The 461,373-nt window shown below is 71.4% G+C and carries 348 protein-coding genes and 8 pseudogenes (2 of these 356 only partly in view); 169 read left to right on the forward strand and 187 right to left on the reverse strand.

Annotated elements, in window-relative coordinates; translation table 11 throughout:
* From J8M50_RS44420 to gnd, 3 genes are all read left to right on the forward strand, one after another.
* Positions 1-48, forward strand: partial view of a maleylpyruvate isomerase N-terminal domain-containing protein gene (locus tag J8M50_RS44420; protein WP_010361079.1) — the 3' end only. Its footprint begins 609 nt before the window's first position; the window shows 48 of its 657 coding nt (coding positions 610-657); its start codon lies off the left edge, out of view; the stop codon is at positions 46-48.
* A gap of 37 nt (positions 49-85) precedes the next feature.
* The gene (locus J8M50_RS44425) at positions 86-592 is read left to right on the forward strand and encodes a MarR family winged helix-turn-helix transcriptional regulator (protein ID WP_010361078.1); all 507 of its coding nucleotides are present in this window, start codon (positions 86-88) and stop codon (positions 590-592) included.
* A 165-nt stretch (positions 593-757) separates the two neighbouring features.
* The gene (gene gnd, locus J8M50_RS44430) at positions 758-2,197 is read left to right on the forward strand and encodes an NADP-dependent phosphogluconate dehydrogenase (RefSeq protein WP_075694049.1); all 1,440 of its coding nucleotides are present in this window, start codon (positions 758-760) and stop codon (positions 2,195-2,197) included.
* A gap of 53 nt (positions 2,198-2,250) precedes the next feature.
* Here the strand turns inward: gnd and J8M50_RS44435 are convergent, their stop codons facing one another.
* The 5 genes from J8M50_RS44435 to J8M50_RS44455 all read right to left on the reverse strand — a co-directional run bounded on the left by J8M50_RS44435 (position 2,251) and on the right by J8M50_RS44455 (position 5,865).
* Entirely contained in the window at positions 2,251-3,060 is an 810-nt protein-coding gene (locus J8M50_RS44435) for a GH12 family glycosyl hydrolase domain-containing protein (RefSeq protein WP_010357668.1), read from the reverse strand.
* 11 nt (positions 3,061-3,071) lie between these two features.
* Positions 3,072-3,878, reverse strand: coding sequence for a pectate lyase (locus tag J8M50_RS44440; protein ID WP_050987354.1), 807 nt, complete (start codon positions 3,876-3,878; stop codon positions 3,072-3,074).
* An 86-nt stretch (positions 3,879-3,964) separates the two neighbouring features.
* On the reverse strand, positions 3,965-4,750 hold the full coding sequence (locus J8M50_RS44445; RefSeq protein WP_010357670.1) for a thioesterase family protein: 786 nt from the start codon (positions 4,748-4,750) through the stop codon (positions 3,965-3,967).
* A 55-nt stretch (positions 4,751-4,805) separates the two neighbouring features.
* Positions 4,806-5,132, reverse strand: a complete 327-nt coding sequence (locus tag J8M50_RS44450; RefSeq protein ID WP_010357671.1) for a branched-chain amino acid transporter permease — start codon at positions 5,130-5,132, stop codon at positions 4,806-4,808.
* The gene (locus J8M50_RS44455; RefSeq protein ID WP_010357672.1) at positions 5,125-5,865 is read right to left on the reverse strand and encodes an AzlC family ABC transporter permease; all 741 of its coding nucleotides are present in this window, start codon (positions 5,863-5,865) and stop codon (positions 5,125-5,127) included. The genes J8M50_RS44450 and J8M50_RS44455 overlap by 8 nt, the downstream gene beginning before the upstream one ends.
* A gap of 79 nt (positions 5,866-5,944) precedes the next feature.
* Between J8M50_RS44455 and J8M50_RS44460 the strand changes: the two genes are divergently transcribed.
* Both J8M50_RS44460 and J8M50_RS44465 read left to right on the forward strand, forming a co-directional pair.
* A complete protein-coding gene (locus J8M50_RS44460; RefSeq protein WP_010357673.1) occupies positions 5,945-6,385 on the forward strand; it encodes an Lrp/AsnC family transcriptional regulator in 441 nt (146 codons plus the stop codon).
* A gap of 16 nt (positions 6,386-6,401) precedes the next feature.
* On the forward strand, positions 6,402-7,115 hold the full coding sequence (locus J8M50_RS44465) for a hypothetical protein (RefSeq protein WP_010357674.1): 714 nt from the start codon (positions 6,402-6,404) through the stop codon (positions 7,113-7,115).
* A gap of 8 nt (positions 7,116-7,123) precedes the next feature.
* Here the strand turns inward: J8M50_RS44465 and J8M50_RS44470 are convergent, their stop codons facing one another.
* The 3 genes from J8M50_RS44470 to J8M50_RS44480 form a co-directional block, all read right to left on the reverse strand.
* The gene (locus J8M50_RS44470; protein ID WP_010357675.1) at positions 7,124-9,148 is read right to left on the reverse strand and encodes a glycoside hydrolase; all 2,025 of its coding nucleotides are present in this window, start codon (positions 9,146-9,148) and stop codon (positions 7,124-7,126) included.
* Positions 9,149-9,191: 43 nt separating this feature from the next.
* Positions 9,192-10,799 (reverse strand): glycoside hydrolase family 43 protein, encoded by a 1,608-nt coding sequence (locus J8M50_RS44475; protein ID WP_010357676.1) that lies wholly within the window; start codon positions 10,797-10,799, stop codon positions 9,192-9,194.
* A gap of 241 nt (positions 10,800-11,040) precedes the next feature.
* Complete coding sequence (locus tag J8M50_RS44480) at positions 11,041-11,838, reverse strand: IclR family transcriptional regulator (RefSeq protein WP_010357677.1); 798 nt, start codon at positions 11,836-11,838, stop codon at positions 11,041-11,043.
* 260 nt (positions 11,839-12,098) lie between these two features.
* Between J8M50_RS44480 and shiA the strand changes: the two genes are divergently transcribed.
* Genes shiA through J8M50_RS49925 form a run of 5 tightly spaced genes read left to right on the forward strand, consistent with a single transcriptional unit; the run spans position 12,099 to position 20,875 of the window.
* On the forward strand, positions 12,099-13,463 hold the full coding sequence (gene shiA / locus J8M50_RS44485; RefSeq protein ID WP_010357678.1) for a shikimate transporter: 1,365 nt from the start codon (positions 12,099-12,101) through the stop codon (positions 13,461-13,463).
* Positions 13,464-13,491: 28 nt separating this feature from the next.
* Positions 13,492-14,541, forward strand: a complete 1,050-nt coding sequence (locus tag J8M50_RS44490) for a zinc-dependent alcohol dehydrogenase (protein WP_029184361.1) — start codon at positions 13,492-13,494, stop codon at positions 14,539-14,541.
* Positions 14,534-16,294, forward strand: a complete 1,761-nt coding sequence (locus J8M50_RS44495) for a sugar phosphate isomerase/epimerase and 4-hydroxyphenylpyruvate domain-containing protein (RefSeq protein WP_010361105.1) — start codon at positions 14,534-14,536, stop codon at positions 16,292-16,294. Before J8M50_RS44490 ends, J8M50_RS44495 begins: the two co-directional genes overlap by 8 nt.
* A gap of 1 nt (position 16,295) precedes the next feature.
* Positions 16,296-17,099: a hypothetical protein gene (locus tag J8M50_RS44500; protein WP_223786436.1), complete on the forward strand. Its 804-nt coding sequence runs from the start codon at positions 16,296-16,298 to the stop codon at positions 17,097-17,099.
* Positions 17,081-20,875 carry a hypothetical protein gene (locus J8M50_RS49925; RefSeq protein WP_010361107.1) on the forward strand — a complete coding sequence of 1,265 codons (3,795 nt, stop codon included), beginning with the start codon at positions 17,081-17,083 and terminating at the stop codon, positions 20,873-20,875. The genes J8M50_RS44500 and J8M50_RS49925 overlap by 19 nt, the downstream gene beginning before the upstream one ends.
* On the opposite strand, the gene J8M50_RS44510 is transcribed toward J8M50_RS49925, so the two are convergent.
* Positions 20,867-21,757, reverse strand: coding sequence for an HD domain-containing protein (locus J8M50_RS44510; protein WP_050987443.1), 891 nt, complete (start codon positions 21,755-21,757; stop codon positions 20,867-20,869). The genes J8M50_RS49925 and J8M50_RS44510 overlap by 9 nt on opposite strands.
* A 148-nt stretch (positions 21,758-21,905) precedes the next feature.
* Here J8M50_RS44510 and J8M50_RS44515 point away from each other — a divergent pair, with 148 nt between their 5' ends.
* From J8M50_RS44515 to J8M50_RS44525, 3 genes are read left to right on the forward strand one after another with little or no spacing between them, the layout of a single operon-like run.
* Positions 21,906-23,426 (forward strand): type I-E CRISPR-associated protein Cse1/CasA, encoded by a 1,521-nt coding sequence (locus J8M50_RS44515; RefSeq protein ID WP_223786437.1) that lies wholly within the window; start codon positions 21,906-21,908, stop codon positions 23,424-23,426.
* A complete protein-coding gene (gene casB, locus J8M50_RS44520; protein ID WP_010361110.1) occupies positions 23,423-23,920 on the forward strand; it encodes a type I-E CRISPR-associated protein Cse2/CasB in 498 nt (165 codons plus the stop codon). The genes J8M50_RS44515 and casB overlap by 4 nt, the downstream gene beginning before the upstream one ends.
* Position 23,921: 1 nt before the next feature.
* Positions 23,922-24,464: a type I-E CRISPR-associated protein Cas7/Cse4/CasC gene (locus J8M50_RS44525; RefSeq protein WP_010361111.1), complete on the forward strand. Its 543-nt coding sequence runs from the start codon at positions 23,922-23,924 to the stop codon at positions 24,462-24,464.
* On the opposite strand, the gene J8M50_RS44530 is transcribed toward J8M50_RS44525, so the two are convergent.
* Positions 24,449-25,744 carry an ISAs1-like element IS1629 family transposase gene (locus J8M50_RS44530; RefSeq protein WP_006378747.1) on the reverse strand — a complete coding sequence of 432 codons (1,296 nt, stop codon included), beginning with the start codon at positions 25,742-25,744 and terminating at the stop codon, positions 24,449-24,451. The two genes, J8M50_RS44525 and J8M50_RS44530, sit on opposite strands and share 16 nt — an antisense overlap.
* 168 nt (positions 25,745-25,912) lie before the next feature.
* On the opposite strand from J8M50_RS44530, the gene J8M50_RS44535 reads away from it, so the two are divergent.
* Genes J8M50_RS44535 through J8M50_RS44545 form a run of 3 tightly spaced genes read left to right on the forward strand, consistent with a single transcriptional unit; the run spans position 25,913 to position 28,193 of the window.
* Complete coding sequence (locus J8M50_RS44535; protein WP_010352191.1) at positions 25,913-26,650, forward strand: type I-E CRISPR-associated protein Cas7/Cse4/CasC; 738 nt, start codon at positions 25,913-25,915, stop codon at positions 26,648-26,650.
* A complete protein-coding gene (gene cas5e / locus J8M50_RS44540) occupies positions 26,647-27,495 on the forward strand; it encodes a type I-E CRISPR-associated protein Cas5/CasD (RefSeq protein ID WP_010352192.1) in 849 nt (282 codons plus the stop codon). The genes J8M50_RS44535 and cas5e overlap by 4 nt, the downstream gene beginning before the upstream one ends.
* Positions 27,492-28,193 (forward strand): type I-E CRISPR-associated protein Cas6/Cse3/CasE, encoded by a 702-nt coding sequence (locus J8M50_RS44545; protein ID WP_010352193.1) that lies wholly within the window; start codon positions 27,492-27,494, stop codon positions 28,191-28,193. The genes cas5e and J8M50_RS44545 overlap by 4 nt, the downstream gene beginning before the upstream one ends.
* Before the next feature lie 27 nt (positions 28,194-28,220).
* On the opposite strand, the gene J8M50_RS44550 is transcribed toward J8M50_RS44545, so the two are convergent.
* From J8M50_RS44550 to J8M50_RS44560, 3 genes are read right to left on the reverse strand one after another with little or no spacing between them, the layout of a single operon-like run.
* Complete coding sequence (locus J8M50_RS44550) at positions 28,221-29,243, reverse strand: ABC transporter permease (protein ID WP_010352195.1); 1,023 nt, start codon at positions 29,241-29,243, stop codon at positions 28,221-28,223.
* 3 nt (positions 29,244-29,246) lie between these two features.
* A complete protein-coding gene (locus J8M50_RS44555) occupies positions 29,247-30,767 on the reverse strand; it encodes a sugar ABC transporter ATP-binding protein (RefSeq protein ID WP_040835873.1) in 1,521 nt (506 codons plus the stop codon).
* Positions 30,768-30,781: 14 nt separating this feature from the next.
* Entirely contained in the window at positions 30,782-31,825 is a 1,044-nt protein-coding gene (locus J8M50_RS44560; RefSeq protein ID WP_010352197.1) for a sugar ABC transporter substrate-binding protein, read from the reverse strand.
* A 721-nt stretch (positions 31,826-32,546) separates the two neighbouring features.
* On the opposite strand from J8M50_RS44560, the pseudogene J8M50_RS44565 reads away from it, so the two are divergent.
* Positions 32,547-33,200: pseudogene (locus J8M50_RS44565) on the forward strand (enoyl-CoA hydratase/isomerase family protein); the annotation flags it as partial.
* A 22-nt stretch (positions 33,201-33,222) separates the two neighbouring features.
* Here the strand turns inward: J8M50_RS44565 and J8M50_RS44570 are convergent.
* The 6 genes from J8M50_RS44570 to J8M50_RS44595 are packed head-to-tail and all read right to left on the reverse strand — an operon-like array spanning position 33,223 to position 38,889.
* On the reverse strand, positions 33,223-34,098 hold the full coding sequence (locus J8M50_RS44570) for an SDR family oxidoreductase (protein ID WP_010352199.1): 876 nt from the start codon (positions 34,096-34,098) through the stop codon (positions 33,223-33,225).
* Positions 34,095-35,042 (reverse strand): acyl-CoA dehydrogenase family protein, encoded by a 948-nt coding sequence (locus tag J8M50_RS44575; protein WP_010352200.1) that lies wholly within the window; start codon positions 35,040-35,042, stop codon positions 34,095-34,097. The genes J8M50_RS44570 and J8M50_RS44575 overlap by 4 nt, the downstream gene beginning before the upstream one ends.
* A 4-nt stretch (positions 35,043-35,046) precedes the next feature.
* Positions 35,047-36,171: an acyl-CoA dehydrogenase family protein gene (locus tag J8M50_RS44580; RefSeq protein ID WP_010352201.1), complete on the reverse strand. Its 1,125-nt coding sequence runs from the start codon at positions 36,169-36,171 to the stop codon at positions 35,047-35,049.
* 3 nt (positions 36,172-36,174) lie between these two features.
* Positions 36,175-36,978 carry an enoyl-CoA hydratase family protein gene (locus J8M50_RS44585; protein WP_010352202.1) on the reverse strand — a complete coding sequence of 268 codons (804 nt, stop codon included), beginning with the start codon at positions 36,976-36,978 and terminating at the stop codon, positions 36,175-36,177.
* A 10-nt stretch (positions 36,979-36,988) separates the two neighbouring features.
* On the reverse strand, positions 36,989-38,086 hold the full coding sequence (locus J8M50_RS44590; protein WP_050987172.1) for an NAD(P)H-dependent flavin oxidoreductase: 1,098 nt from the start codon (positions 38,084-38,086) through the stop codon (positions 36,989-36,991).
* Between the two features lie 20 nt (positions 38,087-38,106).
* On the reverse strand, positions 38,107-38,889 hold the full coding sequence (locus J8M50_RS44595; RefSeq protein WP_010352204.1) for an SDR family oxidoreductase: 783 nt from the start codon (positions 38,887-38,889) through the stop codon (positions 38,107-38,109).
* Positions 38,890-38,991: 102 nt separating this feature from the next.
* Between J8M50_RS44595 and J8M50_RS44600 the strand changes: the two genes are divergently transcribed.
* Together J8M50_RS44600 and J8M50_RS44605 are read left to right on the forward strand one after the other, a co-directional pair.
* Entirely contained in the window at positions 38,992-39,849 is an 858-nt protein-coding gene (locus tag J8M50_RS44600) for a CoA transferase subunit A (protein ID WP_010352205.1), read from the forward strand.
* On the forward strand, positions 39,846-40,589 hold the full coding sequence (locus J8M50_RS44605) for a CoA-transferase subunit beta (RefSeq protein ID WP_010352206.1): 744 nt from the start codon (positions 39,846-39,848) through the stop codon (positions 40,587-40,589). Before J8M50_RS44600 ends, J8M50_RS44605 begins: the two co-directional genes overlap by 4 nt.
* Here J8M50_RS44605 and J8M50_RS44610 read toward each other — a convergent pair.
* The 3 genes from J8M50_RS44610 to J8M50_RS44620 all read right to left on the reverse strand — a co-directional run bounded on the left by J8M50_RS44610 (position 40,579) and on the right by J8M50_RS44620 (position 42,728).
* A complete protein-coding gene (locus J8M50_RS44610; protein ID WP_010352207.1) occupies positions 40,579-41,211 on the reverse strand; it encodes a TetR/AcrR family transcriptional regulator in 633 nt (210 codons plus the stop codon). The two genes, J8M50_RS44605 and J8M50_RS44610, sit on opposite strands and share 11 nt — an antisense overlap.
* A gap of 76 nt (positions 41,212-41,287) precedes the next feature.
* Positions 41,288-42,034 carry an SDR family oxidoreductase gene (locus tag J8M50_RS44615; protein WP_010352208.1) on the reverse strand — a complete coding sequence of 249 codons (747 nt, stop codon included), beginning with the start codon at positions 42,032-42,034 and terminating at the stop codon, positions 41,288-41,290.
* A gap of 61 nt (positions 42,035-42,095) precedes the next feature.
* A complete protein-coding gene (locus tag J8M50_RS44620; protein WP_010352209.1) occupies positions 42,096-42,728 on the reverse strand; it encodes a TetR/AcrR family transcriptional regulator in 633 nt (210 codons plus the stop codon).
* Between the two features lie 230 nt (positions 42,729-42,958).
* Between J8M50_RS44620 and J8M50_RS44625 the strand changes: the two genes are divergently transcribed.
* Together J8M50_RS44625 and J8M50_RS44630 are read left to right on the forward strand one after the other, a co-directional pair.
* Positions 42,959-43,978: an NAD(P)/FAD-dependent oxidoreductase gene (locus tag J8M50_RS44625; RefSeq protein ID WP_040835869.1), complete on the forward strand. Its 1,020-nt coding sequence runs from the start codon at positions 42,959-42,961 to the stop codon at positions 43,976-43,978.
* 45 nt (positions 43,979-44,023) lie between these two features.
* Positions 44,024-45,640, forward strand: coding sequence for an MFS transporter (locus tag J8M50_RS44630; RefSeq protein ID WP_010352211.1), 1,617 nt, complete (start codon positions 44,024-44,026; stop codon positions 45,638-45,640).
* 123 nt (positions 45,641-45,763) lie between these two features.
* On the opposite strand, the gene J8M50_RS44635 is transcribed toward J8M50_RS44630, so the two are convergent.
* Positions 45,764-46,534 (reverse strand): methyltransferase domain-containing protein, encoded by a 771-nt coding sequence (locus J8M50_RS44635; RefSeq protein WP_010352212.1) that lies wholly within the window; start codon positions 46,532-46,534, stop codon positions 45,764-45,766.
* Positions 46,535-46,582: 48 nt separating this feature from the next.
* Here J8M50_RS44635 and J8M50_RS44640 point away from each other — a divergent pair, with 48 nt between their 5' ends.
* Together J8M50_RS44640 and J8M50_RS50335 are read left to right on the forward strand one after the other, a co-directional pair.
* Complete coding sequence (locus J8M50_RS44640; RefSeq protein ID WP_010352213.1) at positions 46,583-47,029, forward strand: MerR family transcriptional regulator; 447 nt, start codon at positions 46,583-46,585, stop codon at positions 47,027-47,029.
* A 43-nt stretch (positions 47,030-47,072) separates the two neighbouring features.
* Positions 47,073-47,180: pseudogene (locus J8M50_RS50335) on the forward strand (NADPH:quinone reductase); the annotation flags it as partial.
* 37 nt (positions 47,181-47,217) lie between these two features.
* Here J8M50_RS50335 and J8M50_RS44645 read toward each other — a convergent pair.
* Positions 47,218-49,362 carry a beta-glucosidase gene (locus J8M50_RS44645; protein ID WP_010352215.1) on the reverse strand — a complete coding sequence of 715 codons (2,145 nt, stop codon included), beginning with the start codon at positions 49,360-49,362 and terminating at the stop codon, positions 47,218-47,220.
* Positions 49,363-49,427: 65 nt separating this feature from the next.
* Complete coding sequence (locus J8M50_RS44650; protein ID WP_050987173.1) at positions 49,428-50,051, reverse strand: TetR/AcrR family transcriptional regulator; 624 nt, start codon at positions 50,049-50,051, stop codon at positions 49,428-49,430.
* Between the two features lie 118 nt (positions 50,052-50,169).
* On the opposite strand from J8M50_RS44650, the gene J8M50_RS44655 reads away from it, so the two are divergent.
* Positions 50,170-50,535, forward strand: coding sequence for a DUF6479 family protein (locus J8M50_RS44655; protein WP_010352218.1), 366 nt, complete (start codon positions 50,170-50,172; stop codon positions 50,533-50,535).
* A 163-nt stretch (positions 50,536-50,698) separates the two neighbouring features.
* Here the strand turns inward: J8M50_RS44655 and J8M50_RS44660 are convergent, their stop codons facing one another.
* Positions 50,699-51,544, reverse strand: a complete 846-nt coding sequence (locus J8M50_RS44660) for a fructosamine kinase family protein (RefSeq protein WP_010352219.1) — start codon at positions 51,542-51,544, stop codon at positions 50,699-50,701.
* Positions 51,545-51,624: 80 nt separating this feature from the next.
* Between J8M50_RS44660 and ppk2 the strand changes: the two genes are divergently transcribed.
* Positions 51,625-52,422: a polyphosphate kinase 2 gene (ppk2, locus tag J8M50_RS44665; RefSeq protein WP_010352220.1), complete on the forward strand. Its 798-nt coding sequence runs from the start codon at positions 51,625-51,627 to the stop codon at positions 52,420-52,422.
* Between the two features lie 145 nt (positions 52,423-52,567).
* Complete coding sequence (locus J8M50_RS44670; RefSeq protein ID WP_029183641.1) at positions 52,568-54,088, forward strand: long-chain-fatty-acid--CoA ligase; 1,521 nt, start codon at positions 52,568-52,570, stop codon at positions 54,086-54,088.
* 788 nt (positions 54,089-54,876) lie between these two features.
* Here J8M50_RS44670 and J8M50_RS44675 read toward each other — a convergent pair.
* Positions 54,877-55,458 carry a histidine phosphatase family protein gene (locus tag J8M50_RS44675; protein WP_010352222.1) on the reverse strand — a complete coding sequence of 194 codons (582 nt, stop codon included), beginning with the start codon at positions 55,456-55,458 and terminating at the stop codon, positions 54,877-54,879.
* Between the two features lie 484 nt (positions 55,459-55,942).
* Between J8M50_RS44675 and J8M50_RS44680 the strand changes: the two genes are divergently transcribed.
* A complete protein-coding gene (locus tag J8M50_RS44680; RefSeq protein ID WP_010352223.1) occupies positions 55,943-57,121 on the forward strand; it encodes an acyl-CoA dehydrogenase family protein in 1,179 nt (392 codons plus the stop codon).
* A 58-nt stretch (positions 57,122-57,179) separates the two neighbouring features.
* Here J8M50_RS44680 and J8M50_RS44685 read toward each other — a convergent pair whose 3' ends face one another.
* Positions 57,180-62,930 carry a type I polyketide synthase gene (locus tag J8M50_RS44685; RefSeq protein WP_010352224.1) on the reverse strand — a complete coding sequence of 1,917 codons (5,751 nt, stop codon included), beginning with the start codon at positions 62,928-62,930 and terminating at the stop codon, positions 57,180-57,182.
* 423 nt (positions 62,931-63,353) lie between these two features.
* Here J8M50_RS44685 and J8M50_RS44690 point away from each other — a divergent pair, with 423 nt between their 5' ends.
* Positions 63,354-64,220 (forward strand): helix-turn-helix domain-containing protein, encoded by an 867-nt coding sequence (locus J8M50_RS44690; protein WP_010352225.1) that lies wholly within the window; start codon positions 63,354-63,356, stop codon positions 64,218-64,220.
* A gap of 110 nt (positions 64,221-64,330) precedes the next feature.
* On the opposite strand, the gene J8M50_RS44695 is transcribed toward J8M50_RS44690, so the two are convergent.
* The 3 genes from J8M50_RS44695 to J8M50_RS44705 form a co-directional block, all read right to left on the reverse strand.
* Complete coding sequence (locus J8M50_RS44695) at positions 64,331-64,906, reverse strand: nuclear transport factor 2 family protein (protein WP_010352226.1); 576 nt, start codon at positions 64,904-64,906, stop codon at positions 64,331-64,333.
* Complete coding sequence (locus J8M50_RS44700; RefSeq protein WP_010352227.1) at positions 64,906-65,319, reverse strand: nuclear transport factor 2 family protein; 414 nt, start codon at positions 65,317-65,319, stop codon at positions 64,906-64,908. The genes J8M50_RS44695 and J8M50_RS44700 overlap by 1 nt, the downstream gene beginning before the upstream one ends.
* A 368-nt stretch (positions 65,320-65,687) precedes the next feature.
* Positions 65,688-70,631, reverse strand: coding sequence for a LamG-like jellyroll fold domain-containing protein (locus J8M50_RS44705; RefSeq protein ID WP_010352228.1), 4,944 nt, complete (start codon positions 70,629-70,631; stop codon positions 65,688-65,690).
* Positions 70,632-70,839: 208 nt separating this feature from the next.
* On the opposite strand from J8M50_RS44705, the gene J8M50_RS49535 reads away from it, so the two are divergent.
* The 4 genes from J8M50_RS49535 (at position 70,840) to J8M50_RS44725 (ending at position 81,539) form a co-directional block, all read left to right on the forward strand.
* The gene (locus tag J8M50_RS49535; RefSeq protein ID WP_075660782.1) at positions 70,840-77,418 is read left to right on the forward strand and encodes an RHS repeat-associated core domain-containing protein; all 6,579 of its coding nucleotides are present in this window, start codon (positions 70,840-70,842) and stop codon (positions 77,416-77,418) included.
* A gap of 110 nt (positions 77,419-77,528) precedes the next feature.
* On the forward strand, positions 77,529-78,128 hold the full coding sequence (locus tag J8M50_RS44715; protein ID WP_010352230.1) for a hypothetical protein: 600 nt from the start codon (positions 77,529-77,531) through the stop codon (positions 78,126-78,128).
* Between the two features lie 60 nt (positions 78,129-78,188).
* Positions 78,189-78,863 (forward strand): hypothetical protein, encoded by a 675-nt coding sequence (locus J8M50_RS44720; protein ID WP_010352231.1) that lies wholly within the window; start codon positions 78,189-78,191, stop codon positions 78,861-78,863.
* A 120-nt stretch (positions 78,864-78,983) separates the two neighbouring features.
* Positions 78,984-81,539 (forward strand): serine/threonine-protein kinase, encoded by a 2,556-nt coding sequence (locus J8M50_RS44725; RefSeq protein ID WP_010352232.1) that lies wholly within the window; start codon positions 78,984-78,986, stop codon positions 81,537-81,539.
* A 46-nt stretch (positions 81,540-81,585) separates the two neighbouring features.
* Here the strand turns inward: J8M50_RS44725 and J8M50_RS44730 are convergent, their stop codons facing one another.
* The gene (locus J8M50_RS44730) at positions 81,586-82,107 is read right to left on the reverse strand and encodes a hypothetical protein (RefSeq protein ID WP_010352233.1); all 522 of its coding nucleotides are present in this window, start codon (positions 82,105-82,107) and stop codon (positions 81,586-81,588) included.
* Between the two features lie 282 nt (positions 82,108-82,389).
* Here J8M50_RS44730 and J8M50_RS44735 point away from each other — a divergent pair, with 282 nt between their 5' ends.
* Positions 82,390-84,876 (forward strand): AfsR/SARP family transcriptional regulator, encoded by a 2,487-nt coding sequence (locus J8M50_RS44735; protein ID WP_010352235.1) that lies wholly within the window; start codon positions 82,390-82,392, stop codon positions 84,874-84,876.
* 21 nt (positions 84,877-84,897) lie between these two features.
* On the opposite strand, the gene J8M50_RS44740 is transcribed toward J8M50_RS44735, so the two are convergent.
* Positions 84,898-85,035 carry a hypothetical protein gene (locus J8M50_RS44740; RefSeq protein ID WP_158002781.1) on the reverse strand — a complete coding sequence of 46 codons (138 nt, stop codon included), beginning with the start codon at positions 85,033-85,035 and terminating at the stop codon, positions 84,898-84,900.
* 460 nt (positions 85,036-85,495) lie between these two features.
* Here J8M50_RS44740 and J8M50_RS49540 point away from each other — a divergent pair, with 460 nt between their 5' ends.
* From J8M50_RS49540 to J8M50_RS44775, 7 genes are all read left to right on the forward strand, one after another.
* On the forward strand, positions 85,496-87,394 hold the full coding sequence (locus J8M50_RS49540) for a BTAD domain-containing putative transcriptional regulator (RefSeq protein ID WP_178865483.1): 1,899 nt from the start codon (positions 85,496-85,498) through the stop codon (positions 87,392-87,394).
* A gap of 5 nt (positions 87,395-87,399) precedes the next feature.
* Positions 87,400-88,308 (forward strand): aromatic prenyltransferase, encoded by a 909-nt coding sequence (locus tag J8M50_RS44750; protein WP_010352237.1) that lies wholly within the window; start codon positions 87,400-87,402, stop codon positions 88,306-88,308.
* A 45-nt stretch (positions 88,309-88,353) separates the two neighbouring features.
* The gene (locus J8M50_RS44755) at positions 88,354-90,090 is read left to right on the forward strand and encodes an FAD-dependent monooxygenase (RefSeq protein ID WP_010352238.1); all 1,737 of its coding nucleotides are present in this window, start codon (positions 88,354-88,356) and stop codon (positions 90,088-90,090) included.
* A 49-nt stretch (positions 90,091-90,139) separates the two neighbouring features.
* Positions 90,140-91,657: an FAD-binding oxidoreductase gene (locus J8M50_RS44760; protein ID WP_010352239.1), complete on the forward strand. Its 1,518-nt coding sequence runs from the start codon at positions 90,140-90,142 to the stop codon at positions 91,655-91,657.
* Positions 91,658-91,731: 74 nt separating this feature from the next.
* Positions 91,732-93,345: a prenyltransferase/squalene oxidase repeat-containing protein gene (locus tag J8M50_RS44765; RefSeq protein WP_010352240.1), complete on the forward strand. Its 1,614-nt coding sequence runs from the start codon at positions 91,732-91,734 to the stop codon at positions 93,343-93,345.
* A gap of 48 nt (positions 93,346-93,393) precedes the next feature.
* A complete protein-coding gene (locus J8M50_RS44770; protein WP_010352241.1) occupies positions 93,394-95,505 on the forward strand; it encodes an MMPL family transporter in 2,112 nt (703 codons plus the stop codon).
* 85 nt (positions 95,506-95,590) lie between these two features.
* Positions 95,591-96,880 (forward strand): AfsR/SARP family transcriptional regulator, encoded by a 1,290-nt coding sequence (locus J8M50_RS44775; RefSeq protein ID WP_010352242.1) that lies wholly within the window; start codon positions 95,591-95,593, stop codon positions 96,878-96,880.
* 71 nt (positions 96,881-96,951) lie between these two features.
* Here J8M50_RS44775 and J8M50_RS44780 read toward each other — a convergent pair whose 3' ends face one another.
* The 6 genes and pseudogenes from J8M50_RS44780 to J8M50_RS44805 all read right to left on the reverse strand — a co-directional run bounded on the left by J8M50_RS44780 (position 96,952) and on the right by J8M50_RS44805 (position 104,862).
* On the reverse strand, positions 96,952-97,947 hold the full coding sequence (locus J8M50_RS44780; RefSeq protein ID WP_010352243.1) for a class I SAM-dependent methyltransferase: 996 nt from the start codon (positions 97,945-97,947) through the stop codon (positions 96,952-96,954).
* The gene (locus J8M50_RS44785; RefSeq protein ID WP_178854869.1) at positions 97,944-99,026 is read right to left on the reverse strand and encodes a type III polyketide synthase; all 1,083 of its coding nucleotides are present in this window, start codon (positions 99,024-99,026) and stop codon (positions 97,944-97,946) included. Before J8M50_RS44785 ends, J8M50_RS44780 begins: the two co-directional genes overlap by 4 nt.
* A 58-nt stretch (positions 99,027-99,084) precedes the next feature.
* Positions 99,085-100,437: a nitrosuccinate lyase gene (locus J8M50_RS44790; protein ID WP_010352245.1), complete on the reverse strand. Its 1,353-nt coding sequence runs from the start codon at positions 100,435-100,437 to the stop codon at positions 99,085-99,087.
* A 935-nt stretch (positions 100,438-101,372) separates the two neighbouring features.
* A pseudogene (locus J8M50_RS44795) lies at positions 101,373-103,184 on the reverse strand (FAD/NAD(P)-binding protein); the annotation flags it as partial.
* Positions 103,181-104,326, reverse strand: a complete 1,146-nt coding sequence (locus J8M50_RS44800) for a DegT/DnrJ/EryC1/StrS family aminotransferase (protein ID WP_010357734.1) — start codon at positions 104,324-104,326, stop codon at positions 103,181-103,183. The gene J8M50_RS44800 and the pseudogene J8M50_RS44795, both read right to left, overlap by 4 nt.
* Complete coding sequence (locus J8M50_RS44805; RefSeq protein WP_010357732.1) at positions 104,323-104,862, reverse strand: cupin domain-containing protein; 540 nt, start codon at positions 104,860-104,862, stop codon at positions 104,323-104,325. Before J8M50_RS44805 ends, J8M50_RS44800 begins: the two co-directional genes overlap by 4 nt.
* A gap of 266 nt (positions 104,863-105,128) precedes the next feature.
* Between J8M50_RS44805 and J8M50_RS44810 the strand changes: the two genes are divergently transcribed.
* Positions 105,129-106,271 (forward strand): polyprenyl synthetase family protein, encoded by a 1,143-nt coding sequence (locus tag J8M50_RS44810; protein WP_010357730.1) that lies wholly within the window; start codon positions 105,129-105,131, stop codon positions 106,269-106,271.
* Between the two features lie 22 nt (positions 106,272-106,293).
* Positions 106,294-107,907 (forward strand): class I adenylate-forming enzyme family protein, encoded by a 1,614-nt coding sequence (locus J8M50_RS44815; RefSeq protein ID WP_010357728.1) that lies wholly within the window; start codon positions 106,294-106,296, stop codon positions 107,905-107,907.
* Here J8M50_RS44815 and J8M50_RS44820 read toward each other — a convergent pair.
* Positions 107,884-108,240, reverse strand: coding sequence for a DoxX family protein (locus tag J8M50_RS44820; RefSeq protein ID WP_010357727.1), 357 nt, complete (start codon positions 108,238-108,240; stop codon positions 107,884-107,886). The two genes, J8M50_RS44815 and J8M50_RS44820, sit on opposite strands and share 24 nt — an antisense overlap.
* Before the next feature lie 363 nt (positions 108,241-108,603).
* Complete coding sequence (locus J8M50_RS44825; protein ID WP_010357726.1) at positions 108,604-108,966, reverse strand: hypothetical protein; 363 nt, start codon at positions 108,964-108,966, stop codon at positions 108,604-108,606.
* 33 nt (positions 108,967-108,999) lie between these two features.
* Between J8M50_RS44825 and J8M50_RS44830 the strand changes: the two genes are divergently transcribed.
* The 3 genes from J8M50_RS44830 to J8M50_RS44840 all read left to right on the forward strand — a co-directional run bounded on the left by J8M50_RS44830 (position 109,000) and on the right by J8M50_RS44840 (position 113,271).
* Positions 109,000-110,553, forward strand: coding sequence for a phytoene desaturase family protein (locus J8M50_RS44830; RefSeq protein ID WP_010357725.1), 1,554 nt, complete (start codon positions 109,000-109,002; stop codon positions 110,551-110,553).
* A gap of 61 nt (positions 110,554-110,614) precedes the next feature.
* A complete protein-coding gene (locus J8M50_RS44835) occupies positions 110,615-111,727 on the forward strand; it encodes an NAD(P)H-dependent flavin oxidoreductase (protein WP_010357721.1) in 1,113 nt (370 codons plus the stop codon).
* On the forward strand, positions 111,724-113,271 hold the full coding sequence (locus tag J8M50_RS44840) for an acyl-CoA synthetase (protein ID WP_010357719.1): 1,548 nt from the start codon (positions 111,724-111,726) through the stop codon (positions 113,269-113,271). Before J8M50_RS44835 ends, J8M50_RS44840 begins: the two co-directional genes overlap by 4 nt.
* 29 nt (positions 113,272-113,300) lie before the next feature.
* Here J8M50_RS44840 and J8M50_RS44845 read toward each other — a convergent pair whose 3' ends face one another.
* Together J8M50_RS44845 and J8M50_RS44850 are read right to left on the reverse strand one after the other, a co-directional pair.
* Complete coding sequence (locus J8M50_RS44845) at positions 113,301-114,419, reverse strand: fatty acid desaturase family protein (protein WP_010357717.1); 1,119 nt, start codon at positions 114,417-114,419, stop codon at positions 113,301-113,303.
* A gap of 9 nt (positions 114,420-114,428) precedes the next feature.
* Positions 114,429-115,484, reverse strand: a complete 1,056-nt coding sequence (locus tag J8M50_RS44850; RefSeq protein WP_029184367.1) for a ferredoxin reductase — start codon at positions 115,482-115,484, stop codon at positions 114,429-114,431.
* A gap of 109 nt (positions 115,485-115,593) precedes the next feature.
* On the opposite strand from J8M50_RS44850, the gene J8M50_RS44855 reads away from it, so the two are divergent.
* Positions 115,594-116,733 (forward strand): PucR family transcriptional regulator, encoded by a 1,140-nt coding sequence (locus J8M50_RS44855; protein WP_010357714.1) that lies wholly within the window; start codon positions 115,594-115,596, stop codon positions 116,731-116,733.
* Between the two features lie 23 nt (positions 116,734-116,756).
* Here J8M50_RS44855 and J8M50_RS44860 read toward each other — a convergent pair whose 3' ends face one another.
* Positions 116,757-117,221 carry a MarR family winged helix-turn-helix transcriptional regulator gene (locus J8M50_RS44860; RefSeq protein WP_010357713.1) on the reverse strand — a complete coding sequence of 155 codons (465 nt, stop codon included), beginning with the start codon at positions 117,219-117,221 and terminating at the stop codon, positions 116,757-116,759.
* Between the two features lie 106 nt (positions 117,222-117,327).
* On the opposite strand from J8M50_RS44860, the gene J8M50_RS44865 reads away from it, so the two are divergent.
* Positions 117,328-117,708: a hypothetical protein gene (locus J8M50_RS44865; RefSeq protein WP_010357711.1), complete on the forward strand. Its 381-nt coding sequence runs from the start codon at positions 117,328-117,330 to the stop codon at positions 117,706-117,708.
* Positions 117,709-117,836: 128 nt separating this feature from the next.
* Positions 117,837-119,339 carry an acyl-CoA synthetase gene (locus J8M50_RS44870; RefSeq protein WP_010357709.1) on the forward strand — a complete coding sequence of 501 codons (1,503 nt, stop codon included), beginning with the start codon at positions 117,837-117,839 and terminating at the stop codon, positions 119,337-119,339.
* Here the strand turns inward: J8M50_RS44870 and paaK are convergent.
* Positions 119,326-120,603 carry a phenylacetate--CoA ligase PaaK gene (gene paaK, locus J8M50_RS44875; protein WP_010357708.1) on the reverse strand — a complete coding sequence of 426 codons (1,278 nt, stop codon included), beginning with the start codon at positions 120,601-120,603 and terminating at the stop codon, positions 119,326-119,328. The two genes, J8M50_RS44870 and paaK, sit on opposite strands and share 14 nt — an antisense overlap.
* Before the next feature lie 68 nt (positions 120,604-120,671).
* On the opposite strand from paaK, the gene J8M50_RS44880 reads away from it, so the two are divergent.
* Together J8M50_RS44880 and J8M50_RS44885 are read left to right on the forward strand one after the other, a co-directional pair.
* On the forward strand, positions 120,672-121,517 hold the full coding sequence (locus tag J8M50_RS44880) for an alpha/beta fold hydrolase (RefSeq protein ID WP_029184366.1): 846 nt from the start codon (positions 120,672-120,674) through the stop codon (positions 121,515-121,517).
* Positions 121,518-121,555: 38 nt separating this feature from the next.
* A complete protein-coding gene (locus tag J8M50_RS44885) occupies positions 121,556-122,236 on the forward strand; it encodes an alpha/beta fold hydrolase (protein WP_029184365.1) in 681 nt (226 codons plus the stop codon).
* Here J8M50_RS44885 and J8M50_RS44890 read toward each other — a convergent pair.
* On the reverse strand, positions 122,233-123,828 hold the full coding sequence (locus tag J8M50_RS44890) for an acyl-CoA synthetase (RefSeq protein ID WP_010357703.1): 1,596 nt from the start codon (positions 123,826-123,828) through the stop codon (positions 122,233-122,235). The genes J8M50_RS44885 and J8M50_RS44890 overlap by 4 nt on opposite strands.
* A 169-nt stretch (positions 123,829-123,997) precedes the next feature.
* Here J8M50_RS44890 and J8M50_RS44895 point away from each other — a divergent pair, with 169 nt between their 5' ends.
* The 6 genes from J8M50_RS44895 to J8M50_RS44920 all read left to right on the forward strand — a co-directional run bounded on the left by J8M50_RS44895 (position 123,998) and on the right by J8M50_RS44920 (position 129,342).
* Complete coding sequence (locus J8M50_RS44895) at positions 123,998-124,798, forward strand: crotonase/enoyl-CoA hydratase family protein (RefSeq protein WP_010357702.1); 801 nt, start codon at positions 123,998-124,000, stop codon at positions 124,796-124,798.
* Between the two features lie 16 nt (positions 124,799-124,814).
* Positions 124,815-125,747 carry a Zn-ribbon domain-containing OB-fold protein gene (locus J8M50_RS44900; protein WP_010357701.1) on the forward strand — a complete coding sequence of 311 codons (933 nt, stop codon included), beginning with the start codon at positions 124,815-124,817 and terminating at the stop codon, positions 125,745-125,747.
* The gene (locus J8M50_RS44905) at positions 125,744-126,793 is read left to right on the forward strand and encodes a thiolase family protein (RefSeq protein WP_010357700.1); all 1,050 of its coding nucleotides are present in this window, start codon (positions 125,744-125,746) and stop codon (positions 126,791-126,793) included. Before J8M50_RS44900 ends, J8M50_RS44905 begins: the two co-directional genes overlap by 4 nt.
* Entirely contained in the window at positions 126,790-127,956 is a 1,167-nt protein-coding gene (locus tag J8M50_RS44910; RefSeq protein ID WP_010357699.1) for a thiolase family protein, read from the forward strand. Before J8M50_RS44905 ends, J8M50_RS44910 begins: the two co-directional genes overlap by 4 nt.
* 107 nt (positions 127,957-128,063) lie before the next feature.
* Positions 128,064-128,306, forward strand: a complete 243-nt coding sequence (locus J8M50_RS44915; protein WP_010357697.1) for a DUF397 domain-containing protein — start codon at positions 128,064-128,066, stop codon at positions 128,304-128,306.
* A gap of 538 nt (positions 128,307-128,844) precedes the next feature.
* Positions 128,845-129,342 (forward strand): hypothetical protein, encoded by a 498-nt coding sequence (locus J8M50_RS44920; RefSeq protein WP_010357694.1) that lies wholly within the window; start codon positions 128,845-128,847, stop codon positions 129,340-129,342.
* An 18-nt stretch (positions 129,343-129,360) separates the two neighbouring features.
* On the opposite strand, the gene J8M50_RS44925 is transcribed toward J8M50_RS44920, so the two are convergent.
* Both J8M50_RS44925 and J8M50_RS44930 read right to left on the reverse strand, forming a co-directional pair.
* Positions 129,361-131,283: an N-acetylmuramoyl-L-alanine amidase gene (locus J8M50_RS44925; RefSeq protein ID WP_010357692.1), complete on the reverse strand. Its 1,923-nt coding sequence runs from the start codon at positions 131,281-131,283 to the stop codon at positions 129,361-129,363.
* Positions 131,284-131,477: 194 nt separating this feature from the next.
* Positions 131,478-132,581: an aminoglycoside phosphotransferase family protein gene (locus J8M50_RS44930; RefSeq protein WP_029184364.1), complete on the reverse strand. Its 1,104-nt coding sequence runs from the start codon at positions 132,579-132,581 to the stop codon at positions 131,478-131,480.
* A 234-nt stretch (positions 132,582-132,815) separates the two neighbouring features.
* On the opposite strand from J8M50_RS44930, the gene J8M50_RS44935 reads away from it, so the two are divergent.
* Complete coding sequence (locus J8M50_RS44935) at positions 132,816-134,309, forward strand: DNA-binding protein NsdB (RefSeq protein WP_010357689.1); 1,494 nt, start codon at positions 132,816-132,818, stop codon at positions 134,307-134,309.
* Between the two features lie 29 nt (positions 134,310-134,338).
* On the opposite strand, the gene J8M50_RS44940 is transcribed toward J8M50_RS44935, so the two are convergent.
* The 3 genes from J8M50_RS44940 to J8M50_RS44950 all read right to left on the reverse strand — a co-directional run bounded on the left by J8M50_RS44940 (position 134,339) and on the right by J8M50_RS44950 (position 138,643).
* The gene (locus J8M50_RS44940) at positions 134,339-135,691 is read right to left on the reverse strand and encodes a SpoIIE family protein phosphatase (protein ID WP_223786438.1); all 1,353 of its coding nucleotides are present in this window, start codon (positions 135,689-135,691) and stop codon (positions 134,339-134,341) included.
* Between the two features lie 267 nt (positions 135,692-135,958).
* Complete coding sequence (locus J8M50_RS44945; RefSeq protein ID WP_029184363.1) at positions 135,959-136,984, reverse strand: Gfo/Idh/MocA family protein; 1,026 nt, start codon at positions 136,982-136,984, stop codon at positions 135,959-135,961.
* Between the two features lie 75 nt (positions 136,985-137,059).
* On the reverse strand, positions 137,060-138,643 hold the full coding sequence (locus J8M50_RS44950; protein ID WP_010357686.1) for an alpha/beta hydrolase: 1,584 nt from the start codon (positions 138,641-138,643) through the stop codon (positions 137,060-137,062).
* A 297-nt stretch (positions 138,644-138,940) separates the two neighbouring features.
* Here J8M50_RS44950 and J8M50_RS44955 point away from each other — a divergent pair, with 297 nt between their 5' ends.
* Positions 138,941-139,606, forward strand: coding sequence for a chaplin (locus tag J8M50_RS44955; RefSeq protein ID WP_040837772.1), 666 nt, complete (start codon positions 138,941-138,943; stop codon positions 139,604-139,606).
* A gap of 49 nt (positions 139,607-139,655) precedes the next feature.
* Here J8M50_RS44955 and J8M50_RS44960 read toward each other — a convergent pair.
* Positions 139,656-139,838, reverse strand: a pseudogene (locus tag J8M50_RS44960) (nucleoside deaminase); the annotation flags it as partial.
* 63 nt (positions 139,839-139,901) lie between these two features.
* Between J8M50_RS44960 and J8M50_RS44965 the strand changes: the two are divergent.
* The gene (locus J8M50_RS44965; protein ID WP_010356924.1) at positions 139,902-140,678 is read left to right on the forward strand and encodes a GNAT family N-acetyltransferase; all 777 of its coding nucleotides are present in this window, start codon (positions 139,902-139,904) and stop codon (positions 140,676-140,678) included.
* Between the two features lie 1,451 nt (positions 140,679-142,129).
* Here J8M50_RS44965 and J8M50_RS44970 read toward each other — a convergent pair.
* Positions 142,130-142,393, reverse strand: coding sequence for a GlsB/YeaQ/YmgE family stress response membrane protein (locus J8M50_RS44970; RefSeq protein ID WP_029184268.1), 264 nt, complete (start codon positions 142,391-142,393; stop codon positions 142,130-142,132).
* A gap of 243 nt (positions 142,394-142,636) precedes the next feature.
* Here J8M50_RS44970 and J8M50_RS44975 point away from each other — a divergent pair.
* Together J8M50_RS44975 and J8M50_RS44980 are read left to right on the forward strand one after the other, a co-directional pair.
* Positions 142,637-143,572: pseudogene (locus J8M50_RS44975) on the forward strand (hydrolase); the annotation flags it as partial.
* A 22-nt stretch (positions 143,573-143,594) separates the two neighbouring features.
* A complete protein-coding gene (locus tag J8M50_RS44980) occupies positions 143,595-144,092 on the forward strand; it encodes an SRPBCC family protein (protein ID WP_100216852.1) in 498 nt (165 codons plus the stop codon).
* A 27-nt stretch (positions 144,093-144,119) separates the two neighbouring features.
* On the opposite strand, the gene J8M50_RS44985 is transcribed toward J8M50_RS44980, so the two are convergent.
* Complete coding sequence (locus J8M50_RS44985; RefSeq protein ID WP_010356928.1) at positions 144,120-144,560, reverse strand: SPW repeat protein; 441 nt, start codon at positions 144,558-144,560, stop codon at positions 144,120-144,122.
* Between the two features lie 80 nt (positions 144,561-144,640).
* The gene (locus J8M50_RS44990) at positions 144,641-145,579 is read right to left on the reverse strand and encodes a LysR family transcriptional regulator (RefSeq protein WP_010356929.1); all 939 of its coding nucleotides are present in this window, start codon (positions 145,577-145,579) and stop codon (positions 144,641-144,643) included.
* A gap of 144 nt (positions 145,580-145,723) precedes the next feature.
* Here J8M50_RS44990 and J8M50_RS50340 point away from each other — a divergent pair, with 144 nt between their 5' ends.
* From J8M50_RS50340 to J8M50_RS45015, 6 genes are all read left to right on the forward strand, one after another.
* The gene (locus tag J8M50_RS50340; RefSeq protein ID WP_351405193.1) at positions 145,724-145,801 is read left to right on the forward strand and encodes a putative leader peptide; all 78 of its coding nucleotides are present in this window, start codon (positions 145,724-145,726) and stop codon (positions 145,799-145,801) included.
* A gap of 115 nt (positions 145,802-145,916) precedes the next feature.
* Positions 145,917-147,005: a dimethylsulfone monooxygenase SfnG gene (gene sfnG, locus J8M50_RS44995; protein WP_029184269.1), complete on the forward strand. Its 1,089-nt coding sequence runs from the start codon at positions 145,917-145,919 to the stop codon at positions 147,003-147,005.
* A gap of 36 nt (positions 147,006-147,041) precedes the next feature.
* The gene (locus J8M50_RS45000; protein WP_010356933.1) at positions 147,042-148,247 is read left to right on the forward strand and encodes an acyl-CoA dehydrogenase family protein; all 1,206 of its coding nucleotides are present in this window, start codon (positions 147,042-147,044) and stop codon (positions 148,245-148,247) included.
* 26 nt (positions 148,248-148,273) lie between these two features.
* A complete protein-coding gene (ssuE, locus tag J8M50_RS45005) occupies positions 148,274-148,828 on the forward strand; it encodes an NADPH-dependent FMN reductase (RefSeq protein WP_010356934.1) in 555 nt (184 codons plus the stop codon).
* Positions 148,828-150,012 carry an SfnB family sulfur acquisition oxidoreductase gene (locus tag J8M50_RS45010; protein ID WP_059044461.1) on the forward strand — a complete coding sequence of 395 codons (1,185 nt, stop codon included), beginning with the start codon at positions 148,828-148,830 and terminating at the stop codon, positions 150,010-150,012. The genes ssuE and J8M50_RS45010 overlap by 1 nt, the downstream gene beginning before the upstream one ends.
* A gap of 18 nt (positions 150,013-150,030) precedes the next feature.
* Positions 150,031-151,176, forward strand: coding sequence for an LLM class flavin-dependent oxidoreductase (locus tag J8M50_RS45015; RefSeq protein WP_010356499.1), 1,146 nt, complete (start codon positions 150,031-150,033; stop codon positions 151,174-151,176).
* Between the two features lie 10 nt (positions 151,177-151,186).
* Here J8M50_RS45015 and J8M50_RS45020 read toward each other — a convergent pair whose 3' ends face one another.
* Positions 151,187-152,254, reverse strand: coding sequence for a substrate-binding domain-containing protein (locus J8M50_RS45020; protein WP_010356498.1), 1,068 nt, complete (start codon positions 152,252-152,254; stop codon positions 151,187-151,189).
* 77 nt (positions 152,255-152,331) lie between these two features.
* On the opposite strand from J8M50_RS45020, the gene J8M50_RS45025 reads away from it, so the two are divergent.
* The 4 genes from J8M50_RS45025 (at position 152,332) to J8M50_RS45040 (ending at position 155,668) form a co-directional block, all read left to right on the forward strand.
* Positions 152,332-152,769: a MarR family winged helix-turn-helix transcriptional regulator gene (locus J8M50_RS45025; protein ID WP_010356497.1), complete on the forward strand. Its 438-nt coding sequence runs from the start codon at positions 152,332-152,334 to the stop codon at positions 152,767-152,769.
* A 120-nt stretch (positions 152,770-152,889) separates the two neighbouring features.
* The gene (locus tag J8M50_RS45030; RefSeq protein ID WP_010356496.1) at positions 152,890-154,203 is read left to right on the forward strand and encodes an aldehyde dehydrogenase family protein; all 1,314 of its coding nucleotides are present in this window, start codon (positions 152,890-152,892) and stop codon (positions 154,201-154,203) included.
* A gap of 38 nt (positions 154,204-154,241) precedes the next feature.
* Positions 154,242-155,150, forward strand: coding sequence for an aldo/keto reductase (locus tag J8M50_RS45035; protein ID WP_010356495.1), 909 nt, complete (start codon positions 154,242-154,244; stop codon positions 155,148-155,150).
* A gap of 11 nt (positions 155,151-155,161) precedes the next feature.
* Entirely contained in the window at positions 155,162-155,668 is a 507-nt protein-coding gene (locus tag J8M50_RS45040; RefSeq protein ID WP_010356494.1) for a GNAT family N-acetyltransferase, read from the forward strand.
* Here the strand turns inward: J8M50_RS45040 and J8M50_RS45045 are convergent.
* Complete coding sequence (locus J8M50_RS45045; RefSeq protein ID WP_010356493.1) at positions 155,635-156,129, reverse strand: pyridoxamine 5'-phosphate oxidase family protein; 495 nt, start codon at positions 156,127-156,129, stop codon at positions 155,635-155,637. The two genes, J8M50_RS45040 and J8M50_RS45045, sit on opposite strands and share 34 nt — an antisense overlap.
* Positions 156,130-156,638: 509 nt before the next feature.
* Here J8M50_RS45045 and J8M50_RS45050 point away from each other — a divergent pair.
* Together J8M50_RS45050 and J8M50_RS45055 are read left to right on the forward strand one after the other, a co-directional pair.
* Positions 156,639-157,031, forward strand: a complete 393-nt coding sequence (locus tag J8M50_RS45050; RefSeq protein ID WP_010356492.1) for a VOC family protein — start codon at positions 156,639-156,641, stop codon at positions 157,029-157,031.
* 467 nt (positions 157,032-157,498) lie between these two features.
* Positions 157,499-158,569 (forward strand): adenosine deaminase, encoded by a 1,071-nt coding sequence (locus tag J8M50_RS45055; RefSeq protein WP_010356491.1) that lies wholly within the window; start codon positions 157,499-157,501, stop codon positions 158,567-158,569.
* Here the strand turns inward: J8M50_RS45055 and J8M50_RS45060 are convergent.
* Both J8M50_RS45060 and J8M50_RS45065 read right to left on the reverse strand, forming a co-directional pair.
* Positions 158,551-159,066: a mycothiol transferase gene (locus J8M50_RS45060; protein WP_010356490.1), complete on the reverse strand. Its 516-nt coding sequence runs from the start codon at positions 159,064-159,066 to the stop codon at positions 158,551-158,553. The genes J8M50_RS45055 and J8M50_RS45060 overlap by 19 nt on opposite strands.
* 25 nt (positions 159,067-159,091) lie before the next feature.
* The gene (locus tag J8M50_RS45065; protein WP_010356489.1) at positions 159,092-159,976 is read right to left on the reverse strand and encodes a LysR family transcriptional regulator; all 885 of its coding nucleotides are present in this window, start codon (positions 159,974-159,976) and stop codon (positions 159,092-159,094) included.
* Positions 159,977-160,107: 131 nt separating this feature from the next.
* Here J8M50_RS45065 and mgrA point away from each other — a divergent pair, with 131 nt between their 5' ends.
* A complete protein-coding gene (mgrA, locus tag J8M50_RS45070; protein WP_010356488.1) occupies positions 160,108-161,103 on the forward strand; it encodes an L-glyceraldehyde 3-phosphate reductase in 996 nt (331 codons plus the stop codon).
* Positions 161,104-161,208: 105 nt separating this feature from the next.
* Here mgrA and J8M50_RS45075 read toward each other — a convergent pair whose 3' ends face one another.
* Positions 161,209-161,592 carry a nuclear transport factor 2 family protein gene (locus J8M50_RS45075; RefSeq protein ID WP_010356487.1) on the reverse strand — a complete coding sequence of 128 codons (384 nt, stop codon included), beginning with the start codon at positions 161,590-161,592 and terminating at the stop codon, positions 161,209-161,211.
* Positions 161,593-161,891: 299 nt separating this feature from the next.
* Here J8M50_RS45075 and J8M50_RS45080 point away from each other — a divergent pair, with 299 nt between their 5' ends.
* From J8M50_RS45080 to J8M50_RS45095, 4 genes are all read left to right on the forward strand, one after another.
* Positions 161,892-162,302, forward strand: a complete 411-nt coding sequence (locus J8M50_RS45080; protein WP_010356486.1) for a hypothetical protein — start codon at positions 161,892-161,894, stop codon at positions 162,300-162,302.
* Positions 162,303-162,356: 54 nt separating this feature from the next.
* A complete protein-coding gene (locus J8M50_RS45085) occupies positions 162,357-164,633 on the forward strand; it encodes an ABC transporter ATP-binding protein/permease (protein ID WP_010356485.1) in 2,277 nt (758 codons plus the stop codon).
* A 75-nt stretch (positions 164,634-164,708) separates the two neighbouring features.
* Positions 164,709-165,185, forward strand: a complete 477-nt coding sequence (locus tag J8M50_RS45090; RefSeq protein WP_050987320.1) for an SH3 domain-containing protein — start codon at positions 164,709-164,711, stop codon at positions 165,183-165,185.
* Positions 165,175-166,077 carry a serine/threonine-protein kinase gene (locus tag J8M50_RS45095; RefSeq protein WP_010356483.1) on the forward strand — a complete coding sequence of 301 codons (903 nt, stop codon included), beginning with the start codon at positions 165,175-165,177 and terminating at the stop codon, positions 166,075-166,077. The genes J8M50_RS45090 and J8M50_RS45095 overlap by 11 nt, the downstream gene beginning before the upstream one ends.
* Here J8M50_RS45095 and J8M50_RS45100 read toward each other — a convergent pair.
* Positions 166,013-167,272: a streptophobe family protein gene (locus J8M50_RS45100; protein ID WP_010356482.1), complete on the reverse strand. Its 1,260-nt coding sequence runs from the start codon at positions 167,270-167,272 to the stop codon at positions 166,013-166,015. The two genes, J8M50_RS45095 and J8M50_RS45100, sit on opposite strands and share 65 nt — an antisense overlap.
* A 133-nt stretch (positions 167,273-167,405) precedes the next feature.
* Here J8M50_RS45100 and J8M50_RS45105 point away from each other — a divergent pair, with 133 nt between their 5' ends.
* Together J8M50_RS45105 and J8M50_RS45110 are read left to right on the forward strand one after the other, a co-directional pair.
* Positions 167,406-168,626 (forward strand): DUF6777 domain-containing protein, encoded by a 1,221-nt coding sequence (locus tag J8M50_RS45105; protein WP_010356481.1) that lies wholly within the window; start codon positions 167,406-167,408, stop codon positions 168,624-168,626.
* Between the two features lie 77 nt (positions 168,627-168,703).
* Positions 168,704-169,165, forward strand: coding sequence for an ATP-binding protein (locus J8M50_RS45110; protein WP_100216837.1), 462 nt, complete (start codon positions 168,704-168,706; stop codon positions 169,163-169,165).
* Between the two features lie 3 nt (positions 169,166-169,168).
* Here J8M50_RS45110 and J8M50_RS45115 read toward each other — a convergent pair whose 3' ends face one another.
* Positions 169,169-170,041, reverse strand: a complete 873-nt coding sequence (locus J8M50_RS45115) for an RNA polymerase sigma factor SigF (RefSeq protein ID WP_010356478.1) — start codon at positions 170,039-170,041, stop codon at positions 169,169-169,171.
* A gap of 106 nt (positions 170,042-170,147) precedes the next feature.
* The gene (locus J8M50_RS45120) at positions 170,148-170,927 is read right to left on the reverse strand and encodes a class I SAM-dependent methyltransferase (protein WP_010356477.1); all 780 of its coding nucleotides are present in this window, start codon (positions 170,925-170,927) and stop codon (positions 170,148-170,150) included.
* A 137-nt stretch (positions 170,928-171,064) separates the two neighbouring features.
* On the opposite strand from J8M50_RS45120, the gene J8M50_RS45125 reads away from it, so the two are divergent.
* Positions 171,065-171,421, forward strand: coding sequence for a helix-turn-helix domain-containing protein (locus tag J8M50_RS45125; RefSeq protein ID WP_010356475.1), 357 nt, complete (start codon positions 171,065-171,067; stop codon positions 171,419-171,421).
* A gap of 3 nt (positions 171,422-171,424) precedes the next feature.
* Here J8M50_RS45125 and J8M50_RS45130 read toward each other — a convergent pair whose 3' ends face one another.
* The 3 genes from J8M50_RS45130 to J8M50_RS45140 form a co-directional block, all read right to left on the reverse strand.
* Entirely contained in the window at positions 171,425-172,015 is a 591-nt protein-coding gene (locus J8M50_RS45130) for a ClpP family protease (protein WP_010356474.1), read from the reverse strand.
* Positions 172,016-172,017: 2 nt separating this feature from the next.
* Positions 172,018-172,644 (reverse strand): ATP-dependent Clp protease proteolytic subunit, encoded by a 627-nt coding sequence (locus J8M50_RS45135; RefSeq protein WP_010356473.1) that lies wholly within the window; start codon positions 172,642-172,644, stop codon positions 172,018-172,020.
* Positions 172,645-172,751: 107 nt separating this feature from the next.
* Positions 172,752-173,933: an epoxide hydrolase family protein gene (locus J8M50_RS45140; protein WP_010356471.1), complete on the reverse strand. Its 1,182-nt coding sequence runs from the start codon at positions 173,931-173,933 to the stop codon at positions 172,752-172,754.
* Between the two features lie 126 nt (positions 173,934-174,059).
* Here J8M50_RS45140 and J8M50_RS45145 point away from each other — a divergent pair, with 126 nt between their 5' ends.
* Positions 174,060-174,542 (forward strand): VOC family protein, encoded by a 483-nt coding sequence (locus tag J8M50_RS45145; RefSeq protein ID WP_010356470.1) that lies wholly within the window; start codon positions 174,060-174,062, stop codon positions 174,540-174,542.
* 66 nt (positions 174,543-174,608) lie between these two features.
* Here J8M50_RS45145 and J8M50_RS45150 read toward each other — a convergent pair whose 3' ends face one another.
* From J8M50_RS45150 to J8M50_RS45160, 3 genes are all read right to left on the reverse strand, one after another.
* Positions 174,609-175,487, reverse strand: coding sequence for a geranyl diphosphate 2-C-methyltransferase (locus J8M50_RS45150; protein WP_010356469.1), 879 nt, complete (start codon positions 175,485-175,487; stop codon positions 174,609-174,611).
* Positions 175,488-175,563: 76 nt separating this feature from the next.
* A complete protein-coding gene (locus J8M50_RS45155; RefSeq protein WP_010356468.1) occupies positions 175,564-176,598 on the reverse strand; it encodes a family 2 encapsulin nanocompartment cargo protein terpene cyclase in 1,035 nt (344 codons plus the stop codon).
* Complete coding sequence (locus J8M50_RS45160) at positions 176,595-177,989, reverse strand: family 2B encapsulin nanocompartment shell protein (protein WP_010356467.1); 1,395 nt, start codon at positions 177,987-177,989, stop codon at positions 176,595-176,597. The genes J8M50_RS45155 and J8M50_RS45160 overlap by 4 nt, the downstream gene beginning before the upstream one ends.
* Before the next feature lie 309 nt (positions 177,990-178,298).
* Between J8M50_RS45160 and J8M50_RS45165 the strand changes: the two genes are divergently transcribed.
* From J8M50_RS45165 to J8M50_RS45185, 5 genes are all read left to right on the forward strand, one after another.
* Positions 178,299-179,096 carry a VOC family protein gene (locus J8M50_RS45165; RefSeq protein WP_010356466.1) on the forward strand — a complete coding sequence of 266 codons (798 nt, stop codon included), beginning with the start codon at positions 178,299-178,301 and terminating at the stop codon, positions 179,094-179,096.
* On the forward strand, positions 179,093-179,797 hold the full coding sequence (locus J8M50_RS45170; RefSeq protein ID WP_029184223.1) for a ribonuclease H family protein: 705 nt from the start codon (positions 179,093-179,095) through the stop codon (positions 179,795-179,797). The genes J8M50_RS45165 and J8M50_RS45170 overlap by 4 nt, the downstream gene beginning before the upstream one ends.
* A gap of 87 nt (positions 179,798-179,884) precedes the next feature.
* The gene (locus tag J8M50_RS45175; RefSeq protein WP_029184222.1) at positions 179,885-181,075 is read left to right on the forward strand and encodes an FAD-dependent monooxygenase; all 1,191 of its coding nucleotides are present in this window, start codon (positions 179,885-179,887) and stop codon (positions 181,073-181,075) included.
* Positions 181,076-181,151: 76 nt separating this feature from the next.
* The gene (locus J8M50_RS45180; protein ID WP_059045374.1) at positions 181,152-182,621 is read left to right on the forward strand and encodes an MFS transporter; all 1,470 of its coding nucleotides are present in this window, start codon (positions 181,152-181,154) and stop codon (positions 182,619-182,621) included.
* The gene (locus tag J8M50_RS45185; RefSeq protein ID WP_010356461.1) at positions 182,618-183,232 is read left to right on the forward strand and encodes a TetR/AcrR family transcriptional regulator; all 615 of its coding nucleotides are present in this window, start codon (positions 182,618-182,620) and stop codon (positions 183,230-183,232) included. The genes J8M50_RS45180 and J8M50_RS45185 overlap by 4 nt, the downstream gene beginning before the upstream one ends.
* Here J8M50_RS45185 and J8M50_RS45190 read toward each other — a convergent pair.
* Entirely contained in the window at positions 183,198-184,871 is a 1,674-nt protein-coding gene (locus J8M50_RS45190; protein ID WP_029184221.1) for a cholesterol oxidase substrate-binding domain-containing protein, read from the reverse strand. The genes J8M50_RS45185 and J8M50_RS45190 overlap by 35 nt on opposite strands.
* Before the next feature lie 127 nt (positions 184,872-184,998).
* Here J8M50_RS45190 and J8M50_RS45195 point away from each other — a divergent pair, with 127 nt between their 5' ends.
* Positions 184,999-185,982, forward strand: a complete 984-nt coding sequence (locus J8M50_RS45195; protein WP_010356459.1) for an aldo/keto reductase — start codon at positions 184,999-185,001, stop codon at positions 185,980-185,982.
* A gap of 3 nt (positions 185,983-185,985) precedes the next feature.
* Here J8M50_RS45195 and J8M50_RS45200 read toward each other — a convergent pair whose 3' ends face one another.
* The 7 genes from J8M50_RS45200 to J8M50_RS45230 all read right to left on the reverse strand — a co-directional run bounded on the left by J8M50_RS45200 (position 185,986) and on the right by J8M50_RS45230 (position 195,171).
* Positions 185,986-187,020 carry a hypothetical protein gene (locus tag J8M50_RS45200; RefSeq protein ID WP_010356458.1) on the reverse strand — a complete coding sequence of 345 codons (1,035 nt, stop codon included), beginning with the start codon at positions 187,018-187,020 and terminating at the stop codon, positions 185,986-185,988.
* 132 nt (positions 187,021-187,152) lie between these two features.
* Positions 187,153-188,763, reverse strand: coding sequence for a serine/threonine protein kinase (locus J8M50_RS45205; RefSeq protein WP_075824348.1), 1,611 nt, complete (start codon positions 188,761-188,763; stop codon positions 187,153-187,155).
* A 154-nt stretch (positions 188,764-188,917) separates the two neighbouring features.
* Positions 188,918-190,276 (reverse strand): CAP domain-containing protein, encoded by a 1,359-nt coding sequence (locus J8M50_RS45210; RefSeq protein WP_010357253.1) that lies wholly within the window; start codon positions 190,274-190,276, stop codon positions 188,918-188,920.
* Between the two features lie 65 nt (positions 190,277-190,341).
* Positions 190,342-191,544 (reverse strand): serine hydrolase domain-containing protein, encoded by a 1,203-nt coding sequence (locus tag J8M50_RS45215; protein WP_010357254.1) that lies wholly within the window; start codon positions 191,542-191,544, stop codon positions 190,342-190,344.
* Between the two features lie 155 nt (positions 191,545-191,699).
* The gene (locus J8M50_RS45220; RefSeq protein WP_010357256.1) at positions 191,700-192,053 is read right to left on the reverse strand and encodes a UBP-type zinc finger domain-containing protein; all 354 of its coding nucleotides are present in this window, start codon (positions 192,051-192,053) and stop codon (positions 191,700-191,702) included.
* Complete coding sequence (locus tag J8M50_RS45225; RefSeq protein ID WP_010357258.1) at positions 192,050-193,498, reverse strand: ATP-binding protein; 1,449 nt, start codon at positions 193,496-193,498, stop codon at positions 192,050-192,052. The genes J8M50_RS45220 and J8M50_RS45225 overlap by 4 nt, the downstream gene beginning before the upstream one ends.
* On the reverse strand, positions 193,495-195,171 hold the full coding sequence (locus J8M50_RS45230) for an NAD(P)/FAD-dependent oxidoreductase (protein WP_010357259.1): 1,677 nt from the start codon (positions 195,169-195,171) through the stop codon (positions 193,495-193,497). Before J8M50_RS45230 ends, J8M50_RS45225 begins: the two co-directional genes overlap by 4 nt.
* 131 nt (positions 195,172-195,302) lie before the next feature.
* Here J8M50_RS45230 and J8M50_RS45235 point away from each other — a divergent pair, with 131 nt between their 5' ends.
* Entirely contained in the window at positions 195,303-196,157 is an 855-nt protein-coding gene (locus tag J8M50_RS45235; protein ID WP_010357260.1) for a universal stress protein, read from the forward strand.
* 12 nt (positions 196,158-196,169) lie between these two features.
* On the opposite strand, the gene J8M50_RS45240 is transcribed toward J8M50_RS45235, so the two are convergent.
* The 3 genes from J8M50_RS45240 to J8M50_RS45250 all read right to left on the reverse strand — a co-directional run bounded on the left by J8M50_RS45240 (position 196,170) and on the right by J8M50_RS45250 (position 199,562).
* Complete coding sequence (locus J8M50_RS45240) at positions 196,170-197,405, reverse strand: DUF4032 domain-containing protein (RefSeq protein ID WP_010357261.1); 1,236 nt, start codon at positions 197,403-197,405, stop codon at positions 196,170-196,172.
* 178 nt (positions 197,406-197,583) lie between these two features.
* Positions 197,584-198,321: an MBL fold metallo-hydrolase gene (locus tag J8M50_RS45245; RefSeq protein WP_010357262.1), complete on the reverse strand. Its 738-nt coding sequence runs from the start codon at positions 198,319-198,321 to the stop codon at positions 197,584-197,586.
* Positions 198,322-198,374: 53 nt separating this feature from the next.
* On the reverse strand, positions 198,375-199,562 hold the full coding sequence (locus J8M50_RS45250) for an acyltransferase family protein (protein WP_010357263.1): 1,188 nt from the start codon (positions 199,560-199,562) through the stop codon (positions 198,375-198,377).
* Positions 199,563-199,717: 155 nt separating this feature from the next.
* Here J8M50_RS45250 and J8M50_RS45255 point away from each other — a divergent pair, with 155 nt between their 5' ends.
* Positions 199,718-200,332 (forward strand): TetR/AcrR family transcriptional regulator, encoded by a 615-nt coding sequence (locus tag J8M50_RS45255; RefSeq protein WP_010357264.1) that lies wholly within the window; start codon positions 199,718-199,720, stop codon positions 200,330-200,332.
* Positions 200,333-200,345: 13 nt separating this feature from the next.
* Entirely contained in the window at positions 200,346-202,019 is a 1,674-nt protein-coding gene (locus tag J8M50_RS45260) for an FAD-binding dehydrogenase (RefSeq protein ID WP_010357265.1), read from the forward strand.
* A 14-nt stretch (positions 202,020-202,033) separates the two neighbouring features.
* On the opposite strand, the gene J8M50_RS45265 is transcribed toward J8M50_RS45260, so the two are convergent.
* Positions 202,034-202,381, reverse strand: a complete 348-nt coding sequence (locus tag J8M50_RS45265; protein ID WP_010357268.1) for a DUF488 domain-containing protein — start codon at positions 202,379-202,381, stop codon at positions 202,034-202,036.
* 154 nt (positions 202,382-202,535) lie between these two features.
* Here J8M50_RS45265 and J8M50_RS45270 point away from each other — a divergent pair, with 154 nt between their 5' ends.
* The gene (locus J8M50_RS45270) at positions 202,536-203,918 is read left to right on the forward strand and encodes a M1 family metallopeptidase (RefSeq protein ID WP_010357269.1); all 1,383 of its coding nucleotides are present in this window, start codon (positions 202,536-202,538) and stop codon (positions 203,916-203,918) included.
* 94 nt (positions 203,919-204,012) lie between these two features.
* On the opposite strand, the gene J8M50_RS45275 is transcribed toward J8M50_RS45270, so the two are convergent.
* Positions 204,013-205,230 carry a saccharopine dehydrogenase family protein gene (locus J8M50_RS45275; RefSeq protein ID WP_010357271.1) on the reverse strand — a complete coding sequence of 406 codons (1,218 nt, stop codon included), beginning with the start codon at positions 205,228-205,230 and terminating at the stop codon, positions 204,013-204,015.
* 110 nt (positions 205,231-205,340) lie between these two features.
* On the opposite strand from J8M50_RS45275, the gene J8M50_RS45280 reads away from it, so the two are divergent.
* Positions 205,341-206,054, forward strand: coding sequence for a TetR/AcrR family transcriptional regulator (locus tag J8M50_RS45280; RefSeq protein ID WP_010357272.1), 714 nt, complete (start codon positions 205,341-205,343; stop codon positions 206,052-206,054).
* Here the strand turns inward: J8M50_RS45280 and J8M50_RS45285 are convergent.
* Positions 206,029-206,916, reverse strand: coding sequence for a LysR family transcriptional regulator ArgP (locus J8M50_RS45285; RefSeq protein ID WP_010357273.1), 888 nt, complete (start codon positions 206,914-206,916; stop codon positions 206,029-206,031). The genes J8M50_RS45280 and J8M50_RS45285 overlap by 26 nt on opposite strands.
* Positions 206,917-206,985: 69 nt before the next feature.
* Here J8M50_RS45285 and J8M50_RS45290 point away from each other — a divergent pair, with 69 nt between their 5' ends.
* Positions 206,986-207,600 (forward strand): LysE/ArgO family amino acid transporter, encoded by a 615-nt coding sequence (locus J8M50_RS45290; protein ID WP_029184310.1) that lies wholly within the window; start codon positions 206,986-206,988, stop codon positions 207,598-207,600.
* A gap of 52 nt (positions 207,601-207,652) precedes the next feature.
* Complete coding sequence (locus tag J8M50_RS45295) at positions 207,653-208,936, forward strand: MFS transporter (RefSeq protein WP_010357275.1); 1,284 nt, start codon at positions 207,653-207,655, stop codon at positions 208,934-208,936.
* A 168-nt stretch (positions 208,937-209,104) separates the two neighbouring features.
* On the opposite strand, the gene J8M50_RS45300 is transcribed toward J8M50_RS45295, so the two are convergent.
* From J8M50_RS45300 to J8M50_RS45310, 3 genes are all read right to left on the reverse strand, one after another.
* Positions 209,105-209,551 carry a cyclic nucleotide-binding domain-containing protein gene (locus tag J8M50_RS45300; RefSeq protein ID WP_010357276.1) on the reverse strand — a complete coding sequence of 149 codons (447 nt, stop codon included), beginning with the start codon at positions 209,549-209,551 and terminating at the stop codon, positions 209,105-209,107.
* 317 nt (positions 209,552-209,868) lie between these two features.
* Entirely contained in the window at positions 209,869-212,082 is a 2,214-nt protein-coding gene (locus J8M50_RS45305) for an FUSC family protein (RefSeq protein ID WP_010357277.1), read from the reverse strand.
* Positions 212,083-212,175: 93 nt separating this feature from the next.
* Positions 212,176-213,528 carry an NAD(P)/FAD-dependent oxidoreductase gene (locus J8M50_RS45310; protein ID WP_010357278.1) on the reverse strand — a complete coding sequence of 451 codons (1,353 nt, stop codon included), beginning with the start codon at positions 213,526-213,528 and terminating at the stop codon, positions 212,176-212,178.
* Between the two features lie 242 nt (positions 213,529-213,770).
* Here J8M50_RS45310 and J8M50_RS45315 point away from each other — a divergent pair, with 242 nt between their 5' ends.
* Positions 213,771-214,142 (forward strand): hypothetical protein, encoded by a 372-nt coding sequence (locus J8M50_RS45315; protein WP_029184312.1) that lies wholly within the window; start codon positions 213,771-213,773, stop codon positions 214,140-214,142.
* Positions 214,143-214,163: 21 nt separating this feature from the next.
* Here J8M50_RS45315 and J8M50_RS45320 read toward each other — a convergent pair whose 3' ends face one another.
* A complete protein-coding gene (locus tag J8M50_RS45320; RefSeq protein ID WP_010357281.1) occupies positions 214,164-216,065 on the reverse strand; it encodes an AMP-dependent synthetase/ligase in 1,902 nt (633 codons plus the stop codon).
* A 201-nt stretch (positions 216,066-216,266) separates the two neighbouring features.
* Here J8M50_RS45320 and J8M50_RS45325 point away from each other — a divergent pair, with 201 nt between their 5' ends.
* Positions 216,267-216,725 (forward strand): hypothetical protein, encoded by a 459-nt coding sequence (locus tag J8M50_RS45325; protein WP_010357283.1) that lies wholly within the window; start codon positions 216,267-216,269, stop codon positions 216,723-216,725.
* Here the strand turns inward: J8M50_RS45325 and J8M50_RS45330 are convergent.
* A complete protein-coding gene (locus tag J8M50_RS45330) occupies positions 216,722-217,501 on the reverse strand; it encodes a VOC family protein (protein ID WP_010357284.1) in 780 nt (259 codons plus the stop codon). The two genes, J8M50_RS45325 and J8M50_RS45330, sit on opposite strands and share 4 nt — an antisense overlap.
* A gap of 117 nt (positions 217,502-217,618) precedes the next feature.
* On the opposite strand from J8M50_RS45330, the gene J8M50_RS45335 reads away from it, so the two are divergent.
* The 4 genes from J8M50_RS45335 to J8M50_RS45350 all read left to right on the forward strand — a co-directional run bounded on the left by J8M50_RS45335 (position 217,619) and on the right by J8M50_RS45350 (position 220,423).
* Entirely contained in the window at positions 217,619-218,092 is a 474-nt protein-coding gene (locus tag J8M50_RS45335; protein ID WP_010357285.1) for a MarR family winged helix-turn-helix transcriptional regulator, read from the forward strand.
* Positions 218,089-218,913 (forward strand): ABC transporter ATP-binding protein, encoded by an 825-nt coding sequence (locus J8M50_RS45340; RefSeq protein ID WP_010357286.1) that lies wholly within the window; start codon positions 218,089-218,091, stop codon positions 218,911-218,913. The genes J8M50_RS45335 and J8M50_RS45340 overlap by 4 nt, the downstream gene beginning before the upstream one ends.
* Complete coding sequence (locus J8M50_RS45345) at positions 218,873-219,715, forward strand: ABC transporter permease (protein WP_010357287.1); 843 nt, start codon at positions 218,873-218,875, stop codon at positions 219,713-219,715. Before J8M50_RS45340 ends, J8M50_RS45345 begins: the two co-directional genes overlap by 41 nt.
* 177 nt (positions 219,716-219,892) lie before the next feature.
* Positions 219,893-220,423, forward strand: a complete 531-nt coding sequence (locus J8M50_RS45350) for a hypothetical protein (protein ID WP_029184313.1) — start codon at positions 219,893-219,895, stop codon at positions 220,421-220,423.
* Positions 220,424-220,427: 4 nt separating this feature from the next.
* On the opposite strand, the gene hemC is transcribed toward J8M50_RS45350, so the two are convergent.
* From hemC to J8M50_RS45370, 4 genes are all read right to left on the reverse strand, one after another.
* On the reverse strand, positions 220,428-221,363 hold the full coding sequence (hemC, locus tag J8M50_RS45355) for a hydroxymethylbilane synthase (RefSeq protein WP_010357293.1): 936 nt from the start codon (positions 221,361-221,363) through the stop codon (positions 220,428-220,430).
* 116 nt (positions 221,364-221,479) lie between these two features.
* Complete coding sequence (locus J8M50_RS45360; protein ID WP_029184314.1) at positions 221,480-222,256, reverse strand: NPP1 family protein; 777 nt, start codon at positions 222,254-222,256, stop codon at positions 221,480-221,482.
* 137 nt (positions 222,257-222,393) lie between these two features.
* Positions 222,394-223,545: a sensor histidine kinase gene (locus tag J8M50_RS45365; protein WP_010357296.1), complete on the reverse strand. Its 1,152-nt coding sequence runs from the start codon at positions 223,543-223,545 to the stop codon at positions 222,394-222,396.
* A gap of 23 nt (positions 223,546-223,568) precedes the next feature.
* The gene (locus J8M50_RS45370; protein ID WP_010357297.1) at positions 223,569-224,432 is read right to left on the reverse strand and encodes a zinc-dependent alcohol dehydrogenase; all 864 of its coding nucleotides are present in this window, start codon (positions 224,430-224,432) and stop codon (positions 223,569-223,571) included.
* A 262-nt stretch (positions 224,433-224,694) separates the two neighbouring features.
* Here J8M50_RS45370 and J8M50_RS45375 point away from each other — a divergent pair, with 262 nt between their 5' ends.
* The 6 genes from J8M50_RS45375 (at position 224,695) to J8M50_RS45400 (ending at position 230,307) form a co-directional block, all read left to right on the forward strand.
* A complete protein-coding gene (locus J8M50_RS45375) occupies positions 224,695-225,360 on the forward strand; it encodes a response regulator transcription factor (RefSeq protein WP_010357298.1) in 666 nt (221 codons plus the stop codon).
* Positions 225,361-225,466: 106 nt separating this feature from the next.
* Positions 225,467-226,672 (forward strand): cytochrome P450, encoded by a 1,206-nt coding sequence (locus tag J8M50_RS45380; RefSeq protein WP_010357300.1) that lies wholly within the window; start codon positions 225,467-225,469, stop codon positions 226,670-226,672.
* 35 nt (positions 226,673-226,707) lie between these two features.
* Positions 226,708-226,914 (forward strand): ferredoxin, encoded by a 207-nt coding sequence (locus tag J8M50_RS45385; RefSeq protein ID WP_010357301.1) that lies wholly within the window; start codon positions 226,708-226,710, stop codon positions 226,912-226,914.
* Between the two features lie 30 nt (positions 226,915-226,944).
* On the forward strand, positions 226,945-227,445 hold the full coding sequence (locus tag J8M50_RS45390) for a MarR family winged helix-turn-helix transcriptional regulator (protein ID WP_010357302.1): 501 nt from the start codon (positions 226,945-226,947) through the stop codon (positions 227,443-227,445).
* A gap of 55 nt (positions 227,446-227,500) precedes the next feature.
* Complete coding sequence (locus J8M50_RS45395) at positions 227,501-227,965, forward strand: peroxiredoxin (protein WP_010357303.1); 465 nt, start codon at positions 227,501-227,503, stop codon at positions 227,963-227,965.
* 32 nt (positions 227,966-227,997) lie between these two features.
* Positions 227,998-230,307, forward strand: coding sequence for an ATP-binding SpoIIE family protein phosphatase (locus J8M50_RS45400; RefSeq protein ID WP_010357304.1), 2,310 nt, complete (start codon positions 227,998-228,000; stop codon positions 230,305-230,307).
* A 13-nt stretch (positions 230,308-230,320) separates the two neighbouring features.
* On the opposite strand, the gene J8M50_RS45405 is transcribed toward J8M50_RS45400, so the two are convergent.
* Positions 230,321-230,740, reverse strand: coding sequence for a cupin domain-containing protein (locus tag J8M50_RS45405; RefSeq protein WP_010357305.1), 420 nt, complete (start codon positions 230,738-230,740; stop codon positions 230,321-230,323).
* A 103-nt stretch (positions 230,741-230,843) separates the two neighbouring features.
* Here J8M50_RS45405 and J8M50_RS45410 point away from each other — a divergent pair, with 103 nt between their 5' ends.
* On the forward strand, positions 230,844-231,770 hold the full coding sequence (locus J8M50_RS45410) for a TauD/TfdA dioxygenase family protein (protein ID WP_010357307.1): 927 nt from the start codon (positions 230,844-230,846) through the stop codon (positions 231,768-231,770).
* A gap of 55 nt (positions 231,771-231,825) precedes the next feature.
* On the opposite strand, the gene J8M50_RS45415 is transcribed toward J8M50_RS45410, so the two are convergent.
* From J8M50_RS45415 to J8M50_RS45430, 4 genes are all read right to left on the reverse strand, one after another.
* Entirely contained in the window at positions 231,826-232,851 is a 1,026-nt protein-coding gene (locus J8M50_RS45415) for an LLM class flavin-dependent oxidoreductase (RefSeq protein ID WP_010357308.1), read from the reverse strand.
* Positions 232,852-232,903: 52 nt separating this feature from the next.
* Positions 232,904-234,412, reverse strand: coding sequence for a metallophosphoesterase family protein (locus tag J8M50_RS45420; protein WP_029184316.1), 1,509 nt, complete (start codon positions 234,410-234,412; stop codon positions 232,904-232,906).
* Positions 234,413-234,480: 68 nt separating this feature from the next.
* Positions 234,481-235,275: a DUF1684 domain-containing protein gene (locus tag J8M50_RS45425; RefSeq protein ID WP_010357310.1), complete on the reverse strand. Its 795-nt coding sequence runs from the start codon at positions 235,273-235,275 to the stop codon at positions 234,481-234,483.
* A gap of 59 nt (positions 235,276-235,334) precedes the next feature.
* The gene (locus J8M50_RS45430; RefSeq protein WP_010357311.1) at positions 235,335-235,976 is read right to left on the reverse strand and encodes a M15 family metallopeptidase; all 642 of its coding nucleotides are present in this window, start codon (positions 235,974-235,976) and stop codon (positions 235,335-235,337) included.
* Between the two features lie 256 nt (positions 235,977-236,232).
* Here J8M50_RS45430 and J8M50_RS45435 point away from each other — a divergent pair, with 256 nt between their 5' ends.
* The gene (locus tag J8M50_RS45435; RefSeq protein ID WP_010357312.1) at positions 236,233-237,252 is read left to right on the forward strand and encodes an LLM class flavin-dependent oxidoreductase; all 1,020 of its coding nucleotides are present in this window, start codon (positions 236,233-236,235) and stop codon (positions 237,250-237,252) included.
* Positions 237,249-238,607 carry an NtaA/DmoA family FMN-dependent monooxygenase gene (locus tag J8M50_RS45440; protein ID WP_010357313.1) on the forward strand — a complete coding sequence of 453 codons (1,359 nt, stop codon included), beginning with the start codon at positions 237,249-237,251 and terminating at the stop codon, positions 238,605-238,607. The genes J8M50_RS45435 and J8M50_RS45440 overlap by 4 nt, the downstream gene beginning before the upstream one ends.
* Here J8M50_RS45440 and J8M50_RS45445 read toward each other — a convergent pair.
* Positions 238,558-239,400, reverse strand: a complete 843-nt coding sequence (locus tag J8M50_RS45445) for an MHYT domain-containing protein (protein ID WP_010357314.1) — start codon at positions 239,398-239,400, stop codon at positions 238,558-238,560. The two genes, J8M50_RS45440 and J8M50_RS45445, sit on opposite strands and share 50 nt — an antisense overlap.
* A 330-nt stretch (positions 239,401-239,730) precedes the next feature.
* On the opposite strand from J8M50_RS45445, the gene J8M50_RS45450 reads away from it, so the two are divergent.
* Positions 239,731-242,124 carry a M4 family metallopeptidase gene (locus J8M50_RS45450; RefSeq protein WP_010357315.1) on the forward strand — a complete coding sequence of 798 codons (2,394 nt, stop codon included), beginning with the start codon at positions 239,731-239,733 and terminating at the stop codon, positions 242,122-242,124.
* Positions 242,125-242,183: 59 nt separating this feature from the next.
* On the opposite strand, the gene J8M50_RS45455 is transcribed toward J8M50_RS45450, so the two are convergent.
* Both J8M50_RS45455 and J8M50_RS45460 read right to left on the reverse strand, forming a co-directional pair.
* Entirely contained in the window at positions 242,184-242,942 is a 759-nt protein-coding gene (locus J8M50_RS45455) for a dienelactone hydrolase family protein (RefSeq protein ID WP_029184318.1), read from the reverse strand.
* Between the two features lie 65 nt (positions 242,943-243,007).
* Complete coding sequence (locus J8M50_RS45460; protein WP_010357318.1) at positions 243,008-243,628, reverse strand: L-threonylcarbamoyladenylate synthase; 621 nt, start codon at positions 243,626-243,628, stop codon at positions 243,008-243,010.
* 79 nt (positions 243,629-243,707) lie between these two features.
* Between J8M50_RS45460 and J8M50_RS45465 the strand changes: the two genes are divergently transcribed.
* On the forward strand, positions 243,708-245,183 hold the full coding sequence (locus J8M50_RS45465) for a helix-turn-helix domain-containing protein (RefSeq protein WP_010357319.1): 1,476 nt from the start codon (positions 243,708-243,710) through the stop codon (positions 245,181-245,183).
* Between the two features lie 104 nt (positions 245,184-245,287).
* On the opposite strand, the gene J8M50_RS45470 is transcribed toward J8M50_RS45465, so the two are convergent.
* Genes J8M50_RS45470 through J8M50_RS45495 form a run of 6 tightly spaced genes read right to left on the reverse strand, consistent with a single transcriptional unit; the run spans position 245,288 to position 251,152 of the window.
* Positions 245,288-246,502 (reverse strand): cytochrome P450 family protein, encoded by a 1,215-nt coding sequence (locus J8M50_RS45470; protein WP_010357320.1) that lies wholly within the window; start codon positions 246,500-246,502, stop codon positions 245,288-245,290.
* On the reverse strand, positions 246,499-247,737 hold the full coding sequence (locus J8M50_RS45475) for a cytochrome P450 family protein (protein WP_010357321.1): 1,239 nt from the start codon (positions 247,735-247,737) through the stop codon (positions 246,499-246,501). Before J8M50_RS45475 ends, J8M50_RS45470 begins: the two co-directional genes overlap by 4 nt.
* Positions 247,734-248,330, reverse strand: coding sequence for a GTP-binding protein (locus J8M50_RS45480; RefSeq protein ID WP_029184319.1), 597 nt, complete (start codon positions 248,328-248,330; stop codon positions 247,734-247,736). Before J8M50_RS45480 ends, J8M50_RS45475 begins: the two co-directional genes overlap by 4 nt.
* Positions 248,305-248,667 carry a DUF742 domain-containing protein gene (locus J8M50_RS45485; protein WP_010357324.1) on the reverse strand — a complete coding sequence of 121 codons (363 nt, stop codon included), beginning with the start codon at positions 248,665-248,667 and terminating at the stop codon, positions 248,305-248,307. The genes J8M50_RS45480 and J8M50_RS45485 overlap by 26 nt, the downstream gene beginning before the upstream one ends.
* Entirely contained in the window at positions 248,664-249,089 is a 426-nt protein-coding gene (locus J8M50_RS45490; protein WP_010357326.1) for a roadblock/LC7 domain-containing protein, read from the reverse strand. The genes J8M50_RS45485 and J8M50_RS45490 overlap by 4 nt, the downstream gene beginning before the upstream one ends.
* Entirely contained in the window at positions 249,086-251,152 is a 2,067-nt protein-coding gene (locus J8M50_RS45495; protein WP_010357328.1) for an ATP-binding protein, read from the reverse strand. Before J8M50_RS45495 ends, J8M50_RS45490 begins: the two co-directional genes overlap by 4 nt.
* A gap of 394 nt (positions 251,153-251,546) precedes the next feature.
* Here J8M50_RS45495 and J8M50_RS45500 point away from each other — a divergent pair, with 394 nt between their 5' ends.
* Together J8M50_RS45500 and J8M50_RS45505 are read left to right on the forward strand one after the other, a co-directional pair.
* Positions 251,547-254,036, forward strand: a complete 2,490-nt coding sequence (locus J8M50_RS45500) for a glycoside hydrolase family 127 protein (RefSeq protein WP_100216862.1) — start codon at positions 251,547-251,549, stop codon at positions 254,034-254,036.
* Positions 254,037-254,119: 83 nt separating this feature from the next.
* Positions 254,120-254,890: a chitosanase gene (locus J8M50_RS45505; protein WP_010357330.1), complete on the forward strand. Its 771-nt coding sequence runs from the start codon at positions 254,120-254,122 to the stop codon at positions 254,888-254,890.
* Positions 254,891-254,902: 12 nt separating this feature from the next.
* Here the strand turns inward: J8M50_RS45505 and J8M50_RS45510 are convergent, their stop codons facing one another.
* Entirely contained in the window at positions 254,903-255,946 is a 1,044-nt protein-coding gene (locus J8M50_RS45510; protein ID WP_010357331.1) for a GAF domain-containing protein, read from the reverse strand.
* 668 nt (positions 255,947-256,614) lie between these two features.
* On the opposite strand from J8M50_RS45510, the gene J8M50_RS45515 reads away from it, so the two are divergent.
* From J8M50_RS45515 to J8M50_RS45545, 7 genes are all read left to right on the forward strand, one after another.
* Positions 256,615-258,564: a type I polyketide synthase gene (locus tag J8M50_RS45515; protein WP_010357333.1), complete on the forward strand. Its 1,950-nt coding sequence runs from the start codon at positions 256,615-256,617 to the stop codon at positions 258,562-258,564.
* The gene (locus J8M50_RS45520) at positions 258,561-260,078 is read left to right on the forward strand and encodes an amino acid adenylation domain-containing protein (protein ID WP_040837663.1); all 1,518 of its coding nucleotides are present in this window, start codon (positions 258,561-258,563) and stop codon (positions 260,076-260,078) included. Before J8M50_RS45515 ends, J8M50_RS45520 begins: the two co-directional genes overlap by 4 nt.
* 72 nt (positions 260,079-260,150) lie before the next feature.
* Entirely contained in the window at positions 260,151-261,335 is a 1,185-nt protein-coding gene (locus J8M50_RS45525) for an FAD-dependent oxidoreductase (RefSeq protein ID WP_010357335.1), read from the forward strand.
* Positions 261,336-261,563: 228 nt separating this feature from the next.
* Positions 261,564-263,900 carry a sensor histidine kinase gene (locus tag J8M50_RS45530; protein ID WP_010357336.1) on the forward strand — a complete coding sequence of 779 codons (2,337 nt, stop codon included), beginning with the start codon at positions 261,564-261,566 and terminating at the stop codon, positions 263,898-263,900.
* A gap of 30 nt (positions 263,901-263,930) precedes the next feature.
* Positions 263,931-264,362 (forward strand): roadblock/LC7 domain-containing protein, encoded by a 432-nt coding sequence (locus tag J8M50_RS45535; RefSeq protein WP_010357337.1) that lies wholly within the window; start codon positions 263,931-263,933, stop codon positions 264,360-264,362.
* On the forward strand, positions 264,355-264,729 hold the full coding sequence (locus J8M50_RS45540; protein WP_010357338.1) for a DUF742 domain-containing protein: 375 nt from the start codon (positions 264,355-264,357) through the stop codon (positions 264,727-264,729). The genes J8M50_RS45535 and J8M50_RS45540 overlap by 8 nt, the downstream gene beginning before the upstream one ends.
* Positions 264,710-265,306, forward strand: coding sequence for a GTP-binding protein (locus tag J8M50_RS45545; RefSeq protein ID WP_010357339.1), 597 nt, complete (start codon positions 264,710-264,712; stop codon positions 265,304-265,306). Before J8M50_RS45540 ends, J8M50_RS45545 begins: the two co-directional genes overlap by 20 nt.
* 80 nt (positions 265,307-265,386) lie before the next feature.
* On the opposite strand, the gene J8M50_RS45550 is transcribed toward J8M50_RS45545, so the two are convergent.
* Genes J8M50_RS45550 through J8M50_RS45560 form a run of 3 tightly spaced genes read right to left on the reverse strand, consistent with a single transcriptional unit; the run spans position 265,387 to position 267,189 of the window.
* Complete coding sequence (locus tag J8M50_RS45550) at positions 265,387-265,806, reverse strand: hypothetical protein (protein ID WP_010357340.1); 420 nt, start codon at positions 265,804-265,806, stop codon at positions 265,387-265,389.
* Between the two features lie 56 nt (positions 265,807-265,862).
* Complete coding sequence (locus J8M50_RS45555) at positions 265,863-266,597, reverse strand: class I SAM-dependent methyltransferase (RefSeq protein ID WP_029184320.1); 735 nt, start codon at positions 266,595-266,597, stop codon at positions 265,863-265,865.
* A gap of 10 nt (positions 266,598-266,607) precedes the next feature.
* Positions 266,608-267,189 (reverse strand): CGNR zinc finger domain-containing protein, encoded by a 582-nt coding sequence (locus J8M50_RS45560; protein WP_010357343.1) that lies wholly within the window; start codon positions 267,187-267,189, stop codon positions 266,608-266,610.
* Positions 267,190-267,245: 56 nt separating this feature from the next.
* Here J8M50_RS45560 and J8M50_RS45565 point away from each other — a divergent pair, with 56 nt between their 5' ends.
* Both J8M50_RS45565 and J8M50_RS45570 read left to right on the forward strand, forming a co-directional pair.
* Complete coding sequence (locus J8M50_RS45565) at positions 267,246-269,324, forward strand: MFS transporter (protein WP_223786439.1); 2,079 nt, start codon at positions 267,246-267,248, stop codon at positions 269,322-269,324.
* 8 nt (positions 269,325-269,332) lie between these two features.
* On the forward strand, positions 269,333-270,325 hold the full coding sequence (locus tag J8M50_RS45570; RefSeq protein ID WP_010358903.1) for a helix-turn-helix domain-containing protein: 993 nt from the start codon (positions 269,333-269,335) through the stop codon (positions 270,323-270,325).
* A gap of 221 nt (positions 270,326-270,546) precedes the next feature.
* Here the strand turns inward: J8M50_RS45570 and J8M50_RS45575 are convergent, their stop codons facing one another.
* Positions 270,547-275,643: a family 43 glycosylhydrolase gene (locus J8M50_RS45575; protein WP_010358902.1), complete on the reverse strand. Its 5,097-nt coding sequence runs from the start codon at positions 275,641-275,643 to the stop codon at positions 270,547-270,549.
* Between the two features lie 477 nt (positions 275,644-276,120).
* Here J8M50_RS45575 and J8M50_RS45580 point away from each other — a divergent pair, with 477 nt between their 5' ends.
* Entirely contained in the window at positions 276,121-276,978 is an 858-nt protein-coding gene (locus tag J8M50_RS45580) for a PP2C family protein-serine/threonine phosphatase (RefSeq protein WP_010358901.1), read from the forward strand.
* Positions 276,978-277,991 carry an MASE1 domain-containing protein gene (locus J8M50_RS45585; RefSeq protein ID WP_010358900.1) on the forward strand — a complete coding sequence of 338 codons (1,014 nt, stop codon included), beginning with the start codon at positions 276,978-276,980 and terminating at the stop codon, positions 277,989-277,991. Before J8M50_RS45580 ends, J8M50_RS45585 begins: the two co-directional genes overlap by 1 nt.
* On the opposite strand, the gene J8M50_RS45590 is transcribed toward J8M50_RS45585, so the two are convergent.
* A complete protein-coding gene (locus J8M50_RS45590; protein ID WP_010358899.1) occupies positions 277,964-278,611 on the reverse strand; it encodes an HAD family hydrolase in 648 nt (215 codons plus the stop codon). The genes J8M50_RS45585 and J8M50_RS45590 overlap by 28 nt on opposite strands.
* Positions 278,612-278,631: 20 nt before the next feature.
* Positions 278,632-280,188, reverse strand: coding sequence for a serine/threonine-protein kinase (locus tag J8M50_RS45595; protein WP_010358898.1), 1,557 nt, complete (start codon positions 280,186-280,188; stop codon positions 278,632-278,634).
* Between the two features lie 139 nt (positions 280,189-280,327).
* Between J8M50_RS45595 and J8M50_RS45600 the strand changes: the two genes are divergently transcribed.
* Complete coding sequence (locus J8M50_RS45600) at positions 280,328-283,702, forward strand: pyruvate carboxylase (RefSeq protein WP_010358897.1); 3,375 nt, start codon at positions 280,328-280,330, stop codon at positions 283,700-283,702.
* A gap of 47 nt (positions 283,703-283,749) precedes the next feature.
* Here J8M50_RS45600 and J8M50_RS45605 read toward each other — a convergent pair whose 3' ends face one another.
* Genes J8M50_RS45605 through J8M50_RS45615 form a run of 3 tightly spaced genes read right to left on the reverse strand, consistent with a single transcriptional unit; the run spans position 283,750 to position 286,445 of the window.
* The gene (locus tag J8M50_RS45605) at positions 283,750-284,817 is read right to left on the reverse strand and encodes an alkene reductase (protein ID WP_010358896.1); all 1,068 of its coding nucleotides are present in this window, start codon (positions 284,815-284,817) and stop codon (positions 283,750-283,752) included.
* 50 nt (positions 284,818-284,867) lie between these two features.
* Positions 284,868-285,596, reverse strand: a complete 729-nt coding sequence (locus J8M50_RS45610; RefSeq protein ID WP_010358895.1) for an SDR family oxidoreductase — start codon at positions 285,594-285,596, stop codon at positions 284,868-284,870.
* A gap of 6 nt (positions 285,597-285,602) precedes the next feature.
* Positions 285,603-286,445: an alpha/beta fold hydrolase gene (locus J8M50_RS45615; RefSeq protein ID WP_010358838.1), complete on the reverse strand. Its 843-nt coding sequence runs from the start codon at positions 286,443-286,445 to the stop codon at positions 285,603-285,605.
* A gap of 131 nt (positions 286,446-286,576) precedes the next feature.
* On the opposite strand from J8M50_RS45615, the gene J8M50_RS45620 reads away from it, so the two are divergent.
* The gene (locus J8M50_RS45620) at positions 286,577-287,185 is read left to right on the forward strand and encodes a TetR/AcrR family transcriptional regulator (RefSeq protein ID WP_010358834.1); all 609 of its coding nucleotides are present in this window, start codon (positions 286,577-286,579) and stop codon (positions 287,183-287,185) included.
* A 657-nt stretch (positions 287,186-287,842) separates the two neighbouring features.
* Here J8M50_RS45620 and J8M50_RS45625 read toward each other — a convergent pair.
* Entirely contained in the window at positions 287,843-288,781 is a 939-nt protein-coding gene (locus tag J8M50_RS45625; protein ID WP_040838144.1) for an SDR family oxidoreductase, read from the reverse strand.
* Between the two features lie 87 nt (positions 288,782-288,868).
* Between J8M50_RS45625 and J8M50_RS45630 the strand changes: the two genes are divergently transcribed.
* From J8M50_RS45630 to J8M50_RS45650, 5 genes are all read left to right on the forward strand, one after another.
* Positions 288,869-289,435, forward strand: a complete 567-nt coding sequence (locus J8M50_RS45630; RefSeq protein WP_010358831.1) for a TetR family transcriptional regulator — start codon at positions 288,869-288,871, stop codon at positions 289,433-289,435.
* A gap of 90 nt (positions 289,436-289,525) precedes the next feature.
* Complete coding sequence (gene pgm, locus J8M50_RS45635) at positions 289,526-291,166, forward strand: phosphoglucomutase (alpha-D-glucose-1,6-bisphosphate-dependent) (RefSeq protein WP_010358830.1); 1,641 nt, start codon at positions 289,526-289,528, stop codon at positions 291,164-291,166.
* 178 nt (positions 291,167-291,344) lie between these two features.
* Positions 291,345-292,586 carry a cation:proton antiporter gene (locus J8M50_RS45640; RefSeq protein WP_010358829.1) on the forward strand — a complete coding sequence of 414 codons (1,242 nt, stop codon included), beginning with the start codon at positions 291,345-291,347 and terminating at the stop codon, positions 292,584-292,586.
* Positions 292,587-292,610: 24 nt separating this feature from the next.
* Entirely contained in the window at positions 292,611-292,889 is a 279-nt protein-coding gene (locus J8M50_RS45645; RefSeq protein ID WP_010358828.1) for a DUF3040 domain-containing protein, read from the forward strand.
* A gap of 66 nt (positions 292,890-292,955) precedes the next feature.
* Positions 292,956-293,405, forward strand: a complete 450-nt coding sequence (locus J8M50_RS45650) for a hypothetical protein (RefSeq protein ID WP_010358827.1) — start codon at positions 292,956-292,958, stop codon at positions 293,403-293,405.
* 50 nt (positions 293,406-293,455) lie between these two features.
* On the opposite strand, the gene J8M50_RS45655 is transcribed toward J8M50_RS45650, so the two are convergent.
* The 5 genes from J8M50_RS45655 to J8M50_RS45675 form a co-directional block, all read right to left on the reverse strand.
* On the reverse strand, positions 293,456-295,492 hold the full coding sequence (locus J8M50_RS45655; RefSeq protein ID WP_010358826.1) for an RICIN domain-containing protein: 2,037 nt from the start codon (positions 295,490-295,492) through the stop codon (positions 293,456-293,458).
* Between the two features lie 122 nt (positions 295,493-295,614).
* Entirely contained in the window at positions 295,615-297,642 is a 2,028-nt protein-coding gene (locus J8M50_RS45660) for a beta-galactosidase (protein ID WP_010358824.1), read from the reverse strand.
* 85 nt (positions 297,643-297,727) lie between these two features.
* On the reverse strand, positions 297,728-299,068 hold the full coding sequence (locus J8M50_RS45665; RefSeq protein ID WP_010358822.1) for an ABC transporter substrate-binding protein: 1,341 nt from the start codon (positions 299,066-299,068) through the stop codon (positions 297,728-297,730).
* Positions 299,069-299,154: 86 nt separating this feature from the next.
* A complete protein-coding gene (locus J8M50_RS45670; protein ID WP_010358821.1) occupies positions 299,155-300,081 on the reverse strand; it encodes a carbohydrate ABC transporter permease in 927 nt (308 codons plus the stop codon).
* 6 nt (positions 300,082-300,087) lie between these two features.
* Positions 300,088-301,014 carry a carbohydrate ABC transporter permease gene (locus J8M50_RS45675; protein ID WP_010358820.1) on the reverse strand — a complete coding sequence of 309 codons (927 nt, stop codon included), beginning with the start codon at positions 301,012-301,014 and terminating at the stop codon, positions 300,088-300,090.
* A gap of 230 nt (positions 301,015-301,244) precedes the next feature.
* Between J8M50_RS45675 and J8M50_RS45680 the strand changes: the two genes are divergently transcribed.
* From J8M50_RS45680 to J8M50_RS45690, 3 genes are all read left to right on the forward strand, one after another.
* Positions 301,245-302,309 carry a LacI family DNA-binding transcriptional regulator gene (locus J8M50_RS45680; RefSeq protein WP_050373811.1) on the forward strand — a complete coding sequence of 355 codons (1,065 nt, stop codon included), beginning with the start codon at positions 301,245-301,247 and terminating at the stop codon, positions 302,307-302,309.
* A 216-nt stretch (positions 302,310-302,525) separates the two neighbouring features.
* On the forward strand, positions 302,526-303,335 hold the full coding sequence (locus J8M50_RS45685) for an MHYT domain-containing protein (RefSeq protein ID WP_010358818.1): 810 nt from the start codon (positions 302,526-302,528) through the stop codon (positions 303,333-303,335).
* Between the two features lie 340 nt (positions 303,336-303,675).
* Complete coding sequence (locus J8M50_RS45690) at positions 303,676-304,569, forward strand: S1 family peptidase (RefSeq protein ID WP_040838095.1); 894 nt, start codon at positions 303,676-303,678, stop codon at positions 304,567-304,569.
* Between the two features lie 49 nt (positions 304,570-304,618).
* On the opposite strand, the gene J8M50_RS45695 is transcribed toward J8M50_RS45690, so the two are convergent.
* From J8M50_RS45695 to J8M50_RS45705, 3 genes are read right to left on the reverse strand one after another with little or no spacing between them, the layout of a single operon-like run.
* Positions 304,619-305,059, reverse strand: coding sequence for a histidine phosphatase family protein (locus J8M50_RS45695; RefSeq protein ID WP_010358815.1), 441 nt, complete (start codon positions 305,057-305,059; stop codon positions 304,619-304,621).
* Positions 305,060-305,067: 8 nt separating this feature from the next.
* Entirely contained in the window at positions 305,068-308,541 is a 3,474-nt protein-coding gene (gene car, locus J8M50_RS45700; protein WP_050987383.1) for a carboxylic acid reductase, read from the reverse strand.
* 41 nt (positions 308,542-308,582) lie between these two features.
* Positions 308,583-310,901: a helix-turn-helix transcriptional regulator gene (locus J8M50_RS45705; protein ID WP_330986564.1), complete on the reverse strand. Its 2,319-nt coding sequence runs from the start codon at positions 310,899-310,901 to the stop codon at positions 308,583-308,585.
* A 1,022-nt stretch (positions 310,902-311,923) separates the two neighbouring features.
* Here J8M50_RS45705 and J8M50_RS45710 point away from each other — a divergent pair.
* The gene (locus J8M50_RS45710) at positions 311,924-332,434 is read left to right on the forward strand and encodes a non-ribosomal peptide synthetase (protein WP_100216900.1); all 20,511 of its coding nucleotides are present in this window, start codon (positions 311,924-311,926) and stop codon (positions 332,432-332,434) included.
* Positions 332,431-335,661, forward strand: coding sequence for an ACP S-malonyltransferase (gene fabD / locus J8M50_RS45715; protein ID WP_010358810.1), 3,231 nt, complete (start codon positions 332,431-332,433; stop codon positions 335,659-335,661). Before J8M50_RS45710 ends, fabD begins: the two co-directional genes overlap by 4 nt.
* A 94-nt stretch (positions 335,662-335,755) precedes the next feature.
* On the opposite strand, the gene J8M50_RS45720 is transcribed toward fabD, so the two are convergent.
* From J8M50_RS45720 to J8M50_RS45745, 5 genes are all read right to left on the reverse strand, one after another.
* The gene (locus J8M50_RS45720; RefSeq protein ID WP_010358809.1) at positions 335,756-338,323 is read right to left on the reverse strand and encodes a type I polyketide synthase; all 2,568 of its coding nucleotides are present in this window, start codon (positions 338,321-338,323) and stop codon (positions 335,756-335,758) included.
* Positions 338,324-338,345: 22 nt separating this feature from the next.
* Positions 338,346-339,479 (reverse strand): adenine nucleotide alpha hydrolase family protein, encoded by a 1,134-nt coding sequence (locus J8M50_RS45725; RefSeq protein WP_010358804.1) that lies wholly within the window; start codon positions 339,477-339,479, stop codon positions 338,346-338,348.
* A gap of 41 nt (positions 339,480-339,520) precedes the next feature.
* Positions 339,521-342,910, reverse strand: coding sequence for an amino acid adenylation domain-containing protein (locus J8M50_RS45730; RefSeq protein ID WP_010358802.1), 3,390 nt, complete (start codon positions 342,908-342,910; stop codon positions 339,521-339,523).
* Complete coding sequence (locus J8M50_RS45740; protein WP_010358801.1) at positions 342,907-357,297, reverse strand: SDR family NAD(P)-dependent oxidoreductase; 14,391 nt, start codon at positions 357,295-357,297, stop codon at positions 342,907-342,909. The genes J8M50_RS45730 and J8M50_RS45740 overlap by 4 nt, the downstream gene beginning before the upstream one ends.
* Before the next feature lie 480 nt (positions 357,298-357,777).
* The gene (locus tag J8M50_RS45745) at positions 357,778-358,356 is read right to left on the reverse strand and encodes a DUF6417 family protein (RefSeq protein ID WP_010358799.1); all 579 of its coding nucleotides are present in this window, start codon (positions 358,354-358,356) and stop codon (positions 357,778-357,780) included.
* 178 nt (positions 358,357-358,534) lie between these two features.
* Here J8M50_RS45745 and J8M50_RS45750 point away from each other — a divergent pair, with 178 nt between their 5' ends.
* Both J8M50_RS45750 and J8M50_RS45755 read left to right on the forward strand, forming a co-directional pair.
* Positions 358,535-358,822 carry a hypothetical protein gene (locus J8M50_RS45750; RefSeq protein ID WP_010358798.1) on the forward strand — a complete coding sequence of 96 codons (288 nt, stop codon included), beginning with the start codon at positions 358,535-358,537 and terminating at the stop codon, positions 358,820-358,822.
* A gap of 102 nt (positions 358,823-358,924) precedes the next feature.
* Positions 358,925-359,293 (forward strand): hypothetical protein, encoded by a 369-nt coding sequence (locus J8M50_RS45755; RefSeq protein ID WP_010358795.1) that lies wholly within the window; start codon positions 358,925-358,927, stop codon positions 359,291-359,293.
* Between the two features lie 44 nt (positions 359,294-359,337).
* Here J8M50_RS45755 and J8M50_RS45760 read toward each other — a convergent pair whose 3' ends face one another.
* The 3 genes from J8M50_RS45760 to J8M50_RS45770 all read right to left on the reverse strand — a co-directional run bounded on the left by J8M50_RS45760 (position 359,338) and on the right by J8M50_RS45770 (position 361,947).
* The gene (locus J8M50_RS45760) at positions 359,338-360,750 is read right to left on the reverse strand and encodes an oxygenase MpaB family protein (RefSeq protein ID WP_010358794.1); all 1,413 of its coding nucleotides are present in this window, start codon (positions 360,748-360,750) and stop codon (positions 359,338-359,340) included.
* The gene (gene uppS / locus J8M50_RS45765) at positions 360,747-361,505 is read right to left on the reverse strand and encodes a polyprenyl diphosphate synthase (RefSeq protein WP_010358793.1); all 759 of its coding nucleotides are present in this window, start codon (positions 361,503-361,505) and stop codon (positions 360,747-360,749) included. The genes J8M50_RS45760 and uppS overlap by 4 nt, the downstream gene beginning before the upstream one ends.
* Positions 361,506-361,653: 148 nt before the next feature.
* Complete coding sequence (locus J8M50_RS45770; RefSeq protein WP_010358792.1) at positions 361,654-361,947, reverse strand: putative quinol monooxygenase; 294 nt, start codon at positions 361,945-361,947, stop codon at positions 361,654-361,656.
* A gap of 26 nt (positions 361,948-361,973) precedes the next feature.
* Between J8M50_RS45770 and J8M50_RS45775 the strand changes: the two genes are divergently transcribed.
* A complete protein-coding gene (locus tag J8M50_RS45775; RefSeq protein ID WP_010358791.1) occupies positions 361,974-362,555 on the forward strand; it encodes a ribonuclease FAU-1 family protein in 582 nt (193 codons plus the stop codon).
* Here J8M50_RS45775 and J8M50_RS45780 read toward each other — a convergent pair.
* The 10 genes from J8M50_RS45780 to J8M50_RS45830 form a co-directional block, all read right to left on the reverse strand.
* Complete coding sequence (locus J8M50_RS45780; protein WP_010358790.1) at positions 362,552-363,646, reverse strand: iron-containing alcohol dehydrogenase; 1,095 nt, start codon at positions 363,644-363,646, stop codon at positions 362,552-362,554. The two genes, J8M50_RS45775 and J8M50_RS45780, sit on opposite strands and share 4 nt — an antisense overlap.
* Before the next feature lie 3 nt (positions 363,647-363,649).
* Positions 363,650-364,831, reverse strand: coding sequence for a phosphoglycerate kinase (gene pgk / locus J8M50_RS45785; protein ID WP_010358789.1), 1,182 nt, complete (start codon positions 364,829-364,831; stop codon positions 363,650-363,652).
* Entirely contained in the window at positions 364,821-365,900 is a 1,080-nt protein-coding gene (gene argC / locus J8M50_RS45790) for an N-acetyl-gamma-glutamyl-phosphate reductase (RefSeq protein ID WP_010358785.1), read from the reverse strand. Before argC ends, pgk begins: the two co-directional genes overlap by 11 nt.
* Positions 365,897-366,871, reverse strand: a complete 975-nt coding sequence (locus J8M50_RS45795) for a hydroxyacid dehydrogenase (protein WP_010358783.1) — start codon at positions 366,869-366,871, stop codon at positions 365,897-365,899. The genes argC and J8M50_RS45795 overlap by 4 nt, the downstream gene beginning before the upstream one ends.
* A gap of 81 nt (positions 366,872-366,952) precedes the next feature.
* On the reverse strand, positions 366,953-369,157 hold the full coding sequence (locus J8M50_RS45800; protein ID WP_010358782.1) for an FAD/NAD(P)-binding protein: 2,205 nt from the start codon (positions 369,155-369,157) through the stop codon (positions 366,953-366,955).
* Between the two features lie 95 nt (positions 369,158-369,252).
* Positions 369,253-370,362 carry a pyridoxal-phosphate-dependent aminotransferase family protein gene (locus tag J8M50_RS45805; protein WP_010358781.1) on the reverse strand — a complete coding sequence of 370 codons (1,110 nt, stop codon included), beginning with the start codon at positions 370,360-370,362 and terminating at the stop codon, positions 369,253-369,255.
* 483 nt (positions 370,363-370,845) lie between these two features.
* Positions 370,846-372,198, reverse strand: coding sequence for an amino acid kinase family protein (locus J8M50_RS45815; RefSeq protein ID WP_010358780.1), 1,353 nt, complete (start codon positions 372,196-372,198; stop codon positions 370,846-370,848).
* Entirely contained in the window at positions 372,195-372,842 is a 648-nt protein-coding gene (locus J8M50_RS45820; RefSeq protein WP_010358779.1) for a thymidylate kinase-like protein, read from the reverse strand. The genes J8M50_RS45815 and J8M50_RS45820 overlap by 4 nt, the downstream gene beginning before the upstream one ends.
* A 19-nt stretch (positions 372,843-372,861) precedes the next feature.
* A complete protein-coding gene (locus tag J8M50_RS45825) occupies positions 372,862-373,848 on the reverse strand; it encodes a nucleotidyltransferase family protein (protein ID WP_010358778.1) in 987 nt (328 codons plus the stop codon).
* A complete protein-coding gene (locus J8M50_RS45830) occupies positions 373,845-374,924 on the reverse strand; it encodes a zinc-dependent alcohol dehydrogenase (protein ID WP_010358777.1) in 1,080 nt (359 codons plus the stop codon). The genes J8M50_RS45825 and J8M50_RS45830 overlap by 4 nt, the downstream gene beginning before the upstream one ends.
* 309 nt (positions 374,925-375,233) lie before the next feature.
* Here J8M50_RS45830 and J8M50_RS45835 point away from each other — a divergent pair, with 309 nt between their 5' ends.
* Positions 375,234-376,100, forward strand: a complete 867-nt coding sequence (locus J8M50_RS45835; RefSeq protein ID WP_010358776.1) for an isocitrate lyase/phosphoenolpyruvate mutase family protein — start codon at positions 375,234-375,236, stop codon at positions 376,098-376,100.
* Positions 376,101-376,169: 69 nt separating this feature from the next.
* On the opposite strand, the gene J8M50_RS45840 is transcribed toward J8M50_RS45835, so the two are convergent.
* Positions 376,170-377,150 (reverse strand): LysR family transcriptional regulator, encoded by a 981-nt coding sequence (locus J8M50_RS45840; RefSeq protein ID WP_040838092.1) that lies wholly within the window; start codon positions 377,148-377,150, stop codon positions 376,170-376,172.
* An 87-nt stretch (positions 377,151-377,237) separates the two neighbouring features.
* Between J8M50_RS45840 and J8M50_RS45845 the strand changes: the two genes are divergently transcribed.
* Positions 377,238-378,461: an MFS transporter gene (locus J8M50_RS45845; protein WP_010358774.1), complete on the forward strand. Its 1,224-nt coding sequence runs from the start codon at positions 377,238-377,240 to the stop codon at positions 378,459-378,461.
* Between the two features lie 40 nt (positions 378,462-378,501).
* Positions 378,502-379,149 carry a phenazine biosynthesis FMN-dependent oxidase PhzG gene (gene phzG, locus J8M50_RS45850; protein ID WP_010358773.1) on the forward strand — a complete coding sequence of 216 codons (648 nt, stop codon included), beginning with the start codon at positions 378,502-378,504 and terminating at the stop codon, positions 379,147-379,149.
* 27 nt (positions 379,150-379,176) lie between these two features.
* Here the strand turns inward: phzG and J8M50_RS45855 are convergent, their stop codons facing one another.
* The gene (locus tag J8M50_RS45855; RefSeq protein ID WP_010358772.1) at positions 379,177-379,821 is read right to left on the reverse strand and encodes a response regulator transcription factor; all 645 of its coding nucleotides are present in this window, start codon (positions 379,819-379,821) and stop codon (positions 379,177-379,179) included.
* A complete protein-coding gene (locus J8M50_RS49545; protein WP_010358770.1) occupies positions 379,809-380,996 on the reverse strand; it encodes a sensor histidine kinase in 1,188 nt (395 codons plus the stop codon). Before J8M50_RS49545 ends, J8M50_RS45855 begins: the two co-directional genes overlap by 13 nt.
* A gap of 190 nt (positions 380,997-381,186) precedes the next feature.
* Here J8M50_RS49545 and glnT point away from each other — a divergent pair, with 190 nt between their 5' ends.
* The 5 genes from glnT to J8M50_RS45890 are packed head-to-tail and all read left to right on the forward strand — an operon-like array spanning position 381,187 to position 386,397.
* Positions 381,187-382,494 carry a type III glutamate--ammonia ligase gene (gene glnT, locus J8M50_RS45870; protein ID WP_010358769.1) on the forward strand — a complete coding sequence of 436 codons (1,308 nt, stop codon included), beginning with the start codon at positions 381,187-381,189 and terminating at the stop codon, positions 382,492-382,494.
* A gap of 11 nt (positions 382,495-382,505) precedes the next feature.
* Entirely contained in the window at positions 382,506-383,333 is an 828-nt protein-coding gene (locus J8M50_RS45875; protein WP_010358768.1) for a class II glutamine amidotransferase, read from the forward strand.
* Positions 383,321-383,995, forward strand: a complete 675-nt coding sequence (locus tag J8M50_RS45880) for a protein glxC (RefSeq protein WP_010358767.1) — start codon at positions 383,321-383,323, stop codon at positions 383,993-383,995. Before J8M50_RS45875 ends, J8M50_RS45880 begins: the two co-directional genes overlap by 13 nt.
* 15 nt (positions 383,996-384,010) lie before the next feature.
* Positions 384,011-385,330, forward strand: coding sequence for an FMN-binding glutamate synthase family protein (locus tag J8M50_RS45885; protein WP_010358766.1), 1,320 nt, complete (start codon positions 384,011-384,013; stop codon positions 385,328-385,330).
* Positions 385,327-386,397, forward strand: coding sequence for an FAD-dependent oxidoreductase (locus tag J8M50_RS45890; RefSeq protein WP_010358765.1), 1,071 nt, complete (start codon positions 385,327-385,329; stop codon positions 386,395-386,397). Before J8M50_RS45885 ends, J8M50_RS45890 begins: the two co-directional genes overlap by 4 nt.
* Positions 386,398-386,496: 99 nt before the next feature.
* Here J8M50_RS45890 and J8M50_RS45895 read toward each other — a convergent pair whose 3' ends face one another.
* From J8M50_RS45895 to J8M50_RS45905, 3 genes are all read right to left on the reverse strand, one after another.
* On the reverse strand, positions 386,497-387,321 hold the full coding sequence (locus J8M50_RS45895) for an enoyl-CoA hydratase/isomerase family protein (RefSeq protein WP_010358764.1): 825 nt from the start codon (positions 387,319-387,321) through the stop codon (positions 386,497-386,499).
* An 84-nt stretch (positions 387,322-387,405) separates the two neighbouring features.
* Positions 387,406-387,903 carry a winged helix-turn-helix transcriptional regulator gene (locus tag J8M50_RS45900; RefSeq protein ID WP_100216898.1) on the reverse strand — a complete coding sequence of 166 codons (498 nt, stop codon included), beginning with the start codon at positions 387,901-387,903 and terminating at the stop codon, positions 387,406-387,408.
* A gap of 163 nt (positions 387,904-388,066) precedes the next feature.
* Positions 388,067-388,525 carry a winged helix-turn-helix transcriptional regulator gene (locus tag J8M50_RS45905; protein ID WP_010358762.1) on the reverse strand — a complete coding sequence of 153 codons (459 nt, stop codon included), beginning with the start codon at positions 388,523-388,525 and terminating at the stop codon, positions 388,067-388,069.
* A gap of 79 nt (positions 388,526-388,604) precedes the next feature.
* On the opposite strand from J8M50_RS45905, the pseudogene J8M50_RS45910 reads away from it, so the two are divergent.
* The 3 genes and pseudogenes from J8M50_RS45910 to J8M50_RS45920 form a co-directional block, all read left to right on the forward strand.
* Positions 388,605-389,294 (forward strand): annotated as a pseudogene (locus tag J8M50_RS45910) (SDR family oxidoreductase); the annotation flags it as partial.
* Positions 389,295-389,327: 33 nt separating this feature from the next.
* Positions 389,328-389,627, forward strand: a complete 300-nt coding sequence (locus tag J8M50_RS45915) for a DUF1330 domain-containing protein (RefSeq protein WP_223786490.1) — start codon at positions 389,328-389,330, stop codon at positions 389,625-389,627.
* Positions 389,628-389,846: 219 nt separating this feature from the next.
* Positions 389,847-390,527: a helix-turn-helix domain-containing protein gene (locus J8M50_RS45920; RefSeq protein ID WP_010358760.1), complete on the forward strand. Its 681-nt coding sequence runs from the start codon at positions 389,847-389,849 to the stop codon at positions 390,525-390,527.
* Here J8M50_RS45920 and J8M50_RS45925 read toward each other — a convergent pair.
* Positions 390,496-390,864: a GatB/YqeY domain-containing protein gene (locus J8M50_RS45925; protein WP_010358759.1), complete on the reverse strand. Its 369-nt coding sequence runs from the start codon at positions 390,862-390,864 to the stop codon at positions 390,496-390,498. The two genes, J8M50_RS45920 and J8M50_RS45925, sit on opposite strands and share 32 nt — an antisense overlap.
* A 96-nt stretch (positions 390,865-390,960) precedes the next feature.
* On the opposite strand from J8M50_RS45925, the gene J8M50_RS45930 reads away from it, so the two are divergent.
* Entirely contained in the window at positions 390,961-391,473 is a 513-nt protein-coding gene (locus J8M50_RS45930) for a hypothetical protein (protein ID WP_010358758.1), read from the forward strand.
* A gap of 582 nt (positions 391,474-392,055) precedes the next feature.
* A complete protein-coding gene (locus J8M50_RS45935) occupies positions 392,056-397,638 on the forward strand; it encodes a type I polyketide synthase (RefSeq protein ID WP_010358757.1) in 5,583 nt (1,860 codons plus the stop codon).
* Between the two features lie 101 nt (positions 397,639-397,739).
* On the opposite strand, the gene J8M50_RS45940 is transcribed toward J8M50_RS45935, so the two are convergent.
* From J8M50_RS45940 to J8M50_RS45950, 3 genes are all read right to left on the reverse strand, one after another.
* Complete coding sequence (locus J8M50_RS45940) at positions 397,740-398,345, reverse strand: hypothetical protein (protein WP_223786440.1); 606 nt, start codon at positions 398,343-398,345, stop codon at positions 397,740-397,742.
* 309 nt (positions 398,346-398,654) lie between these two features.
* A complete protein-coding gene (locus J8M50_RS45945; RefSeq protein WP_010358755.1) occupies positions 398,655-399,413 on the reverse strand; it encodes an SDR family NAD(P)-dependent oxidoreductase in 759 nt (252 codons plus the stop codon).
* Positions 399,414-399,488: 75 nt separating this feature from the next.
* The gene (locus J8M50_RS45950) at positions 399,489-400,475 is read right to left on the reverse strand and encodes a Rieske 2Fe-2S domain-containing protein (RefSeq protein ID WP_223786441.1); all 987 of its coding nucleotides are present in this window, start codon (positions 400,473-400,475) and stop codon (positions 399,489-399,491) included.
* A 162-nt stretch (positions 400,476-400,637) separates the two neighbouring features.
* Here J8M50_RS45950 and J8M50_RS45955 point away from each other — a divergent pair, with 162 nt between their 5' ends.
* Positions 400,638-400,925, forward strand: a complete 288-nt coding sequence (locus tag J8M50_RS45955; protein WP_010358751.1) for a hypothetical protein — start codon at positions 400,638-400,640, stop codon at positions 400,923-400,925.
* Between the two features lie 86 nt (positions 400,926-401,011).
* Positions 401,012-402,667 (forward strand): L-lactate permease, encoded by a 1,656-nt coding sequence (locus tag J8M50_RS45960; RefSeq protein WP_010358750.1) that lies wholly within the window; start codon positions 401,012-401,014, stop codon positions 402,665-402,667.
* Between the two features lie 6 nt (positions 402,668-402,673).
* On the opposite strand, the gene J8M50_RS45965 is transcribed toward J8M50_RS45960, so the two are convergent.
* Positions 402,674-403,591: an NADP-dependent oxidoreductase gene (locus J8M50_RS45965; protein ID WP_370516659.1), complete on the reverse strand. Its 918-nt coding sequence runs from the start codon at positions 403,589-403,591 to the stop codon at positions 402,674-402,676.
* Positions 403,592-403,672: 81 nt separating this feature from the next.
* On the opposite strand from J8M50_RS45965, the gene J8M50_RS45970 reads away from it, so the two are divergent.
* The 3 genes from J8M50_RS45970 to J8M50_RS45980 all read left to right on the forward strand — a co-directional run bounded on the left by J8M50_RS45970 (position 403,673) and on the right by J8M50_RS45980 (position 407,766).
* Positions 403,673-404,620 carry a GlxA family transcriptional regulator gene (locus J8M50_RS45970; protein ID WP_010358748.1) on the forward strand — a complete coding sequence of 316 codons (948 nt, stop codon included), beginning with the start codon at positions 403,673-403,675 and terminating at the stop codon, positions 404,618-404,620.
* Between the two features lie 55 nt (positions 404,621-404,675).
* Complete coding sequence (locus J8M50_RS45975; protein WP_223786491.1) at positions 404,676-405,812, forward strand: MFS transporter; 1,137 nt, start codon at positions 404,676-404,678, stop codon at positions 405,810-405,812.
* A 121-nt stretch (positions 405,813-405,933) separates the two neighbouring features.
* Positions 405,934-407,766 (forward strand): APC family permease, encoded by a 1,833-nt coding sequence (locus tag J8M50_RS45980; RefSeq protein WP_010358746.1) that lies wholly within the window; start codon positions 405,934-405,936, stop codon positions 407,764-407,766.
* A 16-nt stretch (positions 407,767-407,782) separates the two neighbouring features.
* On the opposite strand, the gene J8M50_RS45985 is transcribed toward J8M50_RS45980, so the two are convergent.
* Positions 407,783-408,559, reverse strand: a complete 777-nt coding sequence (locus tag J8M50_RS45985) for an alpha/beta fold hydrolase (RefSeq protein ID WP_010358745.1) — start codon at positions 408,557-408,559, stop codon at positions 407,783-407,785.
* Between the two features lie 325 nt (positions 408,560-408,884).
* Here J8M50_RS45985 and J8M50_RS45990 point away from each other — a divergent pair, with 325 nt between their 5' ends.
* The gene (locus J8M50_RS45990; protein WP_010358744.1) at positions 408,885-409,580 is read left to right on the forward strand and encodes an SDR family NAD(P)-dependent oxidoreductase; all 696 of its coding nucleotides are present in this window, start codon (positions 408,885-408,887) and stop codon (positions 409,578-409,580) included.
* A 21-nt stretch (positions 409,581-409,601) separates the two neighbouring features.
* Positions 409,602-409,979: a hypothetical protein gene (locus J8M50_RS45995; RefSeq protein WP_010358742.1), complete on the forward strand. Its 378-nt coding sequence runs from the start codon at positions 409,602-409,604 to the stop codon at positions 409,977-409,979.
* On the opposite strand, the gene J8M50_RS46000 is transcribed toward J8M50_RS45995, so the two are convergent.
* Genes J8M50_RS46000 through J8M50_RS46040 form a run of 9 tightly spaced genes read right to left on the reverse strand, consistent with a single transcriptional unit; the run spans position 409,939 to position 419,218 of the window.
* Entirely contained in the window at positions 409,939-410,391 is a 453-nt protein-coding gene (locus J8M50_RS46000) for a hypothetical protein (RefSeq protein WP_178854859.1), read from the reverse strand. The two genes, J8M50_RS45995 and J8M50_RS46000, sit on opposite strands and share 41 nt — an antisense overlap.
* The gene (locus J8M50_RS46005; protein ID WP_010358740.1) at positions 410,379-411,557 is read right to left on the reverse strand and encodes a 3-deoxy-7-phosphoheptulonate synthase class II; all 1,179 of its coding nucleotides are present in this window, start codon (positions 411,555-411,557) and stop codon (positions 410,379-410,381) included. Before J8M50_RS46005 ends, J8M50_RS46000 begins: the two co-directional genes overlap by 13 nt.
* Positions 411,554-412,462: an AurF N-oxygenase family protein gene (locus J8M50_RS46010; protein WP_010358739.1), complete on the reverse strand. Its 909-nt coding sequence runs from the start codon at positions 412,460-412,462 to the stop codon at positions 411,554-411,556. Before J8M50_RS46010 ends, J8M50_RS46005 begins: the two co-directional genes overlap by 4 nt.
* Positions 412,459-413,238: an aminotransferase class IV gene (locus tag J8M50_RS46015; protein WP_010358738.1), complete on the reverse strand. Its 780-nt coding sequence runs from the start codon at positions 413,236-413,238 to the stop codon at positions 412,459-412,461. Before J8M50_RS46015 ends, J8M50_RS46010 begins: the two co-directional genes overlap by 4 nt.
* On the reverse strand, positions 413,235-415,304 hold the full coding sequence (gene pabB, locus J8M50_RS46020; RefSeq protein WP_010358737.1) for an aminodeoxychorismate synthase component I: 2,070 nt from the start codon (positions 415,302-415,304) through the stop codon (positions 413,235-413,237). The genes J8M50_RS46015 and pabB overlap by 4 nt, the downstream gene beginning before the upstream one ends.
* Positions 415,304-416,134, reverse strand: a complete 831-nt coding sequence (locus tag J8M50_RS46025) for an arylamine N-acetyltransferase family protein (protein ID WP_010358736.1) — start codon at positions 416,132-416,134, stop codon at positions 415,304-415,306. Before J8M50_RS46025 ends, pabB begins: the two co-directional genes overlap by 1 nt.
* Positions 416,131-417,027: a 4-hydroxybenzoate octaprenyltransferase gene (locus J8M50_RS46030; protein ID WP_063748149.1), complete on the reverse strand. Its 897-nt coding sequence runs from the start codon at positions 417,025-417,027 to the stop codon at positions 416,131-416,133. The genes J8M50_RS46025 and J8M50_RS46030 overlap by 4 nt, the downstream gene beginning before the upstream one ends.
* An 11-nt stretch (positions 417,028-417,038) precedes the next feature.
* Positions 417,039-418,208, reverse strand: a complete 1,170-nt coding sequence (locus tag J8M50_RS46035; protein ID WP_029184464.1) for a cytochrome P450 — start codon at positions 418,206-418,208, stop codon at positions 417,039-417,041.
* 29 nt (positions 418,209-418,237) lie between these two features.
* Positions 418,238-419,218: a polyprenyl synthetase family protein gene (locus J8M50_RS46040; RefSeq protein WP_040838087.1), complete on the reverse strand. Its 981-nt coding sequence runs from the start codon at positions 419,216-419,218 to the stop codon at positions 418,238-418,240.
* 200 nt (positions 419,219-419,418) lie between these two features.
* Here J8M50_RS46040 and J8M50_RS46045 point away from each other — a divergent pair, with 200 nt between their 5' ends.
* The gene (locus tag J8M50_RS46045; protein ID WP_202950064.1) at positions 419,419-420,711 is read left to right on the forward strand and encodes a cytochrome P450; all 1,293 of its coding nucleotides are present in this window, start codon (positions 419,419-419,421) and stop codon (positions 420,709-420,711) included.
* Between the two features lie 57 nt (positions 420,712-420,768).
* Here the strand turns inward: J8M50_RS46045 and J8M50_RS46050 are convergent, their stop codons facing one another.
* Together J8M50_RS46050 and J8M50_RS46055 are read right to left on the reverse strand one after the other, a co-directional pair.
* Entirely contained in the window at positions 420,769-421,626 is an 858-nt protein-coding gene (locus J8M50_RS46050) for a methyltransferase domain-containing protein (protein ID WP_010358731.1), read from the reverse strand.
* Positions 421,627-421,753: 127 nt separating this feature from the next.
* On the reverse strand, positions 421,754-422,665 hold the full coding sequence (locus J8M50_RS46055; protein WP_202950063.1) for an SAM-dependent methyltransferase: 912 nt from the start codon (positions 422,663-422,665) through the stop codon (positions 421,754-421,756).
* 202 nt (positions 422,666-422,867) lie between these two features.
* Here J8M50_RS46055 and ispH point away from each other — a divergent pair, with 202 nt between their 5' ends.
* From ispH to ispG, 3 genes are all read left to right on the forward strand, one after another.
* Positions 422,868-423,818, forward strand: coding sequence for a 4-hydroxy-3-methylbut-2-enyl diphosphate reductase (gene ispH, locus J8M50_RS46060; RefSeq protein WP_040838084.1), 951 nt, complete (start codon positions 422,868-422,870; stop codon positions 423,816-423,818).
* A gap of 68 nt (positions 423,819-423,886) precedes the next feature.
* Positions 423,887-425,692 carry a 1-deoxy-D-xylulose-5-phosphate synthase gene (locus tag J8M50_RS46065; RefSeq protein WP_010358728.1) on the forward strand — a complete coding sequence of 602 codons (1,806 nt, stop codon included), beginning with the start codon at positions 423,887-423,889 and terminating at the stop codon, positions 425,690-425,692.
* Positions 425,689-426,819, forward strand: coding sequence for a flavodoxin-dependent (E)-4-hydroxy-3-methylbut-2-enyl-diphosphate synthase (ispG, locus tag J8M50_RS46070; protein WP_010358727.1), 1,131 nt, complete (start codon positions 425,689-425,691; stop codon positions 426,817-426,819). The genes J8M50_RS46065 and ispG overlap by 4 nt, the downstream gene beginning before the upstream one ends.
* Before the next feature lie 24 nt (positions 426,820-426,843).
* Here the strand turns inward: ispG and J8M50_RS50345 are convergent, their stop codons facing one another.
* From J8M50_RS50345 to J8M50_RS46085, 3 genes are all read right to left on the reverse strand, one after another.
* Positions 426,844-427,137, reverse strand: a complete 294-nt coding sequence (locus J8M50_RS50345; protein WP_010358726.1) for a LuxR C-terminal-related transcriptional regulator — start codon at positions 427,135-427,137, stop codon at positions 426,844-426,846.
* A 186-nt stretch (positions 427,138-427,323) separates the two neighbouring features.
* Positions 427,324-428,145: a PucR family transcriptional regulator gene (locus tag J8M50_RS46080; protein WP_223786442.1), complete on the reverse strand. Its 822-nt coding sequence runs from the start codon at positions 428,143-428,145 to the stop codon at positions 427,324-427,326.
* A 108-nt stretch (positions 428,146-428,253) separates the two neighbouring features.
* The gene (locus J8M50_RS46085; RefSeq protein ID WP_006378747.1) at positions 428,254-429,549 is read right to left on the reverse strand and encodes an ISAs1-like element IS1629 family transposase; all 1,296 of its coding nucleotides are present in this window, start codon (positions 429,547-429,549) and stop codon (positions 428,254-428,256) included.
* 570 nt (positions 429,550-430,119) lie between these two features.
* On the opposite strand from J8M50_RS46085, the gene J8M50_RS46090 reads away from it, so the two are divergent.
* Together J8M50_RS46090 and J8M50_RS46095 are read left to right on the forward strand one after the other, a co-directional pair.
* Entirely contained in the window at positions 430,120-430,257 is a 138-nt protein-coding gene (locus J8M50_RS46090; protein WP_158002854.1) for a hypothetical protein, read from the forward strand.
* A gap of 131 nt (positions 430,258-430,388) precedes the next feature.
* Positions 430,389-430,847, forward strand: a complete 459-nt coding sequence (locus tag J8M50_RS46095; RefSeq protein ID WP_010360843.1) for a hypothetical protein — start codon at positions 430,389-430,391, stop codon at positions 430,845-430,847.
* A 19-nt stretch (positions 430,848-430,866) separates the two neighbouring features.
* Here J8M50_RS46095 and J8M50_RS46100 read toward each other — a convergent pair whose 3' ends face one another.
* Genes J8M50_RS46100 through J8M50_RS46120 form a run of 5 tightly spaced genes read right to left on the reverse strand, consistent with a single transcriptional unit; the run spans position 430,867 to position 442,393 of the window.
* Positions 430,867-433,746: a hypothetical protein gene (locus J8M50_RS46100; RefSeq protein WP_010360842.1), complete on the reverse strand. Its 2,880-nt coding sequence runs from the start codon at positions 433,744-433,746 to the stop codon at positions 430,867-430,869.
* Positions 433,747-433,760: 14 nt separating this feature from the next.
* Positions 433,761-435,992, reverse strand: coding sequence for a hypothetical protein (locus J8M50_RS46105; protein ID WP_010360841.1), 2,232 nt, complete (start codon positions 435,990-435,992; stop codon positions 433,761-433,763).
* A gap of 14 nt (positions 435,993-436,006) precedes the next feature.
* Positions 436,007-438,184 (reverse strand): hypothetical protein, encoded by a 2,178-nt coding sequence (locus tag J8M50_RS46110; protein ID WP_010360840.1) that lies wholly within the window; start codon positions 438,182-438,184, stop codon positions 436,007-436,009.
* A 10-nt stretch (positions 438,185-438,194) separates the two neighbouring features.
* The gene (locus tag J8M50_RS46115) at positions 438,195-440,390 is read right to left on the reverse strand and encodes a hypothetical protein (RefSeq protein ID WP_010360839.1); all 2,196 of its coding nucleotides are present in this window, start codon (positions 440,388-440,390) and stop codon (positions 438,195-438,197) included.
* Positions 440,333-442,393 carry a hypothetical protein gene (locus J8M50_RS46120; RefSeq protein ID WP_010360838.1) on the reverse strand — a complete coding sequence of 687 codons (2,061 nt, stop codon included), beginning with the start codon at positions 442,391-442,393 and terminating at the stop codon, positions 440,333-440,335. Before J8M50_RS46120 ends, J8M50_RS46115 begins: the two co-directional genes overlap by 58 nt.
* A gap of 270 nt (positions 442,394-442,663) precedes the next feature.
* Here J8M50_RS46120 and J8M50_RS46125 point away from each other — a divergent pair, with 270 nt between their 5' ends.
* The gene (locus J8M50_RS46125; RefSeq protein WP_010360837.1) at positions 442,664-443,794 is read left to right on the forward strand and encodes an FAD-dependent oxidoreductase; all 1,131 of its coding nucleotides are present in this window, start codon (positions 442,664-442,666) and stop codon (positions 443,792-443,794) included.
* Between the two features lie 492 nt (positions 443,795-444,286).
* Here the strand turns inward: J8M50_RS46125 and narI are convergent, their stop codons facing one another.
* From narI to J8M50_RS46145, 4 genes are read right to left on the reverse strand one after another with little or no spacing between them, the layout of a single operon-like run.
* The gene (narI, locus tag J8M50_RS46130) at positions 444,287-444,985 is read right to left on the reverse strand and encodes a respiratory nitrate reductase subunit gamma (RefSeq protein WP_010360836.1); all 699 of its coding nucleotides are present in this window, start codon (positions 444,983-444,985) and stop codon (positions 444,287-444,289) included.
* Positions 444,982-445,725, reverse strand: a complete 744-nt coding sequence (gene narJ, locus J8M50_RS46135) for a nitrate reductase molybdenum cofactor assembly chaperone (protein WP_010360835.1) — start codon at positions 445,723-445,725, stop codon at positions 444,982-444,984. The genes narI and narJ overlap by 4 nt, the downstream gene beginning before the upstream one ends.
* Positions 445,722-447,206 carry a nitrate reductase subunit beta gene (gene narH / locus J8M50_RS46140; RefSeq protein ID WP_010360833.1) on the reverse strand — a complete coding sequence of 495 codons (1,485 nt, stop codon included), beginning with the start codon at positions 447,204-447,206 and terminating at the stop codon, positions 445,722-445,724. The genes narJ and narH overlap by 4 nt, the downstream gene beginning before the upstream one ends.
* A 1-nt stretch (position 447,207) precedes the next feature.
* The gene (locus J8M50_RS46145) at positions 447,208-450,873 is read right to left on the reverse strand and encodes a nitrate reductase subunit alpha (protein ID WP_010360832.1); all 3,666 of its coding nucleotides are present in this window, start codon (positions 450,871-450,873) and stop codon (positions 447,208-447,210) included.
* 166 nt (positions 450,874-451,039) lie between these two features.
* Between J8M50_RS46145 and J8M50_RS46150 the strand changes: the two genes are divergently transcribed.
* Positions 451,040-452,263: an MFS transporter gene (locus J8M50_RS46150; RefSeq protein ID WP_050987432.1), complete on the forward strand. Its 1,224-nt coding sequence runs from the start codon at positions 451,040-451,042 to the stop codon at positions 452,261-452,263.
* On the opposite strand, the pseudogene J8M50_RS46155 reads toward J8M50_RS46150, so the two are convergent.
* The 3 genes and pseudogenes from J8M50_RS46155 to J8M50_RS46165 form a co-directional block, all read right to left on the reverse strand.
* Positions 452,253-452,924 (reverse strand): annotated as a pseudogene (locus J8M50_RS46155) (response regulator). The gene J8M50_RS46150 and the pseudogene J8M50_RS46155 overlap by 11 nt on opposite strands.
* Positions 452,925-453,168: 244 nt before the next feature.
* On the reverse strand, positions 453,169-453,675 hold the full coding sequence (locus tag J8M50_RS46160) for a sensor histidine kinase (protein WP_010360830.1): 507 nt from the start codon (positions 453,673-453,675) through the stop codon (positions 453,169-453,171).
* The gene (locus J8M50_RS46165; protein ID WP_010360829.1) at positions 453,663-453,857 is read right to left on the reverse strand and encodes a hypothetical protein; all 195 of its coding nucleotides are present in this window, start codon (positions 453,855-453,857) and stop codon (positions 453,663-453,665) included. The genes J8M50_RS46160 and J8M50_RS46165 overlap by 13 nt, the downstream gene beginning before the upstream one ends.
* Before the next feature lie 524 nt (positions 453,858-454,381).
* Here J8M50_RS46165 and J8M50_RS46170 point away from each other — a divergent pair.
* A complete protein-coding gene (locus J8M50_RS46170) occupies positions 454,382-454,990 on the forward strand; it encodes a hypothetical protein (protein WP_010360828.1) in 609 nt (202 codons plus the stop codon).
* Here the strand turns inward: J8M50_RS46170 and J8M50_RS46175 are convergent.
* The 6 genes and pseudogenes from J8M50_RS46175 to J8M50_RS46200 all read right to left on the reverse strand — a co-directional run.
* On the reverse strand, positions 454,945-456,258 hold the full coding sequence (locus J8M50_RS46175) for an RICIN domain-containing protein (RefSeq protein WP_010360827.1): 1,314 nt from the start codon (positions 456,256-456,258) through the stop codon (positions 454,945-454,947). The genes J8M50_RS46170 and J8M50_RS46175 overlap by 46 nt on opposite strands.
* A gap of 131 nt (positions 456,259-456,389) precedes the next feature.
* Positions 456,390-456,539: pseudogene (locus J8M50_RS46180) on the reverse strand (transposase); the annotation flags it as partial.
* Between the two features lie 193 nt (positions 456,540-456,732).
* Positions 456,733-458,553 (reverse strand): family 43 glycosylhydrolase, encoded by a 1,821-nt coding sequence (locus tag J8M50_RS46185; RefSeq protein ID WP_158002853.1) that lies wholly within the window; start codon positions 458,551-458,553, stop codon positions 456,733-456,735.
* A 4-nt stretch (positions 458,554-458,557) separates the two neighbouring features.
* A complete protein-coding gene (locus J8M50_RS46190) occupies positions 458,558-459,907 on the reverse strand; it encodes a right-handed parallel beta-helix repeat-containing protein (protein ID WP_010360824.1) in 1,350 nt (449 codons plus the stop codon).
* A 413-nt stretch (positions 459,908-460,320) separates the two neighbouring features.
* Positions 460,321-461,190, reverse strand: a complete 870-nt coding sequence (locus tag J8M50_RS46195) for a GDSL-type esterase/lipase family protein (protein ID WP_010360823.1) — start codon at positions 461,188-461,190, stop codon at positions 460,321-460,323.
* Positions 461,191-461,224: 34 nt separating this feature from the next.
* On the reverse strand, positions 461,225-461,373 hold the end of the coding sequence (locus J8M50_RS46200) for a rhamnogalacturonan acetylesterase (RefSeq protein ID WP_010360821.1). It continues 880 nt past the right edge of the window; 149 of the gene's 1,029 nt are visible here — the last part of the coding sequence; its start codon lies off the right edge, out of view; it ends in the stop codon at positions 461,225-461,227.

A 461,373-nucleotide genomic window follows, 5' to 3' on the forward strand; every position in this document is an offset into this window, starting at 1 on the left:
GCCGAACTGGGCGGTACGGCCGAGAGGTTGCCCTTCGTCGTGGGGTGAACGGGCGACGGCAGGACCGCCGATTAACATCGGGCCCATGGATTCGACGCCGCGTTGGCTGGACCCCGAGGAGCGACGGGCGTGGCTCGCCTACGTCGAGTTCTCCACGCACCTCGCCGACCATCTCAACCGCCAGCTGCGCCGCGACGCGGGGATGACGCACGCGGACTACTCGCTCCTCGCGTTCCTCTCGGCGGTCCCCGGCCACCAGCTCACCATGTCCGAGCTGGCCGAACGCCTCCGCATCACCCGCAGCCGCCTCACCCACGCGGTCACCCGCCTCCAGGAATCCGGCTACGTCGACCGCCAGGACTGCCCCAGCAACCGCCGCAACCAGCTCGCGGTCCTCACCCCCGAGGGCATGCGCCTCCTGGAAGAAGTGGCCCCGGGTCACGTGGAAGCGGTCCGCCAGGCGATCTTCGACGCCCTCACCCCGGCCCAGATCACCCAGTTCGCGGAGATCGGCGAGGCGATCAACGCGGCGCTCCACCGCATCGACGCGGACAACGGACACGAGCAGGCGCTGCCGTGGAGAAGGCGGTGACGGTCACCCTCGCGCGGGATTCTTCGAGATGCGGGGCATAGATCCGATCATCGATGCTGTTTAGGCTTGCGAGGATGCCCGCAGGACGTACGAGCACCTCACACGCGGCCCACCCCCGAAGCCGCGTGACCGCATGAGTCGTATCCGATAGGACAGGTACCGCACATGAGCGCATCCGCATCGATCGGCGTCACCGGCCTGGGAGTCATGGGCCGCAACCTGGCGCGCAACTTCGCGCGGCACGGGTACACGGTCGCCGTCCACAACCGCAGTGCGGGACGCACCCGTGCGCTCATCGAGGAGTTCGGCCACGAGGGGGACTTCGTCCCTGCCGAGAGCGCCGAGGATTTCGTCGCCGCCCTCGAACGCCCCCGGCGGCTGATGCTGATGGTGCAGGCGGGGGAGGCGACGGATGCGGTGATCCAGGAGTTCGCGCCGCTGCTGGAGCCGGGCGACATGATCATCGACGGGGGTAACGCGCACTTCGCCGACACCCGCCGCCGGGAAGCCGCCCTGCGCGAACAGGGCATCCATTTCGTGGGTGTTGGCGTCTCCGGCGGTGAAGAGGGCGCACTGCACGGGCCGTCGATCATGCCGGGCGGGTCGCCGGAGTCGTACGCCGTGCTGGGCCCGATGTTCGAGGCGATCAGCGCGAAGGTCGACGGCGAGCCGTGTGCGACGCACATCGGCGCCGACGGTGCCGGGCACTTCGTGAAGATGGTGCACAACGGCATCGAGTACGCCGACATGCAGCTCATCGCGGAGGCGTACGACCTGCTGCGGCAGGTCGGCGGGTACGAGCCGGCCGAGATCGCGGGCATCTTCCGCGAGTGGAACCAGGGTCGCCTGGGCTCGTACCTGATCGAGATCACGGCCGAAGTCCTGGGCCACACCGACGCGTTGACCGGTGGACCGTTCGTCGACGTCGTCGTGGACCGCGCCGGGCAGAAGGGCACCGGCCGCTGGACCGTCCAGACCGCGCTCGACCTCGCCTCCCCGGTGACGGCGATCGCGCAGGCGACGTTCGCGCGGGCCGCGTCGGGACAGACCGCGCTGCGCGCGGCGTACCGGGGCCTGCCGGGCGGCACCACCCCGCCCCTCTCCCGCACCGAGGCCGCACGGTTCGCCTCGCAGGTGGAGAACGCCCTGTACGCCTCCAAGGTGATCGCGTACGACCAGGGATGGACGATGATCCAGGACGCGGCAAAGGAGTACGGCTGGGACATCGACCTCGCCGCCGTCGCCCGCATCTGGCGGGGCGGCTGCATCATCCGCGCCTCCTTCCTCGACCGCATCCGCGCCGCATACGCCCAAAACGCGTCCCTGGTCAGCCTGTTGACGGAGAAGGAGTTCACGCAGGAGATCACGGACGCGCAGGTGCCGTGGCGGGAGATCGTCGCGACCGCCGCTCGCCGGGGTATCCCGGTACCGGCTTTCTCCGCAGCTCTCTCGTACTACGACACCCTGCGCGCCGAGCGCCTCCCCGCCGCGCTGCTCCAGGGGCAGCGGGACTACTTCGGGGCCCACACCTACGGCCGGGTGGACAAGCCGGGCGCGTTCCACACGCACTGGGCGGACGCCGAACGACCGGAGACCGACGCGTAAGCGCCTCCGCCGAGGAGGGTGGCCATCACTTCACGGTGATGACCACCCCAAGGTCAGCGGACGGTGACCGAGTAGGCGCTGGTGCTCAACCGGCCCGTGCCGGTGAAGACCTCGGTGCCTGCCTCCACGCTCGTCAGATACGTGGTGCCGCCGAGCAGCCGGCGCCGGACCAGAGCGTCCGTGAGGCCGGTGAGGTCGGTTGTCTGGCTGGTGGTGTTGGCCCTGCGGACGAACGAGTAGACGTTCCAGCTGCTGGTGATCTTCCCGGCGGAGTCCTTGTTGACGATCTTGCCGACGTAGAGGTCCCAGGCGACCCCGCCCACGCTGAGCGTTTCGCGCTTCGTGCCGAGCGGGCCCGCGCCGTTCTGCCGGTTGAGCCAGACCATCACCTCGTCGTGCGGCTGGTCCTTCCAGTCCGGGTTGGACTTCTGGTGGAACCATAGGTCGTACGAGACGTTCATGACGGTCGGCCGGTTCTGGGTGATCTTGAACGACCAGTTGGACGTGACACGCCGGCCGCTGTCGAGGCGGATCGGCAGCCGGGTGTTCTTCTCCTTCCAGCCCCAGTGCCAGCCGAGAACCGCGCTGGCGTACGCCTTCACGCTGGTCCGGTCGCCGGTCCAGTCGAAGGTGGTGTCCCAGTTGAGGTTGCCGTTGCGGTAGGAGTTCAGCCAGGTGCACTCCTTGCCGCTGGCGCCCTGCCGGCCCCACACGTTGTTGTTCAGGTAGTACGGCGAGGCGCTGATGGTGTTGAACGCCGTGCAGTTGTCGGCCGCCCGTGCGGACTGCGGGACGAGCAGCAGCGGAGCGACGACGGCGGTGGCGGCGGCCAGGGTGAGGCCGCGCAGTCGGGCAGCGGTCATGGTCGTGGTCCTTACCGGTAGGTGATGTCTGACGTGCGGTAGATGCAGTTCCTGCCGTCGGGACCAGAGCCGGTCTTGACCGGTTCACCCGCGGTCACGCCGCGGAACTTCTGGCAGACGACGATCTTCCGGCTCCGGTCGCCGACGATCGTGACGCGGCTGATCCGGGCTGTGTCGCCGAGGTTGGGGTTGATGCCGACGACGTCGACGCCGGGCGCCCGGACGGTGACGTTGTCGATCACGACATGCCGCTGGTACTGCTTCTTGCAGACCCCGCAGGAGCGGTAGAGCTTGCCGAAGTCCTCGACCTGGAAGTTGCGGATGGTGAACGTGCCGGGGCCGTTGTGCTGGAACACCTTGTCGGCGGCCCTGCGGGCACCCCCGCCGTCGACGGTCATGGTCTGGTTCGCCCGGGTGCTCTTGAAGGTGGCCGCGTCCTCGCCGACGTCCTCCCACCAGACGTTGCGCAGGGTGCAGGTGCCCCGGCAGTGGATGCCGTCGGCGGCCGGGGAGCCGATGATCACGTTCGAGACCGTGGCGCCGTCGGCGAGTTCGAGGACCGGCGGCTGGTTCTCGCTCTGGTCACCGCCGCCGAGGGCGCCGGTGCCGACGAAGCGCGTGAAGTCGAAGTTGCGAGTGCCGCTGACCGGGATCGTCGCGGAGACGCGCTGGGTGCGTTTCGCGGCCGGCCAGTCCGCAGCGGGCCGGACGGCGGTGGCCTCGGAAGGCCCGGCCGACGAGTCGGCGACGGCGAGAGCGGGGCCGGCGGAGAGCAGGAGAACGGCCAGTGGCACATATATGCCTGTGCGGTGTTTCATGCACGAAACGTCACCAGTCATGTACACATCGCGCATGTCGGATGACCCGAACGTGTACCGGGGTGCCACCGCCGGCCGGGCTCAGGTCACCTCCCCGGCGCAGGCCTCACCGTCAGAATCTGCTGCGCCTGCCCGACCGGCCCGCGGACGTCGTACAGCACCGTGCTGGTCAGCCCCTGCCCCGTCGGCCCGAACGTGACGGTCGTGTCGAGCCCCGTCCACGGCCCCTCGGGCTGCCGGTGGAGGTGGACCGTGAGGTCCACGTTGGGGAACATCCACTCCGTCGGGGGACGGCGTACGGCGACGCCGTTGGCCGTGTCGACGAGCGTGAGGAACGAGGTCAGCGGGCTGACCGGCTCGCCCGCGACGAGGTCGTACGGCGAGGAGATCCACGCGGTCCCCCGACCCGGCACCGGCGGCGCGGGCATCCGTACGTCGAGCGACGCGACGTACCCGCCCGGCCACAGCTCGGCCATCGGCCAGGACGGCAACGACTGGGGCGGCGGCAGGAGTTCACCCGTACCGCCCGCCACCGAGGTCGTGTCGACGGCCGTCAGCAGCCAGCCGCGCGCCCGGACCACGGGGCGGTCCGCGATGCGTACGACGGCCTCGATCAGCTCGATCGTGCGGCCCGGCCGGACCGTCTCCACCTCGATCTCACACTCGTCCAGGGCGAGCCGGCCCAGGATGTCGTAGCTGACGCGGGACAGGAGCAGACCGGGGCGGTCGGCGAGGTGCTGGTCCATGGCGTGGACGATCAGACCGCCCAGCGGACTGAAGTGCTGCTCGTCCGGAGCCCAGGCGCCCTGCGCGTGGTGCGTCGGCTTGAAGCGGTGCTCGTCGATGCGCTCGTAATAGCTGCCGGGGGTCAAGACGGACCTTTCCTCGGGGGCGCTGCTGTCACGGGGGATGGTAACAACGTGGTCGTTACAACAGGTTCAGCAAGGCCACGTACACGGCCGTCCCGAGGCCCACACTGAGGATCGTCCGGCGGCCGAACGCCAGGTGGACGACGACCGTGACGGCGACCGCGAGCAGCGCGTACCCGGCGCCGTGCGGGTCCTCGGTCACCGTGCCGTGCAGCGCGGTCACCGCGAGGACCAGCAGGATCCCGACCGGCATCCACACCGCGAGCCGCGCGACCAGCGCCGAGTCCCGCAGGCGGCCCAGCAGCGCGAACGGCAGGGCGCGCAGGGCGAAGGTGATGCCGAAGACGATCGCGAGGACGGCCAGCAGGTACGGCGTGCTAGGCATCGGCGGCGGTCCGTTCCGTGAGGGCGTGGCGGGCCAGGAGCAGGCCCACGAACAGGAGCAGCGCCGTGAACATCGCGACGCCCGGCGTCAGGAGCAGCGCGACCGTGACGCTCGCCCCGGCCAGCAGGGCGGACGGGACCTCGGCGCGGGAGCGGAACGCGTCCAGCGTCAGCACCGTGAACAGCGCGCACAGCGCGAACTCCAGGCCCTTCACCGGAGCGGACAGCGCGCTGCCCAGGGCCACGCCGAGCAGGCCGCCGCCGACCCAGTACGCCTCGCACGCCGCCTGCATCGCCAGCAGCCTCGGCGCCGAGCGCTCGTGCTCGGGGAGCGACGCGTTGACCGCGTACGCCTCGTCGATCATCGCGTACACCGCGTACGTCCTGGCCAGGGGGTGTTTCACCAGGTGCAGGGGGAACGAGAACGCGTAGAACACGTGGCGGAAGTTGACGACCAGGACGGTCACCGCGATCGCCGCGAGCGGGGTGGTGCTCGCGATCATGCCGACGAGGAGGAGTTCCAGGGAACCGGCGAAGGCGGCGAGGGAGAGGGCGGGGGTGAGCCACCAGGGGAGGCCGGCCTGGAGGATCAGGAGGCCGAGGGCTATGCCCAGGGGGAAGATGCCGAGGCCGGCGGAGAAGGAGTCGCGGATGCCGTCGGCGAGCTGGCGGCGGGTGGGCTGGGGTGCTTGCGGAGGTTGCGGTGTGATGATCGGACTGGCTGATTGCTGCACCCCTTCATGCTCCCGCGAAACGCGCGACAAGTGGTTGCGAAAATTGCCCTGTGGGTGCCTTGTGGAGCAATCTTCTTCCATGGATGCGATCGATCTGGCAATCATCTCCGAGCTGGAGCGGGACGGCCGTCTCAGCAACGTCCACCTCGCCGCCCGCGTCGGCCTCACCACCGGGCCCTGTCTGCGCCGGGTCCAGCGGCTGGAGGCCGAGGGGGTGATCCAGGGGTACCGGGCCGTCATCGACCCCGCCGCCCGGGGCCGCTCCTTCGAGGTGCTGATCGATCTCAGCCTGGAGTCGCAGGACGCGGCGACCGTCGAACGCTTCGAGGAGACCCTCGCCCGGGCGGACGAGGTCCTGGAGCTGCGGCGGCTCTTCGGCGCCCCCGACTATTTCGTACGGGTCGCCGTCGCCGACCTCACCGCGTACGAGACCTTCATGAGCACGCGGGTCATGACCATCCCCGGCATCAGGAACATCGTCTCCCACTTCACGATGAAGAACGTCAAGCAGCTGCCCTGACGGCTACTGTGCCCGGATGTACGGGAGTTACCGAACGGACAGGCTGTGGGCCACGGCGGGGATCTCCTTCGCCGTGCTGCTGGTCGGGTCGCTGGTCGCGGCGGCCGGAATGCTGGAGTTCGACGAGGAGTGCATGCACGGACTGGTCGAAGGGCCGGGGCAGTTGCTGCGGACCCGCGACCAGGCGTTCCCGCCGGCCACCGTCTGCGAGTTCGAGGGCGGGGAGGTGTCGTCCATCGGCGGCCACGGACCGTTCGACGTGCTGATGTGGGCCGGGATGGTGCTCCTCGTGACCTGCCTGCTGGTCGCCCTCGTCGCCGAGTGCCTGGAACCGCCGCTCGGCGGACGGTTCGTCGAGCCGATGACCAGGGCCGAGAAACTCGGGCGCACCCGCGTGGTGTTCTTCGTGTTCGGCTCCGTGTTCGTGCTCGTGTACACGCTGGTCGGCTGGCAGTTGCTCGCGGGCCCCTCGTCGGCCTGCTCCCGGGGAGGGGACTGGGGGACCAACCCGCCGCGAACCCTGGACTACAACTTCCTCCCACCACAGGCGACTTGCCAGTACACCAGCGGCAGCACGAGCCGCCTCAACCCCGAGTGGGCCGCGTCCCTCGCGACCGAACTCGCCGTCCCCGCCCTCCTCGCGGGAACCGGATACACCCTCGCCCGGCGCAGGTCGGCCGAGGAACGCCGTACGGCTCCCGACCGGAGCCGGGAGTCGCAGGCGTCGTAACTCGCTGGTCAGCAGGTCGAGTTGGTCTGCGTGAGGAGGCCCAGGCGCCACGGGAGACTGTTGTAATCGCCGCCCGCGCTGGGGTTCATGCCCTGGTAGAGGTACTGGAGACGGCACGACGGGATGGTCAGCGTCTGGTCGTACCCGGCCCGGATCATCTCGCCGTGGCTGATGTCACGCGTCCAACTACCCGCCGGGAACGTCACGTTGGTGGACCGGGCGAACGGGTTCGACTCCGACGCCGCGAGCTGCGTCCACGAACCGGCGATGCTCGGTGACGTCCACGAGCGGAAGTACCGCCTGCCGTCCGAGCCGATCGCCTCGATCAACAGCACGTACTGGTCGCTGCCTTGGACTTTGTACACGTTGCTCGCCTCGAACATCGCGTACTTCGAGTCCTGCGCGGCGATCACCGTGTTCGTGAACCCGTTCGGGAACTGGGAGAGCGAGGTCTGTGAGCGGTAGAGGTGGCCGTTGTCGTCGGAGGAGAACAGGTAGCAGTTGGAGGCGTCGCAGATCACCCACATGTCGACCCAGTACCCGTTGCCGATGTTCTGCCGGATGATGTCGGGCATCGACGGGTAGAAGTTGCGGGGCGCGCTCCAGCCGTTGGGGTTGGAGATGTCGCGGTTGGTGGAGTACGAGGCGTTGCCGGTCTGGTAGACGAGGTACCAAAGCCCCTGCGGCGCGAAGTAGAAGACCTGCGGCGCGGCCCGGTACCCGGCGCCGATCGGCGTGCGGTCCAGGTAGTAGTGCGTGGCGTTCGCGGCCTGCGACCAGTCGGTGAAGTTCAGGTACACCAGGTTGTATCCGGCACTGTTCGCGACGCTCGCGAAGACGTGGTACTTGCCGTTGTAGTACACGACCGAGGGGTCCTTCAGCCCGGCGATGTTGTGCGTCGAGTCGGACTTGGGGGACATCAGGATGCCGCTGGAACTCCAGGAGTAACTGGTGGGCAGGGCAGCCGCGTTGGTTTTCTCAACGGTCTGCGCCCGAGCGGCCGTCGGCGTGCCGCCCATCGTCGTCAGCACCGCGTTGTACGCCGGTTTCTTCGCCCCGTTGTTGTCGAACAGCAGCGGGTTCTGGCCGGTACGCCACGAGTCGCTGTCCCGGATGCCCCACACGGTGATCCCGTTGCAGCGCGGGACGTTGAGGCAGGCGCGCACGGCGTTGGAGTAGGCCGTGGTCCCGGCCTGCGGGATGTCCAGCTCGGTGAGCTGTACGTCGACGCCGAGCGCCGCGAAGTTCGCCAGCGTCGTCTGGAACGTGGACGGGGGTCCGCCCGCGCCGAAGTGGGACTGGAAGCCGACGCAGTCGATCGGCACGCCACGGGACTTGAAGTCGCGGACCATGCGGTAGACGCCCTGCGTCTTCGCCGCGTTCCAGTCCTCGATGTTGTAGTCGTTGTAGCAGAGCTTCGCCGCCGGGTCGGCGCTGCGGGCGGTACGGAACGCGGTCTCGATGTACCCGTCGCCGAGCACGTTCTGGAACACGGTCGACCGGCGACCGCCGGTGCCGTCCGCGAACGCCTCGTTGACGACGTCCCACGAGTGGACGCGGCCCTTGTAGTGGTTCGCGAGCTGCGTGATGTGGTTGTTCATGACGTCGCGCAGCGTGTTCGCGTCGCCGATCGAGCCGACCCAGCCCGGGAGTTGGGAGTGCCAGACCATCGTGTGGCCGCGCAGCTTCTGACCGTGCGACGACGCCTGGTTCGCGATCTGGTCGCCGGGGCCGAAGTTGAACGAGCCGCGGGAGGGTTCGACCGTGTCCCACTTCATCTCGTTCTCGGCGGTGACCTGGTTGAACTCCCGGTTCAGGACCGTCGAGTATACCGACTGGCTCAGCTTGAACCCGGCGATCGCGGCGCCGAAGTACCGCCCCGACTGGGCGGCTTGGGCGCCGAGCGTGGACGCCTTGATCGCGGGAGCGGGTGCTGGAGCGTCTTTCGGTACGGCCGCCGCCGTACCGCCGGCCAGCAGCGTGACCGCCGCCAGCGCGCCCAGCAGGGCGGGTTGTCGTGTTCGGAGATTCATGGTTCTCCTCGTACGGGATGCGGGTTCCTTGCGGGGTGTGCCGTCAGGGCACCGACACCTCGAACCGCGAGACGCGGACCGAACCGCCGAGCGCCCGAGTGGCGTGGTTGAAGAGGGCGAAGCGGTAACCCATGAAGAACTGCCAGGCGTTGCCCATCGAGAAGGCCGGGCCGAGCCGGGTGAACGTGACGCCGTCGAGGCTGTAGGAGAAGGTGCCGGAGCGGGCGGCGCCGGGCCGGATGTCCGCATTCGCGCGCAGCCAGAGCCTGTTGGCCGTCACGGGCACGCTCGCCGCCTCCGTGCCCGTCCCCGTCGTGTTCCAACTCCCGTCCATCGTCAGCCCGTTCACCATCACGAGCCGCGTCGCCGTACCCTCCCGCTTGACGCCGATCCACGCGGAGGAGTCCCGCAGCAGCGCGAGCCCCGCGCGGTCGCCGTCACGCATCGCGGTGACGTCCAAGATGGCGGTCGCGGTCGAACTCGGGCCCTGGATACGGTGGGTGAGGGTGTTGCGGGCCCAGTACAGGTCGTTCGTGACCGTCGCCGTGGACAGCGTGAGGCCGTTGTTCACCGACCACTTGGTGTCGTCCGGGTTGTGGTTCCACTCCCACTTCGGCTTCAGCTTCGTACCGTCGAAGGTGTCGACGCCGATCATCGACGCGACCTGACGCGGGGGAGTGGGCAGGACGGGGCTCGGATACGTCGATCCCCAGGCGCCGCCCACGAGTTGGAGCACCGGCCAGCCGTCCGACGTCCAGGTGACCGGCGCGAGGACCGGGATCCGGCCGCCCGGATAGGCGTCCACGAAGGCGAGGTAGTACCAGGCGCCGGTCTGCGTCTGCACGAGCCCGCCCTGATGCGGGACCCCGCCGCCGGGCACCGGACCCGGCAGGTTCAGCAGCAACTGCCGTAGCGTGTACGGGCCGAAGGGGCCGCTGGTCGACTTCAGGACGTACTGGCCGTTCGCCGGGCGGGTCACGAAGATGTAGTAGTTGCCGCCGACCTTGTAGAACCGGGAGCCCTCCAGCGTCCCGATGCTCGCCGGGGTGCTGAACACCTGCTGCGCGCGCACCTGGCTCCGGCCGTCCGGCGCCAACTGGGCAACGCTGATCGTGGTGTTGCCGTACGCGACGTACATCGTGTCGTCCGTGTCGACCAGCAGCCCGGCGTCGTAGTACACGTTCCCCAGCGACGCCAACTGGCTCCACGGACCCTCCACCGAGGGCGCCGAGTAGAGGAACGTCCGCGCGAAGTCGATCTGGCCCAGCCAGTAGAACGTGCGGTTGCTCGGGCGGTAGGCCAGGGACGACGCCCAGATTCCGCGTACGTATCCCCGGCCGCCGTTCAGGTCGTACTTGGCGCCGAAGTCCAGCCTCGGGACCGAGTGGCCGGCGAACTCCCAGTTGACCAGGTCGTAGGAGCGGAGGATGGGGGCGCCGGGGGAGTAGTGCATGGTCGAGGCGGAGTAGTAGAAGGCGTCGCCGACGCGGATGACGTCGATGTCGGCGAAGTCCTGCCACAGGACAGGGTTGTTGTACGTCGCGGCTGCGGTCATGGCCTCGGCGGTGTGGGGGAGTGCGGCTCCCAGGAACAGACCGGCTCCGCCGGCCAGCGCTCCGCGCCGGGTGATCCGTTGTCTCGGCCATGACATGCCGGGGGTCGGATCTCCTGTGTCGTCCATCGGCTCCTCCAGTGGGGGTGGGAGCGCTCCCACCTTCGGGCGGGCTTTCGGGCTGTTCAGGTGGGGTGCGCGGGGGTGTCGTACGCCTTGCCGTCTGCGGCGCCGTTCGCATATACGAACGGCGGACAGGGCGTCGGACGGTTCGGATGATAGGTGCCTCAGGGGCAGCGTCAATACCTCGCGTACCGTCGAATGTTTTCGGAGGTGTTGCTCAGCCCGCGTTCCCCAGCGGGTGGCTGAAGCCCTGGTCCGAGATGAGGCGGGCGCCCTGGGCGAGTTCGGTGGCGAAGCGCTCGATCGACTCGTACGGGAAGCGGTGCGTGGGGCCGCTCAGGGAGAGGGACGCGGCGACCTTGCCCGTGCGGCCGGTGATCGGGACGGCCACGGCGGTGAGGCCCTCGTCGAACTCGCTGGAGCTGACCGCGTATCCGCGTTCGGCCGCTTCCGCCGCCCACGTCCTGAGCCGGTCCGTGAGGGGTTCGCCCTGGGGGGAGGTGGTCGCGACCCGGCGCAGGAAGGGGTCGGGGGCGTCGCGCAGGAGGATCTTGGAGGAGGCGCCGGCCCACAGGGGCTGCTCGTCGCCGACGTCCACGACGTGGCGCAGCGGGTGGGGGCTCTCCTCGTGGGCGACGCAGATGCGGTGTACGCCCCGGGCGACGAACAGGTTGACGGTCTCGCCGAGGCGGTCCGCGAGGTCGCGCATGACCTTGCGGGTCTCCTGGGGGACCTCCCACTGGCTCTGCGCGAGGTAGGCCCAGCGCCACAGGGCCGGGCCCGCGGTGTACCCGGCGGGGTGGGAGCCGAGGAGGCCGGTCTCCTCCAGGGTCTGGACCAGGCGCAGCGCGGTGGTCTTGGCGAGGCCGGTGGCCTCGGTGACCTCGCGGAGGGTGACGACGGGGCGGTCCTCGCTGAGGAGGTTGAGGATCTCGACGGCTCGGCGGACGCTGCGGACGCCGGGGGCGTGGGTGTCGGAGTCCTGGAGGGGTCGGTCCTCGTCGTTGGTGCTCATGCGTGGTCTCCCCGTCGGTCCGGCTGTCGTTCCTTGTGCATGCGTTCCTTGCGCGTGCCCCGACGGTAGTCCGCCCTGCGGACCCGCCGCCTGGCGGTGCCGAGGAAATCTTGCCGCAACTCTTGATCGGCGCAAACCGCCCGACCTATCGTTCCGCTCGTCGGATCAGAAGGTCCATTGTGTGGACCGGCGGGTTCGACGGGCGCCGGGCCCGCTCGCTCGGCTCCCCCCTCCCCCTCACCCGACGGAGTGTGTGAGAGATGAGCAGCAGTACCCCGCAGGACACCGCGCACGGCGCTCCCCACCGTGCCCTCGCCCGGCGCGCGGCCTTCGCGAGTTTTATGGGCGCCGTGGTCGATTGGTACGACTTCTTCCTGTACGGCATCGTCGCCGGGCTTCTCTTCGGTGACCTCTTCTTTCCCGATGCCTCGCCGGCCGTCGGTACCCTCGCCGCCTGGGCCACCTTCGGCGTCGGCTTCCTCTTCCGGCCCCTCGGCGGCATCGTCTTCGGGCACTTCGGGGACCGGCTGGGCCGTAAGCGGATGCTGGTGCTGACCATGCTGATCATGGGCGTGGCCAGCACGCTGATCGGTGTCCTGCCGACGTACGCGCAGGCCGGGATCTGGGCGCCCGTCCTGCTGGTGCTGCTGCGGGCCACGCAGGGTTTCGCGGTCGGCGGCGAGTGGGGCGGGGCCGCGCTGATGGCCGTGGAGAACGCGCCTCGGAAATGGCGGTCGTTGTACAGCAGCGGCGTCCAAGTCGGCGCGTCCTTCGGGCTGTTGCTCGCGACGCTCGTCACCAAGCTGATGTCGTCGGGCACTTCGGAGGCCGCGTTCCGTGCCTGGGGGTGGCGGATACCGTTCCTGTTCAGCGCGTTCCTGGTGCTGGTCGGGCTGGTGATCCGGGCGAAGGTCGAGGAGTCGCCGGTGTTCACCGAGAAGGTCGCCGGGATGCCGGAGGGTGCCCGTCCGCGCGTACCGCTGGTCGCCGCCGTGCGCTCGAACCCCGGCGGGTTCTTCGCGATCATCGGGCTGCGGTTCGTGGAGCTGTTCACCTTCTACGGGGTGACGACCTTCGGACTGTCGTACGGCACCGACGAGTTGGGGCTCGACCGGGACAGCCTGCTCGATGTGAACCTTGCGGTCGGGGGTCTCGCCGTGGTCACCATTCCGGCCTTCGCGTATCTCGCCGACCGGTACGGGCGACGGCGGATCTACGTCGCGGGTGGCCTGGTCGGGGCGGCGAGCGCGGTGCCGTACTTCTGGGCGATGGAGTCGGGGTCGATGGTGCTCATCGTCGTGTGCGCGGTGGTGCTCGTGAACATCGGGCACGACATGGCCGTGTCGGTCCAGCAGTCGCTGTTCACCGACATGTTCGGGGCGGAGTACCGGTACAGCGGGGCGGGGGTCGGGTATCAGTTGGCGAGCGCCGTGGGCGGAGGGTTCACGCCCTTGATCGCCGGGGTGCTGGTCATCTGGGCCGGGGGCGGGTGGTCGCTGGTCGCCGGGTATGTCGCGGTGGGGTGTCTGGTGTCGGCGGTGGTGGCCTGGCGGATGCGGGGTGCGGAGGAGGGGGTGCCCTCGGGGGCGCCGAGGGTAGAGTTGGCCGTAGAGCGGAACAAGTGAACCGTCTAGTGGTCGGCTGGGAGGTCTCGTGAGAGCGGCGGTTCTGGTGGCGCCGGGGCGGGTCGAAGTGGTGGGGGACTGGCCGGAGGTTCCGCTGGAGGGCGGGGCGGGAGACGTGGTGGTGGCTGTGGAGGGGGTCGGGGTGTGCGGAACCGACCTCGCTGTGTTCCACGGCAGGCGTGAGGTTTCGTCGTACCCCTGGGTCATGGGGCACGAGGGGTTCGGGCGGATCGTCGCCGTAGGAACGGACGTGGTGGACCGTCAGGTGGGCCAGCGGGTCGTCATCGAACCCAATTACGCATGCCTGAAGTGTGCGGACTGCCTCACGGGGTTGACCTCGGCGTGTTCGCACCGCGCGATCGTCGGATTGAACAGCCCCGGTGTCCTCGCCGAACGTGTTGTGGTTCCGGCGCCGTTCGCTCATCCGGTTGCCTCGGCTGAAGGGGCTCCCCTTGCCGGGGAGTTGAGGGCCGAGGGGGCGGACCCGGGCGACCTTGCCGACGCTGCTGACCTCGCCGACCTGGCATGTGCCGAGCCGTACGCCGTCGCACGAGCCGCCGTCCGCCGCAGCGGCGTGACTCCGTACGACCGTTGCCTGGTCGTCGGCGCGGGAGCGCAGGGGTTGCTGGTCTGTCTGACTCTGGCCCGCCTCGGCGCCGTACCCGTCGTCACGGAACCCCACCCTCTCCGGCTGGAGAAGGCCGTCCAGTTGGGCGCGGTCGCGGACGACGGGCGCGGCGGGTTCACGTACGTGTTCGAGACGTCCGGGTACGCCCCCGCGCTGCGCCCGGCGATCGAGCGGGCGGCTCCGGGCGCGACGGTCGTGCTGGTCGGGCTCAACTCCGAGCCGCTGCCGCTGAGTACGGACGACGTGGTGCGCCGCCAGCTCGTGGTGCGCGGCTCGATGATCTACGACCACCCCGGCGACTTCACCGCAGCCGTCGCCGAACTGCCGACGGCCCGCCCTGGAAGGGTGATCGAGGCGGGATTTTCTCTGACGGAGGCTCAGGAGGCGTTCTCCGGCGCCTCTTTGCGGGCCGGCAAGACCTGGATCCGGATCGGGAGCGACCATGCGTAAGTCCATCGCCACCGTCTGCCTCAGCGGCACCCTCACCGAGAAACTCGCCGCCGCGGCGCGCGCGGGCTTCGACGGCGTCGAGATCTTCGAGAACGACCTCCTCGCGAGCCCCCTCTCCCCGGAGGAGATCGCCGCCCGCGCGGCCGACCTGGGCCTGACGATCGACCTCTACCAGCCGATGCGTGACATCGAGGCCGTCCCCGAGGACCTCTTCGCCCGCAACCTGCGCCGCGCCCGCCACAAGTTCGACCTCATGGGACGGCTGGGCGTGGACACGGTCCTCGTCTGCTCCAACGTGTCCGTACTCGCCCTGGACGACGACGAGTTGGCCTCCGCCCAGCTCGCCCGGCTCGCGGACGCGGCGCAGGAGTCCGGTATCCGTGTCGCGTACGAGGCACTCGCGTGGGGGCGGCACGTCAGCACGTACGACCATGCCTGGCGGATCGTCCGCGACGCGGACCATCCGGCGCTCGGCACCTGTCTCGACAGCTTCCACATCCTCTCTCGGGGCTCCGATCCCAAGGGCATCGAGGACATCCCCGGCGAGAAGATCTTCTTCCTCCAGCTCGCCGACGCGCCCGTGATGGCGATGGACGTCCTTCAGTGGAGCCGCCACTACCGCTGCTTCCCGGGCCAAGGCGGCCTGGACGTCACGGAGTTGCTCCGCCACGTCCTCGCCACGGGGTACGCCGGACCCCTCTCCCTCGAAGTCTTCAACGACGTCTTCCGCCAGGCAGACGCGGGCCGCACCGCCCTCGACGGCATGCGCTCCCTCCTGGCCCTGGAGGAGAGCGCGGGAGCCTCCCGCCTCCCGACGTCCGTGGGAGTGACGGGAGTTGCCTTCGCCGAATTCGCGACCAGCGACCCCCAGCCCACCGAGGACCTCCTCGCGTCCATCGGCTTCACCCGCACGGCCCGCCACCACACGAAACCGGTCGCCCTCTGGGAACGCGGCGAGGCCCGCATCGTCCTCAACACGGCGACCGAGCGCACGCGGACGACTCTCGCGGCCCTGGGCCTGGAATCCACGGAACCCGCCGCCTCGGCCCGCCGCGCCGAAGCCCTCCTCGCCCCCACCCTCCCCAAACACCGCGCCGCCCGGGACGTCCCCCTCGACTCCATCGCGGCACCCGACGGCACGGAAGTCCTCTTCTGCGCCACCCGCCGCACAGGGCTGGCGAGTTGGACGGACGACTTCACGTTCACCGGCGAGAGCGGGGCGGACGGCCGGCTCGACCACCTCGCCCTCACCCAGCCCTGGCACCACTTCGACGAAGCGGTCCTCTTCCACCGCACGATCCTGGGCCTCAGCCCCCACGAGACAGTCGAACTCGCCGACCCCTACGGCCTGTTCCGCAGCCGGGCCCTCTCGGCGTCCCCCTCGGGCCCGCACTTCGTCCTCAACCTGGCCCCCACACCGGAAGCCGACGACCGGGCCCGCCACATAGCCGTCGCCGTCGACGACTTGATATCCACGGCCCGCGCATTCCAGTCGTCCGGCGCCCCCCTGCTCCACGTCCCCGGCAACTACTACGACGACCTCGCGGCCCGATTCGACCTCCCCGCAACGGAGTTGGAGACCTACCGCGAACTCGGCATCCTCTACGACCGCGACGAACAGGGCGGCGAGTTCCGCCACTGCTACACGGCGACGGTCGGCCAGGTGTTCTTCGAGTTCGTCCAACGGGACGGCGGTTACAGCGGGTACGGTGCGGTGAACGCTCCGATACGGTTGGCGGCTCAGCGGAGGTGACGTGGCGCGGATCGGTGGAGTGCACGGGATTCGGCAGCTCAGGACATCCGAGAAGATCCTGAAGGGGCAGTGGTCCGAGGCGCTCAACCGGGGGCTGGCGGATCTGGGCCAGCCCCGGCTGCCCGCAGACGCGCTCGAACTCCCGCACTGGACGCGGCTGTTGGCGCGCGGCGCCGAGCACCTCGGACCGGAGGAGGAACCGTCCCTCAGCGCGGAGGACATCGCCTTCGTCACCGCCGCGCTGGAGGACGTCGTGAGCGAGGAAGAACTCGCCCGGGTCGACGCGGCAGGGGAAGGGACGCTGGGACCTCCGCAGCTCTGGCCCGCCGCGCTCACGCGGTTGATGTGCGCGTACGACCAGAGGTGGCCCCGGGCGGGGGAGTTCTTCGTCGCGCGGATGCGTGAGGTGCGGCTCTATCTGTACGAGCCGCGACTCGCCGAGCAGGTACGGGAGTTCGTGGCCGAGGCGTTCGCTCCGGGGGTGGGGGCGGTGGTCGGGCACTCGCTCGGGAGCGTGATCGGGTACGACCTGTTGCGGCGGGGTGAGGTGAAGGGGGTACGGACGTTCGTGTCGTGCGGGTCGCCGTTGGCTGTGCCGACGGTGCGGCGGGCTCTGGGAGTTGTGGAGGGGGTGGACGGGGTGCGGTGGGTCAACGCCTTTGATCCCAAGGATGTGGTGACCGGCGGGGCGGGGCTGGGGCTTGCCGGGGTCGTCGATGTGGAGGTCGACAACGGGCGGGTGGATCCGCACGGTGTCGCCGGGTATCTGGAGGCGGTGGCGGGGGAGTGTGGGACTGCCGGCTGATCGTCGTAGCCGTACCGGACCCCCGCGACGAGGCGTTCACCGCTGACATCGCCGTACAGGTCGAGGTGGTGAAGGGGTGGTGGGCCGGCGAGGAGTTGGGGGAGCGGCGGTACGAGGTCGCCGAGTCCGGTGAACTGTCGGCGCTGCGCGACCTTGAGGACTTTCTGCGGGAGCAGGAGGTGGTGTCCGCTCATCGCCGGCAGGTGCTGGTGGTGTACATCACCGGACACGGCGTCAACCCGGGGTCGGACGAACATTACTTGCTGATGCCTGAGACCGACTCGGGGAAATTGCTCAACACCGCATTCCAGACGTCCGAGTTGATCACCTCGGTGCTGGAATCCGACGTGGAGCACGCCCTGGTCATGGTGGACTCCTGTCGCTCAGGCGTGTTGCGGGTCGAACTCCCGAGGCTGGTCAGGGCCTTGAGCGAAGAACGGCGCTCCCTGACGTCCCGTGTCGTCCTCACCGTCGGCGGAGAGAACGACAGACCACGGCCGAAGGCGTTCTCGAACCTGCTGGCGGCGATGGCCGTGTACCTGAGGGAGGAAAGCTCCGGATACGCGAGTTCCCATCTGAGCTTCCAGGACTTCCACGCCCTGATGGGGGAGTCGCAGCAGAACTCCGCGGCGCCGGACATCCACCTGGTCTGGCCCGAGCACAAGGTGTCGCGGGCCAACTCCCAGCATCTTCCCACCCCTTGCCTCCCGAACCCCGGCTACCGCCCAACCCCCGACCTCACCGCCGTCTCCGAAGTCCCGCCCCACTTCACCGGCCGCACCGCGGAACGGGACCGCATCACCGAGTTCCTCCGCAGCGGCACCACCGCCCTCGTCGTCACCGGTGTGACCGGCTCGGGCAAGTCCGCTCTGCTGAACTGGACGGCGACGCAGGGGATCGACGCCGCCGTGCTCGCACGCGACGCCGAACCGGATCAACTCGCCCGAGCCCTCGCCGGTGTCCCCGAATCGGACGGCGACGCTCTGGACCATCTGCTGGACCACATCCACGACAGCGTCCGCCGCGAGCGCCGTCCCCTGACGGTACTCATCGACGGCATCGACGAGGCGAAGAATCCGACGAGCGTCGTCACGAACCTCATCGGTTTGCTGGCCCAGCAGCGGACGGACGACGGCCGGCCCGCCGTGCGGATGGTGCTGGGCGTCCGCAGCCCGCGTCCGGACGGGCCTGGAGCGGGCCGACAGCCGGGACTGCTGGACTTGTTGGTGACGGTGACGTCTGCCTGCCCGCCGCTGCGGACCGACGACACCGCCGCTGTCCAGGCCGACATCGAGCACTATGCGAGGGCTCGTCTGCCCGGTGCCTCCGACCTCGCGCGAGCCATCGCCGAGCGGGTGACCCCGTCCTTTCTGGACGCCCGGATCGCCGTCGACGACCTTCTGAGCCATGGCGAACCAGCCGACGCCGCCTGGCTGGACACGCTCGGACAGGGGACCGGGGAACTCCTTCGCCAGGAGATCCGGAAGGAGGCGGCGAGGGGTGGGTTCCCGGCGGAACACATCGGATACGCCCTGAGCGCCACGGCCTTTGCCCAAGGGGCCGGACTGCCCTGGGCGGACGTATGGCGGTGCGCGATCGAAGCATTGGCGGGGCAAGAGGTGCCCCGCGTCGACGCGTTGATCCGCTGGCTGAGCAACAGCCGTCTGATGGGGTACCTGACGACCGGGATGGAAGACGGCCGGACGGTCTATCGCCCGGCCCATGAACACCTTGCCGAGGTGCTGCGGGAGAACGAGGTACTGCGGGAGAACTCCGAGGCTTCCCAACAAGCCTTGGCCCGTAGCCTCGTCGACCTCTGTGCAGCTCAAGGAGACCGCCCCCACCCCTACTTGCTCCGCCATCTCGTCCACCACGCGAAAGCGGGCGGAATCCTCAACGACCGCGTCATCACAGAGGAGTTCCTCGTCCAGGAAACCAGCGGCACCGTACGAGGCACCCTCGGCCTCCTCGGTGAACGCACTTCCGACGCCGCTCGCCTCTACGCCTGGGCGAGCATCGAACCCTTCCTCGCCGACGCATCCCCTCGATTCCGCAGGGACAGCCTCCACTTCGCCCTGCCTCATCAGGACGGCTGGAAACTCCTCGCGGCTCCCGACAACATCCTCGCCCGCACCGACACGGACCTCCTCTCCCTCACCTCCTTCACCTCGCTCATCGCGGCAGGGACCGCCGCCGGCACCGTCCACCTCTGGGACCCGGCCACCCTCACCCCCCTCGGCCGTCCCATCAAAGGTCCGGCTCCGAACGCCCGCGCTCTGGTCGCTGTAGGTTCCCGCCTTGCCATCGGCTGCGACGACGGTGTCTGGACCTGCGATCCCCTGTCCGGCCGTACCGAGCGCCTGCCGATCGGAGCGAGCGTTCGGTGCATGGCGGCCTACGGAGACGCGGGGCTCGCGGTCGGAACGGACGAAGGGCTCGTTCTGTACGACGGAGCCGGTCTCCGTGAGGTTCAGGGTGGTCCGGTGGAGGGCGTTGCGGCGCTGGGGCCGGTGCTGGCCTGGTACGACGGGACGTTCGTGCACATCGACGACGGCGTCTCGCGGGAACGGGTCGAGGCCGACGTCACGGCTCTCGCTCTTTTCGAGGACGGTGAGGGGCGGCCGGTACTGGCTCTCGCCACCCCGGAGGCGATCGAGTTCCGGGACGTGTCGGCGCGAACTCCGCACCGGTACCGGAGGATCAGGCGGTCGGCGGAGGTGCTCGCGCTGTGCCGGGACGGCCTCCTGGCCGGCGCCGAGGGCGGGGTCGTACGCCTCTGGAACCCCGCGACCGGGGAGGAGACACGGAGGTTCTCCGACGGACACACCGGGAGCGTCACCGGCCTCGCGGTCGTCACCGCGTCCGACGGCACCCCGGTGCTGGCCTCGGGATCTCTCGACCGGACCGTCCGGGTGTGGAACGCCGGTATGGAGCAACGGCAGTTGACCGCCGACGGCACGCTACTTGCCGTACTGCGGGACGGGTTGGTCTCGGTCGGACCCGAACGGAACCTGCTCGTGCGGTCGTTCGGTGATGGAGCGCTGGTGCGGTCGGTCGAGTTGCCGCGCAGGGGAGAGACTGAAGTGACCGCGCTCGCCGCCTGCGGCGCGGGGCGGATCGTCGTGGGGCTGTCCGACGGTGCCGTGGTCCGTTGGGACGGTCGTGGGTGGCACATGACGGGGGCGTTGACCTCGCCGGGCGCCTGCGCCACCGCCTTGGCCGTCCGGGATGGGGTGTTGGCGGTGGGGACGAGTGAAGGGGGCGTCCAGTACTGCGATATGACGCGGGATCAGTTCATGCGTCAACAGGCCGTGGCCGGGGCGGTCCGTGCGCTTCAGTTCGTGGGTGAGTCTCTCGCTGTCGCCTGTGAGCGAGGTGTCGAACTCCATCCCCTGGCTGGTGGACCGGCCGACAAGTGGCCTGGCTGGGAAGGGCCTGCGGAGTCTCTGGCTGCCGCCGGGGACGAGGTGTTGGTGGCCGGAGGTGCTGACGGCAGTGTCCGTGTGTGGAAGCAGGGGGAGAGGGTGCTGTCCGTCCGGCACGACGGTCCCGTTTCCGGTGTGGCGGTCGCCGGATCCCTGATCGTGAGTACGGGACGGCTCGACACGACTGTACGGATGTGGGATCTCGAAAGTGGGGAAGAGGTGCGGCGGATCGTCACGGGGGTGTCGTTGACGGCGGTGTGTGTGGTGGAGTCGCTGGTCGTCTTCGGCGGTCCGCGGGGGATCGCCGCCGTGACGCGAGGGGGAAGCGGGGAGCCGGGCTTCTTACGATGAGGACGCTCCGCCGTGCGGAGAGGCAGCGCGGGGATGGTGATGCGTCAGGCGTGACACGGCCTCTTTCGCGTGTCGGCGTGCCAGGTCCGACAACGTCTCGTCCGTGCTGTGCGGAGAGGGGAAGACATCGAAGGTGCTCCCCTCCGCCAGCCTTCCGCACTGCGCGACAAGGCGGTTGAGCAAGGTCAGTTGCGACGGATGCGTCGGCCGGATCAGGAGAGGGAGCCAGCGCGCGTCGATGCCCACGTGGTGAGCGACCGTACGGACCAACGCCGCGCGGACCGCGTCCCAGGCCGGGCCGCCGGTCGCGCCGTACGCCTTGGCGACCATGTCGGCGTGCAGGATGTCGGCGCCGTGAGTATTGAGTGCGTATGCGACGGTGTAGAGGCATCGGTGATCAGGGTTCCGGCATCTCTCGCCGTCGACGTACCCCGCGCAGTCGCAGCCGGTGAGCCGGGGGAGGACGGCGGCCGTCACGTAGTGCGGCTGCGTGTACCGCACTCGGGAGCCGACTTGTGGCAGGGGTAACCCCGCTCGCAGAGCGCCTTGTCGCCATGCGGTGCGCGTGTGATCGAGCGCCTGCGAACGCGGGAGACCCGCGCCGAACGACACCATGTGAGCCGGGGACGCATGGCCCAGGCGGCTCACACCTACGAGGAACGCGGCGGCTCGGCGCGCGCAGTGTTCGTCCTGGGCGGCGAGGCTCTTGGTGATCTCGGTCCTCTGCGCCGGGGTCAGTGCGTGCTGCCACAGTTCGAGGAGCGTGGACGCGGCGGCGAGCATCTCGGCGACGAGCGGGTTCCAACCGGGTCCGCGCGAGGGGGCGATCGATCCCCAACACCATTTATGCACTGTTGAGTTGAGATCTCGTGAAGTATCCATACTGACCTCCTGTGGCATGCTACGGTCCGATTTCCAGCACAGCAGGGATTGCGAGGATTGTGAGTGGGAGGGCTACTCGATGGCTGAATCACCCCCTTCCCCGGAAGGTGAGTTACGCCCCTGCTGGGACCCGCGCAGAGAGAAGTGCGTGCCGGTGCTGGACGGGGAGGGAAGGCCGGAAGAGGTCACGCTGGTCGCGGCTCTCAGGGACGCCGGCAACCTCCTCGGTATCTCGGCGCCCACCCCTGGCGAGACCGTCGCGCTCCTGGAGTACCTGCTCGCGATCTGCTACTCGTACCCGGAATTCCCCGGCGGCGACGACGAGTTGCGCGAGCTGGTGTACGGGGGCGGCCTCCTCCAGGACGTGGCGAAGTGGCTGGACGAAGAGCAACGCGACGAAGACTGGGACCTCTTCCACTCCACCCAACCTCTAGGCCAGAACTACCTCTTGTCCCCCTACCTCGACGAACACGGCGTAGGCCCCGCCCAGTTGGTCATCGAGCACGCGGGTGACTACAACCAGTTCTTCGACCACCACCACCTGGCCCACCTGACTCCCTTACCCGCGGCAGCCGCCTTCCGCGCGATGCTCACCCAGCACGCCTTCGGCCCGAGCGGACGCGCCCGCATATCCGGCAAGGAAACTCTCGGCCCGGCCCTCACGAACCTCGGCGCCGGACGCCTGAGCGGCCGTATCCGGGTCGTGGCCCTCGGCAGGACCCTCCGGGAAACCCTTCTCGTCAACCTCGCGCCGGTCGAAGGACACCCCGGCACCTTCAACCGCACCTGGACGGTGTCGCCACAACCCCGACGCGGCTTCCGGGCCAAGGCGCAGGGCCGCCACGTGGAAGGTCCGGCAGACCTGCACACCGTCCTCGGGCGCTCGATCCTCCTGCGACCTGCCGTCGACGACAGGGGCGAACTCGTCGTCGACCGGGTCCTGTTGGCCGCCGGAGAAGTACTGGACCCCCTCCCCGCGCACCACATGCGGGACGCGGTCTACGAACAGACGAGGGACGGCACACGCAGGCCGCTGCGTCCGTCACCTTCCCGCGCGCTGTGGTGCGAGGCGCACGCCCTGTACGCGGCGGTGGTCGAGCACCGGGACACCTGGGACCTCTATCACAGGCTCGCCCAACTCAGCGACCTGCGCATCAACTTGTGGGCCGTGGGGATGATCGCCAAGCACACCTCGGTCCTCACCTGGGTCTCCGACACGTTCCCGTTCGTACCGGGCCGCGAAGCAGACCTCCGCCATGCGGCCGAACGGGGTTCGGGGATCGCCGAGTACGTGGCCGGTTGCCTGTCCAGAGCGGCGTACGTCGCCTGGACCATCACTTACCCCAACCCCAAACCCGCCGACAAGCAAGGGCAGTTGGCCCGCTTCGACGCGAGCCCGGAGCACTGGGCACACGCCGCCGACCCCTTCCACACCCTGCTCGAAAGAGTCACGGCCGCCGGAGAGGGCGAGGAGGACGAGGTCCACGCCGCCGTCGTCGAGTACGCGGCCGAACTCGCCCACGCGGCACGGCGGTTCCTGCGCAACCGCCTGGACCCGCTCCCCGCCGATTCACGGGGGCACCGCGCACGAGCCCAGGCGGCCCGCCGTCTCGAAGCCGACTTCACCGGTCCGGCCGCTCCGGACGAACTGAAGGAGGACCCGCAGTGAACCCCGACCCCTCGCAGAGCGCCCAACTCCTCACCCGATGGCTCACCGGCCTCGTACGCAGCCGCGACTACGGCGCGCTCGCCCGGCTGCGCAGGCCGACCATGGAGGAGAAACCCCATATCCAGGCGGGGAACTTCGACGTCGAGCGCCGCGAAGTCTTCGAGCAGGTGGCGTTCCTGTTCGCCGTCTACCACCAGGGCGCCGCCAAGCCCGAACGGGGATACGGCCGTGTGGGCACCGCCGCCCGCAGGATCGGCACCGGCCCCGAGGATCCCGGCGCCTGCCGTCTGGTGGACCGCATCGTCGCGAGCCGCCGTCCGCCCCTGCGCCACCTCCGGCACACCATCGCGCGCCTGCGTTCCTGCGAGAAGCCGCCGCCTCACTGGCCGCGCCTCGCCGATGACTTGACCCGCTGGCGCGACAAGGAAGCACGCATCGCCTACCACTGGGCCCTCGATTTCCACGCTCCGACGCCGAAGAAGGGCATCAACTGACGTGAGTGCACCCGCCCGCCCCCGGTTCCTCTCCCTGCACCTCCTGGAAACTCTCGTCGCCGTCCTGCCCGTGCGTGACGAGAACGGGGCACCGAAGACCATCGTGTACGGCGGTGTGGAACGGCATCTGATCACCAGTCAGGCTCGTCGTCGGGCCGAGCGGATGTATTCGAGGGACCGGGCCAATGCCGGGAAGGGGCCGCTCGTCGAGTACAGCATGGGGGTTCGTACGAGGGAGTGGGCGCTCAAGACCGCCAAGGCCCTGGAAGACAGGCACGGCTGGGAGAGGGAGCGCGCCGTGGCCACGGCGCGTGCTGTGCTTCAGGCGACCGGGCTGAAGTTCGGTGACCCGGCCAAGGCGACCGTCGCGCATCTCACCAAGGTGCTGCTGTTCGCGCCGGCCGATGCGGGGGAGCGGATCGCGGATCACCTGGCGGCGCACGAGGAGAAGGCCGTGGCTTGGGCGGAGGGGTATCGGGAGGCCGAGCAGAGCAGGGCCCCGGCGTTTGCCCGGGTCGTCCGGTTTGATCATGTGATGCCGTAGAGGCTGAGGACGAGGGTGCGTTCGGTGTGGGCTCGGCGGCCGGCGGCGGTGTTGACGTACCCGGCAAGCTTGAGCGCACCGCGGATCAGGTCGCGGACGGCGGCGAGGACTGAGGGCGTGTTGTGGGTCCTGACCTGGGACTTGTCCTCGTTGAAGGTCACATCCCGACACCAGTGGACGGTGTTCTCCACGGTCCAGTGCCCGCGAGCCCATGAAGCGATCTCGGCGGCACTCGCTTCCTCGGCGGGCAGGTCGGTGATGGCGTAGACGGTCTCGCTGGACCACTTCTTCGCTCCGTAGAGACGGCGTCTGCGCTGGATGCGCAGGACCTGGGCCGCGTGGGGAAAGAGCAGGCCGTTGACGGTGACGACCTGGACGAGACGCTGTTCGTGGCGGCCGTGGCCGCGGGCGTCGTCACGGTGGATGACGGGGATCTCCTTCCAGGGCAGGGCGTGGAGCTGACGGGCTTGGCCGCGCTGGTTGTTCTTGATGGTCAGCAGGTAGTGGGCGCCGCGTTCGTGCAGGTAGGTGGCGTGGTCGCGTTGGGCGTGGAGGGCGTCGGCGGTGACGACGGCCCCCTTGAGATCGGCGTCGTCGAGCTGGTCGAGCAGGGGTTGGAACTCGGGGATTTCGTTGGTCTTCGCGCCGATCTCGCGGGAGGCGAGGGTGATGCCGTCGCCGTGCCGGACGGCGGAGAGCACGAAGACGCGGCTGCCGTCCGGGCGCTTCGCACTGCGCAGGCACTTGCCGTCCACCGCGATGGCCCGGCGCCGGGAGCGCACCGGTTCGGCGCGGGCGGCCGCCCGGTGGGCGCGGCGCTGTTCGCGTTCGATGCCGCCGTCGGGCATGAGCGGCTCGGGAGAGTGGGACACCGTGGACAGCAGGGGCCGCAGGTGGTCGTAGCCGGCCGCGCTGACCTCACCGGGATCGAGCCGCCCCAGAACGGTGCGCAAGGTCTTCTCGCTCGGGATCCGGTAGCGGCCGCGCAACGGATGGTAGGGCAGACCGAAAGCGGCCAGTTCCTCAGGCGTCGCACGTCGGCACCACTCCGCCGCCGCGGTGATGGAGTCATGGCCCGCCGGGGTCATCGCACAGACCACCAGGGCCAGCAGCGAGGAGACCCGGTAGCGCACCCCGCACGCCCCGCGAGGATCGGTGACCGACTCGAACTCGGCAACCAGGCCGCGGACTTGGTCTCGCGCGGCATCCGAGCCGAGGGCCTCCAGGCGGGGCGCCGGAGAGACGGGAACGACGGCAGGGGATGATGGAGGAACGAACACGGCACCTTCGTGGATCTTGCAGCGTAGAGAACTCCATGATCCACAGGTGCCGTGTTCATCTGCTTCCGAGGCCCGCCAGCATGATCAACCGGCCCAGGCCGGGGCGATCCGGGCAAACGCCGGGGCCCTGCCGAGCAGAGGCGGGGGAAGAGGAGCGCTTCCGGCGACGTGAAGCTTCCGGCTCTGGAAAAAGCCACGCGGAACGCCGTACTCACCGCATTGGCTCCCCGCGATGCCATTGATATCGCCCTCTACGGTCGGTTCCTCGCCGAGATCCCCGATTCGCCCAATGTGGACGGGGCGATCCAGAGCGGTCACGCCTTTACCGTTCATGAGGCGGAGGCGACCGATGATTTCTATGCCGCAGCCGATGACGCGAAGATCGACCGGAAGAACAACGCGCTGGACTTTCTCGACGCGGCGGACGACGCGGGGGCCGGGATGACGGGGTATCAGTCGTTGATCTCGGGGACGTTCTACCGGCATGCGGTGCTGGATCGGCACACGCTGCGGAGCAATCTGCGGGCGGCGGGAATGGGAGAGGCGGATGCCGAGGTCGCGGCCGAGGCCGCGGAGGCGGAGTTCGTGGATGCGTTCGTGAACGCGTTTCCGCAGGCGAAGAAGAATTCGACGGCTTCCACAGGGTCGTTGCCCGTGCTGGTGCTGGCTTTCGAGGGGAGCCGTCCGTTCAATTACGCCGGGGCTTTCCAGAGGCCGATCGATGAGACCGACGGGCCTGCGGGGGAGAAGGCCGTACGGGTATTGATGGGGCACCATCGGTTCGTACGGGGGAAGCGGGACGACATCACCGAAGGGCGCGTGCTCACCTACGATCCGGTGATGCACGCCGTTCTTGAGGAACTCGGTATCTCCGACGTCGACTCCGTCCGGGATCTCGTCCGATGAGCACCCACACGCTCCTCATCCGGCTCGCCGGGCCCCTGCAGTCCTGGGGCACCATCTCCCGGTTCGCCGCCCGCAGGGACACCCACAGCCGGCCCACGAAATCGGCGGTGATCGGGATGTGCGCGGCGGCCCTCGGCCTGGAACGGACGGCGGACCTGAGCCGACTCGCCTCCCTGCGCTACGGAGTCCGCGCCGACCACCCCGGCACGCCCACCCGCGATTTCCACCTGGTCGGAGCGGGCCGCTTCCCCGTCCGACCCCGGGACATCATCACCGACCACCGCAGAGCCGCCGCCCTCGCCGTGAGCATGGCCGACGCGGAAGGAGACGCGTTCGGGCGGCACGAACTGGACGGATGGTACGGCGCGCCCAAGTACGTCGGCACGGACCCTGATTCGGGCGCTCTGGTCTCGAGGCAGCTCGTGCGCAACGGACTTGTGACCGAGCGCTGGTATCTGGCGGACGCGGCGTTCGTGGCGGCGCTGGAGCACACGGACGCCGGGTTCCTCCGGACCGTGGCGACGGCGCTCGAACACCCCGCGCGGCTGCTGTGGTTGGGCCGCAAGGCGTGCCCGCCGTCCGGGACACTCGCCGGTCCCCTCCAACAGGGCACGATCCAGGACGTGTTCAGCACCACGGCTCTCCTCCAGGCCGACGGACCTGCTCCCTCACCCCGGCCATGGGCGTGGATCCAAGCGGACCCGGCGACTCCCGGAGCCTCCCCCGTCCAGGACCAGCCCGTCACCTTCGACGCCAACGGGCCCGTACACGCGACCCGTTGGGAGATCCGGACCCGGATCGTCATCGCCGCCGACGCCACCGAATGGGAGGGTGTGATCCGATGACCGCCCGGTTCGTCGCCACCCACAGCATCCTGAGCCTCGACACCAGCCACCTGTACACCGCCAAGTCCCTCATCGACGCCCAGGACATGCACCGCACGGTGATGAGCGGCTTCCGGGGCTGGGGCACGGACGGTGACCCCGACGCGCGGGCCCAGATGGGCGTGTTGTCGACCTGGTCGGTGGACCTCAAGGCGGGCGTCCTCGTCCTGGTCGTCCAGTCGAGGGTCCCAGGCGACTGGACGGGCATGCCCAAGGGCGCGCTCACCGCGAAACCCCACGTCATCACGGTGGACCGCACATTCCGCGCCGGGGACGCGCTGACGTTCCGTACGGTGGTGAACCCGACCTACAGCCGCCTGTCCGGCCCGCCGGGCAACCGTCCCCGGGGCCGCCGCGCCCCGCACACCCGCCCGGACCACGTCAGGAACTGGTTCCTCGACCGCCTCCAGCGGCCCGGCGAACCGGCGAAGTCCCCGTACGGCGTCCCGCGCATCGGCGCGACCGCCGAACCGGACGCCCTGTCCGTACGGATGCTCCCCGCCGCCTCCAGCGCGGGCCCGCACGAGGGCCTGCGCCTCGCGCGCGCCGAGATCCGGGGCACGTTCACGGTCACCGACCCGGCCGCGCTGGTGGAGGCGCTGACGCAGGGCGTGGGGCGCGGACGGGCCTACGGGTGCGGGCTGTTGCTCGCCAGGTAGCTCAACCGGACCGCCGGACCGGCTAGTTCACTCCTGCTTCTCTCCCGACGCGAACCGCGACACGATCAGCGCCACGATGATGATGACGCCGTTGAGGAACTGGTTCCACAGCGGTGGTACCCCCGCCAACGTCATGACATTGACGACGAGTTGGAGCGTCAGCACCCCGGTGAGGGCCCCGAACACGGAGCCCTTGCCGCCGTTGAGGCTCACCCCGCCGATCACGGTCGCGGCGAACACCTGGAAGATCCAGCCGCTGCCCTGCGTCGCGGAGATGGACCCGTAGTGCCCGCTGTAGAGGATCCCGGCGAACGCGGCGAGCACGCTGCCGACGACGAGGACGATCCAGACGATGCGGTCGACGCGGATACCGGCGGTACGGGCCGCCTCCTGGTTCCCGCCGATCGCGTAGAGCGCCCGCCCGTGCCGCAGCCACGCCAACGCCCCGCCCCCGAGGGCGAACAGCACCCCGCACACCCAGACGGCGGCGGGCAGCCCGGCCCACGACGTACGGCCGAGGTAGGTGAACGACGGCGGCAGGTCGACGATCGACTGACCGTCGGACAGGGCGACTTGGAGCCCGCGCAGCATGGTGAGCGCGCCGAGCGTGACGATGAACCCGTTGAGCCGCAGCTTCAGGATCAGGAACCCGTTCACGGCCCCGATGACCGCGCCGACGAGGAGACACACCGGGATCGCCGTCCAGCCCGGCAGCAGATCGACCCCGTTGAACCGCCCGCCGCTGCTCGGCAGCACCAGCCAGACGGCGATCACCGGAGCCACCCCGATCGTGGACTCCAGCGACAGGTCCATCCGCCCGCTGATCAGGATGAAGGTCGTCGCCAGCACCAACAGGCTGAGTTCCGTGGACTGTTGGAGCACCCCGATCAGGTTGTCGGAGGTGAGGAAGGCGGGCGAGACGATGAACCCGATCAGCATCAGGACGAGGATGACCGGTACGAGGGACAGGTCCCGGAAGCGGCCCAGATCGAGCCGGGAGAGCCCGGCCGCCTTCGTCGGAGGCGGCGTCACTTCGGTGGTCACGGACATGGTTTACCTCCCCAAGGCGTCGGCGACGCCCTCGATGGCGGCGACCATCTCCTCGTCCCGCCACCCCGGCGTGAACTCGGCGACCACCCGCCCGTGGAACATGACGACGACCCGGTCGCACACCCGCAGATCGTCCAGCTCGTCGGAGACGATCAGCGCGGCCTTCCCGCCGTCGGCGATCCCCCGGACCGTGCCCAACAGGAACTCCTTGGACTTGACGTCGACCCCGTTCGTGGGCCGGATCGCGACCAGCACATCGGGGTCGGTCGCCAACGCCCGTGCCACGACGACCTTCTGCTGGTTCCCGCCGGACAGCGCGGCGACCGGCGTCGAGGCTCCGGGCGTCTTGATGTCCAGCTCCCGGATCACCCGCCCCGCGAACTCCCGTGTTCGGGACGGCAGTACGGTCCCGAACGGCCCGAGCTGATCGGTGACCGTGAGCGTCGCGTTCTCGGCGACACTCCGCCCGGTGACCAGCCCCTGAGCATGCCGGTCCTCGGGCACCAGCCCGACCCCGGCGGCCAGCGCCGACGGCACACTCCCGGTCCGCACGACCTGTCCGCGTACGGCGACCTGCCCGCCCCGCGCCTTGTGTAGCCCCGCGATGGCCTCGCCCACCTGCACGTTCCCGCTCGCGGCCGACCCGGCGAGCCCGACCACCTCACCGGACTGCACGGCCAGGGAGAAGTCCTCGCACACGCCCGGAAGCGTGAGGCCGGAGACGGTCAGCAACTCGGTGGAAGCGGTTGCGGTCCGTTGCCGGGGCACCGCGACCGGCATCGCCGCCGACTCGCCCGTCATCGCCTCCACCAGCTCCCGGTGCCCCAACTCGGCGACCGGCGCGGTCAGTACGTGCGTCGCGTCCCGGTACACGGTGACCGTCGTGCAGAGGTCGTACACCTCCTGGAGGTGGTGCGAGATGAACAGGAACGCGACGCCCTGCTCCCGCAGTTCACGGAGTTTCGCGAACAGCCGGGTGATGCCCCGCGCGTCGAGCTTCGCCGTCGGCTCGTCCAGGATGATGAACCGCGCGCCGAACGACAGGGCTCGCGCGATCTCCACGAACTGCCGCTGCTCGACGGTGAGTTCCTTCGCCTGTACGGCGGGGTCGACGTCGACCCCGTACTCGGTCAGCAACTCCTGTGCCCGCTCCCGCAGTTGCCGCCAGCGGATCGGGCGTACGGCGCTCGCGCTCTGCCGGTTCAGGAAGAGGTTCTCGGCGACGGTCAACTCGTCGAGGATCGTGGAGCGTTGATAGACGCAGGCGACCCGGGAACGCCACGCGTCGAGGTCGCCCGGCGCCGGTGCCGGGGCGCCGGAGAAGCGCAGGGTGCCCGCGTCCGCGCGCTGGATGCCGGTGAGCAGCGAGACGAGGGTCGACTTGCCCGCGCCATTGCGGCCGACCAGAGCGTGGGACTCGCCCGGGGCGACGGCGATGTGCGCGTCGCGCAGGGCGACCGTCGCCCCGAACCGTTTGGAGACCCCGATGGCTTCGGCCACCGGGGTGGTGCTGGTGTCCGTCATGCCGTTCCCCCGCATCAGCCGATGTTGTTTCCCCACAGCGTGGCGTCGTCGACGTTCGCCTTGGTCACCAGCGGAGCCGGAAGCTGGTCCTCAAGTCCATTGGGAATCTTGATGATGGTCGACCCGTGGTCGGTGGGGCCCGGCGTGAACGTCTTCCCCTCGGTCGCCGCCTTCGCGTAGTACAGCGCGTACTTGGCGTACAGGTCGGCGGGCTGGGAGACCGTCGCGTCGATCTGGCCCTTGCGGATCGCGTCGAGCTCCTGCGGGATGCCGTCGTTGGAGACGATGCTGATGTGGCCCGGCTGCCCCGGCGGCTTGAGCAGCTTCTTCTGCTCCAGGAGCGCCAGCGTCGGCTGGAGGAAGGCGCCCCCGGCCTGCATGTAGATGCCGTTCAGGTCCGGGTGCTGGGCCAGCAGCGACTGGAGCTTCGCCGAGGCGACGTCGCCCTTCCAGTCCGTCGGCAGCTCGAACACTTGGATCTTCGGGAACTTCGCCTTCATGCACGCCGCGAACGCCTCCGAGCGGTCACGCCCGTTGATGGAGTCCAACGCCCCCTGGAACTCGGCGACTTTGCCCTGCCCGCCGAGCTGCTTGCCCAGGAACTCGCACGCCTTCGTGCCGTACGCCTTGTTGTCCGCGCGCACCACCATGTAGACGTCGCCCTTGTCGGGCCGCGTGTCGACGCTGACCACCGGGATCTTCGCCGCCGACAGGCTGTCCAGCGTGGACGAGATCGCGCCCGTGTCCTGCGGCGCCATCACCACCGCCTTGGCGCCCGTGTTGCGGAACACCTGGACGTTCGCGACGAGTTTGGTCACGTCGTTCTGCGAATTGCTCAGCGGCAGCGCGTCGATACCGTCGGTCTTGATGTCCTTCTTGAGGTACTGCGCGTAGGAATTCCAGAAGTCGGTGTCGGAGCGCGGCAGATCGATCCCGACGGGGGACTTGTCGCCCGTCGAGGACGAGTCGGAGCTGTCGCGGTTGCAGGCGGTGGCGAGGGCGAGCGCCGCGAGGACGGCGGTGGCGGCTGCGGTCGAGCGGATACGAGCGGGCGTCATTGGCCGTGTTCTCCCCTGAGCCGTGATTCCTCCGATGTATCTCGGAATGCCGAGGACGTTACGATGCCGTCGCCCGCAGTGACAAGACTCGGGTCGGCTTCAATTCGGCTAACGGACATGAACGTTTGAGGATCGGCCGGACGGGTGATCACCTCTAGTGGATCTCGCTACACATCCGATGACTGACCTGCGATGAATGTCCGCCGCACGAACTCGGCCGACGGTTGAGGCTCCGCCCGGCGGCCACAGGGGCGGGCCCTCGGCGTGACGGGTCGGCAGGGGCACTCCGCTGCGCGCCCGGTCCTTCGCCTCGGACCGGTCGATCATGCCCGGATGCTGGACCGGGGGCCTGTCGGCGACCACAGTGAACACCGTGATTTCTGTAGCCGACCTTGCGGCGGGCGCCGCTGACATGGGCCTTCTGGACAGGGACGGGCACCCGCATCGGGCCCTTCTCGTCGTGGACCTGGACCGTCCGGCGACGGACGCGGAGGTGCGGGAGGCCGGGCGCCGGGCCCGGGAAGGGGAACGGCTGCTGGTCGGCCGTGGTGTGCGTGCCGGGCACCCTCTGTCGGCGGAGCTGGACCTCACCGTCGTAGGTACGGGCAGTGGGCAGCGCGACTGCGTCGTGGTCGAAGAGCCTTACGCCGAGGCGGAGTTGCTGCGCGATCGGGTCGAAGCGCAGCCGCAGGCGGCTCTGATGCTCCGTCAACTGCTGCGGATGGAGCTGCCGGTGCGGCAGGCCCTGGAGGCGGAGTCGCTCGCTTACTCGACATTGCTGGGGAGTTCGGGGTTCCGGGCTTGGCGGGAGAGCAGGGCGGTGCGTGACGTGCCGGTGGCCGAGGAACCGGTGCTGGTGGACCGGGAGGGTGGCTTTCTGCGGATCACCCTCAACCATCCCGCCCGGCGCAACTCCCACAGTGCTCAGATGCGGGATGCGCTGACTGCCGCCGTGGACTTGGCCGTTCAGGATCTGAGCATTCGGGAGGTGGTCCTCGACGCCAACGGTCCCGAGTTCAGCTCGGGCGGTGATCTGGACGAGTTCGGTACGGTCGCCGACCTGGCCACGGCTCACCTGATCCGGACGAGCGCGAGTGCCGCGCGTCGGCTGCACGCCGTCCGGGATCGGCTGACGTCCAGGATCCACGGCCGCTGCATCGGCGCCGGCATCGAGCTGCCGGCCTTTGCCGGGAGGGTGGTTGCGGCACCGGACACGCGCATCCGGCTCCCGGAACTGGACCTGGGGCTGATCCCCGGCGCCGGAGGGACCGTGAGCATCCCGCGCCGGATCGGGCGGCACCGGACGCTGTATCTGGTGCTGTCCGGGCGGGAATTGGAGGCCGGTACGGCGTTGGAGTGGGGGCTGGTGGACTCCGTCAGCTCCCGTACACCGGAGGTCAGCTCCCGTACACCGGAGCCGGATCGGGCGCCCGGTTCAGCAACTCGCTTACCGCCGGGCCCACTTCAGCCGCCGTCCACCGCCGATCCCGCTCGGCCCGAGGCCCGTGCTGCCACCCGTCCGCCACACTGATGACTCCGCCCTCGACCTCGAAGACCCGGCCTGTCACCTCGGCCGATTCGGTGGAGGCCAGCCAGACCACGAGGGGGGAGACGTTCGCGGGGTGCATGGTGTCGAAGCCCGTTTCCGGGGCCCGCATTTGGTCGGCGAACGCCTCGACGGCTTCGGTCATCGGGGTTCGCGCGGAGGGGGCGATCGCGTTCACGGTCACGCCGTAGCGGGCGAGTTCGGCCGCCGCGATGATGGTGAGCGCGGCGATGCCTGCCTTCGCGGCGCCATAGTTTCCCTGGCCCACGCTTCCCAACAGGCCTGCGCCGGACGTGGTGTTGATGATGCGGGCTTGGACCGGGTGGCCGTTCTTCGCGCTGGTGCGCCAGTAGGCGGCGGCGTGGTGCAAGGGGGCCGCGTGACCCTTGAGGTTCACCCTGAGGGCAGTGTCCCAGTCGGCCTCCGTCATCGACACCAACATCCGGTCGCGGTTGATGCCCGCGTTGTTCACCAGGGCGTCCAGCGTGCCGAACTCTTCTACGGCCCGGTGGATCAAGGACTCGGCGTACGTCCAGTCGCTGATGTCACCCACGTCGGCCACCGCCGCGCCGCCGCTCGTGGTGATCTCCTCCGCGACCGATTTCGCGGCCTCGCTCAGGTCGTTGACGACGACGACGGCGCCCTCGGCGGCCAGGGCGAGGGCGTGTTCGCGGCCGAGGCCCTGGCCCGCGCCGGTGACTATGGCTACTCGGTTCCGGCAGATCATGATGCGTCTCCTCGGGGTTGGGAGAGGCCCAACCGGGTTGCTATCAGGGCCCGGTGGTGTGCGGGGCCGCCCCAGTCCGCCGCAAGTGCCCACGCCCGCTTGGCGTAGCGGTGCAAGTCGTATTCCGTGGTGTAGCCGATCGCGCCGTGGCACTGGATCGCCGCCCGCGCGGTCTTCCGGGCCGCCTCCGAGGCCAACACCTTTGCCGCTGACGTCCGTACGTCCGCGTCGGCGTCCCCGGCGGCCTGCGCCCACCCCGCCGCGAGGACCGACGCACGGGCGAACCGCAACGCCACCAGGGCGTCGGCCAACGTGTGCTTCACCGCCTGGAACGAGCCGACCGGCACGCCGAACTGCTCCCGCTCCCGCACGTACGCGACGGTCAGCTCGGCCATCCGGGTCCCGAGGCCCACGAGCAGACCTGACGTGGCCAACACCCCCCGCCGCCGGGCCACTTCGAGCACGGAGGGATCGTCGGTGAGCAGCACTCCACCCCGGGCCGGGGCCGTGACACGCGCCAACTGCCGTGTCGCGTCCACCGATTCGAGGGGCTCGATATCCAACTCCTCGCGCCGGAACAGCCGTATCCGACCGGCCGCCGCGAGAGCGACGAGATCCGCTCGGGCCGCGAACGGCACCGGTGCGCCCTCGGAGAAGGAGACGGTCAGCAGAGCCGAACCGTCCAACACCTCGGCCAGCAACGGGAGTTCGGCCAACAGAGGGGCGCCGACAGCGATCGTCTCGGCGGCCGGGACCGGTACCCCGCTGTGCCCCAGCCTCTCCATCAGCGGTGGCAGACAGTTCTCGTCGAGTCCCGCCTCGCCGGGTACGAGTGCGCCGAGCGCCCCTACCTCCGCGAGCATCCGCCATACGTCAGGTTTCGCCAGCACCCCGCCCGCCGCCTCGGCGAGCGCCGCGTCCACCTCGGTCACGGAGAAACGCACCCGCTCACCTCCTGGGGAGTCCGAGCAGGCGCTCGGCGACGATGTTGCGCTGGATCTCGTTCGTGCCGGCGTAGAGGGGACCGGCGAGCGAGAAGAGGAAACCCTTGCTCCAGGGTCCGGCCAACTCGGCGTCGGGGCCGAGGAGTTCGGTGGCCGTCTCGTGCAGGCGGACGTCCAGCTCGGACCAGAAGAGCTTGTTGAGGCTGGCCTCGGCGCCGACCTCGCGGCCGTCGGTGATCGCGGTGACCTGCTCCAGGGTGAACCACTGGTACGCCTGCGCGTCGATCCACGCCTGCACGACGTCGTCCCGGTGGGGCCCGGCGCCCACGGACTTGGCCAGGTCCACCAGGCGGTCGGCGGTGTGCAGGAAGCGGCCGGGGGAGCGGAGCGTCAAACCGCGTTCGGAGCCCGTGGTGGCCATGGCGACCGTCCAGCCCTGGCCCACCTCGCCGAGTACGTCCGAGTCCGGTACGAAGACGTCGTCCAGGTAGACGTCCGCGAACCCCTCGTCCCCGTCGAGGCGTTGGAAGCCTCGGACCGTCACGCCGGGGGCGTCGAGCGGGAGCAGGAAGTAGGTGAGGCCGCGATGCCGGTCCGCGTCGGGGTCGGTGCGGAACAGGCCGAAGAGGTGGGTGCAGAAGGCGCCGCGCGTGGTCCACGTCTTGTGGCCGGTGAGCCGCCAGCCACCGTCGACACGGGCCGCACGGCTGCGGATCGCCGCGAGGTCGCTGCCCGCTCCGGGCTCCGACCAGCCCTGCGCCCAGAGGTCCTCGGCCGCCGCCAACCTCGGGAGGAGACGGGCCTGTTGCTCGGGGGTGCCGTACCGGAAGATCGTGGGGGCCAGCAGGAAGATCCCGTTCTGGGTGACCCGGGCCGGTGCGCCCGCCCGGTAGTACTCCTCCTCGAAGATCAGCCACTCCCACAGCGACGCACCCCGCCCGCCGTACTCCTCCGGCCACGACACGACCGACCAGCGGGCCGCGAACAGCTCACGTTCCCAGCCGAGATGGGCGGCGAAGCCGTCGCGGGTGTCGCCGGACGGCAAGGGGGGCGACGGCACATGCGCGGCCAGCCAGTCGCGGGCTTCCTGGCGGAACGCGTCCTCTTCGGGGCTCCAGGTCAGGTCCATGGGCTACTCCCCGGAGCCGGAGCCGGAGCCGGAGCCGGAGCCGGAGCCGGAGCCGGTGTCGGTGGCGCTGTCGGTGGCGAGTCCGAACCTCTCCTCCCGGGTCACCCCCGACAGGTTCATCTCGAACGTGAACCCCTGCTCATACCGGTAACTCCGCTTCACATCCCACAAGTCGATCCCGTTGAACGCCTCCTTCGCCGCCCGGATCACCGCCGGATGCTTCCCCGCGATCTCGGCGGCCACCTCCAACGCCCGCGCCCGCAGCGACGGTTGGGGCACGACGTCCAACACCGAGCCGTACGCGTGGAGTTCAGCGGCCGTCGCCGTCGCGCACGTGTACATCATCGCCCGCGCCCGATGCCCCGGCACCAGCCGAGACAGATGCGTACCCGCCCCCAACGCCCCCCGGTCCACCTCGGGCAGCCCGAAGTACGCGTCCTCCGAGGCGATCACGAGGTCCGAGTTGCCGACCAGCCCGATCCCCCCGCCCAGACAGAACCCGTGCACGGCCGCGACGACGGGCACAGCACACTCGTACACGGCGGCGAACGCGGCGAAGCAGCTCCGGTTCACCTCGACGATCGCCCCCTCGCCCCGCAACTCCTTGATGTCCACACCGGCGTTGAAGCCCCGGCCCTCCGCCCGCAGCACGACGACCCGTACGGCGGGGTCCCGGCCGAGCCCCGTCACCGCGTCCGCGAGGGCGTACCACCCCGCCACGGGAAGCGCGTTGACCGGCGGCCGGTCGACGACGACTTCGGCGACGCCCCGCTCGTCGACGGTCGTGGCGATGAACTCGGCACCCATGGAAGCCCCTTCACCCGGTGAAGCCGGTAGGCCCGGCGGACTCGGAGCCGCCGGGAATCTCCGCGAACCCCGTCAGCCGCGCGAGCACGGCTTCCGCCTCCGCCACGATCCGCTCGATCAACTCCTTGCAACTGGGCAGATCCTCGATCACCCCGGCCACCTGCCCCGACGCCAGCGTCCCGAGATCCACCCGCCCCTCGACCATCGACGCCCGCAGCATCATCGGCGTGTTCGCGGCCATCAGCACCTGCGACCACCCCAGCTCATGCCCCCGCCGCATCGCGAGGCCCTCCCGGACCATGGCGGACCAAGGAATGCCCGAACTCCGGTGAAACGCCGACGCGTTGCGCACAGACCGCCAAGCCCGGCCGGGCGCCCGCTCCCGCAACAGCCGTTCGACCAACTCCGTCCGCAACACCCTTTGCGGAACCCCGTCGAGGACCCGCGTCACAACCGTCCCGTCCACCCCCCGCCGCAGATACTCCGCCTTCACCGCGCCCGGCACCGTACTGTCACTGGTCAGCAGGAACCGCGTCCCCATCGCGACCCCCACGGCCCCCATCGCGAGCGCCGCCACCAGCCCCCGCCCGTCCCGGAACCCGCCCGCCGCGATCACCGGAATGTCCACCGCGTCCACGACCTGCGGCACCAGGATCGACGTAGGCACGCCCCCGGTGTGCCCGCCCCCCTCACCCCCCTGCACGACAACGGCGTCCACCCCCCACCCCGCCACCTTCTCCGCATGCCGCCGAGCCCCCACGGACGGCACGACGACCAGCCCGCCCTCCTTGAGCCGCCGGATCACCCGCTCCTGCGGCGCGAGCGCGAACGACGCGACCCGCACCCCCTCCCGCACCAGCAACTCCCCGCGCTCCAGCACATCCGGCGCGTCCCCGCGCAGATTCACCCCGAACGGCGCGTCGGTCCGCTCGCGCACCGCGCGGATCGCGTCCCGGGTCTCCTCCAGGGTCAGCGTCGCGCCGGCGAGGATCCCGAGCCCCCCGGCAGCCGCCGTGGCCGCCGTCAGCTCGGGCCCGCTGACGTACCCCATCCCGGTCTGCACGATCGGATATCGCACCCCGGCCAGTTCGCACAGCGGCGTGTGCAGTCCCACAACGGGCCCTCCTCTCAGGCGTGTTGACTGCTGACGGAGACGACTTCGCCGGTCATGTACGACGCGTAGCCGCTCGCGAGGAACACGACCACGTTGGCCACCTCCCACGGCTCGGCCGCACGCCCGAACGCCTCGCGGCTCGTCAACCGGTCCAGCAGCTCCGCACTGGTGACCTTCTCCAGGAACGGATGCAGCGCGAGGCTCGGCGACACCGCGTTGACCCGGATCCCGTGCCCGGCGAGGTCCAGCGCCGCGCACCGCGTCAGCGCCATCACCCCGGCCTTCGCGGCGGCGTAGTGCGCCTGCCCCTCCTGCGCCCGCCACCCCACCACCGACGCGTTGTTGACGATCACCCCGCGCCGCCCGCCCCGCACCATCCGCCGCCCGGCCGCCCGCACACACCGGAACGTGCCCGTCAGCGTCACGTCCAGCACCCGCCCCCATTCGGCGTCGCTCATCTCCAGCACCGAACGCGTCCCGCCGAGCCCCGCGTTGTTGACCATCACATCGACGCCGCCGAACGCGTCGGCCACGTCGAGGAGTTCCTCGACCTGCTCCCCAACGGTCACATCGCATACGGCCGTTGCGACCCGGTCCGCGCCGAACTCCTTCCCCAGCGCCTCGTGCGCCTCGGCGAGCCGCCGCTCGTGGACGTCCCCGAACACCACGGCACGCGCGCCCTCTTCGAGGCTCCGCCGGACGACCGCCGAGCCGATGCCCGCACCGGCGGCTGCCGTGACGACGACTGTCTTTCCTGCGAGCAACCCATGGCCAGGCACGTACTCGGGCAGGTCCATCGGTCCCCCTGCTTGTCCGGAGCCGGAACGGCGATTTACCGTAACCCACCAAGCATTTGTTTGGTAGGGACCCAGTCGACGCCAAACCCCGAGAGGGTCAACATGGCTGACAAGACAGTGCGGTTGGAGGACTTCGCCGGAGTCGTCGAGTCCGGCATGACGATCGGGATCGGCGGCTGGGGCTCGCGCCGCAAACCCATGGCGCTGGTCCGGGAGATCCTGCGTGGCGACGCCAGAGACCTGACCGTCGTCACCTTCGGTGGCCCCGACGCCGGACTGCTCTGCGCGGCGGGGAAAGTCCGCAAACTGGTCTACGGATTCGTCTCGTTGGACTCCATCGCCCTCGACCCGCACTTCCGTTCCGCACGCGAACGCGGGGAGATCGAGACCGCCGAGTACGACGAGGGCATGGTCGTCACGGGACTGCGCGCGGCGGCGAGCCGGCTGTCGTTCCTGCCGACGCGGGCCGGGCTCGGCTCGGACGTCCTGACCATGAACCCGGACCTCAAGACCGTCAACTCCCCTTACACGGGTGAGGAGTACGTCGCGATGAAGGCGCTCCCGCTGGACCTCGCCCTCCTCCACATGAACCGCGCCGACCCCACCGGGAACGCCCAGTACCTGGGCCCCGACCCGTACTTCGACGACCTGTTCGCCCGCGCCGCCGACCGCTGCTACGTCAGCGCCGAACGCGTCGTCCCCGACCTGCTCGCCGAAGGCCCCGCCCAGACCCTGCTGTTGAGCCGCATCTTCGTCACCGGCGTGATCGAGACGCCGCGCGGCGCGCACTTCACCTCGTGCGTGCCGGACCACCCGCGCGACGAGGCGTTCCAGGCGCACTACGCGGCCTCCGCCAAGGACCCGGCGGCGTGGGAGCTGTTCCGCAAGCGGTTCCTGGACGGCGACGAACGCGCCTACCAGCAGGCCGTCACCGACTTCCACACCGAGGAGGGGCGATGATCACCCGCGCGGAAGTGTGCGCCGCCGCCTGCGCCGACACCTGGCAGGGCGCCGGTGAAGTCCTCGCGCACGCCGTCGGGTCGGTCCCGATGATCGGCGCCCGGCTGGCCCGGCTCACCACCAGCCCCGAACTCGTCCTGTCCGACGGCGAGGCGTACTACATGAGCGAGCCGCCGCCGCTCGGGGGCACGGCCGCCGACGGAGGAGTGGTCGAGGGCTGGGTGCCCTTCGGCCGGATCTTCGAACTCGTCGAGAGCGGACGGCGGCAGAGCATGATGGGCGCCAGCCAGATCGACCGCTACGGCAACCAGAACATCTCCCTCGTCGGCGACTGGCGGCAGCCGACACGGCAGTTGATCGGGGTGCGCGGCGCTCCGGGCAACACCGCCAACCACCGTACGGACTACTGGGTTTCGCGGCATTCGCCGAAGGTGTTCGTGGAGAAGGTCGACCTCGTGTGCGGGGTCGGCAACGACCGCGCCGGGAAACTGACGTTCCATCATCTCGGCGTCGTCGTCACCGACTTGGCCGTCCTGGACTACGGCGACGACGGGCGGCTCCGCATCCGCTCCGTGCACCCCGGCGTCACCGTCGACGACGTCCGCGCCCGTACCGGGTTCGCGCTGGACGCGACCGGTGTCACCGAGACCCGGCTCCCCGATCCGGCCGAACTGCGCCTGATCCGCGAGGAGATCGACCCCCGGGGGCTGCGGAACCGGGAGGTCCCCGTCACTCCGTGACCAGACCGCCGTACAGGATTCTCAAGTACTGCTCGGAGACCGCCTCGTGGCGGAACCGGCCGCGCGGGCGGTACCAGCGGACCGAGCACCAGACCGTGTCGCGGATGAAACGGTAGGTGAGACGCGCGTCGACGTCCGCGCGGAACGCCCCGGACTCCTGCCCCGCGGTGATGGCCCGCAGCCAGATCTTCTCGATCTTGCGGCCCCACTGCTCGACGTACGCGAACCGGGGCTGGCCGGTCAGGGAGGCGGACTCGTTCTGGTAGAGGGCGACCGCCTCCGGCGTCTCGTGTATGACGGCGAAGGAGTGCTGGACGAGCTGGTCGAGGACCCGGCGCGGGTCCTGCTCCGCCTTCTCGATCGCGGTGAACCGCTCCAACAGGCGGCCGAGGAAGTCGCGGAGGATCTCGTCGAGCATCTCCTCCTTCGACGCGAAGTGGTGGTACAGGCTGCCCGAGAGAATGCCCGCGTCGTCCGCGATGTCCCGGACCGTGGTCTGCGTGTACCCGCGCGAGGCGAACAACTTCGCGGCGATCCCCAGGAGTTCGGCCCGGCGGTCCGAACCCGCCCTCGGGGAGCCGCCGTTGTCGGCCGCCGTGCGGACGGGGCGTCTCACCGCCATGTCGTCGTTCCTTCCCGTCCTGCCCGGTACAGCGCCTTGCCCGGTACGGCGCTCAGCATAGCGATCAAGCCCCGGCTCACGCGTTCGGCGTGTGCCGCAGGAACCCCGGCCACTCGCCGCCCCCGTCCACGTTCAGCACCGCGCCCGTCACATGCGCGGCCAGCGGCGACGCCAGCAGCACACACGCGCCGCCCACGTCCTCCGGCCGTGCGAACACGCCCCTCGGGATCGTCGCCGCGACCCGCGCGACCTGCTCCGCGTCGCCGTAGTGGTCCATCGACCCCGGCGTCTCCACCAGGCCGCAACTCACCGCGTTCACCCGGACCTTGGGCGCCCACTCCACCGCGAGCGACGCCGTCAGGCTCTCCAGCGCCGCCTTCGCCGCCCCGTACACCGCCGTCCCCGGGCTCACCCGGCGCGCGCTGATCGAGGTCACGTTGAGGACGAGCCCGCCGTCCGCCATCACCGGGAACACCGCCCGGCACACATACACCGGCGCCAGGAAGTTCAACTCCGTGACCCTGCGGTGGAATCGGGGGGAGGCGTCCGCGAAATCGGCGTACGGCGCACCGCCCGCGTTGTTGACGGCGACGTCGACCCGGCCGCAGCGGCGGGCCACGTCCTCGATCCACCGCTCGACCTGGTCCGGGTCGCGGACGTCCAACCGGCTGAAGTGCGCGGGGAGTTCGGGCGGCTCGGTACGGGCGCACACCTCGACGTGCGCGCCCGCCTTGAGGAACATCTCCGCGATCCCCGCCCCGACCCCGCGCGTGCCTCCGGTGACCAGGACGACCTTTCCCGACATGTCCAACTGGAGGGCCATGCCGACACAGTAGCCAGCCGCACCAAGCAAACGCTAGGTTCGGGGCGCGGCTTGCTGAGGCCTACGCGAGGTCACGGTGGCGCGGGCGAGGCAGCAAGGCGAACGCGCTCTCCGCTATCGAGGTCAGGCGGGCGGGACTGTGGCCGTACGCGCCTACGACATCGCTGCCGCGGATGACGGTCAGCAGAAGGTACGCGAGGTCGTCGGGATCCGCGTCGGGGTCGATGTCGCCGTTGCGCTGCGCCGCTCGCAGACACTCGGCCACCGCCGTCGCGACCACGGTGAAGCAGTCGTTGGCCAGGCGTTTCACTTCGGGGTCGGAGGCGCCGATCTCCAGGGCCATCTTGGCGGCGAAGCAGGCCGCCCCCGCCCGGTCGGGGGCGGGGGGTACGTCGGCGGCGAGCGGCACCCCGTGGACGGCGCGGAGCAAGTACGCGTGCAGTCGTTCCAGGGCGCCCTCGTCCGGTCCGTCGAGCATCTTCCCTGGACCCTGCGCCAGCCGGCCGAAGTAGCCGGCCATCGCCTCCAGCAGCACGCCGTGCTTGCCGTCGAACGCGGCGTAGAGGCTGCCGCGGCCCAGGCCGGTGGCGGCGCTGATGTCGTCGACGCTCGTGCCGTTGTAGCCCGAGGCGCGGAACTGCCGCTCGGCGGCATGCAGGACGTGGTCCCGGTCGAAGCTTCGTGGTCTCGCCATACATCGAAGGTAAAGCCAACCCGTCGTACTTGACAAGTCAGTACAGAACTATCTAGGTTTCTGACCGTTCAGTACACAACCCTCCTGAGCTCACCGGACAGGGTGCGTGCACGCCTGGCAGAGCAACCCGCGCCATCTCGAACGGCGCAAGACGGCCGCCGGCCACATCCTGGGCTTCCTGAACAACTGCCCCCTCCAACCACCCCAGAACTCGAAAGGCCGACCGAACCATGACTGACAAGGAAAAGCAGGAGGCCATGAGCGACGCACTGGCCGAGGGCACCGTCGACGCGGTGGTGATCGGCGGGGGCGCCGCAGGGCTGAACGGCGCACTGATCCTCGCCCGCTCCCGCCGCTCGGTCGTCGTGATCGACAGCGGCTCCCCGCGCAACGCGCCCGCCGAGGCCGTGCACGGCCTCATCGCCCTGGACGGCACCCCGCCGTCCGAGATCCTTCGCCGGGGCCGGGAGCAGGTACGCCAGTACGGGGGACACGTCGTCCACGGCGAGGTGGTCTCGGCCGAGCCTGCCGCCCCGTCGGCGGACGGGGACCTGCGCTTCACCGTCACCCTGGCCGACGGCCGCAGCGTCACCGCCCGCCGCGTCCTGGTGGCCACCGGCCTCACGGACGTGCTGCCGCAGGTGCCCGGGCTCGCCGGGCACTGGGGGCACGGTGTGGTGCACTGCCCGTACTGCCACGGCTGGGAGGTACGCGACGAGCCCATCGGCATCCTCGCCACCGGCCCGGCCTCCATCGGCCACGCGTATCTGTTCCGCCAGCTGACCGAGGACCTGACCTACTTCACCCACGGCACCGACCTGGACGAGGACAGCCGCGCCCGCTTCGCCGCCCGCGGCATCCGCGTCGTCGACACCCCGGTCGCCGAGGTCGTCAGCGACGAGGACGGCGCCCTCGCCGGGGTGCGCCTGGCCGACGGCCAGGTCGTGGCCCGCCGCGTCGTCGCGGTCGCCGCGCCGATGCAGGCCCGCACCCAGGGCCTGGAGGGTCTGGGCCTGCCGGTGCTGGACCTCCCGAAGGGCCGCGCTTTCGCCTCCGGCCCGGACGGCGCCACCGAGGTGCCGGGTGTGTGGGTGGCCGGCAACGTCACCGATCTGGTCGCCCAGGTCGGGGCCTCCGCGGCGGCCGGCGCACTGGCCGGCGCCGACATCAACAGGATGCTCGCCATCGCGGACACCGACGCGGCCCTCCAGGGGATCGCCGTGGGAAGCCCGCAAGGGGCCGCAGGGTGATCTTGAAGCCTGAATATCCCAGCCCGTCCCCCTCAGGAGCTACTGATGTCCTTCTTTGTGAACACCCCCGTGGAGAAAATGTCCGGGCCGTACGCGCGGCGCTGGTGGGCGCTGCTCGTGCTGTGTCTGAGCCTGCTGGTCACGGTGATGGCGAACACGTCGCTGATCGTCGCCGCCCCCGACATGACCACCGACCTGGGTCTGAGCAGCAGTGATCTGCAATGGGTCGTCGACAGCTACACCGTTCCGTACGCGGCGCTGATGCTGGTGCTGGGCGCGATCGGCGACAAGTACAGCCGGCGCGGCGCGCTGGTGGTGGGTCTGCTGGTCTTCGCCGCCGGTTCGGTGATGGGGAGCATGGTCGACGAGACCTCGCTGGTCATCGTGGCCCGCGCGATCATGGGTGTCGGTGCCGCGGTCGTGATGCCGGCCACGCTGTCCCTGGTGGTCGCGACCTTCCCCCGCAGCGAGCGGGCCAAAGCCATCACCGCCTGGGCCGCGACCTCCGGGGTGGCGGTGGCCGTCGGCCCGCTGGTCTCCGGCTGGCTCCTTGAGGACCACGCCTGGGGTTCGACCTTCCTGATCAACGTGCCGATCGCACTCGTCGGCGTGTTCAGCGCGCTCGCTCTGGTACCGCCGTCCAAGGCGGAGGGCATGGGCCGGATCGACTACGTCGGTGGTCTGCTGTCGATCGTCTCCGTCGGTTCCCTGATCTACGCCGCCATCGAGGGCCCGCACGCCGGGTGGGGCGCCGGCCCCGTCACCGGCGCCGTGGTCGCCGGCGTCGGTCTGGCCGCCTTCGTCGTCTGGGAGCTGCGGCACCCGCACCCGATGCTGGACGTCCGGAAGTTCGCGCTGCGGCCCTTCACCGGCTCGATGCTCGCGGTGATGGTCTTCTTCTTCGGCATGTTCGCCGTGATCTACTACGCGACGCAGTTCCTGCAGTTCGTCCTCGGCTACAGCGCCCTGGACACGGGCGTACGGCTGCTGCCGCTGGGCGGTGCGGTGTTCCTCGGGTCCGCGGTGACCGGGGTACTCGCCCCGAAGCTGGGGGTGAGGGTGATGGCCGTGACCGGCCTGGCCATCGGCACGGCAGGCATGTTCCTGCTCACCCAGATCGACAAGGGGTCGACGTACGGGGACTTCCTGGTGCCGCTGATGATGCTGGGCCTCGCGCTCGGACTGGCCATCTCCCCGGCGACCGACACGATCATGGGCTCCTTCCCCGAGTCCGAGCTGGGCGTCGGCGGCGGTGTCAACGACACCGCGCTCGAACTGGGCGGGGCGCTGGGCATCGCGGTGCTGGGCTCGCTGCTGGGCACGGCCTACCGGAACGAGCTGACCGACCTGGTGGGCAACCGGCTCCCGGCGGAGGCGATGGAGACCGCCAAGGACTCGGTCGGCGCCGGCCTGGCCGTCGCGCAGCGGGTCGCGCAGGATCCTTCCGCCGGGCCCCAGCAGGCGCAGGCCGCCGTGGACGCCGTCCATCAGGCCTTCGCCCACGGTGTCGCCCAGGCCAGCCTCATCGGCGGGATCATCATGGCCGCCGGAACACTGATCGTCCTCGCGGTCCTGCCGGGCCGGCGCGGGTTCGCGAGCAAGAGCGCCGAGGCGGGGGCCGAGGCGGAGACTGCGCGGGAGCACACCGGGTCCACCCGCTAGATCGCCGGGCACGCTTTTGCCGGAACACCTCACCGTCCTCGGCCTCCGGGCCGCCTCAGGGGCTCTCCTCCGGGGCGGCCCGGAGGCCAAGGGCCGTGAGGTGACAACGGCGGTCCGCGCTCTCTAGGCGGAGGCGGCAGCCACGAAGAACGGAACGGCGACGAGGAACCGGCCGGTCTCGGCGCGTCGGCGCTGTTCGGCGAGCCACTCGTCGGCCTGGTCACGGCCGACGGCACCGCTCGTGCAGGCCCACTCGGCGAGCCTAGTGGGCCACGACAGCATCGCGGGATCGGTGAACACGCTGGTGTGCACCTCGACGGTGACGTCGTCGAAGCCGCCGTCCAGGAGCAGGCTGCGGTACTGGCGGCCGGCGCGGGGCGTGGCCAGGAGGTCGGCGCGGGCGTGCACGATCGTGCGGGTCAGCTCCGGATCGTCGGAGTCGACCACGACGGCGTCCCAGTCCTGCCCGACCAGGGCGATCCTGCCGCCCGGACACAGGACGCGCCGCGCTTCCGCCACCGCGCGCCCCGGCTCCCGAAGCGCGTGGAAGACCTTGTCGGCACGGTAGCCGCGCACACTTCCGTCGGCGAACGGCAGATCCTCCGCCCCCGCCTCCCGGAACTCGGCCGCCGGCCACCGCTTCCGGGCCTCGGCCAGCATCCACGGATCGGGATCCACACCCACCGCGTGGACGCCACGCTCGGCCAGCTCGGCGACGGCCCGCCCGGCACCGCAGCCGATGTCCACGACGGACGAGCCCGGGACAAGAGACAGCAGTTCGTAGGAGCGGGCCCGCAGCAGGCCGGCGCCCGCCATCTGGTCCGCCGCGTTGAGGAGGGCCAACATGCCCTCGGTGGCACGGTGCTTTTCCACCACTTCCTGGTTCTTGGACATGGACGCCAGGCTAGGAATTCATGTCGACATGAAGTCAAGCGGAGACACATGGAGTCAAGCGGAGACAACGGCGCGATGAGCATCGGCGCTCTCGCGGCACGGTTCGGTCTCGCCACGCACGTCCTGCGGCACTGGGAGTCGATGGGCCTGCTGCACCCCGTACGGGACGCGGGCGGACGCCGCCGCTACGGCGCGGACGACCTCACCCGCGTGGCGACGATCCTCATGGGCAAGGAGGCCGGCCTCGGCCTGGACACCATCAGGAGCCTGTCCGCCACCGCCGAGCGCGCCACCCGGCACGAGATCCTGCGTGCCGAGGCCGCCGAGCTCCGATCGAGGATCGCCGCCGCCCGGGCCTCGTTGGAGCTCATCGAGGGTTGCCTGAACTGCGAGTACGAGGACGTCACCCAGTGCCCGAACTACCGGCGGCTCATCGCCGAACAGGTCGGCTCCCGAGCGCCGGCGCCCAGCCAGCCCCGTGACCGGAAGGACTGAACATGCTCGCGCCCTGGTACGACCGGCAGGGCCCGGCGGCCGAGGCGCTCCAGTACGGCGAGGCCGCGTGTGGGTGCACGGCGCCCAGTCCTACCGCCCCTTCGGCACCGCCGCCCAGTACACCGTCGTCCCCACAGACCTCGCCGTCCCGCCGGTAACGGTCACCGGCGTCACCGGAAAACACCCCTTTACGCCTCCATCAACCCCGCCAGCAGCTCCTCCGGAATCGGCTTCGGCAGGAACCCCTGGAACTGCTTCAGCGGCATCGACCCGATCATCCGCATGACGTCGTCCCCGACCATCGCCCCGCCCGCCAGCTCCTTCCGCAGCGCCGGGCCCGCGACCGCGTGACCGAACCACTCGTCCACCGACGAATCCACCGTCAGCGGACGGGAGTAGTCGTCCCCCGCCAGCTCCAGACCGGCCGAGGCCAGCACCACGTGCGCGTTCTCCCCGAGCTGCACCTCGTACCGTCCCGCCGCCACCGTCCAGTCCCCGCGCTCGATGTCCCAGAACGCGAACGCCCGCCGGTCCAGGGCGACTTCGACCCGCGTGCTCTCGCCGGGCCGCAACGCGACCTTCGCGAACCCGCGCAGCTCGCGTACGGGGCTCAGCACCGGCCGGGGCGCCGGGGCGACGTAGATCTGGACGACGTGCTTGCCGTACCGGTCCCCGGTGTTGGTGACCGTCACCGACGCCGTCGCCGTGTCCGCGCCCGTCGGTGTCACCCGGAAGCCGGACTGCTCGAACGACGTGTAGCTCAGGCCGTGTCCGAAGGGGTGTCGGACGGCGACCTCGGCGGTCTCGTAGTACCGGTACCCGACCATCACGCCCTCGCCGTAGCGCACATGCCCTTGCCCGCCGGGGAAGTTGAGGTACGCCGGGGTGTCCTGGAGGCGGAACGGGACCGTCTCCGCGAGCCGTCCCGACGGGTTCGCGCGGCCGGTGAGGACGTCCGCGATCGCGCCCCCGCCCGCCTGGCCGGGGAGCCACGCCTCGACGACGGCCTCGACACCGTCGTACCAGCCCTCAAGGCTCACGACGCTGCCGTTCATGAGGACAACCACCGTACGGCGTGCGGCAGTTGACACCGCGCGGATCAACTCCACCTGATCGGCGGGGAGTTGGATGTGTTCGCGGTCGAAGCCCTCGGACTCGTCCTCCTCGCGCAGGCCCGCGAAGACCACCGCGATGTCGGCGTCGGCGGCGTCGGCCGGGGAGTCGGTGAAGTCGACGCGGGCGTCGGGGAGTTGGGTACGGAGTTCGTCGAGGGGGCTGTCGACGCGGGTGGCGTTGACGTGGGAGCTGCCGCCGCCCTGGTAGCGCGGGTGCCGGGCGAAGTCGCCGAGGACCGCGATGCGGGCGGTCGGCGGGAGGGGGAGTGTGTGGTCGTCGTTCTTGAGGAGGACCAGGCAGTCGGCGGCGGTCTCGCGGGCGAACCGGTGCTGGGCGTCGTGGTCGACCGCGACCGGGGCGGACTCGGCGCGGACCCGGCGGGCCAGGGCGCGCAGACGGTCCAGGGCCGTGTCCACGACCGACTCGGCCAGCAGGCCGTCCCGTACCGCCTGCGCCACCTCCGCGTCCGAACGGCCGCCCGTGCCCGGCATCTCCAGGTCCGTGCCCGCGACCAGCGCGGCGACCCGGTCGGCCACCGCGCCCCAGTCGGAGACGACGACACCCTCGTACCCCCACTCCTCGCGGAGGATCTCGGTGAGCAGGTGGTGGTTCTCGGTCGCGCGGACGCCGTTGACCTTGTTGTACGCGGCCATCACCGTCGCCGGGCGGGCCTCCTTGACGATCCGCTCGAACGCCGGGAGGTAGATCTCCCGCAGCGTGCGCTCGTCGACGTCAGCGCTCACCCGCATCCGGTCCGTCTCCTGGTTGTTCGCCGCGAAGTGCTTCACCGACGCGCCGACGCCCTGACTCTGTACGCCGGTCACGTGCGCGGCGCCGAGTACGCCGCTGAGCAGCGGGTCCTCCGAGAAGTACTCGAAGTTGCGGCCGCACAGCGGGGAGCGCTTGATGTTCACGCCGGGGCCGAGGAGGACCTCCACGCCGAGCGAGCGGGCCTCTTGGCCCAGGGCCTCGCCGACCCTGCGCAGCAGCTCCGGGTCCCAGCTGGAGGCGAGGGCCACGGCCGGGGGGAAGCAGGTCGCCGGTTCGCTGTCGTAGACCTGCGTCGCCTCGCCGGACTGCTTGCGGACGCCGTGCGGGCCGTCGCACAGGAGGAGGGAGGGGAGACCGGCGCCGGGCACGTCGACCGTGGTCCACATGTCGTGGCCGGAGAGGAGGGAGGCCTTGGTGGTGAGGTCGAGGGGGGTGGCGTCGTCCATGGTTCGGGTCCTCACGGTGTGCGGGCGCGGGTGAGGACGACTTTAGGTTCAGAAAGCGAACAGCGCTAGGTATTCGCGGGGGTGCCGTCGTCTTTTCCGTCGCCGACGGCTGCGCGGCACATGCGGTTGAACGCCTCGATCGTCTCCGCCATCTCGACGTCCGGGTTCAGCAGCCACTGCACCTGGAGGCCGTCCGAGAGGGCGATCAGCATCCGGGCGAGCTGCTCGGGGGGTACGTCCGTCCTGGTCTCGCCGCGTTCCTGGGCCTCGCGCAGTCCGGTCGTCAGGGAACGGTTCAGCTCGTCGTAGCGGCGGGTGAAGAAGGGGTGCGCCGGGTGGGTGGGGTCCGAGGCGGCGGCGGAGAGGGTGACGAACAGGTCGACCAGGCCGCGCCGGTCCGCGTTCTGCGCTGCGGTCGTCGCGAGGATCTCGCCGGGGGAGGTGATGCCGGCGGTGGCCCGGTTGCTCTGCGCGTCCCGCTCCTCCAGGGCGGCGACCAGGAGTTCCTCACGCGAGCCGAAGTAGTGCAGGACGCCCGCCTGGGACATGCCGACCCGGTCCGCGATCTCCTTCAGCGAGGCGCCGCGTTCGCCGTGGTCGCCGAACACCTCCAGGGCGGCCCGCAGGATCTGTTCGCGCCGCTCAAGGCCCTTGCGGTAGGGGCCTCGTGGTTTGCGTGGTGTGGTCACGGGGTGACGGTAACCGACGGTCGCCCCGCCGCGCCGTACGGGAGCCGGCACCCCTTTCGGCACCCCTTCCGGGGCCTCCTGGAGGGTTTGCCGCCCCCTATGAGGGTATTTGCCGTATATGAGTACCGCATCCGTCATGCTGGCCGCCCCGAGCGGCCTGCTCAGCCTGGCGTTGTTCGCGGCCGGCATCGCCGTGGTGGCGATGCTGAGTGGTGCGTTCTGGCTGGGCGCGCGTATCAAGGACCGCGAGCTGCCGTGCCCGCGCCCCGAGGAACAGCCGCACCTCCCGCCGGAAGGCGCGGTTCACGAGATCCTGGAGAACCGGGAACCCGACGAGGTACCCCGCGTACCCAAGGGCGGCCACGCCCTCACTCCGTACGAACTCACCAACATGCAGACCAGGACCAGCGCGTCGCAGAAGCGGCGCAGGTGGACGCCGGGGTCCAGCGGGTCCTTCGGGGGCGGCGGGCTGGGCGCGCACTGAGCTGGACGGGCGCGGGGTCCTCCGGACGGGGCCGGACCTGACCGAGCAGGCCGGATGCCTCCCGGACCGGGCCGGGGCTCGCCGTATCAGGGCCGGGGCGAGGGCGGGAGGCGAACCATCCCCCGCCCCGGCTGCCGTACGGCTTCCGCCCCACCCCCTGCCCTCACCCCACCCCCCGAGCCACCCCCACCACCTGCTCCCCGTACCCCCCGCCGAACAGCACCACATGCACCATCAGCGGAAACAGCTGATGCGCCCCCACCCGCCCCCGCCACCCCTCCGCCAGCGGCGCGACCTCCTCGTACCCGGCGGTGATCTCCTCCAGGTACGGGCCCCCGAAGAGCCGCAGCATCGCCAGGTCCGTCTCCCGGTGCCCTCCGTGCGCGGCGGGGTCGATGAGCCACGCCCTCCCGTCGGCGCCCCACAGCACGTTCCCGTTCCAGAGGTCGCCGTGGAGGCGGGCCGGCGGCTCGGGGGGACCGGCGATCGCCGGGAGCCGCGCGCAGGCGGCCTCCACCACGGCCGCGTCGTGCGAGGTCAGCGCGCCTCGGTCGACGGCCGCCCGGACGTACGGCAGCACCCGCTGCTCGGCGTACCAGTCGGCCCACTCGGCGCCGGGGACGTTCCGCATCGGGGCGAGTCCGATGTACGCCTCACGCGGACCACCAGGCGGACCGGCCCCGTACGCGGGCGCCCCGGCAGCGTGCAGCGCCGCGAGCCCCCGCCCCAGCCCCAGCGCGGCCCCGACGGTGGGCGCACCCACTGCGACCCGTTCCGTCACCAGCCACCCGGCGTCGTACCCGTACACCTCAGGCACCGGCACCACCCCCGCAGCCCCCAGCCACCGCAGCCCGGCGGCCTCCGCGCGGGCCGCGTCGGGAGCGTCGGCGTGCTTGGCGATCACGGTCCGGCCGTCGGCGAGAGCGACCTCGGCGACCGTGCCGGAGAGTGGGCGGACCGTGTGCGCGGGGCTGCTGGTGAGGCGCGCGGCGGCGGTGAGGGCGTCCATATGGACGCCAGCGTACGACGCCCGACGGACCGCTCTTTAGACTTCGGGCGTTCACCTGTGCGGCGACGGAAAGAGGCGGTATGACAGCGGCGGGGAACCTGAAGCGGAAGGTGTACGAGAGTGAACTGCTGCGTCTCCAGACGGAGTTGGTGAAGCTTCAGGAGTGGGTGCGGGCGGAGGGCGCGCGGCTGGTCGTCGTGTTCGAGGGGCGGGACGCGGCCGGCAAGGGCGGCACGATCAAGCGGGTCACCGAGCATCTCAACCCCCGTGTCGCCCGGGTCGTCGCGCTGCCGAAGCCGACCGAGCGGGAGCGGACGCAGTGGTACTTCCAGCGGTACGTGGAGCACCTCCCGGCCGCCGGGGAGATCGTGCTGCTCGACCGGTCCTGGTACAACCGCGCCGGGGTCGAGCACGTGATGGGGTTCTGCACGAAGGAGGAGTACCAGCGGTTCCTGCGGCAGTGCCCGATCTTCGAGCGGATGCTCGTCGAGGACGGCGTCATGCTGCGGAAGTACTGGTTCTCGGTGAGTGACGGCGAGCAGCAGGACCGCTTCCGCAAGCGTCTCGACGATCCGGTCCGGCGGTGGAAGCTCTCGCCGATGGACCTGGAGTCGATCACCCGCTGGGAGGCGTACTCGCGCGCCAAGGACGAGATGCTCGTGCACACCGACATCGCCGAAGCGCCCTGGATGGTCGTCGAGAGCGACGACAAGAAGCGCGCCCGGCTCAACATGATCGCCCACCTGCTGGACTCGGTGCCCTACCGCGAAGTCCCGCTGCCGGTCCTGGAGTTGCCGGAGCGCCCGGCGTCCACCGGGTACGTACGCCCGCCGCGCGACCTCCAGAACTATGTCCCGGACCATGCCGCGAGCCTGTGACCTGCACACATCTTTGACGCAAGATCCTTGCGACGGCATGGTGCGCTCAACTAGCGTCCGAAGTCGGACGGTTCGTGTGGACCGTCCGCGTTGATCCTGCGATGAGGGAGGCCGTTATGCCGTGCCAGTGGACGGCGGACGGGTCATGACCGCGTACAACCTCGCCGGGTTCCTGGAGGACTCGGCCGCCCGCCACCCGGAGCGCACCGCGATCGTCTTCGGCGAGCTGCGGCTGTCGTACGCGCAGGTGGACGGCGCCGCCGCGCAGGTCGCGAACCTGCTGGTGGCGGCGGGGATTCGGCCCGGCGACAAGGTCGCGCTGTCGATGCCGAACCTGCCGTACTTCACGTTCGCCTACTACGGCATCCTCAAGGCGGGCGCGACCGTCGTACCCCTGAACGTGCTGCTCAAACCGCGCGAGATCGCGTACCACCTGCGGGACTCCGACGCGAAGGCGTTCATCGCGTTCTCGGGGACGCCCGAGCTGCCCATCGGGGAGTACGCGCGCGAGGCCGTCGACGAGGTCGGCGGGGTCGGGCTGTTCGTCGTCGATCCGGCGCGCGAGCTGCCGTGGGCCGGGCAGGCGCCGGTCTTCGAGACGGTCGTCACGGACGAGGACGACACGGCCGTCATCCTCTACACCTCCGGGACGACCGGCCGGCCCAAGGGCGCCGAGCTGCGGCACCGGAACATGCGCGACAACGTCCTCATCGACGAGGTGCTGTTCGGCGCGTCCGTCGAGCGGCCCGACACGTTCCTGTGCGTGCTGCCGCTGTTCCACTCCTTCGGGCAGACCGTCATCCAGAACGGGGCGCTCGCGTACGGCGGGACGATCGTCATGCTGCCCCGCTTCGAGCCCGCCGCCGCGCTGAAGCTGATGCTCTCCGAGCACGTCACCTTCTTCGGTGGCGTTCCCACCATGTACTGGGCGCTGCTCGGTGCGCTCGACGACTCCGTGGACGTCGGGACGCTTGCCCGTAATCTCCGGGTCGCCGTCTCCGGTGGGTCCGCGCTGCCGCACGAGGTGCACCGGGAGTTCCAGAAGCGGTTCGGGGTGACCATCCTTGAGGGGTACGGGCTTTCCGAGACGTCCCCGGTCGCGTCGTTCTCCCGGCTCGGGCAGGAGCCTCGCGCCGGGTCGATCGGGGTGCCTGTGCCGGGCGTCGAGATGCGGCTCGTCGACGGGGGCGGGGCGCCGATCGCGGACGATCCCGATGCGATCGGGGAGATCGCCGTCAAGGGGCACAACGTCATGAAGGGGTACTACAAGCGGGCCGACGCGACCGCCGAGGTCCTCGACGACGGGTGGTTCCGCACCGGTGACCTCGGGCGGCGGGACGCCGACGGCTTCTACTACATCGTCGACCGCGCCAAGGACATGATCATCCGGGGTGGGTTCAACGTGTACCCCCGGGAGATCGAGGAACTCCTCATGGAGCACCCCGCGGTGTCCCTGGTCGCCGTCATCGGCGTACCGCACGCCTCCCATGGCGAGGAGATCAAGGCGGTCGTCGTGCGCAAGGCCGGGGCCGCGGTGACGGAGGCGGAGTTGGTCGACTGGGCGAAGGAGCGGCTTGCGGCGTACAAGTATCCGCGGGTGGTGGAGTTCGTGGAGACGCTGCCGATGACGTCTACGGGGAAGATCCTGAAGCGGGAGATCGGCTGAGGGAGGGGGTTGGGGGTGGGTAGCCTGCGGGGCCGGGGCCGGGGCCGGGGCCGGGGCCGGGGCCGGGGCTAGGGCTAGGGCTAGGGCGGGTCGGGTCGGGTCGGGTCGGGGCAGGGCGGGGCGGGTTCGGTGCGGGCGGTATTCGTACGATACGAAGATCGCCCGCCATTTTGAGGCTGCCCGCTGGTCTTTGAGCCGGCCCTGCTGGTCCTTGAGCCGGCTCTGCCGGTTCCTGAGCCAGCCCACTGGTCCTTGAGTCAGCCCGCCGGTTCGTTGAGTCGGCCCCGCCGTCTTGAGGCCGCCCGCTGGTCCTTGAGTCGGCTCCGCCGGTTCCTGAGTCGGCCCGTCGGTCCTTGAGTTGACCCGCCGGTTCTTGAGCTGGCCCGCTGGTCCTTGAGTCGGCTCCGCCGGTTCCTGAGTCGGCCCGTCGGTCCTTGAGTTGACCCGCCGGTTCTTGAGCTGGCCCGCTGGTCCTTGAGTCGGCTCCGCCGGTTCCTGAGTCGGCCCGTCGGTCCTTGAGTTGACCCGCCGGTTCTTGAGCTGGCCCGCTGGTCCTTGAGTCGGCTCCGCCGGTTCCTGAGTCGGCCCGTCGGTCCTTGAGTTGACCCGCCGGTTCTTGAGCTGGCCCGCTGGTCCTTGAGTCGGCTCCGCCGGTTCCTGAGTCGGCCCGTCGGTCCTTGAGCTGGCCCGTCGGTCCTTGAGTTGACCCGCCGGTTCTTGCGGCGACCCACTGACCTCACCCCGCCTGCCGGCCCACTCCGCCCATCGGCCTCGTCCCGCCGCCGCTCTCACCCCGGCTCCACCCCGCCCAGGACACTCCCCACCCGCAGATTCCACCGCCCACCCCTCCCACTGACCTCCACCCCCGACAACGGCGGCACATCCACCCGCCAGAACGCCCCCTCCGGCGCCCCCAATACCCGTACGGCGACAGCCCGCACCACCTCCGGCTCGACCACCGCGACCGTCCGCCCGGACAACTCCGCACCGGCCTCCAGCCACCCCCCGACCCGCGCGCAGAACTCCCGCACGGACTCCCCACCATGCGGAGCCGCCCCGGGGTCGGACAGCCACGCGGCGAGAGCCTCCGGCTCCCGCGCGCCCACCTCCTCCACCGTCTCCCCCCGCCACCGCCCGGCGTCGATCCCTGCCAGCTCCGGGACCTCCACCCCCGCGAGCCCGAGCCCGGCGAGAGTCTCCAGGCACCGCACACTCGGCGAACACCAGACCCGCCCGGCGACCGGCACCCCACCCGCAGCGTCCCGCGCCGCCCGCACGCCCGCCGCGTCCAGCGAATCCCCGTCGTCGAACCGCGCGGCCCGCAGGGAAGGGGAGAGGGCGGGGGCGATGAGGAGCAGCCGGTGAGTCATGAACCAATTGTGCTGCCCACCACTGACAACCGGTCCGCCGTCTGCATACCTGGCCCGCCGCCGACAACCGACCTGCCGCCGGTGAACTCGGCCCGCCGCCGACAACCGACCCGCCGCCGACAAACTCGGCCCGCCGTCGGCGTACCCGGCCCGCCGTTGGCAATCGGCCTGTTGCCGGTGAACTCGGTCCGCCGTCGGCGTACCCGGCCCGCCGCCGACAACCGACCCGCCGCCGGTGAACTCGGCCCGCCGTCGACAAACTCGGCCCACCGCCGGCAAACCCGGCCCGCCACTGACACCCCGGCCCGCTCCACTGACACCCCTGCGCCGCTGTTCGGCGGCGCGGAGGCCGAGGCGCTGCCCGCACAGCCGCCCCCGCCCACCCTGTCGGCACCCCGCCCCGACCGGAAACCCGGCCCGCCATTCCCTATTCCTGCAACACGTTCTACTGTGTGCGCCCTCAGTCCCCCTCGGAGGAGGCCCCGTGCACCTCGACCAGACCCCCGAAGAACAGCGGCTGCGCGCGGAACTGCGGGAGTACTTCGCGGAGTTGGTCCCGGACGGCGCGTACGCGCGGCACGCCGACCCGGTCGGTGCGAAACGGTTCTACCGGGAGACGATCCGCCGTCTCGGCGCGGACGGCTGGCTCGGCGTCGGGTGGCCGCAGGAGTACGGGGGCCGGGGCCTGACCCCCGTGGAACAGTTCGTGTTCTTCGACGAGGCCGCGCAGGCGGGCGTACCCCTGCCGCTGATGGCGCTGAACACCGTCGGCCCGACGATCATGCGCTACGGCACCGACGAGCAGAAGGCGTACTTCCTCCCCCGCATCCTCTCCGGCGAGATCGACTTCGCCATCGGCTACAGCGAACCCGGCGCGGGCACCGACCTCGCGGCGCTCAAGACGAGGGCCGTACGGGACGGGGACGAGTACGTCGTCGACGGCCAGAAGATCTGGACGACCAACGGCGACACGGCGGACTGGATCTGGCTCGCCACCCGCACCGACCCCGACGCCCCGCCCCACAAGGGCATCACGATGCTGCTGGTCCCCACGACCGACCCCGGCTACTCCTGCACGGTGATCCGCACGCTCGCCTCCCACGACACGACGGCGAGCTACTACGAGAACGTCCGCGTCCCCGTCACCCGCCGGGTCGGCGCCGAGAACGAGGGCTGGCGCCTGATCACGAACCAGCTCAACCACGAGCGCGTCACGCTCGCCGCGCACGGCACGATGGCGATCCGCGCCCTCGCGGACGTCCAGCGCTGGGCCGGGGAGACGAAACTGGCCGACGGCCGCCGCGTCCTCGACCTCCCCTGGGTACGCCGCCGCCTCGCCCAGACCCACATCAAGCTCGACGCCCTGAAACTCCTCAACTGGCAGATGGTCCAGGCCGTCCAGAACAACACCCTCACCCCCCAGGACGCCTCCGCCGTCAAGGTCTACGGCTCCGAGGCCCGCCGCGACGCGTACGCCTGGCTCCTGGAGATCGTCGGCGCACCGGGCGCGCTCCAGGAGGGCTCGGCGGGCGCGGTGCTCCACGGCGAACTGGAACGCGGCTACCGCTCGGCCGTCATCTTCACGTTCGGCGGCGGCAACAACGAGATCCAGCGGGAGATCATCACGTGGATCGGCCTGGGGATGCCGAGGGTGCGCCGCTGATCGCCGGCATCGGGCCCTGGCTCCGGGACCCGCGCCCGTCCCGGAGCCACACGCGATCTCAGACCCGCCGCAGCCACTCCCGCAGCGCGCCCGCCGTCGTCTGCGCGTACTCGTACATCATCGACTGATGGTCGCCCTCCGTCACCACCGTGTCGTACGCGAAGTCCCAAGCGGGACTCCAGTCGTGGGTGCTCACGGCGTCCTCGTCCGTGCCACCGAACCAGCGCTCCTGCGCGCTGACGAGGACGACCGGGGTGGTGACGGGCCGGGGCTCCCAGTGCTCCAGGAGTTCGAGGTAGGCGCCCTGCGCGGTGGCCTGGTCGTCGGTGATCAGCCCCCACACCCCGTCGTTGACGGCGATGTTGCGGAACTGCTCCTCGACCTTCTCCCGCGGGACCCGGTCCTTCGGGAACCAGCTGTCGAGCAGGACGACGGCCTTCGGTGCCAGGCCGCGCTGCTCCAGGCGGTGGGCGACGGCGTGCGCGAGCCAGCCGCCGGAGGAGTATCCGGCCAGGGCGATCGGGGTGTCCGCGAAGCGGCGGGCCATCGCTTCGGTGAGCGTGTCGACGATGAGGTCGCCGCCGGCGGGGAGCGGCTCGCCGTCGCCGAAGCCGGGGTACGACAGGCCGTACACGTCGTGCAGCCCGTGCAGGTGGAGGGCGAGCCGGGCGAAGTTGTGCGGCCCCGAGGGGGCGACGACCGGAGGCAGGCAGACGAGGGCGGTGGCGCCCGCCGGCCCGGTGGCGAGCCGCCGGACCTCCCGGGCCACGCCGTGCTTCTCGTCGTATTCCTCCGGCGTGTGGAACACCGGCCGGAGTTTGGCGGCTGCTTGGAGGATGCGGTTGGCCTCGGAGTACATGCCGACCTTGCACCCGTGGCGGTAGAGGTCGCGGACACCGGGGACAGGCGGGTCGGACGGTGCTGGGGCCGTCCGCTCCTCGACGGCGCGGCGGGCGAGGGTCTCGATGTGCCGGGCGAGTTCCGTGGCGGTCGGTTGCTCGAAGACCACGGCCGTGGCCAGCGCGAGGCCGGTTGCGGCGGCGAGGCGGCGGCGCAGGTCGACGGAAGCGAGCGAGTCGAAGCCGAGCTCCAGGAAGCGCCGACCGGGGTCGATGTCGTCGGACGAGCCGTGGCCGAGTACGGCGGCGGCCTCGGCGCGGACGAGTTCCAGGGCGGCACGGGCGTCCGTCACGCGCGCGGCCGGGTCGACGGAGGACTCCTCCGAGGACTCGCCCGGTGCCGGAAGCCCGTCGGCGGGAGGGCGGACCACGTCGAAGAAGCGGTCGGCCCGGATGGTCCTGCGCAACTGCACGAAGTGGTCCCAGTCCATGTCGGCGACCGTCAGGCCGGTCCCCCCGGCGGCGACCGCCCGCTCCATCTCCGCGATCGCGTCTTCCGGCGCCAGGTGCCGCAGGCCGCGCCTGGTCAGGAAGTCCTGCACCCCGTCACCCGCACCCATGCCGGCCTCGGCCCACGGGCCCCAGGCGATGGCCGTCGCGGCGAGCCCCCGGGCGCGGCGCTGCCGGGCCAGGGCGTCGAGGTAGGAGTTGCCTGCGGCGTAGGCGGTCTGGCCGGAACTTCCCCAGATCCCCGTGACGGACGAGAACATGACGAAAGCGTCCAGCTCGGTGTCCCCGAGCAGCTCGTCGAGGTGGCGGGCGCCCGCCACCTTGCCGGCCACCACTTCGGCGAACCCGGCCAGGTCCGTCTCGGGGAGCGGCGCGAAGCGGCCCATGACGCCCGCGGCGTGCACCACGGCGGACAGCGGCTGGTCCTCGGGCAGCGAACCGAGGACCGCGGCGAGCTGCTCGCGGTCGGCGGCGTCGCAGCCCACGATCACGGTCTCGGCGCCGAGTTCGGACAGTTCGGCACGCAGCCCGGCCGCGCCCGGCGCGTCGGGACCGCGGCGGCTGGTCAGCACGAGCCGGGCGGCGCCGTTGCGGGCGAGCCACCGGGCGCAATGGGCGCCGAGGGCTCCGGTGCCGCCGGTGACGAGGACGGTGCCTCGGGGGCGCCAAGGGGTCGCGGAGACATCGGCGGGCAGAGCCGAGGAAGCGGCGGGTACGGCCCGGGAGTCGGCCGGCTCCGCCGGAACCAGGCGGCCGGCGAGTAGTCCCGTGGAGCGGACCGCGAGCTGGTCCTCGTCGCCCGGCGCGGTCAGGGCGGCGCCGAACAGGTGGAGGGACTCGTCGTCCAGTTCTGCGGGCATGTCGATCAGTCCGCCCCAGGCGTGCGGGCGTTCGACGGCGAGGGTGCGGCCGAGGCCCCAGAGCATGGCCTGGTCGGCGTCGACGGCCTGCTCGGTGTCGTCCGTGGCGACCGCGCCCCGGGTGGCGCACCACAGGGGCGCGTCGAGGTCCAGGTCGGCCATGGCCTGGGCGAGGGCGCAGGTGAGCGCGATGCCGTCGCTGAGGACGGGGTGCTCGGTGTGCGGGGTGGTGTCGAGGGCCAGCAGGGACAGGACGCCGCCGAGCCTGCCCCCGGCGGTGGTGACCTGCTTCTCCAGCATCTCGGTGAGCTCGGCACGGTCGGCGTCGTCGGCGCGCAGGTCCACCCGTACGGCCTCGCCGCCGAGCAGCTCGACGACCCACGCCACCCGCGACAGCAGCTCCTCGTCGGCACCGAGGGGCGGGACGAGCAGCAGCCAGACACCAGAGAGCGACGGCAGCACGGGGAGCTCGACCGGCTGCCACGCGATGCGGTGGCGCCAGCCGGCGGGGTCGGTGCGGCGCTGCCTGGGCGCTTCCTGCGAGGGGGCGGCGGTGCGGGCGGGCCGTTCCATCCAGTACCGGCGGCGCTGGAAGGCGTACGTCGGCAGGTCGACGTGGTCGGTGCCGAGACCGTCGTACGGGGTCTGCCAGTCGACGGGGAAGCCGTGGACGTGGAGTTCGGCGAACGCCGCGAGCAGGCTTCGGTCCTCGGGGCGGCGGGCCCGGCAGGCGGACGTCATGACCAGGCCGTCGGCGTCCTCGGGGAGGCAGCCGGGGCCGAGGGCGGTCAGCACGGCGTCGGGGCCGAGTTCGAGGTAGCCGGTCGCGCCCTCCCGGTACAGGCAGCGCATGCCGTCGAGGAACCTGACCGGTTCCCGCACGTGGCGCACCCAGTACTCCGGGGAGCACAGCTGCTCCTCGCCGGCGCGTTCGCCGGTGACGTTGGAGACGACGGGGATCTGCGGCGGGTGGTAGGTGACGGCCTCGGCGACCTCACGGAAGGCGGCGAGCATGTCGTCCATGTGCGGCGAGTGGAAGGCGTGGCTGACGTTGAGCCGCCTGGTCCCCCGGCCCCGCTCCTCCCATACGGCGGCGATCCGCGCGACGGTCTCCTCGTCACCGGCGACGACGGTGGCGAGCGGGCCGTTGACGGTGGCGACGCCCGCCTGCCCGTCGAGGCCGGTCAGGGTGTCGAGGACCTCTTCCTCGCTCGCTTGGATCGCGGTCATCGCACCGCCGGAGCGGCACGCCTGCATCAGCCGTCCCCTGGCCGCGACCAGCGAGCAGGCGTCGTCCAGGGACCACACCCCGGCGACGTGGGCGGCGGTCAGCTCGCCGATGGAGTGCCCGATCAACAGGTCGGGGGCCACGCCCCAGGACTCGGCCAGGCGGAAGAGCGCGGTCTCGTGCGCGAACAGGGCGGGCTGGGTGTAGGCGGTACGGTGCAACAGCTCGGCGTCCGTCGCCCCCTCGGCTGCGAACATGACGTCCCGTAGGGGGCGCTGGAGGTGCTGGTCCATCCGGGCGCACACCTCGTCCAGCGCCCGCGCGAAGACGGGGTACGTCCGGTACAGCCGCTGCCCCATGCCGTGCCGCTGGCTGCCCTGCCCGGTGAAGAGCACCGCCAGCTTCCCGCCGTCCCCGGCCGGCCCGCCCTCCCCCTGCACCAGGCCCATGGCCGGGCGTCCTTCGCCCAACGCCTCCAGGGCGCCCAGGAGTTCGTCCCGGTCGGCCGCGACGGCGACGGCGCGGTGCTCGAAGCGGGTACGGCCGGCGAGGGTCGCTCCGACACCGGCCAGGGGCAGGTCCGGGTGACCGGCGAGGTGACCGGCGACGCGCTTGGCCTGCGCCCGTAGGGCCTGACCGGTACGGGCGGACAGGACGACGGGCAGCAGAGCCGCCTCGGGATCCGGCCCCGGTCCTGGCGGCTCCTCGATGATGACGTGCGCGTTGGTTCCGCTCACCCCGAAGGCGGAGACCGCCGCCCGGCGCGGACGGCCGGCGCGCGGCCATGGCACCGGCTCCCGCAGCAGCTCGACACTGCCCGCGGACCAGTCGACGTGCGGGGTGGGTTCCCTCACGTGCAGGGTGCGCGGCAGCAGCTCGTTGCGCATCGCCATGACCATCTTGATCACGCCGGCCACCCCCGCCGCCGCCTGGGTGTGCCCGATGTTCGCCTTGAGCGAGCCCAGGTACAGCGGCCGGTCCTCGGGCCGTTCCTGGCCGTACACGGCGACCAGCGCGCTCGCCTCGATCGGGTCGCCGAGCGCGGTCCCGGTGCCGTGTGCCTCGACCACGTCGACATCCGCCGGGCCCAGCTGGGCAGACGCCAGGGTCCGCCGGATCAGCCGCTGCTGGGACGGGCCGTTGGGCGCGGTCAGGCCGTTGCTCGCACCGTCCTGGTTGGTGCCGGTGCCGCGCACCACCGCCAGCACCCGGCGGCCGGCCCGGCGGGCGTCCGAGAGCCGTTCGAGGAGCAGTACGGCGGCGCCCTCCGCCCAGCCGGTGCCGTCCGCGTCGGCGGAGAACGCCTTGCAGCGGCCGTCCGGGGCCAGACCGCGCTTGCGGCTGAACTCCAGCAACATGCCCGGCGTCGACATCACGGTGACGCCCCCGACCAGCGCCAGGTCGCACTCGCCGGCGCGCAGTGACTGCGCCGCCAGGTGCATCGCGACCAGAGAGGACGAGCACTGCGTGTCGACGGTCAGAGCCGGTCCCTCGAACCCGAAGGTGTAGGAGACACGGCCGGAGACGACCCCCAGGGCGTTACCGGTGAGCATCTGCCCCTGCGCCTCCTGCGGCGCCTCGTGCCAGGCGGGCCCGTAGTCCTGGAGGGAGACGCCGGCGAACACCCCCGTGCTGCTTCCGCGCAGCGCGTGCGGATCGATCCCCGCGCGCTCCAACGCCTCCCAGGAGATCTCCAGCATCAGCCGCTGCTGGGGGTCCAGCGCCAGTGCCTCGCGCGGGCCGATGCCGAAGAAGCCGGGGTCGAAGTCCTCCGCTCCCTTGAGGAATCCGCCGTGCCGGGTGTACGCGGTGCCGTGCCGCTCCGGGTCCGGATCGTAGAGCCCCTCCAGGTCCCAGCCCCGGTCGTCCGGCAGGTCGCCTATGACGTCCCTGCCCTCGGCGACCAGCCGCCACAGCGCCTCCGGGGAGTCCACGTCTCCAGGAAGCCGGCAGCCGAGCCCGACGACAACCACCGGGTCGTCCGCCGTGCCGGCACGTCCGCCGTCCACCACACCTGCCGTGTCCCGGACCGTTCCGGGACCGAGCAGCTCGTGGCGCAGGTGTTCGGCGAGCGCGAGCGGTGTCGGGTAGTCGAACAGCACGGTGGCGGGCAGGCGCAGCCCGGTCGCCTCCGCCATGCCGTCCCGGAGCCGCTGCGCCCGCTGCCGGTACACGCCCAGGCGCCGCCACGGCGCCCGGACGTCGACGAGGCCGGATCCGTCCCCGTCCGCCGCCCGGGAGATCTGCTCCTTCAACAGGTCCAGCAGCAGGGAGTGCTGCTCGGCGGGCTGGAGGTCCGCCAGACGATTCCGCAGCGTCTCGCCTTTCTCGGCAAGTGTGGGTGCGGGGGAATCCGGAACATCAATGGTCATGTGTGCCCAACTTTCTAGTGCACCGCAAAACATCGAAACAGTCGACAGTCGGCCTTGGAATCCGCTCACGAATTTCGCATGGCGAGGCAGACCATAGATTTAGCGGACGCCGATCGTCCAGCGCGGCAAATATGGCGATGAGTTTATAGAGAATGCCGGCAGGGGTGGAGCGCCATCCTCGCGAAATTCACAACCCTTCACCGGATCGAGGCACGGGTGCGGTATTTCCCCAATCGGCGGTGATCTGACCGACGATACGGGTTTCATTGAAAACCACCGAAAAAGCGCTAAACGGGCCTCAAGGGTAGAAGGTACATTTCGGACCTAGCCATCGCCTCCGGCGTGGCAGCCTTGCACTCGTCGAATAATCGATTTAGGCTGCGGGATTTCGTGTACTTAGCGTGAGTCCCGAAAGGAGCCAAGATGCGTGGGGCGAACTCCGCGCCGACTCTCCGCGTCGTCGAGGTCGTGGAGTTGCTGGCCCGTAGCGGCGACGATCCACTTCGCTACACCGACATCTCGCGGGAACTGGGCCTGAGCCAGGCCACGACACACGCCATCCTGAAGACGCTCTGCGACCGGGGGTGGGCGAGCCGCGACCCGGTCAGCAAGACCTTCGCGCTCGGTCCGGGGCTTGCGTTCATCGCCGAAGTCGTGACCATGCGTCCGTTCGCGCGTGTCGCGCACGCCGCCGCGATCGATCTGGCGGCCGAATTCGGGTATGCCGCGTCGGTGAGCGAGAAGGTCGGCGACGCGCTGGTGGTCACGGCATTCGAAGGAGGGGAAAACCCCTGGCCGGGTGACAGCATTCCGTATGCACCGCCATTCGGTGCCGGATTCGCGGCGTGGGACACCGATGAAGGGCGACGTGCCTGGATCCAGCGGGCCGCTTCTGCCGGTACCGAAACCGCCGCGCGCCTGGAAGAAGCCCTTGACCATACGCGCGAGCGCGGATTCGACGTGGATTACACCTCACCTGCCTTGGCTGATGCGGCAGGCTTGGTCGACACGCTCGCCAGCGGCGCGATCGCACTTCCGGCCGGCATTCGGGGGACGCTCGACCGTCTGCGCGCGGAATTCAGCGCCGTCGGATTTCCTCATAACGACTCCGGCCGCGAACCGGTCGCAGCTGTCGCCGCACCCGTGTTCGACCGCCAGGGGCGGGTGGCCTGTCTGCTCTCGGTACACCCCCTCGTCGATCTGCCCGGCCGAAAGATCGACGCCATCGGCCAACGCCTCCTCGGACTCACCACGGCGATCGGCGCCTCCATCGGAACCCCTCGCGCATGACGTCCGCATCGGACACTTGAGAGCCTGCCGTTCGAAACCGGACCGGCGGGGCACAGGCATCGTCCGCGGAAGCGATCCCCACGCCCGAGCGCCGCCGATCAGGCCGGCTTTCACATGCCGTGCAGCCTCTGCGCGGTGAGCGGATCCATGTACACCCGGGTGAGCTTGGTGCTGCTGATGCGCCAGCGCCCGTCGACGAGGGTGTACTCCTCGTGGTAATGCCCGAATCCGATGACCCTGACCACGCCCAGCCAGATCAGCAGATCCTGCAACGCCCACACACCTGTCGCGGTCGTCGGCGAGGTGACGGTGATTTCGGGCATGTGTCCGTGGTGGACGGTCTGGGCGCTGCCGATGGTCAGCTTGAGGAATCCGATGAAGGCGTCCGCGCCGGTCATTTTGGGCCCGAAGGAGCCGGTCGTGTCGACCGCGACATCATCGGTCAGCTGCTGCCTGAGTAGCGCCCAGTTCTTGGTGTCGATCGACTGGAAGTAGCGCGCCTTGAGCTGTTTGATCGCCCGGACGGCCACCACGGACACGGCGGGATCCACCGCATCGGGGGTCGACACGCGAGCGGGCTCCGCAATCGCCGGCGCGGCGTGCGCCAGTCCAAGGGCCGCCGTCGCCGCCCCGGTTCCGATCAGGAAGCGCCGTCGGGTGGCGTCGCGGTCGCGTCCCGGCGCCATCACGACTCGTCCATGAGCAGGCGAGTCGACTTGATGGACGTGATCAACCACCGACCTCCGCGAAGGGAGTAGGTGTCGTGGTCGTGTCCGAAAGCCAGGGCACGCTTGCCGTCCGGCTGCACCGTGAGCACCTCCATCGCCCAAGTGGCTTTGACGCTCCTTGGAGAGGCGAGGGTGATCGCCGGCATGTGCCCGTGGTGCACGGTGACGGTCTTGTCGTAGTTGCGCTTGAACAGGGCCAAGCAGTTCGACGCGCCGATGACGCGGTCGCCGCCCAGCGCGGTCGTGTCGACAACGACATCGCTTGCGAGGACGGACCTGAGGTCGTCCCAGTCCTTGGTGTCGAGGATTCTGCAGTACCGCGCCTTGAGGAACTCGATCGCGTCGATCGACTGCAACGTGCTCGTATCCATCTGTTGCTCACTTGCCTTTCGTCGCCTCTGGTGGGGGCCCAGGGCGTCGTCGCGGCAGGCGGGAGGGCCGCCGCTGTCAAGAAGTGGGGGGGAGTGTGCATCTAATATTCGATACTGCTAATCGAATATTCGTCACGAACGCTAGCCTCGGGGTCTCCTTCGTGTCAAGATCGGCAGACGGGCCGCTGCCCGGGTCGGGTCAGGCCCCGGCGCCTTGAGATCTTCCGTCCGGCCAGGCCGAGTTCGGCCATGAGTTGGCGACGGTGTTCACCGACACCCGCCGGCGCATCTCCCGCGCCGTGGGCGGGCGGAGCCCATGAAAAAAGGGTGGCCCGCGCAAAGGCGGGCCACCCTCAACTGTCGGTGTGTCAGGGGATGTTCTGGTACAGCGCGGTGATCTGGTTGGCGGTCAGGGCGTACGCGTACGCCTGTACGTCACTGACGGAGCCGTTGAGCCAGGCCGTCTGGGTGCCGCCGGACAGGCCCCGGCCGAGGACGAGGTTTCCGGTCGCCGCCCAGGGGGTGACCCCGGTCGTGGTCGCCGCGAGGGTGCCGTTGACGTACAACTGGGCCGTTTTTGTCGCGGCGTTGTAGACGCCGGTCAGGTGGGTCCAGGTACCCGCCGCGGCGTTCGCCGCGTACGTGTACGTCGTCGTCGGGCTCGCGGAGTCCGCGCTGGTGAACGCCAGCGCCCAGCCGGGGTTTCCGGTGTGGGAGTGGTTGTACTGGAGGGCGAACGGCGAGGTCTGGGTGCCCTCTTCGGCCAGGACGGTCTGGTCGGCCGTACCGGCGGAGCCGAGCTTCACCCACGCGGAGAGCGTGAAACTGCCGGTGTCCGCGACGACTTGGGGGTTCGCGCTGACCGCGTACCCGGTGCTGCCGTCAAGGCCCAGCACCGTGCCCCGAGTTGAATCGGTGGCCCAGCTCGCGCCGCCCGTCAGGGTGAGCGGGTTGTTGCCGAGGTTCGGGTTCGCGCCCGCCGCGTTGAGGGTGTTGAGCGTGTCGGTCGCGGCGGTGTCGGTCGCGACCGGCATTCCGTCGCCGTCGTCCAGGCCCCAGGTGTCGACGGGGGACAGCAGCGCCGTGGTGAGCGCCCCGAAGGCCGGGTTGGACAGGTTGACGTGGTCGCCGCTGTCGGCGGTCGCCGCGAGTTTCTCCTCCCCGGTCGTCGCGTCCGTCACGGCCACGGCCGCGTCGAAGTCCGCGAAGTAGACGGCGGGCGTGGCCCAGGGGTTGCCCAGGTTCATGCCGCCGAGGAACGCGTTGACGTCCGTGCGGTTGTCGTCGGTGGTGCTCGTGCACGGGTCGTTCGGGGTGGCGCCGTCCCCGGCGAAGCCCTCGCAGGGGGTCAGCGAGGTGAGGACGACGTTCACGCCCCAGCCCTGGAGCTGCTGCACCAGCTCCGTGTAGCCGTCGGCGTCCAGGTCGTCACTGGTGGACCCGGCCAGCAGGTCTTCGAGCCCGGCGTCCACGACGACCGTGGACAGTCCGGGCTGGTCGAGGATGTCCCGGTCGAGCCGGGAGAGCACCGAGGGGCCGCCGACCGAATTGCCGCTGTACGTCTCGGGGTTGTCGGTCATGAGCTGGTTGGCCTCGATGCCCTCGGCGAGCACGCCGTAGGGACTGGCCGTCGTGGGTTCGGCGGCGGTCAGGCCGTCGGCCACCCGGTACCCGTTGGAGTTGGGCAGCGTCGTGTTCGGCTGGAACGGGTCCACCAGATGGTCCCCGAGGACCGCCTCGGTGGGTACGTTCGCCGACTGCACGTCCAGACCGGTCACCAGGTCGGTGAAGTTGCCGTACGCGGCGGCGGTGGTCGTGAACGGCGTGGCGCTGGTGCCGGTGGTCAGGTCGCCGCTGCCGTTCGCGGTGATGTACTCGTAGGAGCCGCCCGCGTACGTGTGCTGCACCAAGTACGGGACGGCGTTGCTGAGTTGGTAGGAGACCAGCAGGTACTGGTTCGCGGTGACGGTGAACGGCAGCGGGTCGCTGTAGACCATGCCGCCGACCGGGACGGTCACCGCCTGGGCGCCGCCGAACTTCAGCGTCGTCGGCGTCCCCGACGGGACCGAGCCGATCGCGTTCGGCGTGGAACTGACGGCGATCGTCGCGTGCCCGATGGACAGCTTGCTCGTGCCGAGCGCGTTGTCGAGCTTGACGCGGACCGTGGACCCGGAGACCGACGGCTTCAGCGCCACCCGGATCGTCTGGTTCGCGTACGTGCCGCCGCCCGGCAGCCCGAAGCTGCCCTCGGTCGCGCCGGACCAGGCACCGGTCCAGGACTGGCCCGAGGGCGCGGCGGCGTAGGTGCCGTTCGCCTCGGCAGTACCGGCGGTCGTGTTGCGGGTGCCCAGCGCGAACACGTGCAGCGTCGGCTCGCTCGGCCCGGCCGCGCCGGTCAGGTCGGGCAGGGTCACCGAGGCGATCGTCCGCGCCGGGTCGACCGGCACCGAGAACGCGTACAGCTGCCGGTTCGCGGTGCTCTGGGTGGAGCCGTTGGCGTGCGGGAAGACCGCCGCCGCGATCGAGCTGTCCGTGTTGGACCAGTCGGGCACGGTCAGCATGTACGTCGCGCTGGTGCCGTCCGTGTAGGTGATCTGGCCGCTCGCCGGGCAGAACCCGTCGGCGTCGTCGCCGGTGAAGCAGTACGCGGCGCTGACCCGGGTCCCGGCCGGTACGTACGGCGAGGTGGTGTCACCCGCGATGGCGCCGGGCGAGCTGAGGTTGGTGTACGTCGAGGCGGTCAGGAAGACCAGGGCGCTGCCCTGCGCGGAGTAGTTCACGGTCTGGTTGGCCGCGAGGAGGTTGTCCTTCTGCCCCGAGCCGAAGGCGGGCAGCGTCATGGTGGCGCCGTCGACGGTCACCTTCCCGCCGCTCGTCCAGCCCGCGTCGGCCCAGTCGGTCGCCGAGAAACTGTGCCCGTTGCCGTCGAAGTTGGCCGCGGTCATGTTGCTGTCGGCGCTGACGCCCACATTGTTGAAGCAGGCCGCGAGGCTCGCGCAGGTCGTGTTCGGGTGCCCGGCGGCCAGGAACGGGTAGGCGGACGTGCCCGACACGTCACCGGCGCCGTCCACGGCGTACACGTACAGGGTGTGCGGACCCGGGGACGGCGGGACGACCGTCACCGTCGCCTTGTTGCCGCTCGCGGTCACCGTCTCGTTCGCGGGTGCGCCGCTCGTCGGCGGCGGTACGTCGAGGTGGTAGACGAACTTCGTCGCGGTGGTGCCGGAGCCGGTGATGTCGAACTTCCCCGAGGTGCCCGCAGCCGCGCCGACGGCCGCGTCGGTGACGTCCGTGTTCGGGTAGAGGTTGCTCTCCGAGGCGAGCGTCGGCTCGTCCGGTGCGGTCGGCTCGGCGGTGAAGTGGCAGGTGGGGGACTGGCTGTACGTCGTCGACGCCATCCCGTCGGTGACCGTGACGTCCCAGTCGACGGTCTTCCCGGCCGCCAGCGACGACACGAACGACGCCGGGAGCGAGGCCGTCGCGTACGTGTTGCTCGCCAGGTTGTCGCCGCTCTTGACCGTCGCCTTCGTGGTCGTGCCGTCCACCCAGTACTGGAACGTCGCCTGGAGCTTGTCCCCGTTCGGGTCCTTCACCTTGGCGCGCAGCACCGGCGGCGTCGACGCGATCGTCTTGCCCATGTACGGGTACGGCGACGAGGTGTCGCAGGCCGCGTCGGCGGCGCCGGACACGGCGGCCATGGTCGCGGCGGTGGGGGCGCTCGGCGGGTTGTCGTAGAAGATCTGGAGCGTCGGGTTGTGCGAGAACCGCTTGAACCCCAGGTCGTTGCGGCCGGCCTCCATCGAGTCCTCGCTCAGCGTGGCGGTGAAGCTCGTCGAGTGCCCGCTCGCAGCCTTCTTGATCGGCGTCAGGACATTGAAGCCGTTGGTCGAACTGCCGTTGTTCGGGCACAGCGAGGGGTTGTACGCCGGACCGAAGCTCGCCGACGTCGAGTAGCTGTTGTACTTCGGCCGGTTGCTCCAGTCGGTGCCCGAGCCGATGCCCCGGGACCAGTGCAGGTTGACGGTCGCCGTCGTCGCGCAGGACGCCGAGTAGATGTCCGTCGCGTCGACCTCGGCGCTGTTGATCGTCGCGCCGAAGATCGTCTTGGACAGGCTCCACTGGTAGATGGCGTGCTCGTCACCCGTGTTGCAGGAACCCTCGGGCCAGCCGTTGTAGCCGACGCCGAGATAGCCGTTGTCGGCCAGCGAACCCGTCTTGTTGTAGAAGGACGTGCCGGGGCAGCCCTGCTTCACCTCGTCGAACGCCGGGTTCGCGTAGTCGACCGGGTGCCAGTTCACCGAGGGGTCGACGTACACCGGGAACACGGTCCCGGCGCGGGTGAGCATCGCCTTGTCCGGTACGAGGGTCAGCGTGCCGTGGCCGAGGCGCGTGCCGACGCCGGCGACGCGGGCGGCCAGGCCCGGGTGCGCGGCGTCGGAGGCGTCGGCCGCGACCTTCGCCTTGGTGTGCAGGGCGAGGTTGGAGTCCCACTGGAGCGGGGTGGGGGAGTCGGCCACCGCTGTGCCGTGCGTGTCCGTGACGGTGAGTCCGCCGTTCGCCGCGGTGGCCAGGTGTCCTCCGTTCACCTGAGCGCCCAGGCGCAGGGCGGCCAGCGCGGGGTTGCGTGCGGCGGTGGCGTCGTGGACGACGAGGGTCTCGCTGGGGCCGCCGGACGCGGTGGCGGTGACCTGGAGGTCTACGCCGGGGAGTACGGCGGGGTAGGTGGCGGTGTCGCCTGCGATGCGCGGGGCGGGGAGGGGGGTTGGCCAGGTCAGAGTGAGGGCGGTGATGCCGGATCGGGTGACCGCGAGAGGGGCCGTGCCGCCGCCGGAGAAGGAGACCGTGCCGTACGCCGTGGCCTTCGGGGACCAGGTGCCGTCGGGGCGGTGCGTGAGCGTCAGGTCCACCGGGACCCAGCGGCCGGAGTGCCGGGTTCGCACCGGCAACGGGTTGGAGACCGTACGGAAGCCGCCGCCGGGCTCCGCCTCCACCTGGAGGGTGGGGCTGGTGAGGGACGGGACGGTGACCGGTTTTCCGGTGCTGTGCGCCTGCGCTGCGGCGGCCTGCATGGCGGTGCCGTCGGCCGAGGTGGGGCCGTAGCCGTCCGGGAGGACCGGTGAACCGGCGCTGTCCGCAGGGGACTTGGTGACGGGGGCGCTCTTGCCGGTGACCTGGAGGCCCGCGGCCGGGCGCGGGGTCGCCGCCGCTGCGGGGGTGGTGGCGAGGCCGGCCGCGCCGACCGCCAGGATCGCGGCGACCGCCAGGGCCGCGCTGGGTCTGTGGATTCGCGCACGTGTACGAGGTGGGTGCATCGGATTCCCGTCTGCGGAAGGTCTTTCGGAGACTGGCGTGAGTGGTCGTTCGGAACTCCGCAAAGATCAGCCGGGCAGGTGAGAGACGTATGTGGTCATGTCAAGAATCAGGGAAGAGGTTCCTGTTGACCGATGCGCGGCAAATCGACGGACACGTACGGTCCGTTGCGTCGTGAAGATCGACAGTGCCGTGTGAAGGAGCAAGTCCTTGCCCAGGACGACAGGTTCGCAGGGCGGCCCGAGACCCGACGGCCGCCTGAGACGAGGGCTGACCGCCCTGACCGCGGTGATCTCCGTGATCGTCGGCGTCACCGGCGCCGCGCAGCCGTCCCACAGCCGTACGCAGCCGGGCTACGCCCAGGTGAAGCCGGTTCCGGTGACGGCCGTGCGGTCGCACTACGGTCCCGTACGGCATCTCGCGAACTCGCCGTCGCCGAAGGTGACTTGGCCCAGCGGGGCGGCGGGGTTCAGTGCGGCGGGCTCGACGGCGGGGCGTACGGCGGCGGCGTCCGGAACCCGGCTCAGGGCGGGCAGCCTGCCGATCTGGCTCACGCCCTCGTCCGGCAAGGCCGCGTCCGGCAAGGCCGCTTCCTCAGGCAACTCCTCTGTTTCCGGCGCACCTTCTTCCTTCACGCACACCACCGCACGCGTCCTCCCGCAGCGCGCCGCCCAGTCCGCCGGAGTCGACGGTGTCCTCCTCCAGCTGACCGGCCTCCCCAAGGCCAAGTCTCAACTCGCCCTGGACTACCGCGACTTCACCGCCGCGTTCGGCGCCGACTGGGGCTCGCGCCTCCGCCTCGTCCAGCTCCCCGCCTGCGCCCTGACGACGCCGAGCCGCGCGGCCTGCCGTACCCAGACCCCGGTGGCCTCCACCAACGACACCAAGGCGCAGACGATTTCGGCGCCGCTCGCCCTCGCACAGAGCACCTCCACGCAGAGCGCCCCCGCACACAGCGCCCTCGCGCAGACCACCTCCGCGCAGAGCACCTCTGCGCAAAGCACCTCCGCCCAGAGCGACGTAGTCATGGCCGCCACCGCCGCCCCCACCGGAGGCGGCGGCGACTTCACCGCCACCTCCCTCAAGTCCTCCAGCACCTGGCAGGCCGGCGGCAGTACCGACGCGTTCACCTGGTCGTACCCGATCACCGGCCCCGCCGTACCCGGAGGCCTCGCCCCCAACCTCGCGCTGGGCTACGACTCGCAGAGCGTGGACGGCCTCACCTCGTCCACGAACAACCAGGCGTCGGTCGTCGGCGACGGCTTCTCCCTGCCGAGCAACTACATCGAGCGCTCGTACGCCTCCTGCCACGACAACCCGGCGGGAACCACCAGGACTTGGGACAACTGCTGGTCCTCCGACAACCAGCTCACCCTTTCCCTCAACGGCACGGCCACGACCCTCGTCAAGGACGACACCACCGGCGCCTACCGCGCCCAGGGCGACTCCGACGAGCGCGTCGAGCGGCTGACCGGCGCCTCCAACGGCGCCCAGAGCGGCGAGTACTTCCGGGTCACCACCGCGAACGGCACCCAGTACACCTTCGGCCTGAACCAGCTCCCCGGCTGGGCCTCGGGCGACGCGGCCACGAACTCGGTGCTGACGCAGCCCGTCTACGCCACCGCCTCCGGCCAGCCCTGCTACAACGCGACCTGGGCCAGCTCCTGGTGCCAGCAGGGCTACCGCTGGATGCTGGACTACGTCAAGGACACCCACGGCGACGTGATGTCCTACTTCTACACACCGACGACCGCGCACTACGCGCGCAACCTCGGCAAGACCGCCGACACCCCGTACATCCGCGACGCGGCCCTCGCGAGGATCCAGTACGGCCAGCGCGACGGCTCGGTGTACTCCACCAGCCCCGCCGCGCAGGTCACTTTCACCTACAACGGCCGCTGCGACACCTCCGCGACGGGCTGCGCGACCTCCACGCTGACCAGCTCGACCGCGTCGAAGTGGCCCGACGTGCCGTTCGACCTCGACTGCGCGAGCGGCGCGGCCTGCTCCTCCAACTCGCCCACGTTCTGGAGCGAGAACGAGCTGACGGGCGTCCAGACGCAGGCGCTGGTCGGCACCACCGAGACGAACGTCGACGCGTGGGCGTTCACGTACTCCTTCCCCGCCACCGGGGACGCGACCACGCCCTCCCTGTGGCTCAACTCGGTGACCCGCACCGGCCAGGACACCTCCGGCGGCGGTTCCACGGCGTCGCTCGCCATGCCCCAAGTCACCTTCTCCGGCACCCCGTTGTCGAACCGGGTGGACCTGACCGACGGCTACCCGCCCATCACCCGCTACCGCCTCAACACCATCACCACCGAGTCCGGCGGCATCATCAGCGTCGGCTACTCGGCCCCGGCCTGCGGCGGCGGCACCCCGAGCGACGCGAGCCACAACACCAGCCTGTGCTACCCGGGTTACTGGACGCCCACCGGCCAGACCGCGCCGATGCTGGACTGGTTCAACAAGTACGTCGTCACCACGGTCACCCAGCAGGACCCGACCGGCGGCGGCGTCAACGACACGATCGTCACCCGCTACACGCCCGTAGGCACCCCCGCCTGGCATCACGACGACAACCCGCTCACCCCCGCCGCCCAGCGCACCTGGGACCAGTGGCGCGGCTACGGCGGTATGAAGGCCATCACCGGCACCGCGCCCGACCCGGTGACCGAGACCGACTACACGTACTTCCGCGGCATGGACGGCGACACGCTCTCCAGCGGCACCCGCGCGGCGTCCGTCACCGACTCCCGCGGTGACCCGGCGGTCACGGACTCACCCCAGTACGCGGGCCTGACGTACGAGGCGATCCTCTACAACGGCCTGAACAGCGGAAAGGTCGTCAACGACACGATCACCGCGCCCTGGAGCAGCGCCGTCACCGCCACCCACGCCCTGTCCGGCGGGCTGCCCGCGCAGAAGGCGTACCTCACCGGCCAGGACTCGGTGCAGGTCTACACACCCCTCGCCTCCGGCTCCACCCGCGAGACCGAGACCGACTACACCCACGACGCCCACGGCCGCGTCACCAAGGCCGACGACAAGGGCGACGTCTCCACCACGAGCGACGACCTGTGCACCACGGCGACCTACGCGGACAACACGTCCGCCTGGATCTACGACCTCGTCGACGAGACCAAGACGGTCTCCGTGAAGTGCGCGACCACCCCGACCCTCCCGGGCGACGCGGTCAGCGACAAGCGGGTCTTCTACGACGGCTCCAGCACGCTGGGCGCCGCCCCCACCGCCGGTGACCCGACGTCGACCCAGCAGGTCACGTCGTACACCGGCGCCACCCCGGTCTACTCGACCATGTCGGCCCTCACCACGGACGTCTACGGCCGCCCCCTCACCAGCACCGACGCCGACCAGCGCACCACCACGACCGCCTACACCCCGACCACCGGCGCCGCCCCCACGGCCATCGTCTCCACCGACCCGCTGGGCCAGACCCTCAGCCAGACGTACGACGCCTCGCGCGGCCTGATGCTGACGCAGACCACGGCCGCCGGGTACGTCACCAAGGCGCAGTACGACGCGCTGGGCCGCCGCACCGCCGTGTTCCGGCCCGGCATCACCGCCGCGACGACGAAGTACACGTACGTGCTCGCCGCCGGGAAGCCGAGCACCGTCACCACGCAGACCCTCAACGACGACGGCACGTACCGCAGCAGCGAACTCCTGATGGACGCGCTCCTGCGCCCCCGCGAGACGCAGATCGCGACCGTCGACGGCGGCCGGGACGTCACCGACACCGTCTACGACACGAACGGCTGGGTCGCCAAGACCACCGCCCCCTACTACGCGAGCGGCGCCCCCTCGGCGACCCTCGTGCAGGCCCAGGACGGCGACATCCCCTCGGAGACCGGCTTCACCTACGACGGCGCCGGCCGCAAGACCGTCGCCACCGCGTACGCCCTCGGCACCGCCACCTGGAACACCACCACCGTCTTCGGCGGGAACTTCACGACGACGATCCCGCCGAAGGGCGGCGTCGCCGAGTCCACGCTCACCGACGCCCGGGGCCGCAAGACCGACCTGTACCAGTACCACGCGGGCGCCGCCGCCGACCCCGTCCACGACAGCGCCTCCGACTACTCCGACACCCACTACACCTACTTCCCGGACGGCCACCAGTCCGGCCAGACCGACCCGGCCGGCAACTCCTGGTCCTGGACCTACAACCTGCTCGGCGACCAGGTCACGGCCACCGACCCCGACGCGGGCGGCTCCTCGGCGAGCTACGACAACGCCGGCCAGCTCCTGACGACCACCGACGCGCGCGGCGACCAGGCGACGTACACGTACGACAAGGACGGCCGCCGCACCGGCGTCTACGACACGACCGGCAACGCCACCGCGTCCGCCGCGAACCAGACCGCGTCCTGGACGTACGACACGCTGAAGAAGGGGTACCCCACCTCTTCCACGTCGTACCAGCTCGGTACGGGGAGCCCCTCGGTCACCAACGCCGTGCTCGGCTACACCAGCCTGGGCAAGGTCGCCGCCTCGAAGACCACGCTGGCCAACCTGCCGAGCAACCTCGCGGCGCTCGCACCCAGCGCCGGGTACACCGAGTCGTACACGTACAAGACCACCGGCACGCCGGCCACCAGCCAGTCCCCGGCGGGCGGCGGGCTCCCTGCGGAGACCGTGAGCTACGGGTACGACCAGTTCGGGCAGCCGACCAGCCTGGCCGGCACAGGGACGACCGCCTGGACGTACGTCTCCGCCATCGGCTACGACGAGTACGGCGAGCCCCTCCAGTACTCCATGGGCCCGACGACCAGCTGGGTCGACCTCACCCTCAAGTACGACGCGCAGACCGGGCAGCCCACCGACGCCAAGACCACCGACTCCAGCAGCTCCACGGTCGTCGACGACACCGCGTACACCTGGGGCAACGCGGACGTCTCCAAGGGCGCCGGGCTCCTCACCTCCACCACCGGCAGCCAGTCCGGCACCCAGTGCTACGGCTACGACTGGGCCGCCCGCCTCACCGCGGCCTGGACCGCCACCGACAACTGCGCGGCGAGCGCCGGCAGTTCGACCGTCGGGGGCCCCGACCCCTACTGGCAGAGCTGGACCTACACCGCCGACGGCCAGCGCGACACCCAGACCGACCACGGCACCACCGACACCACCACGACCTACCACTACCCGGCGCCCGGTTCCGCGACCGACCAGCCGCACACCCTCGGCAGCACCACCGCCACCGGCCCCGACGCCACCGCGAACACGGCGACCTACCACTACGACGCCTCCGGCAACACCACCACCGTCCAGGGCGGTGCCCTCGGCGACCAGACCCTCGTCTGGAACCACCAGAACCGCCTGGACACGGACACGACGTCCGGCGGCACGACGAGTTACCTCTACGGCCTCGACGGCGGCCTCGTCCTGCGCACCGATCCGACGCAGGCGACGCTCTACCTCGGCGACGAGGAGTTGGTGGAGAACCTCTCCACCAAGGCCGTCACCGGCACTCGCTACTACTCCATCGCCGGTACGACCGTCGCCGCGCGCTCCAGCAGCGGGAACATCCAGTACCTGATTCCGAACCGCCAGGGCACGGACTACCTGTCGGTCGACTACCAGACTCAGGCGGTGACCCGCCGCGAGTACCTCCCCTTCGGCGGCACGCGCGGTACGGCTCCCACGACCTGGACCGGCGGCAAGGGCTACGTCGGCGGCACCACCGACGCCGCCACCAGCCTCGTCAACCTGGGGCTGCGCGAGTACGACTCCCAGACCGGGCGTTTCATCAGCCGTGACCCGCAGTTGGAGACCACGGATCCCTCGCAGCTCACGGGCTACGACTACGCCGCGAACAACCCGGTCACCGGCAGCGACCCCACCGGGCAGAGCTGGTTCAGTTCGATCTCCAACGCGGTCTCCAGTTTCGCGGACACCGCGCAGCAGGTCATCGACCGGACGAACGGTCCCATGGCCGCGCTGGGTGTCGGGGAACTGCTGATCGGCGCCGCGTCGGACGGGCTGGGCGGGGCGCTCATGGCGACCGGCATCGGGGCGCTCGGTCCCGGGGAGGCGCTGATCGCGGCGGGGTCCATGCTGGCCGTGTCCGGGAGCGCGACGGTGGCGTCGGCGGTCGCCGCGCCGAACATCGCGTACGCCGTGCAGAACGGGGACGGCGGGGGAGGGGGTGAGGACGGGGGCGGGTCCGACGGCTCGTCCTCGGAGGATTCGAGCCGGGACGCGGACGCGCAGAAGCTGGCCGACGAGCACGGCGAGAAGGAAGGGCGCGACGCGCCGCTGTCCCTGGACAACGCCTACCGCTCCCTGGACGGTGCCCCCGAGGGCACCCGGGCCCGGCGGATGCCCGACGAACACCAGCTGAGTGCCCCTGAGGGCGAGCAAGTGGAGAACCCGGACATCGAATATCTCGACCAGCAGGGCAACATCGTCGGCTACGGCGAGATCAAGACGATCATGAAGAACAACTTCACAACCTTCAACCGCGCGCTCAAAGAGGCTGTCAAGCAGTTGCGCTGGCGCCAGGACAATTTCGGCTCGGACGTCAATCAGGTGTTCATCCAGGTTCCGGACATGGTCGATGCCTCGGAAGTCAGAGGGTGGGTCCGCAGTTACCGGAATCTGCGCATCAAGAACAACGGCAGCCTCGACAGCGTCCGAGGGTTCCGGCTCCGGGTCTACAGCGAGAGCGGCGAGAGCCGGGGCACCTTCGACGACCTCGGCGACTACGCCGACCTGGGGCATGTCGAGGGGCACACCTACTATTCGCCGAACGGGTACTCCTACTGACCGCCCGATGCCGCCCCGCCCCCGACCGAAAGGCACGTTCCTTGCCGCTCTACCGAGTGCGCGAATCTCTTCCCGACGCGACGAGCGCGCTGGCACGGGCGCGAGGGATCATGCGCGATCTGGCCTCCTGGAAGAGCATCCCCTGGCCCCAACTGGAGCCGGTGGCCACGGCCGAGCAGTACGCGCATGCGCTCCGATCCTTCGGGACCGGCCGCATCATCGGGGACCGGGAACCCGAAGCCGGGCCGCTTCTCGACGAACTGCGACGCCGTGACGCCATCACGTTCGACGAGGAACAGCCGTACTCCTGGCTGTTCCTGGCGGACCTGCGGCTCGGCCCCGACCTCGCCGACCTCTGGCCCCTGCCCGAGAGCATGACCCTCAGCCTGAACCGGACCCCGCCCTTCGGTGGTCCCGGCAGCGAGCCGGAGGACGACTGCACCGAGGAGGAGCTCGACCGGATGGTCGCCGTGCTCGGGCCGCTCATGCTGACCGCTTCCTGGAACTGCGGCTGGCGCGGACTGTCCGAGTTCAAGGGGTGCGGGGTGAAACTCTGCCTGAACAGTGTCTGGTCGGATGGGGCTGCCGAGCCGTCACCGGGAGAGTTCGGCGTCTGGATCTCCCTCGGTGGCCCGCTCGCCCGCAGGCCCGAAGGCGAAGCCTGGCTCCGGGACTCGGGACTCACGCTGGGCGAACCCCAGCACGGGTGATCCGGCGAGGGGCCGGCCCTTCGTACTGGCCTTCGTACCGTCCTTCGAAAGGAACTCCACTTGGCCTCCACACTCTGGCCCGTACTCGCCCCCTTTCCCGATGCCGGGAGCGCGTTGGCGCGGGCGCGGGCGATCATGCGCGACCTCGCCGACGGGTTCGGCCTCTGGTGGCCCGAACTGGAACCGATCAGTACGGCGGAGCAGTACGCGTACGCTCTCCGTACCTTCGACACCGCCCGCATGGTCGCGGACCGCGATCCCGTGGCCGTCTTTCCCTTCCTGGACGAACTGGTGCGGCGCGATGCCGTCACGTTCGCGGCGGATCAGCCGAGGTCATGGCTCGTGGCGGACCTGCGTCTCACTCCGGAGCTCGGTGACCTCTGGCCGCTGCCCGAAGGCGTGACGGTCTTCCTCGGCACGACCTTGCCCTTCGGTACGCCGGAGACCGAGTCCCATCATGACTGCACGGAAGAGGAACTGGACCGGATGGTCGAGGTGCTCGGGCCGTTGAGTCTGGTCGCGGACTGGGGCTGCGACTGGCGGGGTCTGTCCGACACGAAGAACTGCGGGCTGCGGCTCTGTCTGAACAGCGTCCAGATGGATCAGCACAGCCTGCCGTCCCCCGGCGAGTTCGGTGTCTGGGTCGAACTCGGCAACCGGGTCGCCTGGAAGCCGGAAGGCGAAGCCTGGCGCCGGGACTCGGGACTTGTGCTGGGGGAGCCGCGAGCGGGGTGATCCGTCCTGAGGGTGGTGCGGGGGAGCGCGAGGATGTGGGGTCCGCGCCGTACCGAGTGGGGCGATAAATCGTCATACTGGAACTCGCCGGAAAGGCAACGACGGGGGCGGCGGAGCGAGATGGCGGAGTCGAGGCTGATCCAGGGCCGGTACCGGCTGCTGGAGCTCATCGGGCGGGGCGGGATGGGCGAGGTGTGGCGGGCGATGGACGAGTCGCTCGGGCGACAGGTCGCCGTGAAGTGTCTGAAACCGCCCGGGCCGCAGCATGATGCGGGGTTCATGCGGATTCTGCGGGAGCGGTTCCGTCGGGAGGCTCGGGTCGCTGCCGGGTTGCAGCATCGGGGGGTCACCGTCGTCCATGACTTCGGGGAGTCGGACGGGGTGCTCTACCTGGTGATGGAGTTCCTCGACGGGCTCAACCTGTGCCAGATCCTTACGGCAACGGGTCATCGTCCGCTGCCCGTTCCGGACGTCGTCGACATCGCCGACCAACTCGCCGCCGCGCTCTCCTACACGCACCGCCAGGGCATCGTCCACCGTGACCTGAAACCCGCGAACGTGGTCCGCCTCGCCGACGGCACCGCCAAGATCTGCGACTTCGGCATCGCGCGGCTCGGCCACGACATCGCCGTCACCTCCCGCCTGACCGGCGTCGGCGTCGCCATGGGCACGCCGCACTACATGTCGCCGGAACAGATCGGCGGCAGCGAGGTCGACCTCCGCAGCGACCTGTACTCGCTGGGCTGCGTCCTGTACGAACTCGCCACCGGCGCCCCGCCGTTCGCCATGGACGACCCCTGGGCCGTCCTGATCGCCCACCGCGACACCCCACCCCGCCGCCCCAGCGCCCACCGCCCCGAACTCCCCGACCACCTGGACCGCATCATCCTCGACCTCCTGGCGAAGGAACCGGCGGGCCGCCCGGGAGACGCGAGCGAGATAGTCCGCCGGATCGCTTTCGGGAGGGCGCCGGGGTATGTGCCTACGGTGGTGACGGCGCAACCGGGGTTTGTTGGTGGGGGTGTTGGGGTGCGGTGGGGTGAGAGGGAGGGCGAACCGGGTCGGGGCGGGCGGCGTGGCGATGGGGGAGAGGCGGAGGAGCTCTGGCCCGGCCCGTGCACGGAAGCTGATGGGGTGGAGCCGTACGGGGAAGGCGGGGAGGCGTCCCGGCCCGACCCGCGCAGCCAAGTCGGCGATTTGCTCCAACCCGAGGCGTGGTGCCGCGCTGGTGAGCCGTCCCGCCCTGCTGAGTTGCCCCGCGCCGGTGACTTGGCTCGTTCCAACGAGCCGCCCCACTCCAGCGAGCCGCCCCGCGCCGAGAATGCCGCCCGCCCTGCTGTGAGCCCTCACCAACCCTCGCCCCCGGTAACGGCGTTCGGCACCACCCCACCCCCCACCGACCCCCGCCTCCCCCTCTGGACCCGAGGCATGACCCACGGTCCCAAAGCCACCGGACCCCGCACCCCTCCACCCCCGCAACCAGCCCTGTCCGGCAACTGGACCCCCCGCCCCGCCCTGGGCGTCGTACCGAACCCGAGCCCCCGACAACCCCCGTCCCCCGAGAAGTTGACGGCCCTCGCGCGGCGGCACAACGCGGGGCTCGGGCTGGGTGGGCTGGGGCGTTGGGTGGAGGCCGGGGAAGTGCATCGGGCCGTTGCTGCCGAGCGGGCGCAGGTGTTGGGGGCGGATCATCCTGACACCCTCGCTAGTCGGTATGAGGGCGCGTTCGCTCTCAGTCGTACCGGGCGCGCGCAGGACGCGTTGCGGGAGTATCAGCAGGTCGCGGCGGCCCGTGCGAGGTGCCTCGGTGACGATCATTCCGACACTCTCGCCGCGCGCCAGGAAACGGCGTACGTGCTGGGGCAGTTGGGCCGGCATCTGGAGGCGCACCAGATGTACACGACCGTCCTCGCCGCCCGCACGCGCGCGATGGGCGCCGATCACCCCGACACCCTGCGCTGCCGCCACAACCTCGCCTTCAACCTGGGCAAGTTGGGCCGGCTGACGGAGTCGTACCGGATGGCCCGAGAGGTCGCGGCGGACAGGGCACGGGTGTTGGGCGAGGAACACCCGGACACGCTGGTCACCCGGTACGAAGTGGCGTACACGCTCGGCCAGTTGGCGCGCTGGCCCGAAGCGCTGGCCGCGTACCGGGAGGTCGCCGAGGCCCGCGCACGGGTCCTCGGACCCGATCACCCCGACACCCTCGCCGCCCGCCACGAGACCGGCATCGGCCTCGGCAGGCTCGGCCGCAGCGCGGAAGCCCTCGCCCTGTACCGGGAGTTGACGCAGGACCGGACCCGCGTCCACGGCCCCGCCCACCCCGAGACCCTCCGCGCCCGCCACGGCCTCGGCGTCAACCTGGGCCGCCTCGGCCGCTGGGAGGAGGCGCTGGCCGAGTCCCGCGACGTACACGCGATCCGCGCCCGCGTCCTGGGCGAGGATCACGAGGACACCTTGGTCAGCCGTCGCGAGGTCGCCGTCGCGCTGGGCTGGCTGGGCCGCTGGCAGGACGCGCTCACCCACTACCGCGAGATCGCCACGACCCGCGAACACCTCCTGGGCCCCGACCACCCCGACACCCTCACCGCGCGCGAGGACGAGACACAGTGCCGGCGTCGGCTGGGAGGCGACAGGGCACCAGAACCCAGGGTGCTGCGGCAGCGCGGCGCCTAGTACAGACACGCCGAGTCCCCCCGGGGGGACTCGGCGAATCAGCGGACTACCAGGTGAACGCGCTCGACTGCGCGCTCGTAGCCGTGCAGTACGACGTGAACGTCCCACCCGCGTTGGTCACCACGAACTTGAGCGACCAGTTGGAGGCGCTCGGCGTGCCCGAGAGGACCGTCGAGTCGGTGACGTCGCCCGTGGCCAGGGCGCCCGAGGACAGCGGGAGGGGGCCGAAGGACAGCGGCGCGCCCGTGGTCGCCGCCGGGTGCACGGCGCCGGAGAACTGCACCTCACCCCCGGACGCCTTCTTCAGCTTCAGCGTCGTCGTCACGGAGTTCGCCGCGTACGGGAACTGCGCGACGATGGCCGCCGAGTCGAGCTTCACGGTCTTGACGCCACCGGAGTCGGCCGCGGTGAGGGTGATGGCGCCGCTGCCCGCCGCGTCACAGTCGTACGAGGCGGTCGCGGACGCCGGGGCGACGGCGACGGCAGAGCCGGCCAGCGCCAGCGACGCCGCGAGGGCGGTGACGGCGGTCGCGGTCAGGGTGAATCGGCGCGTCGACAAGCGGTTCATGTGGGGTGCTCCTTCTTGGCAGGTGCCGTATTCCTGAGAACTGGGCTGTGTGCGAGAGCCGGGCCCGGCGTCACGGACCGAGTACAACCCACGCTTCTTTTCCGGCGATTGGCGATCACTTGGCACCGGACCGTCGGTGACGGAGCGTCGCGGAGGGTGAGGAGAGCGGAACGGCCCTGTCAAGATGCGTATCCGCCTTGTCAAGATCAAGCCATCTCCACAGAATGGCCATGCTGTGTCTTCGCGGGGGGCGGGACATTCACAGTCCTGGAAGGAGGCGGCATGACGGTCTGTCTGTCGTTTCAGGTGCTGGGCCCGCTCAAGGTGAGAGCGGACGGCCGGCCACTGCTGCTGCGCAGCGCACGACAGCGCACGGTGCTCGCCGTGCTCCTGCTCACCCCCGGCCGCGCGGTCTCCGTGGACGCGCTCGCCGACGCCGTCTGGCACGGCCGGCCCCCCGTCACCGCCCGCAACCAGATCGCCATCTGCGTCTCCGCGCTGCGCAAGACGTTCCGCGACGAGGCGGGCGTCGACGGCCTGATCGAGACCCAGCTCCCCGGCTACGTCCTGCACCGCGAGGGCCACTACGTGGACGTGGCCGCCCTGTACGAGTCGGCGGCAGCCGCCCGCGCCGCCGCCGAGGCCGGGAACACCGACGAGGCCGCCGCCCGCTTCGAGGACGCCCTCGCGCTATGGGCGGGGCCGGTGCTCGACGGCATGGACGACAGCGTGCTGAGCGGCGTCGTCGACCGGATCACCGAACTGCGCAGCAACCTGACGGAGGAGTACGCCGCCGTCCAGCTACGGCGTGGCCGCTACCGGTCGGTGGTGGAGTCCCTCGGTCCGCTCGTCGCCGAACACCCGCTGCGGGAGGACGCCCGCGCCGTCCTCATGCGCGCCTACCATCTCTCCGGCCGCCGCTCCGAGGCCCTCGACTGCTACCGGGAGGGCCGCCGCATCCTGGTCGCGGAACTCGGCGTCGAACCGGGCGCGGAACTGCGGGAGTTGCACCGTACGGTCCTGGAGGGCGACGCCCGCGTACAGCCGCGCGCCGCCGCCGTGCCCGAGCAACGGCGCCCCGACGCCGCGCGCCCGCACGAGGAGTCCGGCCCACGGGGTACGGCGGCCGGGGCCCCGTTAGGGCACGCCCGCTCTCACCGGGAGACCGACCTCCGCCCCGAATCCGCCCGCGAGCACGAGGAACCCTCCCTCTGGTACGGGCTCAGCAACCTCGAACCCAGCCGTCCCCGGGGGGAGTTCGACGCACCCGCCGTCGCTCACCGCCAACTCGCCCTGCCCCCCGAGGAGTCGGCCGCGCCCTCCGCCGGTGAGAGCGACGCGGTCCGGCTCGGATACCGGGCGCTGCCCGCCCAAGCCGCCCGTCTCCTGCGGCAGTTGAGCATGCTGGACGTGCCCGACGTCCCGGAGTGGATCGGCTGCCCCGTCCTCGGCGTCACCCCGGACGCCTCCGAGGCACTGCTGAGCCGGCTCGTCGCCGCCGGGCTCCTGGAGGTCCGCCCGGCCAGGGGCGGCACGGCCCGCTTCCGCCTCCCGGACGCGACGCGCCGCTTCGCCCGGGGCCGCTGCCTCGCCGAGGACACCCCGCAGGACCGCGAACAGACCCTGGACCGCGTCCTGACCGCCGTCCTCGCCCTCGTCCACGCGGCCCAGGAACAGCTCTACGGCAAGAGCGCCGGCCCCGCCCCCGCCGCACCGGTGCTCGGCGAGACGGCCGGTGAACTCGTCGCCGACCCCATGGAGTGGTTCGAGAGCGAACGTGAGACGCTCGGCGGCCTCGTCGCCCAGGCCGTACGGGAAGGCCGCACCGAGCGCGCCTGGCACCTCGTCGCGGGCGCGGTCCCCTTCTACGAGACCCGCAACTACCTGGACGACTGGCGCCGCACCGCCGAACTCGCCCTCGACGGCGCCCGCCGCACCGGTGACACCCGGGGCGCGGGCACCATGCTCCGCTCCCTGGGCACCCTCGCCATCTACCAGCGCCGCCACCAGGAGGCCCGCGACCTCCTGCGCACCGCCCTCGACCACCTGGAGGACACCGACGACAGCCAGGGCCGGGCCATCGTGCGCCGCAACCTCGCGGTGTGCGCCCGCTTCCTCGGCGACCTCGCCGAGGCGGCCCGCTACTGCGAGGAGTCCCTCGTCCTGTTCCGGCGCGCCGAGGACAACTCCGGGCTCTCCCACGCGCTGGGCCTGCTCGCCCAGATCGAGATCGAGCAGGGGGACCCCGAGCGCGGGGTGAGCCTCAGCAACCAGGCCATCGAGGTCAGTTACGAGGCCGGGTCGCTGCGCAGCCGTACCCAGAACCTCTACCGGCTCGCCGAAGGGCTGCTCGGTGCGGGGCGCTGCGCGCAGGCCGAGCGGATCTGTCACGACGTGGTCGGCCTCGCGCGCGGTCAGGGCGACCGGCTCGGCGAGGCGCACGGGCTGTGCGCGCTCGGCGAGGCGCAGTGGCGCCAGGACGAACCCTGGAAGGCCCGCGCCGGGCTGCTGCGCGCGCTGCGCCTCGCCGAAGAGGTCGGCGACCGGTTCCTCCAGGCCAGGATCGTCGTCCACCTCGCCTGCGCCGAAGCCGTACGCGGTGGCTCCGGCGCGGGGGAGCCCCTGGACTGGGCTCAGAAGGAGTTCCGTACCCTCGGGGCGCCCGCGTGGGAGCGGCGGGCGGGGCGGCTGCGCGAGGTCCTCGGTGCACATGACGCGTCCCGTCCTGTCGAGGGGTCGATCCTGGCCGGGGTGCTCACCGACCGCTGACCCGGTCGGTCTGCCGGTCCGTCAGGTCCAGGGCAGGTCGTTCTCGGACACGCTGACGCTGGTCCACGGCAGGTCGCCCGTCGGGTCCGCCGTGAGGCCCACGACGAGCAGCAGCGGAATGAAGATGAGGGCACCCGCGAGTGTTCGGTGCTTACGCATATCTGATTCTCCCCGTTGAGTATTTCTGTTGTGGTGCTCGTGAAACATCCTAGAGGTACGCGCTTTTGACGCGATTTCGCCATCGTTTCGGCTGCTCGAAATCCACTCGATAACGAGCGAAAAGCGGTGGCTCATAGAGTGCGGAGCGCTCAGCAAGTCGTTTCGCGGGGGAGGCTGAACTTTGCTGAACTCCGCTGGGGTGCTCACATTCCGGCTGCTCGGCCCGGTCTCCGTGACCAGGGAGGGCTCGGACGTTCCGCTCTCCGGAGCCAAGATCCATACCGTGCTCGCCGTGCTGTTGATGGCACGCGGCACACTCGTCGCCGACAGCCGGCTCAGCGCCGCGCTCTGGGGGGATACACCGCCACCAACGTCGAATTCGCAGATATACACCTACGTCTCAAGGCTCAGGAAAACCCTGGGGAACTGTGCGCGGATCTTCCGGAAAGGGCCTGGATATGTGCTCGAAGTCCGGGAGGCCGACGTCGACCTGTTCTCCTTCGAGCGGCTCGACCAACTCGGCCGCGAGGCCCTTGAGCAGAACCGGCCCGAAGAGGCCGGCCGGCTGCTCGGCGGGGCGCTCGACTGCTGGAGCGGCCAGGCCCTGGAGAACGTGACCGAACACCTTCTGCGGTACGAGCGGCCTCGGCTGGAGTTCCGGCGTACGCAGGCGCTGGAGCGCAGGATCGAGGCGGACCTCTCACTCGGCCGACACCGCGCCCTAGTCCCCGAGCTGCTGTCCCTGGTGGCCCGTTTCCCGCTGGACGAAACCTTGCGCGCCCACCTGATCACGGCTCTGCACCGCTCCGACCGCCAGGCCGAGGCGGTCCAGGTGTACGACGAGGGCCGCCGCGCCCTAGCCGGACAACTAGGCGTAGTACCGGGCCGCCATCTGGCCGACGCCTACCTAAAAATGCTGCGAGGCGACAGCACAGAGCCGCCACCCGTACTACTGCCACCCCGATGCACCACATTCACCGGCCGCACAGCAGAGGCGGACCGCTTGAGGTCGCTGCTCCTAGGCGCCCGCTTGAGATCGGCCCTGATCACAGGAGCCCCCGGCACAGGCAAAACGGCCCTGGCCATCGAGGTAGCCCACGGCTGCGCGGAAACGTTCCCGGACGGCGTGCTCCACGCAAGCCTCCGACATCAGGACGGCACGGCACGGACACTTCGCGAGGTCCTCACGGAACTGCTCGGCGTACTGGGGGAATCGGGCAAGGGGGATGGGCCGGGGCGGGCGGGAGCGGCAGGCACCGGCGGACCGGGGCGAGCGGGAACGGCTGGCACCAGCGGACCAGGGCTGGGGAAACGGGCTGGCACCGGCGGGCCGAAGTCGGGAGAAGTGGCTGGCATCGGCGGGCCGAGGCCGGTGGGACCGGGAGGCATCGGCGGGCCGGGACGGGCGGGAGCGGCGGACGTCGGTGGGCTGGGGCTGGCGGGACCGAGAGACACCGGCTGGCTGGAGCTGGGGGAAGCGGCGGGCATCGGCTGGCCGGGGCGGGCGGGAACGGCTGGCACCAGCGGACCAGGGCTGGGGGAACGGGCTGGCACCGGCGGGCCGAAGTCGGGAGAAGTGGCTGGCATCGGCGGGCTGAGGCCGGTGGGACCGGGAGGCATCGGCGGACCGGGACGGGCGGGAGCGGCGGACGCCGGCGGGCTGGGGCTGGCGGGACCGAGAGACACCGGCTGGCTGGAGCTGGGGGAAGCGGCAGGCATCGGCGGATCGGGATCGGACGGCATCGGCTGGCCGGAGCGGGCGGGAGCGGTGGACACCGGCTGGTCGGAGTCGGAGGAACCGGCTGGCACCAGCGGGCCGGGGTCGGGGGAACCGGTGCACGCCGGTCGCCCCGAGCTGGACGACCTCGTGCGTCGCTACCGCGCCCGCCTCGCCCGCACCCACCTCCTCCTCGTCCTCGACGACGCCGTCAGCGACGCCCAGCTCACCCCCCTGCTCCCGCCCGACCCGGACAGTGCCCTGCTCGTCACGAGTCGGGCCCCGCTGGCGGCCGTACCCGCAGCTCACACGCTCACCCTCGGCCCGCTGGACGAGGAGGACGCCGTTCGGCTGCTCGCCGAAACCGCCGGCGCCGACCGGATCCGCGCGGAACCCGACGCCGTCCGCGACCTCGTACGGCACTGCGCAGGGCTGCCGTCGGCGCTCAGCAGCGCGGGCGCCCGGCTGGCGCGGCGCCCCCGGCTCACCGTGGCCCGTCTGCTCACCCGGCTCACCGAGCCCCGCACCCGAGAGCCAAGTCCCCGACAGGCAAGCACCCGAGAGACACGCCCCCAGCAGCCAAGCCCCCGACAGACAACCGACCGACATACCAGCACCCGACAAACCAGACAAGGAAGGTGACCGCCATGAACGAAGCGGTGCACGCCCTCCACTCGGCCATCGATGACGCGGCCGGGCTCCTGGAGGTGGACTACGAACGCGGCGATGTGCTGCGCATCCTGAACCTGTACGGAGGTGAACTCGCCGACGCCGTCGTCGCGTTCCGCGTGTCCACCGGCGAGGGCCGCGCGGGTGAGCTGGACTGCCGGTTCACGATCCCCGACGGGCTCGATCCGTATCAACTTGCCGTCGACAATGGGTTGTTGGAGAAGGATGGCCATCCCGTCTCCCGGCTTCTCGCCGAGCTGAGCGCGCGCTGCCCCGTCGACGGCTACGGCATCGACTTCGGCGTCGTCGGTGGCTTCAAGAAGATCTGGGCCGTCCTGCCCCGCACCCAGCTCCAGGACGTCAGGACGCTCGCCGCGCTCCCCTCGATGCCGGGCAGCCTCGCCGCGAGCCTGGACTTCATCGACCGGCACGGCCTCGGCGACACCGTCGGCCTGCTCGGCGTCGACTACCGCCACCGCACCGTCAACATCTACTTCGGCGAACCCCCCGCCGGAGGCATCGCGCCGGAGTCCGTCCGGGCCATGCTCCGCGAGGTCGACCAGGCCGAACCCAGCGAGCAGATGCTCCGCCTCGGCCGCCAGGCGTTCGGCGTGTACGTGACCCTCGACTGGGACTCCCCGGCGATCACCCGCGTCTGCTTCGCCGTCGCGACGACGGACCCGGCGTCCCTGCCGGTCCAACTCGACGACCGCATCCGGCAGTTCGTACGGCACGTCCAACGCGCCGACCCGGAGACCAGGTTCGTGTACGCCGTCGCCTCCCAGCCGGACGGCGAGTACTACAAGCTCCAGTCCTACTACCGGTGGGGCGCGGGAGTCCCGGACATCATGCAGCTCCCCGACGGCGCCCTCGCGGACCCGGTCTGACCTCCCCCCTTTTCCCTCATCCAACTCCTTCCAGAAGGACGAACCATGAGCACCGTAGACGTACCTGTCCTGATCGTCGGAGGCGGCGGCTCCGGCCTCGCCGCCTCCGTGTTCCTCTCCGCCCACGGCATCGACCACCTCCTCGTGGAGCGCCGCGCGGACACCTCACGCCTGCCGAAGGCGCACTACCTCAACCAGCGCACGATGGAGATCTTCCGCCAGCACGGCCTCGCGGACGACGTGACCGAACTCGCCGCCGGGCCCGAGCAGTTCGGCAAGGTCCGCTGGCAGACCACGCTCACCGGCCCCGGCCCCCTCGACGGCCGCGTCATCCACGAGATGGACGCCTTCGGCGGCGGCGAGCTGCGCACCTCGTACGAGGCGGCGGGCCCCGAACTGCCCGCCAAGCTGCCGCAACTGCGCCTGGAGCCGATCCTGCGCCGCCACGCAGAGCAACAGGGCCCGGGGCGGGTCAAGTTCGGGCACGAGGTGGTCGCGCTGACCGAGAACGCCGAGAACGTCACCGCCGAGATCCGCGACACGGAGACCGGCGAGACGACGACGGTCGTCGCGCAGTACGTGATCGCGGCGGACGCCGGCCGCACCGTCGGCCCTGCCCTCGGCATCCAGATGGAGGGCCTGCCCGCCCTGTTCGACGCGACCACCGCGTACTTCTCCGCCGACCTGTCGCAGTGGTGGACCGAGGGCTCGGTCATCACCTGGTTCCTCAACCCCTACCGCCCCGACCTGTCCAGCGCGCTCATCGAGATGGGCCCGACCTGGGGCAAGCACTGCGAGGAGTGGGGCCTGCACCTGCCCCTCGCCGGCATCGACCGCACCGACGAGGCAGCCGTCGTCGGCCGTATCCGCGAGGTCCTCGGCCTGCCCGAACTGGAGCTGACCCTGCACGACGTGACGAGCTGGAGCGTGGAGGCGGTCATCGCCGAGCGCTACCGGCAGGGCAGGGTGTTCCTCGTCGGCGACGCCGCCCACCGGCAGCCCCCGGCCGTCGGACTCGGGCTCAACAGCGGCATCCAGGACGCGCACAACCTCGCCTGGAAGCTCGCCTCCGTGCTGACGGGCCGCGCGGGAGACGGCCTGCTCGACACGTACGAGGCCGAGCGCCGCCCGGTCGGCCAGTTCAACCTGGGCTGGGCGATGTCCGCCGCCGGACACCACCAGGTCGTCATCGACGCCGCCGTGGGCCTCGGCCCGCACGTGCCGCCGCAGCGCCGTACCCCGGTGTTCTTCTCCTACTTCTCGCCGACCCCGGTCGGGGCGGCGCAGCGGGCCCGCGCGGCGGAGATCTTCGCGACCCACCGCGCCGAGTGCCAGGCCCTGGACGTGGAGACCGGCTTCGCCTACGAGCGCGGCGCGGTCGTCCCCGACGGCAGCGCCCCGCCCGCCCGTTCGCCCCTCGGCGACGTGTACCGGCCCACCACCCGCCCCGGCCACCTCCTGCCGCACGCCTGGACCGAGGAGGACGGCGAGCGCCTGTCCACCCACGACCTCGTCGGCACCGGCTTCGCGCTGCTCACCGGCCCGGACGGCACCGCCTGGGCCGAGGCCGCCGAACAGGTCGCCGACAAGCTCTCCGTACCGCTGACCGTGACCCGTGTCGACGAGGCCGTCTGGCAGTCCCTGCCCGGCACCGGTCCGGCGGGCGCCGTGCTGGTACGCCCCGACCAGCACGTGGCCTGGCGGGCGACCGGCACCGAGGCCGACCCGGCCGGCGCCCTGGCCGAGGCGTTCTCCCTCGTCCTCGGGCACCGCGCCCCGTAACCCGCCGCCCGCCCTTCCTCCCTCACGAAACGAACACGGAAACAACACCATGATCGACAGAAGGTCCTTCCTCGCGGTCGGCGGCGCCGCACTCGCCACCACCGCGCTCACCGGCGCCGCACAGCCCAAGTCGGCCACCGTCAGCGGCCGTTGGAGCAAGCTCGCCGACCGGCTCCAGGGGCGTCTGGTGCTCCCCGCCGACGCCGACTACCAGCGGGCCAAGCAGCTCTACCAGGTCCAGTTCGACAGCGCGGCCCCCCAGGCGGTCGCCTACTGCGCCTCCGCCGCCGACGTCTCCGCCTGCGTCCGGTTCGCCGCCGCCCACGGCATCCCCGTCGCCGCCCGCAGTGGCGGCCACAGCGCGGCCGGCTACTCCACCACGCAGGGCCTCGTCATCGACGTATCGCAGCTCAACTCGATCGCCCTGGGCGAGAGTTCGGTGCGGATGGGTCCCGGTGCCCAGCTCGTCGACATCGCCGACACTCTCGCCCCGGCCGGGCTCGGCATCTCCGCCGGCTACTGCCCGACCGTCGCCGCGGGAGGGTTCCTCCAGGGCGGCGGGATGGGGCTGTTCACCCGCAGCATCGGCATCGCCTCCGACAAGGTGACCGCCGCCCAGGTCGTCCTCGCGGACGGACGGATCGTCAGCGCGTCGCCGCACTGCAACAGCGACCTGTACTGGGCGCTGCGCGGCGGTGGCGGCGGCAACTTCGGGATCGTCACCTCGTACGACATCGCCCCCTCGCCGCTGACCAACGTCGCCGCCATCAACCTCGTGTGGACCTTCGACCAGGCCCTCGACATGCTCGACGGCTGGACGCAGTGGCTGCCCGACGCGCCCTGGACGATCGGCAGCGGCGTCAACGTCACCCTCACCGACGCGGGCCCCGGCGGGGTGCCGACCGCGTCCGTGTTCCTCGGCTCGGTCGACACCGGCGCCGGGTTCGACGCCGAGATCGCCCGGCTGATCTCGCTGGTCGGCCGTCCGCCGGTCTACCAGCAGAAGTTCACCGCCCCCTACCGGGCGATCCTCATGCAGCTCTACCAGTGCTCCGACCTCACCGCGCAGCAGTGCCACCGCACCGACACCTCGCCCGACGGCAAGATCCAGCGCCCCGCGTTCGGGGCCTGGCGCAGCCGCCTCTTCAAGGAACGCGGTATGCCGCGCGACGGCTGGGCCAAGGCGCTCGACGCGTTCAACGGCAACCGGTTCGCGGGCGGGCAGATGCGCCAGCTCCAGATCTCCGCGCTCGGCGGCCGGGCCAACACCGTCGCCCGCGACGCCACCGCCTACGTCCACCGCGACAGCCTCTTCTCCGTCAGCTACCTCACCTCCAACGCGGCCTCCGCGAGCGAGGAGGCCAAGGCCGCCGCCTGGGAGTACGTCGACAACGGGTTCGCCGTCATCGACCCCCACTCCCAGGGCGAGACCTACCAGAACTTCATCGACCCCCGGCTGCCCGACTGGCGGCGCTCCTACTACGCCGAGAACTACGCGCGGCTGGCCCGGATCAAGCGGACGTACGACCCGTACGGGTTCTTCCGGTTCGCCCAGAGCATCGGCTGACCCGCAGGCCCGGCCCCCGCTGCGGGGCCGGGCCCGTTCTCCGCCACCCAGGCCGCACCAGACAGGAGCACGACATGAAGATCGCGGACCTCACGCGCCCGGCCCCGCTGCGACTGCCCCAGGGGATCACCCCGGCCGAACTGCGCCACGCCACCGCCCGCCTCACCGCCCACATCAGCGCCAGAACCGACGACGACGGCGCGATACGCGAACAGTGCGAGAGCCGGGTCCTGGAATCCGCCCTCGCCCTCGCCCTGATGACCCGCACCGACGCCGCCTCCCCGGCCCGCGACCGCCTCCTCGGCTATCTGCGCGGCCACCTGGAGTCCCCGGACGACCTCGACCGCGTCCTCGCCACCCACGCCGTCGAAGGCGCCGCCGGGCGGGCGGCGGGCGGCAACAGCGTCCTCGCCGGGACCCTCGCCGCGAACATCCTGGGCTCCGCGCCCGGCTTCATCTCCACCCGGCGGCGCCTCATGGTCTACGCCGTGCTGTCGGTCCTCGGCTGCCCGCTGCCCGCCGACGCGGAACTCCCCGGCGGCGGACACGTCCCCACCGACCCGCTGCACTCCTGGGCCGCCGTCCAGCAGGCCGCGATCACCCTGATCCTCGCCACCGCCCTCGGCGTCCACAACCAGGCCACCGACACCGCCCTGGACACCCTGCTGGCCACCGACCCCGACACCACCGTCTGGGAGGGCTACGCGCTCATGCACCTGCTGGTGCTGCACGCCCTCGCCGGCACCGGCCGCCACGACGACACCGTACGGCGCGGCCTCACCACCCTCCTGCGCCACCAACGCCCCGACGGCGGCTTCCCGTTCGTCCTGGAGATGCACAACTGGTGCACCTCCACCGGCGGCCTCGCCCTGCACGCCGCCGGCGCCGACCCCGCACTCCTGCGCCGCATGGCGTCCACCCTCGCCGCCGAACGCGGCGGCGCCCCCCTGCCCTCCCTCTCCCGGGGCACCCCCCTCACCGGCGGCTGGTCCATGTCACCGGCCGTCGCCCAGAACGACGTCGACGACACCTCCTGCGCCCTGGAGTTCCTGCACGCCGTCGCCCCCGTCGCCCACGCCGGGACCGTACGCGCCGGCGTCGCCGCCCTCCTCGCCGTACAGGGCGCCGACGGCGGCTTCCCCACGTACGTCGCGGGCGCCTCGTCCGAACCCTGCATGACGGCCGCCGCCGTCGGCGCCCTCGGCCCGCACCCGGCGACTGCCCCGCAGCGGGCGAAAGCGCTCGCGTTCCTCGCCGACCACCAGGACGAGGACGGCGGCTTCGAACCCGGCTGGAGCCGCTCCCGGCTGCACAGCCTCTTCCGGGTCCGGCTCGCCGCCTGCACCGCCCACCCCGACGACCTGCGCTCCGGCGCCATGGCCGCCCGCGTGGAGCGCACCGTCCTCGACACCCAGAACGACGACGGCGGCTGGGGCATGCGCCCCGGCGACCCCAGCGACGACATCAGCACCGCCTACGGCATCGTCACCCTCTGCCACGCCGACGACCCGCGCGCCCTCGGCGCCGCCCTCACCTGGCTCCTGGAGCGGCAGAAGGCCGACGGCGGCTACGGCGGCCCGCCCGACATGGTCGGACCGCGCCCCTTCGCCTACCACTTCCCCCTGCTCACCGACATCCCGGTCCTGCTGGCCCTCGGACACGTCCGGGCCCGTCTCCTGGACACCTGAGCCCTCCTGAGAAACAACCGTCCCCCACACCACACTGGAGACACACGCATGCTGCGAAAACTGGCCGCCCTGCCCAGCGGAAGGGTGGGCAAATGGGTCGTCATCGCGATCTGGGCCGTGATCCTCGTCCCCGCGCTGATGCTCGCCGGGAAGCTCGGTGACGCCGAGGAGAACGACAACTCGGCCTGGCTGCCGGGCAACGCCGAGTCCACCGCCGTCGTCGAGCGCGCCCAGAAGCTGATGCCCGCCGACACCGTCCCCGCGATCGTCGTCTACGACCGGGCCGCCGGGACCACCCCCGCCGACCTCGCCAAGGCGCGCGCCGACGCCACCGCGTTCAAGAGCATCACCAACGTCGTCGGCGAACCCCAGGGCCCCGTCGTCTCCGAGGACGGCAAGGCCCTCCAGACCGTCGTCCAGGTCCGCAAGGACAAGACCGGCTGGGAAGGGCTCGGCAAGGTCGTCGACGCCATGACCGACGTCGGCGAGAAGGACGCGGCCGGGCTCGGCTTCCACGTCGCCGGGCCCGCCGGGTACGGCGCCGACTCCATCAAGGCGTTCGGCGGAGGCGGCGCGCTCACCACCATCACCGCCCTGGTCGTCGTCGCGATCCTGCTGCTCACCTACCGCAGCCCGCTCCTGCCCCTGCTGCCGCTGCTCACCGTCGGCGTGGCCCTGATGGCGGCGGAGGCGCTGATCTACCTGCTCGCCGAGAACGCCGGACTGGTCGTCAACAAACAGACCAGCTTCATCCTCGTCGTCCTGCTCTTCGGCGCCGCCACGGACTACGCGCTGCTATTGATCTCCCGCTACCGGGAGGAACTCGCCCGCCACGAGGACCGGCACGAGGCGATGGCCGAGGCCCTCTACCGCTCCGGGCCCGCGATCGTCGCCAGCGCCGCGACCGTCGCCGTCAGCCTCATGCTCCTCACCCTCGCCGTCCTCAACTCCACCAAGGGCCTGGGCCCGGCCTGCGCGGTCGGCATCCTCGTCGGCCTGCTCGCCATGACGACCCTCATGCCGGCCCTCCTTGTCGCCTGCGGGCGGTGGATCTTCTGGCCGAAGAAACCCGTGTACGGCGCCGAGGCGCAGGCCGTGGAGAGCGTCTGGGACCGGGTCGGGAACGTCATCTCCGGCCGGCCCCGCCTCGTGTGGGCCGGGACCGTCCTCGTGCTCGGCGCGATGGGGCTCGGGGCGCTCGGGCTCGACGCCTCCGGCCTCTCCAACAAGGACCAGTTCACGAACAAACCGCAGATGGCCGTCGGCGAGGAGATCCGCGCCGAGCACTTCCCGGCCGGCTCGGGCGACCCCGTCTACGTCGTCACCAAGGCCGACGCCGCCGCCCAGGTCAGGACAGCTCTTACGGCCGTACCCGGCATCACCGGCGTCGGCGACCCCGTCGTCAAGAGCGGCGAAGCGGTCCTGCTCGCCCAGCTGAAGGACGAGCCCAGCAACGAGGCGGCGATGAACACCGTCGACCGCGCCCGCACCGCCGTCCACAAGATCGAAGGGGCCGACGCGCAGGTCGGCGGCTCCACCGCGATCATGCTCGACACAGAGAACGCGGCGGCCCGCGACTCGAAGGTGATCATCCCGATCGTCCTCCTCGTCGTCCTGCTCATCCTCGGCCTGCTGCTGCGCGCGGTGGTCGCGCCGCTGCTGCTGATGGCGACCGTCCTCCTGTCGTTCGGCGCCGCCCTCGGCGTGAGCAGCCTCGTCTTCGAGCACGTCTTCGGCCTCGCCGGCGCCGACGCCTCGTTCCCGCTGCTCGCGTTCGTGTTCCTCGTCGCCCTCGGCATCGACTACAACATCTTCCTGGTCACCCGCGTCCGCGAGGACGCCGCCCTGCACGGCACCCGGCGCGCCGCGCTCACCGGCCTCTCCGCCACCGGCGGGGTCATCACCTCGGCGGGCGTCGTCCTCGCGGGCACCTTCGCCGCGATGGCCTCCCTGCCGCTGGTCTTCGCCGTCGAACTCGGCTTCGCCGTCGCGTTCGGCGTCCTGCTCGACACGCTCGTGGTGCGCTCGGTGCTCGTCACCGCGCTCACCCTCGACGTGGGCCGCTGGATGTGGTGGCCCAGCAAGCTGTTCCACCGCCGCGACGACGCGGACGCGTCCGCGGGTGAGAGCGGGCAGGTACCCGCCTACAGCGGCAGGTGAACCGTCTCTGCCACGGCGACCCCGTCCGGGGTCCCGTGGCAGGGGCGACCGCACGCACGGAAACACGGCAACGGGGGCAAGATCCATGCACACGGAGACGAGGGACAGGGAACTCCGCCGCGACACCACGACGGAAGGCACCGGTGCGCGGCGCATCGCGGAACTCGAACACGAGGTCCGCGAACTCAGACGCGCGAATGAGACGCTCAAGCAGTACGTCAGTAAGGCACTTGATCTCGATACCGGGCCTCGGGGGGAGGAGCGGGCGGGTGTGCGGGCTGCGGGGTCGGATCTGGATGTGGACCGGGCGGGCGGGCGATCTGCGGGATCGGACGTGGAGGTGGACCGGCCGGGCGGGCGGTCTGTGGGACCGGGCCGGGACTTGGACGCGGACCGGCCTGGCGTGCAGTCGGACGGGGATCGGTCGGGCGTGCAGTCCTTGAGCCGGGACCCGGACGTGGATCGGTCGGGTATGAGGTCTGCGGGACGAGACCTGGACCTGTACGCGGACCGGTCCGGCACGCGGTTCTCGGGCCGGGACCCGGACCGGTCGGGCGGGCCGGACCCGGAGCGCCCCTCGCGCAGGCCCGCGCCCGCCACCGGCGTCGAGTTCCGGGTGCTCGGTCCCGTCGAGGCCGCCGTCGACGGGCGCTGGGTCGACCTCGGGGCGCCCAAGCAGCGTGCCGCGCTCGTCCTGCTGGTCAGCCAGGTCGGCCAGCCCGTCTCCGTCGACGCCCTCGTCGACGCGCTGTGGGAGGGGCGGCCCCCGCAGTCCGCGATCACCTCGCTGCACGCCTACATCGCCAACCTGCGGCGCGCCCTCGAACCCCACCGCGCGCCCCGCACCCCGGCCACCGTGCTGTGCACGCGCGGACGCGGCTACCTCCTCGACAGCCGGGCCGTGGAGGTCGACGCGCATCGCTTCTGGGAGCACGCGACCGCCGGGTGGCAGGCGCTGGACCGGGGTGATCCGCAGCGCGCGCTGTACGCGTTCGAGGCGGGTCTCGGGCTGTGGCGGGGGGAGGCGTACGCGGAGGTCGCGGGCGCGCCGCACGTCGCGCCCGAGGCGGTGAGGCTGGAGGAACTGCGGCTGTCGGTGGTCGAGGGGAGGTGCGCCACCCTCATCGCCGTCGGCAATCACGAGATGGCGGTGCCTGAACTGGTCGCCTTCACGCAGGCGCATCCCTTGCGGGAGTACGGCTGTGAGTTGCTCACTCTCGCGCTGTACCGGTCGGGACGGCAGGCCGACGCGCTCTCGGTGCTGCGGGCTCACCAGAAGAAGATGGTCGAGGGGCTGGGCATCTCACCGAGCCCGGCGTTGCAACATCTGGAGCTGGAGATCCTGCGGCAGGCACCGGAGTTGGAGCGCTCCTGATCCTCCGGAGAGGAAGTGACCCTCTCGACCACGTGGCGCGGTGACCCTCCCGGGGGCCACCGCGCCGCTCGTCACCGGGCCAGTACGAGGGTCGTCGGCGATGGTGTCTCCACGAACCGCACCTCCTCGAACCCGGCCGCCGTCAGCCACGCGTGATAGTCGCTCCGCCGCCAGGTGGAACCGTGCCGGCTCTTCAGGAGCATCTCCCCGGCGAAGGTCAGCGCGAAGGCGGGCCCGCTGCGCTCGTCGTCGGTGATGTAGTCGGAGACGACGAGCGTCCCGCCCGGCCGCAGGGCCCGCCGGATGCGGGCGAACACCGCCTCGTTGTCCTCGGGCCCTTCCTGGTGGGCGATGTTGGAGTACATGACGACGTCGTGCTCCCCGTCCCCGAAGTCGACGGTGTGGAAGTCGCCGTCCACATGCTCGACCCGATCGCCCACCCCCTGTTCGGCGAGCAGCCGTCGGGCGATGGCGTTGATCGGCACCCAGTCGATCTGCGTGGCACGGGCGTCCGGGTTGAGGCCGAGCCACACCGCCGAGCACACCCCGGAACCGCCGCCGACGTCCAGGACCGAGATCTTCCCGGCATCGGCCAGCCCGAGTTCCTCGGCGGCGATGTGCGCGACGGGCACGGACTGCGCGGCGATCGCCTGGACCAGGTTCTCCCAGTGCGGGTTGTCGGCGACCTCCACGACCGCGTCCGACACCGGACCGCCCGCTTTCACGACGTCCGGCAGCGCGGCCAGCGAGCCGAGGTGGCCCATCTTGAGGCGGGCGAACGCGGCCAGCGACGCGGGCTTGCCGGAGACCAGGAACGCCGACGCCTCAAGGGAGTTGCGGTAGCGGCCGTCCGCCACCTCGACCAGCTCCAGCGCGACGAGGCCGTCCAGGAGGGCCTGCGCACCGCGTACCGCGACACCGGCCCGCGCCGCCAGCTCCTCAGGGGTGCCGGCGCCGTCCTCAAGGTGGGTGAACAGGTCGTACGTCGCGGCCGTGCCCACGACTCCGGTCGCCCAGTAGCCGTTGATCAGCCGCATCACGCGGTCGGATGCGGGGGTGCTGGTCATGCGGTCCTCCCCATGGAGTGGTGGTCGTCGACCCAGGTGCCGAGGGCCATCTCGGCGGTGATGCCGGGGCCGAACCCGGCGATCAGGCCGGTCGCCCCGGTGGGCAGCGGGCCTTCCTCGAACCGTCTGCGCAGGGCGTCGAGGACGACGGCGCTGGCGATGTTCCCGTACTCGGTGAGCGTCCCCCAGCTGTGCCGGAAGACCGAGCCGTCGACCCCGAGGTACTTCGCGAGGTCGTCCAGGATGCGGGGGCCGCCCGCGTGGATGATGTAGAAGTCCAGGTCCCCGGCGTCCCAGCCGTGGCCGGCCGCGAGGTCCTTGAGGACCGGCGCGAGCGGCTCCATGGTGCCCGGCACCCGACGGTCGAGCTGGAAGTGGAACCCCGTGTCCCGGACCGCGTACGAGATCCAGTCCTCGGTGTTCGGGATCAAGTACGAGGCGTTGCGCGCCAGTTGGACACCAGTGACACCCGATCCGCCTCCGCCGCGTACGACGGCCGCCGCGACCGCGTCGCCGAACAGGCCGTCCGACAGCAGCGAGCCGATGTCGTCCGCGTCCGGCTGGTAGCACAGGGAGCACAGCTCGCACGACACGATCAGGACGTTGCTGTCCGGGTGCGCCGCGCAGAAGTCGTGGGCCCGGTTGATCGCCGCGCCGCCCGCCGCGCAGCCCAGTTGGGCGATGGGCAGTTGCCGGGTGTCGTAGCGCAGGCCCATCGTGTTGATCAGCCACGCCGTCAGCGAGGGCATCATGAAGCCGGTGCACGACACGTAGATGATCGCGTCGATGTCCTCGGCCCGCAGCAGCGCGTTCGCCAGCGCCTCCTCTATCGCCTCCGGGCAGCGCTTCTTCGACTCCATCTCGTAGATACGGTTCCGTTCCTCGAAACCGGGGTGGGACAAGGTCTTCTCGATGGGCTGGACCAGGTGTCGTTTCTTGACCCCGGTGTTCTCTATCAGCCGGAGCGCGAGCGGCAGTTGCGGTTTTCCGGCGTGTGCCGTGCGGGCGAAATCCAGGGTCTGTTCCATCGTGATGACGTATTCCGGTACGCGCACTGCGGGTTTGCAGAGAATGGGCATGTCCGGCATTCGCCTCTCAGCAGTAAGGGAATTCTCGGAAAGTGTTTGTTCAGAGGGGTTAATGCCGGACGACTTCGTCGTCGACCAGCAGGGCGGCGGCGCCCGTGTACGTGCAGGGGTCCAGCAGGCGGGAGATCCGGTCGGCCGTCAGATGCGCGGTGACCTCGGGCAGTTCGCCCAGGACGTCACCGAGAGCGCGCTCGCTGCGGTCCGCCTGCGCAGAGGCTTCGGTCACCAACTCGCGGGCGCGGGCCTTGCCGAGCGGTCCGGCGAGGGCGGCACAGATCCGCTCCGAGACGATCCGGCCGCCGGTCAGCTCCAGGTTCGCGCGCATCCGGTCGGGCCGGACGACCAGCCCTTCGGCCAGCTCCACGGCCGTGTGCGCGGCGCCCCCGGCCAGCCGCAGGCACTCCCGCAGCAACTGCCACTCGGCGTGCCAGACCCCGGCCGACCGCTCGTCCTCGCACACGAGACACTGCGTCAGCCCTGCCGCGAGCACCGGGACCTGGAGCGCGGCGCTGCGCAACAGGGTCGCCAGTACGGGGTTCTGCTTGTGCGGCATCGCGGACGACGCGCCCCGCCCGGCCGGTGAGGGTTCGGCTACCTCGCCGACTTCGGTCCTGGCCAGCGACTGGACGTCCACGGCGATCTTCCCGAGCGCGCCCGTGGTCAGCGCGAGTACGGCTGCGAGGTCGGCGATCGGGGTGCGCAGCGCGTGCCAGGGCAGGGGCGGCCGGGCGAGGCCCGTCTCCACGGCGTACGCGTCGAGCAGCGGTCCCACCGGCCCCGCTTCCTGATACCCGGCAAGCGTCCCGGCGGCCCCGCCCAACGAGAACGGCAGCCCCCCGTCCAGCAACGCCGCGACCCGGTCCCGGGCATCCAGCACGAGCCGCCGCCAGCCGGCCGCCTTCAGCCCGAAGGTGGTGGGTACGGCGTGCAGGGCGAGGGTCCGCCCGGCGAGCACGGTGTCCCGGTGCCGCACGGCGAGTTCGGCGAGCGCTGCGGCGGTCCGCTCCAGGTCGGCACGGACCAGGGAGAGCACCCGGCGGGCGACGAGCATGGCGCCGGTGTCGAAGACGTCCTGGCTGGTCGAGCCGTGATGAACGTACGCGGCGGCGTCGGGCGAGGTCTCGGCGACGACCCGGGTGAGGGCGCCGACGAGCCCGACCACGGGGTTCGCGGTCTCCCGTGCGATGAGGGCAAGGGCGCGGACATCGAACCGCTCGACGCGGGCGGCCTCGGTAATGACCTTGGCGGCTTCGCCGGGGACCACCCCAACGACGGCCTGCGCCCGGGCGAGCGCGGCTTCGGCGTCCAGCATGGCTTGCAGCCAGGCGGCGTCGGAGGTGGCGGCTTCGGCGGGGGTGCCGGCGCGGACGGGGGAGAGGAGGCCGAGGTCGTGGTCGGTCATGCGGACGCTCGCAGGGTTGGGGGTGACGGGGGTGATGCGGGGGAGGGGGGTGTGGCTGGAGGGGCGTCGGTGGAGGGGGTCTGCGCAGGGGCTGAGGGCGTGGTGGGGAGTTCTGGCGTGGGGCGGGTGGGAGTGGCCGGGGTGTCGGCGGGTTGTGTCCGCGCGGGATCGGAGGGTGTGGGGTGAGCGCGGGTAGCCGGGGTGCTGGCGGGTGGTGTGCGCGCAGGACCTGAGGGCGTGGCGGGGAGTTCTGGCGCGAGGCGGGTGGGAGCGGCCGGGGCACCGACGGACGGTGTCCGTGGGGTGGGGAGTTCCAGCGCGGGGCGGGTGGTAGTGGCCGGGGTGTCGGTGGGTGGTGTCCGCGTGGGGTCCGAGGGAGCGGCGGGAGGTTCTGGCGTGGAGTGGGAGAAAGGGGTCGGCGAGGCAGCCGGGATGTGCGGGGGAGCCGAGGGCGCGATGGCGAGTTCTGGCGCGAGGGCGGTCGGTGCACCGGCGGGCGGCGTCCGTGCGGGCGATGACTGCGTGTCGGGAAGTTGAGGCGCAGGGTTGGCGAGGTCGGTCGGTGCACCGGCGGGCGGCGTCCGTGCGGGCGATGACTGCGTGTCGGGAAGTTGAGGCGCAGGGTTGGCGAGGGCAGCCGGGGCATCGACAGGCGGCGTCCGCGCGGGCAATGACTGCGCGTCGGGAAGCCGAGGCGCAGGGCTGGCGAGGTCGGTCGGTGCACCGGCGGGCGGCGTCCGTGCGGGCAGTGACTGCGTGGCGGGAAGTTGAGGCGCAGGGTTGGCGAGGTCGGTCGGTGCACCGGCGGGCGGCGTCCGTGCGGGCAATGGCTGCGTGGCGGGAAGTTGAGGCGCAGGGCTGGCGAGGGCGGCCGGGGCATCGACGGGCGGCGTCCGCGCGAGGCCCTGTCCTGACACCCCGTCCGACAGCACCCCGGGACCCCCCGACGCCGCCTCCCCCGCCAACACCGCCCGCGCCACCGCATCCGCATCGCCCAGGATCACCGAGTCGACCCCCGGCCGGATCCCGGCAGCGGTCACCCAGTGGACCCCCTCCGTCGGCACCCCCAGCGCGAACCGGCGCGGATGAGCCCGCCCCGTCGCGTCGACCAGTCGGTACGGGCGTTCCGTCACGGCCAACCCCCGCGTCGCGACCTCCGTCCCGCAGCTCCCGGCGATCGAGAACCGCCTCGCCCGCCCCGACTCCAACAGCCCCCGCAGCAACGGGTCCGCCGTACGCGCGAGGTCCGGCTCCGGCAACCGTGCCTCGATCAGCGCGGTCGCCCGTACCGGTGGCCCCGGTACGACACCGGAGACGACGCTGAACCCGTCCCCGGCCGACACCCGGACCTCCGGCCCGAGGATCTCCACGACCCCCGCCTCGATCAGCGCGATCAACTCCGCCACCCGCGAGACCGGCGGCCCGATGGACAGGAACGCGTTCAGCGGGGTGTACCAGCCCTGGACGTCGTCCCGGTACGAACCACCCTCCAGCCGCCCGTGATCGACGGCGGCACGGATCTCGTTGCGCAGATCCCGCAGCACATCGAGGGCAGCCTTGAGCGGCCCGCGTACGTTGCCCGCACGAGCCTCACGCACGTCGTCCGCGAGATGCCCCAGGAGCCACGCCCGGTACGCGTCCGGGTCACGAAGGTCCCGCCCGAGCCAGGGCCGAGCCACCCGCTCCCAGTCCCACCGCTCCCCGGCCGAGACCCCGGCGGCGTCCAGCAACCGCGCCTCGGCGGCCCGGTCGGGCGCCGCCAGGAACTCCCGTACGAACGATTCACGCGAGCCCAGCAGCGTGCCGTAATAGACGCTCTCGACCTCCTTGGCGATCAACGGCCACAGATCGGCGGCGAACGACAGCCGCTCCCCGTCCTCGGCCCGCCGGTGCAGCCGGGCGACGGCCGCGAGGGTCAGCAGACGCGGCTCGTGGCGGCCGTACGCACCCTTCTGGTTCTCACCGCGCGCGTGGTACGGCACCCCGCGCCGCGACCCGGCGACGATGCGCGGCTCCCGCCCCGAAGGCTCGTAGCGCAGACGGTCGGCATCCCGGACGAACCTCCCGCCCCGCTCCTCGGTCAGCAGCGCGAGCACGTCGAAGAAGTTCAGCCCGAGCCCGCGTACGAAGACGGTCTCGCCCGGAGAGATCCCGGACAGGTCGAGGTCGGCGGGGTTCGCGGGGCCGAAGTAACCGGCGAGGCGCGGTTCGCCGGGCGCGGGGCGGACGGGAAGGTGCCCCTGCGCCAGGACCACGGCGTCAAGGCCGGTCAGCCGAGTGCCGTCGGCCAGCAGCAGCGACTGCGTACCGTCCGCCGCGTCGTCGAGCGCGACCGCAGACGTACGGTGCTCCACGACGGTGACATGCGCGGGCGCCGCGTCCCGCACCGTACGGAACACGCCCTCCAGGTACGCCCCGTACAGAGCCCGCGTCGGATAGTCGTCCGGCCCGAGCCGCCCCGCAGCCCACTCGTACAGGCTCGGCCCCTCCTCCACCGGGCCGTCCATCGTCACCGTATGGTCCGTGAACATCGTGACCTGCGAGGCCACCGTGTTCATCAGCAGCCGCCGCGACTGATCCGTACGCCACACCTTCCCGGCCCCCGGCGCGTACGGATCGACGACGTGCACGGTCACCGCCTCGTGCGCCGGCGACTTCCGCTCGTTCGCACACAGCCGCTCCAGGACGGACAGCCCACGCGGCCCCGCTCCGACAAGACAGACGACAAGCACGGGCTCTCCTGTCAGGACGTGCGGACGTTGTTCTTCAGCTCGGCCCGCAGCACGTCCACGACCCGCTCGACCTGGTCGTCACGGAGCTCGGCGTGCATGGGGATGGCGAGGTTGCGGTGGAAGAGGTCGGCGGAGACCGGGCAGCTCTGTACGGCGTCGTAGACCGGCTGGAGATGGCTCGCCCAGGTGCCGTGCCCGCAGCCGATGCCCTGCGCGCGCAGCGACGCGGCGAGGGAGGAGCGGTCGACGAGCGGGGAGAGCGTCACGAGGTACGACTGCCAGGCGTGGGTGCGGTCGTCGGGGACGTACGGCAGCGTCAACAGGTCCTCGTCGGCGAGGAGTTCGCCGTACCGGGCCGCGACCGCGCTACGGCGGGCCAGGAGTTCGTCGACCCGCTCCACCTGCACCTGGAGGATCGCGGCGGCGATGTCGGAGAGCTTGTAGTTGTAGCCGATGTCGGTGAACGTCGGGATCGGCAGCCCGACCACCTGAGCCTGGTCGTAGATGCTGCCGATGCCGAACGACGACCGCAGCCGCGCGTCCGCCCCGATCACCGGATCGGCGGCGAGCAGCGCCCCGCCCTCCCCGCTGGTGGCGCCCTTGCGGCCGTGGAAGGAGAGGCAGGCGACCGGCGCGAGCGCGCCCGCGGGCCGCCCCCGGTAGGTCGCGCCGACCGCGCAGGCCGCGTCCTCGACGACGAACAGCCCGTGCCGGTCGGCGAGTGCCATCAGCTCGTCGTAGTCGGCGGGCAGGCCGACCGTGTCCACGGCGATCACCCCCACCGTGCGCGGCCCGATGAGTGCCTCCACCGCCTGCGGATCGATCGTGCCGGTGTCGGGCCGCACGTCCGCGAAGACGGGCGTCGCACCGACGTACCGCACCGCGTGCGCCGGGGCGGGGAACGTGTAGTCGGCGACGATCACCTCGTCGCCCGGCTCGACGCCGAGCGCCAGCATCGCCAGGTGCAGCGCGGCGCCGCAGTTGCTCAGCGCGACCGCGTCGCCGACGCCGTACCGCTGCTTGAGCTGCGCCTCGAACGCCTTGCCGCGCGGACCCTGGCCGGCCGGCCAGCCGGAGGCGAACACCTCGGCCACGGCGGAGAGTTCGCGGGCACCGAGGCTCGCGTGGACGAGGGGGACGCTGTCGTTGGTGGTCACGGGGCGACCGTCCTTTCTGCGGGCGGGGTGAAGCGGAGCGGGGTGATCTGCTGGACGTCGTAGCGCCGGCGCATCCGCTCGACCGCCTCGGGGTCCACCGAGGGACCAGCGGCGAAGATCTCGACGATCTCCTCGAAATACCGCTCGTGGTCCGGCGAGGGGGAGCTCTGGAAGAGCATCCGGGCCGGGGTGTCCGAGGCGTTGCGGAAGGCGTGCGGGGTGCCCGGCGGCACGAACATGCAGCTGCCGGTGACAGCCCGGACGGGACGCTCGCCCTTCGGGGACTCCCAGCCGTGCCAGGTGTCCTCGGTCCGCTCGGCGGGCTCGAACGCGAACAGCTCCAGCTCGCCGTCCAGGACGTAGAAGAACTCCTGGGACTCGCTGTGCGCGTGCGCGCCGACGTCGAATCCCGGCGGCACGACCACTTCGAACACGGAGGAGGAGGAACCGTCCGCCGCGGTGACTTTGAACGTCACGTCCTGGGCTTTCGTGACGAGTTTCCTGCCGTGTCCTGGCGGGACGATCAGACCGCTCATGAGTGTCGCTCTCTGTGGAATGCATTCCGTGGAATGCTTCTACGGAATGCGCGGGGCGCGGAGAAAGGCGGACGGCGGAATTCCGGGCCGGTGGTCACGGCCGATTCCCCAGTGAGAATGCCAGCGCCGACTTGGTGGCCGATTGGCGCCCGCTTGCCGCCAAGCCGGGGCCAACTCGCCGCGTATTCCCCGGCAAGGGGCCGTGACGAGGATGCGGTTGCGCACGGATTCCAGAATCCGGTTCCGACCACCCCGAGGGGGAAACCATGCAGTCCGCCACCGCACCGCCTGGAGTGCTTCCCGGGCTCACCGCAGGGGCGAGCGTGCCCGAGATCCCGGTAGAGGCGGGCGGGCTGGAGGTATCAGACGCCGCGCGCCAGGCCGAGGAGAGCTGCGCCGAGCTCCTCGGCCGAGTCGACCGCCGCATCGCCGACCTCCTCAACTCCGAGGCCGCGCACTGGAGTTCCGTCGACCCCCGGGCCGCCGTACCCGTCGGCGTCGTGGCGGAGCTGATCGCGGCGGGCGGCAAGCGGCTGCGCCCCCTGTTCTGCGTCACCGGGTTTCTCGCGGCCGGCGCGGACGGCGACGAGGACACTGTCGTGGACGCGGCAGCCGCCCTGGAGCTGCTGCACGCCTTCGCGCTGCTCCACGACGACATCATCGACAACTCGCCCACCCGGCGCGGCAGTCCGACCGCCCACGTCGCGTACGCGGACCTGCACGCACGGAACGGCTGGGCGGGGGAGTCGCGCCGGTACGGCGAGGGCGTCGCGATCCTCGCCGGGGACCTCGCCCTCAGCTACGCGAACCGGCTCGCGGGAACCCTGACCGGCCCGGCGGCGCAGGTCTGGCACGAGCTGGTCACCGAGATGATCGTCGGCCAGCAACTGGACGTCGCCCTCGCCGCCGAGGCCGTCCCCGACGAGGCGCTGGCCCGCTGGGTCGCCGTCTGCAAGTCCGGCCGCTACACCATCCACCGCCCGCTCGCGCTGGGCGCGGCCCTCGCCGGACGCCCCGCGCTGTACGGCGCGTTCGAGGCGTACGGCGTCGCGGCCGGGGAGGCGTTCCAGCTGCGGGACGACCTGCTCGACGCGTTCGGCGACGAGGAGGTCACCGGCAAACCGGCCGGTCTGGACCTCGACGAGCACAAGATGACCCTGCTGATCGCGCTGGGCGCGGCGAAGGACCCGGAGGTGGCGCGGCTCGGCGAGGAGAGCCGGCACACCGACTGGAACCCGGCCGCCCTGCACACCGCCCTCCTCGCCTCCGGCGTACGCGCGGACGTCGAGAAGCGCATCGACGCCCTCGTCACCGACGCCCGCACGGCCCTCACCGGCGCCGCACTGCCCGACCCCTGGCGCCTGCGGCTCGAAGAACTCGCCGACATGGTCGCCTACCGCGACCGCTGACGACTCCCGAAGGACCCCTGCCATGAGCACACTTCTGTACCGACTGACCCCCAGGCCCGACCACGCCGCACTCCACCGCAAGGGCCTCTACCTCGGCGTCGTCCCCCAGGCGGCGGCCCGCGTGCGCGGCGCGATGCCGGTGGTCCTCGACCACGACCTCGACGTCCTGCCCGACGCCGGCCGCGATCTGACGGTGGCTCAACTCGCGGCCCACGTCGCGGACATGGCGAACCGTCTCGCCGTGGCCGGAGTCCGACGCGGCGGACACGTCGTGATCTGCAAGGCCCCCAACTTCGACCTCTGGCTCCTCGCGACGGCCGTCGAACGCCTCGGCGCCGTCCCGGTGATGCTCTCCCACCACCTCGACTCCGAGGCCCTCTCCGCGCTCCTCGCCCGCCTCGACCGGCCGTACCTGATCACCGACGGCCCCAAGCTCGGCTCCCTCACCGAGGACGCCGTCGACCTGGACACCCTGACCCGGGGCGTGCTCGGCGTGGGCGACGCCGGTCCCGGCGCGGTCCCGCTCGCCTCCCTGGACGGCTCGGTGCCGGTCCGCCCGGTGCTGCGTGGCCTCGACGAACCGGCGATGATCACCCACACCTCGGGCACCACCGGCCTGCCGAAACTCGTCGTCCACACACCGCGCACGATGCGCTCCCGGCTGCGCCCCCAGATCTTCCTGCTCGGCCTGATGCGCAAGCGCGGCACCGTCGCGATCCACACCCCGTTCGGCCACTCCCGGACCTTCGCGGCGATGTCCCTGTGCCTCCTCCAGGGCATGCCGCCGCTGCTGGTGAACAACGGCACCCCGGACTCCGTCGCCACGTTCTTCGCCGCCCAACGCCCTTGGCTGATCGAGGCGTTGCCCAACACCTTCCTCGCCTGGGAGGAGTTGGCCGACGACGCGCGCCGCCCGTTCGCGTCCGTCAAGTACTTCAGCAGCACCTTCGACGCGATCCACCCGCGCACCGTACGCCGCCTGCTGCACGCCTCCACGCAGCGCGCGCAGTTCTTCCAGATCTACGGCCAGAGCGAGGTGGGCCCCGCAGCGGGGCGCCCGTACTTCCGCCGGTTCGCGCACCGCATGGACGGCCGCTGCGTCGGCTACCCGCTGCCGGGCAGCGCTCAGGTGCGGCTGGTGAGCCGGGACGGGCAGCGGCCCTCGCAGGACAACCCCGGGTTCATCGAGGTGCGGTGGGACGGCATCGCGAAGACGTACCACGGCGAGCAGGAGCGCTACGACGCCAACCTGACCGACGGCTGGTGGCGCACCGGCGACGTCGGCTACCGCACCCGGTTCGGCTGCCTGCACATGCTGGACCGCGAGTTCGACGCGATCGACGGCGTCGGCAGCAGCCTGGAGATCGAGGACGTCCTCCTCGACGAACTCGCGGAACTCGCCGAGGTGGTCGTCGTGCAGGGGCCCGACGGCGAGGCGGTCCCGGTCGTCTGCACCCACCACGACGAACCGCTCGACCTCGGCCGCTGGCGCACCGCCACCGCCGGATACCCGCAGCTCACCGAACCCGTCCAGATCCCGCTGGCCGAACTCCCGCGCACCGCCACCCTCAAGACGCGCCGCGTCGAACTCTCCCGCCGCCTCGCGGCCCGGCTACCAGGGACCGTGGTCGAGTAGCCCGAGGACGAGGATCGCCACCGCCGTGGCGAGGAAGACGATCCCGCCCACGATGTTGCGGGAACCGACCCGCACGTGGGCGATGATCGCCCCCACGAAGTACAGGATCAGACCGATCGCGGCCAGCGTGCCCAGCACCGGCACCGCGAGCCCGGCCAGCAGTCCGACGGTGCCCGCCGCCAGCAACGACCCCAGGACCGGGACGTACTTGCGGGGGATGCCCTTCATGTCCGCCTGGGTCTTGGGGTACTCATGGCCGATCAGGTACGTGACGGCGGCGGCACCGTTGAAGACCGCGCCGATGATGGTCATGGTGACGAAAGCGGTGGACAAGTTCTCTCCGCATCTTTGAGGACGACCTTGCTGAGCACCGTACCGAGATGCCCCCCGAGCGCTGATGATCGTACAGGCGACGACCCGCCAAGTCTCGGGGACAGAGCGCTACTTGGGGCCCTAGGCCCTGTCGTCAAATTCCCGCCTGCCGGGCGACGCCTGCCACGCGCTCCCCCAAGCTCTGCGAGCAGGGGGGACCCCCAGCGGCGTTGTCGTCGGTCGCCGACGCTCCGCGTCGACTCTCTCCTCCGCCTTGCAGCTGCACGCTCCCCCGAGTTCTCGACTTCGCTCGAACAGGGAGGTGCCCCCATGACGCCTCCCGGCCCGCCCTCCGGGCGGACGACGGGAATTTGACGACAGGGCCTAGACCACGTCCCAGCCGTGCTCCCGGTGCGCCGGTTCCGCCTTGCTCACCGGCAGCCACTCCAGCTCGTACACGGCGTCGCCCACCCGGAACACGCCGGCCGACCAGTCGGCGAGTTCACCGTCGACGTCCTCGCCCCGCACCACGCCGTCGTCGGCGGTCAGCGTGCCGGAGGAGCCCACCGGCCACACCATCCACTCCGGCAGCTCCTGTTCACTGATCATGCGCCGGCGCCACAGCCACCCCGTGTACTCCCGCCAGACGTCCACCCGGGTGACCAGCAGCCCGACCTCCTGCCGGTCGGCGAACACCCTCGCCGCACCCCGTCGATACGGTTCGAGCCGCACGTCACGCGTGATCACACTCTCGCACCCCCACCCGTGCTACCAAGAACCATGTCTGTACACGAAGCATCCCACGCGTACGACGCCGTCATCGTCGGCGGCGGTCACAACGGCCTTGTCGCCGCCGCCTATCTGGCCCGCGCCGGGCGGTCGGTGCTCGTGCTGGAGCGGCTGGAGAGCACGGGCGGCGCGGCGGTCTCCACGCGGCCGTTCGCCGGGGTGGACGCGCGCCTCTCGCGGTACTCGTACCTGGTGAGCCTGCTCCCCGACAAGATCGTCCGGGACCTCGGCCTGAGTTTCCGCGTCCAGTCCCGCGACATCTCCTCGTACACCCCCGTCGAGCGCCACGGGAAACCCACCGGCCTCCTCGTCGGCGGCGGCGACCACCGCACCCGGGACGCCTTCGCGCAGCTCACCGGCTCGGACCGGGAGTTCGAGGCGTGGCAGCGGTTCTACGGCCTCACCGGGCACGTCGCCCGCCGCGTGTTCCCGACGCTCACCGAACCCCTGCCCACCCGCGAGGAGTTGAGGCGCAGGGTCGACGACGAGGAGGCGTGGCGCGCCCTGTTCGAGGAGCCGATCGGGACGGCCATCGAGGAGCGGTTCGCGGACGACACCGTGCGCGGAGTCGTGCTGACGGACGCCCTGATCGGCACGTTCGCCGACGCGCACGACGCCTCGCTGGCCCAGAACCGCTGCTTCCTGTACCACGTCATCGGCGGCGGTACCGGAGCCTGGGACGTCCCCGTCGGCGGCATGGGCGCCCTCACCGACGCCCTCGCCACGGCGGCCCGCGAGGCCGGCGCCGTCCTCGCCACCGGCCACGAGGTCACCAGGATCGACACCGACGGCCGTACGGCGGAGGTGAGTTACCGCACCGCCGACGGCGAGGGCGTCGCCACCGCCCGCCACGTCCTCGTGAACGCCTCACCACAAGCCCTCGCCCAACTCACCGGCGCCACTGAGCCGGAGCCCGCCGAGGGCGCCCAACTCAAGGTGAACATGCTCCTGAAGCGCCTCCCCCGGCTGAAGGACACCGCCGTCGACCCGCGCGAGGCGTTCGCCGGAACCTTCCACATCGCCGAGGGATACGGCCAACTCGCCACCGCCTACGCCGAGTCGGCCGCCGGACAGCTCCCCACCGCCCCGCCCTCGGAGATCTACTGCCACTCCCTGACCGACCCGACCATCCTGGGCCCGGAGTTGACGGGCCATCACACCCTCACCCTCTTCGGCCTGCACACCCCCGCCCGCCTCTTCCGCGAGGACAACGACGCCACCCGCGAGGAACTCCTCACCCGCACTCTCGCCCAACTCGACGCGCACCTCGCCGAACCGCTGGCCGACTGCCTCGCCACCGACGCCGACGGCCGCCCCTGCATCGAGGCGAAGACGCCGCTCGACCTGGAACGCGACCTGCGCCTCCCCGGGGGCAACATCTTCCACCGCGCCCTGTCCTGGCCCTACTCCCAGAAGGGCGACGGGCGTTGGGGCGTCGAGACACCGCACGCGAACGTCTACCTGTGCGGCGCGGGCGCGATCCGAGGCGGAGGGGTGAGCGGCGTTCCGGGTCACAACGCGGCCATGGCAGTGCTGGAGCAATAGATCTGACGCTCCATCAGAAAACCTCTTCCTTCGGACGGCCGTCTGCGGCATCCTGCGCGACATGCAGACGGAGCTGAGCAACCAACTGGGAGTCGAGCACGCCCTTTTCGGCTTCACGCCGTTCCCCGCCGTCGCCGCGGCGATCAGCCGGGCCGGCGGGTTCGGCGTGCTCGGCGCGGTCCGCTACACCGCCCCCGACGACCTCAAACGCGACCTGGACTGGCTCGACGCACACGTGGACGGACGGCCGTACGGACTGGACGTCGTCATGCCGGCCAAGAAGGTCGAGGGCGTCACCGAGGCCGACGTCGAGGCCATGATCCCCGAGGGGCACCGGCAGTTCGTGCGCGAGACCCTCGCCAAGCACGGCGTGCCCGAACTCGCCGAGGGCGAGGTGTCCGGCTGGCGGATCACCGGCTGGATGGAACAGGTCGCCCGCAACCAGCTCGACGTCGCCTTCGGCTACCCGATCAAACTCCTTGCCAACGCGCTGGGTTCACCCCCGGCGGACGTCATCGCCCGTGCCCACGCCCACGACGTACGGGTCGCGGCCCTCGCCGGAAGTGCCCGGCACGCGCTCAAGCACAAGGACGCGGGCATCGACATCGTCGTGGCGCAGGGCTACGAGGCCGGCGGGCACACGGGCGAGATCGCCTCAATGGTCCTGACCCCAGAGGTCGTTGAGGCCGTCGACCCGCTGCCCGTGCTCGCCGCCGGAGGCATCGGCAGCGGCGCCCAGGTCGCCGCCGCGTTCGCGCTCGGCGCGCAGGGCGTCTGGCTCGGCTCGCTCTGGCTCACCACCGCCGAGGCCGACATGCACTCGACGGCCGTCACCCGCAAGCTCCTCGCCGCCGGGTCCGGCGACACCGTCCGCTCCCGCGCCCTGACCGGCAAACCGGCCCGGCAGTTGCGCACCGAGTGGACCGACGCCTGGGACGACCCGGACGGCCCCGGCACCCTCCCCATGCCCCTCCAGGGCCTGCTGGTCGCCGAGGCGCTCTCCCGGATCCAGAAGTACGAGGTCGAGCCGCTGCTCGGCACGCCCGTCGGGCAGATCGTCGGCCGGATGACCGAGGTCCGCAGCGTCCAGGCCGTCGTCGACGACCTCACGCGCGGCTTCGAGAAAGCCGTCGAGCGCGTCAACCGGATCGCCGCAGGAAGGACCCCCCGATGACCCCCGGCTTCTGGGCCCAGGCCGCCGAGAACCCCGACCGCGTCGTCCTGGTCGCCCCCGACGGCGAGGAGTGGACCGCCGGACGCCTCCACGCGCAGGCCAACCGCCTCGTCCACGGCCTGCGCGCCGCCGGACTCGAACGCGGCGACGCCTTCGCGGTCGTCCTGCCCAACTCCCCGGAATGCATCGTCACTTACCTCGCCGCCACCCAGGCGGGCTTCTACCTCGTGCCGATCAACCACCACTTCGTCGCCCCCGAGATCGCCTGGATCGTCGCCGACTCCGGCGCCAAAGTCCTCATCGCCCACGAACGGTTCGCCGCTGCCGCCGCCCAGGCCGCCGACGAGGCGGGTCTCCCGCCGAGCCACCGGTACGCCCTCGGCGCCGTCGACGGATTCCGCCCGTACGCCGAACTCCTCGACGGACAGCCGGAGTCGGCCCCCTCGGGCCGCACGCTCGGCTGGGTCATGAACTACACGTCCGGTACGACGGGACGCCCGCGCGGCATCCGCCGTCCGCTGCCCGGGAAGCTTCCCGAAGAGACCTACCTCGGCGGCTTCCTGGGGATCTTCGGCATCCAACCCTTCGACGACAACGTCCACTTGGTGTGCTCGCCGCTGTACCACACGGCCGTCCTCCAGTTCGCGGGCGCGTCGCTGAACATCGGGCACCGGCTGGTCATGATGGACAAGTGGACGCCGGAGGAGATGCTCCGCCTGATCGACCGTCAGAAGTGCACGCACACCCACATGGTGCCCACCCAGTTCCACCGCCTCCTCGCCCTCCCCGAGGAGGTCCGCGCCCGCTACGACGTGTCGTCGATGCGGCACGCCATCCACGGCGCCGCCCCCTGCCCCGACCACGTGAAACGGGCGATGATCGACTGGTGGGGCAACTGCGTCGAGGAGTACTACGCGGCCAGCGAGGGCGGCGGGGCGTTCGCGAGCGCCGAGGACTGGCTGAAGAAGCCCGGCACGGTCGGAAAGGCCTGGCCCATCAGCGAGTTGGCCATCTTCGACGACGACGGCAACCGGCTGCCGCCCGGCCAACTCGGCACGGTCTACCTGAAGATGAACACCGGCGGGTTCGCCTACCACAAGGACGAGCAGAAGACCCGCAAGAACCGCATCGGCGACTTCTTCACCGTCGGGGACCTCGGACTCCTCGACGAGGACGGGTACTTGTTCCTGCGCGACCGGAAGATCGACCTCATCATCTCCGGCGGCGTCAACATCTACCCCGCCGAGATCGAGGCGGCCCTCCTCGCGCACCCGGCCGTCGCCGACGCCGCCGCGTTCGGGATCCCCCACGACGACTGGGGCGAGGAGGTCAAGGCGGTCGTCGAACCGGCCCCGGGATTCACCCCGGGACCGGACCTGACCGCCGACCTCCTCGCCCACTGCGCCGGACACCTGGCCGGCTACAAACGGCCCAAGAGCATCGACTTCATCGCCGAGATGCCCCGCGACCCCAACGGCAAGCTCTACAAACGCCGGTTGAGGGAGCCGTACTGGGCCGACTCAGCCGCTCCGAAGACCGGGTGACGCCTTGACGCCCTTCTCGGTACCGGGAATCAGGCGGCGACGAGTTCCTTCTCGCGGTCCGGCGTCCTGGTGCTGGGCTTCTTGTTCGGCAGCGAGAGCCGGAAGACCTTGTGCCAAGCGGAGAACACCTGCTTGGGCAGCGGCCCGGTGACGTACTCCAGCTCGTACTTCTCGAACAGCGCGCGCACCTTCACCGCGACCTCGGCGTACCGGTTGCTCGGCAGGTCCGGGAAGAGGTGGTGCTCGATCTGGTGCGAGAGGTTGCCGGTCATGAAGTGCATGGCCTTGCTGCCGCTGATGTTCGCCGAGCCCATCATCTGGCGCAGGTACCACTGGCCGCGCGTCTCGCCCTTGATCGACCGGCGCTCGAAGACCTGCACGCCCTCGGGGAAGTGCCCGCACATGATCACCGAGTGGGTCCAGACGTTGCGGACCAGGTTCGCGGTGAACGTGGCGGCGAGCGTGGTGAGGAACGACGGGCCCGACAGCAGCGGGTGGATCACGTAGTCCTTGAGCACCTGCTTGCGGATCTTGCGGCCCACAGCCTTGGCCCGCGCGCGGAACTCCGGGTTCTTGCGGCGGCGCTTCTGGAGGTTCTTGCCGAGCTCCAGGTCGTACGCCGCGATGCCGTACTCGAAGAAGCAGGCGTTGAGGAAGTTCCACAGCGGCTGGCCGAGGTGGAACGGGTGCCACCGCTGGTCCTCGTCGACGCGCATGATGCCGTAGCCGAGGTCGTTGTCCTTGCCGATCACGTTGGTGTACGTGTGGTGCAGCTCGTTGTGCGAGTGCTTCCACTGCTCGGACGGCGAGACGTGATCCCACTCCCAGGTGGTGGAGTGGATCTTCGGGTCCCGCATCCAGTCCCACTGACCGTGCAGGATGTTGTGGCCGATCTCCATGTTGTCCATGATCTTCGCGACGGACAGCCCCGCCGTGCCGATCACCCACGCGGGCGGGAAGAAGGAGAACAGCAGCACACCCCTGCTGACCAGTTCGAGCTTGCGCTGCGCCGAGATCACCTTGCGGATGTAGGCGGCGTCCTTCTCACCACGGTCGGCGATCACCTCGTCGCGGATCGCGTCCAGCTCGCGGCCGAGCTCCTCGATCTGCTCGGCGGTGAGGTGGGCGGTGGGGTCGATAGCGGTCAAGGTGTACGCCTACCGTTCGATGTCGCAGGGGCCCGCCGCGGCGGACACACAGGTCTGGATGAGGACACCCGGCTCGGCCTCGGTGATCTCGCCGGTGCGCAGGTCGCGGACGGCGCCCGACTTGAGCGGTGTGACGCAGCCGAAGCAGATGCCCATACGGCACCCGGAGGGCATCAGCACGCCGGCCGCCTCGCCGACGTCCAGCAACGGCGTGGCGCCGTCCGCGTCGACGGTCTTGCCGGTGGTGCTGAACGTGACCTCGCCGCCGTCGCCGGTGACGACGACGCTGGGACGGAAGCGCTCGATGTGCAGGCGCTCCCGGACGCCGTGCTCGGCCCAGTGCTTCTCGGCGGCGTCGAGCAGGCCCGCGGGCCCGCAGGCCCAGGTCTCGCGCTCGGCCCAGTCGGGTACGAGTTCGTCGAGCCGGGCGATGTCGAGCCTGCCGTCGGTGTCGGTGTGCACCTCGGTGAGCCGCAGCTTCTTCCGCGCGACCAGGTCGTGCAGCTCGCCGCGGAAGATCACGTCGTGCGGACGCGGCGCGGAGTGGACCATGACGGCGTCGTCGGACTCGGTGTCGCGCAGCATGCCCATCACCGGCGTGATGCCGCTGCCGGCCGTCAGGTAGAGCACCTTGGCGGGCTTGGCCTGCGGCAGCACGAAGTCACCGGCCGCCTGCTCCAGCTGGATCAGCGTGCCCGGTTTCGCCCTGCGGATCAGGTGGTTGCTGACCTTGCCGTCCGGGATCGCCTTCACGGTGATCGTGACGCGGCCGTCGGGGCGGTCGGTCGGCGAGGTGATGGAGTAGGTACGCCACAGGCGTACGCCGTCGACGTCGACCCCGATGCCCACGTACTGACCGGCCCGGTGGCCGCGCCAGCCCCGCCCCGGCTTGATCACGACGGTCGCGGCGTCACCCGTCTCGGGGTGCACGGCCTCGATGCGCCCGCGCAGGTCGGCGCCCGCGCGCAGCGGGCTGGCCAGGTCGAGATAGTCCGACGGCAGCAGCGGCGTTGTGACCATCTCCAGCAGTTTCCACGCCCTGCTGCGAAGGGCTGTACTCGTCATGGCTCCAGCTTGCTGCGCCTCCAGGCGTAAAATCCTGACCGCAGGATGTGAATTCTGTCGGCCGAGTTGTTCGCAGGGAACAAAAACGGAGACAGGGCAGGGAATAAAGATGAGTGACGCGATCCGGAAGGCCGGCGAACTGACCCTGGACGAGACCACGGTCACAGCGCTGCGGGCCGTGCTGACGACCGCCGCCGACGAGGTCGTCCAGGCGATCATCGACGAGGTTCCCCCCTACGCGGGCGCCCTTTCGGGCCGTATGGGCGGCACCATCCGCGGAGCCGTCCGCACCGCCCTGGGGCACTACCTGGACCTCGCGAGCGGGAACGCCACGGGCGGCGACGGCGGTGACGCGGCCTACGAGCTGGGGCGCGGCGAGGTACGGGACGGCCGGTCGATGGACGCCCTGCTCAGCGCCTACCGCGTCGGCGCCCGCGTGGCCTGGCGATGCCTGGCGGCGGGTGCCGTACCCGCGGGCCTGCCCGCCGCCGAGGTCGCCAAGTTCGCCGAGCTGACGTTCGCCTACATCGACGAGCTCTCCGCCGCGAGCGCCGCGGGCCACGCCGACGAACTGGCGGCCCGGGGCCGGGCCCACGAGCGCCACCTGGAACACCTGGCCCGCGACCTCCTCGCCGGCGCGAGCCCGGACGTACTGCTCGTCTCCGCCGGGCGGGCCAGGTGGCAGCCACCGGGTTCACTGACCGTGGTCCTCCTGCCCGCCGCCCAGGTCCGGCCCGCCTACCGCGCGCTCGACCCGGGCACCCTCGTCCTCGACGACCTGCCGGACGCCACCGGCGTGCTGCTCGTCCCCGACGCCGACCGGTCGCGCCTCTTGAGGCAGCTGACCGGCCGCACCGCCGTGGTCGGCCCGGCCCGGCCGTGGACCCGCGCGTCCGCCTCGTACGCACGAGCCGTACGCGCGCGCTCCCTCTCCGCCGAGATCCGCGACACCGAGGACCACCTCCCCGAGCTGGTGCTGAGCGCTGACGCGGACGCGCTCGCGGACCTCCGCGACCGGGCTCTCGCACCGCTGCGGACCCTGCCCGCCGCGTCCGCGCGGCGGCTGGAGGAGACGCTGCGGGCGTGGCTGCTGCACCAGGGCAGGCGGGAGGAGGTGGCGGCGACGCTGTTCATCCACCCCCAGACCGTCCGGTACCGGATGTCGCAGCTGCGGGAACTGTTCCCTGACCTCACATCACCGCACCGGGTCCTCGAACTGACCCTGGCGGTCGGCCTGCGGACCGACTGACGCGTTTCTCGCCCGGGGGAAGGTCAAGAAGCCGGACCCTCGCCCACCTCCGACTCGTACGCCAGCAGCGTGTTCACGAACAGGCGGCGCTCCAGCGGGGTCAGGGGAGCCAGGACCCGGCGCCATGCCGCCGCGCCCGGGGCCAGCCACGCCGTGATCGCCGGTTCGTGGGCGGGGGACAGGGCGATGATCCGGCGTCGGCGGTCCCGTTCGTCCTCGCGGCGTTCCAGGACGCCCTTTCTGCTCAGGTCGCCGATCAGGAGGCTGACGGTCGTGGGGGCGACGCCGAGCCGCGCCGCGAGTTCGTTCACCGTCATCGGGCCGTCGAAGAGGAGGTACGAGAGCAGGGAGAGGTGGCGGGGGGCCAGGGAGAGGGACTGGAGCGCCTCGGGGATCGGTAGCTTCTTCGCTCGGCCGACCAGGCGGGGCATGAGCAGGAGCAGTTCACGGACGGCGGGGTCGACGCCGTTGTTTTCGTCGGAGGGCATGGACAGGCGGCTCCTGGTCATTTATCTTTGACATCAAAGCTAATTTGTCTGGCAAGGCAATCTGGCGGCCATGGTACGCATGCCGCCTGCGAGAAGGGGGCTGGTCATGCCGCACTGCACTGTCCATCTGGGCGAGGAGGCCCTCACGGGCCGGGAGACGGAACTGATCGTCGCCGTCACCGACGCGGTGGGGTCCGTCTTCGGGGACGGCTTCCGCAAGCTGGTGGGGGTGGACCTGATCGGCGTTCCGGCACACCGCCGGGGCACCGGGGGAGTGGTGACGGGCGGTGCGACGCCGCAGATCACCCTGAGCATGAGGGAGGGGGCCTACCGGCACCCGGACTTCCCCGAGGCCCCGGCCCGCCTGGTCGGCGCGCTCACCGACGCGGTGGCCGGGGTGTTGGGGGAGGAGATACGGGAGGGGACGCTGGTGACGTTGGTGGGGGTGCCGGAGGAGAGGACGGGGGTGGGGGGCCGGCTGGTGTGAGAGGTCGGCGGCGCGGCGGTACTGCGGGGCCCCGCAGTACCGGACCGGCTCGACCCGGGGCGCGCCCCCACCACCCCTCCCCCCACCCCGACTTGACCAGTCAACGCGGCACACCCAGGATCACCCCCATGACGTCAGGACAGGCCAGCACCACGGTCGACGGGGTGCTGCGGCGCAGTACCGGCCGTACCCCGGCGCGTGTCGCCATCGAGTACCGCGACCGCACCTGGACCTACGAGGAACTCGACGACGCGGTCTCCCGCGCGGCGGCCGTGCTCCTCGGCGAGGGGCTCGTGAAGGGGGACCGGGTCGGCGCCTACGGGCACAACTCCGACGCCTACCTCATCGCGTTCCTCGCCTGCGCCAGGGCGGGACTGGTCCACGTCCCGGTGAACCAGAACCTCACGGGCGACGACCTCGCCTACCTGATCACCCAGTCCGGCAGCACCCTCGTCCTCACCGACCCCGACCTCGCGCACCACCTCCCGGACGGGACACGGCAGTTGGCGCTCAGGGACACCGACGGCTCGCTCCTCGACCGACTCGCCGCAGCGGCGCCGTACGACGGAGAGGGGGCGCGCGCCGAGGACCTGGTCCAGCTGCTGTACACGTCCGGGACGACCGCCCTGCCCAAGGGCGCGATGATGTCCCACCGCGCCCTGGTCCACGAGTACCTGAGCGCGATCGCGGCGCTCGACCTCAGCGCCGGGGACCGGCCCGTGCACGCGCTGCCGCTGTACCACTCGGCGCAGATGCACGTGTTCCTGCTGCCGTACCTCGCGGTCGGGGCGACGAACGTCATCCTCGACGCGCCCGACGGGGACCGGCTGTTCGACCTGATCGAGACGGGCCGCGCGGACAGCCTGTTCGCCCCGCCCACCGTGTGGATCGCCCTCGCGAACCGGGAGGACTTCACGGCCCGCGACCTCAGCGGGCTGCGCAAGGCGTACTACGGGGCGTCGATCATGCCGGTCCCGGTCCTGGAGCGGCTGCGGGAACGGCTCCCGAAGCTCGGCTTCTACAACTGCTTCGGCCAGAGCGAGATCGGCCCCCTCGCCATGGTCCTCGCACCGGACGAGCACAAGGGGCGGCTCGACTCGTGCGGGCGGACGGTCCTGTTCGTGGACGCGCAGGTCGTCGACGAGAACGGGCAGGAGGTGGCCGACGGAACGGCCGGGGAGATCGTGTACCGCTCGCCGCAACTGTGCGAGGGGTACTGGGAGAAGCCGGAGGAGACCGAAGCGGCGTTCCGGGACGGCTGGTTCCACTCCGGGGACCTCGCGGTCAGGGACGCGCACGGCTTCTACACGATCGTCGACCGCGTGAAGGACGTCATCAACACCGGCGGCGTCCTCGTCGCCTCCCGCCAGGTCGAGGACGCGCTCTACACCCAGGAGGCGGTCGCCGAGGTCGCGGTGATCGGACTGCCGGACGACCAGTGGATCGAGGCGATCACCGCCGTGGTCGTCCCGAGAGGCGAGACCACCGAGGCCGAACTCCTCGCCCACGCCCGCGAGAAGCTGGACCACTTCAAGGCACCCAAGCGGATCGTGTTCGTGGACGCGCTGCCGCGCAACGCGAGCGGCAAGATCCTCAAGCGCGAGCTGCGGGACACGCTCAACGGGGCCTGAGGTCCACGATCCTGCGGATCTTGCCGACCGACCGCTCAAGGGTCTCGGGGTCGACGACCTCCACGGTCACCGTGACGCCGATCCCGTCCTTGACGGCCGCCGTGATCGCCGCCTCCGCCGTACGCCGGTCCTCGGGGGTCGCGTCGGGGCGGGCCTCCGCGCGGACGGTGAGGGCGTCGAGGCGGCCCTCGCGGGTCAGGCGGAGCTGGAAGTGCGGTGCGACACCCGGGGTGCGCAGGACGATCTCCTCGATCTGGGTGGGGAAGAGGTTGACGCCGCGCAGGATGACGAGGTCGTCGCTGCGGCCGGTGACCTTCGCCATCCGGCGGAAGACGCGGGCCGTACCGGGGAGCAGCCGCGTCAGGTCACGGGTGCGGTAGCGGACGACCGGCATCGCCTCCTTCGTGAGGGACGTGAAGACCAGTTCGCCCTCCGACCCGTCCGGCAGCACCTCGCCGGTCAGCGGGTCGACGACCTCCGGGTAGAAGTGGTCCTCCCACACGTGCAGCCCGTCCTTCGTCTCGACGCACTCCTGGGCGACCCCCGGCCCGATCACCTCGGACAGCCCGTATATGTCGACCGCGTCGATCCCGAACCGCTCCTCGATCTCCCGCCGCATCGCCTCCGTCCACGGCTCCGCCCCGAACACCCCGACCTCCAGCGAGGTGGAGCGCGGATCGACGCCCTGCCGTTCGAACTCGTCGAGGAGCGTCAGCATGTACGAGGGGGTGACCATGATGACCCGGGGTTCCAGGTCCCGGATGAGCTGCACCTGCCGGCTCGTCATGCCCCCGGACGCGGGGACGACCGTACAGCCGAGCCGCTCGGCCCCGTAGTGCGCGCCGAGCCCGCCGGTGAACAGCCCGTACCCGTACGCCACATGGACGACGTCCCCCGGCCGCCCGCCCGCCGCGCGGATCGACCGGGCCACGAGGTCCGCCCACAGGTCCAGATCGGCCTGCGTGTACCCGACGACGGTCGGTACGCCGGTCGTTCCGCTGGACGCGTGCAGCCGCCGGACCTGTCGCCGGTCGACCGCGAACATCCCGTACGGATAGTGGGCCCGCAGATCCGCCTTCGTCGTGAACGGGAACCTCGTGAGGTCGGCGAGCGACTCGCAGTCCTCCGGCCGCAGGCCCGCCTTGTCGAAGGCGTCCCGGTAGAACGGCACGTTCTCGTACGCGTGCCGCAGCGACCACCGCAGCCGCCGCAGTTGCGTGGCCCGCAGCTCCTCGGCACCCATGCGTTCACCGGCGTCCAGCATCCGCCTCACCTCCGCACCTCCAGTAACACAGATGACCAGGGGCGGGACAAGGGGAGATGATCGGCCGCATGCCGACTTTCACCGCATCCGACGGAACGGAACTCGCTTACCACGTACGGGGTGAGGGCCCGCCCCTGATCGCCCTGCCGGGTGGCCCGATGGTGGCGTCCGAGTACCTGGGCGACCTCGGCGGCCTGAGTGCCCACCGCACGCTGATCCTCCTCGACCTGCGCGGCACCGGCGACTCCGCGACCCCGGCCGACCCGGCGACGTACCGCTGCGACCGTCAGGTCGACGACGTGGAAGCACTCCGCGCCCACCTCGCCCTCGACCGCGTCGACCTCCTCGCCCACTCGGCGGCCGGAAACCTCGCCCTTCTCTACGCTGCCCGCCACTCCGACCGCGTCTCTAGCCTCGCCCTGATCGCGGTGACCCCCCGAGCCCTCGGCCTCCACGCCACCGACGAGGACCACCTCACCGCCGCGCAGCTGCGGGCAGGCGAGGACTGGTTCGAGGAGGCGTACGCCAACCTGAAAGCCGTCCAGGCGGGGGAGAGCGCTCTCAGCCTCGAAGCGGTGGGCGGCTTCATCTACGGCCGTTGGGACGCCGCGGCCCGCGCCCACCTCGCCCTCATGGAGTCCCTGACGAACGACGAGGCGTCCGACCTCTTCCACACCCCGGCCGCCTACGACCCCCCGGCCACCCTGGCAGCCCTCGCCCGACTCGACGCCCCCGTTCTTCTTCTCTGCGGCGAGCACGACGGCGCCCCCGACCCCGGCCTCACCCACCGTGCCGCCGACCTCCTTCCACGCACCGAGGTCGCAGTCCAGCCCGGCGCCGGACATATTCCGTGGATCGACGACGCCGACTGGTTCGTACGCCGCGTCAACACCTTTCTGCGGTCGGCAGAGTGATCGACACCCCCGCCCCGCCCCCGGCTACCCTCCCCGCCATGCACACCGTCAAGACCAACGGCATCACCCTCGCCCACCGCACCTGGGGTCCCGAAGACGCCCCGCCCGTCGTCCTCCTCCACGCCCGCGGCCTCGACAGCGCGGACTGGACGCGGGTGGCCGAGCGCCTGGCGGCGGGCCCGCGCCGCGTCCACGCCCCCGACCTGCGCGGACACGGCCACAGCGACTGGCCGGGGACGTACGGGTACGAGGCGATGCGCGACGACGTCCACGGCTACCTCGAAGCCCTCGGCCTCATCGGCGCCGACCTGATAGGGCACTCCCTGGGCGGCGTCGTCGCCTACCTCCTCGCGCAGGAACACCCGGACGCCGTACGCCGGTTGGTGCTGGAGGACGTCCCCGTCACCGTCCCCCTCGACCCGCCCCGCCCACCCGCCGAACGCCCCGACGGCGACCTCCCGTACGACTGGGCGATGATCACCGCGACCGACGCCCAGCGCAACGCCCCGGACCCGGCCTGGCGGGAAGGCGCGGCGCGGGTCACCGTACCGACCCTCCTCATCGGCGGCGGCCCGACCAGCCTCATCCCCCAGGAGCAGGTCGCCGAACTCGCCGGACTCCTCCCCGACGCCCGCCATGTGACCGTCGACGCGGGGCACTTGGTGCACGCGACCCGGCCGGCGGAGTTCCTCGCGCACGTCGAGGAGTTCCTGGGCTAACGGTCCGCCTCCCCGGCGACCTCCCGCGCCCACCGGTAGTCCGCCTTCCCGCTGGGCGAGCGCCGGATCGTCTCGGCGATCACCAGCTGCCGGGGGACCTTGTACCCGGCGAGGCTGGCCCGGCAGTGGGTCTGGAGCGCGTCGAGCGTCAACCCGGCGGAGCCCGGCCGGAGTTGGACGACCGCCGCGACATGGTTGCCCCACGTCGCGTCGGGCACCCCGGCCACCAGGGCGTCGTACACGTCCGGGTGGGCCTTCAGGGCCTGTTCGACCTCCTCCGGGTACACCTTCTCCCCGCCCGTGTTGATGCACTCCGACCCCCGGCCCAGCACCACGACCACCCCGTCCTCGTCGACGGTCGCCATGTCGCCGAGCAACACCCAGCGCTCGCCGTCGAGTTCGAAGAACGTCTCGGCGGTCTTCGCGGGGTCGTTGTAGTAGCCGAGGGGGACGTGCCCGCACTGGGCGACGCGGCCCACCTCGCCGGGGGCGACGGACTCATGCGTCGCCGGATCGACCACCCGGGTACGGGAGTTGACCCGGACCCGGAACCCCTTCTCGGGCCCGGAGTCGTCCGTCGCGGTGCCGTTGAAGCCGGACTCGGAGGACCCGAAGTTGTTCAACAGCATGGTGTTCGGCAGGAGTTCGCCGAACCGGCGGCGGACGGTGTCCGAGAGGATCGCGCCGGAGGACGAGACGCTGAACAGGGACGAACAGTCGGTGTCCCGGAGCGGGCCCGACAGGGCGTCGATCAGGGGGAGGAGCATCGCGTCGCCCACCAGGGAGATTGCGTTGACCTTCTCCTTCGCGACCGTCCGCAGCACCTCCTCCGGCACGAACTTCCGGTGCAGGACGACCCGTTGGCCGAAGTTGAAGCCGATGAACGCCGTCAGGGTCGAGGTGCCGTGCATGAGCGGGGGAGTGGGGAAGAAGGTGATCCCGGGCGCCCCGGCGGCGACCCGCTCGGCCAGCTCCTGAGGCTTCTTCACCGGCTCCCCGGTCGGCGCGCCCCCGCCCATCCCGGAGAAGAACAGGTCCTCGTGCCGCCACAGCACGCCCTTGGGCATCCCGGTCGTACCGCCGGTGTAGATGATGAACACGTCGTCGGCGGACCGCGCGGGGAAACCCCGCGAGGAAGACCCCTCGGCATCGGCGAACGGGGTCCCCAACTCCCCCTCCCCGACCCGCAGCAGCTCCCGCACCCCCGGCGTCCGGGGCAGCACCGCCCGCACCCGGTCCTCGAACTCCCCGTCGAACACCAGCCCGGCGAGGTCCGCGTCCCGGTACAGATACGCCAACTCGTCCTCGACGTACCGGTAGTTGACGTTCACCGGCACCAGCCGCGCCTTGAGGCACCCCAGCGCCGCCTGGAGGTACTCGACCCCGTTGTACAGGTGCAGCCCGACATGCTCACCGGCCCGCAGACCCCGCGCCAGCAGATGATGCCCGATCCGGTTGGCGGCGGCGTCCAACTCGGCGTAGGTGAGCCGCAGTTCCGCGCCGGTGCCAGGATGGTCGACGTACACGAGTGCCTCGCGGCCGGGGACGACGTCCACGACCGACTCGAACAGGTCGGCAAGGTTGTACTCCACCGTTCCTCCCCACCTCGGCTCGCCGGTCATCAGAGCAAAGGCGGCGGCAACTGGGAAGGCTCACGGCAGAGAAATCTGACTGACTGTCAGAAAGTCGCCGGTCGCCCCTTGAAGTGCCCACCGGGCTCCTGCAACCTGTTCCCCCGAAGGCTCAGGAGGGGAAAGTGCCATGAGCGGTACCGAACACCTCACAGTCCGGCGCGAGGGCGCCACCCTCGTCCTCACACTCAACCGGCCCGAAGCGAAGAACGCCCTCTCGCTGCCCATGCTCGTCGGCCTGTACGACGGCTGGATCGAGGCCGACGAGGACGACGGCATCCGCTCGATCGTCTTCACCGGCGCCGGCGGCACCTTCTGCGCCGGCATGGACCTCAAGGCCCTCGCGGGCAAGGGCATCGACGGCGAGCACTACCGCAGCCGCCTCGACGCCGACCCCGACCTCCACTGGAAGGCGATGCTCCGCCACCACCGCCCCCGCAAACCGGTCATCGCTGCCGTCGAGGGCCACTGCGTCGCGGGCGGCACCGAAATGCTCCAGGGCACGGACATCCGCGTCGCGGGCGAGTCCGCGACCTTCGGCCTGTACGAGGTGAAACGCGGCCTCTTCCCCATCGGCGGATCGACGGTCCGTCTCCAGCGGCAGATTCCCCGCACCCACGCCCTGGAGATGCTCCTCACCGGCCGCCCCTACACCGCCCGCGAGGCCGCCGCGATCGGCCTGATCGGACACGTCGTCCCCGACGGCACCGCCCTGGAGAGAGCCCTGGAGATCGCCGAACAGGTCAACGCCTGCGGCCCGCTCGCCGTCGAAGCCGTCAAGGCGTCCGTGTACGAGACCGCCGAACTCACCGAGGCCGAGGGGCTCGCCGCCGAACTCAAGCGCGGCTGGCCGGTGTTCGCGACCGCCGACGCCCAGGAAGGCACCCGCGCCTTCGCCGAGAAACGCGCCCCCGTCTACAAGCGGGCCTGACCGAAGGACCACCACCGTGCTCAAGGCACCGCTCGTCGTCGAGTTCCCCTTCACCCGCTCCCTCGGCCCCGTCCAGAGCGCCTTTCTCACGGGCCTGCGCCAGGGATACGTCCTCGGCGTGCGGACCCGCGACGGCCGTACCCTCGTCCCGCCGGTCGAGTACGACCCCGTCACCGCCGAGGAGATCCGCGACCTCGTCCACGTCGGCCTCACCGGCACCGTCACCACCTGGGCCTGGAACCCCGCCCCGCGCCGTGGCCAGCCGCTCGACACGCCCTTCGCCTGGGTCCTGGTGAAGCTGGACCAGGCCGACACCGCCCTCCTGCACGCCCTCGACGCCCCCGGCCCCGACGCCGTGCACACCGGCATGCGCGTCCGCATCCGCTGGGCCGACGAACGCGTGGGCGCCATCACCGACATCGCCTGCTTCGAGCCGGACGACCGCGAGGAGTCCGTGGTCGGTGTCCACGTGGGCGAGTCCGAGAACCCGGTCACCGGCATCGTCGCCCCCGCCCGCCTCGACTACACCTACTCGCCCGGCCGCGCCCAGACCGCGTACATCGCCGCCCTCTCCGAACAGCGCACGGTCGGCGAACGCTGCCCCCGCTGCCGCAAGGTGTACGTCCCCCCGCGCGGCGCCTGCCCCACCTGCGGCGTCGCGACCGCCGAACAGGTCGAGGTAGGACCGGCCGGCACGGTCACCACCTTCTGCGTCGTCAACATCAAGGCGAAGAACCTGGACATAGAAGTCCCTTATGTCTACGGCCACATCGCCCTCGACGGCGCCGACCTCGCCCTGCACGGCCGGATCGCGGGCATCCCGTACGACCAGGTCCGCATGGGCCTGCGCGTCGAACCCGTCTGGACGGAAGGCGCCCGCTACCCCGACCACTACCGGCCGACCGGCGAACCCGACGCCGACTACGACACCTACAAGGAGCTGCTGTGACCCGGGACATCGCGGTCGTCGCCTTCGCGCAGAGCGACATCCGGCGCACCACCGAGGAGTCGTCCGAGGTCGAGATGCTGATGCCGGTCCTGCACGACGTCCTGGACCGCACCGGCCTCACGACGCCCGACATCGGCTTCACCTGCTCCGGCTCCTCCGACTACCTCGCGGGCCGCGCCTTCTCCTTCACCCTCGCCCTCGACGGAGTCGGCGCCTGGCCGCCGATCGCGGAGTCGCACGTCGAGATGGACGGCGCCTGGGCGCTGTACGAGGCGTGGGTCAAACTCCGTACGGGCGACGCGGATACGGCGCTCGTCTACGCGTACGGCAAGTCCTCGCCCGGCCACTTGAGGGACGTCCTCACCCGTCAGCTCGACCCGTACTACGTCGCCCCCCTGTGGCCCGACTCCGTCGCGCTCGCCGCCCTCCAGGCGCAGGCCCTCATCGACGCGGGCGACACCGACGAACGCGAACTCGCCGAGATCGCCGCCCGCAGCAGGCGCGCCGCGACCCTCAACCCCCATGCGCAGAACCGGGGTTCGCATCCGCAGGGCGAGTACGTGGTGGCGCCGCTGCGGCACGGCGACTGCCCGCCGATCGGGGACGGGGCCGCCGCCGTGATCCTCGCTGCCGGGGACCGGGCGCGTGAGCTGTGCGACCGGCCCGCCTGGATACGCGGCATCGACCACCGCATCGAGGCGCACTCCCTCGGCGTCCGCGACCTCACCGACTCCCCGTCGACACGCCTCGCCGCCGAGAAGGCCGGCGCCTTCGAACGGCCCGCGGACACCGCCGAGTTGCACGCCCCGTTCAGCTCCCAGGAAGTCGTCCTGCGCAAGGCGCTCAAGCTCGACGACAGCGTGCGCGTCAACCTTTCCGGCGGGGCGCTCGCCTCCAACCCCGTGATGGCCGCCGGGCTCATCCGCATCGGCGAGGCCGCGACCCGCGTGCACCGCAGCGAGGCCGACCGGGCGCTCGCCCACGCCACCTCCGGGCCCTGTCTCCAGCAGAACCTGGTCGCCGTCCTGGAAGGGGATCCGCGATGAGCAAGGAACCCGTGGCCGTCGTCGGGATCGGCCAGACCAAGCACGTCGCGGCCCGACGGGACGTGTCCATCGCCGGGTTGGTCCGGGAGGCAGCCCAACGGGCGCTGGCTGACGCCGAGTTGACGTGGGCCGACGTCGACGCCGTCGTCATCGGGAAGGCGCCGGACTTCTTCGAGGGCGTGATGATGCCCGAGCTGTATCTCGCGGACGCGCTCGGCGCCGTGGGGAAGCCGATGCTGCGGGTGCACACGGCGGGGAGCGTCGGCGGGTCAACTGCCTTGGTGGCGGCGAGCCTTGTGGCTTCGCGCGTCCACGCGACCGTCCTCACCCTCGGGTTCGAGAAGCAGTCCGAGTCCAACGCTATGTGGGGGCTGTCCCTGCCGATTCCCTTCCAGCAGCCGCTGCTTGCGGGGGCGGGCGGCTTCTTCGCACCGCACGTGCGCGCCTACATCCGGCGCAGCGGCGCTCCCGACACCATCGGCTCGCTCGTGGCGTACAAGGACCGGCGCAACGCGCTCAAGAACCCGTACGCCCATCTCCACGAGCACGACATCACCCTCGACAAGGTCCAGTCCTCGCCGATGCTGTGGGACCCGATCCGCTACTCCGAGACCTGCCCCTCCTCCGACGGGGCCTGCGCGATGGTCCTCACCGACCGTACGGGCGCGGCGCGTTCGCCCCGGCCGCCCGCCTGGATGCTGGGCGGCGCGATGCGCAGCGAACCGACGCTGTTCGCGGGCAAGGACGCGGTGTCGCCGAAGGCCGGGCAGGACTGCGCGGCCGACGTGTACCGGCAGGCCGGGATCGCCGATCCGCGCCGGGAGATCGACGCCGTCGAGATGTACGTGCCGTTCTCCTGGTACGAGCCGATGTGGCTGGAGAACCTCGGCTTCGCCGACGAGGGCGAGGGCTGGAAGCTCACGGAGTCCGGGGTGACCGAACTCGACGGCGACCTCCCCGTCGACATGTCCGGCGGCGTCCTGTCCACCAACCCCATCGGCGCCTCCGGCATGATCCGCTTCGCGGAGGCTGCCCTCCAGGTGCGCGGGCAGGCCGGGGAACACCAGGTGGACGGTGCGCGCAGGGTGCTGGGACATGCGTACGGCGGCGGCTCCCAGTTCTTCTCGATGTGGCTCGTCGGAGCCGAGGCGCCCACGTCCTGAGAGCCGAAGCGCACGGCTCCCGAAAGGTACGGCCGACGTGCTCTGTCGGGGCCCGGAGCCGATCGCTAGGCTGACCCGCGGACGACGGAACCGGGAGGAGCACGGACGTGGCCGAAAGCACCATCCAGCAGCAGCCGTTGGCGGGCTGGGAGAAGCCGGACCTGGACCTGAGCGAGGCCGAGTGGCAGCCGGGCAGCAAGGGCCTGGGGGATGTCCAGATAGCCTTCGTCGAGGGCTTCATCGCGATGCGCAACAGTGGCCGCCCCCAGAGCCCGTCCATCGTCTTCACCCCCGCGGAGTGGGGAGCGTTCGTCTCGGGCGCACGGGAAGGCGAGTTCGACCTCACGTGAACGCCGGGCCGGGGCGGCTTCCCGCCCCGCACCCCGCGCTCGGCCCTGCCGAGGGCAACGCGAACCACGTCCGGCTTGCGGCCCGGTGCCGGACGAGGGGTGAGGCGGGGCGGAAGCTGAGACGGGGTGGGGTGGGGCGAAGGCATGAGACGGGGCGCCGCAGCCGGTTCCGGGCCGAAAACCGTGGCCGGGTCGAGGACTGCGGCGGGGCCGGGAGTTGAGGCCGGGCGGAAGTTGCGGCGGGGCCTGGAGCTGAGGCGGAGCCGGGAGTTGCGGCCTGGCGGAAGTTGCGGCCGAGCGGAAAAGCCGCAGTCGGCCCGCACCTCGCCCGGAACCACCCCCGCCGGAACCACCTCGCCCAGAACCACTCCGTCCGGAACCATCCCGTCCGGAATCACTCCGCCACCTCCCCGCCGCCCCCGCCCTGCGAAACCCCCGGCGGGCCCTGTACCCGTGCTCCACCACCAGCCGACCCTCGCTCCACCACCATCCGACCCGCGCTCGGCCACACACCCCCGCCACCCCGTACGATGGCCGTATGTCGTTCCTCCGCCGCCGAAGCGCAACCCCCGCCGGCCCCGATTTCGACGTCCTCGCCATGGATCCGGGCGACTGGCCCGGCAACCTCGGCGCCGGCCTCCTCCCCGCTCCCGACGGCACCTGCCAGGGCGTCTTCCTGCGCTACGACCTCTTCGGCGGGCGCGGCCCCGCGATGATCATCGGCAACCTTCCCGAGGGCTCCCCGGCCCGGGACACCGCCGACGGCGAGATCCCCTTCGAGGTCGCCCAGCTCCTGCTCGCGCTGGAGAACGACGAGGAGGTCACCGTCACCGGCACCGAGGACATGCCGGTGATGCAGGGCGACAACCTCCTCATCGTCCGGCGCCTCAAGCTCTCCGAGAGCCGGATCTCCTGCGTCCAGTTCGACCGCAGCGACAACGTCCTGGTGACCATCGCCGCCTGGGACCGCCCCATCACGGACGACCTGTACGCCCTCCTGAAGCCGCTCCCGGCGGAGCTGTTCCAGCAGGGCTGAGCCCTTCAGAAAAGAGCCTCAGCCCCGGAGCGACGGCACGACGTCCACATCGGCGGCGCGCACGTACGCGACGCGATGGCCGTACTGGATCTCGTAGTACATGTCCTTGCCCACGACCACCCTGTGCGAGTCGGTGGCGAAGGTGACCGCGTAGTAGTACTCACCGGGCACCTCGCCGCCGACGACGTACGACTGCCCGGCGGGCAACGTGTACGACAGCGGCGACACCGCCTGGACCGGGACACCCTTCGGATACGCGGACGCCTCCGGATAGGCACGCCCGTACACCGGCACCGACGCGCGGCCCGCCTTCGCCCGGGCGACCAGCCCCGCCGCGTGCACGGCCGTCGCATGCTTGCGCGGATTCTTGAACCACGCCTTCTGCCCCAGGTACCAGATCGCCGTCCAGTCACCGGAACGTCCCGCGACCGCGTACTGCTGCCCGGTGGAGACCCGCGAGGAGAGGTCGTTGACGCCGGTCGTCGGTTCCGTACCCCGCCCGATGTCCTTGACCAGCGGATACGTCTCACCGGGGCCGGTGTACAGGCGCACCTCGCTGGACCCGTGGTCCGCGCAGGGCTGCCCCTTCGCCACGCAGTCCATGTACGTGGGCCGGTTCGCGCCGTACGAGGGGCGGATCGTCACCAGCCCACCGTGCCCCTGCGCCGTCGCCTTGATCGGCGCCTTCAGCAGCTCGAAATAGTGCCGCCAGTCCCAGTACGGACCCGGGTCGGTGTGCATCCCGGGGACGTTCGCGGTCGTCGGACCGGGCACGTTGTCGTGGCCCAGGATGTGCTGCCGGTCCAGCGGTACGCCGTACCGGTGCGCGAGGTAGCGGACCAGGCGGGCCGAGGCGCGGTACATGGCCTCCGTGTACCAGGCGTCGGGCTGCGCGAGGAACCCCTCGTGCTCGATGCCGACGGACGCGGTGTTGATGTACCAGTTCCCCGCGTGCCAGGCGACGTCCTTCGTCTTGACGTGCTGCGCGATGTGGCCGTCGGTGGAGCGCAGGGTGTAGTGCCAGGACACGTACGTCGGGTCCTGGACCATGTTCAGGACGCCCTCCCAGGAGCCCTCGGTGTCGTGGACGACGATGTACCGCACCGGCTGGGACGCCGGGCGGTTCGCGAGGTCGTGGTTGCCGTAGTCCTTGTCGCCGAACTCCTTGTACGGCGCCGGGATCCACTCGCAGGACACGTCCCTCGGACACTCGGTCCCGGCCGTCACCGGCTGCCGCAGCCCGGCGCGCGCCAACTGCCGCTCGTCCGGCGCCAGTCGAGGCTGAGCGTCGAGGGCGACGAGCTGACCGGCGTCGGTGGTCCGCTCCTGACCGGCACGCAGTACGTCGTACACGTCGTCGGCGTACGCGGCTGCCGTCGCCGTGTCGTCGGCGCCGGAGAAACGGGCCACGGCGGCGTACCACTCGGCGGGGTCGGTGCTGAGAGGCTCACCGAGGGCGCGCTGAGCTGCGGCGAGGAGGGCCGCGCCGCCCTCGATGTTCGCGGCGGGGTCGGTGCGGAGGGTCTCGGGGGCGAGGCCGGTGAGGGCGGCGGCGCGGGCGAGGGTGTGCAGGCGGGGGGCGTCGACGCTCTGCGCGAGAACAGCCGCCGGGCGCAGCACCGGACGCGCCGAGTCCCCCCGGGGATCCTCCTCGCCCTCGCTGTGGTGCGACGCGCCCGCGAGGGCCGTGCCCGCGTCCGTCAGGTGCATCGGGCCGTAGCCGCCGGTGACGCTGGGCGCCCCGGCGTGGTCGTCCCAGCGGGACTGGAGGTAGGAGACGCCGAGCAGGACGCTGCGCGGGACCCCGTACTCGGCCGCCGCCGCGTCGAACGCGCGTTGCAGGGCGAGCCGGGACGCGCCGGACTCGTGGGGCGGGGCGGCGGCCAGCAGTGGGAGCAGCAGGGCTGCCGAGGCGACGGCCTGGGGGATACGTCTGGGCAATGCGGCCTCCGGTGGGGGGATCGCGCGGGCCGGACACGTCTGTGCCTACCGGCTCGCTGACGGTCCGTCAATCATGCCCGGGAGGAGGCGATCCCCCTTGTCACAGCGCTACCCTGCGCGTTTCGCCGCCGGACGTGCTGAGGGCCTGCGATGCACCGCCGCTCTGGCGCACCGCAGGCCCTCGGTCCATGGGGTCAGCGCGTGCCGACCGCCGCGCGTACCGCTCGCCGTGCCATCTGGCTGTCGTCGTGCAACCGCCGCAGCAGCAGGCGCTGTTCCTCGCCGGACGGCAGGGAGCCGTGCGCGGGCGCCGGGTCGTTCAGGGCGCGCTGGGCGGCTGTCTCGTACGTACGGATCTCGCGCGTCAGGACCAGCATCAGGTTCACCAGGAACGCGTCCCGGGAGGCCGGGCCCGCCGACTGGGCGAGCTGGCTGATCTGGCGGCGGGCGCCCGGCGCGTCCGCCAGGACCGACCACAGCACCGCCAGGTCGTAGCCCGGCAGGTACCAGCCGGCGTGCTCCCAGTCCACCAGGACCGGGCCCGCCGGGGACAGCAGCAGGTTGGAGAGCAGCGCGTCCCCGTGGCAGAACTGCCCCATCCCGCCCCGGCCCGCCGACTGCGCGATGCCGTGCAGGAGCTTCTGGAGGTCGCCGAGGTCACGGTCGGTCAGCAGGCCGAGTTCGTGGTAGCGGGAGATCCGGGCCGCGTAGTCGAGCGGCGCGTCGAACGCACCCGCCGGGGGCCGCCACGCGTTCAGCCGGCACACGGCGGCCAGCGCCGCCCGGATGTCCGTGCGCGGCGGCGCCTCCACCGGATGCCGCGTCAGCGCCGCGACCCGGCCCGCCATCCGCTCGATGACCAGGACACAGTTCTCCGGGTCCGCCGCGATCAGCCGGGGCGTACGCACCGGCGGACGCTGCCGGACGAACGTGCGGTACGCGGCTATCTCGTGCCGGCCGCGCTCCGCCCACACGGGGGAGTGGTCCAGCAGACACTTGGCCACGGCCTGCTTGCGTCCGGTCGTACCGGCGAGGAGGACCGACCGGCCGCTGCGCCGCAGCACCTGCACCGGGGCGAAGTCCGGGCAGATCCGGTGCACCGAGGCGAGCGCGGTGCGCAACTGGGCGCCCTGCGGGCCCGAAAGGTCCAGTCTGCCGCTGAGGGGTGGTGTCCCGGCGCCCGCCGGCCTGCGCTGCCGCACCATGCCGGGGGCGACGGGTGCGAGGTAGGGGCCACCACCCTGGCGGGGGTAGACGGGCCGGGGCGGCGCGGACACGGAGGACGATGCTGCGTACATGGGCGAGACAGATCCCTTCGTGTGCCTGCGAACTAGGTGCGCCGCCCGGCCCGGTCACCCAGGTGCACCCTGGGGAGTGTCCCGGGACGACCGGGTCGGGGTGGCGCTTTCCTACCTGACACCCGATCGGCCGTGGCACACCACGTGGCGGACCCTGGCGAAGCCTGGCGAATAGTCGCCCGGCAACCACGGCGCGGCTACTGTCGACCTCAGCCGAGAACCTGGGGGCTTGACGTGAGCGGAGAACCCAACACCCGACTGTCGGACCTGTTCGGCCTGGCCGGCTGGTCCAAGGGGGAACTCGCGAGACTGGTGAACCGGCAGGCGGCGGCCATGGGCCACCCCCAACTGTCCACCGACACCTCGCGGGTGCGGCGCTGGATCGACACGGGAGAGATCCCGCGCGATCCCGTACCGCGGGTGCTGGCGGCCCTGTTCACCGAGCGTCTCGGCCGTGTCGTGACCATCGAGGACCTCGGTCTGGTCCGGCACGGGCGCCCGGGGAAACGGCAGAGCGGCGGGAGCACTGAGCGTCCCGACGGGGTTCCGTGGACGCCCGACCGGACGGTCGCGTTCCTCACCGAATTCACGGGAATGGACCTCATGCTCAACCGACGCGGCTTGGTGGGCGCGGGCGCCGCGCTCGCCGCGGGCTCCGCACTCAGCAGCGCCATGTACGACTGGCTGCACACCGACCCGATCCTGTCCGCCGACGCTCCCGTCCTCGACCACCCCCTGAACGCCGACCCCATCGGGTTCGACCGCTACGAGGCCGCCCCCATCGGGGCCGAGGAGATCGAGGCGCTGGAGCGCTCCGTGGAGGTGTTCCGCGCCTGGGACGCCGCCCGGGGCGGGGGACTCCAGCGCAAAGCGGTGGTGGGACAGCTCAACGAGGTGGGCGGCATGCTCGCCTACCGCCATCCGGCACACCTCCAGCGCCGCCTGTGGGGTGTCGCCGCCAACCTCGCCGTCCTCGCGGGCTGGATGTCCCACGACGTCGGCCTCGAACCCACCGCCCAGAAGTACTTCCTGATCGCCGCTCACGCCGCCCGCGAGGGCGGGGACCGGCCCCGCGCCAGCGAGGCGCTGTCGCGTGCGGCGCGGCAGAAGGTGCACCTGGGCGAGCCCGGCGAGGCGCTCGACCTGATGCGGCTCGCCCAGTCCGGCGCGGGTCCCGAGACCCTGCCGCGCACCCGGGCCATGTTCCACACCGTCGAGGCGTGGGCGCAGGCCGCCGAGGGCAAGGGGCAGGCCATGCGCCGCACCCTCGGCAAGGCGGAGGACCTGTTCGCCTCCGCCCGGGACGACGGGCCCACGCCGAGCTGGATGCAGCTCTTCAACGAGGCCGACCTGTACGGCATGGAGGGCCTCGCCTACCGCACCCTCGCCGAGCACGATCCGAGCGCGGCGGCCCAGGCGCAGTACTTCGCCGACAAGGCCCTCGCGCTGCGGGACGACACCCAGCAGCGGTCCAGGATCTTCGACCACCTGTCGATGGCCTCGGCGCTGTTCATCGCGGGGGACGCGGAGCACGCCCACTACTACGCGCGGGAGGCGCTGTCGTCCATGGGCGCGAACTCGTCGCTGCGGACGTGGGACCGGCTGGGCGACATGTACCGGCTGACCGGGCCGTACGCGAAGGTGCCGAAGATCGCGCAGCTGCGGGAGGAGATCAAGTCGGCGTTGCCGAGGGCGAGGGGCGGGAGGGGGGCGGTGGTGTCGACGTGAGGGTCATTCCCGGTGTGATGATCTGACCGTCACGGCAATATCCTCGCCGCCAGTACGCACGCCGAGTCCTCGCCGGTGTGGGGTTCGGCCGCCGCCTCGGCCGCCTGCTGTGCCGTCCTCGCCTCCACGAGCCGGGAGGTGAGGACGGGGCGGGCGTCCGGGTCGGTGTGCAGGAGGAGGAGGTCGCCCGGTTCGAGGAGTATCTCGGACGGGCGGTGCACAGCGCCCGGCGCGGCGCCGAGGAGGGCGCCGCCGGGCCCGGTCAGGCGCCGCCCGGCGCCGCCCCGGACCAGCAGCGGGGCGCAGGGGCCCGCCTGGGCCCAGGTGAGGGTGCGGGTCGCGGGCCGGTAGCGGCAGTAGACGACACCGGCGAGCGCGGGCCGTTCCCCCGCGCCGAGGAGCTGCCCGAGTAACCCGAGCAGCCGCCCGGGCTCGGTGCCGGCCAGCGCCATCCCGCGCAGCGCGCCCAGCAGCATCGTCGCCGTGGACTCCAGCGTCTCGGCGTTCCCGGTCAGCGAGCCGACCGTGAACACCGTGTCGCCGCCCGGCAGTTGGACCGAGTCGAACCAGTCCGCGCCGATCGGGACACCGTTCGCCGCGGGCAGGTGCAGCCCGGCGACATCGAGTACGGCGGGTGCCTGGCGCGGGAGCCGCAGGGAGCCGCACCAGGGCGGTGAGGCGGCTCCCCGCGACTCGACCGCGAGCCGTGCCTCGGTACGCGGACGCGGCCCGCCGCGGCGGAGCGAGTCACGGGTCTCGGTCACCGCCCGCTGGCTGCGCCGCAGTTCGCTGACGTCCCGCAGCACCGCCCACATCGAGGCGGTGCACCCGTCAGCGCCGAGCACGGGCTCGCCCATCAGGTGCACGGTCCGCACCTCGCCGCCCGGCCGTACGACGCGGAACTCGCCGTCGATGGGCCGTGAGTCGATGAGGCAGTCCGTCACCATCGCCGTCAGCTTCGGCCGGTCCTCCTCCAGGACGAGCGACGGAAGCTCGTCCAGCGTCAGCGCCGGGGCCGCCGGATCGCGGCCGAGGATGCGGTGGAACTCCGCCGACCACACCGCCTCGTCCGCCATCAGGTTCCACTCCGCGCTGCCGACCCAGCTGAGCAGGGAGGCGCGCCGGGGAGCGGTCGGCGCGGCCTCCGCTGCCCCGGGAGGCCCGTCCCGCAACTGGGCCAAGTGCTCGTCCAGGTCGCTGAGTTGGTGCAGCGCCAGGTCGTACAGCGCGCGCTGCCACAGGTCCGCAGGATCGCAGCCGGTGGGGCGGGTGCCCCGGCGTACCGCGGCCACGTCCCCGCGCAGCTGTCGCGCCTGCGATATCAGCGCGTCGACCGGTCCTGGCCGGTCGGCTGGATGGTCCGCGGAGAGAGGGGACGGCATGACGCACTCCGATGCGGGGACGGTTCGGCCGGGGTTGCCGAACGGAAAGGCCGTTACGACTGTTGCACAGCGCGCGACGTCGTGTAAGGGATTTGGCAACACACCTTGAGGTGATGCGCTCGGCATATGCCACCGGCCTCCCGGACGCCTTTCCGGGCTACCGGCGGGTACACCTCACGCCCTTCAAGTCGTAGACGCGGCACGGGAGTTGCCGGTTGCATCGCGGCAGCACAAGGGCCTCACCCGGGTGTTCGAACCCCGTACGCCCTATCCCGTCGCACCGGCGTACAGCTCCGGCCGCGCGGCGAGTTCCACGGCCACCCGCCCGCCCCCGCGCAGCGACCGCACCCCCGCCTCGGCGACCGCCGACGCCGCGTACCCGTCCCACACCGAAGGCCCGGTCACCCGGCCCCGCCGGGTCGCGTCCACCCACGCGCGCACCTCACGGTCGTACGCGTCCGCGAATCGCACCACGTAATCCTGCGGCACCTCCGTCGCCGCCGCGCCCGACACGGTGAGCAGCGGGCCCTGGTCGTCGCCGATGCGGGCGCTGCCGTGCTCGCCGACCGCCTCGCAGCGGACCTGGTAGCCGGAGCGGCAGTTGACGAACACCTCGACGTCCACGAGGGCGCCGCCGGACGTCTCGAACACCACGAACTGCGGGTCGACCAGGCCCTCGGGAGCCTGCGCCGACGGGCGCGGGCGCAGCACCGTCACCGCCGTCAGCTCCTCGCCCAGCAGCCAGCGAGCCGCGTCGATCTCGTGCGCCACCGAGTCCTCGACCAGCATCTCGCTCGTGAAGAACGACGGGGAGGCCGCGTTGCGGTGCACGCAGTGCAGCATCAGCGTCCGGCCCAACGTGCCTGCGTCCAGTACCGACTTGAGCCGCAGGTATCCGGCGTCGTAGCGCCGCATGAACCCCACCTGGGCCAGCCTGCGCCCGAGCCGCGCCTCCGCCTCGACGACCCTGAGGGCGCCCGCCGGGTCCGGCACCATCGGCTTCTCGCACAGCACCGGCAGGCCGCGTTCGAACGCCGCGAGCAGCGCCGCTTCGTGCGCGGGGCCGGGGGAGGCGATCAGGACGGCTTCGACGCCGGGTGCCTCGACAGCTGCCTCGGCCTCCGCGTGGACGGTGACGCCGTCGATCCCGGCCGCCGCGTCCTTCGCGCGGTCCGTGTCCGGGTCGGCGACCGCGACGACCCTTGCGCCGCTGACCACTTGGTCCAGCCGCCGTATGTGGTCCGCCCCCATGTGACCGGCTCCTAGCACGGCGACACCCAGCAACTCCGACACGTCCACGGCTCCTCTCGCAGCGATGGTCACCAGGGTGTCACGCGAGGTCAAGAGGCCGTTCTTACGGTTCCTCTCTTACGGTTCCTCGTCCGCCCCGCACGAACTCCCGCTCGGCGGCAGCGATCCGTCCAGCAGGAAGTCGTCCACCTTCCGCCGCACGCACCGCGAGGAGGCGTAACCGGTGTGCCCCTCACCGCGGTTGTCGAGGACGACGGCCGCGCTGCCGAGCCGCGCCGCGGTCTCCGTCGTCCAGCGGTACGGCGTCGCCGGATCGCCCCGCGTCCCGACGAGGAGCAGCTTCGGCGTACGGAGGTTCTTGACGTCCTCGCGGATGAACTCCGTGCCCTTGGGGCGGCCGTGGCACATCAGGGTCTCGGCGAGGCGGTACGGGCCGAAGACGGGGGACGCCTGCTGGAAGGAGGCGCGCAGGGCGGGGAGGGCGTCGGTGATCTGGCGGGGGGTGGGGCGGTCGGGGTCGTCGGCGCAGTTGATGGCCATCAGGGCGGCGGGCATGTTGTCGAGGGGGACGTCGGCGGGGTCGGTCAGGGGGGTGTGGATGCCTTTCGGGGGCGGGGAGTTGGGGTGCCGGGTGGGGGGAGTCGGCTTCTTGTGGGCGGAGTTGAGGGGGTGCGGCGAGTAGAGGCCGCCCGCCGCGAACGACTGCACCCCGCTCGGGTCCCCGTCCCGGGTCAGCCGGGTCAGCCCGACCTGGAGCGACGGCCACCAGTCCTTCCGGTACAGCGCCTGGCCCAGCGCGCCCACGAGGTCCTGGCCCGTGAACTCCCCGCTCAGATAGGACTGCACGGGGTGCGCGTCCAGCGACCGCACCAGCCGTACGACCTCCTCCCGGGCCGCGCGCGGCTCCTTGCCCAGCGGGCAGGCCGGGCCCCGCGCGCACCAGGACGTGAAGTCGTCCAGCGCCAGCTGCTGTCCCCGCGCCCCGGCGATGCCCTGCTCGGCGACCGGCTCGGTCAGCGTGTCCACCCCGTCGAGCGCCAACCTGCCGACGCGGTCCGGGAATTGCGCCGCGTACACCGCGCCGAGCCGTGAACCGTACGAGAAGCCGAGGTAGTTGAGTTTCCGCTCGCCCAGCGCGGAGCGGATGACATCGAGGTCGCGCGCGGCGAACACCGTTCCCACGTACGGGAGTACCGGACCCGAGTGCTTCGTGCAGAGCCCGGCGATCTTCCGGAGCCGCTCCAGCAGCGCCTGCGGGTCGTCTCCGGTCACCTCGCCCTCGCCCTCGTCCTCGTCCTCGTTCGAGGCCCAGTCCCCGCAGCTCACCGGCGAGGAACGGCCGACGCCCCGGGGGTCGAAGGAGACGACGTCGTAGTGGTTGGTGAGATCGGCGAACGTCCGGCGGCTGTAGGCGAGTTCGGGTACGCCCGCCGCGCCGGGCCCGCCGAAGTCCAGGACCACCGAGCCGTGTTTCTCGCCGGTGGCCCGGTACCGGGCGAGCGCGAGTTCGAGGGTCCCGGCGCCGGGGTGCGCGTGGTCGAGGGGGACGGTGACCTTGCCGCACTCCAGATCCTTCGGCACGTCCTGGTCCTCGCACGCCGACCAGGCGACCTTCTGCCGGTCGAAGCGGGCGGGATCCGGGGCGGGCGCGGCCGTCCCGGCGCCGAGCAGGGAGACCGCGACGACCAACGTGACCAGCATCGATGCCTCCCGGAGCGCAGTGCCCACGGTCACGATAGGCGGGGTGCGCGGGGTGCGCCCGCCGAGGTGCGGGGGGTGCGGGGCGGGGTTACCCTGCGCGCTTCTCTGTCTGTCCGGCATGACCCTCGCGGCCGGCTCGACGGCTTTACTGCCAGTTCGACAAGCGGGTCACTCGATGGGGTGGAAGGACGATGAGCCATAACTCCGATGGTTCGCCCGCGTTTTAACCGGTGCGGGTGGAGACGCCCGTGTCCGGTGCGGGGAACGCCCGCGCCCCGACTGGAAGGCAGGGACCCCATGAGACGGGTGACCCGAACCGGCGTGATCGCCGTCTTCGCCGCGTCCGGTGCGATGGCCGTGACGATGCCCGCCCACGCCGACTCCGTGGCGGACGGCTCCACTGTCGACTCGCCCGGCGCGGTCTCCGGGAACACGGTCCAGCTCCCCGTGCACATCCCGGTGAACCTGTGCGGCAACACGGTGGACGTCGTCGGGCTGCTGAATCCGGCGATGGGCAACAAGTGCGTGAACTCCTCGTCGGGACCGGTGAGTTCAGGGTCTGGGTCTGCCACCGGCGGTGGCGCCCACGCCGACGGGAGTGCGCACGACTCGCCGGGCGTCCTGTCCGGCAACGGCATCCAACTGCCCGTGCACCTCCCCGTGAACGTCAGCGGGAACAGTGTGAACGTCGTCGGCGCGCTCAACCCGGCGTTCGGCAACGAGGCGGTCAACACCTCGCACGAGGACCCGCCGGCCCGCCCCGTCGACCCGGCGCCGCAGCATCCGCAGCCGCATCGGCCGGTCGACCCCGTGCCGCGCGCCGAGGCGCCCACCCCGGGGATGAACGTGACGCTGGCCAGCACCGGGGCCGACGGGCAGGGCGCGCTGCTCGCGGGAAGCGCCGCGCTCGTCCTCGGCGGGGCCGCGCTGTATCGGCGGGCCCGGGCGAGGGTGGTGCGCTGAAGGGTGTGACGCTGCGTTGAGGGCCGTACCGGCCGAGCCGGTGCGGCCCTCAGCGTGTGTGGAAACGGCGGTGTAACTCCCGTACCTCACCGGCCAGTTCCGGTACCGGCCCCTCGACCGCCACGCCGGGTGCGACCTCGTGGACCGGGAGCGTGCGCACTGGTGGCGCGGGGACGCCCAACTCTGCGAGCCAGGCGCCGAGTTGCTCGGACGAGGCGACGTACACGTGCCTTCGCCGCGAGTCGTACAGGGTAATTGCGTTGTGGGCGGCGTGGCGGGGTGCTGGAGTGACCGTATGAACAATGCCGACATCCTCGCCCTGTACGACCGTGAGATGCGCCGGGGTGCCCGCCCCGACAGCTCCGACGCCCGCATCGAACGCACCGGGCAGGTCGTCCGGCAGATCGCCTCCGTCGAGGGGTGGAACGGGATTCTGTGGTCCGGGTTCGAGGCGGGTGACGCGGACGCGGTGATCGCCGAGCAGGTCGCGCTCTACACGGGGCTCGGGCGTGAGTTCGAGTGGAAGACGTACTCCCATGACACGCCTGCCGACCTGGGGGAACGCCTTCAGGCCGCCGGGTTCGTGCCCGACGACGCCGAGAGTCTCCTCATCGCCGAGACGAAGACCCAGCTCACCGGGGCCGAGCCGCCCGAGGGGGTCCGGATCGAGCCCGTCACGGACATGGCCGGGGTCGAGCTGATGGTCCGCGCCAACGAGCGCGCCTTCGGGCGGGACGGCTCCTGGCTGCGGGATCTGCTGCGCCTGCGTCTCGTGGAGGACCCCGACCTCCTCGTCGCCGTCGTCGCCCTCGCCGGGGACGAGCCGGTCAGCTCCGCCCGCATGGAGCTGATCCCGGGCACCCGGTTCGCCGGGCTCTGGGGTGGGGGGACGGTTCCCGAGTGGCGGGGGCGGGGGATCTACCGGGCGCTGATCTCGTACCGGGCGCGTATCGCCGCCGAGCGGGGGTTCGAGTTCCTCCAGGTCGACGCGACGGAGGACAGCCGACCGATCCTGGAGGGGCTGGGGTTCGCGAAGTTGGGGACGACTACGCCGTATATGTATACGCCGTGAGGGGGTTGGGGTGCTGGGGTTCTGCGGGCTGGGGTAGGTGTGTCGGCGGGGGCGCGCCGCGCGGTGAACGCGCCTTCGGCGGGGGCCGCTTGGGCGGGAGGTGGGGCAACTTCTGGAACGGGGGAGCCCTGCGGGTGGGGCAACCTCTGGAACGCAGGGAGTCCTGTGGGCGGGGCCTCTGGAACGGGGCGCTTCCGGACGGGGGAACCCTCTAATCGCCGGACCCGTGTGCACGTTCCGTCCGAGTGGGCCCGCCGTGCGTTGAGGGGAGCCGAGGCGGCGGGCCCGGTGCCGGACCTTTGTGTATCCGTCCAGCGTAGACCTCGGGGACCGAGGGGGGAACGGCGCGCGGGGGCGCCGTACGGGCGCGCGGGGCAGTTTGCTGTATGGAGGCTGCGCGGGGTGGCGTACGGGGGGTGGGCTTGGGGACGGTTGGGGTGGGGGTCGGTGGGGGACAGGCGCGGGCTCTGCTGCCGGGCTTTGCTGACTGCGAGGGGTCTGCCGCCGGGCCTCCCTGACTGAACAGGGGCGACGAACAGGGCGCCCCTGCTTGGCAGGGCTGATGCCTGGCCTCCCCGCGAGCGCGGGGGCGTTGCGGACCATGGCCTGGACGGCGTCGACTTCCCCGCATGTGCGCAACGAACTCCCGGCGCCCAGCCTCGACATGAGACCGCCAACTTCCCAGCGCGCATGGGGCAAGCACGAGCGCCTCGGAGACGAGGGGGAGCCGACTTCTCCGCGTGCGTAACAGCTCGGGGCGGGGCCCAGGGGCGAGACCGCCGTCAGCCCTCCGCGTCCGTGTGGGCAACAGATAGGGGACCGCCGCGAGGCGTGAGGCTGGCCGAGTCAGCCTCCCCGTGTGCGCGTGGGCAACAGCCCTCGCGGTACAGGGCTGCGGCAGGGCGCCCAGCCCCCCGCGTGCATAACGGCTCGGGGCGTGGCCGGAGGGCGGGCCGAGACCGCCGTCAGCCCCCCCGCGTGCGCGGGGACGTTGAGTTCGGCGAGGGACAACCCTCGCGTGCGCGGGACCACCAGATCCGCGACCCGCTCTACGCGAGTGAGCGGGCCACCCCCGCGTGTGCGCGGGCAACAGATGGAGGGCCGCCGCGAGGCATGAGGCTGTGTCAGCCTCCTGCGTGCGCGTGGGAACTTGCCGCGCGCGCCCCGCGAGGGGGTGGACGGCATGAGCCCTCCCGTGTGCGCGTGGGTAACGGCTCGGGGCGTGGCCGGGCGGGCCGAGATCGTCGTCAGCCTCCTCCCGCGTCCGTGTGGGCAACAGATGGGGGCCGCCGCGAGGCATGAGGCCGCGTCAGCCTCCCGCGTGCGCGTGGGTAACCTCCCGCGACGCCCGACGCCCGACGCCCGACGCCCGACGCCCCGCAGGCCCTCCGTTCAGGCAGGGCCCGCGTCGTACGGCGTATGCGCGGGCAGCGTCCGCCCCAACACCCCCCTCAGCGGCGCGACTTCGCGCGGTCCAGTGCCGTCACCCCCACCGCCGCCAAGCCGATCTGGATGAGCCACTCGATCCAGTCGACGCCGTTCGTGTCCTGGACGTCGAGGCCGTTCGCGATGGCCGAGCCGATGAGCGCCGCGGCGATGCCGACGAGGATGGTCCACAGGACGCCGATGCGCTGGCGGCCGGGGACGACGAGGCGGCCGAGTACGCCGATGACGCAGCCGATGACGACCGCGCTGATGATTCCGGAGATCTCCATCTTCGCCCCTTCGAGTCGGAATCCCGTCGATGTACGGATGCCCTTCCCGGCGTCGAACAGTCCGGTCAGGTTCATTGCCCGGGCTTGGGGGTCTCCTCGCCAGCGCTTGATGGTTTCCGCGCCGTCGTGCCATGTACCTTTCAAGCGGTCGATGCGCGTAGACCCGTCCGACCTGGACCTACGCGTACACGGCCCGTACCCGCACCCGCCTCTTTCCCCCCATCCTTCACGGAGGTTCGCCGGATGCCCGGTATCGCACGTCCCCGCGCAACAGCCACACTCGCCGCACTCGGTCTGCTCGCCGCGGGCGTCACGCTCCAGGTCACCGCCGCCACGCCCTCGCACGCGGCCACCCCCCACCGCGTCCTCTTCGACAACGCGCACGCCGAGACCGCCGGCAACGCGGACTGGATCATCTCCACGAGCCAGCCCGACCCGCTGGGCGAGGACTCCTCGCCGTCCGACGAGACGGACTGGACGGGGGCGCTGTCCTCCTGGGGCGTGGCGCTCCAGCAGACCGGCGACTACAGCCTCAAGACGCTGCCGTCGGGTTCCAGCCTCAGCTACGGCGGTTCCTCGGCGACGGACCTGAAGAACTTCGACACCCTCGTCCTGCCGGAGCCGAACACGCTGTTCACGGCCGCCGAGAAGACCGCGATCATGACCTTCGTGAAGAACGGCGGCGGCCTCTTCATGATCTCCGACCACACGGGCGCCGACCGCAACAACGACGGCGAGGACGCGGTGCAGATCCTCAACGACCTGATGACGAACAACACGGTCGACTCGACGGACCCCTTCGGCTTCTCCATCGACTCCCTGAGCATCAGCTCCGACTACCCCGCCGCCATCACGGACTCCACGAACCCGGTCCTGCACGGCGGCTTCGGCACGGTCACGAAGAGCCTCATCGCGAGCGGCACGACGGCGACGATCAAACCGGCCGACAACTCCACGGCCAAGGGCCTTCTGTACCGCTCCGGCTACTCCGGCAACACGGGAGCCTTCTTCCTCACGTCCACCTTCGGCTCCGGCCGCATCGCCTTCTGGGGCGACAGCAGCCCGATCGACGACGGCACGGGCCAGTCCGGCAACACTCTCTACGACGGCTGGAACGACACGAACGCCACGAACGCGGCTCTGGCCCTGAACGCGACGGACTGGCTCTCGAAGGCGTCCTGACCTCCACTTCCCCCCGTCGATGGCGCATCGAGGTGCCGGGGATGCGGCGTCGGCGGGGCCGTGGGAGCGTGGCGTGATGGAGTACTCGTACGTCCTCTACCTCGGCGCCTCCGCCGAGCAGGTCTGGGACGCGCTCACCGATGCCGAGCAGACCGCCGCCTACTGGGGTCACCGCAACGTGTCGGACTGGGCCGAGGGGTCCCGTTGGGAGCATGTACGGGTCGACGGGTCCGGGGTCGTCGATGTGGCCGGCGAGGTCGTGGAGAGCCGTCGGCCGGAGAAGCTCGTGACGACCTGGGCCGATCCCGCCGAGCCGGCGACCGCGTCCCGGGTCGCCTTCGGCATCACCGAGTACCAGGGGATCGTCCGGCTCACCCTCACGCACACCGACCTCCGCGACGCCCGCGAACTCGACGACGTGTCCAGGGGCTGGCCCGCCGTCCTCTCCAACCTCAAGACGGCGTTGGAGACCGGGCGGCCCCTGGCGACGGAACCCTGGACGGTTCCGGAGGGCTGAGGCGGCCCGGTCGGGTCGGGGCGGGGTTCAGGACTTCGTGCTGCTCTTCGCCGCCGTGAGGGCGCACATCACCCCCAGTATCACGGCCAGCGCGCCGATGATGATGTTGTTCAGCTTCACCCCGTTGTCCGGGCTGCTGCCGACGACCCACGGGGCGATGACCATCCACACGCCCAGCGCGCACATGGCCCAGCTGAGGCCGTACATGCGGGCGGGCGCCACCGTGAAGCCGACGCCGAGGAGGGCGATCGCGATGCCCACGATCAGGTTGTGGGTCAAGAGCGGGGGCTGGCTGGTGGTGTAGTGGAGGATCCAGGGGGATATGGCGCAGTACAGACCGAGCAGGAACACCGGCCCGTCCACGAGCGCCACATCACGACCGCCGAGCATGCGGGCATATCGGTCCCGCATCTCGGAGACATCGGGGTGAGTCGACAGGTCACCTCGGGTGTGCGAGACGTTGGCCATGATTCGTCTCCTTCGACGTGATCGCGGTGATAACGCCGCTTTATCTCCATTCTGCTCTTATTTTCCCTTTATGTGTAGTGCTACGGGACGATCGACCGAGCCGTGCGGACGAACGCGTCATGCAGATCCCGCGCCGCCTGAGGCGCCGCCTCCGCCCGACGCCGCCGCAACATCAGCAGCACCTGCGGCGTACGCCCCTCCAGCGGCCGGTACGTGATCGCCCCCAGCCGCGAGCGCAGCGAATGGGGGTCCCCCCGGCCGAAGGCTGGGGGAGGATCCCCTACGACGCTGAACTCCGGCAGCACCGTCACCCCGAGCCCCTCCGCGACCATCAGCTTCCCCATCTCCGCCCCGTCCGTGGAGTACGAGAACGACGGCCCGCTCCCCCCGAGCAGCCGATGGACGTAGCGGTGCATGACGTACCCCGACCGCATCCCGATCAACGGCACCTCCGCCAGCTCCCGCACCCCGACCGCCTCCCGCGACACCAGCGGACAGCCGGGATGCATCACCACGACCGGCCGCCCCCGCAGCAACTCCGTCGACGCGAACTCGGCCGGCATGTCGTCCCCTTCGAGATGGTTGACGAGCCCGAGGTCGAACCCCCCTTCCAGCAGGGCCCGTTGGACGTCGGACTGCTGCGCCCCCACCCCCTCGACCTGCGTCAGCGGATGGGCCCGCCGGAACTCCCGCACGGTGGGGATCAGCAGCGGCACGGTCGCCGCGTTGACCGTCCCGACCCGCACCATCCGGCTGATCCGATGCTGCTCACCGGCAGCCGACCGCAGCCGGTCGACCGCGTCCAGCACCCCGATGATGTGCGGCAGCAGCTCCCGCCCGGACGCGCTCATCGTCGCCCCCGACCGCTTGCGCTCCAGCAGATCGACCCCGAGCTCCCGCTCCAGATTCCGCACCGTCTCGCTCAACGCGGGCTGGGAGAGCCGCAGTTCCTCGGCGGCCCGGCGCAGCGAGCCGAGCCGGGTGACCGCCGCGATGTATTCGAGCTGTTCCGTCCGCATGACCGGCAGAATGCGGGCCGATTCCCGCCGCGTTCAAGGGTTTCCCTGTCACACCTTCGTGAAATTCAATGGTCCGCGATCCGAGACCGGTCGGGTTCTCCTTGACGGCCCCGACGGACGGCTGTCACGATCGACGGCATGAAGATGCGACTGGACCTCACGCGGCGACGCCATGTCGACCTCGCGCGCGTCTCCAGCGCCTCCTGTCGCGCCGCGGCCTGATCGACTCCCCGCAGATCCGCCGCAGTTCCCTTTCCTGAAGCCTGAATTCCCCGCGCCTTTCGCGCCCCCTGAATTCGGCATGCCTGAAAACGCTTCCCCGCCACAGGAGTTCCGCGTGCCCGCACCCGTGAAATTCGCCTACTGGGTCCCCAACGTCAGCGGTGGACTCGTCACCAGTTCCATCGAACAACGCACCGACTGGAGTTACGACTACAACCGCGAACTCGCCGTACTCGCCGAGAACAACGGCTTCGAGTACGCCCTCAGCCAGGTCCGCTACATGGCCAGCTACGGCGCCGAGTTCCAGCACGAGTCCACCAGCTTCTCCCTCGCCCTGCTCCTCGCCACCGAGCGCCTGAAGGTCATCGCCGCCGTCCACCCCGGCCTGTGGCACCCCGGCGTCCTCGCCAAACTCGGCGCCACCGCCGACCACTTGTCCCAAGGCCGGTTCGCCGTCAACGTCGTATCCGGCTGGTTCAAGGGCGAGTTCACCGCCCTCGGCGAACCCTGGCTGGAGCACGACGAGCGCTACCGGCGCGCCGAGGAGTTCATCACCGCGCTGCGCCGGATCTGGACCGAGGACCACACCGAACTCGCCGGAGACTTCTACCGGTTGAGGGACTTCACGCTCAAGCCGAAGCCGCTCAACACGCCCGAGCGCCCGCACCCGGAGATCTTCCAGGGCGGCAACTCCACCGCCGCCCGCGCGATGGCCGGCCGGGTCTCCGACTGGTACTTCTCCAACGGCAAGGACTTCGACGGCGTCACCGAGCAGATCGAGGACGTCCGCAAGTCCGCAGCCGAAGTCGGCCGCAGCGCACCGAAGTTCGGCCTCAACGGCTTCCTCATCGCCCGCGACACCGAGGCCGAGGCCCGCGACACCCTGCACGAGATCGTCGCCAAGGCCGACCGCGAAGCCGTAGAGGGATTCGGCGCGGCCGTGAAACAGGCCGGACAGTCCACCGCCGACAAGAAAGGCATGTGGCAGGACTCCACCTTCGAGGACCTGGTCCAGTACAACGACGGCTTCCGCACCGGCCTGATCGGCACCCCCGAGCAGATCGCCGAGCGGATCGTCGCCTACAAGAAGCTCGGCGTCGACCTCTTCCTCCTCGGCTTCCTCCACTACCACGAGGAGGTCGAGTACTTCGGCAAGAAGGTGCTCCCGCTGGTGCGCGACCTCGAAGCCCAGCAGACCGCCTGACCCTCCCCCCCCACCCGCCGAAAGGTCGTACCCGCCATGAGCACCGCAACCCGCTGGACCACCACCCCCGCCACCGCCGAGGAATGGATCGCCCGCGCCGCCGAGGCCGCCGCCGTTCTCGCCACCGACGCCGCCGCCCGCGACAAGGCCGGCGCCACCCCGCACGCCGAAGTGCGCCTCCTCAAGGACGCCGGCCTCGTCACCCTGCTCGGCCCCACGGAGCACGGCGGCGCGGGCCAGGACTGGCCGACCGCCTACCGCGCCGTCCGCGAGATCGCCAAGGCCGACGGCTCCATCGGCCAGCTCCTCGGCTACCACTACCTGTGGTTCTGGGCCGCCCGCCTGGTCGGCACCCGCGAGCAGTGGCAGCGCCTGGAGGCCGAGGCCACCCGCGAGGCGTGGTTCTTCGGCGGCGCCGTCAACCCCCGCGACCACGACGTGACGGTCACCGAGGACGGCGACGACCTCGTCTTCACCGGCGCCAAGACCTTCTCCACCGGCAGCAGGGTCTCCGACGTCACGGTCCTCGAAGGCGTCCTGGACGGCACGGAGTTGCACGTCTTCGCCGTCGTCCCGTCCGCGAGCCGGGGCCTGACCTTCCACGACGACTGGGACAACATCGGCCAGCGCCTCACCGAGTCCGGCAGCGTCACCATCGACGCGGTCCGCGCCCCCTGGACCGACGCGCTCGGCTACGTCGGCAAGGAGTTCCGGCCGCGCACGTACAACACCCTCAACGTCCCGACCATCCAACTCGTCTTCGCCAACTTCTACTTGGGCATCGCGGCCGGCGCCCTGGAGACCGCCGCGACCTACACGCGCACCAAGTCCCGCTCCTGGCTGCACGGCGGCCACGACCGCGCGGTCGACGAGCCGTACGTCATCGACGTCTACGGCGATCTCACCGCGAAGCTCTGGGCGGCCGAGGCGCTCGCCGACGCGGTCGCCCTGGAGGGGCAGCGGCTGCACGACGACCCCGACGCGGTCACCCCCGAGACGCGCGGCGCGTTCGAGGTACGGGTCGCGGCGGTCAAGGCGCGCGCCACGGACGTCGCCCTGGAGGCCACGAACCGCATCTTCGAGGTCACCGGCGCGCGGGCGACCGCCGCCTCCGAGGGCCTGGACCGGTTCTGGCGCAACGTCCGCACCCACACCCTCCACGACCCCGTCGCCTACAAGCGCCGCGAGGTCGGCCGCTGGGTCCTGGACGCCGAACTCCCCGAACCGACCTGGTACTCCTGACCGCTCCCATCCGAAAGAGGCCCCGCATGGCCACCGTCCTGTCCGTCTCCGGCAGCCCCTCCCCCTCCTCCCGCACCGGCCGCCTCCTGCGCCACCTCGACCAGCGTCTCACCGCGCACGGCCACCGCGTCATCCCCCTCGACGTCCGCACGATCCCCGCCGAGGCGCTCCTCGGCGCCGACTTCCAGCACCCCGCGATCGTCGAGGCCACCGACCTCTTCGCGAGCGCCGACGGCGTCGTCATCGGCACGCCGATCTACAAGGCGTCCTACTCCGGCGTCCTCAAGTCCCTCCTCGACCTGCTCCCGCAGTACGCGCTCACCGGCAAGACCGTCCTCCCCCTCGCGACCGGCGGCTCCACCGCGCACGTCCTCGCCCTGGACTACGCGCTGCGTCCCGTCCTCAATTCGATGGGCGCCGCGCACATCGTGCAGGGCTGGTTCACCCTCGACAAGGACATCACCGCCCACGACGACGGCACGGTCACCGTTGCCCCCGCCTCCGCCGAGGCCCTCGCGCAGATCGTCGACCAGTTCTCGGCCGCCCTCGGCCGCACCCCGTACCTGGCGGCGGCGAGCTGATGACAGCGCACGTGATCGCCGACGCCGCCGAGGCGCTCACGGTCGCGCGGGCGCTCGCGGACGAATTCCGTCCGGACGCCTCCGTGCGCGACCGTGAACGCCGCCTGCCCCGCGCCGAGTTGGACCGCCTCTCGGACTCGGGCCTGCTCGCCGTCACCGTCCCCGCCGGCCACGGCGGCGCCGACGTCGACGCGGTGACCCTCGCCGAGATCTTCCGCCTCCTCGCCACCGCAGACGGCAGCCTCGCGCAGATCCCGCAGAGCCACTTCGTCTACGTCAACGTCATCCGCCGCCAAGGCACCGAGCAGCAGCGGAAGTTCTTCTACGACGAGATCCTCGCCGGCCGCCGCCTCGGCAACGCCCAGTCCGAGGCCGGCACGAAGCACGTCCAGGACATCCGCGCCCGCCTCGACCGCCGACCCGACGGCTCGTACACCCTCACCGGCACCAAGAACTACTCCACCGGCGCCCTGTTCGCCCACTGGATCCCGGTCCTGGCCCGCGCCGAGGACGACAAGCTGTACGTCGCGTACGTCCCCGCCGGCGCACCCGGCGTGACGATCGACGACGACTGGGACGGCCTCGGCCAGCGCACGACCGCCAGCGGAACCGTCCACCTGGACGCCGTACCCGTCCCGGCGGACCGCGTCTTCCCGCACCACCTCACCTTCGAGGGCCCTCAACTCCACGGCGCCGTCGCCCAGTTGCTGCACGCCGCCATCGACGCCGGGATCGCGGGCGGCGCGCTCGCCGAAGCCGTCGACTTCGTGCGGACCAAGAGTCGGCCCTGGTTCGAGAGCGGATACGAGACGGCCGCCGAAGACCCCCTGCTGATCCAGCGGTTCGGGGAACTGGCGATCCAAGTCCGCGCCTCCGACGCCCTGTTGAAGGAAGCGGCACGCGCGGTCGACGCGGCGCGTGCCGAGTTGACCGACGACACCGCCGCCGAGGCGTCGATCGCGGTCGCCGCCGCGAAGGTGACCGCCGCACAGGCCGCCGTCGATGTCGCCGCCGCCCTCTTCGAGGTCTCCGGCACCCGTTCCGCCCTCAACTCCCTCAACCTGCACCGGCATTGGCGCGACGCCCGCACCCACACGCTGCACGACCCGACGCGCTGGAAGGTGCAGCACATCGGCCGGTACGTGCTGGGTGGCACCCGGCCGCCCCGCCACGGCCTGCTCTGACCTCCCGAGGAGACCCCCATGTCGTCCCTGACCTTCCACTGGTTCCTCCCGACCAACGGCGACAGCCGCCATGTCGTCGGCGGCGGCCACGGCACCCCGGCGACCGCCTCCGGACGCGACCGGCCGCCCACGGTCGGCTATCTGAGCCAGATCGCCCGCGCGGCCGAAGACCTGGGGTTCGTGGGCGCGTTGACCCCGACCGGCGCGTGGTGCGAGGACGCGTGGCTCACCACGGCCATGGTCAGCCAGCACACCGAGCGGCTGAAGTTCCTCGTCGCCTTCCGGCCCGGGTTCGTCTCGCCGACGCTCGCCGCGCAGATGGCGTCCACGTTCCAGCGGCAGACCGGGGGGCGGCTCCTGCTCAACGTCGTGACGGGCGGGGAGAGTCACGAGCAGCGGGCGTACGGGGACTTCCTCGGCAAGGACGACCGGTACCGGCGCACCGGTGAATTCCTCGACGTCGTACGGGGGTTGTGGGAGGGGAAGTCCGTCGACCTGAAGGGGGAGCATCTGCGGGTCGAGGACGCGAAGCTGGCGCGCCTTCCCGATCCGGTGCCCGAGGTGTACTTCGGCGGGTCCTCACCGATCGCCGGGGAGATCGCCGCCAAGTACGTGGACGTGTACCTCACTTGGGGCGAGCCGCCGGCGCAGGTCGCGGAGAAGATCGCCTGGATCAAGGGGCTCGCCGCGCGGCACGGCCGTACGCTGCGGTTCGGGATCCGGCTGCACGTCATCACGCGCGACACGTCCGAGGCGGCCTGGGCGGAGGCGGACCGCCTGCTCGCCGGATTCGACCCCGAGACGGTCGAGTCCGTCCAGGCGGGGCTGGCGAAGAGCGAGTCCGAGGGGCAGCGCCGGATGCTCGAACTGCACGGCGGCGACCGCAACGGGCTGGAGATCCACCCCGGCCTCTGGGCCGGCATCGGCCTCGTACGGGGCGGCGCGGGGACGGCCCTCGTCGGCTCCCACGAAGAAGTCGCCGCCCTCATCAAGGAGTACGCGGCCCTCGGCATCGAGGAGTTCGTCCTCTCCGGCTACCCGCACCTGGAGGAGGCGTACTGGTTCGGCGAGGGCGTCCTCCCGAAGCTCGCGGAGGACGGCCTGTGGACCCACCCCGCAGGGACGGCACAGACCCCTTCGGCTCAGGTGCCGTTCACCTCCTGAGCCCGCTCGCTCAGGGACGCAGCTCGGTCAGCACGTCGAAGTCCAGCCCGTCCGCGCGCGCCAGGTAGATGCGCTGGCGGACGTGGCTGCCCTCCAGGTGGAGCAGCCCGCGCGGCCCCTCGTACGACACCGACGGCGCCGTCGCCCCGATCCGCGTGACGTCTCCCGTGCCCGCCCGCCGCAGCAGCGCCGCCAGCAACAGCACCCCCTCGTAGCAGGACTCGCCGAGGCTGCCGGGGGACGGGGCGTCGAGGCCGTAGCGGCGGGCGTAGAGGCCGTGGAAGTCCAGGGTGTCGGGGGTCGCGAGGGACGTGAAGAAGCCGGCCGTGCTGTAGAGGTCCGCCGTGGCGGCCGGGCCGCTGGCCAGGAGCATGTTCTCGTCCATCAGCGTGCTCAGGCGCAGGGCGCGCGCGTCCAGGCCGTACGCCGCGAACGCCCGGTTGAAGCGGACCGCGTCGCTGCCGACGAGCAGCATGAGGACGCCGTCCGCGTCGGAGCGTTCGATACGGCGCAGCACGGGCGCGAAGTCGTGCGTGCCCAGGGGGAGATACGCCTCGCCGATGACCCGGGAGCCGGTCCGCCGGGCGTACGTGTGCGCCGCGCGGGCCGTACGCCGGGGCCAGACGTAGTCGTTGCCGACGACGAACCACCGCCGCACCCGGCGTTCCCCCGCGAGCAGGACCATCGCCGGGCAGAGCTGGTCGCGCGGCGTCTCGCTGGTGAGGAAGACCCCGGCGCGGTCCTCGCCGCCCTCGTACAGCGCGGTGTACACGTACGGCACCCGGTGCGCGACGCGCGGCGCGAGGGCCTGGCGTACGGAGGAGATGTGCCAGCCGGTGACGCCCTGGACGGCCCCGAGGTCGACGAGGGTCTCGACGCGGTCGGCGACCTCGCGCGGCGGCGCGCCCCCGTCGACCGGCACGAGCCGCAGCTCACGGCCGAGGACCCCGCCCGCCCGGTTGACCTCCTCGGCGGCGAGCCGCGCGCACAGCTCGCAGGCGGGCCCGAAGATCCCGGCGGGCCCCTGGAGCGGAAACACGAGGGCGACGCCGAACACGGAAGGGTCGGGGCGGGACATGGCGCCATGGTCCAGGGTCCCTGCCCCGAACTCCAGTCCGTCTCATACCATGTACACCTCTCGGAGCTAGGAGCAGGATGTCCACCTCGTCCGCCCGCCGGCCCAACGACCTGATACGCCTCCTCACCAGGGCCGAACGGCTGGCCGCCCGCCGCCTCCAGGCCGCCCTGGACGAGGAGGGCTGCTCCCTGGACGCATGGCGGGTACTGACCCTGCTCGCCGACGACACCGGCCACCACATGTCGGCGATCGCGGAAGCCGCCTTCCTGCCCCCGCCGACGCTCACGAAACTCGTCGACCAGCTTGTGGACCAGAACCTCGTCCACCGCCGCGTCGACCCGCACGACCGGCGCCGCATCCTCGTCCACCTCACCCCGCGGGGCCGCGACCACTGGCGCCGCGTCGACCGCGCCGTACGCCAGGACTGGCCCGCCCTCGGCGAGGGCGACGAGGAGATGCTGAAGGCCCTGCTGGAGCGCCTCGCGGAGACGGTGGACGGCTCCACGCGCGTGTGATCGCGCCATGGCGCAAAGTAGTCGTACGGCCCGGGAATGTTGGCCCGCAGCCGATAGTTGCTATATACATCTGATCGAGCACCGTCAGACCAGCACCGTCTATCCGAGCGAGGCACCCCCGTGACCACCGAGCGACCCGCCGACGTCGTCACCCGCCTGCGGACCACCTTCCGCACCGGCCGCACCCAGCCCGTCGAGTGGCGTACGGCGCAACTGCGCCGCCTGCGCGACCTGCTCACGGAGAAGGGCGCCGACCTCGCCGCCGCCCTCCACGCCGACCTCGGCAAGAGCGAAGCCGAGTCCCAGCGCACCGAGATCGGCTTCACGGTCCGCGAGATCGACCACACCCTCGACCACCTCGACACCTGGCTGACCCCCGAGCCCGCCCCCGTCCCCGCGCACCTCGGCTCCGACGCGACCGCCCGCACGCAGTACGACCCGCTGGGCGTCGTCCTCGTCATCGCCCCCTGGAACTACCCGGCCCAGCTCCTGCTGACCCCCCTCGTCGGCGCGCTCGCCGCCGGCAACGCGGTCGTCGTCAAGCCCAGCGAACTCGCCCCCGCGACCTCCGCCGCGCTGGCCCGCCTGCTCCCGGCCTACCTCGACACCGACGCCGTCGCCGTCGTCGAGGGCGGCATCCCGGAGACCACCGCGCTGCTCGCCGAGAAGTTCGACCACATCTTCTACACCGGCAACGGCGCCGTCGGCCGGATCGTCCTGCGCGCCGCCGCCGAGCACCTCACCCCGGTCACCCTCGAACTCGGCGGGAAATCCCCGGCGTTCGTCGACTCCACGGCCGACCTCAAGGCCGTCGCCGGCCGCCTCGCGCGCGGCAAGTTCCTCAACGCCGGCCAGACCTGCGTGGCCCCCGACTACATCCTCACCGACCCGGAGACCGCCGCCGCGCTGGAACCCCTCCTCGCGAGCGCCGTCGAGGACACGTACGGCGCCGACCCGCAGCAGTCCGGCGAGTACGGGCGGATCGTCAACGAACGCCACTTCGACCGGCTCACCGGCCTCCTGGACTCCGGCCGCACGGTCGTCGGCGGCGTCCACGACCGCGCCGACAAGTACATCGCGCCGACCGTCCTCGCCGACGTCGACCCCGCGTCCCCGGTCATGGGCGAGGAGATCTTCGGCCCGATCCTGCCGATCGTCACGGTCGCGGACCTGGACGAGGCGCTCGCGTTCATCAACGACCGCGACAAGCCCCTCGCGCTGTACGTCTTCTCCGAGTCCGTCGAGGCCCGTGACCGCATCGCCGCCGAGACGTCCTCCGGCGCGATCGGCTACGGCCTGCCCCTCGCCCATCTCACCGTCTCCGACCTCCCGTTCGGCGGCGTCGGCGAGAGCGGGATGGGCAACTACCACGGCCGGTACTCCATCGAGACGTTCAGCCACCGCAAGGCGATCCTGGACAAGCCGCTCGGCTGAGGCGCCGGCGAGTGACGGGCCTGTGCGAGACTCCGCCGATGACCTCAGAGAAGATCACGGCGGCAGACTCCGGCACCTGGACCCTCGGTGACCTCACCGTCAACCGCATCGGCTTCGGCGCGATGCGGCTGACGGGGAGCGCCGCCTTCCACCTCGGCACCCCCAGCGACCGGGACCGCTCGATCGCCGTCCTGCGCAAGGCCGTTGAGCTGGGCGTCAACCACATCGACACGGCCGCCTTCTACTTCTCCGCCCTGCGCTCGGCCAACGAACTCATCAACAGCGCGCTCGCGCCGTACGCCGACGACCTGGTCATCGCCGTGAAGGTCGGCCCGTTCCGCAACTGGGCGGGGGAGTGGGACACGTCGGCCCGCCCCGAGGACCTGCGCGCCCATGTCGAGGAGAACCTCCGCCAGTTGGGGCGCGACCACCTCGACCTCGTCTACCTCCGCCGGATGGGCCAGGACTCGATCGCCGAACACTTCGGCGCCCTCGCGGAGTTGAGGGACGCGGGCCTGATCCGCCACCTCGGTGTCTCCGACGTGGAGCCCCGACACCTCGCGGAGGCACGGGAGATCGCGCCCGTCGTGAGCGTCCAGAACCGCTTCGGGCTCGGCAGCCGCAACGAGGCCACGGCCGAAGTCCTGCGCCTGTGCGGCGAGTCCGGCATCGCGTTCGTGCCGTTCTTCGCCATCGCGGGCGACGCCGGACCCCAGGGCGCGACCGCCGACCACGACGACGCCGTGCGGGACATCGCCGCCGCCCACGAGGTGGGCCCCGCACAGATCCGGCTCGCCTGGAGCCTCGCGCAGGGCGACCACGTCCTTGCCATCCCCGGCACCGGCAACCCCGGTCACCTCGCCGAGAACGTCGCGGCGGGCGCCCTGCGGCTGACCGACGGGGAGCTGACCCGACTCCAAGGGGCCCACCGTAAAGTAGCGGGGTGAATGGTGACTCCGTGACGCTGCGACCGGTCCGCGAGGACGACCTCCTGGTCCTGGAGGCGTTCCTGGTCGACGCCGAACTCACCGGCCCCTTCCAGTGGTTCGGCTGGGCCGACCCCGCGCGGTTTAGGCGCCGCTGGGCCGAGAACGGGATGCTCACCGACGACGGCGGCCACCTCACCGTGGCCGCCGACGAGGACCCCGTCGGCTTCGTCGCCTGGCACAAGACCGGCGTCACCCGTGCCGCGCACTACTGGAACATCGGCATCCAGCTCCTGCCCGACGCCTGCGGACGCGGCATCGGGACGCAGGCCCAACGGCTCCTGGTGCGCTACCTGTTCGCCCACAGCACCGCCCAACGCGTCGAAGCGGACACCGACATCGGCAACCTCGCCGAGCAACGCGCCCTGGAGAAGCTCGGGTTCACCCGCGAAGGTGTCCTGCGCAGCGCCGCGTTCCGCGACGGGCACTGGCGCGACCTCGTCCGCTACAGCATCCTGCGCGACGATCCGACGCCCTGATCCGTCAGCCACACCCCGTCCCGCATCAGGTGCCGACGCGGCAACTCTCGCTGCTCGCACCAGGCCTGCACCTCCAGCGGACGGACCCGGAAGAACCCGTACGACGCGGCGTCCTGGCGTGGGTCCCACCCCGTCTTCGCCTCGAATGCCCGCGCCGCGTCCTCGGGCACGGACTCCCGCGTGTACGAGGTCGTCTCGCCGTCCACGAGCACGACGTCCCGCGTATCTCCGAGCGCCAGCCGCACCTTGCCGCCGCCCTGGAGATTGCGCCCCGTCGGATTGGTGAACCGCGTCGCCAGCCACAGCGCGTCCCCGTGCCACACGAACCAGAGAGCCACAAGACACGGCACCCCGTCCGGCCCCGCCGTGGCCACCCAGATGTCCATCTCCCGTTCGAGACGGGCCAGGGTGTCGTGCTTGCGTTGCGCGAAGTCGCGGATGGGGCCGGGGGTGATCGTCATGGGCGGAACGTATCCGGGGCCGGGGTGCGGGCGCCTCGGGCGCGGGGTGGGGTACGGGTCGGTCTCGGGGCCTAGAACCGGGGGAGGGTGGGCGTCAGGGGACGGGGAGACCAGGCGCCCGGGAACAAGGGCTGAGGGCATCGGGCTGCCGGGAAGCCGCCCGGCGTCGCCCCGTCGATACCGCCCGGCATCGACCCGGGGAGTCTGCCTGGCGTCGCGTCTTCGGTACCGCCCGGTATCGACCCGGGGAGTCCGTCCAGCGTCGCGTCTTCGGTACCGCCCGGCGCCGGCCCGGGGAGTCTGCCCGGCACCGCCCCGTCGATACCGCCCGGCACCGACCCCCCTGGAATCCGCCCGGCACCGCCCTTGGGAGCAGGCCCACCCCGGCCCCCGGAAACCACCCCGCGCCGCCCCCTCCAAGCACCCCGGAAATAGGATTGGCATCGAGTGGGTTTTACGTATAACCTCTTCCGCTAACCAGCCCCGCCGATCTTCCCCGAAAGGCCCCGATGTCACGCATCGCCCTGGTCACCCTCGTCGTCGACGACTACGACGAGGCGATCCGCTTCTACACCGAGGCTCTCGGCTTCCGCCTCGCCGAGGACGAGCCCCGCCCCGACGGCTCGCGGTGGGTTGTGGTGGAACCCGGCGGAGCGGGCGGCGGCACCGGACTCCTGCTGGCCCGCGCCAAGAACGACACCCAGTCCGCCCACGTCGGCGACCAGACCGGCGGCCGGGTCGCCTTCTTCCTGCACACGGACGACTTCACCCGCGACCACACCCGCATGACCGAGGCGGGCGTGACGTTCCTGGAGGCCCCCCGCCATGAGCCGTACGGCTCGGTCGCGGTCTTCCAGGACCTGTACGGAAACAGGTGGGACCTGCTGCAACCGTCGGACTGAGCGGGACGCGAGCTTGACCGGCGACGGCGGCGAGGCGGGGGAGTACCGCACGAACTCCGCAGCCGACCCCCCGGAGGAGGCCCCCGCCGACTTATCCCGGCGGCGGACCGGGCCGACTCGCAGTCACGGAAGCCGCACCCGCTGATCGCCCCCCGAGCACCACCGGCGAACCCGCCTCCCGGCGGGACTTCGCCGAGCCGGACGGACCTGCTGACCGACCCGCCAAAGCGCTAGCCGCCGAAGCACGACCCACCGGCAAAGACGCCGCCAGAATCCCGCTGACCCCGCCCCCCTGACCCGCCCCCGGCGTCACCCCCTGATCGACCCACCCGAGCACGACCCACCAGAAACGGCCCCGGCAACACCCCGCCGAACCCGCCCCGCCCCGCCGAAAGCCCCCAGCAGCCCCCCACCCCAGGCCCCCGGCGAACCACCACCACCCACCCCACCCAAGGAAGCCCCACCCCATGACCACTACGCGCGTAGACACCGAAACCCTCCGCCGCCTCCCCAAAGCCGTCCTCCACGACCACCTCGACGGCGGCCTCCGCCCCGCCACCCTCGTCGAACTCTCCGCCGAGGTCGGCCACACCCTCCCCACCACCGACCCGGAAGAACTCGCCGCCTGGTTCTACGACGCTGCCAACTCCGGTGACCTGGTCCGCTACATCGCCACCTTCGACCACACCCTCGCCGTCCTCCAGACCCGCGAGGGCCTGCTGAGGGTCGCCGAGGAGTACGTCCTGGACCTGGCGGCGGACGGCGTCGTGTACGCCGAGGTCCGCTACGCGCCGGAGCTGAACACGCGCGGTGGCCTCGCGATGCGGGAGGTCGTCGAGACCGTCCAGGAAGGGCTCGCCGCCGGCATGGCGAAGGCCGCTGCCGCCGGCACCCCGGTCCGCGTCGGCACGATCCTGTGCGGCATGCGCATGTTCGACCGCGTCCGCGAGGCCGCGGACCTGGCCGTCGCCTACCGCGACGCGGGCGTCGTCGGCTTCGACATCGCCGGCGCCGAGGCGGGCTTCCCGGCCGCCGACCACGCGGACGCGTTCGCGCACCTGCGCAGCGAGAACGTCCCGTTCACGATCCACGCGGGCGAGGCGGACGGCCTGTCCAGCATCCATCAGGCGCTCCAGACCTGCGGAGCGCAGCGCATCGGCCACGGCGTCCGCATCACCGACGACATCGTCGACGGCAAGCTCGGCCGCCTCGCCGGCTGGGTCCGCGACCGCCGTACCGCCCTGGAGATGTGCCCCACCTCCAACCTCCAGACCGGCGCCGCCACTTCGATCGCCGAGCACCCGATCACCGCGCTGAAGAACCTCGGCTTCCGCGTCACCCTGAACACCGACAACCGCCTGGTGTCGGGTACGACGATGACGCGCGAGATGTCCCTCCTGGTCGAGCAGGCCGGCTGGACCACCGCCGACCTGCGCGACGTGACGGTGAACGCCCTGAAGAGCGCGTTCATCCCGTTCGACGAGCGCGAGAAGCTGATCGAGGACGTCGTCCTGCCGGGCTACTCCTCCGCGCTCTGAATCATCCCGCGCAGATAGGCCGCCTGGCCGGCGTGTTCGAGGTCGTCCGCGAGCACGCTCACCAGGCGCACCCCGAGGCTGACCGGCGGGTCCCAGCGGATGTCGACGATCCGCTGAAGATCCTCGGCGGTGACCGCGACCAGCGCCTCCAGCGTCTGTTCGTGGACGGCGTCGTAGTACCCGGTGAGCAGGTTCGCCCCGGCGACCCGGACCGCGGCGACCTGCTCGGGCCCGTGCCCGTACCCGGTGTCGTGCGGCGGCAGATCGAGGCCGAACAGCTTCTCCCAGCCCTGCGCGTGCCACACCTGCTCCAGGCCGAACGCGTCGGCGACATGGTCGTCCTGGACCCGGGTGAGGTGCCAGATCAGCCAGGCCACCGAGTTGGCCTGGGGGGTCGGCCGGTGGTTGAGCCCGTCCGCGTCGAGGCCGGCGACCGCCGCGTGGACCTCTTCCCGGATGCGGCCGTACCCGTCGATGAGAATGTCCTTCGCATGCATACGACCACCATGCCCCGCGCGCGGCTCAGGCGCCCCCGGTTTCGAGCAACCCCATGAGCGCCCGCGCCGCAGGGCTTCTCGCCCCGTCCGGCGGAAGCAGCGCCACCGTCTCGTAGCCCTGCTCCCCGGACCCCTTCAGCGGCAGCGCGGCGAGCGCGGGACGCTTGTGCCGGAAGTGCCGGGGGACGACGGCGACGCCGAGGTTCTCGTCGATCAGGTCGAGCAGGCTGTGCACGTCGTTGACCTCCAGCGCGACCGTCCGCCGCACCCCCGCCTCCGCGAACGCGGCATCGGTCGCCCGGCGAGGACCCCAGTCGGGATGGAAGTCCACGAACACCTCGTCCCCGACGTCCTCGCAGCTCAGCGCGGCCCCCGCGCCCGCCAGCCGGTGCTCGGGGTGGCACAGCACGTACATCGGCTCGACGGCCAGCGACACCGACCTCAGCTGATCCGTGTCGTCCTGCGTCCGGTACGCGAACGCCAGGTCGAGACGCCCCGCCGCGACCTCCTCCGCGAGCGTCCCCGACCCGAACTGCCGAAGCCGCACCTCCACGTCCGGGTGCGTACGGCGGAACGCGGCGAGCAGCCCCGGCGGGTGCACCCCCGCGATGCACTGCTCGGCGCCGACCGCGAGGGTCCCGCGCAGGACGCCCTGCACGGCGGCCACCGCCTCGTGCGCCGACCTGACCTGCGCGAGGATCCGCTCGGCCTCGGTCAGCAGCGCGCGGCCCGCCTCGGTGAGGGTCACCCTGCGGGTCGTCCGCACGAACAGCGGGGCGCGCAGCTCCCGCTCCAGGGCGCGGATCGACGCGGACAGGCCGGACTGGGACACCATGAGGCGTTCGGCGGCCCGGGTGAAGTGCTGGTCCTCGGCGACCGCGACGAAGTGCTGGAGATGGCGCAGTTCCATGACTGAGAAGCGTAGTCGCTGAATTCCATCGGATTCTTCTGTTGGACCTCTGTGCGCAGGTCGGGAAAGGTGGATATCGCTCGAAAGCTGTGCCTCACCCCCTCTGCCTCACCCCTCGTGATGGAGTCGCGTTGTCCTACACCGCACACCCCGACCGCTACGCGGACATGCCCTACCGCCGCTCCGGACGCAGCGGACTCAAACTCCCGGCCCTGTCGCTCGGCCTGTGGCACAACTTCGGCCCCGACCGCTCGGTCGAGACCCAGCGCGCGATCCTGCGCCGCGCCTTCGACCTCGGCATCACCCACTTCGACCTCGCCAACAACTACGGCCCGCCGCCCGGCGCCGCCGAGTCCGCGTTCGGCGAGTTCCTCAAGGCCGATTTCGCGCCCTACCGCGACGAGATGATCATCTCGACGAAGGCCGGGTACCTGATGTGGCCGGGCCCGTACGGCGAGTGGGGTTCCCGCAAGTACGTGCTGTCGTCGCTGGACCAGTCCCTCAAGCGGCTGGGCCTCGACTACGTCGACGTCTTCTACTCGCACCGACCCGACCCCGACACCCCGCTCGAAGAGACCATGGGCGCGCTGCACTCCGCCGTCCAGCAGGGCAAGGCGCTGTACGTCGGGGTCTCCAACTACTCCGCCGAGCAGACCCGCGAGGCCGCGCGCATCCTCGGCGAACTCGGCACCCCGCTGCTGATCCACCAGCCGCGTTACTCGATGCTCGACCGGCGCCCGGAGACCGGCGGCCTGCTCGACGCGCTGGACGAGCTGGAGGTCGGCTCGATCGTCTTCTCCCCGCTGGAGCAGGGCGTCCTGTCCTCCCGGTACCTCAACGGCATCCCGGAGGACTCCCGCGCGGCCAGCGAGAGCCCGTTCCTGAACTCCGACGCGCTCACGGAAGACCTCGTCGCGAAGCTGCGCGCCCTCAACGACATCGCCGCCGGACGTGGCCAGACCCTCGCGCAACTCGCTCTCGCGTGGGTGCTGCGCGGCGGGCGGGTCACCTCGGCGCTGGTCGGCGCGAGCAGTGCGCGGCAGATCGAGGACAGCGTGGGCGCGCTCGCCAACCTGGACTTCGAGGACGCGGAGCTGGCGCAGATCGACAAGATCGTCAACGGTTGAAGCGTCCGGTCGCTGCGCTCCCGCCTGCTGCGGCGGTGGCGCGGAGGCCGTTGACGTGACGCTCTGCCTGTCCGGTTCCCCGTCGCCGGACAGGCAGAGGTGTTCTCAGACCCCGTCCGGCACCCGGTCCAGGAAGCCGAGGACGGAAACGATTCGGCCGTCCTCGTCCAGAGTGACGACGTCCGATCCGGCCACCGGAGCCGAGCTGTCCGCCTCGTTCACCAGCTCCCAGGAGAAGCGGGCCGTGTCGTGGTGGCCGTCGACCGTTCCGGTGGGACGGAAGGCGAAACCCGGGAACTGCTCGTGCGCCGCCGCGATCACGGCCGTGATCCCCGCGTGCCCGCTCACGTCCGCCAGCGGGTCGGTGTAACTGCCCGTCTCCGTCCAGGCCGCCGCGACCGCCTTCGCGCGGGCCTCGGGGTCACGGGCATTCCAAGCCTCGAAGTAACGGGTGACGGCGTTGTCGTGACGCTCGGTGTGCGTGGACATGGGTGATCGGCCCCCAATGAGGTCGTCGTGGCTGGTCGGGACCCGGATCGTGCTCCGGTGTCCTCAACTCTGCCCGCGCGGCTCCCCGGGGTCGATTACCTCCGAGGTCATGAAGAGAGGCTTCGGTGCCGGGTGCAATCCGGCCAAGCCGGGCGCTGGATATGCCAAGAGACTGGCCGGAAAGACATGGTGACAGTGTTTTAGAAGTGAACATACTCGTCGTCATGGGTAGCTCACTCTCAGGTACCGCATAGAAAGCGAGGCCGCCCGCCCGGCTGCGATCGACGGGGGAGAGAGACGTGCACGACGAATTCCTGTGCCATGTCACCGCGTACGGTGTCTGCGACGGCCGCCGCATCGGCGTACCGCTGGGCACCTACCGCGCACCCACCCTCGCGCTCGCCCTGTGGTGGTTACGCGACCGCGCCTCCTGGATCGCCGAACGCCTCGACCCCCAGCCGGAGAGCGGCCCGTGCCCGCCCGGCGCGCTCGTCCCGGTCGGTCACACCGTCCCCGACGTACCCGGCGCACTGCGCGCGTGGTGCGCCGACATGGGCCAACAGGAGCTGGTCGCCGACGAGTTGGCGGTCGGACGGCTCGTACGGATCGCGCTGAGCGACGAGACGACGGAGTACGAGCTGCTCGCGGAGTCGGTGGACGCGCTGAGGATGCAGCGGACGATCCCGGCCCTGGTGCTGCCGGTCGGCTGAAGACCTCGCGGGCCCCGCCAGGCGCACACCTGAACGAATCGATAGAATTCCGGCATGGCGGAGCCGTCGGTCCTCCCGACCGCACCCGACCTGGTCCTGGAGACCGAGACGGGCTCCACCGTGATGACCCCGGCCCACGCGTACCACGTCGGCCGCGACCCCCTCAGCGACATCGTCCTCGACGACTCCCGCGTCTCCTGGCACCACGCGGTCCTGCGCCCCGAGGGCGACCACTGGACGGTCGAGGACGAGCACAGCACCAACGGCACGTTCACCGACGGTCACCGCGTCCACGCCGAGGACGTCGGCCCCGGCAGCGTCCTGTGCTTCGGCAGCCCCGACGACGGCCCCCACGCCCGCCTCAAGGCCGCCCGCACCGGCGCCTTCCGCAGCCCCACCGCCGTACACCGCCTCCCCGCCACGACCGTCCGCATCGGCCGCGCCGCCGACAACGACCTCGTCCTCGACGACCTCACGGTCTCCCGGCACCACGCCGAACTGCGCGCGCTGCCCGACGGGACGCACGAGATCGCCGACCTCGGCAGCCACAACGGCACGTATCTGAACGGCGGTCCGGTCACCCGCGCCCGGGTCGGCCCCGAGGACGTCGTGGGGATCGGGCACTCCGCGTTCCGGCTGGAGGGCGGCAGGCTCCAGGAGTACGTCGACACCGGCGAGGTCTCCCTCGACGTCCAGGACCTCACCGTCACCCTCGACCACGGCCGCCGGGTCCTGCTCGACCACGTCTCCTTCCCCGTCGGCGAGAAGTGCCTCCTCGCGGTCGTCGGCCCGAGCGGCGCGGGCAAGTCGACGCTGCTCGGCGCCCTCACCGGCCAGCGCCCCGCCGACCACGGCACCGTCGGCTACGACGGCCGCGACCTGTACCGCGACTACGCCGAACTGCGCCAGCGCATCGGCCTCGTCCCCCAGGACGACATCCTGCACGCCCAGCTGACGGTCCGCGCCGCCCTCACCTACGCCGCCGAACTCCGCTTCCCCCAGGACACCGCGAAGGAGGAGCGCCGCGCCCGGGTCACCGAGGTCATCCACGAACTCGGCCTCGACCAGCGCGCCGACCAGCCCGTGCACAGCCTCTCCGGCGGCCAGCGCAAACGCGTCAGCGTCGCCCTGGAACTCCTCACGAAACCCTCGCTGCTCTTCCTCGACGAGCCGACCTCGGGCCTCGACCCCGGCATGGACCGCTCGGTGATGCACATGCTGCGCGGCCTCGCCGACGACGGCCGCACCGTCATCGTCGTCACCCACTCGGTCCTCAGCCTCGACGTCTGCGACCGCCTCCTCGTCCTCGCCCCCGGCGGCCGGACCGCCTACTACGGCCCGCCCGAGGACGCCCTCGCCTACTTCGGCGCCGAGCAGTGGCCGGAGGTCTTCGAGTCCCTCGAACAGGACCGGGACTGGGCGGGGGAGTACCAGCTCTCCCCCCTGCACCGCCGGTACGTCCGCGACGCCACCGCCCAGCCCCGGCTGCCCCGCCAGGACCGGGTCACCGTCCCGCCCCCACCGCGTCCACGCGGCCGGACCGCCCAACTCGGCACGCTGGTGCGGCGTTACACCGCCGCCCTCTCCTCCGACCGGACCTTCCTCGCCGTGATGATCGCCCTCCCGTTCGTCATGGGCGGCATGGCCCGCGCCCTCGCGGGCGGGCGGCTCACCGAGAAGACGGCGATGAACGCGCTGCTCATCCTGTGCGTCGGAGGCGTCCTGACCGGCGCCGCGAACGCCGTACGCGAACTCGTCAAGGAACGCGGCATCTACCGGCGCGAGCGGGCCGTGGGCCTCTCCCGGGGCGCCTACCTGATGTCCAAGGTGGTCGTCCTCGGCGCGGTGACCGTCCTCCAGGCCGTCGTCCTCACTCTCGTAGGGCTGCTCGGCGTCGACCTCGGCGCGCCCGGCGGCAAGGGCGTCCTCACGCATCCCCTCGTCGAGATCACCCTCGCCGTCGCCCTGCTCTCCTTCACCGCGATGACCCTCGGCCTGCTCGTCTCCGCGCTGGTCCGCAAGGAGGAGGTGACCATGCCGCTGCTGGTGCTCCTCGCGATCGTCCAGGTCGTGTTCTGCGGCGCGCTGCTGGAGCTGGACGGCGTACCCGTCCTGGAACAGCTCGCCTGGCTGATCCCCTCCCGCTGGGCGCTCGCCGCGATGGCCTCGACCCTCGACCTCGGCCGCATCGTCCCCGCCGACCCGCTCTACGAACACAGCACCGGCGTCTGGCTCCTGGACATCGCGATGCTGGCCGTCCTCGCGGTGGTGTTCCTGTACGGGGTCTCCCGCCTCCTGCGCCGGCACGAACCGGCGATCATGCGGAAGTAGGCGGTGACGGTGGACGTCCCCACGGTGAACGCGTCCGGCGCCTTCCGCCCGACCCACGTCGTCCCGCCCCACGGCATGCCCGCCTGGCAGACCCCCGACCCCGCGCGCCCCACGGTGCCGCTCGACCCCCTCCTCCCCGTCCAGCTCCTCGAACTGCGCGGCGACTGGGGCCACGTCCTGTGCGCCAACGGCTGGAACGCCTGGGTGGACGGCCGCTACCTGGTCGCCGTACCCCAGGACCCACCCGTACCGCCCGGCGACCCGGCCTCCGCCGACGACGCCCGCCCCCTGCTGGCCCGCGCGGAGCGTGCCCTCGCCGAATACCGGGCTGCGCTCCAGGAGTTGGCGGGCGGACTGGACGGGGAGGCGTTCCGGCGGCGTACGCGGGGGCTGCGGATCGGGGTCGTCGTGGACGGCGAGTCGGTGTGGCTGTACGACCAGGAGCGGGGGAGGTGGGTGTACGCGGAGGGGACGCGGGTCAGCACGTACGCCGCTGAGGGGGCCCCGGAACAGCACGCCCCCACCCGAGTGGTGACCCCCGATGACCGATGACACCGGCCGCTTGATCGGCGGCTTCCGCATCGAGCGCGAGATCGGGCGCGGCGGCATGGCCGTCGTCTACCGCGCCCGTGACCTGGCCCTGGACCGGACGGTCGCCCTCAAGCTCCTCGCCCCCGAACTCGCCCGCAACGACACCTTCCGGCAGCGCTTCGCCCACGAGTCGAGGGTCGCGGCGGGGCTCGACCACCCGCACATCGTGCCGGTCTTCGCGGCGGGGGAGGCGGACGGCGTGCTCTACATCGCCATGCGGTACGTCGAGGGCAGCGACCTGCGCCGACTGCTCGACCGCGAGGGCCCGTTGCCGCTCACGACGACCGCCAGGATCGCCGTACAGATCGCCTCCGCGCTGGACACGGCGCACGCGCACGGGCTCGTGCACCGGGACGTGAAACCCGGGAACGTCCTGATCGCCCCCGGCCCGGACGACGAGCACCCCGAGCACGCCTACCTCACCGACTTCGGGCTGACGAAGAAGTCGCTGTCGCTGACGGGGTTCACGACGGTCGGGCAGTTCGTCGGGACGCTGGACTACGTCGCGCCCGAGCAGATCGCCGGGAAACCGGTGGACGGGCGGTGCGACGTGTACGGGCTCGCCTGCGTCGTCCACGAGTGCCTCACCGGCCGGCCGCCGTTTAGGCGCGACGACGACATGGCGCTGCTGTGGGCCCACCAGTACGACGAACCGCCCCCGCCGACGTCCCTGCGCCCCGACCTGCCCGCCCGTCTCGACGCCGTGTTCGCGAAGGCGCTGGCCAAGGACCCGGCGGACCGGTACGCCTCCTGCCTCGCCTTCGCGGGGGAGCTGAGGGGCGGCGAGGTCAGGGGCGTGCGCCGGCCGCCGGAGTGGGCCGCCGTGATGTTCGCGGCAGACACCCCGCGATGAACCCGGCGAGGAACCCCCACAGCGCCGCGAGCGCGAGCCCCGGCCACCACTGCGGGCGCAGGAGCAGCGTCCCGCCCAGACCGCCGCCGAGGTCGCCGATGCCGAGGAGGGACAGGCCGTAGTGGGCCTCGGTGCGGCACAGGAGGAAGACCGCGAGGACGGCGAGCGTCAGCCCGACGGCCAGGTGCAGCCCGTGCCGCCAGGCTGGCGTCCCTTCCGGCGAGCGCCGGACCATGACCCGGGCCGCCGCCAGCAGTAGCACCGCCTCCACCGCGACCAGCCACCATACGCGCCCGTCCTGCTCGGCCAGCGTGCGCAGGTTCAGGTCCGAGATGTCCGGCGTGCGCAGCACCTCGTCCAGCACCTGAGGCATCGGTAGCCCGAACGGCCCCTGCACACGCCCTTCCCAGGTCGCGCCGAGGCCGAGCGCCAGGGTCAGCCACATCAGGTTCGGCATCCCGAGCAGGACGACGGCGACCGTCTCGGGGCGGTGCCCCTTGCCGATCACCACCCCGAGCGCGGCGAGCACCCCGAGGGCGACCCACGCGAGAAGCAGCACGAGCACCGCGTGCGACACCGGCCGTACCGTCTCCTGCGCGCGCAGGAGCCTGCCGGGCAGCGGGGCGCCGCGCGCGACCAGCAGCGCGAGCAGGAGCACGCCCGCCAGCCACACCAGGCCCACCGACAGGGTCAGCGGCAGGTCGGTGGTGAAACCGACCTCCGGATTGACGCCGAACAGGTCGCCGAGGTCGCCCAGCGTGCCCTCGCCGAGCGAGATGCGGAACGTGTGCCGGGCGGCGAGGGCGATCCCCAGCAGGGCCAGCAGCCACACGGCCGCGAGCCGCGCCGCCCAGCCCGCCAGCTCCGCCGCCCCGGCGACCGCGCGGCGGCGCAGCGGCCTGAGGAACCCGGCGCCGATCACCAGCGCCCCGGCCAGCGTCACCGACAGCGGGATCACGGTCATCCCGGCCCGGCTGCCCGCGAGATCCCCCGCCGCGCCGGACAGCTTCACCGTGCCGCCGACCGCCGTCACCACGGACGCCGCGACGACACTCGGGAACGCGCCGCCGGGCAGGTCCGTCGCCCCGGCCGTCAACAGCCCCAGCGCGGCCACGAGCCCCATCGAGAACACCCCGGCGAGCACGGCGGCGAGCGCCTGGGGCCAGCCGTGCCGGGAGGGGAGGGAATCGATCACGCTTGCCACGCTAAGCAGGCATGCCCGGGCCCGCCTGCCGGGTGCGCCGTCGGTGTCGGCTTGCGAGGGACACCCATTCGGAGCACACAATGGGGATGTTCCATGACATAACGAACCCACTTCGGGAGGGTGCGTGAGCGTCGAACCGCCGTCTTCCGGCAACCCCACCGGACCGCCTTCGGGCCCCCTCTCCGGCCCCTCCCAGCCGGCCTCGGGACCGCCGGACGAGCCGCACCGCCCCTGGTGGAGATCCGCGCCCCGCATCGCCCTCGCCACCACCGCCGTCGTGGCCGTCACCGCCGTGACCCTCCTCCTCACCCGCTCCGGCGGCGACTCCGGCGACAAGAGCGGCAGCGGCGAGGTCTTCCTCCAGGCCGCCGCGAAACCCGGCCCCGACCCGTTCACCGAGTCCACGGCCGCGCACAGCTCCGCCCCGCCCACCACCCCGGCCCCCTCGCAGGCCCCCGAGGGCACGCTCCGCAGCGTCGACGGCGGCTCCGCCGGTCTCTACGGCGGCAGCCGCGACGTCGCCGCCTGCGACGTCCAGAAGCAGATCCGCGCCCTCGGCGCCGCCCCCGCGAAGAACCGGGCCTTCGCCACGGTCGCCGGCGTCCAGCCCGCCGAGGTCCCCTCGTACCTCCGCTCCCTCACCCCCGTACAGCTCAGGACCGACACCCGCGTCACCAACCACGGCTTCCGCGACGGCGCCGCGACCAGCTACCAGTCCGTCCTCCAGACCGGTACGGCCGTCCTCGTCGACGGCCACGGCGTCCCGCGCGTGCGCTGCGCCTGCGGCAACCCCCTCACCCGGGCCCAGGCCCAGTCCGGCGCGCCCCGCCCCACCGGCGACACCTGGCCGGCGTACCGGCCCGCGAACGTCGTCGTGGTGGCGCCCTCGGTGACGGTCATCAACATCTTCGTGCTGTACGACCACGACGACCACGGCTGGATCGCGCGCCACCGGGGCGACTCGGGCCACGGCGACCGGCCCACGACACCGCCCGTGACCCCGACGCCCACCCCTACACCGAGCCCCTCGCCCTCGCCGTCGGTGACACCCAGCCCGAGCACGAGCCCCAGCGAGAGCCCCAGCCCCAGCCCAAGTCCCAGCCCTAGTACGAGCCCGAGTTCCCCTTCGCCGTCCCCCGAGTCGGCGAGCCCCTCGGCCTCCCCGTCGCTGAGCCCATCACTGAGCCCGGCGCTGAGCCTGTCACCCAGCCCATCACCGCCGACGCCGCTGTCCGCGTCCCCGCTCGAACCCTCTCCGCTCACCGCCACCCCCAGCCCCACCGGCACCTCGACCGGCACGCCGTCCCCCTCTTCCGGGGAGCCCCCGTCTTCCCCTGGCGTATGAGGGGACTGCCCGGCCCGGCACGGGGTACGAGCACAGGTGCAGCGGCGTCCGCCCGGTCGGACCTGACAGGGGGACGCTTGAGGACGAGAACGACCGAGCATCTGGACGGGGCAGTGATACCTACTCGTTTCGACGTACCGGTGGAACCGCTTCGGCGGGCGGCGCACTACACGGGGGACCCCGGCTGCATCGGCGAGGCCCGCGCCTTCGCGGCAGTCTTCGTCGACCAGCTGAGAACCGAGTGGTGCGCAGCCATCGACGACGGCACGGTGAACGAGGTGATGCTCGTGGTCAGCGAACTGGTCACCAACGCCGACCGGCACAGCAACGGCCCCTACATCCTGGAGCTGGAGGGCACCGAGGAGTCCGTCGCGGTCTGCGTGTACGACAGCAGCGACGCGCTCCCGCTGCGCTTCCCCCGCGACCCCGAGCGCGTCGGCCGCCACGGACTGGAGATCGTCCACGCCCTGGCGCGGGAGGTCAGCGCCGAACGCGTCCCCGTCGGGAAACGCGTCCGGGCCGTCGTCCCGTTCGGCTAGAGGCTAGGCCAGCATGCCCTCCCGCAGCCGCGTGATGATCCGCTTGATCAGCCGGGAGACGTGCATCTGGGAGCACCCCAGCTCGGCGCCTATCTCCGCCTGCGTCGCCTCCTGCACGAACCGCAGATGCAGGATCCGCCGGTCGCGCGCGCTCAGTTCGGCCATCAGCGGCGCCAGCGTGTGGAAGTCCTCGACGAGCCGCAGCGCGTGCTCCTCGACGCCGATGAAGTCGGCCAGGACCGCCTCCCCGTGCTCGGAGCCGTCCCCGGTGAGGGCCGCGTCCAGCGAGGACGACGTGTAGCCGTTGGCGGCGATCTGCGCCTCGACCACCTCGTCCTCGCCGATGTTCATCAGCGTCGCCAGCTCAGCGACCGTCGGCTCCCGGTCGAGCCGGCCCGCCAGCTCGTCGCGCGCCTTGGCCAGCTCGACGCGCAACTCCTGGAGCCTGCGCGGCACATGGACCGCCCAGGTGGTGTCCCGGAAGAACCGTTTGATCTCGCCGACGATGTACGGCAGCGCGAACGACGTGAACTCCACCTCGCGCTCGGGCTCGAACCGGTCGATCGCCTTGATCAGCCCGATCATCCCGGTCTGGACGATGTCCTCCATGTCGTCGCCGCGCCCCCGGAAGCGGCCGGCCGCGAACCGGACCAGCGACATGTTCATCTCGATCAGCGTGTTGCGGGCGTACTGGTAAGCGTGTGTGCCCTCCTCCAGCTCGTTGAGCCGCCGCAGGAACTGCCGGGACAGTTCGCGCGCGTCTCGCGGAGCCACACTGCGGGGGTCCTCGATCCCCGGCAGCCCGGCGGTCGTGGTTGTGCCGGACGTCCTGTCGACGACCGGTCCTGCCTGCGAGCCGATCACGGCGGTACGCATGCCCTCTCCCTCGCACGTCACGTGGTGCCGGTCCTCGGGGCGGGGCGAAAGCCACGAGGCACTCTCGGGGCGCCTACCCCCAGCCGCGCGGCGCATGCGCCCCCGCTCACCCCAACGTGCGCCGAGCGGTGACGAGTTCGTGGAGATAGCGTTTGGTGACCGTGCCCCCGTACCGCGTGTCGATCAGCTCCCGCAGCGCCGCGAACAGCCCGTCACGTGACGGTTCGTCGAGCGCGAGGTGCCCGGAGTAGGTCAGCAGCACCTCCAGATAGCCGTCGGCGGTGTACGTGACGTCCTGGGTGAACCGGCGTACGGCCACGTCCTCGTAGCCCGGTTCGCGCTCGAACTCCGTGAGGTCCGCGCCGACTTCGGCGGCGTCCTTGAGGAGGAGGCCCGGCGGGGTCGCGGGGTCCCAGTGTTCGTAGTGGGGCTGCGAGTCGTGGAAGAACTCGGTGGTGCCGCCCGCGACATGCTCGGTCACCACCACCGCGAGCAGCCCGCCGGGCCTCAGCGCCGCCGCCGTCCGGGCGGCCCGCGTCGCCGGGTCGAGCCAGTGGAACGCGGTCGCGCACGTCACCAGATCGAAGGACGCGGCGGAGGGCTCCCAGGTGTCGAAGTCGGCGACCACGACCTCGGCTTCGGGGCGGTCCGCGAGATTGCGGCGGGCCACGGCGGCGAGGGAGGCGCCGAGTTCCACGGCGGTGAGACGGCAGCCGGTCGCGGCGAGCGGGACCGTCAACTGGCCGGTGCCAGGACCGATTTCGAGGACCCGGCTGCCTCGGCCGAGACCGGCTTCCGTGACGATCGTGTCGACCAGCGCCGAGGGGTAGCGGGGGCGCACCCGGTCGTAGCGCTCCGCCACGGTGTCGAAGGTCTCGCGCAGCATGGATGGTCCGCCTTTCGGGCTTTCGGGGTTTCGAGAGGACCCCGCAGTCTGCCGCCGCCCCCGGCACCCCCGCCTCCGGTTTTTCGCCGATGGCGGAACGCCGGGCCCAACAGGACCAGGACTCCTAGGCTGGGAAGGTGAGCAACCACGACGAGGCCCGAGTCATCCCCCTGGCCCCGCCCCGCGAGCCCCTCTGGCGGGACCTGGTCGGAGACGTCCTGCGGCGCGAGCGCCAGGCGCAGGAGCGCACCCTCAAGGACGTCGCCGACGCGGCCCGGATCTCCATGCCGTACCTCTCCGAGGTCGAGCGGGGCCGCAAGGAGGCCTCCTCCGAGGTCCTCGCCGCCGCCGCGCACGCGCTGGGCCTGTCCCTCGGCGACCTGCTCTCCCTGACGCGGGACGAGCTGGTCAGGGTCACCGCGCGGCGCACCCCCGTGCACCGTCGCGCGGCGACCACCTCCTCCTCGTACAACGGCCTCTGCCTGGCCGCGTAAGGCTTACCGGCGGCTGAGCACCTCGTCCGCCAGCCCGTACGCCACCGCCTCCTGGGCCGTGAACACCTTGTCGCGGTCCATGTCGGCGTGCAGCGTCGCCGTGTCGTGGCCGGTGTGCCGGGCGAGGACCTCCTCGACCTGGGCGCGGATGCGGACCATTTCCTTCGCCTGGAGCGCGAGGTCCGACACCATCCCGCGCTGGCCGCCGCTCGCGGGCTGGCCCAGCAGGACGCGCGCGTGCTCCAGCACGAACCGGCGCCCCGGGTCGCCGCCGGCCAGCAGGACGGCCGCCGTCGACGCCGCCTGGCCGACGCAGAACGTGGAGACCGGGGCCTTGACGTACGACATCGTGTCGTAGATCGCCATCAGCGAAGTGAACGAGCCCCCGGGCGAGTTGATGTACAGGGCGATCTCGTTCTCCGGGGCCGCCGACTCCAGGTGCAGGAGCTGCGCGATCACCACGTTCGCGACGCCGTCGTCGATCTCCGTGCTGAGGAAGATGATCCGCTCCGACAACAGCCGGCTGTAGATGTCGTACGACCGCTCGCCCTGCGGGGTGCGCTCGACGACGTACGGAATCGTGTAGCTGCTCATCGTCACAGTCCCATCCGTCGTGCCGGGGCCGCCGGGCGCAGGTCCGCCAGCGAGCGGACGATCCGGTCGACCATGCCGTACTCCTGGGCCTCCTCGGCCGTGAACCAGCGGTCGCGGTCGCCGTCGCGGGACACCGTCTCCTGGGGCTGGCCCGTGCGCTCGGCGATGAGGCGTTCGATGGTCCGCTTGGTGTGCTCCAGGTTCTCCGCCTGGATCTCGATGTCCGCGGTCGTGCCGCCGATCCCGGCGGACGGCTGGTGCATCATCACGCGGGCGTGCGGCAGCGCGTACCGCTTGCCGGGCGCGCCCACGGTCAGCAGGAACTGGCCCATGCTGGCCGCGAATCCCATGGCGAGCGTCGCCACGTCGTTCGGGACGAGCTGCATCGTGTCGTGGATCGCCAGCCCCGAATGGACCTCGCCGCCGGGGCTGTTGATGCACAGGACGATGTCCGTGCGCGGGTCCTCGGCGGCGAGGACGAGGAGCTGCGTGCACACGCGCTGCGCGGACACCTCGTCGACCTGCGTCCCCAGGAACACCATGCGCTGGGCGAGGAGCTGGTTGGCGAGGTGGTCGTCGAAACGGGTCGGCTGGGTGTCGCCGTCGGCGAGCGTGATCGGTGGAGTCATGGCCTCTCCCTGAGTGGGGCGGGTTCCGGTGACTCCACTCTTGACCGGGAACGGCCCCGGCCAGCGGTTTCTCTGCCGTGGGCAGAGCGGCTCTGCCGAGAGCAGACTCAGCCCTCCCGCAACTGCCGGAAGAACGCCCGCACATCCCCGACCAACAGATCCGGCTCCTCCATCGCCGCGAAGTGCCCGCCCCGGTCGTACTGCGTCCACCGCACGACCGTGTCCGTCAGCGCGGCCCGGTGCCGCAGCGGGATCTGCGGGTCGCCCGGGAAGACGGCGAGCCCGGTGGGCGCGGTCGAGAACGCGGTGGGCCGGGCGATACGGCCCGTCGTGGTGTGGGCCCGCTCGTAGTACACGCGGGACGCGGAGTTCGCCGTGCCGGTCAGCCAGTAGACCATCACGTTCGTCAGCATCAGATCCCGCGCCACCGCCTCCTCCGGCACCTCCCGCGCGTCCGACCACTCCCGGAACTTCTCGACGATCCACGCGAGTTGGCCGACCGGCGAGTCCGTGAGCCCGTACGACAGGGTCTGCGGGCGGGTCGCCTGGAGCGCGGCGTACGCGGACGCGTCGGCCATCCACGCGGACCACTCCCGCCAGGAGGTCAGCGTCCGCTCCCGCTCGGCCGGGGGCAGCGCGGCCAGTTCCTCCTCGGTGGGTTCCGTCGTCGCCTGCGCTCCCGGCAGCAGGTTGAGGTGGACGCCGACGAGCCGCTCGGGGTGCGCGCGCCCCAGCTCCCGGGAGATCGCGGCCCCCCAGTCACCGCCCTGCGCGCCGAACCGCTCGTACCCGAGGCGCGTCATCAGCTCGGCCCACGCGTCCGCGATCCGCCCCGCCTCCCAGCCGCTCTCGGTGGTCGGCCCCGAGAACCCGAACCCCGGGATGCTCGGGACGACGACATGGAAGGCGTCGGCCGCGTCACCGCCGTACGCCACGGGGTCGGTGAGCGGGCCGACGACCTCCAGGAACTCCACGACCGACCCGGGCCAGCCGTGCGTGAGGATCAGCGGCGTCGCGTCGGGCTCGGGGGAGCGGACGTGCGCGAAGTGGACGCGGGCGCCGTCGACGACGGTCGTGAACTGCGGCCACTCGTTCAGCCGCGCCTCGGCCGCCCGCCAGTCGTACACGTGCCGCCAGTGGTGCGCCAGCTCCCGCAGATAGTCCACCGGAATGCCGTACGACCAACCGGAACCCGGGATCTGGTCGGGCCAGCGGGTGCGGTCGAGGCGGGCGTGGAGGTCGTCCAGATCGGCCTGCGGGACGGCGATGCGGAACGGGTGGATCGTCATGACCGGGATGCTAGTTCGGGGCGCCCGGGGAACCCGCCGAATATTTTTCGCGCGGGAGCGATGAGTTCGCGGCGGCGGTCCGGTCGATATCCATGACCGTGTCGTCCACGACCTTGGGGAGCACCCATGACCACCGACGGATTCACCACCTGCCTCTGGTTCGACGACCAGGCGGAGGACGCCGCGCACTACTACGTCTCGGTCTTCAAGAACTCCAGCATCGGCAAGGTGTCCCGCTACCCCGAGGGCGCCCCGCAGCCCGCCGGCACCGTCCTGACCGCGGAGTTCACCGCGAACGGCCAGCGGTTCGTGGCCCTCAACGGCGGACCCGAGTTCACGTTCAACGAGTCGATCTCCTTCCAGATCCTGTGCGCGGACCAGGAAGAGGTCGACTACTACTGGAACAAGCTGACCGAGGACGGCGGCGAGCCCGGCCCCTGCGGGTGGCTGAAGGACAGGTTCGGGCTCTCCTGGCAGGTCGTCCCCACCCGGTTCATGGAGATCTTCCAGGGCTCCGACGAGGGCCGCTCCGCCCGCGTGATGGCGGCCATGCTGAAGATGGGCAAGCTCGACATCGCCGCCCTGGAGAAGGCGGCCGACGGGGAGTGACCCGGCGCGCGGCACGGAGAAGCCCCGGCCGGACCGTACGGCCCGGCCGGAGCCCCGCGCGGTACGTCAGATACGGTCCGCGACGATCATCAGGTACTGGAAACTGCCGTTGCGGTACGCCGTCAGGAACGTTTCCTCGATCCCGGTGACCAGATGGTCCGCCTGCGCGCGCAGCTCCCAGTAGGGGAGCGCCGCCTGCGTGAGATCCTCGACGTGGACCGGCACGAGCCGGTTCTTCGCCATCGCCCGGAAGTACTCCGAACGCGGGTGGATGTCGCAGATGTAGTGCGCGTTGATCAGCGACACCTCGCGCGAGGCCTGCCCGTACGTGTCGTTGTAGCAGCCGGTGATCGTGACGTACCGGCCGCCCCGGCGCAGCAGCCGCGCGTGCTCGGCGAAGAGCAGGTCCAGCTCGACGTACATCGTCGACTCGTTGTTCCAGGACGCCGCGTACGCGCCCGTCTCGAAGCCGGTGTCCAGCATGTTGCGGGTGTGGTAGGCGACCTTGTCGTCGATACCCCGCTTGCGGGCCTGCGCGTTGGCGAACTCCGCCTGCTTCGTGGAGAGCGTCACGCCGTCCGCGCCGCAGCCGTACCGCAGGTGCGCGGTGACGCTGCCGCCGCCGCGCCCGCAGCCCGCGTCGAAGACCCGGTCCTCGGCCGTCAGCGGGCCCAACTTGGCCGCCAGCAGCTCGGCCTGCGCGTGTTCGAGGCGGTGCAGCTCGGCCGTGAGGCGCTCGCGGCGCTGGAGAGGATCGGGGTCGTCGAGGACGCTCCAGTCGGCGTCGCCGATGCCGTAGTGGTGGTGGTACAGGTCGTCGATCCGGCCCAGGTCGAGGTTGACCGGGTTCTCCTCGGCGTTCCAGTAGTCCGCGATGCGGGTCTGGTAGACGGACTGGGTGGGCACCGAGGCGAGACGGGGTCCGGCGTCGTGGGCAGTGGTCAACGGTTGCTCCTCTGTCGTGCGGTGAACGTCGTGCGGTGAACAGGTCGTGCCGCGGCCGGCCGGAGCCGGCCGGGTCTCACCAGTAGTCGGGCAGGTAGTAGCGGTGGGTGTTGGTGGCGTGCCACTCGTGGTTGCCCGCCACCCAGTCGTCCAGGCTGCGCGCATAGCGCTCCGCGAGCGGGGACAGTGCCCCGAGCAGGGCGGACTCCGCCTCGAACTCCTCCATGATCCGGTTGTGGATCTCGACCGCCTTGAGATAGGCGGCCTTCAGGCCCCGCTTGTCGTTCGCGGCGATGACCTGCGGGAGGTTGAGGTGCTCGGGGTCGGTGGCCAGCTCCTTGGTGAAGGAGTACAGGTCGTTGACGAGGGTCGTCGCGTTCGACGCGAGCGCGGTGATCCGCTGGATCTCGGGCCGGACGTAGATCTGCTCCGGCAGCTCGTACCCGTCGACCGCGTCCACGATCGACAGACAGGGCCGGAAGTTGTTGAACTGGCGCATCACCAGGTACTCCCACACCTTCGGGACGTACCCGGTCTGCGCCCAGGCCGCCTCGCCGAGGTAGCCGAGGTGCAGCCGCGCCATGTCGTGCACGAACCGGTCCGCCTGGCTCGGGGTGGAGAGCGCCGCGTAGTCCTTCATGGCCCAGAAGTAGGAGCGCAGCGGGCTGTCCGCCTGCATCCCCGCGTGCCACTCCTCGGTGAGGTCCGCCGGGCCGTGGAAGGGGTCGAGGGCCGACTGCGCGATGACGAGCCGCCCGCCGAGCCCGGCCGCCGAGCCGCCCCGGCCCTCGGCCTCCTCGCAGTAGCAGTCGTCGACGATGTTCTCGGCGAGCAGCAGCTTCCCGGCCGCCACCAGCCGCTCGACGTCGAGGGCGTTCGGATGCTGGAGGACGACGGCCCGGCCGAACTGGAAGCCGGAGAAGTCGCCGTGCCACTCCGGCGGGAACAGCTCCAGCTCGTTGGCCCACTCCTCCAGCCGGCGGTCCACCTCCGCGGCCTTCACCGGGTCGGCGGGTTCCACCTGGCGGTACTTGAGGCCGGGGACGACACCGGTCCGCCTGGCGTTCAGCGGCCGGAAGGGGGCGGGGGGCCCGGGAGGCGCGTAGCTCATTCCGACCGTCCGATCTGTACGTTCTCCAGGATTCCGACCGCGTCCGGCGTCAGCACCGCCATCGAGTAGTACGCGGTGACGAGGTAGCGGATGATCGCGTTCTGGTCGATGCCCATGAACCGCACGTTCAGGCCCGGCTGGTACTCCTCCGGGATGCCGGTCTGGTACAGGCCGACGACGCCCTGGTCCTCCTCGCCGGTGCGCAGCGCGATGATGCTGGTCGTCAGGTCCTTGCCGACCGGGATCTTGCCGCACGGGAAGATCGGCACCCCCCGCCACGCGGGCACGTGATGGCCGTTCACCTCGGCCGGGGCCGGCATCAGACCGCGCCGGTTGAGCTGCCGGAAGAACGCCACGATCGCCTTGGGATGCGCCAGGAACAGCGTCGTCCTGCGCCGCATCGACAGCAGCTCGTCCATGTCGTCCGGCGTCGGCGGCCCACCGGACGTGGGGATGCGCTGGTCGTAGTCCGTGGCGTGCAGGAGCCCGAACTCCCGGTTGTTGACCAGCTCCCACTCCTGGCGCTCCCGGATCTCCTCCACCGTCAGCCGCAGCTGCTGGTGGGTCTGGTCCATCGGCTCGTTGTAGAGGTCGGCGACCCGGGTGTGGACCTTCAGGATCGTCTGGGTCAGCGACAACTCGTACTCGCGCGGCGAGAGTTCGTAGTCCACGAACCCGGCGTCGATCGTCGGCTCCCCGACGTGCCCCGCCTGGAGCGGGATCGCCGCCTCGCCCTTGCGGTTCACCGGCAGCCGCTGTCTCGCCGCGTACGCCACGAAGTGCGCCGCCAGCGACGGCACACGCGCGGTCAGCTCCCGTACGGCGTCCGACGGCAGCGTCAGCACCACGCCCGCCGTGTCCGCGCGCACCGACGCGCCCCACAGCGCGTCCGGCGTCCCGATGTCCCCCAGCTGGTCGCCCCCGGAGACGATCCCGACGACCTCCTCCTCGCCGTACGCCCCCGCCGTGAACCGCGTGAACCGGCCGTGCGCCACCACGTACGCCTCGGCGGCCGGCTGCCCCGCCTCGCACAGCACCTCGCCCGCGCGCACCTCGCGCGCGGTGAACCGGCCCGCCAGCTCCCGCAGCACCCCGGCGTCGCCGTAGCCGCGCAGCGGGGCGAGTTCGGTGAGGGTCTCGGGGATGATCCGGACGTCGTCCGCGCCGTTCTGCTCGAACCGGACCCGGCCCCGCCCCACCGTCAGCTGGAGCCGCCGGTTGACGCGGTAGGTGCCGCCCCGCACGTCGATCCAGGGCAGCGAGCGGATCAGCCAGCGCGAGCTGATGCCCCGCATCTGCGGTTCGGACTTGGTGACGGTGGCGAGCTGACGCGCGGCCCGGGTGCCGAGACTGGTGAGCGGGGCGGTGGTGACACCGTCCGGTGTGGACACATTCACTCCCGTGAGCTGGACAGAGCAGGCTCCCGCCGTCGCCGGCCGGATGCGTACGAGCAGCCAACCCGGTCGTACGACGACCGCGCACCGGCGTTCGGGGGTGGCGCCATCGCATGGCGGTCGCACGGACGGATCGACGGAAGCAGAAACCGTGATCCACCACGCTCCCGCGTCACCCTCAAGGGGAATATGTGGAACGTCCGGTTCTGTGTTAGAGGTTTTGTCGACAGCGTTCGCGGTGCGGCCCGGCGGGTGCGTGGCTAGCGTGGGACCCAGACCTGTCGGCCGATCGGAAGGGGCGCGGTCATGGCCGTGCAGCCCGAGGGAACGCCCTGCTGGGCGGATGCGATGTTCACGGACGTCGAAGGCGCGAAGAGTTTCTACGGCGACGTCCTCGGCTGGACCTTCGGCGAGGCGGCGTCGGAGTTCGGCAGCTACACGCAGGCGTACGTGGGCGGCAAGGCGGTCGCCGCCGTCGTACCGCCCATGCCCGGCCAGGAGGGCGTCTCGCAGTGGTGCTTGTACCTCGCCTCGGCGGACGCCGCCGCGACCGCCGCGAAGGTCCGCGAGCACGGCGGGGAAGTGCTGATGGAGCCCATGCAGGTCGGTGACTTCGGCAGCATGTGCCTGGCGCGCGACCCCAGCGGCGCCGTCTTCGGGGTCTGGCAGGCCGGGACCCACGAGGGCTTCGAGGCGGTCGCCGTCCCCGGCGCGTACTGCTGGGCCGAGGTCTTCACGCGGGAGCCCGAGAAGGCGGACGCGTTCTTCCCGGCCGTCTTCGGCTACCGGGTCAAGGAGATGGCCGACGACGCGGTCAACTTCCGCATCTACCAGCTCGGCGACACCATGGTGATGGGCCGCATGCAGATGGGGGAGGAATTCCCGCCGCAGGTCCCGTCGTACGTCAACGTCTACTTCACCGTCGACGACTGCGACGCCGCCGTACAGCGCGCTGTCGACGGCGGCGGCATCCTCCGGTTCGGGCCGATGACCATGCCTTTCGGGCGGTTCGCGGCACTCAGCGACCCCCAGGGCGCGAGCTTCTCCGTGATCGACGTGACGACGACGGAGGGGGAACAGCCGACGCTCACCGACGTGGCATGATCGAGTCCATGCGTGAACGACTGGTGGCCGCGTGCGACGGTGCTTCGAAGGGCAATCCTGGACCTGCGGCCTGGGCGTGGGTGGTCTCCGACGACGCCTCGACCCCGGTCCGCTGGGAGGCGGGGCCGCTCGGCAAGGCCACCAACAACGTCGCCGAACTCACCGCGCTGGAACGGCTGCTGACCGCCACCGACCCTGACGTACCCCTTGAGGTGCGGATGGACTCGCAGTACGCGATGAAGGCGGTCACCACCTGGCTGCCCGGCTGGAAGCGCAACGGCTGGAAGACGTCCGGCGGCAAGCCCGTCGCCAACCAGGAACTCGTCGTCCGCATCGACGAACTCCTCGGCGGGCGCACCGTCGAGTTCCGCTACGTCCCCGCGCACCAGGTCGACGGGGACCCCCTGAACGACTTCGCGGACCGCGCCGCGAGCCAGGCGGCGATCGTGCAGGAGGCGGCGGGGAGCGAACTCGGCTCGCCGGAGCCGCCGCCGTCGTCGATGACGCCGTCGTCCGGGGGCGGTGCGCGACGCGGTGGGAAGCCCGCCGCGCGCAAGACGGCCGGTTCCTCCTCCCGCACCCTCAAGGCCAAGTTCCCCGGCCGCTGCCTCTGCGGACGCTCCTACGCGGCCGGCGAGGACATCGCGAAGAACGCTCAGGGCTGGGGTCACCCGGAGTGCCGCGCGGAGGCTACCGGCTGACAGCACCTCGTGTCGCACGTGCGCTGAACGACGCCCACCGGCTGCTACCCTGCGTCGTCACTTGCCCACGTTCGGTCAATTTCAGAGGTGTGCGTGAAGGTCGCCTGCGTCGGTGGCGGGCCCGCCGGCCTGTATCTCTCGATCCTGCTCAAGAGACGGAACCCGTCGTACGACATCACCGTCCACGAACGCAATCCGGAGGGCTCGACCTACGGCTGGGGCGTCACGTACTGGCGTGAACTCCTGGAGAAGCTCCACCGGTACGACCCCGAGTCCGCCCGCGAGATCGACGCCGCGTCCGTCCGCTGGACCGAGGGCGTCGCCCACATTCGCGGCACCGCCACCCGCCAGCCCGGCGACGAGGGGCACGGCATCGGCCGCCACCGCATGCTGGAGATCCTCGCGGCCCGCGCCCGCGAACTGGGGGTCCGGCTGGAGTTCGAGTCCGAGATCGACGGCCTGCCCGATGCCGACCTGGTCGTCGCGGCCGACGGCGTCCACAGCTCCTCGCGCACCCGGCACGCCGCCGGCTTCGGCGCCGAACTCGTCGACGGCCGCAACGCCTACGTCTGGCTCGGCACCACCAAGGTCTTCCCCACCTTCACCTTCGCGTTCGTCGAGACCGAGCACGGCTGGGTCTGGTGCTACGGCTATCCCTACGACGACGGCCACAGCACCTGCGTCATCGAGTGCGCCCCCGAGACGGTCGCGGGCCTCGGTCTCGACGGGGACGACAGCCTTCCGGTGCTGGAGAAGCTGTTCGCGCACATCCTCGACGGGCACGGGCTGATCGGCCGCGAACCGGGTCCTTGGCCGGTGTTCCGCACGCTCACGAACCGGACCTGGCACCACGGGAACGTCGTCCTGCTCGGCGATGCCGCGCACACGACGCACTATTCCATCGGCGCGGGGACGACTCTCGCGCTGGAGGATGCGATGGCGCTTGCCGATGCCCTCGGCTCCGGTGCTGACCTGCCGTCCGCGCTCGCCGCGTACGAGGGGGAGCGCAAGGCGGCGCTCTTGTCGACGCAGAGCGCCGCCCGGTACAGCGCCCAGTGGTACGAGAACCTCGCGCGGTACATCGATCTGCCGCCGGAGCAGATGTTCGCGCTGCTGGGGCAGCGGCACTCGCCGTTGCTGCCGTATGTGCCACCGCAGTTGTACTACCGGCTGGACCGGGCGGCGGGGTCGCTGGAGGCGTTGCGGCGGTTCAAGCGGTGGCTGGGGCCGGTGGTGGCTCGGGGGGTGCACGCGCGGGTGCTGACGTCGAAGAAGTGAGCGGCTTGCGGTGAATGGCGATTCACCCCTACGGTGAATCGCCATTCACCATATTTTCGCCGCCGCTGGAGACCCCATGGCCTCGCCCGTCCCGATACCCGTCACCAGGCCGGACGGTCCGCGCAGCCGGTTCACCGTCCCGGTCCTGGCCTACGGCGGCATCCTCATGGCCGTCATGCAGACGGTCGTGATCCCCCTCCTGCCCGACCTGCCCCGCCTGACGCACTCCTCCCCGGCCGCCGTGTCCTGGATGGTCACCGCCTCCCTCCTCTCCGGCGCCGTCCTCACCCCGGTCCTCGGCCGCGCCGGCGACATGTACGGCAAGCGGCGCGTCCTCCTGCTGTCGTTCGCGCTTCTCGCGATCGGCTCGGTGATCTGCGCGCTCACCTCCCAGATCGGCATCCTCATCGCGGCGCGCGCTCTCCAGGGCGCCGCCTCCGCGGTCGTTCCGCTCTCCATCAGCGTCCTGCGCGACGAACTCCCGGCGGAGAAGCGGGGATCGGCCGTCGCCCTGATGAGTTCCACCGTCGGCATCGGCGCCGCGCTGGGCCTGCCGGCCGCCGCCGTCGTCATCCAGTACGCCGACTGGCACGTCATGTTCTGGGTCACCGCGGCGCTCGGCGCGCTCGGCGTCGTGCTGATCCTGTGGGCGGTGCCGGAGTCGCCGGTGCGTGAGCCGGGGCGGTTCGACGTGATTGGCGCGCTCGGGCTCGCGGCGGGGCTCGTGTGCCTGCTGCTCGGGGTGTCGCAGGGCGGTCAGTGGGGGTGGGGGAGCGGACGGATCGTCGGCCTGTTCGTCGCCGCCGGGGTGATCCTCGCGCTGTGGTGGTGGCAGCAACTGCGGGGCGAGCGACCCCTGGTGGACCTGCGGCTCGTGAGCCGCCCCAGTGTGGGCCTCTCCCATGTCGCCGCGCTGCTCACCGGGTTCGCGTTCTACGCCAACTCCCTCGTGACCGCGCAGCTCGTCCAGGCGCCGAAGGCCACCGGGTACGGGCTCGGCCTCACCATCGTCGAGACCGGCCTCGTCCTGCTGCCCGGCGGCATCATCATGCTGCTGATCTCCCCGCTCTCGGCCCGCTTCTCGGCGGCACGCGGACCCCGGCTCACCCTCGCGCTCGGCGCGGCGGTCATTGCCTGCGGGTACGCCGTGCGGATCGCCGACAGCCACTCCCTGTGGATGATCATGATCGGCGCTGCGGTGGTGTCGGTCGGTACGACGCTCGCGTACTCGGCGCTGCCGTCGCTGATCCTGCGCGCGGTCCCCGCGAACCAGACGGCGTCCGCGAACGGGGTGAACGTCCTGATGCGGACCATCGGGCAGGCGGTGTCGAGCGCGGCGGTCGCGGCGGTGCTGGTCCATCACGCGGGGACGGTGGGCGGGGTGCCGGTGCCTACGCTGCACGGGTATCTGCTCGCGTTCGGGGTCGCGGGGGTGGTGGCGTTGGGGGCGAGTGCGGTGGCGCTGACGATTCCGGGGGACGAGAAGTCCGAGCCCGAGCCGCAGGAGAACCCGCAGACGCGGGACGAGATCAGGGAGGGAGCATGAGGGACGTGACGACTCCACCCTCGGCCACAGAACCCGCCGCCCCCCGCCGCGACGCCGAAGCCACCCGCGCCGCCATCCTCCGTGCCGCCCGCTACCTCATGGCCCGCCGCTCGCACACCGACATCACCCTCAAGGCCGTCGCCGAACGCGCGGGCGTCAGCGCGCCCCTGGTGCTCAAGTACTTCGGCAACAAGGACGCCCTCTTCGCCCGCGTGATGTCCTTCGAGGCCGATGTCGAGGCCCTGCTCGACGCGCCCCTGGAGGACCTCGGCCCGCACATGGTCCGCCACATCGTCACGGGCCAGCGCGAGCGCGGTGCCGATCCGGTCCTCCGGATCGTGTTCGCCTCCTACCAGGGCGACGACGGCGACGTCCTGCGCGCCAACTTCCGCGCCCAGGTCACCGGCCGCCTCGCCGCCCGCCTCCCCGGCCCGGACGCCCCCCTGCGCGCGGAACTCGCCCTCGCGACCCTCCTGGGCCTCGGCGTCATGAACGGCATCGCGCGCGGCGCCGCCGTCCGTGCCACCCCGGTCGAGGAGATCGTCGCCCGCTACGGCCCGACGGTCCAGGCGCACCTCACGGGAACAGCCGCTGATGCAGGGGCGCCCTGAACACCCCGTGCGGATCGAGCCGTTGGAGCGTCCCGGCGGCCTCGCCCCACGCGGCGCCGTACGACGCGGGAACGGCCGTCCCCAGCACCTCGGGGTCGGCCCACGCGGCTGTGTCCGTGTACGCCCACCCCTTGGACCACTCGACCCGCGCCAACGCGTCCGTCCCGTCGAACGAGTCCAGCAGGAACCGCTCCAGCTCCCGGTAGAACTCCTCGGCGTGCGGAGTCCCCGGCAGCGTGAGGATGTCCAGCCAGACGGCCGTGTCCCACTCGGGCCGGCCGGGGGCGGGACTCAGCGCGGAGACCAACGGCGCCCGCGCGCCCGCGTGTTCGGCGTCGGCGGGGTCGTCGAGGCCGGTCACGCGGATCTCGACGGCCCCGTTGACCGGGAACTTCCCCTGCGCGGCGTACGCGTCGAGCTGCTTCCGGTAGAAGTCCGCGAACTCCCGCACCACGCGCTGTATCCGATCCCGTGAGGTGAGGATCGCGTACCCGTTCGCGTGCACCCGCAGAGTCGTCGGCCGGACGTACAGCAGCGTGTTCTTCGACGGCCCCCACAGGTCCGCCGACAGCGTCGCCGTGAGCCCCAGCACCGCCGCGTCGAGCTGCGCGTTGCCGAGAACCGGCGCGAGATACCAGGCCGCGTCCGCGACGAGCCGCCCGGCGAGGTCGGCGACGAGGGTCGGGAGGTTGTCGGAGAAAGGGTAGTTGTACGGGGAGTTGACCCGACGCGACAGGAGCGGCTTGACCGGCTCCACGCTCCACGTCTTGAGCCACGGGAACTCGGTGAACGGGAACCAGATCGCCTCCACGCGCCCTGCGGAGTCCACGAAACCCGCGAACGTCCGCCCGCTCTCCCCGAACAGCTCCTTCGCCGGGATGTCCGTCCGGCTCACGCACCGCAGATTGCTGTTCGCCTCCACCCGGAGCACGGCCTCGACGACGAGCACCCGCCCCAGATGCGTCAACAGCGCGGCGCAGTCCGCTTCGTCACGGCTGAAGGTCCGCAGCGCGTACGCCTGTCCGTCCCACACGACCGCCGTCAGCGACAGCACCCGGTTGCTCAGCGACCCGTACGTCTGCCCCGGCGACCGGCTCTCCCCGCGCGCGGGAACGGCCGTCCCGTGCCCGTCGATCGCGAGGACCCCGCCCAGCGTCAGATCGCCGGGAGCCGGCGCGGCCGTCACGCCGAGGCCGTGGTCCTCCAGGAACCCCAGCAGCGTCTCCATGCGGACGCCGGTCCCCGCGCGGACGGAGGTGGGGGAGTCGAGGGCGAGGCCGGTGAAGCGGGAGGTGTCGAGGAGCAGGATCTTCGCGTCCGCCGGGGTGTCCTCGGCGAGCGTCAGCGGCGCCCAGCCGTGCGAGGCGCCCCGGGCGCGGACCGTCCAGCCCTGCGCGTGCGCCCAGTTGACGGCGGCGACCGCCTGCGCGGGGGTCTCGGGGACGCAGGCCCACAGGCCCACGGCGACGATCGTGCCGTCCCAGTTGCGGTAGGCGGTGCGGCGCAGGTCCACCTCGGACGGGAAGCCGGGCAGCTCCGAGGAGGCGGCGGCCGGATCGGCGGCCAGCAGCACCAGGACGGCGGCGGCACCGCCGAGGAAGCCGCGGCGGCTGGGGAGGTTCACGAGGCGATCAGTCACAAGATCACGGTAAGCGCATACGTCCGTATATCGGCCGTCTGGCCGAACAGATCACCCGTACGAGTGACGGACCTTCACCTGGCGCCCCCGTTACCGCCCCGACCGGCCCTGATGACAGACTGCGCCCATGGAGCAGCGCGCATTCACACGGGCCGGACGGTCCGCATCCGTCATCGGCCTCGGTACCTGGCAGCTCGGCGCCGACTGGGGCGATGTCGACGAGAAGGAGGCCCTCGCGGTCCTGGACGCGGCCGTCGAGTCCGGCGTCACCTTCTTCGACACCGCCGACGTCTACGGCGACGGCCTCAGCGAACAGACCATCGCGACGTACCTGCGCTCCCGCCCGGAGCAGGACATCTTCGTCGCCACCAAGATGGGCCGCCGCGTCGAGCAGCTCCCCGAGAACTACGTACTCGACAACTTCCGCGCCTGGAACGACCGTTCACGCCGCAACCTGGGCGTCGACCGCCTCGACCTGGTCCAGCTGCACTGCCCGCCCACCCCCGTCTACTCCACCGACGAGGTCTTCGACGCCCTCGACACCCTGGTCGCGGAGGAGCGCATCGCGCACTACGGGGTCAGCGTCGAGACGTGCGCGGAGGCGCTCACCGCGATCGCCCGCCCCGGTGTCGCGAGCGTTCAGATCATCCTCAACCCGTTCCGCCTCAAGCCCCTCGCCGAGGTCCTCCCGGCCGCCGAGAAGGCGGGGGTCGCGATCATCGCGCGCGTACCGCTCGCCTCCGGCCTGCTGTCCGGGAAGTACACCAAGGACACGGTGTTCCCGGCCAACGACCACCGCACCTACAACCGGCACGGCGAGTCCTTCGACCAGGGCGAGACCTTCTCCGGCGTCGACTACGCGACCGGCGTCGAGGCCGCCGTCGAGTTCGCGGGCCTCGCCCCCGAGGGTGTCACCCCCGCCCAGCTCGCCCTGCGCTGGATCCTCCAGCAGCCCGGCGTCACCACCGTCATCCCCGGCGCCCGCACCCCCGGACAGGCCCGCGCCAACGCGAGCGCCGCGGACCTGCCCGAACTGGACGCCGCCACCCTGGCCTCGATCCGGGACCTGTACGACCGCCGGATCAAGGACCAGGTCGAGAACCGCTGGTAGCGGCTACTCGGCGCTCCGTGCCTTGCGCAGGGAGGAGATGCAGCTTCCGATCGCCTCCTGCAACTCCTCCAGCTGCTTGACCATGTCGTCCTCGTAGAAGTCCTGCGCGTCGTCGAAGGTCAGCTCCTCGAAGACCTTCGTGGCCCGCTGGAGGCTGCTGTAGAACTTCGTGCGCCGCTCCTGGACCCGCAGTTCGGGATCGGCCTCGACGGTCTCCACGACGAGGTTCTTCATCGTGTCGTACGCCTCGGTCGCCCACTCGCCGGCGTCCTCGTCGTCGCTCAGCTCGTCGATGAGGGACAGGTGCCGCTCGGCCTCCTCGCGCAGCGACACCGGCGCGTCGATCATCTGCCCGGCCGGGGTCTTCACCTGGCCGGACTCGGCGATCTGCCGGACGTACCCGATCCGGTCGGCGGAGCGGCTCTCGGTGGCGACGGCCTTCTTCAGGTCGTCGGTCCGTACGACGTCCCGGGCCAGCTCGGCCTGGAGCGTCGGGTCCTCCTTGATGCGGTCCAGGAGGGCGGCGCGGGCCGCGCGCGCGGTGGAGGGGTCGGCGAGGATCGCGGCGCGCAGGGCGGTCGGGTTCTCGGCGACCTCCAGGGCCTTCGTCGGCCGGATGCCCTCCGCCTCGGCCGCCTCGGAGATCGCGGTGCCGCGCTCGGAAGTGGCGCTGGAGCGGGAGACGTAGTAGCTCAGCCAGACGTCCGCGTCCGGGAGCTGGATGTCCTGGCCGGGTTCCAGCTCCTCGAACTGCGGGACGAGACCGTCGTCGGCGGCCTTGTCCCACGCCTTGTAGTAGCGCATCACGCGCTCGGGCGAGCACTCGGCCAGCTCGGCGAACTCCTTCGCCGACACCTTGTCGCTCTCGCCCGCGGCCTGACCGCCGGGCCGCACACTGCGCGCCACCTTCAGGCCGAAGGCCCACCCGCCGGTGCGCGCGTACGCGCCGAACTCCCGCGCGTCCCGCACCACGGCATCGGCGAGCGGGGCGAACTCCACCTCGGCGGGCATCTCGGACGGGTCGATCGCCAGGGTCACGGAAGACTCCTCAAGAGAACGGAACGTGCAGACCGGCAGCCTATATCGACCCGTTGATACGGCTTTGGCAAGACCCGCGCGGTCACGCCAGGACCGGCCGAAACGTCACCTCAACTCGGCCGGAAGGTCCGTTCAGTTCGGGCGGAACGTCCGGAAGAACGTCTTGAGCGCCTCCACGTTGGCCGGCTTCTCCCAGTCCGCCTCCGGCGTCGTCCAGCGCAGCGAGAACCCGGAGTGCTCACCGGTCAGGAACCCCCGCCCGAAGGTCCGCAGCGACATGCCGTGCGCGTCCTTCACGACCCACTCCATGTCGGCCGCCTTGAACCCCTGGTACGTCGTCGCCCGGATCTCCCCGATCCGCCGGAACCCCTCCTCCTGCCGCAGCTCCGGCTCGACCGTGTCGCGCCACACCTCGACCGGGTCGGGGCCGAGCTGCGTGCTGTAGGTGACGGCGAGCGTCCGGCCGTCGCCCTTCGCGCCGAAGGTGATCCGGTACGCCAGATCGCCCTGCTTCGAGACCTCCTGCCGCTTCCACCCCTCCGGCAGGTCGATCGTGAAGCCCTCGGGCGCGCGGTACCGCTGGAACTCGGGGGCGGGCGGGGCGGACGCGGACGGGGGCGCCGACGGGGACGGCGGGGGCGCGGACGGAGAGGCGGGCGCCGTGGGGGTCGGGGAAGGCGCGGGAGGGACGGTCTGTCCGACTTCGTTGTCCGTAGGGGCCGCCGCGGTCGCCGAGGGCCGGGGCTGCGCGTCCGTGCCCGCGTCCTGCGTGCCCGGCAGCTGGTGCGTCGCCGCGAGCGCCGCGACGGCCACCGTCACGACCGCGAGCGCCGTTCCCGCCGCCATCGCCCGGCCGCGCCACGCCGGCGCCGCGTGCAGCACGGCGTACGCGCGCCGCAGCCGGGGCGCCGGGGTGAGGTGCGGGTTCTCGTCCAGCGTCCGGGTCAGGGACTGCCGCAGCACCGACCGCGTCAGCCGCTCCCGGGAGTCCTTGCGCAACAGGCCCTGTACGGTCCCGGCGAGCGGACCGGCGCGCAGGGGCGCGCGCAAGGGCAGCCGGTCCACGCCCCGCAGGGTCGCGTCGGTCCGGTCGCGGTCCCGGAACGGGGGCCGCCCCTCCAGCAGCGTGTACAGGATCGCGCCCAGCGCCCACAGGTCCGCCGCCGGGCCGATCCGCTCGTCGCGGGCCTGCTCCGGCGAGGCGTACGACGGGGCCGCGACCCGGGGCGCGAGCGTCGCGCCGACCAGACCGAAGCCGGTGAGGACGACGGGGCCCCGGTCCCGGACGAAGATCTGGCCCGGGCTCAGCTCGCCGTGCGTGATGCCCTCGCCGTGCGCCACCTCCAGGACGTCAAGGACCTCCAGGACGATCGCCGCCGCCCGCGCGGGGTGGAACGAGCCCTGCTGCTCGATCAGCTGCCCCAGCGGCAGGCCGTCGATCCACTCGGTGACCGTCCACAGCGAGCCGTCCTCCGCGACCGCGTCGAGCACCGCCGCGATCCGTCCCGGGCACAGCCGGGTCATCGTCGCCGCCATCCGCCGCACCCCCCGCGCGGCGATCCGCCCGTCCTCCTCCGCCGTCCCCTCCGGCAGTCCGATCCGCGTCACCAGGCAGGGCCTGCCGTCCTGCGCGTCCTGGCCGTACCAGCTGACGCGGTTCGTCTCCCGTTGGACGACGTCGAGGAGGAGGTATCTGCCGGCGATCAACTCGTGCGTGGAGACGTGCGCCTTGACCATGGTCATCCCTCGCTGAACCCCCGGAGTTTCGCTCCCTTTCCCAGTGGTACGGCGCGCGGGGCGCGGTGCGTTCAAAGCATCCGCGATTTCCGGGGGGAATCTGTCTTTCATTCAAAAGCGGCGGGGTGTGCGGGGAAACGTATGTGCGAGGAAAGGGGATTCAGGCGCCGAATAGCTGCGTCCAGTACGTCCCCGAGGGGCCGCCGCCTGCGAAGCCGACACCGAGGTGGGTGAAATCCGCCTTGAGGATGTTGGCCCGATGTCCCGGACTGTTCATCCAGCCTTCCACCACCTCTGCCGCCGAACGCTGGCCGCAGGCGATGTTCTCCCCGATCGACCGTTTCACCGAACCCGCCGCCTTGGCCCGGTCCCAGGGCTGAGTGCCTTCGGGGGAGGTGTGCGAGTAGAAGGCGCGGGCCGCCATGTCGACGCAGTACGCGCGCGCCGCACGCGCGAGGGGGCCGTCGGGGGCGAGCGGCCCGAGGCCGGCGCGTATCCGCTCGCGGTTGGTGAGTTCGAGCACCTCCGCCTCCACCCGGTCGAGCCCGGCCGGGGTGAGGGGGCTCGCCCAGACGGCGGTCCAGTACGCGTCGGCCCGCGCCACACCCACGTGCGTGAACACCGGGTCCTGAACCGTACGGCGGGTGTCCCCGCCGCTCAGGCAGTACTCGACGAACTCGGCATGCGTCCGGGGCCCGGACACCAGGTGCTCCCCGACAGCGAGGTACGCGAACCCGGCCGCCGTGACCCGCTGGAACACGGAGACCCCGTCCCGCCCCTCGACCCCGAGCTTCCCGGCGGCGGCCATGGCGGCGGCGTGCGCGCGGGCGGCGGAGGTGAGACGGGGGTCGAGGACGACGGGGGGTGAACCGGCTTGCGCGCGGGCGGGGTTGACGAGGGCGAGGAAGCCGTCGGGGTCGGGGGCGTGGGCGGAGGAGGCCGGGCGGGGTGGGGCGGCGGACACGGGAGCCGCCGGTGCTCGGCGTGCGCCGCCTGCCGTGCCGGTCCTGGTGACCGCCTCCGTGTGGTCCTCCGCTCCGTCGTCCGTGACGTCCACGCCGAAGTCCCGTGCCAGGCCCGCCAGTCCGTCCGCGTACCCCTGTCCCAGCGCGCGGACCTTCCAGGTGCCCGCCCTGCGGTAGACCTCCGCGAGCAGAAGGACCGTCTCCGTGCGGACGGGGGCCGGGGTGAAGCGGGTCAGGACGTGGCCCCGGGGGTCGGTGACCTGGAGGGTCGGGGTGGGGAGGCGGGCCAACTGTGTGCCGGGGTCCGCCGGGCTGACGACCAGCGTCACGCGCGAGGCCCCGGTTCGCAGCCTCGCCGGGTCCAGGGTCAGGGTGTCGCCGTGGAGGCGCGCTCCGGGGGCCGTCGGCTGGTTGAAGAACACGAAGTCCGCGTCGCCGCGGACCTTGCCGTCGTCGTCGGTGATCAGGGCGCTCACGTCGAAGGGTCCCGGTACCCGGAAGGTCCACGCGCCGCTCGGGAGGGCCGTGTTGCCCCCGGGTACCAGTTCGCTCATCGTGCCGCCCCGCCGTCGTTCCGTACCCCTTCCAACGGGCGGCCCGGCGTGACGGTTCCCGCCGGTCAGTCCAGCGCGACGTCCGGTGCCAGGTCGTCGTGCCGCTCGGGGACCGGTGCGGGGGAGACCCGGGACTGTGCGCGCTTGCCGCAGAACGCGGACTCCAGGGTGCGCAGCATCGTGGTGTGCACGCGCGAGCTGTTGGAGACGTTCGCGAGGGCGGCGAGGCTGCGGCGGCCGTCCTTCGTGGTGAACGCGTAGCTGTAGTAGCCCTGGACGGCGCCCGTGTGCCCGTACACCGACACACCGCAGGACAGGGTCCGGCGGCGCAGGCCGAGGCCGTACGCCTGGCCGGTGCCGGCCGGGACCCACTTCTGCATCTGCGCGAGCTGCGCGGCCGACATCAGCCTGCCGCGCATGAGGGCCGACAGGAACGTGTCGAGATCCTTCGTGCTGGAGATCATCGCGCCCGCGCTCTGCGCCCAGGACACGGTCTGCCGGGTCGCGTCGACGAGAGGCGCGCCCGCCCTGTCGGGGGTGAGGTACCCGCGCGTGTGGCGGCCGGGGATCGTGGCGCCGGGGTGGACGTACACGGTGTCGGTGAGCTTCAGCGGCTTGATGATCCGCTTCTGGTACTCCGCCGCGACGGAGTGCCCGGTGAGCTTCTCGACGAGCATTCCGGCGACCACGAAGTTCGTGTTGGAGTACCGGTAGGGGCCGCCCGGTTTCGTGGTGCGCGGGTGGCGCAGGGAACGGGCGACGAGCTGACGGTAGGTGAAGACCTTCGTGCGGACCGCCTCGAACCCGGAGACGGAGCTGGCGAACATGTCGTTGCTGTAGTCGTACAGGCCGCTGCGGTGGCTCAGGACGTGCCGGACGGTGATCCGGTTGTCCGGCAGCAGCTTCGGCAGGTACTGGTTGACCGGCGCGTCGAGCCGCAGCTTGCGTTCGTCGACGAGCTGGAGCAGGACGACCGCCGAGAACACCTTCGTGATGCTGCCGATCCGGAACCGGTCGGCGGTGCTGAGCGCGCGTTTCGTCGTGCGGTCGGCGACGCCGACGGTGACCTGACGGACGGTCCCTTGGTCGTCGACACGGGCCAGCGCGCCGGGCGCGCCCTGGCCGCGGGCGGTGTTCAGGACATTGCGCAGACCCGTCATGTCGGGTGCAGGTGCCGCCGCCGCGTGCGCGGGGCTGTTCAGCAGGGACAGGAACACGGCTCCCGTGAGCGCTCCACCGGTCAGCCGTCTCCACTTCGAGCGCGTCAAGCTTCCTCCGCTTCCTCACCACTCCGAGGCCGACGCACAGATGACGTTCCGTCACCCGGTGTGCGTCGCTGACGCGCCTCAGTATTGCCCCGGAGGGCGAGGAAACCGATGACCCGCGCGCGGGCGGACCCGTCGGGTTATCTCACCGGTTCATCTCACCGGTGCAGGGAGTGGGCCCAGTCCTCGGGCACCCGTCCCGCCGGACCCGGCACCGCCTGGTCCTCGGGACGGTTCACCGGCGGCGCCAGCTCCGGCCCCGTCTCGTACAGCTCGTCGCGCGCGTAGTCCCAGAACCAGCCCTCCCCGGGCTCGTAACTGCGCACCACGGGATGCCCGGTCGCCTTGTAGTGACCCGTCGCGTGCTGAGCGGGCGAGGAGTCGCAGCAGCCGACGTGCCCGCACTGTGCGCACCGCCGCAGGTGGAACCACCACCCGCCCGCCGCGTCGCAGTCCACGCACCCGGGTCCGCTGGGCGGCACGCCCGGGTCGACACCGGCGAGTTCGGTCATGACGGGTCCTCCTCGGGGAGCGGGAGCGGTGCGGTCAGCGGCAGCAGCACCTGGAACCGGGTGTCCCCGGGGACGGACTCCACCTGCAGGCTGCCGTGGTGCTTGTTGACGACGATCCGCCACGAGATGTCAAGACCGAGCCCGGTGCCCTCGCCGACCGGCTTGGTCGTGAAGAACGGGTCGAAGATCCGGTCGCGGATGTCGGCGGGCACCCCGGCGCCGGTGTCGCGGAACTCCACGAGCAACTGCTCGCCCTCGCGCGCGGTGCGGATCGTCAGGGTGCCCTCGCCGTCCATCGCGTGGACGGCGTTGTCGATGAGGTTCGTCCACACCTGGTTGAGTTCCGCCGGATATGCGGGAACTTCTGGGAGTGTCCGGTCGTAGTCCTTCACAACGGCGACGAGTCTGCCGAGTTTGCCGGAGAGCATGAGGAGGGTGCTGTCGAGAAGCTCATGGACGTCGACGTCGCGGTAGGAAGCGCGGTCGAGCTGCGAGTACTGCTTCGCGGCGTCGACCAGATGCGAGATGCGGGTGGTGGAGTCCTCGATCTCGGACATCAGCAGCTCGGTCTCGACCGTGTAGTTGAGCCAGCCTACCGCCCCAGGGAGGATCTCCTCGCCGACGGCCACCGCGACCTGCTCCAGCCAGTCCACGTCGAGCCCGGCCTGCACGAAGGTCGGCGCGAGCCGCCACCCCTCGGTCACGCCGCGCTCGTCGAGCCAGTCGGCGATCTCGTCCTCCCGGTCGGACGCCTCGATCGGGCTCAGCGCGGGCGCCTTGCCGACCCGCTCGGCCGTCCGCTCCTGGATCTCGATCAGCCGCGTCAACGCCTCGCGGTCGTACGGCCCGGAGGCGATCACGGCGAGCTTGTGCCGCATCTTCGCCACCCGCTCCCGCAGCGACGCCGTCGCGCGCACGGCAGCCGCCGCCGGGTTGTTCAGCTCGTGCGTGAGACCCGCCGACAGCGAGCCCAGCGCGAGCAGCCGCTCCCGCTGGGCGACCGTCCGCTGCGTGTTGCGGGAGCCGAAGAACATGCCCTCCAGCATGTGCACGGCCATCGGGAACCAGTCCCGCATCATCGCCGCGAACGCCTCGGACGGCAGCACGAAGAACCGGGACGGCTCGGTCACCCGCATCGACCCGGCGTACACCTGGGGCACCCGGTCCCCGAGGAACGCCTGCATCGACCCCGAGTACACGCCGCGCTGCGAGGTCCGGTTGATCTCCACGTCGTCCACGCCGACCCGCCGCGACAGCACGACGGTGCCCTGGATCATCACGTAGAAGCAGGTCGCCGGCTCGCCCTCGGCGTACACCGGGCCCGGCTCGAACTTCTCGACCCGGCCCACCGCGCACAGCCGCCCGAGCTGCTCCGGGGTCAGGTCCTCGAACAGGAACAGCGACCCGATCTCCGCCGGGTCGCAGGGCAGCACGACCCCGCTCACGACTGCTCCAGGTACCGGTGGACGAGCATGACGGCCATGGCTCCCTCTCCTACGGCGGACGCGACCCGCTTCGCGGACTCCGCGCGCGCGTCCCCGGCGACGAACACGCCGGGCACGCTGGTCTCCAGGTGGTACGGCGGCCGGTCCAGCTCCCAGCCCGCCGGGGGCCGCCCGTCCGGCGTCAGGTCGGGCCCGGCGAGAATGAAGCCGCGCCCGTCGCGCTGCACCGTCTCGTCGAGCCAGTCCGTCAGGGGCGCCGCCCCGATGAACACGAACAGCCACTGCGCGTCGACCAGTTCACTCGCCCCGCCCGCCACGTCCCGCAGCGTCAGCTGCTCCAGGTGGTCGGTGCCATGAGCCGACTCGACGACCGTGTGCGGGCGCACCGAGATGTTCGGCGCCTGCTCGATCTGCTGGATCAGGTAGTGCGACATCGACGCCGACAGGTCAGGACCGCGCACCAGCAGCGTCACCGACTTCGCGCCCTTGGCCAGGTACATCGCCGCCTGCCCGGCCGAGTTCGCACCGCCCACGATGTACACGTCGTGCCCCTGGCAGGACGGCGCCTCCGTCAGCGCCGACCCGTAGAACACCCCGCGCCCGGTGAGGTCCTGCGCCCCGGGACACTCCAGCTGCCGGTACGACACGCCCGTCGCGAGGATCACGCTGTGCGCGGCGACCGACGAGCCGTCCGCGAACCGCACCACCCGCGCGGAGCCGCTCGCGTCCAGGCCCGTCACCTCGCGCGCGGTGAGGATCTCCGCCCCGAACTTCGCCGCCTGACGGCGCGCCCGCTCGGTGAGCTGACCGCCGGACACCCCGTCGGGGAAGCCCAGGTAGTTCTCGATGCGCGAACTCTGCCCCGCCTGCCCGCCGGTCGCCGACCGCTCCACGAGCACCGTCCGCAGCCCCTCCGACGCCCCGTACACGGCCGACCCGAGCCCCGCCGGGCCGCCGCCGATCACCACCAGGTCGTAGAAGTCGGCCGCCGGCGTCGTCGCGAGGCCCACGCGCGCGGCCAGCTCCGCGTCACCCGGCTCGACCAGCGCAGCGCCCTCCTCGGTGACCACCAGCGGCAGCCGCTCGCCGTCCGCGCTGGCCGCCGCGAGCAGCCGCCGGCCCTCCGGCTCGTCCGAGGAGTACCACCGGTAGGGCACCTGGTTGCGCGCCAGGAACTCCCGCACCTCCGAGGAGCGCGCCGACCAGCGGTGCCCGACCACCTTCGTCGTCGGCACCGGCCGGTGGTCGCTGCGCCGCCATGCCTCCAGCAGGTCGTCCAGGACCGGGTAGAGCTTCTCCTCCGGCGGGTCCCACGGCTTCAGCAGGTAGTGGTCCAGATCGACCACGTTGATCGCGTCGATCGCCGCGTTCGTGTCCGCGTACGCCGTCAGCAGCACCCGGCGCGCACCCGGGTACACGTCCAGTGCCTGCTCCAGGAACTCGATGCCGTTCATCTGCGGCATCCGGTAGTCCGCGAGGATCACCGCGACCAGATCGCCGCGCAGCTTCAGCTCCCGCAGCGCCTCCAACGCCGACTCACCGGACTCGGCGCGCACGATGCGGTGCCCGGCGCCGTAGCGGCGCCTCAGATCACGGGCGACGGCGCGGGAGACCCCCGGGTCGTCGTCCACGGTCAGGATGACGGTCCGCGCTGTTTCGGCGGCCTGTGTCATACGTTTTCCACCCCGAGTGCTCAGGTCCAGGGCGTGCGGCCCTGGGCGACACCGGCCATCGTAGGGTCGGAAGGGAACAAACGCTCGGCCTCGCGGCCACCGCGCGGGGCCACGACCGGGAAGGCGGCACCATGACGGCCCCGATCACGGCAGGCTTCGACGGCACCGACGAGAGCCTCGCCGCCCTGTCCTGGGCGGCCCGCGAGGCCGTACGGCAAGGCGCGGCGCTCAGGATCGCGCACGCCTGGCAGGTCCACCCGGACGCCACCGTCGACCATGCCACGCAGGAGGGCTGGGCGCGCGACGCCGTCACGAAGGCCGCCCAGGAGATCACCGCACGCCACCCCGGCCTCCCGGTGACCTGGGAAGCCGTCGAGGGCCCCGTCGTCGAGACGCTGACCGCCGCCGAAGACCTCCTGGTGCTCGGCTCGCGCGGACACGGCGCCGTCGTCGGCTTCCTCCTCGGCTCGGTCGGCCAGCAGGTCATCGCCGACGCCGGCCACCCCGTCGTCCTGGTCCGCGCCGACGACGACCCCGCGCACGAGGCCGCCGGGCGCGACATCGTCGTAGGACAGGAGGGCGAGCCCGAGGACAGCGCCGGCGCGCTGGAGTTCGCGTTCCGGACGGCCGCCGCACGCGGCGCGCGCGTACGGGTCGTCCGCGCCTGGACGCTGCCCCCGGTGTTCGCCTACAGCCCCGGCTCGATCATGCTCCTCGACGAGGCCGGCGGACCCGAACCGTTCGAACAGAAGGCCCTCGCCGACGCCGTACGCCCCTGGCGCGAGCGGTTCCCGAAAGTGCCCGTCGTCGAGCACATCGAGATGGGCAGCGCCGGACAGGTGCTTCTCTCGGCGGCCGGTGAGGCTCAGTTGGTGGTCGTCGGGCGCAGGGCGCGGCGTACGGCCGTCGGCGCGCGCATCGGGTCCGTCGCGCACGGCGTGCTGCACCACGCGCCCTGCCCGGTGGCGGTGGTACCGCACGCCTGAGGCTCACCCGGGTCATTCCGGGATCGTCGGCTCCAGGGTCTCGCGGGCCTTGGGGAGGATGTTCTCGATGTAGTCCTTGACGGCTTCGTCGAGACCGATGTCGTGCTGTGCGCGCTCGGACAGGTACCAGCGGTGCTCCAGCAGCTCGTGGTAGATCTCCGCCGGGTCCATCTGACCGCGCACCTCGAACGGCACCTCGCGCACGGTCGGCCGGAACACGTCCCGCACCCAGCGGTGCGCCAGCACCTCCGGGCGGGCTGCCAGGGGGTCGCCGGGCGCGTAGTCGTCCTGGGTCGCCATCCACGACTCCAGGTCGCTCAGCAGCCGCCTGGCCTGATTCTCCTCCGTGTCAAGCCCGGTCAACCGCAGCAACTGGCGCTGGTGGTGGCCGGCGTCCACGACCTTCGGCACGAACGTGACCGTGTCGCCGTTGGAGGAGTGCTCGATCTGCATCTCGGCGACGTCGAAACCCAGCTCGTTCAGCCGCCGGATACGGCGCTCGATGTAGTGGTACTTGCCCGCCGGGTACACCGAGGTGCGGGTCAGCTCCTCCCACAGCTCGCAGTAGCGCCGGTAGATCTCCTGCCCGAACTCGATCGCGTCGATCGACGGGTGCAGCGCGCCCGACGCCTCCAGGTCGAGCAGCTCCCCGCTGATGTTCACGCGCGCGAGGTCCACGTCGTACTCCCGCTGCCCCGGGGACAGCTGCGGGTGCAGGTCGCCGGTCTCCGCGTCCACCAGGTACGCCGCGTACGCGCCCGCGTCGCGCCGGAACAGGGTGTTGGACAGCGAGCAGTCGCCCCACGCGAACCCGGCCAGGTGCAGGCGCACCAGGAGCACCGCGAGGGCGTCCATCAGCCGGTGCATCGTCGCGGGGCGCATCGTCGTCTCGAACATCGACCGGTACGGCTGCGAGCCGCCCAGGTGCCGGGTCACCAGCACCGACTCCAGGGGGCCGCCGTCCTCGGTGGTCCGGCCCGTCACGACCGCCAGGGGGTCGACGGCCGGGATGCCGAGGCGGTCCAGGTCGCGCAGCAGCTCGTACTCGCGCAGGGCGGGCCGCTCGGCCAGCTCCTTGACGGCGATCACCTCGTCCCCCGCGCGCGCGTAGCGCACGACGTGCCGCGAGATGCCGCGCGGCAGCGGGACGAGGACCTCCTCGGGCCACTCCTCCAGCGGAACGTCCCACGGCAGCTCCAGCAGGAGGGCCGGATGCTCCGGAGTAGTCGCACTTATCTGCAAAGCCATGGCCTGACCCTAGACCGTCCGGCACATGGGGGGCGGCGTCGCGGGGCTGGGCACGCGCATCTGCGGCGTTGTCGTCGGTCGCCATGGCTCCGCCATGACTCCCTCCTCCGCCTTGCAGCTGCACGCACCCAGCCCCGCTCCTTCTTCCACCCCCCATGTGCCGGACGGTCTAGACGTCCTACCCGCGCGCGTGACGTGCGGCGTCGCCGATGTCACCTCGGTGCAGCGGACCGTGTCCCGGGAGGACGACGTCGCCGTCCAGGTCCTCGAACAGGGCCAGGGACGCGACGGCGCGTTCCCGTTCGTGGTGGAACATGTCGGGCAGGAGCTGCGGGCCCTGTCTGCGGGACGTCGGGTGGCCGCTGACCAGGGCGTCCCCGGAGATCACCACGCCGGCCTCGGGGAGGTGGTACGCGCAGTGGCCGAGCGTGTGGCCCGGCGTGTGTACGGGGACCGGGCGGCCCGGCAGGTCCAGCGCGCCGGGTGCCGGGAACGTCTCCGGGGAGCTGACCCGGGTGTCCGTGGTGCCGCCCGAGCGGATCGCGTGCACCGCCCACGGCAGGACGCCCGGACGCCAGCCGTTCTTCAGCACCGTCCCGACGGTGACCTGGTGCAGGAACTCCCGGCGCGCGTGCGGCACTTCCGCCTCGTGCAGGTACACGGGCGTGCCGTACGTCGAGCGCAGGAACTCCGCGTTGCCCAGGTGGTCGGAGTGCGCGTGGGTGATGAGCACCGCCGTGATCGCCTCGGGGGCGCCGCCCACCGCAGTGAGGGAGGCGAGGAGCGCCTCGCGGTCGCCGGGGTAGCCGGTGTCGACGAGCGTGACCGCGTCGCCGTCCGTGAGGATCACCCAGTTGGTGTTGGAGCCGCGCACGAGATGGATCCCGTCGGCGACTTGCCGCACGTCTGCCTGCATCGCTGGTCCTGTGGGGGGAGGGGTCCGAGCCGGTCGAGGCACAGCAAAGCAGATCAAGAAGCCGGTGCCGCCGGTGGGGTGGCGGCTTTCGGCGCCCCGGGACGCAGGCCGAACAGGAACCTCGTCACGCGCGTACGGCGCACGCCGAACTCGTACAGCACGAGGATCGTCGCGAGGGACGCTGCCACGATCGCCGCGTACTTGGCGACGATCGGCGCCTGCCAGCCGACGATCCCGTACGCGTACGCGACCACCACGGGCTGGTGCAGGACGTACAACGGCAGGGCGGCGACTCCCAGATACACCTTCACGCGCCCCGGCCGCTTGCCGGCTTCGTCCTCCCTCGCGCGCGGGCGGTCCAGGAACCCCAGGATCGCCAGGACGACGCACCAGCCCGCCGCCGTGAACAGCGCGCGCGTCGCCACCGCGAGCGGTGTCCACGCCGTGAACGGGTCCTCGTCGGCCGCGAACCCCGGTGTCGTCGCCGCGAACAGCACCGAGCCCGCGATCCCCAGCGGCTTGGCCAGCGCCCGCATCGCCGCGCGCACCCGCTCGTCCCCGGCGAGCGCGAAGCCGTACAGGAAGAACACCAGGTACGCCCAGTGGTTCCACCCCGCGTAGTCGATCTCCATCCCCGCGAGGACGTCGATCAGCAGCAGCGGCACCAGCGGCAGGAGCAGCAGCGCCGGACGGCGGGCCACGGCCGGCACCGCGCGGTCCGCGAGCGCCGAGAGGCGCGCCGCGAACGGGGCGAGCATCAGGCAGAACGCCAGCAGCAGGAGCACGAACCACAGATGGCCGGTCTCGAAGTACCGCCCGTCGACGACGAACGGGAAGTCCGCGAAGTCCAGCCGGACCGTCATGAAACGTGGCCAGAAACGCCAGTACGACTCGTGGTACGACGCGTCCGCCGACCGCAGCCGCAGCCACTGGGGCAGCGGGTTGAGGGCGAGCGTCGTGAACACCAGCGGCACCCCGAGCCGCAGCAGCCGCTCCCGCGCGAAACCGCCCGCCCCGCGACCGCGCACCGAGTACCGCGCACCGATCCCCGCGACCAGGAACAGCATCGGCATCGCCCAGATCACCCCGAACCCGGCGAGGAACGTGATCACCTCGGTCCGCTCGCGGTTCTGGACGTAGAAGTCGCCCTCGGTGGCGAACACCAGCCCCGCGTGGAAGAAGACCAGCCCGATCACCACGAACGTGCGCAGCGCGTCGAGTTCCCCACGTCGGACGGTCACCGGCCCAGTGTCGGGGACTCCGTGGGCGGACGACAGGGCTCCGGCACACCTCGTCGCGACCCCGGATCGAAAACTCGTTCGAGTGAAGAAGTTCGCTGACTCTTTCGATGCACGGATGTATCCGATACGTTTGTGTATCGAACGGAGGTACGGACATGGCCGACGACACGAACACCCCCCGCGTCACCCGACGCCGCGTCCGCACGCGCGCCAACCTCCTCGCCGCCGCGTTCACCGTCTTCGCCGCCAAAGGGTTCGGCCGGGTCTCCATCGAGGAGATCTGCGAGGCCGCCGGATACAGCCGGGGCGCCTTCTACTCCAACTTCGACAGCCTCGACGAACTCTTCTTCGCGCTCTACCGCCAGCGCGCCGACCTCATCGCCGAGCAGGTCGCCGGGGCGCTCGCGCAGGACGGCCCCGGGCTCGACGTACCGGAAGCCGTCGACCGCGTGACCGACGTGCTCCTCCTCGACCACGACTGGCTGCTCGTCAAGACCGACTTCCTCGTGCACGCGGCCCGGGACCCGGAGGTCGCCGAGAGCCTCCTCGGGCACCGCGCGCGCCTGCGGGGCGCCATCACCGACCGGCTCGCCGAGACCCCCGTCCCCCCGGTCCTCGGCGACGCCCCCGCCGCCGCACACGCGGTGATCGCCGCCTACGACGGCGTCACCACCCAACTCCTGCTGGACAAAGACGTCGAGCGCGCCCGCGCCTGGCTGAAACAACTGCTCACCGCGCTGCTGACGGACGGCAGCGACACCATCGGATGAAGGGACGGGCGTCATGGACGCGGACGTCATCGTCGTCGGGGCCGGACTCGCCGGGCTGGTCGCCGCGCACGAACTGACCAGCAGGGGCCGCCGGGTCGCCCTGGTCGACCAGGAGAACGCCGCCAACCTCGGCGGCCAGGCGTACTGGTCCTTCGGCGGGCTCTTCCTCGTCGACTCCCCGGAACAGCGCCGCCTCGGCATCAAGGACTCCCTCGACCTCGCCTGGAGCGACTGGCAGGGCAGCGCGGGCTTCGACCGCACCGAGGACGAGGACTCCTGGGCGGTGCGCTGGGCGCGCGCCTACGTCGAATGGGCGGCCGGCGAGAAGCGGACCTGGCTCGCCGGGCACGGCATTTCCTTCGTCCCCACCGTCGGCTGGGCCGAGCGCGGCGACCTGCGCGCCGACGGCCACGGCAACTCCGTCCCCCGCTTCCACGTCGCCTGGGGGACCGGCACCGGCGTCGTCGAACCCTTCGTGAAGTACGCCAAACAGGCCGCCAAGGACGGGCTGCTCACCTTCCACCACCGCCACCGCGTGGACGCGCTGGTCGTCGAGGACGGCACCGCCAAGGGCGTGCGCGGCACGGTCCTCGCGCCCGACGACTCCGCGCGCGGGGTGGCCTCCAACCGGGACGCCATCGGGGAGTTCGAGCTCACCGCGCAGGCCGTCGTCGTCACCTCCGGCGGCATCGGCGGCGACCACGACATCGTGCGCCGGTACTGGCCCGAGCGGCTCGGCACCCCGCCCGCCGAGATGATCACCGGCGTCCCCGCCTACGTCGACGGCCGGATGCTCGACATCAGCGCCGACGCGGGCGCACGCCTCGTCAACCGCGACCGGATGTGGCACTACACCGAGGGCATCCAGAACTGGAACCCCATCTGGCCCGGCCACGGCATCCGCATCCTGCCCGGACCGTCCTCGATGTGGTTCGACGCCCTCGGCCGCCGCCTCCCCGACCCCTGCCTGCCCGGCTACGACACCCTCGGCACCCTCAAGCACCTGCGCACCACCGAGGACATCGCCGGATACGACCACTCCTGGTTCGTGCTCTCGCAGAAGATCGTCGAGAAGGAGTTCGCGCTCTCGGGCTCCGAGCAGAACCCCGACATCACCGCCAAGGACCGCAAGGCCGTCCTGCGCGACCGGCTCCTCGGCAAGGGCGCCCCCGCCCCCGTGCAGGCGTTCCTCGACCACGGCGCCGACTTCGTCATCGCCGACACGCTGGACCGGCTCGTCGAGAAGATGAACGGCCTCACCGACAAGCCCCTCCTCGACGCCGACACCCTGCGCCGCCAGATCCGCGCCCGCGACCTCCAGATCGCCAACCCCTACAGCAAGGACGCCCAGGTCCAGGGCATCCGCAACGCCCGCCGCTACATCGGCGACCGCCTCGGCCGCGTCGCCACCCCACACCGCATCCTCGACCCCGCCTCCGGCCCGCTCATCGGCATCAAGCTGCACATCCTCACCCGCAAGACCCTCGGCGGCATCCAGACCGACCTGGACTCCCGCGCGCTGGACGCCGACGGCACACCGATCGAGGGCCTGTACGCGGCCGGCGAGGTCGCCGGCTTCGGCGGCGGCGGGGTCCACGGCTACAACGCGCTGGAGGGCACGTTCCTGGGCGGCTGCCTGTTCTCGGGCCGGGCGGCGGGAAGGGCGGCGGCCGAACAGACGAGGTGAGACCGGCCCGGCCGTCAGTCCAGCAGGCGTAGCAGCACAGCCGCGTGACTCTCCCCGGGTTCCTTCACCGCCGTCAGCAGCGTGACCGTCCCGGACACCGCCAACTCCCGTACACGAGACAGGAGTTCGGCCGCCTCCGGGACGGTCAGCTCCGCCTCGTACCGCCGTGCGAACTCCTCGTACGACCCCTCACCCGCGTGGTACCACCGGCGCAGTTCGTTCGACGGGGTGAGCCCCTTCGGCCACTCGTCGACACGCGCAGCCTCCTTCGAGATGCCGCGCGGCCAGAGGCGGTCGACGAGGATACGGACGCCGTCGTCCGGCTTGGGCGGGTCGTAGACACGGCGGATACGGGCGCTCATAACGGCGAGCCTAGGGCGCTGACGCGGCGTGACGCTTCGTGGTTTGACCTGAATGGGGGACGAATACGGGGTGCCGGTTATCTAATCTGAAGGGCGTTTGATCACCTCCCTGATCCCCTGTCACCAGGGGACCACCCCTCACCGAGGAGCGCCCGTGCCCCGAAGACGTTCCGCTCTCGCCGTACCCGTCGCCCTCACCGCCGTACTCATCGCCGCGAGCCCCGCTGCGGCGGGTCCCGTCGGGAACGCGGGTGCCGGCGACCCGTACTTCCCGCTCGCCGGGAACGGCGGCTACCACGTCTCCCACTACGACCTGACGCTCGGTTACGACCCCGGGAAGAAGCACCTCGCCGGGAAGGCCGTGCTCACCGCGCGCGCCACCCAGGACCTCACCCGCTTCGACCTCGACTTCACCGGCCCGAAGATCACCGGCCTGACGGTCGATCACCGCGCCGCCTCCTACCGCCGCTCCGGCCAGGAACTCGTCGTCACCCCGCCGCGAACCCTGCGCAAGGGCCAGCTCTTCCGCGTCACCGTCACCTACCAGGGCACCCCCGCCCCGGTCACCGACCCGGACGGCTCGCTCGACGGCTGGATCCCCACCGACGACGGCGCGTTCGTCGCCGGGGAACCGCAGGGCGCGATGACCTGGTTCCCGGCGAACAACCACCCGCTCGACAAGGCGTCGTACGACTTCACGATCACCGTCCCCAAGGGGCGCACGGCCGTCGCCAACGGCGTGCTCCTCGGCCAGTGGACGAAGAACGGCCGCACCACCTTCCGCTGGCAGCAGCGCGAACCCATGGCCGCCTACCTCGCCACCGCGACCGTCGGCACCTTCAAGGTCCGCCAGTACACGACGAAGAGCGGCCTCAAGGTGTACGACGCCGTCGACCCGCGCGAGGCGAACGCGGCCGACCCGGTCCTCAAGAAGCTGCCGTCCGTCCTGGAGTGGGAGAGCAAGCTCTTCGGGCCGTACCCGTTCCGCGCCGCCGGGTCGATCGTCGACCACGCGCCGCAGGTCGGCTACGCGCTGGAGACCCAGACCCGGCCCGTGTACGACCGCGCGCCGGACCTCTCCGTCCTCGTCCACGAGAGCGCCCACCAGTGGTTCGGCGACTCCGTGTCGCTGACCTCGTGGAAGGACATCTGGCTCAACGAGGGCTTCGCGACGTACGCGGAGTGGCTGTACGACGAGCAGCACGGCGGGGACAGCGCGCAGAAGGCGTTCGACGCGCTGTACGCGCGGCCCGCCGGTAACGGACTGTGGAAGTTCCCGCCGGGCAACCCCGGCAGCGGGGCGAACATCTTCGGCCAGCCCGTGTACGCGCGCGGCGCGATGACCCTGCACGTCCTGCGCAAGGCCGTCGGGGACCGCGCCTTCTTCCGCATCCTGCGCGCGTGGGCCACCGAGCACCGCGACGGGCACGGCACCACCGCCCAGTTCCAGAAGCTGGCCGAGCGGACGTCGGGCAAGAACCTCGCGCCGCTCTTCCGCACCTGGCTGTACACGGCGGGCAAGCCGAAGCTTTCCTGACACCTCTGCGCCAAGGCCGAGCCCCGCTGCCCACCGGATGCAGCGGGGCTCGGGGCCGCATCCCACGGACTCCCCGAGACGCCGGCCCGCCCCCTCACTGCTCCCGCAACCCCCACGGCGAGCCGTACTCCGTCAACAGGTCCAGGTACGGCCGCGCCGGGAACGCCTCCGGCCCCAGCACCCCCGTCCCCGACCACGCGCCGGACGCGAGGAGTTCGAGCGCGACCACCGGGTTCACCGCCGTCTGCCAGACGACCGCCTGGCTGCCGTACTCGGCCATCGACCACGCGTTGTCGACGACGTGGTAGAGGTACACCTCGCGCGGCGCACCGTCCTTCGTGCCGCGCACCCACGTACCCGCGCACGTCTTGCCCCGCATCCGCTCCCCGAGGGAGGCCGGGTCGGGCAGGCACGCGGCGACGACGTCCCGGGGCGAGACGGCGACCGGGCCGCCGGCGGTCGGCACGGTCACCGGGGCCGTGCGGTCCAGCTCCAGGCGGTGCAGCGTCTTGAGGGTGTCGACGAACTCCTTGCCGAGCCCGTACTTGAACGTCACCTTGCGCGCGTCCACCCAGCGCGGCACGAGGAGCACCTCCTCGTGCTCGACGTTCACGCACTCGACCTCGCCGATGCCCTCCGGGAAGTCGAACACCTCGGGCTCGCTGAACGGCGCGGTGGTGTACCAGCCCCGGTCGGCCTCGTAGACCACCGGCGGGTTCAGGCACTCCTCGATCGTCGTCCAGATGTTGAAGGACGGCGCGAAGTCGAGCCCCTCGACGGTCAGGTTCGCGCCGTCGCGGATGCCGATCTCCTCGATCTCGTCGAAGAGTTCGTCGGCCGCGTACCGGGCGAAGACGTCGGACAGACCGGGCTCCACACCCATGCCGACGAGCGCGAGCGTCCCCGAGTCCGTCCACCGACCGGCCCGCGCGAACTGGGCGTCGCCGAGCTTGACGCCGCACTCCTCGTACGGCCGGTCCGGGTGCGGACGCGACAGGGACATCGCCATGTCGACATAGGTGGCGCCCGTCGCGTGCGCCGCCTCGAACAGGGGCAGGACGAAACGCGGGTCGGTCGCATTCAGCAGGACGTCACAGCCGTGCCGGACCAGCAGGTCACGGACGGCCGTCTGGTCGGAGGCGTCGACGGACGCCGCCGTGAAGCGGCCGTCGCCGTCGAGCGCCGCCACGGCCGCCGCCGCACGGGCGGGGTCGTAGTCGGCGACCACCATTGCCTCGAAGAAAGGTCGCCGGGCCGCGATCCGGGTGATGGCGGTACCCACGCCACCGGCTCCCACGAGCAGTACACGCATGACAAGGCTCCTCTGTTGTCGATAAGTCGCTACAGGGGTGCGCGCGCCTTACCCAGGATCCAACGCGCTGGGGTGCCGTAAGGTCAATGGCGTTGGCATAAGGAGGCCCCGTGGCTAAACAGGTCGTCCCCGAGGAGAAGCGCCGGCGCCGCCGCCCCACCAAGAGCGGCACGCTCCTCTCCGAGGAACTCATCGTCGGTACGGCGCTGCGGCTGCTGCGCGAACACGGCAGCACCGGCCTCACCGCCCGCCGCCTCGGCCTCGCCCTCGACTGCGACCCCAGCGCCCTGTACCGGTACTTCCGTGGCATGGACGACCTGACGCTCGCGATCGGCGACGCCCTCATCGGCCAGGCCCTGCACGGCTGGCGCCCCACCGGCCGGTGGCGCGCCGACCTGCACGCGGTGGGGCTGCGGATCTACGAGGCGTACGTCGCCCACCCCCAGGCCGCGCAGCTCACCGCGAGCCGCGTGACGGGGCGCGCGAACGAACTCGCCGCCGACGAGGCGGTGCTGGACGTCCTGCGGCGGGCCGGGTTCCCGCTGGCCGAGACCGTGCGCATCTACCACGCGTTCATCGACCAGACCCTCGCGTTCGCGGCGCTCGACGCGGCGTCCCTCGCCCTGCCGCGCGCCTCCCAGCGGGCCGACGACGCCAAGTGGCAGTCCACGTACGCGCGCCTGCCGGCGAGCACGCACCCCCGGATCGCCGAGGCGGCGCCACTCCTCACGACGCACATGGTGACCAGCGCCTATCCGACGGCGCTGGAGATGCTGCTGGACAGCGCGGAGGCGCGGCTCAGCGCAGGAAGGCGCGGGCGGTAGCGGTGACGGCTTCGGCGACGGTGGCCAGGGCGGGGGAGTCGAGTTTCCACTGCTGCCAGAACAGCGGCAGATCCAGCGGCCGGTCCGGAGCGAGCGAGACCAACTCGCCTTCCTGGACCAGCGGTTGGGCATGCACCTCCGGGATCATCCCCCAGCCGAGCCCGGCGACCACCGCGTCCCGGAACCCCTCCGAGGCGGGTACGGAGTGCCGGACGCGGCCCGCGCCACCCGCGCCCAGCGTCCGGACGAACGTGTCCTGGAGGCCGTCACGCCGGTCGAACACCACGACGGGGGCCCGGGACAGCGCCTCGGGCAGCGGGCCGGTGAGGTGGCGGGCCGCGAAGCCGGGGTGGGCGCAGGCGAGGTAGCGCATCGTCCCCAAGGGGCGGACCGAGCAGCCGGTGACCGGCTCCGGCGAGGCCGTCACCGCCGCCATCACCAGCCCCTCGCGCAGGAGCTGTGCCGTACGCGTCTCGTCCTCGCGGTGCAGTTCGAAGCTGAGGGGCGGGTCCTGCGGGACTCCCTGGAGCGCGGGCAGGAACCAGGTCGCCAGGGAGTCGGAGTTCACCGCGACGGACACCCGCGTCGCCTCTCCTTCGCCGCTCATCCCCAGCTCGGACCGCGTGTCGCGCTCCAGCCGGGCGAGCTGGCGCGCGAACCGTACGACGATCTCCCCGGACTCCGTCGCCCGTACCGGCTTGGTGCGCAGCAGGAGGACGCGCCCCGTCCGCTGCTCCAGCGCCTTCACGCGCTGGCTCACCGCCGACGGCGTCAGGTGCAGGGCCGAGGCCGCCGCGTCGAACGTGCCCTCGTCGACGACCGCGAGGAGCGTGCGTACCTGGTCCAGGGGGAGGTCGGTCATCACGAGCGCTAATGATACGTAAGAATCTTTAGCTGTACGCGCGGTGATCCGCTTCGTAGCGTGGACGTCATGCCTCAAGCACTCACCGCCGCCGCGGCCGGTTTCGGGACCGGTCTGTCGCTGATCGTCGCCATCGGCGCCCAGAACGCGTTCGTCCTGCGCCAAGGCGTCCGCCGCGCCGCCGTCCTTCCTGTCGTCGCGATCTGCGCGCTCTCCGACGCCGCGCTCATCGCCCTCGGTGTCGGGGGAGTGGGGGCGCTGGTCGTGGCCTGGCCCGGGGTGGTGACCGCCGTCGGGTGGATCGGGGGCGCGTTCCTGCTCTGCTACGGCGCGCTCGCCGCGCGGCGCGTGGTCCGGCCGCAGGGGGCGCTGGTGGCCGAGGGGGAGGCCACCGGGTCGGTGAAACGCGCGGTGCTCACCTGTCTCGCCCTGACCTGGCTCAACCCCCACGTCTACCTCGACACCGTGTTCCTGCTCGGGTCCGTCGCCGCCGACCGGGGGTCCCTGCGGTGGGTCTTCGGGCTCGGCGCCGTGACCGCGAGCCTGTGCTGGTTCGCCGGGCTCGGGTTCGGGGCGCGGCTGCTGGGGCGGTTCCTGACGCGGCCGTCCGCCTGGCGGGTGCTGGACGGGGTCGTCGCCGTGACGATGATCGTGCTGGGGATCACGCTGATCGTCGGGAGCTGATGGCCGTACGGTGTTCCCGGCAGCGATCCGTGTAACCGGCAAGCAGGTGCGTGTGGACACGAACGAGGACAGCGCGGCGGTTTCGGAACCTGTGCCGGTGCGCAAGGGGTGGCGGCGGTTCGCGATGGATACGCGGCCGTTGCGGCGGCCGGCGTACCGGCGGTTGTGGTCGTCGACGATCGTCACGGCGGTGGGGAGTCAGTTGACGGCTGTCGCTGTGCCGAAGCAGGTGTACGACATCACCGGGTCGTCGGCGTGGGTGGGGTACGCGAGCCTGGCGGGGCTTGTGCCGATGGTGGTGTTCGCGTTGTGGGGTGGGGCTGTCGCCGATGCGATGGATCGGCGCAAGTTGTTGTTGGTCACCAATTCCGGGATCGCTGTCACCTCGTTGTTGTTCTGGGTGCAGGCGTTTTCCGGGGTGGGTTCCGTCGGGGTGCTGATGGTGTTGCTCGCTGTGCAGCAGGCGTTCTTCGGGCTGAATTCGCCTGCTCGTAATGCGTCCATTGCCCGGCTGGTGCCTGCGGAGGAGTTGGCTGCGGCCAATGCGCTGGGGTCGACCGTCATGCAGACCGGGCTTGTTGCCGGGCCCTTGTTGGCGGGGGCGTTGATTCCTGTTGTGGGGTTGCCCGAGTTGTATTTGATCGACGCGGTGGCTTTGTGCGTGACGGTGTGGGCTGTTTATCGGTTGCCCGCGTTGCCGCCGCTCGGTGGGAGGGGGAGTCGGCGGGCCGGGGTGCGGGAGATTGTCGAGGGGTTTCGGTACATCTCTCGGCACAAGGTGCTGTTGTTGTCGTTCCTGGCCGATGTCATTGCCATGGTGTTCGGGATGCCTCGGGCGTTGTTTCCGCAGCTTGCGGCCGAGACGTATGCGTCGTACGGGGAGGGGCTCGCGTTGGGGTTGCTGTTTGCGGCGATTCCCATTGGGGCCGTGTTGGGTGGGTTGTTCTCCGGGACGTTCTCTCGGATTCGGCGGCATGGGGTGATGGTGATCGGAGCCGTGGTTGTCTGGGGGGTTGCTATTGCTTTGGTGGGGGTCAGTCTCAATCTGTGGTTCTCGGTGGCGTTCTTGATTGTTGCCGGGGTTGCGGACATGGTGTCGATGGTGTTTCGGGGGGCGATTTTGTTGTCCGCTGCTACTGATGAGATGCGGGGGCGGATGCAGGGGGTGTTCACGGTGGTGGTTGCTGGGGGGCCTCGGCTTGCGGATGTGTTGCACGGGACGGCTGGGGCTGCGTTTGGGCCGAGGGTGGCTGTTGCGGGGGGTGGGGTGTTGGTCGTGGTGGTGATGTTGGGGATCGCTGCGGCTGTTCCTGCGCTGAGGAGGTATCGCATTTGATCGTGGGGGGACTGGTGGTTCGGCGGGTGCGGGTTGTGTGTGGCTGGTCGCGCAGTTCCCCGCGCCCCTAGAAGCGCTCCTGCGGAGCGCATCTGTGAGCTTGCCCGCCCGCCCCATCGCCCATCCCATCGCCCGCCCTGCACATCGGCCTCCCTCGCGGTCAGCCTCCTACAGCGTCCCCCTCCTGTGCGCCTCCAGTACCTTCCCCCTCGTTGTCTCCAACCTGTGCGCCAAGATCTCCGCCACCAACCGGATCAGGTTCAGTCCCAGTACCGGCTCCGCCTCGCAGAGTCTCCGCACCGGTTCCGCCTCGAACTCGTACGCCCTCACCGGGCTGAACGCCTCCGCGCCGAAGTCCCACTGGTACGGGGGGAACAGCCAGGACCAGCCCAGGAGGTCGCCGGAGCCCAGGCTCGCCACCGTGACGCGTTGCTGGGACGTGACCTGCTGGTCCAGGCTCACCGCGCCCGAGCGGATGACCCAGAAGCGGTCGGCCGGGCCGCCGGCCTCGAAGATGCGGGTGTCCTCGGGGAAGGCGACCTCCTCGGCGAGGGTGAGCAGGTGTTCGCGCTGGGGCGGGGCGAGGGCGGTCAGGAGTTTGGTCGCTCTGGTCATGGCGCGGGGCTCCTTGGCGCGAAGGTTTCTCGGGGGGTTCCCTGCGTCCATTGGAGCGTGCCCACGCTGCGGGGGCACCTCGGAGGGTGTGAAGAAAAAGGGGAAAGCCCTGGCTGGACGGGGGAAGCCAGCCAGGGCTGTCACACGGTGATGTCCGGAGGAGCAGTGCTCGACTCCGTGCACCCCGTATGAATGAACCGTAAACCATCGAGGGAGATTTCGCGTAGTCTCAAGCGGGTTGAGTGACCTGTTTCACTTTCATCCTTCCCGGAAACCCCCCCAAGTGGGTTGATCTCAAAGGAAGTTCACAGGTTCGCTCAGGCCGCCAGGTCCCCCGACTCGGCCTTCACCGGCGCCCCCAGCGGACGCGCGAGCCCCACGACGGCCTCGTCGAGCCGCTGGAGATGACGCAGCACGCGGTCGGTGACCCGCCCGTACCGGGGTGTGCCGTACCGCCCCGGCCGCAGCAGCGACGCGATGCTCGCCCCCGTACGGACGGCCGCGCCCTCGCCCCGGACGTGCGCGGCGACCGCCCCGATGTTGGCCACGATCCGCTCACCCGCTCCCCGCAGCCGGGGATCGGCGGCGATGGACGGGTGCGTCGGCAGCAGCTCGGCCGTCGCCGCCAGCGAGCGCGCGTGGTACGCGCACGTCTCCAGCAGCGCCACGACGTACCGCGCCGTGTTCTTGCGGCTGCGCAGCGGCGACACCGGGTGCGTCAGGGGCTGCGTCGCGGCCAGCAGGTCGGCGAGCGCCTGGTCCAGCTCGCGGGCCCGCTCCAGCAGGTCGTCCGCCTGTGCGCCGCTGAGCTGGTCCAGGGCGCCGGAGGTGATGTCGGCGAGGTGCTCCAGGACGGATTCGAGGAGTTCGTTGGTACGCCGGTCCGTGTGCACCGGCAGCACCAGCGCCGCCGCGATCACCCCGCAGGCCGCGCCGAGCGCCGTCTCCTCGACGCGCAGGACCAGCACCGAGAGGCTGTAGGTGTGTAGCAGCGTGTACAGGACGCCGAGCGCGGCCGTCACGAAGAACGACATCAGCGTGTACGACAGGGGCGCGGTGTAGAACATCGCGAACACGCAGAGCAGGACCAGCGCGAACGCCGTCCACGTGTGCTGTCCGACCAGCCCCGCGAGCACCAGTCCGGCGGCCACGCCGAGGACCGTGCCGAGCAGCCGCCGGTAGCCCTTGACCAGGATCTCGCCGGTCGACGCGGTGTTGAGGAAGACGATCCAGCAGGTCAGGACGGCCCAGTACCAGCGCTGCGAGGACAGGAACTCGCCGCCGACGATCGCCAGCGACGAGCCCACGGCGACCTGGAGCGCCGCGCGGGTCGTCGGCCGTGCGAGGCCCGACTCCTCCGGCTCCTCCTCGGCCTCCAGCGCGGCGTCCTCGGCGTCCAGCTCCTCCCGGGAGCGCGCCGTCTCCGGGGTGTCGTCGGCGTCGTCCTGCGGGCCGTCCAGCACGATCCGCAGGCCCAGGACCGCGCGGGCCGCCTCTCCTATGCCCCGGAAGACGTCCTGCACGGCCGGTGGCCCGTCGGGAAGGTTCTCCTCGTCGCGGTAGCCGAGGAGGCGGTTGCGCAGGTACGACCGTGAGGTCCCGGCCGCCTCCGGTTCGCGCACGAGCAGGCGCAGCGCGGAGAGGTCCCGGCGCAGGGTGTCCCGCGTGGCGTCGCGGACCAGGAGCTTGCCGCCCTCGGGGACGGGGGCGCCCGGGAGGTGGAGGGTGAGCGTGTCCGCGCGTTCGGCGCTGCGGGCGGTCAGCAGGAGCAGGCCGAGGCGCTCGGCGGTGATCTCCGCGTCCGCGATCCGGCGCTGGACCAGGCGGGCCGACGCCTCGTCCGGGGTGCCCTCCTCCAGGCGGCTCTGGATCATCAGCGCCGACTCGTGCAGGCGCGCGGTGCGCTCCCGCAGCCGCTCCAGCGCCTTCTCGACGTCCTCGGGACCGGCGTCGAGCAGCTCCAGCTGCGCGTCCAGGAGCTGCGCGAGGCGGGCACGGAACGCTCGGCGCAGGCGGTGGAAGATACCGGGCGAGGTCTGGGGGACGAGGACGAACCGCGCGACCGCGCTGCACGCGAAGGCCACGGCGACGGTGCCGAGGAACCCGGGCAGGTTCCCGGTCCGGACGCCGACGAACAGGGCGACGAAGTGGGTCTGGAACGCGATCATGCCGAGCGCGTGGCCCCGGTCGCCGAACCTCCTGCCGTACACCGCGCCGAAGATCAGCACGACGAAGAACACGTCCCCGACGACCACCAGCGAGTGCAGCAGCGTCGCCAGGGCGACCGACGCGGCGGCCACCGGCAGGCCCAGTGCCAGCGTCACCCCCTGCGGGCCGCGCCGCTTCTCCTGGATCGCGAACGTCGCGACCATCGCGGTGATCGCCCCCGCGACGAGATGCGACACGCCCACCCCGAACGGCGCCAGCACCGCGAGCGTCAACGCGATCGCCCCGGTCGTCCGCAGCCCCGCCGCGAGCCGCAACAGCCCCGGATCGGAGGCCGAGACCCTGTCCCACACCCGCCTGACCACTGTGTTCACGCGGCGTACTTTATGCGCGGCGGGTGGCGGGCGGGGTGGGGGACAGGGGCGAATCTCGCAGGTCGGACGTCCCCCACCCGCCGCTCACTTTCCCTTGATCTGCTCCGCGACCTGCTCCGCCGTCAGGTACGTGTCCGTGTACTCGAAGTCGCTCATCCGCGCCGGCCTGCGGTACTGGAAGCCGGTGCGGACGAAATCGTCGCCCGCGACGGCGTTGAGGGTCCAGTTCGTGAGGACGCGGACCTTCGCGACGTTCGTGCGCAGCGCCGACCAGTGGTAGCCCCGCGCGACCGCCTGCGCGGGAATGCCCCGGAGTTCGATCCCCATCGGCTTGGACACCGCGTCCGTGCCGCCGAGGTCGACGACCAGGCCGAGGTCCTTGTGCTTGTACGGCTTGGCCGGCAGCCCCCGCAGCGTCGCGATGACGTTGTCCGCGACGACCTTGCCCTGCCGCATCGCGTGCTGCGCCGTCGGCGGGCAGATCGAGCCGTCCTCGCCCTTGGCCAGGTCGGGCACGGCCGCAGCGTCGCCGAGGGCGAACACCCCGTCGTGCCCGGGGAGTGACATCTCCGGCGTCACGGCGAGCCGTCCGCGCACCGTCTCCGCGCCGAGCGTCCCGATGAGGGGGCTCGCGGCGACCCCGGCGGTCCAGATCAGCGTGCGCGTCGGGATCACCCGGCCGTCCGTGAAGGTGACCTCCTCGGCGCCGGCCTTCTCGATGGACACGCCGAGCGAGATCTCGACGCCCCGCTTGCGCAGCACCTCCTGCGCGCTGGACCCGAGCCGGTCGCCGAGTTCCGGCATCAACTTGGGCGCGATGTCGATGAGATGCCACTTGATGAGCCCCGGGTCGAGGCGCGGATACCGCTTGACGGCGTTGCGGGTCAGCAGCTGGAGACAGGCCGCCGTCTCGGTCCCCGCGTACCCGCCGCCCACGACCACGAACTGGAGCCGGGAGGCCCGCTCGGCGGGGTCGTCGCTGGCGTCGGCCAGATCGAGCTGCGCGATCACGTGGTCACGGACGTACGCGGCCTCGGAGAGCGTCTTCATGCCGATCGCGTGATCGGTGAGACCGGGGATGTCGAACGTGCGGGTCACACTGCCGGGCGCGAGGACGAGGTAGTCGTACGGCTCGTTCACCAGCTCCCCGGTGATCGTGCGGACCACGCACACCTTGGACTTGAGGTCGACGCCGATCGCGCCGCCCGGGATGATCCGGGTCCGGTACTTGCTGCTGCGGCGCAGCGACACGGCGATCGACTGCGGGGTGAGCACCCCGGACGCCACCTGCGGCAGCAGGGGCAGGTACAGCTGGTAGGCGAACGGCGTCACCAGGGTGATGTCCGCCTCGCCGGGGGACAGCCCCCGCTCCAGCCGCCGGACGCATCCCACGCCCGCGAAACCCGCACCGACCACCAGGATCTTGGGTCGATCCACGTCGACCTCCCTTTCTACGGCACCACACCGATCCCACCGTGCCGGGAGCGCTCGCGCCAGCCGGGTGAGGCATGGGTGACGGCCCCGGCCCGATAGTCACATTGCAATACCCCCGCCACACGGTTCCATGCGTGCCGTACGGCACGCGCCTTCGCGGCGTCAGGGCGGCTCAGGGCGGGTATGGGGGAGCTGTACGGACGGCGGTGGGCGGCCGTCCACGGGGTGAAAGGGAGGGAGCCGTGTTGACCAGCGAGAGAATCTGGACGTACGGGCCGCAGACCGGCCGTACCGAGGGCCGGGCACTGACCGGCTACACCGTCGTCGCGACCGACGGCACCGTGGGCCACGTGGAACGCGAGGCCGCACCCCAGGGTCTGCACCACCTCGTCGTCGAGACCGGCATGTGGGTCTTCGGCCGCAGCGCGGTCGTCCCGGCGGGCACCGTCGCCGGGATCGACGACACGGGCCGGCGCGTCCTGCTGACGTGCACCCGCGACGAGGTGAAGGCCGCGCCGCGCTTCCGCACCGACAGCGAGACGCGCGACCCCGGCTACCTGGGGACCGTCGGCGCGTACTACCTGCGCCTCACCCCGCACGGCACCGCGCCGGCCTGATTTCAAGGGAAAAACCAGCCCTTACCGGAACACGTCGTCCGCGTCGTCCCAGCTCAGCGCCTCCGGCGGGCTGTAGCGCGGGATCGGCGCGCGGGCCTGGTACATCGCCTCGATCTCCGCCGACCAGTGCTCGACGATCGAGTCCCGGCGCAGCTTCATCGACGGCGTCAGCAGCCCGCCCGCCTGGTCGAAGGCGCGCGGCAGGATCCGGAACACGCGGATCGACTCGGAGCGGGAGACGGCGCTGTTCGCGGCGGCGACGGCGCGGCCGATCTCCTCGCGCAGCGCGTTCTCCTCGCGCGCCTCACGGCTCGGCACGTCCCCCTGGAGGGCGAGCCGGGCCCGCCAGTGCGCCAGGAACTGCGGGTCCAGGGTGATGAGTGCGCCGACACAGGGCCGGTTGTCGCCGACCACGACCGCCTGGTGGACCAACGGGTGCATCCGCAGCCGCTGTTCGAGCAGCGTCGGCGAGACGCTCTTGCCGCTGGTCGTGACGATGACGTCCTTCTTGCGGCCGGTGATCGTCAGATAGCCGTCCGAGTCGAGGTGCCCGAGGTCGCCGGTCGCGAGCCAGCCGCCGCGCAGCGCCGCCCGGGTCGCCGGCTCGTCGCCGACGTACCCCTGGAACACCGAGGGGCCCTGCACCAGGATCTCCCCGTCGTCCGCGACCCGGACGTCCGTACCGGGCAGCGCCCGGCCGACCGTGCCCGACTTCTCGCGGCCCAGCGGCTGCATGGTGATACCGCCGCCGGTCTCGGTGAGGCCGTAGCCGTCGTGGACGTAGACGCCGATGCCCTCGTAGAACAGGGACAGGTCGCGGTGCAGGGTGGAGCCGCCCGAGGTGGCGCGGCGGACCCGGCCGCCGAGCGCGGCGCGCAGTCTGCGGTAGACGGTCCGCTCGAAGACCGCGTGCTGCATCCGCAGGTCGAAGCCGGGACCCGAACCCCGCCCGAGGCGCTGGCGCTCCACGGCCGTCGCGAACTCCCGCGCGGTCTGCGCCGCCCGCTCGAACAGCCCGCCCCTGCCGCTTTGTTGAGCGGTGAGGAGGAACCCCTTGTAGATCTTCTCGAACACCGACGGCACCGCGTACAGGTACGTCGGCCGGAAGGAGCGCAGCGCCGCCGTGATCGCCGCCTCGCTCATGTCCGGCTCGTGCCCCATCAGGAGGCCGCCGCGTATGCACAGGCCCTGGATCATCAGCCCGTACACGTGCGAGAACGGCAGGAACGCGAGGACGGCCGGACGCTCGCCCGGCGCCGCGACCGTGTGCCCCCACCCGGCGAGGAGCGTGTCGCAGGGGCTCGCGAGGCCCGCGTGGCTCAGCGCGCAGCCCAGCGGGCGGCCCGAGGTGCCTGAGGTGTAGAGGATCGCCGCCGTCGAGTCGGGGAACACGATCCGGCGCAGCGAATCCACCGTCGTCACCGGCACCGACTCGCCCGCCGCCGCGAGCTGTTCGAGGGCGCCCGCGTCCAACTGCCAGACGTGGCGCAGCCAGTCGAGCCCCGCGCACACCGAACCGACCGTCATCACGGTCGCCTCGTCCTCCACGATCACCCCGACACAGCCCGAGTCCCGCAGGATCCACTCCACCTGGTCCCGCGACGACGTCGGGTACACCGGCACGATCTCCGCGCCCACCGTCCACAGCGCGTAGCTCAGCACCGTCCACTCGTAGCGGGTGCGCGCCATCACCGCGACCCGGTGGCCCGGCGAGATCCCCGAGGCGACGAACCCCCGCGCCAGCGCCACCACTTCGTCCCGCAGCCGGGCGGCGCTCACCTCCTCCCACCCCTCGGGGTCGGTCGCCGAACGCCGGGCCAGGACCGCGCGTTCGGGGGTGCTCAGGGCGGCGTCGAAGATGCTGTCGGCGAGTCCTCCGGTCAGGGGTGAGAGGGGTGGGGGAGCGACCGTGACGTCGCGCATGCACTGGCTCCTGATACGTACGGGCTGCGGGTGCTCGAATCTAGCCCAGTCACCGGCGCTTTTGACCTCGAACGCACAAGGATCACGGGTACGCGAGGTGCTCGTGTTGCACGAATGGAGCAACGCCCCCACCGTGGAAGTGACGCGGAAGCGAACGGCAGTCACGCTCCGTGGAGCGGACTCGGTGAGGAGCCAACGACGATGAAGACCGCCGCTCCCTGCACCTACCACCTCGACGTCGACGTCAGCCCCGAACGTGCCGGACAGGTCCGGCGCATCCTCGCCGCACACCTGCGGCACTGGGGTCTGGAGACGCTGGTGGAACCCGTCGGGGAAGGCGCCGAGCTGCTGCTCAACGCCATCGACCGGCACGCCCTCGACAAACGCGCGGCGATCGAGATGTGGTGGAACGGCCACCACCTCATCACCGCCGTCGCCGAGCACGACCCCGACCTACGCCCCGACCAGGACCTCCGCGCCTGCCTCACCCGCCTCGCCGCCACCAGCGACGGCTGGGGCTGCTGCGCCACGGCGGACGGCGCCAAGGTCATCTGGTTCAGCCGCCGCGCCCGCACCGGCCGCCACGCCGCGCTGATCCCGGTCCGCCCGGCCCCGAGCCTGCGCACGAGCCTGGACCTGCCGAGGGCGGTCCTGGTCTAGCCCTGGCGCTCCACCACGGTGAACTGGGCCCCGTCCGGATCGCGCAGGACGACCTGCTCCGCCGACTTGGTCAGGACGCTCCCGCCGTGCCGCTCCGCCGCCCGCGCGCACGCGGCGACGTCCGAGGCCCGGAAATGGACCTGCCAGTGCGGCCGTACCGTCGGATCGGGGGCCGCCTCCAGGGCACCCGAGCCGATGCGGGCCACCGCCGCGCCCCGGCTGCGCAGCACGACCTCGCCGTCCTCGTAATGGACCTCGCAGCTCCCCGGCCGGTCCGACGCCCAGTCCAGGACCTCGCCGTAGAAGATCGCCGAGGCGAACGCGTCCCGCGTGTGCAGGCGGACCAGCGCGGGCGCCGCGCGGCGCCACAGGTCCCAGTCGCCGAACAGCTCGCCCTCCCAGATGCCGAACGCGGCGCCGTCCCGGTCGGCCAGCAGCGCCGCGCGGCCCGGCGGCAGCGACACCGGGCCCACCGCGACCGTGCCGCCCCGCTCCCGGACCCGGCCCACCGCCTCGTCCGCGCCGAGCACCGCGAAGTACGGCGTCCACGCCACCGCCATCTGCCACATCGCCGCCACCCCCGCGACCCCGGCCACCGGGACGCCGTCCGCCGAGGCGACCCGGAAGTGGTCGCCCAGGGAGCCCTGGCGCCACTCCCAGCCGAACACGGCTCCGTAGAACTCCTGGGTGGCCGCCAGGTCGCGGGTGGTGAGGCTGACCCAGCAGGGCGCCCCGAACACGGAGCGGGTGGTGACGACCTCGGGACGTGGGTTCATGACGATCTCCGGTACGGCGGTCGGGGGAGCAGGTCCAGTGTCGTGCGCACGGAGCGCAGACCGCCTCTTGACTCACCCTTGAGGCTGTTACCTCTGCTAAAGAGATAATCTGCTCGTATGGACGACGAGACGTTTCCGCAGGAACTCGCCGACGCGATCACCGGAGTCCAGCGGCTCCTGCGGCGCAGGCTGCGCGCCGGACTCACCGTCCCCCGGCTGCGCGGCGGCGAGGCCGAACTCCTGCGCCTCGTCGGCACCCGGCCCGGCATCGGCGTCACCGAGGCCGCGAAGGAACTCCTCCTCGCGGGCAACTCCGTCTCCACGCTCGTCAACCGGCTCGTGAAGGAGGGGTTCCTGATCCGCGAGACCGACCCCGCCGACCGGCGCGCCGCGCGCCTGAGGCTCACCGAGGCCGCGGAGGTCCGGCTGTGGGACTGGCGGGAGCGGCGCGCGGAACTCGTCGAGCGGGAGGTGGCGCGGCTCGACGCGGCGGACCGGGCGGCGCTGAGCGCGGCGCTGCCGGCGCTGCGGACGCTCGCCGTACAGCTCCAGCAGGAACCCGAAGAGCCTTCGGAGGAGGACCCGTCATGACCGACGCCGTCACCTGTACCGGCCTCGCCTACGCCTTCGGGGACACCCGGGCCGTCGACGGGCTCGACCTCACCGTCGCCGAGGGCGAGGTCTTCGGCCTCCTCGGACCCAACGGCGCCGGAAAGACCACCGCCATCCGCTGCCTCACCACCCTGCTGCCGGTCCCCGCCGGGATGGTCCGCGTCTTCGGGCACGACGCCGCCGACGACCGCATGGCCGTCCGCCGCCTCCTCGGCTACGTCCCCCAGCAGCTCTCCGCCGACGCCGGGCTCACCGGGCGCGAGAACGTGTCGCTGTTCGCCCGCGTCTTCGACGTGCCCCGCAGGGAGCGCGCCGAGCGGGTCGGGCAGGCGCTGGCCGCCGTCGGGCTCACCGACGCCGCCGGGCGGCTCGCCGGGACGTACTCCGGCGGCATGGTGCGCCGCCTCGAACTCGCCCAGGCACTCGTCAGCGCGCCCCGGCTGCTCATCCTCGACGAACCCACCATCGGCCTCGACCCCATCGCCCGCACCGGCGTCTGGGAGCACATCGGCGCCGTGCGCGAGGCCACCGGGATGACCGTCCTCGTCACCACCCACTACATGGACGAGGCCGACCACTACTGCGACCGCGTCGGGCTGATGCACCACGGCCGGGTGCGTGCGCTCGGCACGCCCGGGGAGCTGCGCGAGGGCCTCGCCGCCCGGCGGGGTACCGAGGCGCTGCCCAGCCTGGAGGACGTCTTCCGCGATGTCGCCGGCGGCTCCCTCGACCTCGACGAGAACTCAGGAGACTTCCGCGATGTCCGAAGCACCCGCCGTACCGCTCAGCGTGTCGGCTGACATATCCCTCCTCGTCAAACCCCCCGCCCCGCGCGCCGGTTGGCGGCTCGTGCCCGCGCGGGTCGGCGCGATGTGCGTCGTCGAACTCCAGAAACTCCGGCACGACCGGACCGAGTTGTACACGCGCGCCGTGCAACCGGCCCTGTGGCTGCTGATCTTCGGGCAGACGTTCACCCGCATCCGCGCGATCCCCACCGGGGGCATCCCGTACGTCGACTACCTCGCGCCCGGGATCATCGCCCAGTCCGCCATGTTCATCGCGATCTTCTACGGCATCCAGATCATCTGGGAGCGTGACGCGGGCGTCCTCAACAAGCTGCTCGTCACGCCGACGCCGCGCGCCGCGCTCATCACCGGCAAGGCGTTCGCCGCCGGCGTGAAGTCGGTGATCCAGGCCGTCGTCGTCATCGTCATCGCCGCGCTGCTCGGGGTCGCGCTCACCTGGAACCCGCTCAAGCTGCTCGGGGTGCTCGCGGTCGTCGTGCTCGGGTCCGCGTTCTTCTCCTGCCTGTCCATGACCATCGCCGGGATCGTCCTGAGCCGCGACCGGCTCATGGGGATCGGGCAGGCGATCACCATGCCGCTGTTCTTCGGCTCCAACGCGCTCTACCCCGTCTCCGTGATGCCGGGCTGGCTCCAGGCGGTCAGCGCGTTCAATCCGCTCAGTTACGAAGTGAACGCGCTGCGCGGTCTCCTGATCGGTACGCCGGCGCATCTCGCCGTCGATTTCGGGGTGCTCGCGCTCGCCGCCGCGCTCGGTGTCGCCGCGTCCTCCGCGCTGCTCGGCAGGCTCGCCCGGTGACGTGATGTGCGGCACGTTTGCACAAGGTGTCACCTCGGGCGTTCCGATATTTCCGCTGGGCACGGCTTGATCACCGATCAAAAGGGACGATGTCCCAGGCCACGGGGTATTCCGCTCATTTGACAGTGCACTCGGGCCACGGATAGGACTCAGCCGGTGGACGTCGGGAGGTGGGCCGTGTACGAGCCGAACGTGGTCGGAGACTGGCAGGAGTACGAGGCGTACTCCGGTCTGCGCCTGTGCGTGAACCGGCTGGAGCGCGCGGAGCCCCCGCGAGGCCGCGACGACGCCGCCGACGGTCTCACGTACTTCAGGCTCCGCGTGGTCGTCGAGAACCGCGGCGAGGCCAAGTACTGCGTCCACCTGGAGGACGGCCAGATCGACGTCCGCCTCGGCCCCGACGGTGAGAGCGCCTTCGTCGACTGGCGCAACTCCCAGTTCGTGGAGGGCTTCGACGTCTACCCCCTGCGCCGGGTGACGGCGGTCCTGCACGCGGCCGGCCCCGAGTCCGCGCTGGACCGCATCGACATCCAGGTCCAGCTCCGGGTGGACGACGAATGGACCGAACGCCGGTTGTGGACGGGCGGGTTGGACCTCTGCGAGGAGCGGGTGGGCGCGGCCCCCTGCGCGGGGCGCGAGGACGACCTGTCCCGCCAGGTGAGCAACTACCTCCGGGACCAGGCCGAGGCGGGGGACGGGACGTCCTGAGGGCTCAGTGGGGGATGCCGTCGATCAGTTCCCGTGCTCCCTGTCGCAGCAGCGCCACCGCGACCGACGTGCCCAGCGTCGCCGGGTCCAGCGGGCCCGCCCATTCGTGGGCGTTCAGGCGGGTCTTGCCGTCCGGGGTGAAGACGCAGGCGCGCAGCGAGAGTTCGCCGGTGCGGTCGACCTGGGCGTAGCCGGCGATGGGGCTGTTGCAGTGGCCCTGGAGGACGTGGAGGAACATGCGTTCCGCCGTCGCCTCGCGGTGAGTCGACGGGTCGCCCAGCGAACTGACCGTGTCGATCAGGTCCGTGTCGCCCTCGCGGCACTGGAGGGCCAGGATGCCCGCGCCGATGGGCGGCATCATCGCCTCGGGGGAGAGGATCTCGGTGATGACGTCGGTGCGGTCGATGCGCTCCAGCCCCGAGACCGCGAGCAGCAGCGCGTCGGCCTCGCCCGCAGCCAGCTTCTCCAGCCGCCGGTTCGCGTTGCCCCGGAACGGCACGCACTCCAAGTGCGGGTGAGTGGCCGCCAGTTGGGCGATACGGCGGACCGAGGAGGTGCCGATGCGGGTGCCGTCGGGCAGCTCGTCCAGGGTCAGGCCGCCGGGGTGGATCAGCGCGTCCCGGACGTCGTCGCGCTTCAGGAACGCGGCGAACACGGTCCCGGCGGGCAGCGGCCGGTCCGCGGGCACGTCCTTCACGCAGTGGACGGCGAGATCCGCCTCCCCGGCGAGCAGCGCGGCATCGACCTCTTTGGTGAACGCGCCCTTGCCCTCGACCTGGGACAGGTCGCCCATCCACTTGTCACCGGTCGTCTTCACCGGCACGACCTCGGTCCGCACCCCAGGATGCAGGGCGCCCAACTCGGCGCGCACCCGCTCCACTTGGGCCAGAGCCATCGGCGAGTCACGGGAGACGATACGGATCAGTTCGGGTACCGACATGTGAGACACGATAGACCCTCCCGGCCGCCCCACGGACACCGCGTGCCCCCGTCCGGACGAGCCCCGGCCGTCCCCCGAACCCGGTCGGACCCGGATCCGGGGGACGCCTCAGCAGCTCACGCGTTGGGGTCGAACGAGATCCCCGAGGGCAGCGCCTTCGTCAGATGGGCGGCGAAGTTCGCGTCCTTGAGCCCGAAGTTGGCGGACCCGAAGTCGTACGCGCTCAACTTGTCCCGCAGCCCCGCCGGGTACCCGTTCCAGCCGACCAGCGGCGGGTACTGCCAGGTGTGCTTCGCGTTCTCCGGCGGCTCGTCGCCCGAGCCCGCCAGCCGGAAGCAGTGCGTGCTGATCCCGTCCTTGTGGTAGACGACCTTCGCGTGTGTCCCGTCGAAGCGGACCGAGGACGCCGGACTGACCGTGAACGACCCGTGGTTGGACGTCGCGACGTACTGCACCGCGCCGTTCTGCACCCAGACCACGACGTGCTCCCAGTCGTGCCGGTGCCCGCCGATGCTGCTGTTCGCGAGGGCCTGGTCCTTCTCGAAGTACAGGCCGTACATGTACGCGCACCAGCCGTTGTTGCACTTGGCGCGCGAGTAACTGTTCGTGTTGTCCAGGTCCGAGGCGTCATGGCACTCGCCGCTGAGCGAACCCGTCGGGTTCAGGCCGCCGTTGACCGTCCCGTCGGGGCCGATCGCCGGGGTCGAGTAGCAGCCGTCGGTGTCGTAGTCGAACGCCGGCAGGTACGTCAGCTCGGCGGCCTCCGCGTTCTGCGGCAGCGCCTTCGGCGGAGCGGCGTACGCGGCCGTCGGGACGGCGAGCACGAGCGCGCCGGCGAGCGCCGACACGGTGAGCCATCTGCGGCGGCCCGACGGGGACTTGGGTGACGACAAGGCGTCCTCCGGATGGGGGGAAGAGGGGGAGCGTGGGGGGGCAGCTCAGCTTCCCCGTATTTCCCACCCCCGCCAAGAGGTCATGCACATATCAAAGGTGAAGTATCGGCGAAGACTTGGCTGTTGGGAGGCGCCGATCACCACACGCACGGCAGCTCCGCCGTCACCACCGTCGGCCCGCCCGGCGGACTGGAGACGCCGACCGTCCCGTCCAGCGCCGCGACCCTGCGCCGCATTCCGGTCAGCCCCGACCCCGCGTGCTCGTCCGCGCCGCCCTTCCCCGCGTCGCGGATCTCGACCCGCAGCCCCCGCCTCGTCCGCGCCAGACCCACTTCCGCGTGATCGGCGCCGCTGTGCTTCGCGACGTTCGTCAGCGCCTCGGCGACCACGAAGTACGCCGCCGCCTCCACCGCAGCGGGCGGCCGTACGCCGTCGTCCAGACCCTCGGCACGCACGTCGACCGCCAGTCCGCTGCTCCCCGCGAGCGCGCGTACGGCACCGGCCAGGCCACGGTCCGTGAGGATCGGCGGGTGGATGCCCCGTACGACGTGCCGCAGCTCGGAGAGGGCCTCCTCCGCCTGGCCGAGCGCGTCGTCCAGCAGCTTGCGCGCCTTCTCCGGGTCCGCCTCGTACGCCCGCTGCGCCAGCCCGATCCGCATCGACAGCGCGACCAGACGGGCCTGGGCACCGTCGTGCAGGTCCCGTTCGATACGGCGCAGTTCGGCGCCGTGCGCGGCGACCGCGTCGGCACGCGTCGTCGTCAGCTCCTCCACCCGCGCCTCCAGGAGGGCTTCCGGCGAGGGGCGCAGCAGGGTCGCCGACCAGCCCGCCTCCAGGTCGGCCAGCTTCGTGATCAGCGGCAGGACCACCGCGCGCCGCCGCAGGATGCCGCACCAGACACCGTCCACGACCAGGCCGACCGGCCACAGCGGGACCATCAGCAGGTTCAGCCAGCCGTACGCGTACTGCGCGACCATCCACAGCAGGTCCTTGCCGGTGCCCGGGTCCCGTACGGCGGTCTTGATCCGGTCCGGCAGCGGGCCCGTGATCGGGCGGTACGCCTCCGGGATCGGCCGCCCCGTCCACCGCGCCGTCAGCGTCCGCTTGGCGCCCGCGATCCGGCGGACGATCAGCACCGTCTCCGGGAACATCCAGATGCCGATCACCGCGACGACACAGACGGCCGTGATCAGCAGGACCGTGATGAACAGGTACGACAGGAACGCCACGACCGCGGCGAGGGCGAGGTGGGCCGAGGCGCGGGCGGCCTGGCGGAGGGTCGCGAGCATGGGGCGTACGGCCTGTGCTTCCGTCAGTCGTCCAGCGTGACGACGATCTTCTCCGCCGCGCCCGGCGACAGCGCCAGTTCGAAGGCGCGGTCCGCCTCCGCGAACGGGATCGTGTGGCTGATCAGCTTCGCGAACCGGTCCTGGTGCTCGACGAGTTCGGGGGTCACCTCGAAGATCTCCGTGGGGTAGCCCTGGGACGGGATCAGCGTCAACTCGCTGCGGAGCATGCCGCCGAGGTCGATCTCGCCCTTCTTCTGGACGGCGACCATGACCAGTTTGGCGTGCCACTTCGCGCTGGCGACGACCGTGTTGAAAACGGCGGGGGCGCCGGCCGCGTCCAGGTAGATGTCCGTGCCGGGGCGGGGCTGGCCCAGCGCGTTCGCGGCCTGACCGTGCAGTTCCGTGAGGCGCGCGGCGACGTCTTCTGTCGCCGAGTCGATGACGGCGTCCGCGCCCACGGCCAGTGCCTTCTCCAGCCGGGAGGGGATGACGTCGACCACGGTGACGTGCTCGACGCCGCGCAGCTTGAACCAGATCGCCGCGCCGAGGCCGATGGGACCCGCGCCGAAGACGACGACCTTGTCCTCGGGGCGTGCCCCGGAGCGGTTCACCGCGTGCCGGGCCACCGCCATCGGCTCGTTGAGGGAGGCGACGGGGAAGGGGACGGTGTCGGGGAAGACCGCGACGCTCCTGCCGACCTCGGCGTTCTCGACGAGCAGGTACTCGCTCATGCCGCCGTACGTCCCGCCGCAGCCGATGATGCCGGTCGGCGCGTCCTGCGGGTTCACCACGACGCGGTCGCCCGCCTTGAGGCCGGTGACCTCCGCGCCGACCCGGACGACCTCGCCGGCCGGCTCGTGCACGCCGGCGGTACGGACGGACTTCATGGTGCTCATCGCGGGGGCCTTTCGGGTCGGAGAGCCCTGGTTCGGTATTGCTTGAGTAAGGCAAGCATGTGGGGGTTACTTGAGTCAAGCAAGTTATTGGGATTTGCTTGAGTAAGGCAAGTAGGGGGCTAGGGTGAACGGCATGCTCGCTTTACGACGTCCGGACGACGCGGCGGCCTCTTCCTGCCCCGTCTGCCGGGCTCCCCTCGCCGCCGCCCCCCGAACTCCCCTCCCCGCCCTGGTCCGGGGCTCCGGACAACGCGTGCTCGTCGCGGCCCGGGACGTCGCCGTCGTCGAACTCCTCGCCGTGAGCCTGGAGTTGGCCGGGTACCGGGTCGGGCTCGCCGGGAGTTTCGGGGAGGCCGTGGCCCGGTTGGGGGAGGGGCGGTTCGAGCTGGCGGTGGTCGATCTGGGGCTGCCGGGGCTGCCGAGGAGCAAGGGGGCGGGGCGGCCGGTCGTGCGGCGGTTGCCGGTGCTGTACCTGCTGCCGCCCGACCGGCTGGAGGCGATCCTTCCGGAGCTGGACTCCGGGGAGAAGGATTACGTGACGACGCCGATCCGGGTCGCCGAAGTCCTCGCCCGGATGCGGGTGTTGCTGCGTTCCGCCGACCGGAGCCCGAGGGGCGCGTCACTCAGCTACGACGACCTGACGCTGGACGACGACGGCTGCCGTGCCGTACGCGGATGCCGCACCCTCGACCTCACCCCCGCCGAGTACCGCCTCCTGCGCCACTTCCTCGTCAACGCCCACCGCGTGCTGTCGAAGGAACAGATCAGCCGGTTCGTGTGGGGCGACTTCCGGGAGGGCAACGCCATCGAGCAACTGGTCTCGCGGCTCAGGCGGAAGCTGGACCGGGACGGTCCCCCGCTGCTCCACACCCGCCGGGGCTTCGGGTACTGGCTGGGCCGGGAGGAGAGCGAGGCGTGACCTGTGATCCAGGTCACGTCAGCTCCCCGTCAGCTTCCTGACCGGGTCGAGTCAGCGCCTTCTGTTTGCCTGGGCCCACGGAACCCCCCACTTCCCGAGGAGAGCCATGGCAGACGCGCTCACCGCACCGGAATTCCCCATGCCGAGGTCGAGCCGGTGCCCCTTCGACCCGCCGCCCGCTCTGACGGAACTCCGCGAGAAAGGGCCGCTGGCGAAGGTCAGGCTCTGGGACGGCAGCGAACCCTGGCTCGTCACGACGTACGCCGAGCAGCGCGCCCTGCTCGGCGACCCCCGCGTCAGCGCGGACCCGGACAACCCGGGCTACCCCACGAAGGCCTCGCCCGGCAGCGGTGACGGCAAGCTCAGCTTCATCATGATGGACGACCCGGAACACGCGAGGCTGCGCCGGATGGTGACCGGCCCGTTCGCGATCAGGAAGGTGGAGGCCCTGCGCCCCGCCGTACAGAAGATCACGGACGACCTGATCGACGGCCTCCTCGCCGGACCGAACCCCGTGGACCTGGTCGAGGCGTTCGCGCTGCCGCTGCCGTCCCTCGTGATCTGCGAGCTGCTCGGAGTCCCTTACGCGGACCACGACTTCTTCCAGAGCAACACGAAGACGATGATCCTCCAGACAGCGACCCCGGAAGAGCGGATGGCGGCCAGCCGGGCGATCGGCGGCTACCTCGGCGCCCTCCTCGAAGTGCGCGTCACCGACCCCCGCGACGACCTGATCTCCGGCATCGCGGGCCGGATCACGGCCGGTGAACTCGACCACCGGCAGGCCACCGAGATGGCCCTGCTGCTCCTGATCGCGGGCCACGAGACGACCGCGAACATGATCGCCCTCGGCACCCTGGCCCTGCTCAGGAACCCCGGCCAACTGGCCCTCCTGCGCCGGGGCGACGACCCGAAGTTCGTCGCGGGCGCGGTCGAGGAGCTGCTGAGGTACCTGCACATCACCCACCTCGGCCGGCGCCGCGCGGTCACCGAGGACATCGAGATCGCGGGCCGTACGGTCCGGGCGGGCGAGGGCCTGATCATGGCCAACGAGATCGGCAACCGCGACCCCGAGGCGTTCCCCGACCCGGACCGCCTCGACCTCACCCGCGACGCCCGCCGCCACGTCGCGTTCGGCTTCGGCGTCCACCAGTGCCTCGGCCAGCCACTGGCCCGTATGGAACTCCAGGTCGTCTACGGCACCCTCTACAAACGCCTCCCCGACCTGAAGCTCGCGATCCCCTTCGAGGACGTCCGCTTCAAGGACGACGCGTTCGTCTACGGCGTCCACAGCCTCCCCGTCACCTGGTAGTCCGCCAACTCCCCAGAGAACAACAGGAGATCACCGTGCAGGTGGAACTCGAAGCCGACAAGTGCGTGGCGTCCGGCCAGTGCGTGCTCGCCGCGATGGACGTCTTCGACCAGGACGACGACGGCATCGCCGTCCTCCTCGAAGCCGAACCCGCCGCCGACCAGCTCGACGACGTCCGCGAGGCCGTCGCCGTCTGCCCGGCCGGCGCCATCCGTCTCGTCGAGAAGCCGCAAGTTACTTGAGTTACGCAACAACAGGGTAAAGTGGGGCGCATGCCGACCGAACCGCTCCCCGCCTCCGCCTCCCCCGAGGTCATCGAGATCGAGCGGGCGCTCACCCGTATCACGTACCTGAGCACCCGCGCCCGCCAGCACGACCGGCTGATGGCCGTCGCGGGCGTCCCCCTCGACCGCGCGGCCGTCGCGCTGCTGCGCCAGGTCGCCGACTCCGACCCGCTGCGCCCCGGTGAACTGGCCCAGCGGCTCGGCGTCGAGGCCTCGCACGTCACGCGGACCGTCCAGCAGCTGGAGAAGTCCGGGTACGTCACCCGCGTACCCGACCCGCAGGACGGCCGCGCGCAGCGCATCCAGCTCACGGAGGCGGGGGAGCGGGCCGTCGGGCGGATCCGGGCGGCGAGCCAGCGCGGTATGCAGCTCGCGCTCCAGGAGTGGACGCCGCAGGAGCTGGAACAGCTCGCCGGGCTCTTCCACCGGATGGTCGACGACTTCCTCACGTACTCGGTCGAGGAGGACACCGAACCCGCCACGGCCTGACCTGGAGCGGTCAAGTAGCATCGCGCGCAACCCCACTTGAAGGAGGGACTGGCCCATGAGCCGCGCCCCCGAGACCGGCGACGTCGTCGACGATTTCTCCCTGCCGGACGAGACCGGAACGGTCCGTAGCCTCACCGAGCTGCTCGCCGACGGCCCTGTCGTCCTCTTCTTCTACCCCGGCGCCCTGACGCCCGGCTGCACCGCCGAGGCCTGCCACTTCCGCGACCTCGCCGCCGAGTTCAAGGCGGCCGGCGCGCGCCCGGTCGGGATCAGCGGCGACACCGTCGACAAGCAGAACGAGTTCGTCGGCAAGCACACGCTGGGGATGCCGCTGCTGTCCGACGAGGACGGCACCGTACGGGAGAAGTTCGGCGTCAAGCGCGGGTTCGCGCTCATGGCCACCAAGCGGGTCACGTTCGTGATCGGGCAGGACCGCAGGATCCTGGAGGTCGTGCGCAGCGAGCTGCGGATGAACCAGCACGCGGACCGGGCCCTGGAGGTCCTGCGCGCCCGGGGTTGAGCCCCTGCCGCATTGCCCCCATTCTGGGACGTATGGAGCATCTCGTCGCTGCGGTGGTCATCGATGCCCGGGGCGTCGTGACGGGCTGGAGCGAGGGTGCCCGCGAGCTGACCGGGCGTACGGCGGGCGAGGCGGTGGGCCGGTTCGCGGCCGAGGTGCTCGGTGACGCGCTGCCGGGCGGCGGGCCCGTGGTCCTGCGGCACAAGGACGGCCACCCCGTCTCCGCCACCCTCACGGCCTGCCCGGTCCTCGGCCCCGGCGGGGAGCCCGCCGGGTTCGTCGTCACCGTCGTACCGCCCCCGCCGCCCTCGCTCGGGGAGCTGGCCTTCCAGCAGGCGTCCATGTCGATGTCCGTGTTCGACACGCGGCAGCGGTATCTGCGGCTCAACGCGGTCGCCTGCCAGGTGATGGGCGTCGACGAGGACGTGCTCCTGGGGCGGCCGTTCCCGGAGACCGTCGAGGACGCCGAGCACAGCCAGGGCTTCAACCATCACCTCCGCGAGGTCGCCGAGACCGGGCGGCGCGTGCACTACGAGAGCTACACCGGCGAGCCCTCCGGGAACCGGGAGCACGCCTGGAACATCGAGATGTGGCCCGTGCACGACGACGCGGGCGAGCTGAAGGCCGTCGCGCTCGCCGCGTTCGACAGCAGCGAGCAGTACTGGGCCCGCCGCCGCCTCGCCCTCCTCAACGAGGCCGCCGCCTCCATCGGCACCACCCTCGACGTCGTCCGCACCGCCGAGGAGGTCGTCGGCCTCCTCGTCCCCCAGTACGCCGACTTCGCGAGCGTCGACCTCTTCGACTGGGTCCTCGGCTCCGACGAACCCCCGCGCATCCCCGAGAGCCAGGTCGTCCTGCGGCGCGTGGCGCACGGCTCCGCCACCGACGGCACCCCCGAAGCCGCCGTCCACCTCGGCGAGACCGACGCCTACCCGCCGTACAGCCCGCCCGCCAAGGCGCTGCGCGAAGGGCGGGCCGTGCTCAACCAGGCCGGGGAGCCGGAGTTCGTACGGTGGGTCGCCGAGCGCAACACCCGCTCACCCGAAGGACAGCCCCACCGGCAGGGCGTGCACTCGATGATGGCCGTGCCGCTGCGGGCCCGCGGGACGACCCTCGGGGTCGCCGTCGCGATCCGCATGGCGCACCCCGACGACTTCGGGGACGACGACACCGTGTTCGCCGAGGAACTCGCCAGCCGCGCCGCCGTCTGCGTCGACAACGCCCGCCGCTTCGCCCGTGAACGCGTCACCGCGCTCACCCTCCAGCACAGCCTTCTCCCGCGCGGCCTGCCCGGACAGGCCGCCGTCGAGGTCGCCCACCGGTACCTGCCGTCCGGGTCGACGGCCGGGATCGGCGGCGACTGGTTCGACGTCATCCCCCTGTCCGGCAGCCGGGTCGCGCTGGTCGTCGGGGACGTCGTCGGCCACGGCATCCCCTCCTCGGCGACCATGGGACGGCTCTGCACGGCCGTGCGCACCCTCGCCGACGTCGACCTCCCGCCGGACGAGCTGCTCACCCACCTCGACGACCTCGTCACCCACCTCGCCACGTACGACAACGGCTCCGCCGACGCCGCCGAACTCGGAGCGACCTGCCTGTACGCCGTGTACGACCCCGTCGCGCGCCGCCTCGCCCTCGCCGCCGCCGGGCATCCGCCGCCCGCGCTCGTGCTGCCCGACGGGACGGTCCGGTTCGTCGAGATGAGCCCCGGGCCGCCCCTCGGCGTCGGCGGGCACCCCTTCGAGGCGGTCGAGGTGGAGTTGCCGGAGGGTGCGATCGTCGCCCTCTATACCGACGGGCTCATCGAGGGCCGTGACCGGGACGTCGACCGGGCCAGTGCCGAGCTGCGCAGCGCGCTCGCCGCGCCCGCCGCGACGCTGGACGCGCTCTGCGACACCGTCCTCAAGGCCGTCCTCCCCGAGGAACCCGGCGACGACGTCGCGCTGCTCCTCGCGCGCACCCGGGCGCTCGGCGCGGACCGGGTCGCGACCTGGGACGTCGTACCCGATCCCGAGCACGTCGCCGCGACCCGGCAGGCCGCGATGGCGCAGCTCGCCGCCTGGGGGCTCGACGAGGCGTCCTTCGTCACGGAACTCGTCGTCAGCGAACTCGTCACCAACGCGATCCGGTACGGCGAGCCGCCCGTCCAACTGCGGCTCATCCGGGACCGGACGCTGATCTGCGAGGTCTCCGACGCGAGTTCGACCTCACCGCATCTGCGGCGGGCGCACGCCTTCGACGAGGGCGGGCGGGGGCTGCTGCTGGTCGCTCAGCTCACGCAGCGGTGGGGGAGCCGGCAGAACAGCCGGGGGAAGACGATCTGGGCCGAACAGGCGCTGTGACCTGCTGTCAGGGTCACTGGAAGTCGCAGCCCGGGTTCGGGGCGTCCTCGGAGAACGGGGCGCCGTGCGGGAGGATGTACAGCGCTTTCAGGACCAGCGGCTTGTCGCCCAGGTTGCGGCCGATGTGCACGTAGTTCGGGCCCTCCTCGATGACCTGGCCCTTCTGGTACACGCCGTCCGAATCGCACGTCGCGTCGAAGTGGCTCAGCGTGCCCTCCTCGATGAAGCCGTAGACCATGCCGTCGTGGTAGTGCCAGCCGGTCGCCTGGCCCGGCGGGATCGTCAGCTCGCGCAGGACGTAGTCCTTGTCGCCGACCGTCTTCTGCGCGAGGAGCTTCGCCGTCACCCCCGGGCCCGGAGGCGTCGCCTGGGCGGCCGTGGTGGAGAGGATGAGGGCCGCGAAGGTCGTGGCGAGAACGGTACGCGTACGCATGGGGGGCCTCCTGAGGCGTCGTCCGGCGCAGACCCTATCCGACGGCAGGGGCGCGCAAGGGGGAATCCGGGTAGGTAGTCCGTAAACGGATCTTGGAGGGTTCATGGAGGTCAGGCCGGTCGCCGGGTACATCGGCGCGGAGGTCCAAGGGGTCGATCTCGCCGGGGAGTTGGACGCGGCGACGGTGCGGGGCATCCGGGACGCGGTCCTGCGCTGGAAGGTCGTCTTCTTCCGGGAGCAGAAGCTCGACCACGCCGGGCACGTCGAGTTCGCCCGCCGGTTCGGGGAACCCGTCGTGCTGCGCAAGCGGGGCAGTGCTTCTCCGGCCGGTTTTCCCGAGGTCGAGACCACCGCCGATCGGCTGGAACTCGGCGGGAAGTTCGGCATGGAGCACGAGGAGTGGCTCCAGCGGCGCCGGCACACGCTGCTGCGCGGCTGGCACTGTGACCACGGCGCCCGGATCGACCCGCCCGCCGCGACGATCCTGCGCGCGGAGGCGGTTCCGCCGTACGGGGGCGACACGACCTGGTCCAACCTCGCCGCCGCGTACGCCGGGCTGTCGGAGCCGGTACGCCGGTTCGTGGACGGGCTGCGGGTGGAGCACCGGCTGGGCGTGGGGTACCAGCCGCGCGCCGGGGACGACGCGTACGTGCGGCATCTGCTGGACCACCAGGTCGCGTCCGTACACCCGCTGGTGCGGGTCCATCCCGAGAGCGGGGAGCGGATCCTGTACGTCAACGGGTACTACGCCGAGCAGATCCAGGACATCTCCCGAGCGGAGAGCCGGGCGCTGCTCGACATGCTGCTCGAACAGGCCGTACGCCCCGAATACACGGTCCGCTTCCGGTGGGAGCCGGGGAGCGTGGCGTTCTGGGACAACCGCGCGACGATCCATCTGGCGCCGAGCGACAACGCGCATCTCGGGTTTCCCCGGACCATGCACCGGGTGATGCTGGCCGGGGAGGTGCCGGTGGGGGCGGACGGGCGGGAGTCCGAGGGGGTGACGGGGACGGAGGTGGGGCGGTGGTGAGGGGCGGGGTCGGTTGCGAGGTGCCTCCCGCCTTCACTCGCCCGCCCCGGCCCGCTCAGTCCTCCGACCCCGGCTTCCAGCCCAGCGCCGGGCCCAGGTTCGTCGCCATGTCCGTGAGGATCTGTACGTAGTCCTCGTGGTCGAACGTGAAGGGGAGCGCGAAGGCCACCTCGTCGATCTCGCGGTAAGCGGCGTGTGCGTGGAGGCGGTCGGCGATCTCTGCGGACGTGCCTACGTAGTCCGGGGCGAACATCATGCGCGCCGGGCCCTGCGGGGTCGCTGTGCGGGGGAGGCGCTTTGCCGCGTACTCCTCGTACTTGGCGCGCTGCGCCGGGGTCGCCGAGTCCGTGGGGATGACCACCAGGCCCTGGGAGACGCGCGCCGCGTCACCGTCGGGGTGGGCGGCGCGGAAGGCGCGGACGTGGGAGAGCTGGATCTCGGCGAAGTCCTCGGACTCCTCCGCCTTGACGACGCTGCTGGTCAGGAAGTTCATGCCGTGCTCCCCGGCCCAGCGCGCGGAACTCAGGCTGCCGCCGCCGTACCACATGCGCCGGCCGAGCCCGGGGGAGTGAGGCTGGACCCGGTCCGAGAAGACCTCGAAACCCTGCACGCCGCTGAAGTCGCTCGCGGACTCGCCGCGCACGAAGTCCAGGAGCCGCCGGACCCGCTCGTACGAGAAGTCCTCGGCGTCGGCCGTGTCCGGGTAGAGCGCGCCCTTGACGTGCTCGTACTGCATCGGCGGGCCCACGCTCACCCCCGGGTTCAGCCGCCCGCCGGAGAGGAGGTCGACCGTCGCCCAGTCCTCGGCGAGCCGCAGCGGGTTCTCCCAGCCGAGCGGCGTCACGGCCGTACCGAGGTGGATACGGCTCGTGCGCTGGGTCGCGGCGGCGAGGACCGCGACGGGGGAGGAGATGCCGTACTGGAGATGGCGGTGGCGCAGCCACGCGCTGTCGAAGCCGAGGCGCTCGCCGAGTTCGATGATCTCCAGCGTCGATTCGTGGCCCGCGCGGGGGTCGTCCCCGTCGAACAGGCCGATGGTGAGGAAACCGAGCTTGCGCAGCGGGCGCGGGGTGGACGGCATGAGGCTCTCCAACGGTCACGGGACGTACGACCGTGCCAACCCGCGCCGCACCTCACGCATTCCGGCGCAGCGGGATGATCACCTCGTCCTCGACCGGCGGCTCGACCTCCTGCGCGAGGTTCCCGGTCGCCGCGAAACACCGGATGCGCACGGACTCCGGCGTGACGTCGAGCCGCAGGAAGCTCTTGAAGAACGGCGGACTGTACGTCGCGGAGCTGGGCGAGAAGAGCTGCGTGTAGATCTTCCGTACGGGGAGCCTGATGCGCCGGGGTTTCCCCGCCACCCCGAGCAGCGCGGCGACCAGCCGGATCCGCCGGGTGATCCGCACCTCCGCGCCGGGCGCGCGGGCCGGGGTGATGCCCAGCCGCTCGGCGATCACCGCCGTCGCCTCGTCCACGGTCAGCCGGAAGAAGCGCTTGAGGCGCAGCCGCCGCCCGTACAGCCCCGCGTAGAACGCGAGCGAGTCGCCGCGCAGCGGATAGCACCGGAACTCCGCCTCGCCGACGCCCGCGACGGAGACACGCGGGATCGTGTGCGTGGCGTGCGTGAAGGCGCCGCCGCCCCCGGAGACGACGTACTGGAGTGTCCGCCCGTCCGCGCAACGCACCGGATAGCGCTGGTAGTTGTGGATGTCGCCGCCTATCGCCGCGACGTACCCGTGCTCCGGCGCCCGCACGATCTCGTCGACCGTCCCGCCGCCCTCGATCGCGCAGGGGTCGGACCGGCCGTCGACGTACAGGGGCGACCCGGTGACGAGGATCTTCGGGCGCGGACCCCGGGACACCTCCCGCAGCCACGCGCCCTGTTCGGCGTCGAGGGTGCCGAGAAGTCCCGTGTCTATCCCTATGATCCGCACCGGCCCGGCGTCGATCGCCCAGTACGGGCCCGGCTGCACGGCCTGTTGACCGGGCGCGGAACGCAACTCCCGCACCTTGTCGAGCCGTTGGCCGTCCCCGGGGCGCGCCTCGTGCCACAGCAGCGACCGCAGCCACGCCTTCGTCGGCGCACGGGGTTTCGGCTCGGCGGGCAGCGGCGGCGCGTCCCCGCAGAACACCCGCATGAACGCGCCGAGGCCTTCGTACCAGTCGTGGTTGCCGGGGACCGCGTAGATCGGAGCCGGGTAACTCGCGTACGGGCGGAAGAACTTGGTGCCGTAGTCGGCGGCGCTGCCCACGGGGTAGATGACGTCGCTCGCGACGACCGCGAACCGGGTTCCCTCGCTCATCTTGAGGAAGCCCGGTACGACGGCGTACTGAGGGTCGTCGCCCTCGCCCGTGTCGCCGATCACCATGAACGAGAAGCGGTCCGGGTCGTCGCGGCGGATCACCTTGTCGGCGGGGGCCTCTTGTTGTGCCTTTTGCTGGGCCACCCACCGGCTTCTCGTCCTCCCCGTGGGGTCCCCGAGCCAGGACGCCACCACCCCGTTGCGCGCCGCCCACAGCGTGCGCGGGTCCAGCCACGAGACCTTCTCGGTCTTCTCCGGCATGAGCTGACGGTAGGCACCCGGGGCGGCCTCGCCCCAACCGGCGCCGGCGGCGGTATCGCGTGAGGATTCGGACACGGGGGAACCGTAGCAATGGCCAGAGCGTGGCAGGGGGTTGGGGATACGGCCCTCACCGGGCGGTGGGGTCAGGCCCTTTCGTACGGGAGCTTCTCGCCCGCCTCCACCGCCACCGGGAGCCTGTTCTCCCTCGGCGGCAGGGGGCACGTCGCCTGGTCCGTGTACGCGCACGGCATGTTCCCGGCGCGGTTGAAGTCGACGGTGACGTGGCCCTCCGCGTCGGGCGCGGCGATCTGGAGGGCGCGGTTCGCCGCGTACGTCGTCACGCCGGACGTCTCGTCCGTGAACAGCACCATCAGGCTGCCCGGGGTCATGCCGTTGAACGCGATCAGGCGGTGGACGGCACCCTTCAGCTCGAACTCGACCTGGCCCGGCGAGTCGTACACGTGCTCCAGACCCTCCACGGCCGCGCCCACGGTCACCTCGCGGGGGCTGTCGTACGCCACGAAGCGGCCCTGTACGGCCCAGATCTCGGCGGGGGCGTACGTCGGGGTCTCGCGGTGGTTCGTGCGCAGGGCGTTCCCGGGATGGCGGGGCCGCAGGATGTCGCTCCCGCCCCGCTTGCCGATCTCGAGTACGGCGTCCCCGGCATCGACGTACACACTCGCCCGCTCGGGGATGACCCCGAAGGAGTGCCGGCCCGTGATGGTCTCGCCGTCCAGGGTCAACTCCTCACCCACGCCCAGCTCCACGACCACCCCCTCGTCCGTGGTGGCCCAGGCACCCGGCGCGTCGTCGAACCGCTCCGGCTCGGGGGAGAGCCAGCGCAGGCTGGTGATGGCGAGGAAGCCGTGCGGGGAGGTGAGGACCTCCTCCCTCTTCCGGTGCCACTTCTCCCACTCCGCGACGAAACCGCTGCTCATGTGTGCGCTCCCTGCTGGAGGTCGTACCGTCGTCCGTGGCAACCGCGCCGGCCGGCGGGTCATTCCCGGGGGCCGTAGAGGGCGGTCGGCGCTCCAGTGGCCAGCGCCCAGTACCGGTCGCCGTACGACCAGTGCCACCATTCGGTGGGGTAGTTCACGAGCCCGGCCGCGCTGAGGGCTTCGCCCAGGACACGGCGGTTCTCGCGGGCGGCGGGGGTGATGTTCGGGGCGTGGGTGTAGCAGGCGCCGTCGCTGTCCTCGGGGTTCGCGTTCATGGGTGTGCCCATGTCGAGTTCCTCGCCGTCGGGGGTGACGAGGGTGAGATCCACGGCGGCTCCCGCGCTGTGCGGGGCGATGTCGGGCGGGGAGACGTAGCGGCTCGCGGCGGTGTGGATACAGGCGGGGGACCAGTCGGGGTGCGCGGTGCGCAGTTCTGCGACGTACCCCTCGAAGTACTCGCGCTGGAGCGCGGGCGGGCGGTAGCCCTCGACGAACAGGAGGCGCAGGCCGTCCGGGAGGTGCTGCTGGGCCGTGAGGAGGCGGGCGAGGACGCCCTCCCTGAGGCGCGCGTAGGCGCCTGTGTCGTCGGTCTTGAGGGGGGCCGTGTGCAGGGTGGTGCGTACGTCCACGAGGGGTTCGGCGCAGTCCTGTACGGGGATTGCCGCGACCCTCGGGTCCGACATGAGGATGATCTCGGTCATGGAGTGATCATGCCCGGTCGGTCTTGACAGGCCGCGGTCCCGGCGACGTAAGTTGAGGTGATCTGTTCGGGACGGTGGAGGAAACCATGCGCGCACCGAGTTCGGCACCGGGTGGTGCTGAGGTGTGGCTGGTTGTCCGGCGGCATGTCGATTACTGCCGTACCGCCTCTGCTGTCTGTCCTTCCGTACGCGTCTGATTCAGCGCCGGTCCCGCTCCGTGGCCGGTGTTTCTCGCCGTGTTCCGGAAGGATTCCGTATGTCCTCCAACCCCCTGCGTCTTGCCGTCGGACTCGACGGTTCCCTCGTGCCGCAGGCCGTCGCCCGTGCCGCCGTCTCGGCGGAGAACGCCGGGTTCACGCTGGTCACCCTCGACGACTCGACGCTGGTTCCCGGGCGGATCGGGGCCGTCGAGCGGGCCGCGTTCATCGCCGCGTCCACCACGACCATCGGCATCGCCCCGGCCGTACCGCTCACCTACGCCGAACCCTTCCACGTCTCCAGCCAGTTGGCGTCGCTCGACCACATCTCGCTGGGCCGCGCGGGGTGGGTCGTGTCGCAGGAGGACCGGCCGGAGGCGGCGCGGGTCTGGGGGCGGCCTGTCGTCGAAGGCGTCGATGCGCTGAGCCGTGAGTCGGCCGACGGTGTCGATGTGGCGCGTGCTCTGTGGGACTCGTGGGAGGACGACGCGGTGATCCGCTCCGTCGCCACGAGCCGTTACCTCGACCGGGATCGCCTCCACTACATCGACTTGACGGGCGACACGTACGCGGTGAAGGGCCCGGCGATCGTTCCCCGGCCCCCGCAGGGGCAGTTGGTGGTCCTGGGCGACCCGCGCCGGGTGCCCGCCGACCGGCTGGACGTGGCGCTGATCGACGGCCCCGACATCGCGTCGGTCAGGGAGACCGCCGCGCGCACGGACACCCCGCTGGTGTTCGCGGAGGTCGAAGTCGCCCTGGATACAGAGGAGTTGACGGGTCGTCAACGAGCCGCCGACTGGCCGGAGAAGGGCCGCCTGCGCCACGTGGGCTCGGCGGCGGGCCTGGTGAACCTCCTGGCGGAGCTGAGGGGTTCGGTGGACGGCGTCCACCTCCGCCCCCTCTCCCTGGACGACGACCTCCTCGTCCTCTCCCGCCTGGTCCTCCCGGACCTCTTCACGACCCGCACGGCCACCCGCCCCCTCCCGGCGGCGACCCTCCGCACGAACCTGGGCCTGACCAGGCCGGCGAACCGGTACGAGGACGCGACCCACTCCACCACTGGGAAGGCCCTGCGATGACCCGCACCGACAACACCCCCTTCCCCCACGCCCAGCTCCACTTCGGGGTCTTCTTCCAGGGCGTCAACCACTGGACCATCTGGTCCGACCCGGCCAGCGGTTCGCAGATCGACCCCGCGAGCTTCCGGAAGGTCGCGCAGACCGCCGAACGCGGGCTGTTCGACGCGTTCTTCCTCGGCGAGGGACTCAGGCTGCGTGAAGTGGACGGTCTGATCCACGACTTGGACGTCGCGGGACGGCCGGACGCGATCACGCAGCTCGCCGCGCTGGCGGCGGTGACCCGGCGGATCGGGCTCGTCTCGACGTCCAACACGACCTTCAACGAGCCCGCGGACCTGGCGCGGCGCCTCTCCGGTCTTGACCTGTTGTCCGAGGGACGCGCCGGATGGAACGTCGTCACCACCGACAACGCCTGGACCGGCGCCAACTTCCGGCGCGGCGGCTACCTCGACCACGCCGACCGGTACCGCAGGGCGGAGGAGTTCCTCACGCTCGCGCGGGAGATCTGGGACGCGTGGGAAGGGGAGACGCCGCGTCAAGTCCGGCACCAGGGACCGCAGTTCGACGTCGAGTTCACGCCGACCCTGCCGCGCAGCCCGCAGGAACACCCCGTCATCTTCCAGGCCGGCGACTCCGGCGAGGGCCGCGACTTCGCGGCGCGCAACGCCGACGTCATCTTCTCCGCGCACGGCGACGACTTCGACGACGCGCTGGCGTTCGCGCAGGACGTGCGGCGGCGGCTGAGGGCGTTCGGGCGGCCGGAGGACGATCTGCGGATCCTGCCGGGCACCGAGATCATCATCGGCGCGACGGAGGCGGAGGCCGCGGAGAAGAAGCGCTGGATCAGGCTCCAACAGGTCACCCCGGCAACGGCGTTGAGCATCGCGGGCCAGCTGTGGAACCGGGACCTGTCGGGGCACGACGCGGACGGCCCGCTCCCGAAGGAGGACCCGGTCGTCGTGGAGAACGACGGCTCCTTCGGCGCCCGCCGGGTCGCCGACCCGCGTGCCGTGGTCGCCGAGTGGCGGGGGAAGGCGGAGGCGAACGGCTGGTCGCTGCGGGAGACGGTGATCGCGCTGGGCCCGCAGCGCGGCCACGTCGGCACCCCCGGCGGCCTCGCCGACAAGTTCGCCCACTGGGCCCGCCACGGCGCGGTGGACGGCTTCAACGTCACCCCGTACCTGATCCCGGACGGCCTCGACGACATCGTCGATCTGCTGATCCCGGAACTCCAGGAACGCGGCGTCTACCGCACCGCGTACACAGGCACGACCCTGCGCGACCACCTAGGCCTGCGCGAACCCCTCACTCGCCGCTCCGCGTCCGCTCCTTCTGCCACGCTTCGGGCCGGCTGAACGCCTCGGGGACGGCGGTGGCGGCGGACCTGCGCCCCTGCACGGGCCGGTTCCACTCGCCGTCCCCCAGCACCAGCAGCGGATCGAACATCACGACGACCCCCGCGAGGAGCAGGAAGATCACCGGCCCGATCAGCATCGGCAGCAGCAGCGAGGTCGGAGAGTCGCCGGCCCACGACGCGGTCGTCCCGTGCACGTGGACGCTGACCGCCGCCATCCCGGTGTAGTGCATGCCGGAGACGGCGATCCCCATCACGAGGCTCGCGCCGAGGCTGGGCAGGAACCCCCGGATGGAGACGGCCGCCCACAGCGCGGCGGTCGCGGCGCCGATGGCGATCAGGACGGACAGCGCGACGATCGGCACGTCGTAGCCGATACGGCCGTTGAGGCTCATGGCCGCCATGCCGAGGTAGTGCATCGCGGCCACCCCGAGCCCGGTCACCACGCCCGCGAACAGCAGCGTGCGCGGGCTCGCCCCCCGGTAGCCGACGATGAACACGCCGATGCCGACGACGACGACGGCGACGACGAGGCTCAGGACGGTGAGCCCGACGTTGTATCCGACGCGGGTCTCCACGACCTGGAACCCGATCATCGCGATGAAGTGCATCGTCCAGATCCCGCACCCGATGGACGCCGCACCGAGTGCGAGCCAGCCCGGTTTCCAGGACTGTGTGTTGAGCAGTGAGCGGACAATGCACCGCAGTCCCAGAGCAGCCCCGAGACAGGCCATCACATAAGCCGCGATCGGCGTCACCGCCCCGTAGCGGAAACCGTCGACGGTGCCTTCCATAGGCCAACTCCCCCCAGAGCAAAGGCTGTGTGTGTTCGAAGGTCTACGGGTAAAGAGACGGTGATGGCAAGCTGAACCGGCCAGTAGTGGAGCATCTCTCAAATAGCGAAACGCAACTCTGCGTACAGATGCGTCAATTTCGGTCCGCCGTATTTCTGCTGGCATATTCATTCGGCACGCCGCCGTCAGTTCTTGAAAGTTCAAAGCAATTTCCCACCGAGGGGAAACCCTTGAGCTGTTCCGACTCTGATGACATGACCGCGTCAAAGATGCCATCCTCCGTGCCACCCCCCACTCAGCTCATCCCGGACACACACCGTAGGAGTTCGAGTGAGACCCACCCCCCGTAAGCGGACCACGGCCTGCGCAGCGCTCCTCTCCACCACCGCACTGCTCGCCCTCGGCGTCCAGACGGTCCCCGCCACGGCCCGGCCCGCCGCCCCCCACCCCGCACCCCTGCGCACCGGCGCCCTCCCCGCCGACCTCACCCCCGCGCAGCGCACCACGCTCATCAAGAACGCCGAGTCGAAGGCCCCCGGCACGGCGAAGGGACTCGGCCTCGGCGCGCAGGAGAAACTCCTGGTCAAGGACGTCGTCAAGGACAACGACGGAACGGTCCACACCCGGTACGAACGCACCTACGCCGGCCTGCCCGTCCTCGGCGGCGACCTCGTCGTCCACACACCCCCGGCCTCGCTCGCCGCAGGCACCGTCTCCACGACGTTCAACAACGACCGCCGCACCATCTCGGTGAAGTCCACCACCCCCACCCTCGGCAAGTCCGCCGCCGAGACCAAGGCGCTCAAGACGGCGAAGACCGTCAACTCCCGTGCGGGCAGCGCCCGCAAGGTGATCTGGGCCGCCGAGGGCACTCCCGAGCTCGCCTGGGAGACGATCGTCACCGGCATCCAGAAGGACGGCACGCCCAGCAAGCTGCACATCGTCACCGACGCCGCCACCGGCGCCGAACTCTCCCGTTGGGAGGGCATCGAGACCGGCACCGGCAACAGCCAGTACAGCGGCACGGTCACCATGGGGACGACCCTCTCCGGCTCGACGTACCAGCTGTACGACACCGCGCGCGGCGGCCACAAGACGTACAGCCTCAACAACGGCACCTCCGGCACCGGCACGCTGATGACCGACGCCGACGACGTGTGGGGCACCGGGGCCGGGTCCAACACGCAGACGGCCGGTGTGGACGCGCACTTCGGGGCGCAGACCACGTGGGACTTCTACAAGAACACGTTCGGGCGCAGCGGCATCAAGAACGACGGCGTCGCCGCCTACTCCCGCGTCCACTACAGCTCGGCCTACGTCAACGCCTTCTGGGACGACTCCTGCTTCTGCATGACCTACGGCGACGGCTCCGGCAGCACGCACGCGCTGACCTCGCTCGACGTCGCCGGGCACGAGATGAGCCACGGCGTCACCTCCAACACGGCGGGGCTCAACTACACCGGCGAATCAGGCGGGTTGAACGAGGCGACCTCCGATATCTTCGGCACCGGCGTGGAGTTCTACGCGAACAACGCCACCGACGTCGGTGACTACCTCATCGGCGAGAAGATCGACATCAACGGCAACGGCACCCCGCTGCGCTACATGGACCAGCCCAGCAAGGACGGCGCCTCCGCCAACGCGTGGTACTCCGGCGTCGGCAACCTCGACGTGCACTACTCCTCCGGCCCCGCCAACCACATGTTCTACCTGCTCTCCGAGGGCAGCGGCACCAAGACCATCAACGGTGTCACCTACAACAGCCCCACCTCCGACGGCGTCGCGGTCGCCGGGATCGGCCGGGCCGCCGCCCTCCAGATCTGGTACAAGGCGCTGACGACGTACATGACGTCGTCCACGAACTACGCGGGCGCCCGCACCGCCGCCCTCAACGCGGCGACCGCGCTGTACGGGGCAAGTTCCGCGCAGTACGCGGGAGTCGGCAACGCCTTCGCGGGGATCAGCGTCGGCGGCCACATCACCGTCCCGTCGACCGGCGTCACCGTCACCAACCCGGGCAGCCAGTCGTCCACGGTCGGTACGGCGGCCGGCCTTCAGATCTCGGCGAGTTCAACCAACAGCGGCTCGCTCACCTACGCGGCCTCCGGGCTGCCGACCGGGCTGGCCATCAGCTCGACCGGCCTGATCTCCGGGACGCCGACGACCGCCGGGACGTACAGCACGACCGTCACGGTCACCGACTCCACCGGGGCGACCGGCACGGCCTCCTTCACCTGGACGGTGAGTTCCAGTGGTGGCGGCGGTACCTGCACCTCCATGCAGCTCCTGAGCAACGCGGGCTTCGAGTCCGGTAACACCGGCTGGAGTGCGGCCAGTGGCGTCATCACCAACTCCAGTGGCCAGGCCGCCCGCACCGGCTCCTACAAGGCGTGGCTCGACGGGTACGGCTCCACCCACACCGACACGCTCTCCCAGTCGGTGACCGTCCCGAGCGGCTGCGCCGGCACCACGTTCACCTTCTACCTGCACATCGACACCGCCGAGACGACCACCAGCACGCAGTACGACAAGCTGACGGTCGCCGCCGGTTCGACCACCCTGGCCACGTACTCCAACCTCAACGCGGCCTCCGGGTACGTCCAGAAGTCCTTCAGCCTCGGCTCCTACGCGGGGTCGACCGTGACCCTCACGTTCACCGGCGTCGAGGACTCCTCGCTCCAGACCAGCTTCGTCGTCGACGACACCGCCGTCACGACCGGCTGATCCGGCCCGGACAGGGGCGCTCGCGGAGGACGGTGCCGCGAGCGCCCCGCTTCAGAGGCTCAGGCGAAGGTGCGGTTGAGGAGGTCGAGCAGCGCGACCCAGTGCCGGTCGTCGCCCTCCTTGTCGTACGACGCCGTGTCGGCCTGCGTGTAGCCGTGCGCGGAGCCCTCGTAGAACTCGGTGCGGTGGCGGACGCCGGCGGCGGTGAACGCCTCGTCCAGGACGCGGGCGTCCTCGGGGGTGAGGGTGTCGTCGTTGTCGGCGTGGCCGAAGTACACCTCGGCCGTGATGTTCCCGATGACCAGGTGCGGGCTGTCGGGGTTGTCCATGACGAGCCGTCCGCCGTGGAAGCCGGCCGCCGCGGCGACCCGCTCCGGGTGCGTGCCCGCCGTCATCAGCGACAGACGCGCGCCCATGCAGTAGCCGGTCAGACCGACCGGACCGTCCGTGACGGCCGGGTTCTCCGCGAGCCAGCGCAGCCAGACGCCCGCGTCCCGCATCGCCAGTTCCTTCGTGAGGGACTGCATGACCGGCCAGAGCGCGCCGAAGATCTCCGGGCGGGCCTCAGGGTCGATGAACTCGGGGAGGTCGACGACCGGGCTGCGGCCGTGCCGGTAGAACACGTTCGGGACCAGCACGGCGTACCCCTCGGCCGCGATCCGGTCCGCCATGCCCAGCAGGTGCGGACGCAGCCCGAACGCGTCCTGGTAGAACAGCACGGCCGGGTGCGGGCCGCCCTCGGCCGGGTGGACGAAATAGGCGTCGGCGACGCCGTCCTCGGTGGTGATGTCGACTGACGTTCCAAGTACAGAGGTCATGATCAGCATCGTTGCACGTTTCAACCAACGCCCGGGACGGCGCCCCTCACCTCATGAACCGCCCTTTACTCGAACCGCGACGCGTCCCCCGCCCCGTATCGCACGATCTGTGCCTCGCCCTCCGAGAAGTCCACCACCGTCGTCGGCTCGGTCCCGCACTCCCCGGAGTCCAGCACCCCGTCCAGGACGTGGTCCAGCTCGTCCTTGATCTGCCAGCCCTGCGTCATCGGCTCGTCCTCGCCCGGCAGCAGCAGCGTGCTGGACAGCAGCGGCTCGCCCAGCTCCGCCAGCAGCGCCTGGGTCACCGTGTGGTCCGGGATGCGCACGCCCACCGTCTTCTTCTTGGGGTGCTGGAGCATCCGGGGCACCTCGCGGGTCGCCGGCAGGATGAAGGTGTAACTCCCGGGCGTGGACGCCTTGATGGCCCGGAACACGTTGTTGTCGATCTGCACGAACTGGCCGAGCTGCGCGAAGTCCTGGCACACCAGCGTGAAGTGGTGCCGGTCGTCCAGCTTGCGGATGGTCCGGATCCGGTCGGTGCCCTCCTTGCTGCCGAGCTTGCAGCCCAGCGCGTAGCAGGAGTCCGTGGGGTACGCGATCAGCGCGCCGCCCCGGACGGCGTCCGCGATCTGGGAAATGGTGCGCGGCTGGGGGTTGTCGGGGTGCACGTCGTAGTACTTCGCCATGGGGTGACCTTATGCCGCCCTCGCCCCGGACACCGACGCGCGGACCCGTGTAACGTCCCAGGTCGGCGAGAGGGAGGGCATGGGCATGACGGCCGGGGACGAGGGCGGCACCCGCTGGGCCGAGGAACTTCTCGCGCTGCTCAGACCCACGGCGGGACACGGCGTCCGGGGCACCGTGAACTGGCTGGCCCGCACGCTCGACGCCGACGTCTGTCTGTGCGACGACACCGCCACCCCGGTCGCCGGAACCCCGCTGCCCCTGGACGGCACGCCCGCCGCCGACGTCCTCGGCGGACGCATCGCCGCCGCCTCCTGGGAGGGGGACGGCCGGTACCTGCGCCTCGTCAGAGTCGTACGGCCAAGGCCCGCGCACCCCTGGCTCCTCGCCGTCGCCCGCCGGGCCCCCTTCGACCCGCGCGCCTCCGACGTCGTCGCGCACACCGCCGCCGTCCTCGAAGCCGTCCTGCGCACCCGCGAGGCCGACGCCACCGAACGCCGGCTGCGGCGGGCGGCGGCCGATCTGCGGCTCGCGATCCTCCAGCTGCTGATGGTCGAGGACACCGTCGCCGCGCGCCGGGTCGCGGCGGGCCTGTGGCCGGGGCTCCTGGACGTCGAGACCGCGCGCGTCTACATCGCCGAGTCCACCGTCGAGGACCGCGACCGGCTCGCCGAGGACATCCTCACCGCCACCCGCGACGCCGCCCTCGTCGTCCGCTGCCCGGCGATGGACCCGCAGGTCATCGTCGTCGTCCCCGACGGGAGCGCGGACGCCGGGCTGCGCGCCCTGCCCGCCCGCCGCCCCGGCACCTACCTCGGCGGCAGCGTCCCGCACGACCTCGCCCGCACCGCCGTCGCGTACGGCCAGGCCGCCAGCGCCCTCGCGGTCGCCCGCTTCCACCCCGACCGCACCGCGATCTACACCGAACGCACCAACCCGCGCCGCCTGATGGACCCGCAGGACCTCAACGCGTGGGCCCTGGACCTGCTGAGCCCCCTCGACCGCCTCCCGCACCACGTGCGCGCCGAACTCGTCGCCACCACCCGCCTCGGCCTGGAGTTCACCGCCGTCCGCGCCGCCCGCATCCTCGGCGTCAGCCGCAACACCGTGCGCGCCCGCATGGAACGCGTCGAGTCCCTCATCGGCACCGACCTCTCCGACCTGCCCTCCCGCGCCGCCCTCCACCTCGCCCTCGCGCAGCAGGACTCACCGGTGGAATCCGCGCCCCCGGCCACCCTGGGCGACCTCCTCACCGCCCCCGCCCTGCGCACCTGGGCGCACACCCTCCTCGCCCGCCTCGACGCCGACCCCCGCGACCTGCGCGGCACCCTGCGCGCCTGGATCGCCGCCCAGGGCAACGCCGAACGCGCCGCCGACGCCCTCGGCATCCACCCGCAGACCGTCCGCGACCACGTCCGCAGCGCCGAACCCGTCCTGGAGCGCCAGCTCCTCGCGCCGGGCGGCGACCTGTACGAAGTGGTGCTCGCCCACCTCGTCACGGGAGACGTCCCCGGCCCGGCGAACCCGGACGAACCGGGCGGCCCTGTGCACAGGTGAGCCCCGGCCGGGCATCCGTGCGATTCACACCCGGTACGGCGGTGTGTACGTTCACAGACCATCGGGGTGCGACCAGGACGGGGGACCGGTCGCACCCCACGAAGTCACCCCCGCAGCCGCACCGGGATCTCCTGCCACCCGAACGCGATGAACGACGGCACCTGCTTCAAGTCGTCCGTCTCCAGAGCCAGTTCCGGGAACCGCGCGAACAGCGCGTCCAGCGCGTACGACGCCTCCATGCGGGCCAGCGGCGCCCCGATGCAGCGGTGCACACCGAGCCCGAACGCCAGGTGGTCGTCCGCGCCGCGCGCCGCGTCGAAGACGTCCGCGTCACCGCCGTAGTGCGCCGGGTCGACCCCGGCCGCCGCGAACGTCGTCAGGATCGCGTCCCCGGCCGGGACCGTCACGTCCCCGACGGTCAGGTCCTCCACCGCGAACCTCAGCGGCAGGGACGCGATCGACGGGTGCACGCGGAGCGTCTCGTCGATCACGCCGTCCCAGGACAGCTCCCCGGCGCGGACGGCCGCGAGCTGTTCGGGGCGGCGCAGCAGGGCCACGACCGCGTTGCCGATCAGGTTCACGGTCGTCTCGAAGCCCGCGCCGATCACCAGCAGCAGCGTGTACAGGAGTTCCTCGTCGCTGAGCCGGTCGCCGTCCTCGTCGCGCATCCGGATCAGCTCGGTCGTCATGTCGTCGCCCGGCTCCTCCCGCTTGCGGACGATGAGCGTGCCGAGGACCGCGCCGATCTGCTCCTGCACGAACGCCGCGTGCTCGGGGGAGGGGTCCGAGGTGTCCATGATGGCCGCGATCAGCCGGCCCGTCGCGTCCCTCAACTCCTCGGGAACACCGAACAGTTCACAGATGATCCGCATCGGCAGCGGATGCGCGAGCGCCGCCCGCAGATCGACGGCGTCCGTGTCCTCCAGGGCGTCGAGCAGCTCCGTCGTGATGGCCTCGACGCGGGACCGCAGCGACTCCGTACGGCGTGCCGTGAAGCTCGGCGCGACCAGTCTGCGCAGGCGCGTGTGGTCCTCGCCGTACGTCGAGAGCATGTTGACGACGCCGACCCAGCCCAGGACCCAGCCCCAGGAGGGGTGTTCGGGGACCTCGGGCCACAGCCGCCAGTGTCTGCGCGGGTCCTTGCTGACCCGCGGGTCGAGGAGCAGCTCCTTCAGCGTGTCGTACCCGGTCGGCGCCCACGCCGGGATACCGCCGGGGAGCTGCACCGGCACGATCGGGCCCAGGGCGCGTAACCGCGCGGACTCGGCGGGGATGTCGGCGCCGAAGGGGTCGATCGCGATGCGGTCGGTCACGGTCACGTGGGATCTCCAGGCTGGTCGGGACTGCGAGGGGTGAAACGGACGGGCAGGGCCCTCAGGGACCGGTGGAACGGGCCCGGCCGCCAGGCGAGCCGCTCGCGCGGCAGCACCGGTTCGAGGTCCGGCAGCCACTGCGTCAGGCGCTCGATGGCCTCGGTGACGATGAGCAGCGTGTGCTGCTTGACCGGACAGGCGTGCGGGCCCGCGCCCCACGACAGGTGCGAGGCGTCCGAGGGGTGGCGCCCGCTGGTCACCTCGCGCTCGGCGAAGTGACCGAGTGCCCCGTACGACACGACCACCGGGACCGTCTCCGGCAGCCACACGCCGTGGAAGGCGACCGGCTCGCGCGCGTAGTAGATGCCGTAGTTGGCGAGCGGCGTCTCGTGGTGCAGGACCTCCACCACCGCGTCCATCACCGGGCGGGCGCCGCTGGTGAGCGTCGAGTAGTACAGGTCGTTGCCCAGGATGCGCGAGAGGGTGTTGGAGACCAGGTTCGACGTCGGCTCGAACCCGGCGCCCAGCGTCAGGAACACCTGCCAGGTGACCTCCTCCTCGGTCAGCCCGAGGGGATGGTCCAGGAGGCGGCTCGGCAGGTCCTCGCCGGGGTGCTCGGCCTTCGCGGCGACCAGGTCCAGGACGTACCCGGCGTACTCCGCCTCACCGGCCGCCGCCTCCGCGCCGCCCTCCATCATCCGCGCCAGGCCCCGGTGCAGCCGGTCGCCCTGGCTGTCGGGCAGCCCGAACAGGTCGTTGAAGACCAGCGCCAGCAGCGGGCGCGCGAACTCCTCGACCAGGTCGGCCTCGCCGCGCGGCCCGATCCGGCCCACCACGAGCTCTACCGCCCGGTGCACGCGGGCCCGCAGGTCGTGCGGCTCGACCAGGTCGAACACGTCGAGGAGGGAACGGCGGTAGCGGAGGTGGGCCGCGCCGTCGGAGAAGAGGGCGTTGGGGCGCCAGCGCATCATGCCCAGCACCGGCGAGTCCACCGGGACGGTCGTCTCCCAGGAGCGAGGGTCGTGCGAGAACGTCGCGTCGTCGTGCAGGATCTCCAGCGCCGCCCGCCGGTCCGTCACCACGAACGCCGTGATCCCGGGCGCCAGTTCGGCCCAGCCGACCGGGCCCTGGGCGCGCAGCGCCGCGTAGTAGCGGTGCGGGTCCGCCGCGAAGTCGTCCTCCCACAGCCGCACGGGGGCGGAGCGGGAGAAGTCGCGCTGGTCCGGGGGATAGGTGGTCACCGGGGCTCCCTGGAGACGAGGTGGTCGACGAGCGCGAGCAGCGCGTCGATCGAGGAGTTCGCGTCCCGCGCGTCGCACGTCACCATCGGCGTGCCCGCCTCCAGGTCCAGCGCGCGCCGCAACCGCTCGTGCGTGTGGTGGCGGGGCGAGTCGGGGAACGCGTTGATCGCGACCGCGTACGGCAGTCCGCTGTCCTCCACCAGCCCGAGCACGTCGAACGACGCCCCGATCCGGCGGCTGTCCACCAGCACCAGCGCGCCGAGAGCGCCGTACGAGATGTCCTCCCACAGCTCGCGGAACCGCTCCTGGCCCGGAGTGCCGAACAGGTACAGCACCACCCCGCCCGGCAGGCTGATGCGGCCGAAGTCGATCGCGACCGTGGTCGTCGTCTTGTCCCGCACCCCCGCGAGGTCGTCGACGTGCGCGGACGCCTGCGTGAGGCGCTCCTCCGTGTGCAGCGGCGTGATCTCGGAGACGGAGTCGATGAGCGTGGTCTTGCCGACCCCGAACGGGCCCGCGATCAGGATCTTCACCAACTCCTGTGCGCCGTCCGGGAGATGCGGGGGGCTAACGCTTGAGGGCGCGGAGGCCATCGGCCACTCTCTTCAGCAGGTCGGGGTCGTAGTGCGCGGCGGACGCGACCGGGGCACGGGCGAGCAGCAGCTCCCTGTCCAGCAGACCGGCGATCAGCACCCGCACCGCCGACACGGGCAGCCGGAGCACCGCCGCCACCTCCACGAGCGCCAGCGCACCCCCCGACAGCGCGTCCAGCACGGCGAGTTCGGCCGCCGAGAGCCCTTCGGGGAGAGGTACGGACGGGTCGCGGGCCAGGACGGTGAGCCGCTCCAGACGAGGGCGGCTCGGGCGGGCGACGCCGCCGGTGGACAGGTAGGCGGGCACCAGGGGCCGGCCGGGCGGACGCCCCGTCACGCGGGTCCGGCGTCGTCGGCTCCTCGGGGTACGGCCGCCATGGCCTTCTCACCGAGCCGCGCGACCTGCGAGTGCACGCGGTGCGCCAGCAGATCCAGGCGTACGTCCACGTTGCCGTACGCGGCGACACAGGTCCCGTGATCCGTCGGCACGATCAGCACGTACCCGTGGTCCGACTCGATCACCACCTGCCGTACGACGGCCCTCTCCGCGTCCGCGAACGCGGCGGCGGCCGTGCGGCAGGCGCCCTGCACGGTGCTCGTGATCGCCGCGACGCGCTCCGCGGAGGGCTGCGAGAGGGCGTCCGTGTAGCCGGTGATCAGGCCGTCGCGGGTCAGGATCACCGCCGCGATCACCTGCGGCACCTCGAGAATCGGCTCCAGCACCCAGGCCGTGTTGTCACCCGTCTCGGGAGTGGTCATCGCGTGGGGCCTCCTTGTCGTTCGGTCCGCTCGAAGTCTGGGTGGGGGTCGGGCTCTTGTGCGGGGGTGGGGCGGGGCTCGAAGAGGGAGAAGGGCACGAACTCGGGTTCGGGTTCGGGTGCTGCTTCCGGTTCCGTCTCCGGTTCGGTGGGGGGTGTGGTGACGCGGGACCAGTCGTACGACGTGCCCTCGGTGACGGGGCGGTCGTGGGTGTCGTCCTCGGGGACGGGGGCGGCGACCTGAGGCCACTCGTGGGTCTCGTCCATCGACGGGTCCTCGGGCGGGTCGAGGTGGGTGTCGTCGTTGGACCAGTCGTCCGCCGGGTCCGGGGTGACGGGCGGGCGGGGGATCGGCTGGGCGGGGGTGTGGTCCCAGTCGGGGGTCGGGGTGAGGCGGAGGGTCTCGGTGCTGGAGCCGTCCCGGGCCGTCGCGGTCCAGTGGTCCTGCGGCGAGGCCGCCGTGCCGTCCCGGCCCGAGCGGGCCGCCGCCGTGCCGGACTGGAGGGCGCCGAGTGCTGCGGCGGACTCCTCCGGGGTGCGTGCGGGGTACCGGGGCGAGGACCACTCCTGGCCGCCTACCGGGCCCTGCGGGGTGGTGCCGCTGGGGGCGGGGCGGGCGGTGCGGTTGCGGCGGCGGCGCTGGGGGAGGTCGCCGAAGTCGAAGTCGTCGTCCGGGGTGTCGGGGGTTGTGGGGGTGGTGAGGTACGGGTGGGCCGGGGCGGGGGCGGGGGCCGGGGCCGGGGGCGGTGTCGGCTGCGAGGGTGCCGACGGGGCCGGGGGCGACGGGGGAGGCGTCGGTGGGGCCGGAGGCATGGGCCGGGCCGCTGAGGGCGGTGCGGTGGCCGGTGCTGGTGCTGGTGCCGCTGGGCGCGGCGCGGATGCGGTTTGGTGCGGGGCGGCCGGTGCGGATGCCGCTGGGTACGGAGAGGGCGGGGCGGCCGGTGCGGATGTCGTCGCCGTCGGGCCGGCCGCCTCGCGGGACTCGGGGTGCTTACGGGTCGTCCGGGGTGCGCTCACCGACGGGGGGCGGCGTGTCGGGTCGAGGCGGGTCAGCAGGTGCGTGCCGATGCGCAGGACCGCGCGTACCCCGCCGTACGGCGACGCGGACGTCAGGTCGACGGCCAGCTCGAACTGCCGGGTCAGGCGGCCGATCGCGGCGAGGCCCATGCGCGGCGGGTCGCCGAGTTCCGTGAGGTGGATCGGCGCGTCCCCGGCGACGAACCGCTGCGCCCGCTCCCGTTCGTCCCGCGTCATGCCGACGCCCGCGTCGTCGATGGTCACGCACACCCCGTGGTGGACGTGCTCCAGTCCGACGACGACGTCGGTGTCCGGCGCGGAGTGCCGCAGCGCGTTGTCGAGCAGCTCGGCGACGATGATGGCGACCGGCTCGACCGCGTGCGAGACGAGCGCGGTACCGGGTTCGAGGTGGTTGTGGACGGCGACCCGGTGGTACCCGGCGAGCCGGGCCTGCCCTCCGGTCACCGCGTCGACGAGGTGCGACTCCTCCCGCGCGAGCCCCACCCACGCCCCGCACACCACGGCGGTCACCTGCGCCCGCCGCAGCGACTGCTCGTTCTCGTGGTCGAGCCGGAACAGGGTCTGCGCCAACTCCGGTTCGTCGTACTGCTGCTGGAGCCCGCGCAGGGCGTCCTGGAGCCGGTAGAGCGCGGCCTGGATCTCACGGGTCGCGCCCCGCATCCCCGCCTGCGCCGCCGCGTCGACCCTGCCCCGCTGGGCCGTGACCTCGACGCGCAGCGCCTCCAGGACCTTCTCCAGCGCGAGCCCGAGGGGCGTGCCGACGGTGAGCGGCTGGAGCGGGCCGGGTATCTCCAGGTGCGGATGAGTGATCCGGCGTGCGGCTGCGGGTACCCGCGCCCCGGCGAGGTGCTCGACCTCGGCGGTGAACGCCCGCACGGAACCGTCGAGTTGGGTGCGCAGCGCGGCGATCTCGGCCTGCTGCCGAGTCTGCCTGCGTCTGGAGCGCAGCAGGCCGCCGCCCAGAACGAGCGCGGACAACGTGCCGGCGGCGAGACCACCGACGGCCAGGTCCGGTAGTTCGATCATCGAATCGGTATCCAGGAAGGGCCGGGCGCCCGACGAGAACACACGGGCAGGGGAAGAGGTCACCAGCGCCCCGGTGGGGCACTCGCAGCACAGTACACACCGTCATCGACCGCTCTCGCACGGTCGAGTGTCACTTCCCTCCGAATCGCTCCGCCAGTTGTGCGCTTCTGCCCACGAGTGTCGGAAATTCCGTTCGGGAAACCGCAGTTGGCGTTGAACGGGCCGCGCTCCGGGCCCGTACTGACAGGCAGCGCAACGACCGATCGCCGACCCCGGAGACCGGAAATCACCCATGCCTCCCTGACCCCGTTGACACCACCGGCCCGATGCCTACCGTGGACCCCGCACAGCGAATCGCCCGATATCCGGTATTTCGAACCGTACGGCGGAGGCTTTGTTGACCCCCCTAGGCAGACGCCCGTTCCTCGTGGCGGCGAGCACCCTGACGCTGACCGGCATCCCCACGGCCACAGCGCACGCGGCTCCCGGCACCTCGGCAACTCCCTTCCCGCTCACCGACGTCCAGCTCCTCGACGGACCGTTCCGCGACAACCAGCGCCGCAACACGGCCTACTTGCGTTTCGTCGACCTCGACCGGCTGCTCCACACGTTCCGTCTGAACGTCGGTCTGCCGTCCACCGCGCAGCCCTGCTCCGGCTGGGAGGGCCCGAATGTCGAACTGCGCGGCCACTCCACCGGCCACCTCCTGTCCGGCCTCGCCCTCACCCACGCGAACACCGGCGACACCGAACTCCGTGACAAGGGACGCCGGTTGGTCGCCGCGCTGGCCGAGTGCCAGGCCGCGTCACCGGCGGCCGGGTTCAACGCCGGGTACCTCTCCGCGTTCCCGGAGAGCTTCTTCGACCGCCTGGAGGCGGGGACCGGCGTCTGGGCGCCGTACTACACGCTGCACAAGATCATGGCCGGGCTCGTCGACCAGTACCGCCTCTCCGGCAACGAGCAGGCCCTGGACGTGGTGCTGCGCAAGGGTGACTGGGTGGACCGGCGGACGGCGGGCCTGTCGTACGAGCGGATGCAGCGGGTGCTGGACACCGAGTTCGGCGGCATGAACGACGTCCTCGCCGACCTGCACGAGATCACCGGCGACGCCCGCTGGCTCGCCGTCGCCGAACGCTTCACCCACGCCCGCGTGTTCGACCCCCTCGCGCGCGGCGAGGACCGGCTCGCCGGGCTGCACGCCAACACGCAGATCCCGAAGATGGTCGGCGCGCTGCGGATGTGGGAGGAGGGACTCGACGTCCGGTACCGGACGATCGGCGAGAACTTCTGGCGGATCGTCACCGGCCACCACACCTACGTCATCGGCGGCAACAGCAACGGCGAGGCATTCCACGAACCCGACGTCATCGCGGGCCAGTTGTCCGACAGCACCTGCGAGAACTGCAACAGCTACAACATGCTGAAGCTGACCCGGCTGCTGCACTTCCACGCCCCCGGCCGCACGGATCTGCTCGACTACTACGAACGCGCCCTGTTCAACCAGATGCTGGGCGAGCAGGACCCCGGCTCCGAGCACGGCTACAACATCTACTACACCGGCCTCGCCCCCGGCTCCGCCAAACGCCAGCCGTCCTTCATGAGCCCCGAGGACGCCTACTCCACCGACTACACCAACTTCTCCTGCGACCACGGCACCGGCATGGAGACCCATGCCAAGTTCGCCGACACCATCTACACGCACGACGAACAGCGGCTTCTGGTCAACCTGTTCATCCCCTCCGAGGTCGACTGGAAGGCCAAGGGGATCACGTGGCGCCAGACCACCCGCCTCCCCGACCAGGACACGGCCACCCTCACGGTCACCGCCGGACAGGCCCGCCACGCCCTCGTCGTCCGCGTCCCCGGCTGGGCCCGGGGTGCCCGCGTCCGCCTCAACGGCCGTACCCTGCCCGACCGTCCGGCCCCCGGCACCTGGTTCACCCTCGACCGCGCCTGGCGCCGGGGCGACCGCGTCGACGTCACCCTCCCGCTGCGCACGACCGTCGAGGCGACCCCCGACGACCCCGAGGTGCAGGCGGTGCTGCACGGTCCCGTCGTCCTCGCGGGCGTGTACGGCGACCGCGCGAACCCGTGGCTGCCGCGTCTCGAACTCCCCACCGTGCGGCGGGAGTCGGCGGACCCGCTCAGGTTCACAGCGCGGGCCGACGGTGAACAGGTCACTCTCCTGCCGATCGCCCGCGTCCACCACCAGCACTACAGCGTGTACTGGCAGACCGGCGAACCGACGCCTCCGCCACCGGAGTTCGCCGCCTGGCACCTCTTCGACGAGACGTCGGGCACGAGCGCGTCCGACGCGACCGGCAACGGGAAGACGGGAACCCTTGCGGGCGGCGCGAGCTGGACGCAGGGGCGCACCGGCGGCGCGGTCGCCCTGGACGGCGTGGACGGCCATGTCGCCCTGGCCGAGGACCTGTTGGCGGGCGCCTCCGCCCACACCGTCGCCGTATGGGTCCGCCTCACCGGCCAACCCGCCGCGTGGACACGGATCTTCGACGTCGGCACCGGCGTCACCGCGAACATGTTCCTCACCCCGCGCAGCGACTCCGGAACCCTCCGGTACGCGATCACCGCGGGCGGCGGCGGAGCCGAACAGCGCATCGACGCACCCCCGTTGGCCACCGACCGCTGGACCCACGTCGCGGTGACCTACGGCGCCGGAACCGCCGTCCTGTACGTCGATGGCACCGAGGCCGGCCGCAACACCGCCGTCACCGTCGAACCCCGCCACTTCGGCAACCACATCCGCGCGGCCTACCTGGGCCGGTCCCAGTACGCCGACCCGTACCTGAAGGGCGCGCTGGACGACGTCCGCGTGTACGGCAGAACGCTGACCGCACCCGAGATCGCGGCACTGGCCCGCTGACCACAGGGGGGCGCTCGCCCACCAAGTACGCCACGGCCACGCCGACTTGCGAGCGCCCCCACCACCCGGGCACGGTACGGACCGTGCCCATCAGCCGCCGCAGTGCCCTGGCTCTCCCCTTCTTCGGCGTGTCGCTCTCCCGGACCAGACCCCCGGCCCTGGACACCCCCGCCAAGAAAGAACTCGCCCTCCAGCTCGTCTCCAGCGCCGAGAACTCCTCCTTGGACTGGCGTGCCCAGTACCCCTACATCGAGGACATCCACGACGGACGCGGCTACACCGCCGGCATCATCGGTTTCTGTTCCGGCACCGGCGACATGCTGAAACTGGTCGAGCTGTACACGAGGCGCAGGCCCCGTAACGTGCTCGCGCGGTATCTCCCGGCCCTGCGCTCCGTGTCGGGCGGCGCGTCGCACCGGGGGCTGGACCCGTTCTTCGTGCGTGACTGGCGTGTCGCGGCCCGGGACGCCGTGTTCCGGCGGGCGCAGGAGGACGAGCGGGACCGGGTGTGTTTCGCCCCGGCGCTGCGGCAGGGGAGGGCGGACGGGCTGCGGGCGCTGGGGCAGTTCGCCTACTTCGACGCGTACGTCATGCACGGCGAGTCGGGCTTCGACGGCATCCGCGAACAGGCCACGGCACGCGCGAGGACCCCCGCGAGGGGCGGCGACGAGCGGACGTACCTGACCGCCTTCCTCGACGCCCGGGTCCGGGCGATGCGCCGGGAACCCGCCCACCGGGACACCAGCCGCGTCGACACCGCGCAGCGTCTCTTCCTGCGCGCGGGCAACCTCGACCTGGCCCCGCCCCTGGAGTGGACGGTGTACGGAGACCACTACCGCGTCGGCCGAGGCTGACCCCCGCGCCCCTCAGTGACGCGGACCGAAGAAGTCCACCGGGGTGGTCGCGCCGCCGCTCATCGCGCCGTTGCCCATCTGCTCGAACCGCTGCTGCACATTGGCCGCGAACGCGTGGGACTGCTTGGCGGAGCTGTGCCCGCCCGCGTTCATGGCGACCGTGAGGATCCCGCTGACCGGCGCGCTCGGGGAGGTGCGCACCGGCGTGCACAGGAAGTCGAACTCCTGCGGGGACGGCGAGTCGTACGTCTTGATCCGGCCGCCGCCGAGCGTGGTGGTCTGCCCGCTGCGGAACGCGTCGTCCATCGCGTTGAACACGCCGATCGCCTCCAGGCCCGGCAGGACGTGCCGGCCCCGGCTGAACTGCGGGACCATGCCGAACGCCTGGCCCTGCTTGCCGTTGGCGTAGCGCAGGAGGTGCTCGGGGCCCTCGGTCAGCATGATCGGGAAGGGCGCCCCGTCGAACACCGCGAACAGCTCCTGCTGCTGCGCGAGGAGGCTGTCGCGCAGCCGGAACTCCGACAGCAGCGTGTCGGCCAGCTCCTTCATGCCCTCGCGGATGCCCGCGTCCCAGGTACGCGGCTTGAAATCGGCCACGCAGACCGTGCCGAGGATCATGCCGGTGTTGTCGCGCAGCGGGGTGCCGAGGTAGGAGCGCACACCGAGGTCGTTGACCAGCGCGTTGCCCTTGAAGCGCGGGTAGTCGAACACGTCGTCGAGGGCGAGCTGGGAGCCCATCGCGACGGCGTGCGGGCAGAAGCCGTAGTCGCCGGGGGCCTCACGGGTGAGGTTGGAGAGGTCGAAGGTGACCGAGTTGCCCGCCGCGTCGGTCCGCGCACCCGGGTCGGTGGGGGGCGTGTACATGCCGCGGAACATCTGCTGCTCGTCGCTGATGAAGTTGACCATGGCCAGTGGCGACTGGCTGAACCCGGCCGCGAGCCGCGCCACCCGGTCGAAGGTGGCCTCCGCGCCGACCGCATTGAGGCCGAGAATCTGCAGCCGCAGCCGGCGCTGCTCGCCCGCCAGACGGAGTTCTTCAGGTGAGAGGGAGTCCATGAGATCAGATCAAAGCAGAACTCCGGGTGGTGCGAGGCGCCTCCCCCGGCGATCCCGGTCACTTCAGCCCCGGGCGTAACCAGCTTGTCACCTGCGGTGGTTGGCGGAAGAAGCCCTTGCCAGGCGGACTTCGGGGCCTGGTTGACGGGTGCTCAACTTTTGATTCTGTCCAAAAAGCGCCGTGTTTCAACCAACGCCGATCACTTCCCGTCATTCCTTGCGGCGGCCGTCGCGCGATGTGGTTGGGGCGTACGACAATCGTGCGACGGGCGTGTTTTCGACGCTAACGTGTTCGACTCGCCATGACATCGAGGAATCGAAAGTGTGTCTGAAAATGGGGTGTCGAGCCCGGTGTGCGGCGTTCCCGGCCAGGGGGGACGTGTCCGGCGCAGGGGGAAGAGCTGTTCCGGTGGGGGACCGGTGTGCGGAGCGGGGGGTCCGCGCAGGCTGAACAGACCCTAGGCACGCGCCTGTCGGGCGTGGGTTTGTCCCTTCGACTTCGTCGACCGTTCCGCGCGCCGTCGCGCCGTGGTGACGGCCGTCGCCCATGGCGTGCACCTCCGGCCTGAGGTGTTGCCGAGATCTCGTCGTCTTTTCGCCGTCCTGCGGGCAAGATCAACACTACTGTCGCGTAACGACGGTGGCCGAGTATGAAATGGAGTCAGCTCATGAACAGCTGCGAGGCGGATGCCCGCTGCGTGGCGGTGATCGGCATGGCCTGCCGGCTGCCCGGCGCCGGCGGCGCCGACGAACTGTGGGAGCTGCTGCTCGACGGTGTGGACGCCACCGGGGACACCCCGGCCGAGCGCTACGACGCGGACGCCCTGCACTCCGCCAAGGGCGCCCCGGGCCGGATCACCGCCCGCCGCGCCGGCTACGTCGCGGAAGCGGGGGAGTTCGACGCCGCCTTCTTTGGCATGTCCGAGGCAGAAGCGGTCCAACTGGACCCGCAGCAGCGCCTGCTGCTGATGACCGCCTGGGAGGCACTGGAGGACGCCGGCCGCACCGCCGCCGAACTGGCGGGCACCCGCACCGGCGTCTTCGTCGGCAACGCCCGCTCCGACTACCTCGAGATCGCCCTGCGCCAGGGGGCGGACGGCGCCGACGCCGCCCAGCTGAACAACTTCCGCTCCCTGCTGCCCGCCCGGGTCTCGCACTTCCTGGACCTGCGCGGCCCGAGCGTCGTCGTCGACACCGCCTGCTCCTCGTCCCTGGTCGCCGTCCACCAGGCCGTGCAGAGCCTGCGCGCCGGCGAGAGCCCCCTCGCGCTCGCGGCCGGCGTCAACCTGGTGCTGCGCCCCGACGAGGCCATCGTGATGAGCCAGGCCGGCGGCCACTCCCACGACGGCCGCAGCCGCTTCGGCGACGCGGCGGCCGACGGGCACGCGCCCGGCGACGCGGTCGGCGTCCTCGTCCTCAAGCGCCTCGACCGCGCCAAGGCCGACGGCGACCGCATCCGCGCCGTCATCCGCGGCAGCGCCGTCGGCAACGACGGCCGCACCAGCGACACCGTCCTCAACCCCTCCCTCCAGGGCCAGCTCGACGTCCTGCGCTGGGCCTACGAGGACGCCGGCGTGAACCCGGCCGACGTCGACTACGTCGAGGCCCACGGCTCCGGCTCCCCGTCCCTGGACCCCATCGAACTCACCGCCCTCGGCGAGGTCCTGGGCGCCGGGCGCCCGGCGGACCGGCCGCTGCTCGTCGGCTCGGTGAAGACGAACGTCGGTCACGGCGAGGCCGCCGGCGGCATGGCCGGGATCATCAAGGCGGTGCTCTGCCTGGAGCACGGCCGCATACCCGCGAGCCTCCACCTCAGCACCCCGCGCCCCGACCTCGACTGGGACACCCTCCCCGTCCGCGTCCCCGGCGAGGCCCTGGACCTGCCCGAACACGACGGCCGCCCCGCCTACGCCGGAGTCTCCGGACAGGGCTCCGCCGCGCTCAACGCGCACGTCGTCCTCAGCGAGGCAGCCCCGCCCGACCCCGCCGAGGACCCCGAGGGCGCCGACACCCCCTACCTGCTGGCGCTCTCCGCGCGTAGCGCCGAGGCGCTCACCGACCTCGTCGCCGCCTACGTCCGCTACCTCGCCCCCGACGGCGCCGGAGCCGCGTACCCGGTCCGGGACATCTGCCACACCGCCGCCCTGCGCCGCGACCACCACGAGGGCCACCGGCTGGCCGTCGTCGGCATCAGCCACAAGGACCTGCGCGACGCGCTCATCAGCGGCGCGGCCCACGCCGAGGGCCCCCTCGCCGAACTCGCCGCGCGCTACACGGTCGGCGAGGACGTCGACTGGGGGACCGCCGTCGGCAAGGAGGGCCGGTACGTCCCCGTACCCGGCTACCCCTGGCAGACCAAGCGGTACTGGACCGGCGAGCGCGCCGGGTCCGAGGGCGACGACCTCGCCTCCTGGGTGCTGAGCGAGCACGCCCGCACCGGCTTCGGCGAGGACTCCACCCTCACCGACATCGGCATCGACTCCCTCGCCAAGCTCCGCATCGTCGTCGACCTCGCCAAACGCACCGGCCAGGACGTCGACCCCGAGGAACTCGGCCAGGTCCGCACCGTCGGCGAACTGCGCACGTGGACGCGGACCCTGCTGGCGGCCACCCGATGAGCCGACCGTACGACCTGTACGGCCGGTTCGCCGAGGCCGCCGAGAAGTACCCGGACGAAACGGCCCTGGAAGTCGCCGGAACCGAGCTGACGTACCGTCAACTCCGCCTCGCCGCCGAAGAGCTGGCCGAGAGAATCGGCCAGGTGAAACGGGTCGGCCTGCTCACCTCGCGCACCCTCCCGGCGTACGTCGGCTGGCTCGCCGTCCTGCGGGCGGGCGCGGCCGTCGTCCCCCTCAACCCCGAGCACCCGGGCGCCCGCATCGCGGAGATCGGCCGCTCGGCCGGGCTCGACCTGATCCTCGCCGACGCGGCCGAGGAGGGCATCGGCTCCGTCGGCGTCCCCGTCGTCACCGTCACCGCCGAAGAGGCCGTCGCCTGGGCCGCGTCGGACACCCCCGCCCGGCCGTACGCACCGGCCGCCCCCGACAGCCCCGCCTACCTGATCTTCACCTCCGGCTCCACCGGCCGCCCCAAGGGCGTGCCCGTCGCGCACCGCAACATCTGCGCCTACCTCGACGACCTCGCCGGCCGCTACGGCATCGGACCCGGCAGCCGGCTCTCCCAGTGCTTCGAGCTGACCTTCGACGGCTCGGTGCACGACCTGTTCGTCACCTGGGCCGCCGGCGGTACGCTCGTGGTGCCCCGCCGGGCCCAGCTCATGTCACCCGTCAGGACCGTCAACACCCTGCGGCTGACCCACTGGTTCTCCGTCCCCTCCCTCATCTCCTTCGCCTCCCGCCTCGGCACGCTCACCCCAGGGGCGATGCCGACGCTGGAGTGGAGCGTCTTCGGCGGCGAACCCCTCCCCCTCCAGGCCGCGCGGGAATGGCGCGAGGCCGCGCCGAACAGCCGGGTCGACGTCCTGTACGGCCCCACCGAGGCGACCATCTCCTGCACCGGCCACCTCCTGCCCGACGACCCCGCCGGCTGGCCCGACACCCCGGGCGGCACCGCCCCCATCGGGACTCCCCACCCGGGCGTGGAAGCGGTCCTGCTCGACGAGGACGGCAACCCCGGCGACCTGGGCGAACTGTGCGTGCGCGGCGCACTGCGCTTCTCCGGCTACCTCGACCCCGCCGAGAACACCGGACGCTTCCTCGACGAGGACCTGCGCCCCGCCACCGGACCGCCCACCGACGGCCACTGGTACCGCACCGGGGACCGCGTCGCCCGTCAGGACGGCGTCCTCGTCCACCTCGGCCGCACCGACCACCAGGTCAAGATCCGCGGCCACCGCGTCGAACTCGGCGAGATCGAGGCCGCCCTGCGCCGCCGGGGCGGCGTACGCGACGCCGCCGTGGTCGCCGCGACCGCAGCCGACGGCGAACCGGAGCTGCTGGCCGCCGTCAGCGGGACCGACCGCACCCCCGACGCCCTGTACGAGGCGATCGGCGGCGAGCTGCCGCCGTACATGATGCCCCGGCGCATCACCGTCCTCGGCGAACTGCCGCTTAACGCCAACGGGAAGATCGACCGGCGGGCCCTGCTCGCCTCACTGGGACAAGGCTTGTGACATCCGAGGAGCACTTCGCTCCTCCCACCCCCCACACCTCATCCCCTAGTTGCCGACATGTAAGGCTCCGACATGTTCGACGCCATCGTGGTGGGGGCGCGCTGCGCCGGTGCACCCACCGCCATGCTGCTCTCCCGAGCCGGGTTCCGGGTCCTCATAGTGGACAAGGCGGCCTACGGCACGGACACGCTCTCCACCCATCTGCTGCACCAGCCGGGCGTCGCCGCCCTGGCTCGCTGGGGCCTGCTGGACACCCTGCGCGAGACCGGCTGCCCGCCGATCGAGCGGGTCCGCTACGAGGTCGACGACATCAGGCTCGACGGCTGCGCCCGGGGCGTGGACGGCCAGCGCGCGGCGTACTCCCCGCGCCGCAACATCCTCGACCCGCTCATGATCGACGCCGCCGTGGAGGGCGGTGCCGAATACCGCGAACGGTACGAAGTGAACGGGCTGCTGCACGACGACACGGGGCGTGTCGTGGGGGTACGGGGAAGATCCGGGGGGAAGACCTTCACCGAAACCGCCCGTCTCGTGATCGGCGCGGACGGTATGCGCTCCACCGTCGGCTCCCTCGTGGGAGCGCCGTTCACCGTCGAGCACCCCCGTCTGACCTGCGCTTATTACGCGTACTACCCGAAGGTGACGGACGCCCTCGAACTCTACGAGAAACCCCGCAGCTGGGTGGCCGCCGTCCCCACCCACGGCGACGCGACCCTGGTCCTCGTCTACTTCCCGCAGGACCGCTACCAGGAGGTACGCGCCGACGCCCAGGCCGCCTACCTGAAGCAGGTCGAGGACACCGCGCCCGAGCTGTACGGCCGGATCGAGGGCCTCGAACCGCTGGAGAAACTGCGCGGCACCGGCCGTCAGCAGAACTTCTTCCGCAAGGCCAACGGCCCCGGCTGGGTCCTCGTCGGGGACGCCGGACACCACAAGGACTCCATCACCGCGCGCGGCATCAGCGACGGCTACCGGCAGGTCGAGCTCCTCACGGGACGCCTCGCGGACGCCCTCGGCGACGACCCCGCCGTCCTCGACACCGCCCTCAAGGACTTCAGCGAGGACCGTGACCAGGCCCTCATGGGCGGCTACGAGGCGACCCTCGGCGTCGCCCGCCTCGACCCCCACGAGCAGAAGCTCTCCCTGCTGAGAGCCGTCCAGCAGGACGAGGAACTCACCTCGATCTATTTCGACACAGTTGCCGGAATTGCCCCGGCGAGCGCGCTCTTCACACCGAAGCTTCTCGCCCTGCTGTGACCCCTTGCCCGAACCTGCCCGCCCTTCGACGGGCTTGTGCCGGTGTCAACTGTGCCGTGACGTGCGGAAGTTGCCTCAGGCGTATGCTGACGCTGCGCCATGATCCTGATACGGTGCAGCTCATCGCCGACATTCGAACACGCCGAGTAAACCGGCCGGACGGAAAGCCCTTCCACAGGGACCGACCGTCCGCCGGCCCAGGTGTGTCGCTGCTGTACGAGGAATCAGATGCCAGGCATCCGCGACCGGCGGACCCGTAACCGCTCCGCCCCCCGCAGTCCGCGACTGCGCTCCTCGTTCGTCGTTCCCTTCGTGGTCCCCGCGGTCTGCCTCACCTGCCTGTGGGGTTCGACGGCGGCCCACGCGGCCGACGAGCAGAGCCACGCCGACCGCGTGACCACCCGTACGCTGCCGCACGCCGCGTCCTCCCCCCTCGAAGGGCCGGACGCGCCCGAGGCCCTCCCCGGTTCCGCGACCGGCGGACTTTCCGTGCGCACCACCGCGCCCGAGGAGAGCGCGCTGATCGAGGAGTACCGGGCGATACGCGCGGACCTCGCGCGGGCGACCGAGACGTACTTCGTCCCCGCGACCTTCCGGCAGACCACCGTCTACGCCGGCGAGGTCCGAACGCCCGTGGTCTACACGGATCACACCGACCTCGCCGCCGTCATCGGCGTCCGCGCCGACGCCCTCCTGATCGGCGCGCTCACCGGCGCCGTCGCCGCCCTCGCCCCGGTCCTCGCCGCCTGGCTCGTCGCCCGGCGCCGCAAGCGGGCCTCCGCGGGCGAACTGCGCGACCTGCACGCCTACGCCGAGGAACTCGCCGGCCGCCGCCTCCCCGAGGTCCTCGCCCGCGTCGAGAAGGGCGAGCGCGTCGACCCCGCCACCGCACTCGGCCTCGGCACCCGCCGGCGCGGCTCCGAGGAGATGGCCCGCCTCGCCGCCGTCATCGACCGCGTCGCCCTCGTCTCCGTCGACACCGCGATACGCCAGCACATGGGCCGCGAGGGCACCGAGAAGGTCGTCGCCCAGCTCATCCGGCGCACCCAGATCCTGCTGCACCGCCTCATCGCCCTCCTCGATGACCTGGAGCGCAAGCACGAGGACTCCGACCTCCTGCACGACATCTTCAAGGTCGACCACCTCGCCACCCGCGCCCGCCGGCACGCCGAGAACCTGATGATCCTCAGCGGCACGCCCACCGGCCGCCGCACCAACGCCGCCGTCCCCATCACGGACGTCATGCGCGCCTCCGTCGCCGAGACCGAGGCCTACACCCGGGTCAAGGTCAAGAACGCCCCCGCCGACCGCCGTACGGCCCTGGCCGCGCGCGCCGTCTCGGACGTCACGCACCTGCTCGCCGAGCTGATCGAGAACGGCACCAGCTTCTCCCCGCCGGAGACCCAGGTCGCCGTCAGCGCGATCCGCGTCGCCAAGGGCCTCGCCATCCACGTCGAGGACCACGGCCTCGGCATCCCGCCCGCCCAGCGCCACCAGGCCAACCAGCTCCTCGCGAACCCGCCGCGCCTGGACCTCACCGCCCTCGGCGAGGACCCCCGCCTCGGCCACTTCGTCGTCGCCAGGCTCGCCGAGCGCCACGGCATCAAGGTCGAACTGCGCGAGTCCGTCTACGGCGGCACGCTGAGCATCGTCCTGGTCCCCGTCGACCTCCTCGAAGAGGTCGGCTCCCCGGTCCTCGACCAGCTCCAGGCCGCCGCCGCGGCCACGATGGACGCGGCCCTCACCGCACCGGAGCGCCAGGGCCTCGCCGCCGGCACCGAGCAGGTCCCGGCCGGCGCCGAACACCTCCTGGTCGGCGCGGGCGCGCACACCGGCTTCGACCTGCCCACCCACACCCGGCTCGCCGACTACGACGGCTTCCCCGAGTACGCGGGCGCGGGCCTTCTCCCCCCGGCCGCCGCCGGCCACCCCGAACCCCAGCCGTCGTACGACTACCAGCCGGCCGCGTACGAACCCCCGCCCGCCGAACCCGTCGCGTCGTACGACCAGGTGTCCTACGACAGCACGCCCTACGACACGACGTCCTACGACAACGTGTCCTCCGCGACCTACGGCAGCGGCCTCACCGCGCCCGAGGCCCCGGCGGAGTACGGGGCGCCCTACGAGCCGTACCCCCCGCAGGCACCCGGGCCCTACGGCCCGGGGGGTACAGGGCTGTACGCCGAGCAAGCGGTTTCCCCCTCCTACCAGCAGGAACCGCCGCAGAACCCGCAGTACGGCTACGGCACCGCCGCGACCCCGGCAGCCGAGCAGTACCAGCGGCAGGACCGCCCCACGACACCCCAGGCGGCGGCACCCATGACGGGCAACTCCCCCCTGACCACCCCCGACGTACTGCCACGGCGCACCCGTGGGGCCGCCCTCGCGCAGCAACTGCGCAAGGAGGCCGCCCAGTTCGGCGAGGGCGGGGAGCCCGACGAGAGCGTCATCTCCCCCGACGTGTCGGCCCGCGCGCTGAGCGCCATCCAGAGGGGCCTGAAACGAGCGCAGTCGCCCGAGACGGACCCTCCGCCCCTCGGGCAGTACGACGACGAAGGGCCCTGATGCATACCAAGTGTGAAGGAACGTTACGGAATGAGTGAGCAGGTACACCCCGGTCCGCAGCTGGACTGGCTGCTGGACGACCTGGTGGACCGGATCCCCGAGATTCGCTGTGCTGTCGTGCTGTCGGGGGACGGCCTCCTCATCGGCAAGTCGAAGGACATCCGCCGCGACGACGCCGAGCACCTCTCGGCCGTCGGGTCCGGCGTGCACAGCCTCGCGCGGGGCGCCGCACGCCACTTCCACGGCGGACCCGTCCAGCAGACGGTCATCCAGATGGAGAAGGCGTACCTCTTCATCACGGCGGCCGGGCAGGGCGCGCGCCTCGCGGCGTTCGCCTCGGACACCGTGGACATCGGCATGATGGCCTACGAGATGGGCACCCTGGTCAAGCGCGTCGGCACCTATCTGAGCGCCCCGCCACGGATGCAGGGCCCTCCTGGCGGCCTGGGCCAGGATGTCTGAGCCCCGTTGGTCGGAGGCGTCCGGCGGGGGGCGTTACTTACGGCCCTACGCCATCACGGGCGGCAGGACCCGGCACTCCCAGCACGCCTTCACGCTGATCACCCAGATCGTCTCCCGGTCCGTGGCGGACACGGACCAGGAGGCGGTCGCGCCGGAGGCGGCCAAGATCCTGGAGCTGTGCCGGGACCGGGCGGTGGCGATCGCCGAGATCGCCGCCCTCATCGACCTGCCCGTGAGTGTCGTGAAGATCCTGTGCGGAGATCTCCTCAATACCTCGCTGATCCTAGTCCAGTCGCCGCCCGGCAAGGAAAGCCAGCCGGACGTCGAACTCATCGAAAGGGTGATGGATGCCATCCGTCAACTCTGAACCCGTCCTGCCGACGGCCCTGAAGATCCTGGTGGCGGGCGGATTCGGCGTCGGGAAGACCACGATGGTGGGCTCGGTGAGCGAGGTGCCGCCGCTGGAGACCGAGGAGCGCATGACCGAGGTCAGCCGGGGCGTCGACGACCTCTCCGGCGTGGAGAACAAGGTGGCCACCACGGTCGCCATGGACTTCGGCCGGATCACCGTCGCCTCCGACCTCGTCGTGTACCTCTTCGGCACGCCCGGCCAGGACCGCTTCTGGTTCATGTGGGACGACCTTGCGAACGGGGCGCTCGGGGCGATCGTCCTCGCGGACACGCGCCGGCTCGACGCGTCCTTCGCCTCGATCGACTTCTTCGAGTCCCGGGAGATTCCCTTCGCGGTCGGGGTCAACTGCTTCCATGGGCGGCGGGAAGCTTCCGTGGAACAGGTCCGGGCGGCTCTCGATCTCGATCCCGGTATACCGGTCGTCCTGTGCGATGTGCGGGACCGGAACTCCAGCCGTGAGGTGCTGCTGTCGGTGCTTCAGGTGGCCAGGATGCGAGCCGCTGCGCGGCTTAGCAGGCTCGGCCACGGTTGAGTGTTTTGAAGGGGGAGGCGGGGGCTGTTGTCGATCGAGTGCGGCGCCGTCGTGGCTTGTCGCGCAGTTCCCCGCGCCCCTTAGGGGGCTTCCCATAGTGGGTATGTGACGGTTTGTGGTGCCTTATCCGGCCTATCGGCCGTGAACGTGAGTGTTATCCGGGTGTAGTGCCGGGCCTTCCCCGCTCTCGGGGTGTCCAGGCGGACCCTCACCGGGTAGCTGTGGAACGTGCCCGCCGCGCAGTACGGGACGCAGTCGTTGATCGCGTTCAGGCCCTGGGCCTCCGCTTCTGCCGAGGTCCAGCTGGACCAGTGCAGGGAGGTCAGGCGGCTGTTGCCGTCGCCGCAGGCCAGGATGTAGTCGGTGGGGCGGGTCTGGGGGTGTCCCGCGCAGTCCAGGAGGGCCGTGCGGGGGTGGTGGTGGGGTGTTGCCGTGTTCGCCGCCGCCAGGGATGCCACCGCGCATAGCGCCAGGGCGGTTCTCTTCATGTACCTGGGCATGTCCCGCTCCCTGCGCCGGTCGTTCTCCACTGTCGACGCTACGACCCTCGGCAGGGCTACACCACTTCTCGGGCTCGGGCGAAGAACACGAACTCCTTGCCGGGGCGGTCGGGGGCGTCTCTGATCTCCTCGACGGTGAAGCCGTGGGTCGTCAGGGCGGCGGTGACCTCGTCGCGCTCGCGGAAGCGGAGGGTGGAGAGGGAGCGGAGTTCCTCGGCGGTGGACTTGAGGACGATCACGGTCCGGAAGGTCACCAAGGGCCAGGAGACGTCGGTGACCTCGTGCCAGGTCTCCACCTCGCCGGTGCCGGGTACGTCTACGAGGCGGCGGGACTGCTCGGGGTTCCACTCCTCCCACGCCCGCCGCGCCGGGTCCCGTGTCTCGAACACGAACCGGCCGCCGGGGCGGAGAGCCTCGCGCACGCCGCGCAGGGTCCCTTCCCAGAGGGGTTCGTCCACGACGGCCTGTGCGGCGTTGCCGGTCATGACGGCCAGGTCCACGCTCAGGTCGGGCAGCGTGGTCGCGTCTCCGTGCAGCCAACGCACCTTGTCCGCACCGGACTTGGCGCGCGCGAGGTCCAGTGAGGCGCCCGCTGGATCAACTCCCGTGACGTCGAAGCCCTGTTCGGCCAGCAGGAACGCCAGGGTGCCGGTGCCGCAGCCGACGTCCAGGATCTGACGTGCGCTCAACTCCCTTGCGATGCCCACATATACGTCGAGGTCTGGGCGGTCGTTGTCGAGCGGGTCGTAGAAGGCGGCCAGTCTCGGGTTCGTGTACGCCTCGTCCGTCATGCCGGTCAGGCTAGGGAGGACCGGAGCCGTCCGCATCCGCATTTCGTGCCTTGCGGTGTGCCGCCACCCGTTCCCGTGTCGCGCAGCGGGCCGAGCAGTAGCGGCGGGTCGAGCCGCTCGTGCTCGTCACGAAGACGTTCTCGCAGGCCGATGACGCGCATACGCCGCCCGGCGGGAGCTGGCGGTCCCACAGGAGGACGGCCAGCGTCATGCAGGACGACGCGAGGAACCACTCCGCCCAGGGGGCCTCGTCGTGCCGGTCCAGGTGGAGGTGCCAGGGGGTGCCGCCGCCGTGGGAGGTCAGGCGTACGGGGCCGCAGCCCTCGGCGAGGAGGCGGTTGAGGCGTCCGGCCGCGGAGTCTACGGACCCGGCGGCGAAGACCTCGCGCAGGCGCAGGGCCGCTTCCCTCATGCCCTCGATGTCACCGGGGGACAGGTCCAGGGGTTCGGCCTCGCCGTACTCGCGCAGGACCTCGGCGACGGTGTCCGTGCGGGGTTCGCCGGACGTGAGGACGTTGACGAGGGCGACGGTGCGGTGGGCGGTGCGGGCGGGGGAGTGACGGGTGAACCAGTCGTCGGGGGAGGGGTCCATGGGGGTGAGTGTAACGGCCTTGGCTGGATACGCTGTTACTTTGTAACGTCGGGTTGATGAGAAGACGTTATGGCTTGGCCCGCTACCTCCTCGGCGCGGGTGCCGCCCGCACAGGCGACGAGATGTCCGGCCCGGCCCTGCTCCTCGCCGGTACGGCGACCACCGGTTCCGGCCCACTCCTGCTCGCCGCGCTCACGGCATCGGCGGCTCTCGGCGGCCCGGTCCTCGGCGCCCTCCTCGACCGCACGCCCCACCCCGGCCGCCTCCTGGGCGGAGCGCTGGCGACATACGCCACGACCCTGCTGCTGGTCCGATGGACCCTCGGCACGCTCCCGTTCCCCGCCGTCCTGTCCCTCGCCCTGACCGCCGGCCTCTTCGCCCCCGCCCTGGCAGCGGGCTGGACCTCCCGGCTCCCCGCCATCACCGAACACCTCCCGCGCGCGGGAGCACTGGACGCGGCGTCGTACGAGTTCGCGGCACTCGCGGGCCCCGCGCTGGCCGGGGTCGTGGCGCTGACGGCGGGCGCGGACGCGGCCCTGCTGACAGCGGTGGCGCTGATCGCGTGCGCGCTTCCGGCGGCGTGGAGTCTGCCGGGGGGAGGGACGGGGGTCTCGGAGGAGGCGCGGAGTCCCGGGCGGGGGGCTCGCGGGACCGGCGGTGCGGGGGCGGGCGCGGGCGCTGGTGGGCGGCAGCGGCCGGGGCAAGGGGTGGAGAGGAAGTCGGCGGGCGGTGGGGGAGTCCCATCGTGCGGGGGCATGGCTGAGGTGCCGGAGCCGGGCGGAGGCATGGCCGGGGTGTCGGAGGAGGAGGCGCGGAGTTTCGGGCGGGGGGTGCGCGGGACCGGGGGTGGGGGCGCTGTCGGGCGGCAGCGGCCGGGGGAAGGGGCGGAGAGGAAGCTAGCGGGCGGTGGGGGAATCCCGCAGTGCGGGGGCATGGCTGGATTGCCGGAGGCGGCGCGGAGTTTCGGGCGGGGGGTGCGCGGGACCGGGGGCGTGGGCGCTGGCGGGTGGCAGCAGCCGGGGGAAGGGGCGGAGAAGAAGTCGGCAGGCGGTGCGGGAGTCTCGCCGTGCGGGGGCATGGCTGGGGTGTCGGAGGTGGCGCGGAGTCTCGGGCCGGGCGCGAGCGGGATTGGGGGTGAGGGGGTGGAGCCTGGTGGGGGCGTTGGCGGGTGGCAGCAGCCGGGGGAAGGGGCGGAGAAGAAGCCGGCAGGCGGTGCGGGAGTCCCACCGTACGGTGGTGTGACTGGGGTGACGGAGCCGTGCGGAGGCATGGCCGGGGTGTCGGAGCCGTGCGGGGACGCGGCTAGGGTGTCGGAGCCGTGCGGAGGCATGGCTGGAGTGTCGGAGCCGGGCGGTGGCATGGCTGGGTTGCCGGAGTCGCGCGGGAGCATGGTTGGGGTGCCGAAGCCAGGCGGTGGCGTGACGTCCGTGTCAGGTGGGCTCCCGGCGGCGATGTCCGGCCGAGCCCTGGTCCCCGGCCCGCGCGAAGCCTCGGGGCCAGCTCCAGCCACCCGCACCGGCCTGCTTCCCGACCTCCGCGCAGGGTTCCGTGCTCTCCTCCGTATCCGCCCCCTCGCCCGAGCCACCCTCACCTCCACCCTCTCCCACGCCGGGCTCGGTGCCTTTACGGCCGTCACCCCCTTTCTCGGCGTCCAAGCCTTCGGTGCCGAGAGCGCGGGGGCCTTTCTGCTTGCCGTCCTTGCGTTCGCGTCCCTCCTCGCGAGCCTCGCTCTGGCCCGCCGCCCCGGGGTGCTCAGCCCCGATGCCCTTCTTCTCGCGAGCACCGTCCTGATAGGAAGCGCCTTTCTCCTCGCGGTGGTCGACCCCCTCGCCGCGTCCGTCCTCGCCGGACTCGGTGCCGGGCCCCAGCTCGTCGCCGTCTTCGCGATCCGGCACCGGGAAGCTCCCGAGCGGCTGCGGGGGCAGGTCTTCAGCACCGGGGCGAGTCTGAAGATCAGTGGGTACGCGGTCGGCGCGGGGGTCGCGGCCGTCTGCCCGCCCGGAGAGGCGCTGGTGGCCGCCGCCGGGTTCCAGGCCCTCGCCGTGGCCGGGTTTCTCGTCCTCTCCCGTACCGGCGATCAGCTCCTCTCCCGTACCGGCGATCGGCCGAAATCGGCTGCCGGGACGTGTGGTTGACTACCCGAATGCTCCACGAATCGGTGCTGAGAACGAAGGAACTGCCTGCCGCCGACCGGTTCGAGGCATGGACGGAACGGCTGGGCCGTACGCACGCTCCGATGCGGCTGCTCAGCGACTGTGCGGACGACTACCACGGCGTCCAACGCCTCATCCTGCTCGGCGAGGTGACGATCTGGCCGGCCTCCTTCGACCACCTCGTCTTCCAGCGCACCCCGCGCCTGGTGCGGCAGTCGGACCCGGAGGTGTACCACCTGTCGCTGCTCCTGCGCGGGGAGGGCGCGGCGGACTGGGGCGAGCGGCAGGCCGCGTACCGGGTGAAGGATCTGCACGTCAGCCACTCGTCGCGCGCGTTCGAGGTGTCCACGGGACCCGACCCGGTGTCGATCGTCGGCGTCGAGATACCCCGCAGCGCGGTCGTCCTGCCGGGCCGCCGCGCGGAGGACAAGGTGATCGGCCGCGTCGACGGCCAGTCCGGACTGGGCGCGCTGCTCACCCAGTTCCTGATCCAGCTCGCCGACGACACCACGCCGTACCGCCCGACGGACGCCACGCGTCTCGGCACGGTCGTCGTGGACCTGGTGACCGCCCTGTTCGCGCATCTCCTGGACGCCGAACGGGCCGTGCCGCCGGAGACCAGGGCGCGCGCGACGACCCTGCGGATCAAGGAGTTTGTCCGCCGCAACCTGGCCGACCCGGACCTCAGCCCCGCCACGATCGCCGCCGCCCACCACGTCTCCCGCAGCTACCTGTACCGCCTCTTCCAGGCGGAGGGCCTCACGGTCGCGTCCTACCTGCGCGAGCAGCGCCTGAAGAACGCGCACCGCGACCTCACGGACCCGGCGCTGAGCACCCTCCCCATCCACGCGGTCGCCGCCCGCTGGGGCTTCCCGCGCGCCGCCGAGTTCACGCGCGCGTTCCGCTCCGCGTACGGCGACACGCCCAGCGACGTGCGCGCACAGGCGGGGCGCGGGGGATTGTCGCCGACCGGAGCGCCGTAGGCGGGGCAGTGGACGCAATGCGTCATGCCTGTGGACTGTGCGCCAACGACACGCGCCCGGCCCATGCTTGATGCTGGTGATCACCGCGCAGGGCACACGTCCCGAGGTCGGTCCAGGATCACTGGGGAGTCCTGGCACGCACCGGGCGCCCTGCAAAAGAGGCGGGTCCGTACCCAAGGGGTGGAGCCCCCCGGGTACGGACCCGCCTCGCGCGCGCGGACTCAGCGGCCCACGGTGATCACTCCTCCCGCCATGCTGCCGCCGTCGTACACGACCTTGCCCGTCGACTTCTGCCAGACCTTGATCCGGAAGGTGTCGGGGCCGTCGGTCGCGGTGATCCGGAAGACGTACCCGGACGCCTTGTTGACGCTGCCGGTGCCCTGGTAGACGGCCTGCTTGCCGGTGACGACCAGCCAGTCCGAGCCGGTGCCGCGCAGCGACACGCCGGGTGCGGTGAACGTGGCGCGGCCGGTCGGGACGGTCGCCTTCTTGCCGTACGCGGCGGCGAAGGAGAACGCCGCCCGGCCCTTCGGGGACAGCAGCAGGCCCGCGCCCGACGCCTTGCCCGCCCGGTCGTACACGACCAGCTCGGGCAGGGTCGTCGTGGCGGTCCCGCCGTCGTCGTCCTTGACCGTGACGACCGGTCGGCGGATGCCGGCCTTGGTGTAGCGGTGCTCGGCCTTGCAGACGGGACCGGTGTACGGCTTGCTGCCGTCGGCCCAGTCGATCGTGCAGGTGTGCGTGTCACGGGCGCCCGCGTCGGTGAACGAGGCTGTCACGGAGGCCGGTTGGCCGATGGACACCGGCGACGGTCCTGACACCTTCGTGATGACCGGCGCCGCGTTCGCGACCTTCACCGTCACCGTGTCGCGGCTGCCGCCACCCGCGATGGCGAGCTGGAACGTGCCGTTGTCCGCGCACGTCACCGTCGTGGCCGCCTTGGCCGGGTCGGCTACCTTGCACGGCGCGCCGCCCTCCACGGACCACTTCGCGCCCGGCGCGCCGGAGGCCGTACCGCTCAGCGCGATCGGCGAGCCCTCGGTGCCGGAGACGTCGAGGCCGGCGTGCACGACGGTCACCGGGTCGATGCTGGACAGGGTCGGCACGACCTTCTTGATCAGGCCGTTCGCGTCGAACTCCATCTTGTCGATGGTGGTTTCGCGGTGCGTGCCGTCACCGCCGGGGATCGCGAACCGGTGGTAGGCGATGTACCAGTCGTCGGAGTTCGGGACCTGGACGACCGAGTGGTGTCCCGGACCCTTGATGCCGAGCGAGAGGTCCTTCTCCAGGATCACGCCCCGCTTGGTCCACGGACCGGTCGGGGAGGGCCCGGTGGCGTACGCGACGCGGTAGTCGACGTCCCGCGTGTCGTTCTCCGACCACATGAGGTAGTACGTGCCCTTGCGCTTCACGACGAACGTGCCCTCGTTGTAGCCGCTCGGGGTGATGTCCTTGAACGTCGACATGTCCAGCGACGTCATGTCGGGGTTGAGCTTCGCGACGTACGCGCGGCCGTTGCCCCAGTACAGGTACGTCGTCCCGTCGTCGTCCGTGAACGTCGCCGGGTCGATCATCTGGCCCGGCAACTGGCCCGCCTTCAGCAGGGGTTTGCCGAGCGCGTCCTTGAACGGGCCGGTCGGGGAGTCGGAGACGGCGACGCCGATGTTCGCGTCGGCGCAGAAGTAGAAGTAGTACTTGCCGTTCTTCTCGGCGATCGTCGGCGCCCACGCCCTGCTGTCGGCCCAGGAGATGTCCGGACCGAGGTCCAGGATCACGCCGTGGTCCGTCCAGTGGACGAGGTCCTTCGACGAGTACGCCTTGAACTGCGTACCGCTCCAGCCCTCGAAGCCGTCCGTCGTCGGGTAGATGTAGAAGGTGTCGCCGAAGCGGACGATGTTCGGGTCGGCGTTGAGACCCGGCAGCACCGGGCTCTTCATCACGACCGCCGACACGGTCCAGGTGCGCTTCTTGCCGTCGCCGCCGGTGACTTGGTACGTCACCGGCTTGCTGAAGTCCTGCACGCTGCCCGAGGCGGGGCTGATCGCGGCGCCCTTGGCGATGGTGAACTCCGGTGCCAGGCGCCGGAGATCGGTGCCCTCCTTGACCGGCAGGGTGACCTTGCCGTCGGAGACGATCGCGTCGACCTTCAGCTGCGGCAGGGTGGCGCGGGCGATCCCCGTCGTGTTGCCGCTGATCTCCATGACCTCGGCGGCCGTCAACGCCCGCCCGTAGACACGGAAGTCGTCGACCTCACCCGTGAACGCCGGGTCCGCCGCGTACAGGGACTTGCCGATGTACCCCGAGTAGTCCTTGGCCGCGTCGTACAGCTCCGACGGCTTGACGGTGGTCGTCGTGCGGGCCACCTCGACGCCGTCGGCGTACAGGACCATCGTCCCGGTCGCCCCATCCAGGGTGACCGTGACGTGCTGCCACTGGCCCGCCGGGAGCGCCGAGTTGCCGGTCAGCTTCGACTCGGCCGACCAACTCGCCTTCGTGATCGCCGAGTAGAGGGTCGAGCCGCCGTTGGAGGGAGTGGCGAACAGGTACTTGTCACTGTCCGGGCCGAGTGCGAACAGCCACTGGAAGTTGGAGCCGCCCTGCCACTTCGCGTACGTCGAGACGGTGACCGAACTCGCGTCCTTCAGAACCCCGTTGGGGATTTTGACGTACGTTCCACCGGACAGCTTGGCCGAGCCGCCGTGCACGCCCGTGCCGAACTCCGGGGAGCCCACGTACGTGCCGTGGTTGCCGTGACCGCTGGAGTCGACGGCGATGTTCCCCTTCGTCTCGTCGAAGTTGTAGTGCACGAGCAAGTCGGCCGGTACGTCCGGGCCTTCGGCCGAGACGGTCACCGTCGCCTTGAGTGAAGTCCCGTCCGCCAGCTTGCCGTTGACCTCGAAGGTGCCGGGCTGCTTGTACGCGTCCGCCGGGACCGCGTCCCACGTGACCGCGACCGGGCGGTCCACGCCGTCGGCGTACCGGGCGATGACCGTCGCCGGGAGCACCGGGGGCTGACCGGTCTTCGTCTTCACGGTGACGTCCTGGACGCTCTCCACCAACTGGTCCGGCTGGTAGGCGCGCAGGAGACGGTCGTACTCGGCCTTCGTGACCGGCAGGACCGTGCCGTGCCGGGGGCGGGCCGGGAGTTCGTAGTTCGTGGACGGGGTCCACACGCCCTTGTCGAGGTCGGTCGTCTCGAACGGGATGTAGCCACGGCCGCCGAACTCGTCGAGGAACGCGTACCACTTGTCCTCGGTGTTCGACTTGAACACCAGCGGGCCCTCGGCCGCGCTCATCGTGCCCTTGCCGATGCCCTCGGCGACCGGCGTCCACGAGGTGTTGAGCAGCGAGTCGCTCTTCTCCTCGAAGATGAACTTGCTGTTGGGCGTCGACGAGGTGTTGTTCCGCTCGTCCTTCGAGAGGCGGTAGTACGTGTCGTCGTGCTTGATGACCGTCGAGTCGATGACCGAGTAGCCCCGGTCCACCCACACCTTCGGCTCGCTGAACGTGTAGAAGTCACGCGTCGTCGCGTACATCATGCGGTTGTACGTGTCGCCGGAGTGCGCCTCGTTGTCGTACAGCTTCGACGCCCAGAACACGACGTACTCGCCGAGCTTCGAGTCGTAATACGCCTCAGGGGCCCAGGTGTTGCCCGCGCTGTCCGGGGAGATCCGCACCAGGCGCTGGTTCGTCCAGTGCGTCAGGTCGGTGGACTCCCAGACCATGATGGACTTGCTGCCGGTGCGCTGCGAGGCGTCCCAGTCGCCGTTGCCGTAGATCCTGAGGTCGGTGGCGATCTGGTAGAACTTGTCGCCCTCGGGGGAGCGGATGATGAACGGGTCGCGCAGGCCCTGTTCGCCGAGCGTCGACGTCAGCACCGGGCGGCCGTTGTTCAACTCCCGCCAGTGCAGCGGGTCGTTGCCCTTGCTCAGGCCGAAGTAGAGCTGCTCGCCGTCCGAGGTGCCCTCGCCGGTGAAGTAGCTGAAGAGGTAGCCCTCGGGCTTCTGCGCGGCGGGGAGTTCGGGGACCTTCGCGGTGAGGACGCGCGTCGTGCTCTGCGTGCCCTTTGTGACGGTCGCCGTCAGGGCTGCGGTGGTCGCGCCCTCGCCGTGCGCCGGGCGGTGGACGATGCCGTCCGCCGAGACGGCCGCCGGGTTCGCCGACGTCCAGGTCACCGTCGTGCCGTACGCGCCGGTCGACGGGAGGGCCAGGTTGCCGCGTACGTCGTCCAGGTTGTGGACGGTCAGGGTGTCGGCGGCCTGCCGGACCGCCGTCGCGTCGTCGAACGTGGGCAGGACCGTCACCTCGAAGGACTTCGTGTCGTTCACCGCGCCCTTGCGGAGCGTCGCCGTCAGGGTGGCGTGGCCGTTCGGCTCGCCGGCCGCCGGGCGCGTGACCTTGCCGGCCGCCGAGACGACGTCCGGGTTGTCGCTGGCCCACGTGATGTTCGAGCCGCCCGCCGTACCCGACTTCGGGAGCGTCAGGTCTGTCGTCACCGCGCTCGTGTCGCCCAGCGTCAGCGCCGCCTTGTCCGCCGCGACGCCCTCCGTCGCGATCGGCAGCGACAAGGTCTCCACCTCGGTGCCGGTCAGCGCGCGGTCGTACACACGGAAGTCGCGGATCTTGCCCTGGAACAGCTTGTCGCCGGGGTACACCGACTTGCCGATGTAGTTCGCGGTCGTCGTGCCGCCCCCGATCGAACCCGGGGTCAGCGTCACCGAGGTGTTGCGGCCGACCTCCGCGCCGTCCTCGTACAGGATGCCCGTCGTGCCCGACTGGGTGTACGTCACGTGCTTCCAGACGTCCCTGGCCAGGTTGTGGCCGTCGTCCGCCCTCGTGTTCTGCTCCGTGGACCAGTTGCCCGACGCGATCGAGGTGCGCAGGGCGTTGCCGGTCGTGAACAGGTAGCCGTTGCCCGCGGTGCCGCTCGTGTTGCCGAAGCCGTACAGGAAGTACGGGGCCTGCTGGGCCGCGTCCATCTTCACGTCGAAGGCGACGCTGATCGCGTCCATGCCCTTCATGACGTCGTTCGGGAGCTTGACGTAGGTGTCCGAACCGTTGAACGTCAGGCCGTCCGACCAGGTGCCCGTGCCGTTCAGGACGCCGTCGCGGCCGTGGCCCGAGGCGTCCGGGACGGTGGGTGTGCCCGGGGAGGCGTCGAGTTTGTACCAGAGGGCCAGGCCGTCGGTGAGGGTGTCGGGGGCGGCGTGCGCTGTGACGGCCGGAGCGAGGGCGATCACCAGGGAGGCGGCGGTGAGGCCGGCCAGCCGTCTCGCGCGGCTTTTTTTGGCGCCGGGGGGTGCGTTGTGCTGCGGCATGTTCTTGATTCCCTGTCGGAGGACACGAGGACACGAAGGGATGGGGGAGGGCGTGACTCCGCGGCCTTTCGTCTGGAAGGCCGTGGGGTTACAGCTGTGTGACGTCGTGTTGCGAGAGTGTCAGTCGGGGTGTGGAGGCGCGTCAAGGGGTCTCGAACAATGTCCGACGGGTCGAACGGGGTGGTGGGGGCGGTTTGTTGGGGTGGGAGAGGTGTGTGGCGGGGTGCGGGTAGTGGTGGGCTGGTCGCGCAGTTCCCCGCGCCCCTGAAAAGACGGGGCGGGTGTCGGTGGGGTGGGTGCGGGTTGTCGTGGGCTGGTTGCGCTTGCGCGGCGGTCGCCGCATATCGGTACAGCCCCGCGCCCCTGAAAAGACCAGGGCGGGTGTCGTGGGGTGGTTGCGCTCGCTCGGCGGTCGCCTCATCCGTGGGCGGGCCGCATCCAGGTGCGGGGCGTGGGTTCCTTCGGGAAAATTCAGGGGTGACAAGCGACTACGGCGATGAGCTGCTTGTGCGGCTGCGGTCGCTGACCGCTCAGGCTCGGGAGCGGGCCGAGGTGCAGCGGTCTCAGGTGGAGTTGGCTATTGCCTTGCAGCGGGGGATGTTGCCTCGGGATTTGCCTTGTCCGCCCCGGGTGCGGCTGGCTGTTCGGTATGAGCCTGCTTGTTATGGGCTCAATGTCGGTGGGGACTGGTACGACGCCTTTGCGTTGCCGGGTGGGCGGCTTGCTCTGTCCATCGGGGATGTTCAAGGGCACAACATCGAGGCTGCTGCCTTTATGGGACAGGTTCGAGTGGGGCTGCGGGCACTTGCTTCCGTGACCAGTGATCCCGGCGAGCTGCTCGCTCGGACCAACGATCTGCTGTTCTCCCTCGGGAGCGACCTCTTCGCCACCTGTACGTTCCTGCGGCTCGACCCTGTCACCGGCGTGCTGGAGAGTGCCCGCGCCGGGCATACGCCGTTCGTCTGGGCCACCGCCGACGGGCGGTCCGGTGTCGCCGAGGACGAGCCCGGGCCGCCGCTCGGGATCCAGCCCGGCGCCGCGTACCCCGTCTCGCGGCACCACCTGACCAGCGGGGGCGTCTTCGTGCTGCTGACGGACGGGGTCGTGGAGGGGCCCGCGATGCCTCTGGACGAGGGGCTCTCCACGGTCGTCCGGCTGGCCGGGATCGCGGCTGTCGCCGGGCTGAGCACGGAGTCCCTGGCGGCTGCGGTGATCGAGGGGGCCACGCGGGTCGGGCACGAGGACGACGCGGCCGTGCTGGTGGTGGGGCACGACGAGCCGGGGCAGGGGGAGTGGCCGCTCTCGTCTGGCCGACCCGGTGGTCACGGTGTCTGATGGATCATGTGGTGGACACCGACACCGACACCGACACCGACACCGGGAACCTGCGCCGAGCGGCGGTCTTCGTCGTGCAGACGCTCGCCGTGGCCGCCTGCTACTACGGCGCCGGGCGGCTCGGGCTGCTGCGCAGGCTCACCGTGGAGGAGACGGTGTTCACGCCCGTGTGGCCGCCGACCGGCGTCGCGCTGACCTGCCTGCTGATCATCGGGCTGCGGGCCTGGCCCGGCATCGCGCTCGGGTGCCTCTTCGTGATCCTGCATCTCACCTCCGGCGAGATGCACCCCCCGATGCTCGCGAACCTCACCGGAAACGTCGCCGCCCCCGTCTGCGCCTACCTCCTCCTGCGCCGCGTCGGCTTCCGCACCGACCTCACCCGCCTGCGCGACGGCGTCACCCTCGTCTTCCTCGGCGCGCTCACCGCGATGCTGATCAGTTCCACGACCGGCGTCGGGATCGCGGTCCTCACCGGGGACCTCGGCGCGTCCAGCTTCTGGCCGGTGTGGGTCGCGTGGTGGGTCGGCGACGCGATGGGCGTGCTGATCGTGACGCCGCTGCTGCTGATGGCGTACCGGGCGCGGGGTCTGCCGAGCCTGGCCCGCTGGAAGGAGGCGACCGCGCTGGCGGTGACCGCCTGCGTCGTCGTACCCGTCGCCACGCACGACCACGTCAACATGCTGTTCCTGACCTACCCGGTGCTGATCTGGGCGGCCCTGCGGTTCGAGCTGCCCGGCAGCATGCTGTGCGTCCTGCTCGCGTCCGTCCTCGCGACGGTCGCCGCGACCGACGGCGCCGGCCCCTTCGCGGGGCTCACACACGTCGAGGTCATGCTGAAACTCCAGGCGTTCAACGGGGCCACCGCCCTCACCGCGCTCCTGCTGTCCGCCGTGATCACCGAGCAGCGCAACACCCGCCGCTCGGTGGAACGCGCCTGCGAGGAACTCGCCGAGGTCCTGGAACACCTCACCGCCGCCGACCGCGTCTACCCGCCGGACCGCTCCAGCAGGTGACCGACGGCCTCGACGACGTCCGCGACGCTGTGATGCGGTACGTCGAGACCCTCCGGCCAGGTCCGGCCCCGTACCCAGATCGCCCGCAGCCCCGCGCCCGCCGCCCCCGCGATGTCCTTGACCGGGTCGTCCCCCGTCATCCAGTCCCCGGCGGTCAGCTGCGTCCCGCACCGGGCCGCCGCCAGCTCGAACAGGCGCGGGTCCGGTTTGCGTACGTCGATGTCGCCGGACGCGGCGATGCCGTCCACGAGGTCCGCGAGGCCGGCGGAGCGGATCTTCGCGCGCTGGAGGTCGGACGAGCCGTTCGTCACGACGCCGACGCTCCAGCCGTGCTCCCGCAGCCGCCCGAGGCTCTCCAGCACGTCCGGACGGCACACCACCGACGCCGCCATCCGGTCCACGTACACCCGCCACAGGTGCTCCGGCGACTCCACGATGCCGAACGCCTCCGGCAGCCGGCCGAGGACGTCCCGGCCACCGTTCTCGGCCAGCTCAGTCAGCAGCCACTCCCCGACCGCCGGGTCGTACCCGTGGTCCCGGCACAGCCCGGCGACGGTGGCGGAGAGGGCGGCGGCACGGTCGACGAGAGTGCCGTCGAGATCGAAGAGGGCGAGACGCATGAAGTGACCTTATCCGCAGGTCAGTCCGCTGCGGGATAGACCTTGATGATCTTGCCCTGGGAGTCGGCCTCCACGTGTCCGGAGCTGCCGTACTCGTCGGTGAGGTACAGGTTGAGGGTGACCGGAGTGTCGAAAACGGTCACCGGCGGACTCACGAGCAGGAACCGCGTGTCGGGGTGGGGGACGTTCAGCCTCTTGGTGGCCTCGGCGAGCAGGGACGGCACCTTGTCCCACGCGAACCCCTCCACGGTGAAGGGTCTCTGGACGGAGGGGAGGGTCCTCTTGATGATGCCTTCCTTCGCTCCCTCACCCGGCCGGTACGTGTACGACTCGACCTTGGTGTCGCTGCCGTCCACCAGCACGTCCGCCGAGACATAGTCCGTGTACACCGACAACGCCCCGAACCGCTTGCGTCCCGTCTTCTTCTCGATCGCCGCGATCGCCGTCCGGATGCCGTCCGGCGTCAGCAGACCCGTACCGCGCTCGACGGCCGCAGTCTCCGACGGCACCGAACTCCCCGACGAAACCGGCGACTTGGTCGGGCCCGCCGCCCCGCTCGCACCCCCCGGCAGGAAGTTCCAGCCCAGCACCCCCACCAGAGCGACCCCCACCCCCGGCAGCACCACGGCCGGCCACCTGCGCCGCCGCGCGGGGGCGTCGGCGACGGTCTGCGGCTGAGCCGAAGGCGCCGGTGCCTGCAACGGATACGACGTCGTCGCGCCCCGCCCCGCCGGACCCCCCTCCACCACCTCCGTCAGCAGCCGCTCCACCGTCTGCGCACCGGGCCGCGCCGACGGGTCGCGGTCGAGGAGGCGGACCAGTACGTCCGTGAGGGGGCCCGCGTGGAGCGGTCGGGGTATGTCCTCGCTGAGGACGGCCGCCAGGGTGGCCAGCGTCGTGCCCTTGCGGAGCGGGTGGCGGCCCTCGACCGCTGTGTACAGCATCATGCCGAGGGACCACAGGTCGGAGGAGGAGCCGCCGGACTGGCCCGAGACACGCTCGGGCGCCATGTAGTCCGGCGTACCGATGATCGAGCCCGTCGCGGTGAGGGCCGTCGCCTCGCGGATCGCGGCGATGCCGAAGTCGGTGAGGACGGGGCGGCCGTCGGGCCGCATCAGGACGTTCGCGGGTTTGACGTCCCGGTGCTGGATGCCGGCGTCGTGCGCGGCGCGCAGCGCGGACAGGACGCCGAGCCCGATCCGCGCGGCCTCCACCGGGCCCATCGGCCCCTCCGCGAGCCGGTCCGCGAACGAGCCGCCGGGCACCAGTTCCATGACGATCCACGGGTAGGTGCCGTCGCCCTCGTCCACGATGTGGTGGATCGTGACCACGCCGGGATGGTCGAGCCGGGCCAGCGCCCGCGCCTCGCGCAGCACCCGCTGCCGCAGCAGGTGGGCGGCCGGCGGGTCGTACTCGGCGAGGTCGGGGTCCGACGGACGGACCTCCTTCACGGCCACACTGCGGTGCAGCACGAGGTCCGTGGCCCGCCACACCATGCCCATACCGCCACTGCCGAGCCGCGCCTCCAGCTGGAAGCGCCCGTCGACGATGCGTCTGCGGCTGTCCGCGTCGTTCATGCGCGGGAGCATAGTTCCCGCCACGGACACCGCCGATCGTGTGCTCGTTCCCCGGACGGGTGCGTGGTGGTCCGGGTCACATGGACCTGCGGCGTCCACGCCGACACGATGGGTGCCGACTCCGGCGAAGGGATTCGGGATGTTCCGCAAGGTGCTGGTCGCCAACCGAGGCGAGATCGCGATCAGGGCGTTCCGCGCCGGGTACGAACTGGGGGCCCGCACGGTCGCGGTGTTCCCGCACGAGGACCGCAACTCGCTGCACCGCCTCAAGGCCGACGAGGCGTACGAGATCGGCGAGCCCGGTCACCCGGTACGCGCGTACCTCTCCGTCGAGGAGATCGTCGCCGCCGCCCGGCGCGCGGGAGCCGACGCGGTGTACCCGGGGTACGGCTTCCTCTCCGAGAACCCCGAACTGGCCCGCGCCTGCGAGGAGGCCGGGATCACCTTCGTCGGCCCCGACGCGCGCACGCTGGAGCTGACCGGCAACAAGGCGAGCGCCGTCGCCGCCGCCCGCGCGGCCGGGGTCCCGGTGCTGGGCTCGTCCGCACCCTCCAACGACATCGACGAACTGGTCGCCGCCGCCGAGGAGATCGGCTTCCCGGTGTTCGTGAAGGCCGTCGCGGGCGGCGGCGGACGCGGCATGCGGCGCGTCGCGGACCCGGCCGTCCTGCGCGAGTCCATCGAGGCCGCGTCCCGCGAGGCGGCGTCCGCGTTCGGCGACCCGACGGTCTTCCTGGAGAAGGCGGTCGTCGACCCCCGTCACATCGAGGTGCAGATCCTCGCGGACGGCGACGGGAACGTCATCCACCTCTACGAGCGCGACTGTTCGGTCCAGCGCCGTCACCAGAAGGTCATCGAGCTGGCCCCCGCGCCCAACCTGGACCCGGCGCTGCGGGACCGGATCTGCGCGGACGCCGTCCGGTTCGCCCGCGAGATCGGCTACCGCAACGCCGGGACCGTCGAGTTCCTCCTCGACCGGGACGGCAACCACGTCTTCATCGAGATGAACCCGCGCATCCAGGTCGAGCACACGGTCACCGAGGAGGTCACCGACGTCGACCTCGTGCAGGCCCAACTCCGCATCGCCTCGGGGGAGTCGCTCGCCGACCTCGGCCTCTCGCAGGAGACGGTGAAGCTGCACGGCGCGGCCCTCCAGTGCCGGATCACCACCGAGGACCCGGCCAACGGCTTCCGCCCCGACACCGGCCGCATCAGCGCGTACCGTTCACCGGGTGGTTCAGGCATCCGGCTGGACGGCGGAACGACCCACGCCGGTACGGAGATCAGCGCGCACTTCGACTCGATGCTGGTCAAACTCACCTGCCGGGGACGGGACTTCAAGTCCGCGATCGGGCGGGCCCGGCGCGCGGTCGCCGAGTTCCGCATCCGGGGCGTCGCGACCAACATCCCGTTCCTGCAAGCCGTGTTGGACGACGCCGACTTCCAGGCCGGCCGGGTCACCACGTCGTTCATCGAGCAGCGCCCCCACCTGCTGACCGCACGCACCTCGGCCGACCGGGGCACGAAGCTCCTCACGTACCTCGCCGACGTCACCGTCAACAAGCCGCACGGCGAACGCCCGGACCTCATCGACCCGTTGGCGAAGCTGCCGCGCACGCCCGCCGCCGAACCCCCGGCCGGTTCCCGCCAGCGCCTGATCGAGCTGGGACCCGAAGGGTTCGCCCGCTGGATGCGCGAGACCCCTCAACTCGGCGTCACCGACACGACGTTCAGGGACGCGCACCAGTCCCTGCTGGCAACGCGCGTGCGCACCAAGGACCTTCTCGCCTCCGCACCGCTCGTCGCCCGTACCCTCCCGGACCTGCTCTCCCTGGAGTGCTGGGGCGGTGCGACCTACGACGTCGCCCTGAGGTTCCTCGCCGAGGACCCGTGGGAGCGGCTCGCCGCGCTGCGCGAAGCCGTACCGAACATCTGCCTCCAGATGCTGCTGCGCGGGCGCAACACCGTGGGGTACACGCCGTATCCGACCGAGGTGACCGACGCGTTCGTGCAGGAGGCGGCGGCCACCGGGATCGACATCTTCCGGATCTTCGACGCGCTCAACGACGTCGACCAGATGCGGCCCGCGATCGACGCCGTACGGCAGACCGGCACTGCGGTCGCCGAGGTCGCGCTCTGTTACACCGCCGACCTGTCGGACCCCAGGGAGCGGCTCTACACGCTCGACTACTACCTGCGGCTCGCGGAGAAGATCGTCGCGGCCGGGGCGCACGTGCTCGCCGTCAAGGACATGGCCGGTTTGCTGCGGGCACCGGCCGCCGCGACTCTCGTCTCCGCGCTGCGGCGGGAGTTCGGGCTGCCGGTGCACCTGCACACGCACGACACGGCGGGCGGTCAGCTCGCGACGTACCTCGCGGCGATCGGCGCCGGGGTCGACGCGGTCGACGGGGCCGTGGCGTCCATGGCGGGGACGACCTCGCAGCCGTCGCTGTCCGCGATCGTCGCCGCGACCGACTACTCGGAGCGGACGACCGGGCTCGACCTCCAGGCCGTCGGGGACCTGGAGCCGTACTGGGAGAGCGTGCGGCGGGTGTACGCGCCGTTCGAGGCGGGGCTCGCGGCGCCGACCGGGCGGGTCTACCACCACGAGATCCCGGGCGGCCAGCTCTCCAACCTCCGTACGCAGGCGGTCGCGTTGGGGCTCGGGGACCGGTTCGAGGACATCGAGTCCATGTACGCCGCCGCCGACCGGATCCTCGGGCGGCTCGTGAAGGTGACGCCCTCGTCGAAGGTCGTCGGGGACCTCGCCCTGCACCTCGTCGGGGCCGGGGTCGCGCCCGGGGACTTCGAGGAGACGCCGGACCGGTTCGACATCCCGGACTCGGTGATCGGGTTCCTGCGCGGGGAGCTGGGCACGCCGCCCGGCGGGTGGCCGGAGCCGTTCCGTACCCGTGCGCTCCAGGGGCGGCCCGCCGCGAAGCCCGTGCAGGAGCTGACGACCGAGGACCGCGAGGGCCTGGAGAAGCACCGCCGGACCACCCTCAACCGGCTCCTCTTCCCCGGCCCGACCCGCGACTTCGAGACCCACCGGCAGGCGTACGGCGACACGAGCGTCCTCGACAGCAAGGACTTCTTCTACGGGCTGCGCCCGGGCCAGGAGTACGCCGTCGACCTGGAGCCCGGCGTACGGCTGCTGATCGAGCTCCAGGCGATCGGCGAGGCCGACGAGCGCGGGATGCGGACGGTGATGGCCGGCCTCAACGGGCAGTTGAGGCCGATCCAGGTCCGCGACCGGGCCGCCGCCTCCGACATCCCGGCCACCGAGAAGGCCGACCGGTCCGACCCCGGGCACGTCGCGGCGCCGTTCGCCGGTGTGGTCACCCTTGCCGTCGCCGAGGGGGACGAGGTGGCCGCCGGGGCGACCGTCGCGACCATCGAGGCGATGAAGATGGAGGCGACGATCACCGCGCCGGGCGCGGGCCGGGTGACGCGGCTCGCCATCAACCGCATCCAGCAGGTGGAGGGCGGGGACCTGCTGGTCGAGGTGCGCTGACCGAAGCGCCCGAGGAAGGCGATTTCCTCGGGCGCCGGGTGCTGCGGTCAGGCGGTGAGGGTGGGGTAGTCGGTGTAGCCGGCCGCGCCGCCGCCGTAGAAGGTGGCGGGGTCGGGGGTGTTCAGGGGTGCGCCCGCTCGTACGCGCTCGACCAGGTCGGGGTTGGCGAGGGCCATCGAGCCCACCGTGATGACGTCGGCGATGCCGTTGTCGATGTCCTTGGCGCGGGTGGCGATGTCGGTGCCGGCGCGGTTGAGGATCAGCGTGTTCGGCCACAGCTCGCGCAGCGTGCCCAGGAGTTCCTCGTCGCCGCCGTGGCCGATGTGCAGGTAGGCGAGGTCGAGGGGGGCGAGGGCGCGCAGGAGGTGCGGGTAGAGCTCGTGGGGGTCGTCCTCGGTGAGGTCGTTGAGCTGGAAGGGGTTTCCGGGGGAGATCCGGATGCCGGTGTGGCCGGCGCCTATCTCGTCGGCCACGGCCGTGGCGACCTCGACGGCGAAGCGGATGCGGTTGTCGAGGGAGCCGCCGTACTGGTCGGTGCGCTGGTTGGCGCTGGGGAAGAGGAACTGGTTGACCAGGTAGCCGTTGGCGCCGTGGATCTCGACGCCGTCGGCGCCGGCCGCGATGGCGGCTGCGGCGGCGCGGCGGAAGTCGTCGACCGTCGCGGCGACCTCTTCGGTGGACAGTGCGCGCGGCTGGGGCATCTCCTGCATCCCGGCGCCGGTGAACGTCTGGCCCGCCGGCTTGATCGCGGAGGGGGCGACCGGCTGCCGGTGGTGGGGGGTGTTGTCGGGGTGGGCGATGCGTCCGGCGTGCATGAGCTGGATGACGATGCGTCCGTCGGCCTTGTGTACGGCGTCGGTGACCTTGCGCCAGCCGGCGATGTGCTCGTCGGTGTAGATGCCGGGGGTCACGGGGTAGCCCTGGCCGTCGGCGGAGGGCTGAGTGCCCTCGGTGACGATGAGGGCGTGCGAGGCGCGCTGGGCGTAGTACTCGGCGTTGAGGTCGGTCGGCACGCCTTCCGGGGTGGCCCTGCTGCGGGTCAGGGGGGCCATCGCCAGACGGTGCGGCAGGGAGATCTTTCCGGCGACGGTGGGGGTCCACAGGCTGTCGGTCATGGGGGGTTCCTCGTGTTGTTGGTGGCGGGGGGTGGTCGGCGTTCCGGTGGTCAGCCGGCCAGTTGCGCGGCGAACTGCGCCTCGATGGCCGGGTACAGCAGGGTCTGGTCGTCGTGCAGCGTGGCCTTCACGCTGCGGCTGATCTCGTCGACGACGGCCTCGGGCCGGCCTGCCTCAAGCGAGTCCAGGGCGGCGCGGGCCACGTCGGCCGGCGGGGTCTTGGCGACGTCGAAGCCGGCCTGCATGTCGGTGTCGACCGGCCCGACGTGGACGGCGACGACTTCGGTCCCCTGGGTCTTGAGCTGCTGCCTGGCGGCGTTGGTGTAGCTCCACGCGGCTGCCTTCGACGCGCCGTACGTGGCGGCCACGGGGTACGCCGCCCACGAGGCGACCGAGAGCATGTTGACGAAGGCACCGCCGCCATTGGCCGCCACGACCGGGGCGAACGCCTGCGTCATGGCCATGAGCCCGAAGTAGTTCACCTCCAGCTCGCCCCGCGCCACGTCGAGCGGCGCGGACAGCGCGAGGTTGCTGCTGGCGATGCCGGCGTTGTTCACGACGATCGTGACGTCGGTGAACTCGGCGGCGGCCTTGGCGACAGCCTCCGGGTCCGTGACGTCCAGGGCGACGGGTGTCAGCCGCGGGTCCGTGACGGTGGTGACGTCGCGGACAGCCGCGTACACCTTGGTGGCACCTCGGGCGAGGAGCTCGTCCGCGAATGCCTTGCCGATGCCACGGTTGGCGCCGGTGACCAGTGCTACCGAACCTTCGATCTTCATGTCCGCCTACTTCTCGTCGAGGAACTGGAGGGCGTGCTTCAGGAACCGCTCGGGGTACTGGAAGTGCGCTCCGTGCCCGGCGTCGGGGTAGATCAGCAGCTGGGCGTCGGGGATGTTCTGGACGAGGTGCCAGGAGTTGACCGACGCGATCATCACGTCGTTCGTGCCGTTGAGGACCAGCGTCGGCTGGGTGATCGCGTTCAGGTGGGCGTAGGGGTTCTCGCCGGGCAGGGGTTCGGCGTAGGCGACCACTGCTTCGAGCTGCGCCTGTGCGACCGCGGGCGAGCTCGGCAGGTCCTGGTCCGCCCGCTGGTGGCGGCGCTCCCAGAAGGCCCGGCCCGCTTCGACCGCCGCCTTCGAGCGGCCGAAGAACAGGAAGAGGAAGTCCTCCACGGTGGGGACCGGATTCGGCGCCAGCTCGTACACCTTGGGGTCCGTCGTCGGGTCCCCGCCCCGCAGGCCGGTGCCGAGCAGGAGGAGCTTGCGCACCAGCTGGGGGTGGCGCAGCACGACCTCCTGTGCCTGGTAACCGCCGATCGAGAAGCCGAGCAGGTCGACCTGCTCCAGCCCCAGCGCCCGGATGACCGCGGCGATGTCGTCGGCCATGTCCTCGATCCGGTTGCGTGGCGTGCCGGACGACGAGGCGATGCCGCGCCCGTCGAACAGGATGACCTCACGGCCCTCGGCCAGGCCGTCGGTGAGCAGCGGGTCCCAGTGGTCCATTCCCCCGCGGAAGTGCTGGACGAGGAAGACCGGGACGCCGGAGGGCTTGCCCCAGCGGCGGTAGGCGAACCGGTCGCCGTCGACCTCGACGTACTGGGTCGGTGCGGTCACATGCGTGTCACTCACGGCCTGAGCCTTTCTGGTGGGGATGAACAATAAGATGACGACCGACATCTAAAAAGTCAAGTTCTTTGATGTCGATCGTCATCTATGTATCCTTGGGCGACGGGCGTCGACTCACAGGAGGGTGGCTGGACATGCGGGTCACCAAGGCACAGGCGGAGCAGAACCGCGCGCATATCGTCGCGACAGCGGCCAGGCTGTTCCGCGAGCGCGGCTATGACGGTGTCGGCGTGGCGGAGCTGATGGCAGCCGCCGGGTTCACCCACGGCGGGTTCTACAAGCACTTCCGCTCCAAGGCCGACCTGATGGCCGAGGCGTCCGCGAGTGGGCTTTCGCAGGTCGCGGCGCGGGCAGAAGGGCTGGGCCCGGCCGAGTTCGTCGAGAGGTACGTCTCCCGGGAGCATCGCGACGGGCGCGGGGACGGGTGCACCGTCGCGGCGCTCAGCGGCGATGCCGCACGTCAGCCGGCGGAGGTCAAAGCAGAGTTCGCAGCCGGGATCGAGAGCCTGCTCACGGCTCTTCAGGCCCCGAGCGACAGGCCGGGGGGCGCGGACCAGGGCGTGCCCCGCGCGATGGTGATCGACATGCTCGCCCGTTCGGTCGGTGCCGTCATGCTGTCGCGGGCATGCCCCGATGATTCTCCGCTGGCGGACGAGATCCTTGATGTCTGCCGCAGCGAGATGCTTGCCGTGCTGGCGCATGACGACAGCGACCAGCCGCCGGCACCGAACCCGGAAGCCTGACCGCGGCCGACCGGCGCGGGCCCCCTGCGGGGAGAAACCGATGACAGGTTGGGGCCGGTCGGCACTGAGGTGGGTGGTGAGGAAGCGGGCGGCGCGGTCCAGCGCGGCACCCGCCTCGTCGAGCAGCATCTCGTTCGCCCCGACCTGCACGAGCAACGGAGGCGATCCGGTGAGGTCGGCGAACACCGGGCCGGCCAGGGGATGCGCCCGGTCGCCCGCACCGATGCAGCGATCGGCGAGGGGATGATCAGGCCGCCGCCGGCGGAGTCACCGGCCACGACGAGGTCGCGTGGATCGGTTCGGCGACTGCGGATACGGACTGTGGTTGTCCGTCGGCCGTGCGGAAGTCGAGGGTGCCGGCCGGGTCGGCTCGGCCTCGGGTCAGGCGCTGAGAGCCTGTGTCACATCCCCGGTCGGATCAGCGCACGTCGTCTGGTGCTCCCCCAAGCTCTACGACCAGGGGGGACCCCCAGATCGCAAGGCGCCGGAGCGCCCGCGATGGGGGTGCCCCCTGGTCGAGCGAAGCCGAGAGCTTGGGGGAGGAGTCACGTGGGCGGTCCGGCAACGCCGCTGGGGGTCCCCCTGCTCGCCAGTGCTTGGGGGAGTGCGTGCCAGGCGGCGGGCGCCCGGCCGGGGATGTGACACAGGCTCTGAGCCTCAGCCCACCAGGAACGTCCCCGTGCGGCCCTCGGTGAAGTAGTGGCCCGTGTCGAGGTCCGCGATCAGGCCGGGACCCTCGGGTGTCCACCCCAGTAGCTCCTGGGTGTGGGTGCTCGACGCGGGGGAGTCGAGGCCGAAGAACGGGCCGAGCCAGCCGAAGTGCTCCTCCGCCTCCGCCGCCGGGACCGGGGCGGCCGGCACCCCGAGCCCGCGTCCGATCGCCCCGGCGACCTCGCGCAGCTCCACCCCGGCCTCGGCGTTGCCGTGCAGCGTCGAACCGGCCGGGGCCTTCTCCAGCGCCAGCCGGAACAGCCGCGCCACGTCGGAGCGGTGGGCGGCGGGCCAGCGGACGGCGCCGTCGCTCACGTACCCGGCCGTCCCGTGCTTACGGGCGATGTCGACCAGCGTCGCCATGAACCCCGGGTCCCCGTCCCCGTGCACGGTCGGCGGCAGCCGGACCACCGACGAACGCACCCCGCGCCCGGCCAGGGCGACCGTCGCCACCGCGTTGTCGTGCCGGACGCGCGGACCCTCCGCCGGGCCGTCGACGGCGTCGTCCGCCTCCGTCGCCACCCGGCCCGGTGCGATCAGCATCAGCCCCGACGCCAGCACGAACGGCCGGTCGGAGCCCGCCAGCGCGTCGCCGAACGCCTCGATGGTCCGCCGGTCCATCCCGGCCGCCTGCTCGAAACCGCCGCTGAACGCGATGTCGTGCGCGAACGCCAGATGCACCACCCCGTCGGCCCCGGCCGCCGCGTCCCGCAGCACATCGAGGTCGTCCAGCGAACCCCGGACCACCTCGGCCCCCGCCGCCTCGAGAGCCGCCGCCGAGGACTCCGAGCGCGCGAGCCCGACCACCTCATGTCCGGCGCCCAGCAGTTCGGGCACGAGAGCCGAACCGATCCAACCCGACGCACCTGTCACGAAAACACGCATGGGAAACCCCTCGAACGACTCGATGTCAGTCACTGTCATCGACCGTACACCTGATGTCAGTCACTGTCATAGAGCTAAGATCCCGCCATGAGCCGATGGCAGCCCGACGCGCGAGGGCGACTCGCGAAGGCGGCGCTCGATCTCTACGACGAGCGCGGCTTCGAGCGCACGACGGTCGCCGAGATTGCCCAGCGGGCCGGCCTCACCGAGCGCACCTTCTTCCGGCACTACGCCGACAAACGCGAGGTCCTCTTCGGCGGCACCGCCGACCTGCTGGACCGGATCACGGCCGCCGCCGCGAGCGTCCCCGCGGACGCGCTGCCCCTCGACGTCGTCGTCGCCGTCCTGGACGGGACCGCCGAGGACTTCCCCGAGGTCCGCCGCTCCTACGCGCGCCGCCGCCAGGCCGTCATCGACGCCCACCCCGAACTGCGGGAACGCGAACTGATCAAGCTCGCGGACTTCTCCGCCGCCCTCTGCGCCGTCCTGCGCGAGCGCGGCGTACCGGGACGCGAGGCGGCCCTCGGGGCCGAGGCGGGGACCGCCGTCTTCAAGGTCGCCTTCGCGCGCTGGATCGAGGAGGACGACGGACCGGGGCTCGGCCCGCTGATGCACGAGACCATGGCCGCCCTCAGAGCGGTGACAGGATGCTGACAGTCCCCACCCCAGGTTCCCCGCCACCTTCCTGACAAGGGAAGATGGCCCTCAGAGCCTGTGAACGAACCGATGCGGAGGAACCCACCCATGCGGCACGAGCGAGCGGGCAAGCCGGCCTCAGCCGAGGACCTTGTCGACGTGGCCCGGCTGGTCACCGCGTACTACGCGCTGCACCCGGACCCGGCGGAGATCGGCCAGCGCGTCGCCTTCGGCACCTCGGGCCACCGCGGCTCCGCGCTGAACACGGCCTTCAACGAGGACCACATCGCCGCCACCAGCCAGGCGATCTGCGAGTACCGCGCCGCGCAGGGCACCGACGGACCGCTGTTCCTCGGCGCCGACACCCACGCTCTCTCCGAACCCGCCCAGGTCACCGCCCTGGAGGTGTTCGCCGCGAACGGCGTCACCACCCTCATCGACAGCGCCGACGGCTACACCCCGACCCCGGCCGTCTCGCACGCGATCCTCGCGTACAACAAGGGCCGCAGCACGGGCCTCGCGGACGGCGTCGTCGTCACCCCCTCGCACAACCCGCCCGCCGACGGCGGCTTCAAGTACAACCCCCCGTCCGGCGGCCCCGCCGCCTCCGACGCCACCTCCTGGATCCAGGACCGCGCCAACCAGATCATCGCGGCCGGGATGAAGGACGTCCGCCGCCTCCCGTACACCCGGGCGCTGGCCGCCGATACGACCGGACGGTACGACTTCCTCGGCACGTACGTCGCCGACCTGCCGAACGTCCTCGACCTGGACGCGATCCGCGCGGCCGGTGTCCGCATCGGCGCCGACCCGCTCGGCGGTGCCTCCGTCGCCTACTGGGGACGCATCGCCGAGGAGCACCGCCTCGACCTGACCGTCGTCAACCCGCACACCGACCCCACCTGGCGGTTCATGACGCTGGACTGGGACGGCCAGATCCGCATGGACTGCTCCTCCCCGGACGCGATGGCCTCGCTCATCGCGCAGCGCGACCGCTTCGACATCTCCACCGGCAACGACGCGGACTCCGACCGGCACGGCATCGTCACCCCCGACGCCGGGCTGATGAACCCCAACCACTACCTCGCCGTCGCCATCGGCTACCTCTACCGGCACCGCGCGAACTGGCCCGCCGACGCCGGGATCGGCAAGACCCTCGTCTCCTCCTCGATGATCGACCGCGTCGCCGCCGACCTCGGCCGCACGCTCGTCGAAGTCCCCGTCGGCTTCAAGTGGTTCGTGGACGGCCTCGTCGGCGGGGACCTCGGCTTCGGCGGCGAGGAGTCGGCGGGCGCGTCCTTCCTGCGCCGGGACGGCTCGGTGTGGACCACCGACAAGGACGGCATCATCCTGGCGCTGCTCGCCTCCGAGATCACCGCCGTCACCGGAAAGACGCCCTCGCAGCTGTACGCCGGTCTCACCGAGAAGTTCGGCGCCCCCGCGTACGCCCGCATCGACGCGCCCGCCTCCCGCGAGGAGAAGGCGCTCCTCGCGAAGCTGTCCCCGGCCCAGGTGACCGCGCGGACCCTCGCCGGGGAGGACGTCACGGGCGTGCTCACCGAGGCGCCCGGGAACGGGGCCTCGCTCGGCGGGATCAAGGTGACGACCGCCAACTCCTGGTTCGCGGCGCGGCCTTCGGGCACGGAGGACGTGTACAAGATCTACGCCGAGTCCTTCAACGGGCCCGAACACCTCGCCCGGGTGCAGGAGGAGGCCCGGACCGTCGTACTGGACGCGCTGGGCGGCTAGCCCGCCATATGGGTGTCGTCCCCGATACCGGGGACTGCCTCCGGAATGACAGGGTTGACGAAGGCCCGGGGAGACCGGACCCCGGGTCGTCCAACCTTGTCGTTCCAGGAGGACAGCCCCATCCACTCCCCACGCGCAGTACGACCCCGCCCCGACGCCGGCCGGCGGGAGGTGACCCATGGGACACGCTGACTCGCTGCTGGCCCTCGGCGGAGCCTTCCTCGCCGCCGCCGTCCTCGCCCGGCTCGGCAACAGGTTCGGGCTCCCCACCATCCCCCTGTTCACCCTCGCCGGAATCCTGCTCGGCCCCCACACACCGGGGCTCGTACTGGTGCGGGACCCGCACGACTTCGAGATGCTCTCCGCGCTCGGCCTCGTGCTGCTGCTCTTCTACCTCGGCCTCGAATTCCACGTCGACGACCTCAAGAACGGCGGCAGGCGCCTGCTCCTCGCGGGCGGCAGCTACCTCGTCCTGAACGTCGGCGCCGGGCTCGCCTTCGGGTTCGGCCTGGGCTGGGGCGCGCGGGAGGCGCTGGTCCTCGCGGGAGTGCTCGGCATCTCGTCGTCCGCGATCGTCACGAAGATCCTCATCGACCTCGGCCGCATCGGCCGCCCCGGCACGAAGATCGTCCTCGGGGTCATCGTCGTCGAGGACATCTTCCTCGCGCTGTACCTGGCCGTCCTGCAACCCGTCATCAGCGGCGCCGAGGGCGGTCTGGAGATCGCCTGGCAGGTCACCAAGGCGTTCGGGTTCCTGCTGCTGCTCGCCACCGCCGCGCGCTACGGGACACGGCTCGTCGCCCGGCTCATCCACGTCCGTGACGACGAACTCCTCGTCATCAGCTTCCTCGGCGCCGCCGTCTTCGTCGCGGGCGTCTCCGAGTACCTCGGGGTCGCCGACGCGATCGGCGCGTTCATGGTCGGCCTCCTCTTCGGCGGCACCCCGTCCGGACCGCGCATCCGCAGGCTCGTGCACCCGCTGCGGGACGCCTTCGCCGCGATCTTCTTCTTCGCGTTCGGACTCGCCATCGACCCCGGGGACTTCGCGGCCGTCGCCGTACCCGTCGTCATCGCGGTCGTGCTGACGCTCGCGATGAACATCGCCGCCGGGCTCGTCGTGGCACGGCTGTACGGGTACGGGGCGCGCGAGGCGATGCTCATCGCGACGACGCTGCTGGCACGCGGCGAGTTCGCGCTGATCCTCGCGGCGATGGCTGCCAACGCCGGGCTCGACGGACGGCTCGCGCCGTTCATCGCCGGGTACGTGCTCGTGCTCGCCGTGCTCGGGCCGCTGGCGGCAGGACGGGTGCACGCGGCGGGCGAACGGGAGAAGAAGGCCGTACCGATGACTGAGGACCCCGTGGAAGCGGAAGAAACCAAACGAGAGACGAGGGACCCCGTCACCACCCCCGACCGGTAACGGACCCTCAGGACAGGAGGACCCGTGTCCGACGGCCACGACGACCGCCTGGAAGCGCTGGCGTCCGCCACCGAACGGGACGACGCGCGCTTCGCCCGATCCCTCGCCGAGGGCCACCCGGAACGGCCCCGCGAATACCGCAGAGGCCGCGCCTGGTGGTCTCTCGCGGCGGCGGGTGCGCTCCTGTTCGTCGGCATCGCACTGCCCCACGGCCTGGCGCTGGCGACGGGGCTGGTGGTGGCGGGGATGGCGGCGAGCCTGTTCGACCCGCACCGCCGGCACCCGGGGAGCAAGCGGCGCTGAACGGACGTACCCGTACGCCCGTATCAGTACGACGTACGCACCCCGTCCGACCCCGGAGCCACCGCCGTGCCGCACATCGTCCGAGGCGTCGCCGTAGGCGCCCTGCTCTTGTTGGTCAGCGCCTGTGGGGGAGGGGACGGGAAGCCGGCGGCCAAGGCGTCGGAGTCGGCGTCGACTCAGCCCGCCGCTGCCGCGCAGGTCGTCGCGCCCGCGAAGGTCGAGATCATCGCGGGGATGACCGGGTGCACCGCCAGCATCCGCATCCAGGCCGCCGAGTTGCGGGAGGGGAGCTGCCGGACCGGGCAGGGGGACTACATCATCACGACGTTCCCGAAGGAGTCCCTCAAGGACACCTGGCTCGACGCGGCGGCCATCTACGGGGGGACCTACATCGTGGGACCCCAGTGGGCCGTCGGCGGGAAGGTCGAGGTGCTGAAGAAGCTTCGGCCCGAGATCGGCGGGGAGATCGTGCAGCTCACCGGGAGCGGGCCGAGCCCGGTGCCGACGGCGCCGTAAGAAGCCTTCACAAAAAAGCTGGGGCCCCTCGAAAAGGGGCCCCAGTCGCGTCAGTTGACGCGGGCGATCCGCCAGCGCTGGTTCGCGCCGGAGTTGCCGTACCAGGTGGTGACGGCGGCGCCCTCGTTGGTCGCCTGGCCGCCGACCTCCAGGAGGCGGCCGGTCGCCGCGTTCACCAGGGTCCACGTGCCGTCGCCCGTGGTGGACAGGATCCACTCGGTCGCCGCGTCACGCTGGCCCGTGTTCGGCTCGGCCACCGGCACGTCATTGCGCACGGCGATCCGCTTGCCCTCCGCCGGGTTGGCGAAGACGTACCGCAGCCGGTTGCCCGTCGTGCCGTACACCTGCTCCAGACGCCACTGCTGGGCGACCCCACCGCTCGCCGAGTTGATGGTCAGGCTCGTGCCGTTCGCGCCGAGGGTGACAGCCTTGTTCGACTGCACACCGGTCAGCGTGTACGCCTTGCCCTTGCTGAAGAGGCTCGCGTCCTGGGCGACACCGGAGACGCCCTTGACGGCGAACGAGGTCACCGACTGCGCGGGGACCGTGAACGACGCCTTGCCGTCGACGACCTTGACCGCGGCCTGCTTCACGAGCTTGCCGTCGACGTCCGTGACGGTCGGGGTGACCGTCGCCTTCCGGTCGATCTTCCCGAAGCGGGAGAGGTCGAGGACGACCGTGCGCGGCGCGGTGGTCGAGTTGACGTGGACCAGGGACGCGCCCTTGCCGTCCTTCGTGACCGCGGCGGCGCTGGACGTGTCGTCCACCTTGATCAGGCTGTCGCCGGGCTTGATGAAGTGCGTGAAGTTACGGGCCGTGTCGAACTTGGTGTTCGTGAAGATCGGGCACGACTTCAGCGTGTCCTTGGAGGTGCAGCTGAACGGGAGCTGGATGGAACCCCAGTTGCCGCCCTTGGCGGACTCGCCGCCCGGCTTCATGTTGTCGTAGTCCTCGACCGGCTGCCAGAACACCCAGGCCTTGGGCTCCAGTTCGCGCAGGTCGTTCACCATCTGCTGGGCGAGGCCGAGACCCGGACGCATGTCCGTGAAGCTCTGCCCGTCGCCCCAGTCGCCCTCGACCTCGCTCATCCACAGCGGCTTGTCGGCCGCCTTGGCGAGGTCGCGCACGGTGGTGCGCTGGCCGGTGCCGTAGGTGTGGACGTTCATCTGGCCGACGAGGTCCTTGGACGCCTGCGAGTAGGAGTTCCAGTTCGTCGCGAACAGACCGGGGTTGGTCTCGTCCATCGCCGATATCTCGGCGCCGACCTTGGCCTTCTTCAGCGCGGGGGCGAGCGCCGCGAGGACCTTCTCCTGCATGGCGGGCCCGATGTGCGCGCCCTCCTGACGCCCGGCGACCGGCTGGCCGTTCGCGTCCAGGCGGGTGCCCCAGTAGCCGGTGTTGGGCTCGTTGAACGGGTCGACGGTGTCGACCTTGATCCCGGAGGACTTCTCCAGACGCTTCGTCGCCCCCGCGAGGTAGGCGGCGAAGTCGTCGACCGAACTCTCCTTCAGCTGCTCGTCGTTGGCGTTGAACCCGCCGGAGACGTAGCCGCTGACGGTCATGAACCACGGCGGGGAGTTGGAGAACGTCTCCCAGTGCGTGATGTCCTTCTTGATGCGGTCGACCCACCAGCGCTGGGTCGCGTCCGCCTTCGGGTTCCAGTCGGCCGGGTCGTCCGCGTTCCACCAGTCCGTGTCGGTGCGGGTGGTGCCCGCCGGGGCCTTCCACCAGCCCTCGACGGCGCCGCCGGCCCGCAAGTAGTCCGGCACATCAGGGGCGTTGCCGCCGCCGATGTTGTACCGCGCGATGTTCAGCGCGAGCCCGTCGTCCCCGAACAGGAGCTTCGCGAGCTTCTCGCGGACCTCCTTCGGGTAGTCGCCGGTCGCGTTGGCGAACCAGACCAGGCTGGTGCCCCAGCCCTCGAACTTGTCCTGCTTGTACGACGGATCCGGCTGGACGGTCACCGACGGGGTGGTGGTATCGGCCTGCGCGAGCGGCGCGGGGACGGTCAGCAGAGCCGCCCCGGTCGCCAGCGCGGTCATCGAGGCCGCCCCGAGGAAGCGTCTGTTGCGGGTGAGTCGTGCCATCGTGTTGCTCCCAGCTCTCATAGGTGGAAACGCTGCGGTGGCCCCTCCCGCCGTGTGGGCAGGAGGGGGTGGCCCCGGGCGGACGGACACACGTCGCCCGGGGAGTCGGGAAGGTGGGGGGATCAGACCAACGGGCGGCGTACGACGGTCACTTCACGCGGTCCGAGGACCAACGACCCGTACAGCACGTCACCGGCGAAGCCGCTCAGGTCGACCTCGTCGTCCGTGCGGTTGACGAGGAACAGGAACCGCTCCTCGGCGCCCTTGCGCACGGTCAGCTCCACGCGCCCGCGCGCCCCGGCGGGCAGCTCGCTCTCCACGCCGGCCGGCCCCAGGAGCTTCGGCAGCAGCGCGGTGAGCCCCTCGACGCCCAGGCGCGTCGACACGTACGACGCCGAACCCCCGCCCGTCGTACGGCGCGTGACGGCCGGACGCCCGGACTGGTTGCCGGACTCGTAGCGGGCGAGGACCTCGGTCGCCTCGTCGGCCAGGGTGATGCGGTCGGTCCACAGGGTGCCCGTGGTGCCGTCGTCCAGCGCGACCGACTCGCCCTGAAGGAGCGGGCCGAACTCCTCGACACGGATGCCGAGCAGGTCGCGCAGGGCGCCGGGGTAGCCGCCGAGCCAGATGTGGTCGTTCTCGTCGACGACCGCCGAGAAGTACGTGGCGATCAGGTGGCCGCCCTGCTCGGCGTACCGGGTCAGGTCCTTGGCCAGCTCGGCCGGCATGACGTGCAGGACCGGCGTGATCAGCACGTCGTAGCGGGAGAAGTCGGAGCGCTTGGTGATCAGGTCGGCGCGCACGCCCAGCGCGAGGAGCGCCGAGTACCAGTCCAGGCCCTCCTGGCGGTACTTGAGGAGCTCGGTGGGGTGTGAGTCCTGCTCGCTCGCCCACCAGGAGTCCCAGTCGAAGACGATGCCGACGCGCGCCGTCTCACGGTCCGAACCGGCCACCGGGGCAAGGGTCTTGAGGGTCGCGCCGAGGGCGGCGACCGCGCGGAAGACCTCGCTGTCCTCACCGGCGTGCGGGACCATCGCCGAGTGGTACTTCTCGGCGCCCGCCGCCGACTGCCGCCACTGGAAGTAGCAGACGGCGTCCGCGCCGTGCGCCACGTGCAGCAGCGCGTCGCGCGCCATCTCGCCGGGGCGCTTCGCGACGTTCACCGGCTGCCAGTTCACGGCGCTGGTGGAGTGTTCCATCAGGAACCACGGCTTGCCGCCCGCGATGCCGCTGGTCAGGTTCGCGGAGAACGCCAGCTCGTCGCGCGACTGCGGGCCGGGCAGGACGTAGTGGTCGTTGGAGACGAAGTCGACCTCCGCCGCCCAGTCCGCGTAGTCCATGCCCTTCGTCTCGCCCATCACCATGAAGTTGGTGGTGACCGGGACGTCCGGGGTGATCTCCTTCAGGATGTCGCGCTCGGCGCGCAGGTAGTCCTTCAGGACGTCGGAGGAGAACCGCTTGAAGTCGAGCTGCTGCGTCGGGTTCGGGTGCGAGGCCGCGAGCCGGGGCGGCAGGATCTGCTCCCAGTCGGTGTAGCGCTGCGACCAGAACGCCGTGCCCCAGGCGTGGTTGAGGGCTTCGAGGGTGCCGTAGCGGTCGGTCAGCCAGGTCCGGAAGGCGCGCGCGGCGTCGTCCGAGAAGTCGTAGATGTTGTGGCAGCCCAGCTCGTTGGAGACGTGCCAGGCGATCAGCGCGGGGTGGTCCCGGTAGCGGTCCGCCATCGTGCGCACCAGGCGCAGGGCGTGCTCGCGGAAGACCGGGGAGGTGGGCCGCCAGTGCTGGCGGGCGCCCGGCCACAGGGTCTCGCCGGTCTGCGTGACCGGGAGGATCTCCGGGTGGGCCGTCGTCAGCCACGGCGGCGGCGAGGCCGTCGCGGTGGCGAGGTCGACGCCTATGCCGCCCGCGTGCAGCAGGTCCATGACCTCGTCGAGCCAGCCGAAGTCCCAGGTGTCGGGGCCGGGCTGGAGGCGCGCCCAGGAGAAGATCGCCAGCGAGACGACGTTGACGCCCGCCGCCCGCATCAGGCGGATGTCCTCCTCCCACACCTCCCGAGGCCACTGCTCGGGGTTGTAGTCGGCGCCGTAGGAGAAGCGCGGGGCGAGGTCACCGTCCGTCCCGCGCGCTGCGCGGGCGTGGAGGGTGGAGATCATGGCGGTCCTTCCCGAGGGGGTGCACGGGGGCGGCGCGGCACAGGGCCGCGCCGCCCGGTCGTTCTGAACTGCTGGCGGAGAAGACCTACTTCTCCATCGTGAAGCCCTGCTCGTTGCCGTACTTCACGGAGGCGTCCTGCCAGGCCTTCAGACCCTGGGCGAGGGTGGTGGAGGAGACGTACGCCTTGCCGACGGTGTCGTTGAAGATCGAGTTCGCGTACGGCTGGAAGGGAAGGTACTTCCAGTCGCTCGCGACCATCGCCGCGGACTCGGCGAAGATCTTGTTGGCCTCCTGGCCGCCGAAGTAGTCGAACTTCTTGGCCTGGAACGCCGGGGACTCAAGCTCCGCCTTGGTGGCGGGGAAGGCGCCCTCGGAGACGCGGGTGGCGACACCGGCGCCGGAGTTCGCGTACTCGGTGAACGCGTACGCCAGCTCCTTGTTCTTGGCCAGCGCCGGGACGGTCAGCGAGCTGCCGCCGTTCTCCGCGCTCGCCTTCTCGCCCTTGGCCCACTGCGGCATGGCCGCGGCACGCCACTTGCCGGCGCCTGCGGCGACACCGGTGACGAAGTTCGCGGGCATCCAGGCGCCGGTCGCGAGGGTCGCGATGGTGCCGTCGCCGAGGCCCTTGTACCAGTCGTCGGTCCAGCCGGTGACCGGGGCGAGGAGCTTCTCGTTGACCAGCGTCTGCCAGACCGTCTCGAACTTCTTCGCGCCCGCGTCGTCGAAGTTGATGCCGACCTTGGTGCCGTCGACCTTGTACGGGCGCGAGCCGGCCTGCCACAGCATGGAGGTCGTGAAGCCCGCGTCACCGGTGTCGTTGGCGATGTACGCCTTCGGGTCGGCCTTGTGGAGCTTGCGGGCCGCGTCCAGGTACTCGTCCCACGTGGTGGGGACGGCGATCTTGTACTTGTCGAAGAGCTGCTTGTTGTAGAACATCGCCATCGGGCCGGAGTCCATCGGCAGACCCCAGACCTTGGAGCCGTCGCTGACGGCGTTCCACGGGCCCGGCGTGTACTTCGAGGCGAGCTTGTCGGCACCGAACTTCGACAGGTCGGTGAGGCCCTTGGTGAGCGAGTACTGGCCGACGGCGAAGTACTCGACCTGGGCGACGTCCGGGACGCCCTTGCCGGCCGAGATCGCGTTCGACAGCGCCGTGTAGTGCTTGTCGCCCGAGCGCTCGCCGACCAGGTTGACCTTGACCTTCGGGTACTTCTTCTGGAAGTCGGCGGCCACGGTCTTCAGCGTGGGCTCCCAGGCCCAGACCGTGATGTCGCCGCCCTTGTCCAGCGCGGCCTGGAGGTCCCCGGCCGAGACGGCCTTCTGCGAGGAGTCGCCGTCGTCCGAGCTGCCGCAGGCAGTGGCGCCGATGGCGAGGGCGGAGACGAGGGCGACGCCGCGGAGGACACGGCTCGTTGTTCTGCGCATGGTGCTTCCACTTCTTCGTGGGTGGATCGGGTGAGGGTGGGGGTACTGCGTTTTGTGCGCAATTGTGGGGCTTGGGGGCGCCGGAGTCACTCCTTGACGCTTCCGGCCGACAGACCGGACTGCCAGTACTTCTGGAGCAGGAGGAACACGGCGATCAGCGGCAGGATCGTGAGCAGCGAGCCCGTGATCACCAGGTTGAAGATCACGTCACCGCCGATCGTCTGCGCCTGCGCGCTCCACGAACTGAGACCCAGCGTGAGCGGGTACCAGTCCGGGTCCTTCAGCATGATCAGGGGCAGGAAGTAGTTGTTCCAGGTGGCGACCGTCGTGAACAGCAGGACGGTGACGATGCCCGGCGCCAGCAGCGGGAGCGCGACCTGGAAGAAGGTCCGCACCTCCCCGGCGCCGTCCATCCGGGCCGCTTCCAGCAGCTCCGTCGGGATGGCCTCGGCCGCGAAGACCCACATCAGGTAGAGGCCGAACGGGGACACCAGCGACGGGATGATGACCGCCCACGGGGTGTCGGTCAGGCCCATCTTGCTGAACATGAGGAACGTCGGCACCGCCAGCGCCGTACCCGGCACCGCGACCGCGCCGATGACGACGGCGAAGATGGCCTTCTTGCCGACGAAGTCGAACTTCGCCAGCGCGTACCCGCCGAGCACCGCGAGCAGCGTCGCGCCGCCCGCGCCGAGGACGACGTACAACAGGGTGTTCAGCAGCCAGCGGCCGAAGATGCCGTCGTGGTAGGTGAACGTGTCGTGGATGTTCGACCACAGGGCGAAGTGCTTCGCGAACCACAGGCCGTTCGAGTCGGCCAGGCCCTCCTGGGTCTTGGTGGCACTGATGATCAGCCACACCAGGGGGGCGATCGTGTAGACCGCCATCAGGGTCATCAGGCCGGTCAGCAGCTTGCTGCGGCGCGGCTTGTTCGCGCTGTACGCCTTGCCCTTGCGCGGGGTGCGCAGCTTCGGCGAGCTCTTGGCGGGAGCGGTGGTGACAGAGGTGGTCATCGTTCGTCACGCTCCCTTGCGCATGCCGCGGAGCTGCACGACGTAGGCGACGATCATCGTGATCACGCCCATGATGATCGCGACGGTCGCGGAGTAGTTGTGCTGCTGGCCGTTGAAGGACAGCGAGTACGTGTAGAAGTTCGGCGTGTAGTCGGTGGTGATCGCGTTCTTCGCGAGCGGCTGGAGGATGCTCGGCTCGTTGAAGAGCTGGAAGCTGCCGATGACCGAGAAGATCGTCGCGATCACGAGCGAACCCCGGATCGCCGGGATCTTGATCGAGCGGATGATCCGCCACTGTCCGGCGCCGTCGATCTCCGCCGCCTCGTACAGCGAGGTCGGTACGACCCGCAGCGCCGAGTAGAAGATCAGCATGTTGTAGCCGACGAACTCCCAGGTCACGATGTTGCCGATGGAGGCGAGCACCCAGCTGGGGTCGAGCAGGTTCGGCAGCGTGACACCGAACGCGTCGTTGATGTCACGGACCAGGCCGTACTTCGTGCCGTACATGAAGCCCCACATCAGGGTGGCGACCACCGCGGGGACCGCGTACGGCAGGAAGATCGTGATCCGGAAGAAGCTCTTGCCGTACAGCCGGCCGCTGTCCAGCGCGAGGGCGACCAGCAGGGCGATGCCGAGCATGATCGGCACCTGGATCAGCAGGAAGATCCCGACCCGGGCCAGGGAGTCCCAGAACTGGGAGTCCTGGAGCGCCTGGGTGTAGTTGTCGAGGCCGACGAAGTGGTTCCCGCCGATGAGCTGGTCACGGAAGAGGCTCAGATAGATCGAGTACGCGATCGGCGCCAGGAAGACGAGGGCGAACACGGCCACGAAGGGGCCGATGAACCCCCAGCCGGTCCAGGAACGGCGGTCCTTCTTCGCCGGAGGCGGTGCCGGCCGCGGCTCGGCGGCGGCCGGCGGTTGCAGCGTCTTCATGATCGATCCTCGCTCGTCCACTCATGGAACCCGCGACGCCTCGTGGGTTTCCAGTGCGGCGCCGCCTCGATGTTTACGTAAACATCAGCCAGCAAAAAAAGAGACCCGAGCTGTTATGTTTACGTAAACATCTGATGGCGGCATGTCTACACTCCTCCGATGACGCAGGTCAAGAGTCTCCGGGGGAGAGCGTGGCCGAGGTGACGAGAGGAAGAGGCCGGGGGTTGAAAATGGACACGACACACAGCATCCCGGCGCAGGGGTCCGCACCCGCCGAGACCAGGGGAAGACGCGCGAGCGTGTCGATGGCCGACGTCGCCCGGGTCGCCGGCGTGTCCTCCCAGACCGTCTCGCGCGTGTCGAATGGTTATGCGGGCGTGACCGAGGAGACACGTCGCCAAGTGCTCGACGCGATGCGTGAATTGGGCTACCGGCCCAACAGCGCCGCCCGTGCCCTCAAGCGCGGCGAGTTCCGCACGCTCGGCGTCATCACGTTCTCGCTCTCCTCCACCGGGAACGTCCGCACCCTGGAGGCGATCGCCAACTCGGCCGCCGCCGAGGGGTACGCGGTGACCCTCCTCCCGGTGGCCGTCCCCACCCAGGACGAGGTGCGCGGCGCCTTCACGCGGCTCGAAGAACTCGCCGTCGACGCTGTGATCGTCATCATGGAGGTGCACCTCCTGGACGCGGCCACGATCAATCTGCCGCCGTACGTCCAAGTGGTGGTCGCGGACTCCGACGCGGGCGAGCGGTACACGGTCGTCGACACCGATCAGGCCGGGGGGACCCGGACCGCCGTCCAGCATCTTCTCGGGCTCGGGCACCGGACCGTCTGGCATCTGTCGGGGCCCGAGGACTCCTTCGCCGCGCAGCGCCGTACGGACGCGTGGCGGGAGACGCTCGTGCAGGCCGGGCGGCCGGTGCCGCCGCCGGTCAGCGGGGACTGGTCGGCCGAGTCGGGGTACCGGGCGGGGCTCGACCTCGCGGCGCGGGAGGACTGCACGGCGGTCTTCGCGGCCAACGACCAGATGGCGCTCGGGCTGCTGCGGGCGCTGCACGAGAGCGGGCGGCGGGTGCCGGAGGATGTCAGCGTCATCGGGTTCGACGACATCCCGGAGGCGTCCTCGTTCCTGCCGCCGCTGACCACGCTGCATCAGGACTTCGCCGAGGTGGGGCGGCTGTGTGTGCGGGCGGTGCTGCGGAAGATGCGGCACGACGGGCCTACGCATGGGACGACGCTGGTGCCTACGCGGCTCGTGGTGCGGGAGAGTACGGCTCCGCCGCCTGGGCGGTGAGGGTCTGGAGGGGCTGAATCGGCCGCCGTGCTTGGGTGCGGGGGCTGTTTTGGCATGTCTGGGGGCGGCTGAGGTGGACTAGGGCGGGCTGGGGTGGGCTTGGGAGTTAGGCGTATGAGGTGACGGTGTGATGATCGCGTAAGTGAGTCGTGGTTGAATGGTGAAGGAATTGGCCAAGTGGCTTGTTCTGGACCCGCGTAGAGAGGCATCGGCACCGTGAGCGCCACCCTGTCGGAGTTCCACTACGGTCTCGTCACCCCCATCGCCGCCTTCGTCATGGCGTGCGTCGGCTCGATCCTGGCCCTGCGCTGCACCACCCGCTCGCTGCGGCGCGTCGGCGGTGAACGGCGCTGGGGCTGGCTCGCCCTCGGCGCGGTGTCGCTCGGCTGCGGGATCTGGACCATGCACTTCATCGCGATGATCGGCTTCACCGTCGACGGCGAGCTCATGGAGTACGACGCCGGCCTCACGATCCTCAGCCTCCTCGTCGCGATCGCCGTCGTCGCCGTCGGCGTCTTCCTCGTCGGTTACCGGGGTTCGGGGCCCGTCACGCTGGGGGTCGCCGGCACGATCACCGGGCTCGGTGTCGCCGTGATGCACTACATGGGCATGGGCGCGCTCAAGGTCAACGGGCTCCGGTACGACAACGGGGTCGTCCTTCTCTCCGTCGTGATCGCGGTGGTCGCGGCGACCGCCGCGCTGTGGGCCGCCGTCTCCATCAGTGCGGTGTGGGCGACGCTGGGTGCGAGCCTCGTCATGGGGGCCGCCGTGTCCGTCATGCACTACACGGGGATGGCGGCGGTCAGTGTCCATGCCGCGCACGGCACCGTCAGCGGGCAGTCCTCCGCCAACCTGCTCTCCTTCATGCTGGTGATGCTCGCCGGGCCGCTGATTCTGCTGCTGATCGCCGGGGTCATCGTGATGTTCGACCCGGAGGTTGTGATGGGGCGTACGGAGTGGGACGCGGAGCAGGCGCCCGAGGTGCCGGAGCAGGCGCAGGGCGCGGGCGTGTTCGACTGGCGGTGAGTGCGGCTCTCGCGCGTGCGGCTTTCTCATGGCGGGTCGGGGATCGCCAGGGCGCGAATCGGCCAGCGGGGCGCGGGTGACGTATGGGGTGTGAACGTGCGTAAGTGAACGAGGCGCGCCTTCGGTGGAGGCGCGTTTCGTGGTGGGGGGACTGGGGTCGGTGGGGTTCGTGGGGTGGGTGTGCGTGTGCGTCCGGAAATTGACCTTGTTCCTTCTCCCGTGCGGAGTTGAGGATTTCTGTGTCAAATCTTGACGCGCTCATGACCGAAACAAGGTCCGGCGTGTGCACCTCACGGGCCCGCCACCCCAACGGGCCCGGAACCCCACTTCGGAGGTTGCAGTGAGAGTTGTCCGCACCCTGTCCAAGAGAGCCCGTCTCGTCGCGGTGGCGTCGGCGTTCGTCGCCGCGGCGGCGGTGACCGTACCTGCGGCGGCGGCCGATGCGACGCCCGTGAAACTGAGCGGCGCCCAGCTCGCGCAGGTCACCGACGCCGTCGAGACCGCCGACGTCGTCGGCACGGCCTGGTACACCGACCCGGCGAGCGGCAAGGTCGTCGTCACCGCCGACGCGACCGTCAGCGCGGCGGAGATCGCCGAGATCAAGGCCGCCGCCGGTGACCGGGCGGGCGGGCTCCAGATCAACCGGACGCCCGGCACGTTCAGCAAGCTCATCGCCGGTGGCGACGCGATCTACTCCGGCGGGCGGTGTTCCCTCGGGTTCAACGTCCGCAGCGGGAACACGTACTACGCCCTGACCGCCGGGCACTGCACGGCCATCGGCTCCACCTGGTACACCAACTCCGGCCAGAGCACGACCCTCGGGACGCGGACCGGGTCCAGCTTCCCCGGCAACGACTACGGGATCATCCGGCACGCCAACGCCTCGGCCGCCGACGGGCGGGTCTACCTCTACAACGGCAGCTACCGCGACATCACCGCCGCCGGGAACGCGACCGTCGGGCAGTCCGTGCAGCGCAGCGGCTCCACGACCGGGCTGCGCAGCGGGAGCGTCACCGGCCTCAACGCCACGGTGAACTACGCCGAGGGCACGGTGAGCGGCCTCATCCAGACCAACGTCTGCGCCGAGCCCGGCGACAGCGGCGGCTCCATGTTCTCCGGCACCACCGCACTCGGCCTCACGTCGGGCGGAAGCGGCAACTGCACGAGCGGCGGGGTGACGTTCTTCCAGCCGGTCACGGAGGCGCTCAACGCGTATGGCGTGAGCGTCTTCTGACGGTACGTCATGTCGGCGCCCCGGGGTTTCCTGGGGCGCCGTTCGCGTGTCAGCCGGGTAGGACGCCGAGGCCGGTGACCTGGCGGTTGTGGAAGTGGTCGTCCTCGACCAGCGTCGTGATGCTCCCGGCGGGGACCGGGAAGCTGACGTGTCCCGCAGCCTCGGCCGGCATACCGATCCACGCCGCCACGACGAATGTGAGCGAGCCGCCGTGGGTGACCACGATCTGGTGCGCGCACGGCCGTTCAAGGATGCCGGCCGTCGCGGCGTACACCCTCTCCACGCAAGCCCCTTTGGTCTCCGCCCCCTTGACCCCCTCGTCGTGCCACAGCCGCTCCCCCTGGGCGGGCGGTGCCACGAACCGCTGGTCGAGCCACGCCTTGGGTCTGCCCTCGGCCTCCCCGTACGACTTCTCCCTCAGCTCCTTTTTCAACACCGGCTCCACGCCGAAGACTTCGCCGATCTCGGTGGCCGTCTGCCGGGTGCGCATGGGGTTCTCTACCGCAGGCCCAACTGGCGTAGGTCCGTTGCGTACTTGGTGATCAGGTTTTGGGTGATGTGCGGGATGTCGTTGTCCGGGCCGATGCCTGCCTCGCGGACCGCTTCGTGGAAGTGGGTGGCGGGAACTGGTGAGGTGGGGGTGGGGGGTTGGGGAGTTGCGAAGGCGTGGAGGAGGGGGAGGAGCGTGTGGGGGCGGTGGTGTTCCGGGAGGGAGCGGAGGGCCGTTTCCAGGCGGGGGGACCATGTTGTGTGGGGGAGGCGACGTAGGGGGTGGCCCGCTTCCTCCAGCCAGGTGATGAATGTGTCCAGGGAGACTCCGTCGTCGTGGGGGTTCACCGCGTTGTAGGTGCGGTGGGCCGAAATCGGCTGTGCGCCCAGGGTGTTGATCGCCTCGGCGGTGAAGTCGACGGGGAGGCCGTCGAAGTGGGCGCGGCCCTCCTCGGAGTAGAAGGACGTGGGGGCCAGGCCGGTGCTGAGGATGCTGAAGAGGAGGCGGGTGAGGACGTCGGCCGGGTTGAGCTGGCCGGTGTGGTGGGGGTGGGCGAGGATCAGGTCCGAGCGGAACACGGCCACGGGGAGGGCGAGTCGGGCGTGCGCTTCCCGGAGCAGGACCTCGCCGGCCCACTTGCTCGTGCCGTACCCGGCGGCGTACGCGTCGGTCAGGGCACGCTCGGGGATCGACTCCCGGATATCGGACGTCTCGTCCAGCGTGGTGGAGATCGCCGTCGTCGAGACGTATACGAACGGCTTGACCCGCGCCGTGAGCGCGAGGCGGATCAGCTCGGCGGTGCCGACGACGTTCGGGCCGAAGAGCTGCTCGTACGGCAGGACATGGTTGACCAGCGCCGCCGGGTGGGCGATCAGGTCGACGTCCTCGGCGAGGCGCCGCCACGTCTCCCCGGCCAGCCCCAGGCGCTCCGCTCCGATGTCCCCGGCGAGCACATCGAGCCGCCCGGCCGCCAACTCGCGATAGCGGCGCAGGAGTTCCGGGTCACCGGAGTCGAACGCCGCGTCCAGCCGGGCCCGCGCGTCCGCGTCGTCCTTGCCGCGTACGACGCAGACGAGGCGACCGCCACCGGACGCGAGCCGCTCCAGCCAGTCGAGACACATGAACCGGCCGAGATAGCCGTTGGCGCCGGTGAGGAGGACGGTCCTCGGTGTTTCACGGCCAGGCGCGGGGAGTTGAGCCGCCTCGGCGAGCGCCCCCGCGTCGAGGAACTTCTCCAGCGCGAGGTCACCGGCCCGTACGACCGTCCTGCCCACGCCGTGCACCGAGGCGAACGTCGGACGGCTCGCCCCCGACGCGCGCCGCGCCTCGATGTGGGCGGCGAGAGCGCGCAGGTCGTTCGCGGGGCTCAGAACCGTGCCGACCGGCACCTCCACCCCGAAGATCTCGGCGAGCAGAGTCGAGAAGGACAGCGCGGACAGCGAGTCGCCGCCGAGGTCGGTGAAGCGCGCGTCGGCGGCCGAACTCCCCAGCAGCGCGCGGGCGGCACGCTCGACCGTCTCGGACACCGGCCGCCCGGTGCCCTCGTCGCGCAGGACGCGCACCGCGTCCTCCTGCTCCCGCGCCAACTCCTCGTACAGCGCCTCCAGTCGCTCCCCGTACCGCGCCTTGAGGCGGGGCGGCAGGTTCTTGCGGGTGTCGCTGAGCAGGCCGTTGGCCAGCGAGAACGGCTCGGTCTCGACGAGGAACGCGCGCGGTATTTCGTACGAGTTCAACTCCGATTCCCGCGCGGCCTGTTGGAGGGCGGCGGCGAGATCCTCGTGGGTGCAGTTCTCCCGCGTCGGCACGATCACCGCCAGCAGGTGGGCGCGTTCGCTGTTGCCGTACACGTAGATCTGCCGGATCAGCGGATGCGTGACGTACACGCCTTCGAGGCGGGAGAGGGCGACGAACTCGCCCTGGGCGAGCTTGACGACGTTGTTGCGGCGGTCGACGTACACGTACTGGTCGGGGCCGACCTCGGCCATGATGTCGCCGGTGCGGTAGAAGCCGTCCGCGTCGAAGGCGGCGGCCGTCACCTCGGGGCGGCGGTAGTAACCGGGCGTCAGGGTCGCCGACTTGAGGACCAGCTCGCCGCGCGGATACGGCGAGTCGGTGGCGAAGTAGCCGAGTTCGGGGACGTCGACGAGCTTGATGTCGGTCACCGGGGGGCGCTGGACGCGGGTGTTGAGGAGGACCGAGCCGGTCTCGGTGGAGCCGTAGCCGTCGAGGACCGGCAGGTCGAGGCAGGTGTGCATGAACTCGCGCAGCTCGGCGGAGAGGGGCGCGCTGCCGTACAGCGCCTGGATGAGCCGGCCGCCGACGAACCGCTCCCGCAGGTCCGCCTTCACGGCCGCGTCGAGCGCCCCGGCGTCCGCGAACTCGCCCGCACGCCGGGCAAGTTCGGCCTGGTACTCCTGGAACAGCAGGTCGCAGACGCGCGGCACGAACAGCAGGGCCGTCGGGCGGGCCAGCGCGATGTCCTCGAACAGGTCCGACAGGTCGCTGTGCGCGGTGAAGTACGAGATTCCGCCCCGGCGCAGGGTCTCCACCAGCGAGGAACGGCCCGCGACATGGCTCAGCGGGAGGTAGTTGACGACGATGGAGGCCACGTCGTCGGGGATGGGCACGGCGCCCGCCCACGCCCGGTGCAGCATGCGTTCCGTCTGGATGGCGCCCTTGGGGGTGCCCGTGCTGCCGGACGTGTAGATGAGGAGCCGGACCGGGTCCTCGTCGGGGCCGGGCACGAACAGCGGGGCCGGGGGCAGGGCGCGCCCGCGTTCGATCACCGCCTCCAGCGGCAGCGGGGCGGCGTGCCCGGCGGCCGTCAGCCTCGCGGACGCCGCCTCGAACGCCTCGCGCTGTGCGTCGTCCCCGGCGTGGAAGTCGAACACGACCAGGCGCGGGGCCACTTCGGCGGACAGCGCCAACTCCACGCCCCGGTCGAGGAGTTCGAGGCTCACCGCGAGCACCTTCGGCCCGGTCTTCGCGAGGATCGGGGCGAGCCCGGCGACCGGCGCGCCGGACTGGAGCGGCACGGACACCGCGCCGTGGCGCAGGCACGCCAGGTCGACCGTGACGTAGTCGCCGCTGGTGAAGCCGTAGATCGCCACGAAGTCGCCGGGGGACAGCGGGAGTCGGGTGTCCGCCGCCCACTCGGCCGAGACCGCCCCGGCCCGCGCCCACAGCTCGCCGTAGGTGACGGTCGTGAACTCGGGGAGCCGCCGCAGCGACGTACGACCGGAGACCGGGTCCGTGACGGGCTCCGTCGCGCGCCGGGCCAGGGCGGGGCGGTCGGCGTACCCCGCCATGACCGTCGCCACCGTCCGCGACAGCACCTGGTCGCGCGCGGCCTCACGGACCGCCTCGCGGACCGCCGGGAGCGGCATCGCGGCCCGGTACTGCGGATCGTGCGCGGACAGCTCCGCGACGAGACGGGCCGCCCGGCTCAGGGGGGAGACGTCGGCGGGGGGCTTCGCGGGCATGACCGTCACCTGTTTCTCTGTGCGGGGTGTTGGAGAGGTGCTTACGCGGGCCGCGCGCTGTGCCGCAGCGCCAGTTCGGGCACGGCCGTGGTGTCGTCCTGGTAGCAACGCGCCAGCTCCACCCGGGACTTGATGCCGAACTTCCGGAAGATGTTCCGCAGGTGGTAGTTGACCGTGTACGAGGACAGGTGCAGCTTCCCGGCGACCTGCCGGTTGGTCATGCCCAGCACGACCAGATCGGCGACCGCCCGCTCGGAGTGGGTCAGCTCCTTTTCCGGACCGACCGGTCGGTTTTCCGAAGGCCGCGTTGAGGGCGCCGTGGACAGCCTGACCCGCGCCGCGACCCGGGCCGCGTCCCGCAGCGCCCCGGCCTCCTCGTACAGCTCGCGCGCCGCGCCGAACTGCCGTACCGCCGCGCTCTCGCCCCGGCCCCGGGCCAGCAGCAGGATGCCCAGGTCCTCCGCGGCCCCGCCGGCGGCCCACGAACAGCGGTACTCGCGGCGGGCCCGGCCCAGGGCGGCCTCGTCCTGGTGCAGTAGACCGGCCGCGTGCAGCGCCGAGACGCTCAGCGGGGCGTAGTCCGCGTTGTCGTGGGCGAGCGTGCGGACCGTACGGACGACCTGTTCGGCCAGGTGCGGGGCGCGCCCGGCGAGCGCGGTGCGCACCAGCCAGGCGGCGGCCCCCGGCTCCTCCGTGACCAGCAGCGGCCCGGTGACCAGGTCGGCGTACTGCCGGTCCAGCAGCTCGACGGCGCGCGGCGCGCCGTACCGCTCGGCCGCGATCTGGAGGGCGACCCAGTCCGGCTGCGCGCAGATCACGCGGTGTGCGGGGACCTGCTCCTGGTGGCGGCGGGCCATCAGCTTCTCCGCGTCGCGCAGGTCGCCGCCGCGCAGGGCGGCCAGCGCCTGGACCGTGGTCGCCAGGGGCAGCAGGGTGCCGTCGGGTTTGCGGACCTCGCCCAGCGCTTCCGCGATCCACTGGTCGGCGCGGCGGTGGTCGCCCTTCAGGCTCAGCAGCCGGGCGGCGACCGCCGCGAGCGCGAGACCCTGGGGCGGCGGGCCGGACGGCTCCGCCCAGCACTCCGCCTTGCGCAGCAGCCGCTCGGCCTCGAAGGGCTCGCCCAGCAGGGAGAGTTCGAGCGCGACCGAGTTCGTCACCTGCTGGTCCATGAAGTCGGCCCGGCCGGGCGGGATGACCGCGGTGGCCTCCCGGCTCAGGCGCAGCGCCTCCGCCGGGCGCCCGTCGAGCCGCGCGCAGGTGGAGCGCATCGCCAGCGCGAACGCCTGCCCCGAGGCGTCCTCGACGGCCGCGCGGTTGTGGAACAGGGCGGTCGCCGCCTCCCGGGCCTGGTCGGTGCGGCCCTCGTCGAGGGACGAGACGGCGCGCGCGTACAGGAGTGCCGCGTTCCGCTCGCCGGGCGGGTGCGACGCGGCGGCGCCGGTGTCGGTCGCGGACGCGGCGGTGAGGAGCACCTGGCGGACACCCGGCGCGGTGCCGTCGACGACGGTCCGGCGCAGCAGTTCGTTGCGGAAGGCGAGCCGGCCGTCGTCGTGGCAGTCGAGCAGCCCGGCGTCCACGGCCCGCTGCACGAGGGCGGCCAGGCCCACGGCGGGTACGTCGGTGAGGACCGCGGAGAGTTCGAAGAGGCTGAACTGGGGGCCCAGCACGGCCGCCGTCCTGAGCATGTCCCGCACCTGCTCGCCCTGCTCCCTGAGCAGGCAGTTCACCGTGGACCTGAGGCGCCGGGGCACGGTCGTGCAGAGCAGGGCGGCCTGGCGGCCCACGATCCGGACCTTGCCGTCCTCGCGCAGCCCCGTCGCCAGCGCGGTCGTCAGCAGAGGGTGGCCCTCCGCCTCCGCGGCCAGCGCCGTCAGGCCGATGTCGGGGGTCGCGCCGAGGACGTCGGTCAGGAGTTCCTGGACCGAGTCGGGGGAGAGCCGGCCGAGGGTCAGGCGCGTGCAGCCCCAGTCGTCCAGCGCCCGCACGAAGCGGTGCACGTCGAGGTTGTACGCCTGGTCGCGCAGGGTCAGGAGCCACAGGTGCGGGCGGCGGCGCAGCGACGCCAGGTCGGCGGTGAGCCGGCGCAGCAGGGCCTGGTCGGTCTGCGTGTGCAGGTCGTCGAGGACGGTCAGGGTGGGGCGGTCGTCGGAGCGGGGCGGAAAAGTGCCGTCACCGGCGTGGACGAGGTGGAATTCGCGTTCTTCGGCGATGCGGCCGACCTCATGGACGAGGCGCGATTTCCCGAAACCTTCGTCTCCTGAGACGAGTATCACGCCGCCGCGGCTGGACTCCGCTTCGGCGAATGCCTGGAGTATGAGGCTCATTTCTGGTGATCGGCCGCGTAGGGGACTTGGTGACACGTGACCTCACGTAGTTCATGTCCGGGAAGGGGGAATCGAACGAAGGTGGGTCCCGTACCTGCGGAATTGACGGATCGTGTGTCCGGCGTGCGGGGTGCCGTTGAAGTTGACGATCCTTCAAAAGGGTGCGGGGGGAAGTTCTTGAAGGTTAACGCGATCCGTTGAACATTAACATGCTTTCTTGGTGCGCCCGTTACCCGTCGGAAGCGAAAACTCCGTGAATGGATGGAAACAGTGGACGAGGCGGCAAGGTATGAACCTGACCGGTCGCTGTGCGGTTCCCGGAGTCCAACTGCCGTCCCTCCACTACCCGCTTGAGTAGCCGATGGTCGGCCCCGCGTGGCAAACCTACCTGGTCAGGTGGTGACACTGGCCGGATCCTGCGGTGAAGGTGGATGCCGGGGCACACGGCCCCCCGGCGGTTGCCGCGGTGTATTCGATCTTCGAGGGGGAGTGGTTTGCGGGAAGCGGAGCCTTGCCCCGCATTCATGAATGGTGGTGCGGCTCACAGTTCGAGAATCCCGAACAGTGCGGCGTTCCGTGGCGGCATATTTTTCGATCATGATCTGGGTCACAGGAAGCTTGTGCCGGAAGCCCGGCCTGGGGTGGTTCGGCACGCTTGGGGCTGGGTGCCGGAATCCTTTCCCGTGGCAGGCGTTGCGGAAATGCGGGATTTGCGCTACGGGACTGCGGATTTCCGCAGTCGGTTCTTTCGTCGCTCGGTAATTTCCCGGACCGGTCGAATCGTCGGAGTTCTGGACTCTCCGGGGTTCTCCTGACATCTCGGATCACCGCTGTTCGGGGACGGCAGGTACGAGAGAGGCACGCAGGAGAGGTCCGATGTCCAAGTCCACCCCGTACGACGGCCGCTGTTGCCGGCGCCGCCCGGCCGCACGGCCCCGCCTTCGCTTCGGGAGGAGACCGCCTGGTCCGGGGCGGCGGGATTCGCTCGATGACAGGGCCGGGGGCGGCCACGGCCATGGCTACGGCCACGGCTGTGGCTGCGGCCGGGCGGTGACGGAATGACGACAGACGGGACGGCAGGCAGGGGCATGGGCATGGACGAGAAGCGGATGGCGTTGTTGCGGCTCCTGCGGGGGGCGCAGGTGGGGGAGGGGCAGCGCGAGGACGGGGAGCGGGAGGCTGCGGGTGCGCGTTTTGGTGGCGTGCAGCCTCAGGGCGAGTCCGTCGCCGGTATCGCCGTCATCGGGGTTGCCGGGCGTTATCCCCGTGCCGCCACCCCCGACGAGCTGTGGGTCCGTACCCGTGACGGTGAGCACTGCATCGCCGAGTTCCCTGCCGACCGGAGCCCCGACGGCCGCGCGGGCGCCCGGCGTTGGGCCGGGCTCATCGATGACGCCGATGCCTTCGATCCGCTCTTCTTCGGGATCGCGCCCGTCGATGCCGACAGCATCGATCCCCAGGAGCGCGTTTTCCTGGAGACCGTCTGGGCCGCCTTGGAGGACGCCGGGCACCCGCCTCGGCGGCTCGCGCGCGAGAGCAACCCTGTCGGTGTCTTCGCCGGGGTCATGAACAGTGACTACGAGTGGATGGGGGGCGAGGCGACGGCCCTCGGCGCTGCCAACGCGGCCCGGTCCAGCCACTGGTCCATCGCCAACCGGGTCTCGTACGTCCTCGACTTCCGGGGGCCCAGCCTCACCGTCAACACCGCGTGCTCCGCCTCCCTCACCGCCGTTCACCTCGCCTGCGAGAGCCTGCGCTCCGGGGAGTGCTCGGTCGCCGTCGCGGGTGGCGTCAACCTGATCCTGCACGAGTCCCACCTGCGCACCCTCGCCGAGAACGGCATGACCTCGCCGGGGGACCGCGTCCGTGCGTTCGGGAAGGGCGCCGATGGGTTCGTGGACGGGGAGGGGGTTGGCGCGGTCGTTCTGAAGCCGTTGGAGAGGGCGGTTGCGGACGGTGACCGCATCTACGGCGTCATCCGCTCCTCCGCCGTCAACTCCGGTGGCAAGACCGGGGGTTACACCGTGCCCAGCCCTGCGGCTCAGGCCGAGGTGATCCGTACGAGCCTGCGGAAGGCCGGGATCGATCCGCGGACCATCGGCTGTGTCGAGGCGCACGGTACGGGTACGCCCCTCGGCGATCCCATCGAGATCGCCGGTCTGCGGGAGGCGTTCGCGGAACACCTTGACGACACGCTTGCGCAGGGGGTCGAGCGCTGCGCCGTCGGTTCCGTGAAGTCCAACATCGGGCATCTGGAGTCCGCCGCCGGGATCGCGGGGCTCACGAAGATGCTGATGCAGCTCAAGCACGGGACGATCGCGCCGTCGCTGCACTCCGGTGAGCTGAACCCGGACATCGACCTTGCGGGGACGCCGTTCTTCGTGCCGCAGGAGGCGGTGGTGTGGGAGCGGGCGGTGGCGGTTCATGCGGGTGGGAGGCGGACGGAACTTCCTCGGCGGGGTGCGATCAGCTCTTTCGGAGGGGGAGGGGCGAATGCTCACCTCATCGTGGAGGAGTACGTGGGGGGCGAGAGGCCTGATGCTGCGACCTCGACTGGTGCCCACCTCGTCGTCCTGTCGGCCCGCGACGATGAACGCCTCCGCGCGTACGCCGGACGCCTCGCCGACTTCCTCGACGGGAACGCCGTCCAGAGCGACGAGCCCGCCGAAGCGACCTGCCTCCGTCTCGCCGCCGAGGTGCTGGGCGTCGACGCCGCCGACCTCGACCCCCTCACCCCGCTCCACGAATACGGCTGCGGCGCGGCCGAGTTGACCCGGCTGGCGGAGAAGCTGGACGCGGAGTTCGGGCAGGGCGTCCAGCTCACGGGCGCGACCACCCTGCGCGACCTCGCCCCGGCTCCTGCCGCCGCCCCGACCGTCACCCTCGCCGACCTCGCCCACACGCTTCAGGTCGGCCGCGAGGAACTCCCCGCCCGACTCGCCTTCCCCGCCCGGGACTTGGCCGAGGCGCGTGCGCTGTTCCGTGCGTACGCCGCCGGCGAGCCGACCGCCGAGGTGGTCACCGGCACGGCCCCCGCCCAGCGCGTCACGGCGGACACCAGTCTGCAACGCGCCCTGGAGCAGGGCGACTTGCGTACGGTCGCCGAACACTGGGCGCGAGGCGCCGGAGTCGAGTGGGCCGGGAACGGTGGCCGTCGGGTGGGGCTGCCGACGTACCCCTTTGCGCGCAAGCGGTACTGGCTGCCGCGTCCTGCCGCCACCGCCATCGCAGCGGCTGGGACTGGGGTGTCGCAAACCGCCTTGGTGCAGACCGGCGTTGAGCCCGCCGAGTCCGCGATCACCTGGGTGCAGGCCGGTGTCACGCCCGCCCCGGCCATGTCCTGCTATCGCCCCACCTGGCTCCCCGAACCCCGCCCCACGACCACCCCCGACCCCGCGACCCCCCAGAAAGTCCTCATCCTCACCACCCCCGACGCCGCCTCCCTCGCGACCGGCATCGCCCACCACCACCGCCACGACGACACCCACCTCGTCGACCTCGACCGCGACGACCTGATCCGCGCCTTCACCGAAGCCGGTCGCGTCGACCGCGTCTACCACCTCGGCGGCATCAACCCGCGCGACCTGACGACCAGTCACCAGCGAGGCGTACTCGCCCTGTTCAAGGCGGCCCGCCACCTCACCCCCCAGCTCTCCCGCCTCCACATCAAGGTCGTCACGAACGACGCCTGCGCCGCCTTCGGTGACCCCGTCGTCAACCCCTTCGCCGCCGGACTCCACGGCCTCACCCGGGTGTTGGTCAAGGAACGCCCCGAAATCCGCGCCGTCTGCCTGGACTTCGCGCACGGCGAGCCCACCCCGGAAGACCTGCTGACCGCCGTACTGGAAGAACCCTGCGACGCCACCGGCCGGACGGTGCTCCTGCGGCACGGTGTCCGGTACGTCCCCGCGTTGCAGCCCGTCGACCTGCCGGAGCCGCAGGAGGCGCCGTACCGCGAGGGCGGGGTGTACGTCATCGTCGGCGGAACCGGCGGTATCGGGCAGGAGTTGACGCTCCACCTCGCCGAGCGTCACCGCGCGAAGGTCGTCTGGATCAGCCGGGGCGAACTCGGCCCGGAGCAGCGGGCCTGCGCGGACCGGGCGCGGGAACTCGGCGGCGAGGTACTGCACTTGCGCGCCGACTGCCGGGACGCCGAGGCGCTCAAGGGGGCCGCGCGGGAGGCCAGGGCGAGGTTCGGGGCGATCCACGGCGTCGTGCACGCGGCGATGACCTTCGGCCCCGGCCCGCTGGCCGCGCTCGACGAGGACGCGTTCACGGCGGCGCTCGCGGTGAAGGCCGAGGGGAGCGTGGCGACGGACGAGGCGTTCGGCGCCGAACCACTCGACTTCATGGTGTTCTTCTCGTCCGTCGGCGCCCTCGTCGGCACCGCCGGGAACGGCACCTACAGCTGCGCCGGAGCCGTCCAGGACGCCTACGCGCTCCACCTCGACCACCAACGCCCTTACCCCGTACGGGTCATCGACTGGGGCTACTGGGGCCCGGTCGGCTCCGGCGCCCGCCCCGGGCTGCGGGAGATGTTCCACGGGCTCGGCATCGGCGAACTCACCGTCCCCGACGGCCTGTCCGCCATCGCCCGCACCCTCGGCGGCCGACTGCCCCAGGTGCTCCCGATCAACGCGGACAGCGACGCGCTCACCGCGCTCGGCGCCGCCATGGCCCCGCCCGCCCGGCAGTACCGGGCCGACGCCCCGCCCACCCTGCGCACGGCCGCCGCGCGCCTGCTCGCCCCGCGCGCCGACGACGCCCCCGGCGTCCTGAGCGTCATCTCCGGGTACGAGCGCCTCACCGAGGTCTGCCGCCCCGCCGTGCTCGGCGTCCTCCAGGGCATGGGCGTCCTCACCACTCCGGGCGAGAGCCACGACCGCGACCAACTCGCTCTTCAGCTCGGCGTGTTGCCCAAGTTCCGACGGCTGTACGAGGCGCTGCTCAACATCCTCAAGGACAACGGGTACGTCGAGTTCGACGGCGCACGCGTACGGCTGCCGCACACTGCGAAGCCGGCCGGGGCGTACTCCTCCGACGCGCTGGAGCCCCGGTTCGACCGGATCGCCGCCGACCACCCCGACCTGGCGCCCACGGTCACCCTGACCCGGCTCTTCCTGCGTCAGTACGCCGAGATCCTGCGCGGCGAGATCCGCGCCACCGAGATCATGTTCCCGGGCTCCTCGATGGCCCTGGTCGCCGACTTCTACAAGGCCAACCCGCTCACCGACTCGTTCAACGAACTGGTCCGCGACGCCGTCGGCGTCCACCTCGAACACCGGATCGCCCGGCTGGCTCCCGGAGAGCGGCTGCGGATCGTCGAGTTCGGCGCCGGGACCGGGGCGACGACGGACTCCGTGCTGCCGGTCCTCGCGCCGTACGCCGACCGGGTGTCGTACTGGTTCACCGACATCTCCCAGCACTTCCTGGACCACGCCGAGGCGCGGTTGCGTCCGCTGTACGGCGCTCCCGGCTTCCTCAACTTCCGGGTGCTCGACCTCGAACGGGGGCACCAGGAGCAGGGGTTCGAGCCCGGGACGTACGACATGGTCCTCGCGACCAACGTCGTCCACGCCACGGCCGACCTGCGGGCGACGCTCGGCAAGGCCAAGGACCTGTTGCGGCCCGGGGGCTGGCTCGTGCTCAACGAGCTGACCGAGGTGCGGGACTCCACCACCGTCGTGGGCGGGGTGCTGGACGGGTGGTGGCTGTTCGACGACGGTGAACTCCGGCTGCCGGACTCGCCGTTGGTGCATCCCGGCACGTGGCGCAGGCTGCTGCGGGAGCAAGGGTTCGGGGACGTCACCGTGACCGGGGGGACCGGGGCGGACGGGCGGGCCCGGGGGCAGCACGTCGTCATCGGGGAGAGTGACGGGCTGCGGCCGATCGCCGTGCGGGAAACGGTGGTTGAGGAGGCTGCCGCCGAGGTGGCCGTAAGTGCGGTGCCGTCCGGGGGACTTCAGAGCAAGCTTGCCGCCATCGTCGTGCGGTGCCTGAAGCTCGACGAGGACGTGGATCCCGAACGGCCGCTCGCGTCCTACGGGTTCGACTCGCTCACCGGGATGAAGATCGTGGCGGGGATCGCGGACGAGTTCGGTGTGACCGTGTCGCTGGGGGACTTCTACGACCGTCCGACGCTGCGGGAACTGGCGGAGTATTACGCGGAGTCGGGGACGCTGGGGGATGTCGCGGAGGTCTCCGGGGTTTCGGCAGGTGTGTCCGAAGGCGCCTCCGGGGAGGCCCTTTATGCTCCCGCTCCTGTCAGGCCCCTCCCCTCGGTCCTCGTCGCCGACGGCCCCTCCACCGACCACCCCCTCTCCGAAGGCCAACGCGCCCTGTGGGTCATCGAGCGGATGAACCCCGGCACCTACGCCTACAACCTCCCCCTCGCCTTCCGCCTGGACCCCGGCACCGACACCGGCGCCCTCCGCCTCGCCCTCCAGAGCATCCTCGACCGGCACGACAGCCTCCGCTCCACGATCCGCACCACCGACGACGGCCCCGTCCGCACGATCGCCGCGTGGCAGGAACTCCACTTCCAGCAGCGCTACTTGGCCGTCACCGACGAGTCGGCCGTACGTGAGCGCGTCCGCGAGGAAGCCCGTCGCCCCTTCGACCTGGAACACGGCCCCCTCCTGCGCGTCACCCTCTTCACCCAGGGCGACGGCGGCCAGGTCCTGCTCCTCGCCTTCCACCACATCGTGTTCGACGGCGTCTCCATCGCCGCGTTCCTGCGCGAACTCACCGCCGGTTACCGCGAAGCGCGAGCCGGACGCAGGCCCGGCACGGCCCCCGTGGCGGCGACCTTCGCCGACTTCACCGCCTGGCAGCGCGACCTCCTCGCGGGCCCCGAGGGCGACCGGCTCCGCGCCTACTGGCTGCGCCGCCTCGACGCCGCGACGGAACCCCTCGCCCTGCCCTACGACCGCCCGCGCCCGCAGGTCCCCGGTTACCGGGGTGCCGCCGTCGAGGGCCGGATGGACGCCGAACTCGTCGCACTGGTGCGACAGTTCGCCGCCGAGAAGCGCACCTCGCTGTTCGCGGTCCTGCTCTCCGGCTACTTCACCCTGCTCCAGCGCTACACCCAGCAGCGCGGCATCCGCGTCGGCACCCCGGCCGCCGGGCGCCCGTCCGTTAAGTTCGAGGACACCCTCGGCTACTTCATGAACATGGTGGTCCTCCAGGCCGACGTGGACCCGGAGAACGACTTCGGCACCCTCGCCGGCCAGGTGCACCGCACGGTTCTGGAGGCCCTGGAACACGCCCACCTGCCGCTGATCTCCCTCGCGGAGGCGCTGCGCCAGGCGGGCCGCACCGACACCGCCGACCTCTTCCGGACCGCGTTCTACTTCCAGAACTGGGTGGAGCCCGGCGACCGCGACCCGGTGCGCGAGGTGTTCCACGGGGTGCACCAGGAAGGCGAGTTCGACGTCACCCTGGAGGTCGTCGAGGGCGCCGCCGACTGCACGTACACCCTCAAGTACGACCCCGACCTCTTCGACGAGGACACCGTGCGCCGCCTCGGCGAGCACTTCCTCGCCCTGCTGAGGTCAGCGCTCACCGAACCCGCCTGCCCGATAGGCAAGTTGCCGCTGCTGACCGGCGACGAACGGCGGCAGATCGAGCGGCAGTGGGAACAGGCACGCCGCTCCTACCCACGTGAACGGACCCTCCCCGAACTCGTCGAGGAGCAGGCCGCACGCCGCCCCGACGCCGTTGCCGTCACGAGTGACATCGAGTCACTGACGTACCGTCAACTCACCGAGAAGATCGACCGGTTGGCCGGTCACCTGAGGGCGGAGGGCGTACGCCCCGGCCGTGCCGTCGGCGTACTCGTCGAGCGGGGGCACCTGCCTGTCGCGCTGCTCGCCGTCCTGAAGGCGGGCGGGAGTTACGTACCCCTCGACCCCACCTTCCCGGTGGACAGGCTGAGTTACATGGCCGAGGACGCCGGACTCCACCTCGTCCTCACCACCGGCACGGCCGAGAGCGCGCTCGGCGGGATCGCCGTACCGAGGCTCCGGCTCGATCAGCTCACCGGGCGGACCAGCTCCTCGGGACCGGCCGCCGGGCCCGACGACACGGCGTACATCATCTACACGTCCGGATCCACCGGGCGCCCCAAGGGAGTTGCCGTACCGCACCGGGCGCTCGTCAACTTCCTCGTCTCGATGAAGGACGAGCCCGGGTTCGGGCAGGACGACACGCTGCTCGCGCTGACGACCGTGTGCTTCGACATCGCCGCGCTGGAGCTGTACCTGCCGCTGATCACCGGCGGGCGGGTCGACATCGCGCCCGCCGACGTCGCCAAGGACGGCGTCAAACTCCGCCGCCACCTGGAGAGTTGCGGCGCGACCGCCATGCAGGCGACGCCGAGCACATGGAAGATGCTCCTCGCCACGGGGTGGGCCGGCGACCGGTCGCTCACCGCGCTGTGCGGGGGAGAGGCGCTCGACCAGGACACCGCCGGCGCCCTGGTCGAGCGCACTCGCACCGCCTGGAACCTCTACGGCCCGACGGAGACGACCATCTGGTCCGCCGTCGGACGCCTCACCCCCGGCGGCCGGGTCACCCTCGGGCGCGCCGTCGCCAACACGCAGCTCCTCGTCCTCGACGCGCACGGCCAGCAGGTCCCGCCCGGCGTCCCCGGCGAACTCCACATCGGCGGCGACGGGTTGGCGACCGGGTACGTCAACCGGCCCGACCTCACCGCCGAACGCTTCGTCCCCAACCTCATCGCCCCCGAACTCTCCCCGCGCCTCTACCGCACCGGCGACCTCGTCCACGCCCTGCCCGACGGCACGCTCGAATACCTCGGCCGCGCGGACACCCAGGTCAAGGTGCGCGGCTACCGCGTCGAGACCGGCGAGGTCGAGGCCGCGATGCGCAGGCTGGCCGGGGTCACCGAGGCCGTCGTCGTACCGTCCGCTGCCGCCGGCGGCAACGGGGTGATGCTGCGCGGCTTCTACACCGGGACCGGGGAGCCGGTCGACCCGGCGCCGCTGGGCGCCTGGCTGCCCGAGTACATGGTCCCCGATGTGCTGGTCCCGCTGCGGGAGTTCCCGCAGACACTCAACGCCAAGACGGACCGGGTACGCCTCGGGACGGCACCCCTCGACGAACTGCGCGCCGCGTACAGCGAATTGAGCACCGCGCGAACCGTCGTCGTACCGGAAAGCCCGCTCGTCGACGAACTGACCCGCCTCGTCGCGGAGGTCGCCGAAGTCTCCGAGGACCGCGTCCCCAAGGATCGCCCGCTCGGTGAACTCGGCCTGAACTCCGTCGGGTTCACGACGCTCAGCACCCGCATCGGCAAGGTGCTCGGCGTCGAGGTCTACCCGACCGCCTTCTACCAGTACCCGACCGTCACCGGCATGGCCGCCCATCTCCTGCACGCCCACGCGGAGTTGCGCGCCCGCTTCGGTGCCCGGAGCACGGCCGCCCAGGCGGTCCCTGTCGATGTTGTAAGGCCCGGGAGCGGCACCGGCATCGCCGTTGTCGGCATGGCCGGACGCCTCCCGCAATCCCCCGACCTGGACGCCTTCTGGCAACACCTCGCCGACGGCGACGACTTGATCCAGGAGATCCCGGCCGACCGCTGGGACTGGCGTGCCACCGAGGGGTCCCGGTCCCGCTGGGGCGGATTCGTCCCGGACGTCGACCGGTTCGACGCCAAGTTCTTCGGGATCTCACCGCGCGAGGCCCAACTCATGGACCCGCAGCAGCGGTTGGTCCTCGAAACGGTGTGGACGGCGCTGGAGGACGCCGCGATCCGGCCGTCCGAACTGGCCGGGCGCCGCGTCGGCGTCTTCCTCGGCGTCACCAACTCCGACTACCTGGAGGTCCAGCGCGCCGCCGGACAGGAGACCGACGGCCACACCATCACCGGCGCCGCCCTGTCCATCATTCCCAACCGCGTCTCCTACCTCCTCGACCTGCGCGGACCCAGTGTCGCCGTGGACACCGCCTGCTCCAGCTCCCTCACCGCGATCCACCAGGCGGTCTCGGCGCTGCGTGACGGCTCCTGCGACCTCGCGATCGCGGGCGGCGTCAGCCTCATCCTCGACCCGTCCCTGTACGTCGCCCTCAGCAAGAACGAGATGCTCAGCGAGGACGGCCGCTGCAAGGCGTTCGACAGCCGCGCCAACGGATACGTACGCGGCGAGGGCGTAGGAGCCGTCGTCCTCAAGGGAGTTGACGCCGCCGAGCGCGACGGCGACCCCGTCCACGCCGTGATCCGGGGGTCCGCCGTCAACCACGGCGGACGCACCAACTCCCTCACCGCACCCAGCCCCGACGCCCAGGCCGAGGTCATCGCCCGCGCCCACCGCATCGCCGGTACCGACCCGGCGGCCGTCGGGTACATCGAGGCGCACGGTACCGGCACCGCGCTCGGCGATCCGATCGAGGTGACCGGACTCCGCACCGCCTTCACGCAGTTGTACGAGGAGGCGGGGCGCGCGGTGCCCGCCGTACCGACGGTCGGGCTCGGGTCGGTCAAGAGCAACGTGGGTCATCTGGAGGGCGCCGCCGGGATGGCGGGGCTGTTCAAGGTGGTCCTCGCGATGCGGCACGGGGTGATCCCGGCGAGCCTGCACGTCGTCGAGGAGAATCGGTATCTCGACCTGGACGGGGGGCCGTTCAGGATCGTCACCGAGGCGACACCGTGGGAGCGCGACGGGTCGTTGCTCCGGCGGGCGGGGCTCAGTTCGTTCGGGTTCGGCGGGGCGGGGGCGCATCTGGTCCTGGAGGAGGCGCCGTTGGCGAACGCGGTCGTCGATGACCGTGGGCCGGTGCTGCTCGTTCTCTCCGCGCACAGCAGGACGGCACTGACCGCGTACGCCGGGCGGCTCGCCGCGCACCTGCGCGAGGGACGTACATCGCTCGCGGACGTCGCCCACACGCTCCGGGTCGGCCGTGAACCCATGCCGCAGCGGCTCGCGTTCGTCGCCGGTGACCGGGCGGAGGCGCTCGGTGTGCTCGACGCGTTCGCCGCCGGGGAGCCGGTGGGGCACAGCGGTCGCGCCGGGAAGGGGCGTACGCAGAGCGCGTCCTGGCGGCGGTACCTGGACTCGCTGATCGCCGACCGCGAGCTGGAAGCGCTCGCCGAACTCTGGGTGGAGGGCGAGGAGTTCGACTGGGCCGGGCTCGGTGGTGAGGCTCGGCGGGTGCGGATTCCCACGTACGTGTTCGATCGGGCTCGGCACTGGGTGGAGAACGCCGGCGCCGGCGAGGGGAGCGTTGCCGCCGCTGTGGTGCACCCCCTGCTGGACACCACCAGCCCCGACGAGTCCACCAAGCGGCTCACCGGCACCGAGTTCTACCTCCGTGACCACCTCGCCGACGGGACGCCGATCCTGCCGGGTGTCGTCCTGCTGGAGATGGCCCGCGCCGCCGATGAACTCACGCGCGGGGACGGGCAGTTGGCCAAGCGGGTCGAGGACGTCACCTGGGCCGCGCCCGTCCGTACCGGTGCGGGAGACGTCACCGTACGGATCAAGCTCGACCGGCAGCCGGGGCGTACCGGGTTCGAGGTGCTCACCGGGGGTGGACGGCCGCATGCCACCGGTACGGTCGTCGCCGCCGTGCGGGGGGAGCGGCAGACGCTGGATCTCGGTGCCGTGGAGGGGCGTTGCTCCTCGCGGACGACCGGGGCCGAGTACTACCGTCGCGTCGATGCGACCGGGTTCCACTACGGTCCGTCTTTCCAGGTCGTCGAGTGGCTCGCGATCGGTGACCGGGAGGCCCTTGCCCGGCTTGTCACCCCCGCTCATCTGCGGGGAGACGCCGGCTCGTACCGGTTCCACCCCGCACTGATGGACGCCGCGCTCCAGACCGCCGGGAGCATTGCCACGGACGATTCCACCGCGCCCGCGCATCTGCCGTACTCGGTGGGGGTCGTCGAGCTGCTGGCCGAGCGGCTGCCGGAGAGCGGGCACGCGCATGCTCGTCGTACCGATGACGGTTCCACGCCCGGCGTGAAGGTCTTCGACATCCTCGTGACGGATGACGACGGGGTGGTGGTCGCTCGGATCGAGCGGTTCACCCTGCGGGCGCTGCCCTCCGCGAAGGGCGGGGACGAGCCGCTGGTCGCCTTCGAGCCGTACTGGCGGGAGAGCGCTTCGGCTCCGGCCGCGCTGCCCAAGACTGTGCTGCTGGTCGACGGGGCTCGGCGGGGGCTCGGGACGCGGCTCGCGGAGCGGACCGGGGCGCGGGTCGTCAGCGTTGAGCCCGGTGCCGGGTTCGATCCCGCCGAGTTGGCGGGGCCCGTCGCGATCGTCCATCTGGCGGGGGACGGGTTCCACGAGGCGCTCGCGCTGTGCCGGGCTTGGATCTCGCGGAGCGGTGGGGAGGCCCGGTATCTGTACGTCCATCCCGAGGGCGCGCCTGAACATGCCGCGATCAGCGGGTTGGCGCGGGCCGTGCGGGGGGAGTATCCGGGGCTGCGGATGAGTGCGGTGGCGTGTGCTGCCGACGCCGACCTGGTGGCGGTCGTCGCTGCTGAACTGGGCTGTGCCGAGGCGCCAGTTGAGGTGCGTACGGACGGTGTGCGGCGGCTGGTGGGGGCGTGGCGTCCGGCGGAGCTTCCCGCTGCGGGCTCCGGGGTGTTTGGTGCGCCTGGTGCGCACATCATCACCGGCGGGACCGGGGGGATCGGGCTGCATCTCACCGAGCGGCTTGCGTCGCGTGGTGCGGATATCGTGCTGGCCTCGCGGAATCAGCCTTCGGCTGAGGTTGTGGAGCGGGTGGCTCGGCTTGCGGGGACCGGGGCGCGGATTCTGCACGTCGCCGCTGATGTCACTCGGCGGGAGGATGTCGCCGCGCTGGTGCAGGCCGCTCGTGAGCACTCCGGGCGGGTCGCGGGGGTGCTGCATGCGGCTGGGGTGCTGCGGGACGGGTTCGTGCTGCGGAAGAACCCGGATGACGCCGATGCCGTCATCGCGCCCAAGATGCTGGGGGTTCGGTGGCTGGACGAGGAGACTCGGGGGGAACACCTTGAGTATTTCGCCGCGTTCTCCTCAACCGCCGCCGCGTTGAGCAGTGTTGGGCAGTCCGACTACTCCTATGCCAATGCCTATCTCGATCACTTCGTTCTGGGGCGTGAGCGACTCCGGGCTCGGGGGGAGCGGTTCGGGGTGAGTCTCTCCGTCAACTGGCCCTTGTGGCGGGACGGGGGGATGGCCATGGATGTGGGCGCTCAGCAGGCCATGCGGCGGGAGTTGGGGTTCGGGGCGTTGGGCACCGGGGTTGCGCTGGATGGGCTTGAGCGGGCGTTGGGGGGTTCTGCTCCTCGGTTGCTGTTGGCTGCTGGGGATGCTGGTCTCATTCAACGGGCGCTGGAGATTGAGCATTTGGCGCCGCAGGGGGCTCCTTCGGCTGGTGTTGTTCGGCGTGTTGCCGAGGTGGGGGGTGCCGGGCTTCGGGAGGTGGCTGAGGAGTTCTTGCGTGAGCTGCTTGCCGGTGAGTTGAAGATGCCGGTCGAGGAGATCGATTCGGAGGAGCAGTTCGATCGGTACGGGATCGACTCGCTGTTGGTGTTGAGTCTGACTCGGGAACTGGAGGCACGGTTCGGGGAGTTGTCGAAGACCTTGTTCTTCGAGTACTTCACGGTTGCCGAGTTGGCGGGGTACTTCGTGGAGCAACACGGGGAGAAGCTCGCGGAGTTGGTGGGGGGTGCGGCGGAGGAGGCTGCCGGGGAGCCGGTGGGGGATGCGGTGGCGGGCCCAGGTGTCGTCGAGCCTGTGGTGGAGGCAGGTTCGGGACAGGCCCAGTCCGACGGGCCGGGTGACGTGTCCGACGACGACATCGTCATCGTCGGCGTCAGTGGTCGCTACCCCGGTGCCGATGACCTCCGTGAGTTCTGGCGCAACCTTCGCGACGGCGTCGACTCCGTCGAGGAGATCCCCGGCGATCGGTGGGACCACACCCGGTGGTTCGACTCCGACCGTGACGCCGTCGGCAAGTCCTACTCCAAGTGGGGCGGGTTCCTGCGGGACGTCGATCGGTTCGATCCCCTGTTCTTCCGGATGTCCCAGGTCGAGGCCGAGCACATCGATCCTCAGGAGCGGATCTTCCTGGAGACCGTCTGGCACCTCCTGGAGGACGCCGGTGTCACCCGTTCCGCGCTCGCCGGCACCCGTACCGGCGTGTTCGTCGGCATGATGTACGGCCACTACCAGCTGTACGGCGTCGAAGAGGCGCTGCGCGGTGAAGGGGCCGCCACCTCCTCCTCGTACGCGTCCGTCGCGAACCGTGTCTCGTACTTCTTCGACCTCGACGGGCCCAGCGTCGGGCTGGACACCATGTGTTCGTCCTCGCTCACGGCAATTCACCTTGCCGCGCAGGCGATTCGGGCCGGGGACTGTGACGCGGCCGTCGCCGGGGGCGTCAACATCTCCAGCCATCCGCTCAAGTATCTCCAGCTCAGCCGGGGCGGGTTCCTGTCCACGGACGGGCGGTGCCGGAGCTTCGGCGCGGACGGTGACGGCTATGTGCCCGCCGAGGGGGCCGGGGCCGTGCTGCTCAAGCGGCGGTCCGCCGCCGAGCGTGACGGCGATCGGATCCTTGCCGTCGTCAAGGCGTCCGCCGTCAACCACGGTGGCGCGGGCAAGGGGTTCAGCGTGCCCAACGCCCGTGCCCAGGGCGACCTCATCGGTACGGCGCTCCAGCGTGCGGGGTGGACCGCTGCCGACCTCGACTACATCGAGGCGCACGGCACCGGGACGTCCCTCGGCGATCCCATCGAAGTCACCGGCCTGCTGCGGGCGTTCGGTGGTCAGGACCTCGGCGGGCGGAAGATTCCGATCGGCTCGGTGAAGTCCAACATCGGTCACGCGGAGTCGGCTGCCGGGATGGCCGCCGTCACCAAGGTGCTGCTCCAGCTCCGGCACGGGCAGCTTGCTCCCTCGCTGCACGCCGACACCCTCAATCCCAACATCGACTTCGAGTCGGCGCCCCTGCGCGTTCAGCGTGACCTCGCTGAATGGGCGCCTCGCAGCGATGCCGGTGGCCGTCCGCTGCCGCGTACGGCTGCTGTGAGTGCTTTCGGTGCGGGCGGGTCCAATGCCCATGTCCTGTTGGAGGAGTACGTGCCTGCCCATCCCCGACCGACCCCGCAGACCCTCACTCCGTACGTGTGCACCCTGTCGGCCCGCGACGCTGACCAACTCTCCGCCTACGCCGGTGACTTGGCGGACTTCCTCCGCGCCGACGGCAAGGACACCCATCCGGCGTCCCTCGCCTACACCCTTCAAACGGGGCGTGAGGCGATGGCCCACCGGGTCGCCGTGGTGTACGAGGACCGTGCCCAACTCCTCGGACGGCTGGACGCGTTCGTGAAGGGGGACGCCGAGATTCCGGGTGTCTGGACCGGAGTTGTCCGGCGCAACGCGCGGGGTGCTTCGGCGGCTGCCCCGGAACCGCGCGCCCTGGCCGCCGCCTGGACCGCCGGTGAGGCGGTGGACTGGCGTGTGCTGTACGAAGTCCCGCCGCCGCGCGTCGAGTTGCCGGGGTACCCGTTCGCGGGAGTGCGGTGCTGGTACGGGTCGGCTGTGGCCAAGGAACCCGAAGTGGTCAGGGTCCATGAGGAGTTCACCCTCACTTCCGCCACCCCCGTCATCGCCGGGCATCGAGTGGCGGGCCGGCTCCTTCTTCCCGCCCTTGCCTATATCGACCTCGTCCACCAGGCGTTCCGCAAGCAGGGGTTCGCCTACGACAGCCTGGAACTCCGCGATCTGACAGCCCTGCGCCCTCTGGCGGTAACCGCCGAGTCCCCCGTCCGGATCACCCTGGACGCCGAGCGGACCACCCCGGAACGGTGGACGATCCGCATCGCCGATCAGGGCGGACAGCCGTACGCCACCGCCGAGTTGGTATCGACGGGTGCCGTGGAGTTCCCCGCGCTCCAGCGACCCGCCGTCCCCTCGGCGTCGGCCGTTGTCCAGGACCTCGGCGCGGTGTACGACCGGGACGCCGCCCTCGGCCAGGTCTACAGCGGGGCCGTCCGTGCCGGGGGGCAAGTCTGGCGGGACGGGGAGCAGTTGATCGCCGAGCTGACCCCGCCGCCGGGTGCTGCGAGCAGTGGGCACCTCTTCCATCCCGGGCTGATGCTCGGCGGTGCGGTGGCGGCGGGGGCGCTGCTGGCGGACGTGGCCGAAGGCGGGTTCTTTCTGCCGATGTACGTGGAGTCCTTCCGCGCGGTGGCTCCGCTCAACAGTGCTTGTACGGCACGGGTGTTGCGGTCCTCGGTGAACCGTCGGGACGAGATCGCCCGGCTGACCGTCGAGTTCCTGTCCGGTGACGGGCGGATGATCGCCGAACTCCGGGGCATGGCCAGCAAGTTGATCCGCTCGGAGGCGCCGCGTGCGACGGCCGTACCGACAGGCAGCGCGTCGCTGACCGCCACCGAGGATCGCGTACGGCGCTTGATCGCGGATGCGTTGAACCGGGACGCCGGGGAGCTGGAACCCGCCGTCGGCTACTACGAGTTGGGTATCGACTCGGTCAGTGTTCTGGAACTCGTCGGGCAGTTGGAGCGGGAACTCGGCAAGAGTCTGCCGCCTACGCTGTTGTTCGAGTACACGACCATTCGTGACCTCGCGGCGTATCTGGACGAGCACCATCCTGTCGCGGCGCAGACGCCGCCGGCCGGTACGCGGCTGCTCACCAAGGAGTGGGAGCCTGTCGCCGGAGGTACCCAAGGCCAACTTCCCAGTCCTGTGGCCCTCCTGGCTACCTCAGATACTCGCGCCCTCGCCGATCGTCTGGCCCGTGAGCTGCCGGACGCCGAGGTCGTCACCGATCTGTCCGCCCGCCCCGATCACTTCCGTGTCTGCGTTGACCTGACCGGCCGCGCTCGCACCGGATCGGTCGACGACTGGTTGCCGTGGGTCCAGCGCCTCGTGTCCCGCGCCTCGGCTGCTGAGCCGGTCGTCCTGCTCGGTGTGACACGGGGGCTGGAGGGCGGCGACCCGGTCAACCTCGCGGGTGCCGACCGCGCCGGGCTCTACCGGATGCTTCAGAGCGAGTACGCCAACGTCCGTTCCCGGCATGTCGACTTGGACCCGCTGGACGACGATGTGACCGCCGTCCGGCAGCTCGTCGCCGAACTCGCCGACACCGGCGAGGAGCCGGAGGTCCGGCACCGTGCTGGGCAGCGGCAGCGGGCGGTGCTGCGGGAGAACCCCGGTACGTCCGGACTGCCGCCCTTCACCGGGGAGTTCGGGGCCGACGAGGCGCTGTTCATCACCGGCGGAACCGGGGGGCTGGGGCTCGCCTTCGCCCGGTATGCCGTACGGCACTGGGGAGTTCGGCGGCTCGTGCTGCTCGGGCGGAGCCGGTTCCCCGACCGTGCGGAGTGGGAGTCCCGGCGCGGTGACGACGCCAGGCTCGATGCGCTGCTCGGGCTGGAGCGGGCCGGGGCGGAGGTGCGGGTGCTGTCGTTGCCCCTCGACGGTTCGGCGCCGGGGCAACTAGAGCGTGCCGTACGGGAGTCGGGGGTCGTCGGCGGGGTCATCCACTGTGCCGGGGTCGCCGATCGGGAGAACCTCGCCTTCGTCGGTAAGCCGGGGGACGCCGTCGGGGCCGTCGTCCAGCCCAAGGTCGCCGGGCTCGATGCTCTCGTGGACGCCTTCGCCGGGCACCCGTTGAGGTTCTTCGCGATCTGCTCGTCCGTCGCCGCTGCCGTGCCGAGTGCGGCTGTCGGGCAGAGCGATTACGCCATGGCCAATGCCTATCAGGACTACCTTGCCACCGCTCGGCCGCATGGGCTGCCGCTGCTGAGTGTGCAGTGGCCGTCGTGGAGCGGGGTCGGGATGGGGGGCGAGAATCCTGGGCCCGCTTATCTCCGGACCGGGCTCGGGAGCGTGACCGAGGCTGAGGGGACGGCTCTGCTGGACCACTTGCTGCGCCGTGGTGCTGGGCCTGTTGTGCTGCCTGCCGTGGTCCATGACGCCGAGTGGGGGCCCGAGTTGCTGACTCGGCGCCGTATCGAGGGGGAGCGGGGCGAGGCGGTCGTACGGAAGCCGGTCGTGGGTGGGGCTGCCGTGGCGGTTGCCCCCGAGGCTGCTGCCTCCTGGCTTCTCGGGCTGATTGCCGAGCAGTTGCACTTCGATGCCGGTCAACTCGGCGTCGACGTACCGATCGAGGACTTCGGGACCGACTCGATCGTGATGGTGCAGCTGCTGCGGAAGGTCGGGGGGCGGCTGGGGGTGGAGGTCGATCCGACGGCGTTCATCGAGCATCCGACGGTCGAGGGGTTCGTGGGGTGGCTGGCGGCGGAGCATCCCGGGGAGTTCGCTGAGGCGTTCGGGGATGGGGGAGGGGCTGGTGGAGCGGGCCCTTTTGACCTCGGGCCTGTTGCGAAGGCTCGGCCCGTTGATGAACCGGCGCCGTCCGTCACCCGCCCCCACGACATCGCCGTCATCGGCATGTCCGGCCGCTTCCCCGGCGCTCCCGACCTCGACGCCTACTGGAAGCTGCTCAGCGAAGGGCGTTCGGCCATCTCCCCTGTCCCGCCCGAGCGTTGGGGCGGTGATGGGAGCTTCGTTGCCGGGCTCGTCGCGCGGGACGGGTTCGATCCCGCGTACTTCCTGCTGTCCGACGAGGACGCCGAGGCGATGGACCCGCAGGCGCTGGTCCTCCTGGAGGAGACGCTGTTCGCGCTCGCGGACGCCGGGTACGCGCCCGTCGACGTCAAGGGGCGGGAGGTCGGCGTGTACGTCGGTGCCCGCAGCCGGCATCTCCCCGACGACGAGACGCTCAGCCGGACCCGGAACCCGATCGTCGCCGTCGGCCAGAACTACCTTGCCGCCAACGTGTCCCGCTTCTTCGACCTGCGCGGCCCCAGCGTCGTCGTCGACACCGCGTGCTCCTCGGCGCTGGTCGCCCTGCACTCCGCCGCGCAGGCGCTGCGCGACGGCGACGCGGAGGCGGCCGTCGTCGGCGGGGTGACGCTCCTCGCGGACGACGCCGGGCACCGACTCTTCGACCAGCGTGGGGTGTTGAGCCCCGAACCCGCGTTCCACGCCTTCGACCGGCGCGCGCGGGGGACCGTGCTCGCGGAGGGGGCCGGGGTCGTCGTACTGAAGCCGCTGGACCGGGCCCTCGCCGACGGGGACCGGGTGCAGGCGGTGCTGAAGGGGATCGCCGTCAACAACGACGGGCGTACGGCCGGGCCCGCGTCCCCGAATCCCGTCGCTCAACGGGCGGTGATGGCCAAGGCGTTGGCGCGCAGCGGGAAGCGGGCCGAGGACGTCACGCACATCGAGACCAACGCGGCCGGGTCCGCCGTGCACGACCTCGTCGAACTCAAGGCGATCCAGGCGGTGTACCGGGACGGGTCGCGGGTCGCGTGCAGCCTCGGGTCCGTGAAGCCGAACATCGGGCATCCGCAGTGCGCCGAGGGGATCGCCGGGCTCGTCAAGGTCGTACTGATGCTGCGGGAACGGCAGTTGGTGCCGTTCCTGTCGGGGCAGGAGCCGCCGGAGCACTTCGATTTCGCGGCCACGCCGTTCATGTTCGCGCGGGAGACACGGAGTTGGCCGGACGCGCCGCTCGTCGCCGCGGTGAGCTGTTTCGCGGACGGGGGGACCAACGCGCATGCGGTGGTGGAGGGTTGGAGCGGGCCGGGAGGCGGCCGGGCCGCGTTGAAGCGGCCTGAGCTGGCGCGGCAGATGCTGGCGGGGGCAGGTGCTGGGGGAGGGCGGCCGAGCGACCTGGCACGGGAGCAGCAAGCCGCCGCTGTGCGGGAGCGGCAGAACGACTCCGCGCGAGACCCGGAAGCCGTGCCCTCGCGCGAGCCCGCCTCCACCCGGCGCGAGCCCACCCCCGTCCCCGTCGCCGTGATCGGCCTCGCCGGTCGCTACCCCGGCGCCGACGACGTAACCGCCTTCTGGCGCAACCTCGTTGCGGGCCACGACGCCGTCACCGAGATCCCGGCTGACCGCTGGGACTGGCGTGCGGAGCCGACCGCGTCCCGCTGGGGCGGGTTCGTCTCCGACGCCGACCGGTTCGACGCGGAGTTCTTCCGGATCCCCCGCGCCGAGGCGGAGATCACCGACCCGCAGGAGCGGCTGTTCCTCCAGACCTGCTGGGCGGCGATCGAGGACGCCGGCTACACCCCCGCCACCCTGGTCGAACCCCGAGGCCCCGAACGGCGGCGCGCGGTGGGCGTGTTCGCCGGAGCCATGCACAAGGACTACGCCCTGATCGGCGCCCAGGCGGCGGAGACCGACGGCAAGCGGCTTCCCGTCAGCCTCAACCAGGGCATGATCGCCAACCGCGTCTCGTACGTCGGCGACTTCCACGGCCCGAGCATGGCCGTCGACTCCCTCTGCTCGGCCTCCCTCACGACCGTGCACCTCGCGGTCGAGAGCATCGCCCGGGGTGAGAGCGAGGTCGCGATCGCGGGCGGCGTGAACCTGTCGCTGCACCCCGCGAAGTACCACACGTACGGCGCCGTCGACATGCACTCCACCACCGGCCGCTCCCGCTCCTTCGGCGCGGACGCCGACGGCTGGGTCTCCTCCGAGGGTGTCGGCGCCGTCGTCCTCAAGCCGCTGGACGCGGCCGAGCGGGACGGGGACCACGTGTACGCCGTGATCCGCTCGACCGCCGTCAGTCACGTCGGCGCGGGCAGCGGCGTCACCGTACCGAGCCCGGTCGCCCAGGCCGCCGTGGTCTCCGACGCGCTGGACAGGGTGGGCATCGACGCCCGCACGATCGGCTGCGTCGAGGCGCACGGCACGGGGACGAAACTCGGCGACCCGATCGAACTCCAGGGCCTGGTAAGGGCGTTCCGCAGGCGCACCGACGACACCGGGTTCTGCGCGCTGGGCTCGGTCAAGTCCAACATCGGGCACGCCGAGTCGGCGGGCGGCGTGGCCGGACTCACCAAGGCGGTCCTGCAACTCCACCACCGCACCCTGGTGCCGTCCCTGCACTCCGAGACCGCGAACCCGCTACTCGGCCTGGAGGACACGCCGTTCAGGCTCCAGCACGACGTACGGCCGTGGCCCGAGCCCGAGTCGGGGACGCCGCGCCGCGCGGGGATCAGCTCGTACGGCGCCACCGGGTCGCACGCCCATGTCGTCCTGGAGGAGTACACGCCGGGTGCCCAACTGCCCTTGCCGGGGCCGCAGATCGTGCCGCTGTCGGCGCGGGACGGGGACCGGCTACGGGAGACGGCCGAGCGGCTGCTCGCTTTCCTGGGCGGCGAACAGGTGCCGTCGCTCGCGGAGTTGGCTCACACACTTCAGGCTGGGCGCGTCGCGATGGCGAGCCGGGTCGCGTTCGTCGTCGAGGATCTGGGGGAGTTGCAGCGGGGGCTGGAGAAGTACCTCGCCGGTGGGGCCGGGAATCCCTGGGGCGCTCCGGGGACTCCGGAGGACATCGAACTCTGGATCACCGACAGGCGGTTGACCGACCTCGCCGACCACTGGACCGCCGGCGGCGACCTCGACTGGCGGCGCCTGTGGCCCGGCGCCCGCCCGCGCCGGGTGCCGCTGCCGACGTACCCGTTCGCCCGTGAGCGGCACTGGCACCCCGGCGTGGACGGGGGGCGATGACCGTGCGGACCGTCTTCATGTTCTCCGGACAGGGCTCGCAGACCTACCAGATGGGCCGCGAACTCTACGACGAGGAACCGGTGTTCAGGAACGCCCTGCACCGCCTCGACGCCGAACTCGACACCTCCGTCGTCGCCCGCCTCTACGACCCGGCCCGCCGCGTCTCCGAACCCTTCACCGACACGGCGGTCACCCACCCGGCGATCGTCATGGTCGAACTCGCCCTCGCCGAGACCCTCATGGCGTACGGCGTCGTCCCCGACCTCCTCCTCGGCGCCAGCCTCGGCGAGTTCACCGCCGCCGTTCTCGCCGGGGTCCTCGAACCCGGCGACTGCCTGCGCAGGCTCGTCGGCATGGCCCACTCGGCGGCCGACTCGGCACCCGGCGGCATGCTCGCCGTCCTCACGGACCCGGCGCTGCTGCGCCAGGACCCTGATCTGCACCGGGAGTTGGAGCTGGCGGCCCACAACTACGACGCACACTACGTCGTCGCCGGACCCCTGCACGCCCTCGACCGCACCGAGGCTCTCCTCACCGAACGGGAGATCGCCCATCAGCGCATCCCGGTGGCCCACGCCTTCCACTCCCACCTGATGGACCCCTCCCGGCGCGCCTTCGACGCGGTGTGGGCGGACGCCGAGTTCAGGACGCCGCGTATCCCGCTGGTCTCCAGCGCTACCGCCGGGCCGCTCCCCGAGGTCAGCGCCGGGCACCTGTGGCGCGTCGCCCGTGAACCCATCGAATTCGCGGCGACCGTACGGGAGTTGGAGGCGTCCGGGCCGTACCTCTACCTCGACGCCGGGCCCTCCGGCACCCTCCACAACTTCGTCCGCGCCAACCTCGCCGCCCGCCCCGGCACGGGCTCCGAGTCGATGGCGCTGCTCACCCCGTTCACCCGTGACACACGGCAGTTGGCCCTCGTGAGGGACCGCGCCCCGGCGAAAGGCGGTAGGAAAGTGAAAGTGTTCGGCTTCCCTGGGCAGGGCTCCCAGGTCAAGGGTATGGGCGCGGACCTCTTCGACGAGTACCCCGACCTCGTCGCCCAGGCCGACGAGATCCTCGGCTACTCCCTGCGCGAGCTGTGTCTCAGGAATCCTGAAGGGCGCCTGAAACGCACCGAGTTCACCCAGCCCGCGCTGTACGCGGTCGAGGCCCTGACCTATCTCCGCCGCAGCAAGGAGGACCCGGTTCCGCCGGACTTCCTCGTCGGCCACAGCCTCGGTGAGTACGCGGCCCTGTTCGCCGCCGGGGTCTTCGACTTCGCCACCGGACTGCGCCTCGTCTCCCGGCGTGGTGAACTCATGGGCCGCGCCTCGGGTGGGGGCATGGCCGCCGTCCTCGGTCTGGACCTCGGCACCGTCCAATCGGGCCTCGCCGATGCCGGGTTGACCGGTATCGACATCGCCAACCACAACGGCCCCGAACAGATCGTCCTCGCCGGGCCCGAGGACGAACTCGTCCGCGCCCGCGCCCTGTTTGAGGACCTGGGGGCACAGGTCGTCGTCCTCAACGTCAGCGCGCCGTTCCACTCCCGGTACATGCGCGACGCCGCCGACGAGTTCCGGCGGCTCCTGGACACGACCGAGTTCCGGGCGCCCCGCATTCCCGTCATCGCCAACGTCGACGCGCGTCCCTACGACGCCGATCGCATCCGCGAGACGCTCGCCGGGCAGATCGTCGGGCAGGTGAGGTGGGTCGACACCGTACGGCGGCTGATGGCCCAAGGGGACTTCGAGTTCGTGGAGTTGGGGCCGGGGCGGACGCTACAGAAGATGGTGGCGAAGGTGCGGGCGGGGGTCGCGCCGATGAGCGCGGAGGAACTGGGGGAGCGAGCGACGCAGGCTGTCGAGACGCCGGTGGAACCTGCCAGGGCCGTCACGACGACCGCTCTGACGGGGGGAGCGGCGGCGCCGATCCCCATGCCCGCCCCCGTTCCCACCCCCCGCCGCCCCCTCGCCCCCGAAGACCTCGGCGCCGAGACCTTCCGTACCCGCTACGGCCTCCGCCTCGCCTACCTCGCCGGTGGCATGTACGGCGGCATCTCCTCCGAAGCCCTCGTCGTCCGGCTCGCCAAGGCCGGTGCGATGGGCTTCCTCGGTACCGGCGGTCTGAGCCTCGCGGATGTCGAGGAGCAAGTCCGGGGTGTCCAGGCCGCGTTGGGCCCCGACGGGCCCTTCGGCGCGAGCGTCCTGCACCGTCACGCCGCCCCCGACGACGAGCGCGCGCTCGTCGACCTGCTGCTGCGGCTCGGGGTCCGTACCGTCGAGGCGTCCGGGTTCCTGCGGATCACCCCGGCGCTGGTCAAGTACCGCCTCAAGGGCGGCCGGATCATCGCCAAGGTCTCCCGCACGGACACCGCCGAGGCGTTCCTCCGCCCAGCGCCCGGCGACGTCGTACGCAGTCTCGTCGAACAGGGCGAGGTCAGCGAGGAGGAGGCGGCGAAGGCGGCCGGGCTCCCCATGGCCGACGATCTGTGCGTCGAGGCCGGTGGCGGTTGGGTGACCGAGGCGGTGGACCTGGCCACGCTGCTGCCGACCGTCGTACGCCTGCGCGACGCCCTCGCCACCGGCCAGGACCGTGTGCACGTCGGTGCGGCCGGCGGGATCGGGACGCCGGAAGCGGCCACGGCGGCCCTCGTGCTCGGCGCCGAGTTCCTCGTCACCGGGTCCGTCAACCAGTGCACGGTGGAGGCGGCGACCAGCCCCGAAGTCAAGGACATGCTCCAGGCGTTGGACGTCCAGGACACCGAACCCGCCCCCTGGGCCGAGATGTTCGAACTCGGCGTCCGTGCCCGAGCCGTCAAGCGCGGCGTCTTCCTCCCGGCCCGCGCCGACCGCCTCTATCAACTCTGGCGCACCCACGCCTCGTTCGAGGGCATCGACGCCGACACGCGCCGCCAGATCGAGGACATGTATCTGCGCCGCCCCTTCGAGGAGGCGTGGCGCGCGGCCCACACCGGCGGCCAGGAACCGGACGGGAAGCGGAAGTTGGCGCTGGCGTTCCGCTCGTACCTGGACGAGGGCTTCGAACTGGCCCGAACGGGCGCCCCCGGACGGCGAGTCGACTACCTCGTGCACTCCGGACCGGCGCTGGGCGCCTTCAACCAGTGGGTGAAGGGCACCGGCCTCGAACCCTGGCAGGACCGCCACGTCGACACCGTCGCGGACCGGCTGATGGCGGCGACGGCTCAGCTGATCGAGGAGCGCTGCGGGGCGTTCAAGAACTAGGCGGACGCAGAGCGAACCAGGCGGACGCCGAGAGGGGCGGGAATCCCGGACTGGGATTCCCGCCCCTCAGGCGTTCACGCACGGCTCAGAAAGCTCAGCCCTGCCCCGCCCGCCGAGCCTCCGCCCGCTGAGCCCGCCGCGACGTCCGCCCCGCAGCGGCGGCGGCCGGCGCCGCGCCCCCGCCCTCCGTCAGCCCCATCAGCTCCGCCAGGTTCTCCACGAAGGACCGGATCGTCGGGAACTCCACGAACGCCGTCGCCGGCACCTCGAAGTCCAGCTCCTCACCGAGCTTCGCCACGACCTCGATCAGCACCAGCGAGTCGAGCCCCAGGTCGAACAGGTTCGTGTCGAGCGCGGCCAGATGACGCCCGCCCAGCACCTTCCCCACCTCGTCGGTCACGAAGTCCGTGACGAGTTCGACGTTGTGGGCCGGATCGTCCGCCGCGAAGCGCGCCAGCAGCCGATCCCGCTCAGGGGCGGCGGGCTGACCTGTCTGCGCACCCGGCTCCACCCAGTGCCGCCGCCGCTCGAACCGGTGCGTGGGCAAAGGCACTCGGCGAACGTCCCGCCCCTCATACAGCGTGGCAAAGTCGAGTTCACCACCCCGCACCCACAACTCCCCGGCCAGCGCGAGGAGTTCGGCGTACCCGGCAGCAGAGACCCGAACCCACCCCGCCCCGTCCGCGACCGGCCCCCCGCTCGTCCAGTCGCCCGGATCCTGCGTCAGCCGCGCCCCCGTGACCGCCGACAGCACCGGCAGACCCGGCGCCGACACCCGCAGCGGAGCACTCCCCACGGCCAGCGCCAACGCGTCCGGCAGCACCAGCGCCTCGCTCACGGCGGCGGCCACGGCGAGCCCGGCACCCGTACCGGCGAGGCCCCCCGGAGCGACCCCCCAGGACAGCAACGCCCGCACCACCCCGTACTCATGACAGAACCCGGCGTACTCCCCGCTGAGCAGCGCCTCACCCCCGCCGACCTGCCCCACGGCCTCGGAGCAGGCGTCGACGGCCTCCCGATAGGCGGGCACAGCCGCGTACAACTCACGGGCTTCGGGCGCCGCCCCACCCGTCAATACCAGTACCGGCCCCACCTCCCCGGCCACCCCCCGCCGAATCCCCTCCCCGTCCCCCAGCGCGAGCGCCATCGCAGCACCCCGCGTGCCGTCCGCCACCAGCGCCAGCCGATGCGCGTGCGCCCGCCGTCCCAGACCCAGCGTCTGCGCCACAGCCGTGAGGTCGAGATCCCGCCGCGCCCGCAGATGGCGGGCCAGCGCCCCCTGCGCCTGCTTCAGCGCCTCCGCGGACCGCGCCGAGAGAACCAGCAGCTCAGGCCGCTCCGCACGGGAAGCGTCGGAGCGCGCCGGAGCCTCCTGGAGGATCACGTGCGCGTTCGTCCCGCCGATCCCGAACGAGCTGACACCCGCCCGGCGCGGCCCCTCGGCGGACGTCCACTCCGTGTTCGCCGTGTTGACGAAGAACGGGCTCGACGCGAAGTCGATGTCCGGGTTCGGCGCCGTGAAGTGCAGGCTCGGTACCAGTGTCCGGTGCTCCAGCATCAGCGCCGTCTTGATCAGCCCGGCCATCCCCGCGGCCGTGTCCAGGTGCCCGACGTTCGTCTTCACCGACCCCAGCGCGCAGTACCCGGACCGCTCGGTGCCGTGCCGGAACGCCTCGGTCAGCGCCGCCACCTCGATCGGATCGCCCAGCGGGGTACCCGTACCGTGCGCCTCGACGTACCCGATCGTGTCCGGCTCGACGTCCGCGACCTCGTGCGCGTCCGCGATGACCGCCGCCTGCCCCGAGATGCTCGGCGCGGTGTAACCGGTCTTCGCCGCACCGTCGTTGTTGATCGCGGACCCCTTGATCACCGCGTGGATCCAGTCCCCGTCGGCCAGCGCCTCCTTGAGCCGCTTCAGTACGACGGCCCCGGCGCCGCTCCCGATGACCGTGCCCCGCGCCTGGGCGTCGAAGGCCCGGCAGTGACCGTCGGGCGAGAAGATCATGCCCTCCTGGTACTGGTACCCCTCACCCGGCGGATTGAGGTGCACCGCCCCGACGAGCGCCATGTCGCACTCCCCGCCGAGCAGCGCCAGGCACGCCGTGTGCACCGAGACCAGGGACGTCGAGCAGGCCGTCGAGATGTTGACGCTCGGGCCGGTCAGGTCGAGCTTGTACGACACCCGGGTCGACAGGAAGTCCTTGTCGTTGGCGAGCATCAGCCGGTACCGGTCCACCGAGGACGCGCCCCGGTAGCGATCGCCCAGGTTGTGCAGCAGGTACGTGTTCATGCCGGCGCCCGCGTACACGCCGATCTGCGCGTCGGTGCGCTCCGGGTCGTACCCCGAACGCTCCAGCGCCTCCAGCGCGCACTCCAGGAACACCCGGTGCTGCGGATCGAGGATCTCCGCCTCGTCGTGCGTGAACCGGAACAGCTCCGAGTCGAAGAGATCCGTACCCGCGATGGTCTGCGCGGCCTTGACGTACCGGGGGTCCGCGAGCCGGTCCGCCGGCACCCCGGCGGCGGTCAACTCCTCGTCCGTGTAACGGGTCAGGGTCTCGCGGCCCTCGCTGAGGACCTCCCAGAACCGGTCGACGGAGTCGGCACCCGGGAAGCGGCACGCCATCCCGATGATGGCGATGTCGGAATCGGAAACGGTCATGGTGATGGCTCCTGTGCGGGTCTCAGCTGAGGCGGATGCCGAGGTCGGCGGCGACGGAACGCATGTCGAGGAAGCTGCGCGCGACGAACCGGGCGGCGTCCTCGCCCGCGTCCATCCGCTGGAACAGGTCGATCAGGGTCCGCTCGTGCGCGGCGGTGTCCCCCTCACCCGCCGCGATCTCCTTCACGACCCCGCCGAGCCGCGCCTCCACGTCGGCGAGGTCCAGCGAGCGCGGGAACTTGATGCTGAACGTGTTCCGGTCGTACGACGCGTTCCGCTTCACCGACCGGACGTGGCTCGCCGCGTTCAACTTGTAGAACATGCAGTCGAAATTGCTGAACGAGTAGTAGTTCAGCAGCGGGAACAGCGTGCAGTGCGTCTCCATCGGCGACGACGCGTACAACCCCTTCGCCCGCAGCTCCTCGACGATCCGGTCCGGGTCGTACTCGTGGCGCATCGCGATGAACGGGAACACGATCTTCGGCAGGTTCTCGTCGTCGTCGAACAGCAACTCCTCAAGCCTGCCTGCGAACAGAGTGTCCGTCAGCCGCTCACCGAACGTCTTGTAGAACCCGCGCACCACCTCGCGGACGTTCGACTCCATCGTCAGGATCTGCTGCGGGTCCGCGCACAGCGCGATGTACGGGATCTTCTGCTCGTACGCCATCAGGATCGCCCGCAGCACGAAGAACGTCCGGCACGAGACGCACGGCAGCTTCTCGTCCAGATACTTGCCCGGCGTCTTCGGCACCGGCCGGTTGAAGACCTCGCGCATCATCAGCTTGATGTTGTCGTCGTCCGCGTCCAGCACGAACGTCGCCGGGATCTTCTCCCTGGCCAGCGCGATGTTCTGCGCCGCGTGCACACTCTCGAACGGCACGTCGAACGTGAACGCCAGCACCCGCTTGCCGTAGTCGTTGACGAACTTGTCCAGCATGTACGTGCTGTCCTTGCCGCCGCTGTACATGAACAGGCAGTCGTACTCCCCGCTCGCGGCCGGCGCCTGCTGGAACTCGGTGAACACCTCATGGGTGTAGCGGTAGTTGATGAGCAGGTCCTCGGCGAAATCCAGGTTGCACAGATTGCACACCCCCTGGTTGTCGAGCGTGATTCCCGGGTGGCCGCCCTTGAGCGAGCAGACCTGGCAACTGGACACGGAACTCCCTGGAGAAGCAGGTGAATTGATGGTCATGGTGCTTACGAGCGCCGCCGCGTACGGTCGCGGCGGCCGGCCAGCGCTGACACATCTCGCGTACGCCGAGGTCGAGTTGGAGCCGCCCCGGCGCCGCCGGACACATGGGCCGCCATCGCCCGGACCGTCGGATGGCCGAACATGTCGAGCCGCGTGACATCGAGCCCGAGCCGCTCCCGCAGCGCCGCCACCACGGACGTCAGCCGCAGCGAATCCCCGCCCGCGTCGAAGAAGTTGTCCTCGGCACCGACGCGTTCGAGACCGAGCACCTCGCACCAGATCTCGGCGATACGGCGCTCAAGGTCGGTGCGGGCGGGGGCAGTTGATGAGCCGACGCCGTGGGGGCGCGGGAGCGCCTTGCGGTCGACCTTGCCGTTCGGCGTAAGTGGCAGGCCCGGCAGGCTGATTACGGCCGACGGCACCATGTACGCGGGCAGCCGCTCGGCGAGCGCGGTGCGCAGTACGGCGCCGTCGGGTACGCCAGTGACGTACCCGGTGAGCCTGCGCTCGCCCGGCCGGTCCTCGCGGACGACCGCCACCGCAGCCTGGACGCCCGGGAGTTGACGCAGAGCCGACTCGACCTCGCCGAGTTCGATCCGGTAGCCGTTCAGCTTCACCAGGCCGTCGATGCGCTCCAGGTATACGAGGCGGCCGTCGGGGAGGTGGCGCACTAGGTCGCCGGTGCGGTACGCGCGGCCGGTGCCGCCCTCGGGGGCCGGGACGAAGCGGTCGGCGGTCAGCTCGGGGCGGTGGAGGTAGCCGTCGGCCACGCCGTCGCCGGACAGGAGGAGTTCGCCGGGGACGCCGGGGGGTACGGGGGTGCCGCGCTCGTCCAGGACGTGGGCGCGGGTGTTGCCGATGGGGCGGCCGATGGTGACCTCGGCGCCGGGTTCCACGCGGTCGACGGTGGACCAGATGGTGGTCTCCGTGGGGCCGTACATGTTGAAGAGGTCGGCTACCAACGGGGCGAGTGTGCGGGCGAGTTCGGCGGGGAGGGGCTCGCCGCCGCACAGGGCCTTGAGCGCCGGGTCACCTTGCCAGCCTGCCGCCAGCAGCATCTGCCAGGTGGTGGGGGTGGCCTGGAGGACGGTCGGGGACGCCTGCTCGACGCGTTCGCGCAGGGCGACTCCGTCGGCGGCGACCGCAGCGGGGAGGATCTCTACCGTGCCGCCCCGGACCAGGGGGAGGTACAGCTCCAGGCCCGCGATGTCGAAGCAGACGGTGGTGACCGCGAGCAGGGAATCGGCGGTGCCGAAGCCCGGCCTGCGGGCCATCGTCCAGTGGAAGTTGACCAGCGCGCGGTGGCCGACCTGGACACCCTTGGGGAGGCCGGTCGAGCCCGAGGTGTAGATGACGTACGCGGGGGAGTCCGGGGCGGAGTGGTCGACATGGATCGCCTGTGCGCTCGCGAGGGCTTCGGTCACCACGACCGGCTTGACCGGGAAGTCCGCGAGCACGCCGCCCAACGCCTCGTCCGTAAGGACCAGTTCGGCGCCGGAGTCCTTCAGCATGTGGCCGATGCGGGCGGGCGGGTAGATCGGGTCGACCGGGACGTACGCCGCTCCCGAGCGGAGCACGGCGAGGAGGCTGATCAACAGCTCTGGGGAGCGCTCCAGGAACACGCCCACCAAGCTGCCCGGCCCGGCGCCGAGTTCGGTGAGGTGGTGGGCCAACCTGCCTGTCGCGTCGTCCAGTTCGCCGTACGTCAGCTCACGGCCCTCGAAACGGACGGCCACGGCGTCCGGGGAGGCGTCGGCGAGGTTGCCGATGAGGGAGGTGACCGTCGCGCGGCGGGGGTACTCCTCGTCGGTGTCGTTCCACTTGCCGTGGACGAGGTGGTGTTCCTCGTGGGTGAGCAACGAGACGGTGGCGAGGGGGCGTTGGGGGTCGGTGGCGATGCCGTCGAGGAACAGGGCGTAGCGGGCGGTGAGCCAGGGGGCGTGGGTGCGGGCTTCGAAGCGGACGGTGCCGGTGGGGTCGATGCGGACGGTCAGGGGGCGGTCGTCCGTGTCGGCGCCTTGGAGGAGGACCGCGACGGGGAGTGTGGTGTGGGGGAGGGCGGGGTGACGGAGGTGTATGTCCCGGCGGTACGGCGACTCCGTGCGGAGGCGGTCGAGTTGGGCGCCGACCAGGGTGGCGAGGTCTGCGAGGGTGTGGTTGAGGGGGTTCTCCGGTATGTCCAGGGGGAGTTCGGGGGCCAGGACGTGGGGTGTTTGTGGCCTCACGGAGATCGCCACGGTGCGTTCGCCGCCGCGTGCGAGGCGGGTCAGGAACGCCAACACGGCTGCCAGGGCGGTCTGTTCCGGGGCCGTGCGGAGTTGGGCGGGCAGCGGGACCGGGGCTGCCTGGCTCGTCCTCGGGGTCAACTGGCCGAGTCTCGGCGGGAGTACGGGCTCCAGTCGGCCGAGTGTGCGCAGCCAGCGGGCCTCGCGGCGGTGGGCTGCCCTGGACGCCTGCTCCAGTTCGGCCGCCTCTTCCCGGGAGAGGTGAGGGAAGCGTCCGTCCAACTGGTCTGCGAGTGCCGGGAGTTCGAGCTTCTCGCCGGTGAGGGCGGCCAGGTCGGTGAGGCGTACGTCCCTGTCGGCCGTCGCGACCGTGAGGGCGTCCGGGGCGATGGTGACGATCGTGCCGGGGGCCGCTGTCGACGGGTGGTCGGTGATCTCGACCGCCCGGACGGCCACCAGGTCGTCGCCGGTCGCCAGGAGGGCCGTGCCGAAGTCGTTGCGACGCCTGCCGAACGCCGTCGCGCGGACCAGGGCGTCGAGTTCGGCGGCTTCCGCACGCCAGTCGAAGACACCGCCGCGCGGGGGGCCGTCGTACCGGGCGTGGTACGTGCGCAGGGTCATGTCCTGCGGGGTGCGGACGGCCGTGCCCGCCGCCAACTCGTCGATCAGCTCGGCGAAGGAGTCGATGCCGGCGTCGAAGCAGGCGACGTCCAGGTCGTGCACGGTCGCGGTCGGGGGGACCGGGACCGCGCGCTGCTTGAGCAGGTCGCCCGTGTCGGCCTCCCGGTTCATCACGTGCCAGGTGACGCCGTGCTCCCGCTCGCCGTCCAGGATCGCCCAGCTCGTCGCGTAGAGACCGGCGTGCTTCGGGAGCGGGCCGTCGTGGAAGTTGACCGGGAGCTTCGCGGGGAGGCTCAGTACCTCGTCCGGGAGCATCCGGAGGTTGGCGATGCTGAACAGGTAGTCGAAGGTGAGGAGTTGGAGGCGGTCGGCCAGGTCCTTGCCGAAGGGGAGGGCGGGGAGGGCCTCGCTCTTCGCCCACGCCAGCAGGTCGGGTGCGGGGGAGACGACGGCGGCGACCGTGTGGCCCCGGGACAGGAGGAGGCGGGTGCACTCGACCAGGAGGGCTTCCTCGCCGATGACGACGCAGGTGAACGGTTCGGCGGTCATCGGTCGCCCCCTTCGGATTCCGTTTGCTGGGAGAGGAGTTCGGCCAGGAGTTGTTCCACGGCTTTGTCGGACATGCCGGCGATGAGGCGCTCGGCTTCGTCCAGGGGCGGGTCTTGGTTGAGGGCTGCCTTCGCTCGGAAATGGTCGGCCAGTTGGCGGATTGTGATGCGCTCGAACAGGAGAGTTGCCGACTGGGGGCCGTACACCGCTTCCAGGGCTCGCGTCAGTTCGAGGACGACGAGTGAATCCACGCCGTAGTTCTCGAAGGTGAGGTCGGGGTTCAGTTGGTCGGGGGTCATCTCCAGGACCGTCGCGAACACGTCGGTGACCTGGTGGAGGGGGTCGGTGGAGGCGGGAGTCGGGGTGGGGGTGGGGGTGGCTGTCTGGGGAGGGGCTTCGACGACCAGTGCGGTGGCGGGCGAGGTGGGGGCGGGGCCTGCCGTAGGAGTCGCGTGCGTCACCACCCCGTCGCTCACGGCGGCGATCACGCTCTGGAACGCCACCCCCGCCTCACTACCCGGCGCGCCCACGCTGATCCCCGTGAACCCGCAGGCCGCCAGCACGTCCCGCCACTGCCGCTCGCTCGCCAACGGCGACCCCGGCATCCGCTGCTCCGGATCGTCGAACAGCCACCACCCCGTCGTCAGCCCGAAGATCAGGGCGAGTTGACTCCGGGGCCGCGTCCCCTCGACCGCGAGCAGCACCCCGCCCCGCCGCAGCAACTCCTTGGCCCGCGTGAGCGTTCGGGACAGTCGCCGCGTCGCGTGCAGCACGTTCGTCCCGAACACGACGTCGTACTCCCCGGCCGCCGTCCCGGCCTCGATGTCCAGCACCTCGAACCGCACGAACGGATACCGCGCCCCGAACCGGTTCCCGGCCTTGCGAACGAACGCCGGGGACACATCGGTGAAGACGTACTCGACCGCGTCCCCGTACGGCGCCAGTGCGGCGAGTACGGCGGCCGTTGTGCCGCCCGTCCCCGCGCCGACCTCCAGGACCCGGACGGTGCTGTTGCCCTGCGCCAGACGGGACTTGACCTGCTCGACGACGATCCGCGCGACCTCGGCGTTGCAGCGGTCGGTCACCGGGTCGCCCCGGTAGACGGCGGCGACGCGCTCGGTGGAACCGTCGGGGAACAGAACCTCCATGGCGGGGCGTCGGCCCGTGAGGATGTCGGGGAGAGCAGTGAGGCAGTCGGTGAGGAGGGTGACGACCGGGGCGAGTGAGCTGTGCTGCTCCGTCAACTCATGGAGTCGGGCGACAAGTTCGGCTTCCTTGCCCTCTTCGGGACCGGCCTTGACGATGCCGAGCTGCACCTTGAACAACTCCCGGTGCTCAGGCACCACTTGGCTCGGGTCGGTCAGCCCCGCCCGGCGCAGTACCGCCGCCAGGAGCCGTTCCGTCAGCACCTCGACCTCCGCCACCACCCGCTGATGCGCGGCGAGTTCGGGGTCCGGGCCTGCCGGGAAGCGCACCTCGGGCAGCGTGCCCGGAACCACGTCCGGGACCACCTTCAGTGTGCGGTCGGCGTCGATCCCGAGGTTGTCGAGGATCGGCCGGTCGGCGTCCAGCGCGAACACCTGCGGCAGTTCCGCCCCGAGGGTCCGCTCGACGACGGTCATGCCCCGCTCGGCGCTCAACGGCCGGATGCCGGCGGCCTCGAAGCGGCTCAGGACGCGCTCCCGCTCCGCGTCCCCGGCCGCGTGCCAGTAACCGAGGTTGAGGACCCGGACCGGGAACGGCAGGGTGCGGGCGGCGTGTGCCGCGTACGCGTCGGCGAAGGCGCAGCCCGCCGCGTACCCGGCCTGGCCGTGGTTGCCCTCGAAAGCCACGCCGGAGGAGTAGAACAGGGCGAAGTCCAGGGGGAGTTCACGCACCGCGTGCAGCAACGCCCAGGCCGTACCGGTCTTCACCTCCAGCGCGGCCCGCATCTCGTCCTCGGACAGGTCCCGCAGGACCCGGTTGACGAGGACCATCGCCGCGTTGAACACCCCGTGCAGGGCGCCGAATTCACGTACGGCGAGGTCGACGGCGTCGGTGAGCGCGGCCGGGTCGGTGGCGTCCAGTGCCAGGTAGCGCACCTCGGCGCCCGCCTTCTCCAGCCCGGCCACCTTCTGGTGCCGGTCCTCGTCGAGGGGGGAGCGTCCGACGACGACCAGCTTCGCGCCGTACGTCCGGGCGAGGTGCAGGCAGGTGTCCCGGCCGACCGCGCCGAGACCGCCGACGACCAGGTAGACGCCGCCCTTCCTCAACCGGGTTGGCGTGGAGGGCAGTTCGACCCGCTCCAGCGTCCGTACCCGGCGTACACCACCCCTGATCGACACCGGCGCGGGCTTCGCCGGGAAAGGCTCGGCGACGATCGCCCCGGCGAGCTGCCCGGCCTCGGCGGCGCGTACGTCGATCAGCGAGACGTGCAGCGCCGGGAACTCCTTCGCCGCCACGGCCGCGATGCCGAAGAGTCCGGCCGCCCAGGGGGACGACACGTCTCCGTCCTCCAGCGGATGGACGTCGGTGGTGACGACCTTGAGCCGTACGCCTCGCTCCAGCGCGCCGGACCGGTCGAGGGCGCGTACCAGGCGGTACAGGGCGAGCGGGCCGTTGTCGGCCAACTCCCTTACGTCGGACCGGTCGACGGGGTCTTGAGCGGGTGCCGTGCCGAAGAAGTACACGAGGTCGGGGGTGCCGATCTCGGCGTCCGTGAAGTCGGTCGGGACGCGTCGGACGTCGGTGCCGGGGTGCAACTCCGCGACGGGCTCGCCCACATAGAGCACGCTGCGTCCGAACTCCGCGCGCCCCTTGGCGGGTTGAGGCGTCCACACCGGACGGTGGACGATCACGGCTCGCGGCTTCGCCTCCCGGTACGTCAGCCCCTCGAACCGGACCCGGACCGTGCCCGAGTCGTCGCAGAGCAGGACCTCGCAGCGGTTCGGGCCGGTCTCCCGGACGTACGACCAGCCGCTGACCGGCACCGGGCCGAACACGTCGACCCGGTCCGCCGCGAACGGGAGCATCGGCCGGGAGCGCCGGACGAGCAGCGCGGCGTACGTGTGGAGGGCCGCGTCCAGGATGCCGGGGTGCAGGGCGTGCGCCGGGTCGTCGTCGACGGCGCCGATTCGGCCGAGGACTTCGTCGGTGCCGGTCCAGATCTGGCGGACTCGGCGGAAGAACGGGCCGTAGGGCAGGCCCTGTTCGGCGAGGTTCCGGTAGAAGGCGCTGTGGTCTTCTGCGAGGCGGGCGCGCAGGGCGTCGGTGTCGAGGGGAGAGGGTGTCGGGCCCGCCTGGGCGAGGCGGCCGGTGGAGCGGACGGTGTTGTCGGCGCCGAGGACGTCGTAGCGGTCGCCGTCGAAGGCGACGGTCACGTCTTCGGCGGTCAGGGGGACGGCCCAGCGGATGTCGGCGAGCGCGCGTCCGGTGAGGCCGCCGGTTGCCTCGGCTACGAGGTCGAGGTGGCCTACGCCGGGGAGGATGGGGCGGCCGTCGACCATGTGGTCGCGGAGGGCGGGGGTGTCGGGGGTCAGGCGGTGGTGCCAAGCGGTGGCCGGGGTCGGGATGGCGGCCGGCGGTGCTGTACCGGCCCGGAGCGGGTCGGCTACCGGCTCCGGCATGCCGATCGAGGCCGGGTCGGCTACTGGTGCTTGTGCAGCGACCGGGATCAGGGTGGCTGCCGGTGCTTGTCCAGCGACCGGGGCGGGGTTGGCTGCCGGTGTGTGCGCGGCGAGCGAGGCGGGGGCGGCTACGAGAGTGTGCGTGGTGGCCGACTCCGGCACGCCCGTGGGTGCTGTCGAAGTCGCGCTCGTGTCCAGCCAGTGCCGCACCCGCTCGAACGGGTATGTCGGCAACGGCACCCGACGCCGCGCGGCAGGCCGCAGCCGCTCCAGCAACTCCCAGTCCACGGTGACGCCGGAGACCCACATCCGCCCGAGCAGATCGTCCGCCCCGGCCCGGATCTGCGCGGACAGGAACTCCTCCGCGCCCACGCCCGCCGTCAACAGGTCGGCCAGCGGCGGGTGTTGCTCGACCCGCCCCCGGTGCAGCCACTGCCCGCCCTCACCGCGTCCGACGGCCGCGAGCTTCTCGGCCGCGTCCGCGAGACCGGAGGCCACGAACGCCAGCCGCTCGACGAGGGGTTCACGCCCCACGCGCAAGGTGTGGGCGACGTCCGAGAGCCGGGGCGCATCGGCGACGGCCCGGCCCAACTCGGCGGCGTACAGGCGCAGCCGCTCTTCGTCGCGGGCCGACAGGACGATCAACTCGCGGGCGGAGTCGGGCTCGTCCGGCGCGAGGGCGACGTACTCCTCCAGCACCACATGCGCGTTGGTCCCACCCGCCCCGAACGAACTCACCGCCGCCCGACGCGGCACCGCACGCCCCTCGGCATCGAACTCCCGCGTCCACTCGGCCACTTCGCGCTGCACGGCGAACGGTGAGCGCGTGAAGTCGATGACCGGGTTCAACTCCTCGGCGTGCAGCGACGGCAGCAACGTGCCGTGCCGCAACTGGAGTACGGCCTTGGTGAGTCCGGCGATGCCCGCCGCGCCCTCCAGGTGACCGATGTTGGACTTCACCGAACCGATCGCGCAGAACCCGGTGTCGGCGGTGTGCTTCCCGAACGCCTGGGCCAGCGCGGTGTGTTCGATCGGGTCGCCCAGCGCGGTCCCGGTGCCGTGCGCCTCGACGCAGCCGACGGTCCGGGCGTCGACACCGGCCGCGTCCAGCACCTGCTCCACCAGGGCCTGTTGGGCCTGCGGGTTGGGCACGGTGTAACCGCTCGTCCGGCCGCCGTGGTTGACGCCGGTCGCACGGATCACCGCGTGCACGGTGTCCCCGTCCCGGACCGCCTCCGACAGCCGCTTCAGCAGCACCGCGCCGACGCCCTCACCGGGGACGTACCCGGTGCCGCCCGCGCCGAAGGCCCGGCAGCGGCCGTCGTCCGACAGCATCGACTTGGCGCTGAGGTGCACGTACTTGTCCGGGTGCACGGCGACGTTCACCCCGCCCGCGAGCGCGTACGAGCACTCGCCCCGCCGGATGCTCTCGCACGCCTGGTGCACGGCCACGAGCGATGCCGAGCACGCGGTGTCGATCACCACGCTCGGGCCCCTGAAATCGCCGAAGTACGAGACCTGGTTGGCGATCGACGAGCGGTTCGCCAGGACGACTTGAGGGTTGCCGCGCGCCGACTCGGTCGCACCGAGGATCGCGTAGTCGTCCCACATCACCCCGACGAAGACCCCGACGTCGTGGCCCTGGCCGCCGAAGCGGGGTGCCGGGATACGGGACGGGGGATAGCCCGCGCTCTCCAGCGCCGACCAGGCCGTCTGGAGGAGCAGCCGTTCTTGCGGGTCCATCGTGCGGGCCTGTTTGGGGGAGATCTGGAAGAAGAGGGAGTCGAAGGAGCCGACGTCCGAGAGGAAGCCGCCCCAACGGCTCGTGCTGCGGCCCGAGTCGGCCAGCTCCGAGGCGTCCCAGCGGTCTGCGGGGACCTCGGTCACGGAGTTGCGGCCCTCGGCGAGGTTGCGCCAGAAGTCGTCGAGGGTGTCGGCGCCGGGGTAACGACCGCTGATGCCGATGACGGCGATCGGGTCGTTGTCGGGGGAGTGGTGAACTGGGCTGGGGGCAGGGGGAGTTGTCGCCTGCTCGACCAGTGGGTGCTGGTAAGTGGCCCGGAGTGCTTCGGCGGTCTGGGGCTCCTCGGGGAACAGCCGGGCCACCGCGTCCGCGTGCTCCGCGAGCACATGGTCCGCCAGCTCGTCGACCGTCCGGCACTCGAAGAACACCGTCCCGCGCAGCCCCGGAAAGTCCTTGCCCAACAGGGAGTTGGACTCCATGACGAGGACCGAGTCGAGCCCGTAGTCGTCCAGGGGTACGCGGCTGTCGAGCCGGCCCGTGGACAGTTTGAGCACCCCGGCGAGAACCTCGCGCAGATGCGCGACGAGACGCTCCCGGCGAGCGGCGCCGGTGCTGACGCCGGTGCTGGTGGCCGCGCCCGGAGCAGACGCCGGAGCGGGAGCCGAAACCCGGCGCTCCGCCTGCCCCGTCGACGCGGTGGCCTTCGCCGAGGCCGCACCGCCCGCCCCACCGGCCAACGCCCCGTCCAGAACCCCCGGTTCACCCCAAGCCGGCACCACCCACGGCACGCCGACCGCCAGCGAACGCCGGAACAGCTCAACCCCTTGCCCCGCCTCCAGCGCCCGCATCCCACTGCGCCGCGTGTACGCCGCCAGCTCCTCCTCCCGCACCATCCCGTCCACCCCGCCGACCGCCCACAGCGGCCAGGCCAACGAGACCCCGCCCCGCCGCGCGGTGTACACGTCCGCGAACCGGTTGGCGGTCGCGTAACTGACCGCCCCGAAGTCCCCCACGAGCGAGGACACCGACGAGAACACGACGAACAGTTCGAGACCGTCCCCACGCGTCAACTCGTCCAGATGCACCAGCCCGTGCGTCTTCGCGGCCAACACCCGGGCGAACCGCTCCCGATCCCCGTCGGCCCGCCCCTCATCGGCGACCCCGGCGAGATGGAACACCCCGTGCAACACCCCGAACCGCTCCCGGGCCACCCCCAACGCGGCCTCCAACTCAGCCGAGTTCGCCACATCGGCCCGCACCGCGAGCACCTCGGCCCCGAGGGACGCATGCCAGGCCCGCGTCTCCTCGTCCGGCTCGGACCGGCCGATCAGCACGAGCCGGGCCGCGTACTTCGACGCCAGATGCTCGACGAGCACCCGCCCGACGGCACCCCCGCCCCCGGTGACGACGTACACCCCGCCGTCCCGCACGGAAACCCCGCCACCACCCGCCCCGGCGACCACCCGCAGACCCCGAACTTCCCGCTGCCCAGCGGCAGTACGCCGCACCTCAAGCCCGGCGACCCGACGCACCGCCCGCAACTCGCCCGTCACGGCCCCCGCGATCTCCCGCACCGAAGCACCGGCCGCGACCTCCAGCGTCAGCATCTCCAGCCGAGGAGCGACCGGCGCCGTCGACAGCGCGAACCCGGCGAACGCCTCCCCCTCCGGAGCCCCCTCAGGGTGCACGACCACACACCGAACCCGCCCACCCAGGGCGCCAGTTCGCACACCGTCCAGCACATCCAGCACGGGAGCGCAGAGCCGGTCGAGGAGTTCGGCGGGGGAGAGGGTGTCGTCCGGCTCGCTCACGACGACGACATCGAGCCCGCTGTCCGAGGCCGACGACATGAGGTCGCCACCGGAGACGACACGCGCCCACGCCCCGCTCGCCCGCAACTCCGCTTCCAGTGCAGGGTGGTTGCCGAGCACCGCGAGCGTCGGAGCCGCCTCGCCGAGTTCGGGCTCGGGCGCGGGACGCCAGTACGGCTCGTACAGACGAGGCCCGCCGGTCGTCCCCGACGTCGTACGGCCCGCGAAGTCCCGTACCACGGCGACGACTTGACCCTGAGCGTCGTACACCGTCACGTCGAACCGCCGCACCCCCGCCGACTCACCCACGAGCCGGGCGTGGGCGGACGAACCGGCGGACAGCTCGGCGAAGGCGTCCAGGGAACCGAGGCTGAAGGGAACCGCCAGGTCACCAGACCACGGCGTGGCCCAGTGGCACGCGCGCAACGCGCCGTCCAGCAGCGCCCACGGCTGCCCGTCCCCCAGCCGCACCAACGCCTCTCCGGCACCGGCCCGGATCTCGTCGACGACCTGGAAGGAGGGCCCGTACGCGAACCCGGCGTCCGCGTAGTCGCGGTAGACACCGGACCGGTCCCGTACGACGCTCAACCGGCCGCGCAGCGCGGCGAGTTCCCCGGCGGCGTCCGGCGCGGAGGACGCCGGGACGGCGATCCCTCGTGCGTGTGTCCCGTCCTCGCTGTGCACCTCGAACGCGAGATGCCCACCCTCCGGCCGGAACGAGACGTACAACTCCAGCTGTCCGGCGTCGAGTTCGACGGCCCGCCCCCACACCACGTCCCGCAGCGCGTGCCGGACCCCCGGCTCGGCCAGCCCGGCGGCGGCGCGGACGAACTCCAGCGTCGCCGCGCCCGCGAACAGTGGACGGCCCTCGATGACGTGATCGCGCAGGAGCGCGTCGGAAGCCCGCAGCGTCTTGCGGAACCGGATGCCGCTGACCGTCGACTCGTTGGCGTCGACCAGGGCGTGCGGTGCGGCCGGGCCGAACTCCGCGTCGAGCGGGATCCAGTACGGTTCGTCGGCGAACGGGTACAGCGGCGCCCGCACCCGGCGCGGCGCGGGGCCGGGGCGGTCGGCGTGCAGAGAGTCCCAGTCGACGTCCTCGCCTCGCAGCCACCTGCGGGCCGCGTCGTCGGTGACGGCGGGAACCGGCCCACCGTCCGCGAACTCCCGCAGCGCGGCGACGAGTTCGGCGCCCTCGGTGACCAGCACCGCGAACCGGACGTCGAGCGCCTCGCGCCCCACCTGGCTCGTGAAGCACAGGTCGGCCAGGGGCACCCGCTCGGTCGCGACGAAGTCGGCAGCGCGGTCGGCGTGGGCCCGCAGGCGTTCCTCGTCGCGGGCGGACAGCAGGAACAACACCGGTTCGTCGACGCGCTGTTCACCCGCCGGAGCCTCGGTCACCACGTCGGGGCGCGACGACTCCTCCAGGACGAGGTGCGCGTTCGCCCCGCCCGCCCCGAAGGAGCTGAGGCCCGCCCGGCGCGGCCCGTTCCCCTCGGGCCAGGCGGACAGCTCGCGCTGGACGTGGAACGGGGAGCGCCCGAAGTCGATGTTGGGGTTCAACTCCTCGGCGTGCAGGGACGGTACGAGCGTGCGGTGCCGGAACTGGAGCAGCACCTTCGTGAGCCCCGCGATCCCGGCCGCCGACTCCAGGTGCCCGATGTTCGACTTGGCCGAGCCGATCGGCCAACTCCCCTCCGTGCCATAGGCGTTGGTCAACCCGGTCAGCTCGATCGGGTCGCCCAGACTGGTGCCCGTGCCGTGCGCCTCGACATAGCTGATCTCGCCGGGCGCAACTCCGGCCTCGCGCAGCGCCGTCGAGATGACCTGCTGCTGGGCGCGCGGGTTCGGCACGCTGTAACCGTTCGTCCGGGCACCGTGGTTGATCGCGCTGCCCAGGATCACGCCCTGGACACGGTCACCGTCGGCCAGCGCCTTGCGATACGGCTTCAGCAGCACCGCGCCGACCCCCTCACCGGGGACATAGCCCGTGCCGCCCGCGCCGAAAGCCCGGCAGCGGCCGTCGTCCGAGAGGAAGCGCCCCTGGCTCAGGAAGCCGAACTTGTACGGGTGGACGGACACGTTGACGCCCCCCGCGATCGCCAGCTCGCTCTCACCCCTGCGCAGGCTCTCGCACGCCAGGTGGATCGCGGTCAGGGAGGAGGAGCACATCGTGTCCAGTGCCATGCTCGGGCCGGACAGGTTCAGCGCGTGGCTCACCCGGTTGGCGATCGTCGCGAACGACGAACCGGTCAACGGGCGCCCGCCGCGCAGCGCGTCGAGTGCGCCGTGGAACTGGTACTCCCCGTACATGACGCCGACGTACACACCCACCGGGCGCCCGGCCAGATCCGCGCGCCGGTAGCCCGCGTCCTCCAGGAGGTGCCAGGAGTTGAGGAGGAACAGCCGCTCCTGAGGGTCCATCAACTCGGCCTGACGGGGGGAGATTCCGAAGAAGAGGGGGTCGAACCGGTCGACGTCGCGCAGGAATCCGCCCCAGCGGGTGTGGGCGAGGCCGGGGGCCGCCGGGTCGGGGTCGTACCAACGGGTGCTGTCCCAGCGGTCGTTGGGGATCTCCGTGATGCTGTCCCGGCCCGCGGAGAGGTTCTCCCAGAACTCGTCGAGGTCGTCGGCGGAGGGGTAGCGGCCGGCCAGACCGACGATGGCTATGGCGCCGTCGTCCGGGGACGTCCCGGCGAGGCCGGAAGCCTCGGCGCCCGGCTTCGGGCGGTGAACTGTGCGTGCCACGGCCGGAGTTGCGGTCTTGCCGGCGGGGGCTCCCTCGTCCTTGCCGGACGTGCCTCCGTCGCACTCCCCTTCGCCGGGCGCACTCAACTCGCCCGCGTGCCGCTCCGCGAAGTAGTCCGCCAGCTCCCCGAGGCTCGTGTACTCGAAGAACAGCGTCTTCGACAGGTTCGCGAAGTGCCGCTCCAGCTCCCGGTTCAGCTTCGCGATCATCAGCGAGTCGATGCCGTACCGCTCGAACGGCGCCCCCTCGACCAGCTCCGCCGCGTCCAACCCGGTCTCGGCGGCGATGAGTTCACGCAGCAGCGCTACGGCCCGCGCCCTCGGGGCAGCGCCCTGCGTGGCGGCCGGGCGGGACGTCTCGGGGGCGAGCGCGGTGAGCGCGGTGGTGATGCGTCGTACGTCACCGTGCGCGGCGATCACCGCGCCCCTCATGCCGAGCGCCTGCTCGAACAGCGCGAGACCTGTCGCCGTGGAGAGCGTGCCGAACCCGGTGCGCGCGGCGACGTCCGAGGCGTCCTCGGTGCTCTGCCGCATACCGCCCTCGGCCCACAACGGCCAGGCGATCGTGGTGACATGGCTGTGCCGCTCGGCGTACGACTCCAAGCGGGCGTTGGCATACGCGTAGTCGCTCTGCCCCGGATTGCCGATGTGCGCGGCGATCGAGGAGAACGCGACGAAGAAGTCCGGCGAGTCGTCGGCGGTCACGGCGTCCAGCGCCTCGATGCCGGCCACCTTGGGGGCCAGGACCGCCGCGAAGTCCTCGGCGGACTTGGTCAGCGCGAAGCCGTCCCGGAGGACACCGGCCGCGTGGACGATGCCGTTGAAGGGACCGAACTCGGTGTGTACGGCCGCGAGTTGGGCGCGGTCGGTGACGTCGGCGCGGCGGTACGCGACCCTGTCGTCCAGATCTGCGGGCCGCTCACCCCGCCCCACCGCCACCACCCGGACATCCGCCCGCGCGAGCAGCCACTCGGCGACGATCCGCCCGAGCCCGCCCGCACCGCCGGTGACCAGGTACACGCCGCCGTCGCGCACGACGACCGGCCCATCCCCCGAAGGAGCGGCCTCGACGGTCAGGACCCGGCGTCCGGAAGTGGTGTGGGAGACCTCCAAGTCCCGCCCATGCCCGGCGAGTTCGGCCCCGAGCGCCTCGGCGTTGTTTACCCCCTCGCCGAGGCCGATGGCCTGGATCGCCAGCAGCGGGTTCTCCGCACGGACCGTCCGGGCGAACGCGCCGAGCGCGGGGTCGTTCCGGTGCAGGAGCAGGACCCGTACGGGGGATGTGGGGCGAGCCGCGAGGAGGTCCTGGACAGCACGCAACACCCTTTCCGGGGCGGGCTCGTCGACAGAGTCAACCAGGTCGACCAGCACGACGTCCGGAGCCGCCTCGGTCACGACCTCGAACCCGAGCCCCGTCAACACCGAGGCCCACTCCGGAGAACCGACCACACGAGCCGTACCGCTCAGCTCAACTCCCGTGACAGGCAAGGGTGCATCGACCCACCGTCGTACCAACAGCGCAGAATCCCGCACCTCACCCAACACCCGCACAGCGAGATCGTTCAGCCGCGCCAGCACCCGCCCATGCCCATCCACCAACGTCAGATCCGCCCGAGCGGTCCGCTCACCCAACTCCCCGACCGTCACATGGACCCGGCACCCCTCGACGACCGGCGCGTGTACGACCAGTTCACCGAGCGCCAGCGGCAAGAACCCCTCGGCGGACTCCCCGTACGCCCGCGCCAACAGCACGACCAGCGCGTGCAACGCCCCGTCGATCAACGCCGGGTTGAGCGCGGCCCCGTCGAACTCGGCCCCCTCGGGCAGGTCCAGGACGCCGAGCGCCTCCCCGTCCCCGAGCCGCACCTCGCGGAGCGCCCGCATCCGCGCCCCGTAGTCGAGGCCGAGGCCACGCAGCACGTCGTACGCCTCACCGTGCCCGACGACCTCGCCGCACCGGTCCGCGACGGGCGTCAGATCCACCGGCGCGGGCGGATCGACCGGCGCCGGGCCGATGGAACCGGACGCCACCACCTCATCGCCGTCGGCGAGTTGGAAGCCGACGGCGTCGTCCTCGGGCCACAGCCGTACCAGCGTCGTACGCGGACCGTCGGCGTACGACAGGAGCCGTTCGAAGGAGACCCCGCGCAGCAACATGGGCTGACCGAGCGCGAGTTCACCCGCCGCGCGCACCAACTCGACCTGCCCGGCGGCCGGCATGACCGGTGCGCCGTTCACCCGGTGGTCGGCGAGGTAGAACTCGGTGCCGGTGCGGGAGCTGCGGTAGGCGAGGGTGTCGAGCGTGGAGACGTTCTCGTCGAGCATCGGGTGCGGTCCGGCGGCGGACGGCGCGGGTTCGGGAACAGAGAACGCGGGCGCGTCGAGCCAGCACCGCCGTCCCTCGAACGGGTACGTCGGCAGCGGGACCCGCCCACGCTCCTCGCCCTCGAACCACGCTGTCCAGTTGACGTCCACCCGCGCCTGCCAGGCCCGCGCCAGCCCCTGCCAGGGCCCGTCGGCCACCCCGAGAGCGACCCCACGCACCTCATCGAGCGCACCCAGGACGGGAATGCGCGCCCGACGCGGACGGCCGGAAGCCGCACCGTTCCGCGAGCCCGCACTCTCCCCGCCCACAGCCTCCGCGAGCGTCAACTCCCCGGCGACACAAGCCGCAACCCGCCCCGCCACCCCATCCCCATGCACCGCGACCGGCGTGACCCCCCAGTCGAGCCACAGCCTGCCCAACGCATACTGCACGGCGAACGCCCGCCCCCGCTCGCCCAGTTGACCAGCTCCCGCAGCGAGCGCGGCCTCGTAATACGCGGCGAAGGCCGGCTCAGCCGCCCACTCCCCGGCCAGGCTCCCCGCGTCCGGAACCTCCTCCGTGAACACGAACGACACCTCACCGGTCCCGGGCCGTTCCGGCACGGCTGCCTCGCGCAACGCCCGCGCCAACTCGGCTCGTTCACCCCCGGTCACCGCGAGCCGGTACTCATGGGCCCGGCGGCCGACCGCCAGCGTGTACGCCACATCCGCCAGCGACGCCGAGTCGTCGCCGTCGAGATGGTCAGCGAGATTCGTCGCAGCCGTCGCCAGAGCGGTCGGCGTCCGTGCCGACACCACCAGCACCTGCGACGCCCGCGAACCCCCCGTCACCGCGACGGACGGAGCCTCCTCCACCACCGCGTGCGCGTTCGTCCCCCCGATCCCGAACGAGCTGATGCCCGCCCGCAGCGGTCCGTCCCCCGTCCACGGCACCGTCTCCGTGGACACCTTGAACGGCCCCGCGGCGAAGTCGATCGCCGGGTTCGGCGTCGTGTAGTTGACCGTCGGCACGAGCGTCCGGTGCTTCAGCATCAGCGCCGTCTTGATCAGCCCCGCGACCCCCGCCGCCGCGTCCAGATGCCCGAGGTTCGACTTCACCGAACCGAGCGCGCAGAACCCGGTGTCGGCGGTCGTGTCCCTGAACGCCCTTGTCAGCGCGGAGACTTCGACCGGGTCGCCGAGCCGGGTCGCCGTCCCGTGCGCCTCGACGTACCCGATGGACCGCGGGTCCACGCCCGACACGGAGTGCGCCTCGCGGATCACCGCGGCCTGGCCTGCGGCGCCCGGCGCGGCGAAACTCACCTTCCCCGAACCGTCGTTGTTCGTCGCCGTACCCTTGATGACCGCGTACACGGTGTCCCGGTCGGCGAGCGCGTCCCGCAGCGGTTTGAGGACGACCACGCCGACGCCGTTGCCGAGGACGGTGCCGCTCGCGTCCGCGTCGAACGTCCGCACGTACCCGTCCTCGGAGAGGATCGCCCCCTCCTCGTACAAGTACCCCTTCTCCTGGGGGACTTTGACGGTCACCCCGCCCGCGAGCGCGATGTCGCACTCGCCGTTCACCAGGCCCTGGCAGGCGAGGTGGACGGCGACGAGGGAGGTCGAGCAGGCCGTCTGGACGGCGTAACTGGGGCCCTTCAGGTCGAGCTTGTACGAGAGGCGCGTCGCCAGGTAGTCCTTGTCGTTGCCGACCATCACCGCGAAGTGGCTCGACGTCGTGGTCTGGTCGACGTTGGGCAGCACCTGCTGCTGGAGGTACGTGTTGACGGCCGCCCCGACGTACACGCTGATCAGGCCGTCGTAGCGGGCCGGGTCGTACCCGGCGTGCTCCAGCGCGGCGTGGCCCGCCGTCAGCAGGACGCGGTGCTGGGGGTCGGTGATCGCGGCCTCGGCCGGGGTGAACTCGAAGTAGCCCGTGTCGAAGAGGTCGACGTCCGGGATGATCCCGTGCGCCGGGACGTACGTGGGGTCGTCCAGCAGACGCGCCGGGACACCGGCCGCCGCCAGCTCCTCGCGGCCGAAGCGGGTGATGCCCTCGCGGCCCTCCCGCAGCAGGCGCCAGAAGGAGTCCAGGTCGTCGGCGCCGGGGAACCGCCCGGCCATCCCGATGATCGCGACATCCGTCTCGGCCGCCTGGATCTCATGGCTGCTCACTGGCGCGATCTCCCCTTTTTCGTGTGCGGGTGTCACTGGGTACGGGTGCGGACGAGGTGCGGCGGGGGGATCGGATCAGCCCCGGCGCGCGACGAGCGGGGCGCCACGGCCGGGACGTGGAAACGGACCCTCCGGAATCGCCCCCGCCGCGAGCGGCCCCGCCGGAAGGGCGCGCGCAGACCGGACGGAGGCGGCGGCGCCGTCGCACCCGGCGCCGCCCACGCCTCGGGGCCGGCGGCCTCTGGATCCGACGGCAGTCGACACGCGCAGCACCTCCCACACCCACGGCGGACCCGCCCACGGAGTGGGCCCGCCTCGGTTGTGGTCCCAGACTCGTCGCGGCCGACCGGCGCCGTCACCACCCAACCGAGTAGAGCCGTCGACGGTTCGCGCGCGGGGAACCTACTCGATCAGGTGGTTTGAAGAATGTCCGCGCAGGTAGGAGGCAGCCCTGCCGCGTGCCGCGCCCGCAGGCGGCAGTCAGCCCTGCCCACGCCGCACCCGCACCCCGTACTCCCGCCTGAAGCGGTTCTCCTCCGCGCACGAGAACACGGTCGTCCGCAGGGACATCGCGTACGCCGCCGACTCCATCTGCTCCGGGGTCAGACACAGGTACCAGCGCTTCTCGACGGGGCTGAACACCGCCGCCTCGACCCGCTCCGGGAGCCCCGCGACCGGCGGCCGGGTCAGCCGGTGGCCGACGCCGACGAAGACCCGCAGCGTCTCCATCTGGGCGGGCAGCAGCTTCACCAGCTGCTCGCCGGGCGCCGGTTCACGCGGGGACGGCGCGACGGCCGTACGGCTGTGCGCGTACACCAGGACGTCCCGGCCGAAGTCGGTGATGCGCAGGGCGCGCGGGACCGGGCGGCCCACCAGGGCGGCGAGGTCGATGCGTGTCTGCCGGTCCGCCTGCTCGACGATGCCCTCCTGGATCGCGGCCTTCACCGCGTTCCACACCGCGTCCGACAGCTCGTCGTCCAGCACCCAGCCCCGCCGGGCCGCCCGCCAGCCCGCGCGGAGCTCCTCCAGGAGCGTGATCCGCTTCTCCGAGTGCCTCATGCACCACCTCGCCCACCGAGCGTAGTGCGCCGGGCAGCGCAACGTGAGCGGTTGTGGAAAACCGCCCGGCGAAGGTGTAGCGGGCTACACCCCAGGTCCGGGAGCGGCCTCCCTCGTGGCGGCGGGCGCGCGCCGGGATCGTTGGGGACAGAGATCGCACTACGACGAAGGAAACCCCATGAACAAGTCCCCGTACGCCGTCACGGGCTCGCGGAGCACCAAGAAGCCCAGCACCAAGAAGCCCAGCACCAAGAAGCCCAGCACCAAGAAGCCCAGCATCAAGGCGTTCCTGTCGAAGCGGCCCGTCCTGTGGTTCCTGTTCCTCTTCAACGCCGTCGTCGCCGTCGTCTCCTACCTCACGATGGACGGCGCCCAGGGCATCGCCACCGCCGTCGGCATGGGCCTGGTCGCCCTCGGCGCGGGCGGCGGCCTCATCACCGGACGCCGCAAGCCCGTCCGCGTCTAGCAACGCTCCCGCCGCCGTCTCTTGACGCCCCGCCCCACCCGCACCACCATCGAGGACGACCGAACGCATGGTCGAAGCCGGCAGAAGGAGACGACCAGATCCATGCGAACGAGACTCATCGCGAGCGGCTTGGCGGCGGGCGCGGCACTCGGCGCGGTCCTGATGCCCACGACCGCCTCGGCCGCCCCCTCCATCCAGGTGGTCTGCATCCCGGAGGCCCGGGTGTGCGCGGGCGTCGACGGCAACGCGACCCAGGGCTACGTCTACACGTTCTCGATCAAGCAGCCGCCGACGCCCCTCGGCCTGTCCTTCACCGTCAACGGCCTCCCGGCGGGGGGCAGCACGGCGATCTTCACCCAACCGAACCTCGTGCAGGGCCAGTTCAGGCCGTCCCCCGCCCTCGTCCAGGGCGACCGGGTCTGCATGACGATCCTCGGTATCTCCGGCACCTACTGCGGCACAGCGAGCTGACCACCCGTCAGGGGCGGTCCCCGCACGGGGAACCGCCCCTGACGTCACGCCTCCGCGAGCAGCGGATCGAACGGCGTCGTACGCTGCCGGCCCGCCATGAACGACAGGAAGTCCCGCACGAAGTCACCCCGCGCGTACGCCTTCCCGAGCTCCGGCACCTCGCGGCTGAACGCCCTGCGGAACAGCCGCCGGTACTCCTCCGCGTCGATGCGCTGGTCCCCGTCGGTGTCGGTGGCGTCGAAGAGGACCTCGGCGACCCGGATCAGCGCGGGCCCGGCGAGGGACGGTACGGCCGCCGCGTACTCCGCGCGGCTCACCCGGCCGTCGCCGTCGGTGTCCAGCGCCGACTGGAGTTCACGCCACCAGTCGGCGTACGCGGTGTACAGGCGGGTCTCCAGCGGCTCGTCCAGGTCGAGGCGGGTCGACAGCTCGCGGGCCATCGCGGCGAGGTCCGGCCACATGACGTACCCGTCGCCGGTCTGGTCGAGGACCGCGTCGAAGAAGTCCTCGGCGTCCCGCGACGGCGCGAACACCGGCTCCGGGTCGGCGGGCAGCGGCGTGACCAGCCGCACGAACGCACCGGCCTTGCGCACCGCGTCCCGCACCGCCCTGATCCGGGGATCATCGGTGTCCGGCGACGTCGACAGCAGGCCGACGACCTTGTCCGCCTCGATCCACCCCTCCGGCAGGAACCGTGCGAGCCCGGCCGCGAAGTACGCGCTCCGCAGCAGCGCCCGCGCCCCCGGGACCTCGGCCAGCCCCGCCCGGCGCCGGAACTCCTCCGGCAGCGACGCCACCGTGACCGCCCCGATCACCGGCCCCGCGACCGCCCGCCCCGCAGCCCACAGCGTCGGCACACCGTGCAGCAGCGGCGGCGCCGGAACGTGGTCGAACAGCCGGTACAGGATGATCCGCACCGCCTCCGTGTTCTCCAGCACCTCCGCCACGACCCGGTCGTAGTACGGCCAGAACTCCCGCACCGTCTCCGGCAGCCGGTTCTCCTCGCCGTCCAGCGCGCCCAGGTACGCCCGGTACTCGGCGTACACCCGGTCCATCTCCGCCGGGTCCAGCGGCTGGCCGCTCAGCCGGCACATCGTGACCGTGCTCTCGAACAGCGTCGCCACGACCCACGCCCGGACCTCCGGGTCCGTCGCGTCGTACGCACCGGCGCTCCTCAGGCGCGCGTGCAGCCGGTTCAGGCGGTCCGCCTCCCGCGCGCGTACATCGTCGTCCGTGCCGAACATGCGGCGCAGGCTGCGGTAGGTGTTCCACAGGCGGCGCCACGGGTGCGTCATGAACGTCGAGTTGTCCAGCAGGGCCGCGCCGACCTGCGGGTGCGCGGCCTCCATGACGAGCGCCCGCACCAGGGCCAGTGCCCAGCGCGGGTCGTTGACGAACGTGTCGAACTTCGAGCCCGGGCCGAACAAAGGGGTGTCGGCGGCGCTGGTGTCGGTCACGGGCGGGAGTCTCCGATCCGCTGGGGCTGGGGTACCACGCCGCCGTACCGGCGGTCGCGCTGCTGGTAGGCGTGCAGGCACTCCAGGAAGTGCGGCGCCCGGAAGTCGGGCCACAGCACGGGCGGGAACGTCCACTCCGCGTAGGCGACCTGCCAGAGCATGAAGTTGGAGATGCGCTGCTCACCCGACGTACGGATGACGAGGTCCACGTCCGGCGTGTCGGGGAACGGCAGGTGCGCGGCGAAACTCTCCTCGTCGACGGCGTCCGCCGGCACGCCCGCGCGGATCAGCGACCGCGCCGCCTCCACGATGTCCCGCCGGCCGCCGTGGTCGAACGCGACGGTCAACGTCATCCCCCGGTTCCCCTCCGTCAGCGTCATCAGGTCGGCGAAGTCCCGCGCCAGGGCCGCCGGGATACGCGGATCGCTCACCCCGAGGAACCGGCACCGGATGCCCCGCGCGTGCAACAGCGGCGCGTGCTTGCGCACCACCCGGCGCACCAGCCGCATCAGGAAGTCGACCTCGCTGCCGGGCCGCCGCCAGTTCTCCGTCGAGAACGCGTACAGGCTCAGCCACTGGACGCCCGCCCCGCGCGCGGCCTCGATCACGTCGATCACCGTCGCCTCGGCGGCGCGGTGCCCCGACGTCCGGGGCAGCGACCTGCTCGCCGCCCACCTGCCGTTGCCGTCCATCACACAGGCCACGTGCCGGGGCACCGCCCCCCGCGCGGGCGCCTGAACCGCCGCCACCTGCATCCCCGTTGTCCCCACCGGCCCCTCCCGCCTCGACACGTCCAGCGTGCCCGCCCCCTCGGCCGAACGGGCTAATTCCGTCCCTGATTCACTCGAAAGAGATCATCGTGTGTCCGGTTCGGGCTGATTCGCGACCGTTCCTGACGTCGTGTCACGGCGGGAGCGGTACGTACATGTCCCGCTCCCGCAGCACCAGATGCGGCAGGATCAGGTCGTTGAGCATCCGCTGGTAGTCCGCGCCCGCCAGGTGCCGTTCGAACGCGGCGCGGTCGGTGTAGCGCTCGATGAGCGTGAACGAGCGGGAGTCGGACGTGGAGCGGGCGGCCTCGAAGGAGAGGCAGCCCGGAGTGGCGAGGGCGGTGGCCGCGAAGTCCGGGAGGAGCGTGGCGATGTGCTCCTGGGAGTCCGTGGTGGTGCGCCAACGGGCCACGACGACAAGGGACATGGGACGGCTCCCGATAGGGTCGATGTATGGTGAACAAGTTCTTCGCGCCGGGGCGGACCATCGTCCGGCGCGAGATGCTCGACGGGCGCGAATGGCTCGTCTACCCGGTACGGGTGGTGGCGCACGACGCCGACGGACTCGCCGTCTTCACGGCTCAGAAAACCCCCCTCACCTTCGGACAGGGCGAGTTCAGCCGGGGCCCGCACCCCTGGCTGGGCATCGGCGACACCTGGCGCTCGCCGGGCGTCCTCCAACTGGTGCGCCCCGGCGACGGCTACTCGGTCTGGAGCCGGCCCACGGGCGGCTGGTACGTCAACTTCCAGCGCCCCATGCGCCTCACGCCCGACGGCTTCGACACCCTCGACCAGGAACTCGACCTCCTGATCCCGCCCACCCCCGGGACCCCGCCGTACACGTGGAAGGACGAGGACGAGTTCGCCCACCGCGCCGCCACCGGCGGATTCGCCCCCGGCGAGGCGGAGTCGGTGCGCGAGACGGCCGACCGGGTCGCCGCCCTGGTCGAGAGCGGCGACTGCTGGTGGGACAAGTGGCGCGACTGGCGGGCGCCCGAGCACTGGACGGCTCCTGAGCGGGTCCCGCTGTCCTAGTACGACTCCTCGTACAGCATCCGCAGATACTCGGCGTCCACATCGGGGCGCGGGTCGTTGTCGAGGTTGCCGGTCACCCCGTCGAGCAGCGCGCCGAGGTCGCCGCGGGACACCCCGTGGTCCCGCAGCCGCGACGCGAGCGAGGTCCGCTCCAGGAACGCGCCGACCGCCTCACCCACGCTGGACGTGCCGAGCAGCCGAGCGAGGCGGCCGAAGTCGTCCGGCGCGTGGTGCTCGGTGTGGCGCAGCCAGGCCGGGTAGACGACGGCCAGGCCCCGGCCGTGCGAGATGCCGAGGTCGGGCAGCGCGCCCATGGCCTGCTGGAGCCGGTGCGGCAGACAGGTGCTGGCGCGGGCGACGTTGATGCCGCCGAGGAGCGCCGCCAGCGAGAGGGCCTCCCGGCCGGCGCGGGAGTCGTCGTCGGTGTGCTCGGTGATCAGCTCCAGCGCCTGGACGGCCAGCGCCTGGCTGAGCGGGTCGGAGCGGCGGGCCACGAACCCCTCGACGGCGTGCGCGAACGCGTCGAACGCGGTCTCCGTACGCACGTGCCGCGGAACCGTCGCCGTCAGCTCCGGGTCGATCACGGCGATCCGGGGCGTCAGCGCGTCCCCCCGGATCCCGGAGCGGAAGCGGCGCACGGTGTCGGTGACGATCGCGCCCTTCGTCACCTCGGAACCGCTCCCGGCGGTCGTCGGCACCGCCACGATCGGTACGACGGGGTCGGCCGGGGACAGCGTGGACCCGATCAGCTCGGTCGCCGGGCGCCCGGTGCCCAGGACGGCGGCGACGGCCTTCGCGGCGTCCAGCGGACTGCCCCCGCCGAGCCCCACGACCACGTCGCAGCCGTGCTTGCGCGCCACCTCGGCGGCCTGCTCCACCTCGACGCAGGTCGGGTTCGGGGACACGCCGTCGAAGTGGACGGCGCCGCCCAGGGAGGCCAACGCCCGTTCCAGGTAACCGTACTTGCGGCCCGCCGACCGCCCGGTCACCAGCAGGGGGCGTTCACCCAGCTCCCGGGTGAGGGGACCGAGGCGGTCCAGGGTTCCCGCGCCGAACACGATCCGGGTCGGGAGGTCGAGATCGAAGTGCATGCTTCACGTCCTTCGTGGATTCCGCAGGGCCCGCAGCACCGCGCAGTCCCCTTCGGCGAGCAGGGTGAGCGCGGAGCCGCCGCCGGTGGACGTGCGGCCCCGCCAGGGGAGTTCGGCGACCGTGTCGCCGCCCAGCAGCAGGGTGTCCGTGCCGGCCAGCACCGGCAGGACCGCGTCCGCCGCCCGCGTGTGGCCGTACACGTACTGGCAGGGCGTGCCCGCCACCACCGCCCGCTCGGCGTAGGTGAGTTCGGCGGCGGCCCACGGCTGGAGGTCGAAGTCGACGACCGCGTGACCGTCGGGCACGTCGGCGGGCAGGGCGAGGGGGCGGGCCGGGCCGGTCGGGTTGCCGGAGGCGTCGGACGGGGCGACGTACACCGTCGACGGGATGTGGACCAGCGCCTTGCGCGGGCCCTCCAGGACCTCGCGGGCCACCCGGACACAGCGCTCCGGGTCGGTGCCGAGCCAGGACGCGCCCGTGCGGTGGCCGAGGGCGGCGAGGAGGGTGTTGAGGACGACGCCGCCCGGCACGATCACGTCGTAGTAGGCGGCGAGCCCCGCGAGACCGGCGAGGACCTTCTCCGGCTTGCGTCCGCCGAGCACCGCCACCGACCGCCTGCCGTCGCGCACCGCCCACGGCGCCAGCGCCTCGACGTCCCGCACCAGACTCCGCGCCGCCACCCCGGGCAGCAGCTCCAGGAGCCCGGCGTTGGAGGCGTGCGCGCGGTGCGCCTTGGAGAAGCCGCCCACCGCGACCCGGTCCCCGAGCCGCGCGAACGCCCGCGCCAGATCAGGGTCGTTGCCCTCCTCGCCCGGGTACTCGCGGGTGTTGCCGAACAGCACGATCTGCCCCGGCGCCATCGCCGCCGCGATCTTCGGAGCCTCCTCGTCCGCGCTGTGCGGATGATAGGCCACCACCCGGCCCAACTCCCGTGCCAGATAGGCCGCGACGTGCGACAGGCCGCGCGCGGTGCCGTCGCGGTGACTGCCCTGGTGGGACAGGACCGCGACCCGCGCACCCGCGTCCGCGAGCGCCGCGATGTCCGCCAACTCGCAGTCGATACGGGCGGTTTCGGCGAGCTTCACGCCGGTGTTGAAACCGGCCGACAGGATCCACCGCTCCCCGGGGGACACCGACTGGTCGGCGAGGCGGGGAACTCCGGCCAGCGGCGCGTCAGAAGCCATACGTCCGCAACCCCGCCGTCTCGTCCAGGCCCAGCATCAGGTTCATGTTCTGGATCGCCGAACCGGCCGCCCCCTTCACGAGGTTGTCCGTCACGGCCACCACCTTCACCGCGCCCCGGTGCGCGTCGTAGTCGAGCCCGATGTGGCAGAAGTTCGACCCGGTCACCCCGGCCAGCGTCGGATAGCGCCGGTAGTCCTTGTCGGTGAGCCCGCCGTGCGCCGGCCGCGCGTTCACCCGCACGAAGAACTCGCCCTTGTAGCGCGCCTGGTACAGCTCAAGCAGCGCCTCCCGGCTCAACTCCCCGCGCACGTCCGCCCGTACGGGCACGGTCGCCTGGATGTGGATACCCCGCGCGAAGTTGCCGTGCGCGGTCGACAGGTCCACCACCACACCCCGCCCGATCTGATCCTCCAACTCGTGGGCGTGCCGGTGCCCTTGGAGGCTGTACGGCAGCAGCGCCGCGAACGCGTTGGGGTGCATCACCTCCGTGCGCGGCTTGTTCCCGGCCCCCGAAGTCCCGTTGATCCCCACCAGGTTGAGCGGCGACGCGGGGTCCGCGATACCGCTGTCGTAGAGCGGGGCGACGCCCAGGAGCGCGGTGATGACATAGCAGCCGGGGTTCGCGATCAGGCGGGCCTCGGCGATGCGCTCCCGGTTGAACTCGCTGACCCCGTACACCGCTTCGGCGAGCGCGTCCGTCGCCGTGTGCTCGGCGCCGTACGCCCGCGCGTAGGTCTCGGGGTCGGCGAAGCGGAAGTCGGCGCTCAGGTCGACCACCCGGGTGCCGGCCGCGAGGAGGTCACCGGCGCGGCGCATGGCCTCGCCGCTCGGCGTGCACAGGAACACCACGTCGAAGTCGCCCGCACGGGCCGTCACCTCGTCCGGCGTGGTGAACTCCAGGCCGCTGCCGAGGAGATGGGGGTGGACGGACTCCAGCGGCTCGTCCTGCGAGCGGGCCGCCGCCGCGATCTCCGTGACGTCCGGATGGTTCAGCAGCAGCCGCAGCATCTCGCCGCCGGTGAACCCGGAGGCGCCGATCACGGCGGCACGGACACGGGACGCGCTCACTGGACGGCCTCCGAGGCCAGGGGACGCGACAGGACGCCGGCGGCGGAGAGTTCCTCGCGCAGCCGGGACACCAGCAGGGCGCCGATGCGGTGCTGCGCGTCGTGCGTGGTCGCCCCGATGTGCGGGGTGAGGACGACGTTGTCCAGCTCGGCGAGCGCCGAGATGCCGCCCTCGACGGCGTGCACGTCCAGCGCCGCGCCCGCGATCACGCCGGTCGACAGGGCCTCGTACAGGGCCTGTTCGTCGACGACACCGCCCCGGGCGACGTTGACGAGGTACGTGTCCGGGCCCATCGCGGCCAGCTCCGGGCCCGAAATGAGGTGCCTGGTCGCGTCGTTGAGGGGCAGCGCGAGGCAGACCACGTCCGACTCCCGCAACAGCTCCTCCAGCGGGACGAGTTCGATGTCCTCGGCGGCAAGTTCCTCCGTACGCTCGGGAGTCGGCGAGGCGACCGACGCGAGGACCCGCATCCGCAGCGGGCGGGCCAGCTCCGCGAGCCGTGAGCCGATCGGGCCGAGGCCGACCACGCCCAGGGTGTGGCCGCCGAGTTCGGGTCCCGCCAGCTCCGGCTTGCGCCACAGGCCGGCGCGGATCTGCCGGTCGGCCAGCGCGAGGTTGCGGGTCACCGACAGGGCCAGGCCCAGGGCGAGTTCGGCGACCGCGTTCGCGGAGACGCCGTGCAGGGTGAAGACACGGATGCCCAGCTCGCGGGCGACGGCGACGTCGATGTTGTCGGTGCCGCTGCCGGCCCGGCCGATCACCCGCAGCCGGGGCGCGGACCGGATCACCTCCTCGGTCAGCCGTACCCCGCTGCGGACTACGACGGCGTCCGGGTCCACCTCCTTGACCAGGGTGGCGAGTTCGTCCTGCGGCGGCTTCAGCCGCACCACGACCTCCAGATCCCGGCCGAGTTCGGCGAGGGCCTCGGGATCGACGGGGTCCAGGACCAGCAGACGCTGTGTTCGGGCCACGGGGTGACTCCTTTATGTGGGGGGAGAGGGGGAAAGGGGCCCGTGACGGGTGTGGGGGAACCCGTCACGGGCGGGGCGGCGTCAGGCGCTCGCGGGGACCGGCGCGTCCTGCACGCGGGGCCAGAACTCCCGCACCCAGCGCAGCACGTCTTGCATCACATGGTGGTTGCGGTTCGGACGCAGCGCGCCGAGCTGGAAGAACATCACGCCCTCGCTCGGCGGGCCGAGGAACGTCAGCCGCGCGTCCGCCGTACCGTCCCCGCGCACCGGGTGGAAGTCCGCCGTCAGCTCAAGACCGCCCGGACCGAAGTCCGGCGCCCCGCCCTGACCCGGGTTCACCCACTTGTGGACCAGACCGTGCCGCAGCAGCGCCGGATACACCGGCCGTACGTCGTTCTCCGCGTCGAACGGGTGCACCCGCGAGTCCACCAGCACGTCCAGCTCCACGTCCGCGCCGGTCGTCGGACCCTGCACCCGGAACCTGCCGGTCGCCGCGTCCGTCGTGAGGTCGGCGCCGGGGCCCACCGACACGTCGACCAGGCCCGCGCGGATCGCCGCCCGCACCTTCTCCATGACTTCGAGGGCCGCGCCGTTGCACAACCGGTTGTGGTGGCGCATGTACACGTCCAGGAAGTTCTGGTGCGAGGCCGCCGTCAGACCGCCGAAGTCCACCGCGTACGCCAGCGTGTCCCGCAGGTCGCGCCAGACGCCGTCGGCCGCAGCCTTCGCCGGGTTCGTCAGGTTGTCCTGCGCCGCCCAACGGTGGTCCACGTCCAGGAAGTCGAGCAGCGCCGCCCGGTACCCCTCGCCGTCCCGGTGCCCGTCGCGCGGGATCGGCCACAGGGTCCGCTCCCACGAGAACCGGTTGTCCGCCGCGTACGTCCCGTGCCGGTACGGCGACGGCGTCACCTCCACCGCCCGCGCGAACCGCGCCCGGTCCGCCTCGGACTCGGCGAGACCCGCGAGCCGCGCGCCCGAGTCCGGGCCGAACACGACCTCCAGGTAGCGCCCCAGCAGGCCCTTCGGCAACTCGGCCGCTCCGCCGCGCAGTACGGCGTCCAGCGCCTCCGCCACCGGGTCGACGTACCGCTCGACCGCGCCCGACAGCCGGGCCACCGCGTCGGCGGACGACGCACCCGCGCCCGCGTCCGCGAGGAACGCCTCGTACTCGGGGCGCACCGCCGCCTCCAGCGCGGCCCCGAACTCCGGCCCGAACAGCGTCCGGTAGTACAGCGCCGCCATCTCCAGCACCACGACCGGCAGCACATGCCGCTCGAAGTCCAGCTGCACGCGCGCCAGTCCGCCGATCGTCACCGGCGTCCCGCCCTGCGACACCCGCAGCGCGTCCACCGCCGCCTCCGTCAGGAACACACCCCGGTGCTCCAGGGCGTCCAGGTCGCGCTCCTTCGCGTTGTACGGCCGCGCGAACGTGAACAGGCCCGAGCGGCTGAACACCGCGATCGACGCCGGCTCGTCGCCCGACGGGACGTACAGCAACTGGCCGTCACCCCGGTCGACGTACGTCCCGCCCCGGCCCTCCGTCAGGTGCAGGATGATGTCGATGCTGGTCAGGCCCATGCCGAGGCAGCCGACCACCGAACCCGGGCCGGTCGACGCCTCCGGGATGTGCAGCTCCATCGGGTACGCGGACGGCACGAACACCGCGCCGTGCTGCTTGGCGAACGCGTTCCACTTCGCCTGCTTCGGGTAGCGGTCCGGGTCGTTCCACGAGTGGCCGGTGACCATCAGGACGCTGTCCACGTCGTACGAGGCACCCGCCGCGTTCGTGACGACGGTGAGCCGGTTGTCGCCCTCGGCGGACTCGTGGATGTCGACGACCTCCGCGTGGTGCAGGTCGACCCGCACGCCCGCCGAGCGCAGCAGCCTGAGGTACGTCTCGAACTGGTCCTGGAGCGCCTGGCCGTGGACGTAGCGCTTCGGCCAGTCCTCCGCGCTCACGTCGTACAGCGGGTCGCCGGTAGCCCGGAAGCGTTCGTGGCACCACTCCAGGAGCGTGGGGCGCAGCTCGGCCGGGAGCAGCGGGCCGGCCTCCTCGACGGTCTCGTCCGCCGCGAACGAGACCTGGCCGACGATGCGGTTCAGGAAGCTGGTCGCGGGCTGCTCGGGGCTGTGCACCTGGCCGGCGCCGAACTGGCCCGAGGCGTCGAAGATGTGGATGGCCAGGGGGACTTGGCCTTCGGCCGACTGGGCGAGGGCGGCGAGGCGTTCCAGGGCGTAGGTGCAGCTGGGGCCCGCGCCGACGATGGCTAGGGAGACGAAGGGCATGGTGAACCTCCGGGGTGGGGGGATGGGGGAGTTGGGGTGGGGGTGGGGGGCCGTGCGGGTGGGGGACGGCGGCCGGGGTCAGGGCTGGAGTGGGGTCAGGGCTTGAGTTTTTCGACCGCTCGGTCGAACGCCTCCAGGAAGCCCGTCACGTCCGACTCCGTGAGCTGGCCCATGTTCGCCACGCGGAACACGCCCGGGAGCTGCTCCTGAGTGGCGTAGATGACGTAGCCCTCCGCCTTGATCGTGTCGTGCAGGTCCGTGTACGCGATGCCGTGCGGGATGTACACGTTCGTGCAGGAGTTCGCGCGGTGCTCCGGGGGGAGCAGGAACTCGCAGCCCCGCTCCGTCAGGCCCGCGCGGATCAGCTCCGCGAGGTGCAGGTACCGCTTGCCCCGCTCCACCGTGCCCTCCTCGATCGAGCGGTCCAGGGCCACTTCGAACGCGGTCAGTACCTGGACCGCCGGGGTGAACGCCGGGACTCCCTTGCCCTTCTGCGACGACCAGTTGCTGTACAGGTCCAGGTAGAAGCCGCGTGCGGGTACGTCCTTCAGCTCCTCGAAACGGTCCCTGCGGCCCGCGACGAAGCTCACGCCGGGGAGGCCCTCCAGGCACTTGTTCGCCGTCGCCACGACCCAGTCGACGTGGTCCTCCACCAGGTCGAAGCGTTCTGAGCCCAGGCTGCTGATCGCGTCCACCGCGAGCCGGCGGCCGTGCCTCGCCACGATCTCGCCGATCTCCCGCACGGGGTTCAGCTGGCCCGTGCTCGTCTCGTGCTGCACGAGTCCGACGTGCGTGAGGCCCGGGTCCTCCGCGAGCGTGCGGTCCAGGGTCTTCAGGTCGATCGGGTTCGTCCAGCCGAACTCCAGGCGCTGGTGCGGGACGCCGTTCGCGCTCACGATCCGCCACAGGCGCGCGCCGTAGTGGCCGTTGTCCAGGATCAGGATGCGGCCGGTGGGCGGGACGATCGAGGCGAACGCGGCTTCCAGGGCGGCTGTGCCGGAGCCGGTGAAGATGGCGGCGGTGTGGTCTTCGGGGGTTCCGCCGGATATCTGCGTGGCCTTGCGGCGGGTACGGGCCAGCAGGGCGAGGGGTTCGGACTCGCGGTGGCACTGGTCGGGGGAGGTCATGCCGGCGCGGACGTCGGGGTGGACGTTGACGGGGCCGGGGTTGAGGAGGGTTAGTTGGGGGAGGGGGGTGGTGGACATGGGGGTGCCTTTCTGGGGGGATGTGGGGGGTGTGGGGGTGAGGGGGTGAGGGGTGGCTGTGGTGGTGGTTCGGGTGCGGGTTGGTGGGTGGCTGGGGTAGGGGCGTTGGAGCTTGCCCGCGCTGGCGGGGTGCCGCTGCGCCCACCCGTGCCGCCCCTAGCGGCACGACTGCCCGCAGCTACGCGGGGCGAGTGGAGAGGGTGCGGGTCCGCTGGGGTGCGGCGCGGCTGGCCGCAGCTGAGTGGGCGGGGTGGAGTGGGTGCGGGTTTGTGGGGGTGGCGCGGTTGTCCGCAGCTACGCGGGGCGAGTGGAGTGGGTGCGGGTCGGTGGGGGTGGCGCGGTTGTCCGCAGCTACGCGGGGCGAGTGGAGAGGGTGCGGGTCGGTGGGGGTGGCGCGGTTGTCCGCGGCTGGGTGGGGTGAGTGGGGCGGGTGCGGGTCTGTGGGGTGGCGCGACTGCCCGCAGCTACGGCAGGGGGGTGGGTCTACGTGCTTGCGTCTGCCGGGGTTCGGCGGGCGATCAGCGTGTGGGGGAGCGCCGGAGGCCAAGCGGCGATCGGGTCGAAGAGGTGCGTGAGCGTTGGGGTGTTGGGGTCGCCCCGCATGATCAGGCACTCGCCGCCCCGCCGGGCATGGCTCGTGAGGGCGCGGAGTTTGCCGTGCATGGCGTCGCTGGTGTCCCAGCTCGCGGACTCCCACACCAGGTCGTGCGCGGTGTCGGGGGCGTCGGGGTCGACGAAGGGGACCACCTCCGTGCCGGCGGGACCGTCCGCCAGGACCCCGGAGACGTTCGTCAGCGTGACGATCCTGACCCGGCCGAAACCGGCGTCCAGGAGGAGCCCGGGGACGTGGTCGCTGCCGAGGATGCGCAGGCGTCCGTCCGCCGCGAGGACACAGTCCCCGGAGAGTACGGGTACGGCGTCGACGTCCAGCAGCTTGCGCAGGACCGTCCGTTCCGCCTCGACCTCCTCACCCGTACCGGCGCCGACGGTTCGGGGGTCGGCGTCACCGACCCGCCCCGCGGGCCGCCGGTCCCAGGCGAGCGCGGCCACCTGCAACGGCAGCGCGGCGACCCCGGCGTCCCGCAGGGCACTCACCCAGGCCCACTTCACCGCGAAGGTCGCCCGGGTCAACTCCAGCGCGCTGAACGGATCATCGGCCCGCAACTCCCGCACGGCCCCGTGCCCGAACGCCCCGCCCCCGGCCACGAACACCACCCGCCCGGGCCGCTCCCGCGCCAACCCGGCGACCTGCCGCGCATACCCGGCAAGAGCGGCGGTGTCGATCCCGTCATCGGCCCGCTTGTCGGACACGAGACTCCCCCCGACCTTGAGGACGAGAAGATCGGGTCCGGCGGAAGAGGACGGGGCGCTGCGGAGCGCCTCGGCTCGGGAGGGCCGGGTCGCACCGGGCGCTTCGGCCGGGCTCGGCCGGGCGGCGGCGGGGGGCGCGGCCGAGGCGGTTTGGTGTGCGCCGGGCGCCTTGGCTCCGCCGGGGCGAGCCGAGCCGGGAGTCTCGGCCCGGTCGGGGCGGGATACGTCAGGCACCCCGGGCGAGCCCGATCCGGCGCGGAGTACCTCGGCCGAGGCGGGGCGAGGCGTGCCGGGGGCTGCGGGCGAGCTTCGCCGGGACGCGCCGGGCACCTCGGTCGAGCTGGAGCCGGAGGTGCCGAACTCGCCGTCCGTGCGGGAGTCGGAGGTGTCGACCCCGCCGGCTGCGCGGGAGCCGGACGTGTCGTGCCGGCCGCCAGTACCGGAGCCGAACGTGTCGAGCCGACCATCCGCGCCGGAGCCGCTCGCGTACGACGTCCCCTCGCCCCCCACCCGTACCCCGCTCACCGCGTCACCTCGGCAGACGCCGCCGCCAGCCCCGCCGCCTCGCGCACGATCTCCGCGACCTCCTCGACGGGCCGATCCGCGTCCACCGTCCGCCACCCGAACCGTCCCGCCCAGTCGTCCAACACCCGCTGTACCCGGCCCTGGTGGACGATGAACGACTCGCGGGAGCACAAGGGGTCGCCCCCGCACTCGTACGGCAGGATCTCCTCCCCCCGCTTCCGCTCCCACGCCGTCTCCGGCGCGATCCGCAGGTAGAGGACCTGGTCGCAGGCAGGTAGCCCGGCGCCCACCGACTCCACCCACGCCCGGTCGAGGCCGTGCACCACCTCGACCGCCGCGTGCTTCATCCAGTAGCCGTCGAGGAGGGTCACCGTGTCCGGCGAGGGCGCCGGGTCCCGGCCCTGGAGGGCCATGCAGGACGACCAGAGGAAGAAGAGGAACCGCGCAGGGTTGGGCATCTCGGCGGCGGCGGTCCGGCCCAACTGGACGTCGGGGCGCAGGAGTCGGGCGGACGGATAGTGCTGGGGCTCGGCGACGATGTCCCAGCGGTCGGAGCGCCGTACGGGACCGGCGGAGCCGGCCGTGAGGAGCCGCGTGACGGTGGACTTGCCCGCACCGTCGGACCCGACGAGGGCGATGAGCATGGGGGGACTCCTAGGAAGGTCAGGCCGTCAGGCGAGCGGTGAGCCCGGGCACGGCGGCCGGCCCGTCGGCGAACGGCGACGGCGTGGAGCCGGGGAACACGAGGGAGACGAGGCGCGGCACGGCGTCCAGCGCGGGCCACAGCCCGGGCCGGGAGACGAGCGCCTCGGTGAGCGCCCAGTCCGCGTCGGTGAGGCGCGCGGACAGCAGCGCGACGTCGAGCAGCTTGGCCAGCGGAAGGAACCCGCCGTCCGGCTCCCCGTCCAGCAGCGCACGGGCAGGCGCACTCAACTGTGCCCACAGGTCGACGAGTTGGTCGACGGGATGCAACTCCCGCGCGGGGGACCCGCAGCGCACGGAACTCCGCGACCGCTCCAGCACGTCGGCCATCGGCACCTCGGGCAGCCCGAGCGGCGCCTCGGGCAGGACGGTGCACAAGTCGACGTAGAACTCGGGCACTTCGGGCCGCAGTCCGGCCTTGCGGTACGGCAGGAACTCCCCGTCGTCCCCGCGCCGGGGCCCGTCGCCGACGCCGTCGTACGGCACGACCCGGTCCCCGTCGACGGCCAACTCCCCCTGCACGTACCCGAGTCGGGTGAGCGCCGTATGCGCAGGCCCCGCGTCCCCGGGGTGCAGCGCGAGGTCGAGGTCGCCGATGCGCCGGGCGCCGGGATCGCCGTACACGCCCTCGGCGAGCATGAACCCCTTGCGGAGCGCGTACCGGACCTGATGGGACGTCAACTCGCGCTGTACGGCGCCGAACTCGTCGGCGAGGGCGAGGTTGCGGGCACGGTTGGCGACGTACGCGGAGGTCAGCACCCAGGCGTGGGGGAGGGCGCCGGCGCCGCGGTCGAGGTGGTGGCGGTGGACGTGCCGGCCGATCAGCGGGAGCAGCTTGTGCCGGGCGGCGGCGTCCAGGAACGCGGCGGGGTCCGGGTCGACGGCGAGGGCGCGGACGCGGTCCGGGTCGGGGGTGAGGTCGGCCAGCGCGAGCAGCAGCGCGTTCACGCGGCGCCCCCGATCCGCAGCATCACCTTGCCGGTGGCCGCCGCCGGGCGGTCGAGCACGGACATGGCCTCCTCGATGTCGTCGAGCGGGAAGTGGTGGGTGACCAGCGGGAGCGGGTCGAGGGTGCCGTCCGCGAGCCAGGAGATGACCCGGCGGAAGTCGTCGGGCACGGACAGCGAGGAGAACAGCACCCGGGCCTCACGCCCGACGAGCGCGTTGAGGTCGGTGAGGACGGGCCCCTCGAAGTAGCTGACGACGACGACCGTCCCGCCGGGCCGTACGGCGGCGACGGCCTGGTCGAGGACACCGGGATACCCGGCCGAGACGAACACCACCTCCGGCCGCTCACCGCCGAGTTGACGGACGATCAGCTCACCGACCTCGGCGGGGGAGGGCGATCCGGTCCGGGCGTCGACGTACCCCGCCGCGCCCGCCGCCTCGGCGAGCCGGGCCTTCGCGGGCCCGGCGTCCACGCAGACGGCCGCGCCGAACCCGACCCGCCGGGCGGCCAGCAGGCAGCTCAGCCCGATCGTGCCGGACCCGAGGACGGCGACCGTGCGCCCGGCGCCCGCACCGGCGAGGCGCACCGCGTGCAGCCCGATGGACAGCGGCTCCACCAGCGCGCCCGCGACCGGGTCGGTGCCTGGCGGGAGGCGGTGGGTCATGTTGCGGCGCAGCAGGACGTACTGGGCGAAGGAGCCCTGCCACCCCTCGTGGCTGAGGTTGCGGCGGTCCGTGCACAGGTGGGGGGAGCCGCGCCGGCACTCGGCGCAGGTGTCGCAGGGGGAGAACGCCGCCGAGCAGACCAGGTCGCCGGCCGTGAACTCCCCGTCGTCCGCGTCGAGTTCACTGCCCACGCGCGTCACCTCGCCGCAGAACTCGTGCCCCAGGACGACGGGCGCCACCTTGTAGGGGTGGGTGCCCCGCCAGGCGGCGAGGTCGGAGCCGCAGATGCCGGACGCGAGGACGCGGACCAGGAGTTCACCGGGGCCGGGCTCGGGCACGTCGAGCCGGGCGTGCGGGTCGAGGACGCGCGGCGCGGTCAGCAGTCCGGCGCGCATGGTGGGGGTGTTCATACGGGTTCAGCTCCCGGTGTGGATACGGGTGGCGACACGGAAGAGACGGACTCGATTCGCTGATGCAACGCATCGGTGGGGGGATCGGGTCGGTGTCGCGCTGAGTTCAATGATCTTGACATGGGGTGACGCCTGTCAATGACGAATGGGCGTTCTTCAGGATTTCCGAAGGCTCTCGCCAACGGCTGTCGTGACGGTGAAGGATACGGAAGGTGTCTGGAAGGAAGCCGGAAGACAAACTCCGAGCGAAAAATCCGGCATAAATAGTGTGCACATTGCCTTGGTGAATCGCTGACAGAAGGTGTTCCCATGTCCCTGAAGCCCCCCTCAGCCCCCTCTTTCCGGTCCCTCCTGCGGCCCGGCCGGGCCCTGCGGGTGGCCGGCGCGCACAGCGCGCTCGGCGCCGTCCTCGCGGAGCAGGAGGGGTTCGACGCGATCTGGTCGTCGAGCCTGGAGATCTCGGCGTCCCGCTGCCTCCCGGACGCCAGCATCCTGACGATGACGGAGTACCTGGAGGCCGCCGCCCACATGCAGAAGGCGCTCGGCATCCCGGTCGTCGCGGACGCCGACACCGGCTACGGCAACAACCTCAACGTGGCCCACATGGTCCACGAGTTCGAGGACCGGGGGATCACCGCCGTCGCCATCGAGGACAAGCTCTTCCCGAAGATCAACAGCTTCGCCGACGGCGACCAGACCCTCCTGTCGACCGAGGCGTTCGTCGCGAAGATCGAGACCGCCAAGAAGGCCCAGCGCGACGACGAGTTCTTCGTCATCGCCCGCACCGAGGCGCTCATCAACGGCCTCGGCGTCGACGTCGCGCTGGACCGCGCCCACGCCTACGCCGACGGCGGCGCCGACGCCGTCCTCATCCACTCCAAGAAGAGCACCAACACCGAGGTCGTCGAGTTCGTCAAGCGCTGGGAGGGCCGCCTCCCGGTGGTCGTCGTCCCGACCACCTACCCGGACTGGAACATCGCCGAGGCCGAGGCGATGGGCGTCCAGGTGGTGATCTACGCCAACCAGGGCATGCGGGCCACGATCTCCTCCCTGCGGGAGACCTACCGCTCCATCCGCGATGCCGGGGACACCGTCGCGCTGGAGCCGAAGATCGCCTCCGTGGCCGACATCTTCAGGCTCCAGCGGCTGAAGGAGTGGCAGCAGCTCGGCGCCTGATCCCCGGGGCCGTCCGGCGTCCGGACAATGCGGAACGGATGTCCGTTCGGGCATATTCGGACGCCGCGCTCAGGCGGCGTGATCGCGCCGGATTTCTTTTGCGGAATTCCGCAGGTTTTCCGGATCCGGCAATTTATCGAGCGACGGCACCGACTGATTCTTCGCGAGCGTCGCGGTCAGCGCCCGGAAGGTCTGGACGCTCGGACTGTCGTCGTCACCGCGCCGGGCCAGCACACAGTTTTCCCAGGGTGCGTCGAGTATCGGCACGTACGCCGTTCCCGGCCAGGAGTGATAATGCGTGAACGATTCCACTGTGGTGGCCACCCCCGCCCCGCCCGCGACCGAGCGCAGGGCGTCGTACGGCGTACGCACCACCGCGGGCGCGCCCTGCCTGACCGGCGTCCCCCCGCGCGCGGGCGCGAAGTAGAAGTAGTCGGCGAACTCCCGGGGCACCTCGGTGACCGGCAGGAACGGCTCGTCCAGCACCTCGTCGAGCGAGACCCCCTCGGCGCGCGCGTCCGCCAGCCGCGAGGTGGCGGGGACGATCGCGACCCGGGACTCGGTCGTCAGCACGTCGCACCGGATCCGGTCGTCCGTGGGCGCCGGCCGGATGAAGGCGACGTCCACCGCCCCGTCCAGCAACGCCGACTGGTGCTCCTGGAAGTCGAGTTGGACGACCGTCAGCGGGACGTTCGGGCGCAGGTGCTGGAAAGCGGACAGCGCGGAGGAGGTCAGCTCCCCCGCGCCGTGACTCATCACCCCCACCCGCAGCCGCCCGGTGCGCGGGCCGCCCGGCTCCGCCAGATCGGCGAGGTCCTGGCGGGCCGCGTCGAGGGCGCCGAGGAGCTGGCGGGCGTGGCGCAGCAGACGCCGGCCCGCGGGAGTGAGAGAGACGGGTGTGCGGTGGAGTAACTGCACTCCGAAATCGGCCTCCAACTGCTTGATGTGCAGAGTGACCGACGGCGGGGAGAGGTAGAGCTTCTTGGCGGCCTTGCCGAAATGCGCTTCCTCTGCGACTGCCACGAAAGAATTCAGGCGTCGAAGATCCATGTCCGGGATATTAAAGCTTCAAGTTGTATACAACAAGCAGAACATCGGTGATGGTGCGCTAAAAAGTTGGAAAGGGCGGTAATAACCTTGCATACGCCAAGGGTTCGAGAGAAACAGCGGCCGACGGACACCGCTCAATGGCGCAGGGCGGCGCTCACTCTCGTCGCGATCGGCTGGACCGCCAACGAGTTCACCGTCCTCCTCGACGTCTACCGCCGGCTGCTCGGCCTCCCCCAGAGCACCGTCGTCGGCGCGTTCGTCGTGTACGTCCTCGGCATCGTGCCCGGCATCCTGCTCGGCGGCCCGGTCACCGACCGCCTCGGCCGCAAACGCGTCGTGGTCGCCGCCATCGCCGCCTCCGGCCTCTCCTCCCTGACCCTGATGGCGGGCTCCGAGATCACCGCGCTGCTCTTCGCGGGCCGGATGCTCGCCGGACTCGCCATCGGCGCCGCGATGACCTCCGTCGCCGTCTGGGCCCGCGAACTCCACGACCGGGCGGGCGAGGCGGGCGACCCGGACCGGCCCGCCCGCCTCGCCAGCCTCTGCCTGTCCGCCGGATTCGCCCTCAGCGGCCTGTGCTCCGCGCTCATCGCGCAGTGGCTGCCGCACCCGCTGCTCCTCGCCTACCTCCCCCAACTCGCCCTGACCGCCCTCGCGTTGGCCGCCGTCGCCCGCCTCCCGGAGACCGCGGGACCCCGCGCCGCCCGCACCGCACAACGCGGGGCGCGGCCCGCCGGGAGCGTGCGCCCGTTCCTGCGGTACGTCGTCCCGCTCGCCCCCTGGGTCTTCGCCGCGCCCACCATCGGCTACGTCGTCCTGCCCCACCTCGTCGCCGGCGCCGTCGGCGAACACGCCCTGCTCTACGGCGGGCTGGCGATCCTCGTCACCCCCGGCGGCGGCGTCCTCATGACACCGCTGGCCCGCAGACTGGCCGCCCGCGACCCCCTCGCGCCCGCGATCGCCGGGATGACGACGATCGCCGCCGGACTCGTCACCGGAAGCTGGGCCGTACGGCACGAGGACCCGTACGCCGCGCTCGGCGCCTCCGCCGTCCTCGGCTGCGGATACGGGCTGTGCGCCGTGTACGGGCTCACCCAGACCGCCCGCCTCGCGAGCCCCGACCGGCTCGCCGTCCTCACCGCCGTCTACTGGGCCCTCGCCTACACCGGGTTCGCCGCGCCCTTCGTCTTCGAACTCCTCAACCGCAACCTGCCCGCCCCCGCCATCCTGCTCACCCTCGCCTCGCTGACCTTCGTGAGCCTGCTCCCGATGATCGGCGACGCCGCCCGCCACCCCGGTCGGGCAGGATGATCCGTACGACGATCCACCACGCACAAGGAGCACCCCCCACGTGACCACCTCCCCCCGCACCCAGTCGCTCAGCGGCGCCACCGACCTCGACCTCCCCGAGTTCGACACCCCGCCCGCCGACCCGCTCCCCCTGCTCCTCGACTGGCTGGACAGCGCCGTCGCACGCGAGGTCCGCGAGCCGTACGCCGCTGTCCTCGCCACCGCCGACGCCGACGGCCGCCCCTCCACCCGCGTCCTGCTCGTCAAGGACGCCGACGCCTCCGGGCTCGTCTTCACCAGCTTCACCGGCAGCCGCAAGGGCGTCGAACTCGCCGCCCGCCCCTGGGCCTCCCTCACCTTCTACTGGCGCGAGACCCTCCAGCAGCTCACCGTCACCGGCCCCGTCGAGCAGGTCGGCGCCGCCGAGTCCGACGACCTCTTCGCCCGCCGCCCCCTCGCCGCCCGCGCCACCACCGCCGTCTCCCGCCAGAGCCGCCCCCTCACCGACGAACACGCCCTGCGCGCCGAGGCGAAGTCCCTGGTCGCCGCCGACGCGGACGTCGCCCGCCCCACCGAGTGGACCGGCTACCGCCTCGTCCCCACGGCGATCGAGTTCTGGTACGGCAGCCCCGACCGCCTCCACCGCCGGCTGCGCTACGACCGTCCCGGCACCGACGGCACGTGGACGCACGAACGCCTCCAGCCCTGAGACACCGGGACGCGCGGCCCCGGCCCGCTACGCGACGTCGAGGAACCGCAGCACCGCCAGCACCCGCCGGTGGTCCGCGTCCGCCCTCGGCAGGTCCAGCTTCGCGAAGATGTTGTTGATGTGCTTCGCCACGGCACTCTCGCTGACCACCAACTCCCCGGCGATCCCCGCGTTGGAGCGTCCGCCGGCCATCAGCTCCAGCACCTCGCGCTCGCGCGGCGTGAGCCGGTCGAGGGGATCGCTGTGCCGGCGTGCGAGGAGCTGGGACACGACCTGGGGGTCCAACGCGGTGCCCCCGGCGGCCACTCGGCGCACCGTCCCGGCGAACTCCTCGACGTCCGCGACACGTTGCTTGAGGAGATACCCGATCCCCGTCGTGTGCGCGGAGAGCAGGTCCGCCGCGTACCGCTCCTCCACGTACTGCGACAGCAGCAGGACGGCGGTCCCCGGCCACCGGCGTTTGATCACCAGCGCGGCCCGCACCCCCTCGTCGGTGAAGCCGGGCGGCATCCGGACGTCCACCACCGCGATGTCGGGCCGGTGCTCCTCGACCGCGCCCAACAGGCCCTCGGCGTCGCCGGCTTCGGCGGCCACCTCGAACCCCGCCAGCTCCAGGACCTTGACGACCCCGATCCGCAGCAGCACCGAGTCCTCGGCGATCACGGCACGCACGGCAGCTCCACGGTCAGAACGGTCGGCCCTCCCACAGGGCTGTCGAGGGACAGCTTCCCATCCACCGCCGCGACCCGCTTGACCAGCCCCGCAAGGCCGCTCCCGGCCCCCACCCGCGCCCCGCCCACCCCGTCGTCGCTGACGACGACCAGCAGCGTCGGCCCGAACCGCTCCACCGACACCTCGGCCCGCGACGCCTCCGCGTGCTTCACCACGTTCGTCAGCGCCTCGGAGACGACGAAGTAGGCGACGGACTCGGCGGTCGCGGACGGCCGCGACGACAGCTCCACCCGCACTCGCACCGGAATCGGCGCCCGCCCGGCGAGCCCCGACAGCGCCGCGTCGAGCCCCCGGTCCTCCAGCACGGCCGGGTGCAACCCCCGTACCAGCGCGCCGAGTTCCTCGATCGCCTCCTTCGCCTCCCGGTGCGCCTCCGCCAGCACCCGCCGCGCGTCCGGCGGCAGTTCGGTGAGCGTCGCCTTCGCGATCCCGAGGTTCACGGCGAGCGACACCAGCCGCTGCTGCGCCCCGTCGTGCAAGTCCCGTTCGATACGCCGCCGTTCGGCGTCCACCGCGTCCACCAGACCCGCCCGGCTCTCGGCCAGCGCGGACACCCGGTACGCCAACTGCGCCTCGCGGCCCGGCCCGAGACGCACCGAGGCGATCCGTCCGTCCAGCCGGGCCAGCGCCCCCGACGACCAGGCCGCGCCGTACAGCAGGGCGAGCCCGGCGGCGGTGATGTACGCGCCCTGCACGGTGTAACCGGCGTTCGCCAGACGCCAGTCGGGGGGTACGGCCCAGATCCACACGTAGAAGGCGGCGGCGACCCCGGCCGCGCCCCACGCCAGCAGGACGAGCGTCGCCCCGAGCGTCAGCAGCGGACCGGCCAGCAGGTGGTAGGTCAACTCCCCTCGTCCGGCGCGTCCTTCGGGGATCTCCACGCCGAGCCGCGTCCGCAGCCGCGTGCGCTGCGCCTTCGTCAACACCGGCCCGGCGTACACCACCGCCGTGACCGGCACGGCCACCGCGAGGAGCACCGCCCACAGCGCCGACGGGTCGAAGAAGATCCACGGCAGGCCCAGCGTCAGCAGGACGCCGAGGTGGATGAGCAGACCCATGACATGGAACGCGGCCGAAGCCGGGACGAACGGGCGCAGACGCGCGGTGAGGTGCATGACGTAACCGTAGAACCCGAGGTCAGGGGCGGTCCATGAAGGCAGCGACCGGTTCCGGGGTGGTACTGGTGCCACCCCCGGGCCGAACGGGCGCGATGGCGGGGAGCTTCCGAAATCCGGCGGAAACGTTCACCTGGTCTACTGATGTGCAACATCGATTCCTTTCAGTGGACACCTTCCGGGAGGCCCCATGACGACCGACCTCGCCGAACTGGTCCGGGCGGACGGCGTCGAGTTCGTGCTCGCCGTCTTCGTCGACCTCACCGGCAAACCGTGCGCGAAGCTCGTGCCGGCCGAGGCGGTGGAGGAACTCCGCGACGAGGGAGTGGGGTTCGCCGGGTACGCCGCCGGCGCGCTCGGCCAGCTCCCCAGCGACCCGGACGTCGTGGCCCGCCCCGACGTCACCTCGTACACGCCCCTGCCGTTCGTCGAACCCGGCCTCGCCCTCGTCCACTGCGACCCGTACGTGGAGGGCGAACCCTGGCCGTACGCCCCGCGCGTCATCCTGCGCCGCCAGCTCGAACGCGCCGCGGCGCAGGGCCTGTCGATGTCCGTCGGCGCCGAGGTCGAGTACTTCCTCGTCCACCGCGACGAACACGGCACGCTGACCGTCGCCGACCCCCGCGACACCGCGGCCCGCCCCTGTTACGACGCACGCGGCCTGACCCGCATGTACGACCACCTCACCGCCGTGTCGCGGGCGATGAACACTCTCGGCTGGGGCAACTACGCCAACGACCACGAGGACGGCAACGGCCAGTTCGAGCAGAACTTCCGGCACGCCGATGCCCTCACCACCGCCGACCGCGTCATCACCCTGCGGTACCTGGTCTCGGTGCTCGCCGAACGCCGGGACATGACCGCGACGTTCATGCCGAAGCCGTTCACCGACCGCACCGGCACCGGCCTGCACCTCCACCTCTCCCTGTGGCGCGGCGACGAACCCGCCTTCCCCGCCCCGGACGACGGACGCGGCCTCGGACTCTCCCCGCTCGCCTACTCGTTCCTCGCCGGGATCGTCGAACACGCCCCCGCGCTCCAGGCCGTCCTCGCGCCGACCGTCAACTCCTACAAGCGAACCGGCGCCGTCAACACCCGCTCGGGCGCCACCTGGTCACCCCGCGTCGCCGGGTACGGCGGCAACGACCGCACCCACTACGTCCGCGTCCCCGACGGCGACCGCGTCGAACTGCGCGGCGGCGACGGCGCCGCCAACCCCTACCTCGCCGCAGCCGCCGCCCTCGCCGCCGGACTCGACGGCATCGAACGCGGCCTCGACCCCGGCGAACCCGGCGCCGCCGGCAAGGGGCCGCACCTCCCGCCCACCCTCCTGCACGCCGTCGAGGCACTCCAGGCGGACGACGTCGTCAGCGGCGCCCTCGACGCCGCCGGACCCGGCGTCAGCCGCTACTTCGCCGGCCTCAAACGCGAGGAGTTCTTCGACTGGCACGCCACGGTCGGCGCATGGGAGCTGGACCGCTATCTGACCGCGTTCTGAAGGGACTTGCGATGTGCGGAATCGTGGGGCTCCATCTGCGGGAGCCCTCTCTCGAACCACGGCTCGGTGAACTGCTCGCCGCGATGCTGGGTCAAGTGGCCGAACGCGGACCGGACTCGGCGGGAGTCGCCATCTACGGCGACCCTCTCCTGTCGCCGCCCGGCGTCGTCACGACCAGCCTGCTCGGGGTCTCTCCGGGCGATGTTAAGGACAGTTCTGCGGTTGTTCTGGGTGCCACGACCCTGGTTCAGACGGACCACTTCCCGGACGCCACCGTGATCGGCTCCGGCGAGGGCTTCGCTGTCCTCAAGGGCGTAGGAAACCCGGTCGAGTTGGCGGAGACCTTCGGGCTCGCCCGCGTCACAGGGCACCAGGCCCTCGGGCACACGCGTATGGCCACCGAGTCCGCCGTCACCCCCGAAGGTGCCCACCCCTTCTCCGTCGGACCCGGCCAATGCCTCGTCCACAACGGGTCGTTCGCCAACCACGCCACCATCCGCCGCGAACTCCGCGCCCAGGGCGTCGAGTTCGACAGCGAGAACGACTCCGAGGTGGGCGCGCGGTTCATCGCCCACCAACTCGCCCGGGGCGCCGACCTGGAGAAGGCGCTCAAGCTTCTGTGCGAGCGGTTCGACGGGTTCTACACCCTCCTCGTCACCACCCACGACTCCTTCGCCGTCGTCCGCGACGCCATCGCCTGCAAGCCGGCGCTGATCGCCGAGACGGACGACTGGGTGGCCATGGCGTCCGAGTACCGCGCACTCGACGTCCTGCCCGGCGTCGAACACGCCCGCATCTTCGAACCCGAGCCGGAAGAGGTGTACGTATGGCGACGCTGATCGACCTCGGGGCGACGTCGGTACGCGAGCTGAACGCCGCGCTGCACAGTGCCGACGCGGAGTCGTGGCGGGTGGCTCATCCGCGTGGCGCACATGCCGTGGCCTGCGGGATCCGCGTCGGCCACACCGTCGACATCGAGGGGCATGTCGGCTACTACTGCGCCGGGATGAACCAGCGCGCGACTGTCACCGTGCACGGCAACGCGGGTACCGGGGTCGCCGAGAACATGATGTCCGGGACCGTGCGGGTGCACGGGAACGCCTCGCAGTCGGCGGGGGCGACCGCGCACGGCGGGTTGCTGGTCATCGACGGGGACGCCGCCGCGCGGTGCGGGATCTCCATGAAGGGGGTGGACATCGTCGTCGGGGGGAACGCCGGTCACATGAGCGCGTTCATGGGGCAGGCGGGGCGGCTCGTGGTGTGCGGGGACGCGGGGGACGGGCTGGGGGACTCGCTGTACGAGGCGCGGATCTATGTGCGGGGGACGGTCAAGTCCCTGGGCGCGGACTGCGTGGAGAAGGAGATGCGGGGTGAACACCTCGCGGAACTCACGGAGTTGCTGAAGACCGCCGAACGGGACGAGGAACCGGGGGAGTTCAGGCGGTACGGATCGGCCCGGGAGCTGTACCACTTCAAGACCGGCAACACAGCGTCGTACTGAGGGAGTCGATCGACCATGGAACCCGCATCCCACGGCCTGCGCGAGTCCGCCACCTTCGACCGTGCCACCATCCACGCCATCCAGCGCGCCGCCGAGACCGGTGTCTACGACATCCGGGGCTTCGGCGCCAAGCGGAAACTCCCGCACTTCGACGACCTGTTGCTCCTCGGCGCCTCCATGTCCCGCTATCCGCTGGAGGGTTACCGCGAACGCTGCGACACGGACGTCGTCCTCGGCACCCGGCACGCCAAGCACCCCCTGCACCTCGCGACCCCGGTCACCATCGCCGGCATGAGCTTCGGCGCGCTCTCCGCGCAGGCCAAGGAGGCGCTGGGCCGGGGTGCCAGCGAGGTGGGGACCTCGACGACGACCGGCGACGGCGGCATGACCCCCGAGGAGCGCGGCCACTCGAAGCACCTCGTCCACCAGTACCTCCCGTCCCGCTACGGCATGAACCCCGACGACCTGCGCGCCGCCGACGCCATCGAGGTGGTCCTCGGACAGGGCGCGAAACCGGGCGGCGGCGGCATGCTGCTGGGCCAGAAGATCACCGAACGCGTCGCTGGCATGCGGACGTTGCCGGTCGGCGTCGACCAGCGCAGCGCCTGCCGCCATCCCGACTGGACCGGCCCCGACGACCTCGCGATCAAGATCCTCGAACTGCGCGAGATCACCGACTGGGAGAAGCCGGTCTATGTCAAGGTCGGCGCGACGCGCACCTATTACGACGTGAAACTCGCCGTGCACGCGGGCGCCGACGTCGTCGTGGTGGACGGCATGCAGGGCGGCACGGCCGCGACGCAGGACGTGTTCATCGAGCACGTCGGCATCCCCACCCTCGCCGCGCTCCCTCAAGCCGTGCGCGCACTACGGGAGTTGGGTGTCCACCGCGAGGTCCAGCTCGTCGTCTCCGGCGGCATCCGCTCCGGCGCCGACCTCGCCAAGGCGCTCGCGCTCGGCGCGGACGCGGTCGCCATCGGTACGGCCGCGCTGATCGCGCTCGGCGACAACCATCCCCGGTACGACGCCGAGTACCGCGAACTCGGCTCCGCGGCAGGCTACTTCGACGACTACCAGGACGGCCGCGACCCCGCCGGGATCTCCACGCAGGACGAGACCCTCGCCGCCCGCCTCGACCCCGTCGCCGCCGGGCGCCGCCTCGCCAACTTCCTGCGGGTGATGACCCTGGAGGCCCAGACCCTCGCCCGCGCCTGCGGCAAGAGCCACCTCCTGCACCTCGAACCCGAGGACCTCGTCGCCCTCACCATCGAGTCGGCGGCCATGGCCCGCGTCCCCCTCGCCGGGACCGACTGGATCCCCGGAGCGGGTCTGTGATCGCCGTCGTCGGCGCCGGACTCATGGGCGCGGCCACCGCCTGGCAGCTCGCCCGGCGGGGCCACGAGGTCACCCTCGTCGAGGCGCACGACATCGGTCACCGGCACGGGAGTTCACACGGCAGCTCCCGCATCTTCCGCCGCGCCTACGCCGATCCGCTGTACGTCGGCCTCACGGGGAGGGCGTACGAGGAGTGGCGCGAGCTGGAGGGGGACAGCGCGACTCCCTTGCTGCGGACGACCGGTGGCCTCGACCTCGGGGAGGGGCGCGACCCCGAGGCGCTCGCCGGGGTCCTGGAGGGGGCCGGGGTGCCGTACGAACTCCTCGGCGCCGAGGCGGCGTTGGAGCGGTGGCCGTTCATCCGGTTCGACGGGGCCGTGCTGTACCACCCCGGCGCCGGGGTGGTGGACGCGGATGCGACGGTCGCCGCGTGTGTGCGCAGGGCGGGGGAGTTGGGGGCGCAAGTCCTCACCGGGGTACGGGTGGTGGGGATCAAGGACGGCCGGGTGGGGTTGGCGGACGGGCGGGAGGTCGTCGCGGAGACGGTGGTCGTGGCTGCCGGTGCGTGGCTTCCCGACCTCGGACTGTCCGTCGTACTCCCCGAGTTGAGGGTGACGCAGCAGCAGGTATTCCACTTCCGCCAGCGCCAACCGGCCGATGAGTGGCCGGTGTTGGTCGCGAAGGACGCGGACATGCAGGTGTACGGGCTGCCTTCGGGGAGCGACGGGGGAGCGGGGCCCGCGATGAAGGTCGCCGAGCACGACCGGGGGACACCTACGACGGCCGGCACCCGCACCGGGATCGTCGACTCCGGCTCCCGTACCCGGATCACGACGCTGGTGGAGGACCGCTTCCCCGGCCTGGACCCCGACCCGGTGGCCGAAGCGACCTGCCTCTACACCACCACCCCCGACGAGGACTTCGTGCTCGACCGCCAGGGCTCGCTGGTGATCGTGTCCCCGTGCTCGGGACACGGGGCGAAGTTCACGCCGCTGATCGGGGCGATGGCGGCGGACCTGGCCACGGGGAAGGGGGTACCGCACCCGAGATTCCGGCTCGGAAGGTGAGGAGGCACGGGCGCAGTGCCCCCGAGGCATCCGGACATCCAGACCAGCGTGCCGCGCATGCCCCCATGGAGCAGGTGACGGCACGAACACCCGAGCGGCTCAGAACCTCTCGGCGACGTGCTTGCCGAGATCGAGTTCGATTCCCTGGGGCTGCTGCAAGCCGCGTTCGAAGAGGCTGCGCACGTGATCCGCGTTCTCCGGGCGCCCCCCTGTGCGCCTGATGGCGGCCAGAGCGGCGGCGAAGTCCCCCGCCGGGATCGCGGTGGCCGCGTCGACGAACTCCTTCGTGCCGGAGACCGCGGCCTTGTCGAAGCCCGCGATGCGGCGGGCGAAGGTGTCGACGAAGTCGTCCAGCTCGTCCTCGGGAAGAACGCGGTTGACGTAGCCGTATTCGGCGGCGAGCTGGGCCGGGAAGTCGTCTCCTCCCACCACGATCTCCATCGCGCGGCCCCGGCCCACCAGCTCGGCCAGTCGCCCCATCGGGTTGCCGCCGGGTACGGCGCCGAAGCCCACCTCGGGCTGTCCCAGGATGGCGTTGCTGCCGGCGAAGCGGATGTCCGTGTTCAGGACGAACTCGCTTCCCGCTCCTCGGGCACGGCCCTTGATGGCCGAGATCGTGACGGCCGGGACCCTGCTGAGGCGCAGCAGGCTGTCCGGGTAGGGGAGGAGTCCGGTGGGACCCGGCGCCGTGGTGTAGAAGCGCTGCATGTCGGACTGGAGGTCGAAGTGCGCCATGAAGAAGTCGGGGTTGGCGCTCTGGAACACCACGACGGTCAGATCGGGGTCCTGCTCCATGCGGGTCACCAGATCGCCGAGCTGCTCGACGGTGTCCAGATCGATGAGGTTGATCGGGTCGTTCTCGAAGGTCACCTTCCAGTAGGACGGCGACACCGCGTGTACGTGAAACTGCGACTGGTTGCTCATGGAGACGACTCTAGGGGGCCTAGATTTAAAAATGCAATCCAGAAGGAGTGTGACGTGCCCCCATGCTTGTTGGCGGGGGCGCGTTCAGCCGGACTGGTCGAAGGGTGAGTTCTGAGGGTCGGGTGCCGCCGTCAGCGACACGTCCTCCATGGGAACCTCGCGACCGTCCTCGTCGAGGAACCCCACGTGGACGGCCCGCCCCGTGGAGAGGGTCCGCTGGCAGGCGGAGGGGCCCGAGGGCCGCGGGCGGTGACGGTCACCCCACTGCTGCAACGCACCGAGGACGGGCTGAAGTTCGAGCCCGGCCGGCGTGAGGTGGTAGCTCTGCCGCGGCCTGCTGCCGGCCTCCTGGTACGTCAGCGTCCGCAGCACTCCGGCGTCGACGAGAACCTTGAGCCGGTCGCTGAGCAGGTTCGACGCGATGCCGAGAGCCGACCGGATCTCGGCGAACCGGTGCCTGCCGTAGAGGACTTCACGCAGCACCAGCAGAGTCCACCGCTCGCCGAAGATCTGTAGGCTCCGCTCCATCGAGCACGCCGGCTCGTCATCCATGGAGCCGGACAGCTGCCTTCCTGACGGCACGGAACACCTCCACATCGATGCCGGGTACTCGTTCCGGTGGCCACATACACCCTGCGGCGTGCACCGTACGCCTGAGTTTACTATCACTAGCCAGACGGCATGTACGCCTGCCGGGGCACGTGCACGGAGCCCGCAAGGAGGGGCGCGTGGAACTGGAGCTGCGCTACTTCCGGCTCGGGGAGATGGCGGTCGGGATCAGTGCCACGGAGCTTTCGGCGACCTCGTTTCCGTCGTCGTCGATGAACCCGACGTGCACCGGTCGTCCGGAACCCTCGACCTGGCGCAGGATGCTCGGCCCGTCCGGCCACGGCAGGTGCTTGTCGCCCCATTGCTGAAGGGCGAGCAGGACGACGAGGAGTTCCCGGCCCGCATCCGTGAGCACGTACGAGAAGCGAGCCCGCTCTCCCGGTTCCCGGTAGGGCACCTTCCCCATCACGCCGTAGGTGACCAGCGTGTTCAGGCGTTCGGTGAGTACGTCCGGCGCCACCCCGAGCCCGCTGCGGAACTCCGAGAACCGGCTCGACCCCGTCACGGCCTCGCGCAGGATCAGAAACGTCCAGCGCTCGCCCAGTACGCCCAGGCTGCGGGCGATGGCGCAGCTGTCATTCGGAATCTTGCCCATGCTGCAAGCCTACCCTGGGTTGTTTCTTCCAACCCAGAGGGGCTAAGTTGGAAAAACCTATCCAGCAGGGAGTTGTGCCATGCAGATCGAAGGACGGACCGCACTGGTCACCGGGGCGAACCGTGGCCTGGGCCGTCACCTGGCGAAGCAGTTGCGCGACCGGGGCGCGACCGTCTACGCAGCCGCCCGCAATCCCGCAGCCGTCGACCTCGACGGCGTGCAGCCGATCGCCCTCGACGTGACCGACCCCGCCTCCGTCGCCGCAGCGGCAGAGGCGACCGGCGACGTGTCGATCCTGGTCAACAACGCCGGTTCGGCCACCTCCGCGTCGCTGCTGACGGGCGACCTGGCGGACATCCGCCTGGAGATCGACACCCACTACCTCGGCACCTTGGCGGTCACCCGGGCATTCGCCCCCCAGCTCGGCGCTCACGACAGCAGCGCGGTGCTGAACATCCTGTCGGTCGCGTCCTGGGTCAACTTCCCCGACATCGGTGCCTACAGCGTCGCCAAGTCGGCCGCCTGGTCCATGACGAACGGGCTGCGCCAGGAACTCGCCCCGCAGGGCACCCAGGTCTCGGCGCTGCACGTCGGGTACATGGACACCGACATGACCTCCGGCCTCGACGCGCCGAAGGCCGACCCCGCGGACATCGCACGCATCGCCCTCGACGGTGTCGCCGCCGGCGCCCCTGAGATTGTCGCCGACGAGACCAGCAGGACCGTACTCGCGGGTCTGTCCGGAGGGGTCGGCGCGCTCTACCCGCAGGCCGGCCCACAGAACCGCACGCCCGCTTACGTCATCGTCAACTTCGATGTGCTCGACGAGGAAGCCGGCGCGGCCTACGCGGCCGTGGCCCAGCAGTCCATCCGCAGCCACGGCGGCCACTACGTGGTCGCGGGACCCACGCCCGAGCCCGTCGAAGGCGACTGGGACTCCTCGGGGTTCGTGGTCATCGAGTTTCCCGGCATGGACCGGATCCGGGAGTGGTACGACTCCGCCGAGTACCGGCGGGCCAGGGAGATACGAGCAGGCAAGGCGCGGGTGACCATGCTGTTCGCCGAGGGCGCACCGCCTGAGGGCCTCTCCCGCCCGGCCTAGCCCTGCCGGGAAGGGCTCAAGGTGTCCGACGGGCGCACGCCGACGACCAACACCACGACCGGGCGCGCATCCGCGCCGCACGCCGCCGCCCCACCGGAGCCACCCCCGCCACTCTCAAAGCCGGCCCGCCTCAAAGCCGCCGCCCCTCAGAAACCGGCCCTCAGGAACCGCCGCCCCTCAAAACCTGCCCCGCCGACCCCCCGAGGCAGAATGACCCGCATGACGACCGACCCCCGCCCCGCCGACCCGCAGGAAGCCGACCTGCACGAACACGCCGCCGTCCTCCCCGACCGCGAGGTCGATCCCGGTGCGGCGGCGCAGGCGCTCGGGCTGGAGGCCGTCATCGGGCGCCAGGTCAGGGAGTACCGTACGGCCGCCGGTCTGTCGATCGCCGAGATGGCGTCCCGCGTCGGCCTCTCCAAGGCGATGCTCTCGAAGATCGAGAACGCGCAGACCTCGTGCAGCCTCACGACCCTCGGCCGCCTGGCCAACGGCCTCGGCATCCCCGTAACCGCCCTGTTCCGCGGCCTCGACGCCGACCGCGAGGCGGTGTACGTCCCGGCGGGCCACGGCGCGCGCATCGTCCGCCGGGGCAGCCGGGTCGGCCACCTCTACGAACTCCTCGGCGCCCTGCGCGGCCCCCACAAACGCATGGAGGCCGTCCTCGTCACCCTCACCGAACAGAGCGAGGTCTTCCCCCTCTTCCAGCACCCCGGCACCGAACTCCTCTACATGCTGGAGGGCGAGATGGTGTACGGCCACGGCGAATCCGCCTACACCCTGCGCCCGGGCGACGCCCTCCAACTCGACGGCGAGGGCCCGCACGGCCCGCAGGAACTCGTGACGCTCCCCATCCGTTTCCTCTCCGTCACGGCGTTCGGGGACCACCACCCGCAGTAGCTTCCAGGAACCGCAGCAACACCTGAGCCTCGGCGAGCAGCCGCTCCGCATGCGCGGTCCCCTCCACCTGCCCAGCCGCCCCGAGCCGCTCGTCGACCTCACCGCGCACGATCCGTACGACGTCCCCCTCACCCAACACCCGCCGCTGAGCCTCCGTAGCCCCGACCCCCACCGGCACAGCCTCGATCGCCTGCCCCCGCAGCGCCGCCGAGTCCACCCGCACGGCCTCCGCGTTGTCGAGCGCGGCCAGCGTGGCCCGCAGCGCGCTCACCGCGACCTTGTCGCGCGCACGCATGGCATCGGGAAGAGCCTGCCGAAGAAGATCACGAAGAGACATGCCCGGACCCTACGAGCCCTCCCGGAGCCTCACAACCGGATTGTCAGTGCCGGTCATTACGCTCGACAGCGGCTGACCTGACGAGGAGCACACCTCATGCGACCACCGGCGGACCTGGACGACATCCAGTGGCACACCCTGACCCACGCGTACGGCACCGCCGAGGACGTACCGGCCCTGATCCGAGCCCTGTACGAGGGCGGCGAGCAGGCGCAGGAGGCGCTGGGCGAGCTGTACGGCACGGTCTACCACCAGGGTTCCGTGTACGAGGCGTCCGCACCGGCCGTCCCCTTCCTCGCCCACGCCGCCCGCCACGCCCCGGCCCAGCGCGCGAGCCTCCTCATGCTGCTCGCCGCCCTCGCCGACCACACCCCCGAGGACACCGAGTCCCGCCAGTGGCCCGGCAGCCCGGTCGCCGCGATCTGCGCCCCCTCGGCACCGCCGCCGCCCCGATCCTCCCGGTCGTCGAACCCCTCCTGGACTCCCGCAGCGACTGGATCCGCCTCGCGGCGGCCGAGGTCCACCACTGGGCGACCGGCTCCCCCGACCGCGCGGTCCCGGTCCTGGCGGCCCTGGTCGGCCCCAGCCCGGTCGGGCTCGACGCGCTGAGGACCCTCACGGAGATCGGCCGGTGCCCCGAAGACCTCCGTCCCGCCCTCCGCGAACTGCTCTCCCCCCGCCGCCTCCTGTACACCGGCGAGCGAGACGCCGACGGCGAACTCCGCGCCCTCGCCCGTACGGCGCTCACCCATGGCGCCGTGCCGCCGAATAGAGAATGACGCCACCTGCGACCAAAATTCGCGTGAACGACGGAAGGGCGGAAGGAGGAGCGGCCAGAATTCGGTTCTACGGCGGTGAACGGTCTGGAGTAGGTGAAGTCCTTCCAGGTCAGGCATGACGGCCGCTTCACGGACATGTTGCCCGGACGTGAAGTTGAAGCATATTCATATTGTGAAGGGCCTTCACGAATTCCCCGTTAAAACGAGGGATTTATGGACGGCCTTTCGTGAGTGGACCGATTGCCATTCCTGGTTATATGTTGAGCTCGCCGTCCGGGATTTTCCAGCGAATACGCTTGACGAAGGTCGCGGATTCACGGAAGGACGGCGGGCGTGAACGCCCCGGAACCTACTCACTTTGCGACGACGCTGCGACGGCGGAGCGGTCGGCGTATCCGAACATGGGACGTATATGACCAACGGCGAAGCCCTGCGCGCCCGCCTCACCGAGCCGGCCCCCACCACGCGGCACGGCGTCCTGCTGGACCTCCTCAAGGAGGAGATCGCGCGGACGACGGACAGCGGCGGACACGTCGACGTCCAAACGCCCTGGCGGCGCCTCGGCGTCTACCGGGACGTCGCCCAGCGCCTGCGCGACCGCGTCGCCGAGGCCACCGGCCTGCGCATCCCCGCCACCGCCCTGTTCGACTACCCGACGCCCCTGGCCTTCGCCGAATACCTGACCGGCCGCCTCACCGGCGCCGCCCGCCCCCGACAGGCCGGCGCCACCGACGCGTACGACACCCGGGACACCGACCCCGTCGTCATCGTCGGTCTCGGCTGCCGCCTCCCCGGCGGCGCCGACTCACCGGAAGCCCTGTGGCGCCTGGTCGACGAGGGCCGCGACGCGATAGCCGGGCTCCCCGAGGACCGCGGCTGGGACCTCGCCGGCCTCTACGACCCCGACCCGCAGCAGCACGGCACCGCCTACACCCGCTACGGCGGATTCCTCACCGGAGTCGGCGACTTCGACCCCGGCTTCTTCGGCATCGGCCCCCGCGAGGCCACCGCCCTCGACCCCCAGCAGCGCCTCATGCTGGAGATCTCCTGGGAGGCCATGGAGCGCGCCGGCATCGACCCGCACACCCTGCGCGGCACCAACACCGGCGTGTTCACCGGCGTCTCCCTCCAGGACTACGGCCCCGCCTGGCACGAGGCCCCCGAAGAGGCCCAGGGCCAGCTGCTCACCGGCAACGCCCTCGGCGTCGTCTCCGGCCGCATCGCCTACACGTACGGCTTCGAGGGCCCCGCCCTCACCATCGACACCCAGTGCTCCTCCTCCCTCGTCGCCCTGCACGTCGCCGCCCAGTCCCTGCGCACCGGCGAGTGCGACCTGGCGCTCGCCGGGGGCGTCACCGTCATGTCGACGCCGGGCATGCTCCTGGAGTTCAGCCGAAAACGGGGCCTCGCCCCCGACGGACGCTGCAAGGCGTTCTCCGCCGACGCGGACGGCACCGGCTGGGCCGAGGGCGCCGGCGTCGTCATCCTCCAGCGCCTCTCCGACGCCCGCCGCGACGGGCACCGCGTCCTCGCGGTCCTGCGCGCCACCGGCACCAACCAGGACGGCGCCAGCAACGGCCTCACCGCCCCCAACGGCCCCTCCCAGCAGCGCCTCATCCAACGCACCCTGGCCGCAGCCGGGTTGACCCCGGCCGACGTGGACGCCGTCGAGGCGCACGGCACCGGTACCGCCCTCGGCGACCCCATCGAGGCGGGCGCCCTCATCGGCGCCTACGGTCAGGACCGCCCCGAGGACCGGCCCCTGCGCCTCGGCTCCCTCAAGTCGAACATCGGCCACACCCAGGCGGCGGCGGGCGCGGCAGGCGTCATCAAGATGGTCATGGCCCTCCAGCACGAACGCCTCCCGCGCACCCTGCACGCCGAGACCCCCTCCCCGCACGTCGACTGGAGTTCGGGGAGCGTCGAACTCCTTCACCAGCCGGTCAGCTGGCCCCGCACCGACGAGCGGCCCCGCCGCGCCGCCGTCTCCGCGTTCGGCGTCAGCGGCACCAACGCCCACGTCGTCATCGAGGAACCGCCCGCCGACACCCCGGCCGCCGGACACCCGGCCGCGCTCGTCGTCTCCGCCCGCACCGAGGACGCCCTCAAGGAACAGTCCGCCCGCCTCGGCACCCACCTCGCCGGCCACCCCGGTCTGCGCCTCACCGAAGCCGCCGCCACCCTCGCCGGGCGCGCCCGCTTCGAACACCGGGCGATCGTCGTGACGGAGGACCGCGACAACGCCGTACGAGCACTCCTGACGGGCACGGGGCCGCATGTCACCCGCGGCAGTGTCTCGCCGCGCGTCGCCGACGGGCGGCTCGCCGTGCTCTTCACCGGGCAGGGCGGCCAACGGCACGGCATGGGGCGGGAGTTGTACACCGCGCATCCGGTGTTCGCCCGCGCTCTCGACGAGGTGTGCGCCCGGATGGACGCTCACCTCGAACACCCCCTGCGCGATGTGATGTTCGCACCCGAAGGCGCCGAACTCGCCGGGCTCCTCGGCGAGACGGCCTACACACAGCCCGCGCTGTTCGCCTACGAGACCGCGCTGCTGCGGCTCGTGGAGTCCTGGGGAATCGTGCCGGACGTCCTGCTCGGACACTCCGTCGGGGAGCTGACCGCCGCGTACGCCGCCGGGGTCTGGTCGCTCGACGACGCCTGCGCGCTGGTCGCCGCGCGCGGGCGGCTCATGCAGTCCTGCCGGACCGGCGGGGCCATGGCCGCGATCCAGGCCACCGAGGACGAGGTGCTCGCCGGCCTCGCCGCGTACGGGGAACGGGCCGTCGTCGCCACCGTCAACGGGCCCGCCGCCACCGTCATCGCCGGGGACGCCGACGCGGTGGACGAGATCGCCGGGCTGTGGCGCGAACACGGGCGCAAGACCAAGCGGCTGACGGTCAGTCACGCTTTCCACTCGCCGCACATGGACGGCATGCTCGCGGAGTTCCGCGACGTCGCCGCCCGCGTGGGATACCGCTCCGCCCGGCTGCCGGTCGTCTCCAACCTCACCGGGCGCGTCGCCACCGACGAGCAACTGTCCTCGCCCGACTACTGGGTCCGCCACGTACGGGAGGCCGTCCGGTTCTCCGACGGGGTACGCACACTGCACGAGGAGGGGGTCACCGCCCACCTCGAACTCGGGCCCGACGCCGTGCTCAGCGCGATGGGCCCCGGCTGCCTGCCCGACGACGCCGTCTTCGTGGCCGCCGCCCGCGCGGGCCGGCCCGAGACCGTCACCCTCCTCACCGCTCTCGCCGAACTCCACGTCCAGGGCCTGGCCGTCGACTGGAGCGCCCTCCACCCCGACGCCCACCACGTCGACCTGCCCACCTACGCCTTCCAGCGGCGCCGGTACTGGCTCGAACCCGCGACCCGTACGGCCGCCCCGGCGATCCCCGCGACCAGCCCCGCCGACCTGCGGTACCGCGTCACCTGGCGGCCCGTCGTCCCCGAGCCCACCGCCGCGCCGCCCACGCTCAGCGGCACGTGGCTGCTGCTGACTCCGCCCACCGGAGCCGGTGAGGAACTCGTCGCGCGCGTCGCCTGGACCGTCGACCGGCGCGGGGGGCGCGCCGCCATCGTGCCGGTCGACGCACAGCACGCGGAACGGGGGCGTGCGGCGGAGCTACTGGATAAGCAACTGGCCGATGCAGGTGGGGAGTTCGGGGGTGTGCTGTCGCTGCTCGCGCTCGATCCCACCGACGGGCTCACCCTGACGTGTGCTCTCGTCCAGGCGCTGGCGGATCTCGATGTCGCGGCGCCGTTGTGGTGCGCGACGCGCTCGGCCGTCACCGTGACCGAGGGCTTCGGCTCCGAAGGTTCCGGTGCCCCGCAGCGGGACGTCGTCGGCTCACCCGACCAGGCCATGGTGTGGGGTCTCGGCCGCACCCTCGCCCTGGAACGCCCGCGCGGCTGGGGCGGCCTCATCGACCTCCCCGCCGTCCTCGACGACGAGGCCACCCTCTGGCTCGGCACCGCCCTCACCGCCCCCGAGGGCGAGGACCAACTCGCCGTCCGCACCGGCGGGTTGTACGCCCGACGCCTCACCCGGGCCGCCGAAGCCTCCGACGTCGCCGGCACCGACTGGCGTCCGCGCGGCACCGTCCTCGTCACCGGCGGCACCGGCGCACTCGGCGCCCGCGTCGCCCGCCGACTCGCCGAAACCGGCGCCCAGCGCCTCGTGCTGACCAGCCGCCGGGGCCAAGAGGCGCCCGGCGCCGCCGAGTTGGCCGCCGAACTGACCGCCCTCGGTGTCGACGTCCGGGTCGAAGCCTGCGACATGTCCGACCGCGACCAGGTCGCACACCTCCTCCAGGCCATCCCCGACGGGGAGTTGACTGCCGTCGTCCACGCCGCCGGAGTCGTCGGCCGGTTCGCGCCGCTCACCGACCTGGACCCCGGCGAGTTCGCGGCCGGCGTCGCCGCCAAGGCCACCGGCGCGGCCCTCCTCGACGAACTCCTCGGCGACACACCGCTCGACGCGTTCGTCGTGTTCTCCTCCATCTCCGCGACCTGGGGCAGCACCGGCCAGACCGCGTACGCCGCCGGGAACGCCTACCTCGACGCCCTCGCCGCACACCGCCGGGGACGGGGACTCGCCGCGACCTCCGTCGCCTGGGGCCCCTGGGCCGAGACCGGCATGGGCGCCGAGGAAGGCATGAGCCGCTTCCTCGCCCGGCGCGGACTGCCGCCCCTCGACCCCGGCACCGCCGTCGACGAACTCTGGCGGGCCGTCGGCGCGAGCGAGACGAGCCTGACCGTCGCCGACGTCGACTGGGACCGGTTCCTGCCGCCGTTCACCGCGACCCGGGAGACACGGTTCTTCGACGAGATCGCGGTACACCGTCAGGAGTCCCCTTCCGGTTCCGGTGAGACCGAGCAGGTCACCACGACCGCCGACCCCCTCCTCACCGTCCGCACCGAAGCCGCCGCCGTCCTCGGGTACGCCTCGCCCGACGACATCAGCCCCACCCGCCGCTTCCTCGACCTCGGCTTCGACTCCCTCACCTCCGTCCAGCTCCGCCGGCGGCTCATCACCGCGACCGGGCTGCCGCTCGCCACGCCGGTCGTCTTCGACTACCCCACACCCGAGGAACTCGCCCGGCACATAGGCGAGTTGGCCGCCTCCGAGAAGCCCGTGAGTACGGTCGCCGAGAGCGAGGGGCTCGGCGTACGCGGTCTCTACCGGCGGGCCTGCGAGATCGGCAAGTTCACCGAAGGCATCCGGATCCTCCAGGCCGCCGCCAAGCTGCGTCCCGTGTGCCACGACGCCGCCGGCTTCGGACGGCCGTACGACGTCGTACGCCTCGCGTCGGGGCCCGCCCGGCCCGCGCTCGTCTGCCTGCCGTCCATGGTCGCGCCCTCCGGTCCGCACAACTTCGCGCGGCTCGCGCTGCATCTGCACGGGCGGCACGACGTGTACGCCCTTCCGCTGCCCGGGTTCGGGGACGACGACCCGCTGCCGGCCAGCAGTGAACTCGTCGTCGAGATGCACGCCGACGCGGTGCTGCGCGAACTGCCCGACACGCCGGTCGCCCTGGCCGGGTACTCGTCCGGCGGGTGGCTCGCGCACGCCGTCGCCTCCCGGCTGGAGGCCCGGGGGCATGCCGTGCGGGCCGTCGTCCTCCTCGACACGTGGTTCCCTCAGGACGACATCGCCGAGGACCAGGTCCAGGAACAGCTCCAGGGCATCGCCGTCAACGCCCACGCCTTCGCCCTCATGACCGAGGCGCAGGTCACCGCGCAGGGGGCGTACCTCGAACTCTTCGACGGCTGGCAGCCCCAACCGGTCTCCGCACCGGTCCTCCTCGCACGCGCCGCCGAGCGGATGCCGCAGCGGGGCGAGGCGGAGGGGGACGCGCCGCGGGGGTGGAGCGCGGAGTGGGACTTCGCGCACGACACGGTCGATGCGCCGGGGAATCATCAGACGATGATGAACGAGCATGCGGCTGGTACGGCTGCGGCTGTGAGCGAGTGGCTGAGGGGACTGTAGGCAGGGCATGGAGGGGACGGGGTTGTGATGACCCCGTCCCCTTGGACTCGATGGCGCGGCCTTGCCAGGTTCCTGTGCAGGGGGACTGTGGGACTACGTGCCTACGCGCCGAAGAACTCCGTGAGTCCCCGTGCCGAATCCGCCGCCACGGTCACGTTCGCCGCACCCGCCACCAGGACGGCCGGCGCGAGCACCGTACCGAGAACACCGAACGCACCCAGCACCCGTCGCGTACGCCGGTCGCCGACCTCCGTGAACCTCCTCCACGACACCACGCTGACGGCGACCAACCCCACCGCCACGATCCCGGCGATCACGGCCATCGACACGTGATACCGCGCGTTGTCGCTGATCATCTCCGTGAGTGCGGGTGAGGCGGTGTCCGGGTTCGCGGCCAACTCCGTCCTGACCTGGTCCAAGGTCCCGGCCAGCTCCCCGCCCCGCGTCCCGACCGGCACCATCGTCAACGCGGAGGTGAACGGCGCGACAGCGCCCTGCACATTGGCAGCCGCGACGACGAGAGACAGCAGCCCGACCCCGGTGACACAGACCCCGGCGACCGCGAGCCCACCCCTCCGTACCCCCTCACTGCGCAGAAACGCCCGCCACACCACCACCCCGAGCGCGGCCAACACCCCCAACAACGCCAACGCGATGAGCGCCTTGGCCACATGGAACCGGAACCAGTACTCGACGACACCCCCCATCCCCGACGAGTAATCCCCGCTCCCGGCAGCCCAGTACCGAACAAACCCCTCCTCCACGGCCCCCACAAGCGCCCGTTGATCAGAGAACCCACTCTGCGACCCGTCGTCGGCAAGCAGATGCGGCCCGAAGTACACGCCGGGCACAAGAAACACGGCGAGAGGCACAAGCACACGAGCGGACGACAAGGGCGCTACGACGTTACTGGACAAGGCACTTCCTAGGGCACGGGAGGACAACGCCCTTCACCTTCCCGCACCCACCCCCCTGGATCACTACGGCCGACCACCCACTCGTACCGGGGGTTTGCCCTACCACCCCGGCCGAGCGCTCACACCCCCGTCCACCGGAAGGTCCACCCCGGTGATCCACGCCGCCGCGTCGGACGCGAGGAACACGCACGCCGCGCCGATGTCGGCCGGGCTGCCCAGGCGACGCAGGGGAGCCGCAGCCTGCCAGCGGCCGACGCCCTCCGGCCAGGACTCCGTGAGGCCGGGGCGGTCGATGAGGCCGGGGGAGACGGTGTTGACGCGGATGCCGAGAGGGCCGTACTCCAGGGAGGCCGCGCGGGCGTGCATGATCAGGGCCGCTTTGGAGACGCTGTAGTGGGTGTGGCCGGGGGAGGGGCGGGTGCCCTCGATGGAGGCGATGTGGATGATGCTGCCGCCCCCTTGCCCCGCCATCACCGCCGCCGCCTCCTGCGTACAGGCGAACGCGCTGGTGACATTGGCCTGTTGAAGCTCCTGCCACTCGGCGACGGTCAGCTCCGCGAGCCCCTTCACCGGCTGGATCCCCGCGTTGTTGACGAGCACGTCCAACCGCCCCCGCCACCCCACCGCCTCCCCGACGACCCGCCGGCACTCCTCCTCCCGCGTGAGATCCCCGCTCACCACCACCGCGTCCCCGATCTCCCGGGCCAACTCCCCGGCGACCCCCACGGCTTGACGGCAGTGCAGCACCACCGACGCCCCCGCACCGGCGAGTTGACGGGCGATGCCCTGCCCGATGCCACCACTGGCCCCGGTGACGAGGGCGATACGGCCGGCCAGCGGCCCGGACGTGTCGGTCACGGCGTTCCCTTCCTCAGGACGAGTCGAGGTCCCCATACTGGTACGCCGACTCGGAGCCGGGCCGCATCACCTGGCTCAGACCGGCGGATAGAACTGCGCGTACCACCGCCGCAACGCCCGTATCCCCTGCTCGTGCGGCAACAGCACCGGCCGCGCCAGATGTACCTTGTGATCCCAGATCCGCACCTCGTCCCGCACCTCGCCCAGCGCCTGCGTACGGAACACCAGCTTCAACAGCGGCGTCAGGAAAGGCAGTCGGCGCGGCTTGCGCACGTAATACAGCATCCGCAGCTCACTGGTCCGCTCGTCGACGGGCGTGCTCAGCGCGATCGCCGTCAACGACAGCACCGGCCCCTCCGTACGGACGACCATGACCCCCGGCCCGTACATGAACGCGTCGAAGGTGTTGTCGATGTCCCACCGCAGCACCCGCCGCCCGATCCGCCCCCGCGCCTCCGCGAACGGCCCGTCCTCCTTCCACTCCTGCGCCAGCGGCTCGGGCTGGCCGTGGATGAAGTGGAAGTGCGACTCGTCGACGATGTTCTCCCGCATCTCCTGCACGTGGACACGGGCCCGGCAGGTGTCCTCGACCGGCGCCGCGTACCCCCGGTCGAGAGCCTCCGGAATCCCCGGCACCTCCCACTCGGGCTCGCCCGGCCCGACGTACACGAACACCAGCCCGCTGTGCTCCCGCACGGGAAACCCGCCGAGCGACACCTTCGGCACCCGCACCGCGAACGGCGCCTGGACACACCGCCCGTCCACCCCGAACCGCCACCCGTGGAACGGACACTCCACCGTCCCCTCCACGACCTTCCCGCCCGCCCCCAGATGCGCCCCGTAGTGCGGACAGTGCGCGTCCAGCACGGCAGCCCGCCCGTCCTCCCCGCGGAACGCGATCAGCGCCCGCCCGAAGTAGTGCAGACTCACCACCCGCCCGGCCCGTAACTCCCCGCTGCGCGCCACCGCGTACCACCCGTACGGCACGCTCGGCATCGGATACGCGTCCGCCCGGGGATCGCGCGGAAGCTTGGTCAGGTCTTCACCACGCCGTGATCGCATGCGGCGATGTTAACGGCCCTGAACCATTCAACTACCCCTACGTGCAAGGGAGTTGGCAAAAACACGCAAGCCGTGGCCTGTTGCCAAGGGTGACGTAACCGCCCCGCTGGGTAGGCTCCGCGCGACCGACTGACGACGCGACGACAGGAAGGGCGGACCCCCGTGACCGACGGCCCCGAGCGCGAGAAGGCCACCGTCAGGATCCCCAAGGAGGCGATCGAACCCTTCGTCGCCGCCCTCCAGGTCGGCATGGCCGCCATGGTCGAGGACGCGGGCGGCCTGGAGTGGTACTACCCGATGGGCCAATGGGACCAGGAACACGTGGAGTTCGCCCTGGTCCCGGACGCGGACGAGGTCATGGTCCGGATGTCCTCGGACCGGGCCCACGCGATCGCGCTGCCGATGAGCACATGGCACGAACTGGTGGGGCAGGTGGCGCTGCCGGAGTGAGGTGACGGCGCCATTGACGGCCTCGGACGCGTGTCCTACAAGTTGACGACCGGAACATCGCGTCACTGCCGCACCAGGAGGCCCGCATGTACCGCCAGGTCCTCGACCCGCTGGCCGGATCGCTGTACTGGTCCGCGCTCCTCGCCGCGTTACCGCTGCTCACGCTGTTCGTCCTGCTCGGTGCCTTTCGTGTGCGCGCACAGTTCGCGGCGCTGTCCGCGCTCGCCCTCGCGCTCGCGCTGGCCGTCTGGGTCTGGGACATGCCGAGTTCGCAGGCATTGTCCGGCGCGGTCGAAGGCGCCTTCTACGGGCTGTTCCCCGTCCTGTGGATCCTCGTCAACGCCCTCTGGATCTACCGGATGACCGAGGTCACCGGCTGGTTCGCCGTCCTGCGCCGCTCCTTCCGCACCGTTTCCACCGACCAGCGCGTCCAGGGCATCCTCATCGCGTTCTGCTTCGGCGCGCTCATCGAGGCCCTCGCCGGATTCGGCGCGCCCGTCGCCATCACGGCCGTGATGCTGGTCGCCGTCGGGATCGCCCCGCTGAAGGCGGCGACCGTGGCTCTGGTGGCGAACACCGCGCCGGTCGCCTTCGGCAGCATGGCCGTACCGCTCACCACTCTCGCCGGGGTGACGGGGCTGCCGCTGGACGACCTCGGCGCGATGGCGGGACGCCAGACGCCGCTCATCGCCGTGTTCGTACCGCTGGTGCTGGTGTTCCTCCTCGACGGGCGGCGCGGAGTGGGGGAGACGTGGCCGGTCGCGGTGGTCGCCGGGCTGACCTTCGGGATCGCCCAGTTCGCCGCATCGAACTTCATCAGCGTCGAGGTGACGGACATCGTGGCGGGGGTGGTGGCGCTGGTGTCGGTGCTGGGGTTCCTGCGGGTGTGGCAGCCGGCGCGGGTGACGGTGGGCGGGGGGATCGACACGTACTCGGACGCGGACACGTACGGCGACGGCGGCACCCGAACCGGTCCCGCTGCCGGCAAGGACGAGTCCGCGAACGGCAGCGCGCTCATGGCCTTCGCGCCGTACCTCGTCATCGTCGCCCTCTTCGCCCTCACCCAACTCGGCCCCGTCAAGGACTGGTTGGCCGTGCACGGCGTCGTCACGTTCTCCTGGCCCGGGCTCGACGTCCAGACGCCCGCCGGGCAGCAGGCCGGAGCCGTCACCTTCAAGCTGGAGCACCTCAAGGCGGCCGGCACGATCCTGCTGGTCGCCGGGCTCCTCACCATGGCGCTGTACCGGCTCGGCCCCGGCCGCGCGGTCAAGGCGTACGGCGCGACGCTCCACCAACTGCGCTGGACCGTCGTCACCGTCACCTCCGTCCTCGCGCTGGCCTGGGTGATGAACCTCTCCGGCCAGACCGCGACCCTCGGCACGGCCCTCGCCCAGACCGGCGCCGCGTTCGCGTTCTTCTCCCCGATCGTCGGCTGGCTCGGCGTCGCGGTCACCGGCTCCGACACGTCCTCCAACTCCCTCTTCGGCGTCCTCCAGGTGACGGCCGCCCACGAAACGGGCCTCGACCCCGTCCTCCTGGCCGCCGCGAACTCCACCGGCGGCGTCCTCGGCAAGATGCTCTCCCCCCAGAACCTCGCGGTGGCCGCCGCCTCCATCGGCATGGCCGGCAGCGAGAGCGTCATCTTCCGCAAGGTCCTGGGCTGGAGCCTGGGCCTCCTCGCCGGCTTCGCCCTGATCGTGTACCTCCAGTCGACGCCGGTCCTGGACTGGATGACGGTGTGAGACCGGTCAGCGAGCGTCCTTGACGGCCAGCACGATCTTGCCCGTCGTCCGGCCCTTCTCGCCGTGCGCGTGGGCGTCGGCCGCGTCCGCGAGGTCGTACACGGCCTCCACATGGGCGCGCAGCGCACCCCGCTCGACGAGTTCGGCGATCGCCGACATCCCCGCCCGGTCGTACTCGACGAGCAACTGCTCGACCCGCACCCCCGGGACGGGGTCGCTCGGCAGGATCGAGACGACGACCCCGCCGGGCCGCAGGACGCGGGCGGAGCGGACGGACGTCGAACCGCCCAGCGTGTCGAGGACGACGTCGATATCGGTGACGGTCTCCGTGAAGTCGACGGAGTGGTAGTCGATCACCTCGTCCGCGCCGATCTCGCGCAGGAACGCGTGCTTGCCCGCGCTGGCCGTGCCGATCACGTACGCGCCCCGGGCCTTGGCGATCTGCACGGCGAGATGGCCGACGCCACCGGCCGCCGCATGGACGAGGACCCGCTGTCCCGGCTGGAGGCCGGCGGTGTCGACGAGTGCCTGGTGCGCCGTGAGCGCGGCGAGCGGCAGCGCGGCGGCCTGCACATGATCGACGTTCGACGGCTTGCGGGCGAAGGCCCGCGCAGGCCCGGTCACGTACTCGGCGTGCGACCCGGTGCCGTGCGGATACGGCAGCATCCCGAACACCTCGTCTCCGGCCCGCAGCAGCGTCACCCCGAAGCCGACCGCCTCCACCACCCCGGACACGTCCCAGCCGAGGACGAGCGGCAGTTCCTGGAGGAACCCCCCGCCGCCCCGGTGCTTCCAGTCGGTCGGATTCACCCCGGCCGCGTGCACGGCGACCAGGATCTCGCCTGGCCCTGGCTCCGGCCGGTCGACCTGCGCGAGTTCGAGTACCTCGGGACCGCCGAAGACGGTCTGCCGTGCGGCGTTCATCGTTGTGGTCATGCCTCCAGCCTGCGCGCGTCCGCCCGCCCGGCCAATGGCGGGATGGCCAATATCCAATAGGATCCTGCCATGGAGCGTGCACACCGCGTCGTGGTCCTGGCGCTCGACGGCGTCTACCCCTTCGAACTCGGCATCCCCAGCCGCGTGTTCGGCGCCGCCGACGACCTCTACGAGGTCCTGACGTGCAGCGTCGACGGACACCCCGTCCAGACCCTGTCCGACTTCTCGGTCACCGTCACCCACGGCCCCGAGGCGCTCGCCGAGGCGGACACGGTCGTGATCCCGCCCTTCAACCCGTGGCGCGTCACCCCCGACCTGCCCGAACCGGTCGCGGCGGCGCTCTCCCGCATCACACCGGGCACCAGGATCGTCTCCATCTGCTCCGGCGCCTTCGTCCTCGCGGCGGCGGGGCTCCTCGACGGGCGGCCCGCGACGACGCACTGGAGGATGGCCGACACCTTCCGCGCCTGGTTCCCCGCCGTCGACCTCGACCCGGACGTCCTGTTCGTGGACGACGGCGACATGCTCACCTCGGCGGGCGCCGCGTCCGGCGTCGACCTGTGCCTGCACATCGTCCGCGAGGACCACGGCAGCGAACTCGCCAACCAGGTCGCCCGCCGCTGCGTCGTCCCGGCCTGGCGGGACGGCGGCCAGGCCCAGTACATCGAACGCCCCGTCCCCGCCCCCGGCGAACAGGGCACCGCCGCCGCCCGCGCCTGGGCCCTGGACCACCTCGACGAACCCCTCGCCCTCACCGACCTCGCCCACCAGGCCCGCATGAGCCTGCGCACCTTCGCCCGCCGCTTCAACGAGGAGACCGGCACGAGCCCCGGCCGCTGGCTGATCCGCCAGCGGGTGGACCGGGCGCGGCACCTGCTGGAGACCACGGACCTGCCGGTCGACGAGGTCGCCCTGTCGGTGGGCTTCGGGACGGGTGCGTCACTGAGGCAGCACCTGCATACGGCGGTGGGGGTGTCGCCGCTGGCGTACCGCAGGACGTTCCGGCCGGGGCAGTGACCGCGTCCCGGCCCGCACGAGCCCCCGAGGTGACCCGGTGAACCGACCCCGTCAGATGTGGCCCCTGTACGCCGCCGGTTTCACCACCGCGTTCGGTGCCCACGGCATCGCCGCCAACCTCGGCGGCTTCTCCGACGACGCCGTCACCTCCCTCCTCGTCCTCGGCGGCCTCCTCGCCCTGTACGACGGCGCCGAGGTCCTCCTCAAACCCGTCTTCGGCACCCTCGCCGACCGCATCGGCGCCCGCCCGGTCCTGCTCGGTGGGCTCGCCGCGTTCGCGCTCGCGTCCGCGCTGTACGCCGCCGCCGACAGCCCGGGCTGGCTGTGGGCCGCCCGCCTCGGCCAGGGCGCCGCCGCCTCCGCGTTCTCACCGGCCGCGTCCGCGCTCGTCGCCCGCCTCAACCCGGCCGCCAAACACGGCCGCGCGTTCGGGAGTTACGGCTTCTACAAGTCGATCGGCTACACGCTGGGCCCGCTCCTGGGCGGCGTACTCGTCTGGGCGGGCGGGCTGCGGCTGCTGTTCACCGTCCTCGCGGTGACGGGCGCGGTGGTCGCCGGGTGGGGGGCGCTCGCCGTCCCCGTCGTCCCGCCGCTGCCGAAGGCCCGCCAGACCGTCCTCGACCTGGCGCGCAGGCTCACGGACCCCGCCTTCCTCGCGCCGACGGCCGCGCTGGCCGGGGCGACGGCGGCGCTCTCGGTCGGCGTGGGGTTCCTGCCGGTCTCCGGGCGGGCGGCGGGGCTCGGGACGGTCGCGACCGGGGCGGCGGTGTCGGTGCTGGCCGCGTGCGCGGCCGTCGTGCAGCCCCGTGCGGGGCGCGCGCTGGACGAGGGGCGCCTCACGACCCGTACCGGGCTCACGGCGGGGCTGTTGATCACGGCCGGGGGCCTCGCCTGCGCGACGCTCCCCGGGCTCACGGGCGTACTGACCGCGGCGGCCCTGATCGGCGTCGGCACCGGCCTGATCACGCCCCTCGGCTTCGCCGCACTCGCCGCGACGACGCCCCAGGAGCGCCTCGGCCAGACCATGGGCTCCGCCGAACTGGGCCGCGAACTCGGCGACGCGGGCGGACCGTTGCTGGTCGCCGCCGTCGCCACGGCCGCGACGCTGACGTACGGGTACGCGGCGCTGGCGGTGCTGCTGGGAGTTGGGCCGCTGGTGATGCTGGTACGGCGACGGCGCACCCGAGACTGACGGTGCTATGAACCCGTCAAAATGCCCGCCCCCGGCGTGAAGAACGCGCTAGGAACGATCGGAAACGATCACTTCCGGACGGACCCTGAGTGCACCAGTCCGCACGAAGGAGCCCCCGGCCATGTCCGTCCTCACCCCCGTCGCCCCCACCGAGGAGGAGCCGCCCGACGCCGGTGAACGGCACCGCCTCACCGCCGTCACGGGCCTGGCCGCGCTCTCCCTGGACGCGATGGCGTCGGTGGCGTACGGCCCCGAGGCGATCGTCCTCGTGCTGGCCGCCGCCGGTGCGCACGGGCTCGGCTTCACGCTGCCGGTGACGCTCGCGATCGCCGGTCTGCTCGCGGTGCTGGTCGCGTCGTACCGGCAGGTCATCGCGGCGTTCCCGGACGGCGGCGGCTCGTACGCGGTCGCGAAGGCGCACCTCGGGGCGCGTACGAGCCTCGTCGCGGCGGCGTCCCTGGTCCTCGACTACGTCCTGAACGTGGCCGTCGCCGTCACGGCCGGAGTCGCCGCGCTGACCTCGGCGTTCCCCTCCCTGTACGGGGACCGGCTGTGGCTGTGCCTGGCGGTCCTGGCGCTGATCACGGCGGTGAACCTGCGCGGGATCGTCGAGTCGGCGAAGGCGTTCATCGTGCCGACCGTCGTGTTCGTCGGCTCGATCTTCGCCGTGATCGTGGTCGGCCTGCTGCGCTCCGGACCGGTCAGCACGGCGACGGCGGACGGCCACGCCTCCGCCCTGTCCGGCAACGCGACGACGGTCGGCGCCCTGCTGTTGCTGAAGGCGTTCGCCTCCGGCTGCGCCGCGCTCACCGGCGTCGAGGCCATCGCGAACGCGGTCCCCTCCTTCCGCGTCCCCCGCGCCAAGCGGGCCCAGCACGCTGAGGTCGCCCTCGGCGCGGTCCTGGGCCTGATGCTGATCGGTCTGTCCGTCCTGATCGGCCGCTTCCACCTCCAGCCGGTCCAGGGCGTCACGGTCCTCGCGCAGCTCGCGGACGCCTCCCTCGGCCACAACTGGGCTTTCTACGTCATCCAGTTCACGACGATGATCCTGCTCGCCCTCTCCGCGAACACCTCCTTCGGGGGCCTGCCCGTCCTGCTGAAACTCCTCGCCCGCGACAACTACGCCCCCCACGTCTTCGCCCTCAAGGCCGACCGCCAGGTCCACCGCCACGGCGTCCTCGCCCTCGCCGTCGTCTCGGCGGCCCTCCTGGTGTTCTCCGGCGGTGACACCAACACCCTCGTCCCCCTCTTCGCGATCGGCGTGTTCGTCGGCTTCACCGTCGCCCAGGTCGGCATGGTCCGGCACTGGCGCCTCGAACGCGGACCGGGCTGGACGGGGAAAGCCCTGCTGAACGGCTTCGGCGCCCTCCTCACCGGGGTCGCCACGGTCGTCGTGACGGCGGAGAAGTTCACGGCGGGAGCCTGGCTGATCGTCATCGCGCTCCCCCTGCTGGTGGCCGCCTTCGAAACGGTCCACCGCGCCTACGCCGCCATCGGTGAACGCCTCGGCCTCGGCCGCGTCCCCGAACCCCCGCACCGCGCACGCTCCCTGGTCGTCGTCCCCGTCTCCTCCCTCTCCCGCCTCACCTCCCAGGCCCTCACGGCGGCCACCTCCCTCGGCGACGAGGTCCGCGCGGTCACGGTCTCCTACCCCGACCCCGAGGACCGCGCGGCCCTCCACACCCTGGAACGCGCCTGGACCGACTGGAACCCCGGCGTCCCCCTCGTCCAGGTCAGAAGCGACCGGCGCAGCCTGGGCCGCCCCATCGCCGCCTACGTCCGCGAGATCGCCGCCGCCGAACCGGGCACCCAGGTGACCGTCCTGATCCCGGAGACCGAACCCGAGCGTCTGTGGCAACGGCTGCTCCAGAACCAGCGGGGAGCCGTCGTCGCGCACGCGGTACGACGGGAGACGGACGCGGTGATCTGCCGCCTCCGCTTCCGGCTGCCGTGACCGATGCGGTACGGCTCTACGGCAGCAGCGTCCCCACGAGCCGTTCCGCGAAAGCCTCCGGCGCCTGGGCGATCCCCAGATGCCCGCCGGGAAACTCCGCGAAGCCGCTCTCCCGGGACGTCGCGATGAACTCGGCCGTCCGGTAAAGGAGTTGGCCCCGGGACTCGATACCGGCGGCGACGGTGAGGCGGGAGAGGGGCGGTCCGGCGGGCGGGGTGTACGACGTGAACGGGCCCAGGACATGGGCGAGGGAGATGGCCATGGGGCTCGCCAACTCCTCCTCACGGGTGAGGGGTTGGCCCTCGGGGAGGGCGTCCGGCTCCTGCTGCGCCAGGACGGCGGTCATCCGCGCGCCCGCCGCCGCGAGCCCGGCGACCCGGTAGACCTCGCACACCTCCCCGAACGCGGCCCGCTGCCGCGCCCCGTCCGGCAGCACCCCCACACACGGAGGCTCGTGCGCGACGACATGCCGTACCCGCCCGGGATGCCGGGCGAGCAGATCGAGGGCGGCGACGGCACCGGCACTGCTGCCGAAGACGTACGCGGGCTCCCCGCCGGGCGCCACGGCGTCCAGCACCTGCCGCGCACCCTCGCTCCAGTCCTCCACGCGCTGGTCGTCGACGGGGTCACCGAGACGGCCGTGGGCGAGGCCGAGGGGGTCGTAGGTGACGACGGTGAAGTGCGCGGCCAGCGCTTCCGTCGCGGGGCCGAGGCCCATGGGGTGGCCTGCGCCGCCGGGGATCAGGAGCAGGGTGGGGCCGGTTCCGGTGACGTCGTAGTACGGGTCTGCCATGGTTCTCTCCCTAGGATGTCTAGGAAAAAACCTAGGCAACCCAAGGGAGTCGGCGCAAGGTCATTTCCGTGCGGGCCCCGAACGCCAACGCCCTTGGGGAATCAGGCCCGTTCGCCTCACCGTTCGACGCCATAGGCATCGGCGCCCTCCGTATTGAGTGGAGATGGACGGCGGCGTGGCTGAGCATACGAGCCTCGGTGACTGTGGCGGAGGGACCTGACGAGTGTGCGGCAGGGGCGCGTGCACCGGCCAGTGCCTGGTACTGCCGGTCCTACCGTCACCCAGAGCACTGGCTGCCCCCTCGGCGCGGGCCGAGAGTGGACGCATGACCACCACGTTCATCACCGGGGCGAACAAGTCCCTCGGCTACGAGACCGCCCGCCGCCTCATCAAGGCCGGCCACACCGTCATCGTCGGCGCCCGCGACCCGCAGCGCGGCCGGGCCGCCGCCGACGCCCTCGGGGCCCGCTTCGTACGGATCGACGTCACCGACGACGTGTCGGTGGACGAGGCCGCCGCCGACGTCGCCGCCAACGAGGGCAGCATCGACGTCCTCATCAACAACGCCGGCGTCTTCGGCCCGCACATCCCCGCCGACGAGATCACCGCCGCCGACGCGAGTGACGTCTTCGGCATCAACGTCGTCGGCATCGTCCGCGTCATGCACGCGTTCCTGCCGCTGCTGCGCAAGTCCCAGCACCCCGTCGTCGTCAACGTGTCCAGCGGCATGGGCTCCTTCACGCTGACCCACGACACGACGCGCGCCGAGGGCATCAACCTCGCGCCGCTGTACACGGCGTCGAAAGCGGCGGTGACGATGCTGACCACGCAGTACGCGAAGTCCTGGCCGGAGATCAAGGTCAACGCCGCCGACCCCGGCTACACCGCGACCGACTTCAACGGTCACCGCGGCCACCAGACGGTGACCGAGGGGACGGACGCGATCGTCGCCCTCGCCACGATCGGCCCCGACGGCCCCACCGGCACCTTCGTCGACCGCGACGGTGCCATGCCCTGGTAACACGGCTGGTATTACTGGGGCATGCAGGAAGAGACCGCACGCTCCGCGATCGACATGTTCATCTCCGCGTTCAACGCCTCGGACGACACCTATGTGACCGCTCTGCTCTCCCAGGCCCTGACCTCGGACGTGGTCTTCTGGGGGCCGCTGGGCCGCAGCGAAGGGGTCGTGGCGGTCGAGCGGTTCGTGCTGGACATCCGGCGCCACCCGGCGGGGACCGGCACGATGGTGCGCTGCTCGGCGGTGGACATGCCCGACGAGTGGGCCCGGTACCAGTGGGTCTTCACCACGCCGGACGGCGGCCCCCGGCTGGCGGGAACGGACGTCGTCCACCTGCGGCGCAACCTCATCGACCAGATCATCGTCTTCGCGGGGGAGATCGAGCCGTCCGGCTCCTGAGGCGTCTCCCCTCGCGGGGGAGTCGGTATTTGTACGGATGGTGCGGCGGGACGACGCGCGTTTCGCCCCCACCCTCGTCCTGACCGGCGGCCGGACCGTCCTCCCCACCCCGACGATCGCCCAGCGCCGACACCCTCTTCGGTGGCCTGAGCACCGACAACTGGACCGCGTACGCCGACCTCCTGACCGCCGGTGAACTCCACGCGCGGGTCAGCGTGCTGCTGCTGCCCGCCCCCATCGGCGGTTCCGCCGCCGACGTCCGCAAAGGGCTGGAGGAACTGCGCCGCCCGCGCTCGGCGGACCCCCGGCTGCTGGACGCCATCGGCGTGAAGATCTTCGCGGACGGAGTACCGCCCAACCGCACCGCCTGGATGACGAGCCGTACCGGGACGGCGGCCACTACGCCATCCACGGCGACTTCATCTCGGCGACCCGGAAGGCCAGTTCGAGCGCCTGGCCCCCGTTGAGGCGAGGATCGCACGCCGACTCGTACCGGCGGGGCAGCTCGTCGACCCCCACCCCGCCCCCGACGCACTCGGTCACCTCCTCCCCGGTCACCTCCACATGCAGCCCCCCGGCATGCGTACCGAGCCCCGCATGCACCTCGAAGAACCCGGAGACCTCGGCGAGGACATCGTCGAACCGCCGGGTCTTGTGCCCACTGGGCGCCTCGAACGTGTTGCCGTGCATCGGATCGCACACCCACACCACCGGCGCACCGGAAGCGGCGACCTTCTCGACCAGCTCGGGCAGCAGATCCCGTACCCGGCGCGCCCCCATCCGCACGATGAACGTCAGCCGCCCGGGCCGCCGTTCGGGGTCGAGCCGGTCGATCAGGGCGAGGGCCTGCGCGGACGTCGCGGTGGGCCCGAGCTTGACCGCGATCGGATTGCCGACGGTGGAGAACCAGGCGACATGGGCACCGTCGAGCTGCCGGGTACGGTCACCGATCCACAGGAGGTGCCCGCTCCCGGCGTACGGTCGCCCGGTGGGCGGATGACGGCGGGTCAACGCGGCCTCGTAGTCGAGGAGCAGCCCCTCGTGGCTGGCGAACAACTCGGCACCGCCGTACGCACGCATGACATCCAGCGTCTCCCGCGACGCCTCGTACATCCGCAGCAACCGCCCCGGATCCGCCCGCCGTTCACCCTCGCTGAACCCGAGCCCGTTCACCGCGTCCCCCCGGTAGACCGGCAACGTCCGCCCGCCGACGGTCTCCGTCGCCCGGGACCGGGGCTTCGCGTACTGCCCGGCGATCCGCCCCACCGTGACCACCGGCATCCCCGACGCCCGCTCAACCACTGCGGCCATCTCCCGAAGAAGCCGCACCTTGCCCTGGACCGCCGACGCCGACAGCCGGTCGAACCGCTCGGCACAGTCCCCGCCCTGCACCAGGAACGCCCGCCCCGCGGCCACTTCGGCCAGCCGCGACGTGAGCGCGTCACACTCCTCAGGCGTCACCAGCGGCGGCAGGCCCGCCAACTCCTCGACCACACCGCCGAGTTCGGCGGGCCAAGGTGGCCGCTGATGGGCGACGAGCGTCCGCCAGTGCGCGGCGGCCTCCCCGGTGAGCGTCACCCTGTGCTCGCGACGAGGTCATGGCTGATCCCGAGATCGTCGAGGAGCAGTTGCAACGGCCCGGTGTCCCGCGCGGGCACGGGCCGCGCCGCCGCCCACGCGCGCAATTGCCCGGCGTCGACGGTGAATCCGCCCTGCGCGGCCACGGTCACCCAGGGTTCGAGGTCGGCGGAGCGGAACGCGGTGAGCCCGGTGACGAGCGCCTCGCGGAACATGCCCTGCTGCGCGCCGTCCAGGTTCCGGTAGAGGGAGCCGCACAGCTCGCGGAACACCACCGCGTGTCCGCCCTCGTCGCGCCGGTGGAGATCGGTGGTGATCCGGTTCATCGGCTGGATCTCCCGGGAGGTGGCGAGCGCGGAGAGGAACCCGCTGATGGTCGTCTCGGCGGCGAGGGAGAACGCGATGTCGACGATGTCGCGGTCGAACCCGGACAGCCCGGCGCGCACGGCCTCACGCCCCTGGACGACGGACCAGACGCCCGGCGCGAACCGAAGCTCCCCCAGGTCGCGCCGCCGACGGGTGACACCGACGGCGTTGTGGCACATGAGGATGTGGTAGTGCTCGTCGATGATCGTCTGATGCAGCGCGTCGACGGCGACGTCGTCACGCCGGACAGGAATCCGCTCCTGGAGCATCAGCCGGCAGGCCGGAAGGATGATCTCGTCCTCGATGGCCGCGGTCTTCGCGTTGTACGAGATCCACGCGGCGGACAGGATCCGCGCCCGGGCATCCCGGTCGAGCCGCTCGGCACCGGGCAGCGCCAGCACCGGGACGAGCTGTTCGGGAAAGTCCGGCAACGCCGGATCGAAGTGCCCGTCGAGATCCAGCTCGTCCTTCTTGACGGCCACCCGCTTCCCCCACCGGCGCGTCAACTGCACCAGCAGATCACGCTCGTACCCGGTCACCGGACAACCTCCCTGAGTCCGACCCCGAGCGCGTCCAGCCGCGCCTGCCACCGCCCGGCCACCGCGACCTCCGCCCCCCGACACCGCCCCAGCCCCGCGACGACCGGCCGGACACCGTGCAGGGCGTTCAGCGTCCAGACGGGTACGCCGGTGAGGTCGCCCGGCGTGGCCCGCTCGGCGACGACCAAGTGCCCCGCAGCACCGGCGAGTTCACCGAGCAGCGCACGGGTGACCCCGGGCAGCAGCCCGGGCCCGGACGGCGGCCCGCACAGCGTGTCGCCCCGCCACCAGACGACGCTCGTGGTCGCCCCTTCGAGCACATGCCCCTCCGGCGAGAGAAGCAGCGCCTCGTCGGCCCCCGCCGCGACGGCGTCGGCGCGCAGGGCCGCGAGGTGGTCGAGGTCGGGCCCCTTGACGTCCGCGAACCGCCGCCGGTCAGGACCCGCAGGGGTCCACAGCCGCACGGTCGCGGTCCGCACCGGCGCCGGACGCAGCCACATCCGCAGCCGCAGCCCCGCCCCGGTCTCCACCAGCTCGACGCGAGGAAACCACCGCCCCCGCGCGGGCAGCACCTCGGCAACAGCCCGCAGGAACTCCCCGGTCGAGGGACCCGAGAACCGCGCACAGGCGGCCCCGAACCGCCCGGCATGACGGTCGAACCCCCGCACCCGCCCCTCGTCCACGAGCCACGAGTCGACGACGAGCACCCTCCCGGCATCGTCGGCCGCCGCCCACCCGTCCTCGGCGGTCCACCACCGCCGCGTCCCCGCCCTCACCGCTGGTCCACGACGGAAGGCGCCCGCCAGGCCCGCAGCGACGCCGCCGCCTTGAGGAGCATCTCCTCGTACTCGTCCGCCGGATCGGAGTCGAGGACGATCGCCCCGCCGGCCCCGATGCTCAGCCGGTCGCCGACGCGGACGGCCGTACGGATCACGATGTTGAGGTCCGTGCCGCCGGTGAGGCCGAAGTAGCCGAGGGCGCCGGAGTAGACGCCCCGGGCCTCCGTCTCCAGGCGGTCGATGATCTCCATGGTGCGCAGCTTGGGCGCCCCGGTCATGGACCCGCCGGGGAAGCACTGCCGGGCGCAGTCGATCGCGCTGACCCCGTCGGCGAGCCGCCCGCGCACCGTGGAGACGAGCTGGTGCACGGTCTCGTAGCTCTCGACGGCGAGGTACGGGTCGACGTCGATGCTGCCGACCTCGCACACCCGCCCCAGGTCGTTGCGGAGCAGGTCGACGATCATGAGGTTCTCGGCCTGCGTCTTGGCGCTGGAGGCGAGGGTGGCGGCGAGTTCCGCGTCGCGCACCGGGTCGGCGTCGCGCGGGGCGGTGCCCTTGATGGGCTTGCTGGTGACCGTGCGGTCCCGCTCGACGCGCAGGAACCGTTCCGGGGAGGAGCTGAAGACGCTGACGTCGCCGAGGCGCAGGAGCGCGGCGTACGGGGCCGGGTTCGCGCGCCGCAGCCGCAGGTAGAAGGACGTGTCGTCGTCGTGGAACGGCAGGTGCAGCTTGTTGGTGAGGCAGATCTCGTAGCTCTCGCCCTGCTGGAGCTGCCGCCGGCACTCCGCGATGTCCGCGAGGTACTGGTCGCGGCCCCGGCTGAGATGTTCCTCGGCGCCCGGCAGGCCGCCGTCCGGCGTCTCGACCTCCGCCGGACGCAGATCCGTCAGCCGCGCGGACGTCCGCTCCAGCCACTCCTGCGCGTCGCGCCGGGTCCTCTCGTCGTGGACGGCGACCAGGTAGGTCAGCCCCTCCTGGTGGTCGACCGCGACGACACGGTCCGCGAACATCCAGACGGCGTCCGGGGTTTCGGCGGTGTGCCGGGCCGTCGCCCCGCACTCGGCCTTGAGCTCGTAGCCGAAGTACCCGACGTACCCGCCGGTCAGGTCGAAGGGCAGGCCCGTGTCGGGGACGCGCCGCTCACGCAGCCGCTGTTCGAGGACGTCGAAGACGCTGCCGGGCACACTGTGCACGCCGTTAGCGTCCCGTACCTCCACGGCGTCGTCACCGGTGCGGTAGGTCAGGACCTCGCTGAGCGGCCCCGACGTGTCGCCGAGGAACGAGAACCGGGACAGGCCCTCCTCCACCCGGCTGCTGTCCAGCCAGAAGCTGTACGGGGTGTCGTCGAAGAGCCGCAGGAAGATCGCCTCGGAATCGGCGGTCGGCACGACCGCGCTGACGATCCCCAGCCCCGCTTCGGCGCCGCCCGGCGCGTCGTCGGACCGTACGGTGACGGTCGGCCGGGGCGCGGTCCGGGTACGGCGGCCGGTGTCGGTCAGGTCGGCGAAGTTCCGCAGGATCTCCCGGCCGTACTGGGACGCGATCGACTCGGGGTGGAACTGGACGCCCCACTGCGGGAGTTCACGGTGCCGCAGCGCCATCAGCACCCCGTCGTCCGCCCAGGCGATGGCGGCCAGCGAGTCGGGCAGCGGCTCCCGCACGCACAGCGAGTGGTAGCGGACCGCGACGAACTCGCGCGGGACCCCGGCGAACAGCGGATCTCCGTCGTGGGACACCTTGGCGAGATGCCCGTGCCGGGGTTCGGGCGCGGCGCCCACCGACGCCCCCGCCAGGTGCGCGATCAGCTGATGCCCGAAGCAGACGCCCAGCACGGGCAGCGTGGAACGCCGCAGCAGGTCGCCGACGAGGCCCGCGTCGCGGGGGTTCTGCGGCCGTCCGGGGCCGGGGGAGACGACGATGTTGTCGAACTCCTCCAGCCGCAGACCGGCCAGCCGCGGATCGTCGTTGACCATGACGACCGGCTCGCGGCCGTTGATGCCGGCGATCAGCTGGTACAGGTTGAAGGTGTACGAGTCGTAGTTGTCCAGCAGCAGGGTACGCATCACGCACCGTCCAAGAATTTCCTGAGCGCCTGGACGTCGCCCGGTTCCAGGGTGATCCCGAAGATCTCCTCGGGAGCGGACAGGGCCTCGTCCTTGTCGAGTTCGCGCACGGTCACCGGCTCCCCGGGACGCAGTTCCATGAGCGTGCTGCCCGCGAGGAGGTGTCTCACCTCGGGGCGGGTGCGCTGGAGGACCATGCGGTGGTTGAACGGCGAGCGCGGGTGCGTCAGACAGAAGTGGTTGAGGAGTTCGAAGTCCGACGGGTAGCGCGGGTCCAGGGTGAAGCCGTACAGCTCCGCCGGGCCCTCGGGCCGCAGGAACCGCAGCACGTGTTCCCCGTTCGCCTCCCGCACCAGGTCGAACGACCAGTCGCCGGCCAGCTGCGCGCCCTCCGCGAGACAGATCGGCTCGTGCAGCCCGTGCGCGCCGAAACTCACGTCGTACAGCCACCGTTCGCCGTCCAGCTCCACGCACAGGGCGACATGCAGGGCAGGGCCGACCTTGTTCCCCGTACGGATGCGGGTCCGGCCGGCGAACGCCGTGAACGTGAACCCGATGCGGTCCAGTACGGCCGCCGCCAGCACGACCTGTTCCAGGCACCAGCCGCCGCGCCCCTGCCGCACGAGCTTCTCCTGGACGCTGTCCAGGTCCAGCGGCACCGCCGTACGCCCGAGCAGCGCGTCGAGGTTGTCGAAGGCGATCGTGCCGACGTGCGCGGTGTGCAGGGCCCGCAGCGTGGGCAGGTCCGGGGCCACGTCGCCCCGGTGGCCCACGCGGGTCAGATAGGCGTCCAGGTCGACGCCGTCGCCTTGCCACATCGAGTCGGTCATGTGAACTGCCCTGCCAGCACGGCCGCGAGGAGGAGCCAGCCGAAGTAGGTGTTGGCGACGAAGGCGTCCCAGCACGACTGGGGATCGTCCAGGTCGACACGGACGAGGAGCCGGGCCAGGAAGAGCGCCGCGACCGCGACGACCAGGTAGAACGCCCACCCCATCGCCATGTCGGACCCGGCCCACAGCACCCCGCCGACGCTGAACGCGACGAACAGCCCCAGCCACGGCTTGGTGGCCGTGCCGAACAGCAGCGCGGAGGACCTGACGCCGATGTTCCGGTCGTACTCCTTGTCCTGGTGGGAGTAGACCGCGTCGTGGATCAGCGTCCAGAAGGCGCCGCCCGCGTACAGGCCGTACACCGCGAGCGGGTAGTCGAAGCTCCCGGTCGCCGCCGTCCAGCCGATCGGCACGTAGACGCTCATCACCAGCGCCAGGAACGCCGACGGCCAGACGAAGATCCGCTTCATGAAGGGATAGGCGACGATCAGCGGGTACGAGGCCGCCGCGACCACGGCCGTCTCCACGTTCGCCACCGCCAGGACCAGCAGGGCGAGTACGCCTTGCGCGGCGGCGAACCAGAGGGCGTTGCCGACGCTGATGGTGCCCGAGGCGACCGGGCGGGACACGGTGCGCGCGACGCGGGAGTCGATGTCCTTGTCGACCACGTCGTTGACCGCGCAGGCCGCGCCGCGCACCAGGACCGCCGCGACGGCGAGGACCACCACCGCGAGCAGATCGGGCCGGCGGCCGGAGGCGAGGACGGCGGCCCACAGCCCCGGGAGCAGATAGAGGACGTACCCGGTGGGTCTGTCCAGGCGCATCAGCAGCAGATACGCGCGGACCGAGCCCGGGCTCTTCGTGACGACGTCAGTCGATATCTTGTGCAGCATCAGGGATCCGATCACCAAGTCACCGGAAGTTGGATCAACCCGCCGATCAGCGTGTTGTGGCGCAGTCCCAGCTCCTGAACACCGACAGCCAGCCGCAGCGCCGGGAACCGCGCGACGAGCTGCGCGAGCACCACCTGCAACTGCATGCGGGCCAGCATCGCGCCGACGCAGGCATAGGCGCCGTGCCCGAACACGAGGCTGTCCGTGGTGTCGCGCGTGACGTCGACCCGGCCGGGGTCGGCGAAGGCCGTCGCGTCGTGGTTGGCCGCGATGATGTTCAGCAGCACGAGGTCACCGGTCCGCACAGCGGCGCCGTCGACCTCGAAGTCCGTGAGCGCGTAGCGGGGCATACCGCCGTTGTGCGGGTTCGGCATCGACCTGCGCAGGGTCTCCTCGACCGCGCCGGGCACGAGATCCGGGTCGTCCACCAGCGTCTGCCACTGCCCGGGGTTCGCCAGCAGCAGCGCCACGCAGGTGCCGATCCGGGCCACCGTCGTCTCGTACCCGCCGAACAGCAGCAGCGCCGTCAGCCCGAGGACCTCGTTGTCGGTGATCCCCTCGGCCGCGCAGATCCGGGAGACCGCGTCGTCACCCGGAGCGCGCCGCTTGTCCGCGACGAGCTGACGGCAGTAGCCGAACAACTCGCCCAGCCCCTGCTTGGAGCGGACCGGGTCCCCGACGTCGGCGGCGTCCTGGGTCCAGCCCCCGAACCGCTCCTTGTCCTCCTGCGGCACGCCCAGCCACTCGCACATCACCTGGACCGGCAGCGACAGCGCCACCGCCTCACGCAGGTCCACCGGCGGTTCCTGCCCGGCCAGTTGGTCCAGGAGCTGCCCGGTCACCTTCTCCACGTACGGCCGCAGCGCCGCCATCCGCTCCGGCGCGAAGTGCGGCTCCAGCAGCGCCCGCAACCGGCCGTGGTCGGTCGCGAAGTCGCCCAGCAGGTTCGCGAGCAGCGCGGAGCCGGGGTCCTTCGGGGCCTCGGGATCGGGATGGGTACGGCCGAGCCGGTCGTCGTCGAGCAGCTGCCGCACCCGGGCGTGACCGGTGACCAGCCACGCCGGGGCGCCCTCGGCCGTACGCACCCGGTGGATGGTGCCCTCGGACTGGAGCGTGCGCAGCCCCGGCGCGAGGTGCAGCACGTTCGTCTGCTCGAAAGGCAGTTGAGCTGGGGTCCTCACTGACGGCCTCCGCCGGAAGGGTCGGTCGGTCATGGCGTGCGGTGGACGATGCGGTCGAACAGCGCGGTGAGCGCGGTCGACGCGGCCGGGGTCAGGCCCGCCCGGCCGAGGTGCTCCAGGGCCGAGTCCAGGTGACCGCGCGACAGCTTCTCGGCCGTGTGCCGGCCGCCGCACTCCTCGACGAGGTCGGCCAGCTCCTGGAGGTACGCCGCCGAGGTGCCGTCGGCGTCCCACAGCCCGCGCAGGCGTCCGGCAGCCGTGCCGTCGGCGGACAGCGCCGCCAGTACCGGGAAGCTCGGGTTGCGCCGCTCGATGTCGCTGCGGACGGGCTTGCCGGTCACCGAGGGGTCGCCCCAGATGTCCTCGACGTCGTTGAGGATCTGGAAGGCGAGGCCCAGGTGCCTGCCCGCGCCGCGCAGGGCGGCCACGACGTGCTGGGGCCGGCCGGCCCGCAGCGCGGGCGTCACCAGTGCGCATTCCAGCAGCGCGGACGTCTTGTCCTCGACGATCCGCTCGTACTCCGCGGTACCGGCGCGCGGGTCCGCCCGGACGGTGAACTCCCGTGCCTGGCCCGCGAGCACCAGATCCGTGACCTCCGCGAAGAGGCCGGAGATCTCCGTGCGGCCGGGGCCGGGATCGTCGACGACCATCCGCAGGGCGAGGGACTGCAAGGCGTCCCCGGCGAGGATGGCCGGGCCGGTGCCGAACACCTTCCACGCGGCCGGACGGCCACGGCGCAGCTCGTCCCCGTCGATGATGTCGTCGTGGACCAGGGTCGCGTTGTGCAGCAGCTCCAGCGCCGCCGCCTGGCACCGCACCGCCTCGGGCCGCACACCGACGCCGTCGGCCGCCGCCAGCATGAGGGCCGAGCGCGTCAGCTTGCCGTTCGGCGCCGGGCCGGGGTGACCGTTCTCGTCCGTGAAGCCGAGGTGGTACGAGCAGATCCGGGCCAGGGTCGGCTCCAGCGCCGACACCTGCCGCCGTATGACGGGTAATACGGTGGACCGCACCGTCCCTCCCCGATTAGTGAATTACTCTGCGGGAATTTCCCGGGCCGTTCCGACCGCTATCCTCAACGACCTCTCCGGATCGTGTCAACGACAGATCGTGAGCCTTCTCGACTTTAGGAAAAACCCCAAAGTCCGGAACGCGCTGCCTCGATTAGACTGCGGTCGGCACCGAGACCGAATTCACGAGAGGCGGAATGGCTGTGTCAGTCGAGCCTGGGCAATTACGTGAAGGCAGGCCATTCGACCCCTACGGCGCGCATCGCGACGACCCGTATTCCTTTCTGGCCGACCTCGTCGAGATGGAGCCGGTGTTCTACGCGCCCCTGCTCGACGCGTGGTGCGTCACCCGGCGCGAGGACATGGTCGCCGTCCTGCGGGACGACCGGAACTTCACGGCGCGCGACCACAACCCCCGCTCCAAGGTCGAACTCCCCGACGACGTGAGCCGGATGCTCCGCACCTGGCGCGGCGCCGGCGCCCTCGCCGTCGGCTCCCTCGACCCGCCCGAGCACTCCCGGATCAGGGACGTCCTCAACATCGGGTTCACCCCGGCCCGGGTCAGGGCCTTCGAACCCACGGTCCGCGCGATCGCCACCAACCTGGCCGAACGCACCGCCGCGTCACCGGAGTTCGACTTCATCACCGAGTACGCCGTCCCGTACGCCCTCGACGTGATCTGCCGGCGCCTCGGCATCCCGGACGAGTACGTGGAGCGCTGCCGCGTCTGGTCCGAGCAGCGCATCGAACTCATGATGCTCCAGAGCTACACCGACCCCGACTGGCTGCGCGAGTACGCCCGGGGGCTGATGGAGTTCGGGGCGTTCGCCCGCTCCCTCGTGCAGGAGCGCCTCGCCTCGCCGCAGGACGACCTGATCAGCGAACTCCTCCACGACGGCAGGGCGGGCACCACGCTCACCGCCGAGGAGGTCTCCGTCCAGGTCCCCACGCTGATCTTCGCGGGCCACATGACCTGCGCGGAGGCGCTCGGCACGATCGTCCACCAGCAGCTGCGCTCACCCGGCGGCTGGGCCGACGTCGTCGACGGGAAGGTCGCCACCCGGGACCTCGTCGAGGAGGGGCTCCGCTTCGACAGCCCGCTGGCCGGCATGTACCGCACCGCGCTCCAGGACGTGACGGTCGGCGGCGTCCACCTCGCGGCGGGCAGCCGGCTCCTCCTGCTGTACGGCGCGGCCGGCCGGGACAGCCGTACCCACGCGTGCCCGGCCGGGTTCAGTCCGGGCAGCGAGTCCTCCGCGCACCTCGCGTTCGGGCACGGCATCCACTTCTGCCTCGGCGCCGGGTTCGCCCGCCTGGAACTGGAGGCCGCGATCGAGGCCGTCGCCGCCACGATGCCCGGACTGACCCTGGCACCGGGGCTGCCGCCGCGCCACCGGCCGGTGTTCCCGCTGCGGGCACTGAGCGAGCTGCGGGTCCGGACGTCCGGGCGGTCGGCGGGGGGCGTGGACGACACGCTGGCTTCCGTAGAGCGCTGATACGACAGGTGACGGCCCGCCGGTTCCGACCGGCGGGCCGTTCTGGTGTACGGCGGGTCAGGCGCGGACCGCCGTCAGGTACACGTAGCCGCTCTCCGGGATGGACCCGAACCGGCGCACGAAGTGGATCAGCGAGTCGGCCTGCTCCCCGCCGACCAGGTCGGCCAGCTTGTCGCGGACCGTGCCGAAGGCGTCGGCCATGAGGCTGAGGGTGCGGATGACGTTGTCGGTGACGTCACGGATCTCGACGTCGACGAAGCCGGCGGCGGCCAGCGTCTTTCGGTACTCCTCGATCGTGCCCAGGGAGTGCACCGCGTAGTTCGCGCAGATGTGGTCCAGGACGACCTGACCCTCCGGGCTGACCGGGTCGCGCTGGATGACGTCGGCGATGGCGAGCCGGCTGCCGGGGCGCAGGACGCGGGCGGTCTCGGCGAGCACCTGGCCCCGGTCGGGCATGTGCCACATCGACTCGAACGCCCAGGCCGCGTCGAAGGAGGCGTCGGGGAAGGGCAGGTCCATCGCGTCGGCGAACTGGAACGTGGCCCGGTCGGAGAGCCCCGCCTCGGCCGTGAGCTCCGTGGCCTCCGCGACCTGGATGTGGCTGACGGTGATGCCCACCACGTCCACCTCACGGGTGCGGGCGAGCCGCCGCGCGGGGTGGCCGACACCGCAGCCGATGTCCAGGACCCGCTGGCCCGCGCGGGCGTCGAGGCCCTCGATCATCAGGTCGGTGAGGCGGTCGGTGGCGACCTCGACGGAGCTGTCGTCGGCGTCGTCCTCCCAGTAGCCGTAGTGGATGTTGCGGCCCCACGCGGAGCCGTAGATCCGGCCGAAACCGTCGTACACGGTGCGGACGTCGCTGGGGGCGGGGGACTCGCTGGGCGTCAGGGCGGGGGACTGGCTGGGGGCTGTCATGAGGTCTCCGTATCGTCGGGAAGAGGGCGCGGTCCGGCCGTGAGCGCGGCCTTGGTGCGGACGGAAACCCGCCGCGCTCGGCCGAGCGCGGCGGGGAGCTGGTGCGGGCGCCGGTGAGGGTGCCGGTTCACTTCCGTTCGAAGCGCAGGAAGCCCAGCTTCAGGCCGCCCGCGCGCCATTCGGCGCCCAGCGCCTGGTTCGCCATCAGGGAGATGCGCATCTGCCGGCGCTCGACGGACGACAGGCTGTCGTCGCTGTCCAGCACCGCCTGCGTCCAGGCGGTGCTCTCGTCCCAGAACGGCGCGGTCTCCGGCGTCGCGTCGACGTCGTCGACCAGCTCGAACCCCGCGGCCCCGGCGGCCTCCGCGTACGCGCGCACCGTCGTCGGCTTCGTGTAGAAGTACTCCGCCCACACGTCGGCCCCGCGGGGACGGGTGATGAAGACCTCCTCGATACACACGCTGCCGCCCGGGCGGATGATGTTCGACAGCCGGTCGAACCACCGCGGACGGTCGAAGTAGCCGCTGCTCTCGATGGCCACGGCCGCGTCGTAGGGACCGCCGTCCTGGGGGAGGTGCATCGCGTCGCAGACCAGCGCGCGAACCCGGCCGCCGACCCCGGCCTCCTGCGCGAACCCCTCGACGATCGGGGCGTGTTCGGGCGCGTTGGTGACCGACGTGACGTCGGCGCCGTATTCCTGCGCCCAGAAGAGCGAGCCGCCGCCGAGACCGCAGCCGACGTCCAGGACCCGGCCCGAAAGACGGTGTTCGGCGCCCCAGATCTTGGCCGCGTACCGCAGCAGCCCCTCCTGGTGAATGCGGATGCTGTGGCGAATGTCGTCGGCCGTGGCGTCGTGCACGTCCAGGGGCGTCCGGGAGGACGGGTAGTGGCCCACGTGGTAGTGAATCCTGGGGCCGGGCCCGTATTTACGGACGAGTTTCGCCGTTTTCTCGTCGTAGTACTGGCCGACTATCCGCACCTCGTCCTGCGGCTCCAGCACTTGCTGAGCTGAGCCCGAAAGCTCGTCCAGATCTGACACAGTCATTCCTCCAGAGCTCGAATTCCGACCCGGAATTTTGATTCGCCCCGAAAATAAGTGGAAGCTATGGGACCCCATCCTGGGAGGGCGGGACCGGCCCTGTCAACGACGCCCGGTGGGTCTAGTAAAAACCCTAAAGGCCAGGGCGGCGGGTCTGGATTAGACTCCGGCTATTCAGCCAACACCCGACGACGGAGTGGGAATGAGTGGCGGAAAGCAGGTCCTGCTGGCCGAGCCGCGGAGTTTTTGCGCCGGGGTGCGGCGTGCGATAGCCATCATCGACCTCGCGCTGGAACGGCATGGCGCACCCGTGTACGTCCGCAAGGAGATCGTTCACAACCACCACGTGGTGCGGGAGTTCCAGCGCCGGGGAGTGCGGTTCGTCGACTCCGAGGAGGAGGTGCCCCGGGGCGCGGTGTGCGTCTTCTCCGCGCACGGCGTCTCCCCGCAGGTACGGGACAACGCCGCCGCGCGCGAACTGGACGTCCTCGACGCGACCTGCCCCCTGGTGGCCAAGGTGCACCAGGAGGCCCTCCGGTTCGCGCGGGACGGCCGTACGCTGCTGCTGATCGGGCACGCGGACCACGAGGAGGTCGAGGGCACCTACGGGCACGCCCCCGACCGGACCGTCGTCGTCGAGTCGGTCGCCGACGCGCAGGCGCTGGACCTGCCCGCCGACGCGCCCGTCGCCTACCTCACCCAGACCACGCTGTCCGTGGACGAGACCAAGGACATCATCGCCGTGCTCCGCAGCAGGTTCCGCGATCTGCGGGGGCCGGGCACCGACGACATCTGCTACGCCAGCCAGAACCGCCAGGACGGCATCAGGGCCATCGCGGACCGGTGCGACCTGGTGCTGGTCGTCGGTTCGGTCAACTCCAGCAACTCGATCCGCATGGTCGAGGTGGCGCGCAGGCTCGGCGTCAAGGCCGAACTGGTGCCGGACGTCAGCCACTTCGACGCCGCCTGGCTGGCCGGCGTGCGCACGGTCGGGGTGAGCGCGGGGGCGAGCGCGCCGGAGATCCTCGTCGACCAGCTGCTCGACCGGCTCGCCGGACTGGGGTACGCGGACACGCTCGTGGAGCGGGTGGCGACCGAGGACGTGGTGTTCTCGCCGCCGGCCCGGCTGACCGGTGCGGCACAGGCGCCGTGAACCTTCCCGAACCGACCGAGAGCGCGGCCACCGCCGCCGACCACACCCGGTGAGGAGCACTGTCCGAGATGGCGCTGCTGGAAACCGTGCGCGACCCGGCGAAACTGCGTGAGCTGACCGCCGGGGAACTGTGTGAACTCGCCGAGGAGATCCGCGCGTTCCTCATCGACCGGGTCTCCGCGACCGGGGGACACCTCGGGCCCAACCTGGGGGTGGTCGAGCTGACCATCGCGCTGCACACCGTCTTCGACTCCCCGCGCGACCGGCTCCTGTGGGACACCGGGCACCAGTCCTACGTACACAAGATCCTGACGGGCCGCCAGGCCGGGTTCGACCGGCTGCGCAAGGCCGGCGGGGTCTCCGGCTACCCGAGCCGGGAGGAGTCCGAGCACGACCTGGTGGAGAACTCGCACGCCTCCACCGCGCTGTCGTACGCGGACGGTCTTGCCCGGGCGGACGCCCACCTCGGACGGCGCGACCGGGCGACCGTCGCGGTCATCGGCGACGGCGCGATGACCGGCGGCATGGCCTGGGAGGCGCTCAACAACATCGCGGGCGGGCCCGAACGGCCGCTCGTCATCGTGCTCAACGACAACCAGCGCTCCTACGCGCCGACCGTCGGCGGACTCGCCGAGCACCTCGCCGAGTTACGGGCCGGGCGCGGGCCGGGCGTCTTCGAACAGCTAGGGCTCGGCTACCTCGGCCCCGTCGACGGCCACGACATCACCGCCCTCCAGGACGCCCTGCGCCGCGCGGTCGCGCTGGGCGGGCCGGTGGTCGTCCATGCGATCACCGCCAAGGGGCGGGGATACCGGCACACCGAGGCCAACGACCTCGACCTCGGACACGCCGTCAAGCCCATGGACCCGCACACCGGGCAGGCGCTCAAGGCGTCGCCCCCGTCGTTCACGTCGGTGTTCGGCGAGACGCTCGTCCACCTCGCCGAGCGGCGCGAGGACCTCGTGGCGATCACCGCCGCGATGGCCGAGCCCACCGGCCTCCTGCCGCTGCACCGCAGGTTCCCGCACCGGGTGATCGACGTCGGCATCGCCGAACAGCACGCGGTCACCATGGCCGCCGGGCTGTCCATGGGCGGCGTGCACCCGGTCGTGGCGATCTACTCCACGTTCGTCAGCCGCGCGCTCGACCAGCTCCTCATGGACGTCGCCCTGCACCGCCGCCCGGTCACGTTCGTCCTCGACCGGTCCGGAGTGACCGGCGACGACGGGCCCAGCCACAACGGCATGTGGGACCTGTCGGTGCTCCAGGTCGTACCGGGACTGCGGATCGCGGCGCCGCGCGACGGCACCCGGCTGGCGGAACTCCTGGCCGAAGCGGTCGCCTGGGACGAGGGCCCGACGCTGCTGCGGTTCCCCAAGGGCCCCGCCGGGGACGACCTCCCCGCCGTCGCCACCTTCAACGGCCTCGACGTGCTGCGCCGTGCCGGCTCGCTGGACGTGCTGATCATCGCGGTGGGCGCGCTGGCCGGACTCGCGCTCACCGTCGCCGACGCGGTACGGGGCCGGGGCATCGGCGTGACGGTGGTGGACCCGAGGTGGGTCACCCCGGTCAACCCCGCCCTCGCCGACCTGGCCCGCCGCCACCGGCTCGCCATCACCGTCGAGGACAACAGCCGCGCGGGCGGCGTCGGTTCCGCGGTCGCACAGACGCTGCGGGACGCCGACGTCCGCACCCCGCTGCGCGAGTTCGGCATCCCGAGGCGGTTCCTCAGCCACGGCTCACGGGCCGAGGTGCTCGCCGCCTGCGGGCTCACCGCCCAGGACATCACCCGGGGCGTGGTGGAACTCCTGGCCGGCCTCGAAGACATCGGCGACCCCGGCATCCGGCCGGTCCGCTCAGGGGAGGAACTATGACGACCGTCGATCTGGGCATGCCCTCACCGCGCAAACTCGCGGTGGCCAACCGCCGCACCTCCCGCCGGATCACGGTGGGCTCCGTCCCGGTCGGCGGCGACGCGCGGGTGTCCGTGCAGTCGATGACCACCACACCCACCACCGACGTCGACGCCACCCTCCAGCAGATCGCCGAACTCACCGCCGCCGGCTGCGAGATCGTCCGGGTCGCCGTCCCCTCGGCGGACGACGCCGCCGCGCTCCCGGCCATCGCCCGCAAGTCGGGCATCCCGGTGATCGCCGACATCCACTTCCAGCCCAAGTACGTGTTCGCCGCGATCGACGCCGGCTGCGCGGCCGTCCGCGTCAACCCCGGGAACATCCGGCAGTTCGACGACCAGGTCGGCGCGATCGCCCGGGCCGCGCAGGACGCGGGGGTGCCGATCCGGATCGGCGTGAACGCCGGGTCGCTGGACCAGCGGCTGCTGCGCAAGCACGGCGGGGTCACGCCGGAGGCGCTGGTGGAGTCGGCGCTGTGGGAGTGCTCGCTGTTCGAGGAGCACGGGTACGGCGACCTCAAGATCTCCGTGAAGCACCACGACCCGGTGGTGATGATCGAGGCGTACCGGCAGCTCGCCGCGCGGTGCGACTATCCGCTGCACCTCGGGGTGACCGAGGCGGGGCCCCGGTTCCAGGGCACGATCAAGTCGGCCGTCGCGTTCGGGGCGCTGCTCGCGGAGGGCATCGGCGACACCATCCGCGTCTCGCTGTCCGCGCCTCCCGTGGAGGAGGTCAAGGTCGGCACGCAGATCCTGGAGTCGCTGGGGCTGCGGCCCAGGGGTCTTGACATCGTGTCGTGTCCGTCCTGCGGGCGGGCCCAGGTGGATGTGCACACGCTCGCCGAGCGGGTCACGGCGGCGCTCGAAGGGTTCCCGGTGCCGCTGAGGGTGGCGGTCATGGGCTGCGTCGTCAACGGGCCCGGCGAGGCGCGCGAGGCCGACCTCGGGGTCGCCGCCGGCAACGGCAAGGGGCAGATCTTCGTCAAGGGCGAGGTGATCCGTACGGTCCCCGAGTCGCAGATCGTGGAGACCCTGCTGGCCGAGGCCGTACGCATCGCCGAGGAGATGGGCGTGGACGTCGAGGCGTGAGCGGCCCCGGGAAACCTCTTTGCGTTAATCCGAAGTTTCTTCCGCGATACGCGGGGGCCATGAATCCGTGCACAGGATCCGGAGGACGAACGCCCTCGCAACGAGGGCGACACGATTCGGGGCCTGTAGCTTTTCGGACATGACGCGAACGTGATAGTCGATGGTCTTCGAGCTGAGATATAACTCCCGGGAGAGGCTTCCGCTCGATAAGCCGGCCGCGACCCCCTCCAGGACCCTTGCCTGGACCGAGCTAAGAATCAAGCCATCGTCTGGCTGAGACGCGTCGCAGGTGTTCTGGTCGTCCATCATGGCATCCATCCCATTCCGTACAGTCGGCCAGGCCGGTAACCGGACAAATGCAGATCGAGAAGCACTGGAATGAGATCCTAGGGAAAGGTCTCGTCCTTTGTCACCGGCGTCCCGCCGTATCCCGGCAGTTTCCGTCCGGCTCGGAAACCCCTCCAGATTTTGCGGAATTCTGACCTGACGCGCATGAACCCTTGGTCACCCCTGGAGGAGGGCCTCGGCGATCATCGCAGCCGTCAGCGTCTGCGCCCCTCTGCCGCTGGTGGGGTCGCAGCCGGTGACCTCGCCGATCCGCCGCAGCCGGTAGTCCAGCGTGCTGCGGTGGACGAACAGGCTGCGGGCCGCCTTGTTCCTGCTGTAGTCGGAGTCGATGAACGCGGTCAGCGTCTCCCACAGGACCTTGTGCGCGCGCAGCGGGCCGATCATCGCGGCCAGGTCGGCGCGCACCTTCTCGTTCAGGGTGACCGCGTACTCGACCAGCACGTCCGAGACCGTGTAGGCGCCGCTCGGGCGCAGCCCCGCCAGCACCAGTCTCAGCACGTGGGACGCCTCGGTGACCCCGTCGGCCAGGCACGCTCTGTCCCGTTCGGCCGTCGCGAGCCAGCCGCTGCCGCCGAGGCACTGGACCAGCCTCGCCACCGCGCGCTCGCCGCTGCCCGGGTCCGCCGCCGGGACGAGGAGGACAACGTTGCTGTCCCGGTGGGTCAGCAGCGCGTCGTCTCCGGCCGCCGCTCGCAGCGCGTCCACCGAGGAGCCGGGGTCCGCGAGCCGCACCACCGCGACCAGGTATCTCGGCGGAAGTCCCTCGGCGATGTCCGCGGGCAACTGCTGGCCGTCGGCGAGGAGATCCGCCAGGTCGGCCGTGGTCTTCTGCCGGTATCCGTCGAGGAAGTCGTGCAGCAGACCGCCGCCGGCCCGCACGATCGCGGCGAGACCGGGGTCGCCCGCCGCTGCCCGGGACAGCAGCTCGACCAGGTCCTCCGGTCCGTCGCCGGTCCATTCCTGCCCTGCGGCCCGCACCTTGGCTCTGAAGTCGGCGACCTTGTCCCTGTCCGGCGTCGAGGGGGGTGCCTCGACAGGGGATGACGACCTCAGGGCCCCGGCGTTTGCCCGGGTCGTCCGGTTTGATCATGTGATGCCGTAGAGGCTGAGGACGAGGGTGCGTTCGGTGTGGGCTCGGCGGCCGGCGGCGGTGTTGACGTACCCGGCAAGCTTGAGCGCACCGCGGATCAGGTCGCGGACGGCGGCGAGGACTGAGGGCGTGTTGTGGGTCCTGACCTGGGACTTGTCCTCGTTGAAGGTCACATCCCGACACCAGTGGACGGTGTTCTCCACGGTCCAGTGCCCGCGAGCCCATGAAGCGATCTCGGCGGCACTCGCTTCCTCGGCGGGCAGGTCGGTGATGGCGTAGACGGTCTCGCTGGACCACTTCTTCGCTCCGTAGAGACGGCGTCTGCGCTGGATGCGCAGGACCTGGGCCGCGTGGGGAAAGAGCAGGCCGTTGACGGTGACGACCTGGACGAGACGCTGTTCGTGGCGGCCGTGGCCGCGGGCGTCGTCACGGTGGATGACGGGGATCTCCTTCCAGGGCAGGGCGTGGAGCTGACGGGCTTGGCCGCGCTGGTTGTTCTTGATGGTCAGCAGGTAGTGGGCGCCGCGTTCGTGCAGGTAGGTGGCGTGGTCGCGTTGGGCGTGGAGGGCGTCGGCGGTGACGACGGCCCCCTTGAGATCGGCGTCGTCGAGCTGGTCGAGCAGGGGTTGGAACTCGGGGATTTCGTTGGTCTTCGCGCCGATCTCGCGGGAGGCGAGGGTGATGCCGTCGCCGTGCCGGACGGCGGAGAGCACGAAGACGCGGCTGCCGTCCGGGCGCTTCGCACTGCGCAGGCACTTGCCGTCCACCGCGATGGCCCGGCGCCGGGAGCGCACCGGTTCGGCGCGGGCGGCCGCCCGGTGGGCGCGGCGCTGTTCGCGTTCGATGCCGCCGTCGGGCATGAGCGGCTCGGGAGAGTGGGACACCGTGGACAGCAGGGGCCGCAGGTGGTCGTAGCCGGCCGCGCTGACCTCACCGGGATCGAGCCGCCCCAGAACGGTGCGCAAGGTCTTCTCGCTCGGGATCCGGTAGCGGCCGCGCAACGGATGGTAGGGCAGACCGAAAGCGGCCAGTTCCTCAGGCGTCGCACGTCGGCACCACTCCGCCGCCGCGGTGATGGAGTCATGGCCCGCCGGGGTCATCGCACAGACCACCAGGGCCAGCAGCGAGGAGACCCGGTAGCGCACCCCGCACGCCCCGCGAGGATCGGTGACCGACTCGAACTCGGCAACCAGGCCGCGGACTTGGTCTCGCGCGGCATCCGAGCCGAGGGCCTCCAGGCGGGGCGCCGGAGAGACGGGAACGACGGCAGGGGATGATGGAGGAACGAACACGGCACCTTCGTGGATCTTGCAGCGTAGAGAACTCCATGATCCACAGGTGCCGTGTTCATCTGCTTCCGAGGCCCGCCAGCATGATCAACCGGCCCAGGCCGGGGCGATCCGGGCAAACGCCGGGGCCCTGATGACGACCTGTCTGTCATTTCGGCCATGTGTCGACTCATCTTCCTGAACGGTGTTCTAACCCGCCTCTTGGAGTACGCGCGCGACAGCGTAAGGATCAGTCTTCGCCGATATCGCCGGAGACCGTGGGGGGTCGTTCCGACGCCGAAGATCCTAACATGACTGCTTGAAACTTTTAAGGCATTGCCCGCAGGCCGCTTTCCGTTATGTCTCGTATCCGGTTCTTTTCTACGGAATTTCCATAGCCGGTGCGACATGGCCCGGATCGGCCCGACGGACGGCACTGTGGCTCCATTCCGTCGTCGAGAAAGGCGACCCGGTTTTCCCGCGATCAGCAGATAGTGATTGTCGATGGCGATGGCACAGGAGATACCGCGGCCCGGTTGTCCTTTCGCAGGAGATGCCCGCGCTGACACCGGTCCGCCCCTGGCCGGCGCCGGGGTGATCGCTCTGCTGGAGCTGGAGGCCCTTGAGCTGACGCCGGGAGCGGTCGTGGCGGTGATCGCCGACGACGAGGCGGGAACAGCACACCGGCTCTTCGGATCCGGCGCCGTACGGGGCCGTCCTGTCCTGTTCTGAACGATGTTTTCAGACAGATTCGCGTCCAGATCTTGCCAGTTGAGGTGTTCAGGACAAGTCGAGGTGCTTGCATATGCGCCGAGGCGGCTTCGTAGCCGCCCGTCACGCAGCAATGAAATTGGGGGATTGTCATGCGCGTACACCTCAAGCACGCCCTCGTGGGCCTCGCGGCCCTGGGATTCGTCCTGGGCGCGCAGACCGCCGCACAGGCGCAGCCCACCACCCCGGAAGCCACCGCCGTCGCGATCACCGCGCTCCGCTCTCCGTACGGCGGGGTCAACCTGTACCTCGACGGCGTCTACGCGGGCCAGGTCTGGTGGAGCCAGGACCCCGGCGGCGACCTCGACAGCGACGGGAGCACCGACCCCGGCGACGCGCTCATCGCGCACGACACCGTCTCCGACGGCTACGGCATCGAGGCGACCCTGCGCACCTCCGACTCGCACAAGGTCACCACGCGCGGCCACGGAGCGCCGTACTGGAGCGACTGGGGCACCGGAAACCTCACCGAGGGCGACACGTACTACGGCGACGCGTGCGTGGTGAAGGGCACCTTCTCGAGCTGCGCGGCCTTCTCCGTCGTCGCCTGACGGCAGCCGTCGCCCGGGTTCACGCGGACCCCAGGCCGATCCCGATGATCGTCTCCTCGCCCTCCACCGGAGCGTGCTGAACAAGGCGGCCGTCGGCGGTGACGACCGTGACCCGGTGCCGGAAGGAGCGGTGGGCCGGGTCGAGCAGGGCCACGCGCAGGGTGACGGGGTCGGTTGCGGTGCCCGGGATGTCGATGCGCTCCGTCCGGTCGTAGGAGTTGGCCGGGTCGTGGTACTCGACGTCGAGGAACGCCTCCCGGACCTCGCCCGACCCGAACAGCGGTACGGCGCGGATGTCCAGCGCGTCGGTGAACGGGTCGTCCACGGGCAGGAACGAGGCCTCGCCGGTGATCGGGGCGCCGGTGCGCGAGGTGCCGTTCCTCAGATGGTGGGTGAACCTCGCGGTCCAGCCCCGTTTCGCCGGGTTGCTCAGCCGCAGCCGCCACAACTGGGCGTCGCCCCCGGGGACCACCCGCAGCGTGTCGGTGCGGGCGAAGGACACCCCGTCGTCGTAGTCGAGCCGGACGTCGATCGCCTCCACGATCCCCGCGTCGATCCGGCCCGGGAACACCCGCAGCGTGAGGAACCCCAGGTCGTCGCCCGGGTCCACGGTGAGCGTCCGGTCGACGCTGGCCCGCGTCGGCAGCTCGTAGGCGAGTTTCTCGCCGGCCCAGCCGGACCCCGCGTCGAAGTGGTACTGCACCCCGACCCGGAAGCCGAGGTCGTACGCGCCGTCGAGGTAGGTCTCGAACCGTTTCGGGCCACGGTCGTTCGCAGTGAGCCGGAACTCCTCGTGTCGGCGGTGGGCCGCGTCGGCGGGATCGCCGTAGTCGATGGACACCTCGGCGGAGGAGAGCCCGACGCGCTCGAAGTCGGCCGGCGAGACGATGTCGACGTTCAGCTTGCGGAAGAACGGGTCGTCCAGGTCGACGTCGATGAGATGGCTGTTCTTGTCGGGGAGTTGGTCCAGGAGCAGGCCGATGAAGCCCTGCGGCGCGTAGGTGCGCTGCACGGCCTTCTTCCGGTCGTAGACGAGCTTGAGCGTCTTGCGCTCCTCCTGCCGGACGAACCTCAGCCGGAAGGACACCAGCGCGGGGGTGGCACCGTTCTGCGGCTGGGTCGGGTCGGTGGGCTTGGTCGGGTCGGTCGGGGTCGTGGACGGGCGGGGCGCGCGGGAGAGCGTGGCCTGGAGGGAGACGGCCTGCCCCGGCGCGGCCACCAGACCGGTGATCTCGGCAACCCGGTCCTGGACGCGCTCCTCCTCCGGCTTGACCCCGCCCGCAGCGCGCCCCCGGCTGAAGCCCGCGGCCTGCGCCGCCGTGATCGCCGCCCGGTTGGCGATGATCCCCTTGGCGACGGCCAGCCGGCGTTCGGACAGCCGCTGGTTCAGCGCGACGATGTTCGGCGCGTCGTTCCCGTCGTAGCTGGCGTGCGCGCTGACCGTCACCTCCTTGGCCCCGGCGAGGCGGTCCAGCCAGGCGTGCAGGGCGGCTGCTCCGCCCGGCGGAGGGGTGTGGCCGGGCGCGGCGCTCTGACTGAACCTGGGGTCGGGCGGGAGCGGCGAGTCGAGCAGGTACGAGGAGTAGACGGGGTTCGAGGGGGAGGGGGAGAAGCCCTGCTCGTGCGGTTGGTCGAAGGTGAACAGCAGCTTGAACGTCTCGGTCACCGGGGCCGGGGCCGGCCAGGCGACGGTGACCGGATGGGTGGTGTCCGGCTGGACGTCCACGGTGATGGTGCCGTTGGCGTCGACGGTGCGGGGCTGGCCGTCCACGGTCACCACCGCGCCCGCCGGGCCCTGCACGCGCAGAGTCTCGGTGGTGCCGGTGGCCGCCGGGGTGTGGCTCAGCCCGTGCCCGGACGGGAGGGGGTCTGGGGTGGCCGAGGTGGTGACGAGCTTGGCGGCGGGGAGCGGGCCGGGGGTGCCGCTGCCTGGGGGAGACCCGGAGCCGGTCCCAGTCCCGGTCCCGCCTCCGGTCGTCCCACCGCCACTTGTCCCACCCCCGGCCGAACTCCCCCCGCCCTTGAGCTTCTTCAACCGCTCCAGCACCGCATCCAACCCCTCAGGCGGATCAGCCCCCTTGAGCTTGCCGAGGTCCAACGACGGCTCGAACCACTTCGACAGCAACTCGCTCTTGAAGAAGTCGAGCGCCCACTTCTCCTTCTCCTCCCGGTCCTGCGCACTGTCGTAGTCGATGACGTCGATCTTGATCGCGCCATCCTGCACGAGCTTCTCGAACCCGGCGTCGATCCCGGCCCGCAGCCAGTAGATCTGCGCCTCGAGACCGGCGGAGAAGTGCGTGTAGACCCGCTCGAAATCGGCGGTGATCGCCACATGCAGATCAGGGGTGAGCGCCGAGTACTGAAGCTCGTAGATCACCCCGACCGGCGTGGCCCCCTTCTCGAACGCCTGCTTGAGGATGGTGGCGCCCTCCTCGGACAGGGCCAGCGAGAAGACGGCCGTCTCGTCGCCCACGAGGGACGGCTTCGTCGCGCCGAGGATCGTCGTGACGGGCACGAAGGCACCGGGCGGAGGCTCGGCGCCGGTCCCGCCGGGCCCCGCGAGATTGAGCGCGACGCAGCGCACGGTCCCGGTGTCCACCGGCGCCGGCGCCAGCCTCGGTTCGGCGCCGTGGAGCAGCCCGGCCGCCCGCGCGAGGATCTTCGCCCGGGTCGCGGCCGGGAGCGTCACCACCGACTGGAACATGAGGAACCCGCCGCCGGTGACCCCGGCGTCGCCCACGGTGGGCCGGTAGCGGATGAACGTGAACGCGGGCGAACCGTCCGGCAGGGTGCCCAGGGAGACCCTGGAGGGCAGGTACCAGAACTGGGCGGGGTCGGCGGAGTCCCTGAGGACCTGGACGCCGTCCTCGTCGAACGTGTCGGAGCCGAGTTGCAGCACGGGGGCCTCCCGGGTCAGGTGGTCGCGGGGACGGTCACGGCGTCGTCGTCGAAGCGGGTCCAGTCCTGTTCTTCGGAGAGACCGTTGCGGAAGAGCCTGCGCACCTTCAGTTCGTAGGAGTCCCGCGCCGGATCGACGAAGTCGAACTCGAACACGCCGGTCGTGCCGGGGCCGGTGAAGTCGAAGGCGTCGGCGAACGACAGCCCGGCGACCGGGTCCTCGGCCCGCGCCTCGACGTGGAGGCGCTCCAGCCCCTTCGCCGCGAAGTCGGCCGGCGAGCACAGGGTCACCGCGCGGTGGCCGCGCAGGTCGGCCCGGACGAAGACGCGGGGCCGCAGCGTGGTCGACCACGGCCCCTCGAACACGGTGGAGTCGCGCATCAGCAGCGTCATCCGGTACCGCACCAGCGCGGCGCGCGGATCGACCCGGTCCACGACGAACGGCCGTACGAGCGGGGTGTCCTCGCTGATCTCCACCGTGTCCTCGGCATGGACACCGTGCGCCGGGTCGTCGTACGAGAAGTCCACCCAGGCCCGTTCCACCTGCGTGAAGTCGAGCGCCGACACGACGGCCACCCTGAGCCGCGCCGGGAACGGGTCGGCCACGTCCACCTGGGGTGCGGCCAGCGGCGCCGACGGCAGGACGTGGTCGCGCTGGTCCGCGCCCCGGTAGGTGATCTCGGCGAACACCGGGCCCGCCGGGTCACCGACGAGGAACCGGTGCCAGGTCGCGTCCGGCTGCTGCGCGCTCAGCCGGACGACGTCGTCCTGACGGACCCGGTGCACCGGGTCGTCGTAGCGCAGCCGTACGTCGATGTGCGGGTACCGGTCGAACGGGAAACCGGGGCGGGTCAGCAGCGGGATCGGCTCCTGGGCGAACAGGTCGCGCGGCTCGACGGCCACGATGTCGCCCAGCACCCGCACCGACGGGGCCGACAGCCTGCCGGGCCGCTCCCCGTCGTCGGCGGGCACCAGGTCCACGGTGAACGTGAGGTCCACCGGCTGGACCATCGCCCCGTCGGCGAGGGCGGAGGGCCAGCTCAGCTCGGCCTCGGTGTGCTGCGCGTCCAGCCGCACCGTCTTGATGGTGGTGCCGTAGGCCGCGGACGCGGTGACGAACCGTACGGGGTCGTGGACGAAGTCGGCCTGGGAGACGACCTTGAGGCGGCGCCGTTCGAACCAGGGGTCGTCGGCGTCGACACTGATGATCAGCCGGTCCGGGTCGAGACCCGCGCCGAACTCCCGGAACAGGCCGCTGAGATGGCCCTGCGGATAGATGGTGCGGCGTACGGTGGTCCGCTCCGACAGGTCGACGTCGAGCCGTTTCTTGTCGACCCGGTTGTAGTGCGTGCGCCGGTAGGTGAACGCGCCCGACGGGGTGCTCCGGCTCGGGGCGAACGCGCTGACCACCTCGCGGGCCCGGTCCCAGCCGTCGGGCTCCTCGCGCAGCGGGGCGAGCGAACTCTCGAAGAACGCGTCGGTGATCATGTCCCGGGCGCGTGCGGCAGCCGCGTCACGGCGCTGCGCGAAGGTGCCGGTCTCGTCGTCCTCCGGGATGAACGTGTCGACCTCGTAGACGATCGCGCGCTCCTCCTCCAGCCGCTCCATCACGTCCTGGATCTGCACCGAGTCGAACAGTCCCTCGTGGCCGAACGACGTGTCCAGGATGTCCTGCACCCGGTCCCAGTCGATGGTGAGCTTGACGTGGTAGGCCGGGCGCAGCGCGAGGTAGTCGAGGCTGTACACGACCCCGATCGGCGAGAGTTCGCCGTGCATCGCCTGCTCCAGGACGGTCGTGCCGCGCTCGTCCAGCTCGACGGAGAACGCGGCCCTGTTGTCGCCGTACAGGGAGGGCTTGGCGGCGTGCCGGGCGGTCCGTACGAAGACCGAGCCGTCGCCGCCCTGGTCGCCGTGGCCGAACAGCATCAGCGACACCGACCCGTCGATCACCGGCAGCGGGGACACCAGCGGGGTCTCCCTCAGACCCGCCAGGCTCTTCAACGCGGCGGTCACGTCGGCCAGTTCGGCGGCGGTCAGGCCCAGGTGCACGTCGAAGTCGGCGAAGCCGCCGCTGTAGGTCTGCGACCGGAACTTGATCAGTTGGAATGACGGCACCTCCAGCGCGCCGTCCGCGCGGGTCACGAAGCGCGGTGCCAGCGGCATGCAGTAGAACTGCCGGGGGTCGGCGTGGTCACCGAGGATCAGCGTGTCGTCGATCCGGTAGTACGGAGGCTTCTCCTGAAGCATGGGAGCCGCCCCTCTCAGGTGGGGATCTCGATGATGAGGACCTCATCGGTGCCGGCGCCCTGGGCGTGCACCGCGGCGCCGCCGTCGACCGGGAAGAGGTCGACCTGCCACTCGTAGCGCTTCATCGTCCGGTCGAGGACGACCCGTTCGTACGTCTTCTCGCTGTCGCCCTTGCGGAAGACGAGGGTCTCGGTGTCCTCGATCTGGTTGGCGGGGTCCGTGTAGTGGAGCGTCACCTTGGCCAGCTTGATGACCGACCAGTTGACGAGGTCCGGCACCACGGTCACCGTCAGGGTGTCCGAGGCGGGGCCCACCAGGAGCAGGGAGCCGGTGAGCGTCTGCTCGCCCGAGTCCTTGTCGCTGCCGTCGCGGAACGTGGTGACCGTGCGCCAGGTGACCTTCCCGGCCCGCTCGTCGATCACCGGGAACCGCCAGTCCAGGAACCGCTTGTCCTTCGACAGCGCGACCGAGTCGGTCTGCCGGTAGCCGTTGACCTCGTCCTCGTAGGAGAGATCCAGGAAGATCGTGTCCACCGAGCGCTCGAAGTCGCCGCGCGTACGCACCTGGACCGTCCGGTTCGCGGAGAACGGGTCGTCGACGTAGAACCGCTGGCCGGTCAGACCGCTCAGGTTCCGCACGAACTCGCGTCCGTCCTGCATGAAGTACTTGACCGAGCCGCCGTACGGCTGGACCGGCTGGAGCAGCACCTCCTTGACCGACAGCCTGGTCGTCCGCTCGTCGATCTGGAACCGCTGGACCAGCGGCGCGCCGCCGTTCACCGCCGGGTGCTCCAGGGTCAGCACGGCCCGCTTGACCTGCTCGAAGTTCATGTCGCCGAGCTCGATGTCGACCAGCCACAGGCCCAGTTCATCGATGTTGATGACCAGGTCGGTGGTGGTGTCGGTGACCCACGGGGAGGTGAACGTACGGCTCTCGCCCACGTAGTTGACGACGTACTGGTACCTGAACTCGCCCGTCGCGCCGTCCATGAACGCGGTGAACTTGCCGAGGTCCTCGGGCCCCCGGAAGGTGAACGTCTGGATGCCGTGCTGCGATGTGTGCGGGGGGTAGTCGATCTTCACCTCCACGCTGAAGATCGGCAGCTGCGCGAAGTCGGCGTTGACCAGGATGTTCAGGTTGAGCTGGCGGAAGAACGGGTCGTCGGTGTCCACCAGCTGCATGTAGTCCGGCCAGTTGTAGCCCTGGCTGGGCAGCGACTGGATGTTGTTCTGCGGGTTCACGTCGATGCCGAACACCTGGTTGCGGGTCACCTCGATCCGCACGTCGGCGATCTTGTTGGTGGTGACCTCGCGGTGGATCTTCTCGTAGTCCTCGTCGCGCCACTTGGAGATGTCCCGGCTCTCCGGCGGAATCGCCTCCAGGATGTTGCGCTGGATCATGTCGTCGAGCTGCTGGGTGACCGAAGCCTCCAGCGTGCTCAGCATCTTGGCGACCTCGGGGTCGCTGGTCTCCAGCGTGCCGGGATCGCTGAACACGCGCCGGGACTCGGAGTTGACGAAGAGCTCTTCGATCTTCTCCGTCACCTCGTCGTCTCCGCAGAAGCTGTCGTCGATGTTCAAGTCCTGCATGAAGCTGTAGAACTTCTGGGCGGTCCAGGTGCCGGTCACCGTGACCGGGGGCACCCGGCCGGCGAAGTGCAGGTGGTACTGGACCCAGACGCCCCCGGCGCCCTGACCGCTCATCGCCGCCTCGAAGACGGGCACGCCGAACTGGCTCAGTTCGGCGGAGATCGCCACGACGTTGTTGCCGTACATCGACGGCACCCCGGCGTGGCGGACCTTCTGCACCAGCGCACCGCTGTCCGACAGGACGCTCACGGCGACTTCCGCCTTGGTCACGGCGGGCTTGGAGAGGGTGACCTGGTCGGGCTCGACCGGCGGGGCTCCCGGCCCGCGGCGCGCGGTGACGTGCTGGGCGAACCGGGTCCGGACGCTCTGGTCCTGCTCCGGGGTCAGCGCCAGCTCCACGTCCATGAAGACAAGACCGGCCCCGACGCCGCCGCCCGGCAGCGGCCTCGCCGAGCGGTACTTGATGAACTTGAACACCGCCCGGCCGCCGGGGTCCCTGCGCAGAATCACGTTCTTCGGCAGTACGTAGCCCAGCCTGTCGTCGATGTCGTCCAGGTAGACGAGGGCCTCGGGGAGATCCAGGGCTCCGAGGAACTGCAGCATGTCGTACTCCTCAGTGGTGGGGGGTGGTGATGAGGCCGGCGAAGTCCCGGGTCCGCCGTTCGGGCTTCCCGGCGACGGTCAGTTCGGCGACGAGGACCATCCAGCCCGCCGTGCCGCCGAGCGCGGCGCGGGCCGCGGCCTGCCGGTCGCCGTCGAGGGACGCGGACAGGGCGGTGGTCCAGGGCGGGATGCCCGAGCTGGTGCCCTCGGCGACGGCCGTCCAGACGCCGTCCGGCGACTTCGTCTCGACGGCGACCCGGGTGACCCGTACCTGGACCGGGTGGACGTCGGCGCCGGGTCCCAGCGCGCCGCGCAGGGCGTCGCGGCGTGCGTCCGGCAGGTCGATGCGGCTGGTGACCTGGAGGAACGAGACCGTGTCCGCTTCGATTTCGATGAGACGAACGGCGTCCGGGGTGTCGAGGAACGGGCCGGGTGGGACGTAGGTCCAGGTGTCCGGGTGGCCGGGGTCGGGGTGCAGCTCGACGCCGTCCACGAGAACCGGCGGGTCGACGTCGATGGTGAGGAAGTCCCGGGGAGGTACCGGGGCGGACCAGTCCCCGGAACCGGCCCGCCAGACCACGCCGGGCCGGAACGGCGAGGTCGCCACCCAGCGGATGTCCGCCTGCGGCCGGTCGGCGTCCAGCCGTACCGTCTGCGGCTCCGCCTCCTCGTCGCCCTCCGGCCGCCACTGGACGGTCAGCGGGCCGCTCGCCGGTGCGTGCCGCAGCCGGGCCAGGTGGGCGCCGAAGCCGGGGAGCGTCGCCGGGTCCAGCTCGACGCGCCGCCGGTCCACCGGCACCTCGACCGGCAGGCCGGGGCCGAGCGGCCGGACCGTGATCGTCGCCGGGGGGTCGGTCTCCGTGACCGGGACGGCGAGCACCGGGCCCGCCGCGTCCACCCGCCCGACCGTCACGCCGCCGGCCGTGCGGACCTCGGCGACGGCGAGCGCGGTGAGCGCGCGGGTGGCGCGGACCACGGCCAGCGGGAGCGGGAACGCGTCGGGGGGAAGCGTCAGCAGGGTGGTGTCCGCCGGGCGCCAGGGGCCCTCCAGCTCGCCGACGCTGTCCAGCACCGCCCGCAGGCGTACTTCGCCCTGGAGCCGTTCGCCGGGCGCGAGGGTGATCTGAGTGGACGTCACGCCGCCGGGCGCGGTCAGGGTCACGCTCGTGGTGACCTCCTGCGGGCGGGTGGCGGACGGCGGGACCCTCAAGTCGGCCAGGAGCAGGGCGAGTCCGGCCACCGGGGCGGGCAGGTTCGCGGCGAACGTCACCGTGGTGCGGCCGGTGGGCAGTACGGGGGCGTCGACCTCGCGGACGTACCGCTGCGGATCGTCGGCCAGTGCGCGGGACGCCGCCTGGAGGTCGAGGGTCAGGATCCGGTCGACGTCCACGGCCGTGGGGTCGGCCAGGTCCAGGGCGAGCGTGGCTGCCGGGACCTGGTCCAGCAGGCGGTGCAGCGGTCCGGCGGCCGGTTCGGGGCGGGTCACGGCGGAGCGCAGGCGCAGGGCGAGCGCGGTGGCCCGGTCCGGCAGGGAGGGGGCGCCGAACACGGACTCGTCGAGGGCGGTGGCGAGAGTGTCGAAGGGGAGCACCGCGCCCGCGCCGAAGCGGTGGGTCAGCGTGGCCAGCAGGACCTGCGGGTCGACGGTCGCGCGCAGGGGCAGGGTCGGGGCGACGGCCCGGAAGGTGAGGCGCAGCGCCGCGTCGAGCGGCATCGTCCCCGTGCGCACCAGGCGGGCGGCCAACACCGCCGCCTCGGCGGGGAGTTCGGCGACGACCCGCGTCGTGGTCAAGGTGTCCGGGCCCAGGAGGACGGGCGGGAACAGCCTGCCGAGTCCGGTGGTCACCTCCAGGACGCCGCTCAGCGGCTCGGCCGCCGACAGGAGCAGGGGGGTCCCGCTCGCGGCGGCGGCTTCACCGGCCGCCGTCAACGGGGCTGCGACGGCGAACCCCGCCTCGATCCGGCCGACGGCCGTGAGGCCCTCGCGCAGGAGGGTGACCAGCAGGGCGACGCCGCCCTCCGGCAGGGGCTCCAGGGTGAGGTCGGAGGGCAGGAGCACGCCCAGGCCGAGCAGGTCACGCGCCCGGAAGGCGGCGCCCGGCAGGGCGGCGAGGGGATGGCCGAGGTCCGGAAGGCCGGTGAGCGCGGTCATGAAGCGGGCGCCGTGCGCAGCGGTACGAGGATGGTCGCCGAGGTCTCGCGCCACGCGCTCTCCCCGACGCCGCCGCTCTGCCACCAGGTCTGGGTCTGGTAGCGCAGCGGCGGCACCGGTACGCCGGTCAGCAGCGGCTGGATCGGGGTGCGCACGGTGGTCTCCGCCGACAGCTCCGTCTCCGTCAGCCGTACCGTGCCGCCGTTCTGCACGACCACGATGAACGCGGTCACCCGGTCCGTGGGCCGGTCCAGGGCGGTGAACATCGACGCCACCGCCTCCACCTGGATCGCGCGGGTGAGCTGCGGATCGGCCGTGCGGTCGTAGACCCGGTCCCATACGGCCTTCCGGTCGGGCTCGGTCACCACACCGCTCTGGTCGAGGACGATCCGGTCGGGCCCGCCCGCAGGCAGCGGCTCGCCGGGCACCAGGACGATCTCCGCCCGCTCGTCCGGGGCCAGCCTGCGGCCCGCCGCGAGCCCCTCGACGCGCAGCGGCACCTCCCGGTCGCCGAGTACGGCGCTCACGCCGAGCCGGTCGACGCGGGCCGGGCTCTCGGTGCCGTTGGCGAGGGTGCCCGTGATCCGGTCGGTCCCCACCTCGCCCAGGGTGAGCGTGAGGGCGTCGCCCACCATGTTCTCCAGGCGCAGTTCCAGCGGGATGTCCTCGGGCTGGTCGCCGTCCGCGCCGATCCGCACCTCGCCGCGCAGCAGACTGAGCGAGGAGCCGAGCAGCGCCTCGTACACGAGCCGGAAGTCGCCGTACTTCAGCGTCTCGGCGTGCGTCACCCCCAGCTCCAGGTCGATCAGCGCGCCGGGCCGGGAGGTCAGCGCCGAGGGCGCGGCGCCGCCTTCGGGCAGGGCGAGCCGCAGGACCGGCTGCGCCTCCGGTAGCACCGCCACCCGGACCGGGCGGACCGCTCCGTCGGCCCTGGCCCGGTCCTCCAGGGTCGGACGGGCCTGTTCCAGCCGGCGCGGGTCGGTCACGGCGCGGGCGAAGAACTCCGCCGTGATCCGGATGTCCGCCTCGCTCGCGGCGTCGGCGGCGCGCACCCGCAGCGCGGGCCCGGTGGGGGTCCGGGCCAGCAGGAACCGGTCCGGCACGAAGAAGAACTGCTCCGGGCGGACCGGGTCCTGCCAGTACGAGTGTCCGCGCCCGTCGAAGGAGATCCGCAGCCGCCGCATCGGGGAGACCGGGCCCACCGCGCCGCCGAGGCGTTCCAGCTGGGCGGGGGAGAGGACCAGGGGGGTCGGCGGGGAGACCCAGTCGAGCTCCACGACCTGCTCCTGGTAGACGAACTCGCCGGTGTCGTCCATCCGGTAGTCGGTGGGCACGCCCACGGCGATCCTGCGCATCACCGCCAGGCTCACGCCGTACTGCGGCGACGACATCGCGGCCAGGAGTTGCTCGCGCAGGCCCGGCGTGGAGAGGGGCAGCTCGGCGACCATGTCCGGGAGGTCCCAGGTGACCTTCGGGAACTCCAGCTTGTGCGTCATCTCGCCGCCGCCCCCGGTCACCGGCAGCAGGTAGGCGAGCGAGACGACGACGGAGTGCGTCAGCGCGCCGATGCCGGGTCCCGACGCGGGTGACGGCGTGGTCGCCAGGGTCACCTGGAGGGTGTCCACGCCCGCGCGGTCCGTGATGGCGATACGGGGCTCGTCGGCCCGGCCGACCCGGTCGAAGACCAGCGTGTAACGGGGCAGGGCCCACTTCTGCGAACCGTCCGGGCTCTCGTAGACGTCGGCGTCGGTGGGGGCCGCGCTCGGCGCGACCGGCACGGTCAGGTCGGCCCGGCGCAGGTACGGGAACGGTTCGAACCGCAGGTCCGGGTCCAACCCCTTGATCCTCGGTCCGGCCCAGGCGGGGAGCGGGTCCTTCGGCACGATCGGCGGACCCACCAGGTCCGGCCGCCGACGAGGGCCCCGGAAGATGTCCCGTAACCGCATGTCGTCCGGCGGGCCCCCGAAATGGTTGCTCACGTCCACCACATCCCCGTCCCGCCCCAGGATCTGCTTCTCCGATTTCCACAAGTCGAACTTGGGGAAATTTGATGCCATTTCTCAACATACAGGCGACCTGTGCTGGATGCCCGATGTAATGGCGAGGACGACCCTGACGAGGGAACGGACGGCCTCGGGGGTGACGAACAGGGCGACGGGATCGCGGAGTTGCCCGCGCTGCTGTGCTCGACGGTCTGGACGTCTGCCGGTGTCGGTGTCATGTCGGAGCCCTGTCGGGGCTGTCGGTGACTTGTCGGCCGGGGTTGGCACCTTTCCGGTGACAGCCGCCCGCAGTTCACCGGGCGGCCCCCTTCCGAAGGAGCCACCATGCGCACCCCCGTCACGATCATCGGCGCCGGACTGGGCGGACTCACGCTGGCCCGCGTCCTGCACGTCCACGGCATCCCCTCCGTCGTCTTCGAGGCGGAGCCCTCCCCGTCGGCGCGTACGCAGGGCGGGATGCTCGACATCCACGACTACAACGGCCAACTCGCCCTCCAGGCAGCCGACTTGACGGACGAGTTCCGCGCCATCGTCCTGGAGGGCCGCGAGGCGATGCGCGTCCTCGACCCGGACGGGACCGTCCAGTTCGAGCAGGCGGACGACGGCACCGGCGGGCGCCCCGAGGCGATGCGCGGCGAGCTGCGGCAGATGCTGATCGACTCCCTCCCGGCCGGCACCGTCCGGTGGGGACACCGGGCCGCCGGAGTCCGCGCGCTCGGCGCGGGCCGCCACGAGGTGACCTTCACCGACGGCACCACCACCGTCGCGGACCTGCTGGTCGGCGCGGACGGAGCCTGGTCGAAGGTCCGGCCGCTGCTCTCCGGCGCCGTGCCCTCGTACGCCGGCACGTCGTTCGTCGAGACGTACCTGTTCGACGCCGACACCCGGCACCCGGTCGCCGCGAAGACCGTCGGCGGCGGAATGCTGATCGCGCCCTCACCGGGCCGGGAGATCTTCGCCCACCGGGAGAGCGGCGACACCCTCCATATGTACGTGGCGCTGTCCAAGCCGCTGGACTGGTTCGCCGGCATCGACTTCACCGACGCAGCCACGGCCACCGCGCGCATCGCGGCGGAGTTCGCGGGCTGGGCACCGGAACTCACCGGGCTGATCACCGACACCGACACCCCGCCCGTCCTGCGCCCCCACCACGCCCTGCCGGCTGGCCACCGCTGGGACCGGGTACCCGGGGTGACCCTGCTCGGCGACGCCGCCCACCTCGCGGCGCCGAACGGCGAAGGCGCGAATCTGGCCATGCTGGACGGCGCCGAACTCGGCAAGACCCTCGCCGCGCACCCCGACGACACGGAGGCCGCGCTTGGCGCGTATGAGGAGGACATGTTCCGACGGGCCACCCAGACCGCCGCGTTCGAGGGCGCCGAGATGCTCGGGATCGACTCCGAGGAGAACACGGCCCGGGGGCTGATCGGCAGGCACGCCGAGAACGCGGGCTGAGGCTCGCGGATCGCGGCGAGATCGGGCGGAAACGCACCCGCGACAGTGGTATCGGCTCGTGTACAGGGGACACTCTCGCGGGGGGAGTAACGGGTGCCGCAGACGTCGCGGGGTTCGCAGACGGGGGAAGGGGATGCTTCGGTCGCGCGTCCGCCCCAGCATCCGCCCAAGTGGGCCTGGTGGCTGGTCGGCATCGTGATTCCGCTGCCCGTCGGCCTGTTCCGCCTCACCAACGTCGACAGCCGTATCGTCTACTCGATCCACAACCAGCACACCGGCGGAGCTTCCGCTACGACACGGCACGGCACGGATGGAAACTGGTCAGCCGAAACAGCGGCAAATGCGTCGCCCTGCCCGCAGGAAGCGGCGACCAGGAACAAGCGCTCCAGGAAGACTGCGCCGGCGACACCTGGCTGCTCTGGCGCACCTGACCGATTCGCGGAGAGAGAACTCAAGGAACCTCTCACACGACTTCGGACCGCGAGTGCTTGATCACGCCGCCCGGGTGGCCCTGCGCCGGTAGACCAGGTACGGCCTCGCGAGGTACCCGACCGGCGCACTCCACACGTGTACGAGCCGGGTGAACGGCCAGACCGCGAAGAGGAGGCAGGCGCTCAGCGCGTGGAGGCGGAACAGGAGGGGAGCTTCGGAGATCGCCGAGGGGCGGGGGCGCAGGGTGAAGACGCCCCGGAACCAGAGGGAGACGCTCTCGCGGTAGTCGTAGCCGGGGCCGAAGACGTTGTGCGCGGAGGTCGCCGCGATGCCGAGCAGGACCGTCAGGGCGAGCAGGGGGAAGAGGAGTCTGTCGCTGCGGTCCGTGGTGAGCCGGATCCGCCGGGCCAGCAGCCGGCGCGCGCACAGCAGGCCCAGCCCGGTGACCATCGCGAGCCCAGCAGCCGAACCGAGCCAGACGGCCACGGTGTGGTACGCGTGCTCGCTGATTCCCGCCGACGCGGTCCAGGCCGCCGGGACCGCGAGCCCCACCACGTGCCCGGCGATCACCAGGAACGCGCCCAGGTGGAACAGCGGGCTGCCCCAGCGCAGCCACCGGTGTTCGAGGAGCTGACTGGTGTGGGTGGTCCACCCGAACTGGTCGTGGCGGTAGCGCCAGACGTGCCCGGCGGCGAACACGGCGAGGCAGGCGTAGGGGAGAGCGACCCACAGGAGGAGGCCGCTGGTCGAGACGTTCATCGGGGGTCTCCTGGCCGGGCGGGCGGTGCGTAAGCCTCCGGCGACGCGAACTCGCCGGCGCTGTGGGTTCCGTAGGGCGAGAGGCCGACCTCCTCGCCCGGCGGGCCCTCGGCGGCCAGCCGCGCCACCGCCGCGCGGTCGGCCTCGGTGGGCGGCGGGAGCAGGCTCAGCAGCGCGGCCAGGACGTGCCGGTACGGGGAGGCGGCGTCGTCGAGGGCGTGGTGGATCAGCTCCAGACCGCGCCGGTGCTGACGCAGCGGAGCCTCCCCGCCGCGCGGACCGGCCAGCGCCGCGAACTCCAGGACGACCGGCAGATGGTCGGGCAGCTCACCGCCGCCGACGTCCCAGCCGGCCGCGCGGAAGCGCTGGTTGAGGGTCAGCAGCGCCATGCCCCGGCGGCGGGTGTCTCCGTGCAGGTAGTAGGTGAGGTACAGACTGCTGCGGCGCCGCAGGTCGAACATCTCGACGTAGTGCCGCTCCAGGGCCTGCGGCTCCTGGGAGGTGAGCCAGACGGTGAACGCGGTCAGGTGCCCGGCGGCGGAGGAGGACGGCAACGCCTCGACGGCGTCCGTCAACTCTGCGCGGGCCGCGACGAGTTCACCGTCCGGGTACTGGAGCAGCAGCGAGCACAGCCGCAGGAGCAGAGCACGCGCCTCGGCCTCCTCGGGGGCAGGGCGGCGTACGGCGGCCCGGACGCGGGTGCGGACCATACCGGTGACCGTCGACGGGAGTGGGCTCACGGTCGTCCTCCCCGCAGGGTCGGCATGCCGAGCGACACCCGGCGATCACTGGTCGCCTCGACGGGGCAGCGGTTCTCCAGCGCCGCCACGTCCTCCTTGTGCGCGGCCGGAACGACGTACCGCTCCTCGTACTTGGCGACGGCGAGCAACCGGTGCAGGTCCTCGGCGTCGCGCGGGGTGAGGTGGACGGCCTTGAGGGCCTCGGTGTCGCCGAGGGTGCGCGCCCGCATGTACGACCGCAGCGCGGTGAGCTTCATCAGCACCCCGGCGACGACGTCCGTGTCCCCGGCGGTGAACACCTCGGCCAGGTACTCCAGCGGGATACGCAGCCGGGTGACGGCGGCGAAGACGTGGTCGGGGTCGTCCTGGTCGCCGCCCGCGCCGGTCACGGCGTCCAGCACCGGGGAGAGCGGGGGGACGTACCAGACCATGGGCAGGGTGCGGTACTCCGGGTGCAGCGGGAGGGCGATCCGGTGGCGGACGGCCAGTTCGTACACGGGGGAGCGGCGGGCGGCGTCCAGCCAGTCCTCGGGGATTCCCGCCTCCCGCGCGGCGGCGATGACCTGAGGATCGTGGGGGTCGAGGAAGACGCCGCGCTGCGCCTCCAGGAGGTCCTGCGGGTCCGGGGTCGCCGCGGCTTCGCCGACGCGGTCGGCGTCGTACAGGAGCAGTCCGAGGTAGCGCAGCCGGCCGACGCAGGTCTCCGAGCACACGGTGGGCTGTCCGGCCTCGATGCGCGGGAAGCAGAACGTGCACTTCTCCGCCTTGCCGGTGGCATGGTTGACGTACACCTTCTTGTACGGGCACGCCGTCACGCACATCCGCCAGCCCCGGCAGCGGTCCTGGTCGACGAGGACGATGCCGTCCTCGACCCGCTTGTACAGCGCGCCGGACGGACAGGCCGCCACGCAGGCCGGGTTGAGGCAGTGCTCGCACAGGCGGGGCAGGTGGAAGAGGAAGGTCCGCTCGAACTCGAACTTCACCTTCTCGGCCCAACTGCCGCTGAGGTTCGGGTCGTTGCCGGCGTTCTCGGGTGCTCCGCCGAGGCCGTCCTCCCAGTTGGCGCCCCAGGTGACGGCGGTGGGTCTGCCGGTGAGGAGGGAGCGGGGGCGGGCGACGGGGAGGTCGGTGCCGGTGGGGGCGGTGACGAGGTTGTCGTAGTCGTAGGTGACGGGCTCGTAGTAGTCGTCGATGGACGGCAGATCGGGGTTGGCGAACAGCGACAGCAGACGTTTCACCCGGCCGCCGGAGCGCAGGACGAGGCGTCCTCGCCGGTCGAGGGTCCAGCCGCCCTTCCAGCGGGACTGGTCCTCGTAGCGGCGGGGGTAGCCGACGCCGGGTTTGGTCTCGACGTTGTTGAACCAGGCGTACTCGACGCCGGGACGGTTGGTCCACGTCTGCTTGCAGGTCACCGAACAGGTGTGGCAGCCGATGCACTTGTCGAGGTTCATCACCATCGCCACCTGGGCCATCACGCGCATGTCAGTACTCCACGTCCTGTGAGCGGCGGCGGATGACGGTGACCTCGTCGCGCTGGTTGCCGGTGGGGCCGTAGTAGTTGAAGGCGTACGTCAACTGGGCGTAGCCGCCCGCGAGATGGGTGGGTTTGACCAGGAGCCGGGTCAGGGAGTTGTGGATGCCGCCGCGCCGGCCGCTGACCTCGGTCTTCGGGACGTTCACCGTGCGGTCCTTGGCGTGGTACATGTACACCGTGCCCTCGGGCATCCGGTGGGTGACCACCGCGCGGGCGGCGACGACGCCGTTGCGGTTGTACGCCTCGATCCACTCGTTGTCCTTGACGCCGATCTTCGCGGCGTCGGCGGTGGACATCCAGATCACCGGCCCGCCCCGGGACAGCGCGAGCATGTAGGCGTTGTCCTGATAGGCCGAGTGGATGGACCACTTGGAGTGCGGGGTGAGGTAACGGACCGTCACCTCAGCGCGTTCACCACCGAGTTCCTCGTCGCCGTAGTGCCGGTGGGCGTTCAACGGGGGTCGGTAGACGGGGAGTTGCTCACCGAGTTCGGCGATCCAGTCGTGCTGGACGAAGAAGTGCTGGCGGCCGGTGAGGGTGTGCCAGGGCTTGAGGTGCTCGGTGTTGATGACGAACGGCGAGTAGCGCCGGCCGCCGGTCTCGCTGCCGGACCACTCGTACGAGGTGAGGACCGCTCGGGGCTGGGTGCGGGTGTCGGCGAAGGTGATGCGCTCGGCCTCGCGTTCGGCGGCCAGTGCCACCAGGCCCTCGCTGCCGGTGCGTTCCTCCAGCCGGCGGAAACCCTCGGTGGCGAGGCGGCCGTTGGTGGTGCCGGACAGGGCGAGGATCGCCTCGCACATGTCGTTCGCGGTGGCGAGCGAGGGGCGTCCGGCGGCGATGCCGTCGCGTACGGTGCCGCCTCGGCGCCGGAGGTCGTCCAGTTCCTGGTCCGGGTGGACGGTGACACCCTTGGTGGTGGTGCCGAGGGTGTCGAGCAGCGGGCCGACGGCACGCATCTTCTGCGCCGTCGCGGCATAGTCCCGTTCGACGACGACCAGCTTCGGCATGGTCAGCCCGGGCACCGGCTCGCACTCGCCGAGCTTCCAGTCCCGTACGACACCGCCCGGCTGGGCGAGTTCGTCGGGGGTGTCGTGCAGCAGCGGCACCGCGAGGACGTCCGTGCGGGTGCCGAGGTGCTCCTCGGCCAGCTCGCTGAACCTGTCGGCCATCGCCAGGAACGCGTCGTAGTCGGTGCGGGCCTGCCAGGGCGGCGGGATGGCCGGGGTGAAGGCGTGCACGAAGGGGTGCATGTCCGTGCTGGACAGGTCGTCCTTCTCGTACCAGGTCGCGGCCGGCAGGACGACGTCGGCGAGCAGACCGGTCGACGTCATGCGGAAGTCCAGGGTGACCAGCAGATCGAGCTTGCCCTCGGGCGCCTCCTCCCGCCACACCACGTCCTTCGGGCGCCCCTGCGGCGGGGTCTCCTCGGAACGGACGGCCGCGTCGGCGCCCAGCAGATGGCGCAGGAAGTACTCGTTGCCCTTGCCCGAGGAGCCGAGCAGGTTCGCCCGCCACACGGTGAGCACCCGGGGGAAGTTGGCCGGGTCGTCGGGGTCCTCGGCGGCGAACTTCAGCCGCCCGGCCTTGAGTTCGGCGACGACGTACTCGGCCGTCTCAAGCCCTCGGGCCTTCGCCTCGTCCGCGAGGTCGAGCGGGTTGCGGTCGAAGCCGGGGTGACCGGGCGTCCAGCCGAGCCGGATCGCCTGCGCCAGACAGTCGGCGGTCGCCTTCCCGGCGAACCGTCCCGTGCCCAGCGGCGACGCCAACTCGTCGGGCCCGAACGCCTCGTAGCGCCACTGGTCGGTGTTCAGGTACCAGTACGAGGTGCCCGCCATGTGCCGGGTGGGCCGCTGCCAGTCGAACGCGAACGCCAGGTGCTGGAGGCCCGTGAGCGGACGGATCTTCTCCTGCCCGACGTAGTGCGCCCACCCGCCGCCGTTGACGCCCTGGCAGCCGGTCATCGTCACCAGCGCGAGGAACGCCCGGTAGATGGTGTCCGAGTGGAACCAGTGGTTGGTCCCCGCGCCCAGCGCGATCATCGAACGCCCTTGCGTGCGCTCGGCGTTGCGGGCGAACTCCCGCGCGATCCGGGCGGCCTGGACGGCCGGCACCGAGGTGACCGTCTCCTGCCAGGCAGGGGTGTACGGCTGGGAGGCGTCCTCGTACGACGTCGGCCACGTGCCCGGCAGCCCGGGGCGGTGGACGCCGTACTGGGCCAGCATCAGGTCGAACACGGTCGTCACCAGCCGCCCGCCCACCGTACGGACCGGCACGCCCCGCACCATCGTCGAACCGCCCTCCGTGGCCCCCTCGTCGAAGCGGGGCAGCGCGATCTCGACGGTGTCCTCGGCGCGGCCGATGAGGCTCAACTCCGGTACGACACCGTCCAGACCGAGGTTCCAGCGGCCCCGCCCGGCTTCTCCCCACCGGAAGCCGAGCGAGCCGCCGGGGACCACCGGATCACCGGTGGTCCCGTCCAGAAGGACCGTCTTGAACTCGGCGTTCTCCTCGTCACGGCCGAGGTCGGCGGCGGTCAGGAACCCGTCCGGGACGAGTCCCAACTCGTGCTCGCGCAGCGTCACCAGGAACGGCGCGTCCGTGAACGTCCTCAAGTAGTGCTGGAAGTACGGCACTTCACGGTCGACCAGGAACTCGCGCAGGATCACGTGCCCCATCGCCATCGCCAGCGCGCCGTCCGTCCCCGGATGCGGGGCCAGCCACTCGTCGGCGTGCTTGACGTTGTCGGCGTAGTCGGGGCTCACGGCCACGACCTTCGCGCCGTTGTAGCGGGTCTCGGTGAGGAAGTGCGCGTCCGGGGTCCGGGTCACGGGGATGTTCGAACCCCACATGATCAGGTAGCCCGCGTTCCACCAGTCCGCCGCCTCGGGGACGTCCGTCTGGTCGCCGAAGACCTGCGGCGAGGCGATCGGCAGGTCCGCGTACCAGTCGTAGAACGACAGCAGCGTGCCGCCGATCAAGGAGTGGAAGCGCGCGCCGGCCGCGAACGACGCCATCGACATCGCCGGGATCGGGGAGAAGCCCGCGACCCGGTCCGGGCCGTACGCCTTGATGGTGTGCACCTGTGCGGCGGCGACCAGTTCGGTCACCTCGTCCCAGTCGGCGCGGACCAGGCCGCCCTTGCCGCGGGCGCGCTTGTAGGCGCGGGCCTTCGCCGGGTCGCCGGTGATCTCGGCCCAGGCCGCCACCGGGTCGCCGAGCCGCTGCCTCGCCTCGCGCCACAGGGTGAGCAACTCGCCCCGGACGTACGGGTAGCGGACCCGGCTGGGGGAGTATGTGTACCAGGAGAAGGACGCCCCGCGCGGGCAGCCCCGCGGCTCGTACTCGGGACAGTCCGCGCCGATCGACGGATAGTCGGTGGCCTGGTGCTCCCAGGTGATGATGCCGTCCTTGACGTACACCATCCACGAGCAGGACCCCGTGCAGTTCACGCCGTGCGTGGAGCGCACCACCCTGTCGTGGGACCAGCGGTCCCGGTAGAAGCCCTCCCAGCGGGCGTCGCCCGTGCCGAACTCCGCACGGCCGTCGGCCGACATCTCACGGCGGGTCAGGAGCCGCCGCGCCGTGAGGGGCCAGGTCCTTGTGTCGTTCGCCATGACCGGAACGCTAGGCCGGGCCGCCGGCCGGCCACCCGGGGCCGAACGGCCCTGCCGCGAGGCCCATCGGCCCCGGTGATCGGGACCGGTCGGAAGGCGCCGGGCCCGGGGCGGTGACGCGAGAGTCGGGGCGCTCCGTACAGCCGTGAGGGAAAGGACGGACACCATGCACCGGTCGTCCACACCAGACAGCGCCGGCCCGCAGCCCCGCAGAGCTTGGCTGATGCTCGCCCTGGCCACCGTCGGATTCGCCGTCAACTTCTGGGCCTGGGCGCTGCTCAGCCCGCTCGGCCCCCGCTTCAAGGACACCCTGCACCTCAGCTCCTTCCAGCAGTCGCTGCTGGTCGCGGTCCCCGTCGTGGTCGGCTCGCTGGGCCGCGTCCCCGTCGGGGCGCTCACCGACCGCTACGGCGGGCGCGTCATGTTCCCCGTCGTCTCCGCCGCCACCGTCCTGCCGGTGCTCTACCTCGGCCTCGCCGGACACTCCTCGCTGACCGCGCTCCTGGCCGGCGGGTTCTTCCTCGGCGTCGGCGGCACCGCGTTCGCCGTCGGCGTGCCCTTCGTGAACGCCTGGTTCCCGCCCGAGCGGCGAGGGCTGGCCATCGGCGTCTTCGGCATGGGGATGGGCGGCACCGCGATCAGCGCCCTGAGCACGGTGAAGCTGGTCGACGCGCACGGCACACGGACCCCGTTCCTCATGACCGCCGCCGCCCTCGTGGCGTACGCGCTCCTCGCGGCACTCGTCCTGCGCGACGCCCCCGGTCGCACGCCGGTGACCCAGCCGCTGGCCCGCACACTCGCCGACACCCTCCGCCTCCCGGTGACCTGGCAGGCGGCGGGGCTGTACGCGGTGGCCTTCGGCGGGTACGTCGCCTTCTCCGTCTACCTGCCGACCTACCTCAAGACCGGGTACGGGCTCACCCAAGCCGACGCGGCCGACCGGATGGCCGGGTTCGTGCTGCTCGCGGTCGCCATGCGGCCGGTCGGCGGGTGGCTCTCCGACCGGGTCGGGCCCGTCCGCGTCCTCGCGGTCGCGCTCGGCGCCGTCCTGGCCGGGGCGTGCGTCCAGTCCCTCACCCCCGACCTGGCGCCGGTCGGCACGGCCGCCTTCCTCGTCATGGCCGCCGCGCTCGGCGCGGCCAGCGGCGCGGTCTTCGCGCTCGTCGCCCTCCTGGCACCCGCCGACCGGATCGGCTCGGTCACCGGGGTCGTGGGAGCGGCCGGGGGCCTCGGCGGATTCGTGCCGCCGCTGGTCATGGGGGCGCTGTACGGGGCGTACGGGTCGTACGCCGTCGGACTGCTCCTGCTGGGGGCGGTCGCGGCGGGGGCGCTGATGTTCACGGGGACGGGGGTGCGGTACGCGGTGAGCCGGGGCGGGGTCAGTCCATGAGCCGGCCAGGCGCGACCATGCCGTACTCGTAGGCCATCACCACGACCTGGGACCGGTCCCTGGCGCCGAGTTTCGCCATGATCCGGCTGACGTGGGTCTTCGCGGTCAGCGGGGAGACCACCAGCCGGGCGGCGATCTCGGCGTTGGCGCGGCCGGCGGCGATCAGTTCCATGACCTCGCGTTCACGGCCGGTCAGCAGGTCGAGGCGTTCGCCGGGTCGGCGTGCGGGGTCGGGGCGGCCCGCGAACTCGGCGATGAGGCGGCGGGTGACCGAGGGGCTGATGAGGGCGTCGCCGCGCATCGCGACCCGCACCGCGTGCAGGAGTTCCGCCGGCTCGGTGTCCTTGACGAGGAACCCCGCCGCACCGGCGCGCAGCGCGCCGTACACGTACTAGTCGAGGTCGAACGTCGTCAGCATGACCACCTTCACCGACGTCAGCTGCTCGTCGGCGGCGATGCGGCGGGCGACTTCCAGGCCGTCCATGCCGGGCATGCGGATGTCCATCAGCACGATGTCGGGGCGCAGTTCGCGGCAGGCGGTGAGCGCGGCGTGCCCGTCGGCGGCCTCGGCGACCACCTGGAAGTCCTCCTCGTCGTCGAGGACGCCGCGGATGCCCGCGCGCACGAGGCGCTGGTCGTCCGCCAGCAGGATCCTGATCATCGGCTGCTCCGGTCGCCGGAGAACGGCAGCCGGGCCACGACGGCGAATCCGCTCTCCCCGCCGGGTCCGGCGTCCAGGGTCCCACCCAGCGCTCGCGCGCGGTGCGTCATCCCCGCTATCCCGCTGCCGGCCGTGTGCCCGACCGGGCCTTTCCCGTCGTCCTGGACGCCGACCGTCAGCTCCCGCTCCCCGCGGTCGAGCCGGACGACGACGTGCCGCGCACCGCTGTGCCGGACCGCGTTGGTCAGCGACTCCTGAGGGGAGAGCCGGCGCCGCTGCGCTCGACGCGTACGTCCATCCCCGCGCGGGAGGCCGAAGCGACCAGGTCGCCGATCCCGGCCAGCCCCGGTGCGGGAGCGGTCGGAGCCTCCTCGTCGACCTGGCGCAGCACCCCGAGGGTGGCGCGCAGCTCCCGCAGCCCCTCCTTGCTGCCCTGCTTGATCGCGGCCAGCGCCTCCTGCGCCTGACCGGGGTCCTTGTGCAGCCGGTGCAGGGCGGACGACGCCTGGACGTGGATCATCGACATGGTGTGGCCGATCACGTCGTGCAACTCCCGCGCGATGCGCAGCCGCTCCCGCGTGGCACGCAGCCGGGCCTCCTCCTCGGCGTAGGCGACCCGGCCGTGGCGCATCGCGCCCAGCGCCACCACTGCCACCAGCCAGCCGGCCAGCATGAACGCCGCCGTACCGGTCACGTCGCCGGTGTCGGCCAGGGCCCCCGCCCCCACCCCGAGGACCATCACCGCCGCCATGGCGACCGGCTCGCGGAGCCGCCCCCGGCCGCCAGCGCGTACAACGCGGCGACCGGGACCACGACGAGAGGGCCGTCGACCGTGCTCATCGAGTGGTAGACGCCGGTGCCGGCCACCGGGTGACGCCGGCGCAGCGGCAGCGCCGCGCACACCGCCGCCGCCAGCAGCCAGGAGACGAGCACGGAGGTGGCCGCTCACCTCACCTCCAACGCCGTACACCACGGCCTGCCCGAAGAGGTTCCCCCGCAGTGCCACCTGCTGTTTCGGGCGGCAGTGACCAAGGACGGTGACCTGGTCCTCGACGTCACCGACCACAACCGCCATTTCCCTGACTTCGACCGGGAGCGCAGGGCCGGGAGCGGCCGGGGAATGCGCCGGCTCGCCAGGCTGGACGCGCAGGTCAGTTGGTTCCCGTGTTCGAACGGCATCGGCAAGACCGTCCGTGTGATCCTGTCCGGCGGCGAGGTGACCCGGCGACGGACGTTCCACTGGACCGCGCTGTCGCCGAGATACGAGATGCCGGCTGTGTCTCCCGGATGGCCAGGGCTTCCCCGCAGGCACCGTCTCCCGCGCCCGAACGGTGAACGAGCCCGCGCACGGGAGACGGCTCCCATGTCCCAGCGCTCCTCGGGCGGGCGGCTCCACCCGCCCGCCCGAAGCGGTACGCGCCGGGACTCCCATCCGCTCCGCAACCACCAAAGGACTGGTGACCACCGTGCCCCCGGCCTACCGGGTACTCCTGCCCGACCGACTTGTCGACCTCCTCGGTAAACACCTCGTCGACCTACCCGAGCCCGAACTCGACCTGCTCAACGGCCAGTTGAGGATGGACGCGGTCGCTCGCCAGCGTGCCGTACTCGCCGGCTCGCCTGTTGGGTGGGCGCTGGTGCAGCATCTGCGTGACCTCCTGGACGACGACCAGGGCGAAGGCTTCGCTGTCCTGACCACCGCCCTGCTCCTGGACCACCACGGCTTCGACGACGGCCTCAAGGCGATCACGGCCGTCCTGTCGTGGGTCGCCACACCATTGAAGGTGTACGACAACGAGCTCTTGTGGAGCCGGTTGAACGTCGACCCGGAGCACGTCGCCGGCGAGAAGCCGCTGCACATCGACGCGATCCATCGGCGCCTCCTGCGAGACGGCGTGTGCGAGGGCCTCGTCGCAGCCATGGCGTGGGCAGCATCGTCATTTCGCCCAGGACTGTCGGCGCCCATGCCGGGGCACCGCCCGACCCTGTTGCCCGAGCGGTGCCCGACGAGGGGTCCCGGTCAGACCCGGCGGCGGGTGAAGCGCTGGTTGGGGTTGCCGCTGTAGGTCCACTGGGAGATGCGGGCGCCGTCGGTGGTCGAGTACTCCCAGACATCCATCGCCAGGCCGGACTCCCGGTTCACGAGGCTGATCACGCCACCGCCGTGCTCGACCACGCGCCACTGCTGACTGACGGCACTGGTATCGGCCTGCTGGACGACGTCCGCGCCGGTCGCGGTGCCCGTGGGTTGGAGGAACAGGCCACTGTGCAGTGCCTTGACGCGGACGTGGCCGTTACCGGCGTCGACGAACTCGAACTGCTGGTTGGGGCGACTGTCGGTGGTCCGCTGGACGAGTTGTGCGCCGGCGGCGGTGGAGGCCCCGTTGATCTCGGCGGCCTTGCTGCTGTGCTGGGCCAGCAGGGTGTAGAGGCCCGGGCCTCCGGGCGAGTCGCCCAGCTGGGCTTCCCACCTGGTGTTGGACCCGGACGCGTCAGCCGGGAGGCGGTCCCGCGCGGCGGTGTCGCCGTACATGGTCCAGCGGGCCCAGTCGACGACGGTCCTCGGGAAGCGCTGGTCGCTCCAGAAGCTGGTGTGGCTGCCGCCGACGAAGGTGAGGAACGCCTTGGGCCAGGTGATCTCCGAGTACGCCTGCCGGGCCGAGGAGTACTGCGTGGTCGAGTCCCGGTCGCCGTGGACGAACAGGACCTTGGCCGAGACCGAGCTGGACGGGTTGCCCATGTCCACGCAGGACTGCGGGTTGGCGGAGACGATCCGGCTGTCGGGCCAGGAGGTCAGCAGACCATGGGTGACCATGCCGCCCAGGGAGTGGCCCGAGACGCCGACGCCGATGCCGGTGTTGATGTGCCCGGCCAGCGGTCCGCTCGCGTTGAGTGCGAGGGTGTTGGTGAGGATCTGCGAGACGTCCTTGGAGGTGTTGCCGTTGTTGACGTCGCTGAAGTTGTGGTTGAAGTGCGGGGCGGGGACGATGAAGCCCGCCGAGGCCAGGGCCCGGATGATGAACAGGGAGTTCTGCGGGCTGCTTCCGTAGCCGTGGGTCATGTTGTAGACGGGGAAGACCCCGCCTGCGGCCGGGGCGTCCGTCACCGGGTTGCCGCCGGCGGTGCCGGTGGCCGGGTAGTAGACGTAGGTGGTGCAGGGGCGGCTGCCGCGGGTCCAGTTGTACCGGCGCACGCCGACCGCGAACGGCGTGGTTGGTGCTGTGTCCAGTGGCCCGGCGGCGGCCGGTGCCTGGCCCGCCCCCAGCAGGGACAGGCCCACGCCCGTCGCTCCGGCCGCGCTCATGCTGAGGAAGGTCCGTCGTCGCAAGGTCATGGTGACTCCTTGGGTGAGGGGATGAGTGGGGGTGCCTCTATGTCTTTCATCAAGGCACCCCTGTCGGGTTCGGATGGGTTCGGGGTTGTGTGGCGAACAGGACGCTGATGCGTTGGCGGGTGAAGGCGTTAGTAGGTGCGGGAGGCAGGATCGGCGTTCATGCGGGCGAAGGTGGAGAGGAACATGGCACGTTCGAGCTGGCGGTTGCCGCCCAGGGGTGCGTGTTCGCCGTGGACCGAGGTGCCCGACTGCTTCGTGGCGGGTGTGAGACCGGCGCAGGAGGTAGGCGACACGGCAGCCCGCTTCGCGGGCCACGGTCAGCGGGAGGGCGCCGATGGAGGCGGGCTGGTCCACGATGACCAGGACGGTGTCGAACTTCGCGGTGAACTCCGCGAAGGCCCTCACAGAGCTGTCGCCGTTGCAGAACCCGCTGCCGGAATAGCCGGCTTGATTCGAGTCGATCGTGCCCCGGCACTACGCCGGAGCGGTCTCTGCCTCGTAACACCCCGGAGGCGCTGGTGTGCCGGCAGAGGTCTTGATGAGTGAGAGCTGGTCGAGGGTGACGCCGCCCGAACCGGACGCTCGCACGGTGACGGTGGCGGCCCCGCCGGGCAGTTCGATGCCGGTGAGCTCGCGCTTGGTCCAGCCACTCGACGACGGGATGGCGAGGGTGCGTTGGCTGCCGTCGGCGCCGGTGATCACAACCTGTCCGGCGCTACCCCGAGCGTGCAGGGACAGGATGTAGGTGCCTGCGGGCGCCGACTCGACCCGCTGCTCGACGCCGCCGCTGTTGCTCACCTGGAGGGCGAAGCGAGACCCGTTCACACCACCGTTGACGTTGGTCACCGAACCGCCGAGGTTCCGCCATCCCCGTACGCTGGAGACGATGACGCGGTCGGCCTGGATATCGGGGTTGAGGATGTAGTTGTTCGCCGGCCCGACGCGCCACTCCCCGGTCGTGGCGTTGAACTGCCACTGGCTCACGGAGTGGAACTGCGGCCGTGCGCCGGTCTTGGTGATCGGCACCCACTGGTTGTACCCGATGCCGTTCCAGGCGAAGCCGGCCCATCGGTCGCCGGCGTAGAGCACCGTGTTCTGCTTGGTGCCCTTGACCGTCACGAAGAACCCGGTCTGGGTCACGTGGCTGTAGTCCATTTCGGTGCCGGCAAGGACGTACTCGCTGTTGTATGAGCCCTGGACATTGCTGCTGGTCGACTCATTGACGTAGTTGACGGAGGTGTTCCAGCCGTGCAGGTCCGACGCCGCGTGGTAGTACTTGCCGTCGAGCTTGAACATGGCGTTACCCTCGCGACCGGCGCCGCTGCGGATCTGCACGCCTGGCTCGATCCGCAGCGAGTCGGACTCCCGGAACTTGGCCACGAAGCCGCGCGACCGTCCTTCGCGGTTGGAGAAGATCAGATAGTCCTTGCCGTCCTCGTCGGTGAAGACGGTCTGGTCTCCGGTGCCGGTCGTCGGCGAGTTGGTGATCTGGGTCTGGAAGTAGCCGTAGTCGAAGGTGTCGGTGGGTGAGTCGCCCTGCAGCAGCAGGACACCGTGCCCGCCTCCGACGTAGGCCTGGGTGGCGAGTACGTACTTGCCGGTGGTCTCGTTGTACGAGACCCCGAGCCGCCCGACCCATCCCGCCTGACCGAGGGTGGCGCCGTTGTTGATCTTGGTCGAGCGCGTTGCGACGTTGTTCTCGAACTTCCAGTTCACCAGGTCCTTGGACGAGTACACGGGGATCGAGACGAAGCTGACGCTCCCGTCGTACTTCCTCGTGGGATTGGCGCGGTAGAGCTCGGCGCCGGTGTAGTGCACGCCGTACCAGTAGTAGGTGTCGCCGAACTTGAAGACCCCGCCGCCCTGCGAATAGATGGGGTTGCCGCTGGTGTCGTTCCAGAAGGTGTTGTTCGTGATGGTCTGGAACGTGCCCTCGTCAGCGGCCTTCAGATCGGCGGCGGCGGTCATCAGGGCTGTCTTCGCGTCGGCGACGTCCGACGTGTCGCCGGCGACCTCGGCCGCGGCGGTCAACGCCTTGGCGAAGGGCTTCCAGGAGTCAGCCGTGTACTTGGCCGGAGTGCGCTTCTGGTAGTCGGACACCAGGTACTTGAGGCCGCGATCCACTACCGGTCCAGCAGCCGCCCCCTGGTCCTGGAGCTCCGTTGCCTGTCTCTGCGTCGCAGGTGTCTCGGCCGCGGCGGTGCTCGCCGAGAGCGGCGCCGCCAAGGCCACGGACAGCAGGGTGGCGGCGGCCGACTTCCAGTACTTGGAGAGGACACGCGATCGTTGCCTCAAGAGGTCACCTTCCGTCATTCTCAAAGGCGCCGAGATCCGGCGCGCTTCCGCTGAAGGGGAGTCCCACGTCGGTGCCCTTGTCGATCAGGGCACTGTTCGCCGCGAGACGGAGGTGGGGCAGCACGGGCAGGTTCCCGTCGGTCTGGCGGGGCGCGTCCCAGCCGGCCGTCGACACACTGTGGAACTGGGAGTCCGACAGGGGGACGCCCAGGTTCCAGGAGTTGTAAGCGGCGTTCGTGCCGCTCATGTTCGATGTCGCCGTTCCGGTGTAGGCGATGTTGTTGCGCAGGTTGCCCCGGCCGACGGCGGCGCCGCGCGAGTCGATTCCCAGCATGTTGAAGTTGGGGTGGTTTCCATAGCCGGTGTTGTTGAAGAAGTCGTTGGCCACCGGGTGGTGGTTGGCGTAGAAGCCGGCCGCCTTGTTGAGGAATGCCACCGAGGAACGGACGGTGTGCTTCGGCGCGTTGGCCTCGTAGTCGCCCCCGTAGCCGCCGGACTTGAAGCCGGCTCCGTTGCCGGAGGGCGTTGTCGTCCCCGGGACGTATCCGTTGAGCCAGGCCCACGAGTCCTCGATGATCACGGGAGAGTAGGTGGAGATGAGGTCGAACCCGTCATCGGCGTTCCACCACGCGCGGCAACCCTGGAACAGGTTTGCGGGGCGGCCGGCCGGCGTGTAGTGCGAACCGAACCCGTCGGCGTTCTCGCCGGGCCCGTCGTTGCTGTGCAGGTCGTAGTTGTCATGCGCGTCCGAGTTGAGGACGAGGTTGCCGGCCCCGCCGCTGATGAACAGGCCGGTACCCATGTGGTGGTGGGTGTTGATCTGCTCGAAGACGTCGTTGCTGCCGGAAACCCAGATTCCCCAGGCCTCGGCGTTGCGGTTGTTGTTCTGGGGAACGCCCTTGACTTCCAGTCCTTTGAGGTGGATCCAGCTTCCGGTGACGTTGAAGCCTTTGATGCGGCAGTTGTCCGTCATCCGTGAGAAGTCGAAGACCGGCTTCTCGCCCGGCTGGGCCCAGTACCGGATCGGGTTGCCCGAACTGCCGCTCTTGTCGAGGGTGATCGCGTCGACCTTGGAGGTCTGGCTCGGACAGGCGCTGTTCGCGCGGGTGTAGGTGTAGGTGCCGCCCCGGAAGTAGACCGTGTCGCCCGCCTTGGCGACGGCCTGGGCACGGGCGATCGATGCCCACGGAGCGGCCTGCGTACCTGCTGCCCCGTCGTTCCCGTTCGGGGCTACGTAGTGAGTGTTTCCGGCCGGCGCGGCGCTCGCGGACGCCGAGCCGGTGGTCGTGGCGACGGAACTCGCCACGACCACCGAGAGCAGAAGGGCAGGGGTGCCGAACTTCGCGGTTCTCACGGCGTCACCTCCCGAGTGGACCGTCTTCGTGACACTGCCATGGACGCGTGTACCACCTTCCGGGGAGTGAGCGGCCCACTCCCTGATCGCTCGGGCGAGGGCCGAACAGACATCGCGAAACGGTTGCTCTGGTTGAACGGGGGGCGGCGTGTTGAGGAGGCTCAGTACCGCCGCCGACACGCCGCACACATCGCTGACCACGAGCGGCGGCGCGGACCTCATGGCCCACGGGACGAAGTGGCCGCGCACTCCGTGTCCGCAAGCCCGGGCGCCCCGCGGCCCGATCGGAGCCGAGCCGTTTCCGTACGGCAGCGTCAGGTCGGTAGGGACGACTGCGTCCTAGGTCTGCTGCACCGCCGTCGTCGAGGCCACCCGCGAACCGACCGGCCTCGGTTCGCGCCCACCGCCGCGTGCTACCTGAGATACGCGGCGAGCGGGAAGTTCTGGCGGCGTACGTCACCGGCGACGAGCCCTGCGACGTGCTGGGCGCCGTAGGTGTCGAAGTGGGTGTGGTCGTTGCAGAAGAAGGTGCCCAGGGGACCGCTGCCCTGGTAGTCGCCGTTGTTCGGGCAGAAGCGCAGACTGTTGTAGAGCGAGACACTGAGTGTCTGCAGGTCGATGACGGGGGCTCCGGTGGCGGATCCGGCGGCGAAGGTCTCGTTCACGAAGCCGCGGTTCTTCGTCGCGGTGTCGCCGGAGCAGGTGATGGCGGCCACCGGGGTGAGCAGCACCGGGTGCGCGCCCCGGGCCAGGGCGGCCTGGGCCATCGTGGTCATCAGCTGTCGGTACCGGGCCGGGCCGACGTGCCGGGGGCAGGTCGAGGAGGAGTCGTTGATGCCGAACTGGATGAACAGGTAGTCACCCGCCTTCATCCCGGTGCTCGCGTTCAGCATCGCTTGCCAGCGTGCGGAGTACGCGGTGGAGGTGAGGCGGCATTCGCCGTCCGAGCCTTTGGTGCTACTGACGTTTCCCTCGTACATCCAGGTCTGGATACTGCGGCCGCCCACGGCCTGGTTCCTGACCGTCACGTCGCTGTTGAACAGGGCGTCGAACTGGCTGCCCCAGCCGACCGGACAACGGCCGGAACTCGGGTTGGCCATGGTGGAGTCGCCGGCCAGCCACACGGTGACCGGCGTGGCGACCGCCCGTGCGGCCGGGGCCTGGGCGCGGGAGGCACTGGTGCAGTTCGTGGTGACGCGGTCCGCCGCGGATGCGGCGCTGACACCGAGACTCGACAGAGCGATCATGAGCACGGTCGTGATGAGAATCCGTAAGTTCCTCAACGGGTCCCTCCTTGGGGCCGGCGCCGGGCGTCGGTCAGCGCAGGTACGCGGCTAGGGGCAGGCGCTGTTCGCGGATGCTCTGGAGCACCAGCCCGCCCATCTGGATCGCGCCGTACTGCGAGAAGTGGGTGTTGTCCGTGACGCCGTCGGCGGATGAGCGCAGGTAGAACTGTGCGGAGGCGG

The sequence above is a fragment of the Streptomyces acidiscabies genome (assembly GCF_020010905.1).
Classification (GTDB): domain Bacteria; phylum Actinomycetota; class Actinomycetes; order Streptomycetales; family Streptomycetaceae; genus Streptomyces; species Streptomyces acidiscabies.

Excerpts from the sequence above, each read along its gene's own strand:
- J8M50_RS44425 (WP_010361078.1), top strand. The coding sequence starts at position 86 with ATGGATTCGACGCCGCGTTGGCTGGACCCCGAGGAGCGACGGGCGTGG.
- gnd (WP_075694049.1), top strand. The coding sequence starts at position 758 with ATGAGCGCATCCGCATCGATCGGCGTCACCGGCCTGGGAGTCATGGGC.
- J8M50_RS44435 (WP_010357668.1), bottom strand. The coding sequence starts at position 3,060 with ATGACCGCTGCCCGACTGCGCGGCCTCACCCTGGCCGCCGCCACCGCC.
- J8M50_RS44440 (WP_050987354.1), bottom strand. The coding sequence starts at position 3,878 with ATGAAACACCGCACAGGCATATATGTGCCACTGGCCGTTCTCCTGCTC.
- J8M50_RS44450 (WP_010357671.1), bottom strand. The coding sequence starts at position 5,132 with ATGCCTAGCACGCCGTACCTGCTGGCCGTCCTCGCGATCGTCTTCGGC.
- J8M50_RS44460 (WP_010357673.1), top strand. The coding sequence starts at position 5,945 with ATGGATGCGATCGATCTGGCAATCATCTCCGAGCTGGAGCGGGACGGC.
- J8M50_RS44465 (WP_010357674.1), top strand. The coding sequence starts at position 6,402 with ATGTACGGGAGTTACCGAACGGACAGGCTGTGGGCCACGGCGGGGATC.
- J8M50_RS44470 (WP_010357675.1), bottom strand. The coding sequence starts at position 9,148 with ATGAATCTCCGAACACGACAACCCGCCCTGCTGGGCGCGCTGGCGGCG.
- J8M50_RS44475 (WP_010357676.1), bottom strand. The coding sequence starts at position 10,799 with ATGTCATGGCCGAGACAACGGATCACCCGGCGCGGAGCGCTGGCCGGC.
- J8M50_RS44480 (WP_010357677.1), bottom strand. The coding sequence starts at position 11,838 with ATGAGCACCAACGACGAGGACCGACCCCTCCAGGACTCCGACACCCAC.
- shiA (WP_010357678.1), top strand. The coding sequence starts at position 12,099 with ATGAGCAGCAGTACCCCGCAGGACACCGCGCACGGCGCTCCCCACCGT.
- J8M50_RS44495 (WP_010361105.1), top strand. The coding sequence starts at position 14,534 with ATGCGTAAGTCCATCGCCACCGTCTGCCTCAGCGGCACCCTCACCGAG.
- J8M50_RS44510 (WP_050987443.1), bottom strand. The coding sequence starts at position 21,757 with ATGGATACTTCACGAGATCTCAACTCAACAGTGCATAAATGGTGTTGG.
- cas5e (WP_010352192.1), top strand. The coding sequence starts at position 26,647 with ATGAGCACCCACACGCTCCTCATCCGGCTCGCCGGGCCCCTGCAGTCC.
- J8M50_RS44545 (WP_010352193.1), top strand. The coding sequence starts at position 27,492 with ATGACCGCCCGGTTCGTCGCCACCCACAGCATCCTGAGCCTCGACACC.
- J8M50_RS44550 (WP_010352195.1), bottom strand. The coding sequence starts at position 29,243 with ATGTCCGTGACCACCGAAGTGACGCCGCCTCCGACGAAGGCGGCCGGG.
- J8M50_RS44555 (WP_040835873.1), bottom strand. The coding sequence starts at position 30,767 with ATGACGGACACCAGCACCACCCCGGTGGCCGAAGCCATCGGGGTCTCC.
- J8M50_RS44560 (WP_010352197.1), bottom strand. The coding sequence starts at position 31,825 with ATGACGCCCGCTCGTATCCGCTCGACCGCAGCCGCCACCGCCGTCCTC.
- J8M50_RS44570 (WP_010352199.1), bottom strand. The coding sequence starts at position 34,098 with ATGATCTGCCGGAACCGAGTAGCCATAGTCACCGGCGCGGGCCAGGGC.
- J8M50_RS44580 (WP_010352201.1), bottom strand. The coding sequence starts at position 36,171 with ATGGACCTGACCTGGAGCCCCGAAGAGGACGCGTTCCGCCAGGAAGCC.
- J8M50_RS44585 (WP_010352202.1), bottom strand. The coding sequence starts at position 36,978 with ATGGGTGCCGAGTTCATCGCCACGACCGTCGACGAGCGGGGCGTCGCC.
- J8M50_RS44595 (WP_010352204.1), bottom strand. The coding sequence starts at position 38,889 with ATGGACCTGCCCGAGTACGTGCCTGGCCATGGGTTGCTCGCAGGAAAG.
- J8M50_RS44600 (WP_010352205.1), top strand. The coding sequence starts at position 38,992 with ATGGCTGACAAGACAGTGCGGTTGGAGGACTTCGCCGGAGTCGTCGAG.
- J8M50_RS44605 (WP_010352206.1), top strand. The coding sequence starts at position 39,846 with ATGATCACCCGCGCGGAAGTGTGCGCCGCCGCCTGCGCCGACACCTGG.
- J8M50_RS44610 (WP_010352207.1), bottom strand. The coding sequence starts at position 41,211 with ATGGCGGTGAGACGCCCCGTCCGCACGGCGGCCGACAACGGCGGCTCC.
- J8M50_RS44615 (WP_010352208.1), bottom strand. The coding sequence starts at position 42,034 with ATGGCCCTCCAGTTGGACATGTCGGGAAAGGTCGTCCTGGTCACCGGA.
- J8M50_RS44620 (WP_010352209.1), bottom strand. The coding sequence starts at position 42,728 with ATGGCGAGACCACGAAGCTTCGACCGGGACCACGTCCTGCATGCCGCC.
- J8M50_RS44625 (WP_040835869.1), top strand. The coding sequence starts at position 42,959 with ATGACTGACAAGGAAAAGCAGGAGGCCATGAGCGACGCACTGGCCGAG.
- J8M50_RS44630 (WP_010352211.1), top strand. The coding sequence starts at position 44,024 with ATGTCCTTCTTTGTGAACACCCCCGTGGAGAAAATGTCCGGGCCGTAC.
- J8M50_RS44635 (WP_010352212.1), bottom strand. The coding sequence starts at position 46,534 with ATGTCCAAGAACCAGGAAGTGGTGGAAAAGCACCGTGCCACCGAGGGC.
- J8M50_RS44640 (WP_010352213.1), top strand. The coding sequence starts at position 46,583 with ATGGAGTCAAGCGGAGACAACGGCGCGATGAGCATCGGCGCTCTCGCG.
- J8M50_RS44645 (WP_010352215.1), bottom strand. The coding sequence starts at position 49,362 with ATGGACGACGCCACCCCCCTCGACCTCACCACCAAGGCCTCCCTCCTC.
- J8M50_RS44655 (WP_010352218.1), top strand. The coding sequence starts at position 50,170 with ATGAGTACCGCATCCGTCATGCTGGCCGCCCCGAGCGGCCTGCTCAGC.
- J8M50_RS44660 (WP_010352219.1), bottom strand. The coding sequence starts at position 51,544 with ATGGACGCCCTCACCGCCGCCGCGCGCCTCACCAGCAGCCCCGCGCAC.
- ppk2 (WP_010352220.1), top strand. The coding sequence starts at position 51,625 with ATGACAGCGGCGGGGAACCTGAAGCGGAAGGTGTACGAGAGTGAACTG.
- J8M50_RS44670 (WP_029183641.1), top strand. The coding sequence starts at position 52,568 with ATGACCGCGTACAACCTCGCCGGGTTCCTGGAGGACTCGGCCGCCCGC.
- J8M50_RS44675 (WP_010352222.1), bottom strand. The coding sequence starts at position 55,458 with ATGACTCACCGGCTGCTCCTCATCGCCCCCGCCCTCTCCCCTTCCCTG.
- J8M50_RS44685 (WP_010352224.1), bottom strand. The coding sequence starts at position 62,930 with ATGACCATTGATGTTCCGGATTCCCCCGCACCCACACTTGCCGAGAAA.
- J8M50_RS44690 (WP_010352225.1), top strand. The coding sequence starts at position 63,354 with ATGCGTGGGGCGAACTCCGCGCCGACTCTCCGCGTCGTCGAGGTCGTG.
- J8M50_RS44695 (WP_010352226.1), bottom strand. The coding sequence starts at position 64,906 with ATGGCGCCGGGACGCGACCGCGACGCCACCCGACGGCGCTTCCTGATC.
- J8M50_RS44700 (WP_010352227.1), bottom strand. The coding sequence starts at position 65,319 with ATGGATACGAGCACGTTGCAGTCGATCGACGCGATCGAGTTCCTCAAG.
- J8M50_RS44705 (WP_010352228.1), bottom strand. The coding sequence starts at position 70,631 with ATGCACCCACCTCGTACACGTGCGCGAATCCACAGACCCAGCGCGGCC.
- J8M50_RS44715 (WP_010352230.1), top strand. The coding sequence starts at position 77,529 with ATGCGCGATCTGGCCTCCTGGAAGAGCATCCCCTGGCCCCAACTGGAG.
- J8M50_RS44725 (WP_010352232.1), top strand. The coding sequence starts at position 78,984 with ATGGCGGAGTCGAGGCTGATCCAGGGCCGGTACCGGCTGCTGGAGCTC.
- J8M50_RS44730 (WP_010352233.1), bottom strand. The coding sequence starts at position 82,107 with ATGAACCGCTTGTCGACGCGCCGATTCACCCTGACCGCGACCGCCGTC.
- J8M50_RS44735 (WP_010352235.1), top strand. The coding sequence starts at position 82,390 with ATGACGGTCTGTCTGTCGTTTCAGGTGCTGGGCCCGCTCAAGGTGAGA.
- J8M50_RS44740 (WP_158002781.1), bottom strand. The coding sequence starts at position 85,035 with ATGCGTAAGCACCGAACACTCGCGGGTGCCCTCATCTTCATTCCGCTG.
- J8M50_RS44750 (WP_010352237.1), top strand. The coding sequence starts at position 87,400 with ATGAACGAAGCGGTGCACGCCCTCCACTCGGCCATCGATGACGCGGCC.
- J8M50_RS44755 (WP_010352238.1), top strand. The coding sequence starts at position 88,354 with ATGAGCACCGTAGACGTACCTGTCCTGATCGTCGGAGGCGGCGGCTCC.
- J8M50_RS44760 (WP_010352239.1), top strand. The coding sequence starts at position 90,140 with ATGATCGACAGAAGGTCCTTCCTCGCGGTCGGCGGCGCCGCACTCGCC.
- J8M50_RS44765 (WP_010352240.1), top strand. The coding sequence starts at position 91,732 with ATGAAGATCGCGGACCTCACGCGCCCGGCCCCGCTGCGACTGCCCCAG.
- J8M50_RS44770 (WP_010352241.1), top strand. The coding sequence starts at position 93,394 with ATGCTGCGAAAACTGGCCGCCCTGCCCAGCGGAAGGGTGGGCAAATGG.
- J8M50_RS44775 (WP_010352242.1), top strand. The coding sequence starts at position 95,591 with ATGCACACGGAGACGAGGGACAGGGAACTCCGCCGCGACACCACGACG.
- J8M50_RS44780 (WP_010352243.1), bottom strand. The coding sequence starts at position 97,947 with ATGACCAGCACCCCCGCATCCGACCGCGTGATGCGGCTGATCAACGGC.
- J8M50_RS44785 (WP_178854869.1), bottom strand. The coding sequence starts at position 99,026 with ATGCCCATTCTCTGCAAACCCGCAGTGCGCGTACCGGAATACGTCATC.
- J8M50_RS44790 (WP_010352245.1), bottom strand. The coding sequence starts at position 100,437 with ATGACCGACCACGACCTCGGCCTCCTCTCCCCCGTCCGCGCCGGCACC.
- J8M50_RS44805 (WP_010357732.1), bottom strand. The coding sequence starts at position 104,862 with ATGAGCGGTCTGATCGTCCCGCCAGGACACGGCAGGAAACTCGTCACG.
- J8M50_RS44810 (WP_010357730.1), top strand. The coding sequence starts at position 105,129 with ATGCAGTCCGCCACCGCACCGCCTGGAGTGCTTCCCGGGCTCACCGCA.
- J8M50_RS44815 (WP_010357728.1), top strand. The coding sequence starts at position 106,294 with ATGAGCACACTTCTGTACCGACTGACCCCCAGGCCCGACCACGCCGCA.
- J8M50_RS44830 (WP_010357725.1), top strand. The coding sequence starts at position 109,000 with ATGTCTGTACACGAAGCATCCCACGCGTACGACGCCGTCATCGTCGGC.
- J8M50_RS44835 (WP_010357721.1), top strand. The coding sequence starts at position 110,615 with ATGCAGACGGAGCTGAGCAACCAACTGGGAGTCGAGCACGCCCTTTTC.
- J8M50_RS44840 (WP_010357719.1), top strand. The coding sequence starts at position 111,724 with ATGACCCCCGGCTTCTGGGCCCAGGCCGCCGAGAACCCCGACCGCGTC.
- J8M50_RS44850 (WP_029184367.1), bottom strand. The coding sequence starts at position 115,484 with ATGACGAGTACAGCCCTTCGCAGCAGGGCGTGGAAACTGCTGGAGATG.
- J8M50_RS44855 (WP_010357714.1), top strand. The coding sequence starts at position 115,594 with ATGAGTGACGCGATCCGGAAGGCCGGCGAACTGACCCTGGACGAGACC.
- J8M50_RS44860 (WP_010357713.1), bottom strand. The coding sequence starts at position 117,221 with ATGCCCTCCGACGAAAACAACGGCGTCGACCCCGCCGTCCGTGAACTG.
- J8M50_RS44865 (WP_010357711.1), top strand. The coding sequence starts at position 117,328 with ATGCCGCACTGCACTGTCCATCTGGGCGAGGAGGCCCTCACGGGCCGG.
- J8M50_RS44870 (WP_010357709.1), top strand. The coding sequence starts at position 117,837 with ATGACGTCAGGACAGGCCAGCACCACGGTCGACGGGGTGCTGCGGCGC.
- paaK (WP_010357708.1), bottom strand. The coding sequence starts at position 120,603 with ATGCTGGACGCCGGTGAACGCATGGGTGCCGAGGAGCTGCGGGCCACG.
- J8M50_RS44880 (WP_029184366.1), top strand. The coding sequence starts at position 120,672 with ATGCCGACTTTCACCGCATCCGACGGAACGGAACTCGCTTACCACGTA.
- J8M50_RS44885 (WP_029184365.1), top strand. The coding sequence starts at position 121,556 with ATGCACACCGTCAAGACCAACGGCATCACCCTCGCCCACCGCACCTGG.
- J8M50_RS44895 (WP_010357702.1), top strand. The coding sequence starts at position 123,998 with ATGAGCGGTACCGAACACCTCACAGTCCGGCGCGAGGGCGCCACCCTC.
- J8M50_RS44910 (WP_010357699.1), top strand. The coding sequence starts at position 126,790 with ATGAGCAAGGAACCCGTGGCCGTCGTCGGGATCGGCCAGACCAAGCAC.
- J8M50_RS44920 (WP_010357694.1), top strand. The coding sequence starts at position 128,845 with ATGTCGTTCCTCCGCCGCCGAAGCGCAACCCCCGCCGGCCCCGATTTC.
- J8M50_RS44930 (WP_029184364.1), bottom strand. The coding sequence starts at position 132,581 with ATGTACGCAGCATCGTCCTCCGTGTCCGCGCCGCCCCGGCCCGTCTAC.
- J8M50_RS44940 (WP_223786438.1), bottom strand. The coding sequence starts at position 135,691 with ATGCCGTCCCCTCTCTCCGCGGACCATCCAGCCGACCGGCCAGGACCG.
- J8M50_RS44950 (WP_010357686.1), bottom strand. The coding sequence starts at position 138,643 with ATGCTGGTCACGTTGGTCGTCGCGGTCTCCCTGCTCGGCGCCGGGACG.
- J8M50_RS44955 (WP_040837772.1), top strand. The coding sequence starts at position 138,941 with ATGAGACGGGTGACCCGAACCGGCGTGATCGCCGTCTTCGCCGCGTCC.
- J8M50_RS44965 (WP_010356924.1), top strand. The coding sequence starts at position 139,902 with ATGAACAATGCCGACATCCTCGCCCTGTACGACCGTGAGATGCGCCGG.
- J8M50_RS44970 (WP_029184268.1), bottom strand. The coding sequence starts at position 142,393 with ATGGAGATCTCCGGAATCATCAGCGCGGTCGTCATCGGCTGCGTCATC.
- J8M50_RS44980 (WP_100216852.1), top strand. The coding sequence starts at position 143,595 with ATGGCGCATCGAGGTGCCGGGGATGCGGCGTCGGCGGGGCCGTGGGAG.
- J8M50_RS44985 (WP_010356928.1), bottom strand. The coding sequence starts at position 144,560 with ATGGCCAACGTCTCGCACACCCGAGGTGACCTGTCGACTCACCCCGAT.
- J8M50_RS44990 (WP_010356929.1), bottom strand. The coding sequence starts at position 145,579 with ATGCGGACGGAACAGCTCGAATACATCGCGGCGGTCACCCGGCTCGGC.
- J8M50_RS50340 (WP_351405193.1), top strand. The coding sequence starts at position 145,724 with ATGCGACTGGACCTCACGCGGCGACGCCATGTCGACCTCGCGCGCGTC.
- J8M50_RS45000 (WP_010356933.1), top strand. The coding sequence starts at position 147,042 with ATGAGCACCGCAACCCGCTGGACCACCACCCCCGCCACCGCCGAGGAA.
- ssuE (WP_010356934.1), top strand. The coding sequence starts at position 148,274 with ATGGCCACCGTCCTGTCCGTCTCCGGCAGCCCCTCCCCCTCCTCCCGC.
- J8M50_RS45010 (WP_059044461.1), top strand. The coding sequence starts at position 148,828 with ATGACAGCGCACGTGATCGCCGACGCCGCCGAGGCGCTCACGGTCGCG.
- J8M50_RS45015 (WP_010356499.1), top strand. The coding sequence starts at position 150,031 with ATGTCGTCCCTGACCTTCCACTGGTTCCTCCCGACCAACGGCGACAGC.
- J8M50_RS45020 (WP_010356498.1), bottom strand. The coding sequence starts at position 152,254 with ATGTCCCGCCCCGACCCTTCCGTGTTCGGCGTCGCCCTCGTGTTTCCG.
- J8M50_RS45025 (WP_010356497.1), top strand. The coding sequence starts at position 152,332 with ATGTCCACCTCGTCCGCCCGCCGGCCCAACGACCTGATACGCCTCCTC.
- J8M50_RS45035 (WP_010356495.1), top strand. The coding sequence starts at position 154,242 with ATGACCTCAGAGAAGATCACGGCGGCAGACTCCGGCACCTGGACCCTC.
- J8M50_RS45045 (WP_010356493.1), bottom strand. The coding sequence starts at position 156,129 with ATGACGATCACCCCCGGCCCCATCCGCGACTTCGCGCAACGCAAGCAC.
- J8M50_RS45050 (WP_010356492.1), top strand. The coding sequence starts at position 156,639 with ATGTCACGCATCGCCCTGGTCACCCTCGTCGTCGACGACTACGACGAG.
- J8M50_RS45055 (WP_010356491.1), top strand. The coding sequence starts at position 157,499 with ATGACCACTACGCGCGTAGACACCGAAACCCTCCGCCGCCTCCCCAAA.
- J8M50_RS45060 (WP_010356490.1), bottom strand. The coding sequence starts at position 159,066 with ATGCATGCGAAGGACATTCTCATCGACGGGTACGGCCGCATCCGGGAA.
- J8M50_RS45065 (WP_010356489.1), bottom strand. The coding sequence starts at position 159,976 with ATGGAACTGCGCCATCTCCAGCACTTCGTCGCGGTCGCCGAGGACCAG.
- J8M50_RS45075 (WP_010356487.1), bottom strand. The coding sequence starts at position 161,592 with ATGTCCACGCACACCGAGCGTCACGACAACGCCGTCACCCGTTACTTC.
- J8M50_RS45085 (WP_010356485.1), top strand. The coding sequence starts at position 162,357 with ATGGCGGAGCCGTCGGTCCTCCCGACCGCACCCGACCTGGTCCTGGAG.
- J8M50_RS45090 (WP_050987320.1), top strand. The coding sequence starts at position 164,709 with ATGCCCGCCTGGCAGACCCCCGACCCCGCGCGCCCCACGGTGCCGCTC.
- J8M50_RS45095 (WP_010356483.1), top strand. The coding sequence starts at position 165,175 with ATGACCGATGACACCGGCCGCTTGATCGGCGGCTTCCGCATCGAGCGC.
- J8M50_RS45115 (WP_010356478.1), bottom strand. The coding sequence starts at position 170,041 with ATGCGTACCGCCGTGATCGGCTCGCAGGCAGGACCGGTCGTCGACAGG.
- J8M50_RS45120 (WP_010356477.1), bottom strand. The coding sequence starts at position 170,927 with ATGCTGCGCGAGACCTTCGACACCGTGGCGGAGCGCTACGACCGGGTG.
- J8M50_RS45130 (WP_010356474.1), bottom strand. The coding sequence starts at position 172,015 with ATGAGCAGCTACACGATTCCGTACGTCGTCGAGCGCACCCCGCAGGGC.
- J8M50_RS45135 (WP_010356473.1), bottom strand. The coding sequence starts at position 172,644 with ATGACTCCACCGATCACGCTCGCCGACGGCGACACCCAGCCGACCCGT.
- J8M50_RS45140 (WP_010356471.1), bottom strand. The coding sequence starts at position 173,933 with ATGACGATCCACCCGTTCCGCATCGCCGTCCCGCAGGCCGATCTGGAC.
- J8M50_RS45145 (WP_010356470.1), top strand. The coding sequence starts at position 174,060 with ATGACCACCGACGGATTCACCACCTGCCTCTGGTTCGACGACCAGGCG.
- J8M50_RS45155 (WP_010356468.1), bottom strand. The coding sequence starts at position 176,598 with ATGAGCTACGCGCCTCCCGGGCCCCCCGCCCCCTTCCGGCCGCTGAAC.
- J8M50_RS45165 (WP_010356466.1), top strand. The coding sequence starts at position 178,299 with ATGGCCGTGCAGCCCGAGGGAACGCCCTGCTGGGCGGATGCGATGTTC.
- J8M50_RS45170 (WP_029184223.1), top strand. The coding sequence starts at position 179,093 with ATGATCGAGTCCATGCGTGAACGACTGGTGGCCGCGTGCGACGGTGCT.
- J8M50_RS45180 (WP_059045374.1), top strand. The coding sequence starts at position 181,152 with ATGGCCTCGCCCGTCCCGATACCCGTCACCAGGCCGGACGGTCCGCGC.
- J8M50_RS45185 (WP_010356461.1), top strand. The coding sequence starts at position 182,618 with ATGAGGGACGTGACGACTCCACCCTCGGCCACAGAACCCGCCGCCCCC.
- J8M50_RS45195 (WP_010356459.1), top strand. The coding sequence starts at position 184,999 with ATGGAGCAGCGCGCATTCACACGGGCCGGACGGTCCGCATCCGTCATC.
- J8M50_RS45205 (WP_075824348.1), bottom strand. The coding sequence starts at position 188,763 with ATGACCATGGTCAAGGCGCACGTCTCCACGCACGAGTTGATCGCCGGC.
- J8M50_RS45210 (WP_010357253.1), bottom strand. The coding sequence starts at position 190,276 with ATGAGCGAACTGGTACCCGGGGGCAACACGGCCCTCCCGAGCGGCGCG.
- J8M50_RS45220 (WP_010357256.1), bottom strand. The coding sequence starts at position 192,053 with ATGACCGAACTCGCCGGTGTCGACCCGGGCGTGCCGCCCAGCGGACCC.
- J8M50_RS45230 (WP_010357259.1), bottom strand. The coding sequence starts at position 195,171 with ATGACACAGGCCGCCGAAACAGCGCGGACCGTCATCCTGACCGTGGAC.
- J8M50_RS45235 (WP_010357260.1), top strand. The coding sequence starts at position 195,303 with ATGACGGCCCCGATCACGGCAGGCTTCGACGGCACCGACGAGAGCCTC.
- J8M50_RS45240 (WP_010357261.1), bottom strand. The coding sequence starts at position 197,405 with ATGGCTTTGCAGATAAGTGCGACTACTCCGGAGCATCCGGCCCTCCTG.
- J8M50_RS45245 (WP_010357262.1), bottom strand. The coding sequence starts at position 198,321 with ATGCAGGCAGACGTGCGGCAAGTCGCCGACGGGATCCATCTCGTGCGC.
- J8M50_RS45255 (WP_010357264.1), top strand. The coding sequence starts at position 199,718 with ATGGCCGACGACACGAACACCCCCCGCGTCACCCGACGCCGCGTCCGC.
- J8M50_RS45260 (WP_010357265.1), top strand. The coding sequence starts at position 200,346 with ATGGACGCGGACGTCATCGTCGTCGGGGCCGGACTCGCCGGGCTGGTC.
- J8M50_RS45265 (WP_010357268.1), bottom strand. The coding sequence starts at position 202,381 with ATGAGCGCCCGTATCCGCCGTGTCTACGACCCGCCCAAGCCGGACGAC.
- J8M50_RS45275 (WP_010357271.1), bottom strand. The coding sequence starts at position 205,230 with ATGCGTGTACTGCTCGTGGGAGCCGGTGGCGTGGGTACCGCCATCACC.
- J8M50_RS45285 (WP_010357273.1), bottom strand. The coding sequence starts at position 206,916 with ATGACCGACCTCCCCCTGGACCAGGTACGCACGCTCCTCGCGGTCGTC.
- J8M50_RS45290 (WP_029184310.1), top strand. The coding sequence starts at position 206,986 with ATGCCTCAAGCACTCACCGCCGCCGCGGCCGGTTTCGGGACCGGTCTG.
- J8M50_RS45300 (WP_010357276.1), bottom strand. The coding sequence starts at position 209,551 with ATGACCAGAGCGACCAAACTCCTGACCGCCCTCGCCCCGCCCCAGCGC.
- J8M50_RS45320 (WP_010357281.1), bottom strand. The coding sequence starts at position 216,065 with ATGCGCGACGTCACGGTCGCTCCCCCACCCCTCTCACCCCTGACCGGA.
- J8M50_RS45325 (WP_010357283.1), top strand. The coding sequence starts at position 216,267 with ATGAAGACCGCCGCTCCCTGCACCTACCACCTCGACGTCGACGTCAGC.
- J8M50_RS45330 (WP_010357284.1), bottom strand. The coding sequence starts at position 217,501 with ATGAACCCACGTCCCGAGGTCGTCACCACCCGCTCCGTGTTCGGGGCG.
- J8M50_RS45335 (WP_010357285.1), top strand. The coding sequence starts at position 217,619 with ATGGACGACGAGACGTTTCCGCAGGAACTCGCCGACGCGATCACCGGA.
- J8M50_RS45340 (WP_010357286.1), top strand. The coding sequence starts at position 218,089 with ATGACCGACGCCGTCACCTGTACCGGCCTCGCCTACGCCTTCGGGGAC.
- J8M50_RS45345 (WP_010357287.1), top strand. The coding sequence starts at position 218,873 with ATGTCCGAAGCACCCGCCGTACCGCTCAGCGTGTCGGCTGACATATCC.
- hemC (WP_010357293.1), bottom strand. The coding sequence starts at position 221,363 with ATGTCGGTACCCGAACTGATCCGTATCGTCTCCCGTGACTCGCCGATG.
- J8M50_RS45365 (WP_010357296.1), bottom strand. The coding sequence starts at position 223,545 with ATGCTCGCGACCCTCCGCCAGGCCGCCCGCGCCTCGGCCCACCTCGCC.
- J8M50_RS45370 (WP_010357297.1), bottom strand. The coding sequence starts at position 224,432 with ATGAAGTCCGTCCGTACCGCCGGCGTGCACGAGCCGGCCGGCGAGGTC.
- J8M50_RS45380 (WP_010357300.1), top strand. The coding sequence starts at position 225,467 with ATGGCAGACGCGCTCACCGCACCGGAATTCCCCATGCCGAGGTCGAGC.
- J8M50_RS45390 (WP_010357302.1), top strand. The coding sequence starts at position 226,945 with ATGCCGACCGAACCGCTCCCCGCCTCCGCCTCCCCCGAGGTCATCGAG.
- J8M50_RS45395 (WP_010357303.1), top strand. The coding sequence starts at position 227,501 with ATGAGCCGCGCCCCCGAGACCGGCGACGTCGTCGACGATTTCTCCCTG.
- J8M50_RS45400 (WP_010357304.1), top strand. The coding sequence starts at position 227,998 with ATGGAGCATCTCGTCGCTGCGGTGGTCATCGATGCCCGGGGCGTCGTG.
- J8M50_RS45405 (WP_010357305.1), bottom strand. The coding sequence starts at position 230,740 with ATGCGTACGCGTACCGTTCTCGCCACGACCTTCGCGGCCCTCATCCTC.
- J8M50_RS45410 (WP_010357307.1), top strand. The coding sequence starts at position 230,844 with ATGGAGGTCAGGCCGGTCGCCGGGTACATCGGCGCGGAGGTCCAAGGG.
- J8M50_RS45415 (WP_010357308.1), bottom strand. The coding sequence starts at position 232,851 with ATGCCGTCCACCCCGCGCCCGCTGCGCAAGCTCGGTTTCCTCACCATC.
- J8M50_RS45425 (WP_010357310.1), bottom strand. The coding sequence starts at position 235,275 with ATGAGCAGCGGTTTCGTCGCGGAGTGGGAGAAGTGGCACCGGAAGAGG.
- J8M50_RS45430 (WP_010357311.1), bottom strand. The coding sequence starts at position 235,976 with ATGACCGAGATCATCCTCATGTCGGACCCGAGGGTCGCGGCAATCCCC.
- J8M50_RS45435 (WP_010357312.1), top strand. The coding sequence starts at position 236,233 with ATGTCCTCCAACCCCCTGCGTCTTGCCGTCGGACTCGACGGTTCCCTC.
- J8M50_RS45440 (WP_010357313.1), top strand. The coding sequence starts at position 237,249 with ATGACCCGCACCGACAACACCCCCTTCCCCCACGCCCAGCTCCACTTC.
- J8M50_RS45445 (WP_010357314.1), bottom strand. The coding sequence starts at position 239,400 with ATGGAAGGCACCGTCGACGGTTTCCGCTACGGGGCGGTGACGCCGATC.
- J8M50_RS45455 (WP_029184318.1), bottom strand. The coding sequence starts at position 242,942 with ATGACCTCTGTACTTGGAACGTCAGTCGACATCACCACCGAGGACGGC.
- J8M50_RS45460 (WP_010357318.1), bottom strand. The coding sequence starts at position 243,628 with ATGGCGAAGTACTACGACGTGCACCCCGACAACCCCCAGCCGCGCACC.
- J8M50_RS45465 (WP_010357319.1), top strand. The coding sequence starts at position 243,708 with ATGGGCATGACGGCCGGGGACGAGGGCGGCACCCGCTGGGCCGAGGAA.
- J8M50_RS45480 (WP_029184319.1), bottom strand. The coding sequence starts at position 248,330 with ATGGCCTCCGCGCCCTCAAGCGTTAGCCCCCCGCATCTCCCGGACGGC.
- J8M50_RS45490 (WP_010357326.1), bottom strand. The coding sequence starts at position 249,089 with ATGACCACTCCCGAGACGGGTGACAACACGGCCTGGGTGCTGGAGCCG.
- J8M50_RS45495 (WP_010357328.1), bottom strand. The coding sequence starts at position 251,152 with ATGATCGAACTACCGGACCTGGCCGTCGGTGGTCTCGCCGCCGGCACG.
- J8M50_RS45510 (WP_010357331.1), bottom strand. The coding sequence starts at position 255,946 with ATGGACTCCCTCTCACCTGAAGAACTCCGTCTGGCGGGCGAGCAGCGC.
- J8M50_RS45515 (WP_010357333.1), top strand. The coding sequence starts at position 256,615 with ATGAACAGCTGCGAGGCGGATGCCCGCTGCGTGGCGGTGATCGGCATG.
- J8M50_RS45520 (WP_040837663.1), top strand. The coding sequence starts at position 258,561 with ATGAGCCGACCGTACGACCTGTACGGCCGGTTCGCCGAGGCCGCCGAG.
- J8M50_RS45525 (WP_010357335.1), top strand. The coding sequence starts at position 260,151 with ATGTTCGACGCCATCGTGGTGGGGGCGCGCTGCGCCGGTGCACCCACC.
- J8M50_RS45530 (WP_010357336.1), top strand. The coding sequence starts at position 261,564 with ATGCCAGGCATCCGCGACCGGCGGACCCGTAACCGCTCCGCCCCCCGC.
- J8M50_RS45535 (WP_010357337.1), top strand. The coding sequence starts at position 263,931 with ATGAGTGAGCAGGTACACCCCGGTCCGCAGCTGGACTGGCTGCTGGAC.
- J8M50_RS45540 (WP_010357338.1), top strand. The coding sequence starts at position 264,355 with ATGTCTGAGCCCCGTTGGTCGGAGGCGTCCGGCGGGGGGCGTTACTTA.
- J8M50_RS45545 (WP_010357339.1), top strand. The coding sequence starts at position 264,710 with ATGCCATCCGTCAACTCTGAACCCGTCCTGCCGACGGCCCTGAAGATC.
- J8M50_RS45550 (WP_010357340.1), bottom strand. The coding sequence starts at position 265,806 with ATGCCCAGGTACATGAAGAGAACCGCCCTGGCGCTATGCGCGGTGGCA.
- J8M50_RS45555 (WP_029184320.1), bottom strand. The coding sequence starts at position 266,597 with ATGACGGACGAGGCGTACACGAACCCGAGACTGGCCGCCTTCTACGAC.
- J8M50_RS45560 (WP_010357343.1), bottom strand. The coding sequence starts at position 267,189 with ATGGACCCCTCCCCCGACGACTGGTTCACCCGTCACTCCCCCGCCCGC.
- J8M50_RS45565 (WP_223786439.1), top strand. The coding sequence starts at position 267,246 with ATGAGAAGACGTTATGGCTTGGCCCGCTACCTCCTCGGCGCGGGTGCC.
- J8M50_RS45570 (WP_010358903.1), top strand. The coding sequence starts at position 269,333 with ATGCTCCACGAATCGGTGCTGAGAACGAAGGAACTGCCTGCCGCCGAC.
- J8M50_RS45575 (WP_010358902.1), bottom strand. The coding sequence starts at position 275,643 with ATGCCGCAGCACAACGCACCCCCCGGCGCCAAAAAAAGCCGCGCGAGA.
- J8M50_RS45585 (WP_010358900.1), top strand. The coding sequence starts at position 276,978 with ATGGATCATGTGGTGGACACCGACACCGACACCGACACCGACACCGGG.
- J8M50_RS45590 (WP_010358899.1), bottom strand. The coding sequence starts at position 278,611 with ATGCGTCTCGCCCTCTTCGATCTCGACGGCACTCTCGTCGACCGTGCC.
- J8M50_RS45595 (WP_010358898.1), bottom strand. The coding sequence starts at position 280,188 with ATGAACGACGCGGACAGCCGCAGACGCATCGTCGACGGGCGCTTCCAG.
- J8M50_RS45600 (WP_010358897.1), top strand. The coding sequence starts at position 280,328 with ATGTTCCGCAAGGTGCTGGTCGCCAACCGAGGCGAGATCGCGATCAGG.
- J8M50_RS45605 (WP_010358896.1), bottom strand. The coding sequence starts at position 284,817 with ATGACCGACAGCCTGTGGACCCCCACCGTCGCCGGAAAGATCTCCCTG.
- J8M50_RS45610 (WP_010358895.1), bottom strand. The coding sequence starts at position 285,596 with ATGAAGATCGAAGGTTCGGTAGCACTGGTCACCGGCGCCAACCGTGGC.
- J8M50_RS45620 (WP_010358834.1), top strand. The coding sequence starts at position 286,577 with ATGCGGGTCACCAAGGCACAGGCGGAGCAGAACCGCGCGCATATCGTC.
- J8M50_RS45625 (WP_040838144.1), bottom strand. The coding sequence starts at position 288,781 with ATGCGTGTTTTCGTGACAGGTGCGTCGGGTTGGATCGGTTCGGCTCTC.
- J8M50_RS45630 (WP_010358831.1), top strand. The coding sequence starts at position 288,869 with ATGAGCCGATGGCAGCCCGACGCGCGAGGGCGACTCGCGAAGGCGGCG.
- pgm (WP_010358830.1), top strand. The coding sequence starts at position 289,526 with ATGCGGCACGAGCGAGCGGGCAAGCCGGCCTCAGCCGAGGACCTTGTC.
- J8M50_RS45640 (WP_010358829.1), top strand. The coding sequence starts at position 291,345 with ATGGGACACGCTGACTCGCTGCTGGCCCTCGGCGGAGCCTTCCTCGCC.
- J8M50_RS45655 (WP_010358826.1), bottom strand. The coding sequence starts at position 295,492 with ATGGCACGACTCACCCGCAACAGACGCTTCCTCGGGGCGGCCTCGATG.
- J8M50_RS45660 (WP_010358824.1), bottom strand. The coding sequence starts at position 297,642 with ATGATCTCCACCCTCCACGCCCGCGCAGCGCGCGGGACGGACGGTGAC.
- J8M50_RS45665 (WP_010358822.1), bottom strand. The coding sequence starts at position 299,068 with ATGCGCAGAACAACGAGCCGTGTCCTCCGCGGCGTCGCCCTCGTCTCC.
- J8M50_RS45670 (WP_010358821.1), bottom strand. The coding sequence starts at position 300,081 with ATGACCACCTCTGTCACCACCGCTCCCGCCAAGAGCTCGCCGAAGCTG.
- J8M50_RS45675 (WP_010358820.1), bottom strand. The coding sequence starts at position 301,014 with ATGAAGACGCTGCAACCGCCGGCCGCCGCCGAGCCGCGGCCGGCACCG.
- J8M50_RS45680 (WP_050373811.1), top strand. The coding sequence starts at position 301,245 with ATGGACACGACACACAGCATCCCGGCGCAGGGGTCCGCACCCGCCGAG.
- J8M50_RS45695 (WP_010358815.1), bottom strand. The coding sequence starts at position 305,059 with ATGCGCACCCGGCAGACGGCCACCGAGATCGGCGAAGTCTTCGGCGTG.
- car (WP_050987383.1), bottom strand. The coding sequence starts at position 308,541 with ATGCCCGCGAAGCCCCCCGCCGACGTCTCCCCCCTGAGCCGGGCGGCC.
- J8M50_RS45710 (WP_100216900.1), top strand. The coding sequence starts at position 311,924 with ATGACGACAGACGGGACGGCAGGCAGGGGCATGGGCATGGACGAGAAG.
- fabD (WP_010358810.1), top strand. The coding sequence starts at position 332,431 with ATGACCGTGCGGACCGTCTTCATGTTCTCCGGACAGGGCTCGCAGACC.
- J8M50_RS45720 (WP_010358809.1), bottom strand. The coding sequence starts at position 338,323 with ATGACCGTTTCCGATTCCGACATCGCCATCATCGGGATGGCGTGCCGC.
- J8M50_RS45730 (WP_010358802.1), bottom strand. The coding sequence starts at position 342,910 with ATGACCGCCGAACCGTTCACCTGCGTCGTCATCGGCGAGGAAGCCCTC.
- J8M50_RS45745 (WP_010358799.1), bottom strand. The coding sequence starts at position 358,356 with ATGAGGCACTCGGAGAAGCGGATCACGCTCCTGGAGGAGCTCCGCGCG.
- J8M50_RS45750 (WP_010358798.1), top strand. The coding sequence starts at position 358,535 with ATGAACAAGTCCCCGTACGCCGTCACGGGCTCGCGGAGCACCAAGAAG.
- J8M50_RS45755 (WP_010358795.1), top strand. The coding sequence starts at position 358,925 with ATGCGAACGAGACTCATCGCGAGCGGCTTGGCGGCGGGCGCGGCACTC.
- uppS (WP_010358793.1), bottom strand. The coding sequence starts at position 361,505 with ATGCAGGTGGCGGCGGTTCAGGCGCCCGCGCGGGGGGCGGTGCCCCGG.
- J8M50_RS45770 (WP_010358792.1), bottom strand. The coding sequence starts at position 361,947 with ATGTCCCTTGTCGTCGTGGCCCGTTGGCGCACCACCACGGACTCCCAG.
- J8M50_RS45775 (WP_010358791.1), top strand. The coding sequence starts at position 361,974 with ATGGTGAACAAGTTCTTCGCGCCGGGGCGGACCATCGTCCGGCGCGAG.
- J8M50_RS45780 (WP_010358790.1), bottom strand. The coding sequence starts at position 363,646 with ATGCACTTCGATCTCGACCTCCCGACCCGGATCGTGTTCGGCGCGGGA.
- pgk (WP_010358789.1), bottom strand. The coding sequence starts at position 364,831 with ATGGCTTCTGACGCGCCGCTGGCCGGAGTTCCCCGCCTCGCCGACCAG.
- J8M50_RS45800 (WP_010358782.1), bottom strand. The coding sequence starts at position 369,157 with ATGCCCTTCGTCTCCCTAGCCATCGTCGGCGCGGGCCCCAGCTGCACC.
- J8M50_RS45805 (WP_010358781.1), bottom strand. The coding sequence starts at position 370,362 with ATGTCCACCACCCCCCTCCCCCAACTAACCCTCCTCAACCCCGGCCCC.
- J8M50_RS45820 (WP_010358779.1), bottom strand. The coding sequence starts at position 372,842 with ATGCTCATCGCCCTCGTCGGGTCCGACGGTGCGGGCAAGTCCACCGTC.
- J8M50_RS45830 (WP_010358777.1), bottom strand. The coding sequence starts at position 374,924 with ATGAACACCCCCACCATGCGCGCCGGACTGCTGACCGCGCCGCGCGTC.
- J8M50_RS45835 (WP_010358776.1), top strand. The coding sequence starts at position 375,234 with ATGTCCCTGAAGCCCCCCTCAGCCCCCTCTTTCCGGTCCCTCCTGCGG.
- J8M50_RS45840 (WP_040838092.1), bottom strand. The coding sequence starts at position 377,150 with ATGGATCTTCGACGCCTGAATTCTTTCGTGGCAGTCGCAGAGGAAGCG.
- J8M50_RS49545 (WP_010358770.1), bottom strand. The coding sequence starts at position 380,996 with ATGCACCTCACCGCGCGTCTGCGCCCGTTCGTCCCGGCTTCGGCCGCG.
- glnT (WP_010358769.1), top strand. The coding sequence starts at position 381,187 with ATGACGACCGACCTCGCCGAACTGGTCCGGGCGGACGGCGTCGAGTTC.
- J8M50_RS45875 (WP_010358768.1), top strand. The coding sequence starts at position 382,506 with ATGTGCGGAATCGTGGGGCTCCATCTGCGGGAGCCCTCTCTCGAACCA.
- J8M50_RS45880 (WP_010358767.1), top strand. The coding sequence starts at position 383,321 with ATGGCGACGCTGATCGACCTCGGGGCGACGTCGGTACGCGAGCTGAAC.
- J8M50_RS45885 (WP_010358766.1), top strand. The coding sequence starts at position 384,011 with ATGGAACCCGCATCCCACGGCCTGCGCGAGTCCGCCACCTTCGACCGT.
- J8M50_RS45895 (WP_010358764.1), bottom strand. The coding sequence starts at position 387,321 with ATGAGCAACCAGTCGCAGTTTCACGTACACGCGGTGTCGCCGTCCTAC.
- J8M50_RS45905 (WP_010358762.1), bottom strand. The coding sequence starts at position 388,525 with ATGGGCAAGATTCCGAATGACAGCTGCGCCATCGCCCGCAGCCTGGGC.
- J8M50_RS45920 (WP_010358760.1), top strand. The coding sequence starts at position 389,847 with ATGACGACCGACCCCCGCCCCGCCGACCCGCAGGAAGCCGACCTGCAC.
- J8M50_RS45925 (WP_010358759.1), bottom strand. The coding sequence starts at position 390,864 with ATGTCTCTTCGTGATCTTCTTCGGCAGGCTCTTCCCGATGCCATGCGT.
- J8M50_RS45930 (WP_010358758.1), top strand. The coding sequence starts at position 390,961 with ATGCGACCACCGGCGGACCTGGACGACATCCAGTGGCACACCCTGACC.
- J8M50_RS45935 (WP_010358757.1), top strand. The coding sequence starts at position 392,056 with ATGACCAACGGCGAAGCCCTGCGCGCCCGCCTCACCGAGCCGGCCCCC.
- J8M50_RS45940 (WP_223786440.1), bottom strand. The coding sequence starts at position 398,345 with ATGGGGGGTGTCGTCGAGTACTGGTTCCGGTTCCATGTGGCCAAGGCG.
- J8M50_RS45950 (WP_223786441.1), bottom strand. The coding sequence starts at position 400,475 with ATGCGATCACGGCGTGGTGAAGACCTGACCAAGCTTCCGCGCGATCCC.
- J8M50_RS45960 (WP_010358750.1), top strand. The coding sequence starts at position 401,012 with ATGTACCGCCAGGTCCTCGACCCGCTGGCCGGATCGCTGTACTGGTCC.
- J8M50_RS45965 (WP_370516659.1), bottom strand. The coding sequence starts at position 403,591 with ATGAACGCCGCACGGCAGACCGTCTTCGGCGGTCCCGAGGTACTCGAA.
- J8M50_RS45970 (WP_010358748.1), top strand. The coding sequence starts at position 403,673 with ATGGAGCGTGCACACCGCGTCGTGGTCCTGGCGCTCGACGGCGTCTAC.
- J8M50_RS45975 (WP_223786491.1), top strand. The coding sequence starts at position 404,676 with ATGTGGCCCCTGTACGCCGCCGGTTTCACCACCGCGTTCGGTGCCCAC.
- J8M50_RS45980 (WP_010358746.1), top strand. The coding sequence starts at position 405,934 with ATGTCCGTCCTCACCCCCGTCGCCCCCACCGAGGAGGAGCCGCCCGAC.
- J8M50_RS45985 (WP_010358745.1), bottom strand. The coding sequence starts at position 408,559 with ATGGCAGACCCGTACTACGACGTCACCGGAACCGGCCCCACCCTGCTC.
- J8M50_RS45990 (WP_010358744.1), top strand. The coding sequence starts at position 408,885 with ATGACCACCACGTTCATCACCGGGGCGAACAAGTCCCTCGGCTACGAG.
- J8M50_RS45995 (WP_010358742.1), top strand. The coding sequence starts at position 409,602 with ATGCAGGAAGAGACCGCACGCTCCGCGATCGACATGTTCATCTCCGCG.
- pabB (WP_010358737.1), bottom strand. The coding sequence starts at position 415,304 with ATGCGTACCCTGCTGCTGGACAACTACGACTCGTACACCTTCAACCTG.
- J8M50_RS46025 (WP_010358736.1), bottom strand. The coding sequence starts at position 416,134 with ATGACCGACTCGATGTGGCAAGGCGACGGCGTCGACCTGGACGCCTAT.
- J8M50_RS46030 (WP_063748149.1), bottom strand. The coding sequence starts at position 417,027 with ATGCTGCACAAGATATCGACTGACGTCGTCACGAAGAGCCCGGGCTCG.
- J8M50_RS46050 (WP_010358731.1), bottom strand. The coding sequence starts at position 421,626 with ATGACAGCCCCCAGCCAGTCCCCCGCCCTGACGCCCAGCGAGTCCCCC.
- ispH (WP_040838084.1), top strand. The coding sequence starts at position 422,868 with ATGAGTGGCGGAAAGCAGGTCCTGCTGGCCGAGCCGCGGAGTTTTTGC.
- J8M50_RS46065 (WP_010358728.1), top strand. The coding sequence starts at position 423,887 with ATGGCGCTGCTGGAAACCGTGCGCGACCCGGCGAAACTGCGTGAGCTG.
- ispG (WP_010358727.1), top strand. The coding sequence starts at position 425,689 with ATGACGACCGTCGATCTGGGCATGCCCTCACCGCGCAAACTCGCGGTG.
- J8M50_RS50345 (WP_010358726.1), bottom strand. The coding sequence starts at position 427,137 with ATGGATGCCATGATGGACGACCAGAACACCTGCGACGCGTCTCAGCCA.
- J8M50_RS46095 (WP_010360843.1), top strand. The coding sequence starts at position 430,389 with ATGCGCGTACACCTCAAGCACGCCCTCGTGGGCCTCGCGGCCCTGGGA.
- J8M50_RS46105 (WP_010360841.1), bottom strand. The coding sequence starts at position 435,992 with ATGCTTCAGGAGAAGCCTCCGTACTACCGGATCGACGACACGCTGATC.
- J8M50_RS46110 (WP_010360840.1), bottom strand. The coding sequence starts at position 438,184 with ATGCTGCAGTTCCTCGGAGCCCTGGATCTCCCCGAGGCCCTCGTCTAC.
- J8M50_RS46120 (WP_010360838.1), bottom strand. The coding sequence starts at position 442,393 with ATGGCATCAAATTTCCCCAAGTTCGACTTGTGGAAATCGGAGAAGCAG.
- J8M50_RS46125 (WP_010360837.1), top strand. The coding sequence starts at position 442,664 with ATGCGCACCCCCGTCACGATCATCGGCGCCGGACTGGGCGGACTCACG.
- narI (WP_010360836.1), bottom strand. The coding sequence starts at position 444,985 with ATGAACGTCTCGACCAGCGGCCTCCTCCTGTGGGTCGCTCTCCCCTAC.
- narH (WP_010360833.1), bottom strand. The coding sequence starts at position 447,206 with ATGCGCGTGATGGCCCAGGTGGCGATGGTGATGAACCTCGACAAGTGC.
- J8M50_RS46145 (WP_010360832.1), bottom strand. The coding sequence starts at position 450,873 with ATGGCGAACGACACAAGGACCTGGCCCCTCACGGCGCGGCGGCTCCTG.
- J8M50_RS46150 (WP_050987432.1), top strand. The coding sequence starts at position 451,040 with ATGCACCGGTCGTCCACACCAGACAGCGCCGGCCCGCAGCCCCGCAGA.
- J8M50_RS46160 (WP_010360830.1), bottom strand. The coding sequence starts at position 453,675 with ATGGCGGCGGTGATGGTCCTCGGGGTGGGGGCGGGGGCCCTGGCCGAC.
- J8M50_RS46175 (WP_010360827.1), bottom strand. The coding sequence starts at position 456,258 with ATGACCTTGCGACGACGGACCTTCCTCAGCATGAGCGCGGCCGGAGCG.